The 415221-nt window shown below is 65.8% G+C and carries 407 protein-coding genes, 5 tRNA genes and 2 pseudogenes (1 of these 414 only partly in view); 231 read left to right on the forward strand and 183 right to left on the reverse strand.

Annotation, left to right across the window (positions count from 1 at the left end; all coding sequences use genetic code 11):
• On the forward strand, nt 1-688 hold the final stretch of the coding sequence (locus tag AC2EAL_RS12620; RefSeq protein ID WP_484724577.1) for a trimethylamine methyltransferase family protein. 854 nt of this gene lie to the left of the window's left edge; 688 of the gene's 1542 nt are visible here — the last part of the coding sequence; its start codon lies beyond the left edge, outside the window; the stop codon is at nt 686-688.
• 42 nt (nt 689-730) lie between these two features.
• On the opposite strand, the gene AC2EAL_RS12625 is transcribed toward AC2EAL_RS12620, so the two are convergent.
• Nucleotides 731-1015: a DUF6477 family protein gene (locus AC2EAL_RS12625; protein WP_484724578.1), complete on the reverse strand. Its 285-nt coding sequence runs from the start codon at nt 1013-1015 to the stop codon at nt 731-733.
• Between the two features lie 225 nt (nt 1016-1240).
• On the opposite strand from AC2EAL_RS12625, the gene AC2EAL_RS12630 reads away from it, so the two are divergent.
• Nucleotides 1241-2365 carry a DUF6456 domain-containing protein gene (locus AC2EAL_RS12630; protein ID WP_484724579.1) on the forward strand — a complete coding sequence of 375 codons (1125 nt, stop codon included), beginning with the start codon at nt 1241-1243 and terminating at the stop codon, nt 2363-2365.
• On the opposite strand, the gene AC2EAL_RS12635 is transcribed toward AC2EAL_RS12630, so the two are convergent.
• The gene (locus tag AC2EAL_RS12635) at nt 2362-2934 is read right to left on the reverse strand and encodes a LysE family translocator (RefSeq protein ID WP_484724580.1); all 573 of its coding nucleotides are present in this window, start codon (nt 2932-2934) and stop codon (nt 2362-2364) included. The two genes, AC2EAL_RS12630 and AC2EAL_RS12635, sit on opposite strands and share 4 nt — an antisense overlap.
• A gap of 384 nt (nt 2935-3318) precedes the next feature.
• Here AC2EAL_RS12635 and lipA point away from each other — a divergent pair, with 384 nt between their 5' ends.
• Entirely contained in the window at nt 3319-4263 is a 945-nt protein-coding gene (gene lipA, locus AC2EAL_RS12640) for a lipoyl synthase (RefSeq protein WP_484724581.1), read from the forward strand.
• Between the two features lie 53 nt (nt 4264-4316).
• Here the strand turns inward: lipA and AC2EAL_RS12645 are convergent, their stop codons facing one another.
• Genes AC2EAL_RS12645 through hpt form a run of 4 tightly spaced genes read right to left on the reverse strand, consistent with a single transcriptional unit; the run spans nt 4317 to nt 6268 of the window.
• Nucleotides 4317-4556 carry an N-(5'-phosphoribosyl)anthranilate isomerase gene (locus AC2EAL_RS12645; RefSeq protein ID WP_484724582.1) on the reverse strand — a complete coding sequence of 80 codons (240 nt, stop codon included), beginning with the start codon at nt 4554-4556 and terminating at the stop codon, nt 4317-4319.
• Between the two features lie 46 nt (nt 4557-4602).
• Nucleotides 4603-5490 (reverse strand): c-type cytochrome, encoded by an 888-nt coding sequence (locus AC2EAL_RS12650; protein ID WP_484724583.1) that lies wholly within the window; start codon nt 5488-5490, stop codon nt 4603-4605.
• 59 nt (nt 5491-5549) lie between these two features.
• Nucleotides 5550-5726 (reverse strand): hypothetical protein, encoded by a 177-nt coding sequence (locus AC2EAL_RS12655; RefSeq protein ID WP_484724584.1) that lies wholly within the window; start codon nt 5724-5726, stop codon nt 5550-5552.
• Complete coding sequence (gene hpt / locus AC2EAL_RS12660) at nt 5723-6268, reverse strand: hypoxanthine phosphoribosyltransferase (RefSeq protein ID WP_484724585.1); 546 nt, start codon at nt 6266-6268, stop codon at nt 5723-5725. The genes AC2EAL_RS12655 and hpt overlap by 4 nt, the downstream gene beginning before the upstream one ends.
• Before the next feature lie 124 nt (nt 6269-6392).
• Here hpt and AC2EAL_RS12665 point away from each other — a divergent pair, with 124 nt between their 5' ends.
• Together AC2EAL_RS12665 and AC2EAL_RS12670 are read left to right on the forward strand one after the other, a co-directional pair.
• Entirely contained in the window at nt 6393-6848 is a 456-nt protein-coding gene (locus AC2EAL_RS12665) for a type II toxin-antitoxin system RatA family toxin (protein WP_484724586.1), read from the forward strand.
• 69 nt (nt 6849-6917) lie between these two features.
• A complete protein-coding gene (locus AC2EAL_RS12670; protein WP_484724587.1) occupies nt 6918-7781 on the forward strand; it encodes a CE1 family esterase in 864 nt (287 codons plus the stop codon).
• A gap of 30 nt (nt 7782-7811) precedes the next feature.
• Here AC2EAL_RS12670 and AC2EAL_RS12675 read toward each other — a convergent pair whose 3' ends face one another.
• Genes AC2EAL_RS12675 through AC2EAL_RS12685 form a run of 3 tightly spaced genes read right to left on the reverse strand, consistent with a single transcriptional unit; the run spans nt 7812 to nt 9891 of the window.
• Nucleotides 7812-8288 carry a CinA family protein gene (locus tag AC2EAL_RS12675; RefSeq protein WP_484724588.1) on the reverse strand — a complete coding sequence of 159 codons (477 nt, stop codon included), beginning with the start codon at nt 8286-8288 and terminating at the stop codon, nt 7812-7814.
• Nucleotides 8276-8776, reverse strand: coding sequence for a phosphatidylglycerophosphatase A family protein (locus AC2EAL_RS12680; RefSeq protein WP_484724589.1), 501 nt, complete (start codon nt 8774-8776; stop codon nt 8276-8278). The genes AC2EAL_RS12675 and AC2EAL_RS12680 overlap by 13 nt, the downstream gene beginning before the upstream one ends.
• Nucleotides 8773-9891: a bifunctional 2-C-methyl-D-erythritol 4-phosphate cytidylyltransferase/2-C-methyl-D-erythritol 2,4-cyclodiphosphate synthase gene (locus AC2EAL_RS12685; protein WP_484724590.1), complete on the reverse strand. Its 1119-nt coding sequence runs from the start codon at nt 9889-9891 to the stop codon at nt 8773-8775. Before AC2EAL_RS12685 ends, AC2EAL_RS12680 begins: the two co-directional genes overlap by 4 nt.
• Nucleotides 9892-10069: 178 nt before the next feature.
• Here AC2EAL_RS12685 and dusB point away from each other — a divergent pair, with 178 nt between their 5' ends.
• The 11 genes and pseudogenes from dusB (at nt 10070) to AC2EAL_RS12740 (ending at nt 23086) form a co-directional block, all read left to right on the forward strand.
• On the forward strand, nt 10070-11047 hold the full coding sequence (gene dusB, locus AC2EAL_RS12690; RefSeq protein ID WP_484724591.1) for a tRNA dihydrouridine synthase DusB: 978 nt from the start codon (nt 10070-10072) through the stop codon (nt 11045-11047).
• Nucleotides 11044-12141 carry a two-component system sensor histidine kinase NtrB gene (locus tag AC2EAL_RS12695; protein WP_484724592.1) on the forward strand — a complete coding sequence of 366 codons (1098 nt, stop codon included), beginning with the start codon at nt 11044-11046 and terminating at the stop codon, nt 12139-12141. The genes dusB and AC2EAL_RS12695 overlap by 4 nt, the downstream gene beginning before the upstream one ends.
• Complete coding sequence (locus AC2EAL_RS12700) at nt 12141-13505, forward strand: response regulator (protein ID WP_484724593.1); 1365 nt, start codon at nt 12141-12143, stop codon at nt 13503-13505. The genes AC2EAL_RS12695 and AC2EAL_RS12700 overlap by 1 nt, the downstream gene beginning before the upstream one ends.
• 110 nt (nt 13506-13615) lie before the next feature.
• A complete protein-coding gene (locus tag AC2EAL_RS12705) occupies nt 13616-15889 on the forward strand; it encodes a sensor histidine kinase NtrY-like (protein WP_484724594.1) in 2274 nt (757 codons plus the stop codon).
• A gap of 3 nt (nt 15890-15892) precedes the next feature.
• On the forward strand, nt 15893-17284 hold the full coding sequence (gene ntrX, locus AC2EAL_RS12710) for a nitrogen assimilation response regulator NtrX (protein ID WP_484724595.1): 1392 nt from the start codon (nt 15893-15895) through the stop codon (nt 17282-17284).
• A gap of 352 nt (nt 17285-17636) precedes the next feature.
• Nucleotides 17637-17948: pseudogene (locus AC2EAL_RS12715) on the forward strand (endonuclease domain-containing protein); the annotation flags it as partial.
• 54 nt (nt 17949-18002) lie between these two features.
• Entirely contained in the window at nt 18003-19379 is a 1377-nt protein-coding gene (gene trkA / locus AC2EAL_RS12720) for a Trk system potassium transporter TrkA (protein WP_484724596.1), read from the forward strand.
• Entirely contained in the window at nt 19379-20893 is a 1515-nt protein-coding gene (locus AC2EAL_RS12725; protein ID WP_484724597.1) for a potassium transporter TrkG, read from the forward strand. The genes trkA and AC2EAL_RS12725 overlap by 1 nt, the downstream gene beginning before the upstream one ends.
• Before the next feature lie 168 nt (nt 20894-21061).
• On the forward strand, nt 21062-21295 hold the full coding sequence (gene hfq, locus AC2EAL_RS12730) for an RNA chaperone Hfq (RefSeq protein ID WP_008028786.1): 234 nt from the start codon (nt 21062-21064) through the stop codon (nt 21293-21295).
• A 56-nt stretch (nt 21296-21351) separates the two neighbouring features.
• The gene (gene hflX, locus AC2EAL_RS12735) at nt 21352-22626 is read left to right on the forward strand and encodes a GTPase HflX (RefSeq protein ID WP_484724598.1); all 1275 of its coding nucleotides are present in this window, start codon (nt 21352-21354) and stop codon (nt 22624-22626) included.
• A 40-nt stretch (nt 22627-22666) separates the two neighbouring features.
• Nucleotides 22667-23086: a hypothetical protein gene (locus AC2EAL_RS12740; RefSeq protein WP_484724599.1), complete on the forward strand. Its 420-nt coding sequence runs from the start codon at nt 22667-22669 to the stop codon at nt 23084-23086.
• Here the strand turns inward: AC2EAL_RS12740 and AC2EAL_RS12745 are convergent.
• The gene (locus tag AC2EAL_RS12745; protein WP_484724600.1) at nt 23077-23583 is read right to left on the reverse strand and encodes a GNAT family N-acetyltransferase; all 507 of its coding nucleotides are present in this window, start codon (nt 23581-23583) and stop codon (nt 23077-23079) included. The genes AC2EAL_RS12740 and AC2EAL_RS12745 overlap by 10 nt on opposite strands.
• Nucleotides 23580-26045, reverse strand: coding sequence for a penicillin acylase family protein (locus tag AC2EAL_RS12750; RefSeq protein WP_484724601.1), 2466 nt, complete (start codon nt 26043-26045; stop codon nt 23580-23582). The genes AC2EAL_RS12745 and AC2EAL_RS12750 overlap by 4 nt, the downstream gene beginning before the upstream one ends.
• A 94-nt stretch (nt 26046-26139) precedes the next feature.
• Between AC2EAL_RS12750 and AC2EAL_RS12755 the strand changes: the two genes are divergently transcribed.
• Nucleotides 26140-27003, forward strand: a complete 864-nt coding sequence (locus AC2EAL_RS12755) for an NAD(P)-dependent oxidoreductase (protein ID WP_484724602.1) — start codon at nt 26140-26142, stop codon at nt 27001-27003.
• A 305-nt stretch (nt 27004-27308) separates the two neighbouring features.
• On the opposite strand, the gene AC2EAL_RS12760 is transcribed toward AC2EAL_RS12755, so the two are convergent.
• Entirely contained in the window at nt 27309-27857 is a 549-nt protein-coding gene (locus AC2EAL_RS12760) for a lipid-binding SYLF domain-containing protein (RefSeq protein WP_484724973.1), read from the reverse strand.
• Nucleotides 27858-27975: 118 nt separating this feature from the next.
• A complete protein-coding gene (locus tag AC2EAL_RS12765) occupies nt 27976-28566 on the reverse strand; it encodes a hypothetical protein (protein ID WP_484724603.1) in 591 nt (196 codons plus the stop codon).
• Between the two features lie 204 nt (nt 28567-28770).
• Between AC2EAL_RS12765 and recA the strand changes: the two genes are divergently transcribed.
• The 5 genes from recA to AC2EAL_RS12790 all read left to right on the forward strand — a co-directional run bounded on the left by recA (nt 28771) and on the right by AC2EAL_RS12790 (nt 34336).
• The gene (recA, locus tag AC2EAL_RS12770; protein WP_484724604.1) at nt 28771-29841 is read left to right on the forward strand and encodes a recombinase RecA; all 1071 of its coding nucleotides are present in this window, start codon (nt 28771-28773) and stop codon (nt 29839-29841) included.
• Nucleotides 29842-29864: 23 nt separating this feature from the next.
• The gene (locus tag AC2EAL_RS12775; RefSeq protein ID WP_484724974.1) at nt 29865-30383 is read left to right on the forward strand and encodes an MOSC domain-containing protein; all 519 of its coding nucleotides are present in this window, start codon (nt 29865-29867) and stop codon (nt 30381-30383) included.
• Nucleotides 30384-30486: 103 nt separating this feature from the next.
• Entirely contained in the window at nt 30487-33141 is a 2655-nt protein-coding gene (alaS, locus tag AC2EAL_RS12780; RefSeq protein ID WP_484724605.1) for an alanine--tRNA ligase, read from the forward strand.
• Between the two features lies 1 nt (nt 33142).
• Nucleotides 33143-33433, forward strand: coding sequence for a DUF1330 domain-containing protein (locus AC2EAL_RS12785; protein WP_484724606.1), 291 nt, complete (start codon nt 33143-33145; stop codon nt 33431-33433).
• Between the two features lie 108 nt (nt 33434-33541).
• Nucleotides 33542-34336 carry a class II glutamine amidotransferase gene (locus tag AC2EAL_RS12790; protein WP_484724607.1) on the forward strand — a complete coding sequence of 265 codons (795 nt, stop codon included), beginning with the start codon at nt 33542-33544 and terminating at the stop codon, nt 34334-34336.
• Between the two features lie 17 nt (nt 34337-34353).
• On the opposite strand, the gene AC2EAL_RS12795 is transcribed toward AC2EAL_RS12790, so the two are convergent.
• The 4 genes from AC2EAL_RS12795 to AC2EAL_RS12810 all read right to left on the reverse strand — a co-directional run bounded on the left by AC2EAL_RS12795 (nt 34354) and on the right by AC2EAL_RS12810 (nt 35984).
• On the reverse strand, nt 34354-34773 hold the full coding sequence (locus AC2EAL_RS12795; protein WP_484724608.1) for a periplasmic heavy metal sensor: 420 nt from the start codon (nt 34771-34773) through the stop codon (nt 34354-34356).
• A gap of 1 nt (nt 34774) precedes the next feature.
• Nucleotides 34775-35056, reverse strand: coding sequence for a hypothetical protein (locus AC2EAL_RS12800; protein WP_484724609.1), 282 nt, complete (start codon nt 35054-35056; stop codon nt 34775-34777).
• Complete coding sequence (locus AC2EAL_RS12805; RefSeq protein WP_484724610.1) at nt 35053-35544, reverse strand: sigma-70 family RNA polymerase sigma factor; 492 nt, start codon at nt 35542-35544, stop codon at nt 35053-35055. The genes AC2EAL_RS12800 and AC2EAL_RS12805 overlap by 4 nt, the downstream gene beginning before the upstream one ends.
• A 146-nt stretch (nt 35545-35690) precedes the next feature.
• Nucleotides 35691-35984: a hypothetical protein gene (locus AC2EAL_RS12810; protein WP_484724611.1), complete on the reverse strand. Its 294-nt coding sequence runs from the start codon at nt 35982-35984 to the stop codon at nt 35691-35693.
• 237 nt (nt 35985-36221) lie between these two features.
• On the opposite strand from AC2EAL_RS12810, the gene AC2EAL_RS12815 reads away from it, so the two are divergent.
• Complete coding sequence (locus AC2EAL_RS12815) at nt 36222-37502, forward strand: DUF3422 family protein (protein ID WP_484724612.1); 1281 nt, start codon at nt 36222-36224, stop codon at nt 37500-37502.
• A gap of 70 nt (nt 37503-37572) precedes the next feature.
• On the opposite strand, the gene AC2EAL_RS12820 is transcribed toward AC2EAL_RS12815, so the two are convergent.
• The 5 genes from AC2EAL_RS12820 to AC2EAL_RS12840 all read right to left on the reverse strand — a co-directional run bounded on the left by AC2EAL_RS12820 (nt 37573) and on the right by AC2EAL_RS12840 (nt 43316).
• Nucleotides 37573-38481, reverse strand: a complete 909-nt coding sequence (locus AC2EAL_RS12820) for an ABC transporter permease (RefSeq protein WP_484724613.1) — start codon at nt 38479-38481, stop codon at nt 37573-37575.
• Complete coding sequence (locus AC2EAL_RS12825) at nt 38474-39481, reverse strand: ABC transporter permease (protein WP_484724614.1); 1008 nt, start codon at nt 39479-39481, stop codon at nt 38474-38476. Before AC2EAL_RS12825 ends, AC2EAL_RS12820 begins: the two co-directional genes overlap by 8 nt.
• A 70-nt stretch (nt 39482-39551) precedes the next feature.
• The gene (locus AC2EAL_RS12830; RefSeq protein WP_484724615.1) at nt 39552-41255 is read right to left on the reverse strand and encodes a peptide ABC transporter substrate-binding protein; all 1704 of its coding nucleotides are present in this window, start codon (nt 41253-41255) and stop codon (nt 39552-39554) included.
• Nucleotides 41252-42301, reverse strand: a complete 1050-nt coding sequence (locus AC2EAL_RS12835) for an ABC transporter ATP-binding protein (protein WP_484724616.1) — start codon at nt 42299-42301, stop codon at nt 41252-41254. The genes AC2EAL_RS12830 and AC2EAL_RS12835 overlap by 4 nt, the downstream gene beginning before the upstream one ends.
• Nucleotides 42294-43316, reverse strand: coding sequence for an ABC transporter ATP-binding protein (locus AC2EAL_RS12840; RefSeq protein ID WP_484724617.1), 1023 nt, complete (start codon nt 43314-43316; stop codon nt 42294-42296). The genes AC2EAL_RS12835 and AC2EAL_RS12840 overlap by 8 nt, the downstream gene beginning before the upstream one ends.
• Nucleotides 43317-43566: 250 nt before the next feature.
• On the opposite strand from AC2EAL_RS12840, the gene argE reads away from it, so the two are divergent.
• Together argE and AC2EAL_RS12850 are read left to right on the forward strand one after the other, a co-directional pair.
• Complete coding sequence (gene argE / locus AC2EAL_RS12845) at nt 43567-44724, forward strand: acetylornithine deacetylase (RefSeq protein ID WP_484724618.1); 1158 nt, start codon at nt 43567-43569, stop codon at nt 44722-44724.
• The gene (locus AC2EAL_RS12850; protein WP_484724619.1) at nt 44721-46061 is read left to right on the forward strand and encodes an NAD(P)/FAD-dependent oxidoreductase; all 1341 of its coding nucleotides are present in this window, start codon (nt 44721-44723) and stop codon (nt 46059-46061) included. The genes argE and AC2EAL_RS12850 overlap by 4 nt, the downstream gene beginning before the upstream one ends.
• On the opposite strand, the gene AC2EAL_RS12855 is transcribed toward AC2EAL_RS12850, so the two are convergent.
• Nucleotides 46058-46255 carry a heavy-metal-associated domain-containing protein gene (locus AC2EAL_RS12855; protein WP_484724620.1) on the reverse strand — a complete coding sequence of 66 codons (198 nt, stop codon included), beginning with the start codon at nt 46253-46255 and terminating at the stop codon, nt 46058-46060. The two genes, AC2EAL_RS12850 and AC2EAL_RS12855, sit on opposite strands and share 4 nt — an antisense overlap.
• Nucleotides 46256-46492: 237 nt before the next feature.
• On the opposite strand from AC2EAL_RS12855, the gene AC2EAL_RS12860 reads away from it, so the two are divergent.
• The 7 genes from AC2EAL_RS12860 (at nt 46493) to AC2EAL_RS12890 (ending at nt 59272) form a co-directional block, all read left to right on the forward strand.
• A complete protein-coding gene (locus AC2EAL_RS12860; protein ID WP_484724621.1) occupies nt 46493-48901 on the forward strand; it encodes a glycogen/starch/alpha-glucan phosphorylase in 2409 nt (802 codons plus the stop codon).
• 30 nt (nt 48902-48931) lie between these two features.
• Nucleotides 48932-51103, forward strand: coding sequence for a 1,4-alpha-glucan branching protein GlgB (glgB, locus tag AC2EAL_RS12865; protein WP_484724622.1), 2172 nt, complete (start codon nt 48932-48934; stop codon nt 51101-51103).
• 35 nt (nt 51104-51138) lie between these two features.
• On the forward strand, nt 51139-52410 hold the full coding sequence (gene glgC / locus AC2EAL_RS12870) for a glucose-1-phosphate adenylyltransferase (RefSeq protein WP_484724623.1): 1272 nt from the start codon (nt 51139-51141) through the stop codon (nt 52408-52410).
• Between the two features lie 64 nt (nt 52411-52474).
• Nucleotides 52475-53899 carry a glycogen synthase GlgA gene (gene glgA, locus AC2EAL_RS12875; RefSeq protein ID WP_484724624.1) on the forward strand — a complete coding sequence of 475 codons (1425 nt, stop codon included), beginning with the start codon at nt 52475-52477 and terminating at the stop codon, nt 53897-53899.
• On the forward strand, nt 53896-56022 hold the full coding sequence (gene glgX, locus AC2EAL_RS12880; RefSeq protein WP_484724625.1) for a glycogen debranching protein GlgX: 2127 nt from the start codon (nt 53896-53898) through the stop codon (nt 56020-56022). Before glgA ends, glgX begins: the two co-directional genes overlap by 4 nt.
• Complete coding sequence (locus AC2EAL_RS12885) at nt 56019-57650, forward strand: alpha-D-glucose phosphate-specific phosphoglucomutase (RefSeq protein WP_484724626.1); 1632 nt, start codon at nt 56019-56021, stop codon at nt 57648-57650. The genes glgX and AC2EAL_RS12885 overlap by 4 nt, the downstream gene beginning before the upstream one ends.
• Before the next feature lie 89 nt (nt 57651-57739).
• On the forward strand, nt 57740-59272 hold the full coding sequence (locus AC2EAL_RS12890) for a trimethylamine methyltransferase family protein (protein ID WP_484724627.1): 1533 nt from the start codon (nt 57740-57742) through the stop codon (nt 59270-59272).
• A 59-nt stretch (nt 59273-59331) separates the two neighbouring features.
• Here AC2EAL_RS12890 and AC2EAL_RS12895 read toward each other — a convergent pair whose 3' ends face one another.
• From AC2EAL_RS12895 to AC2EAL_RS12905, 3 genes are read right to left on the reverse strand one after another with little or no spacing between them, the layout of a single operon-like run.
• Complete coding sequence (locus AC2EAL_RS12895) at nt 59332-60132, reverse strand: metallophosphoesterase family protein (RefSeq protein WP_484724628.1); 801 nt, start codon at nt 60130-60132, stop codon at nt 59332-59334.
• Entirely contained in the window at nt 60129-61043 is a 915-nt protein-coding gene (locus AC2EAL_RS12900; protein WP_484724629.1) for a diacylglycerol/lipid kinase family protein, read from the reverse strand. The genes AC2EAL_RS12895 and AC2EAL_RS12900 overlap by 4 nt, the downstream gene beginning before the upstream one ends.
• 24 nt (nt 61044-61067) lie before the next feature.
• A complete protein-coding gene (locus tag AC2EAL_RS12905) occupies nt 61068-61535 on the reverse strand; it encodes a transglycosylase SLT domain-containing protein (protein WP_484724630.1) in 468 nt (155 codons plus the stop codon).
• 308 nt (nt 61536-61843) lie between these two features.
• Here AC2EAL_RS12905 and AC2EAL_RS12910 point away from each other — a divergent pair, with 308 nt between their 5' ends.
• The 4 genes from AC2EAL_RS12910 to pgi all read left to right on the forward strand — a co-directional run bounded on the left by AC2EAL_RS12910 (nt 61844) and on the right by pgi (nt 66251).
• Nucleotides 61844-62428: an HNH endonuclease gene (locus AC2EAL_RS12910; RefSeq protein WP_484724631.1), complete on the forward strand. Its 585-nt coding sequence runs from the start codon at nt 61844-61846 to the stop codon at nt 62426-62428.
• A gap of 103 nt (nt 62429-62531) precedes the next feature.
• Nucleotides 62532-63983: a glucose-6-phosphate dehydrogenase gene (gene zwf / locus AC2EAL_RS12915; protein ID WP_484724632.1), complete on the forward strand. Its 1452-nt coding sequence runs from the start codon at nt 62532-62534 to the stop codon at nt 63981-63983.
• Nucleotides 63980-64651 carry a 6-phosphogluconolactonase gene (gene pgl / locus AC2EAL_RS12920; RefSeq protein WP_484724633.1) on the forward strand — a complete coding sequence of 224 codons (672 nt, stop codon included), beginning with the start codon at nt 63980-63982 and terminating at the stop codon, nt 64649-64651. The genes zwf and pgl overlap by 4 nt, the downstream gene beginning before the upstream one ends.
• Nucleotide 64652: 1 nt before the next feature.
• A complete protein-coding gene (gene pgi, locus AC2EAL_RS12925; RefSeq protein WP_484724634.1) occupies nt 64653-66251 on the forward strand; it encodes a glucose-6-phosphate isomerase in 1599 nt (532 codons plus the stop codon).
• A 60-nt stretch (nt 66252-66311) separates the two neighbouring features.
• Here pgi and AC2EAL_RS12930 read toward each other — a convergent pair whose 3' ends face one another.
• The 4 genes from AC2EAL_RS12930 to AC2EAL_RS12945 form a co-directional block, all read right to left on the reverse strand.
• The gene (locus AC2EAL_RS12930; protein ID WP_484724635.1) at nt 66312-66665 is read right to left on the reverse strand and encodes a RidA family protein; all 354 of its coding nucleotides are present in this window, start codon (nt 66663-66665) and stop codon (nt 66312-66314) included.
• A gap of 58 nt (nt 66666-66723) precedes the next feature.
• Nucleotides 66724-67038, reverse strand: a complete 315-nt coding sequence (locus AC2EAL_RS12935; RefSeq protein ID WP_484724636.1) for a hypothetical protein — start codon at nt 67036-67038, stop codon at nt 66724-66726.
• A gap of 68 nt (nt 67039-67106) precedes the next feature.
• A tRNA-Gly gene (locus AC2EAL_RS12940) sits at nt 67107-67180 on the reverse strand.
• A gap of 53 nt (nt 67181-67233) precedes the next feature.
• Nucleotides 67234-67848: a TetR/AcrR family transcriptional regulator gene (locus AC2EAL_RS12945; RefSeq protein WP_484724637.1), complete on the reverse strand. Its 615-nt coding sequence runs from the start codon at nt 67846-67848 to the stop codon at nt 67234-67236.
• Nucleotides 67849-67951: 103 nt separating this feature from the next.
• On the opposite strand from AC2EAL_RS12945, the gene AC2EAL_RS12950 reads away from it, so the two are divergent.
• The 5 genes from AC2EAL_RS12950 (at nt 67952) to AC2EAL_RS12970 (ending at nt 72415) form a co-directional block, all read left to right on the forward strand.
• Entirely contained in the window at nt 67952-68992 is a 1041-nt protein-coding gene (locus AC2EAL_RS12950) for a polyamine ABC transporter substrate-binding protein (protein WP_484724638.1), read from the forward strand.
• Nucleotide 68993: 1 nt separating this feature from the next.
• Entirely contained in the window at nt 68994-69848 is an 855-nt protein-coding gene (locus AC2EAL_RS12955) for an ABC transporter permease (RefSeq protein WP_484724639.1), read from the forward strand.
• Nucleotides 69849-69930: 82 nt separating this feature from the next.
• Nucleotides 69931-70698, forward strand: a complete 768-nt coding sequence (locus AC2EAL_RS12960) for an ABC transporter permease (protein WP_484724640.1) — start codon at nt 69931-69933, stop codon at nt 70696-70698.
• Nucleotides 70695-71693 carry an ABC transporter ATP-binding protein gene (locus tag AC2EAL_RS12965; RefSeq protein ID WP_484724641.1) on the forward strand — a complete coding sequence of 333 codons (999 nt, stop codon included), beginning with the start codon at nt 70695-70697 and terminating at the stop codon, nt 71691-71693. Before AC2EAL_RS12960 ends, AC2EAL_RS12965 begins: the two co-directional genes overlap by 4 nt.
• The gene (locus AC2EAL_RS12970; RefSeq protein WP_484724642.1) at nt 71690-72415 is read left to right on the forward strand and encodes an MBL fold metallo-hydrolase; all 726 of its coding nucleotides are present in this window, start codon (nt 71690-71692) and stop codon (nt 72413-72415) included. Before AC2EAL_RS12965 ends, AC2EAL_RS12970 begins: the two co-directional genes overlap by 4 nt.
• A 4-nt stretch (nt 72416-72419) precedes the next feature.
• Here AC2EAL_RS12970 and AC2EAL_RS12975 read toward each other — a convergent pair whose 3' ends face one another.
• Nucleotides 72420-73346 carry a helix-turn-helix domain-containing protein gene (locus AC2EAL_RS12975; protein ID WP_484724643.1) on the reverse strand — a complete coding sequence of 309 codons (927 nt, stop codon included), beginning with the start codon at nt 73344-73346 and terminating at the stop codon, nt 72420-72422.
• A 175-nt stretch (nt 73347-73521) separates the two neighbouring features.
• Here AC2EAL_RS12975 and AC2EAL_RS12980 point away from each other — a divergent pair, with 175 nt between their 5' ends.
• From AC2EAL_RS12980 to AC2EAL_RS13005, 6 genes are all read left to right on the forward strand, one after another.
• A complete protein-coding gene (locus AC2EAL_RS12980; protein ID WP_484724644.1) occupies nt 73522-75594 on the forward strand; it encodes an ABC transporter substrate-binding protein in 2073 nt (690 codons plus the stop codon).
• 84 nt (nt 75595-75678) lie between these two features.
• On the forward strand, nt 75679-76707 hold the full coding sequence (locus AC2EAL_RS12985; protein ID WP_484724645.1) for an ABC transporter permease: 1029 nt from the start codon (nt 75679-75681) through the stop codon (nt 76705-76707).
• The gene (locus tag AC2EAL_RS12990; RefSeq protein WP_484724646.1) at nt 76704-77828 is read left to right on the forward strand and encodes an ABC transporter permease; all 1125 of its coding nucleotides are present in this window, start codon (nt 76704-76706) and stop codon (nt 77826-77828) included. The genes AC2EAL_RS12985 and AC2EAL_RS12990 overlap by 4 nt, the downstream gene beginning before the upstream one ends.
• Nucleotides 77829-77835: 7 nt before the next feature.
• Nucleotides 77836-79449, forward strand: a complete 1614-nt coding sequence (locus AC2EAL_RS12995) for an ABC transporter ATP-binding protein (protein ID WP_484724647.1) — start codon at nt 77836-77838, stop codon at nt 79447-79449.
• Nucleotides 79450-79459: 10 nt separating this feature from the next.
• The gene (gene melA, locus AC2EAL_RS13000; RefSeq protein ID WP_484724648.1) at nt 79460-80827 is read left to right on the forward strand and encodes an alpha-galactosidase; all 1368 of its coding nucleotides are present in this window, start codon (nt 79460-79462) and stop codon (nt 80825-80827) included.
• A 4-nt stretch (nt 80828-80831) separates the two neighbouring features.
• On the forward strand, nt 80832-82337 hold the full coding sequence (locus AC2EAL_RS13005; RefSeq protein ID WP_484724649.1) for a tryptophan halogenase family protein: 1506 nt from the start codon (nt 80832-80834) through the stop codon (nt 82335-82337).
• 70 nt (nt 82338-82407) lie between these two features.
• On the opposite strand, the gene AC2EAL_RS13010 is transcribed toward AC2EAL_RS13005, so the two are convergent.
• A complete protein-coding gene (locus tag AC2EAL_RS13010; RefSeq protein ID WP_484724650.1) occupies nt 82408-83268 on the reverse strand; it encodes a helix-turn-helix domain-containing protein in 861 nt (286 codons plus the stop codon).
• Nucleotides 83269-83351: 83 nt separating this feature from the next.
• Between AC2EAL_RS13010 and melA (AC2EAL_RS13015) the strand changes: the two genes are divergently transcribed.
• Entirely contained in the window at nt 83352-84719 is a 1368-nt protein-coding gene (gene melA / locus AC2EAL_RS13015) for an alpha-galactosidase (protein ID WP_484724651.1), read from the forward strand.
• Here the strand turns inward: melA (AC2EAL_RS13015) and AC2EAL_RS13020 are convergent.
• The 5 genes from AC2EAL_RS13020 to arsB all read right to left on the reverse strand — a co-directional run bounded on the left by AC2EAL_RS13020 (nt 84709) and on the right by arsB (nt 89478).
• Nucleotides 84709-85614: an IclR family transcriptional regulator domain-containing protein gene (locus tag AC2EAL_RS13020; protein ID WP_484724652.1), complete on the reverse strand. Its 906-nt coding sequence runs from the start codon at nt 85612-85614 to the stop codon at nt 84709-84711. The genes melA (AC2EAL_RS13015) and AC2EAL_RS13020 overlap by 11 nt on opposite strands.
• A 73-nt stretch (nt 85615-85687) precedes the next feature.
• Nucleotides 85688-86014 carry a hypothetical protein gene (locus AC2EAL_RS13025; RefSeq protein WP_484724653.1) on the reverse strand — a complete coding sequence of 109 codons (327 nt, stop codon included), beginning with the start codon at nt 86012-86014 and terminating at the stop codon, nt 85688-85690.
• Nucleotides 85962-87011: an ABC transporter substrate-binding protein gene (locus AC2EAL_RS13030; RefSeq protein ID WP_484724654.1), complete on the reverse strand. Its 1050-nt coding sequence runs from the start codon at nt 87009-87011 to the stop codon at nt 85962-85964. Before AC2EAL_RS13030 ends, AC2EAL_RS13025 begins: the two co-directional genes overlap by 53 nt.
• Before the next feature lie 36 nt (nt 87012-87047).
• Nucleotides 87048-88154, reverse strand: a complete 1107-nt coding sequence (locus AC2EAL_RS13035; RefSeq protein ID WP_484724655.1) for a class II histone deacetylase — start codon at nt 88152-88154, stop codon at nt 87048-87050.
• A 310-nt stretch (nt 88155-88464) separates the two neighbouring features.
• On the reverse strand, nt 88465-89478 hold the full coding sequence (gene arsB, locus AC2EAL_RS13040; protein WP_484724656.1) for an ACR3 family arsenite efflux transporter: 1014 nt from the start codon (nt 89476-89478) through the stop codon (nt 88465-88467).
• Between the two features lie 183 nt (nt 89479-89661).
• On the opposite strand from arsB, the gene AC2EAL_RS13045 reads away from it, so the two are divergent.
• The 6 genes from AC2EAL_RS13045 (at nt 89662) to AC2EAL_RS13070 (ending at nt 96789) form a co-directional block, all read left to right on the forward strand.
• On the forward strand, nt 89662-90456 hold the full coding sequence (locus AC2EAL_RS13045; protein WP_484724657.1) for a substrate-binding domain-containing protein: 795 nt from the start codon (nt 89662-89664) through the stop codon (nt 90454-90456).
• A 41-nt stretch (nt 90457-90497) separates the two neighbouring features.
• Nucleotides 90498-91880, forward strand: a complete 1383-nt coding sequence (locus AC2EAL_RS13050; RefSeq protein WP_484724658.1) for an ATP-binding protein — start codon at nt 90498-90500, stop codon at nt 91878-91880.
• Nucleotides 91873-93078 (forward strand): sigma-54-dependent transcriptional regulator, encoded by a 1206-nt coding sequence (locus AC2EAL_RS13055; protein WP_484724659.1) that lies wholly within the window; start codon nt 91873-91875, stop codon nt 93076-93078. Before AC2EAL_RS13050 ends, AC2EAL_RS13055 begins: the two co-directional genes overlap by 8 nt.
• Nucleotides 93079-93228: 150 nt before the next feature.
• Nucleotides 93229-93753 carry an arsenate reductase (azurin) small subunit gene (locus AC2EAL_RS13060; RefSeq protein ID WP_267633740.1) on the forward strand — a complete coding sequence of 175 codons (525 nt, stop codon included), beginning with the start codon at nt 93229-93231 and terminating at the stop codon, nt 93751-93753.
• Between the two features lie 10 nt (nt 93754-93763).
• Nucleotides 93764-96223, forward strand: coding sequence for an arsenate reductase (azurin) large subunit (locus tag AC2EAL_RS13065; protein ID WP_484724660.1), 2460 nt, complete (start codon nt 93764-93766; stop codon nt 96221-96223).
• Between the two features lie 53 nt (nt 96224-96276).
• Nucleotides 96277-96789, forward strand: coding sequence for a DUF2478 domain-containing protein (locus tag AC2EAL_RS13070; protein ID WP_484724661.1), 513 nt, complete (start codon nt 96277-96279; stop codon nt 96787-96789).
• Between the two features lie 7 nt (nt 96790-96796).
• Here the strand turns inward: AC2EAL_RS13070 and AC2EAL_RS13075 are convergent, their stop codons facing one another.
• Nucleotides 96797-96970: a hypothetical protein gene (locus AC2EAL_RS13075; protein ID WP_484724662.1), complete on the reverse strand. Its 174-nt coding sequence runs from the start codon at nt 96968-96970 to the stop codon at nt 96797-96799.
• Between the two features lie 37 nt (nt 96971-97007).
• Nucleotides 97008-97883 (reverse strand): LysR family transcriptional regulator, encoded by an 876-nt coding sequence (locus AC2EAL_RS13080; RefSeq protein WP_484724663.1) that lies wholly within the window; start codon nt 97881-97883, stop codon nt 97008-97010.
• Nucleotides 97884-98023: 140 nt separating this feature from the next.
• Between AC2EAL_RS13080 and AC2EAL_RS13085 the strand changes: the two genes are divergently transcribed.
• The 3 genes from AC2EAL_RS13085 to AC2EAL_RS13095 are packed head-to-tail and all read left to right on the forward strand — an operon-like array spanning nt 98024 to nt 100492.
• Nucleotides 98024-98770 carry a BtpA/SgcQ family protein gene (locus tag AC2EAL_RS13085; protein ID WP_484724664.1) on the forward strand — a complete coding sequence of 249 codons (747 nt, stop codon included), beginning with the start codon at nt 98024-98026 and terminating at the stop codon, nt 98768-98770.
• Nucleotides 98767-99405, forward strand: a complete 639-nt coding sequence (locus AC2EAL_RS13090; protein ID WP_484724665.1) for a phosphoribosyltransferase family protein — start codon at nt 98767-98769, stop codon at nt 99403-99405. The genes AC2EAL_RS13085 and AC2EAL_RS13090 overlap by 4 nt, the downstream gene beginning before the upstream one ends.
• 28 nt (nt 99406-99433) lie before the next feature.
• Nucleotides 99434-100492 carry a ribose-phosphate pyrophosphokinase gene (locus tag AC2EAL_RS13095; protein ID WP_484724666.1) on the forward strand — a complete coding sequence of 353 codons (1059 nt, stop codon included), beginning with the start codon at nt 99434-99436 and terminating at the stop codon, nt 100490-100492.
• Between the two features lie 658 nt (nt 100493-101150).
• On the opposite strand, the gene AC2EAL_RS13100 is transcribed toward AC2EAL_RS13095, so the two are convergent.
• Together AC2EAL_RS13100 and AC2EAL_RS13105 are read right to left on the reverse strand one after the other, a co-directional pair.
• Nucleotides 101151-101225: transfer RNA gene (locus AC2EAL_RS13100), tRNA-Asn, on the reverse strand.
• A 70-nt stretch (nt 101226-101295) separates the two neighbouring features.
• The gene (locus AC2EAL_RS13105; protein WP_484724667.1) at nt 101296-102162 is read right to left on the reverse strand and encodes an MBL fold metallo-hydrolase; all 867 of its coding nucleotides are present in this window, start codon (nt 102160-102162) and stop codon (nt 101296-101298) included.
• 57 nt (nt 102163-102219) lie between these two features.
• On the opposite strand from AC2EAL_RS13105, the gene AC2EAL_RS13110 reads away from it, so the two are divergent.
• Nucleotides 102220-103527 carry an ATP-binding protein gene (locus AC2EAL_RS13110; protein ID WP_484724668.1) on the forward strand — a complete coding sequence of 436 codons (1308 nt, stop codon included), beginning with the start codon at nt 102220-102222 and terminating at the stop codon, nt 103525-103527.
• Here the strand turns inward: AC2EAL_RS13110 and AC2EAL_RS13115 are convergent, their stop codons facing one another.
• Nucleotides 103528-104016, reverse strand: a complete 489-nt coding sequence (locus AC2EAL_RS13115; protein ID WP_484724669.1) for a CAP domain-containing protein — start codon at nt 104014-104016, stop codon at nt 103528-103530.
• A gap of 216 nt (nt 104017-104232) precedes the next feature.
• On the opposite strand from AC2EAL_RS13115, the gene AC2EAL_RS13120 reads away from it, so the two are divergent.
• Nucleotides 104233-104850, forward strand: a complete 618-nt coding sequence (locus tag AC2EAL_RS13120) for a CDP-alcohol phosphatidyltransferase family protein (protein WP_484724670.1) — start codon at nt 104233-104235, stop codon at nt 104848-104850.
• Here AC2EAL_RS13120 and AC2EAL_RS13125 read toward each other — a convergent pair.
• Nucleotides 104847-106013: an FAD-binding domain-containing protein gene (locus AC2EAL_RS13125; protein WP_484724671.1), complete on the reverse strand. Its 1167-nt coding sequence runs from the start codon at nt 106011-106013 to the stop codon at nt 104847-104849. The genes AC2EAL_RS13120 and AC2EAL_RS13125 overlap by 4 nt on opposite strands.
• Nucleotides 106014-106169: 156 nt before the next feature.
• On the opposite strand from AC2EAL_RS13125, the gene AC2EAL_RS13130 reads away from it, so the two are divergent.
• From AC2EAL_RS13130 to AC2EAL_RS13150, 5 genes are all read left to right on the forward strand, one after another.
• On the forward strand, nt 106170-106802 hold the full coding sequence (locus tag AC2EAL_RS13130) for an ATP-dependent Clp protease proteolytic subunit (RefSeq protein WP_137112483.1): 633 nt from the start codon (nt 106170-106172) through the stop codon (nt 106800-106802).
• A gap of 129 nt (nt 106803-106931) precedes the next feature.
• Nucleotides 106932-108194 carry an ATP-dependent Clp protease ATP-binding subunit ClpX gene (gene clpX, locus AC2EAL_RS13135; RefSeq protein WP_484724672.1) on the forward strand — a complete coding sequence of 421 codons (1263 nt, stop codon included), beginning with the start codon at nt 106932-106934 and terminating at the stop codon, nt 108192-108194.
• 120 nt (nt 108195-108314) lie between these two features.
• The gene (locus AC2EAL_RS13140) at nt 108315-108689 is read left to right on the forward strand and encodes an NADH:ubiquinone oxidoreductase subunit NDUFA12 (protein WP_484724673.1); all 375 of its coding nucleotides are present in this window, start codon (nt 108315-108317) and stop codon (nt 108687-108689) included.
• A 13-nt stretch (nt 108690-108702) separates the two neighbouring features.
• Nucleotides 108703-109185 (forward strand): outer membrane lipid asymmetry maintenance protein MlaD, encoded by a 483-nt coding sequence (mlaD, locus tag AC2EAL_RS13145; RefSeq protein ID WP_484724674.1) that lies wholly within the window; start codon nt 108703-108705, stop codon nt 109183-109185.
• Nucleotides 109182-109598 (forward strand): DUF2155 domain-containing protein, encoded by a 417-nt coding sequence (locus AC2EAL_RS13150; protein ID WP_484724675.1) that lies wholly within the window; start codon nt 109182-109184, stop codon nt 109596-109598. Before mlaD ends, AC2EAL_RS13150 begins: the two co-directional genes overlap by 4 nt.
• Here AC2EAL_RS13150 and aat read toward each other — a convergent pair.
• The 3 genes from aat to accB all read right to left on the reverse strand — a co-directional run bounded on the left by aat (nt 109520) and on the right by accB (nt 112134).
• On the reverse strand, nt 109520-110143 hold the full coding sequence (aat, locus tag AC2EAL_RS13155) for a leucyl/phenylalanyl-tRNA--protein transferase (RefSeq protein ID WP_484724975.1): 624 nt from the start codon (nt 110141-110143) through the stop codon (nt 109520-109522). The genes AC2EAL_RS13150 and aat overlap by 79 nt on opposite strands.
• 133 nt (nt 110144-110276) lie before the next feature.
• Complete coding sequence (accC, locus tag AC2EAL_RS13160) at nt 110277-111623, reverse strand: acetyl-CoA carboxylase biotin carboxylase subunit (protein WP_484724676.1); 1347 nt, start codon at nt 111621-111623, stop codon at nt 110277-110279.
• 13 nt (nt 111624-111636) lie between these two features.
• On the reverse strand, nt 111637-112134 hold the full coding sequence (gene accB, locus AC2EAL_RS13165) for an acetyl-CoA carboxylase biotin carboxyl carrier protein (RefSeq protein WP_484724677.1): 498 nt from the start codon (nt 112132-112134) through the stop codon (nt 111637-111639).
• Nucleotides 112135-112385: 251 nt separating this feature from the next.
• On the opposite strand from accB, the gene AC2EAL_RS13170 reads away from it, so the two are divergent.
• From AC2EAL_RS13170 to AC2EAL_RS13185, 4 genes are all read left to right on the forward strand, one after another.
• Nucleotides 112386-113705, forward strand: a complete 1320-nt coding sequence (locus AC2EAL_RS13170; protein ID WP_484724678.1) for an NAD(P)-dependent oxidoreductase — start codon at nt 112386-112388, stop codon at nt 113703-113705.
• A 66-nt stretch (nt 113706-113771) separates the two neighbouring features.
• Entirely contained in the window at nt 113772-114302 is a 531-nt protein-coding gene (locus AC2EAL_RS13175) for a DedA family protein (RefSeq protein ID WP_484724679.1), read from the forward strand.
• Between the two features lie 63 nt (nt 114303-114365).
• Nucleotides 114366-115664, forward strand: coding sequence for an NAD-dependent dihydropyrimidine dehydrogenase subunit PreA (preA, locus tag AC2EAL_RS13180; RefSeq protein WP_484724680.1), 1299 nt, complete (start codon nt 114366-114368; stop codon nt 115662-115664).
• Entirely contained in the window at nt 115661-116242 is a 582-nt protein-coding gene (locus tag AC2EAL_RS13185) for a uridine kinase family protein (protein WP_484724681.1), read from the forward strand. The genes preA and AC2EAL_RS13185 overlap by 4 nt, the downstream gene beginning before the upstream one ends.
• Here the strand turns inward: AC2EAL_RS13185 and AC2EAL_RS13190 are convergent.
• The 4 genes from AC2EAL_RS13190 to AC2EAL_RS13205 form a co-directional block, all read right to left on the reverse strand.
• On the reverse strand, nt 116239-116538 hold the full coding sequence (locus tag AC2EAL_RS13190; protein ID WP_484724682.1) for a hypothetical protein: 300 nt from the start codon (nt 116536-116538) through the stop codon (nt 116239-116241). The genes AC2EAL_RS13185 and AC2EAL_RS13190 overlap by 4 nt on opposite strands.
• A 174-nt stretch (nt 116539-116712) precedes the next feature.
• Entirely contained in the window at nt 116713-117324 is a 612-nt protein-coding gene (locus tag AC2EAL_RS13195) for a TetR family transcriptional regulator C-terminal domain-containing protein (RefSeq protein WP_484724683.1), read from the reverse strand.
• Nucleotides 117325-117597: 273 nt separating this feature from the next.
• A complete protein-coding gene (locus AC2EAL_RS13200) occupies nt 117598-118050 on the reverse strand; it encodes a heme-degrading domain-containing protein (protein ID WP_484724684.1) in 453 nt (150 codons plus the stop codon).
• Nucleotides 118051-118061: 11 nt separating this feature from the next.
• Nucleotides 118062-118709, reverse strand: a complete 648-nt coding sequence (locus tag AC2EAL_RS13205) for a TetR family transcriptional regulator C-terminal domain-containing protein (protein WP_484724685.1) — start codon at nt 118707-118709, stop codon at nt 118062-118064.
• 120 nt (nt 118710-118829) lie between these two features.
• On the opposite strand from AC2EAL_RS13205, the gene AC2EAL_RS13210 reads away from it, so the two are divergent.
• A complete protein-coding gene (locus AC2EAL_RS13210; RefSeq protein ID WP_484724686.1) occupies nt 118830-120080 on the forward strand; it encodes a Zn-dependent hydrolase in 1251 nt (416 codons plus the stop codon).
• A 215-nt stretch (nt 120081-120295) separates the two neighbouring features.
• Complete coding sequence (gene hydA / locus AC2EAL_RS13215; RefSeq protein ID WP_484724687.1) at nt 120296-121747, forward strand: dihydropyrimidinase; 1452 nt, start codon at nt 120296-120298, stop codon at nt 121745-121747.
• Here hydA and AC2EAL_RS13220 read toward each other — a convergent pair.
• Together AC2EAL_RS13220 and AC2EAL_RS13225 are read right to left on the reverse strand one after the other, a co-directional pair.
• On the reverse strand, nt 121744-122139 hold the full coding sequence (locus AC2EAL_RS13220; RefSeq protein WP_484724688.1) for a cupin domain-containing protein: 396 nt from the start codon (nt 122137-122139) through the stop codon (nt 121744-121746). The two genes, hydA and AC2EAL_RS13220, sit on opposite strands and share 4 nt — an antisense overlap.
• Before the next feature lie 33 nt (nt 122140-122172).
• Nucleotides 122173-122313 carry a hypothetical protein gene (locus tag AC2EAL_RS13225; protein ID WP_484724689.1) on the reverse strand — a complete coding sequence of 47 codons (141 nt, stop codon included), beginning with the start codon at nt 122311-122313 and terminating at the stop codon, nt 122173-122175.
• A 125-nt stretch (nt 122314-122438) separates the two neighbouring features.
• Here AC2EAL_RS13225 and AC2EAL_RS13230 point away from each other — a divergent pair, with 125 nt between their 5' ends.
• From AC2EAL_RS13230 to AC2EAL_RS13280, 11 genes are all read left to right on the forward strand, one after another.
• The gene (locus tag AC2EAL_RS13230) at nt 122439-123230 is read left to right on the forward strand and encodes an ABC transporter ATP-binding protein (protein WP_484724690.1); all 792 of its coding nucleotides are present in this window, start codon (nt 122439-122441) and stop codon (nt 123228-123230) included.
• Between the two features lie 36 nt (nt 123231-123266).
• Nucleotides 123267-123602 carry a hypothetical protein gene (locus AC2EAL_RS13235; protein ID WP_484724691.1) on the forward strand — a complete coding sequence of 112 codons (336 nt, stop codon included), beginning with the start codon at nt 123267-123269 and terminating at the stop codon, nt 123600-123602.
• Nucleotides 123599-124465 carry an ABC transporter permease gene (locus tag AC2EAL_RS13240; RefSeq protein WP_484724692.1) on the forward strand — a complete coding sequence of 289 codons (867 nt, stop codon included), beginning with the start codon at nt 123599-123601 and terminating at the stop codon, nt 124463-124465. The genes AC2EAL_RS13235 and AC2EAL_RS13240 overlap by 4 nt, the downstream gene beginning before the upstream one ends.
• Complete coding sequence (locus AC2EAL_RS13245) at nt 124462-125307, forward strand: ABC transporter permease (protein ID WP_484724693.1); 846 nt, start codon at nt 124462-124464, stop codon at nt 125305-125307. The genes AC2EAL_RS13240 and AC2EAL_RS13245 overlap by 4 nt, the downstream gene beginning before the upstream one ends.
• 38 nt (nt 125308-125345) lie before the next feature.
• Nucleotides 125346-126326 carry an ABC transporter substrate-binding protein gene (locus AC2EAL_RS13250; protein WP_484724694.1) on the forward strand — a complete coding sequence of 327 codons (981 nt, stop codon included), beginning with the start codon at nt 125346-125348 and terminating at the stop codon, nt 126324-126326.
• Between the two features lie 162 nt (nt 126327-126488).
• Nucleotides 126489-127043: an outer membrane protein gene (locus AC2EAL_RS13255; protein ID WP_484724695.1), complete on the forward strand. Its 555-nt coding sequence runs from the start codon at nt 126489-126491 to the stop codon at nt 127041-127043.
• Between the two features lie 102 nt (nt 127044-127145).
• Nucleotides 127146-128453, forward strand: coding sequence for a helix-turn-helix domain-containing protein (locus AC2EAL_RS13260; protein WP_484724696.1), 1308 nt, complete (start codon nt 127146-127148; stop codon nt 128451-128453).
• 92 nt (nt 128454-128545) lie between these two features.
• Nucleotides 128546-128923, forward strand: a complete 378-nt coding sequence (locus AC2EAL_RS13265) for a response regulator transcription factor (protein WP_484724697.1) — start codon at nt 128546-128548, stop codon at nt 128921-128923.
• Complete coding sequence (locus AC2EAL_RS13270; protein WP_484724698.1) at nt 128923-129183, forward strand: hypothetical protein; 261 nt, start codon at nt 128923-128925, stop codon at nt 129181-129183. Before AC2EAL_RS13265 ends, AC2EAL_RS13270 begins: the two co-directional genes overlap by 1 nt.
• 1 nt (nt 129184) lies before the next feature.
• A complete protein-coding gene (locus tag AC2EAL_RS13275; protein WP_484724699.1) occupies nt 129185-131869 on the forward strand; it encodes an ATP-binding protein in 2685 nt (894 codons plus the stop codon).
• 52 nt (nt 131870-131921) lie between these two features.
• Nucleotides 131922-132947 (forward strand): FliM/FliN family flagellar motor switch protein, encoded by a 1026-nt coding sequence (locus AC2EAL_RS13280; RefSeq protein WP_484724700.1) that lies wholly within the window; start codon nt 131922-131924, stop codon nt 132945-132947.
• A gap of 3 nt (nt 132948-132950) precedes the next feature.
• Here AC2EAL_RS13280 and AC2EAL_RS13285 read toward each other — a convergent pair whose 3' ends face one another.
• Nucleotides 132951-133376 carry a protein tyrosine phosphatase family protein gene (locus AC2EAL_RS13285; protein WP_484724701.1) on the reverse strand — a complete coding sequence of 142 codons (426 nt, stop codon included), beginning with the start codon at nt 133374-133376 and terminating at the stop codon, nt 132951-132953.
• Nucleotides 133377-133511: 135 nt separating this feature from the next.
• Between AC2EAL_RS13285 and AC2EAL_RS13290 the strand changes: the two genes are divergently transcribed.
• From AC2EAL_RS13290 to AC2EAL_RS13300, 3 genes are all read left to right on the forward strand, one after another.
• Nucleotides 133512-133844 (forward strand): TraR/DksA family transcriptional regulator, encoded by a 333-nt coding sequence (locus AC2EAL_RS13290; RefSeq protein ID WP_484724702.1) that lies wholly within the window; start codon nt 133512-133514, stop codon nt 133842-133844.
• Entirely contained in the window at nt 133841-134035 is a 195-nt protein-coding gene (locus AC2EAL_RS13295) for a hypothetical protein (RefSeq protein ID WP_484724703.1), read from the forward strand. The genes AC2EAL_RS13290 and AC2EAL_RS13295 overlap by 4 nt, the downstream gene beginning before the upstream one ends.
• A 78-nt stretch (nt 134036-134113) precedes the next feature.
• On the forward strand, nt 134114-135883 hold the full coding sequence (locus tag AC2EAL_RS13300) for an enoyl-CoA hydratase/isomerase family protein (protein WP_484724704.1): 1770 nt from the start codon (nt 134114-134116) through the stop codon (nt 135881-135883).
• Between the two features lie 3 nt (nt 135884-135886).
• Here the strand turns inward: AC2EAL_RS13300 and AC2EAL_RS13305 are convergent, their stop codons facing one another.
• Nucleotides 135887-136102: a hypothetical protein gene (locus AC2EAL_RS13305; protein ID WP_484724705.1), complete on the reverse strand. Its 216-nt coding sequence runs from the start codon at nt 136100-136102 to the stop codon at nt 135887-135889.
• Between the two features lie 163 nt (nt 136103-136265).
• On the opposite strand from AC2EAL_RS13305, the gene AC2EAL_RS13310 reads away from it, so the two are divergent.
• A complete protein-coding gene (locus AC2EAL_RS13310; RefSeq protein WP_484724706.1) occupies nt 136266-136520 on the forward strand; it encodes a DUF2312 domain-containing protein in 255 nt (84 codons plus the stop codon).
• On the opposite strand, the gene AC2EAL_RS13315 is transcribed toward AC2EAL_RS13310, so the two are convergent.
• A complete protein-coding gene (locus AC2EAL_RS13315) occupies nt 136521-137393 on the reverse strand; it encodes a hypothetical protein (RefSeq protein WP_484724707.1) in 873 nt (290 codons plus the stop codon).
• A 98-nt stretch (nt 137394-137491) separates the two neighbouring features.
• Between AC2EAL_RS13315 and AC2EAL_RS13320 the strand changes: the two genes are divergently transcribed.
• The 3 genes from AC2EAL_RS13320 to AC2EAL_RS13330 all read left to right on the forward strand — a co-directional run bounded on the left by AC2EAL_RS13320 (nt 137492) and on the right by AC2EAL_RS13330 (nt 140743).
• Nucleotides 137492-139150, forward strand: a complete 1659-nt coding sequence (locus AC2EAL_RS13320; protein WP_484724708.1) for an ABC transporter permease — start codon at nt 137492-137494, stop codon at nt 139148-139150.
• A gap of 42 nt (nt 139151-139192) precedes the next feature.
• A tRNA-Thr gene (locus AC2EAL_RS13325) sits at nt 139193-139268 on the forward strand.
• Nucleotides 139269-139333: 65 nt separating this feature from the next.
• Entirely contained in the window at nt 139334-140743 is a 1410-nt protein-coding gene (locus AC2EAL_RS13330; RefSeq protein WP_484724709.1) for a tyrosine-type recombinase/integrase, read from the forward strand.
• A 46-nt stretch (nt 140744-140789) separates the two neighbouring features.
• Here AC2EAL_RS13330 and AC2EAL_RS13335 read toward each other — a convergent pair whose 3' ends face one another.
• The 4 genes from AC2EAL_RS13335 to AC2EAL_RS13350 all read right to left on the reverse strand — a co-directional run bounded on the left by AC2EAL_RS13335 (nt 140790) and on the right by AC2EAL_RS13350 (nt 143431).
• Entirely contained in the window at nt 140790-141341 is a 552-nt protein-coding gene (locus tag AC2EAL_RS13335) for a ribonuclease H family protein (RefSeq protein ID WP_484724710.1), read from the reverse strand.
• A gap of 166 nt (nt 141342-141507) precedes the next feature.
• Entirely contained in the window at nt 141508-142362 is an 855-nt protein-coding gene (locus AC2EAL_RS13340; RefSeq protein ID WP_484724711.1) for a ParB/RepB/Spo0J family partition protein, read from the reverse strand.
• Nucleotides 142363-142508: 146 nt separating this feature from the next.
• Complete coding sequence (locus AC2EAL_RS13345) at nt 142509-143174, reverse strand: recombinase family protein (RefSeq protein ID WP_484724712.1); 666 nt, start codon at nt 143172-143174, stop codon at nt 142509-142511.
• 86 nt (nt 143175-143260) lie between these two features.
• The gene (locus tag AC2EAL_RS13350) at nt 143261-143431 is read right to left on the reverse strand and encodes a hypothetical protein (RefSeq protein WP_484724713.1); all 171 of its coding nucleotides are present in this window, start codon (nt 143429-143431) and stop codon (nt 143261-143263) included.
• A 287-nt stretch (nt 143432-143718) separates the two neighbouring features.
• Between AC2EAL_RS13350 and AC2EAL_RS13355 the strand changes: the two genes are divergently transcribed.
• Nucleotides 143719-144318 (forward strand): DUF6680 family protein, encoded by a 600-nt coding sequence (locus tag AC2EAL_RS13355; RefSeq protein ID WP_484724714.1) that lies wholly within the window; start codon nt 143719-143721, stop codon nt 144316-144318.
• 108 nt (nt 144319-144426) lie between these two features.
• On the opposite strand, the gene AC2EAL_RS13360 is transcribed toward AC2EAL_RS13355, so the two are convergent.
• Entirely contained in the window at nt 144427-144765 is a 339-nt protein-coding gene (locus AC2EAL_RS13360) for a TfoX/Sxy family protein (protein ID WP_484724715.1), read from the reverse strand.
• Between the two features lie 84 nt (nt 144766-144849).
• Complete coding sequence (locus tag AC2EAL_RS13365) at nt 144850-144981, reverse strand: hypothetical protein (RefSeq protein WP_484724716.1); 132 nt, start codon at nt 144979-144981, stop codon at nt 144850-144852.
• Nucleotides 144982-145213: 232 nt separating this feature from the next.
• Here AC2EAL_RS13365 and AC2EAL_RS13370 point away from each other — a divergent pair, with 232 nt between their 5' ends.
• The 6 genes from AC2EAL_RS13370 (at nt 145214) to AC2EAL_RS13395 (ending at nt 154727) form a co-directional block, all read left to right on the forward strand.
• A complete protein-coding gene (locus tag AC2EAL_RS13370) occupies nt 145214-146380 on the forward strand; it encodes a M20 aminoacylase family protein (RefSeq protein ID WP_484724717.1) in 1167 nt (388 codons plus the stop codon).
• The gene (locus AC2EAL_RS13375; protein WP_484724718.1) at nt 146377-146736 is read left to right on the forward strand and encodes a DUF1304 domain-containing protein; all 360 of its coding nucleotides are present in this window, start codon (nt 146377-146379) and stop codon (nt 146734-146736) included. The genes AC2EAL_RS13370 and AC2EAL_RS13375 overlap by 4 nt, the downstream gene beginning before the upstream one ends.
• Before the next feature lie 82 nt (nt 146737-146818).
• A complete protein-coding gene (locus tag AC2EAL_RS13380; RefSeq protein WP_484724719.1) occupies nt 146819-148486 on the forward strand; it encodes a DUF1800 domain-containing protein in 1668 nt (555 codons plus the stop codon).
• Between the two features lie 8 nt (nt 148487-148494).
• On the forward strand, nt 148495-149649 hold the full coding sequence (locus AC2EAL_RS13385) for a DUF1501 domain-containing protein (RefSeq protein ID WP_484724720.1): 1155 nt from the start codon (nt 148495-148497) through the stop codon (nt 149647-149649).
• A gap of 71 nt (nt 149650-149720) precedes the next feature.
• Nucleotides 149721-153731 (forward strand): PAS domain-containing protein, encoded by a 4011-nt coding sequence (locus tag AC2EAL_RS13390; RefSeq protein WP_484724721.1) that lies wholly within the window; start codon nt 149721-149723, stop codon nt 153729-153731.
• 105 nt (nt 153732-153836) lie between these two features.
• Nucleotides 153837-154727, forward strand: a complete 891-nt coding sequence (locus AC2EAL_RS13395) for a phosphotransferase (RefSeq protein WP_484724722.1) — start codon at nt 153837-153839, stop codon at nt 154725-154727.
• A gap of 32 nt (nt 154728-154759) precedes the next feature.
• Here AC2EAL_RS13395 and rsmA read toward each other — a convergent pair whose 3' ends face one another.
• From rsmA to AC2EAL_RS13435, 8 genes are all read right to left on the reverse strand, one after another.
• Nucleotides 154760-155596, reverse strand: coding sequence for a 16S rRNA (adenine(1518)-N(6)/adenine(1519)-N(6))-dimethyltransferase RsmA (gene rsmA / locus AC2EAL_RS13400; RefSeq protein ID WP_484724723.1), 837 nt, complete (start codon nt 155594-155596; stop codon nt 154760-154762).
• 58 nt (nt 155597-155654) lie between these two features.
• Nucleotides 155655-156341 (reverse strand): M48 family metallopeptidase, encoded by a 687-nt coding sequence (locus tag AC2EAL_RS13405; protein WP_484724724.1) that lies wholly within the window; start codon nt 156339-156341, stop codon nt 155655-155657.
• A 13-nt stretch (nt 156342-156354) separates the two neighbouring features.
• Entirely contained in the window at nt 156355-156969 is a 615-nt protein-coding gene (locus AC2EAL_RS13410; protein WP_484724725.1) for a DedA family protein, read from the reverse strand.
• Nucleotides 156966-157313: a hypothetical protein gene (locus AC2EAL_RS13415; protein WP_484724726.1), complete on the reverse strand. Its 348-nt coding sequence runs from the start codon at nt 157311-157313 to the stop codon at nt 156966-156968. Before AC2EAL_RS13415 ends, AC2EAL_RS13410 begins: the two co-directional genes overlap by 4 nt.
• Nucleotides 157310-158491 carry a vWA domain-containing protein gene (locus tag AC2EAL_RS13420; protein ID WP_484724727.1) on the reverse strand — a complete coding sequence of 394 codons (1182 nt, stop codon included), beginning with the start codon at nt 158489-158491 and terminating at the stop codon, nt 157310-157312. The genes AC2EAL_RS13415 and AC2EAL_RS13420 overlap by 4 nt, the downstream gene beginning before the upstream one ends.
• 89 nt (nt 158492-158580) lie before the next feature.
• Nucleotides 158581-158751, reverse strand: a complete 171-nt coding sequence (locus tag AC2EAL_RS13425; RefSeq protein WP_484724728.1) for a hypothetical protein — start codon at nt 158749-158751, stop codon at nt 158581-158583.
• 34 nt (nt 158752-158785) lie between these two features.
• A complete protein-coding gene (locus AC2EAL_RS13430) occupies nt 158786-160105 on the reverse strand; it encodes a DUF2927 domain-containing protein (protein WP_484724729.1) in 1320 nt (439 codons plus the stop codon).
• 247 nt (nt 160106-160352) lie between these two features.
• Nucleotides 160353-161192: an AAA family ATPase gene (locus AC2EAL_RS13435; RefSeq protein ID WP_484724730.1), complete on the reverse strand. Its 840-nt coding sequence runs from the start codon at nt 161190-161192 to the stop codon at nt 160353-160355.
• Between the two features lie 174 nt (nt 161193-161366).
• Between AC2EAL_RS13435 and dksA the strand changes: the two genes are divergently transcribed.
• Both dksA and AC2EAL_RS13445 read left to right on the forward strand, forming a co-directional pair.
• Nucleotides 161367-161789: an RNA polymerase-binding protein DksA gene (gene dksA, locus AC2EAL_RS13440; protein WP_484724976.1), complete on the forward strand. Its 423-nt coding sequence runs from the start codon at nt 161367-161369 to the stop codon at nt 161787-161789.
• 70 nt (nt 161790-161859) lie between these two features.
• Nucleotides 161860-163044 (forward strand): FAD-dependent oxidoreductase, encoded by a 1185-nt coding sequence (locus AC2EAL_RS13445; RefSeq protein ID WP_484724731.1) that lies wholly within the window; start codon nt 161860-161862, stop codon nt 163042-163044.
• Nucleotides 163045-163097: 53 nt separating this feature from the next.
• Here the strand turns inward: AC2EAL_RS13445 and AC2EAL_RS13450 are convergent, their stop codons facing one another.
• The 4 genes from AC2EAL_RS13450 to AC2EAL_RS13465 form a co-directional block, all read right to left on the reverse strand.
• A complete protein-coding gene (locus tag AC2EAL_RS13450) occupies nt 163098-163466 on the reverse strand; it encodes a 1-deoxy-D-xylulose-5-phosphate synthase (protein WP_484724732.1) in 369 nt (122 codons plus the stop codon).
• Nucleotides 163467-163476: 10 nt separating this feature from the next.
• The gene (xth, locus tag AC2EAL_RS13455) at nt 163477-164256 is read right to left on the reverse strand and encodes an exodeoxyribonuclease III (RefSeq protein WP_484724733.1); all 780 of its coding nucleotides are present in this window, start codon (nt 164254-164256) and stop codon (nt 163477-163479) included.
• A 46-nt stretch (nt 164257-164302) separates the two neighbouring features.
• A complete protein-coding gene (locus AC2EAL_RS13460; protein ID WP_484724734.1) occupies nt 164303-165022 on the reverse strand; it encodes a hotdog family protein in 720 nt (239 codons plus the stop codon).
• Nucleotides 165023-165085: 63 nt separating this feature from the next.
• Complete coding sequence (locus AC2EAL_RS13465; RefSeq protein WP_484724977.1) at nt 165086-165412, reverse strand: HesB/IscA family protein; 327 nt, start codon at nt 165410-165412, stop codon at nt 165086-165088.
• 76 nt (nt 165413-165488) lie between these two features.
• On the opposite strand from AC2EAL_RS13465, the gene AC2EAL_RS13470 reads away from it, so the two are divergent.
• A complete protein-coding gene (locus AC2EAL_RS13470) occupies nt 165489-166676 on the forward strand; it encodes a deoxyguanosinetriphosphate triphosphohydrolase (RefSeq protein WP_484724735.1) in 1188 nt (395 codons plus the stop codon).
• A 381-nt stretch (nt 166677-167057) separates the two neighbouring features.
• Here AC2EAL_RS13470 and AC2EAL_RS13475 read toward each other — a convergent pair whose 3' ends face one another.
• On the reverse strand, nt 167058-167519 hold the full coding sequence (locus AC2EAL_RS13475; RefSeq protein ID WP_484724978.1) for a disulfide bond formation protein B: 462 nt from the start codon (nt 167517-167519) through the stop codon (nt 167058-167060).
• 258 nt (nt 167520-167777) lie between these two features.
• On the opposite strand from AC2EAL_RS13475, the gene ypfJ reads away from it, so the two are divergent.
• From ypfJ to AC2EAL_RS13495, 4 genes are all read left to right on the forward strand, one after another.
• Entirely contained in the window at nt 167778-168641 is an 864-nt protein-coding gene (ypfJ, locus tag AC2EAL_RS13480; RefSeq protein ID WP_484724979.1) for a KPN_02809 family neutral zinc metallopeptidase, read from the forward strand.
• A 56-nt stretch (nt 168642-168697) separates the two neighbouring features.
• Nucleotides 168698-168781, forward strand: a tRNA-Leu gene (locus AC2EAL_RS13485).
• A 468-nt stretch (nt 168782-169249) separates the two neighbouring features.
• Nucleotides 169250-169897, forward strand: coding sequence for a Hint domain-containing protein (locus AC2EAL_RS13490; RefSeq protein ID WP_484724736.1), 648 nt, complete (start codon nt 169250-169252; stop codon nt 169895-169897).
• 154 nt (nt 169898-170051) lie between these two features.
• A complete protein-coding gene (locus tag AC2EAL_RS13495) occupies nt 170052-173660 on the forward strand; it encodes a Hint domain-containing protein (RefSeq protein ID WP_484724737.1) in 3609 nt (1202 codons plus the stop codon).
• Here the strand turns inward: AC2EAL_RS13495 and AC2EAL_RS13500 are convergent, their stop codons facing one another.
• The 8 genes from AC2EAL_RS13500 to AC2EAL_RS13535 form a co-directional block, all read right to left on the reverse strand.
• Nucleotides 173661-174272 carry a nucleotidyltransferase family protein gene (locus tag AC2EAL_RS13500; protein ID WP_484724738.1) on the reverse strand — a complete coding sequence of 204 codons (612 nt, stop codon included), beginning with the start codon at nt 174270-174272 and terminating at the stop codon, nt 173661-173663.
• Nucleotides 174273-174311: 39 nt separating this feature from the next.
• Nucleotides 174312-176732 carry a GcvT family protein gene (locus tag AC2EAL_RS13505; protein WP_484724739.1) on the reverse strand — a complete coding sequence of 807 codons (2421 nt, stop codon included), beginning with the start codon at nt 176730-176732 and terminating at the stop codon, nt 174312-174314.
• Between the two features lie 111 nt (nt 176733-176843).
• Nucleotides 176844-178148, reverse strand: coding sequence for a branched-chain amino acid ABC transporter permease (locus AC2EAL_RS13510; protein WP_484724740.1), 1305 nt, complete (start codon nt 178146-178148; stop codon nt 176844-176846).
• 1 nt (nt 178149) lies between these two features.
• On the reverse strand, nt 178150-179154 hold the full coding sequence (locus AC2EAL_RS13515) for a branched-chain amino acid ABC transporter permease (protein WP_484724741.1): 1005 nt from the start codon (nt 179152-179154) through the stop codon (nt 178150-178152).
• 33 nt (nt 179155-179187) lie between these two features.
• Nucleotides 179188-179544, reverse strand: a complete 357-nt coding sequence (locus tag AC2EAL_RS13520; protein ID WP_484724742.1) for a hypothetical protein — start codon at nt 179542-179544, stop codon at nt 179188-179190.
• 4 nt (nt 179545-179548) lie between these two features.
• The gene (locus AC2EAL_RS13525) at nt 179549-180262 is read right to left on the reverse strand and encodes an ABC transporter ATP-binding protein (RefSeq protein WP_484724743.1); all 714 of its coding nucleotides are present in this window, start codon (nt 180260-180262) and stop codon (nt 179549-179551) included.
• Between the two features lie 80 nt (nt 180263-180342).
• The gene (locus tag AC2EAL_RS13530; protein WP_484724744.1) at nt 180343-181134 is read right to left on the reverse strand and encodes an ABC transporter ATP-binding protein; all 792 of its coding nucleotides are present in this window, start codon (nt 181132-181134) and stop codon (nt 180343-180345) included.
• Nucleotides 181135-181255: 121 nt separating this feature from the next.
• Nucleotides 181256-182452: an ABC transporter substrate-binding protein gene (locus tag AC2EAL_RS13535; protein WP_484724745.1), complete on the reverse strand. Its 1197-nt coding sequence runs from the start codon at nt 182450-182452 to the stop codon at nt 181256-181258.
• A 170-nt stretch (nt 182453-182622) separates the two neighbouring features.
• Between AC2EAL_RS13535 and AC2EAL_RS13540 the strand changes: the two genes are divergently transcribed.
• On the forward strand, nt 182623-183726 hold the full coding sequence (locus tag AC2EAL_RS13540; protein ID WP_484724746.1) for a PQQ-dependent sugar dehydrogenase: 1104 nt from the start codon (nt 182623-182625) through the stop codon (nt 183724-183726).
• 89 nt (nt 183727-183815) lie between these two features.
• Here the strand turns inward: AC2EAL_RS13540 and AC2EAL_RS13545 are convergent, their stop codons facing one another.
• A complete protein-coding gene (locus tag AC2EAL_RS13545; RefSeq protein WP_484724747.1) occupies nt 183816-184835 on the reverse strand; it encodes a GlxA family transcriptional regulator in 1020 nt (339 codons plus the stop codon).
• 154 nt (nt 184836-184989) lie between these two features.
• On the opposite strand from AC2EAL_RS13545, the gene AC2EAL_RS13550 reads away from it, so the two are divergent.
• On the forward strand, nt 184990-186360 hold the full coding sequence (locus AC2EAL_RS13550) for a class II 3-deoxy-7-phosphoheptulonate synthase (RefSeq protein ID WP_484724748.1): 1371 nt from the start codon (nt 184990-184992) through the stop codon (nt 186358-186360).
• A 44-nt stretch (nt 186361-186404) separates the two neighbouring features.
• Here AC2EAL_RS13550 and AC2EAL_RS13555 read toward each other — a convergent pair whose 3' ends face one another.
• Nucleotides 186405-187046, reverse strand: a complete 642-nt coding sequence (locus AC2EAL_RS13555; RefSeq protein ID WP_484724749.1) for a PAS domain-containing protein — start codon at nt 187044-187046, stop codon at nt 186405-186407.
• A gap of 140 nt (nt 187047-187186) precedes the next feature.
• On the opposite strand from AC2EAL_RS13555, the gene AC2EAL_RS13560 reads away from it, so the two are divergent.
• The 3 genes from AC2EAL_RS13560 to AC2EAL_RS13570 are packed head-to-tail and all read left to right on the forward strand — an operon-like array spanning nt 187187 to nt 189234.
• Nucleotides 187187-188080, forward strand: a complete 894-nt coding sequence (locus tag AC2EAL_RS13560) for a YicC/YloC family endoribonuclease (RefSeq protein ID WP_484724750.1) — start codon at nt 187187-187189, stop codon at nt 188078-188080.
• 3 nt (nt 188081-188083) lie between these two features.
• Nucleotides 188084-188716: a guanylate kinase gene (gmk, locus tag AC2EAL_RS13565; RefSeq protein WP_484724751.1), complete on the forward strand. Its 633-nt coding sequence runs from the start codon at nt 188084-188086 to the stop codon at nt 188714-188716.
• Nucleotides 188713-189234, forward strand: coding sequence for a gamma carbonic anhydrase family protein (locus AC2EAL_RS13570; RefSeq protein ID WP_484724752.1), 522 nt, complete (start codon nt 188713-188715; stop codon nt 189232-189234). The genes gmk and AC2EAL_RS13570 overlap by 4 nt, the downstream gene beginning before the upstream one ends.
• On the opposite strand, the gene AC2EAL_RS13575 is transcribed toward AC2EAL_RS13570, so the two are convergent.
• Nucleotides 189231-189536 (reverse strand): hypothetical protein, encoded by a 306-nt coding sequence (locus AC2EAL_RS13575; RefSeq protein ID WP_484724753.1) that lies wholly within the window; start codon nt 189534-189536, stop codon nt 189231-189233. The two genes, AC2EAL_RS13570 and AC2EAL_RS13575, sit on opposite strands and share 4 nt — an antisense overlap.
• A gap of 203 nt (nt 189537-189739) precedes the next feature.
• On the opposite strand from AC2EAL_RS13575, the gene AC2EAL_RS13580 reads away from it, so the two are divergent.
• Together AC2EAL_RS13580 and AC2EAL_RS13585 are read left to right on the forward strand one after the other, a co-directional pair.
• Nucleotides 189740-190756, forward strand: a complete 1017-nt coding sequence (locus AC2EAL_RS13580) for a sensor histidine kinase (RefSeq protein WP_484724754.1) — start codon at nt 189740-189742, stop codon at nt 190754-190756.
• Between the two features lie 211 nt (nt 190757-190967).
• Nucleotides 190968-192815, forward strand: a complete 1848-nt coding sequence (locus tag AC2EAL_RS13585; protein WP_484724755.1) for a P-loop NTPase fold protein — start codon at nt 190968-190970, stop codon at nt 192813-192815.
• 10 nt (nt 192816-192825) lie between these two features.
• On the opposite strand, the gene AC2EAL_RS13590 is transcribed toward AC2EAL_RS13585, so the two are convergent.
• Nucleotides 192826-193758 (reverse strand): nucleoside hydrolase, encoded by a 933-nt coding sequence (locus AC2EAL_RS13590; RefSeq protein WP_484724756.1) that lies wholly within the window; start codon nt 193756-193758, stop codon nt 192826-192828.
• A 122-nt stretch (nt 193759-193880) separates the two neighbouring features.
• On the opposite strand from AC2EAL_RS13590, the gene AC2EAL_RS13595 reads away from it, so the two are divergent.
• The 3 genes from AC2EAL_RS13595 (at nt 193881) to AC2EAL_RS13605 (ending at nt 196971) form a co-directional block, all read left to right on the forward strand.
• Complete coding sequence (locus tag AC2EAL_RS13595; RefSeq protein WP_484724757.1) at nt 193881-194906, forward strand: WD40/YVTN/BNR-like repeat-containing protein; 1026 nt, start codon at nt 193881-193883, stop codon at nt 194904-194906.
• A gap of 165 nt (nt 194907-195071) precedes the next feature.
• Nucleotides 195072-195479 carry a hypothetical protein gene (locus AC2EAL_RS13600; protein ID WP_484724758.1) on the forward strand — a complete coding sequence of 136 codons (408 nt, stop codon included), beginning with the start codon at nt 195072-195074 and terminating at the stop codon, nt 195477-195479.
• Nucleotides 195480-195558: 79 nt separating this feature from the next.
• The gene (locus AC2EAL_RS13605; protein WP_484724759.1) at nt 195559-196971 is read left to right on the forward strand and encodes a S1 family peptidase; all 1413 of its coding nucleotides are present in this window, start codon (nt 195559-195561) and stop codon (nt 196969-196971) included.
• 59 nt (nt 196972-197030) lie between these two features.
• On the opposite strand, the gene AC2EAL_RS13610 is transcribed toward AC2EAL_RS13605, so the two are convergent.
• Entirely contained in the window at nt 197031-198029 is a 999-nt protein-coding gene (locus AC2EAL_RS13610) for a Fe(3+) ABC transporter substrate-binding protein (protein WP_484724760.1), read from the reverse strand.
• Between the two features lie 234 nt (nt 198030-198263).
• The gene (gene mazG / locus AC2EAL_RS13615) at nt 198264-199097 is read right to left on the reverse strand and encodes a nucleoside triphosphate pyrophosphohydrolase (RefSeq protein ID WP_484724761.1); all 834 of its coding nucleotides are present in this window, start codon (nt 199095-199097) and stop codon (nt 198264-198266) included.
• 55 nt (nt 199098-199152) lie between these two features.
• On the opposite strand from mazG, the gene AC2EAL_RS13620 reads away from it, so the two are divergent.
• A complete protein-coding gene (locus tag AC2EAL_RS13620; RefSeq protein ID WP_484724762.1) occupies nt 199153-200316 on the forward strand; it encodes a M20 aminoacylase family protein in 1164 nt (387 codons plus the stop codon).
• Here the strand turns inward: AC2EAL_RS13620 and AC2EAL_RS13625 are convergent.
• Nucleotides 200301-200687, reverse strand: coding sequence for a hypothetical protein (locus AC2EAL_RS13625; protein ID WP_484724763.1), 387 nt, complete (start codon nt 200685-200687; stop codon nt 200301-200303). The genes AC2EAL_RS13620 and AC2EAL_RS13625 overlap by 16 nt on opposite strands.
• Nucleotides 200688-200766: 79 nt before the next feature.
• On the opposite strand from AC2EAL_RS13625, the gene AC2EAL_RS13630 reads away from it, so the two are divergent.
• The 8 genes from AC2EAL_RS13630 (at nt 200767) to AC2EAL_RS13665 (ending at nt 207691) form a co-directional block, all read left to right on the forward strand.
• Entirely contained in the window at nt 200767-201174 is a 408-nt protein-coding gene (locus tag AC2EAL_RS13630) for a DUF6636 domain-containing protein (RefSeq protein WP_484724764.1), read from the forward strand.
• A gap of 192 nt (nt 201175-201366) precedes the next feature.
• Entirely contained in the window at nt 201367-202773 is a 1407-nt protein-coding gene (locus AC2EAL_RS13635; protein WP_484724765.1) for an aminotransferase, read from the forward strand.
• Nucleotides 202770-203180: a hypothetical protein gene (locus AC2EAL_RS13640; RefSeq protein ID WP_484724766.1), complete on the forward strand. Its 411-nt coding sequence runs from the start codon at nt 202770-202772 to the stop codon at nt 203178-203180. The genes AC2EAL_RS13635 and AC2EAL_RS13640 overlap by 4 nt, the downstream gene beginning before the upstream one ends.
• Before the next feature lie 85 nt (nt 203181-203265).
• Nucleotides 203266-204231 (forward strand): agmatinase, encoded by a 966-nt coding sequence (gene speB, locus AC2EAL_RS13645; RefSeq protein ID WP_484724767.1) that lies wholly within the window; start codon nt 203266-203268, stop codon nt 204229-204231.
• A gap of 19 nt (nt 204232-204250) precedes the next feature.
• Nucleotides 204251-204712 (forward strand): DUF1499 domain-containing protein, encoded by a 462-nt coding sequence (locus AC2EAL_RS13650; RefSeq protein WP_484724768.1) that lies wholly within the window; start codon nt 204251-204253, stop codon nt 204710-204712.
• 174 nt (nt 204713-204886) lie between these two features.
• Nucleotides 204887-205945: a peptide chain release factor 1 gene (gene prfA / locus AC2EAL_RS13655; protein WP_484724769.1), complete on the forward strand. Its 1059-nt coding sequence runs from the start codon at nt 204887-204889 to the stop codon at nt 205943-205945.
• Entirely contained in the window at nt 205942-206799 is an 858-nt protein-coding gene (prmC, locus tag AC2EAL_RS13660) for a peptide chain release factor N(5)-glutamine methyltransferase (protein WP_484724770.1), read from the forward strand. The genes prfA and prmC overlap by 4 nt, the downstream gene beginning before the upstream one ends.
• Nucleotides 206800-206980: 181 nt before the next feature.
• Complete coding sequence (locus AC2EAL_RS13665; RefSeq protein ID WP_484724771.1) at nt 206981-207691, forward strand: DUF4167 domain-containing protein; 711 nt, start codon at nt 206981-206983, stop codon at nt 207689-207691.
• A gap of 45 nt (nt 207692-207736) precedes the next feature.
• On the opposite strand, the gene AC2EAL_RS13670 is transcribed toward AC2EAL_RS13665, so the two are convergent.
• Nucleotides 207737-208327, reverse strand: coding sequence for a TetR/AcrR family transcriptional regulator (locus AC2EAL_RS13670; protein WP_484724772.1), 591 nt, complete (start codon nt 208325-208327; stop codon nt 207737-207739).
• 84 nt (nt 208328-208411) lie between these two features.
• On the opposite strand from AC2EAL_RS13670, the gene AC2EAL_RS13675 reads away from it, so the two are divergent.
• Genes AC2EAL_RS13675 through AC2EAL_RS13685 form a run of 3 tightly spaced genes read left to right on the forward strand, consistent with a single transcriptional unit; the run spans nt 208412 to nt 210416 of the window.
• On the forward strand, nt 208412-209437 hold the full coding sequence (locus AC2EAL_RS13675; RefSeq protein WP_484724773.1) for an LLM class flavin-dependent oxidoreductase: 1026 nt from the start codon (nt 208412-208414) through the stop codon (nt 209435-209437).
• A 10-nt stretch (nt 209438-209447) separates the two neighbouring features.
• Nucleotides 209448-209639 carry a 4-oxalocrotonate tautomerase gene (locus tag AC2EAL_RS13680; protein WP_484724774.1) on the forward strand — a complete coding sequence of 64 codons (192 nt, stop codon included), beginning with the start codon at nt 209448-209450 and terminating at the stop codon, nt 209637-209639.
• Between the two features lie 3 nt (nt 209640-209642).
• Nucleotides 209643-210416 carry an alpha/beta fold hydrolase gene (locus tag AC2EAL_RS13685; RefSeq protein WP_484724775.1) on the forward strand — a complete coding sequence of 258 codons (774 nt, stop codon included), beginning with the start codon at nt 209643-209645 and terminating at the stop codon, nt 210414-210416.
• A 3-nt stretch (nt 210417-210419) separates the two neighbouring features.
• Here AC2EAL_RS13685 and AC2EAL_RS13690 read toward each other — a convergent pair whose 3' ends face one another.
• From AC2EAL_RS13690 to AC2EAL_RS13720, 7 genes are all read right to left on the reverse strand, one after another.
• Nucleotides 210420-212084, reverse strand: coding sequence for a vWA domain-containing protein (locus AC2EAL_RS13690; protein WP_484724776.1), 1665 nt, complete (start codon nt 212082-212084; stop codon nt 210420-210422).
• Nucleotides 212085-212311: 227 nt separating this feature from the next.
• Nucleotides 212312-212857, reverse strand: a complete 546-nt coding sequence (locus AC2EAL_RS13695; RefSeq protein WP_484724777.1) for a fasciclin domain-containing protein — start codon at nt 212855-212857, stop codon at nt 212312-212314.
• A gap of 109 nt (nt 212858-212966) precedes the next feature.
• Nucleotides 212967-213632, reverse strand: coding sequence for an anti-sigma factor (locus AC2EAL_RS13700; protein ID WP_484724778.1), 666 nt, complete (start codon nt 213630-213632; stop codon nt 212967-212969).
• Nucleotides 213629-214162, reverse strand: a complete 534-nt coding sequence (locus AC2EAL_RS13705; protein WP_484724779.1) for a sigma-70 family RNA polymerase sigma factor — start codon at nt 214160-214162, stop codon at nt 213629-213631. The genes AC2EAL_RS13700 and AC2EAL_RS13705 overlap by 4 nt, the downstream gene beginning before the upstream one ends.
• Before the next feature lie 62 nt (nt 214163-214224).
• Nucleotides 214225-216261: an ASKHA domain-containing protein gene (locus tag AC2EAL_RS13710; RefSeq protein WP_484724780.1), complete on the reverse strand. Its 2037-nt coding sequence runs from the start codon at nt 216259-216261 to the stop codon at nt 214225-214227.
• A gap of 81 nt (nt 216262-216342) precedes the next feature.
• A complete protein-coding gene (locus AC2EAL_RS13715) occupies nt 216343-217065 on the reverse strand; it encodes a hypothetical protein (protein ID WP_484724781.1) in 723 nt (240 codons plus the stop codon).
• A 49-nt stretch (nt 217066-217114) separates the two neighbouring features.
• Nucleotides 217115-217882 carry a helix-turn-helix domain-containing protein gene (locus AC2EAL_RS13720; protein ID WP_484724782.1) on the reverse strand — a complete coding sequence of 256 codons (768 nt, stop codon included), beginning with the start codon at nt 217880-217882 and terminating at the stop codon, nt 217115-217117.
• Nucleotides 217883-218003: 121 nt separating this feature from the next.
• On the opposite strand from AC2EAL_RS13720, the gene AC2EAL_RS13725 reads away from it, so the two are divergent.
• A complete protein-coding gene (locus tag AC2EAL_RS13725) occupies nt 218004-218426 on the forward strand; it encodes a hypothetical protein (RefSeq protein ID WP_484724783.1) in 423 nt (140 codons plus the stop codon).
• On the opposite strand, the gene AC2EAL_RS13730 is transcribed toward AC2EAL_RS13725, so the two are convergent.
• Complete coding sequence (locus AC2EAL_RS13730) at nt 218423-219568, reverse strand: CaiB/BaiF CoA transferase family protein (protein ID WP_484724784.1); 1146 nt, start codon at nt 219566-219568, stop codon at nt 218423-218425. The genes AC2EAL_RS13725 and AC2EAL_RS13730 overlap by 4 nt on opposite strands.
• A gap of 81 nt (nt 219569-219649) precedes the next feature.
• Between AC2EAL_RS13730 and AC2EAL_RS13735 the strand changes: the two genes are divergently transcribed.
• Both AC2EAL_RS13735 and AC2EAL_RS13740 read left to right on the forward strand, forming a co-directional pair.
• Nucleotides 219650-221455, forward strand: a complete 1806-nt coding sequence (locus AC2EAL_RS13735; RefSeq protein ID WP_484724785.1) for an ABC-F family ATP-binding cassette domain-containing protein — start codon at nt 219650-219652, stop codon at nt 221453-221455.
• 184 nt (nt 221456-221639) lie between these two features.
• Entirely contained in the window at nt 221640-222251 is a 612-nt protein-coding gene (locus tag AC2EAL_RS13740) for an outer membrane protein (protein WP_484724786.1), read from the forward strand.
• A 54-nt stretch (nt 222252-222305) separates the two neighbouring features.
• Here the strand turns inward: AC2EAL_RS13740 and AC2EAL_RS13745 are convergent, their stop codons facing one another.
• From AC2EAL_RS13745 to AC2EAL_RS13755, 3 genes are read right to left on the reverse strand one after another with little or no spacing between them, the layout of a single operon-like run.
• Nucleotides 222306-222743 carry a hypothetical protein gene (locus AC2EAL_RS13745; RefSeq protein WP_484724787.1) on the reverse strand — a complete coding sequence of 146 codons (438 nt, stop codon included), beginning with the start codon at nt 222741-222743 and terminating at the stop codon, nt 222306-222308.
• Between the two features lie 29 nt (nt 222744-222772).
• Nucleotides 222773-223660: a TPM domain-containing protein gene (locus AC2EAL_RS13750; protein ID WP_484724788.1), complete on the reverse strand. Its 888-nt coding sequence runs from the start codon at nt 223658-223660 to the stop codon at nt 222773-222775.
• On the reverse strand, nt 223630-225042 hold the full coding sequence (locus tag AC2EAL_RS13755; RefSeq protein ID WP_484724789.1) for a pyridoxal phosphate-dependent decarboxylase family protein: 1413 nt from the start codon (nt 225040-225042) through the stop codon (nt 223630-223632). Before AC2EAL_RS13755 ends, AC2EAL_RS13750 begins: the two co-directional genes overlap by 31 nt.
• 156 nt (nt 225043-225198) lie before the next feature.
• Here AC2EAL_RS13755 and AC2EAL_RS13760 point away from each other — a divergent pair, with 156 nt between their 5' ends.
• The gene (locus tag AC2EAL_RS13760) at nt 225199-225813 is read left to right on the forward strand and encodes a DUF6778 family protein (protein ID WP_484724790.1); all 615 of its coding nucleotides are present in this window, start codon (nt 225199-225201) and stop codon (nt 225811-225813) included.
• A 48-nt stretch (nt 225814-225861) separates the two neighbouring features.
• Here the strand turns inward: AC2EAL_RS13760 and AC2EAL_RS13765 are convergent, their stop codons facing one another.
• Entirely contained in the window at nt 225862-226203 is a 342-nt protein-coding gene (locus AC2EAL_RS13765; RefSeq protein ID WP_484724791.1) for an MmcQ/YjbR family DNA-binding protein, read from the reverse strand.
• A gap of 172 nt (nt 226204-226375) precedes the next feature.
• Between AC2EAL_RS13765 and cysS the strand changes: the two genes are divergently transcribed.
• The 3 genes from cysS to AC2EAL_RS13780 all read left to right on the forward strand — a co-directional run bounded on the left by cysS (nt 226376) and on the right by AC2EAL_RS13780 (nt 230386).
• Nucleotides 226376-227803 carry a cysteine--tRNA ligase gene (cysS, locus tag AC2EAL_RS13770; RefSeq protein ID WP_484724792.1) on the forward strand — a complete coding sequence of 476 codons (1428 nt, stop codon included), beginning with the start codon at nt 226376-226378 and terminating at the stop codon, nt 227801-227803.
• 211 nt (nt 227804-228014) lie between these two features.
• Entirely contained in the window at nt 228015-229637 is a 1623-nt protein-coding gene (gene cimA / locus AC2EAL_RS13775) for a citramalate synthase (RefSeq protein WP_484724793.1), read from the forward strand.
• Entirely contained in the window at nt 229634-230386 is a 753-nt protein-coding gene (locus tag AC2EAL_RS13780) for a squalene/phytoene synthase family protein (protein ID WP_484724794.1), read from the forward strand. The genes cimA and AC2EAL_RS13780 overlap by 4 nt, the downstream gene beginning before the upstream one ends.
• Before the next feature lie 21 nt (nt 230387-230407).
• Here the strand turns inward: AC2EAL_RS13780 and AC2EAL_RS13785 are convergent, their stop codons facing one another.
• Nucleotides 230408-231613: an MFS transporter gene (locus AC2EAL_RS13785; RefSeq protein ID WP_484724795.1), complete on the reverse strand. Its 1206-nt coding sequence runs from the start codon at nt 231611-231613 to the stop codon at nt 230408-230410.
• A 77-nt stretch (nt 231614-231690) separates the two neighbouring features.
• Between AC2EAL_RS13785 and AC2EAL_RS13790 the strand changes: the two genes are divergently transcribed.
• Together AC2EAL_RS13790 and AC2EAL_RS13795 are read left to right on the forward strand one after the other, a co-directional pair.
• Nucleotides 231691-232317 carry a DNA-3-methyladenine glycosylase family protein gene (locus tag AC2EAL_RS13790; protein ID WP_484724796.1) on the forward strand — a complete coding sequence of 209 codons (627 nt, stop codon included), beginning with the start codon at nt 231691-231693 and terminating at the stop codon, nt 232315-232317.
• Nucleotides 232318-232977 (forward strand): alpha/beta hydrolase, encoded by a 660-nt coding sequence (locus AC2EAL_RS13795; RefSeq protein WP_484724797.1) that lies wholly within the window; start codon nt 232318-232320, stop codon nt 232975-232977. It abuts the gene before it with no gap.
• 18 nt (nt 232978-232995) lie between these two features.
• On the opposite strand, the gene AC2EAL_RS13800 is transcribed toward AC2EAL_RS13795, so the two are convergent.
• From AC2EAL_RS13800 to AC2EAL_RS13810, 3 genes are all read right to left on the reverse strand, one after another.
• Nucleotides 232996-233970: a glucokinase gene (locus tag AC2EAL_RS13800; RefSeq protein WP_484724798.1), complete on the reverse strand. Its 975-nt coding sequence runs from the start codon at nt 233968-233970 to the stop codon at nt 232996-232998.
• A gap of 85 nt (nt 233971-234055) precedes the next feature.
• Complete coding sequence (locus AC2EAL_RS13805) at nt 234056-235084, reverse strand: LacI family DNA-binding transcriptional regulator (protein ID WP_484724799.1); 1029 nt, start codon at nt 235082-235084, stop codon at nt 234056-234058.
• An 88-nt stretch (nt 235085-235172) separates the two neighbouring features.
• Nucleotides 235173-235298, reverse strand: coding sequence for a hypothetical protein (locus AC2EAL_RS13810; RefSeq protein ID WP_484724800.1), 126 nt, complete (start codon nt 235296-235298; stop codon nt 235173-235175).
• A gap of 46 nt (nt 235299-235344) precedes the next feature.
• Between AC2EAL_RS13810 and AC2EAL_RS13815 the strand changes: the two genes are divergently transcribed.
• From AC2EAL_RS13815 to AC2EAL_RS13825, 3 genes are all read left to right on the forward strand, one after another.
• Nucleotides 235345-236151 carry a GNAT family N-acetyltransferase gene (locus AC2EAL_RS13815; protein WP_484724801.1) on the forward strand — a complete coding sequence of 269 codons (807 nt, stop codon included), beginning with the start codon at nt 235345-235347 and terminating at the stop codon, nt 236149-236151.
• A gap of 43 nt (nt 236152-236194) precedes the next feature.
• Nucleotides 236195-237013, forward strand: coding sequence for a phytanoyl-CoA dioxygenase family protein (locus AC2EAL_RS13820; protein WP_484724802.1), 819 nt, complete (start codon nt 236195-236197; stop codon nt 237011-237013).
• Between the two features lie 174 nt (nt 237014-237187).
• Entirely contained in the window at nt 237188-238189 is a 1002-nt protein-coding gene (locus tag AC2EAL_RS13825; protein ID WP_484724803.1) for an SLAC1 family transporter, read from the forward strand.
• Here AC2EAL_RS13825 and AC2EAL_RS13830 read toward each other — a convergent pair.
• Nucleotides 238186-238881 (reverse strand): type 1 glutamine amidotransferase, encoded by a 696-nt coding sequence (locus AC2EAL_RS13830; RefSeq protein ID WP_484724804.1) that lies wholly within the window; start codon nt 238879-238881, stop codon nt 238186-238188. The two genes, AC2EAL_RS13825 and AC2EAL_RS13830, sit on opposite strands and share 4 nt — an antisense overlap.
• Nucleotides 238882-239026: 145 nt before the next feature.
• Here AC2EAL_RS13830 and guaB point away from each other — a divergent pair, with 145 nt between their 5' ends.
• The 3 genes from guaB (at nt 239027) to AC2EAL_RS13845 (ending at nt 243819) form a co-directional block, all read left to right on the forward strand.
• Nucleotides 239027-240475, forward strand: coding sequence for an IMP dehydrogenase (guaB, locus tag AC2EAL_RS13835; protein WP_484724805.1), 1449 nt, complete (start codon nt 239027-239029; stop codon nt 240473-240475).
• 30 nt (nt 240476-240505) lie between these two features.
• Nucleotides 240506-241651, forward strand: a complete 1146-nt coding sequence (locus AC2EAL_RS13840; RefSeq protein ID WP_484724806.1) for an RsmB/NOP family class I SAM-dependent RNA methyltransferase — start codon at nt 240506-240508, stop codon at nt 241649-241651.
• Between the two features lie 287 nt (nt 241652-241938).
• The gene (locus AC2EAL_RS13845) at nt 241939-243819 is read left to right on the forward strand and encodes an ATP-binding protein (RefSeq protein ID WP_484724980.1); all 1881 of its coding nucleotides are present in this window, start codon (nt 241939-241941) and stop codon (nt 243817-243819) included.
• Between the two features lie 101 nt (nt 243820-243920).
• Here AC2EAL_RS13845 and AC2EAL_RS13850 read toward each other — a convergent pair whose 3' ends face one another.
• Together AC2EAL_RS13850 and AC2EAL_RS13855 are read right to left on the reverse strand one after the other, a co-directional pair.
• Nucleotides 243921-244496: a retropepsin-like aspartic protease family protein gene (locus AC2EAL_RS13850; RefSeq protein WP_484724807.1), complete on the reverse strand. Its 576-nt coding sequence runs from the start codon at nt 244494-244496 to the stop codon at nt 243921-243923.
• A gap of 63 nt (nt 244497-244559) precedes the next feature.
• Complete coding sequence (locus tag AC2EAL_RS13855) at nt 244560-245018, reverse strand: DUF2267 domain-containing protein (RefSeq protein ID WP_484724808.1); 459 nt, start codon at nt 245016-245018, stop codon at nt 244560-244562.
• Between the two features lie 183 nt (nt 245019-245201).
• Between AC2EAL_RS13855 and AC2EAL_RS13860 the strand changes: the two genes are divergently transcribed.
• Nucleotides 245202-245579, forward strand: coding sequence for a hypothetical protein (locus AC2EAL_RS13860; protein ID WP_484724809.1), 378 nt, complete (start codon nt 245202-245204; stop codon nt 245577-245579).
• Here AC2EAL_RS13860 and AC2EAL_RS13865 read toward each other — a convergent pair.
• Nucleotides 245576-247423: an ABC-F family ATP-binding cassette domain-containing protein gene (locus AC2EAL_RS13865; protein WP_484724810.1), complete on the reverse strand. Its 1848-nt coding sequence runs from the start codon at nt 247421-247423 to the stop codon at nt 245576-245578. The two genes, AC2EAL_RS13860 and AC2EAL_RS13865, sit on opposite strands and share 4 nt — an antisense overlap.
• Nucleotides 247424-247548: 125 nt before the next feature.
• Here AC2EAL_RS13865 and ndk point away from each other — a divergent pair, with 125 nt between their 5' ends.
• The 3 genes from ndk to AC2EAL_RS13880 all read left to right on the forward strand — a co-directional run bounded on the left by ndk (nt 247549) and on the right by AC2EAL_RS13880 (nt 249807).
• Nucleotides 247549-247971 carry a nucleoside-diphosphate kinase gene (gene ndk / locus AC2EAL_RS13870; protein ID WP_484724811.1) on the forward strand — a complete coding sequence of 141 codons (423 nt, stop codon included), beginning with the start codon at nt 247549-247551 and terminating at the stop codon, nt 247969-247971.
• Nucleotides 247972-248140: 169 nt separating this feature from the next.
• A complete protein-coding gene (gene rpe / locus AC2EAL_RS13875) occupies nt 248141-248821 on the forward strand; it encodes a ribulose-phosphate 3-epimerase (RefSeq protein ID WP_484724812.1) in 681 nt (226 codons plus the stop codon).
• Between the two features lie 200 nt (nt 248822-249021).
• Nucleotides 249022-249807: a helix-turn-helix transcriptional regulator gene (locus AC2EAL_RS13880; RefSeq protein WP_484724813.1), complete on the forward strand. Its 786-nt coding sequence runs from the start codon at nt 249022-249024 to the stop codon at nt 249805-249807.
• A 277-nt stretch (nt 249808-250084) separates the two neighbouring features.
• Here AC2EAL_RS13880 and tsf read toward each other — a convergent pair whose 3' ends face one another.
• Complete coding sequence (gene tsf, locus AC2EAL_RS13885) at nt 250085-250993, reverse strand: translation elongation factor Ts (protein ID WP_484724814.1); 909 nt, start codon at nt 250991-250993, stop codon at nt 250085-250087.
• A 74-nt stretch (nt 250994-251067) separates the two neighbouring features.
• Nucleotides 251068-251832 carry a 30S ribosomal protein S2 gene (gene rpsB / locus AC2EAL_RS13890; RefSeq protein WP_484724815.1) on the reverse strand — a complete coding sequence of 255 codons (765 nt, stop codon included), beginning with the start codon at nt 251830-251832 and terminating at the stop codon, nt 251068-251070.
• Between the two features lie 238 nt (nt 251833-252070).
• On the opposite strand from rpsB, the gene AC2EAL_RS13895 reads away from it, so the two are divergent.
• The 4 genes from AC2EAL_RS13895 to AC2EAL_RS13910 all read left to right on the forward strand — a co-directional run bounded on the left by AC2EAL_RS13895 (nt 252071) and on the right by AC2EAL_RS13910 (nt 255842).
• Nucleotides 252071-253237 carry a mandelate racemase/muconate lactonizing enzyme family protein gene (locus AC2EAL_RS13895; protein ID WP_484724816.1) on the forward strand — a complete coding sequence of 389 codons (1167 nt, stop codon included), beginning with the start codon at nt 252071-252073 and terminating at the stop codon, nt 253235-253237.
• A gap of 39 nt (nt 253238-253276) precedes the next feature.
• Nucleotides 253277-254167 (forward strand): PfkB family carbohydrate kinase, encoded by an 891-nt coding sequence (locus AC2EAL_RS13900; protein ID WP_484724817.1) that lies wholly within the window; start codon nt 253277-253279, stop codon nt 254165-254167.
• A complete protein-coding gene (locus tag AC2EAL_RS13905) occupies nt 254164-255078 on the forward strand; it encodes a pseudouridine-5'-phosphate glycosidase (protein ID WP_484724818.1) in 915 nt (304 codons plus the stop codon). The genes AC2EAL_RS13900 and AC2EAL_RS13905 overlap by 4 nt, the downstream gene beginning before the upstream one ends.
• An 80-nt stretch (nt 255079-255158) precedes the next feature.
• Nucleotides 255159-255842: a DUF502 domain-containing protein gene (locus AC2EAL_RS13910; RefSeq protein WP_484724819.1), complete on the forward strand. Its 684-nt coding sequence runs from the start codon at nt 255159-255161 to the stop codon at nt 255840-255842.
• Here the strand turns inward: AC2EAL_RS13910 and AC2EAL_RS13915 are convergent.
• Together AC2EAL_RS13915 and AC2EAL_RS13920 are read right to left on the reverse strand one after the other, a co-directional pair.
• Entirely contained in the window at nt 255839-256864 is a 1026-nt protein-coding gene (locus tag AC2EAL_RS13915; RefSeq protein WP_484724820.1) for a patatin-like phospholipase family protein, read from the reverse strand. The two genes, AC2EAL_RS13910 and AC2EAL_RS13915, sit on opposite strands and share 4 nt — an antisense overlap.
• A complete protein-coding gene (locus AC2EAL_RS13920; RefSeq protein ID WP_484724821.1) occupies nt 256849-257619 on the reverse strand; it encodes a 3-hydroxybutyrate dehydrogenase in 771 nt (256 codons plus the stop codon). Before AC2EAL_RS13920 ends, AC2EAL_RS13915 begins: the two co-directional genes overlap by 16 nt.
• Before the next feature lie 265 nt (nt 257620-257884).
• On the opposite strand from AC2EAL_RS13920, the gene AC2EAL_RS13925 reads away from it, so the two are divergent.
• Both AC2EAL_RS13925 and AC2EAL_RS13930 read left to right on the forward strand, forming a co-directional pair.
• Entirely contained in the window at nt 257885-259705 is a 1821-nt protein-coding gene (locus AC2EAL_RS13925; RefSeq protein WP_484724822.1) for an extracellular solute-binding protein, read from the forward strand.
• Between the two features lie 12 nt (nt 259706-259717).
• Nucleotides 259718-259831, forward strand: a complete 114-nt coding sequence (locus AC2EAL_RS13930) for an entericidin EcnA/B family protein (protein ID WP_484724823.1) — start codon at nt 259718-259720, stop codon at nt 259829-259831.
• 57 nt (nt 259832-259888) lie between these two features.
• On the opposite strand, the gene AC2EAL_RS13935 is transcribed toward AC2EAL_RS13930, so the two are convergent.
• The gene (locus AC2EAL_RS13935; RefSeq protein WP_484724824.1) at nt 259889-260512 is read right to left on the reverse strand and encodes a helix-turn-helix domain-containing protein; all 624 of its coding nucleotides are present in this window, start codon (nt 260510-260512) and stop codon (nt 259889-259891) included.
• 64 nt (nt 260513-260576) lie between these two features.
• Here AC2EAL_RS13935 and AC2EAL_RS13940 point away from each other — a divergent pair, with 64 nt between their 5' ends.
• The 3 genes from AC2EAL_RS13940 to AC2EAL_RS13950 are packed head-to-tail and all read left to right on the forward strand — an operon-like array spanning nt 260577 to nt 263931.
• A complete protein-coding gene (locus AC2EAL_RS13940; RefSeq protein ID WP_484724825.1) occupies nt 260577-262085 on the forward strand; it encodes a class I adenylate-forming enzyme family protein in 1509 nt (502 codons plus the stop codon).
• The gene (locus AC2EAL_RS13945; RefSeq protein WP_484724826.1) at nt 262082-262729 is read left to right on the forward strand and encodes a DsbA family oxidoreductase; all 648 of its coding nucleotides are present in this window, start codon (nt 262082-262084) and stop codon (nt 262727-262729) included. Before AC2EAL_RS13940 ends, AC2EAL_RS13945 begins: the two co-directional genes overlap by 4 nt.
• Complete coding sequence (locus tag AC2EAL_RS13950) at nt 262726-263931, forward strand: multidrug effflux MFS transporter (protein WP_484724827.1); 1206 nt, start codon at nt 262726-262728, stop codon at nt 263929-263931. Before AC2EAL_RS13945 ends, AC2EAL_RS13950 begins: the two co-directional genes overlap by 4 nt.
• Here AC2EAL_RS13950 and mfd read toward each other — a convergent pair.
• Both mfd and AC2EAL_RS13960 read right to left on the reverse strand, forming a co-directional pair.
• On the reverse strand, nt 263928-267374 hold the full coding sequence (gene mfd, locus AC2EAL_RS13955) for a transcription-repair coupling factor (RefSeq protein WP_484724828.1): 3447 nt from the start codon (nt 267372-267374) through the stop codon (nt 263928-263930). The two genes, AC2EAL_RS13950 and mfd, sit on opposite strands and share 4 nt — an antisense overlap.
• An 18-nt stretch (nt 267375-267392) precedes the next feature.
• Nucleotides 267393-267917, reverse strand: coding sequence for a component of SufBCD complex (locus tag AC2EAL_RS13960; RefSeq protein WP_484724829.1), 525 nt, complete (start codon nt 267915-267917; stop codon nt 267393-267395).
• A 122-nt stretch (nt 267918-268039) separates the two neighbouring features.
• Here AC2EAL_RS13960 and hemB point away from each other — a divergent pair, with 122 nt between their 5' ends.
• Entirely contained in the window at nt 268040-269041 is a 1002-nt protein-coding gene (gene hemB / locus AC2EAL_RS13965) for a porphobilinogen synthase (RefSeq protein ID WP_484724830.1), read from the forward strand.
• On the opposite strand, the gene AC2EAL_RS13970 is transcribed toward hemB, so the two are convergent.
• Both AC2EAL_RS13970 and AC2EAL_RS13975 read right to left on the reverse strand, forming a co-directional pair.
• Complete coding sequence (locus tag AC2EAL_RS13970; RefSeq protein WP_484724831.1) at nt 269038-269508, reverse strand: DNA polymerase III subunit chi; 471 nt, start codon at nt 269506-269508, stop codon at nt 269038-269040. The genes hemB and AC2EAL_RS13970 overlap by 4 nt on opposite strands.
• 79 nt (nt 269509-269587) lie before the next feature.
• On the reverse strand, nt 269588-271057 hold the full coding sequence (locus AC2EAL_RS13975) for a leucyl aminopeptidase (RefSeq protein ID WP_484724832.1): 1470 nt from the start codon (nt 271055-271057) through the stop codon (nt 269588-269590).
• 164 nt (nt 271058-271221) lie between these two features.
• On the opposite strand from AC2EAL_RS13975, the gene lptF reads away from it, so the two are divergent.
• The 5 genes from lptF to pdxA all read left to right on the forward strand — a co-directional run bounded on the left by lptF (nt 271222) and on the right by pdxA (nt 277801).
• Nucleotides 271222-272334, forward strand: coding sequence for an LPS export ABC transporter permease LptF (gene lptF, locus AC2EAL_RS13980; protein ID WP_484724833.1), 1113 nt, complete (start codon nt 271222-271224; stop codon nt 272332-272334).
• Nucleotides 272331-273428, forward strand: a complete 1098-nt coding sequence (gene lptG / locus AC2EAL_RS13985; RefSeq protein ID WP_484724834.1) for an LPS export ABC transporter permease LptG — start codon at nt 272331-272333, stop codon at nt 273426-273428. Before lptF ends, lptG begins: the two co-directional genes overlap by 4 nt.
• A gap of 34 nt (nt 273429-273462) precedes the next feature.
• Nucleotides 273463-275571, forward strand: coding sequence for an LPS-assembly protein LptD (locus AC2EAL_RS13990; RefSeq protein WP_484724835.1), 2109 nt, complete (start codon nt 273463-273465; stop codon nt 275569-275571).
• A gap of 71 nt (nt 275572-275642) precedes the next feature.
• Nucleotides 275643-276845, forward strand: coding sequence for a peptidylprolyl isomerase (locus AC2EAL_RS13995; protein WP_484724836.1), 1203 nt, complete (start codon nt 275643-275645; stop codon nt 276843-276845).
• A complete protein-coding gene (gene pdxA, locus AC2EAL_RS14000) occupies nt 276842-277801 on the forward strand; it encodes a 4-hydroxythreonine-4-phosphate dehydrogenase PdxA (RefSeq protein ID WP_484724837.1) in 960 nt (319 codons plus the stop codon). Before AC2EAL_RS13995 ends, pdxA begins: the two co-directional genes overlap by 4 nt.
• Here the strand turns inward: pdxA and AC2EAL_RS14005 are convergent.
• The 3 genes from AC2EAL_RS14005 to AC2EAL_RS14015 form a co-directional block, all read right to left on the reverse strand.
• Entirely contained in the window at nt 277798-278340 is a 543-nt protein-coding gene (locus tag AC2EAL_RS14005) for an RSP_2648 family PIN domain-containing protein (RefSeq protein WP_484724838.1), read from the reverse strand. The genes pdxA and AC2EAL_RS14005 overlap by 4 nt on opposite strands.
• On the reverse strand, nt 278337-279554 hold the full coding sequence (locus AC2EAL_RS14010) for an RSP_2647 family RNA methyltransferase (protein WP_484724839.1): 1218 nt from the start codon (nt 279552-279554) through the stop codon (nt 278337-278339). The genes AC2EAL_RS14005 and AC2EAL_RS14010 overlap by 4 nt, the downstream gene beginning before the upstream one ends.
• Nucleotides 279555-279806: 252 nt before the next feature.
• The gene (locus AC2EAL_RS14015; protein WP_484724840.1) at nt 279807-279959 is read right to left on the reverse strand and encodes a hypothetical protein; all 153 of its coding nucleotides are present in this window, start codon (nt 279957-279959) and stop codon (nt 279807-279809) included.
• Between the two features lie 240 nt (nt 279960-280199).
• On the opposite strand from AC2EAL_RS14015, the gene edd reads away from it, so the two are divergent.
• The gene (gene edd / locus AC2EAL_RS14020) at nt 280200-282005 is read left to right on the forward strand and encodes a phosphogluconate dehydratase (protein ID WP_484724841.1); all 1806 of its coding nucleotides are present in this window, start codon (nt 280200-280202) and stop codon (nt 282003-282005) included.
• Between the two features lie 48 nt (nt 282006-282053).
• The gene (locus tag AC2EAL_RS14025) at nt 282054-282695 is read left to right on the forward strand and encodes a bifunctional 4-hydroxy-2-oxoglutarate aldolase/2-dehydro-3-deoxy-phosphogluconate aldolase (RefSeq protein WP_484724842.1); all 642 of its coding nucleotides are present in this window, start codon (nt 282054-282056) and stop codon (nt 282693-282695) included.
• Here AC2EAL_RS14025 and AC2EAL_RS14030 read toward each other — a convergent pair.
• A complete protein-coding gene (locus tag AC2EAL_RS14030; RefSeq protein WP_484724843.1) occupies nt 282685-282960 on the reverse strand; it encodes a hypothetical protein in 276 nt (91 codons plus the stop codon). The genes AC2EAL_RS14025 and AC2EAL_RS14030 overlap by 11 nt on opposite strands.
• Nucleotides 282947-285733 carry a [protein-PII] uridylyltransferase family protein gene (locus AC2EAL_RS14035; RefSeq protein ID WP_484724844.1) on the reverse strand — a complete coding sequence of 929 codons (2787 nt, stop codon included), beginning with the start codon at nt 285731-285733 and terminating at the stop codon, nt 282947-282949. The genes AC2EAL_RS14030 and AC2EAL_RS14035 overlap by 14 nt, the downstream gene beginning before the upstream one ends.
• A gap of 95 nt (nt 285734-285828) precedes the next feature.
• Here AC2EAL_RS14035 and AC2EAL_RS14040 point away from each other — a divergent pair, with 95 nt between their 5' ends.
• The 4 genes and pseudogenes from AC2EAL_RS14040 to AC2EAL_RS14055 form a co-directional block, all read left to right on the forward strand.
• On the forward strand, nt 285829-286296 hold the full coding sequence (locus AC2EAL_RS14040; protein WP_484724845.1) for a YbaK/EbsC family protein: 468 nt from the start codon (nt 285829-285831) through the stop codon (nt 286294-286296).
• Between the two features lie 120 nt (nt 286297-286416).
• Entirely contained in the window at nt 286417-286902 is a 486-nt protein-coding gene (locus tag AC2EAL_RS14045) for a DUF2852 domain-containing protein (RefSeq protein WP_484724846.1), read from the forward strand.
• 147 nt (nt 286903-287049) lie between these two features.
• A complete protein-coding gene (locus tag AC2EAL_RS14050; protein WP_484724847.1) occupies nt 287050-287877 on the forward strand; it encodes an arginyltransferase in 828 nt (275 codons plus the stop codon).
• Nucleotides 287878-288249, forward strand: a pseudogene (locus AC2EAL_RS14055) (VOC family protein); the annotation flags it as partial. It lies immediately after the preceding gene.
• 70 nt (nt 288250-288319) lie between these two features.
• Here AC2EAL_RS14055 and AC2EAL_RS14060 read toward each other — a convergent pair.
• Genes AC2EAL_RS14060 through AC2EAL_RS14075 form a run of 4 tightly spaced genes read right to left on the reverse strand, consistent with a single transcriptional unit; the run spans nt 288320 to nt 289961 of the window.
• The gene (locus AC2EAL_RS14060) at nt 288320-288766 is read right to left on the reverse strand and encodes a DMT family transporter (RefSeq protein WP_484724848.1); all 447 of its coding nucleotides are present in this window, start codon (nt 288764-288766) and stop codon (nt 288320-288322) included.
• Nucleotides 288759-288971 (reverse strand): tautomerase family protein, encoded by a 213-nt coding sequence (locus AC2EAL_RS14065; RefSeq protein WP_484724849.1) that lies wholly within the window; start codon nt 288969-288971, stop codon nt 288759-288761. Before AC2EAL_RS14065 ends, AC2EAL_RS14060 begins: the two co-directional genes overlap by 8 nt.
• A 1-nt stretch (nt 288972) precedes the next feature.
• Nucleotides 288973-289353 (reverse strand): nuclear transport factor 2 family protein, encoded by a 381-nt coding sequence (locus AC2EAL_RS14070; RefSeq protein ID WP_484724981.1) that lies wholly within the window; start codon nt 289351-289353, stop codon nt 288973-288975.
• Nucleotides 289353-289961 carry a glutathione binding-like protein gene (locus tag AC2EAL_RS14075; protein WP_484724850.1) on the reverse strand — a complete coding sequence of 203 codons (609 nt, stop codon included), beginning with the start codon at nt 289959-289961 and terminating at the stop codon, nt 289353-289355. Before AC2EAL_RS14075 ends, AC2EAL_RS14070 begins: the two co-directional genes overlap by 1 nt.
• 124 nt (nt 289962-290085) lie before the next feature.
• On the opposite strand from AC2EAL_RS14075, the gene AC2EAL_RS14080 reads away from it, so the two are divergent.
• The 3 genes from AC2EAL_RS14080 (at nt 290086) to AC2EAL_RS14090 (ending at nt 292908) form a co-directional block, all read left to right on the forward strand.
• Nucleotides 290086-290433, forward strand: a complete 348-nt coding sequence (locus tag AC2EAL_RS14080) for a winged helix-turn-helix transcriptional regulator (RefSeq protein WP_484724851.1) — start codon at nt 290086-290088, stop codon at nt 290431-290433.
• Between the two features lie 112 nt (nt 290434-290545).
• Nucleotides 290546-291148, forward strand: coding sequence for a TRAP transporter small permease subunit (locus AC2EAL_RS14085; RefSeq protein ID WP_484724852.1), 603 nt, complete (start codon nt 290546-290548; stop codon nt 291146-291148).
• Complete coding sequence (locus AC2EAL_RS14090; protein WP_484724853.1) at nt 291145-292908, forward strand: TRAP transporter large permease; 1764 nt, start codon at nt 291145-291147, stop codon at nt 292906-292908. Before AC2EAL_RS14085 ends, AC2EAL_RS14090 begins: the two co-directional genes overlap by 4 nt.
• Before the next feature lie 59 nt (nt 292909-292967).
• On the opposite strand, the gene AC2EAL_RS14095 is transcribed toward AC2EAL_RS14090, so the two are convergent.
• Nucleotides 292968-294077, reverse strand: coding sequence for a TRAP transporter substrate-binding protein (locus AC2EAL_RS14095; RefSeq protein ID WP_484724854.1), 1110 nt, complete (start codon nt 294075-294077; stop codon nt 292968-292970).
• A 212-nt stretch (nt 294078-294289) separates the two neighbouring features.
• Here AC2EAL_RS14095 and AC2EAL_RS14100 point away from each other — a divergent pair, with 212 nt between their 5' ends.
• The 5 genes from AC2EAL_RS14100 (at nt 294290) to ilvN (ending at nt 299448) form a co-directional block, all read left to right on the forward strand.
• A complete protein-coding gene (locus tag AC2EAL_RS14100) occupies nt 294290-294679 on the forward strand; it encodes a VOC family protein (RefSeq protein WP_484724855.1) in 390 nt (129 codons plus the stop codon).
• A gap of 118 nt (nt 294680-294797) precedes the next feature.
• Nucleotides 294798-295715 carry a sodium:calcium antiporter gene (locus AC2EAL_RS14105; protein ID WP_484724856.1) on the forward strand — a complete coding sequence of 306 codons (918 nt, stop codon included), beginning with the start codon at nt 294798-294800 and terminating at the stop codon, nt 295713-295715.
• Nucleotides 295716-296033: 318 nt separating this feature from the next.
• Nucleotides 296034-297788, forward strand: a complete 1755-nt coding sequence (locus AC2EAL_RS14110; protein ID WP_484724857.1) for an acetolactate synthase 3 large subunit — start codon at nt 296034-296036, stop codon at nt 297786-297788.
• A gap of 71 nt (nt 297789-297859) precedes the next feature.
• Nucleotides 297860-298852, forward strand: coding sequence for an acyltransferase family protein (locus tag AC2EAL_RS14115; RefSeq protein ID WP_484724858.1), 993 nt, complete (start codon nt 297860-297862; stop codon nt 298850-298852).
• Nucleotides 298853-298887: 35 nt separating this feature from the next.
• Complete coding sequence (gene ilvN, locus AC2EAL_RS14120; RefSeq protein WP_484724859.1) at nt 298888-299448, forward strand: acetolactate synthase small subunit; 561 nt, start codon at nt 298888-298890, stop codon at nt 299446-299448.
• A gap of 32 nt (nt 299449-299480) precedes the next feature.
• Here the strand turns inward: ilvN and AC2EAL_RS14125 are convergent, their stop codons facing one another.
• From AC2EAL_RS14125 to AC2EAL_RS14135, 3 genes are all read right to left on the reverse strand, one after another.
• Nucleotides 299481-300251 (reverse strand): enoyl-CoA hydratase-related protein, encoded by a 771-nt coding sequence (locus tag AC2EAL_RS14125; protein ID WP_484724860.1) that lies wholly within the window; start codon nt 300249-300251, stop codon nt 299481-299483.
• Nucleotides 300252-300317: 66 nt separating this feature from the next.
• Nucleotides 300318-300791, reverse strand: coding sequence for a cytochrome c-type biogenesis protein (locus tag AC2EAL_RS14130; protein WP_484724861.1), 474 nt, complete (start codon nt 300789-300791; stop codon nt 300318-300320).
• Complete coding sequence (locus tag AC2EAL_RS14135; protein ID WP_484724862.1) at nt 300788-302761, reverse strand: heme lyase CcmF/NrfE family subunit; 1974 nt, start codon at nt 302759-302761, stop codon at nt 300788-300790. The genes AC2EAL_RS14130 and AC2EAL_RS14135 overlap by 4 nt, the downstream gene beginning before the upstream one ends.
• A 176-nt stretch (nt 302762-302937) precedes the next feature.
• On the opposite strand from AC2EAL_RS14135, the gene rocF reads away from it, so the two are divergent.
• Complete coding sequence (gene rocF / locus AC2EAL_RS14140) at nt 302938-303861, forward strand: arginase (RefSeq protein WP_484724863.1); 924 nt, start codon at nt 302938-302940, stop codon at nt 303859-303861.
• Between the two features lie 214 nt (nt 303862-304075).
• Here rocF and AC2EAL_RS14145 read toward each other — a convergent pair whose 3' ends face one another.
• Nucleotides 304076-304345, reverse strand: a complete 270-nt coding sequence (locus AC2EAL_RS14145; protein WP_484724864.1) for an usg protein — start codon at nt 304343-304345, stop codon at nt 304076-304078.
• 192 nt (nt 304346-304537) lie between these two features.
• Here AC2EAL_RS14145 and gyrA point away from each other — a divergent pair, with 192 nt between their 5' ends.
• The 7 genes from gyrA to gluQRS all read left to right on the forward strand — a co-directional run bounded on the left by gyrA (nt 304538) and on the right by gluQRS (nt 311201).
• Complete coding sequence (gyrA, locus tag AC2EAL_RS14150) at nt 304538-307252, forward strand: DNA gyrase subunit A (protein WP_484724865.1); 2715 nt, start codon at nt 304538-304540, stop codon at nt 307250-307252.
• Nucleotides 307242-307532, forward strand: coding sequence for a hypothetical protein (locus AC2EAL_RS14155; protein ID WP_484724866.1), 291 nt, complete (start codon nt 307242-307244; stop codon nt 307530-307532). Before gyrA ends, AC2EAL_RS14155 begins: the two co-directional genes overlap by 11 nt.
• Nucleotides 307533-307646: 114 nt before the next feature.
• Nucleotides 307647-308024 (forward strand): DoxX family protein, encoded by a 378-nt coding sequence (locus AC2EAL_RS14160; RefSeq protein WP_484724867.1) that lies wholly within the window; start codon nt 307647-307649, stop codon nt 308022-308024.
• 57 nt (nt 308025-308081) lie between these two features.
• The gene (locus tag AC2EAL_RS14165; RefSeq protein WP_484724868.1) at nt 308082-308405 is read left to right on the forward strand and encodes a DUF6614 family protein; all 324 of its coding nucleotides are present in this window, start codon (nt 308082-308084) and stop codon (nt 308403-308405) included.
• Nucleotides 308406-308659: 254 nt separating this feature from the next.
• Nucleotides 308660-309010: a DUF6614 family protein gene (locus AC2EAL_RS14170; RefSeq protein WP_484724869.1), complete on the forward strand. Its 351-nt coding sequence runs from the start codon at nt 308660-308662 to the stop codon at nt 309008-309010.
• A 26-nt stretch (nt 309011-309036) separates the two neighbouring features.
• On the forward strand, nt 309037-310365 hold the full coding sequence (trmFO, locus tag AC2EAL_RS14175) for a methylenetetrahydrofolate--tRNA-(uracil(54)-C(5))-methyltransferase (FADH(2)-oxidizing) TrmFO (protein ID WP_484724870.1): 1329 nt from the start codon (nt 309037-309039) through the stop codon (nt 310363-310365).
• Nucleotides 310353-311201, forward strand: coding sequence for a tRNA glutamyl-Q(34) synthetase GluQRS (gluQRS, locus tag AC2EAL_RS14180; protein WP_484724871.1), 849 nt, complete (start codon nt 310353-310355; stop codon nt 311199-311201). Before trmFO ends, gluQRS begins: the two co-directional genes overlap by 13 nt.
• Before the next feature lie 35 nt (nt 311202-311236).
• On the opposite strand, the gene hisI is transcribed toward gluQRS, so the two are convergent.
• The gene (hisI, locus tag AC2EAL_RS14185; protein WP_484724872.1) at nt 311237-311608 is read right to left on the reverse strand and encodes a phosphoribosyl-AMP cyclohydrolase; all 372 of its coding nucleotides are present in this window, start codon (nt 311606-311608) and stop codon (nt 311237-311239) included.
• A gap of 84 nt (nt 311609-311692) precedes the next feature.
• On the opposite strand from hisI, the gene AC2EAL_RS14190 reads away from it, so the two are divergent.
• Entirely contained in the window at nt 311693-312136 is a 444-nt protein-coding gene (locus AC2EAL_RS14190; RefSeq protein ID WP_484724873.1) for an iron-sulfur cluster assembly scaffold protein, read from the forward strand.
• A 114-nt stretch (nt 312137-312250) separates the two neighbouring features.
• On the opposite strand, the gene AC2EAL_RS14195 is transcribed toward AC2EAL_RS14190, so the two are convergent.
• From AC2EAL_RS14195 to sciP, 5 genes are all read right to left on the reverse strand, one after another.
• Nucleotides 312251-312373: a hypothetical protein gene (locus AC2EAL_RS14195; RefSeq protein WP_484724874.1), complete on the reverse strand. Its 123-nt coding sequence runs from the start codon at nt 312371-312373 to the stop codon at nt 312251-312253.
• A gap of 105 nt (nt 312374-312478) precedes the next feature.
• The gene (recG, locus tag AC2EAL_RS14200; RefSeq protein WP_484724875.1) at nt 312479-314563 is read right to left on the reverse strand and encodes an ATP-dependent DNA helicase RecG; all 2085 of its coding nucleotides are present in this window, start codon (nt 314561-314563) and stop codon (nt 312479-312481) included.
• The gene (ligA, locus tag AC2EAL_RS14205; protein WP_484724876.1) at nt 314560-316710 is read right to left on the reverse strand and encodes an NAD-dependent DNA ligase LigA; all 2151 of its coding nucleotides are present in this window, start codon (nt 316708-316710) and stop codon (nt 314560-314562) included. Before ligA ends, recG begins: the two co-directional genes overlap by 4 nt.
• Before the next feature lie 57 nt (nt 316711-316767).
• Nucleotides 316768-317475, reverse strand: coding sequence for a response regulator transcription factor CtrA (gene ctrA / locus AC2EAL_RS14210; RefSeq protein WP_484724877.1), 708 nt, complete (start codon nt 317473-317475; stop codon nt 316768-316770).
• Between the two features lie 95 nt (nt 317476-317570).
• Complete coding sequence (gene sciP / locus AC2EAL_RS14215) at nt 317571-317849, reverse strand: CtrA inhibitor SciP (RefSeq protein WP_484724878.1); 279 nt, start codon at nt 317847-317849, stop codon at nt 317571-317573.
• A gap of 123 nt (nt 317850-317972) precedes the next feature.
• Here sciP and mnmA point away from each other — a divergent pair, with 123 nt between their 5' ends.
• Both mnmA and AC2EAL_RS14225 read left to right on the forward strand, forming a co-directional pair.
• Nucleotides 317973-319118 carry a tRNA 2-thiouridine(34) synthase MnmA gene (mnmA, locus tag AC2EAL_RS14220; RefSeq protein ID WP_484724879.1) on the forward strand — a complete coding sequence of 382 codons (1146 nt, stop codon included), beginning with the start codon at nt 317973-317975 and terminating at the stop codon, nt 319116-319118.
• Entirely contained in the window at nt 319115-319609 is a 495-nt protein-coding gene (locus tag AC2EAL_RS14225; RefSeq protein WP_484724880.1) for a DUF2059 domain-containing protein, read from the forward strand. The genes mnmA and AC2EAL_RS14225 overlap by 4 nt, the downstream gene beginning before the upstream one ends.
• On the opposite strand, the gene lpxB is transcribed toward AC2EAL_RS14225, so the two are convergent.
• From lpxB to pyrH, 12 genes are all read right to left on the reverse strand, one after another.
• Nucleotides 319569-320687 carry a lipid-A-disaccharide synthase gene (gene lpxB / locus AC2EAL_RS14230; protein ID WP_484724881.1) on the reverse strand — a complete coding sequence of 373 codons (1119 nt, stop codon included), beginning with the start codon at nt 320685-320687 and terminating at the stop codon, nt 319569-319571. The genes AC2EAL_RS14225 and lpxB overlap by 41 nt on opposite strands.
• Nucleotides 320684-321487, reverse strand: coding sequence for an LpxI family protein (locus AC2EAL_RS14235; RefSeq protein ID WP_484724882.1), 804 nt, complete (start codon nt 321485-321487; stop codon nt 320684-320686). Before AC2EAL_RS14235 ends, lpxB begins: the two co-directional genes overlap by 4 nt.
• Entirely contained in the window at nt 321484-322290 is an 807-nt protein-coding gene (gene lpxA / locus AC2EAL_RS14240; protein WP_484724883.1) for an acyl-ACP--UDP-N-acetylglucosamine O-acyltransferase, read from the reverse strand. Before lpxA ends, AC2EAL_RS14235 begins: the two co-directional genes overlap by 4 nt.
• An 8-nt stretch (nt 322291-322298) precedes the next feature.
• The gene (fabZ, locus tag AC2EAL_RS14245) at nt 322299-322760 is read right to left on the reverse strand and encodes a 3-hydroxyacyl-ACP dehydratase FabZ (RefSeq protein ID WP_484724884.1); all 462 of its coding nucleotides are present in this window, start codon (nt 322758-322760) and stop codon (nt 322299-322301) included.
• Between the two features lie 97 nt (nt 322761-322857).
• Nucleotides 322858-323358 carry an OmpH/Skp family outer membrane protein gene (locus tag AC2EAL_RS14250; RefSeq protein ID WP_484724885.1) on the reverse strand — a complete coding sequence of 167 codons (501 nt, stop codon included), beginning with the start codon at nt 323356-323358 and terminating at the stop codon, nt 322858-322860.
• Nucleotides 323359-323420: 62 nt separating this feature from the next.
• Nucleotides 323421-325757 carry an outer membrane protein assembly factor BamA gene (bamA, locus tag AC2EAL_RS14255; protein ID WP_484724886.1) on the reverse strand — a complete coding sequence of 779 codons (2337 nt, stop codon included), beginning with the start codon at nt 325755-325757 and terminating at the stop codon, nt 323421-323423.
• A gap of 151 nt (nt 325758-325908) precedes the next feature.
• Nucleotides 325909-327240 carry an RIP metalloprotease RseP gene (gene rseP / locus AC2EAL_RS14260; RefSeq protein WP_484724887.1) on the reverse strand — a complete coding sequence of 444 codons (1332 nt, stop codon included), beginning with the start codon at nt 327238-327240 and terminating at the stop codon, nt 325909-325911.
• Nucleotides 327240-328424, reverse strand: coding sequence for a 1-deoxy-D-xylulose-5-phosphate reductoisomerase (dxr, locus tag AC2EAL_RS14265; RefSeq protein ID WP_484724888.1), 1185 nt, complete (start codon nt 328422-328424; stop codon nt 327240-327242). Before dxr ends, rseP begins: the two co-directional genes overlap by 1 nt.
• A 4-nt stretch (nt 328425-328428) precedes the next feature.
• Nucleotides 328429-329235, reverse strand: coding sequence for a phosphatidate cytidylyltransferase (locus AC2EAL_RS14270; protein ID WP_484724982.1), 807 nt, complete (start codon nt 329233-329235; stop codon nt 328429-328431).
• Nucleotides 329235-329969 carry a polyprenyl diphosphate synthase gene (gene uppS / locus AC2EAL_RS14275; RefSeq protein WP_484724889.1) on the reverse strand — a complete coding sequence of 245 codons (735 nt, stop codon included), beginning with the start codon at nt 329967-329969 and terminating at the stop codon, nt 329235-329237. Before uppS ends, AC2EAL_RS14270 begins: the two co-directional genes overlap by 1 nt.
• A 21-nt stretch (nt 329970-329990) precedes the next feature.
• Nucleotides 329991-330557 carry a ribosome recycling factor gene (gene frr, locus AC2EAL_RS14280; protein WP_484724890.1) on the reverse strand — a complete coding sequence of 189 codons (567 nt, stop codon included), beginning with the start codon at nt 330555-330557 and terminating at the stop codon, nt 329991-329993.
• Nucleotides 330558-330693: 136 nt separating this feature from the next.
• Nucleotides 330694-331416 (reverse strand): UMP kinase, encoded by a 723-nt coding sequence (gene pyrH / locus AC2EAL_RS14285; protein ID WP_484724891.1) that lies wholly within the window; start codon nt 331414-331416, stop codon nt 330694-330696.
• A 92-nt stretch (nt 331417-331508) separates the two neighbouring features.
• On the opposite strand from pyrH, the gene miaA reads away from it, so the two are divergent.
• From miaA to AC2EAL_RS14315, 6 genes are all read left to right on the forward strand, one after another.
• A complete protein-coding gene (miaA, locus tag AC2EAL_RS14290) occupies nt 331509-332375 on the forward strand; it encodes a tRNA (adenosine(37)-N6)-dimethylallyltransferase MiaA (protein WP_484724892.1) in 867 nt (288 codons plus the stop codon).
• Nucleotides 332376-332550: 175 nt separating this feature from the next.
• The gene (locus AC2EAL_RS14295; RefSeq protein ID WP_484724983.1) at nt 332551-333351 is read left to right on the forward strand and encodes an AraC family transcriptional regulator; all 801 of its coding nucleotides are present in this window, start codon (nt 332551-332553) and stop codon (nt 333349-333351) included.
• Nucleotides 333352-333575: 224 nt separating this feature from the next.
• Nucleotides 333576-335210, forward strand: coding sequence for an ABC transporter substrate-binding protein (locus tag AC2EAL_RS14300; protein WP_484724893.1), 1635 nt, complete (start codon nt 333576-333578; stop codon nt 335208-335210).
• A gap of 87 nt (nt 335211-335297) precedes the next feature.
• Complete coding sequence (locus tag AC2EAL_RS14305) at nt 335298-336386, forward strand: ABC transporter permease (protein WP_484724894.1); 1089 nt, start codon at nt 335298-335300, stop codon at nt 336384-336386.
• Nucleotides 336387-336398: 12 nt separating this feature from the next.
• Nucleotides 336399-337808 (forward strand): ABC transporter permease, encoded by a 1410-nt coding sequence (locus AC2EAL_RS14310; RefSeq protein WP_484724895.1) that lies wholly within the window; start codon nt 336399-336401, stop codon nt 337806-337808.
• A 4-nt stretch (nt 337809-337812) separates the two neighbouring features.
• Nucleotides 337813-339906: a dipeptide ABC transporter ATP-binding protein gene (locus AC2EAL_RS14315; RefSeq protein WP_484724896.1), complete on the forward strand. Its 2094-nt coding sequence runs from the start codon at nt 337813-337815 to the stop codon at nt 339904-339906.
• Between the two features lie 44 nt (nt 339907-339950).
• On the opposite strand, the gene AC2EAL_RS14320 is transcribed toward AC2EAL_RS14315, so the two are convergent.
• Complete coding sequence (locus AC2EAL_RS14320; protein ID WP_484724897.1) at nt 339951-340556, reverse strand: lytic transglycosylase domain-containing protein; 606 nt, start codon at nt 340554-340556, stop codon at nt 339951-339953.
• A 196-nt stretch (nt 340557-340752) separates the two neighbouring features.
• Here AC2EAL_RS14320 and ssb point away from each other — a divergent pair, with 196 nt between their 5' ends.
• The 8 genes from ssb (at nt 340753) to AC2EAL_RS14360 (ending at nt 346680) form a co-directional block, all read left to right on the forward strand.
• Nucleotides 340753-341292 (forward strand): single-stranded DNA-binding protein, encoded by a 540-nt coding sequence (gene ssb / locus AC2EAL_RS14325; protein WP_484724898.1) that lies wholly within the window; start codon nt 340753-340755, stop codon nt 341290-341292.
• Nucleotides 341293-341386: 94 nt separating this feature from the next.
• On the forward strand, nt 341387-341764 hold the full coding sequence (locus AC2EAL_RS14330; protein WP_484724899.1) for an SUF system Fe-S cluster assembly protein: 378 nt from the start codon (nt 341387-341389) through the stop codon (nt 341762-341764).
• Between the two features lie 84 nt (nt 341765-341848).
• On the forward strand, nt 341849-342469 hold the full coding sequence (locus AC2EAL_RS14335) for a hypothetical protein (protein ID WP_484724900.1): 621 nt from the start codon (nt 341849-341851) through the stop codon (nt 342467-342469).
• The gene (locus tag AC2EAL_RS14340) at nt 342462-343277 is read left to right on the forward strand and encodes a DUF3307 domain-containing protein (protein WP_484724901.1); all 816 of its coding nucleotides are present in this window, start codon (nt 342462-342464) and stop codon (nt 343275-343277) included. The genes AC2EAL_RS14335 and AC2EAL_RS14340 overlap by 8 nt, the downstream gene beginning before the upstream one ends.
• Before the next feature lie 23 nt (nt 343278-343300).
• A complete protein-coding gene (locus AC2EAL_RS14345) occupies nt 343301-343660 on the forward strand; it encodes a HesB/IscA family protein (RefSeq protein ID WP_484724902.1) in 360 nt (119 codons plus the stop codon).
• Between the two features lie 126 nt (nt 343661-343786).
• The gene (gene tpiA, locus AC2EAL_RS14350; protein ID WP_484724903.1) at nt 343787-344530 is read left to right on the forward strand and encodes a triose-phosphate isomerase; all 744 of its coding nucleotides are present in this window, start codon (nt 343787-343789) and stop codon (nt 344528-344530) included.
• A gap of 60 nt (nt 344531-344590) precedes the next feature.
• A complete protein-coding gene (locus AC2EAL_RS14355) occupies nt 344591-345508 on the forward strand; it encodes a DMT family transporter (protein WP_484724904.1) in 918 nt (305 codons plus the stop codon).
• Nucleotides 345505-346680, forward strand: a complete 1176-nt coding sequence (locus tag AC2EAL_RS14360; RefSeq protein WP_484724905.1) for a cytochrome P450 — start codon at nt 345505-345507, stop codon at nt 346678-346680. The genes AC2EAL_RS14355 and AC2EAL_RS14360 overlap by 4 nt, the downstream gene beginning before the upstream one ends.
• Nucleotides 346681-346812: 132 nt before the next feature.
• On the opposite strand, the gene AC2EAL_RS14365 is transcribed toward AC2EAL_RS14360, so the two are convergent.
• Nucleotides 346813-347274, reverse strand: a complete 462-nt coding sequence (locus AC2EAL_RS14365; protein ID WP_484724906.1) for an Lrp/AsnC family transcriptional regulator — start codon at nt 347272-347274, stop codon at nt 346813-346815.
• Nucleotides 347275-347416: 142 nt separating this feature from the next.
• Between AC2EAL_RS14365 and AC2EAL_RS14370 the strand changes: the two genes are divergently transcribed.
• The 5 genes from AC2EAL_RS14370 to AC2EAL_RS14390 all read left to right on the forward strand — a co-directional run bounded on the left by AC2EAL_RS14370 (nt 347417) and on the right by AC2EAL_RS14390 (nt 351437).
• Nucleotides 347417-347722 (forward strand): DUF2849 domain-containing protein, encoded by a 306-nt coding sequence (locus tag AC2EAL_RS14370; protein ID WP_484724907.1) that lies wholly within the window; start codon nt 347417-347419, stop codon nt 347720-347722.
• A 7-nt stretch (nt 347723-347729) separates the two neighbouring features.
• A complete protein-coding gene (locus tag AC2EAL_RS14375; protein ID WP_484724908.1) occupies nt 347730-349400 on the forward strand; it encodes a nitrite/sulfite reductase in 1671 nt (556 codons plus the stop codon).
• Nucleotides 349390-350142, forward strand: a complete 753-nt coding sequence (locus tag AC2EAL_RS14380) for a phosphoadenylyl-sulfate reductase (RefSeq protein WP_484724909.1) — start codon at nt 349390-349392, stop codon at nt 350140-350142. The genes AC2EAL_RS14375 and AC2EAL_RS14380 overlap by 11 nt, the downstream gene beginning before the upstream one ends.
• Nucleotides 350139-350543 carry a DUF934 domain-containing protein gene (locus tag AC2EAL_RS14385; protein WP_484724910.1) on the forward strand — a complete coding sequence of 135 codons (405 nt, stop codon included), beginning with the start codon at nt 350139-350141 and terminating at the stop codon, nt 350541-350543. Before AC2EAL_RS14380 ends, AC2EAL_RS14385 begins: the two co-directional genes overlap by 4 nt.
• A 75-nt stretch (nt 350544-350618) precedes the next feature.
• Nucleotides 350619-351437, forward strand: a complete 819-nt coding sequence (locus tag AC2EAL_RS14390; RefSeq protein WP_484724911.1) for a ferredoxin--NADP reductase — start codon at nt 350619-350621, stop codon at nt 351435-351437.
• Nucleotides 351438-351632: 195 nt separating this feature from the next.
• Here AC2EAL_RS14390 and AC2EAL_RS14395 read toward each other — a convergent pair whose 3' ends face one another.
• The gene (locus AC2EAL_RS14395) at nt 351633-352139 is read right to left on the reverse strand and encodes a hypothetical protein (RefSeq protein ID WP_484724912.1); all 507 of its coding nucleotides are present in this window, start codon (nt 352137-352139) and stop codon (nt 351633-351635) included.
• A 132-nt stretch (nt 352140-352271) separates the two neighbouring features.
• Between AC2EAL_RS14395 and infC the strand changes: the two genes are divergently transcribed.
• Nucleotides 352272-352889: a translation initiation factor IF-3 gene (gene infC, locus AC2EAL_RS14400; protein WP_484724913.1), complete on the forward strand. Its 618-nt coding sequence runs from the start codon at nt 352272-352274 to the stop codon at nt 352887-352889.
• A gap of 104 nt (nt 352890-352993) precedes the next feature.
• Here the strand turns inward: infC and AC2EAL_RS14405 are convergent, their stop codons facing one another.
• From AC2EAL_RS14405 to AC2EAL_RS14430, 6 genes are all read right to left on the reverse strand, one after another.
• Nucleotides 352994-353992 carry a molybdopterin-binding protein gene (locus AC2EAL_RS14405; RefSeq protein ID WP_484724914.1) on the reverse strand — a complete coding sequence of 333 codons (999 nt, stop codon included), beginning with the start codon at nt 353990-353992 and terminating at the stop codon, nt 352994-352996.
• Nucleotides 353992-354975, reverse strand: coding sequence for an XdhC family protein (locus AC2EAL_RS14410; protein WP_484724915.1), 984 nt, complete (start codon nt 354973-354975; stop codon nt 353992-353994). The genes AC2EAL_RS14405 and AC2EAL_RS14410 overlap by 1 nt, the downstream gene beginning before the upstream one ends.
• Nucleotides 354976-355066: 91 nt before the next feature.
• Nucleotides 355067-357541: an OmpA family protein gene (locus tag AC2EAL_RS14415; RefSeq protein ID WP_484724916.1), complete on the reverse strand. Its 2475-nt coding sequence runs from the start codon at nt 357539-357541 to the stop codon at nt 355067-355069.
• A gap of 148 nt (nt 357542-357689) precedes the next feature.
• Entirely contained in the window at nt 357690-358940 is a 1251-nt protein-coding gene (locus tag AC2EAL_RS14420; RefSeq protein WP_484724917.1) for a vWA domain-containing protein, read from the reverse strand.
• The gene (locus AC2EAL_RS14425) at nt 358940-359845 is read right to left on the reverse strand and encodes an AAA family ATPase (RefSeq protein ID WP_484724918.1); all 906 of its coding nucleotides are present in this window, start codon (nt 359843-359845) and stop codon (nt 358940-358942) included. The genes AC2EAL_RS14420 and AC2EAL_RS14425 overlap by 1 nt, the downstream gene beginning before the upstream one ends.
• Nucleotides 359842-360777: a LysR substrate-binding domain-containing protein gene (locus AC2EAL_RS14430; RefSeq protein WP_484724919.1), complete on the reverse strand. Its 936-nt coding sequence runs from the start codon at nt 360775-360777 to the stop codon at nt 359842-359844. The genes AC2EAL_RS14425 and AC2EAL_RS14430 overlap by 4 nt, the downstream gene beginning before the upstream one ends.
• A gap of 91 nt (nt 360778-360868) precedes the next feature.
• On the opposite strand from AC2EAL_RS14430, the gene AC2EAL_RS14435 reads away from it, so the two are divergent.
• The 3 genes from AC2EAL_RS14435 to AC2EAL_RS14445 all read left to right on the forward strand — a co-directional run bounded on the left by AC2EAL_RS14435 (nt 360869) and on the right by AC2EAL_RS14445 (nt 364301).
• On the forward strand, nt 360869-362089 hold the full coding sequence (locus AC2EAL_RS14435; protein ID WP_484724984.1) for an acyl-CoA dehydrogenase: 1221 nt from the start codon (nt 360869-360871) through the stop codon (nt 362087-362089).
• 99 nt (nt 362090-362188) lie between these two features.
• The gene (locus AC2EAL_RS14440) at nt 362189-363226 is read left to right on the forward strand and encodes a glycosyltransferase family 2 protein (protein WP_484724920.1); all 1038 of its coding nucleotides are present in this window, start codon (nt 362189-362191) and stop codon (nt 363224-363226) included.
• 181 nt (nt 363227-363407) lie between these two features.
• Nucleotides 363408-364301: a phosphoadenosine phosphosulfate reductase gene (locus AC2EAL_RS14445; RefSeq protein ID WP_484724921.1), complete on the forward strand. Its 894-nt coding sequence runs from the start codon at nt 363408-363410 to the stop codon at nt 364299-364301.
• Here the strand turns inward: AC2EAL_RS14445 and AC2EAL_RS14450 are convergent.
• The gene (locus tag AC2EAL_RS14450; protein WP_484724922.1) at nt 364298-364690 is read right to left on the reverse strand and encodes a lysozyme inhibitor LprI family protein; all 393 of its coding nucleotides are present in this window, start codon (nt 364688-364690) and stop codon (nt 364298-364300) included. The genes AC2EAL_RS14445 and AC2EAL_RS14450 overlap by 4 nt on opposite strands.
• Nucleotides 364691-364777: 87 nt before the next feature.
• Between AC2EAL_RS14450 and pyrC the strand changes: the two genes are divergently transcribed.
• From pyrC to AC2EAL_RS14465, 3 genes are all read left to right on the forward strand, one after another.
• Nucleotides 364778-365818, forward strand: a complete 1041-nt coding sequence (pyrC, locus tag AC2EAL_RS14455) for a dihydroorotase (RefSeq protein WP_484724923.1) — start codon at nt 364778-364780, stop codon at nt 365816-365818.
• A gap of 88 nt (nt 365819-365906) precedes the next feature.
• Nucleotides 365907-366584, forward strand: coding sequence for an orotate phosphoribosyltransferase (locus tag AC2EAL_RS14460; RefSeq protein WP_484724924.1), 678 nt, complete (start codon nt 365907-365909; stop codon nt 366582-366584).
• Between the two features lie 209 nt (nt 366585-366793).
• Nucleotides 366794-368299: a replicative DNA helicase gene (locus AC2EAL_RS14465; protein WP_484724925.1), complete on the forward strand. Its 1506-nt coding sequence runs from the start codon at nt 366794-366796 to the stop codon at nt 368297-368299.
• Between the two features lie 9 nt (nt 368300-368308).
• Here AC2EAL_RS14465 and AC2EAL_RS14470 read toward each other — a convergent pair whose 3' ends face one another.
• A complete protein-coding gene (locus AC2EAL_RS14470) occupies nt 368309-370204 on the reverse strand; it encodes a heavy metal translocating P-type ATPase (RefSeq protein ID WP_484724926.1) in 1896 nt (631 codons plus the stop codon).
• A gap of 110 nt (nt 370205-370314) precedes the next feature.
• Here AC2EAL_RS14470 and alr point away from each other — a divergent pair, with 110 nt between their 5' ends.
• From alr to AC2EAL_RS14495, 5 genes are read left to right on the forward strand one after another with little or no spacing between them, the layout of a single operon-like run.
• Entirely contained in the window at nt 370315-371364 is a 1050-nt protein-coding gene (alr, locus tag AC2EAL_RS14475) for an alanine racemase (RefSeq protein WP_484724927.1), read from the forward strand.
• A complete protein-coding gene (locus AC2EAL_RS14480) occupies nt 371361-372140 on the forward strand; it encodes an MlaE family ABC transporter permease (protein WP_484724928.1) in 780 nt (259 codons plus the stop codon). The genes alr and AC2EAL_RS14480 overlap by 4 nt, the downstream gene beginning before the upstream one ends.
• Complete coding sequence (locus AC2EAL_RS14485) at nt 372137-372883, forward strand: ABC transporter ATP-binding protein (RefSeq protein WP_484724929.1); 747 nt, start codon at nt 372137-372139, stop codon at nt 372881-372883. The genes AC2EAL_RS14480 and AC2EAL_RS14485 overlap by 4 nt, the downstream gene beginning before the upstream one ends.
• A 44-nt stretch (nt 372884-372927) precedes the next feature.
• Complete coding sequence (locus tag AC2EAL_RS14490) at nt 372928-373293, forward strand: hypothetical protein (RefSeq protein ID WP_484724930.1); 366 nt, start codon at nt 372928-372930, stop codon at nt 373291-373293.
• A 30-nt stretch (nt 373294-373323) separates the two neighbouring features.
• Nucleotides 373324-373749: a paraquat-inducible protein A gene (locus tag AC2EAL_RS14495; RefSeq protein WP_484724931.1), complete on the forward strand. Its 426-nt coding sequence runs from the start codon at nt 373324-373326 to the stop codon at nt 373747-373749.
• Here the strand turns inward: AC2EAL_RS14495 and AC2EAL_RS14500 are convergent.
• A complete protein-coding gene (locus AC2EAL_RS14500) occupies nt 373746-374357 on the reverse strand; it encodes a hypothetical protein (RefSeq protein WP_484724932.1) in 612 nt (203 codons plus the stop codon). The genes AC2EAL_RS14495 and AC2EAL_RS14500 overlap by 4 nt on opposite strands.
• Nucleotides 374358-374519: 162 nt before the next feature.
• On the opposite strand from AC2EAL_RS14500, the gene radA reads away from it, so the two are divergent.
• The 6 genes from radA to AC2EAL_RS14530 all read left to right on the forward strand — a co-directional run bounded on the left by radA (nt 374520) and on the right by AC2EAL_RS14530 (nt 379780).
• On the forward strand, nt 374520-375875 hold the full coding sequence (radA, locus tag AC2EAL_RS14505) for a DNA repair protein RadA (protein ID WP_484724933.1): 1356 nt from the start codon (nt 374520-374522) through the stop codon (nt 375873-375875).
• A 34-nt stretch (nt 375876-375909) separates the two neighbouring features.
• Nucleotides 375910-376551, forward strand: a complete 642-nt coding sequence (locus tag AC2EAL_RS14510; RefSeq protein WP_484724934.1) for a CvpA family protein — start codon at nt 375910-375912, stop codon at nt 376549-376551.
• 82 nt (nt 376552-376633) lie between these two features.
• Nucleotides 376634-378097, forward strand: coding sequence for an amidophosphoribosyltransferase (gene purF, locus AC2EAL_RS14515; RefSeq protein ID WP_484724935.1), 1464 nt, complete (start codon nt 376634-376636; stop codon nt 378095-378097).
• Nucleotides 378098-378100: 3 nt separating this feature from the next.
• Entirely contained in the window at nt 378101-378670 is a 570-nt protein-coding gene (locus AC2EAL_RS14520) for a DUF2199 domain-containing protein (protein ID WP_484724936.1), read from the forward strand.
• Nucleotides 378671-379039 carry an iron chaperone gene (locus AC2EAL_RS14525; protein WP_484724937.1) on the forward strand — a complete coding sequence of 123 codons (369 nt, stop codon included), beginning with the start codon at nt 378671-378673 and terminating at the stop codon, nt 379037-379039.
• 72 nt (nt 379040-379111) lie between these two features.
• Entirely contained in the window at nt 379112-379780 is a 669-nt protein-coding gene (locus AC2EAL_RS14530; protein WP_484724938.1) for an SDR family oxidoreductase, read from the forward strand.
• 63 nt (nt 379781-379843) lie between these two features.
• On the opposite strand, the gene AC2EAL_RS14535 is transcribed toward AC2EAL_RS14530, so the two are convergent.
• The 5 genes from AC2EAL_RS14535 to AC2EAL_RS14555 form a co-directional block, all read right to left on the reverse strand.
• Nucleotides 379844-380950: a cystathionine gamma-lyase gene (locus AC2EAL_RS14535; RefSeq protein ID WP_484724939.1), complete on the reverse strand. Its 1107-nt coding sequence runs from the start codon at nt 380948-380950 to the stop codon at nt 379844-379846.
• A 72-nt stretch (nt 380951-381022) separates the two neighbouring features.
• On the reverse strand, nt 381023-381922 hold the full coding sequence (locus AC2EAL_RS14540) for an NAD(P)-dependent oxidoreductase (protein WP_484724940.1): 900 nt from the start codon (nt 381920-381922) through the stop codon (nt 381023-381025).
• A 23-nt stretch (nt 381923-381945) separates the two neighbouring features.
• Nucleotides 381946-383511: a trimethylamine methyltransferase family protein gene (locus AC2EAL_RS14545; RefSeq protein WP_484724941.1), complete on the reverse strand. Its 1566-nt coding sequence runs from the start codon at nt 383509-383511 to the stop codon at nt 381946-381948.
• Nucleotides 383508-385946 (reverse strand): GcvT family protein, encoded by a 2439-nt coding sequence (locus tag AC2EAL_RS14550; RefSeq protein WP_484724942.1) that lies wholly within the window; start codon nt 385944-385946, stop codon nt 383508-383510. Before AC2EAL_RS14550 ends, AC2EAL_RS14545 begins: the two co-directional genes overlap by 4 nt.
• Nucleotides 385947-386019: 73 nt before the next feature.
• Nucleotides 386020-388446 (reverse strand): GcvT family protein, encoded by a 2427-nt coding sequence (locus AC2EAL_RS14555; RefSeq protein WP_484724943.1) that lies wholly within the window; start codon nt 388444-388446, stop codon nt 386020-386022.
• A gap of 171 nt (nt 388447-388617) precedes the next feature.
• On the opposite strand from AC2EAL_RS14555, the gene AC2EAL_RS14560 reads away from it, so the two are divergent.
• Both AC2EAL_RS14560 and AC2EAL_RS14565 read left to right on the forward strand, forming a co-directional pair.
• Nucleotides 388618-389472 carry a LysR family transcriptional regulator gene (locus tag AC2EAL_RS14560; RefSeq protein WP_484724944.1) on the forward strand — a complete coding sequence of 285 codons (855 nt, stop codon included), beginning with the start codon at nt 388618-388620 and terminating at the stop codon, nt 389470-389472.
• Nucleotides 389441-390313, forward strand: coding sequence for a phosphodiesterase (locus AC2EAL_RS14565; RefSeq protein ID WP_484724945.1), 873 nt, complete (start codon nt 389441-389443; stop codon nt 390311-390313). Before AC2EAL_RS14560 ends, AC2EAL_RS14565 begins: the two co-directional genes overlap by 32 nt.
• Here the strand turns inward: AC2EAL_RS14565 and AC2EAL_RS14570 are convergent.
• Nucleotides 390261-390686, reverse strand: coding sequence for a hypothetical protein (locus tag AC2EAL_RS14570; protein WP_484724946.1), 426 nt, complete (start codon nt 390684-390686; stop codon nt 390261-390263). The genes AC2EAL_RS14565 and AC2EAL_RS14570 overlap by 53 nt on opposite strands.
• A complete protein-coding gene (locus AC2EAL_RS14575; RefSeq protein WP_484724947.1) occupies nt 390676-392334 on the reverse strand; it encodes an NAD+ synthase in 1659 nt (552 codons plus the stop codon). Before AC2EAL_RS14575 ends, AC2EAL_RS14570 begins: the two co-directional genes overlap by 11 nt.
• 148 nt (nt 392335-392482) lie before the next feature.
• Here AC2EAL_RS14575 and AC2EAL_RS14580 point away from each other — a divergent pair, with 148 nt between their 5' ends.
• Together AC2EAL_RS14580 and AC2EAL_RS14585 are read left to right on the forward strand one after the other, a co-directional pair.
• Complete coding sequence (locus AC2EAL_RS14580; protein WP_484724948.1) at nt 392483-393958, forward strand: MORN repeat-containing protein; 1476 nt, start codon at nt 392483-392485, stop codon at nt 393956-393958.
• Between the two features lie 209 nt (nt 393959-394167).
• A complete protein-coding gene (locus AC2EAL_RS14585) occupies nt 394168-395823 on the forward strand; it encodes an EF-hand domain-containing protein (RefSeq protein ID WP_484724949.1) in 1656 nt (551 codons plus the stop codon).
• 107 nt (nt 395824-395930) lie between these two features.
• Here AC2EAL_RS14585 and AC2EAL_RS14590 read toward each other — a convergent pair whose 3' ends face one another.
• A complete protein-coding gene (locus tag AC2EAL_RS14590) occupies nt 395931-396614 on the reverse strand; it encodes a GntR family transcriptional regulator (protein WP_484724950.1) in 684 nt (227 codons plus the stop codon).
• Nucleotides 396611-397957, reverse strand: coding sequence for a formimidoylglutamate deiminase (locus AC2EAL_RS14595; protein WP_484724951.1), 1347 nt, complete (start codon nt 397955-397957; stop codon nt 396611-396613). Before AC2EAL_RS14595 ends, AC2EAL_RS14590 begins: the two co-directional genes overlap by 4 nt.
• Nucleotides 397958-398024: 67 nt before the next feature.
• Between AC2EAL_RS14595 and hutI the strand changes: the two genes are divergently transcribed.
• From hutI to AC2EAL_RS14615, 4 genes are all read left to right on the forward strand, one after another.
• Complete coding sequence (gene hutI, locus AC2EAL_RS14600; RefSeq protein WP_484724952.1) at nt 398025-399215, forward strand: imidazolonepropionase; 1191 nt, start codon at nt 398025-398027, stop codon at nt 399213-399215.
• Nucleotides 399208-400746 (forward strand): histidine ammonia-lyase, encoded by a 1539-nt coding sequence (hutH, locus tag AC2EAL_RS14605; protein WP_484724953.1) that lies wholly within the window; start codon nt 399208-399210, stop codon nt 400744-400746. The genes hutI and hutH overlap by 8 nt, the downstream gene beginning before the upstream one ends.
• Before the next feature lie 66 nt (nt 400747-400812).
• Nucleotides 400813-402498, forward strand: coding sequence for a urocanate hydratase (hutU, locus tag AC2EAL_RS14610; protein WP_484724954.1), 1686 nt, complete (start codon nt 400813-400815; stop codon nt 402496-402498).
• A gap of 108 nt (nt 402499-402606) precedes the next feature.
• Complete coding sequence (locus AC2EAL_RS14615) at nt 402607-403047, forward strand: DUF4304 domain-containing protein (protein ID WP_484724955.1); 441 nt, start codon at nt 402607-402609, stop codon at nt 403045-403047.
• Nucleotides 403048-403247: 200 nt separating this feature from the next.
• Here AC2EAL_RS14615 and AC2EAL_RS14620 read toward each other — a convergent pair whose 3' ends face one another.
• Nucleotides 403248-403883: a YdeI/OmpD-associated family protein gene (locus tag AC2EAL_RS14620; protein ID WP_484724956.1), complete on the reverse strand. Its 636-nt coding sequence runs from the start codon at nt 403881-403883 to the stop codon at nt 403248-403250.
• Nucleotides 403884-404117: 234 nt separating this feature from the next.
• Between AC2EAL_RS14620 and AC2EAL_RS14625 the strand changes: the two genes are divergently transcribed.
• On the forward strand, nt 404118-404264 hold the full coding sequence (locus AC2EAL_RS14625; RefSeq protein WP_484724957.1) for a hypothetical protein: 147 nt from the start codon (nt 404118-404120) through the stop codon (nt 404262-404264).
• A gap of 72 nt (nt 404265-404336) precedes the next feature.
• Here AC2EAL_RS14625 and AC2EAL_RS14630 read toward each other — a convergent pair whose 3' ends face one another.
• Nucleotides 404337-405287, reverse strand: a complete 951-nt coding sequence (locus AC2EAL_RS14630) for a PHP domain-containing protein (RefSeq protein ID WP_484724958.1) — start codon at nt 405285-405287, stop codon at nt 404337-404339.
• A 161-nt stretch (nt 405288-405448) separates the two neighbouring features.
• On the opposite strand from AC2EAL_RS14630, the gene AC2EAL_RS14635 reads away from it, so the two are divergent.
• Complete coding sequence (locus AC2EAL_RS14635) at nt 405449-405808, forward strand: ArsR/SmtB family transcription factor (protein ID WP_484724959.1); 360 nt, start codon at nt 405449-405451, stop codon at nt 405806-405808.
• Nucleotides 405809-405820: 12 nt separating this feature from the next.
• On the opposite strand, the gene AC2EAL_RS14640 is transcribed toward AC2EAL_RS14635, so the two are convergent.
• The 9 genes from AC2EAL_RS14640 to AC2EAL_RS14680 form a co-directional block, all read right to left on the reverse strand.
• A complete protein-coding gene (locus AC2EAL_RS14640; protein WP_484724960.1) occupies nt 405821-406549 on the reverse strand; it encodes an SDR family oxidoreductase in 729 nt (242 codons plus the stop codon).
• Nucleotides 406546-408276, reverse strand: coding sequence for a glycosyltransferase family 4 protein (locus AC2EAL_RS14645; protein WP_484724961.1), 1731 nt, complete (start codon nt 408274-408276; stop codon nt 406546-406548). Before AC2EAL_RS14645 ends, AC2EAL_RS14640 begins: the two co-directional genes overlap by 4 nt.
• Complete coding sequence (locus tag AC2EAL_RS14650) at nt 408231-409034, reverse strand: class I SAM-dependent methyltransferase (RefSeq protein WP_484724962.1); 804 nt, start codon at nt 409032-409034, stop codon at nt 408231-408233. Before AC2EAL_RS14650 ends, AC2EAL_RS14645 begins: the two co-directional genes overlap by 46 nt.
• 41 nt (nt 409035-409075) lie before the next feature.
• A complete protein-coding gene (locus AC2EAL_RS14655) occupies nt 409076-409897 on the reverse strand; it encodes a metal ABC transporter permease (protein ID WP_484724963.1) in 822 nt (273 codons plus the stop codon).
• Nucleotides 409894-410724, reverse strand: coding sequence for a metal ABC transporter permease (locus AC2EAL_RS14660; protein ID WP_484724964.1), 831 nt, complete (start codon nt 410722-410724; stop codon nt 409894-409896). Before AC2EAL_RS14660 ends, AC2EAL_RS14655 begins: the two co-directional genes overlap by 4 nt.
• Nucleotides 410725-410874: 150 nt before the next feature.
• Nucleotides 410875-411738, reverse strand: a complete 864-nt coding sequence (locus AC2EAL_RS14665; RefSeq protein ID WP_484724965.1) for a manganese/iron ABC transporter ATP-binding protein — start codon at nt 411736-411738, stop codon at nt 410875-410877.
• Between the two features lie 20 nt (nt 411739-411758).
• Nucleotides 411759-412649, reverse strand: a complete 891-nt coding sequence (locus AC2EAL_RS14670; RefSeq protein WP_484724966.1) for a metal ABC transporter substrate-binding protein — start codon at nt 412647-412649, stop codon at nt 411759-411761.
• Nucleotides 412650-412736: 87 nt separating this feature from the next.
• On the reverse strand, nt 412737-413768 hold the full coding sequence (locus tag AC2EAL_RS14675) for an AbrB family transcriptional regulator (protein ID WP_484724967.1): 1032 nt from the start codon (nt 413766-413768) through the stop codon (nt 412737-412739).
• Between the two features lie 59 nt (nt 413769-413827).
• Nucleotides 413828-413904: transfer RNA gene (locus AC2EAL_RS14680), tRNA-Arg, on the reverse strand.
• 174 nt (nt 413905-414078) lie between these two features.
• On the opposite strand from AC2EAL_RS14680, the gene AC2EAL_RS14685 reads away from it, so the two are divergent.
• Nucleotides 414079-415221 (forward strand): S8 family peptidase (locus tag AC2EAL_RS14685; RefSeq protein ID WP_484724968.1); only part of this gene is annotated, 1143 nt, incomplete at its 3' end.

Below are 415221 nucleotides of genomic sequence, written 5' to 3' on the forward strand. Positions count from 1 at the left end.
CCTTGCGGGCGTCAGCTATTCGCAGCTGGTCCGTCCTGGCTCGCCCGTCATTGCCGGGGCTTTCGTCACCAGCATCGACATGAACTCGGGCGCTCCGACCTTCGGGACGCCGGAAGCCGCGCACATCACCTACGGCGCGGGCCAGCTGGTGCGGCGCCTGGGGCTGCCCTACCGGTCGGGCGGGTCGTTCTGCGGGTCCAAGCTGCCCGACGCCCAGGCGGCCTATGAAACCGCGAACTCGCTGAACATGGCGCTGCTCGCCGGTGTCAACTTCATGCTCCACGCCTGCGGCTGGCTGGAGGGGGGCCTCGTTAGCTCTTATGAAAAATTCGTGATGGACGCCGACCAGCTGGGCACGCTGCATCACCTGGCGCAGGGGATCCAGGTCGATTTGAACGGCCAGGCGATGGATGCTATCCGCGAAGTCGGCCCCGGTGGCCACTACCTTGGCTGCGCGCATACCCAGGCCAACTTCAAGTCGGCCTTCTGGCGGTCGGACCTTCTGGACTACAAGCCCTTCGAGACCTGGGCCGAGGAAGGCGCACGCGACACCCAGGCGCTGGCGAACGAAAAGGTCAAGAAACAGCTGGCTGACTACCAGGCCCCCGACCTTGACCCCGGCATCCGCGAGGCGCTGGAGGGGTTCGTAACCCGGCGCAAGTCAGAGATGCCGGATGCCTTCATCTGATTGAAAAAGGGGCGGATCTTCCGCCCCTTTCCCTTTCCTTGGTCAGGCAATGCCGCCCCGCCGCAGGAACTGCGCTTCGGCGAGGATGGCGATCAGCACTTCGATGTGCCGTGCCACCGAATAGGCCGCATCGCCGGCGACGCGCGTCTTCTCCAGCCCCGCCTCGACCGTCATCAGCGATGTTACCGTCTCTTCGGGTGAGCCGGCCCGTTCGACATAGCGACGCAGGTCGCGCTCACGCCGGTATTCGCCCAGTCCAAAGCGCGCAGCGCGCATCAGAAGCCGGGGGCGACGCAGGGTGGAAAGCAGGGTGTGACAGTCAGTCATCGTTATCCTCCGTAATCTGGACGGCGACATCCTGACCCAATACAACCTTGCGTTGCGAAAACAGCGAACCAGCGCACGGAGGTTACCGAAGAGTTTAATAATTTCATCGAATTGTTGTGACCAGCCGCAAGCTTAACGAACAGGTAACCATTTCGACCCAAGGTTGCAAAAGTCCAAGGCTGGACACATTGCAGCCGGGTTGTGGACAAAAACAGGACGACCGAATTGCCAGAATTGACTGCCGCCAGCCTGCCCGACTGGCTTCCTGCTGCTGTGCGTCATTACCTCGATCATACCGAAGACGGCACATCGCTACGGGAGCTGGCACGGCGCGAAGGTTTGCATGCCTCAACCATCCTGCGACAGGTGCGACGGTTCGAGAACCGCCGTGAGGACCCGCTGATGGACGAGGCGCTTTCCGCGATCTCCAGACGTGTTCTCCGCCAGTCCGATGCAATAGCCCGAAAGGATGATTCCATGTCCATTCACCCGCGCCAGACCGCAGCCGGTGAACAGCCCGAACTCTGCGACGAACAGGCCCTGATGCGCGAAGGCATGCGTGTCTTGCGTCGGCTGGCCGAGCCGAGCGCGGTGATGGCCATCGCCCCGGACCTGGACAAGGCCGTTGTGATCCGTGAGCTTCCCGACGGGAAAAGCCTGCGCACGGCGGTGCTGGAACGGTCGGTCGCCCATGCCTTCGCGCTGAAGGACTGGGTGACCTGCCGCAAGCCAGGCCGCGTTTCCACCTACGAGATCACCTCGGCGGGGCGGGCTGCGCTGAAACGGATGGTGGACGAGGAAGACCGTCGCCGCCAGGGGATGGCCGAGGCCGCCACGCCCTTCGGTGACCAGCACCGCGTCTGGGGCGACCGCGAGGTGATGGATGACGCAGGGCCGCGCCGTGTGCGCTACAACATGGCCGAAAGCCCGGTGGCCCTCTTGGGCCGTCGCCGGGACCGGGACGGCAAGCCCTTCCTGGAGCCCGAACTCGTGGCTGCCGCCGAACGCCTGCGCGAGGACTTCGAACTGGCGCAGATGGGGCCCCGGGTGGCCCAGAACTGGGACCGGTTCCTGACCGGCGGTGACCGGGGCACCTTCCAGCCCGACAGCGGTCTGGCCGAGGGCCCGTCCTCGGCCCGCGCCCGCGTGGCGGCAGCCCTGCGCGATCTTGGTCCGGGCCTTGGCGACGTGGCCTTGCGCTGCTGCTGCTTTCTGGAAGGCCTCGAAGTCGCCGAAAAGCGCATGGGCTGGGCCGCCCGGTCGGGCAAGATCGTCCTGCGCATCGCCCTCATGCGGCTGCGCCGGCATTACGAGGACACCTACGGCAAATCCGGCCCGCTGATCGGCTAGGCGCCGACCCCGCGCGCAAGAAGGACGACAGAGATCGCCGCCAACCAGACCGAGGCCAGCCGCCGCAACAGAAACAGCGCGCGCGGCTGGCCCGCCCCCCGCCGCAACACCGCGCCGATCCCGGCCCAAAGGGCTGCCACCGCCACGATCAGCCCGCCGAACAGCGCCAGGTTCAGGCCCAGCCGGTCTGGCGAGGGCAGAAGGACCAGCCCGAAGATCAACGCCTTGGGGTTCAGCGCCGTGGTCACGAACAGCTCGCGCGCGCCGACCGACCGGCCCTCGGCAACCAATTCCGGCACCCGCCACAGCTTGACGGCCAGGATCGCCACCCAGACCCCCGCAATCAGCGTTACAGCGCTGCGCAGACCCGCATGTGCGTCAAGCACTGCGGCCCCGATCAGCGCCAGCGGCACCACCGTCAGGAAATAGCCCGCCAGCTCCGCTGGAATCAGCCGCATCGCCCTGGCAAAGCCGCGTTCGGCACCGGCGACAAGCACCAGCGAGTTTGTCGGCCCTGGTGTTATCAGCAGGACCAGGACCGCAAGCGCAAGTTCGACGACCGACATCATGACCTCCAAGGTTCTGGGCCCTGATGACGGTTTGGCAAGGGGACGACCTTGATCCGGGTCAATCAGGCCCGGAAAAGCGGAAGGGGGGACACCGTTTCCGGCATCCCCCCTTCTTCCGGGGTTTCCCCGTCCCCGGAACGCGCGCACAGGCCAGGGTGACGGCGGCGCGCGGTATTCCGATCCGTGCGGGACTGCCTGTCCTCTGCGCCACCTGAGAAGGCGCGGGCCGATCACGTCGGCACGGAATGGACTGGTCATCAAAACGCACGTCTGCATTGCACTGGGCGCAAGGGGCTGCGGCGCGGTCTGACCGGCCGGTCGCGTTGCCTTGCGCTGCATTTGCGCTTATCTGAGGACCAGCCAGTTGGTCAGGGGGAAAAATCCGTGCGCGACCTCAAGATTCCCGAAGGACGCCATCCCGAAAAGGCGCATCGCCCGGACAATGCCCAGCCGAAGAAGCCGGCCTGGATCCGGGTGAAGGCTCCCACCTCCGAGGGTTACAAGAAAACCCGCGACATCCTGCGCGAGAAGAAGCTGGTCACCGTCTGCGAGGAAGCCGGCTGTCCGAACGTCGGCGAATGCTGGTCACAGGGCCACGCCACCATGATGATCATGGGTGAAATCTGCACCCGCGGCTGCACTTTCTGCAACGTGGCGACCGGCAAACCCCAGACCCTCGACGCCTTCGAGCCGGGCCGGGTGGCACATGCGGTGTCCGAACTTGGCCTGACCCATGTCGTCGTCACCAGCGTGGACCGGGATGACCTCGACGATGGCGGGGCCGAGCATTTCGCCCAGACGATCCGCGCGATCCGCCACCGCTCGCCGGCCACGACCATCGAGGTCCTGACGCCGGACTTCCTGAAATGCCCGCCCTCGGCCCTGGAAAAGGTGGTCGAAGCGCGGCCGGATGTGTTCAACCACAACCTCGAAACCGTGCCGGGCCTCTATCACGAGGTCCGCCCAGGGGCCCGCTACTTCCATTCGCTGCGGCTCCTCCAGCGGGTCAAGGAACTGGACCCGATGATGTTCACCAAGTCGGGCATCATGGTCGGTCTTGGCGAGACGCGGCAAGCGGTCCTGCAGGTTATGGACGACATGCGGTCGGCCGACGTCGATTTCCTGACCATCGGCCAGTACCTGCAGCCGACCCCCAAGCATCACCGGGTCGACCGTTTCGTCACTCCGGAAGAGTTTAAGGCCTATGAGACTGCGGCCTGGGGCAAGGGCTTCCTAATGGTCTCAGCGACGCCGCTGACCCGGTCCAGCTACCATGCCGGCGATGATTTCGCCCGGATGCGGGCCGCGCGCCAGGCGGGTCGGGGCTGAACGAGTTTTCGACGAAAACTCGGACTTCGAATTTTCGACGAAAATTCGATCACTCAGAAGACCAGCGTCACGGGGTCGCGGTTGCAGACAACGATGAACTGGTTTGACGTTCGCAACAGATGGAAGCCGCGCCGCCAGACTTCATCGACAAAGCGGTCCTGTCCGACCTCACGGTCGACCCACGCAATCGAGCGGCGGATAACGCCACCTTTGGCGGCCTGGGCCGCGAAGATCAGCCGAATCCAGCCCTCGGGATCATGATTGACAGGCGGAAATGTCTGGTGCTGGCTCATGCCAGCATCCTGCCCGCACCAGGGTTAATGCGCGGTAAAGTGCGGCTCACTCAACGCTCGTCACCGCCAACAGGTACTCTGCCACCGCCTGACGGTCGGTTTCCGGCAGCCGAGCCATGTTTTCCACGACATGGGCCATGTGCCCGCCCACGCTGTCATACTCGGGTGTGAAACCGGTCGTCAGGTACTGTACGATATCGCCCGCCGACCAGCCCAGCTTGCCCGGCGTGATGTTCGGGATGCGCCCGTCGCCAGACGGGTTCGGTGCCCCGCCAAGCCAGCGCGCCGTGTCCATCCCGCCCAGAAGGTTGCGTGGCGTGTGGCATTCACCGCAATGCGCCAACGCCTCAGAGATATAGCGGCCGCGCGTCGCCGTGGGGGTCAAATTGCCCGGCAAGGCCCAGTCATCCGACAGGAACAGAAGCTTCCAGCCGCCGATCGTCTGGCGGAAGTTGAAGGGAAAGCCCAGCTCATGCGGCTGGCTCGGCGTCGGATCGGCAGGCAGGGTCTTCATGAAGGCATAGAGATCGGCGACATCCTGCATGTCCATCTTGGCATAGGACGCATAGGGCAGGGCGGGGTAATAGTGCTCTCCCTCTGGGCTCACGCCCCGGGTGATCGCATTGGCAAGGTCCAGAAGCGACCAGGTGCCGATCCCGTGGTCGGGGTCCTGGCTGATGTTCGGCGCGATAAAGGTGCCGAAATCCGACGGAAACCGCTGCCCGCCCGCCAGCACCAGCTCTGCCGCGCCTTCGGCCTTTTCTGCCATGTGGCAGGACGCGCAGCCCGACGCCCAGAACACCAGCTCGCCCTTCGCGGCATCGCCGGTCAGGTTCGCGACAGCGGAGTCGGGCAGCGGCTGCGGGCGTGTCACCCAATACAGGCCGCCTGCTGCGACAAGCCCAAGCAGGACAAGCCAGCGCGTGATCCGCATCGCATCTCTCCACTTCCAAGCGTCCGGCGGAGCCTACCTGACCCCCCGCCCGCGTCCAATCACGGTTTCTGGCGCAAGTTGTCGACCGTCATCCAGTCTGGCCAGCCGAAGAAATACTCGATCCCCGCAATCACCAGGCAGATCGCCACCACGCCGAACACCAGCTTGACCCGGCCTTCCGAGGGCGGGTTCTGCACCCAGCGCTTGGCGCGCAGCAGCCAGTGCAGCTGGTTCATCCGGCCTCCGTGAACCGGACCTTGCCGATGAAGGGCAAGTTGCGGTTCCGCTGGGCAAAGTCGATGCCGTAACCCACCACGAATTCATCGGGGATCTCGAACCCGGTCCAGTCGGCCTTGACAGGCACTTCCCGGCGCGACGGCTTGTCCAGAAGCGCGCAGGTTTTCAGCCGCGCCGGTTCCCGTGCCTTCAGAAGGTGCAGGACATGGCTCAGGGTGAAGCCCGTGTCGATGATATCCTCGACCACCAGCACGTCGCGGCCTGCGATCTCACCGCGCAGGTCCTTCAGGATGCGCACCTCGCGGCTGGAGTGCATGCTGTCGCCGTAGCTTGACGCCTCCAGGAAATCCACTTCGACCGGCAGCTCGATCTCGCGCACCAGGTCGGCGATGAAGACGAAGGACCCGCGCAGAAGGCCCACCACCACAAGCTTGTCGGTGCCCTTGAAATGCGCAGTGATCTCGCGCGCCAGCGCCTCGACCCGCGCGGCAATCGCCTTGGCGCTGATCATCTGGTCGATCACATAGGGGCGGTCAGGCATTTCGGGCTCCGGCTGCGTCCGCCCCTTCCTAGCGTCCAAAGCCACAGTTGCCTAGGCCGTGACATGCCGCCCGCTTGATCTTGCGCACGCCCCGCGTCACATCTTTCGGCAAACAGAGACGCCGATGCCCACCCATTCCGAAACCAAGCGCCTGCCCTACACCGCCCGCCAGATGTACGATCTGGTGGCCGATGTGGCATCCTACCCGAAGTTCCTGCCGTGGAATTCCGCCGCCCGCATCCGGTCGCGTACCCCCATCGCCGGCGGTGGCGAGGTGATGGAGGCAGACCTTGTCATCAGCTTCAAGGTCTTCCGCGAACGCTTTGGCAGCCGCGTCACGCTCTGGCCCGAGGCCCAGAAGATCGACACAGAATACCTCGATGGCCCGTTCCGCTACATGCGCTCAAACTGGGCGTTCCGCGACATCCCTGGCGGGTGCGAGGTCGATTTCCACGTCGACTTCGAGTTCCGCAACGCCATCCTGCAGGGGATCATCGGGGTCGTCTTCAATGACGCGATGCAGCGCGTGGTCCGCGCCTTCGAACGCCGCGCGGCAGAGCTTTACGGGCCTGCCCTGTGAAATCTGCCCGGCGGCCGTAGGGCAGGGCGCCCGCCTGCGTATGTCCCTGAAACAACCCCCGGGGGACCCATGCGTCTGATCGCCTTCCTGCTGACCCTTCTCCTCACGTTCCCCGCCGCGGCCGAGACCATTCGCCTCGGCGACCGCTGGTACGAAATCTTCCTGCCGGGAAATCCGCAGGGAGCCCCCCTGATCCTGGCCCTCCACGGCGGCGGCGGCGACCCTGACCAGTTTGCCTCGGCCTCGCGCCTTGCCCAGACCGCGACCCGGAATGGTTATGCCGTGGCCTTTCCCGCCGGCAGCGGCCGTCGCGGCGAGCGGCTCTTGACCTGGAACGGTGGCTACTGCTGCGGTTACGCCGCGCGACAGGGCGTCGATGATCTTGGGTTTCTGAAAGCGGTCATCGCCGACGCCTCCAGCCGCTTTGGCGTGGATGGCGAGGGGGTCTATCTGACCGGAATGTCGAACGGCTCGATCATGGCCGAGACTTTTGCCGCCCGGTACCCGGACCTCGCCCGAGCCGTGGCCGGGGTAGCGGGCACGATGGACACGCGGTCAACCGAGGTGCAGGGCAGGGTGCCCGCGCTGATCATCCACGGCACGGCCGACACGATGGTGCCCTATGAGGGCGGGAAAGGTGACACCAGCCTAACCCGCACCGACTTCGCCTCGGTCGCTTCGGTCGTCGAGGCTTTCCTCACGCCGTGGGGTCGGACAACGTCCACCTCGCGCAAGATCGACAAGCACGACGACGGAACCTCGGTCACCATCACCGACTACAGCAGAGGTGGTGCAGTCGTTCTCCGCCTGATCACGGTCGAGGGCGGCGCACATCATTGGCCCGGCGCAAAGAAGGCGCGCCTGAAGGAGGGCAAGACGGAAGAGATCAACGCCAACGTTGAAATCCTGCGCTTTTTCGACCTTTACAGATAGCCCTCGGGGCGGGGCGCAGCCCGTCGCCGTTCAGCCCAACGCGCCGCGCAACAGCGCCAGGGCATGGTCCCGCGCGGCTGCTCGGACCTTGGCCCGGCCACGGGCACCGAATTCCACCGTCTCGACCGCCGTCGCGCGACCCTTCCGCGCCAGGCCAAAGCAGACCCGGCCCTCGGGCTTGAACTCGGACCCGCCGGGGCCTGCGATGCCGGTCACCGACACAGCAAGGTCGGCCGCCGAATGCGTCAGCGCCCCCTCGGCCATCTCGCGGGCGACGGGCTCGGACACCGCGCCGTGGGCTGCAAGCGTCGCCTCGGACACCCCCAGCATCTGAACCTTCGCCGCGTTGGAATAGGTCACGAACCCGCGCTCGAACACATCGGACGACCCGGCCACATCGGTCAGCGCCGCTGCGACCATCCCGCCGGTGCAGCTTTCTGCCGTGGCGATCTTGAGGCCCCAGTAACGCGCCTCGGCCAACAGCTCTTCGATCTTCACCCCAGCCATGGCTGCACTACCCCGTGATAGACCCCCGCAAGCCCCATCGAGCCGACCCCGGCGAACAGACCCGCCCAAAGGTCATCCAGCATCACACCCGCGGCCCCGCCCATCCGGTCGGCCCGGCCCACGAGCCAGGGCTTCCAGATGTCGAACAGCCGGAACAGCAGGAACGGCACCACCCAGCCTGGCCAGGCGGCCAAGAGGTCCACGCCGTGCCACCACAGCGGGACCACCGTGAAGGACAAGGCCAGCAGCTGCCCTGCCACCTCATCGATCACCACTTCGGAGGGGTCTTCACCCCCCGTCTGCTGCAGGTACTTCGGAACGGCCCAGAACCCGGCCAGCGTCGCCACGACAAACCCGGCCGGCACCGCCAGCGCCCAGCCCGCCTCATAGGCCGCCACCGCCAGGGCGACGGTGATCGCGCTGGCCCAGGTTCCGCTGGCCGGTTTCAGGAACCCCGCGCCAAGGAAGGTGGCGACGGCCTTGCTCATGCCTTCACCAGCACGGCCGTGGCCAGCGCCGCGATGCCTTCCTCGCGGCCCGTGAAGCCCAGCCGTTCCGAGGTCGTGGCCTTGACCGACACGCGCCCTGGGTCCACCCCCATGATCCGCGCCAATTCCGCTTGCATTGCAAGGGCATGCGGGCCGATCTTCGGACGCTCGCAGACCAGCGTCACGTCGCAGTTGCCAAGCTCATAGCCCCGCGACCGCGCCAGTCGCACTGCATGGTCGAGGAAGATCCAGGACGCCGCGCCCTTCCACTGCGGGTCGCTTGGCGGGAAGTGCCGCCCGATGTCGCCCACGGCCAGCGCGCCATAGATCGCGTCGGTCAGGGCGTGCATCCCGACATCGGCGTCGGAATGGCCCAAGAGCGCCTTGCCGTGCGGCACCTTGACCCCGCACAGCCAGACGTGGTCGCCGTCACAAAAGGCATGCACGTCATAGCCATTGCCCAGCCGCACATCCATGTCACGCCCTTTCAGGATCGCCTCTGCCCGGGCAAAATCACCCGGAAAGGTCAGCTTCAGGTTGGTTTCCTCGCCCTCGACGATCACCACGTCAAGGCCTGCGGCGCGCGCGACCTCAACATCGTCCGCCGCCCCGCCCGGATGCGCGCGATGTGCCGCAAGGATGGGCGCATAGCGAAAGGCCTGCGGCGTCTGAGCGCGAAACAGCCCCGCCCGGTCCACAGTCCCCGCAACCAGCCCCTCGGCCCCGCGCCACAGCGCATCCGATACCGTCAGGGCAGGGGCCGCGCCCGCATGTACCTCCAGCGCCGTCACAAGCCGGTCGATCAACCCGCGTGAGACCAGCGGCCGCGCCCCGTCATGGATCAGCACCGCCTCGACCCCGGTGCCTTCCAGCGCCTGCAGCCCCGCCAGGACCGAGGCATCCCGCGTCGCTCCCCCCTCGACCAGCGGCACGCCCAACGCCTCCGCGCGGGCCCGGTCGTCGGGGTGGATCACCACCAGGACCTGCATGCCTGCAAAGGCCGCGACCGCATGCGCCAACACCGGCTTTCCGGCCAGCAGCTGCCACTGCTTCGGAACCTCGCCGCCCATGCGGGTTCCGCGACCGGCGGCTACGATGATGACGGCTGTGCGCATGTGGGCTCCTTTCCCATCTGCCTAATCCAGCCCGACCTGCATGACAATCTGGCGCTTGCACGGTCGGTTTGCCTAAAATTTGTGCAACGCATGTTTTTCAGTCATAATCGACCCGCCCCGCCTTGGTCATGGCTTCTGGCAGGGCTAGCACGATACGCAACTGCACAAGGATAAGGCTTTGCCCGTCCCTCTCGGCCCACTGCAACTTGATCCCCCGGTGTTTCTCGCGCCCCTGGCCGGGATCACCGACCTGCCGTTCCGCAGGCTGGTGTCGCAATTCAACGCCGGGCTGGTCGTCAGCGAGATGGTCGCGAGCGAAGAGGTCGTCCGCAACCGCCCCGAAGCCCGCGCCCGGGCCGAACTCGGGTTCGGTGAACAGGCGACCTCCGTACAACTCGCCGGCCGCGATCCCTACTGGATGGCCGAGGGCGCGAAGTTCGTCGAAGGGCAGGGCGCAAAGGTCATCGACATCAACATGGGCTGCCCGTCCAAGCGCGTGACCACCGGCCTCTGCGGCTCGGCGCTTTTGCGCGACCTCGACCTCGCGCTGACCCTGATTGAGGCGGTGGTCAAAGCCGTCAAGGTGCCCGTCACGCTGAAGACCCGCCTTGGCTGGGACGACACGCTGCACAACGCGCCTGACCTCGCCCGCCGGGCCGAAGCGGCGGGTGTGCAGATGATCACCATCCACGGCCGCACCCGCTGCCAGTTCTACAAGGGCCAAGCCAACTGGGCCGCCATTCGCGCGGTCAAAGAGGCCGTCCGCATCCCGGTCATCGCCAACGGCGACATCACCGACACCGCCTCTGCCCGTGAGGCGCTGCGCCTGTCTGGCGCCGACGGCATCATGATCGGCCGCGGCGCGCAGGGTGCCCCATGGCGGCTCGCCCAGGTCGCGCATGACATCTACGGCACCCCCGCCCCCAAAATCCCCGAAGGCGGCCGCCTTGGTCGCATGATCCTCGACCACTACGACGACATGCTCACCTTCTACGGCCGCGACCTTGGCCTGCGCATGGCCCGCAAGCACCTGGGCTGGTACCTGGAAGAGGCCGGACTGCCCCACGCCCGCGAACCGATCCTCACCTCCACCGACCCGGCCGAAGTCATCGTCCTTCTGGAACAGGCCTTCGCCGAACTGGAGCTCGCCGCATGACGCCCTACCGGATGCCATACCCGGTGCCGGGGGTGATCTGGGCCTCGCTGCCCCTGCCCACCCTGCTGATCGACACGGCAGGCCGGATCCTTGAAGCGAACCCCGCGGCTGAGACCTTCCTGAACGCGTCTGACAGGGCCCTGAAGGACCAGCCCGTCTTCGACCGCCTCGCCATCGATGCCCCGATGGACGAAGCCTTGGTCAGGGTCCGCGCCAACCAGTCGCCGCTGAACATCAACGACGTGGACGTGACCACCGGCGAACGCCCGCCCGTGCAATGCACGATCCACCTCGCGCCCATGCACGACAACCCCGGCATCGTCATGCTGATCCTCTCCCCGCGTGAGCTTGCTGACCGGATGGGCCGCTCCATGGGCGCAAAGACCGCCGCCCGGTCCGCCATCGGCATGGCCGAAATGCTGGCGCATGAGATCAAGAACCCCCTCGCTGGCATCTCGGGTGCTGCGCAACTCCTCAGCATGAACCTCACGCCCGAAGATCAGGAGCTGACCGATCTGATCGTCGAGGAAACCCGCCGGATCGTGAAACTCTTGGAACAGGTCGAACAGTTCGGCAACCTCCGCCCCCCCGAACGCAAGCCCGTGAACATCCACGACGCGCTTGACCGCGCACGCAAATCGGCCCTTGTCGGCTTTGCCGCCCACATGACGATTGTCGAGGATTACGACCCCTCGCTGCCGCCCACCTTCGCCGACAGCGACCAGCTGATGCAGGTGTTCCTGAACCTCATCAAGAACGCGGCCGAGGCCTGCAAGGACGGCGGCACCATCCGGCTCCACACCTTTTACGACCTCAGTTTGCGCCTCCGCCGCAAGGACGGCCCCTCGGCCGCGCTGCCCCTGAACGTGGAAATCATCGACGACGGCCCCGGGATCAAGCCCGAGATCGCCGCCAACATCTTCGAGCCCTTCGTCTCGGGCCGCGAAAACGGCACCGGCCTCGGCCTCGCGCTCGTCTCCAAGATCATCACAGACCATGACGGCTGGATTTCGGTCGATTCCGTCCCCGGTCGAACAGTGTTCCGCGTCTCCCTGCCCATGGCCCCCCGCGAAAAGAAGAAGGAAGCGAAGTAATGGATGGCACCATCCTTGTCGCCGACGACGACCGCACGATCCGCACGGTCCTGACCCAGGCCCTGACCCGCGCAGGCTGCAAGGTCCACGCGACGTCCAGCCTGATGACGCTGATGCGCTGGGTCGAGGAAGGGAAGGGCGACCTGGTGATTTCCGACGTCATCATGCCCGACGGCAACGGGCTGGATGCGCTGCCCCGGATTTCCAAGATGCGCCCCGGCCTGCCGGTCATCGTCATTTCGGCACAGAACACCATCATGACCGCGATCCAGGCGGCCGAGGCGGAGGCCTTCGACTACCTGCCAAAACCCTTCGACCTGCCCGACCTGATGAAGCGCTCGGCCAAGGCGCTGGACCAGAAGCGCCGGGCGGCCAAGGTCGTGGTCCCGGTACGCGAGGCCGGGGATGACCTGCCGCTTGTCGGTCGCACTCCGGCCATGCAGGCGCTGTACCGGTTGGTCGCGCGGGTGATGAACACCGAACTCGCCGTCCTCATCACCGGCGAATCCGGCACTGGCAAGTCGCTGATCGCCCGGGCCATCCATGATTTCTCGGACCGCCGGACGCTGCCTTTCGTCGTAGCCCAGTCCGCGGACCTTGCCGGCATCGACGGGCCTGCGACGCTCCTCTCCCGTGCCCGCGGCGGCTCCATCGTCTTTGACGAGGTCGCCGACTACGATGCCGACACCCAGGCCCGCGCCGTCCGCATGCTGGACATGCTGGGCGACAAGGCCCCCCGCGTCATGGCCACCAGCCAGACCGACCTTTCCGCCCGGATGGAGGCCGGCCAGTTCCGCCAGGACCTCTTCTACCGCCTCGGCGGGGTCACGTTGCATGTCCCGTCCTTGCGCGAACGGGTCGAGGATATTCCGCTTCTGGCCGAACATTTCCTGGCCAAGGGCGAACGCGAAATCGGCACCATTCGCCGTCTGTCGCAGGGGGCTGTCGACTTGATTCGCGCCTACTCCTGGCCCGGCAACGTGCGCCAGCTGGAAAACACGATCCGCCGCCTGTTGGTCACCGCCACTGAAACCGACATCGCCCGGTCCGAGGTCGAGCAGGTCCTTGGTCAGCAACCCAGCCCCGAACCGCTGACCGGCATGGTCGAAGGCGACAAGCTGTCCGCCTCGGTCGCGCGGCACCTGAAGCGCTACTTCGACCTGCATGGCGGGCAGTTGCCGCCCCCGGGCGTCTACCAGCGCATCCTGCGCGAGGTCGAACTGCCCCTGATCGAGATCGCGCTGGACGCCACCGCCGGCAACCAGGCGAAATGCGCCGATCTTCTCGGGATCAACCGCAACACGCTGCGCAAGAAGATCACCGATCTCGACATTCGCGTAACCCGTCGCCGCAAGTTGATGTAGCGGGGCAACGCCTACCTGTGTCTTTTCGGTTTCACCCCGCTTGGCTGCTAGATATAGTGGCCAGGGGTGGGGGAACCACCGACTGACGTAAGCGAAGGCAACGGCACAGGGTGGAGCGGGCAGTTCACAGGGATGTCTGGCAGCGGTTTTCCCGTCTGCGTCGGCAGCGGCGCGTGCAGACGTCGGTTACACTTGGCCTGGTCTTCCTGGGCCCCGTCCTTGCGGTCGCAACCTTCCTTGCGCTCGGCTCGATCAACCAGAGTGCGGCCTCGCCCTTCCTGCGGCTGATCCTGCTGGCCGACTTGATCTACGTGCTGGCGATTGCGGCCCTGGTCCTGGCGCGTGTCGTCCGCCTGATTGCCGACCGCCGTTCCAAATCCGCCGGATCGCGGCTCCACATGCGCCTGTCCGGCGTCTTCATGCTGATCGCGCTGATCCCCACGGTCCTTGTCGCGGTCTTCGCCGTACTGTCGATCAACATCGGGCTTGAGGGCTGGTTCTCCGACCGCGTCCGCTCGGTCGTAGGCTCCTCCCTCTCTGCCGCCCAGGCCTATGAGGCCGTGCAGAAGGACGACCTGGCCGCCGATGTCGTCACCCTTGCGGGCTACCTGAACGACGCCAAGCGGCGGACGACCTTCCTTCGTGATGACCAGCTGCGCCCGCTGCTTTCCCAGGCGCAGCAGGTCGTCCAGCGCGGGCTGAAAGAGGCCTATCTCGTCGACGGCACCGGTACCCTCAAGACCCGGGGCGAGAAGTCCTACCTCTTCGACTTCGAGCCCCTGACCGAGGAACACCTCCGCCTCGCCCGCGAGGGCAACACCGTGCTGATCCCCGACTGGAAGAACAATGAATTCCGCGCGCTGGTTCTGCTGGAGGCCTACACCGACCGCTATCTTTACGTGACCCGCACCGTTGACGGGTCGATCCTGTCGCTCCTCGACGAAACCCAGGAAACCGTCCAGCTCTACAACCAGCTCGAATCCGAACGTGGGCGGCTTCTGTTCAACTTCGGCCTGATTTACCTCGGCTTCGCGCTGATCCTGATCCTCGCCGCGATCTGGCTTGGCCTCTGGTTCGCCGAACGCCTATCGCGGCCCGTGGGGCGGCTCGCCGGGGCGGCGGAAAGGGTAGGGGGCGGCGATCTTGACGTTCAGGTGGCCGAGGAAGAAGGCGATGACGAAATCGCCTCCCTCGGTCGTCTCTTCAACCAGATGACCCGCCAGCTGAAGGGCCAGCGCGAGGCGCTTCTGGAAAGCAATGCCCAGACCGAAACCCGGCGGCGGCTGTTCGATTCGGTGCTCTCCAACGTCACGGCCGGCGTCATCGGCCTCGACTCGGACGGTGACATCGACTTCGTCAACCGCGCCGCCGAACGGCTCCTCGACTTCGGTGACGGCCAGTCCGACATGCCGCTTGCCGCCGCCGTCCCGGAATTCGCCCCCCTTTTCGACCGCCTCCGCGATGCCGGCACCAACGCCGTCCAGGAAGAGGTCCGCCTGACCCGCAAGGGCAAGCTCGAAAGCCTCCTCGTCCGCATGTCCACCCGCCGCAGCGACGCGGGCGACCTGGAAGGCTTCGTCGTGGCCTTCGACGACGTGACTGACCTCGTCAGCGCACAACGCATGGCCGCCTGGGGCGACGTCGCCCGCCGCATCGCGCATGAGATCAAGAACCCGCTCACCCCGATCCAGCTCTCCGCCGAACGCATCAAGCGCAAGTTCGCCACCCAGGTCCGCGACCATGAGGACCTCGAACAATACACCGACGTCATCGTCCGCCAGACCAACGACCTGCGCCGGATCGTCGACGAGTTTTCCAAGTTCGCCCGCATGCCCGAACCCGACCGCCGCGACTGCGACCTCGCCGCGCTTCTGAAAGGCGCCGTCCTTCTGCAGGAAAACGGCCAGCCCGGGGTGCGCTTCGTGAAGGACATTCCCGCGGACGAACTGCACCTCGACCTTGACGCAACGATGATCGGACAGGCCTTCACAAACCTGATCAAGAACGCCGGGGAAGCGATTGAATCGCATCAGGAAAAAGGCGCGCCCGCAGGCTTCGTCCCCGAGATTCGCATCTCGCTGACTGCCGACGACAGCGAAGCCGTCATCCGCATCATGGACAATGGCACGGGCCTGCCACCAGATCGCGCACGGCTCTTTGAACCTTACGTCACCACTCGCGAAAAGGGCACCGGCCTGGGCCTGCCCATCGTCAAGAAGATCATCGAGGAACACGGCGGTACCCTCGCCCTTCTCGACGCGCCGATCTTTGACGGCAACGCCCACCCCGGCGCGATGGCCGAGATCCGACTACCCCGCACCCAACGCAAGCGTCAGCGCACGCATATTCCACTCGGCGCCGCGCCGGCCGCAAAGGAGGCTTGAGACATGAGCATTCTGATCGTCGACGATGAACAGGACATCCGCGAACTGATCGGCGACATCCTGCGGGACGAAGGCTACACCACCCGCCTCGCCGCAAATTCCGACGACTGCATGGCCGAGATCAACGCCGATCCGCCTTCGCTGATGATCCTGGACATCTGGCTGAAAGACAGCCGCATGGACGGGATCGACATCCTGAAAACCGTGAAGCGCGACAATCCCGATATTCCGGTGGTGATTATCTCTGGTCACGGAAACATTGAAATCGCCGTCGCCGCGATCAAGCAGGGCGCCTACGACTTCATCGAAAAGCCCTTCAACATCGACCAGCTGATGGTCGTCGTCGCCCGCGCCATGGAAACCGCGCGGCTCCGCCGTGAAAACCAGGAACTGCGCCGCCGCGACGTGGCCTCGGCCGACATGGTCGGCTCCTCGCTTGCCTTCAAGACGCTGAAGGGCAACCTCGACAAGGTGACCAAGTCGAACGCCCGCGTGATGCTGACGGGCGAGCCCGGCACCGGCAAGGAAATGGCCGCGCGCTACATCCACACGCACTCGAACCGTGCGGCCTCGCCCTTCGTCACTGTCTCCTCGGCCTCGATCGAACCCGAGCGGATGGAAGAGGTCCTGTTCGGCCGCGAAACCCCCGAACGCGGGGTCGAACCCGGCCTCCTGGAACAGGCGCATGGCGGGATCGTCTACTTCGACGAGGTCGCCGATATGCCACTCGGCACGCAAGGCAAGATCCTGCGCGTCCTGACCGAACAGCAGTTCACCCGGGCGGGCGGCACCGACAAGGTCCGCGTCGACCTCCGCGTCATCTCCTCCACCTGCCGCGACCTGCGGTCTGAGATCGGCCTGGGTCGCTTCCGGCAAGAGCTTTACGACAGGCTGAACGTTGTCCCCATCGCCGTCCCCTCGCTCGCCGCCCGGCGCGAGGATGTGCCGGAACTGACCCGCCACTTCATCGAATGGTTCCACAAGACGCAAGGCTTGCCGAACCGCAGCCTGTCGGAAGAGGCTGACACCGTCCTGCAGACGCTCCCCTGGCCCGGCAACATCCGCCAGCTGCGCAACGTGATCGAGCGCATCCTGATCCTGGGCGATTCCACCGGTCCCATCGAAGCCGCCGAGATTCCCGGCACCGAGCCCAAGGTCGAAACCGAAAGTGCTTTGTCCCTGTCCGGCACCATCGCGACGCTGCCCCTGCGCGAAGCGCGCGAGCTTTTCGAGCGCGAATACCTTCTGACCCAGATCAACCGCTTTGGCGGCAACATCAGCCGCACGGCCAGCTTCGTCGGCATGGAACGCTCCGCGCTGCACCGCAAGCTGAAGTCCCTTGGTGTAGTGGGGTCTACCCGCGGGGGCAGGGGTTTCGGCGAGTTCGAGGAGTAACGCCCTGCCCGTGCCGGTGTGACCCCCTCCCTGGCCCTCCCCCTGGCAGGGGGAGGGGACGCAAGGCGCACCGGCGCACCCGACTTGAAACGTGGCGGTAGTCTCCCGTAGGTTCTAGCAGCCTGTCAGAGGGTCGTAGAATGGGGCTGCCGAACGAGAGTTTCCCTACTCTCCGGGCAAGAATGACGGACCTGGACGAAAACAGTTGCCCTTAAGCCCCTGTTAACCGTGCCCACCTCAGACTGACGCTGCCATCCCGCGTCCCCTCCCCCTGCCAGGGGGAGGGCCAGGGCGGGGGTGCTGACAGGACTAAGGGATGAGCGGCTTCTAGAACAACGGCCAGAAGGCCCAAGCAAAACGCCTGCGCCGCACCATGATCCCGGCCGAGCGCGTCCTCTGGCACCATCTCCGCGCCCATCGCTTCATGGGCCTCTCGGTTCGACGCCAGGCCCCCATCGGCCCCTTCATCGTTGACTTCCTGATCCCCGACCACCGCCTGATCATCGAAGCCGACGGCACCGGCGACGGCTCCCAGAGCGATATGGACCGCGACCGATGGCTCCACCAGAAGGGCTTCCGCGTCCTTCGGCTGGGGAACCATGACATCCTCAAGAACCTCCCCGCCTGCCTCGACACCATCGCTGCCCATACCCCCGAACATTGACCCCCCGGCCCCGATCTGACATTCAGGCGCAGACGACGGAACGCGGGGTCACTGATGAAGGTCATCATCTGCGGGGCGGGGCAGGTCGGCTGGCAGATCGCCCGTCATCTGTCCGGCGAGAAGAACGACGTGACCCTTGTCGACGTGAACGCCGATCTTGTCCGCCGCGCGACCGATACGCTGGACGTGCAAGGCGTCGTGGGCTTTGCCAGCCATCCCGACGTGTTGGAAAAGGCCGGCGCGCGCGATGCCGACATGCTGATCGCAGCCACCCATTCCGACGAAGTGAACATGGTCACCTGCCAGGTGGCCCACACCGTCTTCAACATCACCCGCAAGATCGCGCGCATCCGGGCGCAGAACTACCTTGATCCCCTCTACGGCAACCTGACGAACCAGGACGGGCTGGCCATCGACGTCGTGATCTCTCCCGAACGCGAGGTGGCCGAGGCCGCGCTGCAGCGCCTTGCGGCCCCTGCAACCTTCGACACCGAAAGCTTCATGAATGGTCGGGCCCAGCTTCTGGGCATCCAGCTGGATGAGGACTGCCCGGTCCTGAACACGCCCCTGCGCCAGTTGAACGAGCTCTTCTCCACCCTCCGCGCCATTGTCGTGGGCATCCGGCGCGAGGATCGCCTGTTTGCGCCCGAGCCCGGCGACCAGCTTTACGCGGACGATCAGATCTACGTCTTCACCCATTTCGAGGACGTGAACCGCGCCCTGGAAATCTTTGGCAAGAAAACGAAAAAGCAGGAACGCGTCGTCATCGTCGGGGGCGGCAACGTGGGCCTCGCCGTCGCCCGTGCGCTGGAAACCCGCACCGACCGCGTGCGCGCCAAGATCATCGAGAAGAACCGCGCCACAGCCGAAATCGCCGCCGACTCTCTCGAGCGCACCATCGTCCTGAACGGCGACGGGATGGACTCGGACATCCTGATGGAAGCCTCGATCGACCGCGCCGACGCCATCCTCGCCGTCACCGATGACGACAAGACCAACCTCCTCGTCGCCGTCCGCGCCAAGCAGGCCGGCTGCCCGATGACCATCGCGCTGGTGAACGACCCCACGCTGGCGCCGCTGATGGCCCCCCTCGACATCGACGCCTACATCAACCCCCGCGCCACCACGGTCTCCTCCATTCTCCGCCACATCCGCCACGGCCGCGTCCGCGCGGTCTACTCCATCGGCGACGCCGAGGCCGAGATGATCGAGGCGCAGGTCCTGTCCACCTCGCCGCTCTCCGGCCGCCTGGTCCGCGACATCGAGTTTCCCGAAGGGGTCCTCGTCGGCGCCGTGATGAAGGGCGACAAGGTCCTGAAACCCACCGGCGACCTCAGGATCGAGGCCGGCGACGTCATCGCCCTCTTTGCCATGGCCAAGGACGTGCCCGAGGTCGAACGCCTCCTGCAAGTCTCCATCGACTTCTTCTGATGCTGGCGCGGCTGGCAGAACTGCCGCTGCTCGTGGTCCTTCTGGGCCTCAGCGGCCTTATCGCGCTGGTGCCCGCGCTGTTTGCCATTGGGGCGAATGACCACGAACACGCCCGAGATTTCCTCTACTCCGCGCTGATCCTCCTGGTGATCGCCGTCATGCTCGGCATCGCCACCGCCGCCTACAGCCCGCGCGATCCGGCCCGCAGCCACCTTGCGGCCCTGGTCCTGGCCTATGCCGTCCTGCCCTTTGCCCTGGCCCTGCCGATGGTCGAGGCGCTGCCCGACACCACGCTGATGAACGCCTGGTTCGAGATGGTCTCGGCCTTCACCACCACCGGGGCCAGCGTCTACCAGCCCGACCGGCTGGCCGACAGCGTCCATCTCTGGCGTGCGACGGTCGGCTGGTTCGGCGGCTTCCTGATCCTCCTGGCCGCCTATGCGATCCTTGCCCCCCTGAACCTTGGCGGCACCGAAGTCATCTCGGGCCGCGTCCCCGGGCGTGGCGCGGCCGGAACGGCCCAGGTCACCCGCATCGCCGACCCCGCCCAGCGGCTCACCCGCTTTGCACTCATGCTGTTCCCGGCTTATGCGACCTTGACCCTGCTCCTCTGGGGCATCCTCCTGATCCTCGGCGAAACCGGCATCACCGCGCTGATCCATGCCATGGGCACACTCTCCACCTCCGGCATCACCGGGCAAGAGCCGTTCCAGTCCTCGCAAGCCGGTATCGCCGGAGAGGTCGCGATCTTCCTCTGTTTCGTCTTCGCCATCACCCGCCGCGCACTGCCCGGCATCCGGCTTGCCGAAAACCGTCGCCCGCTGCTGCAGGACCCGGAACTGAGGCTGGCGGCCCTCTTGCTGGCATCGGTGACACTGCTTTTGTTCCTGCGGCACTGGTATGTCGTAGGTCAGTCCGGCCCCCTGACCGAAACCGACGCGGTGCAGTCGTTCTGGGGCATCCTGTTCACCTCGGCCTCCTTCCTGACCACCACCGGCTATGTCTCGACCGATTGGCAGACGGCGGCCGACTGGTCGGGCGTCGGCACCTCGGGCCTGGTGCTCCTGGGCCTGGCGATGATCGGCGGCGGCACTGCAACCGCGGCCGGCGGGGTCAAGCTCTTGCGGGTGCACGCCCTTCTGCGCCAGGGCGAAAGAGAACTGGAGAAGATCATCCACCCGAACTCGATCGGGCGGGGGGGCGCGGATGCCCGCCGCCTGCGCCGGGAGGGGGCGCAACTGGCCTGGGTCTTCTTCATGCTCTTTGCCACCACCATTGCCATCACCATGGCCCTGCTGCTGCTGGCGGGGCTCGAGTTTGAACAGGGCATGGTCCTGGCGATCTCCAGCCTGACCACCACGGGCCAGCTGGCCGAGATCGGCGCCCCCGAACCCATCCTGTACGCCGACCTGTCCGATCCGGTGAAACTGATCCTTGGCATCGCCATGGTCGTCGGTCGGCTGGAAACCCTGGCGCTCCTCGCCCTCATCCTGCCGGGGCGCGGGCAGCGCTGACCGGCCCGGACCGGCGCACCGGGGCAGGTAACAGCCTGATTTTTGCGCTGGAAACTCCCGCCCGCCCGCGACATACTCGGCTTACCGTGTCTGGCGGTGAAGACAGGGCTCAACGACAAACGACCACGACGTGACAGTGAAGCGATAGAAAAACAAGGCAAAACAACGATGGCCGCTGACAAGCAAAACCTGCAAGACGCCTTTCTGAACCATGTTCGCAAAGCCAAGGTTCCGGTGACGATCTTCCTGATCAATGGCGTCAAGCTGCAGGGCGTGATCACCTGGTTTGACAACTTCTGCGTGCTTCTGCGTCGTGACGGGCAATCGCAGCTCGTCTACAAGCATGCGATCTCGACCATCATGCCCGGCGCGCCGATCAGCCTCTACGAAGGGGAAGACTGATCTCCAACGGTCCGCAGGACGAAACCGGTCTCCTGTCCGATAGGGCGGGCAATCGGTTGCGCGATACCGCGACCGCCAGAACCCGCGCCTGGGTGCTGCATCCGGCATTGAAATCCGCTGGCAATCGCCGACTGCCCGAGCATGGCCTGGCCGAGGCCGTCTCGCTCGCCGCCGCCCTCCCGGAACTTGAGGTCTGCGGGTCCGAGGTCGTCCGCCTGGCGCGCGCGCATCCCGGCACGCTCCTCGGCTCGGGCAAGGTCCAGGAGCTGAAGGCCCGCTTCAAGGCCGAGGAGATCGGGTTGGTTCTGGTCGATGGCAGCGTCTCGCCCGTCCAGCAGCGCAACCTGGAAAAGGAATGGGGGGTTAAGCTTCTCGACAGGACCTCGCTGATCCTGGAGATCTTCGCCGACCGTGCCCGGACCCGCGAAGGCGTCCTGCAGGTCGAACTCGCGGCCCTCAGCTACCAGCGCACCCGGCTGGTCCGCGCCTGGACCCACCTTGAACGCCAGCGCGGCGGCTTCGGCTTTGTCGGCGGCCCGGGCGAAACCCAAATCGAAAGCGACCGCCGCGCCATCGACGATCAGGTGGTCAAGCTGCGCCGCCAACTCGACCAGGTGGTCAAGACGCGTGAGCTTCACCGCGCCGCCCGCGCCAAGGTGCCGTTCCCGATCGTGGCCCTCGTCGGCTACACCAACGCCGGCAAGTCCACGCTCTTCAACCGCATCACCGGGGCCGAGGTTCTGGCCAAGGACATGCTCTTTGCCACGCTCGACCCCACCATGCGCGGCGTGGCGCTGCCTTCGGGCGCGAAGATCATCCTGTCCGACACCGTGGGCTTCATCTCGGACCTGCCGACCCAGCTTGTCGCCGCCTTCCGCGCCACGCTGGAAGAGGTGCTGTCCGCCGACCTGATCCTCCATGTCCGCGACATTAGCCACCCGGAAACCGTCGAACAGGCCGCCGATGTGGCCGATATCCTGGCCTCACTGGGCGTGAAGGAAGACACGCCGATCATCGAGGTCTGGAACAAGCTTGACCTGGTCGATGCCTCGCAACGCGGCGCGCTGACCGCCCAGGCTGCGCAACGTCCCATGGTCCTGCCGGTATCGGCCTTGACGGGCGAGGGGGTGGAGACGCTCCTCTCCCTCATCTCGCGCACGCTCGACGAAGACCGGACCGAGGAAACCCTGATTATCCCCTTCGACCAGGGCCGCAAGCGCGCCTGGCTCCATGACCAGACCATCGTCCTGACCGAGACCGAGGCCGAAGACGGCTGGCACCTCACCGTGCGCTGGACCGCCCGGCAGCAGAACCGATGGGAACGGCTCTGACCGGATACATTTCCGCGACCCGCGCAGGGCAGGGGGTGCGATGATCCTCCGCCTCGCCGCTCTCTGGCTCACCGCAGCAGCAGCGCTCTGGCTCCATGCGCTGTTCGGCATTCCCGGAGACTACCTTGGCCAGGGCTTCCCGCTGTATCCGGGCATCCAGGTCACGCGCACCGAACTCGCCCTGACGGCCCTTGCCGCGACGCTGCCCATCCCGCTTCTCGCCGCGCTTGCCCGCCGCTTTCATCTGCGCTGGCTCGCCCTGCCGCCCATCGCCCTCCTCTGGCTCTGGGCCGCTTCGGTCATGATCCATCCCTTCGTCAGCGATTTCGGCACCACCTGGTCAGGAACCGAGCCGCTGCGCGCGCTTTTCCTCCACCCGCTCCACACGCCCCTCGCGCTCATGGCGCTACTTGCCGCAACGGCCTGGACGCTTGGCCCCGCGCGAACCGCTCAAGCCTGATGCGGCCGCGCCAGATAGACGCTGTCGCACCATTCGTCTTTCCACAGAAGCGTCCGCTCCGCCCGGTGCGTCTCAAGGAACCCCAGCTTCGCCAGCAGCTTCAGGCAGGCTGCATTGCGGGGGTCGACCTCCGCCGTCAGCGTGATCGCCGGAAACTCCGCCTCCAGCACGGGGATCACAGAGTTCATCGCCTCCTGCGCCAGTCCCTGGCCCCAGTGGTCCGGGTGCAGGATTAACCCCACCTCCGGCACTGCCCAAGCCCCGGCCTTGCCGATGACCTCTCCATCCCGCTCGACCAGCCAGTCCCGGCTGTCCTCGGCCTGATCGACCAGGAAGCCCAGCCAATGGCGTGTCTCCTCAAGCGTCTCATGCTCTGGCCGCGACCAGTAGCGCATCGCGCGCGGGTCGGACATGAAGCGGTGCACCGCCTCCAGATCGTCCCACCGCGCCTGGCGCAAGACCAGCCGCGCCGTGTGCAGCGTCGGGACCCCGGTCACTGCCCCTCCGGCGTCAGCACCATCACCCCCGCCGCCGCAGCCCGCGCAAGTTCCGGGTCCAGCGACATCGGGATGTACTCCCCCCGCCGCCACAGCTCGCCCAGGTCGTCATAATGCCGCGACAAGGGATGCCCCGACTGCCCCGTCGCCGTGACGAAGACCGACGAATCCGGGTCGGCAAAGTCATAGACCCCGCGATACCCCGCCGAATGCACGTTCTGGAACGGCTCCGGCCCCTTGCCCCGCGTCACCCCCCGCATCAGCGTGTCGTCCCCGCCGCTCGTCGACTGCCGGATGTTCACGAAATGCTTGACGAATGGCACCTCGCCCAGCACCGGATGGTCATGCGTCGCCTGGTGCGCGTCGCCCCAGCGCCAGCTTTCGATGTTGTCGCCATAGCGTTCCGACAGCTGCAACAACGCATCGTCCAGCGCCACCCGCGCAATGTCGGTGCAGCTTTCCACTGCCGCCGACTGGATCACGTCGCACCACGCCGACGCGCCGCCCACATTGCGGTAGACCCGCTCGATGAAGACCGGAGAGATATGGGTGAAGCTGTCCGCCATCGCCCCCAGCTCGTCCCGGATCAGCCGCTCCATCAGCGCCCGCATCCAGGCCTCGGCGATCAGCGGCTCGGGCAGATGCTCGTTCATCTCGCCGTTCCACTCCGCCAGCAGCATCAGCGCCCGCTGCCGCAACCGTTCGGGCGAGCCCTCGGGCGCCGCCTCGCCAGTGAACCACAGGTCCGCCCCGATCAGCGGCAACAGGTTCCGCGCCGTCGGGTTCACCGTGTCCAGCTGCGCCTCGATGAAGCTTTCCCGCGTATGCACCTCGCGCGCCTGCATCAGCGTCAGCCAACGCTGGATCCGCTGCGTGTCGCCCCAGTCGAAACTCACATGGTTTGGGAAGGGCCGGTCCACCGTCTTGTTGTTGGTGTTGCCCAGAAGACCCGAGGTCGGGTTGCGGAAGCTCGGGTTCTCCGCATAGGGCAGCACGCCCTTGAACCCCACGCGCGCATCCGACCCCAAGGCCGGCAGTCGGCCTTGTGAGGGATGGCCCGGGTCCCGCGCCGGGATCGCCCCCATCACCTGCATCGCGATCCCCGTCTCGTCCGCCAGCATCACGTTCTGCGCGGGTGCCACGACCAGCTTGCCCGCCTCCAGCGCTTCCGGGATCGACTTCGCCCGCATCAGCGCCATCGCCCCGCTGATCGAGGTGTCGGCCCCCGACAGCGCCGTCCAGCTGATCGCGGCCACATGCCCCGCAGGCGTGATCGAGTCGAGGTCATAGTGCCCCCCTGGCAGCACCGGCCCGTTCCGCGTCCAGCGCAGGGTCAGCGTCAGGGGCTCGGCATCCTTGATCCGGATGATCGACTGCCGGGTCTCGAAAGGGGCCCAGCCGTCGGGGGTCTGGTATTCTTCCTTGTTCGCCGGGTTCAGCGCCTCGATCACCACGTCCTGGTCGTCGACATAGGCCGTCGTCAGGCCCCAACCCAGCTTGTCCGACCGGCCGACCAAAACCACGGGCACCCCTGGGATCGTGCCGCCAATGACGCCGCCCGTCTGCAGCTCCAGACGCGCTAGATACCAGATCGTCGGCGCGGTCAGCCCCAGATGCGGGTCGTTCGCCAACAGGCTGCCTCCCGCCGCCGACCGTTCCGGCATCGCCGCCCAGGAATTCGACGCCCCCGCCATCCCGGGCTCGGCCACCGGGGAAAACGGCCCCATCGCAAAGTCGACCGGGGCCATCACCGGCACCACGCTAGGGACAAGGCTTGCATAGTCGGGCAGAGCGGCGACGCCCTGGCTCGGATCATCCGGCAGGATGTCGGCCAGCCGCTCGGGCGCAAGCAGCAGCGACACCCGCGCGCGCAAGACCTCGGACTGCAGCGCCCCGGTCAGCTGCAGCGCCATCAGCTTCAGGATCGCGATGGAATCCGCCGGGGCCCAGGCCGCGATCTCGGGCTCGAACAGGAAGAACTCCGGCGCACCGCGGCCCCGGGCGCCCTTGTTCACTTCGCCGATCCAGGCGTTCACGCCCGCAGCATAGGCCTCCAGCGCCCGGCGGGTCTGCGGGTCCTGCGCCTCGACCGACTGCAGCGCCAGACCATACAGGTCATAGCGCCGCATCAGCTCGTCCACCTGCACCGTGGCCGGGCCGAACAGTTCCGACAGCCGCCCCTGCGCCGTGCGCCGCAGCATCGTCATCTGCCACAGCCGATCCTGCGCATGGGCAAAGCCCAGGGCAAAGTACACATCCTCGTCCGTACGCCCGAAGATGTGCGGCACGTCATCGTTGTTGCGCACGATTTCCACCGGGGCCGAGATGCCCGCAACGGTGAAATCCTCGCTGTAATCCACCAGCGACCGCGACAGGATGTAATAGGCCAGGAAGGCCAGGATCAGGCCCAGGGCGATAAGTCCGGTGACCAGCCGGATCAGCCAGCGAAAGGCGGTCAGCATGGGGTCCTGGGCATAAGGGGCTGGTCCTTGACGGCGTGAAGCGGATCGGTTCCTAGTCCATGCACCGAGCAAGGGCAACAAGCGGGGGGCGCATATGGCGAAAGTGGCATTTCTTGGCTTGGGAGTCATGGGTTTCCCGATGGCAGGCCATCTTGTCGCCAAGGGGCATGAGGTGACGGTCTACAACCGCACCCGCTTGAAGGCCGAGGCCTGGGTGGACCGCCACGGCGGCAGGGCCGCGCCTTCGCCCGCGCTTGCGGTCCGGGGGGCCGAGTTCGTGATGGCCTGCGTTGGCAATGACGACGACCTGCGCCAGGTCTGCATCGGGCCGGACGGCGCCTTCGCCGCGATGTCGCCGGGCGCGGTCTTCGTCGACCACACCACGGTCTCCGCCAACATCACCCGCAAACTCGCGGCCCAGGCCCAGGCCTCGGGGCTGGCCTTCGTCGATGCCCCGGTCTCGGGCGGGCAGGCGGGGGCGGAGAATGGCCAGCTCTCCATCATGTGCGGCGGTGACCCTGCCGACTACGCCCGGGCCGAGCCGGTGATGGCCGCCTACGCCCGCATCTGCCGCCTGATCGGCGACAGCGGGGCAGGGCAGCTCGCCAAGATGATGAACCAGATCTGCATCGCGGGCCTGATGCAGGGCCTGTCCGAGGCGCTGGCCTTCGGCCAGAAGGCGGGCCTCGACGGCGAGAAGGTGGTGGAGGTGATCTCTCAGGGGGCCGCAGGCTCCTGGCAGATGGTCAACCGGCACAAGACCATGCTTCGGGACCAGTTCGACTTCGGCTTCGCGGTCGACTGGATGCGCAAGGACCTCGGCATCTGTCTGGACACCGCCGACGAGATCGGCGCGCGGCTGCCGGTCACCGCGTTGGTCGACCAGTTCTACAAGGACGTGCAACTGATGGGCGGGGGACGGAACGACACGTCGAGCCTTATCCGGCGGCTGAAGTAAGGGAATGACCGCATCCCGGGACCGGCGCTGATCGGATTGCCCAGACACGTCATTCACGTTGTTAAACGTCGCCACCGCGCAGGACTGGTCCGCAAGCACATCCGGTCTTGCCCATGTCCCAAATACTCCCGCCGGAGGCATCCGAACGCATGCCAAGGGTGTCACGCCTGCCTTCAGGACGCAAACGTAGGGTGGGCGAAACGCCCACCGCCCCGTCAAGATCAAGACCTTAAGAATTTCCTAACGTCCGCGACCAAGATATTGAAATCAATGGCTCATCGGCGTTTGTCCACCGTGGACACTTTTCAGGGAATGATCCGCGTATACTTGACCCCGGCCAAGGAGGCCCCCGCGATCAGACCCTGCTGCCCGAAGACCAGGGCGATCACATCGTTCAGCTCGGTCGACTCCTTGCCGATCGAAGCACCCTCCTCTGGGCTCGCATAGCGTACGTCCGCGCCCACCGCCCAGCCCGAGGACCGCCGGAACTTCTCCAGCGCGTCGGGGGTCATGAAGAACAGGGCGTGGGCGTACTGCTGCGCCCCGATCTGCAGCCCGAACGACCCCTTGGTCGCGGAGTAGTAGTCGACCGTGACCCCCTGGATCCGCAGTGCCCCGCGCCCGAAGGCCCCGCCGAACCCGGCACCAACCTCGGTCATCAGGGGCATGTACAGCACCCCCGCCGCGCGGCTCGCCAGATCCCGCGTGCCCGGATACTGCTGGAACAGGTAACTCTCCGTCGCCGCCACCCGGGCCTCGATCTGCTGCCCGCCGTTCGACCCGATCCCGTTGTTGCAGGCCGCCAGCCCGAAGGCCCCCGCGCCGACCAAAAGCCCGCGCCGCGTCATCATCATCTCGGTCATCTTGTCCGCCCTTTCATGCCTCATGGGGTCTCATGCGCCCCTTGATCGGCAAACTACCCGTTTTCCGCCGGCGTGTCATGCCCGAAACCCGGACCCGGCAACCCCGCGCTCAAGGAGTCAGGGTCTGGTACAGGGCGAAATCCTCAGCCGCATGTTCCCGCAGCAAGGCTGCCGTCTCTGCCGACAATTCCGTCGCCCCCGGGGGAGAGACGTTCAGGCGCGGCAGGATGATCTCGCAATCAAGCCGTTCCTCCAGGAAGTGCACGAAGGTCCCGATCTCCTCATAGCGGAACAGCCGGTCCACGCCCTCGCCTTGCCGCGGCCGCAGGAACTTGCCCTGGCTACCCACATCCGCGAAATCCGGCCGCGGGTCCTGGCACCAGGCCCGGACGAAGTGGTCAAAGCTGATGCCCTTCGTCGACTTCCCAGCATCCGTCTCTTCGCGCTGGCGGAAGCGGTACCACGACCCCAACCAATCCGTCGGTTCCCGCATCAGGGCCACCACGGTGAACGTGTCCTTCGACGCGACCTCGAGATAGGGCCCGATAAAGCGTCGATAGCGGTGGACGGTGGTGTGCTTCAACAAGGGCGGCCGCTGGATCGACACGGATGCCAGCGATTCGAGTGCGGCCGCAATCGCTGTCGACCCGGTCTTCGGCGTGGCCAGAAACGCAAGCCTCTGCTCCCAGAATACCAGCATCTCCGGCCCTTTCCCCCGATGTTCCCGCACATCGCCCGGTTGTCCCGGGTTTTCGTCAACACTCCCTTAACCAAACCGCGCCCAAACTGCCACTGTCAGATTTGAGTTGAATTGTTCCCTTTTTGTGCTCATAAGGGCAAGAACACTTGGGGAACACGGGCAAGGATTGCCGCTGGAATGCGGCTGTGAAATAAGGAGAACGACATGGCAGTGGCTAACCTTCTCGACCTCGGGGGCAAGCGGGATATGGACAAGGCGAAGGCTCTGGAATCGGCGCTTGCGCAGATCGAGCGGCAGTTCGGCAAGGGCTCGATCATGAAGCTCGGCGCCGACAGCCCGGCGATGGAGATCGAGTCGACCTCGACCGGCTCCTTGGGCCTCGACATCGCGCTTGGGATTGGCGGCCTGCCCAAGGGCCGGATCATCGAGATCTACGGGCCCGAGTCCTCGGGCAAGACCACGCTGACCCTGCATGTCGTTGCCGAGGAGCAGAAGAAGGGCGGCGTCTGCGCCTTCGTCGATGCCGAACACGCGCTGGATCCGCAGTATGCCAAGAAGCTGGGCGTGAACCTGGATGAACTGCTGATCTCGCAGCCCGACACCGGCGAACAGGCGTTGGAGATCGTGGATACGCTCGTCCGCTCCGGCGCGGTGAACCTTGTGGTGGTCGACTCGGTCGCAGCCCTTGTGCCCAAGGCCGAGATCGAAGGTGACATGGGTGACATGCAGATGGGCAGCCAGGCCCGCCTGATGAGCCAGGCGATGCGCAAGTTGACCGCCTCGATCGGCCGGTCGAACTGCATGGTGATCTTCATCAACCAGATCCGGATGAAGATCGGCGTGATGTTCGGCTCGCCCGAAACCACCACCGGCGGCAACGCGCTGAAATTCTATGCTTCCGTCCGTCTCGACATCCGCCGGATCGGCTCGATCAAGGACCGCGAGGAGGTTGTCGGCAACACCACCCGCGTCAAGGTTGTGAAGAACAAGGTCGCCCCGCCCTTCAAGCAGGTCGAATTCGACATCATGTATGGCGAAGGCATCTCAAAGACCGGCGAGTTGATCGACATTGGCGTCAAGGCCGGGGTCGTGGAGAAGTCGGGCGCCTGGTATTCGTTCAAGGACGAACGCATCGGGCAGGGGCGTGAGAATGCCAAGGCCTTCCTGAAACAGAACCCGTCTGTCGCGCTGGAGATCGAGGACAAGATCCGCGCTGCCAACGGGCTCGACTTCACCATGGCCGGCGAAGATTCCGCCGACGTGCTGGACGAGTGACCCAGGCCACCCACGAAGAACTGATGGCCGCGCTGCCGGAGGTGCTTTCCGCACCGAAAACCGGCAGCGCGGTCGAGTTTTTGTGCCTCCGCCCCGATTTCGGCCAGCGCCGGTTCGTTGATGAAATCAGGGTGACGAAGGCGCACGGCATCCCCGGAGAGCGCTGGGGCAGCGCCCCCTGGCTAAAGCTTCCCGACGGCACCGGCCACCCCGGCATTCAGGTCTCGATCCTGCCCCGCCGCGTGCTGGACCTGGTCTGGCGCGACCGGGACAATGTCGTTCATCCTGGCGACACATTCGTCTGCGACCTCGACATGACCGAGGCGAACCTGCCCGCTGGCACGCGGTTGGCGGTCGGCACGGCGATTCTCAGGGTCTCCGAAGTCTGGAACGACGCCTGCGCCAAGTGGAAGGTGCGCCACGGCGAGGCGGCGTTCGACTGGGTCCGCGCACACCCGACGCTTCGCCTGCGCGGCGTCCTCTGCTCCATCGAACAGGACGGTGTGATCCGCAACGGCGACGCCGTCGAAGTCCTGCGCTGACAGCCTTTTTTCCCGCGTCGAAAGCGTGACCCGTGGACAGGCCCCATGCAGGGGGCTACATGGGGGGCCGAATTTCCGTTTTCGCCCGAAGGACCGCCCCCACATGGCCTCGCTGAACGATATCCGCTCGACCTTCCTCGACTTCTTCCGCCGCAACGACCACCGGGTGGTGGACTCCTCGCCCCTGGTGCCGAGGAACGACCCGACGCTGATGTTCACGAACTCTGGCATGGTGCAGTTCAAGAACCTCTTCACCGGGGTCGAGACGCGGGACTACAAGCGCGCAACGACCGCGCAGAAATGTGTGCGGGCCGGGGGCAAGCACAACGACCTCGACAATGTGGGTTATACCGCGCGGCACCACACCTTCTTCGAAATGCTGGGGAATTTCAGCTTCGGCGACTATTTCAAGGAACAGGCGATTGCTTTCGCGTGGGAGCTTCTGACCAAGGACTTCGGTCTTGCGAAGGACAAGCTCCTCGTCACCGTCTACCACACCGATGATGAGGCGGCCGGGATCTGGAAGAAGGTTTCGGGCCTCACCGACGACCGGATCATCCGCATCGCATCGGACGACAACTTCTGGCGGATGGGTCCCACCGGCCCCTGCGGCCCCTGCACGGAAATCTTCTACGATCACGGCCCCCACATCTGGGGCGGCCCTCCGGGGTCGGCGGAAGAGGATGGGGACCGGTTCATCGAGATCTGGAACAACGTCTTTATGCAGAACGAACAGTTCGCTGACGGGCGGCTGGTTCCGCTTGAGATGCAGTCGATCGACACCGGCATGGGACTGGAGCGGATCGGGGCTCTCCTCCAGGGCAAGCACGACAACTATGACACCGACCTGATGCGCAGCCTGATCGAGGCCAGCGCGAACGTCACGTCGCAAGACCCTGATGGACCGGGAAAAATCCACCACCGCGTCATCGCCGACCACCTGCGGTCCACGTCCTTCCTGATCGCCGACGGGGTGATGCCCTCGAACGAGGGGCGCGGCTACGTCCTTCGCCGGATCATGCGCCGCGCGATGCGCCACGCCCACATGCTCGGCGCGCAGGACCCGGTGATGCACCGCCTGGTCCCTGCGCTGGTGCGCCAGATGGGCGGCGCCTATCCGGAGCTTTCCCGGGCGCAAGCGCTGATCGAAGAGACGCTGCGGACCGAGGAAACCAAGTTCAAGCAGACCCTCGACCGGGGTCTTCGGCTTCTGGACGACGAGTTGTCGGGCCTCGCGGAAGGCGCCGCTCTCCCTGGCGCGGCGGCGTTCAAACTGTATGACACCTATGGCTTCCCACTCGACCTGACCCAGGACGCGCTGCGCGAGAAGGGGCGTGAGGTGGACGTCCAGGGCTTTGACGCCGCGATGGCCGAGCAGAAGGCCAAGGCCCGTGCGGCCTGGTCCGGCACAGGAGCTGCGGGCGATGCGAAGATCTGGTTCGAGATCGCGGAAGAGCATGGCGTGACCGAGTTCCTCGGCTACGACACCGAGACGGCGGAGGGTGTCGTGACCGCGCTTCTCCGGGACGGCGCTGCTGTGGGACAGGCCGAAGCGGGCCAGACCGTGCAGATCGTCGTCAACCAGACCCCGTTCTACGCCGAATCCGGTGGTCAGGTGGGCGATGTGGGCCTGATCCGCACCCAGACTGGCACCGCCGAAGTGACTGATGTGAAGAAGGCCGCGGGGGTCTTCATCCACATTGCGAATGTCACGGAAGGTACTGTCATCAAAGGACAACCCGCGAAGCTTGAGGTCGCGCACGGCCGCCGCTCGGCAATCCGCGCGAACCATTCGGCGACGCACCTTCTGCACGAGGCACTGCGGCGCACCTTGGGCGACCACGTTGCCCAGCGGGGCAGCCTCAACGCTGCCGACCGCCTGCGCTTCGACTTCAGCCATTCGGCGGCGATCTCCGCGCCGGACCTGCAGACCATTGAGGCCGAGGTCAACACCTTCATCCGCCAGAACTCGCCCGTCGAGACCCGGATCATGACCCCCGACGACGCCCGCGCGATTGGCGCCCAGGCGCTGTTTGGCGAGAAATACGGCGAGGAAGTCCGCGTCGTCTCGATGGGCACGCTGGAGGGCTCGGGAAAGGGCACCGACGGCAAGACCTATTCGCTGGAGCTTTGCGGCGGCACCCATGTTGGCCGCACTGGCGACATCGGTGCGATGGTGCTTCTGTCGGAAAGTGCTTCCAGCGCAGGCGTCCGCCGGATTGAAGCACTGACCGGGCAGGCGGCCCTTGACCACTTGCGTCAGCAGGACGCGCGGCTGAACGACATCGCGGCGATCGTCAAGGCACCGGCTGCGGAACTCGCCGACCGCATCCGTGCGCTGTTTGATGAACGCAAGGCGCTGGCGAACGAGGTCGCGCAGCTGCGCCGCGAGGTGGCGATGGGCGGCAAGGCTGCGGGGACAGAGGCCAAGGAAATCAACGGGGTAAAGTTCGTTGCTCAAGTGCTTTCCGGCGTCTCGGGCAAAGACCTCCCGGCGCTGATCGACGAGATGAAGGCGCGTCTGGGTTCGGGCGCGGTCCTTCTCATCGCCGACACCGGCGCGAAACCCGCTGTTGCGGCTGGCGTCACGGCAGACCTGACCGCGAAGCTTTCGGCCGTCACCTTAGTCAAGGCGGCAGCCGAGGCGATGGGTGGCAAGGGTGGCGGTGGCCGTCCCGACATGGCGCAGGCCGGGGGCGCTGACATTGCTCAGGCCGAGGCAGCGATCAAGGCGGCCGAAGCCGCGATGGGGGCCTGACATGCCGACCGCGCTCTGGATCGCCCACGTCCACGTCACCGACGCCGAGGCCTATGCGAAATACGCCAAGGGCGCGACCGAGGCCATCGCGGCTCACGGCGGCGTCTTCCTGGCGCGCGGCGGCCGCTATGTGCAGCTGGAAGGCAACGACCGGCCACGGAATGTTGTCGCCCGCTTCCCGAGCCTCGAAAAAGCGGTGGAGTGCTACAACTCCCCCGCCTATCAGGCCGCGCTTGCCCATGCGAAGGGCGCCTCTGTCCGCGACCTGATGGTCGTCGAGGAGATCGAGTAGGGTTTTCCTTGATTTGATTGGATTATCTCTCCCGACCGGTTCGATTTCTGCTAGACTTCACCGAAAAGAAGGCGTGAGCAGATGATCCATCGAACGAGGCAAGGCTAGATGTGCCGCTGGGCCGCCTACACCGGCGCGCCGATCTTCCTGGAGGAGATCGTGAGCCGCCCCGGTCACTCCCTCATCCACCAGTCGCACTGTGCTACCCAGTGCCACACGGCGATCAACGCCGACGGGTTCGGCATCGCCTGGTATGGCGCGAAGCCCGAACCTGGCCTTTTCCGCGACGTCCTGCCCGCCTGGTCCGACCCGAACCTGAAAAGCCTGACAGCCCAGGTCCAGTCGCACCTGTTCCTCGCCCATGTCCGCGCCTCCACCGGCACGGCCACCAGCCGCAACAACTGCCACCCGTTCACGCATGGGCGCTGGAGCTTCATGCACAACGGCCAGGTTGGCGGGTACGATGCCTTCCGCCGCGATGCCGACATGATGATTCCGGAAGAACTCTATCCCCACCGCAAGGGTGCGACCGACAGCGAGGCGCTGTTCCTCGTGGCACTCGCCGAGGGCTTGGACACCGACCCACGTGGCGCCTTGGAACGGGCGGCAGCCCGCTTCATCCGTCTTGCCCGCCAAAAAGGCGCGGCTCCTCATCTGCGGATGACTGCCGCGCTCTCTGACGGGCAACGCCTCTATGCCGTCCGCTATGCTACCGACGACGCGGCGCCGTCGCTTTACCACCGCTGGTCGGACAGCCGTCAGGGCAGGGCGGTGGTCTCGGAACCACTGGAAGCCGAGGAGGGCGGCTGGGAGGAAGTCCCGCCCTACAGCTTCTGCACCTTCGACGGCGAAACCGCGATGGTCGAGGATTTCATGCCCTGCCGCTTGGCTGCTGCGGCCTGACAGGATCAGGTCAAGCTTCAGGGGCTTTCCGCGGCTTTCCGTTCCAGCTGGTCCAGAAAAACTCGTTGAATTTCGACCAGCAAGGCATTGGCATCACTACGAAAAGCATTCATGGCAGCCTCGGCGTCCGCACGCACGAAGGGGCGCGCCTTGGCGGCTGCCACCACCTCGGCGCGGGATTGGATCAGGTCGCGCAACAGGGGGCGAAGGCCAGGCATTTCCTCGCGCAAGGCCTGTCGAAGCTCTTGCCGAAGATCATCGGGCAAACGCGTTCCTGCGGCTTCCGGACCCAAAAGCTCGGAGCGGGCGTCACGCAGCCTGGCCCAGGCGCCAAGGGCGACAGCGTTGCCCATCAGGGACAGGATCAGCGCTGATACCAGGGCGATCCGCCCCCAGGACCGGCGCGGCTTGGTGGAAGGCAAGGCCGGTTCGGTCATCTCAGAGCCCCAGTCCAAGCAGTTCGGCAATCGCGGCGACTTCGTCGGGGGCGGCCGGACCCATCGCGTAGCCGACCGCTGCGGCAAGCCCCAGGAGGCCCAGCAAAAGGCCTGCGGCGGGCAGGGGCTGGGCCAGAACCTCGCCCGGCAGAATGCGCCGGCCAGCGGTTGGTTCCGCCAGACGGGTCATGACGGCGCGCGAGAGCGGGGCCGTGTCATCGGCCCTGCCGTTCAGCGCGCGGGCCAGCGCCGCATCGAATGCGTCGTCGTCCTGATGTGTCATGTGATCTCCCCCTTTGTGATGACCCGCAGGCTGGCCCGGGCCCGCACGAGCAGTTGTTCCACCGCACCCGCACTGATCCCCAATGTGGCGGCGATTTCCGTGTTTGTAAGCCCCGCCGCGGCCCGCAGCAGAAGCGCCTTGCGTTGCCGGTCCGGCAGGGTGGCAAGGGCCGCATGTGTCCTGGCCAGAGCCTGACGGGCGGCCAGGTCCCGATCCGCGCCGGGCTGGTCGTCCAGCGGCTCGGGTGCGGCCTCCAGTCCCAGAAAGCGACGAAAGCCCGTGCGCCGGTTGCGGTCAATCGCCAGGCGCAGCGCAATCCGGTAGACCCAGGTGGCGGGGGAGGCAATCGACGGATCATAGCGTGAGGCCGCCGACCAGACCCGCAGGAACGTCTCTTGCGCGATGTCTTCCGCCTCGTGCGGCGATGTCAGGACACCCGCAAGAAAGCGGCGGACGCCGGGCCCGTGGCGTCGGATCAGAACCGTCATGGCCTGTCGGTCCCCACGGGCTAGTGCAGCCATCGTCTGCCGATCTTCGTCCGCCGTCACCCGCTGCCCCGTCCACCTGCCAGCCCAAGCTTTGCCAAACCGCGCCGAAGGGCAAGCCCCGGCGCGGGTCTCCTGGCCGGACGGGGTCAGTCGCCGCGGGTAAAGCTGCGTTCCCGGGTGCGGGTGTTCCCTTCGGGTCCGGTCAGAGTGACACTGGTCGAGACAAAGCCACGCTCGGCGGTCCGCAGCCGGGTCTTCGCGGCGGTCTTTCCTTCGGCCCCTGTGAGCTGCGATTGGGTCGTGCAGACCGCCTGGCCTTCGCCCCGCGTGCAGTCGCGCGAGATGACGGCACTGCCGCCGCGGTCGGTGGTGACGGTGATGTCGGCCATGGCCGGGGTCACCGGCAAGGCCAGAACGGCGAGAATGAGGAAGCTGCGCATGGTGTCATCCTGGTTCGGGGGCCGGGTCGGCCGGTCTCGGTGCGGCGCAGGATCATCCTGCTACCTGGTATCTCATACGCAGGTCCGGGGCATTCCCTACGCGGTGGCACAAAGAAATTCTGGTGCGATCCGGTCGCCCTGCGGGAGGTATGCCATTGCATGCTGATAAAACCATGGAGTCCCACAAGAAATCTGGTTATGCGCGACGGTGAGACGCCCGACTGCGGACCCAAAAGCATGCCGATTTCCGACCATCCCTTGCGCTATGCCACCGTGAACGAGCTGCACGCGCGGCCGTTCCCTTCGCTGGAAGTGCCGTCGACGGCGGTCTATGTGGCGATCAAGGAACCCGTGCAGGCGCAGAACCGCGACCGTGGGCAGGACCTCGCGCATCTTCTGGCGCTGCTCGACCGCCATGGCAGCGCGCATCCGCAGCCTGGAGCGACGCATTTCCAGGGGCCGATCGGGCGGGCCGAGCTGAAGTGGGAAAGCCACACCGAGTTCGTGACCTACACGGCCTTCACCAAGGGCACCTCCGCCCGGCCCTTCGACCCGGCAGAGGCCGAGGTCCTGCCAGAGGATTGGCTGGCGGCTGCGCCGGGCAAGCGGTTGACCTCGGTCCTGATCCGGGTCGAGCCGATGCCTCCCTCGGACGATGACCTCCTGCAGAAGGTGGACGAGTGGTTCGTGCCGGAAAGCCTGGCAGTCAGCCGGGTGGTTGACGGGGCGGCGGTCGTGGCGGGCGACTTCCGGATCGATCCCGGCGGGCACATGCGCTTTGCGGTCTTCGTGGCACCGGGGACGGGCCCCCGCCGGGTCGGGCGGATCGTGCAGCGGCTGTGCGAGATCGAGACCTACCGGGCGATGTCGATGCTGGGCCTCATGCGGTCGCGCGACCTGTCGGGGCGGCTGAATGCGCTGGACCCGAAGCTGTCGGCGCTGGTCTCAGGTCTGGACAACCCCGAGCCCGCGCCAGAGGTGGCGCTGCACAATCTGCTGACCATCTCGGCGGAACTGGAAAGCCTTGCGGTTCAGTTTTCCTTCCGCTTCGGCGCGACGGCGGCCTATGAGGCCATCGTCAACCAGCGGATCGAGGTGATGCGCGAGACGCGGATCGAGGGGCGGCAGACCTTCGCCGAGTTCATGATGCGCCGCTATGATCCGGCGATGCGGACGGTGAAGTCCTCGGAAAGCCGGTTGAAGGCGATGGCGGAACGGGCGGAGCGGGCGGCTGAGTTGTTGCGGACCCGGGTGGACGTGGAGCGGTCGGCGCAGAACCAGAAGCTTCTTGAAAGCATGGACCAGCGGGCGGACCTGCAGTTGCGGTTGCAGCGCACGGTCGAAGGCCTGTCAACCGTGGCGATCAGCTATTACGCGGTGAACCTGGCCGCCTACTTCCTTGAGCCCGCAGCGCACGCCCTGCACATCAGCCATGGCGTCCTTCTTGCCGGTCTGGTGCCAGTCGTGGTGCTGGCGGTCTGGCTGATGGTCCGCCGCATCCGGAAGACGCTGCACTGAGGAACGGCTCCTCGTTCGCCTTCGGCTTCTCGTCACGAGCGAGGAGCGCCGAAGGCGAACAACGAGCGCTTCATCTGCCGCGGATTCGGGGGTCGAGCGCGTCGCGCAACCCGTCACCGATGTAGTTCACCGACAGCACGGTCAACGAGATCGCGAGACCCGGCCAGATCACCCGTTCCGGGTAGACCTGCATGTACTGCAGCCCATCGTACAGCAGGCGGCCCCAGGTCGGGAAATCCGGCGGGAAGCCCAGGCCCAGGAAGGACAGGACGGATTCGGTGATGATTGCCTCGGCCACGCCCAGGGTCGCTGCCACCATCACCGGCGAGACGACGTTCGGCAGGATATGGCGCAGGATGATCCGCCGGGGCCGTGCGCCGATGGAGCGGGCGGCAAGCACGTATTCGCGTTCCTTCAGCGTCAGCACTTCGCCCCGGACGATGCGGGCCGTGGCCATCCAGGACGTGATGCCGATGGCGAAGACAATCAGGGTGAAGGCGCCAAGCTCGGGCCCCAGGATGCCCGCCACCTTGTCGCGGAACAGCATCACCATGACCAAGAGAAGCGGGATCAGCGGCAGGGCCAGGAACATGTCGGTCAGCCGCATCAGCGGGCCGTCCAGTCGTTTGAAATAGCCGGCCAGAATGCCGATGAAGGTGCCGAAGACAATGGCGATGACCATCGCGACCATGCCCACGGCCAAGGACACCTTGCCTGCCTGGATCATCCGCAACAAGAGGTCGCGGCCCAGCTGGTCGGTACCGAACGGCGCGCTGAGGGAGGGTCCCTGGTTCTTCATCTTGATCGTGTCCGAAAGCCGCTGCGGCGGATCCCAGACCAGCTGGCCGAAGACCACGAAGACGACCAGAAGCCCCAGGACGATCAGACCGAACAGCGCGCCCTTGTGCGTGCGGAACTGCTGCCAGATGTCGCGCAACTGGCTGGCCGGTTTCGGCGGAGTGGTGCTTGCCTCAGTCATAGCGGATCCGGGGGTCAAGAAGGCCATAAAGGATATCGGCGATCAGGTTGAACAGGACGATCAGCACGGCAAAGATGAAGGCCAGCGTCTGGACCATCGGCAGGTCACTGGCCTGGATCGCGCCGATCAGCGCCGCGCCGATGCCGTTCACGCCGAAGAGGTTCTCGGTGATGATGGCGCCACCGAAGATCGACGGGATGCCAAGCGCGATGACGGTGACCACCGGAATAAGCGAGTTCCGCAGCACGTGTTTCAGGACGACGGTCCGTTCCGTCATCCCCTTGGCGCGGGCGGTGCGGACATAGTCCATCGTCATGTTGTCCAGCATGGAAGACCGCATGTAGCGGCTGATTGCGGCCGCGTTGGCAAGGCCAAGCGTCATGACGGGCAGGGCCATCTGGCGCAGCTGCTCCAGGAAGCTTGCCCAATCCGTCACCTCAAGCGTGGTGTCGTACTTGGTCGGAAACCAGCCCAGCCAGACGGCGAAGATGATGATGAAGAGCGTTCCGGAGAAGAACGTCGGAACCGAAAAGCCGATCATCGCGAACATCGTGCCGGCCTGGTCGAACAGGGAATACTGGCGGTAGGCCGAGTAGATCCCGATGGGCAGCGCGATCAGGATGCCGACCAGATAGGCCGTGCCGATCACGATCAGGGTCTGGGGCAGGCGTTCGCCGATGATGCTGAAGACGGGGCTGCGCGACTGCCAGGACAGGATGCGCTGTTCGCCTTCCACGAAGGTGGTGCCGAACCAGTAGTCGAACTGGGTCATCGGCTCGATCCAGAAGAACTGTTTCAGCCAAAGCAGATAGCGGACGAAAACTGGCTGATCGGCGCCAAGCGCCTCCATCATCTTCTGCTTCACTTCCGGCGGGACCGTCAGCGGAATCTGCGACATCGGCGACCCCGGGGCGAGGTCGACCAGCAGAAAGATCACAAGCGAGATGATAAGCAGCGTCGGGATGGCCAGCAGTAACCTGCGAAGCGTGAAGATGAGCATGCGCGGCGCGCCCTGGATCAGAGAGACGAAGGGCTGCGGGGCCGGATGTCCGGCCCCGCAGCAGGCTTCATTACTTGATGCGGAACCAGTCCGCGGTGTTCCAGGTTTCCATGTCCCAGGCGTTGATCTGGACGCCGCCCAGCGTGTTGGAATGCGCCGAGAGCGTACCGCGGTGCACCAGCGGGACAACGACCATGCTGTCCTTGGTGACCATGTCGTTCAGCTTCTTGGCGATCTCCTGCCGCTTGGCGAGGTCCGTCGTCTGGCTCAGTTCGGTATGCAGCGCATCATATTCGGGCGTGCAGAAGCGGTTGATATTCTCGCCCTGCCACTGGGTTTCCGGGCTTGGGATCTTGGCGCAGAGGTACTGGGCCAGATAGCTTTCCGGGTCAGGCTGTTCCGAGTTGTTGGCGTACATCTCGACGTCGGCGTAGAACTTCTGGAACGTGTCGGGCGAGCCCGGGTCACCCCCGAAGAAGACGCCCGGGTCGATCGACTTCAGCTCGGTTTCAACGCCGATTTCAGCCCACCAATCCTTGACCAGCGCCTGGAAGTCCTGGCGGATCGGGTTGACGGTGGTCTGGTACAGAAGCTTCAGCTTCTTGCCATCCTTGTCGCGCACGCCGTCGCCGTCGGTGTCGGTCCAGCCCGCCTCTTCCAGAAGCGCCTTGGCGCCTTCCAGGTCCTGCGTCAGGCAGTCGGTGTTGTCCGAAGCCCAGCCTTCCGGCCCGGGGATGACGTTGCAGGTCGGCTTGCCGCCGGCACCATAGCCGACTTCCACCAGGATCGAGCGGTCGATCGCCATGGACAGTGCGGTCCGCACCTTGATGTCCGACAGGATCGGATGCGCATGCTTGACGGTGGAGCGTTCGCCTTCCGGCAGGTCGGCCGAGGGATCGGTCATGTTCATCTCGATCCGTTCGACCAGCGTGCCGAAGGCGACGACGAACTGGCCCTTGCCGGCAGCGCTCATCGCGGCCTGGCTGTCCGGCGGGATCTGGGTGTTCCAGGCATAGTCGAATTCGCCGGTTTCCATCACGGCGCGGGCCGAGCTTTCGGCATCGCCGCCGCCCTTGATCATGGCGGTCGCAAAGGCCGGCTTTGCCGGGTCACGGTAGTTCGGGTTGGCTTCCATCGACACAGTGTCGTTCACCGTGAAGCCCACGACCTTGAACGGGCCGGTGCCGATCGGCATGTTGTTCGCGTCCGTGCAAGTGGGCGCAGCAGCACCGATGCAGGCCTCGAACTGCGCCTTCTGCAGGATCGGCGACAGGCCGCTGACGAAGGCGGTGTAGGGGTTCGGCTTCGGGGCGTCGAACGTTACCTTGATCGTCGAGGCATCGACCGCCTCGACCGCCTTCACGCCGTCATACTTCGTCGCTTGGCTGCAGCCGCCTTCCGGGTGGGTGCAGTACTGCCAGGTGAAGACCGCGTCGTCGGCGGTCACCGGCGAGCCGTCGGACCACAGGAGGCCCGGCTGCAGCTTCCAGGTAATCGAGGTCATGTCGGCCGACACGCCGCCATTCTCCAGCGTCGGGATCTCGGCGGCCAGACGCGGAACCAGAACACCGTTCGGGTCGACCACGGCCAGCGGCTCGACCACCATCGCGGCGGCGAGGATGTCCTTGGTGCCGCCCGAGAGATAGGGGTTCACGATCGATACGGCCTGCGGGAAGGTGAGCTTCAGCTCACCATCGGCGCCACGTTCGGCAAAGGCGGCGGGGGCAAGCCCCAGCACGGCCACTGCGCCCATCAGGGCGGCTCTGAGTTTCATCGGTTCTCTCCTTGTTGGTTGCGCTCGTCAGCCTCGGTCCCGCCGGTTGATCCGGCGGTCGTTGTATAAAGATGGCAGGCGACCATCCGGCCCGGTTCCACTTCGGCCAGGTCGGGTTTCACACTGCGGCAGATGTCCATCACCTTTGGGCAGCGCGTGCAGAAGTTGCAGCCCTTGGGCGGATTGGCGGGTGAGGGCACGTCGCCCTTCAGGATGATGCGGTTGCGGCGGGCGGCAAGCTCGGGGTCGGGCTCGTTCACCGCGGACAGAAGCGCCTCGGCATAAGGATGCAGCGGGCGGACATAGAGGTCCTTCGAAGGGGACAATTCGGCGATCCGGCCCAGGTACATCACCGCGACCCGCTGTGCGAGATGGCGCACCATCGACAGGTCATGGCTGATGAACAGATAGGTCAGTCCCAGCTTTTCCTGCAGGTCCTCCAGCAGGTTCACCACTTGCGCCTGGATCGACACGTCAAGCGCTGCGATGGGTTCGTCGCAGACGATGAATTGGGGCTTCAGCGCCAGCGCGCGGGCAATCCCGATGCGTTGCCGCTGGCCACCCGAAAACTCGTGCGGGAAACGGTTCACGAAGCGGCGGTTCAGGCCGACCTGGTCCATCAGCTCGTAGACCCGCTCCAGCTTCTGGTCGCGGGACCAGTTGGTGTGTTCGTCTAGGGGCTCGCTGACGATGTCGGCCAGCGTCATGCGCGGGTTCAGGCTGGCCTGCGGGTCCTGGAACACCATCTGCATCGTCGGGCGCTTCTTCCGCAGCGACTCGGGCGCCATGCGGGCGACATCTTCACCCGCAATCAGCACGCGACCCGCCGTCGGCTCGTAAAGCCGCAACATCGCCCGCCCGACCGTGGACTTGCCGCAACCGGATTCGCCCACCAGCCCCATCGTCTGTCCCGACATGATCTGGAAGGACACCCCATCCACTGCCTTCACGTCGCCCGTGTGCCTGCGGAACAGGCCGGTATAGATCGGGAAGTGCATCTTCAGGTCTTCGACCTGAACCAGCGGCGCGGGGGCGGCGTCAAGCATGAGCGACCTCCGCTGCGGCAGGCGCCTGCCAGTGGCAGGCGACGTCATGCCCATGGCCAAGCGCCTTGCCATCGATGGCCCGGCGGGCCGGGTTGACCGCGTCACAGGTGTCGTGGCGGTACTCGCACCGGGCCCGGAACGGGCAGGCGGTCAGGGGAGCGGTCAGGATCGGCGGCTGGCCCTCGATCACCTTCAGGCGCGACTCGCGTTCGCCGGTGATCCGCGGAATCGTCTTCAGAAGCGCCCGGGTATAAGGATGCTGCGGGTGTGCGAACAGCTCGCGCACCGGGGCCTGTTCGACGATCTGGCCGCCGTACATCACCATGACCCGGTCGGCGATTCCCGCAATGACACCAAGATCATGCGTAATCCAGATGATCGCCATGCCCAGCTTCTGACGCAGCTCTTTCACAAGCTCCAGGATCTGCGCCTGGATTGTCACGTCCAGAGCCGTCGTCGGTTCATCGGCGATCAGCACATCCGGGTCGCAGGCCAGCGCTATGGCGATCATCACGCGCTGGCGCATCCCGCCGGAAAACTGGTGCGGGTACTGGTAGAGGCGCCGCCGTGCATCGGGAATGCCCACCAGCTCCAGAAGTTCGATCGCCCGCGCCTCGGCCTGGGCTTTCGACATCTTCATGTGCTCGATCAGCGGCTCCATGATCTGGTTGCCCAGCGTGAACACCGGATTCAGGCTGGTCATCGGGTCCTGGAAGACAAAGCCGACCTTCGCGCCCCGGATCGTGCGCAACTCATCATCGCTCGTCGCGATCAGATCACGCCCGTTCAGCAGTGCCTGACCCGACCGGATTTCCGCCGGTGGCATCGGCAACAGCCGCAAAAGCGACATCATCGTCACCGACTTGCCCGAGCCGCTTTCCCCCACTACGCCCAGAAGCTCGCCACGCCGCAGGTGGAAGCTGACGTTGTTCACAGCGTGAATCTCGCCGCCACGGGTGCGGAAAACGGTCTTTAGGTCCCTGACTTCAAGGACAGAAGCGGCCGGTTCGGCCATTCAGTACTCCCCGCGACGTTCTTAAGTCTTGTTTTTATTGGCCGAATTGCCGGCCGTGCAGCTTGTGGTTGCTACGTTGATGCCAACTGTTTCCGATTCTTGGTCTTCTATCAATCCTGATTTGGCGCGCGATTCCACAGTGTTCATCGGGCAGAATGACCGAACCTTGCGTCACTTTGCCAGATATTGACTTGGCCCGGGCCCAGGGACAGGCTGGCTACCAAATGTAGTCCTGGCAAGGGAAATCGCGATGACAGTGCTGACGCCACGTCAGATTCTGGATCACCTGGTCAAATTTCCGACTGTCAGCAGCGAATCGAACCTTGCGCTGGTGGATTGGCTGGAAGCCTACCTCACCAGCCACGGCCTCCGCTGTGAGAGGTATTGGAACGAGGACCGGCAGAAGGCGGCCCTGATGGCGCACGCCGGTCCCCAGGTTGAAGGCGCTGTTGTCCTGTCGGGTCACTCCGACGTAGTGCCGGTTACCGGTCAGACCTGGACCTCCGACCCCTGGACGGTGGTGGAACGCAATGGGCGACTGTACGGGCGCGGGACCTGTGACATGAAGGGCTACGTCGCCCTTGCGGTCTGGGCGGTGGTCGAGGCGCAGCGGCGGGGTGTGTCGCGCCCGCTGCAACTGGCCTTGTCCTATGATGAAGAGGTCGGCTGCACCGGGGCGCCACCGATGATCGAAGCCCTTCGCCAAGTCTTTCCGCTTGGCTCTGCTGCCCTGATCGGCGAGCCGTCCCGCATGAAGGTGATTACCGGCCACAAGGGTGGCACAGGCTATTCCGTGCATGTGAAAGGATACGAGGTGCATTCCTCGCTTCTGCCCGAAGGCGTCTCGGCGATCATGGAGGGCGCGCGGCTGATCCAGTGGGTCAATGACCGCAATGACGAGATCCAGGCGCGGCCGCGCGGTGCGATCGGGTCGCGGTTCCATCCGCCGTTCACGACCTTGCATGTCGGGCGCATCCAGGGTGGCACGGCGGACAACATCACGGCGGCGGACTGCCGGTTCTCGGTCGAGATGCGTTGCGTTCCGGACGATGACATCAATGCCCACGCTGCCGCGTTCCGCGAGGCCGCAATGGCGCTGGACCGGGCACTGAAGGCGCGGCGACCCGAGGCGGGGGTACGGCTGTCCCGGTTCTTCGATGTATCTCCCCTTCGACCCGAGACGGACGGCGAGGCAGAAGCCCTGGCACGCGCGCTGACCGGCGAGAACGCAACAGGCGTCGTCTCCTACGGCACCGAGGCGGGGCAGTTCCAGGATGCCGGCTATTCCGCGGTGGTCTGCGGGCCCGGCGACATCGCGCAGGCGCACCAGCCGGACGAATACCTTGAGGTCAGCGAGTTCGAAGCCGGGCAAAGGTTCATGGAGCGGCTTCTGGAGCGTTGCGCATGAGCTTTCCGATCTCCGAAGCCTCGCCCGTTCGGTTTACGGGGCCGCTGCCGTCGCGCGCGGATGTGGTCGTGGTCGGCGGCGGGGTCATCGGGGTGATGACGGCCTGGTTTCTGCGAGAGCGGGGGCTGTCGGTCGTCGTCTGCGAAAAGGGTCGGATCGCCGGCGAGCAGTCAGGCCGCAACTGGGGCTGGGTGCGCCAGCAGGGCAGGGACCCTGCCGAGTTGCCGATCATGGTGGAAAGCCTGTCGATCTGGAAGCGGCTGGCCGCCGAGATGGGCGACGGGCTGGGGTTCCGGCAGACCGGGGTCCTCTATCTGGCGAAGACCGAGCGGGAAATCGCAGGGTTCGAGGCCTGGACTGAACATTCCCGCGCGCACCAGCTGGACACGCGGCTGCTGACGGCCGCCGAGACGATGGCGATGCTGAAAGGCGCGGTGGCGCCTTGGAAGGGGGCGCTCTTCACCGCCTCGGATGCGCGGGCCGAGCCTTGGGTGGCAGTCCCGGCGTTGGCGGCGGTGGCCGAGGAGAAGGGCGTGGTGATCCGCGAGGCCTGCGCGGTGCGGGGGCTGGACCTCGCGGCAGGTCGCGTTGCCGGGGTGGTGACGGAGGCGGGCCGGATCGCCTGCGACCATGTGGTCGTCGCTGCTGGGGCCTGGTCGCGGCTGTTCCTGGGCGCGCACGGGATCAGCATCCCGCAGCTCTCGGTCTTGGCCTCCGTGGCGGCGACCGAGCCGATGCCGGAGATCTTTGCCGGGAATGCTGCGGACGATGACTTCGCCTTCCGGCGTCGGGCGGACGGGGGCTATTCGATTGCCCCCGGCGCGCGGCATGACTTCTTCATCGGCAAGGACGCCTTTCGCAGCTTTGGCGTCTATCTGCCTGTCCTGAAAAAGGATTTCCGGTCGACGAACTTCCGGCTGGCGGCCCCGAAGGGCTTCCCGGACGCCTGGAGCACGCCGCGCCGCTGGTCGATGGACGCCCCCAGTCCCTTTGAACGTCAGCGCATCCTGAACCCCGCACCGAACATGCAGACTCTGGGCGAAGTGCAGGACAGCTTTGCCAAGGCCTTCCCATCGCTCGGTCGCCCGAAGCTTAAGGCTGCCTGGGCCGGGATGATCGACAGCCTGCCGGACGTGGTGCCAATCGTCGATCATGCCGGAGTCCCCGGCTTGACCATCGCCACCGGGATGAGCGGGCATGGCTTCGGCATTGGTCCCGGAATGGGCCGTGTGGTGGCGGACCTGGTGATGGGGCGGCCTGTCGGGCACGACCTCAGCCGCTTCCGCCTGTCGCGGTTCAACGACGGCAGCAAGATCGAGCCGGGGCCGAGCCTTTAGGCGACGCTCGCCGGATAGCCCGCGGCGTCAAGCGCCTTCAGAAGTTCGGCAGCGGGGGCAGGGCCCGTAACCTCAACCTTGCGAGAGCCGAGGTCGACCTTGATCTCGCCCGCCTGCGGCACTGCGCCAAGGGCGGATTCGACCGTGGCCTTGCAGTGGCCGCAGCTCATGTCAGGGACGGAAAGTGTGGTCATGGATGCATCCTCTCTGCTCCTGATTGGGTCCCAGCTTCCAGCCCGCGTCAAGGTCTTCTATCGTAACTGCGGCATCCCAGCCGAATTGCCATGTTTTTCGCCGAATCGGCTTTCCAAACCGCTTTAAATCACTTAGATGGACTTAATGTTTGCGGTAACAGAGCCTTTCTGACCCGCCGCCCCGAAAGCCCGCTTGACCGCCGCCCACGGGCGCTTAGGCTTTCCCAGGAGAAGACCTTGCTGGACAAAACCGTGACCGACCTGAGCGTGACCCCGAACCTGCTGCAAGCCGACATCCTGCGCCATCTGACCTTCACGGTCGGCAAGGACGCCCCGCATGCGTCCGTGCATGACTGGCGGATGGCCCTGTCCCATGCGATCCGCGACCGGATTGTCGAGCCCTGGTTCGCGTCCACCAAGCGGACCTGGGCCGAGGACAAGAAGCGGGTCTACTACCTGTCGATGGAATTCCTGATCGGCCGCATTCTTGAGGACGCGACGATCAACCTCGGCCTCGACGAGGCGGCGCAAGAGGCGATGGCGGCGTTTGGCGTCGACCTGCGCTCGGTGATCGACGACGAACCTGACGCCGCGCTGGGGAATGGCGGTCTGGGGCGCCTTGCGGCCTGTTTCATGGAATCAATGGCGACGCTGGGCTGCCCGGCCTACGGCTATGGCATCCGTTACGAACACGGTCTCTTCCGCCAGCACTTCGACCACGGCCGCCAGATCGAGACGCCCGAGAACTGGCTGGCTCAGGCGCACCCCTGGGAATTCGCCCGGCCCGAAAGCAACTATACGGTGGGCTTCAAGGGCCATGTCGAAAGCCGGGACGGCAAGGACATCTGGTATCCGCAGGAAACGGTGACGGCCGAGGCGTTTGATACTCCAGTCATCGGCTGGCAGGGGAAATGGGCCAACACGCTACGGCTTTGGGGCGCGAAGGGAACGACGAACTTCGACCTCGAACGGTTCAATCGGGGCGACTACACCGCGGCGGCGGAACCGGAAACGCTGGCGCGCACTCTTTCTCGCGTCCTCTATCCCGACGACACCACTTACCAGGGCAAGGAGCTGCGGCTGAAGCAGGAGTTCTTCCTGACCTCTGCCGCGCTGCAGGATATCCTGCGGCGGTATCTGTCGAACCATTCCGACCTTCGTGCGCTTCCGCGGCATGTGGCGATCCAGATGAACGACACCCACCCGGCGATTGCAGGGCCCGAGCTGATCCGGCTTCTGTCCGACGACCATGGGCTGCCCTTCGACGAGGCGCTGACCATCGCGCGGGCCTGCCTGGGGTATACAAACCACACGCTTCTGCCGGAAGCCCTTGAAAAATGGGCAACTTTCACCTTCGGCAACGTGCTGCCGCGGCATATGCAGATTGTCGAGCGGATCGACAGCTGGCACCGCCGCGCCTATCCGAACCGGCCGCATTACGTGGGGATCGTGAAGCACCAGGAAGTGCGGATGGGCGAGCTTGCCTTCATCATGAGCCACAAGGTCAATGGTGTCTCGGCGTTGCATTCGGACCTGGTGAAGCAAAACCTCTTCCCGGAACTGAACGGGCTGCATCCCGGCCGGATCATCAACCAGACCAACGGGGTCACACCCCGGCGCTGGCTGCGAATGGCCAATAGGCCGCTGTCAAAGCTGATCACCGACAGCATCGGCGCGGGTTGGGAGGCTGACCTCGACCGGCTGCGCGAGCTGGAGCCACATGTCGCTGATGCAGGCTTCCGCGACCGATTTGCGGCGGCCAAGCGCAAGAACAAGGTGGCGCTGTCGAACTGGATCGGGCGCGAGATGGGGGTGCAGGTCTCGCCCGACGCGGTCTTCGACGTGCAGATCAAGCGCATCCACGAATACAAGCGCCAGCTGCTGAACATTCTTGAGACGATCTCGCACTGGCATCAAATCCGGTCGAACCCCAAGGCGGGATGGGTGCCTCGGGTGAAGATCTTCGGCGGCAAGGCCGCACCGGGCTATGCTGTGGCGAAGGAAATAATCCGCCTTATCAACGACGTGGCGGACGTTGTTAACAACGACCCGGTCACGGGTGACCTGCTGAAGATCATCTATCCGGCGAACTACAACGTGACGATGGCCGAACGGGTAATCCCGGCCGCGGACCTGTCGGAACAGATTTCGACTGCTGGGAAAGAGGCCTCGGGCACCGGCAACATGAAATTCATGATGAACGGCGCGCCGACCATCGGGACTTTGGACGGGGCGAACGTCGAGATCCTGCAGGAAGTGGGGGCAGAGAACTTCTTCTTGTTTGGTCTCACGGCGGCCGAGGTGCAGAAGCGGCGGGAAGACCCGGAACATGCCAAGAAGGCGATCGAGGCGAGCCAGCCGCTGATGGATGTGCTGCAGATGATCGCCGAGGGCCGCTTCTCGCCGGATGAGCCGGGGCGATATCATGGCCTTGTCCACGGCATGTGGCACTCGGACTATTTCCTCGTCGCCTCGGACTTCGACGCCTACCGTGCGGCGCAGGCAGAGGTCGACAAGGCCTATGCCGACCCGGCGCGCTGGTGGAAGATGGCGGCGATGAACACGGCGCGGAGCGGGTTCTTCTCGTCCGACCGGACGATCCGCAGCTACATGAGCGACATCTGGCAGGCGACATCTGCGCTTTAAGCGCTCCGGCAGGCTTTCGGGGAGGAGAGCATGGCTGAGACGACACTCCACAGAGGCGCAGCAGAGGCGATTGCCGGGGGCTGGCACGGCGATCCGTTTGGCGTCCTGGGGCCGCACAAGGCGGCGAAGGGCTGGGAAATCCGCGCCTTCGTGCCGGGGGCGGACCGGCTGTGGGTGCTGGCCGGCAAGACCGAGGCCGAGGCAGTGCCCTATCCGGGACTGCCGGGGCTCTTCACGCACCAGATGGCGCGAAAGGCGGACTACAAGTTTCGCGCGGAAGGGCATGGAAACACTTGGGAATTCGAGGATCCCTATCGCTTTGGCCCGGTGCTGGGCGAGATGGACGAGTACCTCTTGGGTGAAGGCAGCCACCGGCGGCTCTGGCAGGCACTTGGCGCGCATGTGTTGGCCCACGAGGGCGTCGACGGCGTGCATTTCGCCGTCTGGGCCCCGAATGCCGAGCGGGTCAGCGTCGTGGGCGACTTCAACGTCTGGGACGGTCGCCGCAACCCGATGCGCAGGCGCGGCGCGACGGGGGTGTGGGAGATATTCATCCCCGGTCTGGGCGAGGGCACGACCTACAAGTACGAGATCAAGGGACCGGGCGGCGCAGTGATGCCGCTGAAGGCCGATCCTGTCGGATTTGGGTCTGAACATCCGCCCGCAAATGCCTCGGTTGTCAGGACAATTCGGGGTGACTGGCATGACAGGGCTTGGATGGAAGGCCGGGCCGCAAATCACAGCATCGACGCTCCCATCTCGGTCTATGAGGTGCATCTGGGGTCCTGGCGTCGGGCTCCAGGCGACCGGATGCTGAGTTATCTGGAACTGGCCGAGCAACTGGTGGATTACGCCGCCGACATGGGCTTCACCCATATCGAATGCCTTCCGGTCAGCGAGTATCCGTTCGACGGCTCCTGGGGCTATCAGCCAGTGGGGATGTTCGCGCCGACCATCCGGCACGGCACGCCATCCGAATTCCGCGCTTTCGTCGATGCGGCGCACCGGCGCGGCCTCGGCGTCATCCTCGACTGGGTGCCCGGCCATTTCCCGACCGACGCGCATGGCTTGGGCCGCTTCGACGGCACCGCGCTTTACGAACATCAGGACCCGCGCGAGGGGTTCCACCAGGACTGGAACACGCTGATCTACAACTATGGCCGGGTCGAGGTGAAGAACTACCTCGTCTCCAACGCTTTGTATTGGCTGGAGGAATATCACATCGACGGGCTGCGGGTGGATGCGGTGGCGTCGATGCTTTACCGCGACTATTCGCGCAAGCAAGGCGAGTGGATTCCGAACAAGGACGGCGGCCGCGAGAACTATGAGGCCATAGACGTCCTGCGCACGACGAACATCACCGCCTACGGTGAAGTGCCGGGGATAATGACGATTGCCGAGGAATCGACGGCCTTTCCAGGGGTCAGCCGTCCGGCAAACTGGGGCGGCCTTGGCTTCGGCTTCAAGTGGAACATGGGGTGGATGAACGACACCCTGAGTTACATGCAGAAGGACCCGATCTACCGGAAGTACCATCACCACCAGATGACCTTCGGCCTGGTCTACGCCTGGTCCGAGAATTACATCCTCCCAATATCCCACGACGAAGTCGTCCACGGCAAGGGCAGCATGCTGTCGAAGATGCCCGGCACCGCGTGGGAGAAGTTTGCCAACCTCCGCGCCTACTACGGCTTCATGTGGGCGCATCCGGGCAAGAAGCTTCTGTTCATGGGGCAGGAGTTTGCACAAGGGGCAGAGTGGAACCACAACCAGAGCCTCGACTGGCATCAGCTTGATATTGCGGAACATAAGGGCATGCAGCAGCTGGTCCGCGACCTGAACCGGGTCTACCGCGAGACGCGGGCGCTGCATGTCAACGACACCCGCCCAGAAGGCTTTGCCTGGATCGAGTCGAACGATGCCGAAGCCGGGGTCTATGCCTGGGTCCGGAAGGGCAACGACGGTGACAAGCAAGTCGTGGCGGTGGTCAACATGACCCCCATTGCTCGCCAGTACCGGCTCGGCCTGCCGGCAGCCGGCAAATGGCACGAAATCCTGAACACCGATGCCGAGATTTACGGCGGGGGCAACCGTGGCAACCTGGGAGGGGTGACTACGGAAAAGACGCCCTGGCACGGCCAGCATCAATCGGCGCTTGTCACGCTGCCGCCCTTGTCGGCACTCTATCTGCATCAGGATTAAGTCCGGCGGGACCAACCGCCACAGGGGAGGGAAGAATGAAACCAAGACCGAACCAGCGCCTGTCGTCACAGGCCATGGCTTTCGTCCTGGCGGGCGGACGTGGGTCGCGGCTGAAAGAGCTGACTGACCGGCGCGCCAAACCCGCGGTCTACTTCGGCGGCAAGACCCGGATCATCGACTTCGCCCTGTCGAACGCGCTGAACTCTGGCATCCGGAAGATGGCGATCGCGACGCAGTACAAGGCGCACTCGCTTATCCGTCACGTCCAGCGCGGCTGGGGCTTCTTCCGGGCGGAACGGAACGAATACCTGGACATCCTGCCCGCATCGCAGCGGATGGACGAGGTCAACTGGTACCGCGGCACAGCGGATGCCATCGCGCAGAACATCGACATCATCGACAGCTACCACGTGAAATACGTGATCGTCCTGGCGGGCGACCACATCTACAAGATGGATTATGAGGTGATGCTGCGCCAGCACGTCGAAGCCGGGGCCGACGTGACCATCGGTTGCCTGACCGTGCCGCGGAAAGAGGCCTCGGCCTTCGGTGTCATGCATGTCGACAAGACCATGCGCATCACCGACTTCCTGGAAAAACCGAAGGACCCGCCCGCCATTCCGGGTGACCCGGACCATGCGTTGGCCTCGATGGGGATCTATGTCTTCGACTGGGCCTTCCTGCGCGATCTTCTGATCCGCGACATGCAGGACGACAATTCGACCCATGACTTCGGCTTTGACCTGATCCCTGCCATCGTGAAGAACGGCAAGGCCGTGGCGCACAAGTTCGCCGACAGCTGCGTCACCAGCGGGCTTGAGACGGAACCCTACTGGCGCGACGTGGGGACGATCGACGCATTCTGGCAGGCAAACATCGACCTGACCGATTTCATCCCGAAGCTCGACATCTATGACAGCTCCTGGCCGATCTGGACCTATGCCGAGATCGTGCCACCGGCGAAGTTCATCCATGACGAGGATGGGCGGCGCGGCATGGCGGTGTCGTCGCTCGTCTCGGGCGATTGCATCGTGTCAGGGTCAGAGGTGCGGAATTCGCTTCTGTTCACCGGGGTCCGGACGCACAGTTTCTCCAGTCTCGAATATGTCGTGGCCCTGCCGCAGGTGACGGTCAACCGCAAGGCACAGCTGAAGAATTGCGTGATCGACCGGGGCGTGGTGATCCCCGAGGGCCTGGTGATCGGCGAGGACCCCGATGAGGATGCAAAGTGGTTCCGCCGGTCGGATGGCGGGATCGTGCTGATCACCCAGGACATGCTGGATGCGCGCGCCAAGGCCCTGGGCTGAACGGCTGGACCTTGCCCGGGGTTCACGTTAACTCCGGGCAGGAAGATACGGAAAGGCAAGGTGAATGGGCGGTCGGGTTCTGTCGGTGGCCTCGGAATGCGTCCCGCTGGTAAAGACCGGCGGTCTGGCCGACGTTGTGGGGGCACTGCCGGGCGCGCTGGCACCGACCGGCTGGGACATGCGGGTCCTGTTGCCCGCCTACCGCAGCCTGCGCGCCGATGCCTCTGGCTGGCCCGTGGTCTGGCAAGATGCCGATCTGTGGGGCGGGCCGGGACGGGTTCTGGCGGGCGATGTGGCGGGAGTTTCGCTGCTCCTCCTCGACGCTCCGCACCTTTTTGATCGGGCGGGTGGGCCTTATTCCGGGCCGACGGGCGAACACCCTGACAATGCTGTGCGCTTTGCCGCGCTGTCTTGGGTTGGGGCCACCATCGCGCGCGAAGGGCTGCCGGACTGGAAGCCCGATGTCCTGCACGCGCATGACTGGCAGGCGGGCCTTGCCCCGGCCTATCTGGCCTATCACGGCAATGGCGGGGTCAAATCGGTCATCACCGTCCACAACATCGCCTTCCAGGGCTGGGCCCCCGCGCACATGCTGGGTGTCCTGCGTCTGCCGGGGCACGCCTACCACCCCGAGGCGCTTGAGTATTACGGCGGGATTTCAACGCTGAAGGCCGGGCTGGTGACGGCCGACTGGATCACCACCGTCTCGCCAACCTATGCCGCCGAGCTGATGCGCCCGGAATTCGGCATGGGTTTGCAAGGCGTGATCGCCACGCGTGCCCCGGTGGTCTCGGGCATCCTGAACGGTGTTGATACGGCGCTTTGGAACCCGGCGGCCGAGGACCCGGCCTTCGGACCCAAGTCGATGGCGGGCAAGGTTGCGGCCCGCGCCAAGCTCTGCGCCGAATTCGGGCTTGAGGTGCCAGGCCCGCTGGCCATTGTCGTCAGCCGACTGACCGACCAGAAGGGGATTGACCTGCTGCCCGAAGTCATGCCCGATTTCGTGCTGGGCGGTGGCGGGTTGCTGGTCCTCGGCTCAGGTGACCCGGGGCTCGAGGGGGCCGTCCGCAATCTGGCAGATCGTTTCCCGGGCCGGATTGCGGTGAAGATCGGCTATGACGAAGGCTTAAGCCACCGCCTGTTTGCCGGCGCGGATGCTGTCCTGGTGCCAAGCCGGTTCGAGCCCTGCGGGCTGACGCAGATGTACGGGTTGCGCTACGGCACCTTGCCCGTCGTCAGCATGGTAGGGGGTCTGGCCGACACGGTGATCGGGGCGAATCCTGCGACGCTTGCAGCGGGCGCGGCGACGGGGGTGACCTTCCACCCGGTCGATGCCCTGGCCTTCGGGCGGGCGCTTGACCAGCTTCTGGAGCTTTATCGTCAGCCGAAACTCTGGGCCAAGCTGCGGGCGAATGCGATGGCGCATCCGGTGGGGTGGGAGACCTCGGCCGCGGCCTATGCGCGGCTTTACGAAAGGCTGACCGGGTGACCCCGCAGACGGTTTCGCTGCCCGCGCGGCTGTCCGGTCACGCGACCAGTGCGGGCCGACCCTGGCCGATGGGGGCGAGCCTTACCGGCGACGGGGTGAACTTCGCGGTCTTTTCGGCCCATGCCGAAAGGATCGAGCTGTGCCTTTTCACCCCCGACGGCCGGAAAGAGCTTGCCCGCCTGCCGATCATCGAACGCGATGGCGACATCTGGCACATCCATGTCGGCGGGCTGACGGTCGGCGCTGTCTACGGCTTCCGCGCCTATGGGCCTTACGCGCCGGAACAGGGGCACCGGTTCAATCCGCACAAGCTGCTTCTTGACCCGTACGCCCGCGCGCTGGAAGGGCGGCTCAAGTGGTCGGACGCGGTGATGGGCTACAAGATCGGCTCGCCCCGCGGGGACCTGAGTTTCGACACCCGCGACAGCGCCTTTGCCGTGCCGAAGGCTGTGGTGACCGACACCTCCTTCACCTGGGGCAACGACCAGGCGCCCCGCACGCCGCGGATCGAGACGGTGATCTACGAGGCACATGTGAAGTCGATGACTGCGCTGCATCCGGGCGTCGACAAGGGGTTGCGGGGGACCTACCTCGGCCTGTCCTCGGACTCGGTGATCGAGCATCTGCACAAGCTGGGTGTCACCGCGATCGAGCTTTTGCCGGTCCAGGCCTTCATCGACGACCGGTTCCTGATCGCGAAGGGTCTGAAGAACCACTGGGGCTACAACACGCTGGCCTTCTTCGCGCCCGAAGCCCGCTACATGAGCCAGGGCGCGCTGTGGGAGTTCCAGACCATGGTCCGCCGGTTCCATGCCGCCGGGATCGAGGTCATTCTGGACGTGGTCTACAACCACACCGCCGAGGGCGACGAATGGGGCCCGACCCTGTCGTTCCGGGGGCTCGACAACGCCAGCTACTACCGGCTTGCGGGCGGCGGGCGGCATTATGTGAACGACGCAGGGACGGGCAACACGCTGAACCTGACGCATCCGATGGTGTTGCGGATGGTGATGGACTCGCTTCGCTACTGGGTCGAGGTGGCCCATGTCGACGGCTTCCGCTTTGACCTCGCGACTGCCCTGGGGCGCGAGGCGCATGGCTTTGACCCGAACGGCGGTTTCTTCGACGCGATCCGGCAGGACCCGACGCTCAGCCGTGTCAAACTGATCGCCGAGCCCTGGGACATCGGGCCGGGCGGCTATCAACTGGGCGGTTACCCGCACCCGTTCCACGAATGGAACGACAAGTTCCGCGATGGCGTCCGGCGGTTCTGGAAGGGCGACGCCGGGATGACGCGCGACCTTGCGGCCCGCGTCCTTGGCAGCGCCGAACGGTTCGACCATTCGGGCCGCGCCGCCACATCGTCGGTGAACTTCGTCACCAGCCATGACGGTTTCACGCTGGAGGACCTGGTCAGCTACACGATCAAGCGCAACTTCGCCAATGGCGAGGACAACCGCGACGGCCACCACGAAAACCACTCGGACAACCTGGGGGTCGAGGGGCCGACGAAGGACGCCAAGGTCCTGGCAGCGCGGGCCTTGCGGAAGCGGAACCTCCTGGCCACGCTGATGCTGTCCCAGGGCGTGCCGATGCTGCTTGCGGGCGACGAGATCGGCCATACCCAGGGCGGCAACAACAACGCCTATGCCCAGGACAACGAGACCTCGTGGATCGACTGGACGAAGGGCGATGCCGACCTCACGCGCTTCGTGCAGCGCCTTGCGGCCTTGCGGCGTGAGCTTCCGGTCCTGCGGCAGCGGCGGTTCCTGCATGCGCGCAAGCGGTCGTCTGACGGGCTGCCGGATGTGATCTGGCGGCGCGCCGACGGCACCGTGCCGCAGTCCGAGGAATGGCACGACCCGGCCTTCCGCTGCCTCTGCGTGGAACTTCGGATGCAGGCCGAAGGCGGCGATCCGAACCCCGAGGCGGTCTTTGCCGTCTTCAACACAGGGGCAACGGCAGGTCTGCACTTGCCCGACACCGCACCGGGGTGGGAGCTTCTGCTCGACACCACGCGGCCCGGGCTTGTGCCTTCGGGCAAGGCCTCGGACTTGACCCAGACGCCTGCGCAATCCGTACTGCTGTTCCGGTCCCTGACCGGCAAGGGAGGAAGACCATGACCCAGATCACTACCGTCGCCACGCAGCCCATTGCGGGGCAGAAGCCGGGGACTTCCGGCTTGCGTAAGAAGACCCCGGTCTTCATGGGGCGGCACTATCTGGAGAACTTCGTCCAGTCGATCTTCGACGTGGTGGGGGCCGCGGGCAAGACTTTCGTCCTCGGCGGGGATGGGCGGTACTTCAACGACCGCGCGGCGCAGGTGATCCTGCGGATGGCGGCAGCCAATGGCGCGGCGCGGGTGATCGTGGGACAGGGCGCGATCCTCTCAACTCCGGCCGCGAGCCACTTGATAAGGCTGAACAAAACCGATGGCGGGATCATCATGTCGGCCAGCCACAACCCCGGCGGCCCGGACGAGGATTTCGGCGTCAAGTTCAACATGCCGAACGGTGGTCCGGCCCCCGAAGGCGTGACCGAGGCGATGTACAAGCGCACGACCGAGATCACCGAATACAAGGTGCTGGAGGCGCAGGATGTGGACCTTGGCCGCGTCGGGCGGCACCAGCTGGGCGCGATGGTGGTTGATGTGGTCGACCCCGTCACCGATTACGCCGCCCTGATGGAGACGCTGTTCGACTTCCCCGCGATCCGCGCGATGTTCGCGGGCGGGTTCCGGATGCGGATGGATTCGATGTGCGCGGTGACCGGACCCTATGCCATTGAAATCCTTGAAAACCGCCTCGGCGCGCCGAAGGGCACCTGCGTCAACGCCACCCCGCTCCCCGATTTCGGCGGCTTGCACCCCGACCCAAACCCGACCTGGGCCAAGGCCTTGATGGACGAGATGTTCTCGGACGCGGCCCCGGACTTTGGCGCGGCGAGCGACGGGGACGGGGACAGGAACATGGTCGTCGGGCGTGGGATCTATGTCTCGCCGTCCGACAGCCTTGCGGTGCTGGCAGCGAATGCGCATCTGGCACCGGGTTACGCCAAGGGTCTGAGGGGCGTGGCGCGGTCGATGCCGACCTCAGCGGCGGCGGACCGTGTGGCCGACGCGCTGGGGATCGGGAAGTATGAAACTCCAACCGGGTGGAAGTTCTTCGGCAACTTGCTGGATGCTGGCAAGGCCACGATCTGCGGCGAGGAGTCCTTCGGCACCGGCTCCGACCATGTGCGCGAAAAGGACGGGCTTTGGGCGATCCTTCTGTGGCTGAATATCCTGGCCGTGCGCAAGCAATCGGTGGCCGAAATCCTGAAGGAACACTGGGCGAAGTACGGGCGCAACTACTACAGCCGCCACGATTTCGAGGCGATTGAAACCGCCAAGGCCGACGCGATGTTCGCGGCCCTGCGCGGATCACTGGCCGGGTTGCCGGGGCGGCAGGTCGAGGGGATGACGGTCCAGGCGGCGGACGATTTCGCCTACACGGATCCGGTTGATGGCTCGGTCAGCACGAAACAGGGGGTGCGGGTCCTGTTCGCCGATGGCAGCCGGATCGTCTATCGCCTCTCCGGCACAGGGACCGAAGGCGCGACGCTGCGGGTCTATCTGGAGCGCTACGCGGCAGGCCCCAGCGGCCTCGACCTTGACGCGCAAGCGGCGCTCGCGCCGGTGATCCGCGCGGCACATGCGCTGGCGGGGATTGCGGGCCACACCGGGCGGGCAGGCCCCGATGTCGTGACCTGAATCCGCTCAGGACTTGTCGCAAACAGGCCAGACGGACAGCCTGTTTGCGACAAACCTGACACCACTGTCGAGTTAGCGGAGGTGCGGCGGTGGGTGAGGTCAGGGTCAGGTCAGGCCGCCAGGCGCGGCAGGCCGAACGGGCGCACAAAGGGCAGGGGGTCGGGCGGCCCTACATCGTCCGCAACATCCCGACCTATGACGTATTGTCCGAAGAGAACCTGGTCCGCATCGAAAAGGCCGCAGACCGCGTGCTGGCCGAAACCGGGATCGAATTCCGCGATGACCCGGCGGCCTTGGACCTCTGGAAGCAGGCTGGGGCCAAGGTCGACGGCCTCCTCGTCAAGTTCGAACCCGGTATGCTGCGCGAGATCCTGAAAACCGCGCCAGCCGAGTTCACCCAGCACGCCCGCAACCCCGCCAATTCCGTGCAGATCGGCGGCAAGAATGTCGTCTTCTCGCCCGCCTACGGCAGCCCCTTCGTGATGGACCTTGACCGCGGCCGTCGGTTCGGCACTATCGAAGACTTCAGGAATTTCATCAAGCTCGCACAATCCAGCCCCAACTTCCACCACTCGGGCGGTACGATCTGCGAGCCCACCGACGTGGCGGTCAACAAGCGTCACCTCGACATGGTGCTGGCTCATATCGAGCTGTCAGACCGGCCCTACATGGGGTCCGTAACTGCCGAGGAGCGGTCGGAGGACAGTATCGAGATGTCCCGCATCCTGTTCGGCGCGGACTTTGTCGACCGGAACTGCGTGATCCTTGGGAACGTCAACGTCAACTCGCCGCTGGTCTGGGACGGGACGATGACCAAGTCGCTGCGGGCCTATGCGCGGGCGAACCAGGCGGCGGTGATCGTGCCGTTCATCCTGGGCGGTGCGATGGGGCCGGTGACGAACGCAGGCGGGATCGTGCAGAGCCTGGCCGAGACGATGGCGGGCTGCGCGCTGACCCAGCTGGAGCGGAAGGGCGCGCCAGTCATCTTCGGGAACTTCCTGTCTTCGATGTCACTTCGTTCCGGCTCGCCCACGTTCGGGACGCCGGAGCCGGCCATCGGCAGCCAGGTCATCGGCCAACTGGCCCGCCGCCTGAACCTGCCGCTGCGCTGTTCGGGGAACTTCACCACCTCCAAGTTGCCGGACGGGCAGGCGATGATGGAGGGGACAATGTCGATGCTGGCGGCGATCCATTGCGGGGCGAACTTCATCCTGCATTCGGCGGGGTTCCTGGATGGGCTTCTGTCCATGTCCTACGAGAAGTTCATGCTGGATGCGGACCTTTGCGGGGCCCTGCATGCCTACCTCGACGGGATCAGGATCGACGACGACCAGCTGGCGGTCGAGGCCTTCGCCGAAGTGGGGCCGGGGAACCATTTCTTCGGCTGTTCCCACACGATGAAGCACTACGAGACGGCCTTCTGGGACAGCGAGTTGTCGGACAACGAGCCGTTCGAGAAGTGGGAGGCGGCGGGTTCTTCGGATGCGGCTTCCCGGGCCAACAAGCTGTGGAAGAAGCGGCTGGCGGAGTATGAGGCGCCACCGCTGGATGACGGTGTCAGGGAGGCCCTGCATGACTTCGTGGGGCGGAAGAAGGCTGGGATGGCGGACGCGTGGTACTGAAGTGTCCACGGTGGACAAAATCGGTAACTCGAATGAAAACAATACCTTGCTCGCGGACGTTAGGGATTTGGTAACCTCTGCCAGTCGGCCCCCGGACGGGCGTAGCTGAAGGTCGGACCGGGGGCAAAGCCGGTGGCTTCGGGCGGAGAAATCCAGCTTTCGACCGTGACCTGACCCGCCCCCAATGTGACCAGCGCGACGTCGTTGGTGCCGGTCTTTAGCCGCGTCGAAATCGCCGTCCCGACCTGCAGGAACAGGACCCCGGCGGCGGTTTCGGCAAAGCCTGTGTGCGGCATGTGGGTGTGGCCGGACAGGACGATATCCGCACCGGCCGCCGCCAGCGCGGCCAGGGTCGCCTCGGGGTCGGCGATGTCGGCGGGGGTGCCGTCTGCGGCAGGCACGGGGGCGTGGTGCATCACCACAACGCGCCATTGGCCCGGGGCCGCGCTGCGGAAGGTGGCGGTCAGCCGGGCGAGGGATGCGGGGCGCAAGAGACCCGACTTCCAGACCAGCGGATTGGCGGTGTTCACGCCCTGCACCAGAGCGTCGGGCAGGCGGACCAGGGGTTCAAGTTCGGCCCCGAAGGCCCGGCGATAGCCCGCAAAGGGGGCCAGAAGCCGCACGGGCAGATTGCGCAGCGGCATGTCATGATTGCCGGGCACGACAAGGGTCGGGCCGGGCAGGCGGTCGACAAAGGCGCGCGCAGCCTGGAACTGGCCCGCCCGCGCGCGCTGCGTCAGGTCGCCCGAGATCACGCACAGGTCCGGCTGCATCCGGTGGGCGAGGTCGATCATGGGCGTGACCAGCCGCTCATCAACCCTGCCGAAATGCGGGTCGGACAGATGCAGAATGCGGCTCATGCCCCCGGATCGCCCTTCGCCGGGGGCAGGATCACCCGCAGGACATGGTCATTGAGCTGGATGCGCAGGGGCAGCTTCATCCTCAGCTTCTCGCCATCCAGCGCGACGGAGATCTTGCGCCGTCCGCGCACGGCCACGGCGATCCGGCGCGGGGTGGAGACGATGACATCACGCCCGTGATCCACCCGCTTGCGGATCAGCCGCCAGGCCAGGCGCAGGAAACCAAGGCGCGTCTGCTGGTGCGCGAGAAACATCACGAACCGGTCGTCCGAGATCGCCTCGCCGCCTTCCAGGCCGAACTGGTCCAGCTGATAGGCCGACCGCGCCACGAACATCATCGGCGTCCGGATGCGGTGGCGGGTTTCGTCCTGATAGAGCTCCATCCGGTAGGGTTTCTGAAAGCGCAGGATCGTCCGCAAGGAGGCGAGGTGGGCCAGAAAACGATAGCGGCCCCAGCGGGCATAGGCGGCTTCGCGTTCTTCCAGGATCGCGGGGTAAAGCCCGATGGCGATGTTGTTCAGAAAGACGCGGCCATTCAGGGTGCCGACGTTGATGTCATGCGGCTGACCGTCAAGGATCGCCTTTGCGGCGGCTGCAGGCTCTTCGGGCATCTTCAGGCCGCGAGCGAAATAGTTGAAGGTTCCCAAGGGCAGAACGGCAAGCGCAGCCTTGGTCCCGGCCAGCGCATGGGCGACGCCTGCAACCGATCCGTCGCCGCCCGCAGCCACCACTACGCGAAACCCGTCGCGGACCGCGCGCGCGGCCTCATCCGCCGGATCGCCGGTGAAGGGGCGCAGCTCGGCCCGGGGTCCAAAGACCTGCATTGCCCGGTCCACGGCGCCGGGATTGCGCAAGGATGTCCCCGAGCGGGGGTTGGCCAGCACGCAGATATCCGGTCGGTTCTCTGCCATGCGGCCCCCCTTGTCCGGTTGGACTTAGGTGCGCAGTCCGGTTTCTTCCAGAAGGCCCAGGCGTTTGGCCTCGTAATAATAGCCGCGCGCGTACCAGCCGACGGCTTCGGCCTCGTTTCCACCGGACACCATCCAGGCCCCGCGCAGGTAGCGGCCCGCATACATCAGGTTCGTTTCGGCATCGAGAAGGCCCTCGGGCGGGCCCTGGTAACCCATGGTGCGGGCAGTCTGCGGCAGGATTTGCATAAGGCCATAGTAAGGGCCGTTCCGCGCGCCCGGGTTGTAGTCGCTTTCGCGCTGAATGACGCGGTGTAGAAGGCTTTCGGGGATGCCGTGGACGCCGGCATATTTGCGGATGAGGGCGCGCATCTCGGGCGTTTCACCCGGATGTAGGTCGGCGGAGGAAACTGCAACGGGGGCCGCGCGGCGGGAACAGGCCGCGACCAGGGCCAGGGCCGGGGCAAGGACCAGGGTGCGGCGAGAGAGGGTCATCGGCGGGCTCCGCTTGGGTTGGATTCCCCTTGGGGGTCCCGGCCAGATAGCGGTCTGGCGAGGGGGATGACAACCCTGCCGGGCTGGCAATGGGCAGCATCTGGCCGGGTTAGGGGTGCCCTTTGCCCAGAACTTCGTCATTCTGCCGTTACCCGGCTTTGGCAGAAGCCTTGTGGACAAGTCCGGATCACACTCAGGTGCTTGGGGGTTGCCATGTGCGGAACGCCAGATATAGTCCGGTTAACGGGGCGGGACTCCCCGCCCTGTGGCCGAGTGGTTGACGGGCGAAGGGCGGAGTCTTTGACGTGATGGACGGCGATTTCAGATCCCAGTTTGTGCGCGATCCGGCGGCACTGAAGCACTATCCCGCGCTGGTGCTGAATGCCGACTATCGTCCGCTGTCTTACTACCCGCTGTCGCTTTGGCCCTGGCAGGAGGCGATCAAGGCGGCATTCCTCGACCGGGTGCAGATCGTCGCGGAGTATGACGCGGTCGTCCACAGTCAGCGGCAAGAGTTCAGGATACCCAGCGTGGTCGTCCTGAAGGAATTCGTAAGACCCCAGAAGCGCGTGGCATTCACGCGCTTCAATCTTTTTCTGCGGGACGAATTCTGCTGCCAGTATTGCGGGGCGAAGGGGGATCTGACCTTTGACCATGTGTTGCCGCGGTCGAAGGGCGGGATCACCAGCTGGGAGAATGTCGTGGCGGCCTGCTCCCCCTGCAACCTGCGCAAGGGGTCGCGCACGCTGAAGCAGGCGGGGATGTACCTGAACCGGCTGCCCCGCGCGCCTTCGGCGGAGGAGATGCAGGCGCATGGCCGCCGCTTCCCGCCGAACCACCTGCACGAAAGCTGGATGGACTTCCTGTACTGGGACGCCGAACTGGAGGCGTGATGCCGCTTCCGGTTTCCCCCCGCGCAGAGCGATGCTAGACATCGGAACGCGTCGGCGTTAGAAGGCGCCGTTAGCGCTAACAGCGCCCTGCCAGGAGACGGTCATGGTATCGCGTGTCATTCCGGTCGATGTCTTCGATCTGGTGATCTTCGGGGGGACCGGCGACCTGGCCCGCCGCAAGATCCTGCCGGGTCTGTATCGGCGGTTCATGGCCGGGCAGATGGTGGCAGAGAGCCGGATCATCGGCGCGGCGCGGGCGGACCTGACGGACGCGAGCTTCCGCGTGCAAGTCCGCGAGGCGCTTGAGGAATTCGTCCCCAAGGCCAGGCAGGACAAGGCGGTGATCGAGGCATTTCTGGCACGCATCCACTACGTCTCGATCGATGCGACGGGGACCGGGGGCTGGGCGGCGCTGAAGGGGCTGATGCGCGAGAATGTGGTCAGGGCGTTCTATTTCTCGGTCGCGCCCAGCCTCTTTGGCGACATCGCGCAGCGGCTGTCGGAGAATGGGATTGCGGATGCCTGGAGCCGGATCGTGGTGGAAAAGCCCTTCGGGCGGGACCTGGCGAGTGCGAAGGCGCTGAACGCAGTGCTGGCCAAGCATTTCAACGAGACGCAGATCTATCGGATCGACCATTATCTGGGGAAGGAAACCGTCCAGAACCTGATGGCGGTGCGGTTTGCCAATATCCTGTTCGAGCCGTTGTGGAAGGCCGAGTACATCGACCACGTCCAGATCACGGTGGCCGAGACGGTGGGGGTCGACGGGCGCGGGGCCTACTACGACAAGTCGGGCGCGATGCGGGACATGGTGCAGAACCACCTGATGCAGCTGCTGTGCCTGATCGCGATGGAGCCTCCGTATCACTTCGACCCCGACGCGGTGCGGGACGAGAAGCTGAAGGTGATCCGCGCGCTTAAGCCGGTTCCGCCCGAGGATATCGTGCGGGGGCAATACGGGGCGGGCAAGGGCGAGAAGGCCTATGTCGTGCATGCCGAGAACCCGGCCTCGAAGACGGAAAGCTACATCGCGCTGAAGGTGGCGATTTCCAATTGGCGCTGGCAGGGGGTGCCGTTCTACCTGCGGACGGGCAAGCGGCTGCGGGCGCGGGAAAGCGAAATCGCCATCACCTTCAAGCAGCCGCCGCATGCGATCTTTGACGATGCGGCGGGCTGGCATGAGAACGTGCTGGTCATTCGCCTCCAGCCGAACGAAGGCATGAACCTGATGGTCATGATCAAGGAGCCGGGGCCCGGCGGCATGCGCCTGATGCAGGTGCCCTTGGACATGTCCTTTGCCGACGCGATCACCGACGGCGAGGACGTGCCCGACGCCTATGAACGCCTGATCATGGACGTGATCCGGGGCAACCAGACGCTCTTCATGCGCGGGGACGAGGTCGAGGCCGCCTGGGCCTGGACCGATCCGATCATCGAGGGCTGGGAGGCCAGGGGCGACAGGCCCCAGACCTATGACCCGGGATCATCCGGCCCCGAGGACGCGCTGATGCTGATGCACCGTGACGGGCGGCGCTGGCGGGAGATTCGTGAGTGAAGCTGGAGACCTACCCGGACCGGGAATTCCTGATGCTAGGGCTGGCGAACGTGATCGCCGGGCAGTTGGCGGATTTCCTGCGGCGGGAAGGGAAGGCGACATTGTCGGTGCCGGGCGGGACCACGCCGGGGCCGATCTTCGACACCTTGTCTGGGGTGGACCTCGACTGGGCGAACGTTGCGGTCGTGCTGAACGACGAACGCTGGGTGCCGGAATCGAGCGAACGCTCAAATACGCGGCTGGTGCGGGAGCGGCTTATGCGGGGCCGGGCGGCGCAGGCGCGGCTGGTGCCGCTGTATGCGCCTGCCGACCAGCCGGAAGAGATGCTTCAGGCGCTGGCGGATGGGCTGAGGCCGCATTTGCCAATCTCCGTCCTGCTTTTGGGCATGGGCGCGGACATGCATACGGCGAGCCTCTTTCCTGGCGCGGACCGCCTGGCAGAAGCGCTTTCGCCCCATGCCCCGATCCTTCTGCCGATGCGGGCCGAGGCGGCGGGGGAGCCGCGGATCACGCTGACCGCGCCGGTGCTGCGGGGGGCTTTCAACATCCACATCCTGATCACCGGGCCGGAAAAGCGCGCGGCCTTGGAGCGCGCGATGACCCTGACCCCGCAGGAGGCGCCGGTGCGCGCCGTCCTCGACAACGCAACCGTGCATTGGGCGGAATGACATGACGAAATGGGCAGACCTGCAGCGGCTTCACGATGTGAACAAGGGCCGCCATATCCTTGATCTGTTTGATGAAAGCCGGGCGGGCGATTTCTCGGTCACTGCGGACGGGATGCTGTTCGACTATTCCAAGACCAACGTCGATGTAGCTACACGGGCGGCGCTGGTGAAACTGGCCGAGGCCTCTGGCGTGGCTGAAAAGCGCGCGGCGATGTTCGGGGGCGAGAAGATCAACGACACCGAGGGGCGCGCGGTCCTGCATGTGGCGCTGCGGGCGGGTGACTCCGAGGTCATCAGGGTCGATAGCAAGGACGTCCTGCCCGAGGTGCGCCGCATCCGCGCGGCCTGTGCGGCCTTCGCGCGGGATGTGCGATCGGGCGCGTTCAAGGGCCAGGGCGGCAAGATCACCGATGTGGTGAACATCGGGATTGGCGGGTCGGACCTTGGACCGGCGATGGCCTATCTGGCGCTCGCGCCTTTTGCCGATGGGCCGCGCTGTCATTTCGTGTCGAACGTGGACGGCGCGCACATTCATGATGTGCTGCAAGACCTTGATCCGACGACGACTTTGGTGATCGTCGCCTCGAAGACCTTCACCACTATCGAGACGATGACCAACGCCGACACCGCCAAGCGCTGGATGGGGGCGAAGGTCGCCAATCCCGCGGCGCAGTTCGCCGCCGTTTCGACTGCGGGTGACAAGACCGCCGCCTATGGCATTGATCCGGAGCGGGTTTTCGGGTTCGAGGATTGGGTCGGCGGGCGTTATTCGATGTGGGGGCCGATCGGGCTGTCGCTGATGATCGCCATCGGGCCGGAGGCGTTCGAGCAGTTCCTGGCGGGTGGCCGGACGATGGACCAGCATTTCCTGACCGCGCCCTTTGCGCAGAACATGCCGGTGATGCTCGCGCTGGTTGGTGTCTGGCACAACCAGCTTTGCGGCCACACGACACGGGCGGTTCTGCCCTATGATCAAAGGCTTAGCCGCCTCCCGGCCTATCTGCAGCAGCTAGAAATGGAGAGTAACGGCAAGCGCGTCGGGATCGACGGCTCGGACCTCGAAACCCACTCCGGTCCCGTGGTCTGGGGCGAACCGGGGACGAACGGTCAGCACGCCTTTTACCAGTTGATCCATCAGGGGACGCGGGTGGTGCCGTGCGAGTTTCTGGTGGCGCGGCGCGGCCATGAGCCGGATCTAGCGCATCAACACCTTTTGTTGGTGTCGAACTGCCTTGCGCAGGCCGAGGCGCTGCTGAGGGGGCGGTCGCTGGATGAGGCTCGGTCGATCATGGCGAAGAAGGGTCTGACCGGGGCCGAGCTGGAACGTCAGGCGCGGCATCGGGTGTTCCCGGGAAACCGTCCGTCGACGGTCCTTGCCTACGACCAGCTGACGCCCTTCACGCTGGGCCAGATCATTGCCCTTTATGAGCACCGGGTGTTCGTCGAAGGTGTGATCCTGGGCATCAACTCTTACGACCAGTGGGGTGTGGAGCTGGGCAAGGAGCTGGCTTTGGCGCTGCAGCCGGTGCTGGAAGGGAAGGCGGGTACGGCGGGCAAGGATGGCTCAACCGCCGCGCTGGTCGACTTCCTGCGCAGCTGATTTTCTCTTCCGGAAATATCCCACGGGGGTGCGGGGGTGTGAAACCCCCGTTTCCGCATGTTACTTCAGCGCGACGGTGACGATAACCTCGACCTTGTAGTCCGGGGTGGCCAGTTTCGCCTCACCCGTGGCGCGGGCCGGGGTGTGGCCCTGCGGGACCCAAGTGTCCCAGACCGAGTTCATCTCGGCGAAGGTTCCGATGTCGGCCAGCCAGATTTGCGCCGAGAGGATCCGGGTCTTGTCGGTGCCGGCCTTGGCGAGGATCGCGTCAATGGCGGCAAGCGCCTGGCGGGTCTGGTCGGCGACCGAGCCGCCGGGCTCGCCCAGTTGCCCCGCGACCCAGAGGATGCCGTTGTAGGCCACGGCCTCGGACATGCGGGGGCCGGTGCCGTAGCGGGTGATGTCGGTGTTCATGGGGCTCTCCTGTTGCCGTTCGGGCGGCTGGTTAGCCGGTTCCGGGGCCGAACGGAAGCTACTTCACGCGGACGCAGTTGAACTGGTCGCCGGTCTGACCCGAGACCCAGGTCAGGCCGGTCGCCGTGACTGCGCCCAGGGCCAGCACATAACCGTTGCCGAAGCGCAGCGTGTAGTTGCTGCCGTTCTTTGCGACGTTCTGGATCGGATAGGTGTTAGTCCCGTCGTTGTAGGTGGTGTTGGTGAAGGTAAAGGTCTCGACCCCGCAATCCCAGGATCCGACGAAGGCGTAGGGCTCGGACGGGCCCGAGGGTTCGGAGACGCAGGCGGGGAGGGCAAGGAGAAGCGGCAGGGCGAGAAGGCGAGGGGACATGGGTAGCTCCGGCAAAGGTGACGCAAGGGTCAACCGCGGCGCGGGTGTTGTCAATCGCTGTAAGGGGATGGAGCGGGTGAAGGGAATCGAACCCTCGTCGTAAGCTTGGGAAGCTTCTGCTCTACCATTGAGCTACACCCGCATGCGGCTGATTTAGCCAGTCTGCCGGGCGATGGCAAGGGGCGAGGGCGGCGATCAGGGCCGCATCAGGGCGGCGAGGCTGCGGGTCTGCGCTTCGCTGATCCGGTGCAGGTCAGCCATCGGCATGGCGTCGTCCTTGACGAATTCGATGAAGAGCTGGTTCAGCGAGTGGAAGACGATCTGCCCGAGGGTTGCCGGGTCGAGGTCGGGCCGGGTCAGCCCGCGTGCCTTCAGGGCGGCCAGAAGGTCGCAGACCTGGCCCGCCAGCATCGCATCGAGGTCGGTGTAATGGCGCGAGAACGGCGTGCCCGGCGCCTCGATGGAAATCGCCATGGCCCTGCGCCACATCTCTTTCGACAGGTAGTGCAGCGAGTGGTCGTAATAAAGCCGGATCAACCTGACCAGCGCCTCGGCCACGTCCTTCGGGGGGGCCGCGACCAGGGGGCGTCCGGCCTCAACGACTTCTTCCACCTCCATCGAGACGATGGCGAGGAGGAGGTCGCCCTTGGTGGAAAAGTAGTTGTAGCAGGTCCCGGCCGAAACCTCCGCCGCTGCCGCGATGTCCTCGATCCGCACGGTGTCGTAGCCTTGGGCGCGGAACAGGGTCGAGGCCGCCTCAAGGATGCGGCGCGTGCGGTCGGCCTTCTGTCGTTCGCGCAAGCCGGTCATGCGGTTCCCAAACTGCCTGATTTTTGATGTTGACTTCAAAAATGAACGAACTCAATTCTTTTCGCAAGCGCCCGTCGCAGAGGCCCCCAACATGGAGATGACGATGACCCGCACGCTGTCTGCCCTTGCCCTGATCCTGACCGCCACCCCCGGCCTTGCGCAGGAATTGAACGCGCTCGTGTGGTGCGACCACACCGACCCGGCGCTGATCGAGCCGTTCGAGGAAAAGTTCGGCGTGAAGGTGAACCTGAAGGAATATGAGGGGACGGCGGCGGGTCTGGCGATCCTGGAGCAGTCGCAGCCGGGCGATTGGGACGTGCTGGTGATCGACGCGGTCGACGTGAAGCGCGCGGTCGAGGGCGGGCATCTGGCCGAGTTGCCGGCCGACAAGCTGCAGACGGCGGATTTCTTCCCGGAACTGGTGATGGCCGAGAACAACACGGTCGACGGCAAGACCTACGCGGTGACCGAGAAGTTCGGCTACAACACGATCAGCTACGACAAGTCCAAGGTCGATCCGGCTGACATGGCGGACATGGCGGCCCTGACCAGTGGCAAGTATGACGGGCGGATCGGGATCTATGACTATTACCTGCCGGTCCTGGGGCTGGTCGCGCTGGGGCAGGGGGTCGATACGGCGGATATCACGGCGGACAATCTGGCCTCGCTGAAAGACCCGCTGATGGCGCTGCGCAAGGCGTCGAAGCAGGTGTCGGACGTCGTCTCGGCCCAGACCGCGCTCGCGACGGGGGAGGTTGACATCGTCGTGGGCGGCGGGGAATGGCTGACGGCGGTGCTGGCGGTAGATAACCCGAACCTTGACTGGACGATCCCCAAGCAGGGCGGGCTGCGTTGGGCGCAATCGATCGGCGTCGTTGCAGGGTCGACGCAACCCGATCTGGCGCTGGAGTTCGTGAACTACATCACCTCGCCCGAAGGGCAGGCGCGGCTGGCGACCTCGGCCTGCTATTGGGGAATGCCGGCCAATGCCAAGGCGGGCGAGGTGCTGACGCCGGAACAGAAGGCGGTGCTGCGCTGGGACGAGCAGCCCGAATTCCTGAAGCGCGCGCAGCTCTATCCGATTCCGGATGCGGAGCTGGACACGGCGATGCAGGACCTGTGGACCGAGATGCTGGCGCAATAGGGTGAGCCTCGCCGCCCGCGACCGCCGCCAGGCCTTGGGCCTGCTGGCCCCGGCGCTGGTCTGGACGGCGGCCTTCTTCGTCCTGCCGTTCCTGGTCATGATCGCGCTGTCCTTCGCGCATATGGAGGGGCGCGAGGTCGTCCGCGGCTTCGATCCCGGCAACTACGTGCGGGTGTTCACCGACCCGACGATGCTGGGTGCCTTGTGGAACAGCCTGGAGATCACGGTCGTGGTCACGGTGATCTCGGTGGTGCTGGCCTATCCCCTGGCCGCGATCATCGCCTTCCGGGTGCCCGCGCGCTGGCAGCGGCTGGCGCTTCTTTTGGCAGTGCTGCCGTTCTGGACGTCCTACGTCGTACGGTCCTATTCCTGGCTTCTAGTGCTTGGGCAGAACGGGGTGGTTAACAAGGCGCTCATGGGCCTTGGGGTCATTGCCGAGCCCTTGGAAATCGCCTCGACCCGCGCGGCGACGGTGATCGGCTTCGTGCATTTCTTCGTCATGCTGCTGACGCTGACCATCTACGCGAACCTGATCCAGCTGTCGCCGAACTACGCTCGTGCCGCACAGGACCTTGGCGCAAGCCGTTGGCAGACCTTTGCCCATGTCATCCTGCCCCTGACCCTGCCGGGGGTGGTGACGGGGGCTTTCCTGACCTTTGTCCTCTGCATCGGCGACTATATCACGCCGCAGATCCTGGGGGGCAACACAGAACTGACGCTGCCGCAGCTGATCATGCTGCAGCTGGGGCGGAGCGGGAACTTCCCCTTGGCCTCGGCGCTGAGCGTTGTGCTGATGGCCGTGGTGACGCTGGCCTATTTCGCCTGCGGTCGCTGGCTGCGGCTGGACCGGGTATGAGGGGACGCTCGTCGATGACTTCGTCACTCCTCGCTTGTGTCCCGCCGACGAGAAGCCGAAGGCGCACGAGGAGGGCAGGCTGATGCGCGCCCTCTCCTGGCTCTACCTGGGCCTGGCCTATGCCTTCATCTTCCTGCCCGTGGCCGTGCTTGTCGCCTTCAGCTTCCAGGACGGTCGCCTGCCGGTGCCACCGTTCAAGGGCGTGACGCTGGACTGGTATGCGAAAGTGCTGGGGAATGACGACTTGACGGCGGCGCTGCTGAATTCGCTCCTTGTCGCCATCGTCTCGTCGCTGATCGCCCTTGTTCTTGGCTTCCTGGCCGCCCATGCCCTGGCCCGGGTTCGCCTTCCCGGATCGGCGCTGATGCGCGGCGTACTGATCGCGCCGATGACCGTCAGCTACCTGATCATCGCGCTTGGCCTTCTGAACCTGTTCAACCTGACTGGCATCAGACTATCGCTCTGGACCGCCGGCATCGGCCATGTCGTCATCAACCTGCCCCTGTGCTTTGCCATCACCTACGCGGCCATGGGCGACCACCAGAAGAACGCCGAACGCGCCGCCCGCGACCTTGGCGCGCCGGAGTGGAAGGTGCTGACGCTGATCTCTGCCCCCATGCTTGCCGCGCCGCTTGCCGCCGCCTTCTTCCTGTCGGTCACCTTCAGCTGGGACGAGTTCATCATCGCCTTTCTCCTCACCCGGTTCGACGTCACATTGCCGGTCGAAATCTGGTCGATGCTGAAATCGGGCCTGTCGCCCGCCACCAATGCCGTGGGGTCGCTGGTGTTCCTCGTCTCGGTCACGCTGGTGATCCTTCTCGAACTCACCGTCTTCCGGAAACGCCCATGACCGCCGCCGTATCCATTCAATCGGTTTCGCAACGCTACGGCCAGGCGACCGCGCTTGACCGCGTGAGCCTTGAGATCGAGGCGGGGGAGTTCGTGGTGCTGCTGGGCCCCTCGGGCTGCGGGAAGACGACGCTGTTGAACCTGATCGGCGGGTTTGCCGAGCCGACCGAGGGCGCCATCCTGATCGGCGGGCGCGATATGGCAGGCGTCGCCCCGAAGGACCGGCCGACGACGACGGTGTTCCAGGACTATGCGCTGTTTCCCCACATGAGCTTGCGCGACAACGTGGCCTTCGGGTTGCGGATGCGGGGGATGGACCGGGGCAAGCGCGCGGCGAAGGCCGAGGCGATGCTGGCGCTGGTCGGGCTGGACGGCCGGGGCGACCGGCGGCCACATGAGCTGTCGGGCGGGCAGCGGCAGCGGGTGGCGCTGGCGCGGGCTCTGGCGGTGGAGCCGGAGGTGCTGCTTCTGGACGAACCCCTTGGTGCCTTGGACCTGAAGTTGCGGCGGCAGATGCAGGATGAGCTGAAGGCGATCCAGCGGCGGGTAGGGACGACCTTCGTCCATGTCACGCACGACCAGGAAGAGGCAATGGCCATCGCCGACAGGATCGTGGTGATGAACGCCGGACGGATCGAGCATGTGGGGGCTCCGCGCGAGGTCTACCTTCAGCCGAAAACCCTTTTCACCGCTGGTTTCATGGGGGAGATCAACCGCATTCCGGTGGCGGAGGGCCGTGCTGCGTTCGTCCCGGTCGATGCGCCTGACGGCACGCTGTGCATCCGGCCCGAGGCGATCACCCCAACCGGGTTACTGCGCATCGGCCCGTGCCGGGTCGAGGACGCGGCCTTTTTCGGCACCCATATCCGGGCCCATGTCGCGCCGCTGTCAGCGCCAGACTTGCGGCTGGTGGTGCATCTGCCGCAATCTCAGGCGGCAGAGCCCGGCGCCGTGCTGGACCTTGGGGCCGAAACCTGGGTGGTGTTACAGGAATGAGAGCGAAGCCCGAAGACTGGTGGCGGGTCCGCAGCATGGGCGATGGCGTCACTCATATCGACGAACCCCATATCCGTGAATTCTACCGCTGCAACGTCTGGCATGTCCGGGGCAGGGACACGGACATGCTGGTCGACAGCGGGATGGGCGTCGTCTCTCTACGCGACCAGGTGCCCTTGGTCACCGAACGCCAGCTGCTGGCGGTGGCGAGCCATACGCATTTCGACCACGTGGGCCTGCACCATGAATTCTCCTGTCGCCTGTGCCATGCCGCCGAGGCGCATCTGCTGCGCGCGCCGACGCGGGAAAACACCTTTGCCGACAAGTATGTCACCGACGACATCTTCACGACGCTGCCGCCCGAGCCCTACCGGTCCGAGACCTACACCGTGCATGCGGCCCCGGTGCAGCGCCTCCTATGGGATGGCGACATTATCGATCTTGGCGACCGGCGGTTCGAGGTGATCCACACCCCCGGCCATTCCCCCGGTGGGATCGCGCTGTGGGAGGCCGCGACGGGCATCCTCTTCTCCGGCGACATCGTCTATGATGGCGAACTGATCGAGGGGACGTCGGACCTGGAGCGGTGGCAGTACATCGCATCCATGGAACGGCTTCTGCGCCTGCCGGTCCGGGTGGTGCATGGCGGGCATTTCCCCAGCTATTCGGGCGAAAGGCACCGGCAGATCATCCTGGACTGGCTGCGGCAGAAGGGCCGGTGAGGCGCTAGCGGAGGTCCATCTGGACGTAGTGCTGCCGCAGCGAGGCGGGTGAAATCCCGTAGCCCGCGCGGAAATTGGCATAGAACTGGGTGATCGAGCCGAAGCCGCATTGTTCGGCGACCTCTGACACGGCGATCGAGCTTTCGACCAGCAGCGCCCGCGCCCGCATCAGCCGCATCCGGTTGATGAACTGCTTCAGGGGCACCTGCATCGTCTTGGAAAACAGCGCGAGCGCGTAGTTTTCGTGCAGGCCGGTCACTGCGGTCACCTGGGCGTTCAACAGGGGTTTGTCGAGATTCTCCAGCACGTGGCGCACCATGGCGATCACATGCCGGACATGGGCCGAGCTTAGGGAACGGTCGCTACCGATTTCGTGCTGGGGAGCGCGCAGGTAGTCGACCCCGGTGATCGCCGCACGGCGGAAAAGCGCGTTCAGCTCCATCTTAACGATCTCGGCCCGTTCGAAATCGCCGGAACGGTAATCGAGATACCAGCGTTGGATCTGGTCGCCATCGCAGAGCGACGCGGGCAGCACGGCCATCCCGCGCCCGATCAGTGCGGCCTGCAGCGACATGATGTGGCGCATCTGGAGGAAGCTGTCCAAGGGCAGGTAGATGTTCGCCAGCCGCCCAGGCGCATTGCCCAGTGGCGTGATCCCGGTCAGCTGGTGCGGAACCCCGGCCCAGAACAGCACCAGCCGCCCCTCGGGCACCGTCAGGCTGGTGCCGTCGAAATCGTAGTCCATCCGGAAGTTCATCGCGAAGTTCAGCTCGACATGGCCGTGCCAGTGCGGCAGCGGCATCAGCTCGGGCTCGAAGATCCGGATGCCAAATCGGCCGAAGGCGCGATTGCGCGAGTAGAAATGCCGGTCATGGTTCGGCACCGGCATCGGATTGCGCCGCGTCTGGGATCGCTTCTGCGCCTCTGCCATCGGGATTCCTCTGCCGACCTTAGAAAACCGTAAAACTTTCTGACAAACCGATATTGCTGAATTCCCAGCGCTTCCGCAACCTCAGGCTGCGGCGGTCGGTGGAGGAGGGACTCACCGGCTGATCGCGCAACAGGATGATCAACCGACCACCAAAGTGTTGGCCAAGGGAGGAAACATGACGATCCAGGTCCGGCGCGCTGCAATCGCGGCGCTGCTCATGGGTGTGTCCACCGGGGCGGTGATGGCCGAGATGGCCGCGCCGACTGCCCCACCGGAAGCCCCGAAGTTCGAGGCGCAGACCGAGCCGGTCTACGTCAACCGTGCGGACATCTTCGAATACAAGGCGCTTCCGTCCTATTCGGAACCGGCTTGGGTCACCGCCTTCGTCGATGCAGGCAAGCTGCCCCCGGTGGCCGAGCGCCTGCCGAAAGAGCCCCTGGTCTACAAGACTGCGAACATGCCCGATGGTCCGGGCGTCTATGGCGATGTGATGCGCCATGTGATCGGTGGCCGACCCGAGGGTTGGAACTTCTGGGCTGGGCAAAGCTATGGCTGGGGCGGGATCGACATCGGTCTGGTCGAATGCCTGACGCGGACCGGCCCCTTGTTCACCGTGAACGCGGATGACCTGCAGCCGATGCCGAACCTGGCGAAAAGCTGGGAATGGTCGGAAGACGGCAAGGTGCTGACCGTCAAGCTGATCGAGGGCGCCAAGTGGTCGGACGGCGACCCGTTCGACACCGAGGACATCGAGTTCTACTGGAACGATGTCATCATGGACGAGAACGTCACCCCCTTGATGGGTGCAAGCCCCGCGACTTACAACGACGCGACCTATGCGACGGTCGATCCCTACACCTTCACGCTGACCTTCGCCGATCCGTTCCCGGAGCAGGTCCTTTACGCGATGGCCTATGGCAATTTCTGCCCCGGCCCGAGCCATGTGCTGAAGCCCAAGCACCCCAAGCATGGCGGCGAAAGCTATGAAGCCTTCCTGAACGCCTTCCCGTCGGACTACATGAACTTCCCGGTGATGGGCGCATGGGTTGTGGTGGAACACCGCCCCGACGACATCGTGGTGAAACGCCGCAACCCCTATTACTGGAAGGTCGACGAAACCGGCCAGCAGCTGCCCTATCTGGACGAGATGCACTTCCGTCTTTCCACCTGGGGTGACCGCGACGTGCAGGCGGTGGCGGGAACGGGCGACTTCTCGAACCTGGAACAGCCGGAAAACTATGTCGAAAGCCTGAAGAAGGCCGCCGATCCGGCAAGCCCGGCGCGTCTGGCCTTCGGGCCGCGGTCGATCGGCTATCAGCTGTTCTTCAACCAGTCGGCCAATGGCTGGGGCGAACCTGACGCCCGGGGCCAGGCGGTGCGCGAGCTGAACCGGAACCTCGATTTCCGCAAGGCCGTGACCTACGCGCTGGACCGGCAGCGGCTGGGCGACAGCCTGGTGAAGGGGCCGTTCACGGCGCCGTATGCCGGGGGGCTGCTGACCTCGACCAGCTTCTACGATGCCGGGTCCACCGTGTTCTACCCGTTTGACGTGGCCAGCGCGAAGGCGGCGCTGGAGGCGGCGGGGTTGACCGATACGGACGGCAACGGCGTGGTGAACCTGGCCGGTGGCGGGGACCTGACCGTCACGCTTCTGGTCAACTCCGACTACGCTACGGACGGCAACCTGGCCGAGGGCGTGGTGGCGATGATGGCCGATGTGGGCATCAAGGTCACGCTCAACAGCCTGACGGGCAAGGACTTCGACAACGCCCGTGACGCCGGTGCCTGGGACTGGCTGGTCCTGCGCAACAACCAGGAGTTCGTCTCGGCTGTCCAGGGCACGACCAACCTGGCCCCGGTCGGTCCGGTGACGGCGGTCTGGCATCGCGCCAATGGTGCGGGCGAGATGGATCTGCAGCCTTACGAGCAGCAGCTTGTGGATGCGATCAAGGCCTTCACCGGCACGCGTGACCCGGCCGCCAAGGTCGAGGCGATGAAGACCTGGCAGAGGGTGTTCACCGAAAACGTGACGGCTGCCGGCCTGACTGCCTATCCCGGTGCGTTGATCATCAACAAGCGCTTCGCCAACATCCCGGCGGGGGCTCCGATCTTCATGTACAACTGGGCCGAGGACAACATCATCCGGGAACGGGTGTTCGTGCCCACCGACAAGCAGATCGGCGCGGAACTGCATCCGCAGACCCTGCCTGGCGCTCCGGGTTCGCCCGGGCCGATCACGGCCAACTGACGGGTTTCCTCCCGACCTCCGGGGGCGGCAGACGACCGCCGCCCCCGGAGCCTTCCTTCCCCCCTCCTTGGCAGGTGACCTGCGATGCTGCGCTTTCTTGGCGTGCGCCTGATGCAATCGGTGCCGGTCCTGATCGTGATGAGCTTCATCACCTTCATGATCATCCAGGCCCCGCCGGGCGACTATGCCGACTTCATCCGCACCAACATGATCGTCCAGGGTGGGGCCACGCCCGAGGCCGCATCGGCTGCGGCCGAGGAATACCGCGAGCGGCACGGCCTGAACGACCCTCTCATCATGCAGTACGGCTACTGGATCTGGGGGATCATCACCGAGGGCGATTTCGGCCAGTCCTATGCCTACAACAAGCCCGTGGCCGAGATCCTGGCGCAGCGTCTGCCGCCGACGATTGCCATCGCGCTGGTCTGCCACCTGCTGGCGACCTTCATCGGCATCGGTTTCGGCATCCTGGCCGCCACGCGGCAATACACCTGGGTCGATACGGTGCTGTCCTTCGTCAGCTTCATGGGCATGACGATCCCGCGCTTCCTCTTGGCGCTCATCATCCTTTACATCCTGGTCTTCCAGCTGAACGTGCAGGAGATCGGGTCGTTCTATTCGAGCCGCTACGGGGGGCAGCCGTACTGGGAGGGATTCCTTGATTTCAACTGGGGCAAGCTCTGGAACCTGATCCAGCATGTCTGGCCGGTGATCGCCGTCGCGGCCTTCGGGGGCCTGGCCTACAACATGCGCGTCATGCGGGCGAACCTGCTGGACACGCTGAACGCCCAGTACATTGAAACCGCGCGGGCCAAGGGGCTGGGCGAGGGCGCGGTGATCATGCGCCACGCGGTGCCGAACGCGCTGCACCCCTTGGTCGCCTATCAGGGCGTCGTCCTGCCCTACATGCTGACTGGTGAGATCGAGGTCGCCATCGTCTTCGGCCTGGCCACCATCGGCCCGGCGATCGTTGGATCGATGGCGATCGGCGATGTCTACGTCACCGCGACGCTGATGCTGGTCCTGGGGGCCACGCTTATCATCGGCAACATCATCGCCGACCTTCTCTTGGCGGTCCTTGACCCGCGTATCCGGGTAGGGAGCGACAAATGACCCAGGTCCACGAAGGCGAAGCCGCGGATGGGCGGCTGTCCACCGTCTCCTCCACCTCGCAAAGCTATCGGGCACTCGTGTGGCGGCGGTTCCGCAAGTCGGTGCCCGGGATGCTGGGGCTGGTCCTGGTGTCGCTATTGTTCCTCACCTCGATCTTTGCCGAGTTCTTCGCGCCGCAGAACCCCAACGCCAACGGGGCATCCTTCGCGCCGCCGGACAAGATCAGCTTCTACACCAAGGAGGGCTTCACGCTTTGGCCGGTGGTCTACACCATCACCGAAAGCGAGGAGTTGGACCCGGTCACCTTCCAGCCGCTGATGGGGCCGGACCTGGACAACCCGCGGCCGCTGGCGTTCTTTGTCGACGGGTGGGAGTATGAATTCCTTGGCTTCATCCCGATGAACACGCATTTCATCGGCCTGCGGGACGGCACGCCCCTGCGGCTACTGGGCACCGACAAGCTGGGCCGGGATGTCTTCAGCCGCGGGATCATGGGCAGCCGGATCAGCCTGATCATCGCGCTGACCTCGATCACGCTGATCACCATCGCGGGCACGCTTCTGGGCATCACCTCGGGCTATATCGGCGGCCGGTTCGACATGTGGTTCCAGCGGTTCGTGGAAATCGTGCTCGCCTTCCCGCAGCTGCCCTTGTACCTGACGCTGACCACACTGATCCCGGTCACCGCGCCGTCGCCCGTGTTCATCGGCTTTGTCATCCTTGTCATCGCAGGCCTCGGCTGGGCGCAGCTGTCGCGCGAGGTCCGGTCAAAGACCATGGCGATGGCCAGGGTCGACTACGTCCGCGCGGCGCAAGCCGTGGGCGCCAGTGACGGGCGGATCATCACCCGGCACATCCTGCCCAATGTGATGAGCCATGTGATCGTGTCGATCACCCTGGGCATCCCGGCCATCGTGCTGCTGGAGTCCTTCCTTGGCTACCTCGGCTTTGCGGTGAAGCCGCCACTGATTTCCTGGGGGCTGATGCTGCAGGATGCATCCACCTTCTCGGTCATCGGGTCCTACCCCTGGATCCTGTCGCCGGTGGGCTTCATCCTTGTGGCTGTCTTTGCCTTCAACGCGCTGGGCGACGGCCTGCGCGATGCCATTGACCCGTATTGAGGCCGCTATGACTGCAGACATCGTCATCGAGGCCCGCAAGATCGGCGTCACCTTCCAGGTCGACGGCGGCACCATCGAGGCCGTCAAGGACGTCTCCTTCACCCTGCACAAGGGCCAGACCATCGCGCTGGTCGGAGAGTCGGGCAGCGGCAAGTCGGTCACTGCGCGGGCGGTGATGCGGCTTCTGTCGAAACGCGCGACGGTCAATCCGCAGACCGAAATCCTCTATGCCGGGCGCAACATGGCGCAGCTGTCCCCGCGCGAGATGCGGTCCCTGCGCGGCAACCGGCTGTCGATGATCTTCCAGGAGCCGATGTCGTCCCTGAACCCGGTCTACACCATCGGCAACCAGATCGCCGAGGTCCTGCGCATCCACAACCGGATGACCAAGGCCGAGGCCAAGGCCAAGGCGCTCGCGCTGTTGAAGGACGTGCAGATCCCCGAGCCCGAGGCGCGGCTGAACCAGTATCCGCATCAGCTGTCGGGCGGCCAGCGCCAGCGGGTGATGATCGCGATGGCGCTGGCGAACAACCCCGACGTCCTGATCGCGGACGAACCCACAACCGCGCTGGACGTGACGGTGCAGGCGGAGATTCTGAACCTCATCAAGGCGCTGAAGGACAAGACGGGTCTTGCAGTGATCCTGATCACCCATGACCTGACCGTCGTCCGCCAGTTCGCCGACCACGTCTATGTCATGCAGCACGGCGAAGTGCGCGAGGCAGGCCTGACCGAGGCGATCTTCAGCAGGCCGCAGCATCCCTATACCCGCCGCCTTCTGGGATCGGAACCGAAAGGCCGTGCCGACCCTGCCGAGGTGCGGGAAGAGGTCGTGCTGCAAGGCCGGAACATCCGGGTGACCTACAACCTGCGGAAGGGCGGGGTCTTCCGGGGCGAATGGACCAAGCTGCAGGCTGTCGACGGGCTGTCGCTGGCCTTGAAGCGGGGCGAGACGCTGGGTCTGGTCGGTGAAAGCGGGTCAGGCAAGACCACCTTCGGCCAGGCGCTGTTGCGGCTGAACACCCTGACCGAGGGCGAGGTGGAGTTCCTGGGCCAACGGATCGACGGGCTGGACCGCAAGGGCATGGTCCCGTTCCGCAAGCGGATGCAGATCGTCTTTCAGGACCCGTTTTCCAGCCTCAACCCGCGCATGTCGGTGCGACAGATCATCGAGGAAGGCCTGATCGTCAACGGCCTGGGTCGCACCCGGGCGGAGCGGGAAGAGCGGGTGAAACAGGCCTTGCGCGATGCGGGCCTGCCCGACACCATCCTGTCGCGCTTCCCGCACGAATTCTCAGGCGGTCAACGCCAGCGCCTTGCCATCGCCCGCGCCATCGCGCTGGAGCCGGAGTTCATCCTTCTGGACGAGCCGACCTCGGCGCTGGACCTGTCGGTCCAAGCCCAGATCATTGAGCTTCTGCGCAAGTTGCAGCGCGAGAAGGGCCTCAGCTATCTTTTCATCAGCCATGACTTGAAGGTCGTCCGCGCCCTGTGTCACTGGGTCATCGTGATGCAGCACGGCCGGATCGTGGAACAGGGCCCGGTGAGCCAAGTGCTGGAAAACCCCAAGACCGACTACACCCGTCGCCTGGTCAAGGCGGCATTCGAAATCGCAGCCTAAAGGAAGTCTCATGCCTGCCCCCGTCATCACCTTCATCGGCGCCGGATCGACCGTGTTCACCAAGAACATCGCCGGCGATATCCTGTCGCGGCCCGCGCTGGCCAATGCCGAAATCCGTCTGATGGACATCAATCCCGAACGGCTGGAGGAATCCGAGATCATCGTCGGCAAGCTGGCGCAGACCCTGGGCGGCAAGGCCACGGTCAAGACCTACACCAGCCAGAAGCGCGCGCTGACCGGGGCGGACTTCGTTGTCGTCTGCTTCCAGATCGGCGGCTACGACCCCTGCACGATCACCGACTTCGAGGTGCCGAAGGCCTTCGGCCTGCGCCAGACCATCGCCGACACGCTTGGGATCGGCGGCATCATGCGGGGTCTTCGCACCGTGCCGCACCTGTGGTCGATCTGCGAGGACATGCTGCAGGTCGCCCCCCAGGCGATCATGCTGCAATACGTGAACCCGATGGCGATCAACACCTGGGCCATCGCGGCGAAATACCCGACAATCCGGCAGGTCGGTCTTTGCCATTCCGTGCAAGGGACGGCCTGGGAACTGGCCCGCGACCTCGACATCCCCGTGGAAGAAATCCGCTACCGTGCGGGTGGGATCAACCACATGGCCTTCTACCTGACGTTTGAGCATCGGCAGGCGGACGGGTCCTACAAGAACCTCTACCCCGACCTGGTGAAGGGCTACCGCGAGGGGCGCTTCCCCAAGCCGTCGCACTGGAACCCGCGCTGCCCGAACAAGGTGCGGTACGAGATGCTGACGCGGCTGGGCTACTTCGTGACTGAAAGCTCCGAACACTTCGCCGAATACACGCCGTGGTTCATCAAGCGCGACCGGCCGGACCTGATCGAAAAGTTCGGGATCCCCTTGGACGAATACCCCAAGCGCTGCGTCGAACAGATCGCGCGCTGGAAGAAGGAAGCCGAGGCGCTGAAGTCCGCGAACACCGTCGAGGTGAAGGAAAGCCACGAATATGCCTCCGAGATCGTGAACTCGGTCGTCACCGGTGAGCCTTCGGTGATCTACGGCAACATCGGCAACCGCGGCTACATCCCGCAGCTGCCCGATGGCTGCGCGGTGGAGGTGCCGGTGCTGGTCGACCACATGGGCCTTCAGCCCACCATCGTCCACGACATTCCGCCGCAGCTGATTGCGCTGATGCGGACGAACATCAACGTGCAGGACCTGACGGTGCAGGCGCTGCTGACGGAAAACCCTGAACACATCTACCACGCCGCAATGCTCGACCCGCATACGGGGGCCGAGCTTGACCTCGACCAGATCTGGGCGATGACCCATGACCTTCTGGCCGCACACGGCGACTGGCTGCCGAAATGGGCGCGGGTGCCCGTGCGCAAGGCGGGCTAAGGCGATGTGGCCCCGGCGCATCTGTGTGGTTGGGGGCGGGACGGCCGGCTGGCTCGCCGCGATGATGCTGGGCGATTCAGCGCGTCGCGGCGGGCATCCGTGCGAGGTGACGGTCATCGAGAGCTCGAAGATCGGCACCATCGGGGTGGGAGAGGGGACGACTGCCGTCTTCCGCCAGATGCTCCAGCACTTCGGCCTCGACGAGGCTGAATTCCTGGCCGCCACCGGGGCCACGATCAAGTTCGGCATCCGCCACCGCGACTGGCGGCGGACGGGGCATTCCTACGACGGCCCCATCGACGACCCGCACCGGGTGGCCGGGTTCGACGTCAATGCGCTGGACGTCTATCAGGTGGGGCAGGGTGAGAGCGTCGGCCAGACCCATCTGTTCCAGCACCTGTTGAACGGCAACCGCAGCCCCTTCGCGATAGTAGGCGGGCGGCGGGTGGCGGTGGGCCCCTATCACCACGCTTTCCACTTCGACCAGGCCTTGGCGGGCAAGTGGCTGCGGTCGAAGGCGAAAGCCATCGCCACCATCGATGACCAGGTCCAATCCGTCGAACGCCATCCTGAGACCGGGAACATCACCGCGTTGGTGCTAGAGGGAGGTGCGCGGGTGGAGGCGGACCTCTACGTGGATTGCACCGGCTTCCGCCGTGCCCTCATCGGGCCGATGGGCGGGCAGTGGGTCAGCTACCGGGGGACGCTGCCGGTGAACCGGGCGATCCCCTTCTGGCTGGACATCCCGGACGGCGAGGAGATTGAGCCCTGCACGCTGGCCTGGGCGCAAGGGGCGGGCTGGATGTGGAAGATCCCGACTCAAGGCCGCTATGGCTGCGGCTATGTCTTCTCGGACGCTCACGTCACGCCCGATGAGGCCAAGGCCGAGATCGAAACCACCCTCGGCCACCCGATCGAGGTCCGCAACGACATCAAGATCGACGCCGGGCGGCTGGAACAGCAGTGGATCCACAACTGCATCGCCTTGGGCCTGTCCTCCAGCTTCCTCGAACCTTTGGAGGCCACTTCCATCCACGGAACCGTGGTGCAGCTGATGCTCCTCTCCTCAGTACTGCCCAACCCCGACGACCGCGCCCGCCAGGCCTTCAACGCCGCCGCCGCCCGCCAGGTGGACGACTTCCGCGACTTCATCCGGCTGCACTATGTCTCTGAACGTCGCGACACCCCGTTCTGGCAGGACGTGGCGGGGTCATTGCCGGATCGGCTCGCTGACCGTCTCGCCCTCTGGCAAACCAAGGTTCCGGGACCCGAGGATTTCCAGCCATTCCCGATGTCCCTGCCGCACACCGACCACCACCTGCACGTCCCGGTGCTGGATGGTTTAGGCCTTCTGAATCCCAAGGCCGCAAAGGACTGGCTGTCCGCGCGCCCCGAGCTGCGCGCAAAGGCCCGCCAGACCGCCAAGTCTCTGACCCGCGAATACCGCATCGCCGCAGGCAAGGCGCTGCCGCACCGTGCCTTTCTTCAAGGCCTGCACGAACCCGCCTGATCCGCTCGTCGTGCACTTCGTTTCTCCTCGCTGACCGACGAGAAGCCGAAGGCGAACGAGGAGGCGTTTCTCAAACCGCCTCATCCCGCAACGCCCGGAACTCCATCGGCGACAGCCCGCGATGCCGCCGGAACGCCTTGGCGAGGTAGTTGGCATCGGCAAATCCGGTGGCCCGTGCGATCTCGGCCACCTTCATTTCCGAGGCAGTCAGCAACCGCTCCACCCGGTCCATCCGCCGAGCGAAAACGTGGTCCGAGGGCGGCACCCCGACCTCGACCGCAAAGCGCCGGACGAAATGCGCGCGGCTGAGGCCTGCGACATGCGCCAGCGCGTCGACCCTCAGGTCGCCGCCCAGGTTTGCCTCGACGTGGGACAGCACCCGCGCCATTTCCGGTGCCAGGGTCGTCTGCGGCCTTGCCCCGGCAAAGGCCGCATCATGCAGGACGGCCAGCGCCTGATACCCCAGGACCGAGGCCTGCGCCGGGGTCAACGGGCGTGTCATGAGCGTATGGCAGGCGTCGGCAAGTCGCGCCGCCCCCTCGGTCGAGGGCTGCAACACCGGCCCCGCCACAGCCAGCACCTCGCGCGCCATCCGCAGGGCCTCACGACCCGAAAGGATGAACCAGAAGTACTCCCATTGCCCGCCCCGCTCCAGCCAGTAGCGGTGGGCGTGGGGCATCGTCACCAGCATGGTTTGACCCATATGCAGCCGATGCCGCGCGCCCGCGAAGTCGAGCCGCCCCTCGCCCAGTATGGTGTGCTGGATCACCAGGAACGGCTCGGACCCGCGTTTCATCCCGTCCCAGCTATAGTGCTCGGCCCGGCGCTGCTCATATCCCACGGCCTCGGCCAGCACGCCCAGCGATGGCACCGCACCCCGGGCGGAAAGTACCCGGATGTCGTGGCCGTGGGACAGAAGCGCGGACAGCATGAAATTACCCGGATTGGCACAAGATTTCTCTACACCCATCGGCCCTGCGGGCATAGCCTTTTCCCCAAAGGGAGGGCCCAGAAATGCCGTTCAAACTGACCATCATCGGCGCGGGTAGTGTCGGTTTCACCCGCAAGCTCTGCTCGGACATCCTGAAAGTTCCGGAATTCGAGGGGATCGAGATCGCGCTGACCGACATCAGCCAGACGAACCTGGACATGATTGCGCGGATCCTGCGCAAGATGATCGAAGTCAGCGGCCTGAAGACCAAGGTCACCGCCACCACCGACCGCCGCAAGGCTCTGGAAGGCGCGAAGTATGTGATGAACACGGTGCGGATCGGGGGCGTCGAGGCCTTTGCCACCGACATCTCCATCCCGCTGAAATACGGCGTCGACCAATGCGTCGGCGACACGATCTGCGCGGGCGGGATCCTTTACGGGCAACGGGGCATCGCTGCCATGCTCGACTTCTGCAAGGACATCCGCGAGGTCTGCCCGTCGGACCACCTCCTCCTCAACTACGCCAACCCGATGGCGATGATGACCTGGGCGGCGATCGACCATGGGGGGGTGAACACCGTGGGCCTTTGCCACGGCGTCCAGAACGGCCACCGCCAGATCGCCGCTGCGCTTGGCGTCCCGATGGATGAGGTCGACATCATCTGTTCCGGCATCAACCACCAGACCTGGTACCTCGACATCCGCCACAAGGGCCGGAAGATCGGGAAGGACGAGCTTCTGGAGGCGTTCGAGCGCCACCCGGTCTTTTCGCGGCAAGAGAAGGTGCGGATCGACGTGATGAAGCGGTTCGGCTTCTATTCCACCGAATCCAACGGCCACCTGTCCGAATACCTGCCGTGGTACCGGAAGCGGCGTGAGGACATCCCGAACTGGATCAGCACGGACGACTGGATTCACGGCGAAACCGGGGGTTACCTGCGCCACACACGCGAGACGCGGAACTGGTTCGAAACCGAATATCCGACCATGCTGAAGGACGCCGAAAAGCCCCTGTCGCAATGGAAACGCACCGACGAACACGCCAGTCACATCATCGAGGCCCTGGAGACCGGTCGCCCCTACCGCGGGCACTTCAACGTCAAGAACGGCGGCACGATCACCAACCTGCCCGCGGATTGCATCATCGAATCCCCCGGTTGGGTCGACCGCTTCGGGATCAACATGGTGGAAGGGGTGACGCTGCCCCTGGCCTGCGCCGCGACCTGCCAGGCCTCGGTCAACGTGCAGCGCATGTCGGTGCAGGCGGCGATCACGGGCGACGTGGACCTGTTGAAGCTTGCCGTGCTGCACGACCCCCTGGTCGGAGCTGTCTGCACTCCATCCGAGGTCTGGTCGATGGTCGACGAGATGCTGGAGGCGCAAGCGCAGTGGCTGCCGCAGTATCCCAAACCGGCGGGCAAGGCGCGGCGGGCTGCCGTCAGCGGGTAAGGGCCGGGTCCGGCAGAGGGGAAGAGGCATACCCGCCCAGCCCCTTGGAAATCTCGGCACAGCCGGCCTGCAGCGCGGCCAGAAAGTGCTGCAGCACCCCTTCGGTCATCCGGTTCGGCGGGACGATCACGGCCAGCGCGCCGAGGAAGCTCTGGTCGGCCCGCAGTACCGGGCGGGCGATGCCGACGATGTCCTCATCCTCGAAATGGTCGACGGTGGCATAGCCCGCTTTCCTGATGTGCTGCAGCGCTTGCCCAAGCGCGGCGCGATCCGGCGCGGAGAGGGGTTCGGCGTCCATGAGGGCGGCGGCTGTCTCGGGCGGGGCAAAGGCCAGGAAGGCCCGGCCCGCCGCTGTCGTGCAGACCGGCAGGAACTCGATCCCCTGCATGGTGATCCGGTTCACCTTGCGGCCCTCGGCGGTGGCGATGACGGTCATCGAGCTGCCGTTGAACCGGCTGAAGTGGCAGGTTTCGCCGGTTGCCTCCAGCAGCAGCACCACCGGGTCGCGCATCAGGAGGCAGGACAAAAGCAGCTTGCGCCGGTCGAAGGTGTCAAGCGACCCCGCCAGCCGGTCCCAGGGCTGGCGGCAGTTGGTCATGTGGCAGGCCCATTCCGCATCCATCCGCGTCTTGAACGGTGCATAGGCCAGTCGCGCCGCCCGGAACGTCTCGGCAATGGTCAGCGCGCCGGGCACGACCGGGCTTTGGTAGGTGCGCGCAAGACCCGCCCGCGCGCGGTCATGCACCGCCATCCGGGTGATGTCCTGGCCCTTCAGGTACACCTCTCCGCTGGACGCCGTATACCGCCCGCAGAGGATCTCAAAAAGCGAGGTCTTGCCGGCCCCGTTCGGCCCGACAAGGCCCAGCACCTCTCCCGGGGCGACCGATAGGGACACGTCCTGCAGGATCGCCCGACCGCCGAAGGATATCCCGATCCCCGGCAGCCGAAGATTGCCGCCTCTGGCTGCATCACATCCAGGGCGCGGGCCGCAGGTCGGCCTGCTTGTGCGTGTCAGGCGAGATGATCGTGTGCGCCCCGTCCTGCACCTGGAAGATCAGGTGCGCCTGGCCAGCCTCGGGGTCGTCGGTCATGTTCGGATAGCTGATGGGAGAGTTCGTCTCGGTCGCGAAAGTATAGGTGCCGCAGACGCCGCGGTGGCTGATCGCCTTGATCGCCTTGCCCACCCCGTCGAAGTCCGACGGATCGACCGAGGCCCAGACCTTGGCCAGGATGTTGATCGTGTCATAGCCCGACCCGGTGTAGACCATGCCCATCGTGCCGGGATACTTGGCCATGTACTTCTCGCGGAAGGCCATGCCCATGTCGTCGGCATAGACGCCGATGACGGTGCCCCAGATGAAACCCTCGGCCACGTCGCCGGCCAGGTCCAGGAATTCCGGCTGCGAGGGGCCGTATTGCAGATAGACCAGCGCGCCCGGGGGGCGGGTCCAGCACATAGGCCTGGGCGAAGCTGGCGAGTTCCGCGGCCACCCAGTGGCTGATCAGGATGATGCCGCTGTCGCTTTCCTTCAGCGCCTGCACGACCGGGGTCCAGTCCTGCACCGGGAACTGGATGTCGGTCACCGGCCCCTGTTCCCATTCCCCGCCCGAAGCGGCGATGGCGGCCTGCGCGGCGTTCGACACGGCCATCGTGTAGCCGATCTGTTCCTGGACGATATGGAAGCGGTTGTCTTTCGGCACCCAGCCGGCGGCCTTCTGGTTCGACAGGAACTTGATGAAGCCCGACCCGTACCAGGTTTCCGCCACGTCGATCTGGAAGATGTTGCGGTATTTCTCGGGGTTTGCGGCCACAAGGTCGAGGCTCGCCTGGCCGGTGTTGCCGTGCAGGTAGGGCACCCCGTTCGAGGCCGCGACATCCATTGCCGGCTGGGCGATGATGGCGAAGGAATGCGCCAGAGCGTGCACGCCGCCCTCAACCAGGCTCTGGAACGCCGCGACCGTGCCTTCGGGGGTCAGAAGGTCGATGTCGACCACGCGGGTCTCCAGCGGACGGCCGTTCACGCCCCCGGCCGCATTGATCTCTTCCGCCGCCATGGTGACACCGTTCAGCCAGTCCTGCTGGTCGGCCACGCCCACCGGGCCGGACTGCGCGGTGGGCACGCCGATCAGGATCGGGTCGGCGGCAAAGGCGGGGGACGTGAGTGCGGCCGCCGTGATGGAGGCGGCCGAGGTCATCAGGAACTGACGGCGGATCAGGTCATGGCGTGGTCTCTCCCTTGGCTGATGGCCCGGGTCTTCCCGGTGCCGGTTTTCTTCATGGGGCCCGGTCACGGACCGGTTGTAAATCATGCAAATGCACCATGCCGGTCAGAGAAAACCCAAGGCCCGCGCCTGCGCCTCAAGCCGCGCGCGCTGGAAGGCGATGAGGTCGCCGGGGGGCTGCTGGCCGCTGAGGATGCCCAGGAACGGGTCTTCGACCGGTGTGCGATGACCTGCAAACGTCTCGATCACCGCCAGGCCGCAGAAGGGCACATAACCGTCGGAATAACCGCCCTCATGCGCCGCGATAAGCCGCCCGCCGCACAGGTCACTGGCCAGGGCGACGACGCGGTTGGCCATGGCGCGGTAGGTTTCGGAATGCGCCAGCATCCGCGCCAGCGGGTCGAGCGCGCTGGCATCCAGGCCCGAGGCGACAATGATGAGGTCCGGCCGGAACGCGCGCAGGGCAGGGGTGACCAGAAGGTCGAAGGCATCCATGTAGGCCTGGTGCCCGCCGCCGGGCAGGAGCGGGATGTTCAGGTTGAACCCCTCGCCCTTGCCACGTCCCCGAGCCGTCGCCTGGCCGGTATCGGGCGGAAAGCAGTTTTCCTGGTGCAGGCTGATCGTCAGCGTGTCGTCACGGTCGTAGAAGCAGGCCTCGGTCCCGTTGCCGTGGTGCACGTCCCAGTCGACCACTGCCGCGCGAACCGGCCCGACCTCGGCCCGCAAGGCCTCGAGCGCCAGGGGAATGTTGGCCAGCAGGCAGAACCCCATCGCGAGGTCGGGCAGGCAATGGTGCCCCGGCGGGCGCGAGACCACATAGGCGTTGTCCACCCGGCGGTGGAAGACGTCGGACACCGCCAGCTTCACCAGCCCCGCGGAAAGCGCGGCGATCTCGAAACTGCCGTTGCGGAAGGGGGTGTAGTTGTCATCGCTGCCCCGGCCATCGGACAGGGCCTTGAAGCTGTCGAGATAGGCGGGGGTATGAATCCGCTCCATCTCGGCCCGCGTCAGCGGCGGCGCTTTCCGCCAGGCCAGCTGGTCGCCCAGGCCCGACACCTCGACCAGGTTCTTCAGGCGGCGCTTGGTTTCCGGGTTTTCGGCATGGATGCTGCCCGAGGGCGGCTGCACATAGCCGCCCACCGGGGCGATGATCACGTGCTCACCGGTGGAGTGCCAGAGGCAGCGTTCGTCGAAGTAGAAGCCGGTTGTCATCGTCGGGCCCTTCCGCAAAGCTTTGCGAAAAGCTTTCCCCGGAACGCGCCCCCGATCCATAGTTCATTTGCACTAGCCGGAGTTTGTCGGTTGGCCGTCCCCACAGCCTGAGATCACGCTGATGGAGATCCCTCTGACGACCAAACGCTGCCCCGGGGCTGCCATAGTCGCACCAGGTCTCAGACATTCTGAATGAGCAGATCGCGCGTCTGAAGTTACTATTGAGCCAAAATTGACCGAGAGGACGCGAGGGGCGGAACGCTGACCATCGTCTTTTGTTCGACGGAGTGCTTAGGAACCGGAGGTATCGTCAAGCAGGGAAGCTGTCTCGCGTGCGGTTGGCAAAAGCCACAAGCGACAGCATCACCGGCACCTCGACCAGCACACCGACGACCGTGGCCAGCGCGGCACCGGAGTTCAGTCCGAAAAGACCGATGGCCACTGCGACCGCCAGTTCGAAGAAGTTTGACGTGCCGATCAAGGCGCAGGGCGCAGCAACCTTGTGGGGAAGCTTCCACGCAAACGCCCAGGCATAGCCAAGCCCGAAGATGCCGTAGGACTGGATGATGATCGGCACGGCGATCAGGGCGATCAGCAACGGCTGGGCAATGATGACCGGCCCCTGGAAGCCGAACAGCAGCACCACGGTCAACAGCAGACCGAGGACCGATGCCGGTTTGATGCGGGCGGTAAACTCCTCGACCGACCTTCCGCGCGCGAGCAGCGCGCGCCGCGTCAACACGCCGGCGATCAGCGGTATGACGATGTAAAGGACGACCGACAGGATCAGCGTCTCCCACGGCACTTCGATGTCGGTGACGCCCAGCAGGAAGGCCACGATCGGCGCGAAGGCGACGACCATGATCAGATCGTTCACGGACACCTGGACGAGCGTGTAGTTCGCGTCGCCTTTGGTCAGCTGGGACCAGACGAAGACCATCGCCGTGCAGGGTGCCGCGCCCAGCAGGATCAGCCCCGCGATGTATTCGGGCGCCTTTGCCGGGTCGATCAGTCCGGCGAAGAGGTGGTTGAAGAACAGCACGCCAAGGGCTGCCATGGTGAAGGGCTTGATCAGCCAGTTGACCACCAGCGTGATCACCAGCCCTTTCGGCCGCTGGCCGACCTCTTTCAGCGAGCCGAAGTCGATGGCGATCATCATCGGATAGACCATCGCCCAAATCAGCACGGCCACCACGAGGTTGACCGAGGCGTATTCGAGGTCGGCCAGCGCGGCAAAGACGCCAGGCAGCAGGTTGCCCAGGACCAGCCCGGCAAGGATACCCAGGGCCACCCAGAGGGTCAGCCAGCGTTCAAAGAGGCTCATGTCGGGTCCTTGTCTATCGGCAGGGCTTCAGCGCCGTCTCGAACTCCGATTTGACGGATCATCCTGCAAGGATCAAGCTCGCTCCTGGCACACGTGAAGACAGGTGCTGCGCAAACTGCGGAGGAAGAAGTGCACACCCGGCGAAGCGCAATACTGGCGGGCGCGGCTTTCTACGCGGCGCCTATGGTTCGTGCGCAAAGTGAAGCGCCGTTCCGTTTTGCCCTGACGCCGGTCTTTCTGGACAATGACGCTGCGGTGATCTCTGCGCTTCGCACCGCTTTGGGCGAGGCAGTGGGGCGCGAGATCGAACTGGTCCAGCGCCGCACCTATCAGGAGATCACCGGCGCCTTGCTGGATGGGTCGGTCGATGCGGCCTGGACCTGCGGCTATCCCTATCTGCAGCACCGCGATCAGCTTTCCTTGCTGGGGGTGCCGGTCTGGCGGGGCGCGCCGCTTTATCAGTCCTACCTGATCGTCGCTGCCGACGATGCCGCGACCGGCCTTGCCGATCTGCAAGGTGGCGCACATGCCTTTTCGGACCCGGACAGCAATTCCGGCTACCTTGTCACCGCGTCAGACCTTGCCCGGATCGGCACGACGCCGGACGGTTACTTTTCCCGTTCGATCTTCACCTACGGGCACCGCAATGTCGTGCGCGCGGTGGCCGGAGGACTGACCCGGTCGGGCAGTGTCGACGGCTATGTCTGGGAGGTTCTGAACAGTGTCGAGCCCGGCCTGACGGCACGCACGCGCGTGATTTCGCGGTCCGAGGATCTGGGATTTCCGCCCTTCGTCGCGCGCAGCGACCGGATGGATGAGGTCGGGATCATGGCCTGCAGGACTGCCTTGCAGGGTCTGGGAAAGGCTGACAAGGGCCGGGAGGTTCTGCGCCTGCTGTTTCTTGACGCCGTTGTCCCGGCGGACCCCGCGCTGTTCGACGGCATCGCGGCACGCATGGCCGCGCTGGCTGGCGGATGATTGCAATGCGGCGCTTTCGCAACTTGCCAGTGACTGTCCGCGTGCCTCTGATCACGGCGGTGCTGATGATTGTCCTTGCCCTGGTCGCCAGCCAGGGTGTGCTGGGCGCGCTTGGCCGGGTGCAGGATGCGCGGCTGTCCGAAACCGCGCGGCTGCATGTCGAAGGCCTGGCGGTTGCGCTCGGTCCTTCCGTCCTGCGGCAGGATGTGTGGGAGGTCTATGACATTCTGGACCGAGCGCGCCAAGCCAGTGACGGGCAGCGGCTTTTGCTGACAGTGGTGGCGGATGAACGGGGGCGGGTGCTGGCGGCGACCGATCCCCACCGTGCGCCGGTGGGCGAGGATGCGGCGGAATTCGGCCTTGGCGCCGTTGCGCCGGAAGCGGTGGGGATGACGGGCGATCCCGTGCTGCGCGTCGCCTCTCCCCTGCAATATCAGGGTCGAACCATCGGCGGGATCGTCACCGAACTGGATGTGACGGACCTGCTGGCCGAGCGCCGGCAAGTGACGCTGTGGCTTCTGTTCGGCAATGCGCTGGCGACAGGGGTGCTGGCCTTTGGTGGCTGGCTTGCGGTTGCGCGCATCCTGCGGCCGGTCGGCTCGCTCGTGCAGGCGATGGACGCCTCGCGCGGGTCACCTCGCCCGATCCCGACGAGCGAGATTCCCCATGGCGACCCCGGCCTCGCGCGGCTGATCGAGACTTACAACCAGATGACCACTGCGGTCGAGGAACGGGCCGAGGCCGAACGCCGCCTCGCGGACCGGGAGCGCTTTGTCAGCCTGGGTCGGTTGTCATCCGCTCTGGCGCACGAAGTGAACAACCCGCTGGGCGGTCTCTTGAACGCGGCAGACACGATCCGCACCTATGCCGACCGGCCCGAGGTCGTGCGCCAGTCCGCCGAACTGATGCAGCGCGGCCTTGGGCACCTGCGCGACGTCACGCGGGCGATGCTGGACCAGAACCGGCTGGACCGCGCCGGGCAACCCTTGCGGCCCGAGGATTTCGAGGACCTGCGGCTGTTGTTCGAGCCCGAGGCGCACAGCCGCAATCTGGCGCTGGCGTGGGAAGTGGTGGCAGGCGCCGAGGCCCTTGCCAGCCAACCCGCCGCTCCGGTGCGACAAGTAGCGCTTAACCTTCTCTTGAACGCCGGGGCCGCTGCCGGAAAGGGTGGAGAGGTCGGTCTCAAGGTCAGCAATGGCGGAGACAGGCTGTCAATCGCGGTCAGCAACACGGGCAACGCGATGGGCGAAGCCGACCTCAGGCGTCTCCTGGCCTCTGGCCCGTTGCCTCCGGGTGGTGGTGTCGGCTTGCGGTTGGTGCATGACATCGTGTCGGGACTTGGCGGCACGCTGCATCACGACCGGGCCGACGGGCGGACGGTGATCCGCGTCGACTTGCCTGCGACGGGGTCCGGCCATGCTTGAAGGCCGCCGCATCGTACTGGTCGAGGATGACGAGATCATGGGGGCTTCGCTTGTCCAGCGCCTGACGCTGGAGGGGGCCGAGGTGCAGTGGCACCGCCAGATTGCCCGCGCTCTGCCCGCGATCCGCACGCCACGGAAAAGTCTGGACGCGGTAATCTGTGACATTCGCCTGCCCGACGGGACGGGAGAGGAGCTTTACGACACCCTGACCCGCACCTCGCATCCGCCGCCCTTCCTGTTCATCACCGGGCAGGGCGGGATCGACCAGGCTGTGCGGCTGATCCGGTCGGGGGCTGCGGACTACATCGCCAAGCCCTTCGACATCGCGGCGTTCCTGACGCGGCTGGCAACCGTCATGCGACCGCGCGCCGATCAGGAGATGCCGCCCGAAACCGGCATCACCGCTGCCGCCCGCACTGTGGACCGCCAGGTGGCCGAGGCGGCGGCCCGCGACACGCCGCTGCTGATCCGGGGCGCGCAGGGACTGGGCAAGCTTCGGCTGGCACGTCGCGTCCATGACCTGTCCGAGCGTCGCGCCGCGCCGATCCTGGTCTGCAACGCCCTGCGCGACCGCGTTGGCGCGGCGGAGCTGGAAGCGGCGGTGGCCGAGGTCGGCGAAGGCACTTTGGTTGTGGTCGGGATTGCCGATCTGGACCCCGCCGCGCAGGACTGCTTGATGGCTGCCCTCAGGGCACCAGCGTTCAGGCTGATTGCCACCCTCGGGCCACAAGGCGACGAAGCTGCCCAGGGCTTGCGGGTCGACCTTCTGTCCCTGTTGCAGTCGCACGAGATCGTCGTTCCCCCCTTGGCGGATCGGCCCGACGACGCGGTCTGGCTGGCGGCCCAGCTGTTCCCCGGTCTGAACGCCCGCAGAAAGGCCCCCCTGATCGGGATCGCGGCCACGACGGAAGAGGCGATCCGGGCCTATGGCTGGCCCGGCAATGGACGCGAGGTGCGCGCCCGGTTGATGCGGGCCGTCGAGACGGCGGAAGGCGGGATGGTGATGACCGCCGACTTCTTCCCGGAACGCGCGGCGGACGAGGGGATGCGCCCCCTTTCCGAAGTCCGCGATGCTGCCGAAAAGGCGCAGATCATGGCCGCACTTGACCGGACCCATGGGCAGGTCGGCGAAGCGGCGCGGCTGCTGCGGGTGTCGCGGACCACATTGTGGGAGAAGATGCAGAAGCTTGGCCTCTGAACGGCCGGCCATGTTCGGAAATCCGAACGCCCAAAAATAGTGCAGTTTCAGAACCACTTGCCGCGTTGCAGCAGGGCCATCATCGACGCCCGGCGCAGGCCGCGCCTGCGCTAGCCTTGGACAAAAGGGAGCCAAGGGAGGTTAGCCACCATGAAATGCAACCGGTTGGTCGATGTCGGCCGCCGCCAGTTCCTGCGCGGGGGTGTTCTCGGCGCGGCAGGAGCTGCGGCGGCAACGGTCTTGCCCGCAGGGCAGGCACAGGCGCAGTCACTTGCCATGCTGGACTATCCGTCCACCAAGCTTGGCAACATCGCGGATCTGAAGGTGAACGAGCCGATGGACATCGGCTATCCCGACGCCGACAGCCCCGGCATCCTGCTGAAACTGGGCACGGCGGTGGAAGGTGGTGCGGGGCCGGACGGCGATATCGTCGCCTACTCGGTCCTCTGCCCGCACAAGGGCTTTGTGATGTCATACCACGGGGCCGACAAGACGCTGAATTGCCCGGGGCACTTCAGCCGCTTCGATTGCGAAAAGGGCGGCCAGCAGGTCTGGGGCCATGCCACGCAGAACCTGCCGCAGTTCGCGCTGCAGGTGGACGACAAGGGCGACATCTATGCGACCGGCGCGGACGAGCTGATCTACGGCCGCCTGTCCAACGTGCTGCAAGGATAAGGGGGCGATCATGGCTTACAAACGCAACATCGACCGCCTGCCGATCATTCCCGCAGGCGCCAAGGAACACAACGTCACCTGCCACTACTGCATCGTCGGCTGTGGCTACAAAGCCTATACCTGGCCCTTGAAGACGCAAGGACGGGTCGACAGCAACTGGATCGGCGAGGATCTGTCCAAGCAGCAAGGCGCCGAGACCGAGGCCTGGTATGCGCCGTCCATGTACAACGTGGTCAAGCAGAACGGCCAGGACGTGCATCTGGTCATCAAGCCGGACGTGGCCTGCGAGGTGAACTCGGGCCTTGGGTCGGTGCGCGGGGCGCGGATGGCCGAGAACCGGCGGTCGGACATCACCGGGACGCAGGCGCAACGCCTGACCGAGCCGATGGTCTGGCGCTATGGCACCTGGCAGCCGACATCGTGGGACGACGCGCTGGATCTTGTTGCCCGGGTGACGGCCCGCGTGGTCGACAAGGACAACGAGAACGACCTTTACGTGTCCATGTTCGACCACGGCGGCAGCGCCGGCGGATATGAGAACACCTGGGGCACTGGCAAGCTTTACTTCGGGGCGATGAAGGTGAAGCACTGCCGGATTCACAACCGGCCCGCCTATAACTCGGAAGTGCACAGCACCCGCGACATGGGTGTGGACGAGCTGAACTATTCCTATTCCGACTATCAGGTTGCCGACACGATCATGCTGGTCGGCACCAACCCGATGGAATGCCAGACCAACCTGTTCCTGAACCATATGGTCAAGGGCATGCAGAACGGGGCGAAGGTGATCGTCGTCGATCCCCGCCGCACCGTGACAGTGGACAGCTGCGAACAGGTCGCGGGCGCGGAGAACGTGCTGCATCTGGCGATTGCCAGCGGCAGTGACCTTGCCCTCTTCAACACGCTTTTCACCTACATCGCCGATCAAGGCTGGGTGGATGCTGACTTCATCGCCAAGTCGACCTTCCAGGGTGACGTGGCGGTGCCCGAGGATGCGGCGCATCCGGCGGCGCTGGGGTCGTTCGAGGCGGCGAAAGCGGCCTGCAAGATGAGCCTTGCGGACGGGGCAGCGACGACCGGGCTGACCGAAGCGCAGATCATCCAGGCCGCCGAATGGATCGCCAAGCCCAAGGACGACGGCAGCCGCCGCAAGACGGTGACCGGCTATGAGAAGGGTATCATCTGGGGCAACGACAACTACCGCGTCATCGGCGCCCTGGTGAACATCGGTCTGGCGACGGGCAACATCGGCCGCGAAGGCGGCGGCGTCTGCCGTCTGGGCGGGCACCAGGAGGGCTACTTCCGCCCCTCGGACGCGCATGTCGGGCGACCGGCCCCCTACATCGACCAGCTGATCATCGCGGGCGGTGGCAAGGTGCACCACATCTGGGCCAACGACCACTACAAGACCACGCTCAACGCCGCCGAGTTCAAACGGGTCTACAACCGGCGGACCAACATGGTGAAGGAAGCGATGGATGCCCGTGCCGGGGCCACGCGCGAGGAACTGGTCGACGCCATCGTCGGAGCGATCAACGCGGGCGGCATCTTCTCGGTCAACGTGGACATCATCCACAGCCAGATCGGGCAGGCCGCGCATGTGATCCTGCCGGCGGTGGAATCGGGCGAAATGAACCTGACCTCGATGAACGGCGAGCGGCGCTTGCGGCTGGTCGAGAAATACATGGACGCGCCCGGTTCGGCCCAGCCCGACTGCATCATCGCGGCCCGGCTGGCCAACCATCTGGAACGCGTCCTGCGCGAGGATGGCCGCGCCGAATATGCCGACCAGTTCAAGGGCTTCGACTGGAAGACAGAGGAAGACGCCTTCATGGACGGCTACAACTCTGGCAACCCGGAGGTGACCTACGAACGTCTTCGGGCGGCTGGCAACAACGGCGTGCAGGAGCCGGTCAAGGGCTACGAGAACGGTGCGCTGGTCGGAACGAAGCGGCTGTATGAGGACGGCGTCTTCACCCGCCACGGTCGCGAGGACGGCAAGGCCCTGTTCTGCATGGGGTCGTGGCGCGGTCTGCAGGCCCCCGGCAAGGCCCAGCAGCAGGCGAACCACCGCTTCCTGATCAACAACGGGCGGGCGAACCTGAACTGGCAGAACTGGTTCCTTGACCAGAAGAACGACTTCGTCATGGACCGCCTGCCGGTGCCCTTCATCCAGATCCACCCTGACGACATGGCCGAGCTTGGTCTGAAGCCGGGTGACATGGTCGAGGTCTACAACGACGTAGGGGCCACGCAGGCCCTTGCCTATCCCGAACCGACCGCGCGGAAGAACGAGACCTTCATGGTCTTTGGGGCACCGAACGGGGCGCAGGGGAACGTCATCAACGCCGGCACCAACGAGCTGATCCTGCCGAACTACAAGCAGACCTGGGCGAACATCCGCAAGATCTCGGATGCGACCGCGGCTGCGGCGCGGGTCTCCTACAAGTCGTGGGAAGTAGAACTCTGAAGGGCAGGCCCGCCCGGTCACTCCGGGCGGGCCGCTCCACATTGGAGAGACAGATGCGCATAGCCTATGTCAGCCTGCAAGGCCGGGGACGGACGGACCAGTTGATCGCCGAGGTCGCGGACAGGCTGACCGCAAGGGGCCTGCGACTTGCCGGAACCGTGCAGTCGAACCACGAACGCCCCGACCGCAAGAAATGCGACATGGACCTGCGGGTGCTGCCTGATGGCCCTGTCGTCCGCATCAGCGAGGACCGGGGTGAGCTGGCGCGAGGCTGCATCCTTGACAGCGGCGCGCTGGAACAGACCGTGCATGAAGTCGAACGCAGGCTTGACGGCGCAGACATCCTGATCGTCAACAAGTTCGGCAAACGCGAAGCCGAAGGCAAGGGCCTTGCGCCGGTGATCGCCGAAGCCCTGCATCGCGGCCTTCCGGTGCTTGTCGGGGTAAACGGGCTGAACCTTGCGGCTCTTCTTTCGTTTGCCGAAGAAGACATCCAGGGTCTTCCCACCAATGCCGAAGCGGTCGCTGACTGGTGCCTTGCGGGCGTGGTCCGTCTGCCTGCCTGAGGCAGGCTCAGGTCAGAGCCGGCAATCTCGGGATACCGACCGGCGGTTCTGCGAGACAAGGCAGCAGATACAGGCGCTGCGCCAAACCATTGCGGATGCGTTCAATCTGCACCGCCTCCCCCTTGATCCGCCTTTGCAGCAATGGGTCGGGGGTCCTGGTCTGCGCCAGCGATCTGTTCATAACTCAAGCCCAAGGCTCGATCCTTGCGAGGCGCAAATCATCCTGCGGCCTGCCCGGACAACGTGACCTGTTGCATGAGCCATTGCGCCAGACCGTGCTGTGCCTTGGTCAGACGGGCGTGCTTGTAGAAAAGCCCGATGCGCAAGGGCGCAAGCGGCGGGAATCCCTCGGCTTCGGTGCCGATGCGAAGACCCGGGACCAAGGTGGCCGGGGTCAGCGCGCTGGCCCCGATCCCCGCCAGAACCGCCGCCTGCAGCCCGGCCACGTCGCCTGAGACGAGCTTGGTCTTCCAGCTTTTCTGCGCCGCGCGCAGCGCCGAGCGCATCCGGTCGGCATATTCGCAAGGGTCGGGGTGCCGCACCAGCGCCAGGGTCTCGGTCCCGTTCCAGGCAAAGCTTTCGGCCACCGCCCAGATCGGCTGGACGGTCGCGAAGTTGACCAGATAGGCCTCCTCCAGGCTGGGTGCGATGCCGACCACGATGTCCAGCTTGTCGGCCGCCAGCATCTGCCGCAATTCGCGCGACTGGCGGCTTTCAACCTCGATCCTGACTTCAGTGTGGCTGGCGGCAAACCGGGTGATGGCCCCCAGCAGGAAGGTGTTGGAAAAGTCGGTCGGCAGGCCCACACGGATCCAGCCCGACAGCGCCTCGGCTGCATAGTGCGCGACGATATCGTCATTCAGCCGCAGGATCTGCCGTGCATAGGGACCCAAGGCCACGCCGTTGTCGGTCAGCTTGAACTGACGGCCTTCGGTGTTGATCAGCTGAGTGCGCAAGAGTTCCTCCAGCCGCCGGATCTGCAGGCTGATCGCGGGCTGGGTCCGCCCCAGCGCCTCGGCCGCGCGGGTATAGCTGCCCAGGTCCACCACCGTGACAAAGGTGCGCAGAAGGTCGGTCGGCACATTGGTCAGCATTTGGGGGTCAGCATTTGGTTGTCAGCATTTGGTTGTCAGCATTGGCGGGGCTCTCATTTCGGATCCTTATGGAACCATTGTAATTATCAATTTCGGAAATCGCCAAGCGCTTCCTAATCCTGAGGGCCAAGGAGAGGATCATGGACCGCAACGCCTTCCACCGTCTGTTCAAGTGCCCCGGCCCGGTGGTGACCCCGGTGATCCACGTGCAGGACCTTGCCCAGACCCTGACCAACATCGGTCACGCCGTCCGGCTCGGGGCGCCGGGCATCTGGCTGATCAACCACGACTTTCCGGTCGAACCTTTCCTGCCGATCCTGCGCGCCGCCCGAGCGGCCTGCCCGGATGTGTGGCTGGGGGTGAACTTCCTCGCGCTACCCGGCGACGTGGCCTTCCCGATTCTGGGCCGCCTTGCCGCTGAAGGCTGCGTGCTCGATGCCTATTGGGCCGATGATGCCTGCATGGACGAGCGCCAGCCCAGCCAGACCCGCGCCGAATCCATCGCGGCTATCCGTGCCGCGTCCGGCTGGCAGGGGATGTATTTCGGCGGGGTCTGCTTCAAGAAGCAGCGGCCCGTCGATCCCGCCTTCAACGAACACTCGGCCCACATTGCCCGGCCCTTCATGGATGTCGTTACCACCTCGGGCATAGCGACGGGTGAGGCGACCGACCTCACGAAGATCACCGACTTCCGCCGTGGTCTTGGCAGCGCACCGCTGGCCATCGCCTCGGGCGTCACCCCTGACAACGCGATGGACTACGCCGCCGAAGTGGACTGCTTCCTCGTCGCCACCGGGATCAACCGGAAGGGCGACTTCTACAACATCGACCCCGCGCGCCTGCAGGCGTTGCTTGACCTTACCCGAGCCTATGGAGCCCCGAAATGACTGATGCAAAAGGCCCCCGCGACGACCGCTGGTATCTGTCGCTCATGTCGCCCAACACCAAGGGCCCCAAGTTCGCCTGGCTGGATCCGACCTCGATCTACATCAACGCGGCGGCGTTTTCCGACCTCTTGGATGACCTCATCGCCGATCTGAAGGGGGTGGAGTTCGACGTGGTCGGCGGCTGCGACGCGATGGGCTTCGTGCTGGGCGCAGGTCTGGCGGCGCGCACGGGCAAGGGCTTCCTGCCGGTCCGCAAGGCCGGAAAGCTCTGCGTCGATACCGACCGCGTCAGTTTCACCAACTACTCCGGCAAGACCCAGGACATGGAGATGCGCCAACCCGCATTTGCCCCAGGGACCCGCGTCTTGCTGGCCGACCAGTGGATCCAGACCGGCGGCACGATGGAAGCGGCGATCCAGCTGGTCGAACGGCAGGGCGGCACCGTGGCGGGCCTCGTGACCATCGCGATGGAAAACTGCGCAGCAACCGATGCCTTCGCCGACCGGTTTCCCGTTGTCACCGCCGTCGTGCCGGGCAGCCGCTGGCAGGCTGAATGCAATGCGCAGGACCTGTCCAGTTTCCGGTCCTACCGGCCTGAGCGGACCTTCCCGACCGCGGGGCGCACCGCTGCCTGAGGTTGCTGTTGCCGGAAAGGGAGACGTGATGAAACCGACCAATGACCCCAAACTGATTTCCGGGAACGCGAACCTTCCGCTCGCCAAGTCCATCGCGCGGCGGATGTCGATGCACCGGGGGATGAGCGTCAATCTGGTAGACGCCCGGGTCGAGCGGTTCAACGATCAGGAGATCTTCGTCGAGGTGTTCGAGAATGTCCGCGGCGAGGACATGTATGTCATCCAGTCGACCTCGAACCCCGCGAACGACAACCTGATGGAGCTTCTGATCATGACCGACGCGCTCCGTCGGTCATCTGCTTCCAGGATCACCGCCGTCATCCCCTATTTCGGCTACGCCCGCCAGGACCGCCGCGCCAAGGCCCGCACGCCGATTTCAGCCAAGCTGGTGGCAAACCTCATCACCCAGGCGGGCGTTGACCGGGTCCTGACCCTTGACCTCCACGCCGCCCAGATCCAGGGCTTCTTCGACATCCCCGTCGACAACCTCTATGCCTCGCCCGTCTTCGCGCTGGATATCGAGCACCAGTTCAAGGGCCAGATGCAGGACCTGATGGTCGTCTCGCCGGACGTGGGCGGCGTGGCCCGCGCGCGGGAACTGGCCAAGCGGATCAACGCCCCGCTCGCCATCGTCGACAAGCGGCGCGAGAAGGCGGGCGAGGTCGCGGGCATGACCGTGATCGGCGACGTGCGCGGCCACAAGTGCATCATCGTCGACGACATCTGCGACACGGCGGGGACGCTCTGCAAGGCGGCCGAAACGCTGATGGAGGCGGGCGCGACCGAGGTCCACAGCTACATCACCCACGGCGTGTTGTCGGGTCCGGCGGTGGAACGCGTGCAGAATTCGGTGATGAAGTCGCTGGTGATCACCGATTCCATCGCGCCGACCGAACAGGTGAAGGCCGCGAAGAACATCCGCATCGTCCCCACCGCCCCGATGTTCGCTCAGGCCATCCTGAACATCTGGGGGGGAATGTCGGTGTCCAGCCTCTTTGAGACCGACACCCTCGTCCCGATCTACGAGGGCCTGTATCCCGACCTGCACGTTCCGGTCCAAGCTCCTGCTGTCGTTGAGGTCGCATAGGGCGGAACCATTCACTGGGAATAGATCGCACAAGTGCCGTCGCGTGGCTTGGAGGGTGTTGAAGGCGCACTGGAGCTGGCAGCGGCGGCAATCTTGGGATTGCACGAACGCCTGCTACGGGCCGATAGCCGTCGTTCGGACTCATTCCGTGTCTGGCCGTCACACAGCCAGCGCTCGTGAAAGCAGCTTTCTCTCCAAATTGCCGTTCGCGAACAGTGACTTCCAAGGCGCGGTTTGGGCCAAGGTGCTCGGCATTCTGGCCCCACCCCACCTCCTCGGGGCGGCGAGAGTTGGCAGAATTGCCGGCAGGTGGTCAGACTGCACTAAAACCAATACACGGCTGCTTCGTGGTCCGGAAACGGCCCCACGCTCAACAAGCCCAAGTTTCCATCGCCTTGTGTCTGATCGACCGTTTTCGCCTTGAGATGCAACGCAGGCAACACGGTCTTGCCATGACCAGCCGCGCCTAGACCGGGCAGCTGTGAGCCAGCGGCGACGCACCCTTTGGCAAGTGCATTTCGGCACGACCGCCTGTCGTCCGCGCACCGCAGCGTCTACTTCTGCGAGCAACTGGTGGCAATTCAGGTGGCAAATCCCATCAAGCGTCAAAGCAGACGATGCGCTCCGCCTGGCAACTGATTGCAATGATTTATTGATTTGGCTCCGGCGGTAGGGATCGAACCTACGACCAATTGATTAACAGTCAACTGCTCTACCGCTGAGCTACGCCGGAACACCGCGGGGTCTATAGCAAGGCGGGCCGGGGGCGGCAAGGGGCTAGATCGGGGAAAATGCACGGGCGGTCAGGACAGCGAAAACCGGGCTTCCGGATGCAGCGAGGGATGCGCGCTGACCAGGTTTCTGGATGCCAGATCAATGAGATGCGCGAGCACATTGCGGGCGGCGGCTGCAAGTAGGTGGCGTGGCGTGTCGGCATAGATCCGCAGCGTCAGCTCACCCACACTCACGGGGCCATCGGCCAGCGCGGCAAGGATCTGCCCCTCTCGACCCCGGCGATGGGCGACCAGTTCGGCCAGCCTGCGGTCCGGATCGGCAATCGGATCGCCGTGGCCGGGCAGAAACCGGGCCCACGCGGTCCCCGCCAGCTGCTGCAGCGATGCCATGTAGGCCCCCATGTCGCCATCAGGCGGCGAGACGATGGTGGTCGACCAGCCCATCACATGATCGCCGGAAAACAAGGTTTCGCCAAGGGCCAGGCACAGATGGCCCCCTAGGTGCCCCGGCGTGTGGATGGCTTGCAGCGACCAGTCCGGTCCGTCCAGCGTCGCGGCGTCCGGCAAGGGATGATCGGGGGCAAAGCTGCGGTCCAGACCCTCGCCATGGTCGGGCAGGTCGGGGGCAAGACGTGCCATCACCGGGCTGCGTCCCGCAGTTGCGCCGCCGAAGGCATGCACAGGCGCGCCGGTCGCTGCCGCCAGACGGGGGGCAAGGGCCGAATGGTCCAGGTGGGCGTGGGTAACGATGATCCGCTCGATCCGCTGGCCCGGGCCGACCGCCGCCAGGATCGCCGCCAGATGCGACGCGTCGTCCGGTCCGGGGTCGATCACTGCCAGGCCGGTGGACCCGACCAGCCAGGTGTTGGTCCCGGCCCCGGTCAGGGGCGAAGGGTTCGGGGCCAGAAGGCAGCGGATCGGCGGGTCCTGGGTCATGCGGGGTCCGGAGGGATGGCTTTCCAATAGGGCAGGGGGCGGTTAGGCTGGTCGGCGATGTCGGTCCTGCAACGTATCCTTCCCAGGGGCCTTTACGGCCGCGCGGCGCTGATCCTGATCGTGCCGATCCTGGCCATTCAGCTGGTGTTTTCCACCGAGTTCATCCAGCGCTTCTATGAAGACGTGACCCGGCAGATGACGCAAGGGGTGGCGATCGACCTGCGCTTCCTGATCGACGAAATCGCGGCCAGCCCTTCGCTGGCGGCTGCCGAACAGCGGGTGACGCCGCTGGCGTCGGCGCTGGAGATCACCCTGACTCTTCCGGCGGGCGCGGATGCGCCGCTCGCGGACCGCAAGAACCGGATCGATCTATCGGGGGACACGATCATTGCCACCCTGCGCGACCGGCTGCCGGAACTGGTCGCCGTCGATCTGACCGGGGAAAACCGCATCGTCAACCTGCGCTTCGACACGGCCCTTGGCCCGGTGCAGGCCGAAGTCAATCGACGGCGGATGTCGGCGGCGAACCCGCACCAGCTGATTGTGCTGATGGTCTTTGCCTCCGTGCTGCTGACGGTCGTCGCCTACTATTTCCTGCGGCGGCAGTTGCGCCCGATCACCAAGCTGGCCGAAGCGGCCGAGGCCTTCGGCAAGGGCCGGACTGTGAAATACCGGCCGCGCGGCGCGCTGGAAGTGCGGGCGGCCGGTCGGGCGTTTCTGGACATGCGCGCCCGGATCGAGCGGCAGATCGAACAGCGGACACTTATGCTGTCCGGGGTCAGCCACGACTTGCGTACGCCCTTGACCCGTATGCGGCTTGCGCTGTCGCTGATGCCCGAGGATGCCGAGGTCGCCGCCCTGCAGGCCGATGTCGTGCAGATGGAGCGCATGGTCGACGAATTCCTGGCCTTCGTACGGGGCGACGCGATGGAGGTGGACGAATCCACCGATGTGGTGGCGCTGCTCGAGGGTCTGGCCACGCGGACCGGCGTGCCGCTCGTGTCCGTCGAAGGCGAGGCCGAGGCCGTGATGCTGCGGCCCCAGGCCATCCTGCGCGCGGTCGAGAACCTGGTCAGCAATGCGCAGCGCTATGGCCGGAAGGTCGAGCTGCGGCTGGTCTTCCAGGACCGCAGCCTGCGGATCATGGTCGAGGACGACGGGCCAGGCATTCCGGCGGAACGCCGGGAAGAGGCGCTGCGTCCCTTCACCCGGCTTGAAGCCTCACGCGATCCGAACCGTGGGGCGGGGGTCGGGCTTGGCCTGTCGATCGCTGCGGACATCGCACTTAGCCACGGTGGGGCCTTGCGGCTGTCCGACAGCGAAACCCTGGGCGGGCTGAAGGCGGAACTGGTGATCGCGCGCTGATTACTTCGACGCGCCGACCACGATGATCCAGTGCAGCTTGTTGTCCGGGGCCGGGCTGACTGCGATGCCGACGCCCACTTCACGCGCCTTGCGCAGAAGGATGTTGTCCTTGTGCTTCGGCGAATTCATCCACCATTCCACCGCGCGCTTGCCGCTGGCAAAGCCGCGGCCCGTGTTCTCGGCAGCGGTGCGGAAGGAATAGCCGGCCTTGCGCAGGCGGGTCTTCAGCGTGCCGCCATCCGACGAGGTGTGGCTGATCGATTTCCGCTTGGCGTTGTCGCAGGCATGGCCCTGCGCCGCCTTATCGAGCTTTGCCGACAGAACCAGCGCGGGCAGGCCGCGGGCCTTGCGCTCGGCGTTCAGGTGGCTCAGCAGTTCCTTCTGCATCGCATCGGAACCGGATGGAATCGAGCATCCGGCCTGGGCGGCAGATCCCAGGCAAAGCAAGGCCGCTGCGGCCAAAGCCGCATAGGTCGTACGTCGCAGCATGTGATGTCCCCAAAAAAAGTGGCGCAACTAACCGATCACAGAACAGTGGGGCCGGATTCGGGCGGAATGTGGCGCAAATAGTGAAATATGCGAGAACCGGAGAGTGCGCACTCATCCTAAAGGCGAGTAGGCGGCAGCTTGCCGGTCGATTCCGCGCAAACGTGACTTTTCTTGCCGATGGCAAGGCGAAAAGATGCCGAAAACCGAGGGGGACGCATGCTGGACGGGTTGATGCGCGGGGTGATCGATGCGCCGCTGAACCGGGGCGGGCGCTGGCTTGCGGCCCGGGGCGCCTCGGCCGACATGGTGACGCTGGCCGGTCTGGCGCTGGGTCTGGCGGCGGCGGGGCTCATCTGGGCGGGCGGCTCGGGCCTATGGGTGGCGCTTCTCCTGCTGTCGGGTCGTGTTGCCGACGGTCTTGACGGCGCGGTGGCCCGGGCGGGGGGCAAGACCGACTTCGGCGGCTATCTCGACATCGTCTGCGACTTCCTTTTCTACGGTGCGGTGCCGCTGGCCTTTGTCCTGCGCGACCCCGATGCAAATGCCGTCGCAGGGGCCTTCCTTCTGTTCAGCTTCTACGTCAACGCCACGACGTTCCTTGGCTATGCGATCCTGGCCGAAAAGCACGGCCTGCAGACCCGCAGCCGGGGCGAGAAATCGCTCTATTTTACCGCCGGGCTCATGGAGGGCACCGAGACGATCCTCTGCTTCCTGATCCTCGCGCTTTGGCCCGGGCTTTTCGTGCCCTTGGCCTGGACCTTCGGCGCGCTGTGCCTGGTGACCGCAGCGGCCCGTGTCGCCTTGGCCGCACGGACCTTCCGCGAGGGACGCTAGCCCATCACCGCCTCGCGAAAGCGGAAGAAGCCATGCGTCGCATGCGGCCAGGCCTGCCGGTCATGCTCGCGCAGGACGCGGACCAGCGTGATCCCGCGCGGCTCGGCCAGGCGCGCCAGGTCGGCCAGGGCAGAGGCCAACGGCCCCGTCGGAGCATAGGCGGTGACGATCTGCTTCAGGCCTTCGGCCTCGGCCAGGTCCAGGAGGGCCGTCAGGTCCCCGGCACCGAACCGCAGCGCCCCAGGTGCCCCAAGCCGCGTCAGCGCATCGTCAATCGCCGCAGCGGTAAAGCACTGCACCCTGTCCGCCACGGCCAGGGGCGAGCGGCCCGCCACGCAGGACAGAACCGCAACCGCCTTGGGGCGAAGCCCTTGATCCAGCAGGAATTCCGGGCTCAGGTCTTCTTCGGTAAGCAGCAGCAGGCTTGGCGCGGTCAGGTCCAGACTCTCGCCCTGTGGAGCGGGGCGGGGCGCGGGCGAGGGCGGCAGCGGCAGGGCAGGGGCCTCCATGGCCAACCCCTCGGGCCGGAACCGCCCCCGCGTGTTCAGCGCGATGTTCTCGGCGGTCGCCAGATAGGTCTTGCCCGGCGTATGCAGCCCCGCCACCCAGCGCCAGGACAGCGTGTTCGACGCGGGGTCCCCATCGATCAAATGGCGCAGGAAGAAATCCGCCCCTAATTCCCACGGCAGCCGCAGGGTGAAAATCCAGATCGAGGCAAACCACATCCGGGCGTGGTTGTGCAGGTATCCCGTCGTGACCAGCTCCTGTGCCCAGTCGTCGAACCCCTCGATCCCGGTTTCCCCCAGCATCGCCGCCTCGGCCCGGGCGGCCAGGCCCGGCTCTGCCGCCAGCCGGTTCAAGGCCACCTGCACCCCCTGCCCGTAGGCAGTCCAGATCCCCGGTCGCAACTCGAGCCAACCCTTCCAGTAGGTCCGCCACCAGACCTCGGCCAGGAACTTCTCGGCCCCGCGGGGATGGGCGCGCAACACTGCGTCGATCACCTCGGCCTCGGTCACCAGCCGATGCCGCAGCCAGGGCGACAGCACCGACACATGCGGGTGCCCGGGCAGATCCAGATTGCGCAGAGCGGCATAGTCGCGGCCCGCGCGGGGCAGGAAATCGGTCAGGCGGTCAAGGCCCGCAGCGCGGCTCGGTATGAACATGACCGGGGTTTAGGGCAGCACACCCCCGTTTCAAGCCCGCACCAGCGCAGACCCAAATCGCAGGGGGGTGCCCTTGCAGCCCCCGTTCCACCTCACTAAGACTCTGGCAATACATTCGACGATATTCCTCGAACGACTGAACAGAGGCAGGCACCGATGCGCGATCCCGTTGACCACTACATGAACACGCTCGTCCCCATGGTCGTCGAACAGACGAGCCGGGGTGAACGCGCCTACGACATCTTCAGCCGGATGCTCAAGGAACGGATCATCTTCCTGGGCGGCCCCGTGCACGACGGCATGTCCAGCCTGATCTGCGCCCAGCTTCTGTTCCTTGAATCGGAGAACCCGACCAAGGAAATCTCGATGTACATCAACTCGCCCGGCGGCGTGGTGACCTCGGGTCTCTCGATCTACGACACGATGCAGTACATCCGCCCCAAGGTCTCGACCCTGGTGATCGGGCAGGCGGCGTCGATGGGCTCGCTTCTTCTCACCGCCGGCGAAAAGGGCATGCGCTTCAGCCTCCCGAACTCTCGCGTCATGGTTCATCAACCTTCGGGCGGCTATCAGGGCCAGGCGACGGACATCATGATTCATGCCCGCGAGACCGAGAAACTGAAGCGGCGCCTGAACGAGATCTACGTGAAGCACACCGGCAACGATTACGAGACTGTCGAGGCCGCGCTGGAACGCGACAACTTCATGTCGGCCGAGGATGCCAAGGCCTGGGGTCTGATCGACCAGATCCTGGAAAGCCGTGGAAAGGCCGACGATACGTCGAAATGACGCCCCTTTTACCTTCGATTTTCCCGTTGGGTTTTTCGGATTGTGGTGCCTTGGGGGTTGGCCTAAACTTACCCACAAGGCACCGGCCCTGCGGCGCGGGGACTTGGTTGCAAAGTTAGAGGACTGCGGATGGCGAACAACAGCGGTGGCGATAGCAAGAACACCCTCTACTGCTCGTTCTGCGGCAAGAGCCAGCATGAAGTACGCAAGCTGATCGCGGGTCCGACCGTCTTCATCTGCGACGAATGTGTCGAACTCTGCATGGACATCATCCGCGAGGAGACGAAGACCACCGGTCTCAAATCCTCGGACGGCGTGCCCACCCCCCGCGAAATCTGCAAGGTGCTGGACGACTACGTCATTGGCCAGATCCACGCCAAGCGCGTGCTCTCGGTCGCGGTCCACAACCACTACAAGCGGCTGAACCATTCCTCGAAGAACGACATCGAGCTGTCGAAGTCGAACATCCTGCTGATCGGCCCGACGGGCTGCGGCAAGACGCTGCTCGCGCAGACGCTCGCCCGCATCCTGGACGTGCCCTTCACCATGGCCGACGCCACCACGCTGACCGAAGCGGGCTACGTTGGTGAAGACGTCGAAAACATCATCCTCAAGCTGTTACAGGCGTCCGAGTATAACGTCGAACGCGCGCAACGCGGCATCGTCTACATCGACGAGGTCGACAAGATCACCCGCAAGTCCGACAACCCCTCGATCACCCGCGACGTTTCGGGTGAGGGCGTGCAGCAGGCGCTGCTGAAGATCATGGAAGGCACCGTGGCCTCTGTCCCCCCGCAGGGCGGTCGCAAGCATCCGCAGCAGGAATTCCTGCAGGTGGACACCACGAACATCCTCTTCATCTGCGGCGGCGCCTTTGCGGGTCTGGAAAAGATCATCGCGCAGCGCAACAAGGGGTCGGGCATCGGCTTCGGCGCCGATGTGAAGGGCCCGGAAGAGCGGACCGTAGGTGAGCTTTTCAAGGAGCTGGAGCCTGAGGATCTGCTGAAATTCGGCCTGATCCCGGAATTCGTCGGCCGTCTGCCGGTGATCGCCACGCTGACCGACCTTGATGAGGCGGCGCTCGTCACCATCCTGACCGAACCGAAGAACGCGCTGGTCAAGCAGTACCAGCGCCTGTTCGAGATCGAGGGGGTCAAGCTGACCTTCACCTCGGACGCGCTTACCGCCATCGCCAAGCGCGCGATCAAGCGCAAGACCGGCGCGCGGGGCCTGCGCTCGATCATGGAGGACATACTTCTGGATACCATGTTCGAACTGCCAGGCATGGACGGGGTCGAGGAAGTGGTCGTCAAGGACGAAGCTGTGAATTCGGGCGCGAAGCCGATGCTCGTCTACACCGAGACCAAGAAGAAGGAACCGGTGAAGGCCTGAGCGCCCGAAACCTGCAAGCCAAGGGCGGGCTTCGGCCCGCCTTTTCTTTTGATTGGCCTCGCCCCTAGACCTCGCCCCGGGTTTCGGCCATATCAGGGGCAATCGAACCGGAGACCGCCCATGTACTTCCTCAAGCGCCTCTTGACCTGGTGGAACAGCCAGACGATCGGCACCCAGATCTTCACCAGCCGCAAGGGCGTGAAGGTGGGCGAGGATGAGGCGGGGAACGTCTTTTACCAGACCCGCGACGGCAAGAGGCGCTGGGTGATCTACAACGGCGAGATGGAGGCCTCCCGCGTCTCGCCCGACTGGCACGGCTGGCTGCATTACACCTGGGACGAGCCGCCGACCAAGCAGCCCTTGAAGCACAAGTCCTGGGAAAAACCGCATCAGGAGAACCTGACCGGCACCGAGGCGGCTTACGTGCCCCCGGGCTCGATCCGCCGCGCCGAGCCGGTCGCCCGGCGCGACTACGAGGCCTGGCAGCCCGAGTAATGGCGCCCCGGTGATGGCATACGAGCGCGCAGAAATCCTGGCAGGCGCAGCGGTGCTGGCGGTTGCTGCCGCCTTCACCTTCTACGCGGCGCGGGGCGCGGGTCTTGGGGCCGAGGCCGACAGCTATCCCCTGACCGCAAGCTTCCGGTCGGTCGAAGGCATCAGCGTCGGCGCCGATGTGCGTCTGGCCGGCGTCAAGGTCGGCACCGTGACCGACCTGCGGCTGAACCCCGAGACATTCTTCGCCGACGCCACCATCACCATGCGCAAGGACGTCGCCGTCCCGGTCGATTCCACGATCCTGATCTCGTCCGAGGGCCTTCTCGGCGGCAACTTCGTCGAGGTCCAGCCCGGCGGCGCGTTGGAGAACCTGGAACCCGGTGGCGAGATCGAGGATACGCAAGGAGCCGTCAGCCTGATCACGCTCCTTATGAAATTCGCCGGGGGCGGCGGTGAAGGCGATACCGCAGCAACCGACGAGACGACGACGCCATGAGGGCGCTTATCCTCGCGCTCGCCCTGGCGCTGCCGGCCCAGGCGCAGGAGCAGGAACCGGCCACGGGCCCAGAGTTCAGCGACTCCGACGGTGCCTCGCTGCGTTTCCTCGACAAGCTGACCAGCGAAACCGGCGATGTGACGCTGTCAGTCGGCCAGTCGGCCAAGTTCGGGCGGTTGGTGGTGCAACTCGACAGCTGCCGCTATCCGACCGGCAACCCGTCCTCGGATTCCGAGGCGCATCTGACGATCACCGTCGAGGCTAACGAAACCCCGCTGTTCGATGGCTGGATGCTGGCCTCCGCACCCGCGCTCTCGGCGCTGGACCATCCGCGCTATGACGTCTGGGTGCTGACCTGCGTCCTGCCGGAAGCGGCCCCCACAGACGCGACCGACCCGGCCGAAGGTGAATAACCCGCCGGGCTGAACTCGGCGGTCTCGCCCAAGGCCTCGGCCAGCTGCCGGTGATATTCAGCCCGCGCGATCTCGACGCCGCCGAGGCTCGCCAGATGCGGGGTCAGAAACTGGGTGTCAAACAGCCGGAATCCCCCGGCGCGCAGCCGATGCACGGCAAAGGCCAGCGCCACCTTCGACGCATCCGTCCGGCGGGAAAACATGCTTTCCCCAAAGAAAGCCGCCCCCAGCGTGACGCCATAGACCCCGCCAACCAGCGCCTCGCCGTCCCAGACCTCTATGCTGTGGGCAAAGCCCAAGCTGTGCAGCTGGACATAAAGCCGCTGGATGCGCTGGCTGATCCAGGTCTCGCCCCGGTCCGCACAGGCCTCGACCACCGCCTCGAAGGCCTGATCCACCGTCACGCGGAACTGCCCCGACCGGATGCGCCGCGCCAGCTTGCGCGAGATGTGGAACCCCTCCAGCGGCAACACGCCCCGGCGGCGCGGGTCGACCCAGTGGATCTCCGGGTCGTCGCGGCCATCGGACATCGGAAAGATGCCCATCGCATAAGCGCGCAGCAGGATTTCCGGAGTGATCTCGTCGGCCGTCCCGTGCACCGCAAAATCCTTCGAAGGATTTTGCAAAAGTTTTCGAAAACTTTTGCGGTGAGGCGCCCAAAGCGGGCGCCCCTTCAGATCAAGAGAACTGCTTTTCCAGCCACTTTTCCAGCCAGTGGATGTTGTATTCGCCGTTCTGGATATCCGGCTCGGCCAGAAGCATGTGGAACAGTGGGATCGAGGTGTCGATGCCGTCGATGATCAGCTCGCTCAGCGCCCGCTTCAGCCGGGCCAAAGCCTCGGGCCGGTCGCGACCGTGGACGATCAGCTTGCCGATCAGGCTGTCGTAATAGGGCGGGATGCGGTAGCCGTCGTAGATCGCAGAATCCATCCGCACGCCCAGACCGCCCGGCGCGTGGAACTGGGTGATCCGGCCGGGGCAGGGGCTGAAGGCCGGGATCTTCTCGGCATTGATCCGGACCTCGATGCAGTGGCCGTTGATTTCCAGCTCATCCTGGCTGAACGACAGGTCCATCCCCGCCGCCACGCGGATCTGTTCGCGCACCAGGTCCACGCCGAAGATGCCTTCGGTGACCGGGTGTTCCACCTGCAGACGGGTGTTCATCTCGATGAAGTAGAACTTGCCGTCCTCGTACAGGAACTCGATGGTACCCGCGCCGATATACTTCAGCTTTTTCATTGCGTTGGCGCAAATCATGCCGATCTCGGACCTGAGCTTCGGCGTGATCACTGGGCCGGGGGCTTCCTCGAACACCTTCTGGTGGCGGCGCTGCAGGGAACAGTCGCGCTCGCCCAGATGCACCGCGCCGCCCTTGCCGTCGCCGAAGACCTGGATCTCGATGTGACGCGGCCTCTGGAGGTATTTCTCCATATAGACTTCGTCGTTGCCGAAGGCGTTCTTCGCCTCGGACCGGGCGGTGCGGAAGGCGATCTCAAGCTCTTCGGCGTTCTTCGCGACCTTCATCCCGCGCCCGCCGCCGCCAGCGGTGGCCTTGATGATGACCGGATAGCCGATGTCCTCGGCGACCGTCTTCGCAGTCTCGAAATCAGGAACACCGCCGTCCGAGCCCGGGACAACCGGAATGCCAAGCTCCTTGGCGGTAACCTTGGCGGTGATCTTGTCGCCCATGATGCGGATGTGTTCCGCATTGGGGCCGATGAAGGTGATGCCGTGGTCTTCCAGCGCCTGGGCGAAGGCCGCGTTTTCCGACAGGAAGCCATAGCCCGGATGCACGGCTTGCGCCCCTGTGATCTCGCAGGCCGAGATGATCGCGGCCTTGGACAGGTAGCTGGACGAGGATGGCGCGGGCCCGATGCAGACGGATTCGTCGGCCATGCGGACATGCATCGCATCGGTATCGGCGGTGGAATGCACGGCGACCGACTTGATCCCCATTTCCTGGCAGGCCCGGATCACGCGCAGCGCGATCTCACCCCGGTTGGCGATCAGGATTTTATCGAACATGGGTTCCCGCCCCTTATTCGATGATCAGCAGAGGGGCGCCGTATTCGACCGGATGGCCGTCCTCGACCAGGATGCGCTTCACCGTGCCCGCCTTGGGCGCGGGGATGTGGTTCATCGTCTTCATGGCCTCGATGATCAGGACGGTCTGGCCTTCCGTGACCTGCGCGCCCACAGTCACGAACGGCGAAGCGCCGGGCTCGGCGGCGAGGTAGACCGTGCCGACCATCGGCGAGGTGACGGCGCCGGGGTGCTGGGCCGGGTCTTCCGGCGCGGCGGGGGCGGCAGCCGGGGCCGCAGCAGCAGCCGGGGCCGCAGCAGGAGCAGCATAGGACACCGGGGCAGGGGCCGCGGCAACCGTCACCACATTTGCCTGCTTGACGACGCGGACCTCCAGGCTGTCGTCCTCGCCATATTCCCGCTTCACCGACAGTTCGGTCAGGTCGTTCTTGTTCAGAAGCTCGGCCAAAGCCGAGATGAAGGCGACGTCGGTGTCGGTGTTCTGCTTGCTCATCGGGTCCTCTGTTCTTCTCTGCCCTGGGCGCGTGCGGGTTGGCCGCAAGGCCCCCCGCAGTCTGGTATTGGGCGCTTATACGCGACCCTGCCGGGGCTGAAAAGCCGCGAAAGCGCGGGTGACGCCGGTCCGCCTGCCTGGAAAACGGGCAGGCCTGCGAAAAACTGCGGGTCAAGAAAATTTACCGTTTGATAAAATTTCTGACCTGTGCCAGCCTTTGCCAAACGATAAGCCAGGGAGGCCCCCAGCCCATGTCGAACAGCCCGCTGACGCCCGGAATTGTCCCCGGCCGCCTGTCCCCTGACGCCTATGCCAGGAACTTCGCCGACCATGAACCGGCGCTTGACCGGCATGAGGCACAGGTCGCCGCCGACCGCTGCTACTTCTGCCATGACGCGCCCTGCATCACGGCTTGCCCCACATCCATCGACATCCCGCTCTTCATCCGCCAGATCGCGACCGGCACGCCCGAAGCGGCCGCCACCACGATCTGGAGCCAGAACATCCTCGGCGGCATCTGCGCCCGGGTCTGCCCGACCGAGACGCTTTGCGAAGAGGCCTGCGTCCGCGAGGCGGCCGAGGGCAAGCCGGTGGAAATCGGCCGGTTGCAGCGGTTTGCCACCGACACCGCGATGGCCAAGGGCCTGCACCCCTTCACCCGCGGCGCGCCCACCGGCAAGCGCGTGGCTGTCGTCGGCGCGGGGCCTGCGGGCCTCGCCTGCGCCCATCGCCTTGCCATGCACGGCCATGACGTCGTGATCTTCGAACGCCGCGCCAAGGCCGGGGGCCTGAACGAATACGGCATCGCCAGCTACAAGGCGACCGGCGGTTTCGCGCAGAAGGAGGTCGACTGGCTTCTGTCCATCGGCGGGATCGAGATCCGGAACGGCGTGGAACTTGGCCGCGACATCAGCCTGGACCAGTTGCAGGCCGATTATCACGCCGTCTTCCTCGGCATCGGCCTTGCGGGCGTCAACGCGCTCCGGGCCGAGGGCGAGGACAAGCAGGGCGTCCGCGACGCGGTCGACTTCATCGCCGAGCTGCGCCAGACCGCTGACCTGTCGAAACTGCCCATCGGGCGCGACGTCGTGGTCATCGGGGGCGGCATGACCGCCGTCGACGCGGCTGTGCAGTCCAAGCTTCTGGGTGCCGAGAACGTCACCATCGTCTACCGCCGCGGCCAGGAAAAGATGTCCGCCTCGGGCTACGAACAGGACCACGCCGTCCAGACCGGCGTCCGGATCATCCACAACGCCGCCCCGGTTCGGGTCATTGGTAACGGCCACGCCGAAGCCGTGGAATTCGCCTATACTCAGGACGGGCCGAACGGCCTGACGCTATCGTCCGAGACCTTCACCCTGAAGGCCGACCAGGTGTTCAAGGCCATCGGCCAGACCCTGACCGGTGCCCCCGACAGCCTGCCGGTTGCGGGCGGCAAGTTCAGCGGGGCCTCGGGCAAGGTCTGGGTCGGCGGCGACTGCGCGGCGGGGGGCGAGGATCTGACCGTCACCGCCGTCGCCGAAGGCCGCGATGCCGCCGAGGCGATCCACCTGGCGCTGACGGGGGCCTGATGGCCATGCAATCCCCTTGCCTTCGTCCATGGGCCGGGCCAGAAGGGGCGCCGGAAAGGGCCTCCCGTGGAAGCATTCGCCGCAGACATCATCGCCTTCATCGAACAGAACCAGGGCTGGTTTCCGGTCATCATGGTGCTGTTTGCGGCTGCCGAGACCACGGCCTTCCTGTCGATCCTCATCCCCTCGACCCCCGTGCTGGCCGCCGTCGGCGCGCTGGCCGCGACCGGGGCCCTGTCGTTCTGGACGCTCTGGATCGGCGCCACCATCGGCGCGCTGATCGGGTCGACCTTCAGCTACTGGCTGGGACGCCGCTACGGGACGCATGTCCTGACCATGCGGCCCCTGCGCGATCATCCCGACTGGGTGGCAAAGGCGCAAGCCTCGTTCGACAGGTACGGGCCGGTGACGATCCTGATCGGGCATTTCACCACCGTGTTCCGTCCCGTCGTCTTCCTCATGGCCGGGATGAGCGGGATGAGCTTCCCGCGCTTTGCCTTCTGGAATGTGATAGGCTGCGTCGCATGGGCCTTCATCGTCCCGAAGCTCGGCCAGTATGGCGGCGATCTGATCGGCTGGATCTGGTCGCTCTTCTAAGCCGCGGTGGGCGTGTCGCCCACCCTACCCAGTCCTTCCCAGCATTCGCCAAGGAGGCATCCCATGGCTAGTCTCGCGTCCAATTTCATCGGCATCAAGTCACCGAACCCGTTCTGGCTGGCCTCGGCCCCGCCGACCGACAAGAAGTACAACGTCGAGCGCGCCTTCGAGGCGGGCTGGGGTGGCGTCGTGTGGAAGACGCTCGGCGCCGAAGGCCCGCCCATCGTCAACGTCAACGGCCCGCGCTACGGCGCGATCTGGGGGGCGGACCGCCGCCTTCTGGGCCTGAACAACATCGAACTGATCACCGACCGCCCGCTGGAGGTGAACCTCCAGGAGATCAAGGAGGTCAAGCGCAAGTGGCGCGACCGCGCGCTGGTGATTTCCCTGATGGTTCCGTGCGAGGAGGACAGCTGGAAGGCGATCCTCAAGCAGATCGAGGATACCGAAGCCGACGGGGTCGAGCTCAACTTCGGCTGCCCGCACGGCATGGCCGAACGCGGCATGGGCTCGGCCGTGGGCCAGGTGCCGGAATACATCGAGATGGTGACCCGCTGGGTCAAGCAGTACTCCCGCATGCCCTGCATCGTGAAGCTGACGCCGAACGTCACCTCGATCCTGCCGCCCGCGATGGCGGCGAACCGGGGCGGCGCGGATGCGGTCAGCCTCATCAACACCGTGAAGTCGATCACCAATGTCGACCTCGACCACTTCTCGCCCTTCCCGATGATCGACGGACGCGGCAGCCACGGCGGCTATTGCGGCCCGGCGGTCAAGCCCATCGCGCTGAACATGGTGGCCGAGATCGCGCGGCACGAGGAAACCCGCGGCCTGCCGATCAGCGGCATCGGCGGCGTCACCACCTGGCGCGATGCGGCCGAGTTCATGGCGCTTGGCGCGGGCAACGTTCAGGTCTGCACCGCCGCCATGACCTACGGCTTCAAGATCGTGCAAGAGATGATCTCTGGGCTCTCGCAATACCTCGACGAAAAGCAGATGTCGCTCGACAGCCTTATCGGCCGCGCCGTGCCGAACTTCGTCGAATGGCAGCACCTGAACCTGAACTACGTCACCAAGGCGCATATCAACCAGGACGACTGCATCAAGTGCGGGCGCTGCTATGCCGCCTGCGAAGACACCAGCCACCAGGCGATCGCGATGTCGGCGGACCGCACCTTCACCGTGAAGGACGAGGAATGCGTGGCCTGCAACCTCTGCGTCAACGTCTGCCCGGTCGACAACTGCATCACCATGGTGCCGATGGCCAAGGGCTCGGTCGATCCGCGCACCGGCAAGGTGGTGGGTGACTACGCCGACTGGACGACGCACCCGAACAACCCGTCGGCCCAAGCGGCGGAGTGAGCGTCACCCAGGTCGACCGGGCCGCAGCCCTGATCAATGAAGCGACCCGGCGGCATTCCGGGCCGCTTGTCGTTGCAATCGACGGGCGCAGCGGCTCGGGCAAGTCGACCCTCGCATCGGCCCTGGCGGAACGGCTATCTGCCACTGTGATCGAGGGGGATGATTTCTACGCCGGTGGCACCGGGATCAAGGGCGACCCGGCGCCGTCCCGCGCCGAACGCTGCATCGACTGGCGGTCCCAGCGCCGTGTGCTGCAGGCCCTGCGATCCGGACGGGCGGGCCACCACCACGCCTTTGACTGGGATGCCTTCGACGGCTCTCCAAGGTCCGAGGCGACCCTGATCCAGCCCGCGCCAATCCTCATTCTGGAAGGGGTCTATTCTGCGCGGCCGGAACTCCGCGATCTTCTGGACGTGACAATCCTCGCCACTGTCCCGGACAGTGTCCGGCATGCCCGCCTGATCGCCCGCGAAGGCGAAATCGGGCCATGGGAAATCCAGTGGCACGAGGCCGAAGACTGGTACTTTGCCAAGGATGCACAGCCCGCGGCCTTCGACCTGATCCTGGACCTGAGTTAAGGCAACGGCAGCGGGTTCATCCCTGCGGCCCTGCTGGCGCTGATATAGGCCTCGCGCGCGGCGATGGCGGCGGCGCGGGCCTGGTCGGCGGGGTGGTGGTCGGCTTCCCGTTCCGCCAGCTGCACCGAGACCTGGGCCGCCATCCCCGATGGCGACTGCACCGCGTCCCGGCGCAGGGTTTCGGCTACGGGGCGGGCGCTTGCCGCAGCAGGCGCAGTGACGGTTCGGTCCGCAGCCGGTGGCTGGGACGGTTGCTGGATCGGCTGTTGCGATCGAACGGCAGTAATCAGGTCCATGGCATGACCCCCAAAGTTGACCCCCTGAAACCTGAAGATACCGCAAGAACCGTTAAGCGGCACGCAGGAAGTGCCTAAAATCCGATCCAGTCGGAAAGAACCTTTCCGGAAGGTTAACGAAATTCAGCAAGATATTGTAATGGATATAGAATCCGGAAATGTCCACGGTGGACATCAGGGCTGAAGCAGCCGGGTGAACAGCGTCTCCAGGAAGCCCCCCGCCTCGGCAAAGGGGTCGTGCCCCGGCCCCAGCACCGCGCGGACCTGGACATCGAAGTCGGCGTAATGCTGGGTCAGCGCCCAGATCGAGAAGACCAGATGCACCGGATCGACCCGCGCGATGCGGCCCTCATCCATCCAACGGGTCAGGACGGTGGCCTTCTCCTCGACCAGCCGCCGCAGGTCCCCCTCGATCGCCTCGCGCATCCGGGGCGCGCCTTGCAGGATTTCTCCCGCAAACAACCGGCTTTCCCGGGGGTAGTCGCGCGCGAGGTCCAGCTTGCGGCGGACATAGGCCAGGATTTCCTGCAGGGGCTCGCCCTTCGGGTCCATCGCCCGCAGAGGGTCAAGCCAGGTGTCCAGAAGCCCGGTCAGCAGGGCCGTGTGTACCTCTTCCTTCGAGGGGAAATAATACAACAGGTTCGGCTTCGACAGCCCCGCGCCCTCGGCGATCTGGTCCAGCGTCGCGCCCCGGAACCCGTGCAGCGAGAACACCTCCAGCGCCGCGTCCAGGATCAGCTCGCGGTTCTTTTGCTGGATGCGGGAACGGGGACGGGGCGCGCTCATGGTCCGGTCTTGCAATTGACGGACCCATTGGATAGCGCGCCCCGAACGCCGAGGTCAAATCATTCGCCGCTCCGCCAGCCCCGGCGCCGCGTGACGGCTCACCGCTTACTGGACGGCCTGCATGATGCCCCAGGGCACCAGCGTGAACATCGCGACAATGATCAGAAGTGACCGCTTGAGGCCTGCGAACATCGGTGTCTCCCTGGTTGTTGTCCGGAAGACGTAGGACTGGCCCGCCACCCCGCAAGAGCCTGCGGTGAACCGACGCAGGCGCTAGCCCGCCATCAGCGCCCGCAAGCCCCGCACGACCAGCTTGTGATCCTCGACCTGCGGCAGGCCCGAGACTGTGGCAACCGCCACCACCCCCAGGCCCGTGACCCGGATCGGCACCGCGCCCCCGGCCTCGGCATAGTCCTCGGACGGCAACCCATGCCGCGCCAGGCCCTCATCCTTGGCTGCCAGCCTGCGCCCGACCAAGAGAGAGGGCAGCTGGAACATCAGCGCCGTGTTCGACTTCCTCCGGGCCCAGCGGTCGTTCAGGGGTGCCGAGCCGGGCAGCCCCGCGTGAAACAGCGTGCGGTCGGCGGTGCGGATGTCGATGACCACCGGCAGGTCCTGGGCCAGGGCCAGGTCGACCAGGATCTGCCCCAGCCGCAGCGCTGCCAGTTCGTCGAACACGGGCAGGGTCAGCCCCGCGAACTCCGCTTCCAGCTCTGCCAGTTCCATTCCCATCCCCCTCAGATCGCCCCGATTCCGCGCAGGACCATGGTCTTGACGCTGGCCTTGGCCTCGGCCCATTCCCGGTCCGACAAGGGCTTGCCGTCGTTCAGGGTCTGGATCTGGTGGCCGAAGTCCGCATAGTGCTGCGTCGTGGCCCACAACATGTACATCAGGTGCCTCGGGTTTACCGGGGCCATCTTTCCCTCGTCGATCCAGCGCTGGATCACTGCAATCCGGCCATCCGTCCAATCGCGCAGCGTCGTCTCCAGATAGTCCTGGATCACCGGCGCGCCGTGCATCACCTCGGACGCCCAGACCTTGGAGCCATAGGGATGCGTCCGACTGATGTCCATCTTGGCGTCGATATAGGCGCCGATGCCTTCCACCGGCCCCGGGGCGTCGTCAAAGCTCGACGCCGCGTCCAGCCAGATCTCGAAAATCTGCTGCACCACGCGGCGGTAGAGGTCCTCTTTCGTGGCAAAGTAGTAATGCAGGTTCGCCTTCGGCAGCCCCGCCATGTCGGCGATCAGCTGCATCGTGGCCCCGCCGAATCCGGCTTCGGCAAAGACCTTCTCGGCCGCCTCCAGGATGGCCCGCTCATTCTCGCGCCGGATATCCGTGCGACGGCCGGGCTTCAGGCGGGAAATCTGGGCGTCGCCGCTCATGGTGCCTTTGATTTTCGTTGACCGAATGGTCAGGTTGTGGTCGCCTTCACCTTGACCATACGGTCAGGAAATGAGTCGCGGCAAGGGGCAGCATGGTCCCGCCGTTTCGGGGAGCAAGCGATGCCAGCCACCGGGGACAACCTGAGGATCGATCCTGCGCGCCTGTGGGACTCGCTGGAAGAGATGGCCAAGATCGGCCCCGGCATCGCGGGCGGCTGCAACCGGCAGACCCTGACCGACGCGGACAGCGAAGGCCGGCACCTTTTCAAGCGCTGGTGCGAGGCGGCGGGCATGTCGATGGGCGTCGACACGATGGGCAACATGTTCGCCACCCGTCCAGGGACGGACCCTTCGGCGCTGCCGGTCTACATGGGCTCGCATCTCGACACCCAGCCGACGGGGGGCAAGTATGACGGCGTCCTCGGCGTCCTTGGTGCGCTGGAGGTCGTGCGCACGCTGAACGACATGGGTGTGAAGACCAAGCACCCGATCGTTGTGACGAACTGGACCAACGAAGAGGGCGCGCGCTTTGCCCCGGCGATGCTCGCTAGCGGTGTGTTCGCGGGCATTCATACCGAGGAATACGCCAAGTCCCGCAAGGACCTCGACGGCAAGCTTTTCGGCGAGGAAATGGCCCGCATCGGCTGGGTTGGCGACGAGAAGGTCGGCGCGCGAAAGATGCACGCGATGCTAGAGCTGCATATCGAGCAGGGCCCGATCCTGGAGGCCGAGGGCAAGGACATCGGCGTCGTGACCCACGGCCAGGGCCTCTGGTGGCTGGAGATCACACTAACCGGCAAGGACGCCCACACCGGCTCGACGCCCATGAACATGCGGGTGAATGCGGGCCTCGGGATGGCGCGGATCACCGAACGCGTCCACCAGATCGCGATGAGCCACCAGCCGAACGCAGTGGGCGCGGTGGGGCAGGTAAAGGTCTTCCCGAACTCGCGCAACGTGATCCCCGGCAAGGTGGTGTTCACGGTCGACATCCGCTCGCCCGAACAGGCGAAGCTCGACGCGATGAAGGCCGAAGTCATCCGCGCCGCCCATGCGGTGGCGAAGGAACTGGGCCTTGGGTGTGAGATCGAGGACGTGGGCCACTTCGACCCCGTCACCTTCGATCCGGGCCTTGTGAAGATCGTCCGCCAGTCCGCTGAAAAGCTGGGCTATTCCCACATGGACATCGTCTCGGGCGCCGGCCACGACGCCTGCTGGATCAACCGCGTCGCCCCCACGGTGATGGTGATGTGCCCCTGCGTGGACGGGCTGTCGCACAACGAGGCGGAAAAGATTTCTCCGGAATGGGCCGCGGCCGGGACGGATGTGCTCCTCCACGCCTGCCTTGAGGTGGCGGAGGTGGTGGGGTGAGTTTCTCTGGAGGACTGAATGAAGACGTGGTCAACCTCGGACGCGGGTGGCGCAACCTGCGGAAACTGTGGCTCAAAATATCAGAAGACTTACTGGCGTGCGCCGACAAGAGACAGTGATAGCTTCAACTGTTCGGTTTGTGGGGAAGAAATGGACAGCTGGAATTCTACTCGAGTGCCGCAGTACGAGCTGATTGAGAAGGGAAGGGTGCAGGAATGACCACCATCATCAAGAACGGCACCGTCGTCACAGCCGACCTCACCTACAAGGCCGATGTGCGGGTGGAGAACGGGGTGATCACCGAGATCGGGCAGGGCCTCAAGGGCGGGACCGAACTCGATGCGACCGGCTGCTATGTCATGCCCGGCGGGATCGACCCGCATACGCATCTCGAGATGCCCTTCATGGGCACATACTCGGCGGATGACTTTGAAAGCGGCACGCGGGCGGCGCTGAGTGGCGGGACCACGATGGTCGTCGACTTCATCCTGCCGGGCCAGGGCCAGGACCTGATGGATGCGGCCAAGGTCTGGTCGAACAAGTCCACCCGCGCGACCTGCGATTATTCCTACCACATGGCCGTCACCTGGTGGGGCGAGAAGGTCTGGCAGGGCATCGAGGACTCGGCCAAGGCAGGGATCACCAGCTTCAAGCATTTCATGGCCTACAAGGGCGCGCTGATGGTGAACGACGACGAGCTCTTCAACTCCTTCCGCCGGGTGGGGGATGTGGGCGGCCTTGCCATGGTTCATGCCGAGAACGGCGATGTGGTGGCGGAACTGACGGCGAAGCTGCTGAAGGAAGGCAACACCGGCCCCGAGGGCCACGCCTACTCCCGCCCGCCGCAGGTGGAGGGCGAGGCCACAAACCGCGCGATCATGATTGCCGACATGGCCGGGGTGCCGCTGTATGTCGTCCACGTCTCTTGCGAGGACGCGCATGAGGCGATCCGCCGGGCGCGCCAGCAGGGCAAGCGGGTCTGGGGCGAGCCCTTGATCCAGCACCTGACGCTGGACGAGTCCGAATACTTCCACGCCGACTGGGACCACGCCGCCCGCCGGGTGATGTCTCCGCCCTTCCGCAACAAGCAGCATCAGGACAGCCTCTGGGCCGGTCTGATGTCGGGCAGCCTCTCGGTGGTGGCGACCGACCATTGCAGCTTCACGACCGAGCAGAAGCGCTATGGCCTCAAGGACTTCTCCAAGATCCCGAACGGGACGGGGGGCCTGGAGGACCGGATGCCGATGCTCTGGACTCACGGGGTGGGCACCGGCCGCCTGACGCCGAATGAATTTGTGGCCGTAACCTCCACCAATATCGCGAAAATCCTGAACTGCTACCCGAAGAAAGGGGCGGTGCTGGTGGGCGCGGATGCGGACCTGGTGGTCTGGGATCCGGAGAAGACCAAGACCATCACCTCGGGCAAGCAGCAGTCGAAGATCGACTACAACGTCTTCGAAGGCCACACCGTGAAGGGCCTGCCACGTTTCACCCTGACCCGCGGCCACGTGGCGATCCACGACGGCGAGGTGCGCACCAAGGAAGGCCACGGCAAGTTCGTCGCCCGCGAGGCCCGCCCCGCGGTCAACCGCGCCCTGACCCAGTGGAAGGACCTGACCGCCCCGCGCCCGGTGGAGCGGACGGGTATCCCGGCGACCGGCGTTTAAGGCACCAGATGCTCCAGCTCCGGCAACAGCACCACGCTTTCCTGCTCGTTCGGGTCGGTCCGGGCGATGACGGCCGTGCAGGGCTCGGGGCCGGGGTTGAAGGGAAGGTGGGGGGTGTCGGCGGGGATGTAGATCAGGTCGCCGGCCTCGGTCTCCATCCGGTTCTCCAGCCTGTCGCCCCAGTACATCACCGCCCGGCCCGTCAGCTGGTAGATCGCCGTTTCATGCGTCGCATGCTTGTGGGCCTTGGCCCGTCCACCCGGCGGGATCGTCAGAAGGTGCATGCAGATCGCCGTGGAACCCACTGTTTCCGCAGCGATTCCGGCATCGTAAGTGAAGCCCTGCTTCCCGGCATAGCGGTCGGCAGGGCGGATCTTGCGGCAGTCGGGCATGGTGAGTCTCCTTCCAAGGAAGGATACCACGCCTCACGGCTCCCCTTGCTCACTTTCCTCCTCGTCCCGCACGGGCGGGGCGAAAGCCACGACGGGGGCGTCGAAGTAGATCTCCTCCAGGTCCTCGGGCGCGGGGGCGAAGGCGAGGGTCGTCTGCGGGGTGGTGAAAAGCATGGCGGTCCTCCTCTCATCGGCCAAATGGGAAGGGCCGGACGGTCATCCAAGGGTCTCACGCCTGGGCAACGGGATTGTGAAGGCCGCACGGCGGAAGCGCGCCGCATGACAGAAGGGACGCAAGCGTGAAGGATAGTGTCAGCCAACCGGTGATCGAGGCCAAGGGGCTGAACCTGGTCTTCCAGACGGCGGACGGGCCGGTGCAGGCGTTGAAGGACGTGAACCTGACGATCAACCAGGGCGATTTCGTCAGCTTCATCGGGCCGTCGGGCTGCGGCAAGACCACGTTCCTGCGGGCCATCGCGGCGCTGGAGCATCCGACCTCGGGCACCCTGACGGTCAACGGGATGACCCCGGACGAGTCCCGCAGAAAGCGCGCCTATGGCTATGTCTTCCAGGCGGCGGGTCTGTATCCGTGGCGGACGATTGCCGGGAACATCAAGCTGCCGCTTGAGATCATGGGCTTTGACCGGGCCGAGCAGGACCGGCGGGTGGAGCGGGTGCTGGAGCTGGTGGAGCTCAAGGGCTTCGGCAAGAAGTTCCCCTGGCAACTGTCGGGCGGGATGCAGCAGCGCGCCAGCATCGCCCGGGCGCTGGCCTTCGACGCCGACATCCTGCTGATGGACGAACCCTTCGGTGCCCTTGATGAAATCGTCCGCGACCGGCTGAACGAGGAGACGCTGAAGCTTTGGGCGCGGACCGGCAAGACCGTGGGCTTTGTTACCCATTCGATCCCCGAGGCGGTGTATCTTTCCACCAAGATCGTCGTGATGTCCCCCCGTCCGGGTCGCATCACCGATGTCATCGACTCACCGCTGCCGAAAGAGCGGCCCCTGGACATCCGCGACAGCCGCGAGTTCATCGAAATTGCCCACCGGGTACGCGAAGGTCTGCGGGCAGGGCATCATGACGAATAGGGTCATCACACCCGGCGTGGGGCAGGGGGGCGGGCGATGACCCTGGCCACCTTCCTTTGGCTTTCGGCAGCCACGGTGGTGTTCGTCGCGGCCAACGGGGTGCTCAAGGTCTATGCGACCAAGGGCCAGCTGCCGATCCTGATCGGAGCGCTCGCGATGTTCTGCGTCGGCAACTGGATCATGGTGCAGGTGATGAAGGCCAACGGGCTGGGCCTCGCCATTGCCCTCTCGGCGATCTTCCAGCTGGTGGCGATCAGCGTCATGGCGATCTTCGTCTTTGGCGAGCGCCCCACGAGCCTGCAAATGGCTGGCATGGCGCTGGGTGTGGTTGCGGTCGCGATGATCGCCTGGCCGACGGGGGCGAAAGGATGAGCCGCGCGCTTCCCGTTCTCACCGTCCTCGCCGGGATCATCGTGATCTGGTACGCCGCCGCGGTCTGGATGAACTCCACCTGGGTCTATGACCAGGCCGACCGCGCCGGGACCACCGTTGCCTTCTCGGACATGGTCGCCCAGACGATGAACCAGGACCGACCGCTCCTCCCCCCGCCGCACCAGGTGGGGGCAGAGCTGTGGAAGGGCCTTTTCGGTCAGGCGATCACCTCGAAGCGGAGCCTCGTCTACCACGGCTTCGTCACCCTGCAGGGCACGATGATGGGCTTTGGCCTGGGGATTGTCACCGGGGTCCTGCTGGCCATGGCCATTGTCCGGTTCCGGGTGATGGACATGAGCGTGATGCCCTGGGCAATCATCAGCCAGACCGTGCCCATCGTGGCCCTGGCGCCGATGATCATCACGCTCTCCAGCCAGTTGGGCCTGGAGGGTCGCGATCTGCCGAAGGCGATCATTGCGGCCTATCTCTCGTTCTTCCCGGTCCTCGTCAGCATGGTGAAGGGCCTGCGCAGCCCCGACCAGATGCAGCTGGACCTCTTGAAGACCTATGGGGCCAGCGAAGGGGCGACCTTCCTGAAACTGCGCCTCCCGGCCTCGATGCCCTATTTCTTCGCCTCGCTGAAGGTGGCGGTGGCGGCAAGCCTGGTCGGGACGATCGTGGGTGAGCTGCCCACCGGTGCCATCGAGGGCCTCGGCGCGCGGATGCTGATCGGGTCGCAGTTCGGCGAGCCCCTGATCATGTGGGCAAGCCTCTTTGCCGCGGCAATCCTGGCGGGGCTTCTGATCGTGGCGGTGGGTATCGTCGAGCGGCTGGCAAAGGCCCGTATGGGGGCTCCGGCATGAGCGAGCTGTGGATCGCCCTGGTCGTTTGGCTCGTGCTTTGGGCACTGAATGTCTGGCTGGCGGGCAGCAGCGTCTCGCGCACCCGGGCCGGCAAAGCGCTGGTGCCGCTGATCTTCGGCGCGACGGTGCTGATCCTGTGGGAAGGCCTGGTGCGGGGCCTTGGCGTCGCCCCCGTAATCCTGCCCGCCCCCAGCGCAATCGCGGCCAAGATCGCCAGCGAACTGCCGACGCTGTGGATCGACTTCTCGCAGACCATCCTTAAGGGCGCGCTGCCGGGCTTTCTGATCGGGGCGGGCGCGGCCTTCCTGACCGCCATCGCCATCGACCGCAGCCCCTTCCTGCAGCGCGGCCTTCTGCCCATCGGCAACTTCGTCGCGGCGCTCCCCATCGTCGGCCTCGCCCCCATCCTGGTGATGTGGTTCGGCTTCGACTGGCAGTCCAAGGCCGCCGTCGTCGTGGTCATGGTCTTCTTCCCGATGCTGGTGAACATCGTGGCGGGGCTTCAGGCCAGCGAACGGATGCAGCGCGACCTGATGGCAACCTGGGGGGCGTCCTACCTGCAGACGCTGGTCAAGCTGCGCCTGCCCGCAGCGATGCCCTTCGTCTTCAACGGGCTGAAAATTGCATCGACTCTGGCACTGATCGGGGCCATCGTTGCCGAGTTTTTCGGCAGTCCGGTCTATGGCATGGGGTTCCGCATCTCGACCGAGGTGGGCCGGCTTGGCCTTGACATGGTCTGGGCCGAGATTGCGGTGGCGGCATTGGCGGGATCGGTCCTCTACGGGCTGGTTTCGCTGATCGAACGGTGGGTGACCTTCTGGCACCCTTCGCAACGGCATTAACCAAAGGCCCGCGATCGGGCCCAACATGGGAGACGGCAATGAAAAAACTGATCACGGCAGCGTTCCTTGCGGCAATGGCGACTAGCGCCAGCGCCGAGGACGTGAAGCTGCAGCTGAAGTGGGTGACCCAGGCGCAGTTCGCGGGCTACTATGTCGCGCAGGCCAAGGGGTTCTATGAGGAAGAGGGCCTGAACGTCACCATCCTGCCCGGCGGCCCGGACATCGCTCCGACGCAAGTTATCGCGGGCGGCGGCGCAGACGTCGTCATCGACTGGATGCCCTCGGCCCTCGCCGCGCGCGAAAAGGGCCTGCCGCTGGTGAACATCGCCCAGCCCTTCGCGTCCTCGGGCATGATGCTGACCTGCCTGGCCGAGACCGGGATCAAGGAGCCGAAGGATTTCGCCGACAAGACCCTGGGCGTCTGGTTCTTCGGCAACGAATACCCGTTCCTGTCCTGGATGTCGCAACTGGGGCTGGCGACCGATGGCTCGGCTGGTGGCGTGACGGTGCTGAAGCAGGGCTTCAACGTCGATCCTCTGCTGCAGAAGCAGGCGGCCTGCATCTCGACCATGACCTACAACGAATACTGGCAGGTGATCGACGCCGGGATCAAGCCCGAGGAGCTGGTGACCTTCAAGTACCAGGACATGGGCGTGGCGACGCTGGAAGACGGCCTCTATGTGCTTGAGGACCGCCTGGCCGACCCGGCCTTCCAGGAGACGATGGTCAAGTTCGTCCGCGCCTCGATGAAGGGCTGGAAGTACGCCGAGGCGAACCCGGATGAAGCCGCGATGATCGTGCTGGAGAATGACCAGACCGGCGCGCAGACCGAAGTTCACCAGAAGCGCATGATGGGCGAAGTGGCCAAGCTGACCGCGGGCTCGAACGGCGCGCTGGACGTGGCGGCGGCCGAAAAGACCGTGGCGACCCTGCTGGCGGGCGGCTCCGACCCGGTGATCACCAAGGCACCGGAAGGGGCCTGGACCAGCATGATCACCGACAAGGCGCTGGCGAACTAAGCCACCCACAGACCGCATTCGGGGTGCCGCCTGACCTGGGCGGCACCCTTTTGCATTTTTGCAACATTCCAGGGTTGTGCGATTCGGCCCGCACGGATGCTTTTTTAATTGGAATCCCAACATGGTAGTCGTTGAGAGAGGCAGTTTCATAAGGAGTGAAAAGTGAAAAAAGCTCTCTTGACGGTTGCGCTGGTCATGGCCGCTTCGGCTTCGTCGGCGCAGGACTGGACCGGGCCCTACGGCGGTCTCACCTTTGGGCGCGGCGCCGGTGACTTCGCGGTGACGGGCAGCACGGCCAGTGGCACCTATGACAGCGGCAGCATCGGTGGTCTGTTTGTCGGCTTCAATCTAGAGCGCAACGGCATGGTCTATGGTGCGGAACTGGCCTACCAGAATGCGGACCTTCCGAACCAGGGCTTCCCGGGGCAGGGCGTGGATCGCCTGATCGATGTGAAATCGCGGGTCGGTTTTGCGGCCGGGCCGTCCCTAGTCTATGGCGTCCTCGGCTACAGCAGCAACCGCGTCTTCGTTCCCGGCGCGACCTCGGAAGGCAGCGGGATTTCCTTCGGTATCGGCTACGACTACCAGATCAATGACATGTTCATCCTGGGCGGCGAATTCATGAGCCGGCAGATGGAGAACGACGCGACCTCATCGATCATCGGTGTGGAGCCGGACATCGGCAGCTTCGCCCTGCGTGCCGGCATCAAGTTCTGATCCCGAAGCCTGCAAGTCGTGAACAGTCGGGCCGCGCCAGAGGTGCGGCCCGTCGCTTTTGTAAAGCTTCACAGCCCTTGTAAATCTGTGGCATCAAGGGCCATGCCGCTGTCTGCCCTTACCGGAACCAAACTGCGTGACCTGCGATTGGCCCAGGGCCTCCGGCAGGCCGACGCCGCTGCCCGAGCGGGGATCTCGGCCAGCTACCTGAACCTGATCGAGCACAACCGGCGCAACGTCACGCCTGAGGTGCTGGAACGCCTCGCCGATGCCCTGTCGATCGACCGGGCGGCCCTGGCCGACGGAGGCAATGCCGCGCTGATCGAGGACCTGCGCGCCGTGGCGGCCCGTGGGGCAGCGCAGGCGGAACTGGCCCGCCATGACCCCGCCCGGGTGGAGGTGGAGCGGGTCGAGGATTTCGTCGACCGCTTTCCCGGCTGGGCGGGGCTTCTGGTGGCGATGGAGACACGCACCCAGGCGCTGGAGCGGGCAGTCGAGGCGCTGAACGACCGGATGACGCACGACCCGCACCTGTCGGCCTCGCTGCACGAACTGCTATCCTCCCTTTCGGCGGTCCGCGCCACCGCGGCGATCCTGGCCGAAACCCCGGACCTTGAGCCGGAATGGGCCACGCGCTTCCACCACAACCTGCACCAGGACAGCGAACGGCTTGCCGCCGGGGCCGAGGCGCTGGTCGGCTTCCTTGATGCGGGGCAGGGGATCGAGGAACAGGGCATCGCCGCGCCGCAGGAAGAGGTCGAGGACTGGCTGCGCGCCCGGGGCTGGGCGATCCCGGATGCCGACCTTGCGACCGGCCTCGCGCCCGAAATCGCGCAGCTTGCTTCGGCCGTGGCCCGCAGCCTTGCGGCGGACTACGTCGCCCGGGCGTGGTCGGACGCGCAAGTGATGCCCGAGGCGCGCTTTGCCGAGGCATTGGCCGCGCGGGGGCCGGACCCGATGGCGCTCGCCGAAGACTTCGGCACCTCGCCCTTGGCCGTGATGCGGCGGCTCGCCACCATCCCTGACCTGCAGGCGGGCCTCGTCAGCTGCGACGCCTCGGGCACGCTGACCTTCCGCAAGCCCGCGACCGGCTTTCAGCTGCCGCGCTTTGGGGCCGCCTGTCCGCTCTGGCCGCTCTACACCGCGCTTGGGCGTCCGATGCAGCCGTTCGAGATGCGCGTGCAGGTGGCCGGGCAAAGCGACCGGCGCCACCGGGTGATCGCCTGGGCCGAGACGCGCCACCCCCAGGGCCTGCGCGGACCGGAACTGCGCGAAGCCGCGATGCTGATCCTGCCCGACGAGGGCACGGGTCCGGTCCTGCGCATCGGCTCCAGCTGCCGGGTCTGCGCGCGTGGCGACTGCCCGGCCCGGCGCGAGCCGTCGATCCTGGCGGCCGAAGGGCTGGTCTGACGGCCCGCTTTGGGCCCCGCAACCTTTGACATGCGGCGTGGTTTCTGCCGATAGTAAGGGCAGGGCGGCGCCAGACCGCACGGGGGGAACCATTGGCCGCACATGTCCTTCTGATCGAGGACGAGCCGAACATCGCCGAGGCGATCCGTTTCCTTCTGTCGCGCGACGGGTTGCGTGTCAGCCACGCGGCAGAAGGGGCGGGCGCGCTGGTCATGATGCGGCAGGACCCGCCGGATCTGGTGATCCTTGACCACATGCTGCCGGGCATGTCGGGGCTTGAGGTGCTGACCGCGCTCCGCGCCGATCCCGGCTGCCGCGACCTGCCGGTGATGATGCTGACCGCCCGCGGCCGCGACCGAGAAATGGCGGAACGCGCCGGGGCCGACCGCTTCATGACCAAGCCCTTCTCGAACGCCGACATCCTGGCCGAGGTCCGCGCCATGCTGGCCCAGCACGGACGGGCACGGTGATGCGACGCCCCCGGCGCCCGCTGTTCCTGGCCCGGGCCCCCTACCGCCGCCGCCGCCTGCGCGATGCGGCGCGGTTGCTGCCGATCCTCGGGCTCTTCCTCCTGCTCTTGCCGCTTCTCTGGGCGCCCGAGGCCGGCGTCTCCCTCACGGCCAACGACGTGATCTACTTCTTCCTGATCTGGCTGGGCCTGATCCTGCTGGCCGCAGCCTTTGCCCCGGGCCTCAGCAGGGGCGATAGCGGGACCGAGGACGACGACTGACATGCCGTTCAACCTGCTTGTCCTGGCCTGCCTCCTCTACGTGGTCTTCCTCTTTGCCGTGGCCTTCATCGTCGAACACCCCGCCGCGCGGGGTCGGCTTGGGTTCCTGCGTTCGCCGCTGGTCTACACGCTGTCCTTGTCGATCTACTGCACGGCCTGGACCTTCTACGGAGCCGTGGGTTACGCCGCGCGCTCGGGGCTTGAATTCCTGACGATCTACTTCGGGCCGACGCTGGTGTTCATCGGCTGGTGGTGGCTTCTGCGCAAGCTGGTCAGGATCGGGCGCAAGCACCATGTGACCTCGATCGCCGACCTGATCTCGTCGCGCTACGGCAAGTCGAACTCGCTTGGCGTGATCGTTACGCTCATCATGGTCATCGCAGCCACGCCCTACATCGCGCTGCAGCTCCAATCTGTCGTCCTGGCCTTCGGGGTCTTTGCCTCCGCCGCGCCCGACGGCTCGCGCCCGCTCGACCCCGCGCAGATCGCGGTCTGGGTCGCCGTGGGCCTTGCGGCCTTCACCATCCTCTTCGGCACTCGCAACCTTGACGCCCGCGAACAGCACCACGGCATCGTCACCGCCATCGCGGTCGAGGCGGTGGTCAAGCTGGTGGCGCTCTTGGCCGTGGGCAGCTTCGTCGTCTGGGGCATCGCCGGCGGCGTGGGCGAGGTGATTGCCCGGATCGACGCCGCCGACCTGTCCGCCTGGCAGGTGCAGCCCGGGCGCTGGACCGGCCTCATCTTCCTCTCCGCCGCTGCCGTCATCTGCCTGCCGCGCATGTTCCAGGTCATGGTGGTGGAAAACGAGGACGAGGGCCACCTCTCCCGCGCCAGCTGGGCCTTTCCCCTCTACCTCCTGGCGATGAGCCTCTTCATCGTCCCCATCGCCGTCGTGGGCCTTCAGCATCTGCCCGCAGGCTCGAACCCCGACATGTTCGTGCTGACGCTCCCCCTGGCCGAGGGGCAGGGCGCGCTGGCGATGCTGGTCTTCCTTGGCGGGTTCTCTTCGGCGACCTCGATGGTGATCGTTGAATCGATTGCGCTGGCCACGATGATCTCGAACCACGTGATGATCCCGCTCTGGCTGCGCCTGCGCTCGTCCGCCGCGGCGGATGCCGACCTGCGCCAGGTCGTCCTGATGGCGCGCAGGCTGGCCATCGCCGCCGTCCTGGCGCTGGGATACGGCTACTACCACGTCTCTGGCGGCTCGGCGGCATTGGCGGCGATCGGGCTGATCGCTTTCGTGGGCGTGGCCCAGGTCCTGCCCGCGATGATCGGCGGCATCTTCTGGCGCGGCGCAACCCGGGTGGGCGCCCTGATGGGGCTGCTGACCGGCCTGGTGGTCTGGGCTTACACCTCGTTCCTGCCCTCTTTCGGCCCCGGCGCGGCGCTGTCGGTCGAGGTCTTCAGCCAGGGTGCCTTCGGTCTGTCCTGGCTGCGTCCGCACGCGCTCTTCGGCACCCAGGCGATGGACCCCCTGACCCATGCGCTGTTCTGGTCGCTGGCCTTGAACTGCCTTGCCTTCTGCCTCGGCTCGCTCCTGACCTTCCCCGGGCCGGTCGAACGCCTGCAGGGGGCTGCCTTCGTCAACGTCTTCGAAGGTGCGGTCGGTCCGCAGCGCTGGTCGCGCGGCCAGGCCGACCCGGAAGAGCTGCTGGCCATGGCGCAGCGCATCCTGGGCGAAGAGGCAGCGCAGGCCCTGTTCCAGGCCTCGGCCCGCGCGCAGGGGAAAGAGGGCTTCCTGCCCGACCCGACCCCTGACTTCCTCGACAGTCTCGAGGCCCGGCTGTCCGGAACCGTGGGCGCGGCGACCGCCAACGCGATGATCAGCCAGCTGGTCGGCCGCGCGACCGTGACGGTCGAAGACCTGATGGCCGTCGCTTCGGAATCGGCGCAGCTTCTGGAATATTCCGCCCGGCTTGAAGCGCGCGAGGCCGAGCTGACCCGCACCGCCGGTGCCCTGCGCGAGGCGAACGAAAAGCTGACCCAGCTCTCGCTGCAGAAGGATGCCTTCCTCAGCCAGATCAGCCACGAATTGCGCACGCCGATGACGTCGATCCGCGCGTTCTCGGAAATCCTCACCGAAGGCGGTCTGCCGGAAGAAACCGTGGTGCGCTACGGCAAGATCATCCATGACGAGGCCAAGCGCCTGACACGGCTACTTGACGACCTTCTGGACCTGTCCGTCCTGGAAAACGGTGCGGTGCAGCTGACGGTGGGCCTCGCAAGCCTGCAGGGGATGATCGACACCGCGCTGACGGCAGCGCGCGCCACGCGGCCCGACCGCGAATTCCTGGTGATCCGCGACCTGCCGACCGAGGCGATCTACCTGCGCACCGACGCCGACCGGCTGACCCAGGTCTTCATCAACCTGATCTCGAACGCGCGGAAGTATTGCGATGCGGCCCGGCCGGAACTGCGGATCGCCGTCCGCCAGCGCGCCGGGCGGGTGACCATCGACTTCATCGACAACGGCAAGGGCATCCCCAAGGATGCCCAGACCCTGATCTTCGAGAAATTCGCCCGCCTCAGCGATGCCAACCGGGCCGGGGGCGCGGGGCTGGGCCTCGCGATCTGCCGCGAGATCATGGCCAACCTCGGCGGCTCGGTCGCCTATCTGCCGGGGCAGGGCGGGGCGGCCTTCCGCGTGACGGTGCCCTTACGGCTGGAAACGCTCGCCGCTTAACCATTTCTCAAGGTTAAGCAGTCTAGTTTTCCCAGACGAGGGACCGGCCACCATGACCGACGTGATCCGCCGCAAGATCGACCGTGCCCGCCCAGCCCAGGCGGAAGGTGCCCCCGGTGCCGACCGGGGCTGGCGGCTGGCGCTTGCCCGCGCGACACGCGATGCCATGGGGCTGGACCTCGACTTCCGCCGATTGTCGATTTCGCGGCTCAGCCTGGCCGAAATCCTGGAAATCGCCCCCGAACGCGCGCTGATCGGTCTCCTCGACGGCCCGGCTGAAGGGCTGGGCGTCATCATGCTGGCACCCCAGGTCACCTCGGCCTTGATCGAGATGCAGACGGTCGGCCGCCTGTCGGCCCAGCCCCCCGCCCCCCGCCGCCCCAGCCGGATCGACGCCGCCATGGTGGCCGGCGTGATCGACCGCGCGCTGATGGGCCTGGATGAAGCGCTGGCGGAAGAGGCCGACTTCGCCTGGGCCGGCGGCTTCCGCTATGCCTCCTACCTGGAAGAGGTGCGGCCCCTTGCCCTGCTGCTTGAGGAAGAGGTGTATCGCGTCTTGACCGCCGAAGTCGCGCTTGGCGGCGGCGGGGAAGGCACCCCCGACGGGCGTGAGGGCACGGTGATCCTGATCCTGCCCGCCGAAGGCCGTGGCGTCTGTCCCGTCCCGACTGCGAAGACCGAAGATACCGTCGCCCCGCATTTCACTTCGGCCCTGCAAGCGCAGGTGATGCAGGCCGACTGCAAGCTCGACGCCGTTGTCGGGCGGCTAAGGCTGCCTCTCCGGCAGATCATGGCGCTCGAGGTGGGGCAGAGCCTGACCCTGCCCACCGCCGCTCTGGATGCAATCTCGCTGGAAACGCTGGACGGTCGGCAGGTCGCCCAGGCCCGGCTTGGCCAGCATCGCGGCATGCGCGCGCTGAAGCTGTCCGCCGCACAGGCCGAAGCGCGGCCGCCAATGGACATGTCGCCACCGATGGGGCTGGTGCAGCCGATGGCGATGTCAATTCCGATGTCTGACGACCCGCTGCCGATGGACCTGTCCGAAGACCCGCCCCCCGAACTGCGTGAGGCGGGCTAGGCCTCAGCGCCCGGCCAGCGCCTCGATCTGCGGGCGCAGATGGTCCAGCTGGTAGCCGAACCGCGCGGGCAGGCCCACCAGCTCGTCCACCGGGCGCTTCCCGGCATTGGCCAGCGCCCAGACGATCGACGACCGGTTGCCGCTGGCGCAATAGGCGAAGACCGGCCCGGATGAGGCCGCAATCGCCGCCCCCTGCGCCGTCACGTTGTCCATCGTCAGCGCCCCGCCGATCACCGGGTTCGCCACGAAAACAAGTCCCAAAGCCTCGGCCGCCCGCCGCATCTCGGCGGTGTGCAGGTGCGGCGGAATCTCTCCGTCCGGCCGGTTGTCGATGACCGTGACATAGCCTGCAGCCTTGATCGCGGGCAGATCGCCCGGTTCGATCTGGGGCGAAACCGCATAGTCGGGGGTGATCGCGCGGATATCCATCTTGGGCTTCCTTCAGCTGGCGGACTGCCGGGTGACCATAGCTAGCCCCGCCGAAAAGGAAAAGCGCCGTTGACCTGCGTCAAGGCAGGTCCCGCCCATCCCGTCTAGACTTTGCCCATCAGCACGGAGGATGCGATGCAAGCCCAAGCCAAGACACCGATTCCGGTCCGGAAGGCCGCCCTTGAACGTCGGTTGACCGAACTCGGCGCGCGGCTGGACGCGATCGAGGAAGAACTCGACTCGCACCAGAACCCGGATTGGGAGGAACTGGCGACCGAACGCGAAGGCGACGAAGTGTTGGAAGCCACTGGCCAGGCCGGTCTGGCCGAGATCCGCAGCATCCGTGCCGCGCTCCGCCGCATCGCCGAAGGCACCTACGGCGACTGCGCCCGCTGCGGCGAGCCCATCGGCGAGGCCCGCCTCGACGTGCTGCCCGCAACCCCCCTGTGCAGGAGATGCGCCCAATGACCGCCCGCAAACCCGCCGATCTGATCCGCGACGAGGCCGACCTTCTGGTCGCCGGGATCGAGTTGCAGCACCAGGGCCTTGACCTCCTCCTCGCGGAAATGCGCGCCCTTGCCGCCCTGATGCCGGGCGAGGATTCGGGCCTGCCGACCGATGCCGAGGTCGAGGCGGGCTTCGACAACATGCCGGTCTAGGGCGCAGTCGCGTCCATGGTCTTGTGTTTTCGCGCCCTTTGTTTCTAACCTTGCGGTTGTATGGCGCGGGGAAGCGGAATGTCGGCGCATGGGCTGAAGACAGAGCTGCATGACGGCATCCGGGTGCTGACCCTGGCCAATCCGCCTGCCAATGCGCTGACCCCTGCGGTGCGCCGGGCGCTCATGTCTGAAATCTCCGCTGCCCCCGGCACCTGCCAGGCCATCGTTCTGCAGGCCGAGGGCCCGGCCTTTTCCAGCGACCTGCCGCTTGACCCCGACCCGGCGCCGCCGACCTTGGCCGCCCTTTGCCAGGCCGTTGCCGATTGCCCGGTCCCGATGGTGGCGGTCCTGCAGGGCCTGGTCACCGGGCCGGGGGCCGAACTTGCCCTGGCCGCCCGGGCGCGGCTCGCCGATCCCTCCTGCCGTATCGCCTTTGCTGGCATCTCACTTGGCCTCTGCCCCGCGGGCGGTGCCAGCTTTCGCCTTCCCTGGCTCGTCGGCGCCAAGCAGGCGCTGCGCCTGTTCCTGACCGGACAACCGGTCCCGGCGACCGAGGCGCTCTCCCTTGGGTTGATCGACGGGATTGCCGAAACCGGCCCATTTGCCTCGGCCTTGCGCCTCGCGGCCGCGCTGGCGGTGGGGGACATCGTCCAGCGGACGCCCCCGGATGCCGCCGCCTGGACCGCAGCTGTCGCCGCCGCTCGCCGCGACCAGGGCAAGCGCCTGCCCGCCGCCCAGCGGATCATCGACTGCGTCGAGGCGGCCCTGCTTCTGCCCACCGAAAACGCCCAGGGCTACGAATCCACCGCGCTGGCCGACCTGGAGGCCACGCCGGAAGCCGCAGGCCTGCGCGCCGCCGCCCGGGCCGAGCGCAAGGCGCTCTCCGCGCCTCCGGTCCTTTCCAAGCTGCAGCCCCTGTCGGTCGATCGGATCGGCCTGTCCGGTTCGGCACCCGACCTTGCGCGGTTGGCCGTGACTGCGCTGTCGCGCGACCTGCCGGTGACCTGGGTCTTCGGCAGCGAGGCCGAAAGGCGGGTCGGACTTGCCGCGCTCGATGCCGGGATCGATGAGGGTCAGCGCGCAGGCAGGCTCTCTGCCGCCCGGGCGCGCGACATGACGGCCCGCCTGTTGGCCACCGGTGGGCCGGGCGACCTGGCCAGCCTGCCCATGGTGGTGCGGGACCAGATGCACAAGGCTGCTGCACCGCCCGACACCAGCCCCGGTGCCGCCCGCCTGGTCCTGGGCGGGGCCGTGGGCGAGATCGGGCTGTCGCTCGCCCCCGCGGGCCGGGCCTGCGAACTGACGCTGCCCGGCGATGCCCATCCGCTCGCACGCGCCACCGCCCTGTCCGGCCTGCGCCGGATCGGTCTTGCGCCGGTGATCGTCGGTGCGCGGCCTGTGGTCGGCGCCCGCATGGCCGATGCCGGGCGCACGGCGCTGGCCTGGATGATCTCGCGCGGGGTGCCCCGGCGGTTGATCACCACCGCGCTGGACGGCTTCGGCGTGCAGTTCACCGACACGATATCCGCCGAATCCCCGGCCATCCTGCGCGCGATGCCGGTGGCCGAGGTGCTGAACCGCTGGCTCGCTGCGCTTGCCAACGAAGGCGCGCGGCTGCTGGGCGAAGGTCTGGTCCGGCGCCCGTCAGACATCGATTACCTGATGGTGGCCGCCCAGGCCTTTCCCCGCTGGCGCGGCGGGCCGATGCACCAGGCCGACCTGCGCGGGCTGATGGCACTGCGCGCCGACCTGCGTGTCTGGGGTGCCGAGGCCGCGTTGTGGAGCCCGGCTCCCCTGATCGACCGGCTGATCCGCGACGGGCAGGGGTTCGCGGCGCTCGACCGTTAGGGCTCAGCCCAGGATGACGCCCGCGACGACGGCCGCAAGCCCGATCGCCGACAGGCCCACGGCGCCCAGGTTGATCGCCACGACCTTCTGCAGCTCGGCACGCATCGCCGTATCGTCCAGCCCCTGCCGCTTGGCCCGGTTGGCGCGCAGGATGCAGTAGCCAAGGCCCACAAGCCCCGCCACCGTCAGCGCCGCCCCCGCCCAGATCAGTCCCTGCATGTCCCACCTCATCGCCGTGCGGCCCGCTGCTAGACGGTTCCGCCCGGTCGCGCAAGCAAAGCTTGGCCCGCCCGAACACCCGCCATTCCGTCGATCCTGCCTTGAACCCCCGGCCCCGGTCAGGCTAGGAACGCCCGATCCATCCCGACCGAAGAGGACTGCCATGGCCGATGCGACCGATCCCTATGCCGTCACCGCCGACGAGCTGCGCCAGTTCATCGAACGCTATGAGCAGCTGGAATCCGAGAAAAAGGATGTCACCGAACAGCAAAAAGAGCTGATGGCCGAAGCCAAGGGTCGCGGATACGACACCAAGGTGATGCGCAAGGTGATCGCGCTGCGCAAGCGCAAGCCCGACGAGATCGCCGAGGAAGAGGCGGTGCTGGAGCTGTACAAGACCGCCCTCGGGATGAGCTGATCAGGGCTCGATCACCCTGACCCCGGGCATGTTGGCGATCCGGTCGATGTCGTCCAGATAGCCCCGGGTCAGCTCGTCGACGACTTCCTCGGTCCAGCCGGGCAGGGCGATCTCTTCGTCCAGCCGCTCGGGACGGCCGAACTTTTCCAGGAACGCCGTCACGATGCGCCGCCGGTGCGCCACCGACTGCGGCGGATGCTCGCGGCAATAGACGTGATAGCGCGCCAACCCTGCCTCGGTCAGCAGCATCCCCAGAAGCTCGTCCGTGTCGGTCAGGACCGTGTCCGAGGCGTGGCCTGAGACGACAGCCAGCACTTCCGGCAAGATCAAGGGCGTATCCTCGTCACACCAGACCGTCAGCGGCACGCCGGGGTTGATCTCCAGGATATGCTCCACTGCATCGGACCAGTGCAGGCCAAAGGGATCGATCCCCTCAAGCGGGTCCTCAAGGCCCTTCTGCAGCGTGCGTTTGCGCAGGTCCGGCAGAAAGGTCGCGGGGTTGCGGATGGCCAGGCAGAACTCGGCCTCGATGTCGGGGAAGATCTGGGTATAGGCCCGCAGCCGTTCGCCGGCCTTGGCGTACAGCCCGTTGCGGACGGCATAGGCCGGATAGCCCAGGAAACCGGTCCAGGACAGGATCAGCCGGTCGGCCGAGGCCTCGTCCATGATTTGGTCCAGGATCAGTGCCTCGGTCTCTTCCGACGCCGCCGCCCCGCGCAGCTGGCTGACGGTGTCCTTCAGAAGGTTGCGATAGCGGGTGGGTGCGGGCACCACGATGCCCTGTTCGGCCAGGACGGACCGGTTCTTGAGTAGGCAGCGGACCAGCCGGTCGTCGTCGGTGCAATGGGCACCCAGGTGATAGACAATGCGCATCGGGCCTGACTTTGCGGCGCGGGCACCCCTCGCCCGACGGCGCGACTATACGGGCTTTTCTGGACAGTTAAACCGCTTTCCTGTAACCGCATCACAGGATGTCCGACCGTTTCTCTCGACTAGGCTACCGCCGGGTCCGGCTGGTGCCCGATCTCTGGACCATCGGCGCGGCGGTGATCGCTGCCGTGGTCCTGGCGCCGATCCTGTCGATCGCCTGGCTGGCCCTGACGCCGACCGAAAACATCTGGCCGCACCTCATGTCGACGGTTCTGCCGCGCTATCTGGGAACGACGCTGGCGCTGATGGCCGGGGTTGCGATCCTTACCGCAGCGATGGGCACCGGCTCGGCCTGGCTGATCAGCCAGTACCGCTTTCCCGGCCGCGACTGGCTCGCGCATGCCCTGCTGTTTCCCCTGGCGATCCCGGCGTTCGTCGGGGCCTATGCTCTGGTCGACGTGCTGGACTACGCGGGTCCCGTGCAGTCCGGCCTTCGCGCCACCTTCGGCTGGACCTCGGCCCGCGACTACTGGTTCCCGGAAATCCGCTCCTTGCCGGCCGCGATCCTGGTCCTGTCCTTCGCGCTGTATCCTTACGTCTACCTCCTCGCCCGCGCCGCCTACCGCGAACAGTCCGGTCGCGCCTACGAGGTCGCCCGCGCGCTTGGCTGCGGCCCCTGGGGCCTCTTCCTGCGCATCGGTTGGCCCTTGGCCCGTCCCGCCATTGCCGCCGGGGTCGCGCTCGCACTGATGGAAACCGTCGCCGATTACGGCACCGTCCTGCATTTCGGCGTGCAGACGCTGACGACGGGCGTTTTCTCCACCTGGCTCAACGGCGGCAATGCCGGGGGGGCCGCGCAGATCGCCGGGGTGATCCTGGTCCTGATCCTCATGCTCGTCGGGCTGGAACGTGCCGGGAGGGGAGGGGCCCGCTTCCACCGCCTGGGCCGCGCCGCGCAGCCGGTCGAGCCGCAGCACATCGCGGGCCGCAAGCGCTGGTACGCCACGCTTCTGTGCCTCGTGCCGGTGACCGGCGGCTTCATCCTGCCCCTGACAGTGATGCTGGTCCACGCCGCTGCCGCACCCCAGGGCTGGCTCGCCCCGGGTCTTCTGGAGGCCTTCACAAACACCCTGGTCGTCGGCGGCCTTGCGGCCCTGGTGACCGTCGCCGCTGCGATCTTCCTGGTCTATGCGCTGCGCATGAAGGGCTCGAAAGCCGCGCGGACCCTGCTGCCGCTGACCCTGATCGGCTATGCCGCACCGGGGGCCGTCCTGGCCCTCGGCCTTCTCCTGCCCCTTGCCGCGCTTGACCATTACCTCGCTGACGGGGTCCTGGCGCTGACCGGTTGGGACCCCGGGCTGATGATCACCGGCACTGCGGTTGCCCTGGGCCTCGCCTACATGGTCCGCTTCTTCGGCATCGCGCAAGGCGCCGTCGATGCCGCCTTCGGCCGCGTCTCGCCGAACCTGCCGATGGCCGCCCGCTCGCTTGGCCGCTCTGCCTCGGGGACGCTCACCTCGGTCTACCTGCCCCTGATCCGCGGCTCGGTCCTGACCGCGCTGATCGTCGTCTTCGTCGATTGCGTCAAGGAACTGCCCGCAACGCTCCTCCTCAGGCCCTTCGACTACAACACACTCTCGACCCGCGTCTTCGAGCTTGCCAGCCTGGAACGTCTGTCCGAAGCCGCCCCCGCCGCGCTTCTGGTCATGGCCGTGGGCCTTGTCGCCGTCGCGATCCTGGCGCGCGACCAACAGGACTGAACCCTTGCAAGGCGGGGTCCGCGCCTGTATCTGATGCCCGTGGCCTCTATAGCTCAGCTGGTAGAGCACCTGATTTGTAATCAGGGGGTCGGGGGTTCGAGCCCCTCTGGGGGCACCACAGCAACTTGCGAAACGCCAGGAAATCAAGGAAAACAGGACGTTATCCGCCTTCGGGGTCCACAAATGGGTCCACAGAAGGTACACAATATGGGCGTGTCGTTGACGTTGAAGCACATCAAGGAACTGGGTCCGGGGCGGTTCGAGTATCGGCGGCGTGTACCTGAGGCTGCCAAGGGCACCATGGGTAAGGGCGAGTTTAAGCGCGTCTTCTCCGCCACAGCTCCCGCAGCCTTGGCCCGTGAACATGCCCGTATCGAGGCGGAGTTTGACAGGGCCTTGGCGCTGGCAAAGAGGGGCCGGGATGCCACCTCCACGGCCACCCCCCGGGAGATCTGGGAGGCAGCCCTCAGGGAAGCCCAGAGGCTCACTGCGGGGGTCATCGGGCTGGATGAGGATGAGGCAAGGGAGGTCATCGCAGAGACCCTTGAGGCCAGCGGGAAGGCCCCTCCGAAGGTCATCGCGGCTCTGACTGACCCGGACAACCTTCACCCCGACAATCCCCTTCCCGGTCACACCCTCGAGGATGCCCGGAAGCTGTACATCAAGGAGAAGCTTGGAGGGGGCCAGGGCGATGAACACCGGGAGGCCTTGGCGCGTGTCGAGAGGGTCATGCAAAGGGTGACCGAGGCGCTTGGGGATGATGCCCGGACACGGCCCTTGGACAAGCTGAAACGAGAGGACGCCCGGAAGGTTCGGGACCACATGCTGCGGTCGCCGAGGAAGGGTGGCGGGGTCTTGTCCCCGGCCTCGGTCAAGCGGGAACTCAAGACCCTCTCCGCCGTGATCAACTTCGGCCTGAAAGAGTTTGACCTCGGTGGTGTGGTGAACCCTTTCGACAACCTCCCGGTGCAGGGTTCCGGTGGGTCGGCTTCCATGCCTGATGCTGACAAGCGGGACCCCCTCCCGGCCCCAGTGGTCGCAGGGGTAACGTCACGACTGACAGGCGACCTAGGTCTGATTTGGCGCATTCTGGCCGGGACCGGATGTCGGGTTGGTGAAGTGACGGGACTTCGGCGGGAGGATGTCTTTCTGTCCGGCCCCATCCCCTACATTAGGGTCACTTGGCATGAGGGTCGTCGCCTCAAGACGAAGGCATCGATCCGTTCCGTCCCCTTGATTGGAGACGCGCTGACAGCGGCCACAGAGGCCCTTTCAGTTACCCCTGAAGCCTCCGCCCTGTTTCCCCGGTATCTTCGCCCAAGGGGCCCTGACGCGGCCTCTGCGGCTCTCATGAAGCATGTCCGCAAGGTCACCTCCAATCCCAAGCATGTTGTCCACTCCCTTCGTCACGGCATAAAGGATGCTCTCCGATTGGCCGGGGTGGGGAAGACAGTCGAAGACCTCGTCCTCGGCCACGCCTCGCCCTCCATAGGGGAAACCTACGGGGGCGAGGGGGTGCGCCTTCAGGTGGCTCATAGGGCCTTGGTCAAGGCTCTGGGCGGCGGGGCGGTGGAAGTCGGGTCTTCCGTCTGACAGGTGCCCGGGCAGGTCTCCCCACCGGGTGCCCTTGGCGATAGGCTTAGCGGCCCATGACGATCTTCTCCGCCTTGCGCGAGGCAGCATAGGCCAGCCGGTCGGCCCGCTCGTTGTGTTCGGCCCCGTTGTGGCCTCTGACCCAAGCCCACGTCACGGTGCGCCCTTCGGCTGCCCGTTCAAGGCGTTCCCAGAGGTCGCGGTTCAGCACCGGCTTGCCGTCGCCCTTCTTCCAGTCCTTTGCCTTCCATCCCGCAAGCCAGGTATTCATGGCGTTCGGGATGAGGTTGGCATCGCAGCGCAAGGTGATCGGTTCGGTAGTAGCACGGCCAAGGCTTTCGAGGGCCACACAAACGCCGGTCATCTCCATGCGGATGTTGGTCGTGTCCGATGCATGGCCGGACTTCTCCAAGCGCTTGATGATGTTGCCGCTGGCGTCATTGCGAAGGATGACAGCGCCCCAGCCGCCGGGGCCGGGGTTCCCGATGCAAGAGCCATCGGTGTAAATCTCGATGCGGGTCTGGCCCTCGAAGGGCTGGGCACTGCAGGCGGTCGGGGTGGTCGGTTCGGCAATCGCCGAGGTCGTCGGATTTGTCATGATGGTTCTTTCTGGTGAGGATGGACGATGCCCTTCAGGCCCCGTCAGCGGGCGCTGGAGGTGGTGCATCGGTTGGGTGGGGATGAGGAGGTGCGCCTCCGGTCACGGCCACCGGAAGCGCGTAGGGTGTCCAAAATGGACATGTCAGGGTGAACAGGTGAGGGCGTCAGAAGTCCTCGCCGGGGTTGCCAGGATGCGGTGCTAGGGGCCTAGCCTCGGCACTGTCGGAGAACTCGTCCTCGTCAACGAGGTAACCGCCAGACGCCATCGCCTTGAAGCGAGGCTGTCCGAGATGCCAGCGCATGGCGGTCCCGAGTTCCTCCATCGTCGGCCCCCGCCCGAACTCGAGCCTGAACCGGGTTTCGGTGCCGTTCATGCCCTCGCGAAGGCGATCAAGGCGGGCCTTCCGGGCACCGTCGGGGTCATCCTCAGGGGGCCGCTCCGAGGTCTTGCCCGTGCGGTCCGCCCACCAATTTCCCGTAGGCACCTTCCCGGCTGCGGTCATCTCCGCCAGCCGCTTCCTCATGTTGGCAACGGTGCTGGTGCGGACGTTCGCATAGTCTGCGATTTTGCGCTTGGACCCGGCTGCCTCGATCACAAGCCCCCAGGCATACTGGGTGCACTCCGAGGTCGTCCAAGGAAACCGAGCCTTGGAGTTGTCCCTCGCGGCCTCCAGACGGGCAGCCTTCCGGTCACCCTGAAAGAGCCACACGGGAATGTCCTCGCGGCCTTCGAGGCGATAGGCGGTTGCCCGGTGGCGGCCATCAAGGATGACCCACCGTCCGGTGCTTGTGTCCTGCCATACGCTGATTGGCTCAAGGTCGCCCCCGTTCCGCAGGGAGCGGGCGAGGTCCTGAACGTGGGGTTTGGAGGTCTCCTTGCGGGGCGAGAAGGCTGGGTCGAAAGTTAGGCTGGCGAGAGGAAGTCGGGCGCGGGGTTCGGGCTGAGCGCGGGTCTGGCCCGGATGGGGCTGGGCACCGCTGGTAGTCGAGGTGGTGGTGGTGGTCTTCGGTAGTGGCATCGGGTTCCTTTCGGCTGAAATGAAGAGGCCCCCGCCGGGGCTGGCGAGGGCTGCTTTCTGCTATAGTCGGGGTTAATTGGCCGATGGCCGTGCGGCCAGCCTAAACCGATCACCCCGCTAGCCTCACGCGCCCGAAAGTTCTCGGGTCAGGCGGCGCTGTCGAGCCGGTCAAGTGTCCGCATCACCTGAGCCGCAGACCACTTCCCGCCCCGCGAGGTCTGGACCCCGGAAGCGTTCAGCGTGTCCGCAATCTCCCTCAGGGTCTTCCCGGCTTGCCGCATCGGTTGCACCATCCCGGCCACCTTCTGGGCATACCCTTCGGCCTTCTCCTTCACGGCCTCGTTCCGCGCCTCGGTCTTCGGACGGATGCCCCCCAGCTTCTTCCCCTTGGCCTTCAGCGCAGCGAGTGCCGCCTTGGTCCGTGCAGAGATGAAGTCCCGCTCCTGTTCCGCGAGCATCGCGTAGAGGTGCAGTTCCATCTTCGAGGCGCGGGGGATGGATGCGACCCTGAAGGAAACCTTGGGGTCTTCCATGAGGGTGGCGATGAAGGACAGGCGGCGGGACAGGCGGTCCAGCTTGGAGACCAAGAGGGTTGCCCCGGTCTTCCGGCAGAGGTCGAGGGCCTCCACCAGTTCGGGGCGTTCATTGTCTGCACCAGACTGAATGTCCGTGAAGGTGGCGATGACCTCGAAGGGCGTTTCTGCGAACTGGCTCAAGAAGACCTGCAGGTCCGTCTCCTGTGCCTCCAGCCCAAGGCCAGACTTGCCCTGTTCCTTGGTGCTGACGCGATAGTAGAGGATGAACTTCTGCATGGTGATGCCCCGCCTTCGGTGTTGCGTTTCACCATCTAGGCAGGGCTGTTGCAAATGTCAACGGAAGTTGTGATTGCAACGCGGCATCATGAAGCCCAAGAGACGGACAGGCCGGGAAGGTCCAAGATGCCCCCGCTGATCGGGTCACGGGTGAAGCCGTACCGGGTGGCCGGTGCAGTCTCCCGCTGGGCGAAGACCTCAAACCGACCGAGGCGGATGGACAGGAAAGTACACGAGGCGGCGAAGCTGATGGTCATGGCTGAACTCCAAGAGGTGAACCGGGGGTGCCCCCTCGGCTGGATCTTCATGAGTCCCAGAAGGAAACCTGTCAAGTCATTGAAAAGATGCACAAAAGGGACCTTTCTGCAGGTGGATGGAAATCCCCCACCCCGACGGGGGGAAGCGCGTGAGCCGCTGTATCTATCTCAGGGTTGCAGAAATGTGCGCTGGATGTTCCTGAGGTTGCTACGGCGAGGGGGCCGGGGTTGTCATTTTCAGAAAGCCCCTCACAATCGCGGTGTACTTCCTAACAGGGGAACGGTGAATGGACTTTTCGCAGATTGACTGGGCTGTCGTGGGCGCGACCTTTCTCGGGCCGATATTCGCCGTCCTTCTGACCTTGTGGCTACAGGGCCGCACGTCGGTTCGACAGACCCGGATGGGCGTCTACGAAGTGATGATGCGCCTCCGCCGCTTCCCGACGAACAACGACTTCGTGGGCGCATACAATCTTGTGCCGGTCCACTTTCACGGCATCAACAAGGTTATGACTGCCTACCGGGAAGTGCAGCGGATAGTGAATGACCATGGCTGGAAGATACCGGATGCAGTCCAGCAACTGAACCGGGACCATGAGATTGCGCTGGCCACTCTGCTTGTCGAGATGTCCCGCACACTCGGTATCAAGGTCGAGTCCGCAGACATTCAGAACGGCGGGTATGCACCTGACGGTTGGCGAACTGAACAGGAAACGACGGAGGCAATGCGGCAAGCCCTCTTCGGCATCTTGATCGGAGCCAGGGCGGTGAAGGTTGACATAGGTGGGGCCGGTCCTGAACAGCCACTTGCGCTGATCGAGAAGCAAGAGCAAGGTACACAAATTGGGCCACAGGAGGTCCACACCGCGAAGAAGGGTAAGCCCTAGTCCATTGATTTTGTAGTGTTTCGAGAGGGCTGATTTCCCCTGCCTTCGCTCTCTGGGGGCACCACATCCCGCCAAACCACTGCAAACACTGGCGGAACGATCTGCCTGTTACCCGAGCGCGACCACGCCCAGGAAGCTGAGCGTCTGCTCAAGATCGGCGCGCAACTTGGCGTCCGATGTGTTGAAGCCTGCACACAGCGCGTCGAAGCGCTTGCGGAGCGCCTTCTTCTCCTCGCCCTTGCAGTCGTTCCACGGGCGGCCCTGCAGGCCCATCACCAGCACGTAGTAGCCGATGAAGTGTGGGCGCGAGCCACTGTCCAGAAGCCGCCGATAGGCCTCGTCCGCGCCCATCTCGCGGATTTCTTCGGCGGTGGTGATCCCGGCCCGCGCGAAGGCAATCTCCGACGCGGGGCCAAGGTTCGGGATGGCGGATACGGGTTCAGGCATGGGGCAGGGGGCTGACAAGAACAAAACAGGGCCAGCCTCGCGGCTGACCCCGGTGATGTCAAGTCAAAGGAAGGGCGGATCAGATCAGATCGACGCCCAGTCCCGGAAGATCGGCTGCCCCGCCTGCTGGGTGGATCCGCCCGCCTGCTGGCCCTGCTGCTGCGGGCTTTGCTGCGTGGCGCCGCCTTGCTGCGGCTGACTGGGTTGCGTGGCCATCTGACTGCTCCGTTCGTTGGCTCTTTTTCCCATATTGCGCGCGCCTTTGGCCGCAACAAGCCGGGTTCATGACGATTTTGCGACGATATGGTCAAAACGTGCGACATCGGCAACAGGTCCTTGATCACATTCCGGTTTTCCTGACCCCCGCTTGCCGCTGCGTCACCCGGATCGGGCCGGGGCTTGCCGTTTTGCCCTGACAGGTTCACCCTGTCACGCAAAGGAGACCAAAATGCCGCCCAAGAACCGTTTCGCCGAGCTTCTGCCCGAGATCACCGCCTGGCGTCGCGATTTCCACCAGCACCCCGAGCTTCTGTTCGACGTCCACCGCACCGCCACAAAGGTAGCCGAGCTGTGCCGCTCCTTCGGTTGTGACGAGGTCGTCGAAGGCATCGGCCGCACCGGGGTCGTCGCGGTCATCAAGGGCCGCAGCGACACGAAGGGCCGGGTCATCGGGCTCCGCGCAGACATGGACGCGCTGCCGATCAAGGAACAGACCGGGCTGCCCTATGCCTCGACCGTGCCCGGCAAGATGCACGCCTGCGGCCATGACGGGCATACCGCCATGCTTCTCGGCGCGGCCAAGTACCTGGCCGAGACGCGGAATTTCGACGGCACCGTCGTCTGCATCTTCCAGCCCGCCGAAGAAGGTGGCGGCGGTGGGCGCGAGATGGTGAAGGACGGGATGCTGTCGCGCTGGAACGTGGCTGAGGTCTACGGCATGCACAACATGCCCGGCATCCCCGTCGGCCATTTCGCGATCCGCCCCGGCGCGATGATGGCCGCCGCCGACCAGTTCGAGATCGTGGTGACCGGCAAGGGCGGCCATGCTGCAAAACCGCATGACTGCGTCGATACCACCGTCGTCTCCGCCCATATCATCGTCGCGCTGCAGACCATCGCCAGCCGCAACGTCGACCCGCTGAAGCAGGTGGTCGTCAGTGTCTGCACCGTCGAAACCGACTCCACCGCGCACAACGTGATCCCGCAGGTCGTCAAGATGAAGGGCACCGTGCGCACCATGGACCCCAAGGTGCAGGATTTCGTCGAAACCCGGGTCGGCCAGATCGCCGAAGGCACCGCCCTTGCACTCGGCGCCCGGGCCGAGGTCCACTACCAGCGCGGCTACCCGGTCACCATCAACACGCCCGAAAACACCGATTTCGCTGCCGAGGTCGCCCGAAAGGTCTCGGGCCATGTCGACACCGACACCGCGCCCCTGATGGGGGCCGAGGATTTCAGCTTCATGCTGAACGAACGCCCCGGCGCCTATATCTTCCTGGGGAACGGGGATACCGCAATGGTCCACCATCCCGCCTACAACTTCGATGACAGCGCCATTCCCTTCGGCTCCAGCTGGTATGCCGAAATGGCCGAAACCAGGATGCCCGCAGCATGATCGGCACCGTTCTCATCTCTCTCGTCGCGCTTATTCACCTCTGGATCCTGGTGATGGAGATGTTCCTCTGGGAAACGCCCTATGTCCGGCGCGCCTTCGGCATCTCGGCGGAATTCGCGATGAACACCCGCGTCTTGGCGGCGAACCAAGGGCTCTACAACGGCTTTCTCGCCGCAGGCCTGATCCTGGCGCTGATCCGCGGCGTTCCGGGGCCAGGGACGGAACTCGCCTACTTCATCCTCGCCTGTGTCGTGGTGGCGGGCCTCTACGGCGCGGCGACCTCGTCCAAGCGGATTCTCTATGTCCAGGCGGCTCCGGCCATGCTCGCGCTGATCGCGGTCCTGCTCGGCGTCTGAAGGGCGGGAACTTGCTGGCCCGCGCGGTCCCCGTTGGAGCCGCTCCACACCTGTGGCACCCTTCACGGACGGAGGGCGTTCCATGCTGACGCGGCGCATGTTCCACACCCGGCTGATGGCGGCCCTTGCGGCAACCGCGCTGCCCTTGCCCCGGGTTGCGGCAGCCGCGGCGGGGGCCGGGGATGACCTCTGGCTCAACCGCCTGACCTTCGGCGCGACCGCTGCCTCGCGCGAGGAGATCGCCCGCCTCGGCCGTGAGGCCTGGCTTGACCGCCAGCTGTCCCTGACGCCCGGCGACCCCGCGCTACAGGACCGGCTTGACCGAGCGCGCCTGAAGATCAGCTACCCGGCCGACCAGGACGAACACGGCACCAGCTGGCCCGCCGTCGATGAAGCGCGCCCGCTTGCCGCCCTTCAGGCCGACCCCGCCGATCTGGTCCACCTGGTCGACTGGTCGCCCGGCAACGGCATGGATTTCGGCGAACGCATCCGTCCCGCGACCGAGGTCATCGCCGCCGCACTGATCCGCGCCGTCCATGCCGAGGCGCAGCTCCGCGAAGTGATGACCCAGTTCTGGCACGACCACTTCAACGTCAACGCGCTGAAGGACGAGTATACCGCCGCCTTCTTTCCCAGCCATGACGCCATGTTGCGCGACCACGCGCTTGGCAACTTCCGCACGCTCCTTGGCGCGACAGCCCAGTCGCCCGCCATGCTCTACTACCTCAACAACGCCGACAGCATCGCCTCGCCCGCCAACGAAAACTACGCGCGGGAACTCTTGGAGCTTCACACCCTCGGCGCCGCGAACTACCTGAACGACCGCTACGACGACTGGCAGTCCGTCCCCGGCGCGAACGAAGGACTGGCCTTGGGCTATCTCGACCTCGACGTCTACGAAGTCGCCCGCGCTTTCACCGGCTGGTCCGTAGGCGATGGCCGCTGGTTGGCCGACGGCGAAAACGCCCCCCGCACGGGCCGGATGCATTACGTTGCCCGCTGGCACGACCCCTACCAGAAACGCATCCTTGGCCGCGAGTTCCCGCCCCATCGCGGCCCGATGGAGGATGGGAACGAGGTCCTCGACATCCTCGCCCGCCACCCCGGCACCGCCGCCTTCGTCTGCGAGAAACTCGCCCGGCGCTTCCTGTCCGATGACCCGCCGCCAGATCTGGTCGCCCGCATGGCGGCTGAGTTCCTCGTCCAGGCCGAGGCCCCCGACCAGATCGCCCGTGTCCTACGCCTTCTGGTCTTGTCGCCGGAATTCGCCGCCCCGCCCGCGAAGCTGCGCCGCCCGTTCGAATTCCTCGCCGCCCTCTACCGCGCGACGGGGGCCGAGGTCACATCCGTTGAAAACGGTTTTCACTGGCACCTTGGACGCGCCGGCTGGCGGCAGCACGAATACGGGCCTCCGACCGGGCACCCTGACCGGATCGCTGCCTGGACTGGGGCCAGCACGCTCAACCGCTATGTCGATCTGGCCCTTTCCGGCCTGGAAGACTGGTTCGACGGGGCCAAGGCTGACATGTCCACTCCCGCCGACCCTGCCGCCACCGCCATCGCTTTCGCTGCGCAGCATGCCGAGGCGCTGGCACCGGGGCAGGGGGCCGGGATCGCATTGGCGCTGGCCGAACCCTTCGGGATCGACGCCACCAGCATGGCCGCCGAGTTCTCGGTCGAGGACCGGCAGGCGCTCGCGCGCGCGGCGGTGGCCTTTGCCGCCCTCACCCCCGAATTCCTGATGCGATAGGGCACGCCATGGCACGCGATCCGATCCTGGTTGTGGTCTTCCTGCGCGGCGGTGCCGACGGGCTGGCGCTCGTCTCGCCCACCTCCGACCCTGACTTCATCGCCGCCCGCCCTGAACTGCTGCGCGTGCTGCGTCAAGGGGACGAGGCTGGCCGCAGCATTGCCCAGGACATTGCCGACGTCGACTTCCGGTTTCACCCCGCCGCTGCAGCCTTCGCCGACCTCTACGACGCCGGGGACCTGTCGCTGATCCACGCCTCCGGCCTGCCCGAGGCGACACGCAGCCATTTCGACGCCGAAGCCCGGATCGAGCGCGGCGTTTTCGGCGCCAACCTGGTGCCGGGCGATCCCTCGGGCTGGATCGGCCGCTGGCTGCAGGCTGCCGCGCCCGGCGGGTCGATGCCGGCCCTCGCCGTGGGGGCGATGCGCCCGGCCAGCCTGATCGGTGCCGACAGTGCCGTGGCCGAAAGTCTTGCCGACCTCGTCATCGGCCAGGGCCACTGGCTTTCCGACCTTCTGCAGGCCCGTCTCGCCTCGGGCTTTGGCGACCACGGCCCGCTGCAGCGTCCGGTCTCTGACCTGATCGGCCTGTCCGACCTGGTGCGCGGCCGCTTCTGGTCGGCGGAAGACCAAACCCTGCGCCCCTACGCCCCCAGCACCGACTATCCGCAGGACAACCCCTTGTCCGGCCCCCTGATGACCGTTGCCCAGACCATCAAGGAAGACCTCGGCCTCCGCGTCGCCACTGTCGACTTCCCCGGCTGGGACACCCATGTGAACCAGGCCCCCGCCTTTGCCAGCCAGACCGCGACGCTCTCGCAAGCGCTGATGGCCTTCTGGCGCGACCTTGGTCCCTTGCAGCAGGATGTCTCGGTCGTGGTGATGAGCGAGTTTGGCCGCCGCCTGCGCTCGAACACCGGCGGCGGCACCGACCATGGGCGTGGCAACGTGATGATGGTCCTAGGCCCGCAGGCGCGGGGCGGCCGCATGATCGGGCGCTGGCCGGGCCTTGCGAATGACGCGCTTGATGAAGGTGCCGACCTGGCCGTCGTCACCGACTACCGCGATGTCCTGTCGGAACTTCTGACCGGCCACATGCGCCTTGCCGATCCCGGGCTGGTGTTTCCCGGCCATGCCGCCACACCGCTTGGTCTTTGGGGATAGCCCTTTACCGGACAGCAAGCTTGCGGGCGCACAACTTCTGGCAGATACTCGCCTTACAGGGGTAAGGACGCATGCGACACGTTGGTCACCCGGACATCGTGACAGCCGAACCTGCACGCGTCGAGTTCCGCGTCGTCGAACTGATGAACCGTCTCCTGGACGTGACCCCCGAAACGCTGGATGCCGAAATCGATGCCGTCCTCGCCGTGATCGGCCAGGCCTATGGCTTCGACCGCACCTTTGTCTTCCGCTACAATGAAGACGCAGGCTACCAGAACACGCATGAATGGGTCGGCAGCGGTGCTGAGCCGCTCAAGCCGGCGATGTCTGCCCCGGCCCCCGTCGCCCGCCCGACCTGGCACGCGATGTTCCTGTCCGGCCAGGTCGTCGCCGTCACCAACCGCGACGACCTGCCTGCCGGGTCACCGGAGCGCGCCTTCCTGACCGGAATTGGCGTGCATTCCACGATAATGGTCCCGCTTCTGGACGGTGACCGGCTGTTCGGGGTGATCGGCTTCGACTACGCCCGCCCCGACCGGACCTGGCCGCCGGATGTGGTGTTCCTGCTCACCTCCATCGGTCGCGCGGTGTCCTCTGTCATCCTGCGGATCGAGGCTGCCCAGGCCGAGGCCGACACCCGCCGCAATCTGACCGCCACGCTGAACGCCCTGCCGGACCTGGTTATCGAGCTTGCCCCCACCGGCGAAATCGTCGCCTGCCACAGCGACAAGCTGCCCTGGCTCTCGGGCGTCGTGCGGGCCGGGATCGGCCGCCCCCTTGCCGAGGTTCTGCCCGAACCGCTGCCCGATCTCTTGCAGTCCTTCCTGGCCAACCCGCCGCCCGACAACACCTCGTTCACCCGCCGCGTCGGCCAGTCCACGCTGGTCTCGCCGCACCGGTACGAGGTTTCGGTCGCCCGGCTGCAGCCCAGCCCCTGCGGCAAGGCACCGAACCTCCTTGCGGTGATCCGCGACATTTCCGCCGACGACCAGTCGACCGAGATGCTGTCCTTCCGGGAAAGCCAGTTCACCGCCTTCTTCGAGATGTGCCCCCATGCCATCCTGCTGAACGACTTCGACACCGGGCTGATCCTCGACGGCAACCGCGCCTTCCGTGAAACCTTCGCGCTTGACCCGCATGCCGGGCGTGAGCTCAGCGTCCGCCAGATCCTGCCGGAAACCAGCCAATGGCTGATCGAAGGGGCCCTTGCCGGATTGCAGGCCTCAAACAGCTATGGCCCGGTCGAGGCGACGTTCCGCAACTCCAGCGGCACGCCGTTTCCTGCCGTCGTCCGCTGCTTCCTCAGCGTCGATCCGAACGGCCGGCGTCTCGTCTGGTCGCTGATCGAGAACATGACCGAGATCCGCGCGAAAGAGGCCGCACTCCAGGCCGAAAGCCAGGCGCTGGCCGCGACCAAGGTCCGCCTCCTCGCAGCGATCGAGGCGCTGGACGACGGGTTCGCCATCTTTGATGCGGATGACCGGCTGGTCCTGTGGAATACGCCCTATCTGCGCATCTTCAACCAGATTGCCGACCTGATCCAGGAAGGCGCGCTTTACGATGACCTGTTGCGCGCGGCCATCGACCGGGGTGTCTTCGGCGCCGGAGGCGAACGGGATGACGCGAACCTTCAACGACGCCTGGACCGCCCCCTGACCGAGGTCTGGGACAACGAAGACGCGCTGGCCGACGGCCGGCTGATCTGGACCCGCGAACGCGCCACGCCCGCACGGGAAACGGTGGGCCTTTATGAAGACGTCACCGCCCGACGCATTGCCGACCGGCGCCTGCAGCAGGTGATCGACGGCGGCATGGTCGCGGTCTGGGACTGGGACGCCGAACACGGCTTCAGCGCGATCAACGACCACTGGGGGGCGATGCTTGGCCTCGACAGCAGCGCCAACCTTTATGCGCTCGTCGACCTGATCCACCCCGAAGACCGCACCGCCGTCGCCTCGGTCCAGCGCGAGGTCTTCCTGCAGGGCGAAACCGATTTCACCCTGCGCTGCCGGATGCGGCATGTCGATGGCGGCTGGGTCTGGCTTTTGACCCGCGGCCATGTCACCCGGCGCTGGACCGATGGCAGCCCGCGCCGGATCTCGGGCTTCTCGCTGGACGTCTCGACCCAGGCCGAGGCCGAACAGCGGCTCAGCCAGGTGATCGACGGCACCAAGGTCGGCACCTGGGAACACGACATGCGCACCGGCGTCACCATCGTCTCGGAACGCTGGGCCGAAATCCTCGGCTACCGCGCGGTCGAGCTGAACCCGATGCCGATGGACGACTGGCTTGGCATGCTGCACCCCGACGATGTTCAGCCCCTGATCACCCATGAACAAGAGGCTTTCGACGCCGGCCAGTGGCAGGTCGAACAAGAGGTCCGCCTGCGCCACCGTCTCGGCTACTGGGTTTGGGTCCTGACCCGCGCGCAGGTCGCCGAATGGGACGAAGACGGCCGCCCGGTCCGCACCAGCGGCATCAACCTCGACATCACGCCCGCGAAGGCGCTGGAATCCGCGCTTGCCCGCGAACGCGATACCCTGGCCCGGGTGATGGAGGCCTCGGTCTCCGGCATCGTCGTCGTCGATGAACGGGGCGGCGTCGTCTTCACCAATGCCGCCGCCGAACGCGTGCTGGGCCGCGAGGTCCACAAGGGCGACGACCTGATCGCGATCCTGCAAGGCGCCGACATCCTCGGCCTTGGGGGCGCGCCGATCCCGGCATCGGACCTGCCCGTCGTCCGCGCGTTGGCGGGCGAACCCGGGATGCACGAGCTTCGGCATTTCCTGTTCTGGCCCTGGGGCGAACGCCGCACCCTCGCCGTCACTTCGGCCCGCCTCTCGGCCCCCGGCACCGACCTCGCCGTGGTTTGCACCTTCACCGACATCACGGACGAGATGCAGAACGAGGCCCGGCTCCGCGCCGCGATGACCGCGGCTGAGACCGCCAGCCGGGCGAAGTCCGACTTCCTCGCCGCGATGAGCCATGAGATCCGCACCCCCCTGAACGGCGTCCTTGGCATGGCCACCGTGCTCGCCGGGCGGCTGACCGACCCGTCGGAACAGGCGATGCTGCGCGTCATCAGCGACTCGGGCGAACATCTTCTGGGCGTCATCAACGACATCCTCGACCTCGCCCGGATCGAGGCCGGTCGCATGACCCTTGACCTGCGCCCGATCCGTCTGCCGGAAATCCTGTTCCGCGTCGCGGCCCTGCACCAGATCGCCGCGAACCGGAAGGGCATCGGGCTCAAGGCCCGCTGCATCGGCGCATTGGCCGACGTGCCGCGCGAAGGCGACGAGATGCGCCTGATCCAGATCCTGCACAACCTGGTCGGCAACGCGCTCAAGTTCACCGACGAAGGCGAAGTCAGCGTCGAGATCGACTGTTCCAGCGCCGAAACCATCACCATCCGGGTCCGCGACACTGGCATCGGCATGTCGCCCGCTGAGATCAGCCGCGCCTTCGACGAATTCTCGCAAGGCATCGGCGGGTCGCAGCGCAGCCATCTCGGCACCGGCCTCGGCCTGCCCATCGTCCGGCGCCTGGCCAGGCTGATGGACGGCGACGTGGCGCTGACCTCGGTCGAAGGGCAGGGGGTCACTGCCCGGGTCTGGCTGCGGATTCCGGTGCTGGACAGCAGCGCGGCCCTTTATGCCGAACCCGCCCTGCCGACCCTGCCGCACATGCGCGTCCTTGCCGCCGAAGACAACGCCACGAACCGCATCATCCTGCAAAGCATGCTGCAGGCGCTTGGCGTCGAGGCGGTGATCGTCTCGGACGGGGCCGAGGCGCTGAATCGTTTCCGCGCCGAAAGCTTTGATGCCGTGCTCTTCGACATTGCCATGCCCAACATGGACGGTATCGAAACACTGCGAGCCCTGAAGGACCAGGCGCGACGCGCGGGCCAGACCCCGCCGCCCGCGATTGCGGTTACCGCAAACGTGATGACCCATCAGGTCGAGGATTACCTCGGCTACGGCTTCGTGGCCGTCGTGGCCAAGCCGATCCGGCTGGAAATGCTGGGGCAGGCGCTCGCGAAATGCCTGGCCCTGGCTGCCGAAGGTGCCGCGGCACCCTGACCCTGAAAACCCTTTGACAGCCCGCCCGGCCCTTACCATCCTGCCGGAAAGGGGCCGGAATGGCCTGATCCTGCCACGGCGGGGCGCACGGGGGGCAAAGGCCGCATGACGACAGGAACCGATCCCTTGTCCCGCTCCATCGCGCGGGCACTGGCCCTGCCGATCTGGGAAGGCGCGGCCAGCGCCACGCCGCTTGGCGGCGGCATCACCAACCTGAACGTGCTTGTCACCGACGCCCGCCGCAAGGCCGTCGTCCGCATTGGCGACGACATTCCCGTCCACCAGATCATGCGGTTCAACGAATTGGCCGCCAGCCACGCTGCCGAAGCCGCCGGGATCTCGCCCGCCGTCCTCTACCACGAACCGGGCGCGCTGGTGATCGACTTCGTCCAGGGCCGCACGATGACGGCCGCCGACCTCTGCCAAGCCGACCTTCTGGACCAGGCGCTGCAACTGGTCATCCGCACCCACCGCGAGTTGCCACGGTCCTTGCGCGGCCCTGCGCTGACCTTCTGGGTCTTCCAAGTGCTGCGCGACTATGCCGCCACCCTGACCGAAGGCCGCTCACGCCATATCCCCGCCCTGTCCGGCCTTCTGGACGAGGCCGAGGCGCTGGAACGTGCCGTGGGCCGGATCGAGATGGTCTTCGGCCACAACGACCTGCTGCCCGGCAACTTCCTGCACGACGGCAGCCGGATGTGGCTCATCGACTGGGACTACGCCGGCTGGGGCTCGCCCCTGTTCGACCTTGGCGGGCTGGCTGCCAACAACGGGCTTGATGCCGCCCAAGAGGCATGGCTGCTGGAGACCTACTTCGGCACGCCGCCGGACGCCGACCTCTGGCGCCGCTACCGTGCAATGAAGGCCGCTGCGGCCCTGCGTGAGGCGATGTGGTCGATGGTCCAGGAGATTCACTCCGACCTCGACTTCGACTATGCCACTTACACTGCCGAGTATCTGGACACCTACCGCAAGGCGCTTGCCGCCACGCGGTAACCCCCCCGGATTTTCGTCGAAGATTCGCGCCCTTACCCGACCGCCCGCGCCAGCGCGCAGAACTGCTCCAGCCCGATCTCCTCGGCCCGGGCCGTGGGCGGGATACCGACGCCCTCCAGCACCGCCTCGACGTCCGGCCGCAGCCCCTTCAGGCTTGCCCGCAGCATCTTGCGGCGCTGGTTGAACGCCATCGCGGTGATCCGCTGCAAGACCTTGAAGTCGCAGGGAAAGCGCGGGCCGGGCAGGGCGGTCAGCTGCACCACTGCCGAATGCACCTTGGGCGCCGGAGTAAACGCCTCGGGCGGCAGCGTCATCACGATCCGCGCCTCGCAGCGATACTGCGCCAGAAGCGCCAGCCGCCCGTAGTGCTCTGTCCTCGGTTTCGCAACAATCCGTTCCGCCACTTCCTTCTGGAACATCAGCGTCAACGATGACCAGAGCGGTGGCCAACTTTCGGGGGTCAACCAGCGGATCAGAAGCTCGGTCCCGACGTTGTAAGGCAGGTTGGCGACGATCTTCACAGGCGGGGTCAGATGCGCGCCCAGGTCCAGCTCCAGCGCATCGCCGTGCAGCACTTCCAGCCGACCCGGATAGTGCGCCGCGATCTCGGCCAGGGCGGGGAGCGCACGGGCATCCTTCTCCACCGCCACAACCCTCCGCGCGCCCTCGGCCAGCAGGCCCCGCGTCAGGCCCCCCGGCCCGGGGCCCACCTCCAACACGTCGCAGCCCGACAAGTCCCCCGCAGCGCGCGCAATCTTGGCAGTCAGGTTCAGATCCAGCAGGAAATTCTGCCCCAGCTGCTTCTTCGCCACCAGCTCATGCGCCCGGATCACCTCGCGCAGCGGCGGCAGCCCGTCGATCGTTCCCAAACCCGCCCCCTGTCGCAGACCAATCCCGTCCTAGCGCCTCGGGCGGGGTTTGCCAACGTCACCCCAGCCAACGCGCCTCATTGGCTTCGATGGCCGCGATGCGTTCGTCGACCTTTGGATGGCTCAGCAGCCAGGCCGGGATCCCTTCCGCCCGGTTCTGCGTCAGCGCCTCCAGCTTCCGGAACAGGCTCTTCTGCGGCCCGGTCCCGATCCCCGCCTTGATCAGCAGCGCCGTCGCATAGGCATCCGCCTCGAACTCGTCCCGCCGCGACAGCCGCGCCATCAGCGCAGTCGAGATCAGGTTCGCGATCCAGATGCCGACGAAAGGCAGGAACCGGTTCAGCAGCGCCGACAGCATCACGAAGACCGCGTTCTGCCCGGTGAAGTCGATCATGCGCCGCCGCATGTGCCCCTGCGCCACATGCCCCATCTCATGCGCGATGACGCTCGCCAGCTCCTCTGCCGTCACCTCGCCGCGCACTTTCCGGTTCAGGAACCCGCGCGTCAGGAAGATTCGCCCGTCCGGCGCCGCAAGCCCGTTCACCGCGTCCACTTCGAAGACGCGCACCTTGATCTCTGGAATGTCCATCGCCTGCGCCATCTGGTCTGCCAGCCGGGTGATCGACGGGTCGGTCAACGGCACCGACCGTTCGTCCAGCATCCGTTTGGTGCGCCAGACCGAAAAGCGCATCATCAACAGGGCGTAGCCCACGGCCAGCAGTATGGGGAGAAGAAGCTTGGTCATGGCGCGTATATAGTCAGCTCTTGTCCCCTCGCAACGCCGCCTGGCCTGCGGCAGAGTTGAACAGCCAGTAGCCCAGCGCCACGACCGCCCCCGCGCCCCCGATCATGCCCAGAAGCGACCCGATCGCATTGCTCGCCGCCGCGATGTTGCCGCCGAAGACAAAGCCCGCCCCCACGTACAGCCCCGCCCAGACCGCCTCACCGGCCACCCCCGCTGCGGTGAACCGGCCCCAGCCATAGCGCGTGCTCCCCGCGATCAGGTTGACGTAAGGCCCCAGCGGGCTGAGGAGCCAGCGCGTCAGGAACACCGCCATCACCCCCCGCCGCGCCATCAGCCCGTCCGCCTTCGCCAAAAGCCTGTCGCGCCCCGCGTCCTTCCTCAGCCGCGACAGCACCGTCGCCCCGAACCCGCGCCCGGCCCAATAGCCCAGCTGATCCCCCGCGATCCCGCCCGCCGCCGCCGCCGCGAACGCCTGCCACAGCACCAGGTCACCGGCGGCCGCAAAGCCCCCCGCCGTCAGCATCAGGACCGAGGCGGGCAGGGGAAGCGCCAGGCAGGACAGGAACGTCGTCGCCGCCAGCAGCCACAGCCCATACTGCGGCACCAGGCCCAGAAGCCAGTCGGTCATTCGCCCGAGGCCTTCATCCGCGCCACCGCCGCCTCGACCTCGGCGATCACCTCGGCCACCGGCACCCCGCGGTCGCGGGCGATCTCCTCCAGCGTCTGAGGATGTCCCTTGACCTCCGGTACCGGCATTCCCGCCTCGGCATCCAGCGCCCGTGGCTCCAGCCCCCAGGACCGCGCGACATAGCCCACGGTCATCCAGGGCTCGACCGGCACCTCCTGATGCGTCGCCCAATAGACGGTGTAGACCGTGAACCGCCCGGCAAAGAACAGCGTCACCGCGCAGGCCAGAAGGAAGGCACTCGTCAGCCAGGGCCGCGCCCGCCAAAGGGTCAGGAACCGGCTCATCGCAACTCCTTCACGCCCCGCGCAAGGCCATCCAGCGTCATTGGCACCATGCGACCCTCGAAGATCTCGCGTATAAGCTGGGTCGACCGCGCATAGCCCCAGGCCCGCTCCTCGACCGGGTTGATCCAGACATGATACGGCCACTGCGCCCGGATCCGTCGCAGCCAGACCTCGCCCGCCTCGGGGTTCCAGTGCTCGTTCGCGCCGCCCGGATGGGTGATCTCATAGGGCGACATCGCCGCGTCCCCCACCACGATCAGCCGCCAGTCCGCGCCATAGGTGCGGATCACCTCCCAGGTCGGAGTCTGATGGTCCCAGCGACGGCGGTTGTCGCGCCAAAGGCCCTCGTAGACGCAGTTGTGGAAGTAGAAGACCTCCAGATGCCGGAACTCGGCCTTCGCGGCGGTGAACAGCTCCTCCATCACCCGGACATGAGGGTCCATCGACCCCCCGATGTCCAGAAGCAGAAGCACCTTCACCGCATTCCGCCGCTCGGGACGGGTCTGCACATCCAGCCAGCCCTGCGCCGCCGTGGCCTTGATCGTGCCGTCCAGGTCCAGCTCCTCGACCGCGCCGTCCCGCGCCCAACGGCGCAACCGGCGGAGCGCCAGTTTCATCGTCCGCGTGCCGATCTCGGCATCGCCATCCAGGTTGCGGAACTCGCGCCGGTCCCAGACCTTCACCGCCCGCTGGTGGCGGCTTTCGTCCTGCCCAATCCGGACGCCTTCCGGGTTGTAGCCGTAGGCCCCGAACGGAGAGGTCCCCGCCGTGCCGATCCACTTCGACCCGCCCTGGTGGCGACCCTTCTGCTCCTCCAGCCGCTGGCGCAGGGTCTCCATCAGCTTGTCGAACCCGCCAAGCGCCTTGATCGCCGCCCGCTCCTCGGCCGTCAGATGGCGTTCGGCCAGCTTCGCAAGCCAGTCACGCGGCAGGTCCAAGGCCTCCAGCACCTGCTCCGCCGTCACGGCCTCCAGCCCGGAAAACGCCCGTGCAAAGGCCCGGTCAAAGCGGTCGATGTGGCGTTCGTCCTTGACCAGCGTCAGGCGGGCCAGGTGATAGAACCCCTCGGGATCATAGATCACCAACCCCGCCGCCATCGCCTCGAGGAAACTCAGGAATTCGCGCAGGGAAACCGGCACCCCTTCCTCCCGCAAGGTCTGGAAGAAGGGCAGGAACATCGCTTAGCCCCCGATTTCTTCAAAGAAATCGGACCGGAGCCTTTGAAGGCTCCGTTGCGGAGTTTTCGAAAACTCCGCGCCCCCGCCTGTCATCCGCGCAACATGCGGTCAAGGTACAGCGTGATGAAGAGGCCGATCAGCCCGAAGACGATGCCATAGACCGTGGCGTACTGCGCGATATCGGCAGCCTTGCCACCGCGCGCCTTTGCCCGCAAGCCCCCGCCGATCGCCCCCAGAAGTAACCCGCCGATCACGAACATGCCGCCCCATTTCTGGGGCAAACCTGCGCCCCCGTCAGCCCTTTGCTGCCCGGTCCGCCACAGCCGCGATGTCGCGCATCCGGCTACGGACCATGCTTTCCGGCCCGAAGCCATAGCGCGCGTAAGGCGCGCTGTCCATGCGCAGCGCCGCCGCAGCCTGCGGGTTGCCCAAGGCCTCCATCGCCTCGGCCTTGATAAGCATCAGCGTCGCCAGCAGGGCCGCGTTGTCGTGGCTCCGCACCACCGGAATCGCCCGATCCGCCAGCCGCGCGGCCTCTTCCGGCAGGCCACCCGCCAGCGCCATCACCGCCACCTGCATGTCGACATGCGCCAGCTGCAGCTCGCCGCCCGGCAGGGCCGCATAGATCGCCGCCGCGCTGGAGAACGCCTGTTGCGCCCGTGCCGGATCGCTCGCCGTCGCCAGCCTTCCGACCGCGAACAGGCTGAAGGCCAGCCGGTTGTCCCGCCATCCCGCCGCCTGCGCCAATGCCAGCGCCCGGTCTGCCGCCGCCTGCCGGCTGGCGAGCGAGCCGCTCCGCCCCAGCGCCGTCTCGATCGCCCGCGTCCAGTCCGCCGAGGTCCCCGCACTCGCCACCGGGGCCGCCCCGACCCTGGCCGCGACCTCCTCCAGGCTCATCCCGCTTTGCAGGCTGGGCGAATAGGTCATTCGCAGGATGTCCATGTCAAAGCCGGTCAGCACCGAATGGAAATTGTCGTCGTTGAAGACGCTGTCGGGCAGCCGGTAGAGGTCGTTCAACGGCCCCAGCGCCTGCGCCAGTTCCTCATGCAGGCAATCGCGGATTTCCTGCGGGCTGGTGTCGGTCGGAATGAACACCGCCGCCCGCTCGCGCCGCGTGACCTGCGCCCAGTCGACCTTGTCCGACCCGCGCAGCCGGCGGTACTCCGCCAGCGATCCGACGTTGGGCACCACGAAACAGGCCGCCGTCGGCGCCAGCCGGCGGAGTTCGGAGCGGCTCGCGAATTCCACCGTGATCGTCCCCGTCGCGCCCTGGGCCGGGGAAATGTCGATCCCCGCCTCGGCCCGCAGCCGCCCGATCAGCGCCCCCAGGTCGCGCGCAGCCGTGGAAGGCACATCCCCGGTCATGGCCACCGTGACCGGCCCCTCGAACCGGCTGAAGGTCTGCAGGCCCCGCCCGCTTTCCATGGCAAAGGTCAGGTCCATGAAGTCGCGGCTCAGCGAGGACCCCGACACCGCCGCGCTGGAAATCCGATAGCCCCCCGGCGCGCCAAAGCCGACGCCCACCTCGTCGGTCGACCCACTTTTGGTCACCTGGGCGGGCTGGCCGCAGGCCGTGACCACGCACAGCGCGGCAAGTATCAGGGGCAGGCGCATCGGCAGGACCAGTCAGGCAGCGCCCCGGCAGCTCGGAGCCATATGACTGTCCGGCCCCGGGGCTGCAGAAGTCAATTGCCGGAAAAGTGGCATTTTTCAGACCACTATCCCTCGCGGCTCATCTGCCGGGCAGGGCCAGATTTATCCACAGCCGCTCACGAAATGTTACAGATTTGGCCGCAACCCGGAGGCAACCGGCCCGCAGTCCCCGCAACCGCGTGGAATGCCGCGCCGATTCGGCAAAAACCTACCGCTGCCCCCGCGCCATGAAGGCCAGCCGTTCGAACAGCTGCACATCCTGCTCGTTCTTCAACAACGCCCCATGCAGCCGGGGCAGGGCACTTTTCGCATCGCGCCGAAGATCCTCCGGCGCCAGGTCCTCGGCGAGAAGCAACCGCAGCCAGTCCAGCACCTCGCTGGTCGAGGGCTTCTTCTTCAGCCCGGGCACCTCGCGGATCTCGTAGAACTGCGTCAGCGCTGCGGCCAGCAGCCGATCCTTGATGTCGGGGAAATGCACCCGCACGATTGCCGCCAGGGTCTCCTCATCAGGAAACCGGATATAGTGGAAGAAGCATCGCCGCAGAAAAGCGTCCGGCAGCTCCTTCTCGTTGTTCGAGGTGATGATGACCACCGGCCGGTGCTTCGCCCGCACCATTTCCCCCGTCTCGTAGACGTGGAACTCCATCCGGTCCAGTTCCTGCAACAGGTCGTTCGGAAACTCGATGTCCGCCTTGTCGATCTCGTCGATCAGCAACACCACCCGGCCTTCCGCCTCGAACGCCTGCCAGAGCTTCCCCTTGCGGATGTAGTTGCGCACCTCATGCACCCGCGCCTCACCCAGCTGGCTGTCGCGCAACCGGCTGACCGCGTCGTACTCGTACAACCCCTGCTGTGCCTTGGTTGTGGACTTCACGTGCCACTCAATCAGGGGCAGGTCCAGCGCCGCCGCCACCTGCCGCGCCAGTTCCGTCTTCCCCGTCCCCGGCTCGCCCTTCACCAGCAGGGGCCGCTGCAGCGTCACCGCCGCATTCACCGCCAGCGCCAGATCGTCCGACGCAACGTAAGTCCCGGTCGAGCCGAATTTCATTGCGCTTTCAACATCCTGTTTGTCCCGCTTTCACAAACCCTACCCATGCCTAGAAAATGTCGCAACCGCTAGTGACAATGCGTTGGCCTTGGGATAAATGCCCCAGCCAACAGGAGCGCGTCCATGACAGAAGCCCACCTGTCGGAGCGATCCGGCGCGAAGGAGAGTGTTTCGATGAAGGCCGAGGTTTTCCTCCCCGACGACTACCGTCCCGCCGAGGACGAGCCGTTCATGAATGACCGCCAGCTTGAGTATTTCCGCCGCAAGCTTCTGGTGTGGAAGCAGGAACTTCTGGACCAGTCGGCCGAAACCATCGACAGCCTGCAGGAAAGCGCCCGCAACGTCCCCGACATCGCTGACCGCGCCTCCGAGGAAACCGACCGCGCGCTTGAACTGCGCACCCGCGACCGCCAGCGCAAGCTCGTCGCCAAGATCGACGCGGCACTGCGCCGGATCGAGAACGGCGAATTCGGCTATTGCGAGGTGTCGGGCGAACCGATCAGCCTCAAGCGCCTGGATGCGCGTCCCATCGCCACGATGACGCTGGAAGCCCAGGAAAAGCACGAACGCCGCGAGAAAGTGCACCGCGACGACTGACGTCCACAGTGACATCATGCGCCATTGACGCCGGGCCCTTGGTCCGGCGTTGTCGTCTGGGGGGCATGGAATGAGTCTCATAGGCCAAAGCGTGACGATCATCGGGGCAGGTGTTGCGGGCCTCGCCGCAGCGCGTGCCCTGGCCCTGCGCGGCGCACAGGTCACCGTCCTGGAACAGGCCGACGCAATCCGCGAGGTCGGCGCGGGCCTGCAGATCTCGCCCAACGGGGCCTGCGTCCTCCGCGCCCTTGGCTTGCAGGCCGAGCTTGACGCAGCCTCAACCCGGGCCGAGGCCGTCCAGCTGATCGACGGCCCTACCGGCGACCCCGTCACGCGGCTCGACCTCGCCCGACTGCGCCCGGGGCAGGGTTACCACTTCCTGCACCGCGCCGACCTGATCGCGCTCCTCCTGAACGGCGCGACCGAGGCCGGTGTCACCCTACGCCTCCTCTCCCGCATCGAAAGCGTCGACCTTTCCGGTCTGCATCCGGTCATCGTCCTTGAAGGCGGCGAGCAGATCGAGACCCCGCTCCTGATCGGCGCGGATGGCCTGCATTCGAAGACCCGCCGCGCGCTGAACGGCCCCGAGACCCCCTTCTTCACCCACCAGGTCGCCTGGCGCGCCGTGATCCCCTGCGAGCCCGGCGCCGCGCCGGTGGCGGAGGTCCACATGGGCCCCGGTCGCCACCTCGTCAGCTACCCCCTGCGCGGCGGCACCCTGCGCAACATCGTCGCGGTCGAGGAACGCCAACGCTGGGCCGAGGAAAGCTGGACGCTCCGAGACGACAGCATGGACCTGCGCCTCGCTTTCGAAGGCTTCTCCCCCCGCGTCCGCGGCTGGCTGGACAGGGTCGAGGACCCCTGGCTCTGGGGCCTCTTCCGCCACAGCGTCGCCGGAACCTGGGTGAAACCGATGGGGCAGGGCGGTGCCGCCATCCTCGGCGACGCCGCCCACCCGACGCTTCCCTTCCTCGCGCAAGGCGCCAGCATGGGGCTTGAGGACGCCTGGGTCCTTGCCCAGGCGCTCACGACCCACGACACGACCTCCGCGGCGCTAGCCGCGTACCAGGCGACCCGCAAACCCCGCACCACCCGCATCGTCGCCGCCGCCAACGCCAACGCCCGCGCCTATCACCTTTCGGGCCTCCCCCGGATGGTCGGCCACGCGGGCCTCCGCGCGCTTGGCCGCCTCTCCCCCGGCGCGATGCTCAGCCGCTTCGACTGGCTCTACGACCACGACGTCACTGTGGGGTGACAAATTCCTTCGAAGGAATTTGCAAATCTTTTCGAAAAGATTTGCTGTTCACACTACCAGCGCCGCACCAGATCGCGAAACGCATCTGCCACGTCCGCATCGACTTCAACGCCGGCATGTCCTCCGTATAGGCGGACATGACCATCCTTGCGCGGTCCCGATATCCAGTATTGCTCGCCCGTTGCTACATCAAAGTAGTTTGCTTTGAAGCCATTGCCCTTCAGGCTGCGAAACGTCCGACCACCATAGTAGAGCGTCAGGCCAGTCTTGGAAAAGAAGACGCGCCCGATCCTGCCGGCACAATCCAGACCGCCTGACTTGTTCTCGATGTACATGATCCGTGAGCGCGCGTTCCGAAATTCAGCGGGGGGTGTATCCTGCTGTTCGTGCTCTCTGACTTGACCGATGTAGCCTCTGCGCATTTCTTCCGCCTTACGCCGCTATCCGCACCCAGACTGGGACATGATCCGAAGGCTTGTCCCGCCCCCTGACCGCCTTGTCGATCCCCGCCTCCTCCAACCGGTCCGCCACTTGGGGAGAGCACATCACATGGTCGATCCGGATCCCGTTGTTCCGCTCCCAGGCCCCCGCCTGGTAATCCCAGAACGTATAGACCCCGGGGCTGCCATCCCGCACCCGGACCGCATCCGTCAGCCCCAGATTGGCCAGCCTCCGGAACGCCGCCCGGCTCTCCGGCAGGAACAGGGCATCCGTCACCCAGGCCTCCGGCTTCGCCGCATCCACGCCTTGCGGGATCACGTTGTAGTCCCCGAGGCAGACAAACGCCTCCTCCGCCGCCAGCATCTCCCGCACGCGGACCTCCATCCGCGCCATCCAGGCCAGTTTGTAATCATACTTCGGCCCCGGCGCCGGGTTCCCGTTCGGCAGGTAGAGCCCGCAGACCCTGACCGGCCGTCCCGCATCCAACACCGCCTCGATCCACCGCGCCTGCTCGTCGCCCGGGTCCCCCGGCAACCCCCGCCGCACGTCCGACAGCGGCAGCTTCGAGAGGATCGCGACCCCGTTGAACCCCTTCTGCCCGTGCGTCTCGACCCGGTAGCCCATCGCCTCGAAGACCTCTCGCGGGAAGGCCTCGTCGACCGACTTGATCTCCTGCAGGACCACCACGTCCGGCGCAGCCTCCGTCAGCCACAAAGGCAAAGCCTCGATCCGCGCCTTGATCCCGTTGATGTTGAACGTCGCCAGCTTCATGCCCGGGCCCTCCCCCAGCCAACCCTAGGCTGCCCGGCGCCAAGCCTCAAGCCGTCTGCCGCAACGGCTCCGTCGCCGCCCGCAGCCACAGCGCGTCCAGCCGGTCCAGCTGAACCGGATCGAACCGCTCCGCCTCCTCCCAGTACCGGCCCGAGGGCACCAGGTAGCCAAGCTCCGCCTCCAAAGCCAGCGCCTCTGCCGCCAGGTCCGGACACCAGGCTGCCGGTCGCGCCCCGCCCACCGCCGCCCGACCGACCCGCGGAAAAATCAGCCGCGACGGCCCGGTCGACAGGTTCACCACCGCGCAGCCCTGCATCGCCGCCAGCACCATCAGCCGCGCCGACTTCGCCTCCAGGCTCCGCAGGGTGATGTCCTTCCGCAACGGGTCCGGCGTCCCCGTCCCGTAGAAATGCGTCAGCCCCACTTTCGGGTAATGCATGTCGCAGCCGAACACCGCCAGCACCCGCGGCCGTAAGCTATTCAGCGCCCAATACCCCGCCGTGAACGCCATTGTTGCGCCCGCGTAGACAAACCCGCCGTACCCATTCTGCGCCGGCACGAACTCTGCCTCGGTCACCACCCGCTGCCCCGGCCCCGCAACCGGCTGCCGGTCCGCCGGAAAATCCCACGGGTAGACCGAGTAATCCCAGTCCCCCCGGACCCGCCAGGCATTGTTGATCGCCACCACCCGGTCGAACGGCGCCCGCGGCCACACTGCCGCTTCGGTCACCATGGGGGCAGAGCCCAGCAACAGCACGTTGGTCATCCGCAATCTCCTTCGCTGCCCCGGCACAAGCTAGGGCAGGCGAACCGGAAGGCGAGAGATGCGTCAGATCGAAAAACTGGTGCCGCAGCCGCAGCTGGTCTTGGCATTGGGGTTCTGCACCACGAAACGCGCGCCGATCAGCTCGTCGGTGAAGTCGATCACTGCATTCGCCAGGAACGGCAGGCTGATCTGGTCGACCACGACCTTCTGCCCGTCCTTCTCCAGCACCAGATCATCCGCCGCAGGCTCGTCAAGCGTGATCGAATACTGGAACCCCGAACAGCCCCCGCCATCCACGGCGACGCGCAGCGGCTTGGCCTCGCCCACCGCCTCGGCAATCTCGGCCAGCCGGGCAAAGGCGCGGTCGGTCACTCTGGGCGGAAGCGTCAGTTCCATGGCTGTTCCCCTATCCTTCGGCGCTTGCTCTGAATATATGGGACCGGACCGCGCCTCACAAGGACCGCCCATGCTTCAGCCCTATGCCTGCCAACCCGAGGCCAGCCGCGGGCGTCTCTGGCCCGAAAGGCTGTCGTCCTTCCGTTCGCCCTATCAGCGCGACCGCGACCGGATCATCCATTCCTCGGCCTTCCGCAGGCTCAAGCACAAGACGCAAGTCTTCGTCGAACACGAAGGCGACTACTACCGCACCCGCCTGACCCACACGATCGAGGTTGCGCAAGTCGCCCGCACCATCGCCGGGGTCCTGGGGCTGAACACCGACCTGGCCGAAGCCGTGGCCCTGGCGCATGACCTTGGCCACACCCCCTTCGGCCATACCGGCGAAGACGCGATGGAACGCCTGATGGCCCCCTTTGGCGGGTTTGACCACAACGCCCAGGCCCTACGGATCGTGACGCGCCTCGAACGGCACTACGCCGACTTCGACGGGTTGAACTTGTCGTGGGAAACCCTTGAAGGCATTGCGAAACACAACGGCCCTGTCATCGGCCCGAACGCCGACAAGAAGCACGACGGACCCTTGCCCTACGCCCTGGCCGAGGTGAACGCGCAATGGGACCTCGAACTCGACACCCATGCCTCAGCCGAGGCCCAGGTCGCCGCCATCGCCGACGACGTGGCCTACAGCCACCACGACCTGCACGACGGCCTGCGGTCTGGCCTCTTCACCGAGGCCGACCTGATGGAGCTGCCCGTCACCGGCCCGGCCTTCGAGGAGGTGGATCGCACCTATCCCGGCCTCGACAAGATGCGCCGCCGCCACGAAGCCCTGCGCCGTGTCTTTGGTCGGATGGTGGAAGATGTGATCGCCGTCGCCCAGAACCGCCTGACCAGCGCCCAGCCGAAATCGGTGGACGACATTCGTCACATGGGCACGACGATCATCCGGTTCTCGAAACCGCTCTACCAGGACCTGAAGGCCGTGCGCAGTTTCCTCTTCCACCGCATGTACCGCGCGCCGAGTGTCATGGCGGTTCGGGCCGAGGTCACGCGGATGGTCGACGACCTCTTCCCCCTCTTCCTGCGCCAGCCCGACCTGTTGCCGCCGGAATGGCAAAGCGATGTCGCGGCGGCCAAGGACGAGACGCATCTCGCCCGCGTCGTGGCCGACTATGTCGCCGGCATGACCGACCGCTTCGCGATCCAGGAACATGCGCGTCTGTTCGGCACGCCCGCGCCTCTCACCTCTACCTGAACAAAAGATCGCAACCAATGGCCCTGCTTGCTCTTTTGGCAAATACTCGCCGGGGGTCCGGGGGGGGAAACCCCCGGTTCTGACCGCTGCCGCAAGCGCGGCGTTCGCTCCAAGGGCGGAACGCCTGTACCAGGCGTCCCCTCTCCCCCGGGGGGAGAGGGTCAGGGTGAGGGGTCGCTCCGCCAGCCAGAAGCGCCGCGTTCCGGCCCTACGGCTCCGTGACCCGGATCGGACAAGGATCATCGGCCAGACTCACCTGATGCACGCCGCGTCGCCGCAGTCCGACGCCGCCTGTGGGGCACTGCCCTCTCAACCCGCGTCCCCTCTCCCCGGAACGGGGGGAGGGTCAGGGAGGGGGGCCGCCCGCCTCAGGCGCCCCGCTCAGGCCGTCCGCGCCGCCTTGACCCAGATGCCTACCAGTACCAGCGACAGGATCATGTTCCAGCCCGCCATGGAAATCCCCAGCATCGACCAGGCGATCTCGTCACAACGCACCACGGCGGCCACATCCTTGGTCGGATCCAGCAGATCCGCAGCCGAGATGCCCTCGATCGACCCCGCAGTACAGGTGGCCAGGCCCTCCCACCACAGCTGCTCGACGCCGACATGGAAGAGCCCGATGCCCGCGGTGGCCAGCGCCGCCAGGGCGCCCAGCCATGCCAGTCCACGCCAGCCGGTGAAATAGGCCACCACGCCGATCAGGATCGCCGCCGCATGCGGCCAGCGCTGGTACAGGCACAGCTGGCACGGTGCAAGGCCGCCGATGTACTGGAACGCGAAGGCCCCGCCCAGAAGCGCGACCGAACCAAGGGTTGCAAGCAGGATCAAGTTGGGGCGGCTCAGGGTCATCGGGCGTCTCGGCTGAGAAAAATCCGCCGTGACCATAGGTCCGGCGCGAGCGAAGGGAAAGAGGATGTGCGCGCGCCTCGCTCTGTTGTGCTTTCATGCTTCCGATGACGGGGGGCAGCGGATAGCATCGCTGCGATGCAGGCTCGCCCATGGGTTAAGGATTCGTAACTGCCCACGGCCAAGGCCTTGATTTTGCAAGTGGCGTCCGGTGTGTCCTGCGTGGACATCGGACCTTCGGAAAAGGGTGACGACATGCAGTGGCGCGGTCGCAGGGAAAGTTCGAACGTCGAGGATCGCCGCCGGATGGGCGGTGGCGGGGCCGCGCGGGTCGGCGGGGTTGGCGGGGCAGGGGCGATCATCGTCGTCCTGATCGCGCTCTTCCTCGGGGTCGATCCCAGCCAGCTCCTCGGCCCCGATGGCGGCGGCATGACCCAGTCCGGCGGCTCGCAGGTCGAACTGACCGCCGAGGACGAGGCCGAGGGCCAGTTCGTCTCGGTCGTCCTCGCCGATACCGAGGAAATCTGGGGCCGCGTCTTCCAGGAACAGCTTGGCCGCGCCTACCGCCCCGCGACCCTCGTCCTGTTCAAAGAGGCCACCCGGTCCGCCTGCGGCGGCGCCTCCGAGGCGACCGGCCCGTTCTACTGCCCCGCCGACCGCAAGGTCTACCTCGACACCGGGTTCTTCACGACGATGCACCAGCGGCTGGGGGCAGGGGGTGACTTCGCCGCCGCCTATGTCGTCGCCCATGAAATCGGCCATCACATCCAGAACGAGCTCGGCATCCTCGGCAAGGCCAACCAGATCCGCCAGCAGGTCAGCCAGGAAGAATCGAACGCGATCTCGGTCCGGGTGGAACTGCAGGCCGACTGCCTGTCCGGCATCTGGGCGCGCGAGGCGGCTCAGACCTTGGGCACGGTGGAACGCGGCGATCTGGAAGAGGCGGTGAACGCCGCCCGCCAGATCGGCGACGACACGCTGCAAAGGAACGCCGGCCAGCGCCCGATGCCGCACACCTTCACCCACGGCACCTCGGAACAACGGTCGCGCTGGTTCATGATCGGGCTGCAGTCGGGCCAAATGGCCGACTGCGACACCTTCCAGACCGACGACCTCTGACCCCGCGCAGCCCGCATTGACGCGAGCCGCGGCAGGTTCTAGACGTGGCGCCGGTGGCCCGAGTGGTGGAATGGTAGACGCAGGGGATTCAAAATCCTCCGCCGCAAGGCTTGCGAGTTCGAGTCTCGCCTCGGGCACCACTTGTCCAGATGCCTGATGGGTCAGCAGCCCGAATCGTCGCGGTGATCCGGATTTCGATCAGTCCGGGACTTCGCGGCGTTTTGTCGACGACTAGGGAAACACTGGCTTTCGACCCATGTCCGGCGCACGAAGATTTGCGCGTGGACGGCCTAGTCAACACAGGGTTGCGCCAAAAATCTTCACGGCCCGGGCGAATGGATGCCCAGAAAACAGCCGTGGGTTGAAAGAGGCAATCGCTCATGGACTTACATCGACCCGCTTTCGGAAGGGCTACGCGGATTGCGCACCAAACCGCTGAAACCTGACCGGGCGATTGCACAGAAACACACGCATCGGCTGAATCGTGCCGGTGTTGTCGTTGTTTACAAACAATTTTCAGCTTTTCTACCGCCCGCCGTGAACGCTATGCAAATGAGACCCGTTGGGCGTCCGCGGGAGAGGTTGGTTAACCAAAGTATAGGGTCAGCATGGCGAAGACGTTTGAAGTGCCTGCAGTCGAGTTACAGTCGGCGGATCGCGCGCAGCGCGCGTCACCGTGCTTTACCCCGGGCACGCTGATTACCACGCAGCGCGGTGAAATCCCCGTCGAGATGATCTCGGCCGGTGACCGGGTCGTAACCCGCGACAACGGCATCCAGACCGTGCGCTGGGTCGGCAAGACGCAGATGTTCCTGCACGACTTCCAGGCCGACCCGCATCTGTTGCCGGTGTTCATCCAGCAGGGCTCGTTGGGCAAGGGCCTGCCGGAACGCGACATGATGGTGTCCCCAAACCATCGTGTCCTGGTGACCAACACCCGGGTTTCCGTGCGCTATGCCGAACGCGAAGTGCTGGTCGCGGCCAAGCATCTGGCAGCCCAGGGGGTCCACACCGTGCAGTCCAGCGGGACGACCTACATCCACTTCATGTGTGATCGCCACGAGGTCGTGCTGACCAATGGCGTCTGGACCGAGACCTTCCATCCCGACGACACCTCGCTGAAAGGCATCGGCAACGCCCAGCGTCTGGAGATTCTCGAACTGTTTCCCGAGCTCAAAACCGCGGCAGGACGGGCAACATATGGCCAATCCCGCCGGGTCATTAACGAACATGAGGCATCGGGACTCGCATTTTGAATGTGCACATAGTAACGTTTCGTTAAGAATCTCGGGGAAATCGAACGACCATAGCCAACTTGACGGGAAGGCGCGCCACTAATGGATGCGCGTGCAAGCCTGAAGGGGAGAAAAATCAGGGCTGGGTCGCTGCTGAGGCAGAGGGACAAAGAGCATGGCTACACTCGAAGGCGGCGGCGGTGGCGGTGGCGACTCCCTTATTGGGGCTGACGCCGAGAACGATTCGATCTGGGGCGCTGCCGGTCCCGACACTCTGCGTGGCGGACCAGCAGCGGGCACCGGCGGCGGGAATGACTTTCTTGACGGCGGCGATGGCGACGACCTGATCTATGGCGGTGACGGCAACGATACCCTGATCGGTGGTCCGACCGGCGACGAGGATACGCTTTACGGTGGCGCCGGGATTGATACTGCCGATTACAGCCGCAACCTGACGGACCTCATCGGGGCGGGCGGAGCCTTCACTCCGATCTTTACCGCCAACACGACCTCGGTAAACGTGAACCTGGCCACCGGTATTGCGACCGGGTTGGGCACGGATTCCCTGATCGGGATCGAGAACGTCATTACCGGCACTGGTGCCGATGTGGTGACGGGTGACGGCGCGGCGAACCGCATCGAACTGGGCGCCGGGTCCGACACGGCGGATGGCGGTGGCGGAAACGACACCATTCTGGGCGGTACCGGGACGGACTCGCTGGTTGGCGGTGCTGGCGTCGACCAGCTTTTCGGCGGCAATGACGCGGACATCCTGCGCGGCGGTGCCGATGGCGATGCGCTGTTCGGGGACGCGGGGACGGACTCGCTGTTCGGGGATGACGGCACCGACACGCTGTTCGGTGGCACCGACGCAGACACGCTGGACGGTGGTGCCGGGTCCGATGCCCTGTACGGCGATGCCGGGATCGACTCGCTGATCGGCGCGGCTGGCAACGACAGCCTGTACGGCGGTGCCGACGCTGACCGGCTCTATGGCGGGATCGACAATGACTTCCTGGACGGCGGTGTCGGGTCAGACTCGCTGTTCGGCGGATCGGGCCGCGACACGCTGATTGGCGGGCTCGACAACGATTCGCTGGTTGGCGGGCAAGGTGTCGATTTTGTCGACTACAGCCTGTCGAATGCCGCAGTTCAGATAAACATCAACGACCTGGTCGCCGAGACCGGGGGGCACGCAGCGGGCGACACGCTGGTCGGCATCGAAGGGATCATCGGGTCCGACTTCAACGACTCGATCACCGGCAATGCGGACGCCAACATCATCGACGGCGGCGCCGATGCCGACACCATCAATGCCGGTTTCGGAAACGACTCGATCGTTGGTGGTGCAGGCAATGACGTTATCACTGCCGGTCCGGAAACGCCGCCCGGCGTCACGCCCGCCCCGGCGGAGAACCTGCGTCTGGACTGGGATGCCCAGGGAGGCACGGGCGCGTCCCTTGAAAGTGGCTTCAGCCAGACAGTAACCGGCGCCGGTGGTGCGGCCCGGGTGAACGTTTCGGTGACCTATACCGAGGACGCCGCCAGTTCGCAGTTCAATATCGACGACGGCCCCGCGACGGGGGCAGGAGACGCTGTACCGATCTATGCCGGGCCGACCGATTTTCCGGACGGCCGTGGCTTCGACACCGGCTCGGCGGGCGTGCTGTATCGCGATGGCGGTCCGGGCGTCTCGGAAGTCACCATCGACTTCTCGGCCGCCGCCGGATCAGGGGTGACTGATCAGGTCAGCAACGTCTACTTCCGCATCTCGGACATCGACACGTCGGATACCACAACCGGCTTCCGCGATACGGTGACCGTCAATGCCTATGATGCCCTTGGCAACCTGCTGCCAGTCACCATAACGGTGGGCTCGTCGCAACTGGTGCAGACCGGCAATACCGTCACGGCTGTCCCTCAGTCGGGTGACCCGAACGGCTTCAACACCTCTCCCGGTGCGCTTGACGGGTCGGTCCTGTACTTCATCCAGGGGCCCGTTGCGTCGATCGTCATCCAGTATGGCGATGCGGGCAGCGTTGGCTCGACCCAGGCGATCCTGGTTTCCGACGTTCATTTCACCACCATCCCTGAAACAGCGGCCAATGCGGACGATGACACGGTTGTGGCCGGTACTGGCGACGACCTTATCACTACCGGTCTCGGCGAGGATTTCATCTACGGTGGCACCGGCAATGACACGGTCTACGGTGGCGCCGGGGACGACAGGGTAGAGGGCTCTGACGGCAACGACAGCATCTATGGTGGTGTCGGCAACGACACGCTTATCGGGGATGAAGGCAACGACCGCCTCTATGGCGGTGACGGGAACGATATCCTCAACGGCGTCGGTGGCGACGATACGCTGGCCGGTGGTCTTGGGGCGGACACGCTGTTCGGCTCCTTCGCCCTCGACGTAGCCGACTACAGCGAATCCAACGCCGCGGTCAGCGTGAACCTGGGGACCAACACCTTCTCGGGTGGTCACGCCACGGGCGACTCGGCCATTGGCGTGGACGGGATCATCGGGTCAAACTTCGACGACACCCTGATTGGCTCCAGTGACTCCAGCACCTTTGCCGGTGATGTCTACACCACCCTGATCTACGGCGGCTTGGGCAACGACACTATCGCCGGGGTCGGCGGGGATGACTCGCTGTTCGGCGGTAACGACCGCGATACGGTAGACGGCGGCACTGGCAACGACCTGATGTATGGCGACCAGGGCATCGACCTGCTTTACGGTGGCAGCGAAAGCGACACGGTCTATGGTGGGACCGAAGCCGACACCCTGTATGGCGATGCGGGGGCCGACCGGCTGTTTGGCGACACGGGGAATGACAGTCTATTCGGCGGGACCGGGAACGACATTCTGTATGGTGGCGCCGGGACAGATTCGATCTTCGCGGGCGATGACCGTGACCAGATCTTCATGTCCTACACCAAGCCCACCGCCGAGACGGTTGCGGGCAACGCCGTTGTCAACGACGTGCTGGGCAGTGAATCGGTCGACGGCGGCGGCGACGACGGCCCCACTGACAACGACACTCTGACCGTAAACATCACCGGCATGGGCTGGGCGCGGATCGATCTGGTCTATGATCCGCTGGACGCCGAAAACGGCACGATCACCTTCTTCGACGCGACCGGCGCCCAGATCGGCGTGCTGACCTTCACCGAGATCGAGAATCTGGTGATCGTCTGCTTTACCTCCGGCACGCAGATCATGACCGAGCGTGGTCCCGTCGCGGTTGAGGATCTTTGCGCTGGCGACATGGTTCTGACCCGGGACAACGGGGCGCAGCCATTGCGCTGGATCGGTCAGCGGCAGATGTCCTACCAGGACCTGCTGGCGAACCCGAAGCTGCAGCCGGTCCGAATTGCAACGGGGGCCTTTGGTGGCGCGGGACCTGACCGCACGATGCTGGTCTCGCCGCAGCACCGCGTGCTGATCGAAGGCGCCCGGGCCGAGATGTACTTTGGCGAGACCGAGGTTCTGGTCCCCGCCAAGCATCTGGTCGGGATGGCCGAGGTGACCCGCGCCATGCCGGCGGATGGGGTGACCTACGTGCACATCCTGTTCGACCGGCACGAGATCGTGCTCTCTGACGGCATCTGGACCGAAAGCTTCCAGCCTGCGGAACGGACCCTCTCGGCGCTGGATCAGGCCGCGCGGGACGAAGTGCTGCAGCTTTTCCCGGAACTGGCCGCCAATGCCGATGCCTTCCCTTCGGCGCGTCTGTCGCTGAAGGCGCATGAAGCGAGAGTGCTGATCGCAAGCTGATTACAGCGGGCGGCCCAGATAGGCCGCCCAGTCCTCCGGCGTATCAAGGTCCAGCACCGCCATCTGCCCCGGCAGTGGCAGGACACTGACGCTGTCCTTGTGGGCGCGCAGCACCGATCGGCCGCCCTCGTCGCCGGTCACTTCGGCAAGCTCGGGCCACAGGGCGCGCGGGAAGATTGTCGGATGGCCGACCTGCCCATCCTCGGTCCCGCCGCGCCAGATCAGCTGCGGCTTGGCCTGGAACTGGGCGATAAGCCCGCTCAACGCCTCGCCAGTGAAGCCCGGCATGTCGGCTGGCAGTACCATCAGCCCGTCCGACCGTCCTTCCGCCCGGGCCGCAATCGCTGCGGAGCCGCGGACCAGCGACCGCGACATGCCCTGCGCCGCGTCTGGGATTTCGGCAAGGTCGACCGTCAGCCCCGACAGAGCTTCCTGCCGCATGGTCTTGCCCGGCGGAACTGCCACCAGCACCGGCATTCCGGTCTGCAAGGCGGCCTCGGCCACTCGGCGGAGGATCGGAATCCCCTCGACCGGCTGCAAGAGCTTGTCGAGCCCCCGCATACGGGACGAGGCCCCGGCGGCGAGGATCAGGATGTGCACGACCGGCTGCATGGCACGATGCTTGGGGCGCAGCGGGGCGCCCTGTCAAGCTTAGGCCCGCATCCGGCCGCCGTCGTCCCACAGGGGCGCAAGGTGCACCCGCGCCTTGCGGCGTTCGCCGAGGATCTCGACCTCCAGCTCCAGCCCGTCCTGCACGCGGTCCGCCGGGATGAAGCCTTGCGCCACCGACTTGCCGGTCCAGTGGCTATAGCCACCCGAGGTACACCAGCCCACCACTGCGCCGTCCAGCCAGATCGGCTCCCACGCGACGACGTCGGCATCCTTGGCGTCGACGACAATCGGCACCAGCTTGCGCTTCGGTCCTTCGGCCTTTTCCTTCATCGCGGCAGCCTTGCCGATCCAGTCCGCGGGCTTGTTCCAGCTGATGAAGCGGTCAAGGCCGGTCTCGGCGGGCGTGTAGTCGGGGCTGAACTCACGGCCCCATGAGCCGAACCACTTGTCGAGCCGCAGCGACATCATCGCCCGCATCCCGAAGGGGCGGAGGCCCAGGTCCTTGCCCGCCGCGGACAGAACCTCCCACAGGTGGCGGACCGACATGTGGTCGGTGAATATCTCATAGCCAAGGTCGGCGGTGTAGCTGACGCGCTGGACGATGCAGTTGGCCATGCCCACGGTCATGCGGCGGACGTCCATGAACTTGAACGCTTCCGCGCTGACGTCGGACCGGGTGACACGTGACAACAGCTCGCGCGCCTTTGGTCCGGCGATCTGGAAGCCCGAGCGGGAATCCGAGATATTCTCTACGGTTACACCGGGTTCTGCATGTTGCTCGAACCAACGGGTATGCCAGCCTTGGGCGCCATAGCTGGCGGTCAACTGGAATTCCGTCTCGGACAGGCAGGACACGGTGAAGTCGCCGATGATCTTGCCGCTTGTCGCAAGCATCGGCGTCAGCGACAGCCGCCCCGGCTGCGGGATGCGCCCCGCCATGATCCGGTCCAGCCAGGCCCGCGCGCCGGCGCCCTTGACCAGGTACTTGCCGAAGTTCTGCACCTCGTTGATGCCGACGCCCTCACGCACGGCCATCACTTCCTGCCGCGTCGCCTCCCAGGCGTTGGAGCGCTTGAACGTCGGCTCCTCATAGCGCGGCTCACCCGGTAGCGCGTGGTAGTTGACCACTTCCAACCCGTACTGCGCGCCCCAGACGGCGTTCATGCCATCGAAGACCTCGTACATCGGCGTGGTGCGGAAGGGTCGGGCGGCGGGGCGTTCCTCGTTCGGGTAGGACACGCTGAACCGCATCTGGTAGTTCTCGATGACCTTCGGCACGGTATAGCCGGGCGAGGTCCAGTTCCCGAACCGCGCCACGTCGAACCCGCGCGGGTCGCGTTCCACCTCGCCGTGGATCATCCACTGCGCCAAGGCGAGGCCCATGCCGCCGCCCTGGCTGAAGCCCGCCATCACCGCGCAGGCCGACCAGTAGTTGCGCAAGGAAGGGACCGGCCCGATCAGCGGGTTGCCGTCGGGCGCAAAGGTGAAGGGCCCGTGGATCACGCGCTTGACGCCTGACCGTTCCAGCACCGGGATGCGGCGGTAGGCGAAGTTGACGCTGTCCTCGATCTTGTCGAACTGTTCGTTCAGCAGTTCATGCCCGAAGTTCCACGGCGTTCCGTCCACAGCCCAGGGCTCGCAGGGCTTTTCGTAGAAGCCGATGCACATGCCGCGGCCTTCCTGGCGCAGGTAGAACTCGCCACCCGGGTCCATCACATGCGGGAATTCCCGGCCTTGGCCGAGGATGTCCATGATTTCCGGGATGTCGTCGGTGACGATATATTGGTGCGCCATCGGCAACAAAGGCAGGTAAACGCCCGCCATTGCCCCGATTTCCCGCGCCCACAGGCCGCCGGCATTGACCAGATGCTCACATTGGACGGTGCCCTTTTCGGTCACGACCTCCCAGCCGTCCTTGGTGGGCCGCGTCTCCAGTACGCGGTTGTGCAGGACGATCTCCGCCCCCCCCATCCGCGCGGCCTTGGCATAGGCATGCGTCGTGCCCGAGGGGTCGAGGTGGCCATCGAGCGGATCGTAAAGCCCGCCGAGGACGCCCTTCACATCGACCAGACCGTCGGTCAGCTTGGTGATCTCGGCCGGGGTCAGGATCTCGGTGTCCAGCCCCATGTAGCGATGCTTGGCGCGTTCGGCCTTCAGCATCTCGAACCGCGCCTCGTTGTCAGCCAGCGTCACCCCGCCCACATGATGCAGCCCGCAGGACATGCCGGTGATCGACTCAAGTTCCTTGTAGAGGCGGATCGTATAGCCCTGCAGCGCCGCCATGTTGGTGTCGCCGTTGATGGTGTGGAACCCGCCCGCCGCGTGCCAGGTGGAGCCCGAGGTCAGCTCCGACCGCTCGATCAGCATGACATCCGACCAGCCAAGCTTGGTCAGGTGATACAGGACCGAGCAACCGACAACGCCGCCGCCGATCACCACCACGCGCGCATGGGTTTTCATCGCAAGACTCTCCTAGACCCGTTTGCCGCACCATGGCGGGGCTGGGGAACCGGTTCATGAGGATTTGCGACAGGAAATGTCGCAGCCGGGCGATGATCCCGGCTGCGTTTGTTACTTCTCTGGGATCAGGCCCTTGGGCGCAAAGCGCATGACAACCAGTAGCACCACCCCCAGCGTCAACAGACGCATATGCGCGGCTGTGTCCTGCAAATGGTCCTTCAGGTCACCTGCTGGCAGGCCGGCGGTGATGATCTCCATCATCTGCGGCCCCAGGAATTCGACCGCCAGGTACAGCCAGCCGATCAAGAGGCCACCCAGGATCGAACCCCAGTTGTTGCCGGACCCGCCCACGATCACCATCACCCAGATCAGGAAGGTAAAGCGCAGGGGCAGGTAAGACGGCGGGGTCAGCTGGCCCTCCATCGAGGTCAGCATGGCCCCCGCAAGACCCACGACGGCTGAGCCGATGATGAAGATCTGCAGGTGGCGGAACTTCACGTCCTTGCCCATCGCCGCCGAGGAAATCTCGTTGTCACGAATGGCGCGGACGGTGCGGCCCCAGGGGCTGTTCAGCGCGCGTTCGCAGCCCCAGACCAGAAGGACCAGAACGATGCCGAACATGGTCGCATACAGAAGCTTGACGAAGATGGTTGAGGCGGTGACCGGGTCGGCGCCGATGCTGGCCACCTGGTCGAGGAAGGCCGGGTTGACCTGAAGGTCCACTTCATAGGGCACCGGCCAGGGGCGGGGCAGGTCGATCAGGTTCTTCACGCCCCGCGCCAGCCAGTCCTCGTTGCGCAGGACGGTGACGATGATCTCGGCGATGCCCAGGGTCGCGATGGCCAGGTAATCCTCGCGCAGGCCCAGGGCGATCTTGCCGATGATCCAGGCGGCTGCGGCAGCCATCAGCGCCCCAACCGGCCAGGCGACCAGCGAATTCAGCCCAAGACCGCCGATGTTGCCCGCCTGCGCCGGATTGTTCGCCTCAACAGCGACGACGCCGGGATCAAGGATCATCCGGTAGATGAAGAAGGCCACCACCAGATACAGCGCCAGCGCCAGCGCTCGGCTGGTGCCGGGTTTCAGCTTTCGGTAAAGCCAGGTTGCAAGGCCGATGGCGAGCGCTGCGAAGAGCAGCGCCTCGACGATCTGCGGGCCACCCGCCGCCCAGCCCTCGGGCACCGGGTTGGCCGAGACCAGCACCACCGCCAGCCCGCCAAGCGCCACCGAGCCGACGATGCCGGTCGAGAACAGCCCCGCATAGCCCCACTGGATGTTCACCCCGATCGCCATGATCGCCGACAGAAGCGCCAGGTTCAGGATGTTCAGCGACAGGTTCCAGCTTTGGAACACGCCCGTCAGGATGAACAGGAGTGCGACGCCCGCGAAAAGCCAGAGGTTGCGATACTGGGCCATGTCACTTGCCTCCGAAGATGCCCTGCGGGCGGAACAGCAGCACAAGGATCAGGATGGTGAAGCTGACCGCGACCTTGTAATCGGTCGACAGCGCCTGATAGAGCCCATCGCCCAGCCACTCGGGCGGGACGAGATAGCCAAAGATCTTGCGCCAGGCGTTGGTGACGATCAGCTCGGAAAACGCCACGATGAAGCTGCCGACCACCGCACCCAAGGGCGAGCCAAGGCCGCCCACCACGGCAGCGGCAAACATCGGCATCAGCAGGCTGAAGTAGACGATCCCGCGATAGGATTTGTCCAGCCCGTACAGCGTCCCCGCGATGCAGGCCAGGGCGCCCCCGATGATCCAGGTGATCATCACCACGCGCTCGGGGTTGATGCCGGACAGAAGCGCCAGGTCCTCGTTGTCGGAATAGGCCCGCATCGACTTGCCGGTGCGGGTCTTCTGCAGGAACCAGAACAGCGCAATGCAGCAGAGCACGGCTGCCACGACCGAAAGCGCCGCCGTCGTCTTGATCGCCAGGGGCTCTGCCAGCCCGGTCCAGGCCTTGAAGTCCTGCGGATTGAGCCACATCCGGGCGCCGTCAGTGAAGTTCTGCTCGGACGTGCCGATGATCAGGCGCACCAGGCCGTTCATCACGAACATCACCCCGGTCGAGACAATGACCACGATGATCGGCTTCGCCCGCACCTTGCGGTAGTAGCGGTAGACCACCCGGTCGGTCGCCAGGACCATGGCGATGGTCACCAGGATCCCCAGCGGCAAGGCAAGCAGCGCCGTGGGCAGCGGACCACCCGAGATGCCCATCGACTGGAACCACCAGGTGAACAGGATCACGAAGGCCGTCCCGAAGGCCATCGTGTCGCCATGCGCGAAGTTTGAGAACCTGAGGACGCTGAAGATCAGCGTGATCCCCAGCGCACCCAGTGCCAGCTGGCTGCCATAGGCCAGGCCCGGCACCACGATGAAGTTCAGGAAGGCGACGAGGGCGTTGAGGATGTCCATCGGGTCTCGCTGGTGCAGAGGAGGGGGGCGGGCTCAGCCGCCGGTGGCCGTGCAGTTGCCTTCGCCGGTGATCGCGACCGGACCCGCGGCATGGGCGGTGAACAGGAACTTGCCGTCGGGGAAGATGCTGATCATGCCCGACATTCCGGCCTGCGGCGGCATGATCAGGACCAACTCGCCCGTGTCCTCGATGTACCCCGCATCGAAGGCCTGCCAGGACTGGCCGTCGGTTGCCACCGACCAGATGTCGCCGGACTGTTCGATGGCGAAGGGTCCGCCGCCATAGGGCTCGCAGGTGCCGCCGCCGCACTGGCGGTCGACGGTGCATTCGAACCCGGCCAGGACCTGGGTGGGCAAAAGGGCCAACAGGGCGAAAGCGGCAGGTTTCATCGGGTCAGCCTCCCAGGAAGGATTTGCGGACGTCCGGGTCGGCCAGCAGCGCTTGCCCGGTGTCGGTATAGCGGTTGCGGCCCTGGACCAGGACATATCCCTTGTCGGCGATCTCCAGCGCCTGGCGGGCGTTCTGTTCGACCATCAGGATCGAAATTCCGGTGCGCGCGATCTCGATGATACGGTCGAAAAGCTCGTCCATAACGATGGGGCTGACGCCTGCCGTCGGTTCGTCCAGCATCAGGACCTTGGGCTGGGTCATCAGCGCCCGGCCCACCGCCACCTGCTGGCGCTGGCCGCCCGACAATTCACCCGCCTTCTGGAACCGCTTCTGCCGCAGGATCGGGAACAGGTCATAGATCTGCTCCATCGTCTCGCGGATGCGTTCGTCGGTGCGGATGAAGGCACCCATTTCCAGGTTCTCCTCGACCGTCATTCCGGTGAAGATGTTCGAGGTCTGCGGCACGAAACCCATGCCCTTGCGCACCCGCGCCTGGGGGGAAAGGCTGGTGATGTCCTCACCCATGAGCCGCACGCTGCCCTGGCGCAGCTTCAGCATGCCGAAGACCGCCTTCATCGCGGTGGACTTGCCCGCGCCGTTCGGGCCGACGATCACCGCAATCTCGCCGGGCTCCACCGCCAGGGTGCAGTCATGCAGGATATCGACCGCGCCATAGCCGCCGGTCATGTTCTCGCCAATCAGGAAGGGTTCAGCCATGGAACACCGCTGCGCAAAGCACTGATTTTCGGCGAAAATCAGCAATGCGAGTTTTCGCGGAAAACTCGTGTCCCCGGGGGTCAGCCATGTGCGGCTTCCTCTTTCAACTTGTTCTTCAGGCCCCGGCCCAGGTAGGCCTCGATCACGCGCTCGTCGTTCTTGACCTGATCCACCGTGCCCTCGGCCAGAACCTTGCCCTCGGCCATGCAGATCACCGGGTCGCAAAGCCTGCCGATAAAGTCCATGTCATGCTCGATCACGCAGAAGGTATAGCCGCGTTCCTTGTTCAGCCGCACGATGGCATCGCCGATGGTGTTCAGCAGTGTCCGGTTCACGCCCGCGCCGACCTCGTCCAGGAAGACGATCTTGGCGTCCACCATCATCGTGCGACCCAGCTCCACCAGCTTCTTCTGCCCGCCCGAGATCATGCCCGCCTTCTGGTCGGCGATGTGGCTGATCGTCAGGAATTCGAGCACTTCGTCAGCTTTCTGCCGGATGCGCTCTTCCTCCTCGGCGACTTGGCCGCGCGAGAAGAGGGCGTTCCAAAGCTTCTCGCCCGACTGGCGCGGCGGCACCATCATCAGGTTCTCGCGCACGGTCATCGACCCGAATTCATGCGCGATCTGGAAGGTGCGCAGCAGGCCCTTGTCGAACAGTTTGTGCGGCGGCAGGCCGGTGATGTCCTCGCCGTCCATGAACACCTGGCCGCTGGTCGGCGCATAGCGTCCCGCGATCACGTTGAAGAGCGTGGTCTTGCCCGCGCCGTTCGGGCCGATCAGGCCGGTGATCGTGCCGGTCTTGATTTCCAGCGATGCGCCGTCAACGGCATGAAAGCCGCCGAAATGCTTGTGCAGCTTTTCGACCCTGATCATTGTCTTCCCCTGTCGCGGCCCGCCCTTGTTCCGGTTCACCCGGACGGGGGCCTTATCCTTGTGCCACGGCCCGGGTCATCGCCCGGGCCGTGATCCTTGCAAATTCGCGTCTCGCCTGGGATCAGCGGAACTGGACGGTTTCGTACTTGCCGCCCTTGACCTCGAACTGGCGGTAGCGGCCAGCCGATTCACCCGGCCCGATCAGGGTCACGCCCGAAGCGCCGTCATAGTCGATGGCGGTGCCGGCAGCGATCAGCTCCAGCGCCTTGCCCAGCTCGCCCGGAAGGATCTTGGTGCCCGAACCGTCAGCCGGTCCGTTGGCGATCTCCAGGATCTTTTCCTTGTAAACGTTCGGGTCGGTCGAGCCCGAAGCCTCGATGGCCAGCATGATCAGCGCGGCGGCGTCATAGCTTTCCATCGTGTAGGGCGAGGTGGCGTCGTAGGCCGGGTCGTTGGCCTTGCCCATTTCGGTCAGGATCGCCGCACCGGCGCTGTCGGACTGCGCGACCTGGCCGTAGGACCCGTCAAGGGCCGGGCCGATGGCTTCGGGAAGCGAGTCACCGACCATGCCGCCCGGCAGGCCGAAGGTCGAGAAGGCACCGGTGTCGAGCGAGGCCTGGATGATGCCCTTGCCGCCCTGGTCCAGATAGCCGGCCACGACCAGCAGGTCGCCGCCCGCCGCTGCCAGCGCCGCGACTTCGGCCGAATAGTCGGCCTTGCCGTCGTCATGGGCTGCGTTGATCGTCACGGTGCCACCCTTGGCGGTGAAGCCCGCTGCAATCGCTTCGGCCAGGCCCTTGCCGTAGTCCGAGTTCGAATAGGTCAGCGCAATCGACTTCACGCCTTTCTCGGCCAGGATTTCACCCATGACTTCGCCTTCGCGCGCGTCCGACGGGGCGGTGCGGAAGAACAGGCCATTGTCCGGGTCAGCGGTCAGCGCCGGCGAGGTGGCCGAGGGCGAAACCATCACGATGCCGTTCGGCATGGCGACGTTGGTCAGCACAGCGCGGGTGATGCCCGAGCAGTCGCCGCCGATGATGCCCTTCACGCCTTCCGCCGTGACCATCCGTTCCGCTGCAGCGGTGGCAGCCGCCGCATCGGTGCAGGTCGAGTCGCCACGGACCGAGCTGTAGGTGTTCTTGGCCTTGCCCGAAGCGTTCACTTCGGCAATCGCATGTTCAGCGGCATTCGCCATGTGGCTGGTCAAGGATTCGATGGGGCCGGTGAAGCCGATCAGGATGCCCAGCTTCACGTCCTCGGCTGCAGCAGCGCCAGCCATAAGTGCGCAGGCCGAAGCGGCCAGCAGAAGTTTCTTCATTTGTTGTCTCCCTAGTTGGATCGCGATCCTGTGGCGACCGTAGTGTGCAGATTGCGAAATGGGAAGCCCCATGCTGGCTGCCCTGGGGGAAGCGCTGTCGACTTTGGCGTTGCGCACCCTATTTCAGGGGGCAGAAGGGGCGCAGCCCCGAACAGCTTGAAGAGGATACGATGATCCCGGTTCTGCGACTGTCCGCCTGTCTCGTTTCGCTGTCGACTGTTGCACTGGCCGATCAGGTCACCACCTCGGCCGGGCCGATGGCAATCACGCCGGTCGCGGACGGCCTGGAAGAGCCCTGGGGTGTGGCCTTCCTGCCCGACGGCAGTTTCCTCGTCACCGAACGGGATGGCCGCCTGATCCGGTTCGCGGGCGAGGCTCGCGTCGCGGTCGACGGCCTGCCCGAGGTGCTGGCGGACGGGCAGGGCGGGCTCTTGGATGTCCTGATCCCCGCCGATTTCGCCACCAGCCGTGAGGTCTGGCTCAGCTTCTCCGCCAGCACCGACGAGGGCGGGGCGACAGCCGCTGGGCGCGGTCGGCTGTCGGAAGACGGCACCCGTCTGGAAGGGTTCGAGACGCTGTTCGTCGGCAACGGCTTCCCCGGTGGCCGCCACTTCGGGTCGCGGTTGGTGGAGCTGCCGGATGGAATGATCGCGCTGACGACGGGCGACCGGGGGACGGGGCCAGAGGGGATGGAGGCGCAGGATCCGCAAAACTCGGCCGGCAAGGTCATCCTTCTGGCCCGCGACGGCAGCCCGGGGATCGCACAGGATGGCTGGCTGCCCGGGGCATTCTCGCTCGGTCACCGCAACATCCAGGGCGCGGCGCTGGACCTGTCGGGGCGGCTTCTGACCGTCGAACATGGCGCGCAGGGCGGGGACGAGCTGAATGCCCCAGAAGCCGGGAAGAACTACGGCTGGCCGGTCATCAGCTATGGCGAGAATTACGGAGGCGGTGCAATTGGCGAGGGGACCGAGAAGCAAGGAATGGAGCAGCCCCTGCACGTCTGGGATCCCTCCATCGCGCCGTCGGGGATGGTCATCTATTCCGGCAAGCTGATCCCCGACTGGACGGGGGACATCTTCTTCGGATCCCTGAACAGCGACTTCCTGGGACGGCTTGACCCCGACACGCCCGGCCCGACCGGGTTTGCCGAGGAACGGATCAGCGCCGCCGAGACTGGCCGGGTCCGCGACGTGGTCGAGGCGCCGGACGGGTCGATCTGGTTCCTGTCGGTCTATGACGGGGCGGTCTACCGGATGGCCCCGGCGGAGTAGTGTCCACGGTGGACAAGTGTCCCTTTGTGGTGAAATATCAAATACATGCCGATTTTCGGTAAGGTGGTCTTAACCCAGTTTTGCAGGCCCTAGATCGACAGCCGCACTGGCACTGCGCCCGGCATGCCTTGCGTCCCGCGCTCGCGGTAAGGCGTGGTCGAGTAATGGCTGCGGTAGCATTTCGAGAAATGCGAGGGCGAGGCAAAGCCGCAGGCGAGCGCGACGTTGATCACGCTCATATCGGTCTGCATCAAGAGGTTCCGCGCCTTCTGCAGGCGCAGCTCCATGTAGTACCGCTTGGGTGAGCGGTTGAGGTAGCGGCGGAACAGACGCTCCAGCTGGCGGGTCGACATGCCGACCTCTTCGGCCAGGTCGGCGGGCGACATCGGGTCTTCGATGTTGCCCTCCATCATCTGGATCACCTGGCTAAGCTTCGGATGCCGCACGCCGATTCGCGTCGGGATCGACAGGCGCTGGGTGTCCTGGTCGGTGCGGATCGTCGTGTAGATCATCTGGTCGGCGACCGTGTTCGCCAGGTCCTCACCATGGTCAGCGGCGATGATCTTCAGCATCAGGTCGATGGACGAAATGCCCCCCGCCGTCGTCCAGCGGTTGCCATCCATCACGTAGACGGACTTGGTCAGCTTCACATTCTCGAATTCCTCGGCAAAGCCGTCCTGGTTTTCCCAGTGGATCGTCGCCTTCTTGCCATCCAGAAGCCCGGCCTTGGCCAGCGCATGGCCGCCGGTGCAGATGCCGCCGATGGTGACGCCGCGCCGGGCCTCGCGCCGCAGCCAGTTGACCACGCCCTTGGTCGTGGTGCGCTGGATATCCAGGCCCCCGCAGACCAGGATCGTGTCCTCGCGGTCCATCTCGTCCAGCCCAAGCTCCAGCCGGAAGGTCGCGCCGTTGGAACAGGATTTCTCGGTCCCCTCGCCGCAAAGGGCCCAGGTGTACAGCGTCTCGCCCGAGACCCGGTTGGCGATGCGCAGGGGTTCGATGGCCCCGGCGAAAGAGATCATCGTGAACTTGTCCAACAGCACAAAGACAAAGCGGCGCGAGGCCGAGGTCTTCTGCGTCTGGGTGGCCTTTCGCGGCGCGAGCGTCATGTCTGCGACCTGATCATGTCGTTTGTGGCCAAGGAAACGCAAAAACCGACCAGCCGCAAGGGCCGAAAGCGTCGGTTTTCGCCCAATCGCCCTTTGCAAAGGCGGAAACGCGGGCGTATATCGCTGACCGATTGCAAGGCTTTGGAGCGGAACGATGACCAAGGGATGGACGAAGACGGCATGGCGCGCGAAGCCGCGGATCCAGATGCCGGATTATCCCGATCAGGGCGCGCTGAATGGCGTTGAGGCGCAGCTGTCGAAGTATCCTCCGCTGGTCTTTGCCGGTGAGGCGCGGCGGCTGAAGAAGCAACTGGCGCTGGCGGGCGAGGGGAAGGCCTTCCTTTTGCAGGGCGGTGACTGCGCTGAAAGCTTTGCCGAGTTTTCAGCCGACAACATCCGCGACACCTTCCGGGTGATGCTGCAGATGGCGGTCGTCCTGACCTATGCCGCCAAGGTGCCGGTGATCAAGGTGGGCCGCATGGCCGGCCAGTTCGCCAAGCCGCGTTCTGCCCCGACCGAGGTCATCAACGGCGTTGAACTGCCCAGCTACAAGGGCGACATCATCAACGGCTTCGACCCCACGCCCGAGGCGCGCATCCCGGACCCGAACCGGATGCTGCAGGCCTATACCCAGGCCGCGGCAAGCCTGAACCTGCTGCGCGCATTTTCCACCGGCGGTTTTGCCGACATCCATCGGGTGCACAGCTGGACCCTGGGCTTTGCCGAACATGACAAGGCCGAACGCTACCGCGAGATGGCGAACCGGATTTCCGACGCGCTCGACTTCATGAATGCGGCCGGGGTGAACAGCGACACGGCGAACGAACTTTCCCGCGTCGACTTCTACACCAGCCACGAGGCGCTGCTGCTGGAATACGAAGAGGCGCTCTGCCGCGTGGACAGCATCACCGGGCAGAACGTGGCCGGCTCGGGTCACATGATCTGGATCGGCGACCGCACCCGTCAGCCCGACGGCGCGCATGTCGAATTCTGCCGCGGCGTGCTGAACCCCATCGGCCTGAAATGCGGTCCATCCACCACCGCCGAGGACCTGAAGGTCCTGATGGCCAAGCTGAACCCGGAGAACGAGCCCGGTCGCCTGACCCTGATCGCCCGCTTTGGCGCAGGGAAGGTCGGCGACAACCTGCCGCGGCTGATCAAGACCGTGCAGTCCGAAGGCGCCAATGTCGTCTGGTCCTGCGACCCGATGCACGGCAACACGATCAAGGCGGCGTCCGGCTACAAGACCCGGCCCTTTGACAGCGTCCTGCGCGAGGTGCGCGAGTTCTTTGCGATCCACAAGGCCGAGGGCACCCAGCCCGGCGGTGTTCACTTCGAGATGACAGGCCAGGACGTGACCGAATGCACTGGGGGTCTGCGGGCTGTCAGCGACGAAAATCTCGCCGACCGCTATCACACCGCCTGCGACCCGCGGCTCAACGCCTCGCAGTCGCTGGAACTGGCGTTCCTGGTGGCGGAAGAGCTGTCCTCGCAGCGCGAAGCCGCGCGGCGGGTGGCGCTGTAAGGCGCGTCAGGATGAAGGCGGCAGGGATACACCCTGCCGATCCTTCAATCTGCAAGATGTACCAGAGAAAGATGGCCCTTGCGCCGGATCGGCACGAGGGTTTGCACCGGCGCGGGTTCCGGAATGGGCTCGGGCACATGGGCAGGGGCTGGCGGCAAGGCCAGAGCCTCTTCCCGCCGCGTCAGGATCTGCAACTTGCACCGCTTGGGGGACTTGTCGGCAAAGCCCATCACCCCAAGCACCAGCCGCCCACCCGTATCGTCATCGAGCGGTAACAGTAACAGCCGCGCCACGATGCCGCCCCCCGGTGCCCGGTCCGAGCCAAGGTCGATCTCCGCAATGCCGGGCCCGGCAAAGACCTGTTCCAGCGTGTCAGCCAAGAGGCCCCGCGACTCGGCCCCGAATAAGCAGCTTAACGGCAGGCCACGCACATCCAGCCCGGCGAACTCGGCTAACCCCGATCCGGCAATCCGGATCTGCCCTATGCCGCGGCCGATGCGGTCGGCCAGGAACACCCGGTCCAACACGCCGACCAGCCCGCGCGGATCGACCGCCCGCCGTAACGGCAACGCCTCGCCGCGACGCAGGCTTTCCCAGTAGGCACGCGTCTGGGACAGGCCTTCGATGACGACCGGACCGGCGGGGCGCGGGTGCGGGCGCAGCCTGTCAAGAAATCCTAAGGTCATCTTTGTCTCCGTTCCATGCATCACGCCCCTTGCGAGGCATCGGTCCGCCGCGTCTAAGAAAGATACTCCGGATCCATCGGATTCGGCCGAAAATCTAATCAAATGGTAAATACCGCACGCGGCGGTTGAGTGGGGGCTTCATGATTTCGATGACAGGTTTCGCGGCCCGGCGCGGGGCGGGGGCCGGCTATGCCTGGACCTGGGACCTGCGGTCGGTGAATGGCAAGGGGCTGGACCTGCGGCTGCGCCTGCCGGACTGGGTCGACGGACTGGAGGCCGCGGTGCGGGCCGAGCTGCAGAAGGCGGTCCAGCGCGGCAATGTCAGCCTGACGCTGAAGGTCACGCAGGACGAGGGCGGTGATCTGGCGGCCTTCCGGCTGAATGAACCGGCGCTGTCTGCGGCACTGGCAGCGCTGGCCCGGGTCGAGACGGCGGCGATGGATGCGGGCGTGACCCTGCGCCAGCCGACGGCTGCCGATGTCCTGACCCTGCGCGGGGTGATCGATCAGACCGGGCAGGATGTCGACACGACCGAGCTTCGGGCTGCACTGGTCGCCGATCTGCCCGCGCTTCTGGACGATTTCGCTGCGATGCGCCGGGCCGAAGGGCAGGCCCTGGCCCAGGTGCTGGCGGGGCAGCTGGACCGGATCGACAACCTGACCGCCGATGCCCAGACCGAAACCGCCACCCGCACCGCGACCCAGGCCGAGACGCTGCGCGAGGCCCTGGCCCGCGTCCTGGCTGCAACCGATGCCGTTGACGAGACGCGCCTCGCCCAGGAACTTGCGCTGATCGCAGTGAAAACCGACGTGACCGAGGAGTTGGACCGCTTGGCCGCCCATGTCGCCGCCGCCCGCGCCTTGGTCGCCGACGCGGCACCCGTGGGCCGCAAGTTTGACTTCCTGATGCAGGAATTCATGCGCGAAGCGAACACCCTGTGCTCCAAGGCGCAGTCGCTGGCGCTGACCCGCATCGGCCTTGACCTGAAAACCGTGATCGATCAGATGCGCGAACAGGTCCAGAATGTGGAATGATCGATGACACGGCGCGGGCTTCTTCTGATCCTTTCCTCACCCTCGGGCGCCGGAAAGTCGACGCTCTCCCGGATGCTGATGGCCTGGGACCCGACGATGCGCTTTTCCATCTCGGCCACCACCCGCGAACCTCGGCCTGGCGAACAGGACGGCCGCGAATACTATTTTCGCAGCCGGGACGAGTTTCAGACGATGGTCGAACAGGGCCAGATGCTGGAACACGCCGAGGTCTTCGGCAATTTCTACGGCTCCCCCCGCGCCCCGGTCGAGGCCGCGATGCAGGCGGGCACCGACACGGTCTTCGACATCGACTGGCAGGGGGGCCAGCAGATCAAGCAGGCGATGCGCGGCGACGTGGTGTCGATCTTCATCCTGCCCCCGTCGATTGCCGAGCTGGACCGCCGCCTGCGCACCCGCGCCCAGGACAGCGATGAGGTGATTGCCGGTCGAATGGCGAAAAGTCGTGACGAAATCAGCCATTGGGCCGAATATGACTATGTCCTGGTGAACGAGGACCTGCAGGCAACGTTCGACAGCCTGAAGACCATCCTGACCGCCGAGCGCTTGAGGCGCGAACGCCAGCCGCAGCTCTCTGCCTTTGTCCGTACCCTCAACGAGGAGTTCGAAGCCCGATGATCTACACCCTGGAAGGGATCGCCCCCGAAATCGCCGCCTCGGCCTGGCTCGCCGACACCGCTGTCCTGATCGGCAAGGTTGTGGTCGAGGCCGACGCCTCGGTCTGGTACGGCGCGGTGATCCGCGGCGATAACGAGCTGATCCGTGTTGGTGCCGGGACCAACGTGCAGGAAAACGCGGTCTTGCACACCGACCTTGGCTATCCCCTGACCATCGGCGCCAATTGCACCATCGGCCACAAGGCGATGCTGCATGGCTGCACCATTGGGGAAGGCACGCTGATCGGGATGGGGGCGACGATCCTGAACGGGGCGAAGATCGGCAAGGGCTGCCTGATCGGGGCCTGCGCACTGATCACCGAGGACAAGGAGATCCCCGACGGCAGCCTGGTGATGGGCGCGCCCGGCAAGGTGGTCCGGCACCTGGACGAAATCGCGCAGGCGCGGCTTCTGGCCTCGGCGGTCAGCTACCAGGCCAACGCGCGCCGCTTCCGCGCCGGGCTGACCAAGGTATCTTAGCCTTCTTCGACCAGTTCGATGGTGATACCTTGCCGCGCCGCGTGGCTGCGCAGCTCACGCAGGACGACCTGCCGGTTCGGCAGCTTGGGCGCCACGACCCGCAAGGTCTTGCGGAAATCCTGCGCCCCCAGGCGCTCGATGATCTCAAGCGCGTCGAAGGCCATGCAGAACAGCGGCGTCACCACCAGCTCCAGCGTCGGCGGCAGCGGCAGGTACTGGTCGAACGCGGCCAGGTCGATCGAGGCGAACTCTTCCGGTCGCAGACTTCCCTCGGCGGCCTTCGCCTCCGGAATCCCGATCACCAGGCATCTCAATTTCTGCGACATCTCTCCGGCTCATTCCAGGCAGGGCGCCGCCAAATCATGGGTCAGGGATCCATGCGGGCGCCAAAGGTGTTCCGGAGAAGGGCCGGTTCCGCACCGCATTACGTGTACTGCGGCGAATTTACTGCTATTCCCGCGCAAGACAAGCCACGCGGGTCAACCTGAGGCGGAGTGATGCCAGAATGACAGAGTTGCAGCTTTCCAGGCTGCTGACCGGCCTGCCGATGCCCGCGATGCTGGTCAGGAACGGCGACCGGGTGCTGGACTGCAACGCCCCTGCCGTCGCGCTGCTGGGTGAGGGGATGGTGGGCCGCCATCCCGCCATCGCGGTCCGGGCGCCTGCGGTACTGGCGGCGCTGGCCGCGGCCCGGCCTGACGCCCCGCCGCAAGAGGCGCGGATGGTGCTGCGCCGTGAGGGGCAGGAGCAGGTGTTCCAGGTCACCGTCTCGGCCCTGGGCGAAGGGCTGGTGCTGATCGTCTTCCGCGACGTGACCGAGGAGGAGAAGGCCGGCGAAATGCGGCGGGACTTCGTCGCGAACGTCTCCCATGAACTGCGCACGCCCCTGACGGCGCTGATGGGGTTCATCGAGACCTTGAAGAACGCCGCGAAGGACGACCCCAAGGCGCGGGAGATGTTCCTGGGGATCATGGAGGCCGAGGCCGGGCGGATGAACCGGCTGGTGCGGGACCTTCTCCAGCTTTCCCGGGTGGAGGCAGAGGAACGGGTGCGGCCGAAGGAGCCGGTGGAGCTGCGGGGGCTGTTGGAAAGCGTGATCTCTTCGCTGCGGGGGGTGGCGGAGAAGGAGGGGGATACGGTCGTGCTGGCCGGCGATCCAGTGACGGTGCCGGGGGATGCGGATCAGCTGGTGCAGGTCTTCACGAACCTGGTCGAGAACGCGCTGAAATACGGGAAGTCGGGGCAGGTGGTGCGGGTCTCGCTGTCGCCCGAGGAGACGGTGCGGGGGCCGGCGGTGCGGGTGGAGGTCGCGGACGAGGGGGAGGGGATCGACCCGGTCCACCTGCCGCGGCTGACGGAGCGGTTCTACCGGGTCGATTCCCACCGCTCGCGCGAGATGGGGGGGACGGGGCTGGGGCTGGCCATCGTGAAGCACATCGTGAGCCGGCACCGGGGGTGGCTGCGGGTGGAGAGCGTGGTGGGCGAGGGGAGCCGGTTCACGGTCGTCCTGCCGCTGGGGTGAGGTGGGGGCCGCACAGGACTCCGGTTGTCCACGGTGGACATTTTCGGATTATGCTTTGGAAGCAATGGGTTGCGCGTGGGCGTTAGGGGTTTGTTAAGGGGTTTGGGCAACCTGCTTTTTCTTTGCCCCTAAGTATGGGATTTTAGGTCAAGCCGTCGGTTAATCATTCGCCATCCGATCGATACAACGTTAAAAAGAGTGAGCTAAGCAAATGGATCGCCACGCAGCAGCAGTTATTGCGCTTCGCGAATACACAAAGATACCGAATCCTCGATATGCGTTCATGATAGAAGCACCCTGGGGATCTGGCAAAACGCACCTTGTGAAACACGAATTGAGCGATTCAATAAAATCGGGAGAAGCAAGATACACAACGCTTAATGGAGTGGTAGATCGAAAGGGCTTTCGGCGCGCACTGCTAGCAGAAACCTCAGAAGCAAAGATATCTGAGTCAATCGGAAAGCTCGGAAATACGTTGGGACTATTTGCAAAGTTTGGAAACGTTGGAACTATCATTCAAGACGCCGTTGAGGATCGAATGATCAATAACCTTCCAAGAATATTGATCTTTGATGACGTAGAGCGTTGCGGGATGTCTCCTTCTGAGATTCTCGGCCTTGTGAATGAGTTTGTGGAGCATAGAAACAAAAATGTTGTTATCTATGGATATATAGAACAGAGCGGGCAGACAGGCGATCAAAAGCGAAGGTGGGAACTATTTCAAACGCTTAAAGAGAAGGTTGTTGGTAGAACTGTTCGGATTGTCGCTCAAGTTGGAGCGGCTTTGCCTGAGTTTATTGCCGCAATGCCGGAGGGGCGAGGAAAGGATTGGTTTCAAGAACATAAGGATACTGTTCTGGACTTCTTTTCCTCTGCGAAGCTAAGCAATCTAAGAGTTCTGAGACAGTGCGTTCACGACTGCGGCCGGGTCATAGATGTACTGGATGATGATCTAGTGAACTCTGTGGATGCGATGAGGCGGTTTGTTCGAACTTATCTGGCTTTGGCGATAGCGGTTGCGTCTCGCCAACTAAGTCCAGAAGACCTGCAGAAGAGAGACAACTACTCACTCTTCGTGCGACCCAAGGGTGGAGACGAGGCCCATCCGCTGTTTCGTCTCTCCGAGAACCACCCTCATGAGGAGATATTCTCTGGAAGCGCTTCGAACATCTTACCGATAGACCTCGGCGTGTCATTAATTGGCATCGGATATGAGGACCCTGAAGTCGTTAAATCTGCACTTCGCTCAACTTTGCAGTTTTCAGGCGACAGGGAGATACCCTTCTGGCGTCGATTCGTGGAGTGGAGGAAGGCTGAAGGGGCAGACCTTCGGGCGATGTTCACGGAAGCCTGCTCGTATCTCTTTGACAGAGAGGACATTGACCCGGGCCCATACCTTCACGTTGCCAACGACGCTATTTGGATTGTCCGTGACGGCGGGATGGATTTAGACGACTTTGTCAGAAGAATTAAGGCCAGAATCTCGTTTCTATCAGGAGAGAATAAAATTACTAAGGCAGCATACGGGCGTGATTATGGTTGGGGTGGTGAGCGGGGATTTTCCTATGGTGGCTACGCTTTCGATGCTGAAGAGCCTATGTCTGATATCGTTGAATCAATGAGGAACGCGCAGTACGTCGCATTCGAGCGAGTTATGACCACTGAAGCGATTAGGTTAGTTGACTTGTTTGGTAGAGACCTAAATGGCTTTACAAGTGAGTTTTTTGGAGGGAATGGCTACGGAGGCTATAGCCAGACGGAAATCCTCCATCTGGCTGGACATAAGGATTTTGCAAAGGCAGTATTTCGACACGTCGACGGAGGTTTCTTTGATGATGTTGGTGCGGCATTGAAGGCATTGGCCGGCAGGCATCGGACGAGGGAAGGCTTCAGAAGGGAAGCTGAATGGTTTGACGCGGTAAAGACGGCATTAATCGAAGAAGCCGAGTCCTCTGGGCCTACTGCGAAAGCTCAGATTGGCTGGTTTCTTCGCTTCAACTGGAAGTTTTCTGAGTTTAAGGTGACGCCTGAGAGAGTAGCACCTTCAACGGCCCACTGACGCTTCCCCCTCACAACCTCCCCAACCGCTCCGTCAAGAGCCGGTAGAACCCCTCCCGGTCCACGGAGCCCATGAACATCGCGTTGGGCTCTCGCCCCGTCACGCGCCACCAGTCGGCGACGGTCATGCCGAGGGTGAGCTCCGATCCCGTCTCGATCTCCACGTTGATGTGGCGGCCGTGGAAGAGGGCGGGCTGGAGGAGGTACGCGATCACGCAGGGGTCGTGCAGGGGGGCGCCTTCGGAGCCGTATTTGGCGGTGTCGAAACGTTCGAAGAAATCGGTCCAGGAGGCGACGGCCTGTCCGACGGGGGTGCCGAGGGCCCGCATCTCCTCCACCCAGGCGCGCGAGGTCAGGGCCTTGTGGGTGACGTCCAAGGGCATGACCACCAGCGGCACGCCTGATTTAAACACGATTTCCGCGGCTTCGGGGTCGACGTAGATGTTGAACTCGGCCGCGGGGGTGACGTTGCCGACCTCGAAATATGCGCCGCCCATCAGGACGATCTCGGCCACGCGGGGGATGATGTCGGGGGCGCGGAGGAAGGCGGTGGCGATGTTGGTGAGGGGGCCGAGGGGGCAGAGGGTGACGGTGCCGGGGGCCTCGCGCCGCAGCGTGTCGATGATGTGGTCGACGGCGTGTTCGGGTTGCAGGGGATGCGTGGGGTCGGGGAGCGGGATGCCGTCAAGGCCGGTCTTGCCGTGGACGTATTCGGCGGTGACGAGTTTGCGCTTCAGGGGCGCGTCGCAGCCGGCGTAGACGGGGGTTTGTTTGCCGGAAAGCTCGACAATCTGGCGGGCGTTGCGGGTGGTGAGGGGGAGGGGGACGTTCCCGGCGACGGTGGTGAGGGCGAGGACGTCGAGCTCGGGCGAGGCGAGGGCGAGGAGGATGGCGACGGCGTCGTCCTGGCCGGGGTCGGTGTCGATGATGATCTTGCGGGGCATGGGCGACTCCTTTTGGGCGAGTAAGCGGGGTCGGGCGAAGTTTGTCCAGATGGTCAGGAAATTTGGCGGTGCAGTGTGGCGGCGCGGGTGTAGGCTGGGGGCGTCACGCGAAGGAGGCGGCGATGGAGATACTGGTCGGGACGACGAAAGGGTTGTTCGTGCTGAGTGGGGGCCGGGTGGAGGGGCCGTTCTGCGAGGGCTGGCCGATCAACCATGCGATCGGGCGCGGGGGGGAGATCCTGGCGGCCGGGGGCGGCAAGTGGGAAGGCGCGGGGGTCTGGCGCCGTCGCGGGGGCGAGTGGTCGGTGTCGAAAGGGCCGTTCGAGGGGGCGGAGCAGCTGTGGTCGGTGGCTTACGACCGGGGGCGGGTGCTGGCGGGGTCGAAGCCGGCCTATCTGTTCGAGAGTGTGGATGGCGGGGAGAGTTGGTCGCGGCTTGAGGCTCTGACCGACCAGCCCGGCGCGGACCAGTGGATGCCGGGGGCGGCGGGGCTGACGCTGCACACGATCCTTGCCGACCAGAAGGGGGGCATCTGGGTCGGGATCTCGGCGGCGGGGGTGTTTGAGTCTCGGGATGGAGGTTCGAGCTGGCAGCAGCGGAACCGGCGGGGGAACCGGCCGGGGCCGGCGGGGGCCTTGCCGCGCGACTGGGGGGAGGGAGAGTTCCGGCGGGAGGACGAGATTTTCAGTTGCGTGCACAACCTGGCCTTCGGGGCGGCGGAGGGGCTGATCTACATGCAGAACCACCAGGGGGTGTATCGGTCGCGCGATGGCGGGCAGGTGTGGGAGGAAGTGACCGAGGGGTTGCCCTCGACCTTCGGCTTCCCGGTCGCGGCGCATCCTTCGAAGCCGGGGGTGTTCTGGGTGTTCCCGCTGAACGGGGATTCGCTGGGGCGCTATCCGGTGGGAGCAAAGGCGCTGGTCTGGAAGACCGAGGACGGGGGCGAGACCTGGGCGGGGAAGGGCACGGGGCTGCCGGAGAGGGACTGCTTCTTCACGGTGCTGCGGCAGGGGATGGCCTCGTGCGAGGGAGGGGTGGCCTTCGGGACGAACTCGGGCTCGGTGTACCTTTCCCGGGATGAGGGGGAGAGCTGGGAAGAGGTTGCCAAGCACCTGCCGACGGTCTTGTCGGTGGAGTTCATGGGATAGCTGTCCACGGTGGACAGGTTTGCGGCGGGAAGGATTTCAAGGGGTTGCGCGCGGACGTTCACCGTTCGGAAAGGTCTGCGGGCGGCCCTGCAGGGCTGGAATTGCCGACCTGCCGTCTGGTCCCAGCTGCACTAGGGTCGCGCAACGCACCAAAGGGGACCCGTAATGTCGACCGTCATTTCGCTGACCGTGATCCTGGCGACAGCCGTCGGGACCGAGTGGCTGGTGGACAGCTGGCTTGGCGAAGGCCGCAGACATTGGGTGGCCTATGCGGCGATCCCGTTGCTGCTCATGTCGGGCGCGCTGATGCAGGCGAGCGGGATAAACGAAGTGACGCGCATCTTGCGCAACGCCCTCCTGGGCGCCGGGATCGGCGCTGCGCTGCGGCGGTTCGGGCTACGACTGCCGCTGTTCCGAAGCCTGCTGCGGCTGTTCGGGGTCGAGACCGAACCAGAGACCCGCCCCGCCCCGGAGCTACGCTGGTCACGGCTGTCGGAGTGGCTGCTGATGGCCGGATGGGGACTTGGCCTCGTGGGCCTAGGGATGATCTGGACGGGGGCGTTCGGGGGGTAGGTCGCATAGGCTGCAACAGATGGCCTTGACCGACGCGAGGCGCAGGCGTCCATTGGGGCAGATTTCCGGAAGAGTCCCGATGCGAGCATTGTTGGTCCTGATTTGCTTTCTGATCCCGTGGTCGGCGTCGGCCTTTACGGCGGAGCAGCTTGGGCAGGAATTCGACGCGCGGTTTCTGACCGATCAGGAGAAGCGGCTTCTGCAGACCGGCCTCGCCTTTGCCGGGGTCTACAACGGGATGATCGACGGCGCCTGGGGCGCGGGCAGCCAGCGGGCGCTGGAGCGCTTCACGCTATCGCAGGGCGGCGGACGGATCGTGACGAATGCCGATGCGGTGCTGGCCGCGCTGAAGGCCTACGGGGCGCTGGAGGAGGAAGGATGGGAGCGGCAGTATGACTCGGACCTCGACATGTCCTTCCTGGTGCCGACCAGGGCCTTGGTCGAGGGCGGTCGGTCGGATGTCTTCTTCAACATGGAAGTGCGGGGGCGCTCTATCGGCTATTCCCTGACGGTACAGGATGCCGGAGGGACCGTGCGTCTGCACCGGTTCACCGAAGACAGTTCGGTGGTCGAGGCCTATACGGTGCGGCGGCCGCAGGTCTGGATCACCTCGGGCCGGACGTTGGATGGCAGGAGCCTTTACACAAGGTCGGACTACCGGCGCGGGGCCTGGTCCACGATCATGCTGTCAGGCGAGGACCGGGACGCCGGGGCCTTCGCGGCGATCACCGGCAGCATCGAGCCGGGCTATGCCCCAGCCATCGGGATTTCGCCGGGGGTGCTGTCGGACGGGATTGAGACTGTCGCCGCCTTGATGGAGGAGGAAGAGCCCTCAGCGCGACCGGCTGCAGAGGACCCCGCGCCGGCAGCGGTCGCCAGCCCCGCGGTGGGGTATGGTACTGGCTTCATCGTGACCGGCGCTGGCGTGGTCTTGACCAACCGCCATGTCATCGCCGACTGCCGCAGCCTGTCGATCGACGGGAAACCGGCCGTCGTCCTGGCCGAGGACGAGACTTTTGACCTTGCGCTGTTGAAGGCAGAGGGTCTGGCGGGGGTGGCCCCAGCAACATTCGCGCGTGAACCGGCGCGGCTCAACTCGGATGTGACGGTGGCGGGCTATCCGCTGCCGGACTTGCTGGGCGGGCTGAACATCACGCGGGGTGCGGTGACCAGCTTGAAGGGGATCGGCGGTGACGGGATCAACATGCAGATTTCCGCCCCGGTGCAGCCGGGGAACTCTGGAGGGCCGGTGGTGAATGCGGCGGGGCAAGTCGTGGGGGTCGTTGTGGCCAAGCTGGATGCGGCAAAGGTCGCGGACCTGTATGACGACATCCCGCAAAACGTGAATTTCGCCATCCGGGGCGAGATCGCCAAGCTGTTCCTCGCGCAGAATGGCGTCGATCCGGTGGTGGCGGAAGCTGCGGAGCCGGTCGCGCCCGAGGATTTGGCAGAGTTGGCGCAGGGGTTCACCCGGCTGATCACCTGCAACTGAAAGGGGCGCGCTCTTGGCGCGCCCTGTCAGAGTCGGTCTGAAGCCCGACCGACGCTCGATCAGCCGTCGAAATCCACCGTTTCCATGATCTTCACCGCCGCCGGGCGCTGTGCGGCGATTTCGGCGAGGGTCTTCGAATCCGCGGTGAACTCACCCCAGGAAGTGACGAGGGCGGAGCGTTCGACGCCCGGCTTCACCGGGTATTCGTGGTTCGTCTCGGCGTAGATCTTCTGCGCCACGTCGCCCGAGAGCCATTCCATGAATTTCAGCGCGTTCTCACGGTTCGGGGCGGATTTGGTCATCGCCACGCCCGAGATGTTCAGGTGGGTGCCGCCGGCCTCGAAGGTCGGGAAGACGATGTTCACCGACTCGGCCGCGGGGACCTGTTCGGGGTCGGCCAGCATCTGACCCATGTAATAGGTGTTGCCGATGGCGATGTCGCATTCGCCGGCTGCAATGGCCTTGACCTGGTCGCGGTCGCCGCCGTCGGGCTTGCGGGCGAGGTTGGCCTTCAGGCCCTCGGCCCAGGTGGTGGCATAGGCCTCGTCATGATGGGCGATGATCGCGCCCAGAAGGGCGACGTTGTAGTCGTGGAGCCCTGAGCGCGAGCAGATGCGGCCCTTCCACTTGTCCGAGGCGAGGTCCTCGTAGGTGGTCACCTCGCCTGGGGCGACGCGGTCCTTCGAGGCATAGACGATGCGGGCGCGGGCGGTCAGGCCGAACCACTTGTCTTCCGGGTCGCGCAGTTCGGCGGGGATGTTGGCCTCGAGCACGTCGGACTGCACGGGCTGGACCACGTCCGCCTCCACGATCTGCAAAAGGCGCGCGATGTCGACGGTGAGGACCAAGTCGGCGGGCGAACGGTCGCCCTCGGCCACCAGGCGTTCGGCCATGCCCTTGTCGACGAAGGCCACGTTGACGGCGATCCCCGTCTCGGCGGTGAAGGCGTCGACCAGCGGCTGGATCAGTTCCGGCTGGCGGTGGGAGTAGACGTTGATTTCCTGAGCGAGGACCGGAGTCGTGGCGAGAAGGAGGGCGAGGGGGGAAAGGCGGAGCATGGTTGAGTCCTTTAGTCAGGTTTTGTGCGACGGGTGTAACCGGGTTTCGGCGGGCCGGTCAAGATGGTTGAGTGAAATGGTCGGAATTTTTATCGCGGGCGGAAAGACCCCCTCCCTGGCCCTCCCCTTTGCAGGGAGAGGGGACGCCTGTGGCTGGCGTCGTGAGACGAGCCGGACGGTCCGCCTGTGGCGCGTGGCGGAGCCTCCGGCGGGGATATTTGGTGAAGGGAAAGCCTAGGGGCGCGCCTTGTCCTCGGCCTTGGCGCGGTTCCATAGGGCGTCCATTTCCGCCAGGTCGCTGTCGGCGGGGGTCTTGCCCGCCGCCGCCAGCCAGTCCTCGATCCGGGCGAAGCGGCGGGTGAACTTCTGGTTGGCGGCGCGCAGGGCGGCTTCGGGGTCGACCTTCAGGTGGCGGGCGAGGTTGGCCATGACGAAGAGGAGATCGCCGATTTCCTCGGTGAGCGCCGCGTGGGTCAGGGTATCGCGGGCCTCGACGACCTCGCGGGCTTCCTCGACCAGCTTGTCGAGGACTTCGGTTGTCGAGGGCCAGTCGAAGCCGACGCGGGCGGCGCGGTTCTGGAGCTTCAGCGCACGGGTCAGGGCGGGAAGCGACATGGCGATGCCGTCGAGGGTGCGGGCGGAGCCGCGTTCGCGCGCCTTCTGCGCCTCCCAGTCCTTGGTCTGCTGCTCGGCAGTCTTGTCGCGCGACGCGGTGCCGAAGACATGCGGGTGGCGGGCGATCATCTTGTCCGAGATGGCGGCGACGACGTCGGGGAAGGCGAAATGGCCGGCCTCGGCGGCCATCTGGGAATGGTAGACCACCTGGAAGAGAAGATCGCCGAGTTCGCCCTTGAGCTCGTTCCAGTCCTGGCGGTCGATGGCGTCGGCGACCTCATGCGCCTCTTCCAGGGTGTAGGGGGCGATGGTGGCGAAGGTCTGCTCGATGTCCCAGGGGCAGCCGGTGGCCGGGTCGCGCAGGGCTGACATGATGGCCAGAAGGCGGTCGATGCTGCCGGGCTTGTGATCGAGTCGCTGGTCTGCGGGGCGGTCAAGGGGGGATTGAGTCATTGCGGCCACCGGGGTTTTGCGATTTGCTTGGAGGCTGCGTCCGAAGGAGTCCGCAATGCCTGTCTTGAACCGTATCGCCTCTTATGCCGAGGAAATGAAGGGGTGGCGGCGGTATCTGCATCAGCATCCGGAACTGGCCTTCGAGTGTCACAGGACGGCGGCCTGGATCGTTGAGCGGCTGCGCGAGATCGGGGTGGACGAGATCCACGAGGGGATCGCCAAGACCGGGATCGTGGCGCTGATCAAGGGGCAGGGCGAAGGGCCGGTCATCGGGCTGCGCGCCGATATGGATGCGCTGCCGATCGAGGAGCTGACGGGGGCGCCCTATGCCTCGGTCGAGAAAGGGAAGATGCACGCCTGCGGCCATGACGGGCACGTGACGATGCTGCTGGGCGCGGCAAAGTATCTGGCGGAAACGCGGAATTTCGCGGGCAGCGTGGCGCTTATCTTCCAGCCGGCGGAAGAAGACGGCGGCGGCGGGCAGGTCATGGTGCAGGAAGGCATCATGGACCGCTTTGACATCGGGCAGGTCTACGGCATCCACAATGCGCCGAACGTGCCCTTCGGGCATTTCCACACCACGCCGGGGCCCTTGATGGCGTCCGTGGACACGGCGACGGTGAAGGTCATGGGAAAGGGCGGGCATGGGGCGACGCCGCATGAATGCGTCGATCCGGTGGTGGCCATTGTCGGCATGGTACAGGCCATCCAGACCATCATCCCGCGCAACCTGCATGCATTGGACGAGGCGGTGGTTTCGGTCACCATGATCCACACCGGGACCGCGTCGAACATCATCCCCGAGGAGGGCTTTTTCGTCGCCACCATCCGCTGCTTCAAGCCGGATGTGCGGGCGCTGTTGAAGAAGCGGTTCCATGAGATCGTCGAAGGCCATGCGGCGGCCTATGGGGTCAGGGCCGAGGTCCATTACGACTGGGGCTATCCCGCGACGATCAACCATGAGGACGAGGCGGATTTCGCCGCCGACGTCGCGCGCGAGGTCTCGGGTCCCGAAGCGGTCGACGCCCGGGCGGGCCGCGAGATGGGGTCCGAGGATTTCAGCTACATGCTGGAGGTGCGGCCGGGGGCTTATCTGTTCCTGGGGACCGGGCCGGGGGCGGGGCTGCATCATCCGGCCTTCGACTTCAACGACGAGGCCGCGCCGGTTGGCGCCAGCTTCTTCGCCCGGCTGGTGGAACGGGCTCAGCCCCTGGCCTGACGGACCAGCGGGATCAGCGCAAAGCCGATCTGCCCGGCAAGGCCAAGGGCGCCCGGTGCGGTGGCCATGGCAGCAAGGAACTGCGCGGGCGTTTGGCCGAAGGCAAGCGCGGTGAGAAGTTCGAAAAGCATCAGGAGTGCGAAGGCGAGGGCACCCATCAGCAGGCGCGAGGGCAGGGGCAGCGGCCAGAGGCGTAGCACGCGGCCTGCGACAGCCCAGGCGAGGGCGAGGACCAGCGGAACCTCAAGCGCAACTGCCACCAGCGGGCCGGTCACCGGGGCGACGATGGTCACGCGCAGGGCCCCAAAGACAAAGGCCACGGCGAAGACCGGGACCACGTAGGCAATGGCAGCCTTGACGACGGGGGACATCTGCGCGCCTCATGCCGGGATTGGGGCCGGCGGCGTCCGCGGGCCTGTCCGGTTCATTTTGCCATCGAAGGAGGCCGTGTTGAAAGCCCTTGCTGTCCCTGTCCTGTTGCTCCTGGCCGGTCCCGCTGCGGCGGATGATTACTTCGGCTTCCAGTCGCCCACCGGCAACATCCATTGCGCGATGTATACCTTTGATGGCGATGCCGAAGCGCGCTGTGACCTGCGGGAGTATACCCCGAGCTATACCAAGCGCCCGGCAGGGTGTGAGCTGGACTGGGGCATGGCCTTTGCCGTCGGCTCCAGCGGCAAGGGCGTCTTGGCCTGCGTCGGTGACACGGTGCAGGACCCGGGCAATCCGGTGCTGCCCTATGGCGAGGCGGTGTCGCTGGGCGGCATCTCTTGCGTCTCGGCCAAGACCGGCATGACCTGCACCAATGCCGAAGGACATGGCTTCAGCGTGGCCAAGGCGAAGCAGAAGCTGTTCTGACCACGCGCCGGCGAATCGGGGGGGCGGCCAGTCCTGGGTCCCCGATGGTCCTAATGGGGGCCGGATCAACCTTTGGACACCATATCTGGATGACCCCCAACCTTTGGACAGGCAAGGGGGCTGGCCGGGTTTTGATCAAACTGCTAGTCTGGCGTTGTTATCCAACTGTGTCATTCAGCAAGGAGATCCCTCATGACCGCCCCCCTGGCCCTGGCACGGCCCACCCCGAACAGCCTTTGGGAAATGGACCGCAGCCACGCTTTGCACCCGTGGACGAACTTCGGACCCTTCGAACGCGAGGGGTCGCTGGTGATGGCGCGGGGCGAGGGCTGTTACCTGTGGGACGAGGCGGGGCGGCAGTACCTGGATGCCGTGGGGGGCATGTGGTGCACCAATGTGGGCCTCGGTCGCAAGGAAATGGCGCAGGCGATTGCCGACCAGGTGGAGCGGCTGGCCTTTGCCAACAGCTTTGTCGATGTGACCAATGAACCCTCGGCGCGTTTGTCGGCCAAGTTGGCGGCGCTCGCCCCAGGCGACCTAAACCGGGTGCACCTGACCACGGGCGGCTCGACGGCAGTGGATACCGCGGTGCGGATGGTCTGGTACTGGCAGACCTGCATGGGGCGGCCGGAGAAGACGGATATCGTCGCGCGGGATCATTCCTACCATGGCTCGACCTACCTGACCCAGTCGGTGGGCAAGCGTCCGGGCGACCGGGTGGACGAGTTCCGTTACAAGCACGACGGCATCCACCACCTGTCCCCGCCGAACCCCTATCGCCGCCCCGAGGGGATGAGCGAGGCGGCCTTCTGCGACTGGCTGGTCAAGGAGTTCGAGGAGCTGATCGCTCGCGTGGGCGCCGACCGGATCGGCGGGTTCATTGCAGAGCCGATCCAGGCCTCGGGCGGGGTGATCGTGCCTCCGCCCGGCTACTTGCGCCGGATGTGGGAGGTCTGCCAGCGCCACGACATCCTGTTCATCGCCGACGAGGTGGTGACGGCTTTCGGGCGGTTGGGGCATTGGTTCGCGTCCGAGGCGGAGTTCGGCGTGGTGCCGGACATGATCACCTGCGCGAAGGGTTTGACCTCGGGTTACCTGCCTTTGGGCGCGCTGATCTTCAGCGACCGGATCTGGGAGGGGATGGCCGCGCAGGGGGAGCGGTGGTTCACCAGCGGGTTCACCTATTCCGGCCATCCGGTCAGCTGTGCCGCGGCCTTGAAGTCGATCGAGATCATCGAGCGCGAGGGTCTTCTGGAGAATGCGGCCCGGGTGGGGGATTATTTCCTGGACCGGCTGAAGGGTCTGGAGGCGCTGCCGCTGGTCGGCCAGGTCCGCGGGCGGCGGCTGATGGTCTGCGTGGAGAATGTGGCCAGTAAGCTGACCAAGGAGCCGTTGCCGGACGGGGTGAACGAGAGCAAGCGGATCAGCGATGCGGCCGAGGCGATGGGGCTGATGGTGCGGCCGATCGGGCATCTGAACGTGATGTCTCCGCCCCTGACGATCACCGAGGGACAGGTGGACTTCGTGGTCGAGGTGCTGGAGAAGGCGATCCGGCAGGTCACGGACGAGCTGGTGCGGGAAGGGCATAGGATCGGGTGACACGAACCGCCGTCCTTCTGCTCTACTTCGGGGCAGCAAATGCCTGGTTGTCGCGCTACGCTGGGACCTGCACCCAGAACTCTGCCGATCAGCTGGGCGGTCTGGGTCTGGTCCTGATTTGCTATGCCTTGGCGCTTGGCCTTCTATGGCGTGCAAGCTTGGGGTTGGTCACCGGGGTCCTTATCGGGGCCCTGCTTCCGGTTCTTCTGTGGCATGCCTGGGAGGGTGCGCGCTTTGCCGTCGGTGTCGTGATCCAGGGGCAGTCGGCCTGCACGATGCTCATGGGTTACGAATACGGCATTGACGGACGCGAGAAGACCTTCACCGTTCTCTGGCTGCTTGCCGCCTGGGTAGTTCCTGGCCTTACCCTCTGGCGGCTTCTGCGCAGTACGCGTCGCGTCGCTTGACTTCCGGTCCGGGCAGGGGTTTCCTGCGCGCACCGGATCCGCGCGTCTCCGCTGAACGACTGCGCATTGTGACCCGAGACCAATCATGGCACTTGAAGACGCGAAGACGCAGGTCGACACTGCGTTCACCCGGCCCACGCAGCGGGGCTATTCCTATGAAAACGCCTTTGCGGGGGCGACGAGCTTCCTGCGGCGGACCTACACCAAGGACCTGACCGGGGTGGACCTGGCGATCACCGGGGTTCCCTTCGACCAGGCGGTGAGCCACCGGTCGGGCACCCGCTTTGGTCCCCGCGCGATCCGTGAGGCCTCGGCGCTGATGCCCTACGATCCGCCGCCGGGCTGGGGGACGGACCCGCTGGAGGACCTCAACGTCATCGACTATGGCGACGTGGCCTTCGACTATGCCAATGTGCCGGAGTTTCCCGAGACGCTGACGAACCACATCCGCACCATCCTGCAGGCAGGCGCGGGGTCGGTGGTGCTGGGGGGCGACCATTTCATCACCTTCCCGATCCTGAAGGCCTATGCGGAGAAGTTCGGTCCGGTCAGCCTGATCCATTTCGACGCGCATTCCGACCTTTGGCCCGACGACAACCCGGCCCGGATCGACCATGGGACGATGTTCTACAAGGCGGTGAAGGCGGGCTGCGTGGACCCCAAGCACTCGGTCCAGATCGGTATCCGGACGACGACCGAGGATTACATGGGCGTCAACGTCATCACCGCGCGCGAGGCGCATGAATGGGGCGTCCAGCGGGTGGTGGAGACGGTGAAGGGGATCGTCGGCGACCGGCCCACTTACCTGACCTTCGACATCGACGCGCTGGACCCGGCTTTTGCGCCGGGCACTGGCACGCCGGTCTGGGGCGGTTTGGCCAGCTGGCAGGCGGCGGCGATGCTGCGGGACCTTGCCGGGATCAACCTGGTCGGCGGGGATGTCGTCGAGGTCTCGCCGCCCTATGATACCACCGGGGCGACGGCGATTGCCGGGGCGGCGGTGGCCTATGAGCTGATCTGCCTCTATCACTGGGCACGGACGCAGAGGTAGAACGATGGGGGGCAGGCGCATGGTCTGGATCATTGGCAGCGTTCTGGTCCTTGCGGCCGGGCTGATGGCCTATATCCGCCTGGCCCCTTCAGACCCCGCCGCGTGGCATGTGGACCTTGCGGCGGGCGGGTTGCCTGCGAACGCGCATGTCTTCTGCATCCGGCCCGACAATCGCTATGGCCCGATTCAGGGCGACCCGAAGGCGCTTCTGGAGAAGCTTGATGCCATTGCGATGGCGACGCCGCGGACGGTGCGGCTGGCGGGCTCGGCAGCGGAGGGTCGGATCACCTGGGTCACGCGGTCGGCCTTGATGGGTTATCCCGACTATACGACGGCGCAGGTGATGGCGGGTCCGGGGCTTTGCATCGCGGGACGGCAGCGGTTCGGGACGGAAGACCTGGGCGTGAATGCCGCCCGGATCGGCGGCTGGGTGCAGGAACTGCTGGGGTTGCAGGAGCCGCCAGCAATGACCGGCCTCTAGGCGGGTCGGGACGACTGTCAAATTGAGCGGCATCCGCCGCAAGTCTTTTGTCTCGCGTCTTTGCGTGAAGGACGCAAAGACACTCGGTTGGGCCTCCGGCGGGGATATTTGGCGAAGGGAAAGCGGGACGGGTTGCCCCTTGACCCTTGGCAGGTTCCGGGCGAAACCCCGCGCATGGTACCCTTGGACAAGCTGGCGCAGATCACTGAACGCTTCGAGTTTCTTGAAGCGCAGCTGAATGCCGGGGCGGCGGCGCCTTCGGAGATCGCGAAGATTTCGAAGGAATACACCGACCTGAAGCCTGTGGTCGATGAAATCCGCGCCTATCGCCAGTCGCTGGACGATCTCTCTGAGGCCGAGGCGATGCTGGCCGACCCCGAGATGAAGGCGCTGGCCGAGGAAGAGTTACCCCGGCTGAAGGCGCGGATACCCGAGATGGAGCAGGCGCTGCGCCTGGCGCTGTTGCCGAAGGATGCCGCCGATGCGCGGCCGGCGATCATCGAGATCAGGCCCGGCACCGGGGGCGACGAGGCGGCGCTGTTCGCCGGCGACCTTGCGCGGATGTACCAGCGCTATGCCGAGCGGATGGGTTGGCGGTTCGAGATCATCAGCGAACAGGCGGGGGAGCTGGGGGGCCTCAAGGAATTTTCCGCCCTGATCGAGGGTGAGGGCGTCTATGCCCGGATGAAGTATGAAAGCGGGGTCCACCGGGTGCAAAGGGTGCCCGAGACCGAGGCGCAGGGGCGCATCCATACCTCGGCGGCGACGGTGGCGGTGCTGCCCGAGGCTGAGGAGGTGGATATCGACATCCCCGCCAGCGACATCCGGATCGACACGATGCGGTCGTCAGGGGCAGGTGGCCAGCATGTGAACACGACCGACTCGGCGGTCAGGATCACTCATTTGCCCACCGGAATCGTGGTGACATCGTCGGAAAAGTCGCAGCACCGGAACCGCGAGATCGCGATGCAGGTGCTACGCGCGCGGCTGTATGAGGCCGAGCGGGAGCGGCTCCATTCCGAACGCGCGGCAGAACGGAAGTCGCAGGTCGGGTCGGGGGATCGGTCGGAGCGGATCAGGACCTACAACTTCCCGCAAGGCCGGATGACGGATCATCGGATCAACCTGACGCTTTATGCGCTGCCGCAGATCATGTCGGGTGACCTCTCTGAAGTGATCGATGCGCTGGTGGCGCATGACCAGGCCGAGCGGCTGGCGGAGATGGACGGATGAAGGCGCAGGAGGCGCTGCGCCGGGCGATCCCGCGTCTGCAGGACGCGGGGATCGAGGACGGCGCGCGCGATGCCCGGGTGCTGCTGGCCCATGCGCTGGGGATCGGCCATGACCGGCTGACGCTGAAGCTGCAGGACGAGATGAGCGCGCCGCAGGAAGCGGTCTATGACCAGGCGCTTCAGGCGCGGATGGCGCGGCAGCCGGTCAGCCAGATCACCGGGCGGCGGCTGTTCTGGGGGCAGTCCTTCCGGGTGACGCGCGACACGCTGGACCCGCGGCCCGAGACCGAGACGCTGGTGGCCGAGGCATTGCGGATGCCGTTCCTGAAGATGCTCGACCTTGGGACGGGGACGGGTTGCATCCTTCTGTCCTGCCTGAAGGGGATGCCGATGGCGCGCGGCCTTGGGACCGACATCTCGGATGCGGCCCTGCAGGTGGCGATGGGCAACACCCGCGATCTGGGGCTGGAAGCTCGGGCGCGGTTCCGCAAGTCGGACTGGTTTGCCGGCGTGACCGGGGCCTATGACCTGATCGTGTCGAACCCGCCCTACATTGCCGCCGAGGAGATGCCCGCCCTTGCGCCGGAAGTACGCGACTGGGAGCCGCATCTCGCGCTGACGCCCGGCGGCGATGGCTTGGACGCCTACCGGATCATCGCGCGCGGCGCACCGGCGCGGCTGATGCCGGGGGGGCGGCTTCTGGTCGAGATCGGGCCCGCACAGGGCGCGGCGGTCAGCGCCCTCTTCACGGCGGAGGGGCTGGAGGCTGTGCGCGTCCTTCCCGACATGGATGGCCGCGACCGCGTGGTCTTGGCCGTCAAGCCGGGCGACACGGACAGTTGCGGTTGCGCCTGACCCCGCCCAAAAACAGTCTGTCTGCACGATTTGCGCTTGTCAGGTCCGCCTGCCTGTGATTACTGGCCTTAGCACGGGGCGGGATTGCACCTGCCCTTGCGTCATGCCAGACCACGCGTGTTGATGAACAGCTGCCCGTAGGGGGCGGCGGCCGCGGGTCAAAAGCCATCATAAGGACAAGATGCGCTCCTCCAAGAAACGCTCGCGTTCCAACCAGAACCGCCCGCGCAGCCTCGGCAATATCGTCAACCGTGTGTTCGATTCCTCGGGCCCCGAAGGCAAGGTGCGTGGCACCCCGCAGCAGATCATCGAGAAGTACCAGATGCTGGCGCGTGATGCCCAGCTGTCGAACGACCGCGTGGCGGCCGAGAACTTCCTGCAGCATGCCGAGCACTACACCCGGATGCTGGCCGAGGCGATGAAGGAAATGGCCGCCGAGCAGGAGGCGCGCCAGCAGCAGTACCAGCAGAATGGCGGCCAGCAGGGCGGTCAGGGCGGTCAGCAGAACGGCAATGGCGGCCAGCAGGGTGGTCAGCAGCACCAGCCACGCGGCGAACGGCAGGACCGTGGTGAGCGGCAGGACCGGGGTGAGCGTGGCGATCGCGGCGACCGGGGCGAACGGCGCGACTACAACCGCGATTTCCGGGCCGAGCGTGATCTTGGGTCGGAAGAGCAGCCGGTGATCGTCGATGTGATCGAACTGGACGCAGGCGACGATACCGGGCTGATCGAGACGCCGGAATCCAGCCTGCGGCCCCGGGCCGAGGTCGAGCCGGAATCGACCGAGGCGGCTCCGCGTGAGGACCGTCCGGCGCGGCGTCCGCGTGGCCCGCGCAAGCCCAAGGGCGAGGGCAAGTCCGACGGTGAACCGCCGCAGGAAGCCGCTGAATGAGATGAACCGAAGGCCGCCACCCAAGGCGGCCTTTTCGTTTTGCTGTCAGGCGGTTGCGCCGGTTTCCTGAGACCGGACCAGCTCTTCGATCAGCCGCAGCCCGTTGTCGACCGCGCCGGTATCGCGGCGGCGCATCCAGTCAAGCCAGAGCCCGTCAAGCGTCGCCATGATCAGGTCGGCCAGCGCCGGAATGCGCGGCGCGGAGACCAGGGGGGCAAGGTGCGCCTCGAGCCGGGCGCGGTAGTGGGCGTAAAGCGCGCGCTCCGTCTCGGCCACGGCGGGGTGGGTCAGCGCAGCGGACCACAGGTCGATGCGGATGCGCAGATGTGCGGGCGTCAGGAAGTCGCTTGTGAAGCCCGCGCGCAGGAAGGCCGAGAGGCGGGCCTGTGGCGAGGCCTGAGGGTCGCTGTCGGAGGCTGCCCGCAGGCGGGCGGAGAGGAGGCGATAGGCCTCGGCCAGGACATCGTCCATGTCGGTGAAGTTGTAGGTGATGTGGCCAAGCGCGAGCCCGGCCTCGGCCGCGACCTTACGGGCGGTCAGGCCGGCGTGCCCCTCGCGGCTCAATACCCGCAGAGCCGCCTCGGCTATAGCGGAGCGGCGGTCGGTCTGGGTCTGGCTGCGGGGCGTCTGGGTCATGTGTCAGAGATAGCTGGTTCACGGGATGCTTGACAGGGTAGGGTGGTTTGTACAATCGTACAAGATACCTGAGGGGAGGCTGGCATGGACGTCTCGCATTTCCTGAACTCGCATCTTCTGGACCCGGCGGTGGGGGGCAAGCGGCTTTGGGCCGACATGCTGGACCAGGCGGTCCATGCCGAGGCCTGCGGCTTTCGTGGCGTTTCGGTGCCGGAGCATCACCTGTTGAACATCCTTCTCATCCCGTCACCCCTGCAATTCGCAGTGGCGATTGCAGCGCGGACGCAAAGGGTGGAGATCGCGACGGCGGTCTGCCAGCTGCCGATCCGCGACATGCGGGTTTTCGCGGGTGAGGTGGTGCAGGCGCAGGCGCTTTGTGGCGGACGGCTGGTCCTGGGCGTGGGCAAGGGGGCTTTCGGGTTCGAGACGGGCCGGATCGGCGTGCCGATGGAGGAGACGAAGGCGCGGTTCGAGGAAAGCCTTGCCGTCCTGGAGGCGCTGCTGACCCGCGAGGAGGTGTCCTGGGACGGCGCCTGGTACAAGTTCGACGCGCTGACGGTGATGCCGCGGCCCGAGGACCCGATCCCGCTGGCGCTGGCGATCATGGCCCCGCTGGGGATCGAGGCGGCGGCGGCGAAGGGCTATCACATCCAGACGACTCCCTTGTCGGCCAGCCATGGCGTGTTGGAGGGTCAGGTTTCGGCCTTCCACCGGGGCGCGGCGCGGTCGGGGAAGACGGGGCAAAGGCTGTCGCTGCAGCGAGGGATCTTCGTCACGGACCGCGCGGCGGAACGTGAGGAAATGGTCGCAAAGGCCTATCACTATTACAAAAGTTTCGACAACGTCTTTGGCGGCCCGGGGATCGTCGAGCATGGCATCATCCGGCCCTTGCCGCGGACGCAGACGGTTGAGGAGTTCCGCCAGAACATCCTGATCTGCGGCCGGGACGAGATGGTGGACCGGCTCTCGGCCTATGCGGAACTGGGGATCGACGAGGTCATCGTCAGTTCCAATTTCGGGCAGGCGCAGGGTGCGGTGTTGGACATGATGAGCCGGCTGGCCGAAGAGGTCATGCCGAAGGTGGCAAAGACGGCCCGGCAGGCCGCGTAAGGGAGGAACCATGCCAATCATCCGGATCGAGATGTTCGAAGGCCGCACGGTCGAGCAGAAGCGCGCCTGCGCCGAGGCGGTGACCAAGGCCTGGTGCGACACTTGCGGGGGGACGCCGCAGATGGTGACGGTGGTCTTCACCGATCTCGCCAAGCACGACTGGGCGACGGCCGGGCGGCTGGCGAGCGATCCGAAGGTCTGAGCGATGGACTGCGCCTATACGGTCGAAGGGCAGGGCGAGCCCCTGTTCCTGATCCACGGCATCGGCGCGCGGCGGGCGACCTTTGCCAAGCTCGTGCCGATGCTGAAGGACCGGTTCACCTGCATCAGCTATGACCTGAGGGGTCACGGCGAAAGCCCTGTGCCCAAGGGGCGGTTCGGGCTGGACGATCTGGTCGATGACCTTGAGGCCTTGCGGGCCAAGTTGGGGATCGAACGGGCGCATTTCGCCGGGCATTCGCTGGGGGGCATGATCGGCCCGCGCTATGCGCTGCGCTATCCCGAGCGGGTCCTGTCCCTGGGCCTGTGGTCGACGGCGGCCTTCCGGACCGAGGATGACAGTGCCAAGGTGCGGGGCGTGGTGGCCGCGATGCGCGAGAAGGGGATCGGGCAGGTCCTGGACACGCTGACCGCGCGCTGGTTCACCGATGCTTTCGCGGCGGCGCATCCGGAGGTGATCGACTGGCGCAAACGCCAAGTGGTGGATACGCCTGCGGATGTCTTCCTGAACGTCTTCGACATCTATGCCGAGACGGAAATGGCCCCCTGGCTGCATCAGGTGACGGCGCCTGCCCAGATCATCACCGGCGAGAATGACGGCGGCTGCAATCCTCGGCTCAACCGGCTGATCCAGGCGGCGCTGCCGGGGTCGGAGCTGGTGATCCTGCCGGTCCTGAAGCACGCGATCTTCATCGAGGCGACGGATCAGGTCGCCCCGCACATCCGCCGGTTCCTGCAGGCGCAGTCGGGCCGGGCCTGAGCGTCAGGGCAGGGTCAGCGCGACCTCGCTGCGTTCCCCTGCCTTCACGGTCAGCGGGGTTTCCGAGGACTTGTCCTCTTTCGACAGCTTGACGACATAGTCCCCGGCCGGAAGCGTGGTCTGCCAGGCTGGCCCGTAGCCATAGCCGAACGAGGCGCGGTTGCCGTTGATGTCGGGCTTCGCCGCCAGAACCTCGATGTATTCGTCCGTGGGCGAGGTGAAGGCTGCGACTCCGGCGTTCAAGGGGGCGGTGATGTCGGTCCTATCACCCACCTTGATGCTGAAGGGCACCTCGGCCCTGGCGGCACCCAGCGTGACGACGGCCACGTAATCGCCCGCCGGCAGGTCAAAGCTCGCCCCCGCGCCGTAGGTGTAGCCCACCGATTTGCGGTTGCCGTCGATGTCCGTCTTCGCCTCGAAGATTTCCACGTAGTGGTCGCCGCCTTCGACCTTGACGGTATCGGAATAGGTCGCCTCGACCGCCGCGACGCCGACGCCAAGGATCAGGTCAAGGTCGGTCACCTTGCCCGCCTCGATCACCACGCTTTGCGTCGTGCTGGCGGCGCCGAGGCTGGCGTTCAGCGCATGTTCGCCCGAGGGGTAGACCCGGTAGGCCTGGGTGTAGCCGCTTTCATAAAGGTCATTCGCGCCCCGGATCTCGAAGAAGGCATTCGGGTCGGGATCGGCGCCTGGCGCGGGTCGGATGGTCAGGTTCAGGATACCGGCATCGAGCACGGCGGTGGGGGTGGAAAGTTCGCTGGCCGGGCCGATCTCGACCAGTTGCTCGGCGCGGGCTTTGCCGAGTTCGGTGACCATCTGGTACTGGCCCGGCGCAAGGCTGCCTTTGGAGCCGCCGTAGATCGTATAGCGGTCACCCGCCGGATTGCCAGCCGCATCGACCGGGGTGAAGCTGAAGATTGTGTCCTGCAGGATGCGCGATTCCGGTTCCATGCCGCCTTCGACCAAGAGCACCACCGGATCGACATTTTCGACCAGCGCCTCGGGTTCCGGCGGCGGGGCGGGTTCGGGGGCGGGTTCCGGTTCGGCCACGACGACAGTTGTCTTCAGCGCGTCCATCAGCTGGCCCGCGTCCGAGGCCTGGATGTACTTACCGCCGGTGTTTTCGGCCAGACAGGCGACGGCCTTGCCTTCTTCGTCGGTCAGGCCGAAGCCCACGACATGGGCGGTGAAATCGACGCCCGAGGCCTCAAGTTCCGCGCCAAGCGCGCAGGGGTCGGCCTCGCAAGTCTCGATCCCGTCGGTGATGAGGATGACGGTCGCTTTCTGTTCGGTCGATTTCAGTTCACTGGCCGCCTGGCGCACGGCTTCGGTCAGCGGCGTTTTCCCCAGGAATTTCATCGCATTCGCCGCATCGGTTATCGCTTGCGCCGTGCCGGGGCCCGGGGGGACGACCAGTTCGATGTCGCTGCACGAGCCCTTTTCGCGGTGGCCATAGGCCATCAGGCCCAGTTCCGCCTCAGGTGGCATGTCGGCCAGGACCGTCCCCAGCGCCTCGCGCGCGATCTCCAGCTTGGCGCGGCCGTCGATCTGGCCCCACATCGAGCCGGAGGCATCAAGGACGATGATCGAGCGATCCTGGGCGAGAAGAGGTGCGGCCAGAAGGGCCTGGGCCAAGAGAAAACTGCGGGCGAAAGTGGCAAGGCGCATGGCGCGGCTCCGTCTGAAATGACTTTGGGCAGAAGCCTAGGCGAGCGGGTGACCTTCGGTCAACCAGGGCGTGAAAATGGAAAACGGGCCTTCAGGGGAAGCCTGAAGACCCGAACCGGTGGCGCCAAAGGCGAGGGGACTTTCAACACTCGGCACCGCCGGGGACGATCCTGCCGTCCGGGGTTGAGTGACCAGCCCGGACGGCAGGCGTTCCGTCGATGAAAGCCTTACATCGCCGGAAGGAGGACCGTGTCGATCACGTGGATCACGCCGTTCGACTGCTTGACGTCGGCGATGGTGACGTTGGCCACGTTGCCCATGCCGTCCTTGATCATCACCACGCCGTCCTTGTACATCGCGGTGAACTCACAGCCGCCCACGGTCTTGACCGGGTGCGCGCCCTTGTCGTCATCGACCATCTTCATGATCGCATCCGACATCGCATCCGCCGCGACAACGTGGCAGGTCAGGATCTTGACCAGCTGATCCTTGTTTTCCGGCTTGAGCAGCGTCTCGACCGTGCCGGCGGGCAGCTTGGCGAAGGCGTCGTTGGTGGGCGCGAAGACGGTGAAGGGGCCTTCGCCCTGCAGCGTCTCGACAAGACCCGCGGCCTGCACGGCGGCGACGAGCGTGGTGTGGTCCTTCGAGTTCACTGCGTTCTCGACGATGTTCTTGTCCTCGAACATCGGCGCGCCGCCGACCATCGGATTTTCGGCCAGCGCCATGCCGGTCGACAGGGCCAGGATCGCGGTTGCAAGTTTCAGGGCTTTCATCGGGTGCTTCCTTTTGGTTCGAGGGCCGGGGTCATTCCCGCCTCACACCCGAAGCAACGAGACCTTTTTCCGGAAGTTTCGCGGGGCGCGCGCCCTCGCGTTTTCGTGATCAGGCGTCACCGACCTTGGCGGTCAGGATCACCGGGCCGGTTGGCTGGCCGGTCGGAGAACCGCCCTCGGGTTCGACCGAGACTGCAAAGACAAAGCCTGCGGGTGGGACCGGATAGTCGATCACCAGCGGCTGGTCCTGCAGAAGGCCCAACGAGACGGGGCTTGCGCCCGGGGCGATCAGCCACAACTCGTGCACCTGGCCCGTGACGGCGGGGACGCCTGCCACGCGCGTGATCTTCAGCGTGTCGCCGAAATGGCTAACCTCATAGGACAGGCGGTTGTCGGCGGTGGCGAGCGTCACCAGCCGTTCGGACTGCGGCGGGGCCAGAAGTGCGACGGTCAGGACAGTCAGGACAGCGGCCACCACGGCGCCCGAGAGCCAGCCGAAGCCCAGGACCCGACGGCGGGCCGGGGCGGGGCGGGCGGCTTCGGGGAAGAGCCGCGCCTCAAGCTTTGGCAGAAGGTCGGGCGCCGGGGCCTCGTCAAACCCGTCGTTCAGCCCCTCCATCCGGGTTTCCCAGGCGGTCACCCGGGCGGCAAAGCCTGCGTCGCGTTTGATCCGGGCCTCGGCCTCGGCGCGTTCGGACAGGGACAGGACGCCCAGCACATATTCGGCGGCAAGCGCGTCGTCGGCTTCTTCCGGGGTCAGGGGTGCGTCGGTCATTGGTCGAGACACTCCTTCAGTTTCAGGAGGCTCCGGCGCAGCCAGGTGCGCATGGTGTTGAGAGGGACGCCATGGCGTTCGGCCAGGTCGATGTAGGAGAGACCGTTCAGATAGGCCCCGCGCACGGCATCGGCGCGGTCGGGTTCCAGCGTGGCAAAGCAGTCGGCCATCCGCCGCGCCTCGCCCTGTGCAATGAGGCGGGTTTCGGCGCGGGGGGTCGCGTCTTGCACGGTGTCAAGGCCGTCGTCCGAGGTTGCCTCGGGCCGGGCGCGCAGGCGGTCGATGGCGAGGTTGCGGGCGATGGCAATGAGCCAGGTCATGCCCCGGCCTTTCGCCGGATCATAGCGACCCGCGCGCACCCAAACCCGTGTGTAGACCTCTTGCAAGGCATCCTCCGCCTCAGCGCGTTCCCTTAGCATACGCAGAAGCACGCCCATGAGTTTCGCAGACGTGTCGCGGTAAAGCTGACGGAACGCCGCCCGATCGGCAGCGGCGCATTGCGCGATGAGTTTGGCGACCGGATCGTCCATGCGCGCGACGTTTACGGATTTATCGCGCCGTAGCAAGCGTTTGGTCTAAGGGGCGTGCCGGTTCAGCCCCGCCGCCTGCGCCGCCCGCCTTCGTCGCCTGCGGTCTTGGTGTTGAAGTTCACGTCCGGCAGGGAAACGATACTCTCCAGATTTGGAAACAGTTCCACGGCGTTCGGGATGGCGGAGGCGTTGACGAAGTGCTCCTGGAAGCGCGGTTCGATAGCGGTCTCGATCTTGTGGATGTCGCGGACCGTGGCCTCGATTTCCGCCCGCGCGGCGCGGTTCAGGAGGGCGATCCGTGCCCCGGTCCCGGCGGCGTTTCCGGCGCTGGTGACCTTGTTCAAGGGGACGTCGGGGATCATCCCCAGGACCATCGCGTGCTTGGGGCTGATGTGGGCGCCGAAGGCTCCGGCCAGGATGATGCGGTCGACGGTGTCGACCTCGAACTTGTCCATCAGGAGCCGCGCGCCGGAATAAAGCGCGGCCTTGGCCATCTGAATCTCGCGGATGTCGCGGTTGGTGACGGTGATCTTCGGGCCACCATCCGCGCTGCCGTCGTGGATGAGGTAGCTGTAGGTGCGGCCATCGAGGAACAGCCGCTCCGACCCCACCTGTTCGGGCGACCCGATCAGGCCCTGCGCATCGACGATGCCGGCCAGGCGCATCTCGGCCACCATCTCGATGATGCCGGACCCGCAGATGCCGGTGACGCCCGTGGTGGCGGTGGCAGCCGCAAAGCCGGGATCGTCGGACCAGAGGTCGGAGCCGATGACCTTGAAGCGCGGTTCCTTGGTGGCGGGGTCGATTTCCACCCGTTCGATCGCGCCGGGGGCCGCGCGCTGGCCGCTGGAAATCTGCGCGCCCTCAAAGGCCGGGCCAGTGGGCGAGGAGCAGGCGAGGACCTTGGTCGTGTTGCCCAGCAGGATTTCGGCATTGGTGCCGACGTCGACGACCAGCATCAGGTCTTCCGACTTGTCGGGGTTTTCCGACAGGGCGACGGCGGCGGCATCTGCCCCCACATGGCCCGCGATGCAGGGGAGGAGATAGACCCTAGCTGCGGGGTGCATCTGCAGGTCCAGATCGCGGGCGGTCAGGCGAAGCGCGTTCGAGGTGGCAAGGGCGAAAGGGGCCTGGCCCAGCTCGTAAGGGTCGATCCCCAGGAACAGGTGGTGCATCACCGGGTTGCAGACGAAGACCGAATCCATGATCAGCGCGCGGTCCACCTTCGCCTCGTCGCAAAGCTGGCCGAACAGCGTGTTCATCGCCTGACGAACGGCGGTGGTCATCTCCTGCGCGCCGTCGGGGTTCATCATCGAATAGCTGACCCGGCTCATCAGGTCCTCGCCGAAGCGGATCTGCGGGTTCATCAGGCCCGACGACGCCACGACCTCTCCGGTCCGAAGGTCGCACAGGTGCCCGGCGATGGTCGTCGATCCAAGGTCCACCGCGACGCCGTAGATCGAGCCTTCGTAGAGCCCCGGCCAGACCTGCATGATCCGCGGCGTGTCACTGGCCGCGACCTGGTGCAGCGCCACGGTGACCTTCCATTCCCCCTTGCGCAGGGTGGGTTGCAGCGTGGTCAGGACGGGCAGGTCAATGGTGACGTTTTCGAACCCCCACTGATCGCGCAGCGCATCCGACAGGCGTTCAAGGTCGCCCGAAGGGTCGTGCATGTCGGGCTCGGCCACTTCGACGAACCGCAGCTGAACGCTGGGGTCCATGCGGATTTCGCGTGCCTCGACGCGCTTGCGGACCACCTGCTTGTGGACCTGGCTTTCCGGCGGCACGTCGATCACGACATCGCCCATCACCTTGGCCTGACAGCCGAGCCGCCGCCCGTCGATCAGCCCGCGGATGCGCTTGTAGCGGTCTTCGACCGCGTTCCACTCGCTCAGGGCATCGGCTTCGACCGTCACGCCGTGCTTGGGAAACTCGCCATAGCCCGGGGTGATCTGGCACTTGGAACAGATGCCGCGCCCGCCGCAGACCGAATCCAGGTCCACCCCCAGCTGCCGTGCCGCCGTCAGGACCGGGGTGCCAAGGGCAAAGCGCCCCCGCTTGCCCGAGGGGGTGAAGATCACAAGTGCATCGTCGGTCATCTTGGGCCCAATTCTTCTGCGCATCGCGGTTGTAAACCGCGCGTGGCCGGGGGCAATGCCCGATTGCGGCAGGTCCCGCGCCTATTCCGGCACGCGCTGTCGCTTTGCCTTCGGTTTGGGCTCGATCAGGCTGATCTTCTGCCAGATTTTCCGCGACAGGCTGGCCCCCAGAAGCTCGATGTCATTGACCGCCTGTGCCACGCCTTCGTCGGGAACCGCCTGGGAATAAAGCGCCGCCAGCTTGCCGGTCAGCGCCAGAAGTTCCGAGCAGTAGTCGAGATAGCGCGCCATCTCGGCCGGGGACAAGGCGCGCTTCGGCGAATGGTCGGTTGCCCGGTAATCGGGGTCGAACACCGCGGGGTCCTTGGTCAGCTGGTGCATGTCGATGACATGGATGACTGACCGCAGTTCATGCAGCCGCGCCGCGACCCGGCTCCGCTTGATCCGTGACTCCAGCCGGACCAGAGTGATCAGGCCCAGGGCGGCCAGAAGTACAGTGTTCAGCGCTGCCTCGAAGTTCGCGACCGAGCGGAGGCTTTCCTCGCCGATCTCGTTCAGCGGGATGACACTGCCGACCTGAACGAACAGGGCCGCCCCGCCCAGCACCATGACAGCAATCAGCCCGCGCAGCCACCAGATGGGCGGGGTCAGTGCAGCGACCGCTTCCCGCGCCTCTCTGGTCAGGGCTGTGACCTCGGCTGCCACCCGGGCAATATCGTGATCGGGAAACCGGTCGCGGATGCGCGCCTCAAGCCGCTCGGCGGTGGTCAGCATCTTGGCGGGGTCGAGACTGCGGAACGACATGGGGCAGGCATATCATCACGGCGCGATCCGGCAAACCCTGCCTGGCCGGTCAGGTGGCGCCAAGGCCCGCAAACACCGCCTCGGCTTGCGGATCGGCGGGGAACATCAGTTCGATCTTCATGTCCGAGAGCGCGACCTCTTCCGCCGCGCCGAACTGGGCGTATGTGGAAAACATCGCGAGCCGCTGATCGCCCATCCGGTAGACCGTGGGCAGGATCGCCCGGCCCATGGCGCGGGGCTGGTGGGCGGCGATCTGCGGGTCGGCCATCAGGGCCGCGACCGCCCGGTCCAGTGCGTCGATCCCCCCGGCGCGGGCGCTTTCGGCCTTCAGGCGCAGGGCGGTGTGGTGGCCGACCTCGACCCAGTTCTCGATCAGGCGCTGGAAGACCGACATGTCCGACAGCGCGTCAAGAAGGCTGACCCCGGTGGCAAAACCCGCGGGGCCGAACAAGGCCTTGGCCGGGCCGTTCAGGTCGACGATCCGCCAGAGGCGGTCAAGGATCAGCGCGGGGTAGGGGGCGTGGCGGTCGATCATCCAGCCCATCGCGGCGCGGACCTGGGCCATTTCCTCGGCGGCGAGCGGCAGGACAGGGAACTGCGGCGCGAAACCTGCCGATGCCAGCAGGCCGTTCTGGTCGCCCCTCGGCAGCCCCATCACCTCGGCCAGCCGCAGGACCATGCCGCGCGAGGGGCGCGAGCGGCCGGTCTCCAGGAAGGCGAGGTGCCGGGGTGAGACCTCGGCCTCTGACGCGAGGTCCAGCTGGCTCAGGCGGCGGGTGCGGCGCCAGTGGCGGAGCGCGGTGGGGAAATCGTGCATCGGGGTCTCCTCGCGGGCAGTCTAGCGCATGGTGGGACGCAAGACACTTACCTGGCAGGGAATTGGGTTGCTTCCCCGTCTGCGCCTAGGTTCGGCCATCGTCGGAAGAAGGAGGCACGCGATGACATCCGAACAGAAAGGCCTGCGCTTTGCGGCGGGCGTGACCGTGGTGACCGGGGTGGCACTGGCGCTGGCCAGTATTCCGGCGCTGGCTTTGCCAGTGCGGCTGCTGGCCGACCTGCTGGTCTGGCCGTTCGACGGGGCCGAGACGCTGGCCGCGTCCGATACCCGGTTGGCCTTTGCCATCGGTGGCGGGGTGTTGCTCGGCTGGGGGCTGATGATCTGGCAGCTGGCGGGTGAGCCGCTTGCCCGCGCGCCCGAGGTGGTGCGGGGGATCATCCGCACCTCGGTGGTGGGCTGGTTCCTGGTGGACAGCGCGGGGTCCATCGCGGCGGGGGCGGCGCTGAATGTGCTGCCGAACCTCGTCTTCCTGGCGCTGTTCCTTTGGCCCATGCGCAAGACCCGCCCGGCGGTGGTGGCCTAGGCCCCGTCGAGCCAGGCGAGGATCGCCGCCCTGTCCCCGTCCAGCCGTGGCGCCGGGGGCAGGGCGGTTTCTTCCGGCAGGGTGGAGATCTTGATCGGGTTCCCAGGCGCGGTGAAGGCGGGGCCGCCGGGGTGGGGGGTGACGGGCAGCACCATGTTCCGTGCGCGCAGTTGGGGGTCCTGTAGAACCTCGACCATGTCCTGGACGCGGGCGGTGGGCAGGCCTGCTTTGTCCAGAATGTCCAGCCAGTGCGCGACCGGTTGGGTCAGGGTCACCGCCTCGATCAAGCGCTTAAGCAGGGCGTGGTTGTCGCAGCGGGCGGCGTTGGTGGCAAAGCGGGGGTCGGTGGCGATGGAAAGGCCCAGCGTGGCGCAGAGCTTGCCGAACATCGCGTCGTTCCCGGCGGCGATGACGACAAAGCCATCCTCGGCACGGAAGGTGGCGAAGGGGGTGATCGTCGGGTGGCGGGCGCCGGTCGGGCCGGGGGCCACGCCGGTGGTCGAGGCGATGGCCAGCGCGTGTTCCTGGATCGCCAACTGCGCATCCAGCATGGCCACGTCGACAAAGGCGCCCTCGCCGGTCCTTTCGCGCTGGAAAAGGGCCGCAAGGATGCCTTGCGCCAGATACATCCCCGCGACGATGTCGCCGATACTGGCGCCCACCCGCACCGGAGGGCCGCCGGTTTCGCCGGTGATCGACATGACACCACCTCGGGCCTGCACCACCATGTCATAGGCGGGCTTCATCGCATCGGGCCCGGTCTGGCCAAAGCCCGAGACAGCTGCGTAGATCAGCCGGGGGTGGCGGGCGTGCAAGGTATCCCACCCATACCCAAGTCGCGCCATCACGCCGGGGCGGTAGTTTTCCACCAGCACATCGGCGCGGGCCAAGAGGCGGTCAAAGATCGCGCGGTCGCCCGTCGCCTTCAGGTCCAGCGCGATGGACTGTTTGCCCGCGTTCAGCGTGGCGAAGTAGGCGCTTTCTCCGGCCACGAACGGCGGGAAGGCGCGGGTGTCGTCGCCGGTCCCCGGCCGTTCCACCTTGATGACCTTCGCGCCCAGGTCTTGCAGGCTTTGCGTGCAGAACGGGCCCGCCAGCACATGGGTCAGGTCCAGGATCGCGATACCATCGAGAGGTTTCATGCCGTTCTCCTTTGCCCGACCCTGCCATGCGCAGCATGACAGGACGTTGACGCCGGTCAAATCCGCCTCTACCTCGCGTCCATGGCACGCGCACCGCTTTTGCAACTCTCCGACATCTCGCTGACCTTTGGCGGGAATCCTGTGTTCGACGAATTGTCGCTGACCGTCCAGCCCGGCGACCGGATTGCGCTGGTGGGGCGGAACGGGTCGGGCAAGTCGACGCTGATGAAGGTGATGGCGGGGCTCGTGGAGGCCGACCGGGGCACCCGTGTGGTCCCGCCTGGGGTGACGGTCGGCTATATGGAGCAGGAACCGGACCTTTCCCGCTTTACCACCCTTGGCGATTTCGCGGCCTCAGCGCTGCCGGAAGGGCAGGAGTACCGCCTTGCCGTGGTGGCCGAGGGGCTGAAGTTCGATCCCGCAACGCCGGTGGCAACTGCAAGCGGCGGGGAACGGCGGCGGGCAGCGCTCGCCAAGCTCTTGGCCGAGGCGCCAGAGCTGATGCTGCTGGACGAACCGACCAACCACCTCGACATCCAGGCCATCGAATGGCTGGAACGCGAGCTGCTGGAGACCCGCACGGCCTTTGTCCTGATCAGCCACGACCGGGCCTTCCTGCGGGCCTTGTCGAAGGCGACGCTCTGGATCGACCGGGGCGAGGTGCGCCGGCGCGAGGCGGGGTTTGAAGGCTTCGAAGACTGGCGCGAGACCGTCTGGGCCGAGGAGGACGAGGCGCGCCACAAGCTGGACCGCAAGATCAAGCATGAGGCGAAATGGGCCGTCGAGGGGATTTCGGCGCGCCGGAAACGCAACATGGGCCGGGTCCGGGCGCTGCAGGCCCTGCGGGCGGAACGCAAGGCGCAGATCCGGCGGCAGGGGACGGCAGCCTTTGCGCTGGAGTCCGGTCCGACCTCGGGCAAGAAGGTGATCGAGGCCAAGGGCCTGACCAAGGCCTATGGCGACAAGCTGATCGTAAAGGACTTTGACTTGCGCGTGTTGCGCGGGGATCGGGTGGCCTTCGTGGGACCGAATGGGGTCGGAAAGACCACGGTTCTCAAGATGTTGACGGGGGAAGTTCAACCCGATTCCGGGACGGTCACCCTGGGCACCAACCTGGAGATCGCGGTCTTCGACCAGACCCGCACGCGCCTGGACCTGGAGGCGAGCCTTTGGGACAACTTGACCGTCGATCCCCTGATGCGCGTCTCGGGCGCGTCGGATCAGGTGATGGTGCGGGGGACGCCCAAGCATGTGGTGGCTTACCTGAAGGACTTCCTTTTTCAGGAGGCACAGGCCCGCGCCCCGGTGCGAAGCCTGTCGGGCGGGGAACGGGCGCGGCTGCTGCTGGCCAAGCTGATGGCGCAGCCGTCGAACCTGTTGATCCTGGACGAACCGACCAACGACCTGGATATGGAAACCCTGGACCTCTTGCAGGACATCCTGGGCGATTATGACGGAACGGTTCTGCTGGTCAGCCACGACCGCGATTTCATCGACCGGGTGGCGACGACCACAGTGGCGATGGAAGGCGAGGGCAGGGTGCAAGCCTATCCCGGCGGCTGGTCGGACTATGTGGCGCAGCGGCCCGAACGGACGGAAGAGGTCACAAGACCGGTTGCAAAGCCGCAGGCGGCCGCGCCGGTGGTCGCACCCGCGCCCAAGGGGGGCGGCCTGTCCTTCACCGAGAAGAAGCGGCTGGACGACCTGCCGGACCTGATCGCCCGGCTGGAATCGGAAATCGGCAAGCTGTCGCAGCTCTTGGCGGACCCCGAGCTTTTCACCCGTGAGCCGGTGAAGTTCCGCAAGGCCACCGAAGCGTTGTCCGAACGGCAGGCCGCGCTGCAGGCGGCCGAATCCGAGTGGCTGGAACTTGCCGACCGGGCCTGAGGGTCGGGAACCGGCAATCTGTGGCCGATACCTGCCGCGCGGCTCGGCCAGTCCTTGCCGGAGGCGATGACACTGCATCAAGCGCGCGTGAGCTGGCATTGTCCTTGGGACCATATCTCCCCATTCCCTGTTTGCATGTCGCGGTGGACCGCAAAGTCGCCGTGACCAGAACAAGGAGACAGAAATGAAAACTATCGCAGCATTGGTGGCCCCCGCCGTATTGACCGCCGCCCTGACCCTGCCCGCCTTTGCCGGTGGGCCGACTGTCGTGGCCGACGAGCCGGTCATTGCTCCCGTGGAAACGGCCTATGTGGCCCCGGGACTTGACTGGTCGGGCGCCTATGTCGGCGCGCAGCTGGGCTATGGCGACGTGGATTCGAACGGGGCGGGGCTGGACGGCAACGACTGGTTCGGCGGCGTCCATGCCGGTTATCGCTGGGACCTAGGCAACTGGGTTGCCGGGACCGAACTGTCCTATGACGCGACGAACATCGGGCTTGGCGCCACAGCTGGCGACGAGTTGAGCGATGTCCTGGCACTGAAACTGACCGCCGGCCGCGAGATCGGCAACAGCCTGGTCTACGGGACGCTCGGCGCGGCGCAGGCCAATGCCACGGTCGGCGCTGCGGAACTGAAGGACACCGGCGTCGTCTATGGCATCGGCTTCGACTACGCGGTCAATGATCGCTGGACGGTCGGCGGCGAAGTCACCGAGCACAACTTCGACGACTTCGACGGCAGCGGCACCGATTTCGATGCCACCACGGTCAAGGCCAAGGTCGGCCTGCGCTTCTGACGCAAGCCAACCCGGCCCCCTTGCGGCGCGGAAGCCCCCCGCGCCGCAAGTTTTTCAGGGGCAGGGTGCCGGATACAGGATAAAGCTGCGGTCATCCCCGGTGCTTGCCTGGATCGTGGCAATGACGTCCTTGTTCTCCATGCTCATGCCCCGGCCCGAGACCTCGATCAGGATGGCACCGTCCTTGTCGGGCGTAATCTGGTAGGCCCCGGCGTCGCCTTCCAGCGTGCAGAACAGCGTGTCGGCACCTTCGTTTTCGCAGGCGGCATAGGCCTCGAACGGTCCGCCCGGCACGTTGCGCAATTCAAGCGTCAGAAAGAGGCCAAGGAGCGGGTCGGCAAAGTCCGGAACCGGGCTGACCGCGATGGTGGTCACTTGCTGTTTGGGGTGGTCTGCCAGGTGTTCGGCGGTGTAGGCGCGGGCATAGCATGTGCTGCTACCGGGAAACATCAGGTCCTGCGGGCTTTCGGCCGCAAGCGGTGAGGCCAGCATGAGGAAAACGCCGCAACAGACGGACCTTGCTACCATTTTCCCGTGGCCCCTCCGCCCGAGGAGCGCCCCCCGCCAAAGCCGCCGCCCCCGCCGCTGCCCCCATCCCGCTTGCGCGTGGTATCGCGGTCGCGCCGGGCTTCGCTGGAATTCCAGGTGATCGGAAAGGACTTGCGGTCGGTAAAGCCGCAGGCGGAACAGGTCAGGTGCTGCAGGACCGTCCCCGCCTCGCTGCGGGTGGGCTGTTCGATGATCTCGCGGCTGCGCTCCAGCGTGGCCGCACCGCAGTTCGGGCAGGTGATCTTGGCGCGGCGGCGATGCCAGATGGCATAACCACCGATGGCCGCGACGGCGCCAAAGCCCAGCAGGCCCGTCAGCGGGGAAGAGCTGTCTTCCACCGGAAAGCCGTCGGTCAGCGACACGGGTTGCCCTGCAAGGAAAGGCGCGATCAGCCGGTCGCGGGCCGACGTGATCCCGGCCTCGATCCCGGCGGCGACCTGGCCCTCGAGCAGGGCGGGCAGCACCGCCGTCGACAGGACCCGCGCGGCGCGACCGTCATAGACCGGGTCATAGCCGGCCCCGAGTGCGATGCGCGCCTCGCGGGCTTCGGTGTCGATCAGCAGGAGGATGCCGTCATTCCTCTCGGCCCCACCCACGCCCCAGGCGTTGAAGAGCGCCTTGCCATAGCTTTCGATGGATTGCCCCGCGCCCCCAGCCGCAAGCCCCGGCAGGGTGACCACGACCATCTGCACCCCCGTTGACGCCCGGGTGTCGGCCAGAAGCCGCGATATCCGCCCCTCGGCCGTCGCGTCCAGCACATCGGCAAAGTCCGACAGCGTGTCGCTTAAGGGTGCGGGCAGGTCCTGGGCTTCGGCAGCAGTGGCAAGCGTCAACGCGACGGCGAGGGAACGGAGGAACATGGTGCAAGCATTTCTTCAACTGTCTTTGCAATGAACATGGCATCTTCTTCCCGACAGTCAAATGATCCGATCTGCACCCGGATCGCAAAGCGCCCGTCAACGCGGGTCTGGGTCAGGTAGATCCGGCCATCATCGTTGATCCGGGTCAGCAGCGCCTCGGTCGCGGCATCGTCCTGCAGCGCGAAGGTGAACAGCGACAGGCGCGGCTCGGTCACGATCTCGACCCCCGGCAGGGCGGCCAGCTTGTCGCGCACCGCCCCGGCCCAGGCGACATGGTTGCGGATGCGGCTCCGCAGGTCGTCAAGGCCATGCGCCCGCAGGACGAACCACAGCTTCAGTGCGCGGAAGCGACGGCCAAGCGGCACGGTCCATTCGTTGAAGTTGATGATCTCTTCCCGCCCGGCGGTTTCCAGGTAGGTCGGGCGCAGGCCCAGCGTGCGGACTTGGGCGCCGGGGTCCTTCAGGAACTGCACCGAACAGTCGAACTGCGCGCCGAGCCATTTGTGCGGGTTGAAGACAATGGAATCGGCGCCCTCCACCCCGGCCCAGAGGTCGCGGAATTCCTGGCAGATCATCGCCGACCCGGCCCAGGCCGCATCAACATGGGTCGGCAGGCCCTCGGCGCGGGCGACCGCGATGCACTCGGCAATCCGGTCGAAAGCCCCGACGCTGGTGCCCCCGGCGCAGAGGATCACCCCCGCGGGCTGCAACCCCGCCGCGCGGTCCGCCGCAATCGCCTGGGCCAGCGCCGCCCCGGTCATCGCGCGGGTTTCATCGGTTGCCACCTTCACCAGGTTCCGCTGCCCGATCCCCGCCACCCGGATCGCCTTGTCGACCGAGGAATGCGTCTCGGCGCTGGCATAGAAGCGCAAGGTCGGTCCGCCTGGAAGACCGGCCTCAAGTCCCTGATACCCCAACGCCTTTTCCCGCATGGTCAGGACCGCTGACAGCGTCGCGTTGGTCGCCGAATCGTGGATCGTGCCGACAAAGCCCTCCGGCAGGCCAAGGGCCTGGCGCAGCCAGTCGACCATCACCTGCTCGACTTCCGTCGCGGCGGGCGAGGTCTGCCAGATCAGCGCGTTGCAGGCCATCGCGTTGACGAGTTGCTCGGCCAGCATCGAGGCAGGCGCCGCATTGGCCGGGAAATAGGCAAAGAAGCGGGGATGCTGCCAATGGGTCATGCCGTCGGGGATGATCCGTTCGAAATCGTCCCAGATCGCCTGCATCGGCTCGGGTGCCTCGGGCGGGGCAGGAGGCAGCTGGCGGGCGATGGCGCCGGGCACCAGCGGCGCGCGCACGGGGCGGTCGCGCAGGCCCGCATGGTAATCCGCCGCCCAGTCCGCCGCCCGTTTCGACCAGAGCCTAAGGTCTTCGTGGTCCATCCCCGCCCCTCCGTTGTGCCGGTTCTAATGGGCATCTTGTTGCCGAAACGGCAAGGGGCGACCGAGTTCCCGACACAGAGGCTCCTTTTTCCGGCCATTACCTGCCATTAAGAAAATTGTCGCAAGACTGTTGCCCAGTAGTCCATGAGGCCCCCGATGTCCCTGTCCCGCCGTGCTGCCCTGTTGGGCGTCTCCGCCCTGGTCCTGACCGCCTGCGTCGGCGGTTCGTTCAAGACCGAGTATGACCGCCTGTCGCCCGAAGTTTCGAAGGGCTGGCGCCTGGCCGAAGTGCGGGTCGACGTGCCACGCAGCCTGGTCGTGTCCGAGGCTGAGACGCTGCTGCCGGACGCCGACATCGTCTGGCGTGAGGATCCGATGGGCGACCGGTACACCCAGGTTGGCAAGATCATGCAGGCCGCGGTGCTCCGCGGGGCGCAAGGCCTGCGCGGATCGCGGCCCATCGTCATCAGCATTACCGTCACCCGCTTCCATGCCCTGACCTTCAAGGCAGAGCAGTCGAATTCCGACTGGGGCGTGCACAATGTGGATTTCATCGCCCAGGTCAGCGATGCCCGGACGGGTGAGGTGCTGGTCGCGCCCACCACGATCCGCGCCGAAACCCCGGCCTGGTCGGGGGAGCGGATGCGCGCGGCGCGGCGCAAGGGGATCACCCAGAAATCGATGATCTCGAACCATGTGGCCGCCACCGTGGCGGGCTGGCTGGCACTGGGTCCGGACAACCGGGGTGAGTTCAGCCGCCAGGGCAACTGAGGCAGTCCCCGGGCGCACGAATTTTCTGCGAAAATTCCGCGCCCGGCCCTAGCTCAGCGTCGCCTGCACCTTTTTCGGCAGCGTGGCGCGGATCAACGCGTAAGAAGCGGCGATGCGTTCGCGCAGTTCGTCATCCGGGACCCGGCCAAAGGGAATGCGCGCCCATGAGACGTGCAGGTAAGGCGCCCGGATCGCGCGCCCCGTCTCGATCAGCAGCCGGGCGGTGTCGGCATGGTCGGTCTTGATGCTGACGCCGTCGCCCATCTGCCCGATGATCGCGAAGATCTTGCCACCGACCTTCCAGCAGTCGTGGTCGGGGCCGAAGGGCTGGCTGACCTCGGCCCCTGGGAAGCTGGCGCAGACGGCATTGACGAAGGCGCGGTCCTGCATGATTTTCCTTGGCGGCTGCGGGGGGTTGATGTAAGTCTGCGCCCCATGACGACATTGCGCAACATCTGCATCTGCTGCATTACCCGCTGACCTACGGGCGCGGGCGGTTCGTCATTCCCTGAACGGATTGAAACCCACCCCGCGCGGGATGCCGCGTGCGACAGGGACTGACATGGTGACCATCCGCCTGACCAATTCGAAGACCCGCCGGAAGGAGGAGTTCGTCCCGATCCGGGCGGATGACGTGCGGATGTATGTCTGCGGCCCCACGGTCTATGACCGCGCGCATCTGGGGAACGCCCGGCCGGTGGTGGTGTTCGACACGCTCTACCGCCTGCTGCGCCACGTCTATGGCGAGGCGCATGTGACCTATGTCCGCAACTTCACCGACGTCGACGACAAGATCAACGCCGAGGCCTTGCGGCGGCAGAAGGCTGGGTCTCCGGGGACCCTGGAAGAGCTGATCCACCAGCGGACCGAGGAGACCATCGCCTGGTACCACGCCGACATGGACGCTTTGGGGGCCCTGCGGCCCAGCCATGAGCCGCGTGCGACCGAGTTCATCGGCCAGATGATCGCGATGACCGAGGGGCTGATCGCCTCGGGCCACGCCTATGCCGTCGAGGGGCACGTCCTATTCCGCGTCCGCAGCTACAAGGACTACGGCAAGCTGTCGGGCCGGTCAGTGGACGACATGATTGCGGGCGCGCGGGTTGAGGTCGCTCCGTTCAAGGAAGACCCGATGGATTTCGTCCTCTGGAAGCCGTCGTCGGGGCAGGAGCCGGGCTGGGCCAGCCCTTGGGGCAAGGGGCGGCCGGGCTGGCACATCGAATGCTCGGCCATGGCGCATGAACTGCTGGGGGAGTCGTTCGACATCCACGGCGGCGGGCTGGACCTGCAGTTCCCGCACCACGAGAACGAGATTGCGCAGAGCGCCTGCGCCCATCCGCATGGGCAGTTCGCGCGTTATTGGCTCCACAACGAGATGCTGCAGGTCGAGGGGAAGAAGATGTCCAAGAGCTTGGGCAACTTCTTCACCGTGCGGGATTTGTTGGATCAGGGAATCCCGGGTGAAGTGATCCGGTTTGTCCTTCTGATGACGCATTACCGCAGTCCGATGGACTGGACAGCGGAGAAGGCGCGGCAGGCAGAGGCGACGCTGCGAGATTGGTGGGAAGTTGCTGAAGATGTAGAAGCTGAGGCCAATCCTCATACGTCGGTGATTGACGCTCTTTCCGATGATCTAAACACTTCTCAAGCTATCTCGTTCCTCCATGAACAGTATAAAGCTGTTCGACGGGGCTCATTGAGCGCAGCGCGGTTTCGTTGGTCAGCAAATTTGCTTGGACTTCTAACCGACGAAGTTGGCGAATGGATAACTGACAGTGACGACACGCCGAGCGTTGAGTTCATTGCTCGGATCGAAGAAAAGATAGCTGAACGGGCAGCCGCGAAGTCTTCCAAGGACTTTCAAACAGCGGACGCAATTCGCCAGAAGCTCGCAGCTATTGGCATCATGCTATCCGACGGTCCCGAGGGTACAAAATGGATGCTTGATCATGGCAATCCTAACCTTGGAAATTGGGACGCCTGGAAATGATAGCATCCACACAGGATTGGGGGGCGGCTTGCCTTGCCTACAACTGCCTCTATGCTGGAGTTTTCGAAAACTCCGAACAAATTTCTTCGAAGAGATTTGCAAAATCCTTCGAAGGAATTTGGCCCGACCCAACCGTTAGCACCAGGTTAACGCCTGCGCGCAAGTCCTTGAAATCGCTCGCCCCGAAATCCTGTCCACCGTGGACACTCCCATGACCCGCGACCGCCTCTACCTCTTCGACACCACGCTCCGCGACGGCCAGCAGACGCAAGGGGTCCAGTTTTCCACCGCCGAGAAAGCGCAGATTGCCCTGGCGCTCGACCGGCTGGGGGTCGACCATATCGAGGGCGGCTGGCCCGGTGCGAACCCGACCGACTCTGATTTCTTCGCCGCCCCCCCGGCCACAAAAGCCACCCTCACCGCCTTTGGCATGACCCGCCGGGTGGGCAGGTCGGCTGAGAACGACGACGTCCTCGCTGCCGTCCTGAACGCGGGCACCCCGGCGGTTTGCCTCGTCGGCAAGACCCATGATTTCCACGTCACCACCGCCCTCGGCGTGACGCTGGAGGAGAACCGCGAGGCCATCGCCTCCTCGATCCGCCACCTTGTCGCGAAAGGTCGCGAGGCCCTGTTCGACGCCGAGCACTTCTTCGACGGCTACCGCGCCAACCCGGACTACGCCCTGTCCTGCCTGCACGCCGCCCTCGACGCCGGAGCGCGCTGGATCGTCCTCTGCGACACCAACGGCGGCACTTTGCCCGCCGAAGTCGGTCGCGTGACGGCGGAGGTGATCGCAGCGGGGATCCCGGGCGACCGGCTGGGGATTCACTGCCACGACGATACCGGGAACGCGGTGGCGAACTCGCTTGCGGCGGTCGAGGCCGGGGCGCGGCAGATCCAGGGGACGCTGAACGGGCTGGGAGAACGCTGCGGGAATGCGAACCTGGCTACGCTGATCCCGACGCTTCTTCTCAAGGAGCCCTATGCCAGCCGCTTCGAGACCGGGGTGACGAAGGAAGCGCTAGCGGGGCTTCTCAAGACCAGCCGAATGCTGGACGACATCCTGAACAGGGTCCCGTTGCGGAGCGCGCCTTATGTCGGGGCCAGCGCCTTTGCCCACAAGGCGGGGCTGCATGCCAGCGCGATCCTGAAGGACCCCACGACCTACGAGCACATCGACCCGGCACTGGTGGGCAACGAACGCGTCATCCCTATGTCGAACCAGGCGGGGCTGTCGAACCTGCGGGCGCGGCTGGCGGCGGCGGGGATCGAAGTCGACCCGAAGGACCCACGCCTCGGCCGGATCATCGAGGTCATCAAAGAGCGCGAGGACCAGGGCTATGCCTATGACGGCGCGCAAGCGTCCTTCGAACTGGTGGCGCGGCGCGAGCTGGGCCTGTGCCCGGAGTTCTTCGAGGTCAAGCGCTACCGGGTGACGGTGGAGCGGCGGAAGAACAAGTACGACCGGATGATCTCGCTTTCCGAGGCAGTGGTGGTGGTCAAGATTGGCGAGCGGAAGAACATGTCTGTCAGTGACAGCATGGACGAAAGCGGATCGGATCGAGGTCCGGTGAACGCGCTGGCCAAGGCCTTGGGCAAGGACCTTGGGCCCTATCAGGACTGCATCGACGACATGAAGCTGGTCGACTTCAAGGTGCGGATCACCAATGGGGGCACGGAGGCCGTGACTCGGGTCATCATCGATTCTGAGGACGGGCAGGGGCACCGCTGGTCGACCGTCGGGGTCAGCGCGAACATCATCGATGCGTCCTTCGAAGCGCTGCTGGATGCGATCCAGTGGAAGCTGATCCGCGACTTCGGGGCGCCGAAGTGAGCGTGGCCGCCTGTGCGGAGCTGGTTGAACGGGGCGACCCCGACCGGTTCCGCGCGGTGATGGCAGCGCCGGTCGAGGCGCGGGCACAGCTCTTTCCGCTCTATGCCTTCAACTTGGAGGTGGCGCGCGCGCCTTGGGTGACGCAGGAGCCGCTGATCGCGGAGATGCGGCTGCAATGGTGGCGGGACGTGGTGGAGAACGCGGCCTCGGGTGCGGCGCGGGCGCATGAGGTGGCGGGGCCGCTGCATGCCCTGATCGGTGATTTCGGCCTGCCGGTGGACGTGCTTGACCGGTTGATCGCCGCCCGGCGCTGGGACATCCACCGCGAACCGCATGACGGGATCGAGGGGCTGACGGCCTATCTTGATGACACCGGGGCGGGGCTCATGTGGCTCGCGGGCCGAGCGCTGGGGGCGCCGGACGGGGCAGAGCATGCGCTGCGGGCCTATGGCTGGGCGACGGCAGCGGCGGGCTATCTGCAGGCGGTGCCGGAACTGGAGGCACGGGGGAGGCAACCCTTGCCCGAAGGGGTGACCGGGCAGGATCTGGCCCGGTTGGGGCTTGCCAAGCTTGCCATCGCGCGGCAGGCCCGCCGGCTGGTCCCGAAAGAGGTTGCGCCCGCCCTGCTGGCCGGCTGGCAGACCGAGCCCCTGTTGCGGCAGGCGGCGGCGGGGCAGGCGGACTTGCATCTTTCGGAATTCCAGCGGCGCTGGCGGCTGTTGCGACAAGCGTTCACCGGGCGCTGGTAGCCTCGGGGCGCCGTCAGACAGTCAGGCGCGGGATTCCTGCGGCCGCAGCCAGAGCCAGATGAGCGCCCCCCCGGCCAGGACCAGGAAGGGCAGCATGGCGAGGTTCACCATCTGCCAACCGGCCTCTACCGTCCCACCCGAACAGTTCATCAACCCGCCCGAGGAAAACGACGCCATCGTGACGCCGCCGAAGACCACGAGGTCGTTCAGGCCCTGCAGGCGGCCACGCTCTTCGGGACGTTGGGCGGCGGTCAGCATGGTCGTGGCACCGATGAAGCCGAAGTTCCAGCCGAGGCCCAGAAGGATCAGCGCGATGAAGAAGTTCTCCAGCTGCACCCCCGCCATGGCAACGGCTCCGGCGGCGGCGAGGATCGTCAGGCCAAGCGCGATGATCCGTTCGGTGCCGAAGCGGGCGATCAGGTGGCCGGTGAAGAACGAGGGCGCGTACATTGCAAGCACATGCGCCGTGACCACGTCCGCCGCATCGCCCTTGTCAAAGCCACAGCCGACGACGGCGAGGGGCGAGGAGGTCATCACCAGGTTCATCAGCGCGTAGCTGACCGTGGCGCAGATCATCGCGACAAGGATGGTGGGATTGCGAATGAGTTCGGCCCGGGAGCGGCCAAGAGGGCTGCCTTCGGACGGGGCTTTCGGCTTTGGGATGTCAAGCGCGAGGAACAGGAGCGAGCCTGCGAGGTTCAGCACGATCACGGTCAGGTAGGAGCCGAGGAAGGGCACGGCCATTTCGTCCGCGGTGACCTTGACCAGCTGCGGCCCGAAGACGGCAGACAGCAGGCCCCCCGCCATGACCCAGCTGATCGCCTTGGGGCGGAAGGCCTCGGACGCTGTATCTACAGCGGCAAAGCGGTAGAAGCCGTTCGCAGACATGTAGATACCGGAAAACAGCGCGCCGATGCAGAAGATCACGAAGCTGCCGGTCGACAGGCCCCAGGCCCCGATTGCTGCGCCGACGGCACCGCCGGTGGCGCCGAAGAAGAACCCGGCGCGGCGGCCATAGCGCTGCATCAGCAGCGACAGGGGCGTCGCGGTCAGCATCGAACCGATGACCATCATCGTGATCGGCAGGGTCGCCCAGCAGACATTGGGGGCGAGGCTGGACCCGGCCAGCCCGGCGATGGTGAAGATCATCGGCAGCTGCGCGCCAAGGACAGCCTGGGCGGCGACAAGGACTAGGACGTTGCGGCGGGCTGTTGAGTCGTTGCTCATGTTTCAGGCGTAGACCCGTCGCCGGGCGGCGGCAAGGGGAGTTGCAGCGCTCTGCGCCGGGTGCAAGGGTGCGGCCCATGGTAGGTCGGATCATCCAGACACTGGACTGCGTGGCCGAGGGGGCAGAGTGGCTGGCCCGGCGCGAGCCACGCTTTGCCCAGGCCTTGCCGCTGGTCGGGCCCTTGCCCTTGCGGCGCGAGCCGGACGGGTTTGCGGCGCTGCTGCGGGCGATTGTCGGCCAACAGGTGTCCGTCGCCAGCGCCCGGGCGATCTGGGCGCGGCTGGAGGCGGCGGGGCTGACCGAAGCGGCGGCGATGGCTGCGGCTTCGGACGAGGACCTGCGCGCGGCTGGCCTGAGCCGCCAGAAGGCGCGCTATGGCCGGGCCCTGGCGCAGGCGGGTATCGATTTCAATGCCTTGCGCGGCGTTCCTGATGCGGATGTCGTCAAGGCTCTGGTCGCGGTTCCGGGCATCGGGGTCTGGACGGCTGAGATCTATGCGATGTTCGCGCTGGGGCGGGCGGATGTGTTCGCGCCCGGGGATCTGGCCTTGCAAGAGGCGGCGCGGATGCTGTTCGGTCTGGAGGCGCGGCCCAGCGACAAGGCGCTGCGCGCGATGGCCGAGGCCTGGTCGCCCTGGCGGTCGGTTGCGGCGCGCATCCTTTGGGCCTACTACCGGGTGGCAAAGGATCGGGAAGGGGTTTGAGTGATGCGGGAACTGCGGTTTGGCCGGAAGGGCGGGGCCAAGGGTGAGGCGACCTCGCTGGTCGTCTTCCTGCATGGCTATGGTGCCGATGGGGCCGATCTGCTGGGACTCGCCGATGTGCTGGCCCCACACCTGCCCGGCGCCGTCTTCGTGGCGCCCGACGCGCCAGAGCGCTGCGTCGGAGGCGGCTTTGGCTATCAGTGGTTTCCGATCCCCTGGCTCGACGGCTCGGCCCAGTCGGCAGCGGATGCGGGATTGTCAGCCTCAGCCAAGGACTTGAACGGGTTTCTTGATGTGCGACTGGCCGAAGAAGGCCTTACACCCGACCGGCTGGTGCTGATCGGTTTCAGCCAAGGCGCGATGATGAGCCTGGAGATTGCGCCGCGTCGGGACCTGGCCGTCGCAGGGGTGATCGCGATCTCGGGGCGGCTGTTGCGGCCCGAAGCGCTGGAGGCCGAAGCGCGGGTGAAACCGCCGGTCCTGTTGATCCATGGCGACCAGGACGCAGTGGTGCCTTTCACCGACATGGCCAAGGCCGGCAATGCGCTGGTGGCAGCGGGGTTTCCGACCTATGGTCATGTGATGGAAGGCACCGGCCATGGCATCGCGCCGGACGGTGTCGGCGTGGCGCTGCAGTTTCTGAAGGAACGGCTGGCGTAACCCCGCCCAAGCAATGCCTTACGGCTGGCTGTTCAAGTAGACCGCGCAGCCGGTCAGGGCAGCATAGTCGTCCTCGACCACGGTGACCGAGAAGTCCTTCAGCAGCAGGTCCACCCGCCGCGCCTCGCGGAACGAGGTCTGCAGACCGAAGGTGGGGAAATAGGGCGTCATCGCGCGCGACATGCCGCCGATCAGGAAGATGCCGCCATATGGCAGGTGGATCAGCGCCAGGTCGCCCAGCATCTGGCCAAGGACGTGTATATACAGGCGTGCCGCATGAGTGGCGACCGGATCGCCTGCCTCCAGCGCCGCAAGGACTTGGGCGGAAGTCAACACGGCCGGACGACCGGCCTGTTCAGCCGCAAAGGCGTGCAGGTTTGCAAGTCCGCGCCCGGCCAGAACCTCCTCCACCCCGGCATGGGGGACCTCGCCTTCGGCCTTGAGCCGCGCCTCGATGAAGCGGACGAGGCGAAAGTCTTCCTCGCTGCGGACCGGCATGTTCACGTGGCCGCACTCCGACGGCGGCACGACGCGCGCCTGCGGCCCGGGATGGACGGGGGCGGCATTGACGCCGGTGCCAAGGCCCACCACCAGCATCGAGCCGCCGGCCTTGACCGGCCCGTCGATCACGCGGCGCAGGTTCGCCGCCGGGATATGCCCCAAGGCCTGGCCCTGCGCCTGCAGGTCGTTCAGGATCGCCACCTTGCGCGCCCCCGTGGCGCCCGACAGCTTGGCCGCGTCCATCACCCAGTCGAGGTTGGTCATCGTGGCCACGCCGTCCTGCACCGGCCCGGCAGCCGCGACGCAGACGCCGTCGACCTTCGCGCCGGTCGCCGCCAGATAATCGCCCAGCACATGCGCGATGTCCTGCCCACGCGCCTGGTATTCGGCGTTCGGATAGCGGCGGATCGAGTCAAGCCGCACGCTGGCGCCATCGGCCAGCGCCACCCGGGTGTTCGTGCCACCGATATCGGCAAGGATCGCTAGGGTCATCGGGCTGGTCCGTGGTTCGAAAGCGTGCTGCGTGATAGGGTGAAAGCGCCGGATGCGCCAGTGGTTTCAAAGCGGTTCGGATGGATCAGCGCTGCGGGGCAGGGCCGGTGGACTGGCCCTCGACCAGTTCGGCCTCCAGAAGCTGTTGAACCTCACCTGCCGCGGGATTGGCGATCCGCGCCAGCAACATTTCGGCGACCTGCCGCCCGGCCTCGCGCACCGAAGACCGCATCGCGGTGAAGATCGGTCGGTCCTCGCCGTTCTTCATGTAGCTGAGATCGTCGTCGAAGATGATGACCGACACATCGTGGCCAAGCTTCAGACCCGCTTCCTCGATCGCGCGGCGCACGCCCATGCCCGACAGCATCGAGGCCGCGACAAAGGCGGTGGGTGGGTCGGGCAGGGCGAGCATGGCGCGTGCGGCCCGGTGGCCTGCGGCTTCGGTCATCTCGCCCGAGGCCATCAGCACGGGGTCGGCGGTGATCTGCCGGGCGGCGAGCGCGTCCAGATAGCCCCGGCGGCGGCGGATGGCGAAATCCATGAACTCCAGCCCATTGACCAGCGCAATGCGGCGGTGGCCAAGGTCAAGGAGCCGTTCGGTCGCCTGCTGGATCGCACGGCGGTTGTTCACGTCCAGCCAAGAATAGCCGCCATCGGCTCCGGTCGCCCGGCCATGCACGACGAAGGGCAGGCCGATTTCGCGCAAAAGGGCGATGCGGCGGTCATTCTCGCGGGGGCCGTGGACGATCACGCCGTCGACATTCCCTTTCACCTTCATCGCGCGGTAGGTCTGCTCTTCCTCTTCGTCGGGGACGACGGACAGAAGCATGTCATAGTCGTTTCGGCTGTAGGTTTCACCCGCGCCTGCGATGAAATCGGCGAAGACCGGGTTCACGATCTCATGCCGGTTGGCGATGGCGATGACGTGGCCCACGGCCATCGCGCGGCCGGTGGCCAGGCGGATGGCGCGGGCATTGGGGTGGTAGTTGTGTTCCTTGGCCGCCGCCATCACCCGTTCGCGGGTGGCCTCGTTCACCTCGGGGTAGCCGTTCAGCGCGCGCGAGACCGTGGTCGGCGACAGGCCAAGCCGCTGGGCTAGATCCTTTAGGTTCATGTGGCCGTGCACTCACAACGGTTTGGACGCGCGCGACCATAGCCACCGCCCGCCCATGCGTCAAAGCCAAAGGCGGCGCGGCGGGGTGCTAAAGCCGGGTCAGCGCGACGATGCCCAGCCAGAAGAGGCTGAGGCAGGCGCTGAGCACCACGGGCACCCAGAGGGTCAGCCGCGGTGTGGGGGCGGGTGAGCGTTTGAGCGAGACCTGTTTCATGCCGACCATTAACGGCACAGTAAGCTTTCGGTTCCGTTAATGGCGCATGCCCAATTGCACCGGATTCGAAGATTTCGTGCCCTTTCAGCAAAGCGAGCCCTATGCGGTGGCGGCGGCAGTCAATGGGGCGCGGGTGCGCTGGTCCGATCTGGACGGCGGCCGCGCCCTGGTGGTGGAACGCGGGCGGCTCCGGTTGGTGTCGCGCGGGCCGGTCTGGTCTGCGCCCTGTGGCCCCGATGCACAGCGCCGTGCTCTGCGGCAACTGGCGCGCTGGCCGGGCATTACCATCGCGACGCCCGAGGCTCCGCTGCAGGGTTTCGGCCTGGTGCCTATGGTCACGCCGATGCACCACGCGGTCTGGCACCTGGGCCCCGACCTGCGTGCGGGGCTGGCGGGGAAGTGGCGCAACCGCCTGGTCGCCGCCGAACGGGCCGGAGTCCGGCCCAAGCGGGGCACTCAGGCCACCCTGGATCGGCTGATCCTGCAGGAGGCCGTGCAGCGCAAGTCCCGCGGCTATCGCAGCCTGCCGCCCGGCTTCACCCGCGCTCTGCCTGCTGACGCGCTACGGATCTGGGAATGGCGTCAGGCCGGGGACATGGCGGCAGCGATGGCCTTTGTCCGGCATGGTGCGTCTGCGACCTACCACCTGGGCTGGGCCTCGGACGCAAGCCGAGACGCCGGGGCGCATGCGGTGATGTTGATGGCGGCGGCGACGGCGTTGCAGGCGGAAGGGGTCCGCTGGCTGGACCTTGGCTCTGTAGATACAGACCGCGCGCCGGGCCTGGCGCGGTTCAAGCTGGGGACCGGGGCCGCCCTGCGGCAACTGGGCGCGACCTGCCTGGTCTTGCCCTGACCGGCCCGCCGGGGCAGGGTGGCCCCGAACGGGGAGGCGGCGCATGGTCACGGTGACGGAGGAGATGGTCGAAGCCTACCAGCGCGACGGGGTGGTGCTGGTCAAGGGGCTTTGGGCCGACTGGGTCGAGATGCTGCGCGCCGGGATCGCGCGGAACATGGCCAACCCGACGAACCAGATGGCGACGCTAAAGCCTGGCGAACCGGGATATTTCTTCGACGACTACTGCAACTGGACCAAGGTGCCGGAATTCGCGGCGGTGATCCGTCAGTCGCAGGCGGCCGAAGTGGCGGCGCGGCTGATGCGCTCGGACCGGGTGCAGCTGTTCCACGACCATGTGCTGGTGAAGGAGCCGGGAACGACGAAGCCCACGCCCTGGCATACCGATGGCCCCTATTACTTTGTCGAAGGCCGCCAGACCGTCAGCTTCTGGTCGCCGCTTGACCCGGTGAAAGAGGCGTCCCTGCGCTGTGTGGCGGGGTCGCACCTTTGGCCGAAGGACGTGCTGCCGACGCGCTGGATGTCCGAGACGAACTTCTATCCCGGAGAGGATGACTACATGCCGGTCCCGGACCCCGAGGCGGAGGGGATGCGGATCCTGGAATGGGCGATGGAGCCGGGCGACGCCGTGGCCTTCAACTTCCGCACCCTGCATGGCACGCGGGGGAACACGACCCAGAACCGGCGACGGGCGTTTTCGCTGCGGCTGGTGGGCGACGACGCGCGCTATGTCGAACGCCCCGGGCCGACCTCACCGCCCTATCCGGGGCATGGGATGGTGGCGGGGCAGCGGCTGCGCGAGGACTGGTTTCCGCAGATATGGCCGCAATCAAGTCGTGAGGAATGGGCTGGAACCATATGATTTGTGAACAATATCTTTGGTAGTATATACGAGCGTATATACATACTGTTTCCAGGCTGGCACTAGTTTAGAGCGTGTGTGAGTTTAAGGGCATACAATCTGGGGTTAACGGAGCTTTCCAGAGAAGACGTGCAGTCCAGGACCGGCGCACGGCTGCAGAAGAGGAGGAGCAAAATGGTTGAGACCCCCGCCCGGCACCGGCCCAAGATGTACCCGCCGCCGCAGTTTCCGCCGCGACGAGCACCGCTGTTTGCCACCACGCCGCCGGCGATCTTCCCGCCGATTCTGGGCCTGCTGGGTCTGGCCGCGGCGCTGCGGGTGGGGACACGGGCCTGGGGGCTTGGCCCGGAACTGGCCGATCTGGCTGCGGGACTGGTGCTGCCGCTCTGGGCCTTTGCGGCCTGTACATACATCGTCAAAATGCTGCGCAGAACCAGTGTGATACAGGATGATCTTAAGGTCCTGCCCTCGCGCGCTGGTCTTGCGGCGGCAACGCTGGGCGGCATGGTCGCGGCGGGGCATCTGGCGGTGCTTTCGCCCCGTGCGGGGCTGGTCCTGTTGCTGCTAATGCTGGTCGCACACGCCGCCTTGGTCATTCTGACGGTGCGGGTCCTGGTCGGGTTGCCGGTCGAGGCACGGATGGTCAATCCGGGCTGGCATATGACCTTTGTCGGCTTCATCGTCGCGGGCCCGGTGGCAGCAGGGCTGGGGCAGGAAGTCCTGGCGCGCGGGATCCTGTATGCGACGCTGCCCGTGGCCTTGGCGATCTGGGGGATCAGCCTGGCGCAACTGGTCCGCCGCATCCCGCCCGCGCCGTTGCGACCGATGCTGGCGATCCACCTCGCCCCGGCGGCGCTGATGGCGACCACGGCCAGCCTGGCGGGGCTGCCGACGCTGGCTTTGGTCTTCGGCGGGCTGACCGTGCTGATCCTCCTTGCCCTGCTGGCCTCGGCGCGTTGGATCACGGCTTCCGGTTTCTCGCCGCTGTGGGGGGCTTTCACCTTTCCGCTGGCCGCAGCCGCGACAGCGCTGATGCTGCAGGGTGGGGTCCTGGGGCAGCTGGGGCAGGGGTTGTTGATCCTGGGCCTGGGGCTGGTGCCCTGGATCGCCTACCGGGTGCTCAAGCTCTGGCCCGGCGGCAGGCTGGCGGCGGTGACGAACGCCGCCGAGGCCTAGATCAGCGCCACCCAGGCGCGGGCCAGCGCCAGGCCATGCGCATCGGCCGGGATGCCGTGGGTTTCCGAAAGCTCAGGGTGACGTTCAGCCCAGTCGGGCAGCATCCGTTCGATCGTTTCGGGGAAGGTCTTTGACCAGTCGCGCACGACGGATCGGCTCGCCTCGAAGTGGAACTGCGTGCCATAGGTCGCGCGGCCGATGCGGAAGGCCTGGTGCGCGGCGGTGGGGCTATGGGCAAGGTGGACCGCGCCTTCGGGCAGGGTAAAGGTGTCGGAGTGCCACTGGAAGATCGGGAAGGTCGCAGGCAGCTGGCCCAGAACCGGGTCGGCGCGGCCCGCCTCGGTCAGGCTGACATCGACCCAGCCGAATTCCGGCGCGGTGCCGAGGTGGTTCTCTGCCCCATAGGCCCGGGCCAGGACCTGCGACCCCAGGCAGATGCCCAGGACCGGGCGGTCCATCGCGGTATAGTCGGCCATCAGCCGCGCGAGGTCGGGCAGGTAGGGATGGGTGTGGTCGTCCCTCGCCGACTGCTCGCCGCCGAAGACGACCAGGGCATCGGCGTCCACCGTCTGCGGCAGGGGCTGGCCGGACCAAGGCTTGTAGAGGTCGATCAGGGCTGCGGCTTCGTGCAGGGCCACGCCGACCTGGCCGTGGTGGGTGATGCGGGTGTTTTCGACAATGGCGACGCGCATGGGGTGTCCCTTTGGTTCAGGGCTAATCTGCATGCGGCTTCGGCGGCGGCAAGGGGCCTTCTGGGGGCGGATTGGGTCTTGCGCCCGAGCGCAGGCCGTGAAATGGGGAACCGCCAAACGATGCTTGCTCCCGGAGGGTTCGCCTATGGAGATTCGTGAGGCTCTCACCTTTGATGACGTGCTTCTGGTGCCTGCGGCATCGAGCGTTCTGCCGGCGGATGCCGACACGTCGACCTATGTGACCAAGGCGATCCGGATGAACATTCCGCTGCTGTCCTCGGCGATGGACACGGTGACGGAAGGCCGGATGGCGATTGCCATGGCGCAGGCGGGGGGGATCGGGGTGATCCACCGCAACCTCGACCCCGAGGCGCAGGCGCGGGAAGTGCGGCGGGTAAAGCGGTTCGAGTCCGGGGTGGTCTACCAGCCGATCACGCTGACGCCGGACCAGACGCTGGCCGATGCCAAGGCGCTTATGGAGCGCTATTCGATCACCGGCTTTCCGGTGGTGGACGGGCAGGGCCGGGTGCTGGGGATCGTGACCAACCGCGACATGCGTTTTGCGAGCGATGACAAGACGCCGGTTAGGGTGATGATGACGTCCGAGAACCTCGCCGTCCTGAAGGAGCCGGTGGACCGGGGCGAGGCGATCAGCCTGATGAAGGCGCGGCGGATCGAGAAGCTGCTGGTGACGGACGGGCAGGGGAAGCTGACGGGATTGCTCACGCTGAAGGACACCGAGAAATCGGTCCTGAACCCGAACGCCTGCAAGGACGAGATGGGGCGGCTGCGGGTGGCGGCGGCCTCGACCGTGGGCGATGCGGGCTTTGACCGCAGCCAGGCCTTGATCGAAGCGGGCGTGGATCTGGTGGTGATCGACACGGCGCATGGGCATTCCGAAGGGGTGGCCAAGGCAGTCGAGCGGATCAAGAAGCTGTCGAACCGGGTGCAGGTGGTGGCAGGGAACGTCGCCACGGCCGAGGCGACCCGGGCGCTGATCGGCGCGGGCGCGGATGCGGTGAAGGTCGGGATCGGACCGGGGTCGATCTGCACGACGCGGATCGTCGCGGGCGTGGGCGTGCCGCAGCTGACGGCGATCCTAGATTCCGCGCGCGCGGCGGGGGACATCCCGGTGATCGCGGACGGCGGCATCAAGTACTCGGGCGACTTCGCCAAGGCGATCGCGGCGGGGGCGTCTTGCGCGATGGTGGGCAGCGCAATTGCCGGGACGGACGAATCCCCCGGCGAGGTGATCCTGTGGAACGGGCGGTCGTTCAAGGCCTATCGCGGCATGGGGTCCCTGGGCGCGATGGCGCGAGGCTCGGCCGACCGCTATTTCCAGAAGGACGCGGCCAGCGACAAGCTGGTGCCGGAAGGGATCGAAGGCCAGGTGCCCTACAAGGGCAGTGCCGCGGCAGTCATCCACCAGATGGTTGGGGGCCTCCGTGCCGCAATGGGCTACACCGGCTGCGCGACGGTGGCCGAGATGCGGACCAAGTGCCAGTTCGTCCGGATCACCGGCGCGGGGCTGAAGGAATCCCATGTCCATGACGTGCAGATCACCCGCGAAAGCCCGAACTATCGGGTGATGTGAGGTGACGCGCCTGTCCGTGGGGTCGCGGCAATGACGCCCGGCGCGCGGGCGGCGGCGGCGATCGAGGTTCTGGACCGGGTGCTGGCGGGGGAGCCTGCCGAGCGCGCCTTGACCAATTGGGGCCGCGCTTCGCGCTTTGCAGGCTCGGGCGACCGGGCGGCGGTGCGGGACATCGTCTATGACGCCTTGCGGCAGCGCCGGTCGGCATCGGCGCTTGGGGGCGGGCTGACCGGGCGCGGGCTGGTCCTGGGTCTCGCGCGCGCCTCGGGGCAGGAGGCCTGGTTTTCCGGCGAGGGACATGCGCCCAAACCTCCGACAGCAGATGAGGCAGGACGGGAGCCGTCGGAGGAAGATCGGCTGGACCTGCCCGGCTGGCTGGTTCCCGAACTGCGCGAAAGCCTCGGGCCGGACTTCGGCGCGGTGGCCGAGGCGCTGCGGTCCCGGGCGCCGGTCTTCCTGCGGGCAAACGCGGTCAAGACGGATGTCGCGGGCGCCGTGGCGGCGCTGGCCGAGGAGGCGATCACCGCGCGGCCCCACCCGCTTGCGAAGAGCGCGCTGGAAGTCACCGAGAATGCGCGGAAAATCCAGAATGCGCAGGCCTACCGCACCGGCTGGGTCGAGTTGCAGGATGCCTCGTCCCAGGCGGTGGTCGAGGCGCTGCCCCTGCAGGACGGCATGAAGGTCCTTGACCACTGCGCAGGCGGCGGTGGCAAGACGCTTGCCATGGCCTCACGGGCGCGCCTGAAGCTTCTCGCGCATGACGCCAATCCCCGGCGCATGGCCGACCTGCCCGACCGCGCCCGGCGGGCAGGGGTCGACATCACCCTGACCGAGCGGCCCGAAGCGGCGGCGCCCTTCGATCTTGTCCTTGTCGATGCACCCTGCTCGGGCTCGGGCAGCTGGCGGCGCGATCCGGAGGGCAAGTGGCGGCTGACCCCGCAACGTCTGGAAGAGATACGCAAAATCCAGGCGCAGATCCTGGATCGTGTTGCGCCCCTGGTGCGCAAGGGCGGCGTGCTGGCCTATGCCACCTGTTCACTGCTGCGGTCGGAAAACCACGACCAAGTGCGGGAATTCCTGGCCCGATCCCCTGGCTGGAGGCTGGAACGCGAACAGGTTTTCACACCGTTGCAAGGGGGTGACGGTTTTTATCTTGCAATCTTGCATGGAAAGTGAATTTCCAGTCGCAACCTAGACGATCCCCCAAAGACGGTTAATGTTGTCTTAACACCTTCCGGCGATCTTGCGGGTAAACCGCGGTCCCGTCAGGCAGATTTGGAGCATTTAAAGCGTTGTCGAGCTTGGACCTTTCACCACAGAAGCCCTTGCTGCTCGTACTCCTCATCGCAGGATTGGGGTTGGTGCTGGGCGGGTTTGTCGTCTGGCAGACCGGCGGGCTCTATCTGGTGTTTGCCGGGCTTGTGCTGTTGACCATGGTTCTGGTGCTGGTCGTATCGGCCCGGATGGGCACGGCCAACAGCAGCCCGGACAGCCACCTTGCCTTTCGCCTGATGGCCGATGATCCGGTGCCGTGTTTTCTGACGGATTCCGCCGGACAGATGATCCTGCGCAATGTCGCCGCGGAAACCCGGTTCGGCGCGGACGTGCACTCGCTGCATGCGGTCCTGCGGCAGAAGACGCTCAATCCGGGGGAACTGCTGCAGCGGTTGCAGCGGGCGGCGGAAACCCTGGGGTCGGCGCAGGAGTATCTGCCGGGGCAGGGCAAGTCGCTGCGGCTGTCAGTGCACCGGGCCGACGTTGACCGCTATTTCTGGCGGGCAGAGGACCTGGCCCTGCCGACGGACCATCCGTCCCTGCCGGGCGCGGACCGGCCGCCCGTGGTGGCGGTCGGCGCTGACCTAGAGGAAGTACCGGTCGCCATCATGTCCTTCGGCCCCGATGGGGTGATGCGGTCGGCCAACCTTGCCGCGCGCGAGCTGATGTGGAACGGCGATTCCCGCGCCGCGATGTTCCACGACATGTTCGAAGGGCTTGGCCGGCCAGTGTCGGAGTGGCTGGCCGATGTGACGGCCGGGCGGCATCCGGGCGGCTCGGAGGTGCTGCGCCTGCGCGGCGAGGCGGAACGTTTCCTGCAGATCACGCTGCGGCGCTATGTCGAGAACGGCCGTCTCGGGGCGCTGGCGATCCTGAACGACGCGACGCGGCTGAAGACGCTGGAGGCGCAGTTTGTCCAAAGCCAGAAGATGCAGGCCATCGGTCAGCTGGCAGGCGGGATCGCGCATGACTTCAACAACCTTCTGACAGCGATTTCAGGGCATTGCGACCTGTTGTTGATGCGTCATGGCCGCGAGGACAGCGATTTCGCCGATCTGGAGCAGATCCGGCAGAACGCGAACCGGGCGGCCTCGCTGGTGGGGCAACTGCTCGCCTTCTCGCGCAAGCAGACGCTGAACCCGGAAGTCCTGGACCTTGAGGATGTGCTGGCCGACCTGATCCATCTGCTGAACCGGCTGATGGTGGAAAAGGTCGACCTGTCGTTGGTGCACCTGGGGCGCGAGGGCGACAAGCCGCTAGGCCGGATCCGCGCCGACAAGCGGCAGATCGAACAGGTGCTGATCAACCTTGTGGTCAACGCCCGCGATGCGATGCCCGATGGCGGCGATGTCCGGATCGAGACGGAACCCGTGACCCTGACCGAGGATCTCAAGCGCGACCGGGCCACGGTGCCGGCGGGGGACTACACCGTGATCCGCGTGATCGACTGCGGCATCGGCATCCCTGAACACCAGCTGCGCCAGATCTTCGAGCCGTTCTTCACCACCAAGCGGATCGGCGAGGGCACGGGTCTTGGCCTGTCGATGGCTTACGGCATCATGAAGCAGTCGGGCGGCTTCATCTTCGTCGATTCGACGCTGGGGCAGGGGACGACCTTCTCGCTGTACTTCCCGGCTTTCGAGGGCGATGCGACAGGCAGCCTGCCCGCCGAGCCGCGCCGGGTGGCCGCGCGCCAGGGCGAGGGCGTGGTCCTTCTGGTCGAGGACGAGGCCTCGGTCCGCGCCTTTGCCAGCCGCGCGCTGTCCTTGCGCGGCTATACCGTGCTGGAAGCCGCAAGTGCCGAAGAGGCGCTGGCCAAGCTGGAGGACAAGACCCTGCACGTCGATCTTTTCGTGACCGATGTGGTGATGCCGGGCATGGACGGTCCGGCCTGGGTCCGTCGGGCGCATCTGGATCGGCCGGGGGTGAAGGTGGTGTTCATGTCGGGCTATGCCGATGACGGGCTGGCCGAGGATCAGGCTCGGGTGCCGAACTCGGTTTTCCTGCCAAAGCCATTTTCGCTCAGCGACCTGACGAACACGGTGCAAGGGCTGCTGAGCCGGCCCTAGGGCGGGGGCAGGGCAAAGCTTGCCAGATCGTTAACGTCCGCGGACAAGCTGTTGAAATCCTTGGGTCGGTCTGGTGTGTCCACCGTGGACAGACCCCGCCTTCATTGCCGCAGGATCAGCTTTCCTCCGGCGAATTCCATCCGGAACTGCCGCAAGTAATCCATCCCCAGCAGCGACTGATCCAGCACACCCTCGGTCACATAGGCGCGGAAGCTTTCGTTCCGGAAGGGGCCAAGCACGACCCGGTCCAGCGTGACCTGGGCGGTGCGGACCACCCCGTTCGCGGTGCTGGCCTGACCGAGGAAATTCAGGCTTTCGACGTCGATCCCCAGTCGTTCGGCATCGCCCGCCGCCAGCACCATGCCCGAGGCCCCGGTATCGACCATGAAGGGGACCGCCGTTCCGTCGATGGTCAGCGTCAGATAATAGTGCCCGTCCGGGGACTGCGGCACCTCGATCGTCCCGTCATCGACGATCTCCTGGAATGGCATCACGTCGCGGCGGATGTCGCTCCACAGCCCGTAGCCGGCCATCACGCCGACGAAGATCAGCCCCCAGGCCAGCGCCATCCGCAACGCCTGTCCCATCCGTTCGCGGAACTCGACCATCACCCAGCCGCCGACCGCGACCAGGATCAGCGCCAGATAGCCCACACGCGCCAGTGTCTCGCCGTCCATCCCCACCTCCGGTTCCGGGAGAATATGGGGGCAGGGGGCGGAATTGGAAAGGTCAACCGAACGTCAGACGATCCTGGGCCCCAGCGTGGCCGGATCGATGCCCGGGGTCGACCAGAACTCGGCCGCGAAGGGGGGAAGGGTGGCGAGCACGCGGTCCAAGTCGTCGCGCAGGACGGATTTCCGCAGGGCGAGGGCGGTGGCTTCGACGCAGTTGGGTGGGGTGAGGTTGTGGTTGGGCCTGAGGGCCATCGCCTCGGCCGTCCAGTCGGCCCGGCTGCCTGGGGGGAGGGGGCCTTCATCCAGCTGCCAGTCGGCCACGAACAGCGCCCGGAGGACGGAAGGAAGCACTTGGGCAAAGTCGATCGCCTGTTGCGGGGTCAAGCGACGCCGGAAGGCCTGCAGGACGCCCTGAACGGCGGTGTAGGTGACATTGTCGGTCTCAAGGTCCATCGCTTCCCGCGCGTCCGCAAGGAAGACCTGCCATTCACGGGTCGCTTGGCGGTAGGTCCAGGGCATGGGCATAGGTTGCTCCTTCGTCTCCGGCCACCTTCTGAATGACATCTGCTTGAACCAACAGCGCGGAAAGTTGAAGGTATCGGGAAAAGAGTGGGGTAAAATCAAGCGGCACTTCGAACAGGTGGTGCCCTTGCTACGACGGGGAGGGCGCGCTTGAGAGTCACGGCTGAAGCGGCGCCGCGTGTCGCGATGGTTTGGGCGATCGCATATGCTATGATCGTCTGGCCGCTCTACTTCTGGGATGTCCGGACTGGCGGCGTGATCCTGTGGCTGGTTGCGATGTTCGTCTTGCCCGCCGTGATCGCTGTGCAGATGGAGCGCGCGTTGCACCGCCTGTTTCCGCATAGCTGGTTCATGAGCTATGTCTGGGCGCTCACGCAGATCATACTTTTGCTGATGGTATACCGCTATCTTCTGTTTGGTCAGCAGCCTTGGGAGCGCCCACAGATTGTGCCGTGGGAGGGAAAGGGGAGCGATCTTTTTCGGCAGGTGGCCTGGCTATCGTCGCTGTTCGGTCCACCTGTTGCGCTGTTGTGGATCAGGTCAGCGCTGAAGCGCTTGCCTTAGGCCGCTGCCTCCAAGCGTTCCTGAGCGGAAAGCCACAGCGCCTCGGCCTTGTCGAGGGCTTGCATCACCTCGGCGTATTTGGCGTTCCAGGTCGCCAGTTCGCCCTTGCGGCTGTCTTCGTAAAGCGCGGGATCGGCGAGCTTGGTCGCCAGCTTGTCGCGCATGTCGTTCAGCTTTTCCAGCCGCTCCTCGCATTTGCGGACTTCGGCTTTGAGCAAAAGGACTTCCTCACGGCTGGCTTGCCGTTTCTTTTCAACGGGTTTCGCGGCGACCCTCACCTCGTCTTCGCCGGCAAGCAGCTGGCGGCGATAGGCCTCGAGGTCTTCGGTGTAGGGGGTCACCGCGCCGCCCTTCACGAGCCACAGGCGGTCGGCCACCAAGCCCAAAAGGTGCATGTCGTGGGAAACCAGGATCACCGCGCCGGGGTATTCGGTCAGCGCTTCGACCAGCGCCTCGCGGGATTCGATGTCGAGGTGGTTGGTCGGTTCGTCGAGGATGAGGAGGTGCGGCGCGTCGATGGTGGCGAGGAGGAGCGAGAGCCGCGCCTTCTGGCCGCCCGACAGGCGCGCGACGACGGTGTCGGCCTGGTCGGCCATGAGGCCAAAGCCCGCGAGACGGGCGCGGAGCTTCGGTTGGCCTTCGGCAGGGCGCAGGCGCATGATGTGCTGGAGGGGCGTCTCGTCGAGGTGAAGTTCGTCCACCTGATGCTGGGCGAAGTAGCCGATGCGAAGTTTCGAAGATCGGGCGATCTTGCCTTCGGATGCTTGAAGTTTCCCTGCCAAAAGCTTGGAAAGCGTGGACTTTCCCTCACCGTTCCTGCCCAGAAGCGCGATCCGGTCATCCTGATCGATCCGCAGGTTCAGCCGTTTCAGAACCGGCGGGCCGCCATAGCCCACTGCCGCGCCGTCGAGGTTGATGATCGGGGGCGCCAGTTCCTCGGGCTTGGGGAAGGTGAAGACCACCTTCTTCGCCTCTTCCGGGGCGGTGATGGGCGTCAGCTTTTCCAGCATCTTCACGCGGGACTGGGCCTGCACGGCCTTGGACGCCTTGGCCTTGAAACGGTCGACGAAGCTTTGCAGGTGCGCCCGGCGGGCTTCGACCTTTTTCGCCTCGGCCTGCAGCACCGCGCGGCGTTCCGCCATCTGGCGGGCGAACTGGTCGTAGCCGCCTTGCCAGTAGGTGAGCTTGCGGTTGTCGAGATGCAGGATGCCCTGGACGGCTCGGTTCAGAAGCCCGCGGTCGTGGGAGATGATGAGGACGGTGTGGGGATACTTCTGGAGGTAGGATTCCAGCCAGAGCGCGCCTTCGAGATCGAGGTAGTTGGTCGGTTCGTCGAGGAGCAGATAGTCGGGCTGGGCGAAGAGGACGCCCGCCAGCGCGACCCGCATCCGCCAGCCGCCCGAGAAGGCAGAGCAGGGCATCAGCTGTTCTTCAGCATCGAACCCCAAACCCTTGAGAATGCTGGCTGCCCGGCCTTCGGCCGACCAGGCGTCAATGTCGGCCAGACGTGCCTGGATCTCGGCGATGCGGTGCGGGTCGTGGGCCGTCTCCGCCTCGGCCAGAAGGCTCGCGCGTTCGGTGTCGGCGGCAAGGACGGTGTCGAGGAGCGAGGTTTCCGACGACGGGACTTCCTGAGCGACTCCGCCGATCCGGGCGCGCTGGGGCAGGGTGATCGTGCCGCCCTCAAGCGCAAGTTCGCCGCGTATCAACCTGAAAAGCGTGGTCTTTCCCGCACCATTGCGCCCGACGAGGCCGACCTTGTGGCCCGTCGGGATGGTCGCCGACGCGCCCTCGAACAAGGGGCGGCCTTCGACGTTGTAGGTGATGTCCTCGATCTTCAGCATGGCCGCGAAGTGCCTTAACCAGCGGGAAACGTCAATGCCGGTGCACCTTTTCAAAGGCCGCCGCGCGTGATAGCAGCCCGCCATCCGCAAAGGGCCACGCTGGCCCATGAAGAATGGAGAGCCAGATGGCCGTTGAACGTACCCTGTCGATCATCAAACCCGATGCGACGAAGCGCAACCTGACCGGCAAGATCGTTGCCAAGTTCGAAGAGGCGGGCCTGCGCGTCGTGGCGTCCAAGCGCATCCACCTGACGCCGGCCCAGGCTGGCGCGTTCTATGCCGAGCACAAGGAGCGTGGCTTCTACGGCGAGCTGTGCGCGTTCATGGCGTCGGAGCCGGTCGTGGTGCAGGTGCTGGAAGGCGAAGGTGCGATCGCGAAGAACCGCGAAGTGATGGGCGCGACCGATCCGGCCGCTGCTGCCGCTGGCACGATCCGCAAGGAGTTTGCGCTGTCCAAGGGCGAGAATTCGGTTCACGGCTCTGACAGCGAAGCCTCGGCTGCGCGCGAGATTGCGTTCTTCTTCTCGGGTCTCGAACTCGTCGGCTGATTGGTCGACAGAAGGACAGGGCGGCCCGGTCTCAGCGCCGGGCCGTTTTCATTTGCAGTGGACAACCCTACGTCTGAAAGACGCATAACCCATATTATGTAAAGTAAAGCTGGCTGGAAAGGCCGGGAACCACAGGATAAGACGCGATCAAGCCGTTGGGAGCCTGCAGATGTTCGACCGTTCCATCAAGATCGCCCCCTCTATCCTTGCTGCGGATTTCGCGAATTTCGGCGCCGAATGCCGCGCGGTCGAGGCGCAAGGCGCGGATTGGGTGCATGTCGACGTGATGGACGGCCATTTCGTGCCGAACCTGACATTTGGTCCGGCGATGTGTGCCGCGCTACGGCCGCATATCAAGGGCGTGATGGATGTCCACCTGATGATCGCGCCGGTCGACCCGTATCTGGAGGCCTTTGCCAAGGCGGGCGCCGACAATCTGACGGTACATGTCGAAGCCGGGCCGCACATTCACCGTAGCTTGCAAGCCATTAAGGCGCTTGGCAAAACCCCGGGCATCGCGATCAACCCGGGCACGCCGGTCGAGGCGGTGGCAGAGCTTTTGGACATGGTGGGCCTGGTCTGCGTGATGACGGTGAACCCGGGCTTTGGCGGGCAAAGCTTCATCCACAGCCAGTTGGACAAGATCGCTCGGCTGCGTCAGATGATCGGTGACCGGCCAATCCATATCGAGATCGACGGCGGCGTTTCGGTGAAGACCGCGCCCCTCGTGGCCAAGGCCGGAGCCGATGTGCTGGTGGCCGGTGCGGCGATCTTTGGCGCAGGCTCGGCCGATGCGCCGGCGGGGTATGGTGAGAATATTCGACTCATCCGGGCGGCGGCGGGCGGCTGAACCGGCGCCCTGCCCCGGTTGCCCTCCCCGGTTTCCGGCGCCTTGGATGACAAGTTCAGTCATCCGGGCGTTTTGACGGCCTGCTGACGGTTCAAAGTCTCGACAAGCCAAGGAAAGCTGCCGTAACTGACGTCCAAGTCACAAGGTCCGAAGATCCAGCACGGATCGTCTGCGGAACCAGGGACAAAAGGATGACCGAAATGCGTGAAAGCTCGATTCTGCCGCTTTTGAACCGGATCGCCGCGTCACAGCGGATCGACGACGCCTGGGAGCTTGCGACCGGCTATTTCGCCTCGTTGGGGTTTGCCCGGGCAAACTATGGCTACACGCGGTTCAAGCACGTGAAGACCATCGGCGACCCGGATGACGCGTTGTTTCTGACGACCTGTGATGCGGATTACGTGAAACGCTACTTCCAGGGCGGGTTCTATGCCAAGACCCCGGTCTTCCGCTGGGCCGAGCACAATTCGGGCGCCTGCACCTGGGCTTGGGTGAAGGAAGCCTATGACGCCGGGCGGCTGTCAGCGGAGGAAGCCGAGGCGGTAAGGCAGAATGCGGCGCTTGGAATCGTGGCCGGGATATCGGTCAGCTTCCCCGAGGTCTCGTCACGGTCCAAGGGCGCCTTGGGGATGATCGCCGATCCGGGGCTGAGCGCGGCGCAGGTCGATGCGATCTTTTCCGAGCGCAAGGAAGAGATCATGGCGGTGGCCAACATGATGCACCTGACCATCGTGCACTTGCCGCAGCTGTCACGGCACCGCGCGCTGAGCCCGCGCCAGCGTGAGGCGCTGGAATGGGTGGCCGACGGCAAGACGACGCAGGACGTGGCGCTGTTGATGGGCGTAAGCCCGGCGATGGTCGAAAAGCACCTGCGCCTGGCGCGTGAGGCCTTGGCGGTGGAAACCACGGCGCAGGCGGTGGCCAAGGGCGCGCTTCTGAACATGATCTTCCAGCGCCTGCCCGAGGTGGCCCAGGCGGCGCGCTAGGTAAGGTTTTCCTGACTCGCCTTCCCTAGCGTCAGGCGGATAGCTGGGGGGCATAGGTGTTGTAGCCAAGTTGTTCCAAGGGCCAGAAATGGCCTTCCCCAGAAGCCGCAATTTCGGCGGCACCCTTTGGTCTTGCTGCCCGTCCTCATCCCCAGGGTCGCGGCAGGACCTTGCGGCGCGGTCCTTCCCCGGGACCGCGCCGTTTCATTTTGCCCAGGCCACGAAAGCAAAAGGGCCGGCGCGATGCACCGGCCCCCTGCCCTGTCTGGTGACAGACTTAACCCTGCAGCGCCTTCGCCACTTCGGCGGCAAAGTCTTCCTGCTTCTTCTCGATGCCTTCGCCGACGGCGACGCGGGCATAGCCGGTGATTTCCACCCCGGCTTCCTTGGCCGCGGCTTCCACGGTCAGGTCGGGGTTGATGACGAAGGCCTGGCCGAGGAGGGTGTTCTCTGCCAGGAACTTCTTCATCCGGCCCGGGATGATGTTGTTATGGATCACTGCCTCGGGCTTGGGCTTGGCCGAAGCGGCGTTCTCTTCCAGCGCCTTGGCGGTCTGGACGGCAAGTTCACGCTCGACCACCGACGGGTCAAGGGTGGCTTCCGACAGCGACAAGGGCGAGGTTGCGGCGATGTGCATCGCGAACTGGCGGCCGATTTCCTCGGCCTTGGCCTTGTCGCCCTTCAGCGCGACGAGCACGCCGATCTTGCCCATGCCCGCGGTCGCCGCGTTGTGGACATACGACACCACGGTGTCGCCCTCCAGCACGTGCAGGCGGCGGAAGGTCATGTTCTCGCCGATGCGGGCGATGGCTTCCTGGATCACGGTCTCGACGGTCTTGCCGTTCAGATGCGCGGCCTTCACGACCTCGACCGAGTCGCCGGCGGTCAGCGCGACGTTTGCTACGTCACGGACCAGCGCTTGGAAGTCCTCGTTCTTGGCGACGAAGTCGGTTTCCGAGTTGATCTCGACCGCGACGCCCTTGCCGGTGGTCACAGCCACGCCAATCAAGCCTTCGGCTGCAACGCGGTCAGCCTTCTTGGCGGCCTTGGCCAGGCCCTTGGTGCGCAGCCAGTCGACGGCCGCTTCCATGTCGCCGTTAACTTCGGTGAGTGCCTTCTTCGCATCCATCATGCCTGCGCCAGTCGATTCGCGCAGTTCCTTCACCATCTGGGCGGTGACAGTCATGTCTCTCTCCTTGGAATGGGTGTCCCGGCGGGAATGGACCCGCCGGGTGAAAGTCTGGTGACAGTCGAAAGGGCTCAGGCCTCGGCTTCGGCGACCGCTTCTTCCTCGGGGGCAGCCTCAAGCGCGCCGAGGTCAACGCCCGCCGCGCCCATCTGGGCCGACATGCCTTCGAGCGCCGCACGGGCGACCAGATCGCAATAGAGCGCGATGGCGCGGGCCGCATCGTCGTTGCCCGGGATGATGTGGGTCACGCCCTTGGGCGAGCAGTTGGTGTCGACGACGCCGACAACCGGGATGCCCAGCTTCTGCGCTTCGAGGATGGCGAGGTCTTCCTTGCCAACGTCGATGATGAACAGAAGGTCCGGGGTGCCGCCCATTTCGCGGATGCCGCCAAGGCTGGCCTGCAGCTTGGCCTGGTCACGTTCCATGCCCAGCCGTTCCTTCTTGGTCAGGCCTTCGCCGCCCGCACCCAGGATCTCGTCCAGCTGCTTCAGGCGCTGGATCGACTGGGAGACGGTCTTCCAGTTGGTCAGCGTGCCGCCGAGCCAGCGGTGGTTCATGTAGTACTGCGCGCACTTTTCCGCGGCTTCGGCGATCGGCTTCTGGGCCTGACGCTTGGTGCCGACGAAGAGGATGCGGCCACCCTTGGCGACGGTGTCGCGCACGACCTTGAGCGCCTGGTCCAGGAGCGGAACAGTCTGGGTCAGGTCGATGATGTGGATGCCGTTGCGGTCACCGTAGATGTACTCGCCCATGCGGGGATTCCAGCGGGCAGTCTGGTGGCCGTAGTGAACGCCAGCTTCCAAGAGCTGACGCATGGAGAACTCGGGAAGAGCCATGCCTTATCCTTTTCCGGTTTGAACCTCGGCGCCGCCGTCTTTACCCTTGCGGGCAACCGGTGGACCGCACGGGATTTCTCCCCGCATCAGCCCCGACGACACCTGTGAAGTGCGGGGGCCTTACCCCGGCTTTCTAACACGCGCAAGCGAAAAGCGCCCGATTCCGTCGCGGATCGCCGGTCTTTGCACCCCTGCCCCGCCTTAGGCTTGCGTCAACCCGTCCCGCAAGGTTGCACCGATGAAGATCCGCCAGATCACCGCCCTGCCCGTCAACATCCCGTTCCGGGCGCCGTACCGGTTTTCCTACGGATCCATCGCTTCGTTGACCAAGACGGTGATTGAGCTGGTGACGGAGGATGGTGTCACGGGCCTTGGCGAATGCGCCGATGGCAACCGGGCGGTGGATGTGATGGCGGCGGGCGAGAAGCTCATCGGCCTCGACGTTCGCGACATCCATGCGGTCGAGGCGAAGATCGTCCCCGCCATGCGCTACACGCCCTGGGGCAACGTCACTGCCGCCCGCCGGGTCTTCGGGGGCATTGAGATGGCAATGTGGGACGCGCGGGGAAAGACCGAAGGAGTGCCGGTCTCGCTCCTCCTCGGCGGGGCGTTGCGGAGCGAGATCGCGCTGACTGAGTACTTCTCCTACCGCTTTCCAGGCACAGACCCTGGCGAAGCGACGCCCTCGGATGTGGCCCGCTACTGCGCGACGATGATCGAACGCCACGGCTCGACCGTCTTCGAGGGCAAGGTCGGCACCGTGGCCCTCTCCGAAGAGGTGCAGATGGTCCCCGAGGTCCGTGCGGCCATCGGCGACCGGCCCTTGCAGCTGGACGCAAACGGCGGCTGGACGGTGCCGACCGCGCGCGACGCGCTGGCGCGGCTGGCGCACTTCGACATCTCCTGGTTCGAGGAGCCTTGCGAGACCTATGAGGAGATGGCCGACCTCCGCCGCCATTCGCCGATCAGCTTTTCCGCCCACGCCATTGACCTGCCGAAAGCGCACGCGCTGCGCTGCCCCGATGCCATCGTGACGAACGTCAACGAACACGGCGGCATCGCGCGGACCCGCGATTTCATCCGCGCTTGCGAGGCGATGGGCGTGGGCTTCCGCTTTCATTCCGGCGAGACCGGGATCGCCTCGGCGGCCTATCTGCACCTGTCCGCCGCGCTAGAACATGTGCGGGGGGCGAGCCAGACGCTGTTCCACTGGTACGCCGACGACGTGATCGAAGGCGGCCCCTTCGCGCTGGAAGACGGGGTGACACAGGTGCCGAACGGCCCCGGTCTTGGCGTGACGCTGGACCGCAAGGCCCTGCAGCGCTGCCACCAGAGGTTCCTGGCCGAGGGACCCTTCCCCAGCGGGCGCGAGGGGGGCTATGGCAGCGGTTTCCGCAAGCGCTGACGGCTTGCAAGGTGGGCTTGCTTCGTCCAGAAGGCGCGCATGACGCCTGACATCCTTTGCATCGGTTCGGTCCTGTGGGACATCATCGGTCGCTCGCCCACATCGATGCGGCTGGGCTCGGACGTGCCGGGGCGGATCACCCGGCTGCCGGGCGGGGTGGCGATGAACATTGCGATGACGCTGCGGCGGTTCGGGATGACCCCTGCCCTGCTGACCGCCATCGGGCGAGACACGGAAGGCGACGAGCTGATCGCCGCCTGTGACCGGCTGGGGCTGGTGACCGCGACCGTCTACCGATCCGACGACCTGCCGACCGACCGCTACATGGCCATCGAAGGTGCCAACGGGTTGATCGCCGCCGTGGCTGATGCCCATTCGCTAGAGGCTGCGGGGGACAAGATCCTGCGCCCGCTTGCCGATGGGCGGCTGGCCACGGATGCGGCTCCGTGGTCCGGCCCCGTCGCGCTGGACGGCAACCTGACCGAGGCGCTGCTGGCCGAGATCGCCGCCTCGCCCCTGTTCGCAGCCGCCGACCTGCGGGTGGCGCCGGCCTCGCCCGGCAAGGCGGGGCGGCTGTTGCCCTTGCTGACCCATCCCTCGGCGACGCTGTACGTCAACCTCGAAGAGGCGAACATCCTGGCCCGGTCCGAGGCCAGAACGGCCCCCGACGCCGCCGAGGCGCTGCTTTCCCGGGGCGCGGGGCGCGTGCTTGTGACGAACGGTGGCGCTCTGGCCGCCGAGGGCCGCAAGGGCGAAGGCGTCATCACCGGTGAGCCGCCGAAAGTTCTGGTGACCCGCGTGACCGGGGCCGGCGACACTTTCATGGCAGCCCATTGGGTTGCCGAACGGCGCGGGGCGGGGCGGCAAGAGGCGCTGGATGAGGCGCTGCGCGCGGCCGCCACCTATGTATCAGGAGATATCGGATCGTGACCCTGCCCCTGACCCTGTCGCCCGAGGTTGCCGAAGCGCGGGCCAAAGGCCTTGCGATTGTCGCGCTGGAAAGCACAATCATTACTCATGGTATGCCATTTCCGCAAAACGTGGAAACGGCGCGTCGGGTGGAAGCCGAGATCCGCGCCCATGGTGCTGTGCCCGCCACCATCGCGATCATGGACCGGCGGATCCATGTCGGACTGACCGAGGCTGAACTCGATAGTCTGGGCCAGGCCAAAGGCGTGGCCAAGCTGTCCCGCGCCGACCTGGCGGCCTGCCTGGCAACCGGAGGCACCGGGGCCACCACCGTCGCCGCCACGATGATCTGCGCGCGTCTGGCCGGGATTAGGGTCTTCGCCACCGGAGGCATCGGCGGGGTTCATCGCGGGGCGGAATCCAGTTTCGACATCTCGGCTGACTTGCGCGAATTGGCCGAAACCCCGGTCACCGTTGTCGCCGCCGGGGCCAAGGCGATCCTCGACCTGCCGAAGACGCTGGAATACCTGGAGACCCTCGGCGTCCCGGTCATCGCCTATGGGCAGGACGACTTTCCGGCCTTCTGGTCCCGCTCATCCGGTCTGAAGGCCCCGCTGCGGATGGATAAGGCCGCCGACATCGCCGCAGCCCACCTGATGCGCGTCCGCCTTGGCCTGCCCGGTGGCCAGCTTGTCGCCAATCCGATCCCGGTCGAGGCTGAAATCCCCAGGGCCGAAATCATGCCGCACATCGAGGCCGCGCTGCGCGAGGCCGAGGCGAAAGGCATCGCCGCCAAGGCCGTGACGCCCTTCCTGCTGCAGCGCATCTTCGAGCTGACCAAGGGCCGGTCCTTGACTGCCAACATCGAGCTGGTGCTGAACAATGCCCGCCTTGGGGCAGCGATTGCCCGCGAACTGGCAGCGCAGGGATGAATTTCCCGGGATTTGCGACCGGCGGCATTGCAGATCGGTCGGGCGCACCCCTAGATAGGCGGTGAAGGGGACAATCTCACGTGACCGATCCGCACCATCCGCACCGTCGCGGCTTTCTGGCCAGCCTGCGCGCCAGTTTCTTGACTGGCCTCGTCGTCGTCCTGCCCGTTGGCTTGACGATCTACATCGTCTGGGCCTTCATCGGCTGGCTGGACGGCTGGATCCTGCCGCTGATCCCGGCCTATTGGCAGCCCGACGCGGTCATCGGCCGCTGGTTCGGCCCGGAATACGAGTTCCCGGTACGCGGCGTCGGCGTCCTGGTTTTCCTGATCGTCACCATCATCATCGGCTGGCTGGCCAAGGGGCTCATCGGCCGGTCGGTCATCCGGTCCGGCGAGAACCTTGTCGAACGGATGCCGGTGGTGAGATCCGTCTACGGCGCGATCAAGCAGATTGCCGAGACCTTCTTCAACAAGAAGGAACAAAGCTTCGACAAGGTCGTGCTGGTCGAGTTTCCCCGGCCCGGTACCTGGGCCCTGGGGTTCCTGTCGACCCGGCCCAAGGGCGAGTTGGCGGAGCGTCTGGCAGCCCTTGGCCCCGACATGTCGGCGGTGTTCGTGGGGCTGACGCCCTTTACCTCGGGCATGCTGCTGTTTGTGCCCACGAAGGATCTGATCGTTATGGACATGGGCGTCGATGACGCGGCCAAGCTGATCGTCTCGGGTGGCCTCGTCTATCCGATGCCGAAAGAGCCGTTGGTCTAGCCCAACAGGCGCTTCAGATCCGTGCTGGGCCCCTCGCCGATCTTCTGGCCGCCGTCGGTCAGGAAAGCCTCAGCCGCCGCCCGGCCTGCAGTCTTCAGCCGGTCGAAGAGCAGCGGCGTCGGCGACAGTTTCGAATCCGCCGAAAGGTCGTTCATCAGCCCGTCATCGGCGATCATGTGCAGGTTCACCTCCTTCATCCGGCCCTTCTCCATCCGCCCCTCGGCGATCAGGCGGCGGACGAAGTTGACGGCACGCAGCTCTCCCAACAGGCTTGCGTTGAAGCTGATCTCGTTGATCCGGTTCTGGATTTCCAGGGGCGTGTCGGGGATGTCCTCGCGCCGCATCGGGTTGATCGACACGACCAGGATGTCGTCGGGCAGGTCCGGTTCGTAGAGCGGAAACAGCGCCGGGTTCCCGGAGTAACCGCCGTCCCAATAGGCCTCGCCATCGATTTCCACCGTCTGGAACACCGTGGGCAGGCAGGCCGAAGCCAGGATCGCCTCGGGGGTGATCTTCTGGCCCTGGAACACCTTGATCTTGCCGGTGCGCACGTTGGTTGCGCTGACGAACAGCCGGGGGCTCGTGTCGGCGCAGACCTGCGCGAAGTCGAGATCGCGGACCACCGGCTCCAGCGGGTTCTGCCAGCTGCTGCCGAAGAGATAAGGCGAGTAAAGCTGTGCCGCGACGCCCTGCGGTGAGAAAGGCAGGAAAGCCGCACTCGCCGTCTGCCAGAAGCGGAGCGCAGGAAGGAAGGCCGCCATCCAGGGCAGCATCCGGAAATCGCCGATCTCGGCCACCTGGTCCCAAAGCCGGTCCAGCCGCTTTTTCGCTGCCCCCCGACCGCCTGCGATCAGCCCCGCCTTCAGCGCCGCACCGTTCAGCGCGCCAGCCGAAGTGCCGGAGATCCCGGCGATCTCGATGTCGTCTTCCTCCAGCAGGCGGTCGAGGACACCCCAGGTGAAGGCCCCATGCGCGCCACCGCCCTGCAGTGCCAGGCTGACCCGCCTCACAGCGCGGTCCATCCGCCGTCGATGCTGATGGTCGTGCCGGTGATCTGGTCTGCCGCCGGGCTGCACAGAAAGACCGTCGTCCCCCCGATCTGGTCGGTCGTGGCGAACTGGCGGCTGGGCTGGCGCTGCAGCATCACCTCACGGATCACCGTCTCGCGGTCCATGTTATGAACCTTCATCTGCTCGGGGATCTGCGCCTCGACCAGCGGGGTGAGGACGTACCCCGGGCAGATCGCATTGCAGGTGATCCCCTGCCCCGCCGTTTCCAGCGCAATGGTCTTGGTCAGGCCCACCACCGCGTGTTTCGAGGCGACATAGGCGCTTTTGAACGGGCTTGCGGTCAGACCGTGGGCGCTGGCGATATCGACGATCCGGCCCCAGCCCTTGGCGCGCATTCCGGGTAGCGCCGCGGCAATGGTGTGGAAGGCCGAGCTGAGATTGATCGCGATGATCGCATCCCATTTCTCGACCGGGAATTCCTCGACGGGGCTGACGTACTGGATACCGGCGTTGTTCACCAGGATGTCGCAGCCGCCGGCCTTTTCGACCAGTCCGCGGCACTCGGCCCCCTTGGACATGTCAGCCGCAATGTAGCGTGCGGTGACACCGTGCCGGGCCCCCAGGTCGCGGGCCAGCTCATGATCCTCGGGCCGGTCGGTAAAGCTGTTCAGAATCACCTCGGCCCCGGCAGCGGCCAGCGATTCGGCCACGCCCAGGCCGATTCCCGAATTCGACCCCGTGATGATCGCGCGTTTGCCCTTCAGCACTGTTCCCACCCCTGCCTATGCTGCATCTGCAGAAAGAATGCCACGCGAGGGCGAGAAGGGAAAGCACGAAGGCCAAAAGAAAAAAACGCCGGCACAAGGCCGGCGTTAAGTCTTTGAGGCAGGTTTCATACAGGCAAGAAACCTATCGAGCAGTAAGGTCTTTATAGTCCCCTCTCTGCCGATGGCCAAGCTAAAAGTTTGAATTGCCACGCACTCCGACTTACTGTCGGCCAACACAACCGGTAGGGACGGGGAGCGACAGGGAATGATCACGAACAAGAGAGGAACCTTCCGCAGGGTCACGCTGGCCGTCGTGATGTCTTTCCTGGCCGGCGCCGCCGCAGCCGAACCAATGCACGGCATAGCTATGTATGGGGACCCTGCCCTCCCCCCGGATTTTGTGTCCCTGCCGCAAGTGAACCCCGATGCGCCCAAAGGTGGCACCTACCGCTGGGGTGAGGCGGGCAGCTTCGACAGTTTCAACCCCTTCGTCACCAAGGGCCGGGCCGCCATCGGCATCTCGACCCTCACCGTCGAGACCCTGATGGGCCGGAATTACGACGAGGCCTTCTCGCTTTACGGGCTGCTGGCCGAATCGATAGACACGGACGAGGGGCGCACCTACGTCGAATTCACCCTGCGCCCCGAGGCCCGATTCTCGGACGGCTCGCCTGTCACGGTCGAGGACGTGATGTGGTCGATGGAGGCTTTGGGCACCCAGGGCAACCCGCGCTATGCTGCAGCCTGGAAGAAGATCGCCAGCATGGAGAAGACCGGCGAGCGGTCGGTCAAGTTCACCTTCAACGTCGAGGACCGCGAACTGCCGCTGATCCTGGGCCTGCGTCCGATCCTGAAGAAGGCGCAGTGGGAGGGGAAGGACTTTGCCGAGGCGACGGCCGAGGTGCCGGTCGGGTCAGGTCCCTATGTGCTGGCGGACTCGGAACTGGGCGTGCAGGTGACCTACAAGCGCAACCCCGACTGGTGGGGGAAGGATCTGCCCTTCAACCGGGGCCAGTGGAACTTTGACGAGATCCGCTACGACTACTTCGCCAACCCGCAAGCGATCTTCGAGGCGTTCAAGGCGGGCCAGGTCGATGCCTACCGCGAGGCCAATGTCTCGAAGTGGCTGTCGTCCTACGACTTCCCGGCGGTGCAGTCGGGCGATGTGATCAAGGCGGAAATCCCGCATGGCCGGCCCTCGGGGATCGAGGGTTTCGTGATGAACACCCGGAAGCCGATCTTCGCCGACTGGCGCGTGCGTGAGGCGCTGATCCTGGCCTTCAACTTCGAATTCATCAACCAGACCCTGAATGGCGGCCTGCCGCCGCGCATCCCGTCGTACTTCGGCAACTCGTTCCTGGGGATGGAACCCGGCAAGCCTGCCGAGGGACGCGAGCTTGAGCTTCTGGAGCCGTTCAAGGCCGAACTGCCGCCCGGTGCGATCGAGGGCTATGCGCTGCCCGTGTCGGACGGCGACCAGACCAACCGCAAGAACATCCGCGCGGCGGCGGCGCTGCTGGAAGAGGCGGGCTGGACCGTAGGCGACGATGGCGTGCTGAAGAACGCGGAAGGCCAGCCCTTTGCCTTCGAAATCCTGCTGGTCACCGGCCAGGACGAGATGGCCTCGGCCGCCGAGGTCTATATCGAGGCGCTTAAGACCCTGGGCATCCAGGCCACGCTGAACAAGATCGACGATGCGCAGTACAAGGAGCGCACCACGGCCTACGACTTCGACATGACCCACTACATCCGGTCGCTGTCGCTATCGCCGGGGAACGAGCAGTTGCTGTATTGGGGTGCAGCGGGCGTCACCGAACCCGGCACGCGCAACTGGATGGGCGTGAACTCGCCAGCGGTCGAAGCGATGATCGCGGCGATGCTGAAGGCGCCGAACACGGATGAGTTCACCGCCGCCACCAAGGCGCTGGACCGGGTGCTGACTTCGGGTCGCTATGTGATCCCGATCTGGTATTCCGACGTATCCCGCTTGGCATATTCGGCCAACCTGAAGTATCCCGAGAAGATACCGCTGTACGGTGACTGGAGTGGGTTCCTGCCCGACACCTGGTGGTACGAGGCGAAGTAAGAGGCATCGAGCATGAAGAAACTGGCACTTCTGGCGGTTCTGGCCGCACTGGCAGGCTGCAACACCATCGCGGGCGTGGGCGAGGACATCTCGGGCACTGCGCGCACGGTACAGAACACGTTCTGACGCCAGAGCAGTTCAAGCGTTGGAAAGCCGGGCGCGTCCCGGCTTTCTGCTGTGGCCTCAGACCAGCGACGTGACCCAGAGGATCGTCGCGTCCTCCTCGGACAGGCTGATGACGTTGTGCCCCATCGCCGCGTCGTAATAGGCGCTGTCGCCGCGGCGCAGTTCCACCGGCTCGTAGAACTCGGTGTAGAGCCGGATCACCCCGGTCAGCACATACAGGAACTCCTCGCCGTCGTGCCGGACCCAGCCGTCGAACTCATCGAGGTCGCGCGCCCGGATCACCGCGCGGTAGGGGAGCATCTGCTTCTTTGTCAGCCCGCTGGCCAGAAGCTCATGCTCATAGGTGACGGTGGCCTGTGACTGGCCTTCGCCCGCCTTCGTCACCGCCATCCGCCCCATCACCTGCTGCTTCGAAGGCGGCGTGAAGAGCTGCGGGACGGAAATCGCCAGCCCCCCGGCGAGCTTCTTCAAGGCGTCATAGGTCGGGCTCATCTGCCCGTTCTCGATCTTCGACAGGGTGGACCGCGCGAGGCCTGCCCGGTTCGCCGCCTCTTCCAGCGTCCAGCCGAGCGAGCGGCGCAGCTCCCGCACCCGCTCACCCAGGTTCAGCGGCTCGACATGGGCCTCGCCCCCGGCCTCGCGCGCCACGCGGATCATGCTTTTCGGATCGGTCAATGCCATGGGACCCCGATAGTCCAGCCGCCCAAAGCTTGCAACTGCGGCGCGGGACCCCTACCCCTTCCCCATGCTGTCCGTGATCGACACCCGGCCCTTTCCGACCGCGCCCCCGGCCTTCAACCTCGCCGGCCACGTCCTTGCCCGCGCCGGAACGCTGGACAAACCCGCCCTGACGATCCTCCACCCCGACCGCGACGAAACCCTCGGCTACGCCGACCTCCGCAACTTCACGCGGTCCACCGCCACCGCCCTCCTTTCCTACGGACTCACGCCCGGAGACCGCGTCCTCCTTCGCCTCGGCAACACCCTCGCCTTCCCGATCCTCTACCTCGGCGCGATCTGGGCCGGTCTCGTCCCGATTCCCACGTCCGCCGCACTGACAGGGCCAGAGATCACCAAGCTCGCCGCTCTCGTCGCCCCCAAACTCATCGCCGCCGAACCGGGCATCCCCCTCCCAGACCACCCGGCCCCCATCGTCACCCCCGACCTTGCCGCCTGGTCCAACCTCCCGCCCGCCGCCCTCCACCAAGGCGAACCAAGGCGCGAGGCCTACATCATCTTCACCTCCGGCACCTCGGGCACACCGATGGCCGTCAGCCACGCCCACCGGGCGATCCTAGCGCGCGGCCAGATGCACCAGCACTGGGAGGGCCTGACTTCATCAGACCGCCTCCTCCACGCAGGCGCCTTGAACTGGACCTACACTCTCGGCACCGGCCTCCTCGACCCCTGGACCGTCGGCGCCACCGCACTTATCCCCGCCGCCGGGACGCCTGCCACCGGCCTCCCCGACCTCATGGCGCGCGCGCAGGCCACGATCCTCGCCGCCGCTCCCGGCGTCTACCGCCAGCTCCTTCGCGCCGAGATCCCGCCGCTCCCCCACCTCCGCCACGGCCTCTCCGCCGGGGAAGGTCTCCCCCACTACCTCCGCCAGCAGTGGCGCGACCGAACCGGAACCGACCTCCACGAAGCGCTCGGCATGTCCGAGGTCTCCACCTACCTCTCCGGGTCACCAGCGCGCCCTGCCCCCGAGGGCACCACCGGCTACGCCCAACCCGGCCGCCACATCGCGATCCTGGACGACCACGATCAGCCCGTCCCACACGGGACCCCAGGAGAACTCGCCGTCTCCACCGCCGACCCCGGCCTGATGCGCCACTACCTCGGCCACCCGCCGCCCCAAGGCCAATGGTTCCGCACCGGCGACGCTGCCGTCATGGCTGCGGACGGCGCCGTCACCCATCTCGGCCGCAAGGACGACCTCCTGAACGCCGGCGGCTTCCGCGTCTCTCCGGCCGAGATCGAGGCCGCCTTCCACGACCTCCCGAATCTCACCGCCTGCGCCGCGACCGAGGTCGAACCGACCCCCGGCACCACAATCATCGCCCTATTCTATGAAGCCCCCTGCGAAATCGAACCCTCGACCCTGCAGGAATGCGCCGAAAAGACCCTTGCCCGCTGGAAGCAGCCAAGGCACTACCAGCGCCTCGACGCCCTGCCCCGCACTGCCAGCACGACGGGCACCGGCAAGATCATCCGCAAGGCGCTCAAAGCCCGGTACAGGAGACCCGAATGACCACCGCCCCCATTCGCCTCGATATCTTCTCGGATCCGGTCTGCCCCTGGTGCTATGTCGGCAAGGCCAACCTCGACCGCGCGCTGGCGGACCACCCCGACCACCCCTTCGTGATCCAATGGCATCCGTTCCAGCTGAATCCCGATATGCCCAGCGAAGGCGTCAGCAAACGCGCCTACCTGGAGCAGAAGTTCGACGGCAAAGCCCGCGTCGATGCCGTTCACGAGCGCCTGCGTGAAGTCGCGCGCAATGCCGGTGTCGACATGGACCCCGACAAGCCGCAGCGGATGCCCAACACTTTGAACGCCCACCGCCTGATCCACTGGGCCGGGATCGAGGGCGTCCAGCAAGCCGTGGTCAACGCCCTGATGCGCGCCTACTGGACCGAGGGCCGCGACATCGGCGACCTTCCCACCCTTGCCGACATCGCCGGGGAAAACGGGATGGACCGCGAGGCGACCCTGCGTCTTCTGAAGTCCGACGCCGATGCCGACGACATCGCCGCGCGGGATCAGGACGCCCGCCTCAAGGGCGTCAACGCAGTCCCGACCTTCCTGATCGCCCAGCAATACGTCGTCTCCGGCGCCCAGCCGCCCGAGACCTGGGGCAAGGTCATCGAGGAACTGATGGGCCGCGCCCAGTGACCCAAACCCGCCCCTCCCAGACCGAATTCGTGGCGCTTATCGCCATGCTTTTCGCTATCATCGCGATCTCCATCGACGCGATGCTCCCCGCGCTGCCTGAAATCGCCGCCACCCTGTCGCCAGAAGCCCCGAACGCCGCGCAGCTTGTCGTCACCAGCTTCGTCCTCGGCATGGGGATCGGCACCCTCTTCACCGGCCCCCTCTCTGACACCTTCGGCCGCAAGCGCGTGATCCTTGTCGGCTCCGGCCTCTACGCCCTCGCGGCGCTGGCCTGCTACTTCGCGCCGTCCCTCGAAGTCCTGTTGGCCGCCCGCCTCCTCCAGGGCCTCGCCGCCGCCGCCCCACGCACGGTCGCCATCGCGATGGTCCGCGACCTCTTCTCGGGCCGCGAGATGGCCAAGATCATGTCCTTCGTGATGATGATCTTCACCATCGTCCCCGCCCTTGCACCCCTGATGGGTCAGGGCATCATCGCGCTGGGAGGCTGGCACGCCATCTTCCTCACCTACATCCTCTTTGCCGGCCTCGCGATGCTCTGGCTCGGCCTCCGCCAGCCGGAGACCCTGCCCCCGGAAAACCGCCGCCCCCTTCACCTCGCCACGCTCTGGACCGGCACCAAAGAGCTTTTCACCCACCGCATCGTCGTGGTCTCCACTCTTCTCCAGACGCTGACGCTGGGCTGTCTCTTCGCCACACTCTCCAGCCTGCAAGGCATCTTCGAGCTCCAGTTCGACCGCGCCGAAACCTTCCCCCTCTGGTTTGCCGTCATTGCGGTCGCTTCGATGGGCGGGAGCCTCCTCAACTCGCGCATCGTGATGACCCTTGGCATGCGGCGCGTGGTCCAGCGGACCTATGCGGGCGTCCTGATCCTCTCGCTGGTTGCCCTTGTCACCCTCGGCACCGGGTTCCTGCACGGCAACCTCAGCTTCGCCATGCAAATGCTTTGGTGTATTGGACTTTTCTCGATGATGGGTCTGACGATGGGCAACCTGAACGCGCTGGCGATGGAGCCAGTCGGCCACATCGCCGGCCTCGCCGCCAGCGTGATCTCATCGCTCGCCACCGTCGGCTCGGTGATCCTGGCGATCCCCATCGGCCTCGCGTTCAACGGCACCTCGACGCCGCTCATCCTCGGCGTCACTGTCCTGACCGGCCTCAACCTGATCCTGTCGTTGAAAACCCTGGGCGAGCCGCGCGGCTAGCCCTTCTTTCCGGCCTTCACCACCTCGGCCAGATCGCGGGCGATGTTGAACGCGCCCTTGATCCGGTCGGCTTCGGTCTTCATCTCGCCCGTCAGCACGATCTTGTTGCCATTCACCCGGGCCGCGGGGCCTTGTGCCTTCAGGAAGTCCACCAGCCCCGCCGGATTGGCGAACTTGTCGTTGCGGAACTGGATCGTCGCCCCTTTCGGCCCCGCATCCAGCTTGGAAATCCCCGCCCGTTTGCACATCGCCTTGATCCGGACGATCAGCATGAGCGTGTTCACTTCTTTGGGCAACGGCCCGAAACGGTCGATCAGCTCCGCCGCGAAGCCCTCCAGCTCCACCTTCGTGGTCAGCGAGGACAACCGCCGGTACAGTCCCAGTCGGATGTCGAGGTCCGGGATGTAAGTCTCGGGAATCATGACTGGAACGCCCAGGTTCAGCTGCGGTGACCAGTCGTCGTCGATGTTCGCGAGCCCCTGCAGCTCACCCGATTTGATCTTGGCGATCGTCTCCTCAAGCATGTGCTGGTAGAGTTCATAGCCCACTTCGCGGATGTGCCCCGACTGCTCCTCGCCCAGCAGGTTCCCGGCCCCGCGCAGGTCAAGGTCGTGGCTCGCCAGGTTGAACCCCGCCCCCAGTGAATCGAGGCTGCCGAGCAACCGGAGCCGCTTCGTCGCCTGCGGCGTCAGCGGCGCACGGGGCTTGGTGGTCAGGTAACAGTAGGCCCGCGTCTTCGACCGCCCGACCCGACCCCGGATCTGATACAACTGCGACAGGCCGAACATATCCGCTCGGTGGACAATCATCGTATTCGCGGTGGGAATATCCAGCCCGCTTTCAACAATCGAGGTGGCGAGCAGAACGTCAAACTTGCCGTCGTAGAACTGGTTCATCCGGTCGTCGAGGTCGCCCGCCGCCAGTTGCCCATGCGCAATGACGCAACTCGCCTCGGGGACATGGGTCTTCAGAAAGTCCTCGATCTCCGGCAGGTCGGCGATCCGGGGCACGACATAGAAGGTCTGCCCGCCGCGATAGCGTTCGCGCAGGATCGCCTCACGGATCGTGATTGTGTCGAATTCGGAAACATAAGTCCGGATCGCCAGTCGGTCCACCGGGGGCGTCGCGATGATCGACAGGTCGCGCACTCCGGTCAAAGACAGTTGTAGGGTTCGGGGAATGGGCGTTGCGGTCAGGGTCAGCACATGCACCTCGGACCGCATTTCTTTCAACCGTTCCTTGTGAGCGACCCCGAAATGCTGTTCCTCGTCGATAACCAGAAGCCCGAGCTTCTTGAAGTTGACCCCCTTGGCCAACAGCGCATGGGTCCCGACGACGATGTCCACCGACCCGTCCGCCATCGCCGCCCGAGTCGCATTGGCGTCCTTCACGCTTACGAAACGCGACAAAGGTCTGACTGAAATGGGAAATCCGCGAAAGCGTTCGGCGAAACTCCGGTAGTGCTGGCGCGCCAGCAGCGTCGTCGGGCAGATCACGGCGACCTGCATCCCCGACAGCGCAGCCACAAAGGCCGCCCGCATTGCGACCTCGGTCTTCCCGAAGCCCACGTCACCGACGATCAGCCGGTCCATGGGCGAGCCTTTCTCAAGGTCCGCCACAACATCGGCAATCGCGGTCAGTTGGTCGTCGGTCTCCTGATAGGTGAAGCGAGCCGCGAAGGCCTCCCAGATCGAATGCGGCGCCTCCAGGATCGGCGCGTGGCGCAAGGCCCGCTCCGCCGCGACCCGCATCAGGCGGTCGGCGATCTCCTTGATCCGCTCCTTGAGCTTGGCCTTCTTCGCCTGCCAGGCCCCGCCGCCAAGGCGGTCAAGCAACCCCTCCTCATGCCCGTAACGGGACAGGAGTTCGATGTTCTCGACCGGCAGGTAAAGCTTTGCATTCTCGGCATATTCCAGCATGACGCAGGCATGCGGTGCCCCGAGCGCGGTGATCGTCTCGATCCCGAGATAGCGCCCCACGCCATGCTCGACATGCACCACCAGGTCGCCCGGGGACAGCGTATCGACCTCGCGCAGGAAGTTATCGGCCTTCCGCTTCCGGCGCGGCTTGCCCACGAGCCTTTCGCCGAGCACGTCCTGTTCGGAGATCACTGCCAGGCCGGGCGCGACGAACCCCGCTTCCAGCGGCCAGACGACGAGGAAAAGGCCACCCTTGCCCTCCGGCACCTCGCGAAAATCGGCGATCTCCTTGGCCCCGGTCACGCCGTTGTCGGCGAGAAGCCCCTTCAACCGTTCCCGGGCACCTTCGGACCAAGATGCGATAACCACCTGACCGGTCTTGGCCAGCGTCTGAACATGATCGGCCAAGGCACCGAAAAGATTGATCTTCTCCTGCTGCCGCTCTGGCGCGAAGTTGCGCCCCGCCCGGGCGCCTGCGTCCAGAACCCCTGGGCCCGGAGACTGTGGCAAGGGCGAGAGCTGCACCACGCGCGAAGCCGCCAACGCCGCCTCCCAGGCCGCATCGTTCAGGTACAGATCCTCCGCTGGCACCGGCTTGTAGACCGTATCGATCCGGCCCTTGGCCCCCATCGCCTCATGCCGTGAGTCGTAGCTGTCCTCGATGCCTTCCCACCGCGCCAGACGCGCCGGGGTCACCTGGTCGTCGAGCAGCACCGAAGCACCGGGCAGATAGTCGAAGATCGTCTCCAGCCGTTCATGGAAGAACGGGAGCCAGTGCTCCATTCCCTGATGCTTCCGGCCTGCACTGACGGCCTCATAGAGCGGATCGTCCGCCCCCGCCGCGCCGAAGGAAATCCGGTAGTTCTGCCGGAAGCGCGCGATGGCGGCCTCGTCGAGGATCACCTCGGAAACCGCTGAGAATTCGACTCTTTTCAGCTTTTCCGTTGTCCGCTGCGTCTCGGGGTCGAAGCGCCGCGCCCCGTCCAGCACGTCGCCGAAGAAATCGAGCCGGATCGGCCCGCCGCGACCGGGCGGGAAGATGTCGACGATCCCGCCGCGCAGCGCATAATCGCCGGGCTCCGCCACCGTGGAAACAGGGGTAAATCCCATCCGCGCCAGGAACCCCTTCAGCCGCGCTTCGTCGACCCGGTCCCCCACCGTCGTCCGGAAGGACGCCGCCCGGACCACCTCTCGCTTCGGCACCTTCTGTGTCGCCGCGTTCAGCGTCGTCAGCAGCACGAACGGCCCCGGCAACCCGTCCACCAAGGCCGCCAAAGTCGCCATTCGCCGCGCCGAAATTTCCGGATTCGGGCTGACCCGGTCATAAGGAAGGCAGTCCCAGGCCGGGAAGTCCAGCACCACCACCTCGGGCGCCATCACGGCAAGCGCGGCCCGCATCGCCTCGGCCCGCTTGTCATCGCGGGCGACATGCACCACGGGCACACCCCGGCCCAGCTCGCGCTGGACGAGCCGGGCGTCAAACCCTTCGGGCGCGCCGCCCATGATGATCCGGTCAGCAGTCATTTCCAAACGATGCAGCGATCAGTTCAGGATCGAGACACTGACATTCTGCCAGGTGCCGTAAAAGGCGGTGATGGCGATGGCGACCATGCCGATCACCTGCAGGACTCGGCGGTGGATGGTCAGCCGCCGCAGAAGCGCATCGCCGGTGCTCGCCCCCGCCGCGATCGTGCGGCATTCGCGGACACTGGCCCACAGCACCAGCGACAGCGGCCCCAGCAATAGAAACACAGCCTGGGCGAATTCGACATCATAGTAGAAAGCCAGCACCGCCAGCGCCGAAAGCCAGAAACAGGCAAGGCCGACCAGGATCATCGCGCCCTTGTCGACGATGTTCAACAGCCGGTTCACGTTGATCCGGACCAGGTCCTCGACATCGGCCAGCGCCTGACCACCCTCGCGCCGGGCGCGCTGGATCATGTCGTGCGGAACACCCAGCGACCAATGGCTGACCGATGACCACAGCACGGCAAGCGCGATCCAGTACCAGAGGTTCGAAAACGACCTCAGGTCGATCACTTCCAGCGCCGTATCAAAGACATCCACTCTGCCACGTCTCCTGTCTCAGCGCCGTTCCGTCAAGTGTCGACTTGAGGCGCATCTCTTTCCATGGCAGGCAGAAGGCCAAGCCGCAAGTCCCTGCTTGAGCAGGGAAGAAGGAGCCGACCATGCAGCCAGTCCAGGCACCCTATCCGCTGACCCGCTTTCGCAGGCTTCGGCGCACCGCGCCCTTGCGCGCGCTGACCCAGGAGACGACGCTGGGGGCGGGCGATCTGATCTGGCCGGTGTTCCTGTGCGACGGGTCCGGGGTGCGCCAGCCGGTGGCGTCGATGCCGGGGGTGGAACGGTTGTCACTAGACCTTGTCGTCGAAGCGGCGGCTTCCGCGCGCGATCTGGGGATCCCGGTGATCTGCCTGTTCCCCTACACCGACCCGCGGCTCAAGACGGCGGGGTGTGAAGAGGCCTGGAATCCGGAGAACCTGACGAACCGGGCGATCCGGGCAATCAAGGCGCAGGTGCCGGACATCGCGGTGATGACGGATGTGGCGCTGGATCCGTACAACGCGCATGGCCATGACGGGCTGGTGGTCGACGGGATCATCCTGAACGACGAAACGGTCGAGGCGCTGGTGAAGATGGCGCTGGCGCAGGCCGCGGCGGGGGCGGATATCCTGGGCCCGTCCGACATGATGGACGGCCGGATCGGCGCGATGCGCGCGGCGCTGGAGGCGGCTGGGCACAAGGACACGGCGATCCTGTCCTATGCGGCCAAGTATGCCAGTGCCTTCTACGGGCCGTTCCGCGATGCGGTGGGCGCAAGCGGGGCACTGAAGGGCGACAAGAAGACCTACCAGATGAACCCCGCCAACAAGGATGAGGCGATCCGGCTGGTCGCGCGCGATCTGGCGGAAGGCGCGGACATGGTGATGGTAAAGCCGGGGATGCCGTACTTGGATATCTGCGCCCGGGTCAAGGAGGCCTTCGGTGCGCCGACCTTCGCCTATCAGGTGTCTGGCGAATACGCGATGATCAAGGCGGCGGCGCAGAACGGCTGGCTGGATGGGGAAAAGGCAATGCTCGAAAGCCTGATGGCCTTCAAGCGCGCGGGCTGTGACGGAATCCTGACCTATTTCGCGCCGGAAGTGGCCCGGCTTTTGCGCAAGGGCTAGGCCGAGGGCAGCTTTTCGGCCTTCTTCTCCCAGCGGCCCGATTCCTCGGACCAGTACTGGGCGGGGTGGCCCTTGTCGGTGATTGCCTTCCACTGCGCGCGGGCGGCCTGCAGGCGGTCCGGATCGTTGCCGTCGAACAAGACCCAGACCCGCTCCATCGCTGTGATTTCGGCGTCGGTCGCTTGTGCGCCATCTACCAGCGCCAGGACCTTCGCGCCGTTCGCCGGGCCGCTTAGGCCCAAGAGCACCGGCTGGTCCGCGTCATGCGGGCCGCCTTCCAAGCCATGTGGCAGAAAGCTTTCGTCGCCGCCCTTCAGCCATAGCGCCTGATCCAGCCGGTCCAGCGCCTCCGGGTCGGTGCCGCGCACCATCACCCGCCAGCCCTGCCCCAGCGCGCGTGGCGCGTTGATCGCCAGCGTGTCAGCCGGGGCCGACTGGATCAGGTGTAAGAACATCACCGTGCCCATGGGACGCTCATCGCTTGTCTTCGACCGCTCTTCGCTCGTGCCCCGCAAGCGATGACCGCCGCGAAGCAAGGGAAGAGCGTCACTTCTCGAACCGGTCGCGGATCAGCCGGTCCAGCGCCATCACACCCCAGCCCGTCGCACCCTTCGGAGCCAGGGTGGAGTCCGACTTCAGCAGCGCGGTCCCGGCGATGTCCAGGTGGATCCACGGCGTCTCCGGCTTGACGAAACGCTGCAGGAACTGCGCCGCGGTGATCGAGCCGCCATCCCGGCCGCCTACGTTCATCATGTCGGCGATCCGCGATTTCAGCTTGGCGTCATAGGCGTCACCCATCGGCATCCGCCAGGCGCCCTCGCCTTCCGCCTTCGCCGCAGCCAGGAAGGCGTTGCAGAGGGCATCGTTGTTCGAGAAAACACCGGTGTTTTCATGGCCCAAGGCAATGATGATTGCCCCGGTCAGCGTGGCCAGGTCGATCATCCCCGTGGGCTTGAAGCGCTCCTGCGCGTACCACATCACGTCGGCGAGGACCAAACGCCCCTCGGCGTCGGTGTTGATCACCTCGATGGTGTCGCCCTTCATCGACTTCACCACGTCGCCCGGACGCTGCGCGCGGCCATCGGGCATGTTTTCCACCAGCCCTACCAGACCCACGACATTGGCCTTGGCCTTGCGGAGCGCGAGCGTGCGCATCACGCCCGCGACGACGCCCGCGCCGCCCATGTCCATCGTCATCTCTTCCATGCCCGCCGCAGGCTTGATCGAGATGCCGCCGGTGTCGAAGACAACGCCCTTGCCGATCAGAGCAAAGGGCGCCTCGCCCTTCTTGCCGCCATGCCATTGCATGACCACGACCTTCGAAGGGCTTTCCGACCCCTGCCCCACGCCGAGAAGCGCACCCATGCCAAGTTTCGTGAGCTCGTCTTCCTCAAGGATCTCGACGTCGAGGCCCAGTTCCTGCATCGCGGCCAGGCGCGCGGCGAAATCATGCGTGGTCAGCACGTTCGCGGGTTCGTTCACCAGATCGCGGGTAAAGAACACGCCTTCGGCGACGGCTGCCATCGGGGCGGCGGCCTTGGCGACGGTTTCCGGCGTTGTCGCCATCAGCGTCACCGGGCCCGGGGCGGTCTTTTCGCCGGTCTTGTGGCTGTCGAAGTCATAGGCGCGCATCGCCAGGCCAAAGGCGATGTCGGCGGCGCGGGAATGTCCTTCGGCCAGCACCAGCGAGCCCGAGGGTCCATGCGACCGCCCGACTGCGGCACCGGCCTTGCGGGCCTGGGCCTGGTCGGCCTTCCTGCCCAGCCGGATCAGCTGGACCGCATCGGCCGCCAGCCCCGGGGGATAGGCCAGTTCCATCGCCTCACCCGGTTTCAGCTTGTGAAACGCCTCGGACCCGAAGGCGCGCGACAGGGCACCCTTGGACAAGCGGTCCAGCCGGCGGAAGCCGGGGCTGGTCGGCTGGCCTGCATCCGCCAGAACCGCAATGCGGCCCTTCTGGCTGGCAAGCGCTTCAAGATCGGTGGCCTGGAACTGGATCGGCAGGGGTTTTGGCATCGGGTGCTCTCATCAGGTCGGGAATTCCGCGCCTTGCCAAAAGACCGGCGGCGGAGGATTGGCGGGAGGCTACAGCCCAGGCCGCCGATTGGCCAGATAGCAGTTTTCGCCGCCGGGGAATTCCGTTAGGGTCCCCGCAAGATGTAGTAGAGGCCAAGCCGGGCGTGTCTAGATTCGACAGATATCTCTTGTCGCAACTCCTCGCGCTGTTTGGCTTTTTCGCCCTGGTGCTGGTCGCGGTCTACTGGGTCAACCGGGCGGTCGGACTGTTCGACCAGCTGATCGGCGATGGGCAATCGGCGCTGGTGTTCCTGGAGTTCTCGATCCTGACGCTGCCGAACGCGATCCGGCTGGTCCTGCCGGTGGCGGCCTTTGCGGCGACAGTCTACGTCACGAACCGCCTGATGCAGGAATCCGAGCTGGTGGTCATGCAGGCGACCGGCTTTTCCGCCTTCCGCCTGGCACGTCCGGTCCTCTACTTCGGGCTGATCGTGATGGTCATGCACGGCGTCCTGACCAACGTGCTGGTCCCGGCCAGCCAGAAGGTCCTCAGCGAGCGCAGCGCCGAGATTTCGCAGAACGTCACCGCGCGGTTCCTGACCGCCGGGCAGTTCATGCATCCCGCGCAGGGCGTGACGCTCTACATCCGCGAGATCACACCGACGGGCGAGCTTCTTGATCTGTTCCTCTCCGACGAACGCTCTCCCACCGAACGCGCGATCCATTCCGCGCGGAAGGCCTTCCTGGTCCGGGGTGAGGTTGCGCCGAAGCTGGTGATGGTTGACGGCTCGACCCAGATCCTGACGCGGGACGAGGCGCGGATGTCGGTGACGCGGTTTTCCGACTTCACGCTGGATCTGGCGGGCCTTGTCTCGGTCGGTGGGGGCGGGCAGATCGCACTGAACGCCCTGTCGACACCGATCCTGCTGGCCGCCTCGCCCGAGGCCCAGGCCACGACAGGGGCTAGTCCCGAACAGCTACTTGAGGAAGGGCATTCCCGGATAGCCTCGCCGCTATTGTCGGTGGTCGCGCCGCTTATCGGCTTTGCGGCGCTGATGCTGGGCACGTTCTCGCGCTTCGGACTGTGGCGGCAGATGGCGCTGGCCGTCGGCCTCTTGATCGGCGTGCAGCTGGTCTGGACCTGGTCCGGGGCCGTGGCGCTGACGTCGGCCGGAGCCTGGGTGGCGCTTTATCTTGCCCCGTTGGTCGGTATCGCGACGGCTGCCGGCCTTCTGTGGTTTGCACAGCGGCCAAGGCGGCGGAGGGCGTTGGCGTGACGCTGAACCTTTACATCGCGCGGCGGTTTCTGGCGACAGTGGGCAAGGTCTTCCTGATCTTCTTCGCGATCCTTCTGCTGGTCGACATGATCGAGCAGCTGCGGCGGTTTTCCGGCGCGGGGATCGGGTTGGCCGGCGCAGCCGAGCTGTCGCTTCTCAGCGTGCCGGAAACACTGTACCGCATCCTGCCCTTGATCATGGTAATGGGGGCGATTGCCAACTTCCTTGGCCTCGCCCGATCTTCGGAACTGGTCGTGGTCCGCGCCGCCGGACGATCCGGCCTGCGCTTTCTGATGACGCCGCTTCTGGTTTCGGTGGCCCTGGGCCTGCTGGCGGTGGCGCTGTTCAACCCGCTTGTTGCGGCCACGTCCAAGGCCTATGACGACCGCCGGTCCGAGCTGAGCCAGGGCGGTCGTTCGGTGCTGTCGGTTGCCGACACCGGCCTGTGGCTGCGCCAGGGGTCCGAGGATGGGCAGACCGTCATCCAGGCAGCGCGGTCGAACCTGGACGGGACCGAGCTTTTCGGCGTGACCTTTGTCGGCTTCAGCCAGGATGGCACACCGGGGACCCGGGTCGAGGCTGAACGGGCCCGGCTGATCGAAGGTGCCTGGGAATTGACCGGCACCAAGACCTGGGATCTGACCAACCCCAACCCCGAACTGACCGCCGTCGTCGATCCCGGCCCGATCGCCTTGCCCTCCGACCTGACACCGGAACGGATCCGCGACAGTTTCGGCACCCCGTCAGCCATCGGCTTCTGGGACCTTCCCACCTATATCGGCGATCTCGAACGCGCCGGGTTCTCGGCGCAGGCCTACAAGCTCTGGTATCAGATGGAACTGGCGCTGCCGCTTCTGATGGCGGCGATGGTATTGGTGGCTGCCGGTTTCACCATGCGCCATGTCCGGTTCGGCGGCACCGGGCGGATGGTGCTTTATGCACTTCTGGCCGGGTTCGGCTTTTTCTTCCTGCGCAACTTCGCGCAGGCGCTTGGTGACAGCGGCCAGATTCCGGTGTCTCTGGCCGCGTGGAGCCCGCCCATCGCTGCGGTGATGCTGTCTCTGGGCCTCCTGCTGCATCTGGAGGATGGCTGACATGCGCCGCCTTCTTTTGCTACTTTGTCTGTGCTTGACCTTCGCCCTTCCCGGCCGGGCCCAGGACCAGGCGACGCTGGTTTCGGACAGTCTGCAGATTACCGGCGACACCCAACTGATCGCTGATGGCAATGTCGAAGTCTTCTTCAAGGGCCTCCGCCTTAGGGCCAGCCGCATCGTCTTTGACCAGTCGACCAACCGGCTGGAGATCACCGGCCCCATCGTCCTGACCGAACCCACCGGACAGACACTGATCCTTGCCAGCCAGGCCGACCTTGCTGCGGACCTGTCCGAAGGCATCCTGACCAGCGCGCGGCTGGTCCTGAACCAGCAGTTGCAGATGGCCGCGAACCGGATGGTGCGGGTCTCCGGCCGCTACACGGCGCTGCAGTCCGTCGTCGCCTCGTCCTGCAAGGTCTGCGAAGGCGATCCCACGCCGTTGTGGGAAATCCGTGCCCGCCGCGTGGTGCATGACGAGGTGGAACGGCAGATCTACTTTGACCGCGCCCAGTTCCGGCTGGCCGGGGTGCCGGTCATGTACATCCCGCGTCTCCGGATGCCGGACCCAACGTTGAAGCGGGCAACCGGATTCCTGATGCCCTCGATCCGCACGACCTCGGACCTGGGCACCGGGATCAAGGTTCCGTACTTCTTCGTCCTTGGCAAATCCGCCGACCTGACGCTGACCCCCTACCTGACCGCGCGGCAGTCGCAGACCCTGGGCCTGCGCTACCGGCAGGCTTTTGCCACCGGCCAGATCGAGGCGATCGGCTCGGTCACCCGCGACCAGCTGTTCCCCGGCGAAACGCGGGGCTATCTGCGCATGACGGGCAGTTTCACCCTGCCCGAGCGGTTTCTGCTGACCTTTGACGGCCAGACCGTGACCGACCCGGCCTATATGCTGGACTACGGGCTTGGGAATACCGACCTGCTGGACAGCCGGGTGGAGATCAGGCGCACGCGTCGCAACGAACATATCTCGGCCCGGATCATCAGCTTCCAGACGCTCCGCGATGACGAGGTCGACAGCGCGATCCCGTCGCTCGTGGCCGACCTGACCTTTCACCGGCGCTTCTCGCTTGGTCCGCTGGGCGGCGAAGGCGGCCTTCGCCTGCAGACCCACAACCAGTATCGCACATCGGTCAGCCCCCTCGACGGCACGGATAGCGATACGATCCCGGACGGGCGCGACATCGGGCGCATCTCGGCCCGCGTCGACTGGCGGCGCAGTTTCATGCTTCCAGCCGGGATCGAGGCTTCGATCATCGGCGAAGCGACGGCAGATGCCTACCAGATCAGCGGCGACGCCACCTTTGGCGGTGGCACGACGCGAACCCATGGCTCGGCCGGGGTCGAGCTGCGCTGGCCCTGGGTCAAAACGGGAGCGAACGGCGCAAGCCATGTGATCGAACCCGTGGCGCAGTTCATCTATGCCTCGAACACGCTTGAGACCCTGCCGAACGAGGATTCGACCCTTGTCGAATTCGACGAAGGCAGTCTCGTCGCGCTGGACCGCTTTCCCGGCTCGGATGCCGTCGAACGCGGCAGCCGCGTCAATCTGGGCGTGACCTGGACCCGCTACGATCCCGATGGCTGGTCGATGGGGGCAACACTGGGCCGGGTCTACCGCGAGGCCGACCTTGGCCAGTTCGGCCCCGGGTCGGGCTTTGCCGGGGCCAGTTCCGACTGGTTGGCGGCGGTCAACTTCACCTTGGCCGATGGTCTGGCAATAACCGGGCGGCTGGTCCTGGATGACGACCTTGACGTGACCAAGGGCGAGGCGCGGATTTCCCTGAACGGTCCGAAGACGGCGGTCTCAAGTTCGATGATCTGGGCTGTCGCCGATCCGCTGGAAAACCGTCCCGATCCGACGCAGGAATTCACCATCGATGCCCGCCAGCGCGTATCGCCGAACTGGACCGCCAAGTTTTCCGGTCGCTACGATTTTGTCGCCGACCAGGGCACGGTCGCGGGCCTGGGGCTGGAGTTCCTGAACGAATGCATCCGGTTTGATGTTTCCCTCTCGCGTCGGTTCACGTCATCCACTAGTGTAAGCCCGACAACGGATTTCGGCCTGTCCCTGGATCTCGTCGGCTTCGGCAGCGGTGTGACAGGTGGTCCGGCCCGAACCTGCAGGCAGTAGGTGCGGGTGGAACGGGACAGCAGAAACGGCGGGCCAAAGACCCGCGGGATTGAGGAAGAGCGGCGGAAACGATGATTGTCTCGGTTCTGAAACGACAGGCGGCAGCAGTTGCCCTGGGGCTGGTTCTGACGATGCCGGTCATGGCGCAAGACCTGTTCGGCCCCCGGCTTTACGTCAACGACCGGGTCATCACCAACTATGAGGTCGAACAGCGCGCCCTGTTCCTGCGCGTGCTGCGCGCGCCCGGCAATCCCGAGGAAGAAGCGCTGAAGGCGCTGACCGAAGACCGCCTGCGCCAGACCGAAGCCGAACGCTTGGGACTGAAGCTGTCCGAAGAGGAATTGAACACAGGCCTGACCGAATTTGCCTCTCGGGCGAATCTGTCGGTGGACCAGTTCGTGACGGAACTGGGCAAGGCCGGGATCGCCCCGGAAACCTTCCGCGATTTCGTTGCGGCCGGGCTTTTGTGGCGGCAGGTGGTACGGGCGCGCTTCCTGGGCCAGGTGCCGATAACTGAAAACGATGTCGACCGGGCGCTTGAAGCCTCGGCCCGTCCGCGTGCCCTGCAGGTGCTGGCTAGCGAGTTGGTGATCCCCGCACCCGAGGGCCAAGAAGAGGCCGCGATGGCGCAAGCGCAGGAGCTGTCGGACAGCCTGAGCGGCGAAGGCGCCTTTGCCGCCGCCGCGCGCCGCTATTCGGCTGCCCCGACGGCTGGCTCGGGTGGGCGGCTTGACTGGCTGCCGCTCGCCAACCTGCCTGCCGCCATTGGCCAGAAAATCCTTGCGCTTGACGCGGGCGAAGTCTCTGACCCGATTGCCGTGCCGGGGGCTGTCGTCCTGTTCCTTCTGCGTGATGTCGCGATGGACACCACGGCCGAGCCGATCTCGGTCAGCGTCGAATGGGCCGAATTCCTGGTGCCTGACGACGCCGGGGCTGTCGCCGAAATCCTGGCCGCAAGCGATGAGTGCAACGATCTTTACGGTCAGGCCAAGGGACTGCCCGAGGATCGCCTGACCATCACCAAATCCGCGCTGAACGAAGTTCCGGGCGATGTCGCGCTTGAGCTTGCCCGGCTTGATCCCGGCGAAGCCTCTACCGACCTGACCCGGGGCGGCTTCCGGCGGCTTCTGATGCTCTGCGGGCGGGAACAGGTGCTGGACCCGGTCCCGACCCGTGACCAGATCCGCGAACAGGTCATCAACCAGAAGCTTGAAGGGATGGCCGAAGGCTATCTGGAAGAGTTGCGCTCTGCCGCCATCATCCGCGAGCCGTGACCCTACCGATCCTGCTGACTTGTGGCGACCCGGCTGGCATCGGTCCGGAGATTGCGGCCAAGGCTTGGGCGGCGGGCGAGCGGTTTGTCTGGGTCGGCGATCCCCGGCATCTGCCCGCAGGGACCAGCTGGCGTGAAGTTTCCGAAGGCGAAGCCCCGGGCGATGGTGCGCTGGCGGTGCTGCGCCATGACTTCCCCGCACTGGCCACGCCCGGGACCCCGACACCTGCCAATGCAGCCGGGGTTATCGCGGTGATTGAACGCGCGGTTCGGCTGGTCCAGACCGGAAAGGCCGCGGCGATCTGCACGGCACCGATCAACAAGAAGGCCCTGAAGGACGGCGCGGGCTTTGCATTCCCGGGCCATACCGAGTTTCTGGCGCATCTGGCGGGCGTCGACCGGGTGGTCATGATGCTCGCCTGCCCCGGCCTGCGGGTAGTGCCCGCGACGATCCACATTCCCCTGGCCGAGGTACCGATAGCCCTGACCGAGGAGTTGCTGGAACACACGATCCGCATCACCCACGCGGCGCTGATCCGCGATTTCGGCATTCCGGCCCCTCGTATTGCTGTGGCCGGGCTGAACCCGCATGCCGGGGAAGGCGGCGCGATGGGCTGGGAGGAAGAGCGGATGATCCGCCCTCTGCTTGCCCGCCTTGCGGGTGAAGGGCTTTCGGTGACAGGCCCCTGGTCAGCCGACACCATGTTCCACGCCGCAGCACGGGCCGGATATGACGCGGCGGTCTGCGCCTATCACGACCAGGCGCTGATCCCGATCAAGACCATCGACTTTGCCGGGGGTGTCAACGTGACGCTCGGCCTGCCCTTCGTGCGCACCTCGCCCGACCATGGCACCGCCTATGACATCGCCGGAAAGGGCCTTGCAGACCCCGCCAGCCTGATCGCCGCCCTGCTCCTGGCGCAAGAGATGGCGGCCACCCGTGCTGCCGGGCCTTAGGCCCCCAGCGCCTTCGCCAACCGATAGAGCCGCGCGCGCTTGAGCAAAGCCTTCAATGCAACCGGTTGGCCCGAGATCGCCTCGGCCTTGGCCCGCACCGCCTCGACGATTCCCGCCATGACGTCGGGGGCGCCTGACTGCAGCTCCCACAGGAACCCATCGGGATCGCGGCGGGCGATGCCTTCGGCGGCCAGCACGTGGCCCGGAAAATCCTGCGCGTTGAAGGTGACTATGAAATCCGCCCCACTGGCAATCGCGCTGGCCAGGACATGGCGGTCGTTCGGATCGGGCAGGATCAGCCGGGCCTCGATCTCGGGATGTTCGCGCTCCAACCCACGCGGGAAAGCCGCGCGCAAGGTCGCCGCCTCGCCTTCGGCAATCGCTGGGGCTTCGGGACCAAGCTTTGACGTCGCCAGCACCCACTCCCGCAGGATGCGGTCGGAAAAGACCGGCTGATAGAGCCCCGCCTCACCCGCCCCCTGCAGGATTTCGCGCAGGACGGTCGGATACAACACGCAGGCGTCGAGAACCGCCTTCATCCGTCCAGCCGGAAGGTTAGCGCCTTGAGGTACGAGCTTTCGGCGAGTTGCGGCAGCACCGGATGGTCCGGCCCGGCGAACCCCGTATGGATGATCTGTCCCCGCCGCCCACCGCGACCGATGCCCCGCGCGCTGGCATTGCGGAAGGCCTGCAGGTCCGCTGCATGAGAGCAGGAGCAAAGGACCAGGTAGCCCCCCGGCGCCACCAGCGGCGCGGCAAGCCGAGCGATCCGCTCATAGGCCCTGAGGCCCGCTTCCAGCGCCGGTTTTGCAGGCGCAAAGGCGGGCGGGTCGCAGATCACCAGAGCGAACCGCGCGCTTTCGGTCCCCAGGGCCTCCAGGACCTCGAAGGCATCGCCCTGCCGCGTAGCGAACCTGTCACCGAATCCCGAGGCCTGCGCCCCCTGCCCCGCCAGGTCCAGCGCCGCGGCTGAAGCATCGACGGCCAGCGCCGAAACGGCGCCATGGGCCAGGGCCGCCAGAGCAAAGCCGCCGACATGCGAAAAGACATCCAGTACGCGCGCGCCATGGGCCAACCGGGCGGCAAAGCCATGGTTTTCCCGCTGATCGAAGAAAAGGCCGGTCTTCTGCCCCCCCAACAGGTCAGCCATATAGATCGCCCCGTTCATCGGCACCGGCACCGGCCCGACCGGCGCGGGCCCATGGATCACCGCCATCTCCTCGGCCAGTCCCTCCAGCCCCCGCGCGCGGCCTGATCCGTTCTTGATGACCGTCTTGACGCCCGTCACCGCGACCAGGGCCGCCACCAGCGGTTGCAGCAGCTCCTCGGCCCAGGCGGCATTTGGCTGGATGACCGCGACATCGCCGAACCGGTCGATGACCACGCCCGGCAGGCCGTCGGATTCGGCATGGACCAGCCGGTAGAACGGCTGCGGATAAAGCCGCGCGCGATGCGCCAGTGCCCGGCCGATCCGGGCCGCAAACCAGGCCTCATCCACCTGCGCCCCCGGGTCGCGGTCCAGCATCCGCGCGATGATCTTCGACCGGGTGTTGACCGTGACCAGCCCCAGAGGCCGCCGCTCGCCATCTTCCAGCACCGCCAGCGCCCCGGGGGCCAGCGCCTGGGTGCGTCGGTCGGTCACCAGTTCGTCGGCATAGACCCAGGGAAAGCCGTGCCGGATCGCGCGCGCCTCGGCCTTCGGCTTCAGCCGCACCACCGGCAGACCCCGGTCGGTCACCTCGTTCGCAGTCATATTCCCCCCGTGGCCAGTGCTTCCGGCCCGCATAGCCGCTTTCGGGCTGGCCCGGAAGGGCAAGCTCAACTACGCGAAGTGTAAGTCATGTGCCGGACATCCGGGCACTACGTCAGCCGCGAAACGCAACAGGGCCTGACAGGATGTGTCAGGCCCGTGCAACATCAAATGGAACGGAACGCAACAAACGGCCTCGCGCCCGATCAGTCACTCGTAAACTCAGGACACCACGCCGAGGCGCGGCCTTGACCGTTACTCGGCGGTCGCAATCGCATAGGCCGCTGCACGGTCCAGCGCGCCCGCGGGGCTCGGCTTCGTGGACAGCGAAGCGGGTGCAGCAAACACGGTCGCGGCAACCAGAACACCGGCGAAGGCAGCCGGAACGAGGATCGAGAGGTTCTTCATGGCTTGGAATCTCCAGCAGGCAGCGACAATGTGGTTAAGATTGCACAGGCTGTTTGGCAGCAGTTGGGCGTGGAGCAGCAGAGATTCGGCCGAGATTTGGGTTTTCCTGTGCCATTCGGTCCGTCCCGGCATCATTGCCGGCATAGGGCAGGCATTGATGCCGGTCAGGCCTTGAATAGACTGTTGTTAGCGCTAACACATGATGCTATAGCCGCCGCATCATAGATCCAAGGGGACGCCATGACGCTACATCGTGCTGTCGCACAGGTGACCGACCGCATTCGGGCCCGCTCAACCGATGCCCGCGGCGCCTATCTGGAGCGTCTGGGGAAGGCAGTGTCCAACGGCCCGGTGCGCGCGCATCTCAGCTGCGGCAACCAGGCGCATGCCTATGCCGCGATGGGGGTGGACAAGGATGCGCTGGTCGCGGCCAAGGTGCCGAACCTGGGGATCATCACTGCCTACAACGACATGTTGTCAGCGCACCAGCCGTTCGAACGCTATCCCGACCTGATCCGCGCCGCGGCGGCGAAGGCCGGGGTCACCGTCCAGGTCGCGGGCGGCGTGCCGGCGATGTGCGACGGCGTCACCCAGGGCCAGCCGGGGATGGAGCTGTCGCTCTTCTCCCGCGATGTGATTGCGCTCGCCGCTGGGGTGGCGATGTCGCACAACTGCTTTGATGCAGCCCTGTATCTCGGGGTCTGCGACAAGATCGTCCCGGGTCTCATCATGGCCGCCGCCACCTTCGGCCATGTCCCCGCCGTCTTTGTCCCCGCAGGCCCGATGACCAGCGGCATCCCGAACGACCAGAAGTCCAAGGTCCGCAACGCCTATGCCGAGGGCCGCGCCACGCGGGAAGAGCTGATGGCCGCCGAGATGGCCAGCTACCACGGCCCCGGCACCTGCACCTTTTACGGCACCGCGAACACCAACCAGATGTTGATGGAGTTCATGGGCCTCCACCTGCCGGGCGCAAGCTTCGTGAACCCCGGCACGCCCCTGCGTGAGGCGCTGACCACCGCTGCCGTCGAACGCGCCGCCGCAATCACCGCGCTTGGCAACGATTTCCGCCCGGCGGGCGAGATCCTGGACGAACGCGCCTATGTGAACGGCATCGTCGGGCTGATGGCGACGGGCGGGTCGACGAACCTGGTCCTGCACCTGCCCGCCATGGCGCGCGCGTCCGGGGTGCTGCTTGATCTGCAGGATTTTGCCGACCTCAGCGAAGCGGTGCCGCTGCTGGCCAAGGTCTATCCGAACGGCCTGGCCGACGTGAACCACTTCCACGCCGCCGGGGGCCTGCAGTTCCTGATCGGTCAGCTTTTGGACGCAGGCCTCCTGCACCCCGACGCCAAGACGGTGGCGGGCGATGGCCTCTCCACCTACCGCCAGGAACCCGTGCTGCAGGATGGCCGCCTCGCCTGGCGCGACGGGCCGAAGGCGAGCCTGAACGACAAGATCGTCCGGCCCGCAGCCGACCCCTTCGCGCCGCAGGGTGGGTTGAAGCTTCTTGAAGGCAACCTCGGAAAGGGCGTCATCAAGGTCTCTGCCGTCGCGCCTGAACGCCATGTCATCGAAGCCCCGGCCCGCATCTTCCATTCGCAGGACGCGGTGAAAGCCGCCTTCAAGGCGGGCGAGTTCACATCGGACACCGTCGTCGTCGTCCGCTTCCAGGGGCCGCAGGCGAACGGGATGCCGGAACTGCATTCGCTGACCCCTACCCTCTCGGTCCTGCAGGATCGCGGCCTCAAGGTCGCACTGGTAACCGACGGCCGGATGTCGGGTGCCAGCGGAAAGGTCCCCGCCGCGATCCATGTCGCACCCGAAGCCGCCGCGGGCGGGCCACTGGCCAGATTGCGTGATGGCGACATCGTGCGGCTGGACGCTGTGGCTGGGACGCTGACCGTCCTTGCCGCCGACTTCGACAGCCGCACGCCGGTTTTGGCGGACCTGTCGGCCAATGAATACGGCATCGGGCGCGAGCTTTTCGCTGCGTTCCGCCGCAACGTCGGGTCTGCCGACACCGGCGCCGCCCTCGTTCTGTGACATTTGTAGTGTGGGCAGATTGCCCACCGCCGCCTGAAGGACACTCTCATGACTCCCGCCCAGCAATCCGTCAAAGCTGCTGAAATCTGCCGTCTCGCCCCCGTGGTCCCGGTCCTGGTCATCGAAGACCTCGCCCATGCCAAACCGCTGGCCGAGGCGCTGGTCGCCGGGGGCCTGCCCGCCCTGGAAGTGACCCTGCGCACGCCCGTGGCGCTGGACGCGATCCGGGCAATGGCCGAGGTGCCGGGCGGCGTCGTGGGCGCGGGGACGCTGCTGACCCCCGCGGATGTCAAGGCCGCCAAGGCCGCCGGCGCGACCTTTGGCGTCTCTCCCGGTGCCACCAACCGCATCATCGCGGCTTGCGAGGATGAGGGTCTGCCCCTCCTCCCCGGTGCCGCCACGGCGACCGAGATCATGCTGCTTCTGGAAAAGGGCTATACGGTGCAGAAGTTCTTCCCGGCCGAACAGGCGGGGGGTGCTGCGTACCTGAAGTCCATCGGCTCACCCATTCCGCAGGTCAAGTTCTGCCCCACCGGTGGCATCAGCCTGAAGATCGCGCCGGACTACCTAGCGCTGAAGAACATCCTCTGCGTCGGCGGCAGCTGGGTTGCCCCGAAAGAGGCGATGGCGAAGGGCGACTGGGCCGAGGTCACGCGTCTGGCACGCGAAGCTGCTTCCCTCAGCCGCTAAGGCTCTGCCGTCCGATCCGCCCGCCCCGACGACGCGGCACGGCGGGTGCGGCCAGCGCCTCGCGCAACACGCTCGACATCGGATGGTCCGGCGCGGGCGTCGCATAGGTGGCAATCAGCACCTGGACCGAGTCGGCCACCGACTGCCCGACCGGGATCGACAGTGCCCAGTCCATGAAGATCGACCGGCATTCGCCAAGGCTGATGCCGTCGATCCGGTAGCTTTCCCGCACCAGCCCCTTCGGGTCCGCTTCAGCCAGATCCATCCCCCGCCCCTTCCTTCGCGCGCCCAACCAGCCGGTCGACTGCCGCCTCTGCCGTTGCGATCGCCTGCGCCAGCATCCCCGCCAGCGCCGCCGCATCCGCCGCACCCACCTCGCGCAGGATGAAGCTGCGGCCGCCCTCGCCGATGCTGTCGAACTCCAGCGCCCGGTCGCCCAGCAGTCGCGCCGCCGCATGCAGACGCCAGAACAGCCTGTAGGCAGAGGTCAGCCGCTGCACGTCCGAATCCGGCATCACAGCGCCCGCCGCCGCCAGTTGCCGCTCGACACTCCGCGCCGGAGAGCCCGCCAGCAGAGCACAGGTCTGGGCCGCAAGCTCCACATCCATCATCCGCCCCGGACCGTTCTTCGCGTCCCAGTCCCCTTGCGCGGGCTTGGCCGCCTGCAGCCGTGCCCGCATCTCGGCCACATCGCCGCGCACGGTCGCACCGCTGCCCTTCGCCGCCAGCAGGCTGCGACGGAAGGCCTCGACCTCACCGCCCAGGGTAGGCTCCCCCACCAGCACCCGGGCGCGGGTCAGGGCCAGATGCTCCCAAGTCCAGGCCTCGGTCTCCTGATAAGTGGTAAAGCTTTGCAGGCTGGTCGCCACCGGCCCCGCCCGCCCGGAAGGCCGCAGCCGCATGTCGACCTCATAAAGCCGCCCCTCCGGCATCTGTGCCGTCAGGGCCGTGACCAGCGACTGGGTGAGCCGCGAATAATAGGGCCGCGTCGCCAAGGGGCGCGGACCGTCCGAGGTCTCGACCCCCTCCGCGTCATAGATCACGATCAGGTCCAGGTCCGACCCCGCGTTCAACCGCGCCACGCCCATTGAGCCCATGCCCAGCACGACGGCCCCCCGGCCCGGCATCGGCCCATGCTTGCGGGCGAAATCGGCAGACACCTCGCCCCAGATCACGCCCACCACCGCCTCGGCCAGGTCGGCGTACTGCTTGCCCGCCTCGAATCCATCGACCAGCCCGCGCAGGTGGTGGACGCCGACGCGGAAGTGCCATTCCTTCATCCAGCGCCGCGCCATGTCGAGCCGCGCCTCGTAGTCAGTGGCCAACCCCAGCCGCGCCGCCAGGTCCGCCCGCAGCCCCGCCATCCCCGGCCAGTCGCCCCAGAAACTGCCGCCGATCACCCCGTCCAGGACGCTCGCGTTCCGCGAAAGATAACGGGCAAGGCCCGGGGCCGATCCGGCGATGTCGACGATCAGCTCGATCAGCGTCGGGTTCGCCTCGAACAGCGAGAAGATCTGCACCCCCGCCGGCAGGCCCGCCAGGAACCCGTCCAACGCCACGAGCGCCTCGTCGGGGTTCGCTGCGCGGGACAATTCGCGCAAGAGACGCGGCCGCAGCCTGCGGAAGATCGCCTGCGCCCGGTCGGACCGCAACGCCGGATAGCTTTCCCAAGCCTTGGTGATCTCGCGCGCGGTCTCGGACAGGTCCGGCACCGCCTCGGTCGCGGCAGGCGAGAAGAAGCCTTCCGTCAGCCGGTCGGTGCGTGCCAGCCGATCCAGAAGGTCACGCCGGAACGTGGCCTCATCCTGTCCGCAGAACGCCGCGATCCGCGCAACGCCCTCGGCCGTCGTCGGCATCGAGTGGGTCTGCGCGTCGTTGACCATCTGCAGCCGATGTTCCACCTCGCGGTGCGCGCGGTACAGGTCGGTCAGCTCCCCCGACACCTCGGACGGAACCCAACTCCGTTCGGCAAGGGCCGCCAGCCCGCCCACCGTGGTCCGATCCCGCAAACCGGGATCACGTCCCCCGGCGATCAGCTGCCGGGTCTGGGTGAAGAATTCGATCTCGCGGATGCCTCCGGCCCCGAGTTTCATGTTGTGGCCCTCGACCGTGATCGGCCCGTGCAACCCTCGGTGGTCGCGGATGCGCAGGCGCATGTCGTGGGCGTCCTGGATCGCCACGAAGTCCAGATGCTTGCGCCAGACGAAGGGGGTCAGGGTCTTCAGGAACCGCTCGCCCGCCGCAAGGTCACCGCCACAGGGCCGGGCCTTAATGTAGGCCGCGCGTTCCCAGGTCCGCCCCTCAGCCTCGTAATAGGCCTCGGCAGCGGCCATCGACAGGCAAACCGGGGTGACGCTGGCATCGGGGCGCAGCCGCAGGTCGGAGCGGAAGACATAGCCGTCGGTCGCGTCCGACAAGATCGCCGTCATCCGCCGGGTGACTTTGATGAAGGACGCCCGCGCCTCCTGCTCCTCGCCCGGATAGCGGGTTTCGTCGAACAGGCAAATGAGGTCGATGTCGGAAGAATAGTTCAGCTCCCCCGCCCCCATCTTCCCCATCGCCAGCGCCACCATCCCCCCCGCCGTCGCCGCGTCGTCGGGCGTGGCCCCGGGCAGCTTGCCGCGCCGGATTTCCTCCGCCACCAGCGAGGTCAGCGACAGATGTACCGCCTTGTCCGCCAGCCGGGTCAGCGCGGCGGTCACCTGTTCCAGCGTCCAGACCCCGCCCAGGTCGCACAAAGCCGCCAGAAGCGCCACACGCCGCTTTGCCTCGCGCAGGGCCAGCGGCAGAGTCTCTGTACCCAGACCATCCGCCGCGACCAGCGTTGCCTCCAGTGCGGCCTCAGGCGCTTCCACGGCCTCGCGCAGCCAATCCGCCTCGCGCAGCATCAAGCCGCGCAGGTAGGGGCTGCAGGCGGCGGTCGCGGAGAGAAGCTCCATCACCGGCGGCTGGAAGCCGTCCAGGTCGGCGCGCAGTCCGGCAGCGGCATCACGGTCGAAGGGAATGGGCAGGCGGGTGAGGCGGGCGGCAAGGGTCATGGCGCGACCTTGCGGCGGCAGGGTCGAAGGGTCAACACCTGCCGGATTGACCGGGGGGCAGTCACTCGCTTAGCTGCCGGAAACCGGAGGTGAAGATGTCGAAATCCCTGGCCCGCGTGACCGCCGCTTTGCAGGCCGCCGGTATCGCCTCGGTCCCGGTCGAGGCGAAGGGCGAAATCCGCACCGCCGAGGCGGCTGCAGCCGATGCGGGCGTTCAGGTCGACCAGATCGTCAAGTCGATCCTGTTCCAGGGGACCAGCGGTCGGTTGTTCCTGTTCCTCACCGCAGGCGGCAACCGGGTAGATGCCAGCAAGGCCGCCGCACTGGCGGGTGAGCCCCTGTCGCGGGCCGAGGTAGAGGTGGTGCGCGCCGTCACCGGCTTTGCCATCGGGGGCGTGGCACCGCTTGGCCAACTGACCCCGCTTCCCACCTTCCTTGACCCCCGGCTCCTCGACTTTGCCGTGGTCTGGGCCGCCGCCGGGACCCCGCGCCACATGTTCTCGGTCGCACCGCAGGCCTTGGCCACAGCAACGGGCGCGACGGTCGCCAGCTTCACCGGATAGGCGGAAAGAAGCCTATCCCTGGCCAATGTGAATTTTCTTTACATACCCCCTTGCAGACGTGCCAGACTGGGTCCATCTTCCCCCATGTGAAAAGCATTCACATCAAATGGAGACCCGCCGATGACCACCTCTACCGACACCGCCCGGATTGGCGGGTTCCGCAGCGCCCTCTATCGCAGCGAAGACTGGCTCGATGCCCGGGGCAAATGGGCCTGGATCGCCGCAATGGTCCTGGGCTTCGTCATCTTCTGGCCCGTGGGGCTTGCCCTTCTGGCCTACATGATCTGGGGAAAGAAAATGTTCTCACCTTCCTGCGCCTCGCGCCGCTCGCACGCCCACGGGCATGACCACCACTGGGGCCGCCATGCCATGCGCGCCGCCCAGGCGACCGGCAACCGCGCTTTCGACGACTACAAGGCCCAGGCCCTGCGCCGCCTGGAAGAGGAACAGGAAGCCTTCGAGGCCTTCCTGCAGCGCCTGCGCACTTCGAAGGACAAGACCGAGTTCGACGCCTTCATGGAAGACCGCGCCCGTGCCAACGCCGCCCAGGATGCGACCGAGACCCCGGCGAAACCCGAAGGCGAGGCCCGGCCCGGCGAATACTGATCCGGTCCGGCCTAACCACGGCCTGATGCAATTCCGCCCCATTCCGCAAGCCGCGGGATGGGGCGTTTGCCATCTCTGCACTGCCCCCTTGGCGGAACGGTCCGGGCTTGTTAGCATCCCTCCCATTCCGATCCTTCATGTCTGCAGATGCGCCACTCGTTACCTCTGACGCCCCAGTTCTACGTGACGGCGCCCCAGCCCTGCCCCTACTTACCGGGCCGGATGGAGCGGAAGCTGTTTACCGCGCTGCAGGGCGAACATGCGCAGAAGCTGAACGACACCTTATCCAAGCAGGGCTTTCGCCGCAGCCAGAACGTGCTGTACCGCCCCTCCTGCGCAGAATGTTCGGCCTGCCTTTCCGCCCGGATCCGGGTTGCCGACTTCGAACCCTCGCGCACGCAGAAACGCGTCCAGAAGCGGCTGTCGCACTTACGTCGCAACGCGACCAGCCCCTGGGCCACCGAGGACCAGTTCGCGCTGTTCCGCCGCTATCTGGACCATCGCCACGCCGATGGCGGCATGGCCGACATGGACATCTTCGAATTCGCCGCGATGATCGAGGAAACCCCGATCAAGTCCCGCGTCATCGAATACACCCGCCCCCCGCATGAGGGAGAGCGTGGCCGCCCCCTCGTCGCGGTCTGCCTGACCGATGTCTTCGATGACGGGCTGTCGATGGTCTACAGCTTCTACGACCCCGCGTTCACCGGGCTCAGCCTTGGGACCCACGTCATCCTGGACCATGTCGCCATCGCGCGTGAGGCCGGGTTGCCTTACGTCTACCTGGGCTACTGGGTCCCCGGCAGCCGCAAGATGGGCTACAAGGCCGGTTTCTCGGCGCTGGAAATCTACAAGGGCGGCGAATGGGTGCCGATGGGGGACGCCGCCAGCCACTGCGCCGACCTGCACCCGCTTTCGGTTGACCCGATCGCCGAACAGGTCGCGCGGATCAGCCTGCCCGACACCCGCCTGTAAGTGCCCGCCCGCATTTCCGCCATCGCGCTCGTCGTGCCGGATTACGATGCGGCCATCGCCTTCTATGTGGGCAAGCTTGGCTTTCGCCTGACCGAAGACATCGACCAGGGCCGTAAGCGCTGGGTCACGGTGGAACCCCCGGGCGGCGGCACGCGCCTGGTCCTCGCCCGGGCCGAGGGACCGGCTCAGCAGGCCGCCATCGGTAACCAGGCCGGAGGGCGCGTCTTCCTGTTCCTGCAGACCGACGACTTCGCCCGCGACCATGCCGCGATGCTGGCCGCAGGGGTCACTTTCGAGGAAGAACCGCGGCATGAGCCATACGGCAGCGTCGCCGTCTGGCGCGACCCGTTCGGCAACCGCTGGGACCTGATCGGCCCGCCCGCGGCTGATCTCGGGGCCGGACTTTTCGAAAAGTCCGGTCTGATTTCTTCGAAGAAATCGCCTACCCGCGTTGGGTCAGCGCGATACCCGCCGCCATCAGCGCCAGCCCCGCCAGCCGCACCCCGCTGACCGGCCGTGCGCCCAGCCCCATCATGCCCGTCGCATCGATCACCGCCGCGCTGACCAGCTGTCCCAAAAGCACGAACAGGATCGCATTGGCCAGACCAAAGCGCGGGGCGACAAATGTGATCGTCAGGATGTAGAAGGCCACCAGGCACCCGCCCAGGAACAGGACCGGCGGCTGCCCCGGCACCCGGGCCAGCGCCGCCCCCTGCCCCGTGACCAGCAGCACGGCCAAAGCCGTCCCGAAGGCCACCGCGAACAGCACGACCCCCGCCGCGACGGGCGAGCCGATCCGCTGCCCCAGGTTGGCGTTGAGCGCGGCGAGAAGCGGGATCCCCACCCCCGCCGCGACCATCAGGGCGGCATGGCGCAGCCCCTCACCCATGCGCCTTCACCTGCGCCCGGTACTCTTGAACCGGCAGACCGCCGATCCCCCAGTCCTCCAGCGCGACCTCATCGATCACGACAAAGGTGGTGGCGGGCGACTTGTTTAGGACCCTGACCAACAGGTCGGTGACCCCGGCGATCAATTCGGCCTTCTGCGCCGAGGTCGCCCCTTCGCGGGTGATCTTGATGTTCACATAGGGCATCTCAACCCTCCTCTTCATATTGGAACACTTTCGAGATGATCAGCCACCGCCCATCCAGCTTGATGAGCGTCAGGAAATCGGTGAAGAACCGGTCCCCGATCGCGCAATGCAGCATGGCCCGGGCGGTCACCGGCCCGGCGAACTCGATCGAGACGATCTCGTCACGCCGCACCTCGCCCTTGGATGCGGGCGAGATGCGGGCATCGACCACCGGTAAATAGGTGGCCATGTCGCGGTAGAGGAACGTGCCATCCGTCACGCAGACATACTGCGCCTGCGGATGGAAGACCTGTGCCAGCCGCTTGCTGTCGGCGAAATGCAGGCCGTCGAAGTAGACGGCCAGCACCGCGGCGACATCCTGGAAATCGCCAGAGACCGCCATCACGCCGCCAGCCCCTCGGCCCGCAGCACCCGCTGCACCGCAGGACGCGCCCCGACACGGGCCATGAACCCCGACAACTGCGGCCAGCGCGACAGGGCGATCCCGGTGAAATTGGCCCAGTTCGCCACCACGAAGGCATAGGCGTCCGCAATGGTGAACGCCTCGCCTGTCAGATGCGACCGCCCGTCGGCCAACCGCGCCTCCAGCCAGTCGAGCTTGCCCGCCACCGCCTGCCGCGCCGCTTCCTTCTGCGCGTCGGTCGAGGCCGGATTGAACAAAGGCCCAAAGGCGATGTGCAGCTCGGTCCCGGTGAAGTTCAGGACCTCGTTCACCCGCGCCCGCGCCATCGTGCCCGCAATGGGCGCCAGCCCCAGGTTCGCCGCCCGGTCCCCCAAGTACTGCAGGATCGCCGGACCCTCGGTCAGCACTTCGCCCTCTACCTCCAGCGCCGGAACCTTGCCCTTCGGGTTGATCTCGCGGTAGTTCGCGCCGCTGGCCGTCTCGCCGTTCGCGGTATCCACCATCTCGACCGCATAGTCCCCGCCGATCTCGGCCAGGATGATGTGCGAGGCCATCGAGCAGGCGCCGGGCTTGATGTAGAGTTTCATCGTCGTCTCCATTGGTTTCCGATGCGGCCATGGCTAGCGCATCAAGTCACCTTTGGTAACGGGGTAACTTGCGGTAACGCATAGAATGGAGTATCTCCCGGGTAACCACGCTAAAGGCCCGCCGATGACGCTGAAACGCCGCAAGAACCGTACCCCGCACCCGATGTGCCCGCTGTCCGACTGCATGGCCTTCATCGGCGGCGCCTGGACGCCGAACATCATCTGGTACCTCTCCTCCGGCCCCCGCCGCTTTTCCGAACTGCGCGCCGACATCCCGCTCGTCTCCGCCAAGGTCCTGACCCAGCGCCTGCGCGAGCTGGAAGAGCGCGGCATCCTGCTTCGCACGGTCATGGAGACCTCGCCCCCGTCGGTCGAATACGCCCTGACTGACCTCGGGTTGGAATTCATGCCCGTCATCCAGGCCATCGCCGAAGTGGGCCAGCGCCTGAAGGACAAGGCCGCGGCGGCCTGACCCGGCGGAATTCGCCCATCTGGCGGTTGAGTTCTTGGGGCATCCGTCTAGATTGACGACCTAGACATCGGCACGCCGGGCAAACCGACGGCAGGTACAGGGGGGTTTCAGGATGCAGGCTTTGCTTGCCTTCTCGCGCGGTATCGACCGCGTGAACGCTTTCATCGGAAAGGCCGTGATCTGGCTGATCCTCCTTGCCGTGCTGGTCAGCGCCGGAAACGCGGTCAGCCGCAAGCTGTTCGACCTGTCATCGAACGCCTGGCTTGAACTGCAATGGTACTTGTTCGGCGCGGCCTTCATGGGGGCTGCAGCCTATACCTTGCAGCAGAACGAACACATCCGGATCGACGTCTTCTACGCCTCGCGCAGCCGCAGGACGCAGCACTGGATCGACCTTCTGGGCCATATCTTCTTCCTGTTGCCTTTCACGGCACTCATGGCCTGGCTCTTGTACCCCTACACCATCCAGGCCTTTGTCGGCGGACAGGTGTCTTCCAATGCCGGCGGCCTGATCATCTGGCCCGCCCGCGCGATCCTCTTGATCGGCTTCATCATGCTGACCTTCCAGGCCATCGCCGAGATCGTCAAGAAGATCGCCGTCATGCGCGGGTTGATGGAGGACCCCCATCCCTTCATCTCGGCGCAGGAACAGGCTCTGCAAGAGGTCGAGGAACTGGCTGCCGAAGTTCAGGCCACCACCGAGGTGAAGAAATGATCGAGCTCATCGCCCACAACATGGCCCCGATCATCTTTCTCAGCCTGGTCGGGTTCCTGCTGCTTGGCTATCCGGTTTCCTTCTCGCTGGCCGCGAACGGGCTGATCTTCTTCGTGATCGGCGTCTGGCTTGCCCCCTATTCCAACGGCGAGATCACGCTGGACTGGCCACTTCTGGGCACCATGCCGCAACGGCTGTGGGGGATCATCTCGAACGAGACCTTGTTGGCCATCCCCTTCTTCACCTTCATGGGGATCATCCTGGAACGAAGCGGGATGGCCGAGGATCTTCTGGACACCATCGGCCAGCTGTTCGGGCCCATCCGCGGCGGTCTCGCCTTTGCGGTGATCCTCGTCGGCGCGCTGCTGGCTGCAACCACCGGCGTCGTCGCCGCCTCAGTCATTGCGATGGGGCTGATCTCGCTGCCGATCATGCTGCGCTATGGGTATGACCGGCGCACGGCCACCGGGGTCATCGCGGCGTCCGGTACGCTTGCGCAGATCATTCCGCCATCGCTGGTGCTGATCATCCTGGCCGACCAGCTGGGCCGGTCGGTGGGCGACATGTATCAGGGCGCAATCGTCCCCGGTCTGATCCTGACGGGCATGTACCTGGGGTACATCTGCATGATCGCGATCTTCCAGCCGCACAAGGTGCCCGCCCTGCCGCCCGAGGCGCGGACGCTGGGCGGGGGCGTGACCTCGCTTCTGGTCGCCCTCGCAGCAGGCTGCGCCATCGGCTACGTCGCCCATTACATCTGGTATGAGGACTGGGGTGCGAATGCCGACGTGCTGGGCGCCACCATCGCCACGCTGGTGATCTACTTCTACGCGCTGACCGACCGCTATATGGGCATCAACCTGCTCTCGCGGCTGGCGCAACAGGTCATCATGGTGCTGATCCCGCCGCTTGCACTGATCTTCCTGGTGCTGGGCACGATCTTCATCGGCCTTGCCACGCCCACCGAAGGCGGCGCGATGGGCGCGGTGGGCGCGATCATCCTGGCCTGGGCCAAGGGGCGGTTCAAGTTCCCGACTCTGCAGTCGGCCCTCATCGCCACCACACGGCTGTCCGCCTTCGTGATCTTCGTTCTGATCGGCGCGCGGATGTTCAGCCTGACTTTCTACGGCGTGAACGGCCATGTCTGGGTCGAGGAACTTCTGACCGCCGTGCCGGGGGGGCAGTACGGCTTCCTCTTTGTGGTCAACCTGATCATCTTCATCCTGGGCTTCTTCCTCGACTTCTTCGAGATCGCCTTCATCCTGATCCCGCTTCTCATCGCACCGGCCCAGACGCTGGGGATCGACTTGATCTGGCTGGGCGTCATCATCGGGGTGAACCTGCAGACCTCGTTCTTGACGCCGCCCTTCGGCTTTGCGCTGTTCTATCTGCGCTCGGTCGCGGCCAAGGTGCCCTATCTGGACAAGGTCACCGGCAAGAAGATGGACGGGATCAAGACCGGAGAGATCTACAAGGGTGCCATCCCCTTCATCCTCATCCAGGTTACGATGATCTTCGTCGTGGTCTTCTTCCCGCAGACCGTGATGCACTACAGGGGACCGGTGATTGACCCCTCCACGGTCGAGATCAAGGTGCCGACCTTGCAGCCGCTGGCACCGGGGGCGCCGGGCGGTCTGCCGCAGCTTGGGGCACCGAACCTTGGTGGCACTGCACCCGCCGAAGGGGCTGCCCCCGCGCCGGGCGGCTTGCCCACCCTTCCCGGAGCCCCGCAACTTGGCGCGCCAGTGGTGAACCCCTGAGGCAAACGAAAAAGCCCCGGAGCGATCCGGGGCCTTTCCTTTTGGCGATGGCAGTGCGCTTAGAGCTTGCCAGCCTGTTGCTGCGTCATCATGAAGACGTCGTAGTTGTATTCGGCGATCTGCGCCCAGAGATAGGCATCCTTCTTGAACGCCTGCTGGCTGTCGTAGATCTTCTTGAAGGCGGCATTCGTCGCGCTGATCTCGGCATAGGTCGAAACCGCAGCGTCATAGGCGGCCGACAGAACATCGGCCGGCATCGGACGCAGCTGGGTACCATTGGCCACCAGCGACTTCAGCGCCGTCGGGTTCTTCCAGTCATAGTTGGCCATCATGTTCGAGTTGGCCGCCTCTGACGCCGAGCGCAGGATCGCCTGGTAGGTCGGGGGCAGCTCGTTCCACTTGGCCAGGTTGATCATGTTCGACAGGGTCGGGCCACCTTCCCACCAGCCAGGATAGTAGTAGAACGGCGCGACTTTGTAGAAGCCCAGCTTTTCATCGTCATAGGGGCCGACGAACTCGGCTGCGTCGATGGTGCCCTTCTCCAAGCTGGGATAGATGTCGCCGCCCGCGATCTGTTGCGGCACGACGCCCAGCTTGGCGATGATCGACCCGCCGAAGCCGCCGATCCGCATCTTCAGGCCCTGCAGGTCCGCGACCGAGTTGATCTCCTTGCGGTACCAGCCCGCCATCTGCACCCCGGTATTGCCGCAGGGCAGATAGTGCAGGTTGCGGTTCGCGTTGAAGAATTCATTCAGCATGTCGATGCCGCCGCCGTGGTACAGCCAGCCGTTCATCTGACGGTAGTTCAGGCCGAAGGGCACTGTGGTCCCAAGGGCGTTGGTCGGGTCCTTGCCCCAGTCGTAGTAGGCCGCGGTATGCGCCATTTCGACCGACCCGGCCGAGGCGGCCTCGGCCGCTTCCAGCGCGGGTACCAGTTCGCCGCCCGGGAAGACCTGGATCACGAACTTTCCATCCGTGGCCTCGGAGACGTATTTCGCCATCGTTTCGGCAGCGCCATAGATGGTGTCGAGCGACTTCGGGAAGCCCGAGGCGCAACGCCAGGTGATGCTCGGCGACTCTTGGGCGATGGCCGGTGCGGCCAGCGTTGCCGCCCCGGCGGCAGCGACGCCACCGATCGAGGCCTTGGTCAGGAACGAACGTCTATCCATGCAGTACTCCTCCCATATGGTTTGCCCGTTCACGCCCTGCAAAAGCGGACGGGAGTTGTGGTGAGATAGACCCTATTTCCCGTCGTGCAAGATAGGAAGCCATTTCCTCGCGTCAAAGGCGAAGACTTCGCGCAAGGCGCTCCTTAAGGGTATTGTCTGCTTGGCAAATGTGGCAAGGCGGCAGAAACTGCGGCATTGCGTCAGGAGGCCCCATGTTCAGCTATGTCTCGCTTGGCACCCGCGACCTTGGCCGCGCCCTGCCCTTCTATGATGCGGTGCTTGCGCCCCTTGGTCACACCCGGATCGAGGATTACGACCCCGAGGACCGGTCGGCCGCCTGGGGGCTGGACGATCCCGGGCCGCATTTGTGGGTGACCCAGCCCTTCGACGGGGCCCCCGCCACTCCGGGTAACGGCACGATGGTGTCCTTTCTGGCCCCCGACCGCGCCGCAGTGGACGCCTTCCACGCCGCCGCGCTGGCGCATGGGGGGACAGACGAGGGCGCGCCGGGACTGCGCCCGCAATACGGCGCTCATTTCTATGCGGCCTACGTCCGTGACCCCGACGGCAACAAACTGAACGCCGTCTGCTACAAGCCCTAACCAAAGGACCAGTCCGTCTCGGCAAATCGGCGCCATATCGTCTGAATTCGCCGTCATCACCCTTGCATTCTGGCGCCGCAACCCAACCTTCCCGGAAACGATCAATCGGGGACAATCCGTGACCTATCTGATGTTCTTCGTGGGCCTGGCAATTCTTGTGGCAGGCGGTGAGTTCCTTGTGCGCGGCGCATCCGCCATCGCCCGCGCTTTCCACCTGTCGCCTTTGCTGATCGGCCTGACCATCGTCGGCTTCGGCACTTCGGCGCCCGAACTGATCGTTTCAGTCCAGGCCGCGCTGGCCGACCAACCCGGGATCGCCATCGGCAACGTCATCGGGTCGAACATCGGCAACATCCTTCTCATCCTCGGCGTCTCGGCCCTGATCGCGCCCCTGATCATTCCCGGCCGCAGGCTTTGGCGCGACCTTGCCTTCATGCTGGCGGCCACCGCGATCATCTGGGTGATGCTGCTGGACGGACAGGTCACGCGGGTGGATGGCCTGATCCTGCTTGCGGGCCTGGCCGCCTTCCTTGTCGTCGCCTTCATCGCCGGACAGGGTCACCCGCCGGAAGGCGGCGACACCGAAACCTTCGGCCCGAACTGGAAGCCCTGGGTAATGACCGGCGCGGGCCTTGTCCTGCTGGTGATCGGCGCGCGGTTCCTGGTGGACAGCGCCACCACCATCGCGCGCGACTTCGGTATCTCCGAAGCGGTGATCGGCCTGACCATTGTCGCCGTCGGCACCTCGCTGCCGGAATTCGCCACCAGCGTGATCGCAGCGCTGCGCAAGCAGACCGAGATTTCGGTCGGCAATATCGTGGGCTCGAACATCTTCAACATCTTCGGGATCCTCGGACTGACCGCGCTGATCGCCCCGATCCCGGCCGAGGCGCGCTTTGCTGCCATCGACATGTGGTGGGCAGCAGGTTCCGCAATCGGCCTGACGCTGGTGGCCTTCCTGCTGGGCGGCCTGCCCCGGATTGCGGGGGCAGGACTTCTTGCTGCCTACGGCGCCTATCTGGTCTTCATCGCCTGACCCGTTCGGCCCGGGTTTGCCGCGCAGATCCGGGTCATTCCACAAGATGTTCTGAAAATTGCGCAGCGCGACACCCTGCCGCAAGAAAAGTTCAAAATCCGCGGCTTGATGCGACATTTTCGTATTGCAAATCCGGTTGACGCCCGGCATATCCGCCCCTACTGTTCCGACCGAACGTGAAGGGGATGGGCCAATGGCCAGACTTCTTGTCATCGTAGGAAGGAAGCGCATGGGCCGGTGACGGTTTGACCATAGTGGTTCCCATGCGCCCCCGAAGGAAACTCCGGGGGCTTTTTGTTGCGCGAAGGAGAGACGGAAATGTCGAAGCAGATGACCGGTGCGAAGATGGTGATCCAGGCCCTGAAGGATCAGGGTGTCGAGGTCGTCTTTGGCTATCCCGGCGGCGCCGTGCTTCCCATTTATGACGAGCTTTTCCTGCAGAACGACATCCGCCACATCCTCGTGCGCCACGAACAGGGCGCGGTCCACATGGCCGAGGGCTATGCGCGGTCGACCGGCAAGCCAGGAGTCGCACTGGTGACCTCGGGCCCCGGGGCAACGAACGCCGTCACCGGCCTGACCGACGCGCTGATGGATTCGATCCCGATCATCGTGCTGACCGGCCAGGTCCCGACCTTCATGATCGGAACCGACGGGTTTCAAGAGGCCGACACCGTCGGCATCACCCGGCCCTGCACCAAGATGAACTGGCTGGTGAAGGATACCGCCAAGCTGTCGGAAACCATCCACCAGGCCTTCCACGTCGCCACCCATGGCCGCCCCGGCCCGGTGCTGATCGACATTCCGAAGGACGTGCAATTCGCCACCGCCGACTATGTCCCGGCCGAAAAGGCCAAGATCACCCATTACCAACCCCGGACCGAGGGCGACCCCGACCAGATCGCCCGCCTGGTCGAGATGATCGAGACTGCCGAACGCCCGATCCTCTACACCGGCGGCGGTGTCATCAACTCCGGCCCCCGCGCCTCGGCCCTGCTGCGTGAGCTGGCCGCGGAAACCGGTTTCCCCGTTACCTCCACCCTGATGGGCCTCGGTGCCTATCCCGCCTCCGGCAAGAACTGGGTCGGGATGCTGGGGATGCACGGCCTCTATGAAGCCAACCTCGCCATGCACGGTTGCGACGTGATGATCAACATCGGCGCGCGGTTTGACGACCGGATCACCGGGCGGGTCAAGGACTTCTCGCCCCGGTCGAAGAAGGCGCATATCGACATCGACCCGTCGTCGATCAACAAGGTGATCCGCGTGGACGTGCCGATCGTCGGCGACGTGACGAAGGTGCTGGAGGAAGTCCTCCGCCAATGGCGTGCCCGCGGGTCCAAGACCGACAAGCGCGGATTGTCGCAGTGGTGGAAACAGATCGACGAATGGCGCGCGGTCAAATGCCTGTCCTACAAACAATCGACCACCACCATCAAACCGCAGTACGCGCTGGAGCGGCTTGAAGCCCTGACCACGGGCATGGACCGCTACATCTGCACCGAAGTCGGCCAGCACCAGATGTGGGCCGCCCAGTTCCTGGGGTTCGAGGACCCTAACCGCTGGATGACCTCCGGTGGTCTCGGCACCATGGGCTATGGCCTCCCCGCCTCCATCGGCGTGCAGATCGCCCATCCCGAGGCGCTGGTCATCAACGTCGCCGGTGAAGCATCCTGGCTGATGAACATGCAGGAAATGGGCACCGCAATGCAGTTCCGCGCGCCCGTGAAGCAGTTCATCCTGAACAACGAACGCCTCGGCATGGTCCGCCAGTGGCAGGAACTCCTCCACGGCGAACGCTACTCCTCGTCCTGGTCCGACTCTCTGCCCGATTTCGTGAAACTGGCCGAGGCTTTCGGCTGCAAGGGCATCCAGTGCAAGGACCCCAAGGACCTCGACGACGCGATCATGGAGATGCTGCGCTACGACGGCCCGGTGATCTTCGACTGCCTGGTCGAAAAGCACGAAAACTGCTTCCCAATGATCCCGTCGGGCAAGCCCCACAACGAGATGCTTTTGGGCGACGCCGACACGCAAGGAGCGATCGGCGCCAAGGGGGCGGTTCTGGTGTGACAGGCGCGGTCCCCGGTTCGCCCCGGGGACCGTCCGGTCTTGCAGCAACCAGGCAGAACCCGATGATGCAAATGTCCGAGGCCAGCCCCAAGACCCGCGACCTGTCGCTCGATGTCGCCAAGGGCCTCGGCATCGTCCTGGTGGTGATCGGCCATGCCTGGCGCGGCCTCGACAGCGCGGGGATGATTGGCAGCCCGGACCTCTTCCGGGTCATCGACACGCTCATCTACAACTTCCACATGCCGCTCTTCTTCCTCCTCTCCGGCATGACGTTCGAAGCTTGGGCCCTGAAACGCCCCTATTCTGAAGCCGCGATCAGCCGGGTCACCCGCCTGCTCTGGCCGCTTGCCCTCTGGTCCTACATCTTCGTCGGCGCCCGGATCGCTGCCGGGGACGCGGCCAACACGCAAGTGGCGGGCTGGCAGAACCTGATGTTCTTCCCCCTGCCCCCGCGCGACCATTTCTGGTTCCTCTGGGCGCTGTTCCTGCAGCACCTCGCCGTCCTGGCCCTGATCCGCGCCGTGGGCCGGCCGCTTGGGGCCAAGGTCTGGGCCGCGCTTGCCGCCATCCTCATCCTCGGCTCCAGCTTCACCCCCGTGGGCCTGAACGCCTGGACCTTCGGCGCACTGACCTATGCTGGGGCCTTCCTGACCGGACTAGCACTCGGACCGTCCGGCCTTCCCGCCCGTGGCCTGGCAACCCTTGCCATCGCGGCGGCGGCCTTCATCGGACTGCAGGCCGCCAGCTTCCAGGTCCCCTCCACGCTTCTGACCTCGCAGCTTCTGGGCATCGCCCTGTCGCTCGCCTTCCTCGCCATCGTCCGTGTCGCCTGCGCCCAAGGCACCGGCCCGGCCCTGCGGCTTTTGGCCTTCCTCGGCGTCTCGTCGATGGGCATCTACTTGGCCCACACCATCTTCTCCGCCGGCACCCGCGTTGTGCTCTCCCGCCTAACCCAGGACGTAAGCCTGCACATGGTCGTCGGCACCCTCGCCGGGATCATCGGCCCTCTCGTCCTCTACATCATCATCCGCCGGATCGGCCGCCCCTCCTGGATCGGCTTCTGACCCGCATGCACCCATTCAACAGAAGGTAGGACCCCATGTCCGCACTCAACATCAAGAAGGGCTCTTCCAGCCATTCCGCCTATGACCTCCGCTCGGCCAATTCCGAGATCGAGGAGAGCCACACCCTCGCCGTGATCGTGGAAAACGAACCCGGTGTCCTCGCGCGGGTCATCGGCCTGTTCTCGGGCCGCGGCTACAACATCGACAGCCTGACCGTCGCCGAAGTGGACCACACCGGCCACCGGAGCCGCATCACCATTGTCACCCGCGGCACCCCCGCCGTCATCGACCAGATCGAGGCGCAGCTGAAACGCATGGTCCCGGTCCATGCCGTCCACGACCTGACGATGGAAGGCCCCTCGGTCCAGCGCGAGCTTGCGCTCGTCAAGGTCAAGGGCAAGGGCGATCACCGGATCGAGGCGCTGCGCCTGGCCGAAATCTTCCGCGCCAACGTGGTCGATAGCACGCTTGAAAGCTTCGTCTTCGAGATGACCGGCACGCCCGAGAAGATCGACGCCTTCGCCGACCTGATGCGCCCCCTGGGCCTGGTGGAAATCGCCCGCACCGGCGTCGCGGCGCTCAAGCGCGGCGCGTAACCCCCGAATTTTCGTCGAAAATTCGCGCTTGGCTACCGGCCCGCAAAACGTGGTGCGCGTTTCTCCAGGAACGCCGCCACCCCCTCCCGGAAATCTTTCGACGCCCCACAGGCCCCCTGCAGCTGCGCCTCGATGGCCAGCTGCGCCTCAAGCGGCTGGTCGAAGGCCCCGCGCAAGGCCTGCTTCAGAGCCGCATAGGCCCCGGTTGGCCCCTGGGCAAGCTTTGCCGTCCGCGCCGCCACCACCTCGGCGAACCGCTCATCCGGCACCGCTTCCCAGATCATCCCCCAGGCTTCGGCCTGCCGGGCGCTGACCGGCTCGGCCAGAAGCGCCGCCCCCATCGCTCGCTGCAAGCCCACACGACGCGGCAGGAAACTGGTCCCGCCCGCATCAGGGATCAGCCCGATCCGGCTGAACGCCTGAATGAATACCGCGCTTTCGGCCGCGATCACCAGATCACAGGCGAGCGCCAGGTTCGCCCCCGCCCCCGCCGCGACCCCGTTCACCGCCGCAATGACCGGAACCGGCGCCTCGGTGATCGCGCGGATCATCGGCACGTACTCGTCGTTCAGGACCCCTTCGAACCCTGCCGCATCCAGACCTGAAGCATCGCTCAGGTCCTGACCCGAGCAGAACCCCCGTCCCGCGCCGGTCAGCACGATCACCCGTGCCGCATGCCCGGCCACCAAGGCCGCGGTCAGCTCGCGCCGCAGATCGCGGTTCAGGGCATTCATCACCTCGGGCCGGTTCAGCGTGACCCGGTGCACGCCGACATCCACTTCAACCCTGACCAGATCACCCATAGCCCGCCTCCCCGCTTTTCCGGCACACTAGCGAGAGGCTGCAACAGCCCAAAGGCAAACGCCGCGTCACTCCTTCAGGATTTCCCGCACCCGCGCCTCTTCATCCGCAGACAGGCTCGCTTCCGGTTGCACCCGCCGCCGAGCCGCCGCCACGGCCACCCCGATCCCCGCCAACAGCAAGGCCGGACCCGCCAGCCACAGGATCAGGTTCGCCCCTTCGGCCGGCGGGTTGAACAGCACGCCTTCGCCAAAGCGCTCGACGATGTAGTCGACCACCTCTTCATCCGTGTCGCCCGCCACGAGACGCTCGCGGATGATCAGCCGCAGATCCCTGCTGATCGGAGCGTTGGAGTCATCGATCGTCTCGCCCTGACAGACCGGGCAGCGGATGTCGCGGCTGATCTCTCGCGCGCGGGATTCCAGCACCGGGTCGTCCAGCATTTCGTCCGGCTGCACCGCCCAGGCCGGAGACAGCATCAGGAACAGGGCCAGGATGTAGGGTGGGCAGATTGCCCACCACCGTTTGAAGGAACCGATCATTCCGCGGGAACCCCGGCTGGAACCGACCGCCGCGCACCGGCAGCCACCCGGTAGCGCCGGTCTGACAGGCTAAGAAGACCGCCAAGCGCCATCAGGATGCAGCCCGCCCACAGCCAGTTGGCGAAGGGCTCGATATAGCTGCGCACCGCCCAGCCGCCGCTTTTCTGCTTGTCACCCAGCACCAGGTAGACATCGCGCAGGAAACCATAGTCGATGGCGGCCTCGGTCGTCGGCATCTCGGCCACTGGGTAGAACCGCTTTTCGGGATGCAGAACAACGACTTCCTGCCCGTTCTTCAACACCGTCATCCAGCCCATGGTCGAGGTATAGTTCGGCCCTTGTACCTCTTCGACGCGGTCGAGCCGCACTTCGTAGGCCCCCAGGGGGAAGGTCTCGCCTTCCTGCACGACACGGATGTCCTCGATCTTCCAGGACATCATCGCCGAGACGGCAAAGATGGTAACGCCCAGCCCGAAATGCGCGGTGGCCTTACCCCAGTCCGCACGCGGCAGGCGGCCCAGCCGCGCAAAGCGGCTGCCCAAGCCCTCGCGCCCCGTCCGCGCCCAGAGATCCACCAGTGCGCCGAACCCGACCCAGGCGCCCAGCACCAGCCCGATAGGCCCCAGCGCCGTGCGCCCGGTCTGCATCGCAATGGCCAGCGCGCCCAAGGCCAGCGCCAGCACAGCGACCGGGATCAGCCCGCGCAAGCTCCGCCCCAGCGATCCGCGTTTCCAGGCCAGCATCGCACCGGGTGGCAGGATCAGCGCCAGCGCCACCATGAAGGGCGAGAAGGCTGCGTTGAAGAAAGGCTCGCCGACCGATAGGTCACGCCCCAGCAACATTGACCCGACAAGCGGCCAGATTGTCCCGATAAACACGACAAACGCCGCCACCGTCAGCAGGATGTTGTTCGCCACCAGCGCGCTTTCGCGGCTGACCAGGCTGAAGACGCCGCGCGCCTCCATCGATCCGGCCCGCGCCGCAAACAGCATGAGCGCGCCCCCGGTGAAGACGCCCAGGATCATCAGGATGAACACGCCACGCTCGGGGTCGTTGGCGAAGGCGTGGACGGATGTGATGACCCCAGACCGCACGATGAAGGTTCCGATAAGAGAGAACCCGAAGGCCATGATCGCCAGCAGGATCGTCCAGGCCTTCAGGCTTTCGCGCTTTTCCACCACGATGGACGAATGCAGCAGCGCCGCCGCCAGCAGCCAGGGCATGAAGCTTGCGTTTTCCACCGGGTCCCAGAACCAGAACCCGCCCCAGCCGAGCTCATAATAGGCCCACCATGACCCCAGCGCGATGCCGATGGTCAGGAACACCCAGGCCGCGAGCGTCCAGGGCCTGACCCAGCGCCCCCAGGAGGCATCGACCCGGCCCTCGATCAGCGCGGCCACCGCGAAGGAGAAGGCCATCGAAAGCCCGACATAGCCCAGGTACAGGAACGGCGGATGGATGGCCAGACCCGGATCCTGCAGCAGGGGGTTGAGGTCCTGCCCGTCCAGGGGCGGCAAGGCGAGCCGCCAGAACGGGTTTGACGTCAGCAGCAGGAACAGCAGGAACGCAACCCCGATCATCCCCTGCACCGCCAGGACCCGCGCCTTCAGCCGCGCAGGGAGGCCCCCGCCAAACGCCGCCACCGCCGCGCCGTACACCGCCAGGATCAGGACCCAGAGCAGCAGCGACCCCTCATGGTTCCCCCAGACCCCTGAAATCTTGTAGATCATCGGCTTCAGCGTGTGCGAGTTCGACACCACCACTGCCAGACTGAAGTCCGACACCACAAAGGCCCAGGTCAGCGCTGCAAAGCTTGCCGCAACCAGCACCAGCTGCACCAGCGCCGCCGGTCCCGCCAGGGCCATCAGTCGCGCGTCACCCCGGTGCGCGCCCCAGAGCGGCAGCGTTGACTGCACCAGCGCCACCATCAGCGCCAGGATCAGCGCGAAATGCCCAAGCTCGACGATCATGACCTGCTCCCCTGACCTTTCCACATGATAGGCGTCCCAGGCGTCCGGGGAAAGGCCTGCGCCCTTCCGCCGCGCCCGGTCGGCAGATTGTCGGGTCCCCCGCTGCCCTCCCGCCGTTTTGCCGGTTGCCACCCGGCGACCCGCACCGCTACACCCGTCGCAAACGGGAGGACCCCATGCCCAAATGCATCCTGATCGGCGCCCCCATCGACAGCGGGCAAAAACGCCCCGGCTGCCTGATGGGCCCCGCCGCCTACCGCGTCGCCGGTATCGCCCACGAAGTCAGCGCCGAGGGCCACGGGGTCGAAGACTGGGGCGACCTCTCGCTGCCAGCCCTGAAGCCTGTCACCTGCCCCAATCCCGCCGTCCACGACTTGGCCGAGACGGTGGCCTGGGCCGAGATCCTGATGGATCGGGTGGATGACGCGCTGTCCCAGGGCGGCTTCCCCATCATCATGGGCGGCGACCATTCCCTTGCCCTCGGTTCCGCCGCCGGGGCCGCCGCCTTTGCCGCGCGGCAGGACCGGCCGCTCTTCCTCCTTTGGCTCGACGCGCATTCCGACTTCCACACGCCGCTCACCACCACAAGCGGAAACCTGCACGGCACGCCCTTGGCCTATATCGCCGGCCGCGACGGGTTCGACGCCTTCCCGCCCTTCCCCGCCCCGGTCCCCGCCCATCGCATCTGCATGTTCGGCATCCGCTCGGTCGATCCGGCCGAACAGGTTGCCATGCAGGAACGCGACATCTTCATCAACGACATGCGAGTCATCGACGAACGCGGCCTCGTCGCCCCCTTGCGTGAGTTCCTCGACCTCGTCCGGCGCGAGGGTGGGATGCTTCACGTGTCGCTCGACGTCGACTTCCTCGACCCATCGATTGCCCCCGCCGTCGGCACCACCGTCCCCGGCGGCACCACCTTCCGCGAGGCGCATCTGGTGATGGAGCTTCTGCACGAGTCCGGCCTGGTCACTTCCCTCGACCTGGTGGAACTCAACCCCTTTCTGGACGACCGCGGCATGACCGCGCGGCTGATGGTCGACCTGGTGGGGTCATTGATGGGGAAAAAGGTCTTTGACCGCCCAACCCGAGCCAAGTGACGCAGACCCGCTACATCTTGTGGTCCGTTGCAGAGCTACTCCAAGCCAGTAGAGATGTATATACGTGTCGTATCGACACTGTATCTATACACGGAACAGACCGGATTGGCTGGCGGTAATTGTTTCCAAACCCCACCAAACGATTGCCGACGCCCGGTACACAGTGCCGCAATCTGCGGCCAGACTGTTTCGCCACAGGCGCGCAATGCAAGCGCTAATGGATCCGGAACTCGCCCACGACGTTGCGCCATTCCCCGGGCGCGATCAGCTTGCGGTGGGTGAAGCGCACCGAATGAAGCGGGCCTTCGATCTTCTCCTGCCAGAACTCGATGAACTTGAAGAGCTCCGGATAATCCGGTGCGAGGTCGTACTCCTGCCAGATGAAACTGTTCAGGACACTGCGGTAATCCGGCATCCGGTAGTACAGTTCCGCCGTCGTCAGCCCATAGCCCTTCAGCATCAGTTCCGTCTCGCGTCTGACCATTGCACCCCTCCTTTCAGGTGGTCCTATAGGGAATCATGCCAAAGAAGTCCTAAAAATCAATAAAAACAGTATGTTGTCACTCATTCCCTCTGGCTGCCAATCGATGCGCATCGCGCCATTGCACCCCACAGCTTGGATGGTGTATCTTCCCGCCTGCTAAATCTTGATCCCGCAAGGAAGGCGCGCGCCCTCATGGCCGACACCCCGGACGACACTGAAAACAAAGAAGAAAAACCGGATCGTCCCAGCTGGCACGGCCCCCAGGTCGACATCGCCGCCGAGATGAAGACCGCCTATCTCGACTACGCGATGAGCGTGATCGTTTCCCGCGCAATTCCCGACCTGCGTGACGGGCTGAAGCCCGTCCACCGCCGCATCCTGTTTGCGATGCACGAAAGCGGCAACACGCATGACAAGGCCTATCGCAAGTCGGCCCGCCCGGTGGGCGACACGATGGGGAAATACCACCCCCATGGCGACTCGGCGATCTATGACGCGCTGGTGCGGATGGCGCAGCCCTTCTCGATGTCGCTGCCGCTTCTCGACGGCCAGGGCAACTTCGGCTCGATGGACGGCGATAACCCGGCGGCCATGCGCTACACCGAAGTACGGATGGACAAGCCCGCCGCTTTCCTCTTGTCGGACATCGACAAGGAAACCGTCGACTTCCAGGACAACTACGACGGCAAGGACAAGGAGCCCACCGTCCTTCCGGCCCGCTTCCCCAACATGCTGGTCAACGGTGCGGGCGGGATCGCTGTCGGCATGGCGACGAACATCCCGCCGCACAACCTGGGCGAGGTGATCGACGGCACCCTCGCCCTGATCGAGAACCCCGACATCTCCATGGAGCAACTCATGGAGATCATCCCGGCCCCCGATTTCCCGACCGGCGCGCAGATCCTCGGCCGCTCCGGGGCGCGGAAAGCCTATCTGGAGGGTCGGGGCAGCGTCATCATTCGCGCCAAGACCCATGTCGAGGAAATCCGCAAGGACCGCTGGGCCATCGTCATCGACGAGATCCCCTATCAGGTCAACAAGGCCACGATGATCGAGAAGATCGCGGAACTCGTCCGCGAAAAGCGCATCGACGGCATTGCCGGGATCGCGGACGAATCCGACCGGATCGGCGTCCGCGTGGTGATCGAGCTCAAGCGCGACGCAACGCCCGACGTGGTGCTGAACCAGCTCTTCCGCTTCTCGACCATGCAGGTCTCGTTCGGCTGCAACATGCTGGCCCTGAACGGGGGTAAGCCAGAACAGCTGACCCTTCGCGATTTCCTCAGCTATTTCATTACTTTCCGCGAGGAAGTTGTTGCGCGCCGCACTGCCTTTGAACTCCGCAAGGCGCGTGAGCGCAGCCATGTGCTCTGCGGCCTCGCCGTCGCAGTCTCGAACGTGGATGAGGTTGTCGCGACCATCCGCGCCTCTGCCGACCCGGCCGAGGCCCGTGACAAGCTGATGACCCGCCGCTGGCCTGCCCACGACATCGCCGCGTATATACGCCTGATCGACGATCCGTCGCACACGATCAATGAGGACGGGACCTACAACCTCTCCGAAGTCCAGGCCCGCGCCATCCTCGACCTCCGCCTGCAGCGCCTGACCGCAATGGGGGTCAAGGAAGTCACCGACGAGCTGGAAGAATTGGCCGGGAAGATCAAGGACTTCCTAGACATTCTTGGCAGCCGCGATCGGATCATGGCGATCATCTCGGATGAACTCCGTGAGGTCAAAGCCCTCTTCGCCGTCCCCCGCCGGACCGAAATCACCGACTGGTCCGGCGACATGGAGGACGAGGACCTGATCGAGCGTGAGGATATGGTCGTGACCATCACCTCGGGCGGCTACATCAAGCGCACGCCCTTGGCCGAATTCCGCGCCCAGAACCGCGGCGGCAAGGGTCTGGCCTCGATGCAGACCAAGGACGACGACGTGGTCACCACGCTTTTCGTCGCGAATACGCATACTTGGCTCTTGTTCTTCACAACCGACGGCATGGTCTACAAGCTGAAGACCTGGCGCCTGCCGCTGGCCGGCCGCACCGCCAAGGGCAAGGCGCTTGTCAACATCCTGCCGATTCAAAATGGCATCTCCATCGCCGCCCTGATGCCGGTCGACGTGCCCGAGGAAGACTGGGGCAACCTGCAGATCGTTTTCGCGACCTCTGACGGCGATGTCCGGCAGAACGACCTTAGCGACTTCACCAACGTCAAGCGCAACGGCAAGATCGCGATGAACCTGCCCGAGGGCATCACCCTCGTGAACGCCGCCATCGCCGACGACCAGGACGACGTGATGCTGGTGACGGAAGCCGGCCGCGCCATCCGCTTCTCCACCACGGAAATCCGCGTCTTCAAGTCCCGCGGCTCGACCGGCGTGCGCGGCATACGGCTGGCGGACGGCGACCATGTCGTCTCGATGTCGATCATCCGCCACTTCGAGGCCACGCCAGAAGAACGCGAAGCCTACCTGAAACAGCGCCGCCTGATGGCCGGGATCACCGAGGACGACACCGACGACGAGGAAGAACACGTCCCCGCCGGCCAGTTGACCCCGGAACGCTATGCCGAGATGTCGGCGGCCGAGGACCTGATCCTCACCGTCACCAAGGGCGGATCCGGCAAGCTCTCCTCCTCGCACGACTACCCGGTCCGCGGCCGTGGCGGCATGGGCGTCAAGGCCATCAGCCCGGGGCCAAGGGGCGGCCGCATCATCGCCTCCTTCCCGGTCGAAACCACCGACCAGATCATGCTCGCCACCTCCTCCGGCCAGTCGATCCGCACGCCGGTGGACCAGGTCAGCTTCCGCTCGCGGTCGGCAGGCGGCGTCAAGATCTTCGCCATCGCGGCCGATGAGGAAGTCGTCTCGGTGGCCCGCGTCGCCGATCAGGGCGATGACGCTTGAGGAAAAGCTCGCAGCCCTAGCGGCTGCGGGCGAGACCATCACCTACGGCGACCTCGCACGGGACCTTGGCCTCCGCATGGGTGACCTCACCGCCCAACTCGAAGCCCTGATGGAGGCAGACGCAACCCAAGGCGCCCCCTTTCGCGCGGCACTCCTCCGCCAGCGGCTCTCGCCCGACCACCTCCCCGCCCCCGGCTTCTTCCAGAAGGCCACGGCCCTCGGTGCCAACATCCCTGACCCGGCAGCCTTTACCACCGACCAACGCCGCCGCCTGCGCTGATCTCTGCGCCAGCGCACAACACCCCTGCCCTTGCGGGGAATTTGCACAAAAGCCCATCTGTGCAAAATGCCTCGACCCGGCAAAAGACCGGGACAACGCGCTCAAGGGAACATCATGGAACAGCTCAAGACCTACTCGCCGCTTATCGCCCGCATCATCATCGGCGGCTTCTTCCTGCTGGCCGGGGTCGGCAAGGTCGCCGACATCGCCGGGACCGCCGGCTATATCCAGTCCGTGGGCCTGCCTGGCTTCCTCGCCTGGCCCGCAGCGATCTTCGAGATCGCCCTCGGCCTCGCGCTCATCGTCGGCTACCAGACCCGCATTGCCGCCCTTGCCGGCGCGGCCTTCTGCGTCTTCACCGCCGTCGTCTTCCACAACAACTTCGCCGACCAGATGCAGATGATCATGTTCCTCAAGAACTTCTCGATCGCCGGCGCCTTCCTGATGTTCTTCGCCCACGGCCCGGGCAAACTGGCGCTCGACAAGGTCTGAGGCAATTAATCGCCGCGTAACCCTTCGGTGCGATCCTTGCGCCGAAGGGAGACACCCATGAATCTTTACCATTGCGTATTTGAACTTCGGCCGGAAGCGCGCTCATTGCTATTCTCCGAGGCCTGCACCCAATGGACGGGCTATTTGCAGTCTCGGGGCCTGATAACTGGCTGGCGCCTCTTGCGCCGCAAGTTCGGCACTGCTGCAACGCACACGGACTTCCTGCTTGAGATGGAGGTTCCCGATCTCCCCGCGCTCGACGCAGCCCTCGCGGCCCTCGGCAACAAGGCGGATGAGGCGACACAGCGCTACGATTACATGCTCAGCATGGTCGCCCGGACCGAGATTGGTCTGTACCGCCCCTACCCGGACCCGGCCTAAGCCTTCCGCATCTGCATGATCTGGGCAATCCCTGCGGCAACATCGCCCGCGGGGAACCCTGCCCATCATCCTCGGCTTCCAGACCCGTATCGTGGCCCTCGCGGCGCTGCCTTCTGCGTTTTCACCGCCGATCGCCGGCGCCTTCCTGATGTTCTTCGCCCATGGCCCGGGCAAACTGGCGCTCGACAAGGGCTAAGGCCGATTAATCGCCGCGTAACCCTTCGGTGCGAATCTGGCACCGAAGGGAGACGCCGATGAACCTCTACCACTGCATGATCGAGCTTCGGCCTGAGGCGCGCGCCTTGGGCTTCTCGCAGGCCTGCACCCACTGGATGGGCCACCTGCAAGCGCAGGGCCTGATCACCGGCTGGCGGCTGATGCGCCGCAAGTTCGGGCTCGCCTCGGGCCAGCACACCGACTTCCTGCTGGAAATCGAAATTCCAGGCCTCGCCACGCTGGATGCGGCCTTCTCGGCGCTGGCCACGGCGGATGATGAGGCGACCCGGCGCTACGACCAGATGCACGGCATGATCGCCCGGGTTGAGGTTGGGCTTTACCGCCCCTATCCCGACCCAACACAGCGTGAACGCATCTCCTTGATCTAGGGCGACCCGGCGGCTACATCGCCGCCATGGACACCCTTCACATCATCGGCGGCGGCATGGCGGGGGCTGAGGCCGCCTGGGCCGCCGCAAACCTTGGCGTCCCCGTGGTCATCCACGAGATGCGGCCCAAGGTCGCCACCTTCGCGCACCGGACCGGCGACTTCGCCGAAATGGTCTGTTCCAATTCCTTCCGCTCCGACGACCACGAACGCAATGCCGTTGGCCTGATCCACTGGGAGATGCGTCAGGCGGGCAGCCTGGTGATGGAGATGGCGCACCAGCACCGCCTTCCCGCCGGGGGCGCGCTGGCCGTCGACCGCGACCCTTTCGCCCGCGCCGTCACGGAAAAACTGAAATCCCACCCGCTGATTTCCACTTCTTATGAGGAAGTTACGGACCTTCCCTCATCCGGCCACTGGATCATTGCGACCGGCCCGCTGACCAGCCCCGCACTCGCCAACGCGATTCGCGTAGCTACAGGGGCTGAGGCTCTGGCCTTCTTCGACGCCATCGCCCCCATTGTATATACAGACACCATCGACATGTCCGTCGCCTGGCTGCAAAGCCGCTACGACAAGGGCGAGACCGAGGATGAACAGAAGGCCTACATCAACTGCCCGATGACGAAGGACCAGTATGAGGCCTTTATCGACGCCCTTCTTGCCGCCGAAAAGACCGAGTTCCACGAAGGCGAGACCGCGGGTTATTTCGATGGCTGCCTACCCATCGAGGTGATGGCGGAGCGAGGCCGCGAGACCCTGCGCCACGGCCCGATGAAGCCCGTGGGCCTGACCAATGCGCACAAGCCAAACGAAAAGGCTTATGCCGTCGTCCAGCTGCGGCGGGACAACAAGCTTGGCACACTGCACAACATCGTGGGCTTCCAGACCAAAATGAAATACGGCGCGCAAACCTCTGTTTTCAAAATGATTCCTGGGCTGGAGAACGCGAGCTTCGCCCGCCTTGGCGGCATCCACCGCAACACCTTCATCAACTCTCCGACCTTGCTCGACAGCCAGATGCGGCTGAAGTCGCGGCCGTATATACGCTTTGCAGGGCAGATCACCGGCGTCGAAGGCTATGTCGAATCCGCCGCAATGGGGCTTCTCGCCGGACGGATGGCCGCGCATGAGATTCTCGGGCGCGAGCTTTCCTCGCCTCCCCCCGAAACTGCGATGGGCGCGCTCGTGACCCACATCACCGGCGGGGCGGAGGCGAAGACCTTCCAGCCGATGAACGTCAACTTCGGCCTTTTCCCTCCCATTGACGCGCGCGGAGGCCGCAAGGGGCGGCACGACCGCTACAAGGCCTATACGGACCGGGCGAAGGAAGCCTTCACCGAATGGCTTTCGTAACCCGCTTCGCCCCCAGCCCCACCGGCCCGCTTCATCTGGGCCACGCCTATTCCGCGATCCTGGCACATGACATGGCCCGGGCCGCGGGCGGGCAGTTCCTGATCCGGATGGAGGATATCGACCCTCAGCGGTCGCGTCCCGAATGGGCGGCGGCAGCGCTGGATGACCTCACCTGGCTGGGCCTTACCTGGGACGGTCCAGTCGTCTCGCAGCAGACCCGCCTGCCTGCCTACCGTGCCGCGCTCAACCGTCTGGAGCAGATGGGCCTCCTCTTCGGCTGCAACTGCACCCGCAGCGACATCCGCGCCGCCCTTGCCGCCCCGCAAGAGGGCGCGGCCCCTGTCGAGGGGCCGGATGGCCTCGTCTATCCCGGCACCTGTCGCGGCAAACCAGTGGCGGATGCACCTGCCATCCGGCTGGACCTGACCAAGGCGGTGAACCGCGCCCCACACCTCTCCTTCACCGAAACCGGCCCCAGCCACGCCGGACTGCACCACCTGGACATGCTGGAGATGCTGTCGGGCATCGGCGACGTCGTGCTGGCGCGGAGGGATATGGGGACGTCCTACCACCTCTCGGTCGTCGTTGATGACGCCTGGCAGGGCATCACCCACGTGGTGCGCGGTGAAGACCTGTTCGAGGCAACTGCGATCCACGTACAGCTGCAGGCACTTCTCGGCCTGCCCACGCCGGTCCACCACCACCACCGCCTGATCCGTGACGAGACCGGCAAGCGCCTGGCCAAGCGTGACGACGCGCGGGCGCTTTCCAAGTACCGGGCCGAGGGCGCAACCCCTGCCGACATCCGTCGGCTGGTCGGGTTACCAAATCCTTAACGTCCGCGGCCAAGCCTTTGATTAAAAAGGCCGGATCAGGAGTGTCCACCGTGGACAGGGTCCATGAAGACCACCTCTTCCCCGTCCCTCACCGCTGTATAAAAGCAGGACCGCCGGTTCGTGTGACAGGCCGGCCCCTCTTGGCTGACCAGCGCCAGCAGGCAATCCCGGTCGCAGTCCACCCGCAGCTCGACCAGCCGCTGGTGGTGCCCCGAGGTCTCTCCCTTGACCCAGAATTGCCCCCTCGACCGCGACCAATAGGTCACCTTCCCCGTCTCCAGAGTCCGGCTGACCGAGGCCGCGTTCATCCAGGCCACCATCAAGACCTCGCCCGACACGGCATCCTGCGCCACACAGGGCACCAGCCCCGCGGCATCATACTTTAGTGTGGCCGGATCAAAGGACATGGGTCTCTCCTTGGCAGTCAGGCAGCGCGGGTCTACATAGGGGATCAGCCGAGGGATTACCATGAGCGAAGGCAATCATTCCAAGTGAGCGACAGCGACCTCATCAAGCTCTACTCCGCCCGGATCCTGGGTCTCGCCGCCGACATCCCGCACCTCGGCCGCCTGCCCGCGCCGCAGGGTACCGCTCGCCGCCGCTCCCCCCTCTGCGGTTCGACAGTCACGGCAGACGTGGTGGTCAAGGACGGCCGGGTGGCCGAGTTCGCCCAGGACGTGAAGGCCTGCGCCCTGGGCCAGGCCTCGGCCGCCGTGCTGGGAGAGGTCGTGATCGGCCGTACCCTGCCCGAGCTGCAGGCCGCCCGCGACGCCCTCCGCGCGTTGCTGAAAGACGGCGGCCCCGTTCCTTCGGCCCCGTTCCAGGGCTACGAAGTCCTCCTCCCGGCCCGCGACTACAAGAACCGCCACGCCTCGATTCTTCTGGCGCTGGAGGCGGTCTGCGAGGCGATGGAGGCCGCACAGGCCGCTGCCTGAAGAAAAAACCGCCGCGCATCCGGGTGGATGGCGGCGGCAGTGGCGCGTCTGGATGGACGGTGGGCCAGGCGAGGCGGACCGTCACCTTGGGGGACAGAGCGCGGGGCAGAAACCTCAGGCGACGCCGGGCAGCGACAGCACGGCAAACAGGATCACGAACAACGCGGCCAGTCCTACCAGATCCTCGACAGCACCACTCGGCGTGCGGGCGTACAGGGATTTCATGGCGTCTTTCATCGCAATCTCCATGTTTGTTGCCCTATTGTTCTCACGTTAGCGCCGAAGTGTAAAGAACTTTTTAAGAACATTCGTGAACGAAGTGCGATTCGAAGGCAGATCAGCCTAGCCCACGCTCATGAGGCGCATGGCACGGTCCTGATCCATCAGCCACAGCAGCGTTCGCGCCGCCAGTCCGCGTGGGCCGGAAAGCTGTGGGTCATCATGCAAAAGCCTGCGCGCATCGCTTTGGGCCAGCGCCATCAGGCTCGCCTGCCGTTCCAGATCGGCAATCCGGAACCGCGGCAGGCCGGACTGCGCCGTGCCGATCAGGTCGCCCGCCCCGCGCATGGCCAAGTCCTCCTCGGCGATGCGGAAACCGTCTTCGGTGTCGCGGATCGTCGTCAGCCGCCGCATCCCGGTCTCGTTCAACGGCGCCTGATACAGCAGCAAGCAGGTCGAGGCCGCCTCACCGCGCCCCACCCGGCCCCGCAGCTGGTGCAACTGTGCCAGGCCAAAGCTCTCTGCCTGTTCGATCACCATGATTGTCGCATTGGGCACGTTCACCCCGACCTCGATCACCGTGGTCGCCACCAGGACCGAGATCTCCCCCGCCACGAACCGCGCCATCGCCGCGTCCTTCTCGGCCGGTGGCATCTGGCCATGGACCAATCCCACCCGGTCCCCCAGCGCGGCGCGCAACGCCTTGAATCGCTCCTCGGCGCTGGCATAGTCGACGACCTCGGATTCCTCGACCAGCGGGCAGACCCAATAGGCCTGGCGCCCCTCTGCCACGGCCTTGCGCAGGTGCTCTACCACCTCATCCAGCCGTTCCGCCGACACCATTGCGGTGCGGATCGGCTTTCGCCCCGCGGGCTTTTCGTCCAGCACCGAGACATCCATGTCGCCATGCGTGGCCAGCGCAAGCGAGCGCGGGATCGGCGTCGCGGTCATCACCAGAACATCGACCGCCTCGCCCTTAGCGCCCAACTCCATCCGCTGGGCGACCCCGAACCGGTGCTGTTCGTCCACCACCGCGATCCGCAAGTCCTTGAATTCCACATCCTTCTGGAAGACCGCATGCGTGCCGACCAGGATCGGGATGCGCCCCATCGCCAGATCTTCCAGCTTCATTGCCCGCTCTGCCCCCCGGTCGCGGCCGGTCAGCAGTTCCAGCCGCACCCCCGCCGCCCGAGCCAGCGGTGCCAGGCTCTCGAAATGCTGGCGGGCCAGGATCTCGGTCGGGGCCATCATCACGCCCTGCCCGCCCGCCTCGACCGCGATCAGGAGCGCCTGAAATGCGACCAAGGTCTTGCCCGCGCCGACATCGCCCTGCAACAGCCGGTTCATCCGCGAGGGTTGCGCCATGTCACTGGCGATCTCGGCCACCGCCCGAGTCTGCGCGGCTGTTGGAGAATAGGGCAGGCTTTCCAGCACCTTGGCCCGCAGGTCCCCCGACCCCACCGTCGCGATCCCCTTGCCCTTCCGGATCCTTGACCGGGCGATTGCAAGGGTCAGCTGATGGGCGAAGAGCTCGTCATAGGCCAGCCTGACGCGGGCAGGATGTGTCACAGCCAAGCTCGCAGCGCCTTCTGGCCGGTGCGCCAGCGCCAACGCCGCGGGCCAGTCCGGCCAGGCTTCGCGCTGTTTCAGCCCCGGGTCGATCCATTCCGGCAGGTCCGGCACCCGCGTCAGGACCCCGGCAACCGCCTTTGCCACGACCCGTTGCGTCAGCCCTGCCCCCAGCGGGTAGACCGGTTCATAGGCCGGAAGCTCTCCCCGCTCTTCCAGGCGCAGCACATGGTCCGGATGCACCATCTGCGCGATGCCGTCGAACAGCTCCACCTTGCCCGAGACCAGCCGCCGCTGCCCGGTCGGCAACAGGCGCTGCAACGACTCGGCCCGGGCGTGGAAGTAAACGAGCAGAAACTCAACTTTCCGGTCCCGCACGTGCACGCGGTACGGCCCGCCCTTGCGGCGTGGCGGCACATGTTGGCCAATTTCGACCTCGACCGTCAGCATGGCGGGCGGCGTCACATCCCGCACCGAGCCGCGCAAGGCGCGATCAACCCCGGAATGCGGCAGTAGGTACAGAAGGTCCTTTGGTCGCGTCACGCCAAGGGTCTCGAAGGCCTTTGCGGCCTTCGGCCCGACGCCCGGCAGCGTTTCCAGCCCGGCAAAGAGGGGGAAGAGGATTTCCGGTCGGCTCATCCGCCGATCAGCCGCAACCAGGCGTCCTCGTCGATGATCTCAATCCCCAAACGCTCGGCATCCTTGGCCTTCGACCCCGCCCCGGGGCCAGCCACCACAAGGTCGGTCTTTGCGCTGACGCTGCCCGCGACCCTGGCACCGAGCGCTTCGGCCCGCGCCTTCGCTTCGGCCCGGGTCATCTTCTCCAGCGTGCCGGTGAAGACGACGGTCTTGCCGGCGACAGGCGATTCAGTGGCGGCGGCGGCCACCGGCAAGACGGTCAGGTCGCTGACCAGACGGTCGATCTCGGCCCGTTCGGCATTCGCCGGATGCAGCGCATCAACCAGTGCGCGCGCACTGACCACACCGATGCCGTCGATGGCAGTCAACTCCTCCCAGTCCGCGCCGGTCTGGTCCAGCGACCGGTCGATGGCCTGAACGAAGGCCTCCCAGGTGCCATAGTGGCGTGCCAGCAGGCTGGAGGACGTCTCACCGATATGCCGGATGCCCAGCGAGAAGATCAGACGGTCCAATGGGATTGTCCGCCGCGCCTCGATGGCCCCAAACAGTTTGGCGGCGGAAACCTCGCCGAAACCATCACGATTCTTCAGCTTTTGCAGCGGGTTGTCGGCGTCTCTTTGTGCAAGGGTAAAGATGTCCGCCGGAGTCTTGACCGGCAGGCCCGGGTCCTTGAAGAACATCTCGACCTGCTTGGCGCCCAAGCCTTCAATGTCAAAGGCCCCACGGCTGACGAAATGCTTCAACCGCTCCACCGCCTGGGCCGGGCAGATCAGCCCCCCGGTACAGCGGCGGACCGAGTCGCCCTCCTCGCGGTGAGCGGGACTGCCGCACTCGGGGCATTCCGTCGGGAAAACATAGGGTTGCGAGCCGTCCCTGCGGCGCGTCAGGTCGACGTCCGCAACCTTCGGGATGACGTCCCCCGCGCGGTAGACCTGAACCCAGTCGCCGACGCGGATGTCCTTGCCGCCGCGGATTTCTTGACCGCGCGAGTCGCGACCGGCGATGTAGTCCTCGTTGTGCAGCGTGGCGTTCGACACCACGACCCCACCCACCGTGACCGGCTTCAGCCGCGCCACCGGCGACAGCGCCCCGGTGCGGCCGACCTGGATGTCGATGCCCAGAAGCTCGGTCCAGGCAAGCTCGGCCGGGAATTTGTGCGCGATAGCCCAGCGGGGGGTGGAGGAGCGGAAACCGAGCCGCGCCTGCAGCGCCAGGTCGTTGACCTTGTAGACCACACCGTCGATGTCATAGCCCAAGCTCGCCCGCTGCGCCTCGATCCGGCGGTAGTGGGCGAGCAAGGCATCGGGCCCTTCGCACAAGGTGGTCAGCGGATTGGTCTGAAACCCCAGGTCTCTCAGACGGTTGATCGCTTCGAACTGCGTGCGGGCCAGGGGTTCAGACAGGGCCCCCCAGGCATAGGCGAAAAAGCGCAAGGGCCGGTTCGCCGTGATCCGGGCATCCAGTTGCCGCAGCGACCCTGCGGCCGCATTGCGGGGATTGGCGAAAGTCTTGTCGCCAGAGGCCGCCTGACGTTCGTTCAGCGCGGCGAAATCGGCGTGGGACATATAGACTTCGCCCCTGACTTCCAGAACATCGGGTGCCCCGGTCAGGTGCTGCGGAATGTCGGCAATCGTGCGCGCGTTCGCGGTCACATCCTCACCCACCTCGCCATCACCGCGGGTGGCCGCCTGAACCAGAACCCCGGCCTCATAGCGCAATGACAGCGAAAGGCCGTCGATCTTCGGTTCGGCCGTGAACTGCAGATCGCCGGCCCCAGGCTGAGCCACAGCGGAGGCGGACCCTTCAATTCCCAGGAATCGGCATACGCGGTCGACGAACTCAGCCACCTCTTCGGGGGCGAAGGCGTTTTCCAGCGACAACATCCGCACCCGGTGCGCGACCTTGCCGAAGCCATCGGCGACTGCGGCCCCCACTTGATCCGAGGGCGAATCCGCCCGCTTCAGGCTTGGAAACCTCGCTTCGATCGCCAGATTGCGCCGTTTCAGCGCATCATATTCGGCATCCGATATCTCGGGTGCGTCAAGCATGTGATACGCAGTGTTCGCCGCAGCCAAGGCACTGGCCAGCCGCGCAAGCTCTGCCAGCGCTTCTGCCTCTGTCAGTGCCTCGACCGCCTTCTCTTTCATCCCCGCCCCCCGTCCGATGCGACGAAAGGTTAGGCGGCGGGGCCGTGAAGGTAAAGATCAGGCGCTGGCCGCAAGCTTGGCCTGTGCGCCCGAGGGATCGCGCAGCACATAGCCGCGGCCCCAGACGGTTTCAATGTAGTTGTCGCCACCCGTCGCCTCGGCCAGCTTCTTGCGGAGCTTGCAGATGAAGACGTCGATGATCTTCAGCTCGGGCTCGTCCATGCCGCCATAGAGATGGTTCAGGAACATCTCCTTGGTCAGCGTGGTGCCCTTGCGCAGCGACAGAAGCTCCAGCATCTGGTATTCCTTGCCGGTCAGATGCACCGCCTTGCCTTCGACATCGACGGTCTTGGCGTCAAGGTTGACCGACACCCGCCCGGTCTTGATGACCGATTGGCTGTGACCCTTGGAGCGGCGGATGATCGCATGGATCCGGGCGACCAGTTCTTCGCGGTGGAAGGGCTTGGTCAGGTAGTCATCTGCCCCGAAACCAAAGCCTTTCAGCTTGCTTTCGGTGTCATCGGCGCCCGAAAGGATCAGGATCGGGGTTTCCACCCGCGCCTGGCGGACCTGGCGCAGCACTTCATGCCCGCTCATGTCCGGCAGGTTGAGATCCAGAAGGATCAGGTCGTAGTCATACAGCTTTGCCAGATCGATCCCGTCTTCGCCCATGTCGGTGCAGTAGACGTTCAGATTGGCATGAGTCAGCATCATCTCGATGCTGCGCGAGGTCGTTGGGTCGTCCTCTACAAGCAGAATACGCATTATTCAAAAGCTCCGCTCCGGTGGTCATCGTTAACGATTTTGCCGGGCAATGGTTAACCGACCGTTACTATGCCAGAGGGAGATTGCGAATCCATCTAAAGTTGTCTGTATTTCCGGATCGCCGTGACTTTCAGGCCATCCTCGCCATGCTTCAGCGCGGCCGAGCGCCAAAGGCCGAACTCTTCCTCGGACAGGGCATAGCGTTCCAGCGCCTCTTTTTCGGTGATCAGGCCATAGACCACGGCCTTGACAACCACGACCTTGCGGCTGGCGACCCAGCGCCGGGTATCGGCGGGCGGCAGATCGGCCCGCGTCAGGATGCTGCCATCGGGCAGGGTCACCTGCCTTGGTCCGTCGACACGTTTGAGAAACATCACGGTTCCCTCGCTCATTTGGGGCAGAATGACGGAACAGGCTTAATCAATCCTGAAACAGGGGATTGAGAGTGCACAGCATTTTCATATATTCCCCATCATTCCCTGAACCCGGACAATCCCATGCCACGCGATCTGGCGCTCAACTCTCTTGGCCTGCCCAAACCCCCGTCGGAAACGCGGGTCGTCGTTGCCATGTCGGGCGGCGTCGACAGTTCCGTCGTGGCCGCGATGCTGGCCGAAGAAGGTTACGATGTGGTTGGCGTCACGCTGCAGCTTTACGACCACGGCGCGGCGCTGGCGAAGAAAGGGGCCTGCTGTGCGGGCCGCGACATCCATGATGCCCGTCGCGTTGCGGAAACCATGGGGTTCCCCCACTACGTGCTGGACTATGAGAACACCTTCCGCGAGGCGGTGATCGAGGAATTCGCCGATGCCTATCTGGCGGGGGCAACGCCGGTTCCCTGCATCCGCTGCAACGAACGGGTGAAGTTCAAGGACCTGCTGGCCACTGCCAAGGACCTTGAGGCCGATTGCATGGCCACCGGGCATTACATTCAGCGGAAGGTTGGCGACCACGGGCCAGAGCTGCACCAAGCGGCCGATCCTGCGCGCGACCAAAGCTATTTCCTGTTCTCGACCACGCCGGACCAGCTGTCCTACCTGCGTTTCCCCTTGGGGCACCTCGCCTCAAAGGCCGAAACCCGTGCGCTTGCGGCCAAGTACGGGCTGCCGGTGGCCGACAAGCCCGACAGCCAGGACATCTGCTTTGTCCCGAACGGCAACTATGCGGCCGTCATCGAGAAGCTGCGTCCCGGCGCGGCGGACCCGGGTGAGATCGTGGACCTCGACGGAAACATCCTGGGCGACCACCGGGGGGTGATCCATTACACCATCGGCCAACGCAAGGGCCTGGGCATCGGCGGACTGGGCGAGCCGCTCTATGTCGTAAAGCTCGACCCCGAGTCGCGCCGCGTCATCGTGGGCCCCAAGGCCGCGCTGTCGACCCGGATCATCCCGGTGCGCGAGATCAACTGGCTGGGTGACGCCCCCTTCGACTCGCGGCCGGAATGGCACCTGAAGGTCAAGGTCCGTTCGACCCGTCCCCCGCGCGAGGCGATCATCCGCCCGACGGGCCCCACCACCGCCGAGGTGGAGCTCCTGTCCCCCGAGGATGGGGTCAGCGCCGGGCAAGCCTGCGTGTTCTACGCCCCCGAAGGCAGCCGCATCCATGGCGGCGGCTGGATCTGGAAAGGACCCTCGTCTTGAAACTCCTGCTGCTGGCGGCGCTGCTGGTGCTGCCCCTGCCCGCCCTTGCCGAAACGCGCGAGGAGAGGGTGGCCGTCGCCACCGAATATGTCGACCTCGCCCTGCAGGGGTTCGACATGGCGGCGGTGATCGAAAACATGTACCAGCCGATCCTGCAGCAGGTGGCGGCGGGCGGGGCGACCCTGACGGACGATCAGGTCGCGCAGATCCGGCAGTTGTACCTTGACACCTTTACCGAGCCGATGACCACCTTAATGCGCGACCAGGCGCAGATCATGGCCGACATGATGACGCTGGCCGAGATCACCGCGCTGCGCGACTTCTACGCGACGCCTGAGGGGCGGTCGGTTCTGGCCAAGCTGCCGCAACTGACCGCCGCCCAGCAGCCGGGAGTGATGGCGCTGATCAACGACAAGATGACCGGGCTGATGCCGCAGGTCCTGGCCATCGTCAACGGTGAAGTGCCCCCAGCACCGACCGCGCAGCCCTGAGGCCCGGAGGCTCTCCGCCCCGCCCAAGCCGCTCCATCGTCACCGTCATTGCGGCCATCTGCGCCGACGGGTCGGCCAGGACCGCCTCCAGTGCCGGGGCGATCTTGTCCGCCCGGCAGTCCGGGCCGATGAATTCCGGCACCACGCGGGTTTCGCTGACCAGGTTCACCAGCGTCACCGTGTCGATCAACGCCGCGCGGCGCATCAGCCACAGGGTCAGCGGATGCATGTCATAAGCGATGACCATAGGGCAGGCATTTTTTGCCAGTTCCAGCGACACGGTCCCCGAGGCTGCAAGCGCGACATCCGCCACCGCGAAAGCCCCGCGCTTCGGCCCCGGGTCCTCGATGAGCTGCGGGGTGACCGCCCAATTGGCCGTCAACTCGCGCACCAAACCCGCCACGCCCCGCACCGTGGGCAGCGCCACGCGCAGGTCCGGGTGCCGGGCCTTCAGCTGGCTCACGACCTCACCGAAGACCGGGGCCAGGCGGGTGACTTCGCCCTTTCGTGAGCCGGGCAGCGCCAGGAGGAGCGGGCCCGGCCCCGTAAAGGCGGCCTTCTCGGCCTCGCTCGCCAGCGGTTCCGCCACCACCGGATGCCCGACGAAATCGCAGGTCATGCCCGCAGCGGTCATGTAGGGCGGCTCGAATGGCAGGAGTGCCAGCACATGGTCGATGACGCAAGCCATTTTGGCGGCCCGCCCCGGTCGCCAGGCCCAGACCGACGGAGCGACATAGTGGATCGTGCGCATCTGCGGTCTTGCCGCCTTTACGATCTTCGCCGCGCGCAGGCAGAAATCGGGCGAGTCGATGGTGACCAGCGCCTCCGCCCCGCTGTCGACCGCCGCCGCTGCCGCCTCACGGATCCGGCGTTTCAGGTGCAGGTATTTGGGCAGAACCTCGGCGATACCCATCACCGACAGCTCCTCCATCGGGAACAGGCTTTCCATCCCTTCGGCCTGCATCAGCGGTCCGCCGACGCCGGCAAACTCGACCGGCGCAAGGGACTTCAGCCCCGCCATCAGCGCCGCGCCCAGCCGGTCGCCCGAAGGCTCCCCGGCGATCAGGAACAGCTTCACGCCCGTGCCCACAGGAACAGGCCAAGCTCCCCGGCCAGCCGCTGCATCTCGTCCAGGTCCAGACAAATCACCGAACCAGCCTCGAAGGCGACGCCGCCCAAACCCGCCGCCGCCGCCGCGCGCAGGGTATCCGGGCCGATGGTCGGCAAGTCGATCCGGCGGTCCTGACCGGGCTTCGCCGCCTTGTAGAACACGCCCCGACCTCGCGCCGGATCGGGTTTCAGCGCTCCGATCCCCGCGACCTGAGACAACAGCGCATCCGTCCCCGGCAGTGACTCGACCCCCAGGCAAAGTCCCTGCGCCACAACGGCCCCCTGCCCGACGTCGACCTCGCCAAGCGCCGTCACGATCACAACCGCTCGCGCCGCATCGGCCTCATCCCGGGGCGTCACCGTGCCGGCCAACACCCCGGCCCCCGGCAACAGCGCAGGCGCAATCGCCTCGACGCCGACGACGGCGAAACCGAATTCCTCGAAAACCGCAATGACCTCGCGCAGGGACGCGTCATCCCCCGCCGCCATCGCCTGCATCAGGCGCGGCAAGAGGCCCGCCGTCGCCTCATCCAGAAGCGCCGGGTCGAGCCTTGGCCGCGTCACCGCCCCGGCAAAGACCACCTGCCCGATCCCGTCGCGCTCCAGCGCACGCAGGAAAGGGACCAGCCGTTCCACCCGGAACGTCAGGTCAACCGTCAGGCCTTCGGGCGCAAACCCGTCCATCGCCGCGACCAGCGGAGCTTCGGCCATAGCCGCCGCCAAAGCCGCAGGCAACCGGCCCTGCCCTGCAATGATCGCGGTCTTCACCGCCCACCCTTCGGTGTGAGGAAGCTGCGGTCGGACTTCGACAGGATGAAATCGGCGATCTCACGCACCAGTGGGCTGTCGCTCTCCTCGGACAGCTTGCGGGCGCGGTCGAGGAAGCTGCCTTCCTCTTGCGCCAGCGTCTGGTAGGCCGCGCGCAAGGCCGTGATCCCGGCCCGGTCCACACCGCGGCGTTTCAGGCCCACAAGGTTCAACCCGTCCAGCTCCCCCCGCGGAGCTTGCACCAGCCCATAGGGAATCACATCGTTCGTCACCATGGTGACCGCCCCGATGATCGCGCCCTGCCCGATCCGCACCCATTGGTGCACCCCGGACAGGCCGCCCACGATCACGTCGTCACCCAGCACGCAATGCCCGGCAATGGCCACGTTGTTCACCAGGATCACCCGGTCGCCGATCTGGGCATCATGACCGACATGGGCGCCTGTCATGATCAGCACATCGTCACCGACCCGCGTGACGCCTCCGCCGCCTTCCGTCCCGGTGTTCAGCGTCGCCGCCTCGCGGATGCGGCAGCGCTTGCCCACGACCAGCCGGGTATGCTCGCCCTGATACTTCAGATCCTGGGGCACCTCGCCCACAGTTGCGAAAGGGAAGATCACCGTCTCGTCGCCGACCTCGGTCCAGCCGGTCACCACCGCGTGTGACTTGATCTCGACCCGCGCACCTAGCACGACCTCGGGCCCGATCAGAGAGAACGGGCCGATCACGCAGCCCTCGCCGATGACCGCGCCGGATTCAACCACGGCAGAGGCATGGATGCGGGCGCTGGGATGAATTGACATGCCCCGGCTCACGCCTTCGCAACGTCGAACATCGCCATGAACGTGGCCTCGCAGGCCAGTTCCCCATCCACGATGGCACGGCCCTCGAACTTCCAGACCCGGCCCCCACCGCGCAGCGCCTTGACATGCAGTTCCAGCACGTCGCCTGGCACGACCTTGCGGCGGAACTTCACACCGTCGACGCCCATGAAGAAGACCTTGGCATTCTTGTCGACCAGATCCATCGACAGACCGACAAGGACGCCCGAGGTCTGCGCCATCGCCTCGATGATCATCACGCCGGGGAAGATCGGCATGCCAGGGAAATGGCCCTGGAACTGCGGTTCGTTCAAGGTGATGCACTTGATGCCGACGCAGCTTTCGTTCAGCACGATATCCCGCACCTTGTCGATCAGCAGGAACGGATAGCGGTGCGGAATGATCCGCTGGATCAGATCCAGATCGGCATGTGTCGCTGCAGCTGCATCCATCGTGTCACCTCTTCCCCGGCCTTTGGCCCAACGGTTTTCGGTCTAGCTAGCAAGTCGCGCCGGACGGCACAAGTTGTCAGCGGCCAGGCCCGCCGCATCAGGGCGGTGCGGGCGTCTTGCCGGCCAAGGCCGCGTTGACCCGGGCAATCGCCTCGTCCGTGATGTCAACCGCTGAGAGCGACAAGATGACAAGGCTCTTGTCCAAGACAGCCGAGGCGCCCTTGTCCTGCAGGATTTCGCCCAGCACCGGCACTGCGACCTCAAGGAAGGCCTGCCGATCCTGATCGCGCGTTTCGGTCAGCTTTCGCGCCTTGGCATCCTGCTCGCTGCGGATCTGCTCCACCTTGGCATCGAAGGCTTCGGCCTTGGCGGAAAACTCCTCGGCCGAAAGCGTTGCCCGCAGTTCGGTCAACGCCTGTTCTTCCGCGACAAGTTCTGCCTCGATCCGGCGGTTCTCCTGCTCCAGCGCCGCCGTTGCGGTGCGTTCCTTTTCGATCACGGCCTTGCCGTAGTCGGATTCCAGGAACAGCCGATCCTGATCCAGGGTCAAAAGCGGCGTCGGCCCGTCTTGCGCCGCGGCGGGAAGCCCAAGTGCCATGAAGCCAGCGACAATCCAGCCCCGCAGCCATTGGGGCCTGTATCCGCGTGACCCGTCCATCGTCAGAACTTGGTCGAGATCGTCAGATCGAAGGTCTGTTCCTTGTCGTAGTCTTCCTTCTTGACCGCATGGCTGAAGTTGAACCGCAAGGGGCCGATCGGCGTGGTCCAGAACACCGAGAGGCCGACCGTGGCGCGCGGGTTGAAGCCGTCATCCACCGTGCCACCCGCTCCCGCCGTGCTGTCCAGGCTCCAGACCGAGCCGACATCAAAGAACGCCCCGCCGGTGATGCCGTATTCTTCCGGCAAGCCCAGCGGGAAATCCGCCTCAAACCGGGCCACGGCGAACATGTTCCCGCCAAGCGCATCCTGATCCGCAGCCCCGAGATCACGCGGCCCGATCCCGTTCGGCTCGAACCCGCGGATCTTGCCGTTGCCGAAGAAGCGGTCCGTCACCCGGGTCACGTTGCCGCCCAGAGATGTGATCGCCCCGCCTTCAAAGATCGCGCGCAGCGTGACTTCCTCGTTCAGGACCTTGGTTTCGGTCAGCGCCAGCGCCGTGGTCTTGATGTATTCGTTGTCACCACCAAGACCGGCGAAATCCTGGCCAAAGCGCAAGAGCACCCCGCCCTTCGGGTTCAAACCGGTGATACGGTTGTCGAACTCGTAGGTATAGCCCACCGACACCGTGCTTTCCGCGCCCCGGGCCGCTTCCGCAATGAGGATTGGCGACGACCCGGTATAGTTGAACAGCTTGTCCTCGGCGACACCGATCCGCAGATCCAGGCTCGACTGCTCGCCGACCGGGAAACCGATCCCGGTGTTGAAGCCGATATTGCGCGTGTCATAGGACGAAAAGTCGGATTCCGACGTCTTGTAGAACGCGCCGATCGAAAAGCTCAGATCGCGGCCAAGGAAGGCCGGCTCGGTGAAGCTGAAGCTGGAATTCTGGTTGTCGGCTGCGGTCGAGATCGATGCCGACAGCCGCTGGCCGCGGCCAAGGAAGTTCGTTTCCGAGAACCCGATGTTGACCCCGGTGCCGTTCGAAACCGAGTAGCTCAGGCCAAAGCTCAGCGAGCCCGTCGGCTGCTCCTCGACATCGACGTTGACCACGACCTGGTCCTGGGCCGAACCCTGGTCGGCGTTGACCTGCGCGTCGGCAAAGTAGCCAAGGGCCCGGATGCGTTCCGCAGCCTGGCGGATTTCGCGCGGGTTGAAGGGGTCGCCCTCGCTGGTCCGGAACTGCCGCCGGATCACCTGGTCCAGCGTCGTCGTGTTGCCTTCGATGTCGATACGCTCGACGAATACCCGCTCGCCCCGGACAATGGCGAACTCGATATCCACCGCCTGGCCGCGGTCGTTGCGGGTGATGCGGGGTTCCACACGGATGAAGTTCAGGCCCTTCTTCAGCGCCAGCGTTTCCATCCGGGTGATGTTGTTGTCGATCAGAAGCGGGCTGTAGGTCTGGCCGGTGCGGATCTTCTGCACCGCCTCGAACTCGGCCGCGTCCAGCCCCTCGACCTCGGACACGGTCGAGACGTTGCCGATCGTGTAGGGCAGACCTTCGCGGACCGTGAAGGTGACAAAGGTCGCGTCCCGCTCACGGCTGACTTCGGCGCTGGCATCGAGGATCTGGAAGTCGATGTAGCCGCGCGACAGGTAGAAGTCGGTCAGCATCTTGCGGTCAAGTTCCAGCCGCTCGGCCACAAAGGTGTCGCGCTGGATCAGGTTGCGCAGGAAACCGGCCTGCTTGGTCTCCAGCACCTGGCGCAGGCGACGGTCGGAAAACGCCTTGTTGCCGACGAAGGACAGCCGCTCGATCTCGACAACGCGGCCTTCGGTGATCTCGAACACCAGATCGACCCGGTTGTCGCTGCGCCGGATGATCTTGGGCGTGACCTGCGCCGCAAGCCGGCCTGCCACGCGGTAGGCCTCGGCTATCGCCGCCGCATCGGATTCCGCCAGCGAGGGCGAATAGACCCGGCGCGGCTGCGACTGGATCAATTCGGCCAGCCTCTCGTCCTTAAGCCGCTTGTTGCCCTCGATCGAGATGACGTTGACGATCGGGTATTCCTGCACCCGGATCAGCAGGGTCGATCCCTGGGGTGCCAGTTCCACCGTCTCGAACAGGTTCGAGTTCAGAATCCGCTGATAGGCGTCATTCAGGGCGGCAGCCGAGACCTCTTCGCCCCGCTTGATTCCGGCATAGTTTAGGATGGTCGCGGCATCGACGCGCTCATTGCCTTCGATGGTCACGTTCGAAAAGGAAAAGGACTGCGCGAAGGCCGGCTGAAGGAACGGCTGAGAAGCCGTTGCAGCGCCGAAGAAAACCACCGTGGCCAGCAGACGAGCCCTTGACCTTGCCTGGGCAGACCGCCCCTTGGCTGCGTTCTGGGTCATCCGCATAGTACATCCTCACCGCAATTCTTCTTTCCGGATTGACTAGCGGGAAAGCGAAGCTTTGTCAAAAGCCTGCGGTCACTGTGGATAACTTTGCAAGATGTTGTGGTTGCAGGCGATCGGCGCAGAAATCGTCCGACCGCCCTGTCTGTCAGGCACAGATCAAGTCGCGGCTCAGCGCGAAGACCATCAGCGAAAGGACCAACGTCAGTCCGATCGGCATCAGGATGCCCAGCACCCGCTGCGACGGGGCCCTGCGCGTCACCGCCTCATAGGCGTGAAAGACGAGGTGCCCGCCGTCCAGGACAGGGATCGGGAACAGGTTCACGATGCCGATACCCAGCGACAGCCCGGCGATCACCACCACGAACATCTCAAGCCCAATCTTGGCCGCATCGCCCACAGTCTTTGCGATGCCGATGGCACCCGATAGCCCGCAGGTGCTGATCAGGCCCTGGATCATCTTGCCAAGGCCGGTGAACATGCCTTCGGTCGTCAGCCACATGGTCCGGGCCGCGCCCTCGACGACCTCCCAAGGTCCCGCTGCCCGCAGGCCCGGCTCGAAGACCAGCCCCGCGCCGATGCCGATCATGTAGCGCTCGGTCAATTCCCCTGTCTCGTTGTCGGGTGCGACGCGCAGGCGCGGCGTCAGGGTCAGGTCCAGCGTCTTGCCGTCCCGCCAGATCTCCAGCGACACCGGCTGGCCCTGGCTGGCCGTCACCACCGCGACCAGTTCCTCGAACTGCTGGATCGGCTTGCCGCCAGCCGACACGATGACGTCGCCGGGCTCGATCCCTGCATCCAGGGCGGCCGAGCGGATTTGCACGTCGCCAACGATCAGGGATTTCGGATGCGGCCCGGGAATGGTGATCTCTGCACCATCGCGCTGGACCGTGTATTCCACCGTCGCCTGGCCGGTCAGTGCATCGGTCGCATCGGCAAAAGCGGTCCAGTCCGGGGTCGGGCGGCCATCGACCGCCAGGATGACATCATTCTCCAAAAGGCTTTCGCCGGTCGACGGCAAGGCCCGCATTTCGCCGACCGTGGGAACCTCGTTGATGACACCGGACGAGGCGACGATCCCTGCATACAGCACGAATGCCAGGATAAAGTTGGCAATCGGTCCGGCTGCAACCGTTGCGGCACGCGCCCAAAGCGGTGCCCCCGCCATCGTGTGCCGCCGCTCCTCGGCCGACAGGCCAGACACATCGCCCTGTCGCACCGACGAGGCATCAGCATCGCCCAGGAACTTGACGTAGCCGCCGAACGGAATGGCCGCGACCTGCCACTTGGTGCCGCGCCGGTCGGTGCGGGCAATCAGCACCGGGCCAAACCCGATCGAGAAGACCTCGGCATGGATGCCCGACCAGCGCCCGACGATGTAATGGCCGTACTCATGGACAAAGACGATCACCGACAGCGCGATGACGAAGAACACCACGGTCCAGGCCGTGCCGCCAAGCGCCGCCACAATCGCATCCATTACCGTACTCCTGCCTGCCTGCGCGCGATGTCGCCCGCCCGTTGTCTGGCGAGATGGTCCACCGCCTGCACATCCTCAAGGGTCATGGCGTCATTTTCATGGCCAAGTTCGGCATCCATCGCGGCAAGCGTGGTTTCGACGACCGCCGCCATGTCCATGAAGCCAACCCCTCCGGCCAGGAAATGATCCAGCGCCACTTCCTTGGCCGCGTTGAAGGCCGCCCCCGCCAAGCCCCGCCGCGCCATCACCTCGCGCGCCAGCCGCAGGGCCGGATAGCGCTGCAAGTCGGGCGCGCGGAAGGTCATCTGGCCAATCTGCGCCAGGTCCAGCCGCGCGACGGGCAGATGCGACCGGTCGGGCCAGTTCAGCGCATAGCCGATGGAATGGCGCATGTCGGGCGCACCCATATGCGCCATGATCGCACCGTCGCGATAGCCGACCATCGAATGGATCAGGCTTTCGGGATGGATGATGACCTCGATCTGGTCGGGTGAGACGCCAAAATACTCTCTCGTTTCAATGACTTCCAGCGCCTTGTTGAACATGCTGGCCGAATCGATGGTGATCCGTTGCCCCATCGCCCAGTTCGGATGCGCCAAGGCTTCCTTGACAGTGGCCCGCGCCAGCTGTTCCAGCGGCCAATCCCGCAGGGCACCCCCCGACGCGGTCAGGATGATCCGCTCAACCGCCGCGATATCCTCGCCGACCAGCGCCTGGAAGATGGCCGAATGCTCGCTGTCCACCGGCAGGATGCGCGCTCCGTGCCGTGCGGCCTCGGCCATCAACAGCGGACCCGCTGTCACCAGGCTTTCCTTGTTCGCCAAGGCCAGCGTCGCGCCATGCCGCAACGCGCGGAACCCCGGCTCCAGCCCCGCTGCGCCGACGATGGAGCTCATCACCCAGTCCGCCGGCCGGTCCGCCGCCTCGACGATCGCCGCCGTCCCCGCTGCCGCCTCGACACCCGAACCGGCCAACCTGTCCCGCAACTCCGCCAGCCCCGACGGCTCGGCACAGACCGCAACTTCCGCCCGCAGCTCCCGCGCCATTTCGGCCAGCCGGGCAATGTTGCGCCCCCCGGTCAGGGCGACCACACGATAGGCCTCAGACCCGCCCGCCCGCATCAGCAGGTCAACTGTCTGCTCGCCGATGGACCCGGTGGCGCCGAAGATCGACAGGCTGCGCACCGCCTCAGCCCCCGAACAGCCCAAGGACCGGCACCACGAGCCCCAGCGCCAGCACCGCCACCACCGCGCCGATCAGCGCGTCAAAGCGGTCCAGCACCCCGCCATGGCCCGGGATCAGGTTCGAGGCATCCTTGACCCCCGCGCGCCGCTTCACCCAGCTTTCCGCGATGTCGCCCATCTGCCCGGCAAAGGCCACCAGCGCCGACAGGGGCACCAGAAGCCAGCTCGCCCCCGCCGCCAAAATCATCACCAGCCCGACGACTGCCGCCCCGATCCAGCCCGCCACCGTGCCCGACCAGGTTTTCTTCGGACTGATCGCCGGCCAGAACTTCGGCCCGCCCAGCATGCGCCCGGCGAAATACCCCAACACGTCCGAGGCGACCACGACCGCCACCAGCCAGAGGATCACCGTCGTCCCCCCGGTCTGCCGCAGGTCGATCAACCCGTACCCCGCCAGCATGATCGCCAGCGCATAGGCCCCTGCCAGCCTCCGGTCCCGCCGGGGCGTCAGGATCAGCGCAACCGACGGAACCACAAGGAACAGCGCTGCCAGCTCTGTCTTCAGGACCAACGCCGCCATCAGAGCCACCGACGCCCCGACGGCCAGCGTCACGGGTGAGCGCCTACGCGCGGGCGCTGTCATCGTGGCAAGCTCCCAGATCATCACCCCGGTCAGTGCCACGACGAGTGCCGCGAAGGCCGTGCCACCCAGCCAGATTTCGACCGCGCCGACCATTATCATCACGATCGCCGAAAGGATGCGCGTGCGCAGGTCAGCCCATTTCCCCGACCCCGCCGGGGCAGGCTCCATCATCGCAGGACCCCGCCAAACCGCCGCTCACGGTTGGAAAAGCGCTGGACGATGGCGGCCAACTCTTCCGGCCCGAAATCGGGCCAAAGCGTGCCAGTGAATTCATATTCCGCATAAGCCGCCTGCCAGGGCAGGAAGTTCGAGGTACGCGTCTCGCCGCTGGTGCGGATCACCAGGTCGGGGTCCGGCAGCCCGCCGGTATCCAGCCGCTCGGCAAAGGCCGCCTCGGTGATGTGCTTAGGGTCCAGGATGCCCGCCGCAGCCGCCTCGGCCATCTTGCGCACCGCGCGGACAAGTTCATCCCGCCCACCGTAGTTGATTGCCACCGTCAGGTTCAGCCGGTCGAGCCCCGCCGTCCGCGCCTCGATCCCGGCCATCATCCGCTGCAGCTTGGGGTCCAGACGGCTCCGGTCGCCGATGAACCGCATCCTGACGCCCGCCTTGGCCAGCCGGTCCGCCTCGCGTTCGATGTAGCGGGCGAAGATCGCCATCAGGCCCAGGACTTCCTCGGTCGACCGCTTCCAGTTCTCGGTGGAAAAGGCGTAAAGGGTCAGCCACTTGATCCCCAGGTCGGGGGCGGCCTTGACGATCTCGCGCACGCGTTCGGCGCCCTTGCGGTGGCCGACCAGCCGCGCCCAGCCCCGGTTCGTGGCCCAGCGGCCGTTGCCATCCATGATGATCGCCAGATGGTTCACGGGCCGCAGCGCGGCCTCCACCTGCAAGTCCTTCGACACCTGCCGTCCTCCGCCTGCAGGTCAGACCTGCATGATCTCTGCCTGCTTCGCCTCAAGCGCCTTGTCGACCGCGGCAATCGCCTTGTCGGTCAGGTCCTGCACCTCGTCGGACCAGAACTTCTGATCGTCCTCGCTCATGCCTTGCGTCTTCGCCTTCTTGATCTGGTCCATCCCGTCGCGCCGCACGTTGCGAATCGCAACCTTGGCGCTTTCGGCATACTGCGCGGCAACTTTGGTCAATTCGCGGCGGCGCTCCTCGTTCAGCTCGGGGATCGGCAGCCGGATCAGAGGGCCGTCGGTCACCGGGTTGATGCCGATGCCGGATTCGCGGATCGCCTTTTCCACCTTGCCGACCATAGCCTTGTCCCAGACGTTGATGACGACCATCCGCGGCTCGGGGACGTTCACCGTGCCCAGCTGGTTGATCGGCGTCATCTGGCCATAGGCCTCGACCTGGATCGGCTCGACGATCGAGGCCGAAGCCCGGCCGGTCCGCAGGCTCGCGAATTCCTGCTTCAGCGCCGCCATTGCCCCATCCATCCGGCGCTGGATGGCATCGGTGTCGATCTCGATCTCTTCATGAGCCATTGGACTGGTCCTTCTCTTCCCCTGCGGGGCTGCCCACCCCACGATTTCGCGCTCTATAGCAGAGCCGCGCGGGCCCGGTATAGGCCAAAGCTCCTAACCCCGATGGCATTGCCGCCCCAGGACGCAGGGCACCAGTTCAGTCCTGAACCCGCGTATAGGTGCCCTTACCCGCAAGGATTCCCCGGAACCCGCCCGGCTCATCCAGGGAGAAGACGATGATCGGCAGGTTGTTGTCCCGGGCCAAGGCAATCGCTGTCGCGTCCATCACTCCCAGATGCTTTTCCAGCACCTCGTCGTAGGTGACATGGTCATAGCGTTTGGCGTCGGCATGCTTCTTCGGGTCCTTGTCGTAAACCCCGTCGACCTTGGTGCCCTTGAAGATCGCCTGGCAGGCCATTTCGGACGCCCGCAGGGTTGCTGCCGTGTCAGTGGTGAAATACGGGTTCCCCGTCCCGGCGGCGAAGATGCAGACCCGCTTCTTCTCCAGGTGCCGGACCGCGCGGCGGCGGATGTAGGGCTCGCAGACCTGGTCCATCGGGATCGCGCTGATCACCCGGGTGAAGACGCCAATCGCCTCCAGCGCCGATTGCATCGCCAGCGCGTTCATCACTGTGGCCAGCATCCCCATGTAGTCGGCCGTCGTCCGCTCCATCCCCTGCGCTGACCCTTGCAGGCCGCGGAAGATATTGCCGCCCCCGATCACCATGCAGATCTCGACCCCAAGGTCGCGGACCGACTTCACCTCTTCGGCGATCCGGTTCACGGTCGGCGGATGCAGGCCGTAGCCCTGGTCGCCCATCAGCGCCTCGCCCGAGATTTTCAGCATCACGCGGCTGTATTTCGTGGCTGTCTCTGGCATGGCGACCCCTGCATATCGTTTTGTGTTTGGACTGGGCCGCAAAATGTCGCAAAACCGCGACAGGTTCAACTGCCGATCGGGCGGGGTTTCGGGTGCGGATCGACAGCATATCGCGTGAGGCGCCGGTCCTGATCGCCGGCCCCACCGCCAGCGGGAAATCGGCGCTGGCGATGGAAATCGCGGCGCGCGACGGGCGAACGGTCGTCAATGCCGATGCCCTGCAGGTCTATGGCAACTGGCGCATCCTGACGGCCCGCCCCAGCTTGGCCGACGAGGCCGCCCTGCCCCATGCGCTTTACGGTCACGTCGCTCGCGACGTCGCCTACTCCGTCGGCCAGTGGCTGCGCGATCTGGTCCCACTCTTGGACCGTCCGGTGGTCATCGTCGGCGGCACCGGACTGAACTTCAACGCCCTGACCCGCGGCCTGGCCGAGGTTCCCGACATTCCGCCCGAGGTCCGGGCCGAAGCCGATGCCCGCCGTGCTGCCGAGGGCCATGCCGCGCTTCTGGCCGAGCTTGACCCCGCCACCGCCGCCCGCATCGACCGGCAGAACCCCGTCCGCATCCAGCGCGCCTGGGAAGTCTTGCGCGCCACCGGTCGCGGATTGGCCAGTTGGCAGGACGACACGCCGGCCCCGCTTTTGCCCCTTACCCGGGCCGAAGCTCTCGTCCTGGTGCCTCAGGTGGACTGGCTGAACGCCCGCATCGAGCGCCGGTTTCACCAGATGCTGGCCGAAGGCGCACTGGATGAGGCGCGGGACAATATTGCCGGATGGGATCCCAAGCGACCATCGTCCCGGGCCATCGGCGCGCCGGAACTCATCGCGCATCTGCTGGGCGAAATGACTCTTCCCGATGCCGTCACCTCAGCGGTGACCGCCAGTCGCCAATATGCCAAGCGCCAGCGCACCTGGTTCAGATCGAACATGCAGGCCTGGCGCCACCTTTCCCTTCCGTAACCGTGGGTTGCGCGGCAAAGCTTAAGCGGGTTTCCGCCTGCCCACAGGGTTATGCACAGGAATATCAAACATCGGTGGATAACTTCCGCCCAGTCACGCTGATTTCGCTTGGGTTGGTTGCGACGCACTGCTTTACTGCCTTGGTCAGCGCCTCTGCCACAGGATCTGCCGCGTGATGATTGCTTCTGCCCCCACCTCCGGTTTGCGCCTGGTTGCCATTCCCCGCCTCGCCTCTGGCGGGCGCTGGCGGGTCGAGGCCATGCGTTCGCTGTCCGAACCCTGCCTCTTGTGGTTCACCAAGGGTCAGGGCCGCATCACGATCTCGGGGGTGACGCGCGGCTATACGGCACATAATGCGGTCTTCATCCCGGCGGGCGTCATGCACGGCTTTGAAGCCGGGGCGCAGGTCTTCGGTACGGCAGTCTTCTTCGGGCGCGATCCGAAGGTCGTGCTGCCGAAGACCCCGCAGCATCTGCGCATCCGCGAAGTCCATGCCCAGCAGGAGGTCAACGTCCTGCTTGATTCGATCCTGCGTGAGCTGGAAAGCGATACACCCGCCAACGAACGCGCAACCGAGGCCTATGTCGGCCTTCTGGGCGTTTGGCTGGAACGGCAGATCCGCAAGGCCGATCCGTTTGAAGGGCCGCGCCAGGATGCAACCCGAAGGCTAGTTGCGCGTTACACCGCGCTGTTAGAGCGGAACTTCCGCACCGGGATGAACGTGGCGGATTTTGCGGCCGCTCTCGGCGTCACACCCACGCATCTGACCCGCTGCTGCAACGCCGCCTGCGGTCGACCCGCCAGCGCGCTCCTGCAGGACCGCCGCATCTTCGAGGCGCGCAAGCTTTTGTCGGAAACCCGCATCCCCGTGGGCCGCATCGCCGAGCAGCTGGGCTTCAATTCCGCCGCCTACTTCACGCGGGCCTTCCAACATGTCACCGGCAAGTCCCCGACCGCTTTCCGCCGCGCGGGATAAGCCGCCGCCGCACGACGCCGCAGCCAGAATCGACGCATCAATGTCGCTATTGTCGTATCGATTGTCGAAAGCAGCCGTTGACGGACTGCGGAAAAAGATGCGCAATGGAGACTGGGGTGTTGGTATCTCGGTGACGCTTGGACAGGTCCGGCAACGAACGGATCGCCGCATAGGCGGGACAGGAAGCACTGCCACAGTCAAATAAAGCCCACAGGGAGACGAAGATGAAAGACCTGAATTACGAAGCCGAGCTGCATCCTGCGGCACACATGCATGCCGCCGAATACGCGGAAGGCAAGCTGAGCCGCCGCGAGTTCCTGACCCGTACCACGGCGCTGGGCGTCTCGGCTGCTGCCGCTTATGGCATGATCGGCCTGCCCGTCCCGGCCCAGGCGCAAGAAGCCAAGGTCGGCGGCAAGATCCGTGTCGCGATGGAAGTCAAGGGCACCAAGGACCCGCGCCTGGCCGACTGGCCGCAGATCGCCAACATCTACCGCGGCTGGCTGGAATACCTGATCCAGTACAACCCGGACGGCTCGTTCGAAGGCCGCCTCCTGGAAAGCTGGGAAGCAAACGCCGACGCCACCCAGTATACGCTGAAGGTCCGTCAAGGCGTGACCTGGAACAATGGCGAGCCCTTCACCGCTGACGACGTGGTGCGGAACTTCGCCCGTTGGACTGACGGCAACGTCGAGGGCAACGCGATGGCCTCGCGCTTCCCGGGCCTGGTGGACGAAGCCACCAAGACCCTGCGCGAAGGCGCCGTGGTCAAGGTTGACGACACCACGGTCCAGCTGAACCTGTCGGCTTCCGACATCGCCGTCGTGCCGAACCTGGCGGACTATCCGGCCGCCGTGGTGCACTCCTCGTTCCAGGATGGTCAGGACCCGGCCACCAACGCCATCGGCACCGGCCCCTACATCCCGCAGGAAGTCGCGGTCGGTCAGCGCGCGATCCTGGTCCGCGCCCCGAACCACACCTGGTGGGGTGGCACCGCGCCGCTGGACGAGATCCACTACATCGACTTCGGCACCGACCCGGCTGCCATGGTGGCGCTCTTCTCTTCGGACGAGGTGGACGCGAACTATGAATCCGTCGGCGAATTCATCGACATCCTCGACGGCATGGGCCTGACCAAGGAAGAGCTGGTCACCGCTTCGACCATCGTGGTGCGGATGAACTCGTCCTCGGATCTCTACAAGGACAAGGCCGTCCGCTCGGCGATCCAGCTGGCCGTCGATCCGAAAGTCGTGCTGGAACTTGGCTACAACAACCTTGGCGCCACCGGTGAAAACCACCACGCCTTCCCGATCCATCCGGAATATCCGACCCTGCCGCCGCAGACGATCAATGCGGCGGGTCTGATGCCGGCGCTGGAAGCAGCGGGCCTGAAGGACACCGAGTTCGAGGTGATCTCGCTGGACGATGGCTGGGAAGCGGCCACCACGGCTGCGGTTCAGGCCCAGCTGAAAGACGCGGGCATGAACATCAAGCACACGGTCATGCCCGGTTCGACCTTCTGGAACGACTGGCAGAAGTACCCGTTCTCGTCCACGACCTGGAACCACCGCCCGCTTGCGGTCCAGAATATGAGCCTGGCCTACACCTCCACCGGCTCGTGGAACGAAACCGCGATGGCGAACCCCGAGTTCGACGCCCTGATGGCCCAGGCCCTTGCTCTGGCGGATGCCGACAAGCGGCGTGAGCTGATGGTGCAGATGTGCACGATCCTCCAGCAGGAAGGCTACATCATCAACCCGTTCTCGCGGTCGCTGTTCAGCCACCACAAGGAAGGCTTTGCCGGACTGGGCCACCACCCGGCCTTCGAACACCACCACTACAAGTGGTCGGTGGCCTGACAGGCCCCGCACCGTTGAACGACTGACAGGGGGCGCGCCTGCCGCGCCCCCTTCCCGGGGGGCTTTTCCAAAATCAAGGGGACCGGCATGGGACTTTTCGTGCTGCGGCGGCTGGGAGTCATGCTCCTTACGGCCCTCGCCCTGACCTTTGTGGTCTTCTTCCTGACCAACCTGCAGCCGAACCTGGAAAAGCTGGCCCGGACCGAAGGGTCCGTCCGCATGACCGATGAGGCCGTCCAGGCCTGGATCGAGCAGAACGGCCATTCCGGATCGGTCTTCCTGCGCTATGGCCAATGGCTGGGTGTCGTGCCCGGCTGGACCTACACCGACGAGAAGGGCCAGACCCGCGGCCGCTGCTTCGAGATCGGCGAGGATCCCGCCACCGCCCCGCGCTACTGTGGCCTTCTGCAGGGTGATTGGGGTTTCTCGACCTTCTTCAAGACCCCCGTCCTCGACTCGCTTGGCGAAAAGCTCGCCGCGACCGGCTGGCTGATGCTCGCCGTCATGCTGGTGATGGTGCCGTCGTCGCTGATCCTGGGCGTCCTGTCGGGGATGCGCGAAGGCTCGGCCACCGACCGGACGCTGTCGACATTCTCCATCGCCTCAACCGCCACGCCGGAATATGTGTCAGGCGTCGTCCTTGTGGCGCTGTTCGCCACCGCCGCCACCGGCATTTCGCCGATCCTCGCCGAATACGGGTTGATCGAGCCGAAGAAGACCCTGTTCCTCGCCTCGGCCACCTCGGCGATGGACGACATCACGTTCTGGAACTTCACCCTGCCGGTGATGACCATTGCGCTGTATGGCATCGGTTACATCGCCCGGATGACCCGCGCCTCGATGACCGAGGTGATGACCCAGCAATACATCCGCACCGCCCGGCTGAAGGGCGTGCCCTTCCGCACCGTGGTCATGCGCCACGCGCTTCGGAACGCGCTGATCGCGCCTTTTACGGTGATCATGCTGCAGTTCCCCTGGCTTCTGAATGGCGTGGTGATCGTGGAGAGCCTCTTCAACTACAAGGGCTTCGGCTGGACGCTGGTCCAGGCTGCGTCCAACAATGACATCCCGCTCCTCCTGGCCTGTTCGGTCGTGGCGGTGGTGGTCGTGCTTCTGACGCAGCTGATCTCGGACATCGGCTACGTTTTCCTGAACCCCCGCATCCGGCTGGCTTAAGGAGAGATGGACATGGACGTTCTCACCTGGACCGGATCGGCTGGAACCGTGCTGTTGCCGGTGTTCCAGATCGCGCTTCTGGCGCTTGCCATTGCGCTGCTTGCCAAGCTTCTGTTCGTGATGGCTGGCCTTGATGCGCCGCAATTGCCGGGCCCCGATGGCACGACAACAGCGCGATCGCCCGGGTTCCTTGCCAGCCTGGCCATCCGCTACAGCTTCTTTGCCGCCCTGGCTGCGGTGCTTTGCATCCTTGCGGCCGGCGCCGTCCGCCCGTCGCCGGTCGAGGCCGGGATCCTCGGCGCGATGACGATGCGGTTCTGGCCCGTCTGGCTGGCCCTATCCGTCACCTTCGTCCTGTCGATCCGCTACCGCCGCAAGCTTGGGCTTTACGGCAAGCTGTTCGATTCCACCGTGGGAATGATCGGCTTTGCCATCGTCATGTTCTGGGTCTTCACCGCAATCTTCGCCGATGTGATCGTCACGCAGGACCCCTTCGCCCAGCTGTCCGGGCTGAAGAACAAGCCGCCAGGCATCGCCGCGCCTGAGAGTGTCTATGGCTGGTATCTTCTCGGCGGGGACCATCTGGCCCGCGACGTCTTCAGCCGGATGGTCATGGGCGCGCGCGAGGTGCTGAAGATCGCCCCCGCTGCCACGCTCTTCGCCTTCATGGTCGGCATCACCCTGGGCCTGCCCGCGGGGTATTTCGGCGGCAAGCTCGACACCTTCCTCTCGTTCCTCGCGAACCTCGTCCTCGCCTTCCCGGTCATCCTGCTGTTCTACCTGCTGGTCACCCCGGAAATCCGCGACACCGGCATCCCCATCGTGCTGGCGGCCCTTCTGTTCCTGTTCCCGATCATCTTCCTCTGCACGCTCTGGAACAGCCGCTACTACACCAACCCGCCGCAGCGGAACCTCTACGTCGGCCTGACGCTTGTTCTCGGCCTCTGGGCCTACTCTGGCCTTGCCTTCAACGCTGACCCCCTCGGCATCTGGTCGATGGAGCCGAACATGCTGAACGTCTTCGTCTCGGTGGTCTTCGTGAACTCACCCGGCGTGTTCCGGATCGTCCGGGGTCTGGTGATGGACATCAAGGCGCGCGACTACGTGGCCGCTGGCCAGACCCGTGGTGAAGGCCCCTGGTACATCATGCTGTGGGAGATCCTGCCCAACGCCCGTGGACCCCTGATCGTCGATTTCTGCCTGCGGATCGGCTACACCACGATCCTGCTCGGGACCCTGGGTTTCTTCGGCCTTGGCGTCAGCCCCGACAGCCCGGACTGGGGCTCGACCATCGACGATGGGCGCAAGCTTCTGAACCTCTTCCCCCACCCCGCCCTGGCCCCTGCCCTCGCCCTCATGAGCCTCGTCCTCGGCCTGAACCTTCTGGCCGACGGGTTGCGCGAAGAAAGCCTGAAGGATTGATGCCATGACAGCCACCGACACCCCCTGGGACCCGTCGCAGCCGATCCTGGAAATCGAACACCTCTCGATCTCGTTCTTCACCCGCCTGCGGGAAATCCCCGCCGTGATGGACTTCTCCTGCACCGTCATGGCAGGCGAGGCGATGGGACTGGTGGGCGAATCCGGCTGCGGCAAGTCGACCGTCGCGCTGGCGGTCATGCGCGAACTGGGCAAGACTGGCCGCATCGTCGCGGGTTCCATGAAGTTCAAGGGCCGTGACCTGGCCAAGATGAGCGACGAGGAACTCCGCCACATCCGGGGCTCCGAGATCGCGATGATCTACCAGGAGCCGATGGCGTCCCTGAACCCGGCGATGAAGGTCGGGGCGCAGCTGGCCGAAGTGCCGATGCTCCACTCCGGGATGTCGAAGACCGAAGCCTGGAAGCTCGCCCGCCAGATCGTCGCCGACGTGCGCCTGCCCGACCCCGACCGCATCATCAACTCCTACCCCCACCAGCTGTCCGGCGGCCAGCAGCAGCGCATCGTCATCGCGATGGCGCTGATGGCCAAGCCCGCCCTTCTGATCCTCGACGAACCCACCACCGCGCTGGACGTGACGGTCGAGGCCGGGATTGTCGACCTGGTCAAGGAGCTTGGGGAAAAGTACGGCACCTCGATGCTCTTCATCAGCCACAACCTTGGCCTGGTGATGGATGTCTGCGACCGCATCTGCGTGATGTACTCTGGCGAGGCCGTGGAAACCGGCAACGTCACCGAAGTCTTCGACAAGATGCGCCACCCCTATACCCAGGCGCTGTTCCGGTCGATTCCGCTGCCCGGCGCCGACAAGAACGCCCGTCCCCTCATCTCGATTCCCGGCAACTTCCCCCTGCCCCACGAACGCCCCAAGGGCTGCAACTTCGGCCCGCGCTGCGACTATTTCCAGCACGGCCGCTGCGACGAAACCGACGTGCCCATGAGCCACGTCCCCGGCGACGACCGCCACGACAGCCGTTGCCTGCGCTGGCAGGAAATCGACTGGGCGGCCCCGCCGACCAAGCGCGAGGTCAAAGAAAAGGCCGCGATTGGCAAGGTCGTCCTGAAGATGGACGATCTGCGGAAATACTACTCCGTCTCTGGCGGCGCCTTTGGCGGCGGGACAAAGAAGGTCGTCAAGGCCAACGAAACGCTCAGCTTCGAGGCGCGAGAGGGCGAGACCCTGGCCATCGTCGGCGAGTCCGGTTGCGGCAAGTCAACCTTCGCCAAGGTGCTGATGGGCTTGGAAACGGCCACCTCCGGCTCGATCATGCTGTTTGACGAGAACGTCCAGTCAACGCCGATCCAGAAGCGCAACACCGACACCGTCTCCCAGGTGCAGATGGTGTTCCAGAACCCCTTCGACACGCTGAACCCCTCGATGTCCGTGGGCCGCCAGATCATCCGCGCGCTGGAGATCTTCAACTACGGCAAGTCCGACGCCGAACGGCACGACCGGATGCTGGAACTGCTCGACCTGGTGAAGCTCCCCCGCGCCTTCGCCGAACGGATGCCGCGCCAGCTGTCAGGCGGGCAGAAGCAACGCGTCGGCATCGCCCGCGCCTTCGCAGGCGGGGCCAAGGTTGTGGTTGCCGACGAACCCGTCTCCGCCCTCGACGTCTCGGTCCAGGCTGCCGTCACCGACCTCTTGATGGACATCCAGCGCGAGAACAAGACGACGCTGCTGTTCATCTCCCATGACCTCAGCATCGTCCGCTACCTGTCGGACCGCGTGATGGTGATGTACCTGGGACATGTAGTGGAAATGGGCACGACCGATCAGGTCTTCCAGCCGCCCTACCACCCCTATACCGAGGCGCTGCTCTCCGCCGTGCCGATTGCCGACACCAAGGTCGAACGCAAACGCATCGTGCTGGAAGGCGACATCCCCTCGGCGGTCAATCCGCCCCCCGGCTGCCCGTTCCAGACCCGTTGCCGCTGGAAATCCCAGGTCACGGGCGGCCTGTGCGACCGCGAAGTGCCCCCCGTCCAGGTGCTGGAGGGCGGCCACCAGATCAAGTGCCACCTCTCCCGCGAAGTGCTGGCGCAGATGGAGCCGGTGATCAAGATCGCTGCCGAGTAAAGGCGCGGACGTCGGGGGGGCAATCGGCCCGCCTTTCGTGGCCCTCAGCCCAGAATCGCCGCCACGTAGTTTTCGGTCTCGGCATAAGGCGGAATGCCGTTGTGCTCCTCGACCGCGCCCGGCCCCGCGTTATAGGCCGCCAGCGCCAGTTCCCAGGTGCCGAACTTGTCGAACATCATCCGCAGGTAACGCGCGCCGCCTTCCAGGTTTTCCTCGGCATCATGGATATCGACGCCCAGATCCTCGGCCGTCTCGGGCATCAGCTGCGCCAACCCCGTCGCACCCTTGATCGACACCGCCACCGGGTTCCAGCCGCTTTCCTGCTGCACCAGGCGCAGGAACAGGTCTTCCGGCACCCCATGCTTGCGCGCAGCCGCTTTGGCGACCTCCAGGTATTCACCCTTATAGTTCCCGCGATAGGCCGGGATCGCCGCGACGTCGTCGGTTACCTCGCCCTTCTTGTACTTGGGCGTGTGCTTGACCGATCCCGAGTATTGCTTGGACAGCTTCTTGTCGATCAGCTCGGACTGCGACTTGAAGATGGCGCTGCGGGACTTGGTCGAGCCGGACAGGTTCAGCCCTTCGGCAAGCGCCGGCAACGGAGCGCAGGCAATCAGCACCGCAACCGCAAGCTGGGAAACCCGCCCCATTCCGACCCCGACCTGTCCCACGCCCTTTTGGCAACGGATGGGACTATAGCCGCTTCGCCCGGATTTTCCAGACCGCAGTTCTGCGGCATTCCGTACCCCGCCGACGGTCTGGTTGCAGCCGCCCGGAAGGACGGTATAGGTTTGTTAACCATCTTCAGGCCAACCTCCGGCCTGCAGACCAGCAAGGGAGATTCGCATGGCGGGGTCGGTCAACAAGGTCATTCTCATCGGCAACCTCGGCCGCGACCCCGAGGTGCGCAGTTTCCAGAACGGCGGCAAGGTGGTGAACCTGCGCATCGCCACATCGGAAACCTGGCGCGATCGCAACACCGGCGAACGCAAGGAGCGTACCGAATGGCATTCGGTCGCCATCTTCTCGGAACCGCTGGCAAAGATTGCCGAGCAGTACCTGAAGAAGGGCTCGACGGTGTATATCGAGGGTTCGCTGGAAACCCGCAAATGGCAGGATCAGTCCGGCCAGGACAAGTACACGACCGAGGTGGTGCTTCGCCCCTATTCCGGCAACCTGACGCTTCTCGGCGGACGCGGTGAAGGCGGCGGCGGCGGTGGCGGCTATGACGACCGGGGCGGCTATGATGACGGCGGCCAGGCGGGCGGCTATGGTGGCGGCTCCTCGGGCGGCGGCAGCCGTGGCGGCTTTGGCGGCGGTTCGGGCGGCGGTGCAGCCGGTGGCGGCGGCGGTCGCTCGGACCTCGACGACGAAATCCCGTTCTGATCGCAGATCACCCGGACCTGTCCGGCGCCACTGGACCTTGACTGGACTATTCCCTATATAATCGGTCAACTTCCCAAGGCGTCGAGACGAGCACATGCAGGACCAGACCTCAGTTCAGACGGCGGGCCAGACCGAGGGCCAGCCGCTGATCAAGCCCTCCTCGACCGACCATCCGCTGTATCCGCAGATCGTCGAGGCCTGCCGCACGGTCTTTGACCCGGAGATTCCGGTGAACATCTTCGACCTCGGCCTCGTCTACACCATCGAGATCGGCGCCGAGAACGAGGTCGAAATCACCATGACCCTCACCGCTCCCGGCTGCCCCGTGGCCGGTGAAATGCCGGGCTGGGTCGCCAACGCGGTGGAACCCCTGCCGGGCGTGAAGCACGTCGACGTCAACATGACCTTTGACCCGCCCTGGGGCATGGACATGATGTCCGATGAGGCCCGGCTGGAACTGGGGTTTATGTAAAGCCTCCAAGCTGAATACGCAGTACATTAAGCCTTAAGGCTGAATATGATTGAAGTTCAGCCTGGACGGTGATAGTCTGCCAGCATGACCGACGCAGCAGTCCTGACTGGCGATCTCATCGGCTCGCGAAAGGCGGGGCAACACGCGACCGACGCCGCGATTGCTGCGATTGCCGACACCGCGGCCAGTCTGGACGCACCCTTCACCCGCTATCGCGGCGACGGCTGGCAAGTCCTCTTGCTGCGCCCCGAGCTGGTCCTGCGCTTTGCCCTGGTCACCACCGCCCGCCTGCGCGCCGAAGGTACCCCGCTCACCCGCTTTGCCATCGGCATCGACGAGATTTCGCCCGTCCGCGCCGCCTCGCTTGCGGCTGAGTCCGGCCGCGCCTTCGTCCTGTCGGGCGAGACGCTGGACCACATGCCACGGCGAACCGAGTTCGCGATTGCTAGCGTGACCCGCAAGCGCAACGAGATGACCTGGGCCGCCGCGCGGCTGGCCGATCAGGTCGCGCGCAAATGGACCCCGCAGCAGGCCGAGGCCATGGTAATGGCACTTGCGCCCGAGGCCCCCTCGGGCCAGACCATCGCGACAGCGCTGGGCATAAGTCCGGCCGCGGCCAGCTACCGATTGCAGGGGGCAAGCTGGTGGGACATAAAGGCAGTCGTTTCCGCTTTCGAAGCCGAACTGAAAGCCGCCGATGACTGAAACCTTCATCGCCCTCCTCTTCGCACACACGCTTGCGGACTTCGTGTTCCAGACCAACTGGATGGCCGCCAACAAGCGCAATCCCCTGGCGCTGGGCCTGCATCTGGCGATCGTCTACGCCACCGCTGTCGCCGCCACAGGGTCGGTGCATCCGGCGCTTCTCGTGCTGGCGCTTGCCCACATCGCCATCGACGTGGGCAAGCTGGTCCTGGCCGCGACCTGGAAATCCGACGGGGGGCTTTCCCTGTTCCTGACCGACCAGACGCTGCACCTGGCCAGCCTGATCGCCCTTGCCCTCTGGCTGCCCGACCTCTGGGCCAACGGGTTCTGGGCACCCGGCGCCATCGTGACCGGCGACGACGGCGGCATTCTCGGCACAGGCCTCTGGTCGGATGACGTCCCCCTGCCCGTCAGCCAGCTTCCCTCGCTCATGGTCCTGGTGACCGGCCTGATCCTGGCCACCCGCGCCGGAGGCTTTGCGGTCGGGCTTCTGATGCAACCCTTCGCCGCGAACCTGCCCGGAGAGACCGCCGCCGAAGGCCTGCCCGGCGCAGGTCGTCTGATCGGCCTGCTTGAACGCGGGCTGATCTTTGTCCTGGTGCTGATCGGCCAACCACAGGGCGTGGGCCTCTTGATGGCCGCCAAGTCGATCCTGCGTTATGGCGCGCTGAAGGAAGACCGCGCCCTGTCGGAATACGTCATCATCGGCACGCTGGCTTCATTCGGCTGGGCCCTGGTTGTGTCCTTTGCCACGGTCGCAGCCCTTGCCCAACTGCCCCCGCTTGGAATTCCGGCGCAGACACCTTAAGTTACTCTCGAAGGAGTACACCCATGTTCGGCATTCCCGGCAAAGCCGCCGTCACTCTGACCCCCGCTGCCACACGGCAGATCTCTCGCCTCATGGCGCGCGACGGCCACCAGGGCCTGCGCATCGGCGTGAAGAAAGGTGGCTGCGCTGGGATGGAATACACGATGGAGTACGCCAACACCGTCAATCCGCTGGACGAGGTGGTGGAACAGGACGGCGCGCGGGTGATGATCGCCCCTATGGCGCAGATGTTCCTGATCGGGACCGAGATCGATTACGAGACTGGCCTCGTCGAAAGCGGCTTCAAGTTCCGCAACCCCAATGTGGTCGAGGCCTGCGGCTGCGGGGAATCGATAAAGTTCCGCGACGCGCCCCAAGCCTGACACCCGACGCCTGACGTAGGGTCAATTGCTCTTGAGGCCGCAACAAACGGATTGTTGCCGATCTGCAGCCTTTTCCTTTCCGGCCATACACGTTAGGCGTGTCCAGACCGAAAAAGGAACTCTGCCATGAAGAAGCTCGCCGCCGGAAACTGGAAGATGAATGGCACCCAGGCCTCACTGGCCGAAGTGACCGACCTGCTCCAGGCCCATCCCGCCCCGGCCTGCGAGATGCTGCTTTGCCCGCCCGCAACGCTGATCTCGGCGATGGCCGCCACCGCGCGTGGCACAGCACTCATGGTCGGCGCACAGGATTGCCACCCGAAGCCGATGGGTGCCCATACCGGCGACATCTCGGTCGCGATGCTGCGCGATGCAGGCGCAACGCATGTCATCGTCGGCCATTCCGAACGCCGTACGGATCATGGTGAGACCGACGCCCTGGTCCGCGCCAAGGCCGAGGCTGCCGTCGACGCAGGTCTGACCGCCATCGTCTGCATCGGCGAGACCGAGGCCGAACGCGACGCCGGGCGCACGCTGGACGTGATCGGCACGCAGCTCGACGGCTCGATCCCCGGGGGTGCCACCGCTGCCAACCTGGTGATTGCCTATGAACCCGTCTGGGCCATCGGCACCGGCCGCACGCCCACGCTTGCCGAAATCGGCGAAGTGCACAGCTTTCTGCGCGGTCGCCTGCGCGGCCTGATCGGGGCCGAGGCCGAGAAGGTCCGCATCCTCTATGGCGGTTCGGTCAAGCCGTCGAACGCCAGCGACATCTTCGCCGTACCGCATGTCGACGGCGCCCTGGTCGGTGGGGCCAGCCTGAAGGCCGCCGATTTCGGTGCCATCGTCGCCGCCCTCTCCGCCGCGTGACGACCTCGCCCTGTCGCGGACAGGCCAGCCCCTGTGGCGGCTGACACTTAGGCTGCCGAAATGACCACTTATGACCCGACGGCGCGACGTTCTCTCGTCACCGCGAACCTCATCTGTCTTGCCTCGATGGTGACCTGGGCTGCCGGCCTGCCGGCCGCCGACCTGATCATCCCGCACATGCCGCCCGTGGCCCTGACCGCCTGCCGCGCGCTCCTTGCGGCTGCGGTGCTCTTGCCAGTCTGGTGGCTGGTCGACGGCGGTAGGGTCGTCCTCGGCGCGAACTGGCTCAAGGGCGCCTGGGTCGGCTTCGTGACCCTTGGCCTTGCCTCGTTCTTCGTCATCATTGCGTTGCAATACAACGACCCGGTCACTGTCGCCATCGTCAGCGCCGTCATGCCCATCATCGGCATCGTCCTGGAATGTGTGGCCGACCGCCGCCCCTTCACCCGCGCGCTGGCCATCGGCCTGGTGCTGTCGGTCGCCGGCGGGCTGATCGCCGTCAACGGAGCAGAAGGTGAGGTCAGCTTCGGCATCGGCGTCCTCGCGGCCCTCGCCTCGGTGACCTTCTACACCTGGGGCTCGCGTGAGACGGTAAAGGCCTTCCCCGATCTCACGCCGCTCGGCCGCAGCACGATCACCATCGCCGGCGGGGCCATTGTCGCCACCATTGCCGCCGTCGCCGATGGCTTCTTCCGCGGCCAATGGCCGGACTGGGCCGCCATCGGCTGGGTCGAATTCGGCGGGCTTGCCGCCTTCTCCATCGGCTCGATGGCCATCGCGCAGCTGCTCTGGATCGTGTCGGTGGGACGGATCGGCATCGGCGCCGCCTCGATGCACATGAACGCGGTGCCGTTCTACGTGATGCTGATGGTCTTCGTGATGGGCGGCCCGTGGAACTGGTGGCAGACCTTGGGCGCGGCCATCGTGGTGACTGGGGCCGCCATCGCCCAGGGGATGATCGGCAGGGACCGGACATGAAAAGCCTCTCGCAATCGCCTAAGGACCCGGGCTTCGTCCAGAACCCCTACCCGTTCTACGAACAGGCCCGCGCTGCAGGCCCCTTCTTCCACTGGTCCGACTACAACCTGACCTGCACCGGCAACGCCGCCGCCGTGAACGCCATCTTCCGCGACCGTCGCTTTGGCCGCGAACCCATCGATCCCTTGCCGATCCCGCCGCATCTCGCGCCCTTCTACGCGGTCGAGGCGCATTCGATGCTGGAACTGGAACCGCCCCGCCACACGCGCCTGCGGAACCTCGTCCTGCGCGCCTTCACCTCGCGCCGGATTGCGGGCCTGGCGCCCGACATCACCGCGCTGGCGACCGAGCTGGCCGCGGCCTGTCCCCCAGGCGAATTCGACCTCCTGAAGACCTTCGCCCAACCCCTCCCCGTCCGCATAATCGCCCGGCTCCTCGGCGTGCCTGAGGGGATGGCCCCCGACCTCCTGAAATGGTCGAACGCCATGGTCGGCATGTACATGGCCGGCCGCACCAGGCAGATGGAGGACCGCGCCGTCGCCGCGACCGAGGCCTTCGTGGCCTTCCTCCGCTCCTACGTCGAAGACCGCCGCGCCAAGCCTGCCGACGACCTGATCACCCAGCTCATCGCCGCCGAAAGCGAAGGCGAAAAGCTATCCACCGACGAGCTGATCACCACCTGCATTCTCCTCCTGAACGCAGGACATGAGGCGACCGTCCACACCATCGGCAACGGGGTGAAGACGCTCCTCGAAACCAACACCCCGCCAACGGCCCTGACCCCCGACCACATTGAAGGCACCGTCGAAGAGATACTCCGCTTCGACCCGGCGCTCCATATGTTCACCCGCTGGGCCTACGAGGATGTCGAAGTGATGGGCCACAAGTTCCGCCGCGGCGACCAAGTGGGCCTCCTCCTCGCCGCCGCCAACCGTGACCCGGGCGTCTGGGACGACCCCGACCACTTCCTCCCGACCCGCCCGGTCAAGCCCCACGCCAGCTTCGGCGCGGGCCTCCACTTCTGCGTCGGCGCTCCCCTGGCCCGGCTGGAACTGCAGATCGCCCTGCCGATCCTGTTCCAGCACCACCCGAACCTCTCCCTCGCCGCCCCACCAGCCTACGCCGACGTCTACCACTTCCACGGTCTCAGCGAATTGCGCGTCATCTCCTGATCAGGGATTTCCCTTCTTGAAATATCCTCTGGGGGTTTGGGGGGCGAAGCGCCCCCAACGACCGAGGAGGAGGCGCAGCCCGACGACGAGACAAAAGCCTCGCGCGTCAGCGCTCTTTCTGAAAACCGCCCGTTACAGGGGCAGGACGGTCGTCGACTTGATCTCTTCCATGCTCAGAAGTGCCGTCACGTTGTAGATCCGCACTTCGGAAATCAGCGCCTGGTAGAACGTGTCATAGGCCCGAGCGTTCTTCACCCGCACCTTCAGGATATAGTCGATGTCCCCCGCCAACCGGTGCGCCTCCAGCACCTCCGGCCGTTCGCGCAGGGCCTTCAGGAACCGACGCTGCCATTCCGCCTCATGCTCCGACGTCCGGATCAGGACGAAGAAACAGGCCTCCAGCCCCAGGGCTTCCGGGTCCAGGATCGCCGTCGTCCGGGTGATCACCCCCTGCTCGCGCATCCGCCGGATCCGGTTCCACACGGGCGTCTTCGACGACCCCACTTTCCGGGCGATTTCGTCCAGCGACTGCTCGGCATCCCCTTGCAGTTCCGACAGGATTTTCCGGTCCAGATCGTCCAGCGCGGCACTCATTCCTGAATCCTCCCCTTTCCCGGAACATCGGTTCCCCTCACCCCCAGTATCGGAACACATGTCCTTATCTGCAAGCCTCTCTGGTCCCGGATGGGGAAAATATTCTATATTCCATACAGATTTCCTGACCGCCGAGGGCATGATGAGCCGCCGCTTCACCCCGAAGATCGTGACCGCCAACCGCCTGCGGGAAGGCGACGTCGTCTATCTCAAGGCCGATGACAGCTGGTCGCTCCTCCACCACGAGGCCGAGCTGATCGAGGATGAGGCCCACGCCCAGATGCGGCTCCTCCACGCGGCCGCGCAAAAGCTGACCATCGTCGGTGCCTATCTGGCCGATGCGAGGCCCGGTCCGAACGGTCCCGAACCCACCCATTTCCGCGAGGAATTCCGCACCCGCGGCCCCTCGAACTACAACCACGGCAAGCAAGCCGATCTGGCGAACTGAGGCAGGCATGTATTCCTACTCCGACTTCGACGAAGCCTTTGTCCGCTCGCGCGTCGCGCAATTCAGCCAGCAGGTCGACCGCCGCCTGGATGGCAGCCTGACCGAGGATGAATTCCGCCCCCTGCGCCTGATGAACGGCCTCTACCTGCAGCTGCACGCCTACATGCTACGGGTCGCGATCCCCTACGGCTCGCTGAACCCAGGCCAGATGCGCCAGCTCGCCTACATCGCCGACACCTGGGACAAGGGCTACGGCCACTTCACCACCCGGCAGAATATCCAGTTCAACTGGCCGAAGCTTCCGGACGTGCCCGCGATCCTCTCGGCGCTCGCCGACGTGGAGATGCACGCGATCCAGACCTCGGGCAACTGCGTCCGCAACGTCACCGCCGACCATTTCGCTGGTGCCGCCGCCGATGAAATCGCCGACCCCCGGCCTTACGCGGAACTCCTCCGCCAGTGGTCCACCGACCACCCGGAATTCCAGTTCCTGCCGCGCAAGTTCAAGATTGCCATCACCGGCAGCCCCAATGACCGCGCCGTGACCAAGGCCCACGATATTGGCCTGCGCATGGTCCGCAATGCGAAGGGCGAGCCGGGCTTTGAAGTGATTGTCGGTGGTGGCCTCGGCCGGACCCCGATGATCGGCGTCACCGTGCGGGAGTTCCTGCCGGAGGCCGACCTGCTGCCTTACGTCGAGGCGGTCCTTTCCGTCTACAACACGCTCGGCCGCCGCGACAACAAGTACAAGGCGCGGATCAAGATCACCGTGCACGAGACCGGCAAGGAAGCGATCACCGAGATGATCGAAGCCCGCTTTGCCGAGTTGCGCCCGCTTTTCGGCGGCAACGACCAGAAACTTCTGGCCGAAATCCGTGAGGCTTTCGCGCCCCCCGCCTTCCGCAACGCTCCCACCGACGCCTACGACGCCTTCTACAAGGCCGACCCGACCTTCCGCTCCTGGGTCGACACCAACCTGACCGCGCACCGCAACGCGCAATACGCCATCGTCACGATCAGCCTCAAGGCGCACGGGGAAACCCCCGGCGACGCGACCTCCGACCAGATGAGGTTGATCGCCGATCTCGCTGAAAAATATGGCCATTCCGACCTGCGGATCAGCCACGAACAGAACGTGATCCTGCCGCATATCCACAAGTCGGACCTGCCGACCCTTCACGCGGCCCTCACCCAGGCGGGCCTCGGCACCGCCAATGTCGGGCTTCTGTCGGACATCATCGCCTGCCCCGGCATGGACTACTGCGCCCTTGCCACCGCCCGCTCGATCCCCGTGGCGCAGGAACTGGCGATGCATTTCGAGGCGCTGAAGCTGGAACACGAAATCGGCCCGCTGAAGATCAAGATTTCTGGCTGCATCAACGCCTGCGGCCACCATCACGTGGGGCACATCGGCATCCTCGGCCTCGACCGCGCTGGCGTCGAAAACTACCAGATCACCCTCGGCGGCGACGGCACCGAGGACGCGGTGATCGGCGAAAAGACCGGCCCGGGCTTCGCCTACACGGAAATCGTCCCCGCGATCGAGCGCATCTTGCGCGCTTACCTTGACCTGCGGCAGGAGCCGTCGGAGACCTTCCTCCAGGCCTTCAACCGGGTCGGGATGGAGCCGTTCAAGGCCGCGCTCTACGATACGGAAGACGCGCAAGATGCCGCGTGACGGGCGCCACGACGGCCCGGTGGCGGAGCGTGTCGCGGCGCTGAACGCCCGTTACAAGCACCATTCGGCGACTGCCGTGCTGGAGCATGCGCTGAAGGATGATGACCTGGGCCGCGTGGCCCTCGTCTCTTCCTTCGGGGCGGAATCCGTTGTCCTTCTGCATCTCGTCTCGGTCATCGCCCCGGAAACCCCAGTGCTGTTTGTCGACACCCGGATGCTGTTCCAGGAAACCTTGGATTATCAACGGGAACTGGCCGAGAAGCTGAACCTCTGCGACGTCCGCACGATCCGCGCCAATCCGGCCCGGGTAAGCTTCGAGGACCCGGACGGCACCCTGCACCAGTTCAACACCGACAGCTGCTGCAACGTCCGCAAGGTCGAGCCGCTTGAACGCGCGCTGGCGCCCTTTGACGGCTGGATCACCGGCCGCAAGCGGTTCCAGAACACCGACCGCGAGGCGCTGCAGTTCTTCGAAAACGAAGGCGACCACCGGATCAAGGTCAACCCGCTGGCCCATTGGGGGCGTGAGGACCTTGAGGAATACATGGTCGAAAACCGGCTGCCCCGGCATCCGCTGGTGGCCAAGGGCTACCCCTCCATCGGCTGCGCGCCCTGCACCAGCCCCGTTAAGCCCGGCGAAGACCCGCGGGCCGGTCGCTGGCGCGGGCTGTCCAAGACCGAATGCGGCATCCATTTCATCGACGGCAAGGCCGTTCGGACCCCGAAGGAGAACGCGGCATGACCGTGATCGTCACCGATGCGGGCTTTGGCCCGGGAACCCAGGCCGAGGTCGTGGCACTGGCCGACCTGACCGACCAGACCGCGGTGGACCTGTCGAACACCGACGACCCCGCCGCCCTGCAGGGCCACCTCGACCGCCTGACCATTATCCGCGTGGCCTTCCCCGCCTTCAACGACGGTCGCGCCTTCACCATCGCGCGTCGGCTGCGGATTATGGGCTACACCGGCCAGCTTCTGGCCAAGGGTCCGGTCATCGCCGACCAGTACGCCATGCTCCGCCGCGTGGGCTTTGACGGGGCCGAGATCCCGGATGACCTCGCCGCTCGCCAGCCCGCCGAGCAGTGGCAGTTCCGCGCTGCCGACTGGCGCGAGCACCACTATCAGGCCCGGCTCCGCGCCTGATCCGACCTGCAGAGAATTCGCCGCAGGGGAGAGGCTTCCCTTGACGCGCCCGCTCGCCTATGGAGGGCGAAGACCATGACCGAGGCACTGACCATGGACGCCCGCACCAAGCCCCACCTGCCCGACGCGCAGACCGTCACTTCGGTCCAGCATTGGACGGATCGACTCTTCTCGTTCCGCGTGACCCGCCCGCAGTCGTTGCGGTTCCGATCGGGGGAGTTCGTGATGATCGGCCTTCTGGGCGACAACGGGAAGCCGCTGCTGCGGGCCTATTCCATCGCCTCGCCCGCCTGGGATGAGGAACTGGAGTTCTACTCGATCAAGGTGCCGGACGGCCCACTGACATCGAAGCTGCAACATATCCAGCCGGGGGACGAGATCATTCTGCGGCCGAAGCCGGTGGGGACCTTGGTCCACGACGCGCTGATGCCGGGCAAGCGGCTGTGGTTCCTGGCGACGGGGACCGGGATCGCACCCTTCGCCTCGCTGATGCGGGAGCCCGAGACCTACGAGAAGTACGACCAGATCATCATGATGCATACCTGCCGCGAGGTGGCGGAGCTGGAGTATGGGCGGCAGCTGGTGGAGAGCCTGAAGGACGACCCGCTGATCGGAGAGCTGGTCGGCGACAAGCTGGTCTACTATCCGACCACGACCCGGGAAGAGTTCCATCATATGGGGCGGGTCACGGACAACCTGGCCTCGGGCAAGGTCTTTGCCGACCTCAGCCTGCCAAAGATGAACCCCGAGGAAGACCGGGCGATGGTCTGCGGGTCGCTGGCCTTCAACATCGATGTGAAGGCGATCCTGGAAGGGTTCGGGCTGCGGGAAGGGGCGAACTCGGACCCGAAGGAATTCGTGGTCGAGAAGGCCTTTGTGGGCGACGGGATCTGACCTGTCCACGGTGGACAAGACCTGATGCCTCCAAGAAATCAACCACTTGCGATTTTCTGTTAGGGTGGTGTTAACTCTTGCAAATCCGGGCCGCAGGGGCGATCCTGCGGCCCTTTTTCGTGCCCGAAACCGCACAAAGAAAAAGGCCGCGAGCATCATCGCTCGCGGCCTTCGCTTTCGGCGGGTGCCGAAGGATTACATGCCAAGCGCGGTCTTGACCTGCGCGATGGTGTCGGCGACCAGGGCCGGGTTGGCCTTGGCGGCCTCGACGGCGGTCTTCAGCGTGGTCTTGGTGGCGTCGTCCAGCGACGAGCCATCGATCAGCGCGACAACGGCGTCAGCATTGAAGTTCGCCGGGTCCAGCGCGGCAGCAGCGTCGGTCACGGCCGTCGCAGCATCGGTGGCCGCTTCGGTGGTGGCGGCAGCAGCGTCGGTTGCAGCCTCGGTCGCGGCTTCGGTTGTGGCGGCAGCCGCAGCGGCAGCCTCGTCAGCGGCCTTCTGGGCAGCAGCGGCAGCCTCTTCAGCGGCCTTCGCAGCCTCTTCCTCGGCAGCCTTGGCAGCGGCAGCGGCTTCTTCCTCGGCCTTCTTGGCAGCTTCAGCGGCAGCGGCGGCAGCTTCCTGAGCCGGCTTGTAGCTGAACTGATAGTAGCCGCCACCGGCCAGAAGAACGACGATGGCGCCGATGATGAAGGTTCTGTTCATGTCATATTCTCCCATGACCAGGGCCTGCGGCCCGGATGGCGCCCATATGGCAGCTTGCTTGGTAAATGAAAAGGGTGCTGCGGTGCAGCACGGCGAAAATCGCCGGAACACTGCGGAAAAACTGGAACCGGCGTGGTCTGCCCGGGTTGCAGATGCGCCCGCAACCGCCTAGATTGCCGCCGCACATTCAACCATCAAAGGACGACTACCATAGCCCGCAGACCGCACAATGCCCCGCCGCAACGCGAAACCGGTCCCCGCATCAATGACCGCATCCGCGCTCCGGAGATCCGCCTGATCGGGGCGGATGGCGAGAATGTCGGGGTGGTGACCCCCGCCCGCGCGATGCAGATGGCCGAGGAAGCCGGACTGGACCTGGTGGAGATCTCGCCGACGGCCGTACCGCCGGTCTGCAAGATCATGGACTTCGGCAAGTTCAAGTACGAGACCCAGAAGCGCGAGGCCGAAGCCCGCAAGAAGCAGAAGGTCATCGAGATCAAGGAAATCAAGTTCCGTCCCGGAACCGACATCCATGACTATCAGGTCAAGATGCGGTCGGTGATGAAGTTCCTGGAAGAAGGCGACAAGGTGAAGGTCACCCTGCGCTTCCGCGGCCGCGAAATGGCGCACCAGGAGCTGGGGCTGGAGCTTTTGAAGCGAGTCGAGGCCGATGTGGCCGAGGCGGGCAAGATCGAATCCATGCCCAAGCTGGAAGGCCGCCAGATGGTGATGATGATCGGTCCGAAGTAGCCTGCCGCAGGACGATTTTTCTGCGAAAAATCGGGGCCCTTTGGGCCCCTTTTTGTCAGGCGTCCCCACCGGCAGTTTTTCGCAGAAAAACTGTGCCTGGGCCGTCAGGGCGCGGCTTCGCGCAACCGGCCCCGCGTCGGGATTTCCTTCAACAAGCCCCCTACCCCCATCCCTGCGATGTCGGCCCCGGAGACGGGGACCCCGCAGATCAGCCGCTCCATCACCCAGTCCGCGCCGTTCAAGGCGGGGCTGCGGGCACAGCCGGGCAGGCCAATGACCGGGATGCCGTGCAGCTCACCCAGGAACAGGAGGTTCCCGGGGTCGACCGGCATCCCAAAGCGGTCGATCCGTCCCCCGGCGCGTCTGACCGCCCCCGGGGCCACGTCATGCGGGTCTGATGTCGCCGAGGCGGTGAGGATCAGGATCAGGTCGGCACCAGTCACGCCAGACAGGGTCGCCGCCAGCTCTGCCTCGCGGTGCGGGGCGTGCAGATGGGCCTGAAGCCCCGCGCCAAGCGCCGTGAGGCGGTTGATGATCGCGTCGGGTCGCAGAGGCCGGGCGTCTGGATCGGTGTGGGTCTCAACCAGCACAACCCGCGACCTTTGCGGCGGACACAGGCGCAAGGCGCGCGCCCCGGCTGCACAGGCCGCTGCGACGGAGGCCTGGGCCACGCCATAGGCGATGACCTTGACGGTCGCGGCCATCTCTCCCGCCGCCAGCCGCTGCCAGCGCGGCACGGTGGCGAGCGTCAGCATCGGATCGACCGCGTTCAGCGCATCGACCCGGTCGGCCAGGACTTCGATGATCCCGGGGCAGCGGGCGTGCAGGTTGACCCGTCCTGTGCCGACGGGACGCAGGTCAAGGCCAGCGGCCTCTGGGTCGGGCACCAGGGCCTGGGCAATGGCCAGGGCGGCGGCGTCTTCGTGCAGGTCGGTTGAGTCGAGGCGGGCCGCAATGACCTCGGCGCGCCCGGCGGCGCTGAGCTGGGCGATCTCCATGGGCCCAAGCGTGCAGCCCTTCCTCAGTCGGCCATCAGGGAGGGCCACGGAATGCGCCAGGATCGCGCCTTCGGCCTGCTCAAGAGGAACCGGACCGAAGCGCATTACTTGCGCAAGGCTTCGGTGATCTGGGCCATGATGCTGACCGCGATCTCTGCGGGGGTCTTGGCGCCGATGTCGAGGCCGACGGGGGCGTGGATCTTGGCGATCTGGTCGGGGGTGAAGCCCCCTTCGGTCAGCCGGTCGACGCGTTTGGCATGGGTGCGGGTCGAGCCGAGGCAGCCGAGGTAGAAGGCGGGGGAGCTCAGCGCGAAGCGGATCGCGGGGTCGTCGAGTTTCGGGTCATGGGTCAGGGTGACAATGGCGGTGCGGGCGTCAGGGTTCAGGCTGGCAAGGGCCTCGTCCGGCCAGTCGTCGAGGATGGTTTCGCCGGGGAAGCGGTCGTGGGAGCCGAAGGCGGCGCGGGGGTCGATCAGGGCGGGCGCATAGCCGCAGGTGCGGGCGATCTGGAGGAGCGGCTGGGCGATGTGCACCGCACCGATGACGATCAGGCGCAAGGGTGGGTTGTGGATGGCGATGAAACGGCCGTCCTCCTCCATCCCCGAGCGGTCGGACTTGAAGCGGGCGTCGGTGGCGGGGTCCTCGCCGGGGGTGACCAGAGCGCGGGTCCAGCTGTCGGGTCGGGTGACGACGGCAAGCGCGGTGGGGGTGGCGCGGGCGGCGGCGAGGCGGGCCAGCATGGCTTCGGGAAGGGCTTCGGGGCCGTCGCCCACCGGTTCGACGAGGACGCGGATCGTGCCGCCACAGGCGAGGCCTGCGGCGAAGGCTGTCTCGTCGCTGACCCCGAAGGTCAGGACGCGGGACTTGCGGTCCTGTAGCGCGTCCAGCGCCTCGGTGATGACGGCGCCTTCGACGCAGCCGCCGGAGACGGAGCCCAGCATCTCGCCCTCGCCCGAGATGGCAAGCTGGCTGCCGGCCTGGCGGGGGGCGGAACCCCAGGTCTCGATTACGGTGGCAAGGGCCACGCCTTTGCCCTGGCGATGCCAGGCGAGGGCGGCTTCTGGGATCTGGTCGTGGCTGGCGGTCATGGGGCGGAGTATGCGTCCGGGCGCGCAGGGATGCCACCAAAATGACGCGCCGCGGGGGATGCCCGCGGCGCGACTTTGGTATGGGGCCGGATCAGCCGCGGTCGGCGGTGCGCAGCAAGGGCGTGATGACCTTGACCTCGACCCGGCGGTTGCGCGGTTCGTTTTCCAGCGTATCGATCAGCAGCTCGGTCTCGCCATAGCCCTGGACAACCATGTTCTCTGGCGGAATGTCGAAGTATTCGGTCAGGGCAAGGGCCACCGATTCCGCGCGGCGGTCGGAAAGGGCGAGGTTCATCGCCGCCTTGCCGGTCGCGTCGGTGTGGCCTTCGATCAGGAAGATCTCGCGCGGGTTTTCGTCGAGAAGCTCCTGCATGACCCGGCCAAGGTCGGCGAGGTTGCGGGCCTCGCTGGCGGCGACGGCAGCGGATCCCGAGGCAAACTTGACCGGCTCGACGTCGATCGTCGCAGCGAGGGCGCGGACCTCGGGGATCTCGCGGATCTGGCGGAGCGAGAACTTGCGCCCGGCCTTTTCCGCCTCCAGCGCCGCAAGCTCGCGCTTCAGGGCGGCGTCTTCGTCCTTGGACGAGATGACGATGCGCCGTTTGGGCTTCGGCAGGTCGCGAATGACGACGACTTCCTCGCGTTCCAGGTCGTCGATCAGGATCACCTCGCGGCCAAGGTCGTCATAGGTCGCCCGGCGCAGGACGCGGCCGGTCGCGTCGCGGATCGTCACCACCTGTGTCCCGTCACCGCGCTGGACGATGGTCCGGGTCGAGCCGTCCTTGAACGTCTCGGTCCGCACGGTCGAGCCGGGGCGGCGGATCACGGTGTCGTCGTCCTTCAGCACCCGGTAGGTCCCGTCGGGCTGCAGGACGATCACCCGGTCACCGGTGTTCGACACGACGCGGGATTCACCCGGCCCCATGGTCGAGACGGTGGTATCCGTCGCCGCAGCCCGGTTGTTGTTCCGGATGATCGCGCCGACCGCGAGGGCGCCCAGCACCAGAAGACCGGCCTTTTCCAGATCGGAGAGCCCGCTTTTCTTGCCATCGCCCAGCGTCTTCGGGGCCGCCCCAAACTCCTGGCTGGAGCTGCGCACTGCATCGGCGCTGATCGCGGTCTCGGTCACCGCCGCAACCAGGTCTTCCGGCGCGGGCATCAGCATCACCTTGCCGTCCGCCGCGGGTTCCGGGGCCGCCGTGACGACCTCTGCCGCAGCCAGCGCCGAGGGGTCGATAGCCGTGGGGTCGGCGGTCAGAAGCTGGGTCAGCGTCTCGACCTCGCCTTCTGTGACCACGGGCGCCTCGACCGGGACAACCTCGACCGCCGGGTCGGGTTCGGCGACCTTCAGGCCCGCAGCCGGGTCCACCAGTTCGCCTTCAGGGCTGATCGCCAGTTCCTGCTCGGCAGCCTCGATGGCCTGGGTTGCGGTTTCCAGATCGACGACTTCGCCGGTCGAGAGATCAATCACCCCGCCATCGGGCACTTCAGTCTCGACGACGAGGCCGGGAGGCGGGCTTTCTTCCAGTGCAGCGCCATCCAGCGGTTCGGACGCGGTTTCTGCCTCGGCTGCAGGCTCTTCTGTCGCGGGTTCCTCAGCCACCGGCTCTTCGGCGACGGGTTCTTCCGCAACAGGTTCCTCAGCGACCGGCTCTTCGGCAGCGGGCTCTTCCGCGATGGGTTCCTCAGCGACAGGTTCTTCGGCAACCGGCTCTTCGGCAGCGGGTGCTTCAACCGCCGGTTCCTCGGCCGGAGCGGCCTCTTCCGCCGGGGCCTCCTCGACGGCTTCAGCCTCGGCAGCCGCAGCTTCTTCCGCGGCGGCAGCTTCTTCCTCAGCCTTCAGGGCCTCTTCCAGCGCGGCGGCCTCTGCAGCTGCGGCCTCTTCAGCGGCGGCAGCTTCGGCGGCAGCGGCTTCCTCCGCGGCGGCAGCCTCAGCGGCAGCAGCTTCTTCGGCAGCGGCAGCTTCCGCTTCGGCCTGGGCCGCAGCCTCGGCTTCAGCAGCAGCCGCGGCTTCCGCCTCGGCCTGAGCCTGGGCTTCCGCTTCGGCCTGGGCAGCGGCAGCGGCCTCGGCAGCAGCAGCTTCCGCCTCTGCCTGGGCTTGGGCTGCGGCCTCGGCAGCGGCGGCGGCTTCTGCCTCTGCAGCGGCGGCCTCGGCCTCTGCCTGGGCCTGCGCTTCAGCCTCGGCGGCTGCAGCGGCTTCGGCCTGGGCCTGGGCTTCCGCTTCCGCAGCAGCTGCGGCGGCGGCGGCCTCGGCTTCGGCCTGCGCGGCGGCTTCAGCGGCGGCAGCCGCTTCGGCCTCGGCGGCGGCGGCTGCTTCAGCCTCGGCCGCGAGCTGCGCATCAACCTGCGCCTGCAGCGCGTCGGCCGCAGCCGGATCGGTTGCCCGCAAAGCCTCGACGATGGCGGCGATATCGCAGCTTGGATCGGAAAGCGCTGCGCACAGCACAGACCCATCGGCGCCGCTGACCGAACCATCCGCGTTCAAGGTCTGCGCAAAGCCCGGCATCGTGCCCAGCGGGCTGATGGCGACCGACAGGGCCGTGGTGGAAATCAGAAGCTTTCTCATTACCATTCCTCATGCTGAAGGACAGAAGCCAACTCGGACGATTCGTATCCGGTTCTCGGTTCTGCCCCGATGCGCATAACAAAATGCGGATTCCCCTGATATGCGATATCACGGGTTTGCAAGGTGATAGCTGTGCGCGGAGTGCCGCCTACGCCCGGATCAGGGATATGAGGCGGTCGCGTTCGCCCCGGTCATTCGGTTCCGAGATCGCCTGACCCAGTGCCTCAAGCGAGGCGATGGAGTGTCCGGCGCGGAAGCTGTCGACATGGGGCAGGATCGCGCGGATGCCTTGCGCCTTGGGCGCAAAGCCCGTCCAGCGGAGAAGGGGATTGAGCCAGATGAGGCGGCGGCAGGACAGGTGCAGCCGTTCGGTCTCCCTCTGGAGGAGTGCCGTGTCGTCGCGGTCGAGGCCATCGGTGATGAGTAGGACAACCGCCCCCTGCCCCAGCACGCGCCGCGACCAGTCGCGGTTGAAGGCGTGCAGCGATTGCCCGATGCGGGTGCCGCCAGACCAGTCCTGCGCCTCGCTTCCGGCGGCCTTGAGGGCGGCGTCGACGTCGCGGGCACGGAGGTGTCTGGTGATGTTGGTGAGGCGGGTGCCGAAGGTGAAGGCATGGACCTTGGCCCAGCCCTGACCTTTGCGGTTGGCGACGGCGTGGACGAAGTGGAGGACCATGCGGGAGTAGTCGGCCATGCTGCCGGAGATGTCGCAGAGAACGACAAGGTTCGGCCAGCGGGTGACCGGGGCCTTGTATTTGAGCGTGGTGAGTTCCCCACCGTGGCGCATGGCATCCCGCAGGGTGCGGCGCGCGTCGATCCTTGCGGTCAGGGTCGAAGCCTGGCTTCGGCGGGTCTTCAGGGGCTGGACGGGGAGAGAGAGTTTCGCCAGCATCCGTTTGGCCTGTGCGACCTCCTCTGCTGACATCTGTTCGAAGTCGAGTGTCTTGAGCCGTTCTTCCGCCGACATGGTGGCGGTGGCGTCGATCTCGATCTGCTCGGCCTGCGGCGCGTCCTTTGGTGCCGGGGGCAGTTGGCCGTCCAGAAGTGCCTGCGCCGCGCGGCGTTCGGCGGCTTCGGCGATCCGGTCCTCCTGCACGCCGCGGACCTGGGGCAGCATGAGGGACATCATGTGTTCGAGGTAGCGCGGGTCGCGCCAGAAGAGGCGAAAGACCTGGGCGAAGGTTGACCGCTCCTCGGGGCGGGAGACGAATATGGACTGGAGCGTGAAGTAGAAATCCTCGCGCCGGTCAAAGCCCGCGGCGGCAACGGCGTTCACCGCGTCAAGCGTGCGTCCGGGGCCGACGGGCAGGCCCGCCTTGCGCAGCGCGCGGGCGAAATGGGCGATGTTCGCGGGCAGCTTGCCGTCTTCGGGGATGTCGAGGGGCGCGTAGGTGGCCATCAGGCGGGCACGAGTTCGCGTTTCACCTCGTCCAGCAGGCGCTTGGCCTCGGACCCCTGCAGTTTCTGGATGTCGTCCTGGTATTTCAGGATCGCGCCGAGGGTGTCGGAGATGACTTCAGGCGACAGCGCGATGACGTCCAGGGCGAGGAGGCATTTGGCCCAGTCGATGGTCTCGGCCACGCCGGGGCGTTTGAACAGGTCCTCACGCCGCAGCTTCTGGACGAAGGCGACGATCTCTCGGGAGAGCTGGGCCTGGGCCTCGGGCGCGCGGGAGTGGAGGATGTCGAGTTCCAGGTCGAAGGGCGGGTAGTCGACCCAGTGGTAGAGACAGCGGCGTTTGAGCGCGTCGTGGACCTCGCGCGTGCGGTTCGAGGTGAGGATGACGATGGGGGGTTCGGGGGCTTTGATGGTGCCAAGCTCGGGGATGGTGACCTGGAAGTCGGAGAGGGCTTCGAGGAGGAAGGCCTCGAAGGGTTCGTCGGTGCGATCAAGCTCGTCGATGAGAAGGACGGGCGCCCCGCCGGGCTGCGGGCGCATCGCTTCGAGAAGCGGGCGGGCGATGAGGTAGTCTTCGGTGAAAAGCTCGGCCTTGAGTTGGTCGCGGTCCGAAGCGCCCTCGGCGGTGCGGATGGCGATCATCTGGGCGGCGAAGTTCCATTCGGCGACGGCAGAGGCGGCATCGAGGCCTTCGTAGCATTGCAGGCGGATCAGGCGGCGGCCAAGCGCGGTGGCGAGGGTCTTGGCGATTTCCGTCTTGCCGGTCCCGGCCTCGCCTTCCAGGAACAGCGGGCGGCCGAGTTTGAGGGAGAGGAAGACGACGGTCGCGAGCGCACGGGAGGCGACGTAGCCTTGGGTCGCAAGGAGGGTCTCGACGGCGTCGATGCTGGCGGGGAGTGCGGTCACGGGGCCTCCGGCTTTGCGGCGAGAGTGGCGGGCGGGGATGCAGGGGTCAAGGCGGGATCGGTAACCTCGGACTGCAACCATAGTCGTAGGGACCGCAGCGGCGCGCGTTCGGGGAGGGTGTTGGGCCAGACGAGGTAGTAGGAGCCCAAGGCGCGGATGGGGGGGCCGAAGATGGGGACGAGGCGGCCCTCGGAGAGTTCGCGCTGGATCAGGAAGGTCGGGATCAGGGCTGCACCCATGCCGTGGATGGCACCCTGGGTAAGGGTGGCGAACTGGTCGAAGAGCATCCCGGGGGGCCTGAGCCCCGGGTGGCCTTGGTGGGCGAGCCAGCGGCCCCAGTCGCCGGTGCGGCTTTCGAGTTGCAGGAGGGGGTGGTTGAGGAGGTCGGTGGCCTTGGTCAGCGTCGGGAATCCGGGGGCGGCGACGGCGAGAACTTCCTCGTCCATGAGTTTCAGGGTATCGACGCCCGGCCAGTCCTGGCGGCCGTAATGGATTGCGGCGTCGAAGGTGGAGCCCTGGAAGTCGAAGGGTCGTAGGCGGGTCGAGAGGTTGATCGTGACCTCGGGGTGGGTCTGGGCGAAGCGGGCCAGGCGCGGGGCCAGCCAGTGCATGCCGAAGGCGGGAAGGATAGCGAGGTTGAGGGAGCCTCCCGTCGGGTTGGCGCGCAGCGTGATCGAGGCGGAGGCGAGGAGGTGGAGGGCCTTGCGCACCTCGGCCACGTAATCGCGGCCGGCAGGGGTCAGGCGCAGGCGCTGGCGTTCGCGGATCAGAAGGGGGACGCCGAGCTGGCTCTCCAGACCCTGCAGAGCGCGGCTGATCGCGCCTTGCGTCAGGCTCAACTCCTTCGCGGCCTCCGAAGCGGTGCCGAGGCGGTCGACGGCCTCCAGCGCCATCAGGGCCGGGATCGGCGGCAGGTAGCGGCGCGGCAGCATTATGAGTTTCCCTCATGAACCCGTGCAGGGCTTTCGATAGCCTGCCCTGCCCTTTTCTGCAATGATATGGGTCAAGCGATGGAGGCCCATGATGCTCGACACCCCGAAACTGAAAGCCAAGGACGCACCTGACCTCGGGCGCTTCGACTGGGAAGACCCGTTCCGGCTGAACGACCAGCTGACCGAGGAAGAGCGCATGCTGCGCGATGCGGCGCGGGCCTATGCGCAAGAAAAACTGCAGCCCCGGGTCATCGCGGCCTACCGCGAGGAAAAGACCGACCCGGCGATCTTCCGCGAGATGGGGGAGATGGGCCTTCTGGGTGTGACGATCCCGGAGGAGTACGGCGGGCTTGGCGCGTCCTATGTGGCCTACGGCCTGGTTGCGCGCGAGGTAGAGCGGGTCGATTCGGGCTACCGGTCGATGATGTCGGTCCAGTCCTCGCTGGTGATGTACCCGATCTACGCCTACGGCACCGAGGCGCAGCGGATGAAGTACCTGCCGAAACTGGCGTCCGGTGAGTGGATCGGCTGCTTCGGCCTGACCGAACCGGATGCGGGCTCGGACCCGGCGGGGATGAAGACGACGGCGAAGAAGACGGCGAACGGCTATGTGCTGAACGGCGCGAAGATGTGGATTTCGAACGCGCCCATCGCGGATGTCTTCGTGGTCTGGGCCAAGTCCGAGGCGCATGGCGGCAAGATCAAGGGCTTTGTCCTTGAGAAGGGAATGAAGGGGCTGTCGGCCCCGAAAGTCGGCGGCAAGCTGTCCCTGCGTGCCAGCATCACCGGCGAGATCGTGATGAAGGACGTGGAAGTCGGCGAGGATGCGCTGCTCCCGTTCGTCGAGGGGCTGAAGGGGCCGTTCGGCTGCCTGAACCGGGCGCGCTATGGCATCAGCTGGGGGGTCATGGGCTCGGCCGAGTTCTGCATGCATGCCGCCCGCCAGTATGGCCTTGACCGCAAGCAGTTCGGCAAGCCCATCGCGGGGACGCAGCTGTTCCAACTGAAGCTCGCGAACATGATGACTGAAATCAGCTTGGGGCTGCAGGCCTCGTTGCGCGTTGGACGGCTGCTGGACGAGGCAAATGCCGCGCCGGAGATGATCTCCATCATCAAGCGCAACAACTGCGGCAAGGCCCTCGAAGCCGCCCGCTGGGCGCGCGACATGCATGGCGGCAACGGCATCCAGGAAGACTTCCAGATCATGCGCCACATGGTGAACCTGGAGACGGTGAACACCTACGAGGGCACGCATGACATCCATGCGCTGATCCTGGGTCGGGCGATCACCGGCGTGCAGGCTTTCTTCTGATCCCTGCCCCGTGCTACGCCTTTCCGGGCGTGGCGCGGGGTGGAGAGGGCGGATGCCTGCCGAGCGGTGGATACTTTTGGACAGATGAAAGGGCGGGCGTTGAAGATCACGGCCGTCCTCTGCGTCAAGAACGAGGGCGCGTTCCTGCTGGAGTGGCTCGCGCATCATCGGGCCTGTGGCGTTACCGATTTCCTTGTCTTCTCCAACGATTGCACCGACGGCACCGATGCCATGCTGGACCGGTTGCAGGAGCTGGGTTGGCTGACCCATGTCCGTAACCCCGGGCCGCACCCCGAGGGGCCGCAATGGGCGGCGCTGAAGCAGGCGGACAAGCATCCGCTGGTGACGGGGGCGGACTGGCTCTTGCCGCTGGACATCGACGAGTTCGTCAATATCCACGTCGGGGATCGGACGCTCTCTACCCTCTTGGCGGCGTTGCCCGAGGCCACCGCGATCACCCTGACCTGGCGGGTCTTCGGTAACGCGGGCGTGGTGGGCTATCGCGATGACCCAGTGACCGAAACCTTCACCCGAGCCGCACCACCGGTTTTGCACTGGCCGTGGCGGGCGCTTCTGTTCAAGACGCTGGTCAGGAACGACGGCAGCTATGGCAAGCTGGGCGTCCACCGGCCCCGTGCGCCCGCAAAGGACCGGATGGCCGGGCAGCGCTGGTTCGATGGGTCGGGCCGAGCGCTGCCGGCGGCGTTCCGCACGGGACGGATCTTTTCCGACGTCGGGCGCGACCCCTACCGGCTGGTCCAGTTGAACCACTACCCGTTGGGCGCGGTGGAAAGCTTTGTCCTCAAGCGGGATCGCGGACGCGGCGTGCATGCGGACGGCGGCCTTGACGCGGGATATTGGGTGGAGCGGAATTTCAACGCGGTAGAGGACCGGTCGATCCTTGGCCTTGACAGCGCTGGCATGCGGACGGAGTTACACGCCGATGCCGTACTCGGACCGTTGCACCGGGCGGCAGTCGATTGGCGCCACGCGCAGTTCCGCAGGCTGATGCAGGACGACGCCTGGCGCAGCCTGTATGGGCAGCTCTTGATGGCGGGCCCGACGCGGGTGCTCGACAAGGCCGAAGCCGAGTCGATCTGGCGGCCGCATATCGGGAACCGCAAGGCCAAGAATTGAGCGGGGCAAAAACCGCTCAGCCCAGGGTTGTTGATTGTTCACACCTCCGCGAATAATGGCGGCCCGGCCTTAGTGAGACAATGTGATACCACCACAAGGCCTTGTCCCGGCCCGAATCTCTCGCCAAGGTCGAGAGGTGTTTACCCTGTTCGCCCGAAAAGACCCCAGCTGACCGCACCGCATGTCCAACCCGTCCAACAGCCCTGACTGGCAGCAGCCGATGCTGGATATTGCCGAAGGTGACGGCGATTTCCTGCCTTTGGGGCCGAAGCACTATGCCTTTTTCGCCGAAGAGCGGCCCGAGCTCCTGGTCACTTTCGAGGATGCGGCAACCCTGCGCGAACGTGAGGACAAGCTACCGGAACACTATGCGCTGGCGCAAGCGCGGGGCTGGTCGCTGCTGACGATCCTGTGCGAGGGCGAGACCTGGTGGCGCGACCCGGCGGTGTTTCGCTATTTCGACCGGCTGTCGGATGACGGGTTCCTGGAGGATTTCGACCGCGTGGTCTTTTATGGCGCGGGACCGGCGGGCTATGCGGCGGCGGCCTATTCGATCACTGCGCCGCAGGCGGAACTGGTGCTGATCGCGCCTCGGGCAACTTTGGACCCTTCGCTTGCCGGCTGGGACGAACGCCACCGGATCGCACGGCGGATCAACTTTCGCGGCCGCTACGGCTATGCCCCCGACATGACGGAAAGCGCGAGCCGGGTCTGGCTGATCCATGACCCGCTGCACCAGCCCGACGCGATGCATGCCGCGCTGTTCCAGCGGCCCTGGGTCACGCCGCTCCACGCCCGCTATACCGGCGAGGGGACCGAGGACACGCTGCGCGAGATGAAGGTGCTGGACCGGATCATCGAGGCGGCGATGGAAGGCAAGATGTCCGCCGATCGCTTCTCGTGGCTCTGGCGCGCGCGACGGTCGAACGGCAGCTACCTGCGCGCGGTGCTTGCTGCGGCGCGGCTGTCGGGCCACCCCAAGCGCGAGATCAAGATCTGCCGGTCGGTCACCTCGCGCCTCAATGCCCCGCGCTTTGCCCGCAGGCTGGCGGAACTGACGGGCGAGACCGTCTAGCCGTCGAACTCGACAATCCCGGTCAGATGGGCAGTGCGCTCTTCGGTCAGAAGGCGCATGCAGCCGTAGACCAGAAGCGGCTCGGCACTGCCGCCCTTGAAGGCATAGCCCTCGGCCTCGCAGGCCTTGTCGCGGAAGGTGATCCAGGCGCGCTGCGCCTCTTTCAGGGCGGCGGCGGCACCCTGCTCTTCGGCCGGCAGGTTTGCATCCCAGCCTTCGAGCACCGCCATGGCCTGCTGGTAGGTCGCGTTCAACTCGGCATCAGCCGCCTCCCAGTCCTGGTAGGCGCAGGCGTTCAGGTCGGCCTGGACCATGGCATTGGCGCAGTCGACCTCCTGCGCGGCGGCCGGAAAGGCAAGGCAGGCAAGGGCGAGGAACGGGCGATACATCGGGGTCTCCTGATTTGCGGCGATCCTGTCGCAGTCTGCCATGCGATGCCACTGGAAACGCAGTCGGGTTTGCGCTACCCCGCCCCCATGCACCGGATCACCCTGCCCCGCCCCGACGACTGGCACCTGCACCTGCGCGATGGCGCTATGCTTCAGGCCGTGCTGCCGGAAACCGCCCGCCATTTCGCCCGCGCCATCATCATGCCGAACCTGGTGCCGCCGGTGGTGACGCTGGACGACGCCCGCGCCTATCACGCGCGGATCATGGCCGCCCTGCCGAAGGGCATGACGTTCGAGCCGCTGATGACGCTCTACCTCACCGAGGGCACCGATCCGGCAGATGTGGAACGCGCCGCAGCTTCGGGCCTGGTCAAGGCGGTGAAGCTTTACCCGGCAGGGGCCACGACGAACTCGCACTCCGGGGTGCGCGACCTGACGAAGGTCATGGCCGTCCTGGAGGCGATGGCGCGGATCGGCCTGCCCTTGTGCACCCACGGCGAGGTCACGGATGACCATGTCGACATCTTCGACCGCGAGGCGGTGTTCATCGACACGGTGCTTGATCCCCTGCGCCGCCGCCTGCCCGAACTGCGCGTGGTGATGGAGCATATCACCACCGAGGAAGGTGTCGCCTATGCGGCCCAAGGCGGGGACAACCTGGCCGCGACGATCACCACGCATCACCTCATCATCAACCGCAACCACATCCTGGCCGGGGGCATCAAGCCGCACTACTACTGTCTGCCGGTCGCCAAGCGCGAAAAGCACCGGCTGGCGCTGCGCAAGGCCGCGACCTCCGGCTCGCCGCGCTATTTCCTGGGTACGGACTCTGCGCCGCATGTGGACGCGCTGAAAGAGCATTCCTGCGGCTGCGCGGGCTGCTTCACCGCGACGAACACGATGTCCCTCCTCGCCCATGTCTTCGAGGAGGAAGGCGCCCTGGACAAGCTTGAGGGCTTCGTCTCGCGCCATGGGCCCGCCTTTTATGGCCTGCCGGTCAACATGGGCACGATCACCCTGGAAAAGCGGGCCGAGCCCTGCAGCTGGCCCGAGAAGATCCATGCCGAGCCCGGCCCCGTCACCGTCTTCCAACCCGGCTTTCCCGTGCACTGGCACGTCCTCCCCTGACCCGCTCCTCGTCGACTTCGTCGCTCGTCGCTGACCTGCGAGGAGAAGCCGAAGGCGCACGACGAGCCCCGCCCGAAAGGACCCCGAGATGATCCCCTCCGCCTTCCCGCCCAAGGATGAAATCGCCCGGCTGACCGCGCGCGCGCTTCTGGAAATCAAGGCCGTCCACTTCAACGCGGATACCCCCTTCACGCTCGCTTCCGGTCTGCCCAGCCCCACCTACATCGATTGCCGCAAGCTCATCAGCTATCCGCGCATCCGCTCGACCCTGATGGATTTCCTGGCCGTCACCGTGATGCGTGAGGCCGGGTTCGAGGCGTTCGACAACATCGCGGGCGGCGAGACCGCGGGCATCCCCTTTGCGGCCCTCGTGGCAGAACGTCTCGCGCTGCCAATGACTTACGTGCGGAAGAAGCCCAAGGGATACGGCCGCAACGCCCGGATCGAGGGCGCGATGACCGAAGGCCAGCGGGTGCTTCTGGTCGAGGACCTGACAACCGATGGCGGCTCAAAGCTCTCCTTCGTCGATGCGATTCGCGAAACCGGGGCGACCTGCGGCCATACGGCGGTGATCTTCTATTACGGCATCTTCCCGGACACCGAGGCGAAGCTGGGCGCCCATGGCGTGAAACTCCACCACCTCTGCACCTGGTGGGACGTCCTGGCCGAGGCGCGCGCGCAAGGGGCCTTCGATGCGGCGACGCTGGCCGAGGTGGAAAGCTTCCTGAAAGCCCCCCGCGCCTGGCAGGACGCCCGCAAGGGGTGATTCTCGCGATCCCGCCTCGCGCTGGTCAGAAAGCCGCCCACTAAGGCCTGCCCTGCCCGCAAGGACTAGCTTGGCGCTTCTTGTCCGAGCCAAGATATGGTAGTCTGATTTCTGTGGAAAAGCGGCTTATGCACAGCTTTCCCCCAATCCATTCCACCGCCAGACATGCTAGGCGAAGGGCACAAAGAACAAGACGGCAGGGGGCATGAATGACCGAGATTACCGCACTGCGGCCGATGGTTCCGACTGCGAGCCAGCCTGCGGCGGACGAAGTCCTTCCGCATAATATCGAGGCAGAACAACAGCTTCTGGGCGCGATCCTCACCAACAACGACATCTTCGACCGCGTCTCTTCCGTGGTGAAGGCCGAGCATTTCTTCGACCCCGTCCATCAGCGCATCTTCGAGATTGCAGCGGCCCGCATCCAGAAGAACGCGCTTGCCTCGCCGGTGACGCTGAAGGCGTTTCTGGACGACGACGCGGGGCTGAAGGAACTGGGCGGTCCGGCCTACCTGGTGCGGCTGGCCGGGGCGGCGATTTCGGCCTATGCGGCGCGCGACTATGCGCAGATGGTCTACGACCATGCCGTGCGGCGCGAGCTGATCCAGCTTGGCCGGGACATCGCGGCGCAGGCGGCGAAGGTAGAGGTCGCGTCCGAACCCAAGGACCAGATCATCGAGGCGGAACAGCGGCTTTACAAGCTGGGCGAACAGGGCGTCGCCGAGCGTGGATTTCAAAGCTTTCTCAAGGCGGTAACCGATGCGGTTAACGTGGCCAACGCGGCCTACCAGCGCGATGGGGGCCTTGCGGGCATCTCGACCGGCCTCATCGACATGGACAAGAAGCTGGGGGGCTTGCACCCTTCTGACCTTCTGATCCTCGCGGGCCGTCCGTCGATGGGGAAGACCTCGCTTGCCACCAACATCGCCTTCAACATCGCTAAGGCGCATCGCCGCGGGCGGTTGCCGGACGGCAGCGAGGGGGCGGTCGAAGGCGGCGTGGTCGGGTTCTTCTCGCTTGAAATGAGCGCCGAGCAGCTGGCGGCCCGGATCCTGTCCGAGGCGGCAGAAGTGCCCTCGGAACAGATCCGCCGCGGCGACATGACCGAGGCCGAGTTCCGCCGCTTCGTCGAGGCCGCCAAGGCACTGGAGGCCTGCCCCCTGTATATCGACGACACGCCGGCCCTGCCGATCTCACAGGTTGCCGCCCGTGCGCGGCGGTTGAAACGGACGCATGGGCTGGATGTCCTGATCATCGACTACCTGCAGCTTCTGAAAGGGTCCTCCAAGGACAACCGGGTGCAGGAAGTCTCCGAAATCACCCAAGGCCTCAAGGCGATAGCGAAGGAACTTAACATCCCGGTCATCGCCCTGTCACAGCTGAGCCGGGCGGTGGAAAGCCGCGACGACAAGCGGCCGCAGCTTTCCGACCTCAGGGAATCGGGCTCGATCGAACAGGACGCCGACGTCGTGATGTTCGTCTTCCGCGAGGAATACTACCGCGAGCGGGAGAAGCCCGGCGATCATGAGCTGGAAAAGATGGCGCAGTGGCAGGCGCTGATGGAATCGGTGCATGGCAAGGCGGAAGTCATCATCGGCAAGCAGCGCCACGGGCCGATCGGCACGGTGGAACTGTCGTTCGAAGGCCGCTTCACCCGCTTTGGCAACCTGGCAAAGCCGTGGCAGGGGTCCGGCGGGCCGGATGTGGGCTTCTAGGGCCGGGTTCTAGCCCCGCGCCCGGATCGGGTCGGCCAGCAGCCGCAACCCGTTCAGCACGACCAGCAGCGTGCCGCCTTCGTGACCAAGGACGGCCAGGGGCAGCGGCAGGTCGAAGAAGAGGCTCCCTACCACCAGCACCGCCATGGCCCCAAGCGCCAGCGTCAGGTTCTGCCGGATGATGCGCGCCGTGCGTCGGGCCAGGCGGCGGGCGGCGGCAAGCTTCTTCAGATCATCGGCCATCAGCGCCACATCGGCGGCCTGCAGCGCCACCTCGCTGCCCGCGACCCCCATCGCCACGCCCACGTCGGCCCGCGCGAGCGCCGCAGCATCGTTCACCCCGTCACCGATGAAGGCAACCTTCCCGCGCTTGGCCGCCGCATCGACCAGCGTGACCTTGTCCCCCGGCAAGAGGCCCGCGTGGATCTCTCCCGACTGCAACCCCAGCCTTCCGCCGATCCGGGCCGCGACAGGCGCGCGGTCGCCGGTCATCATCAGGATGTCGGTGCGCCCCCCGGATTTCAGTGCCGCCAGCGCCTCGGCCGCCGTCGCGCGCGGCTCGTCCGCCACGGTCACGGCGCCCAGAACCCGCGCGCCACGACCCAGGAGGACAAGCGTTTCGGCCCCGTCGGCGAGGCCGGTCAGGGCCGCCGGAAACTCCGCGCCCATGACCGCCAGCATCCGCGCATTGCCCGCCCAAAGCGGCCCGAGGTCATCCTCTCCCGCGATCCCTTCGGATGGATGCGACCGGACATTGCGCACGGCCACGGGGTCGATCCCGCGTTCGGCGACCTCACGCCGGATGGCGGCGGCAATCGGGTGTTCCGACTGCGCCTCAAGCCCGGCGAGGCGGACAAGGAAGCCGTTCTCGTCCCCCTCCAGCGCGACGATACCGGTCACCGAGGCAATGCCCGTCGTCAGCGTCCCGGTCTTGTCGAAGGCGAAGGTCCGCACCTCGGCGAGGCCCTCTAACGCAGCCCCCCCTTTGAACAGGACCCCGCCCCGCGCCGCGGCCGACAGGGCCGACAGGATCGCCGCCGGGACCGAGATCACCACGGCGCAAGGCGACGCCGCGACCAGAAGCGTCGCCGAACGGTAAAGGGCCTCGCCCGGCGGATGGCCCAGATAACGGAATGCGAACCAGGACAGGACCGACCCCGCCAGCACCGCAATGGTGTAGCGCTGGCCGAACCAGTCGGAGAACCGCTCGGACGGCGACTTCATCGCCTGCGCCTCGGTCACCAGGCGGATCATCTGCGCGACTGTGCTGGTCTCGAGCCCCCGCGTAACCTCGATGGTCAGGACGCCGTCCAGGTTCACCGTCGCCTCATGCACCGGATCGCCTGCAGCCTTGCGGACCGGGGCTGATTCCCCGGTGACCGTGCTTTCGTCCAGATGCCCCGCGCCCTCGGCGACCCGCCCGTCGACCGGCACCCGCGCGCCCGGGCGCAGGATCACCCGGTCACCCGGGACCAGGTCGGCCACCGGCACCTCGACCACACCGTCGGGTCCGACCCGCAGCGCCGTCTCAGGCCTAAGCTGCATCAGCGCCTCGACCGCGCGGCGCGCCTTGCCCATCGCGCGATGTTCCAGTGTCTGGGACAGCGAGAACAGCGCCAACAGCACCGCCCCCTCCAGCGCCGCGCCGACTGCTGCCGCCGCCAAGGCCGCCACAACCATCAGAAGGTCGATATCCAGCCGGTGGTCCTGCCACAGCTCGGCCAGCGCAGTGCGCAGGGGCGGCAGCCCGCCGGTCAGGAACGACACACCAAGCGCGGCCCGGACCAGCCCGGGCGGCAGCGGTTGCAGAAAGGCGTCTAGCGTCGCCAGCCCAAGGCCGATCCAGCACAGGATCGTCAGATAAAGGTCGGCATCCTCGTCAGTCTGGGGATGGTCAAGTGCCACGGCAAGCCTCCATCTGGACCCACCGTCGCGCAGCGCGCGGGAAAGGGCAAGCAACTGCCCGGTCCAAGGTTTTCCCTTGACCCCGCCCCCGCCCCGGTCAAAACAGCCGCATGGCAGGCGGAACCCTTACCATTGATCTCGGTGCGATTGCCGCAAACTGGCGCGCGCTGGACCGGCTGTCCGGTCCGGGCGTGCAGACTGCGGCGGTCGTGAAGGCCGACGCCTACGGCCTGGGTGCCACGCGGGTCGCGCGCGCGCTGGCGGGTGCGGGCGCGCGGCGGTTCTTCGTGGCCCTGGCCGAGGAAGGCGCGGCGGTCCGCCAGGCCCTGGGGCCGGGGCCGCAGATCGCGGTCCTGTCGGGCCACATGGCGGGCGATACCGAGATGATCGGCGATCTTGACCTGACACCGATGCTGAACAGCCTGGAGCAGATCACCCGCCATCTTGAGGCGCTGCCGGGCCATCCCTTTGGCGTGCAGCTGGATACGGGCATGAACCGTCTGGGCGTCGAGCTGCTGGAATGGCAGGCCGTGGCGCCGATCCTGGTCGATGCCGGGCCGGAACTCCTCATGAGCCACCTCGCCTGCGCCGATGAGCCGGATCATCCCCTGAACGAGGCGCAACTGCGCACCTTCCACGAAATGACCGACGGCACCGGCCTGCCGCGCAGCCTGGCCGCGACCGGGGGCATCCTTCTGGGCCCGCGCTATCACTTCGACCTGACGCGCCCGGGCGTCGGCCTTTACGGCGGCCTGCCCTATACGGCAGCGATTCCCGCTGTCTCCCTGTCCCTGCCGGTCATCCAGACCCGTGAGGTGGCGCCCGGCGAACCGGTCGGCTACGGCTGTACCTGGGTGGCGGATCGCCCCTCGTTGATCGCCACGGTGGCCGCTGGCTATGCCGACGGGCTGCCGCGCACCCTGTCGAACAAGGCGCGTCTTTGGGATGGCGACACCCCTTGCCCGCTGGTCGGCCGCGTCTCGATGGACCTCATCACCGTCGACATCACCGACTTGCCCGAAGTGCCGAAGGCGCTGGACATCCTGGGCCCCAACCAGCCCATCGACGCGCTGGCCGATGTGGCCGGCACTATCGGCTATGAGCTTCTGACCGCGCTCGGGTCCCGCTACACCCGCCGCTATCAGGAGCGTGGCGCATGATCGAGGCGACGCTCGGGTCGCTGGGCCGTCCGGTCCTGCAGGCCATCGCGGCGGTCGGTCGGGTGACGCTGTTTGCGCTGCAGGTGGTGGGCCACATCCTGCGCCCGCCGTTCTATCTGCGCGAGCTGTGCCATTCGATCCTGCAGATCGGCTGGTATTCGCTGCCCGTCGTGGGCCTGACCGCGATCTTCACCGGCGGCGCCTTGGCCCTGCAGATTTACGCAGGCGGGTCGCGGTTCAACGCCGAATCCGTCGTGCCTTCGATCGTCGCCATCGGCATGACGCGAGAGCTTGGCCCGGTCCTCGGCGGCCTGATGGTCGCGGCGCGGGTGGCATCCTCCATCGCGGCGGAAATCGGCACAATGAAGGTGACCGAACAGATCGACGCGCTGGTGACCCTGTCCACCAACCCGTTGAAATACCTGGCCGTCCCCCGCGTCATCGCCGCGACCCTGTCGATGCCGGTCCTGGTCGCGGTGGGCGATGCGATCGGGATCATGGGCGGCTGGCTGGTGGGGATCACGCGGCTCGACTTCAACTCAGCCGCTTACCTGAAGAACACCGTGGATTTCCTGGAGGCCTGGGACATCGGCTCGGGTCTGGTGAAAGGCGCGGTCTTCGGCTTCATCGTCGCGCTGATGGGCTGCTATCACGGGATGAACTCGGCCCGCGGCGCGCAAGGCGTGGGGGCGGCGACGAAAGCGGCGGTGGTCTCGGCGAGCGTGCTGATCCTCGCCGCGAACTACGTCCTGACCGAAGTGTTCTTCTCGTCATGATCGCGCTTTCCGAGGTCCACAAACGGTTCGGCCAGAACCGGGTGCTGCAGGGGGTCAACCTGAGCATTCCTTCGGGCACCTCGATGGTCATCATCGGCGGGTCGGGGACGGGGAAATCGGTCCTTCTGAAGTGCATCCTGGGGCTGGTGCGGCCGGACCAGGGGACAATCACGCTGGACGGGCAGGACGTCACCAAGGCCGACCGCGATGCCTTCCTCGCCCGTTTCGGGATGCTGTTCCAGGGCGGGGCACTCTTTGACTCGCTGAAGGTCTGGGAAAACGTCGCCTTCCGCCTTTTGCGCGGCCCGAAGGCGCTGCCGAAGACCCAGGCCCGCGAGGTCGCGGTGGAAAAGCTGCGCCGCGTGGGGCTGAAACCCGAGGTCGCCGACCTATACCCCGCCGAACTGTCCGGCGGCATGCAGAAACGCGTCGGGTTGGCCCGCGCCATCGCGGCAGAGCCGGAGATCATCTTCTTCGATGAGCCGACCACCGGCCTTGACCCGATCATGGCCGGCGTCATCAACGACCTGATCCGCGAGATCGTCACCGAGATGGGCGCGACGGCCATGACCATCACCCACGACATGTCCTCGGTCCGCGCGATTGCCGACAACGTGGCGATGCTGCATGGTGGGGTGATTAGGTGGACGGGGCCGGTCGGGGAAATGGACGCGACGCCCGACCCTTACGTGCAACAGTTCATCCACGGGCGGGCGGATGGGCCGATTGAGAGTGTGAGGTAGGTTTGGGAGAGCTTCTCGAACTCCTTATCAGGTTCATACTTTCGATGTTTCAAACGGTGCTGGAAGCGGTATTTGAATGGCTCGTGTACTTGGCGCGGCGAGCGGCCTATGGGGACAAGGGAACGCGACCGAACCCGAGAAGGCTTTTCTGGTTCAGAATGGTCGACCTTGTCTTGACGGTGTACCTCGCATGCTTTGCCTTGGCCGCATGGACGGGCTATGTCGCGCCATTACATGCTTGGTTGTTTCCCGGGATTGCGATTGTTATCGCAGGCTTTGCATTCCTCTTCTGCTTCCTTGTGTCGCTTGAAGGAGAGGATTATCTCGGCAATAAGCCTTACGTCTACGCGAGTGCTCTTGCTGCGGTGTTCGTTCTTGCTGGTCTACTTGCACTGGCTTCAACGCGTTAAGCCGTATGCATAAAGATAAAGGGTGAGTCAGTGCGCTACCTCAACCTAGCCCTCCTCATCCTCTTTCCCATCGCCTGGTTCGCGCCGCTCCTCCGCGCCGCCCTTCTGCCGATCTTCGGGATGGATGAGGTCAGCGTCATCACCGGCCTCCAATCGCTCTGGGAGTCCGACGCGGTCCTCGCTCTGGCCGTGACCTTCCTCGCGATCTTCGCGCCTTACGCCAAGACCATCGGCCTCGCGCTTCTGCACTGGAACCTCCTGTCGCCCAAGACACTCCCAGCACTCGAAATCCTTGGCAAACTCGCCATGGCCGATGTCTTCCTGATCGCGCTCTACATCGTCATCGTGAAGGGCGCGGGCTATGTCACCATCGAGACCGCCTGGGGCCTTTACCTCTTCACCGGCTGCATCCTGGCGTCGATCTTCGTCTCCTGGAAGTCGAAGCCCGCAGCCTAATCGAACAGCACCTCGAACTCGGGCGGGATGGCACTGGCGGGGATGCGGGTCAGGTCGTAGGTGACCGTCCCCATCGGCGGCGGCAGGTCGACAAAGATCTGCAGGCTGTCCCCCGCACAATCATAGCGCATCGCGGGGACGAAGCCCGTCCCTGTGGACCGCACCGGGGCCGCCGCGCCGCCGCCGTCACCTTCGATCGACATGACGCCCCAGCCGCCCGAGCGGGTGCAGAAGCTGAGCGCTTCGCCACCCGAGGCGAAAAAGAGGCCGGTGCCACCCGCTGCGGCCAGCCTGGCCTCGAACTCGCCGATGAAGGCCGTATCCGAATAGATTGCGACATCTGCCGCCGCCGTCAGAGGCGAGGTGACGAAACTGCCGTCCGCGCCGATCCGGATGAAGAGGTATCGACCCGACTCTGCATCCGGAATCACCGTGGCATCGGCGCCCAGGCGCCCCATCATCTGGTCCAGACGCTCGGCCATGTCGTTCTCGCCGGTCCAGTAACCGACCATGCAGGGCGGGACATCGCCCACCGCCTCGGCGGCACACATCTGTTGTGCCAGGGCCGGGCTGGGCAGAAGCAAAGGCAGAAGGAACCAGGCGCGCATGTGGGTCTCCAATCGGCTTCCGAACAATGCTTGGGATGGTGCCACAACACAGGCCGTGGCGGCAAATCCCAAGATTCGGCCGCGGATACCGGTCTGTTCCACCCCACTACTGTCCACGACTTGCCTTGATCCTGCCCAATTGCCGGGCCACTGTCCCCCCCGATGAAACAGATTGCGTCCTTCACCTGCACTCAATGCGGCGCCGCCTATCGCAAATGGGCCGGCAAGTGCGACGCATGCGGCGGGTGGAACACCATCGTCGAGGAGGCGCCGCTGTCCTCTGGCCCGAAGGCGCTGGGGGCCAAGGGCCGCGCGATCCCGCTGAGCGATCTTGCGACCGAGGAAGCCCCGCCGCCCCGCGCGTCGTCCGGCATCGATGAATTGGACCGGGTCCTTGGCGGCGGGCTGGTCCCGGCCTCGGCGATCCTGGTGGGCGGTGATCCGGGCATCGGCAAGTCGACGCTTCTACTGCAAGCTGCTGCAAGTTTCGCCCGCAAGGGTCTGAAATGCCTCTATATCTCGGGCGAGGAAGCCTCGGCCCAGGTTCGCATGCGGGCGCAACGGCTGGGGCTGACCGACGCCAACGTCCAGCTTGGCGCGGAAACCAACCTGCGCGACATCCTGACCACGCTCGACGCCGAACGTCCCGCACTTGCCATCATCGATTCCATCCAGACCATGTGGCTGGACCAGGTCGAGGCCGCGCCCGGCTCTGTCTCCCAGGTCCGCGCCGCGGCGCATGAGCTGGTGACCTTCGCCAAGCGCCGCGGCGTGGCGGTGATCCTTGTGGGCCACGTCACGAAAGAGGGCCAGATCGCCGGCCCCCGCGTCGTGGAACACATGGTCGACACTGTCCTCTACTTCGAAGGCGAGCGCGGCCACCAGTTCCGCATCCTGCGCGCGGTCAAGAACCGCTTTGGCCCCGCAGACGAAATCGGCGTGTTCGAGATGACGGGCGGAGGCCTGGCCGAAGTGCCGAACCCCTCGGCCCTGTTCCTGGCCAACCGTGACCAGCCTTCCCCCGGGTCTGCAGTCTTTGCTGGCATCGAGGGCACGCGTCCCGTCCTGACCGAAATCCAGGCCCTTGTCGCTCCCTCCACGCTCGCCAGCCCGCGTCGCACGGTTGTCGGCCTCGACTCAGGCCGCGTCTCGACCATCCTTGCTGTGCTGGAGGCGCGCTGCGGCATCCCCTTCGCGGGCCTTGACGTCTTCCTGAACGTCGCCGGAGGCCTGCGCGTCAACGAACCCGCTGCCGATCTTGCCGTCGCCGGTGCGCTTCTCTCTGCGCGCGAGGATGTGGCAATTCCGCCCGACATGGTGCTTTTCGGCGAGATCAGCCTTTCGGGAGCCTTGCGCCCGGTCGGCCAGACGGAAAACAGATTGAAAGAGGCCTCGAAACTTGGTTTCTCACAGGCGACTGTGCCGACCCATTCGAAAACCGAAGGGGTGGCGGGGGTGAAGGTCCGGCAGATGGCCGACCTTACCGCGTTTGTGGGCGAGATGTTCGGGGCAGGATAAAGCCTTGATAGTGAACGGAATGAGGACGTAACCGATGGAAAACCTGACCGCTGTCGATGGGGGCGCTGCGCTTATCATCGTGATATCGGCGATCCTCGCCTTCTCGCGCGGGCTGGTGCGAGAGCTGATGGCCATCATCGGCTGGATCGGTGCCGCAATAGCCGCCTACTACTTCGCGCCGGGCGTGCAACCCCTGGTGAAAGAGCTTCCCGTGGTGGGTGAGTTCCTGTCCGACAGCTGCGAGTTGTCGGTCGTCGCGGCCTTCGCCGGGGTCTTCGTCGTCGGCCTGATCGTCGCCGCGCTCTTCACCCCGCTCTTTTCCGGCGCGGTGCAGCGGTCGGCCCTTGGCGGGATCGACCAGGCGCTGGGTTTCCTCTTCGGCGCGGCGCGCGGGGTCCTCTTGATCGCCATCGCCTTCATCGTCTACGACCGGGTCCTTGCCGACCAGCAGATCGCCATGATCGATGACAGCCGCACCGCACTGGTCTTCGCGAACTTCCAGGCGCAGATCGACCAGAACATCCCTTCGGACGCCCCGGGCTGGATCGTCGACCGCTATAACGACCTGACCAATGTCTGCGCCCCGGGCACTGCGCCGGTCGATCCGGCCGCCCCTGCGCCCGAAGCACCTGCACCTGACGCACCTGCACCTGCAGCACCTGCCACCAATCCGTGACCCAAACCGGCGTTTCGGGGCGTGACAGCCCCGAGACGCTGCCGTACATAGCGGGCCAAGGTTCTGGACAGGATTCGGACGCATGGCCCCCTTCCGCGCACACCCCTTCGATGACGACAAACTGAAGGAGGAGTGCGGGATTTTCGGCGTCGTGGGCGTGGCCGATGCCTCGAACTTCGTGGCGCTTGGCCTCCACGCCCTGCAGCACCGCGGGCAAGAGGCGGGCGGGATCGTCAGCTACCACCCCGACCACGGCTTCAACTCGGCCCGCCGCTTCGGCTATGTGCGCGACAACTTCACCAAACCCGAGGTGATGGACACCCTGCCCGGGTCGCTCTCGATCGGCCATGTCCGGTATTCCACCGCAGGCTCCAAGGGCGCGACCGCGATCCGCGACGTGCAGCCCTTCTTCGGCGAATTTTCGATGGGCGGCTGCGCGATTGCCCACAACGGGAACCTGACGAACGCCAGCGCCCTGCGGCGTGAGCTGATCGAGCGCGGGTCGATCTTCCAGTCCTCCAGCGACAGCGAATGCATCATCCATTTGATGGCGCGGTCGATCCAGAAGAACCTGTCCGAACGCATCAAGGATGCTTTGCGCCGGGTGGAGGGCGCGTTCTCGGTCGTTGCGATGACCCGGACCAAGCTGATCGGCGTCCGCGATCCCCTGGGCGTGCGCCCGCTGGTTCTGGGCCGACTGAGCGATTCCGGTTGGGCGCTGTCGTCGGAGACCTGCGGCCTCGACATCATCGGCGCCGAGTTCGTGCGCGAGATCGAGCCGGGTGAGATGGTGGTGATCGAAGGCAACAAGATCGACTCGACCCGCCCCTTCGCCCCCGCGAAGTCGCGGTTCTGCATCTTCGAGAACGTCTATTTCTCCCGCCCTGACTCGATCATCGGCGGGCGGTCGGTCTATGAGACCCGGCGTCAGATCGGCGTCGAACTCGCGCGCGAGGCACCGGTGGATGCCGACCTCGTCTGCCCTGTGCCCGACAGCGGGACGCCCGCAGCCATCGGCTTCAGCCAGGAAAGCGGCATTCCTTACGCGATGGGCATCATCCGCAACCAGTACATGGGCCGCACCTTCATCGAGCCCACCGACCACATCCGCAACATGGGCGTCCGGCTGAAGCTGAACGTCAACCGCGCGCTGATCAAGGGCAAGCGGGTGATCCTGGTAGATGACTCGGTCGTGCGCGGCACCACCAGCCGCAAGATCAAGGACATGATCCTTGAAGCAGGCGCCGCCGAGGTCCACTTCCGCATCGCCTCGCCCCCCACCGCCTGGCCCTGTTTCTACGGCGTCGACACGCCCGAACGCTCGAAGCTCCTTGCCGCCACGATGTCCGAAGACGAGATGCGCGACTGGATCGGCGTGGACTCGTTGAAGTTCATCTCCCTCGACGGCCTCTACCGCGCCGCCGGTGAGTCCGCAGGCCGCGACGCCGCAAACCCGAAGTTCTGCGACGCCTGCTTCTCCGGCGACTACCCGGTCGCGCCCACCGACAAGATCGAGGAAGGCTTCGAGATGAAGGCGGCGGAGTGAGGGATGACGCTGGCCCCGGACCGGCGCTGGCAACGGTTCACTGACAGCGACTACCGCTGCCCCTGCTGCGGCAAGGCCGTAAAGGGCGTCTTGGACGTGGGTTATGACCACCCGGACGCCTGGCCGCATGTCTCTTTCCGTCGCAACGGTGGTACGGTTACAATGGGCCGCGACAAGCTGACGGCCGACTTCTGCTCTGAAGGCACCCGCTTCTACCTGCGCGGCCTTCTCACGATGCCGATCCTCGGGACCGATGCCAGCTTTGCCTATGGACCCTGGGCAGAGGTGACCGAAGGTGTGTTCCGTGCCTATCACACAGCATTCGGGACGGCGGACGAAGCCACCCTCGGCACCTGCCCGGGACATCTCGCCAATGCTCTACCCGGCTTCCCGGACAGCTTGGGGCTGGTACTGGATGTCCGGTTCCTTGGCGGCTCCGGCAGGCCGGAATTCACTGTCGTGAAGCAATCCGGCCTGTACGCAGCGCAGACGCAAGGTATCAGCTTCGACCAGCTTCTCGACATTTACGCAACCTTCGGCCACGACTTGCGCCCGCACTTGGGGGAGGCCTGAGTGTCCGCCGAAGTTGACGCCTACATCGCCACCCTGCCCCCCGACCAGCGCGAGGCCCTGACCACCCTCCGCATCCGCCTCAAGGCCCTCCTCCCCGACCATCTGGAGGTCATGTCCTACGCCATGCCCGGCTTCCGTCAGCCCGGGCCCAAGGGCAAGATGGTCATCGGCTACGCGGCCTTTGCCAAACACCTCGGCCTCTACCCCCATTCCGGCACGGTGATCCCGCTGATCGACTGCGCGCCCTTCAAGACATCGAAATCCGGCGTCCTCTTCACCCCCGACCGCCCGCTCCCGGACGCGCTCCTCCACCAGATCATCGCCACCCGCCAGGCCGAGATTGCTGCGGGCTATGGTCGCAAGGCCTGAGCGCCCCTTGCCATTTGCCCATTTCAAAAATACTCCCGCCGGAGGCTCCGACAGCCCCACAAGGACCGACGCATGACCCAGAAGATAGCCCCCAAAGTCGCACTGGTCACCGGCGCCTCGCGCGGCCTTGGGTCCGCCTTGGCCGAGCAACTTGCGCTGCGCGGTTGGCATGTCGTGGCGGTCGCCCGCACTGTTGGCGGTCTGGAGGAGCTGGACGACCGCGTCCAGCGCGCGGGCCTGCCGGGTGCGGGGGCACTGACACTGGCGCCGATGGACGTGACCAACGACGACGCGATGCGGCATCTGTGTCGAAGCGTCCACGACCGCTGGGGTGGCCTGAACCTCTGGGTCCACGCAGCCATCCATGCGGCCCCGCTAGCCCCCACCGGGCATATCGACCAGAAGGACTGGGAAAAGTCGCTGGCCACCAACGCCCGCGCCACCGGCATGCTTATCCCGATGGTCGAGCCCCTCTTGCGCGCCCATGACGGCACTGCCCTTTTCCTCGACGACCCCCGCGCCGGGCAGCCCTTCTTCGGCTCATACGGCGCGACGAAGGCCGCCCAGATGGCATTGGCCCGCAGCTGGCAGGTTGAGGGCGCCAAGCATGGCCCGCGCGTCGTGATTGCCGAGCCGAAGGGCCTGCCCACCGCCACCCGCGCCCGCTTCTTCCCAGGCGAAGACCGGACGAAACTGGCCGACCTGCAGGCGGAAGCCGCGCGCATTCTGGACACGCTGTAAGCTTGGGACCCAAATTCCTTTAGTAAGGAATTTGACAAATTTCTTACTCAAGAAATTTGGCCCCTACCCCGCCAGTGCGCCCTCGATGGCAGCCCAAAGCACCTCGACCGGCTCCACCCCCACAGACAGCCGGATGAACCCGTCCGAGACCGCATCGCCCCAGCGCGACCGCCGTTCGGCCGCCGTATGGACCCCGCCAAAGCTTGTCGCCTGCTCGATCAGCGGGCAGCGAGACAGGAAGCCTTCCGCTTCCGCCTCTCCCGCGAGTTCGAACCCGATCAGGAAGCCGCCATTCACCATCTGGCCCCCGACCGCCCAGTGGGACGCATCCCCCGCCAGCCCCGGATAGCGCAGCCCCCGCACCTTTGGATGCGCGGCCAGCCGCTCTGCAATCACCGCCGCCGAGGCGCACATGCGGGCAAGCCGCACCTCCAGCGTCTCGAGCCCCCGGTGCACCAGATAGGCCTCGAACGGCCCGGGCACCGAGCCCGACTGCCGCCGCCACTCCCGCACCCGAGCCATCAGGTTGGCATCCCGCCCCGCTACATGGCCAAACAGCGCATCCGAATGCCCCGCCGGGGCCTTGGTATCGGCGGCGACCACCAGGTCGGCCCCGAGGTCCAGCGGGCGCTGCAGCAGCGGCGTCATCGTCGTGTTGTCGGCGATCAGCAGCGCTCCGGCGGCGTGGGCTTTCCGGGCCAGCGCCGCGATGTCCACCACGTCGAGACCCGGATTCGAAGGAGTTTCGATGTAGATGACCTGAAAGCCAGAGAAATCGTGCTCCGACATCTCCAGCGTCGGGACCTGCACCACCTCCACCCCGTAGACCTGCAACAGGTCTCGGCCCAGGAGCCGCGTCACATAGTAGCCGTCCGCGGGGATCATCACCTTCGCCCCGGCCTTCAGGCAGCACACCAGCGCCGCCGTGATCGCTGCCATGCCCGAGGGGAAGCTCACCACCTCCGCCGCCTCCAGGATCGCCAACTGCGCCTCGACCGCGTCCCAGGTCGGCTGGCCGGACCGCCCATAGTAATGCGCCGCCCCCTGCGCCTGCGGCAGGTGAAAGGTCGTTGCGACCGAGATCGGCGGGACGACCGGCTCGCCCAGGGCAAGACCCGCCTTCCGGTGATGCAGCAGGCGGGCGATGCGGGCGTCGGTTTCGTCGGTCATGGTGTTCCTGCGAAATCAGCGGGTTGCGGGATCTACCTGACGCTATCGGGTCGGAACACCCGCCTCAACCCCTCATTCCAGCCGCGCGGGGAAGCCCGGGGCGCGCAGGTCGGTGCCCAGAAGGTCTTCCAGAAGCTTCGCGATCATCGGCGACTGGGCTTCGCCGCCATAGGCTGCCTTGGCCGCGATGTAGGTCTGGTTGGTCATGCTGGCGAGGTCCAGGGGCACCCCGAATTCCTTCCCGAACCCCAGCGCGAACCCGAGGTCCTTCAGCGCAAGGTCGATGTTGAAGGCGATGTCATAGGACCCGTTCAGGATCAGCGCGCCCTCGGTCTCATGCACGAAACTGTTTCCGGAAGAAGCCTTAATCGCATGCCAGGCCTGAGCCAGATCAAGGCCTCCCCGCTTGGCCAGCATCAGAGCCTCCGACGTGGCCTTCAGGTGGATGAACGCCAGCATGTTGGTGATGACCTTGATGATCGAGGACGACCCCAGCGGCCCCATGTGGAAGATCCGGTCACCCATCGCCTGCATCGCCTTGTAGTGCAGGTCGTAAAGATCCTTGTCCCCGCCCGCGAGCATGGTGATCTTGCCCTGATAGGCCAGATGCACCCCGCCGGTGACCGGCAGCTCCATCATCCGAACGCCCGCGTCCGCCGCTATGGCGGCCAGCTTAAGAACTTCGTCGCGGCCCAGAGTGGACATCTCCACCCAGCTCGCCCCCGTCTTCATCTTGGGCAGGATGTTCCGCAGCACGCGTTCCGACACTGCCGGCGAGGGCAGGCAGGTGATGACATGATCGACCGAGGCCGCGAGTTCCTCGGCACTGTTCGCCAGCACGGCGCCTTGCGCGACAAGGGGCTCGGCGAGCGTTGAATTGAGGTCGTAGACCGTGACCTTGAAGCCGTCCTTCACCAGGCAGCCCGCACAGGCTGCGCCCAGGTTTCCAAGGCCGATGTATCCGTAATGCATGTGTTTCCCGTGCCTTGCTTGGATTACTTGAAGTAGATGTTGAACCGCTTGCGGATCGCTGCGTCGATCTCCGGTTCCACCCGGCAGCCCGCCTTGGCCAGGATCGCGTTCTTCCGGGCGATGGCGGTGTCGAGAAGAAGCGGCTTGCCAGCCTCATTCCATTCCTTGGGCGACATGCGGTTGCCGACGTTGGGGTAAATGTATTCGGTCTGCATCAGCTTTAGCGTCTGGTCCGAGCCAAGGTAGTGGCCGGGTCCACCCAGGCAGACCTCCTTCATCGCGTCGAGGCTGGTCGAGTCTGGCGTCACGTCGATCCCCCGCACCAGCCGCATCGTCTGGCCAAGGAGATCGTCGCCAAGCACCAGCGATTCCAGGCAGAAGCCCAGCAGCGAGGCGTGCATCCCGACCGCCTCGTAGCACATGTTCAGACCCGCCAACCCGGCCAGCGCGTTGGTGATCCCCTGCTCCCAACCTGCCTGCATGTCGGGAAGCTTGCTGTCGGAAATCCCGGAAGCCGCCCCGCCTGGTAAGTCGTAGAACCGGTGCATCTGTGCGCAACCGGCGGTCAGCAGGGCCTGCTCCGCGCTGCCACCCGACATCGCGCCTGTTCTCAGATCGGAAACAAAAGGCCAGGTCCCGAAGATGGCAGGCGCGCCGGGCTTGATCGCGTTCACATAGACCACGCCCGCAAGGCATTCAGCCACCGCCTGCACGATCGTCAGGGCAATCGGCGCCGGCGCCGTCGCCCCGGCCTGTCCCGCCGACAGAAGCAGCATCGGCATGCCGCGCCGGATGCAATCCTCCATCGTGATGCAGGATTCCTCGGCGAACTTCATCGGAGGGACGACGAAGCAGTTGGAGTTCGAGACGAAGGGCCGTTCCAGCCACTTCTCCTCGCCCCCCGCCACCATGTAGAGCATTTCGAAACAATCGGCGACATGCGACGGGTCGGAGAAGCTTGTCCCGACATGCTTCACGGTCCCGGCCAGCGAGCCATAAAGCGTGTTCAGGTCCATCTCCTTGTTGTCGGCCACATCGCGGCAGACCATCGTGCGCTGATAGAAGTGGATGTTGTCTAGGTTGTCGACCAGGCGCGCCGCATCATACAGGTCCTGCGCGGTCGAATCGCGATAGTCGAGCGTCACCGGATCGACGATATGCACTGCCGCGCCCGCCGTGCCGTAATGCACGTTGGTCCCGGTCAGGTGCAGGTCGTGCTTCGGGTCGCGGGCGTAAAGCGTGATGTTGCGGGCGGCGATGGCCAGCATGTCCTCGACCAGCGCACGGGGAAAGCGGATGCGGCCGTCATCGCCCAGGATCGCCCCTGCTTCGGTCAGAAGTTTGCGCCCGGATTCCGGGGCTTGGCTTAGGCCGATCTGTTCCAGCGCGTCGAGTGCTGCCGCGTGGATCTGCTGGACACCGGCCTCGGTCAGCGGCTTGTACTGACCTCCTGGCAGGCCCGCGCGGACCGGCTTCACATCATCGGCCAGGGGCGCGGCGCGCAGGGCAACCCGCGCCTGTCGACCGCCAGAGCGGCGGGCGCGGGCGGGTTCGCAGGTCTCACCCGGCAGGTCGGAGAGGTCGGTCATGCCTTTACCCTTTCGGAGTTCGGATCGTGCATCGGAACAAGACTTGCGATGGCGGCGTGGCGCTGCCCCGCAACCTCGATTTCGTAAGCAGAGCCCAGGATGTCGTCATCGGTCTGGCCCTTGGCGGGGACATAGCCCATGCCGATGGCACCGCCGAGGAAGTGGCCGTAGTTGCCGCTGGTGACGGGCCCGACTATTTCCCCATCGCGGACAATCGCCTCGTTGTGGAACAGGAGCGGCTCTGGGTCCTGCAGCCGGAACTGGACCATGCGGCGGTCGAGGCCCTGCTGTTCGCGGCGCAGCACGGCCTCGCGGCCCAGGAAGGCCGGCTTCTTCCGGCTGACCGTGAAGCCGAGGCCTGCCTCCAGCACGTGATCCTCGTCGGTGATGTCGTGGCCCCAGTGGCGGTAGGCCTTTTCGATCCGGCAAGAGTCCAACGTGTGGAGGCCGCAAAGTTTCAGGTCCGGTTGCGCCTCAAGGATCGCCTCGAAGACATGGGCGGTCTGGTCGGCGCTGATGTACAACTCCCACCCCAGCTCGCCGACATAGGTCACCCGATGCGCGCGGGCGAGGCCCATGCCGATCTCGATTTCGCGCGCTGTGCCAAAGGGATGCGCTGTGTTGCTGAAGTCGCTGGGCGAGACCTTGGCCAGCACGTCGCGCGACTGCGGACCCATCAAACAGAGGACAGACTCGGCGGCGGTGACATCGGTTATGACCGCGAAGTCGTCACCGACATTCTGCCGCATCCAGGCGAGGTTGCGCTGCAGCGTCGCGCCCGGGACGACTGCCAGATAGGCGGTCTCGGAGAGGCGCGTTATGGTAAGATCGGCCTCTATACCCCCGCGATCATTGAGGAACATCGTGTAGACGATGCGCCCCACGGGTACGTCGACTTGCGCCGAGGAGATGCGGTTGAGGAAGGCGCAGGCGTCGCGGCCTTCGATGCGGATCTTGCCGAAGCTGGTCATGTCGAAGAGACCCGCGCGTTCCCGCACCGCCATATGCTCGGCGCGCTGGTTGTCGAACCAGTTCTGCCGTTTCCAGCTGTACCGGTACTCCCGCTCCTGCCCTTGATTCGCGAACCAGTTGGCGCGTTCCCAGCCCGCGACCTCACCGAAAACCGCGCCACGGGCCTTCAGGTGCTCGTGAATCGGCGACCGGCGGACACCACGGGACGTGACCACCTGGCGGTAGGGGAAGTGGTCGGCGTAGAGGAGGCCGAGGGTTTCAGAGACGCGCTCCTTCAGGTAGCGGCGGTTCTTCTGGAAGGGCTGGGCGCGGCGGATGTCGACTTCCCAGAGATCGAAGGGCGGCTCACCTTCGGTGATCCAGTGTGCCAGCGCCTGGCCCGCGCCGCCGGAGGAGACGATGCCGATGGAATTGTATCCAGCGGCGATCCAATAGCCTTTCACCTCGGGCGCCTCGCCCAGGTAGTAGCGGTCGTCGGGGGTAAAGCTTTCGGGGCCGTTGAAGAAGGTGTGGATGCCCGCGGTCTGGAACAGCGGCATCCGGTTCATCGCGTGTTCGAGGATGGGCATGAAGTGGTCCCAATCCTCCGGCAAGGTGTCGAATTCGAAGTCCTTGCGGATGCCCTCCATCCCCCAGGGCTTGGCCTTGGGCTCGAAGGCACCGAGCATCATCTTGCCGGCGTCCTGCTTGTAATAGGCGCATTCGTCGGGAACACGGAGGACCGGCAAATCCTTAAGTCCATCAACGGGTTCGGTGACGAGGTAGAAGTGCTCGCAAGCGTGAAGCGGTAGGGTGACACCGTTCTGCGCCGCAAGGTCGCGGCCCCACATCCCGCCGCAGTTGACGATGACATCGGCGTCGATATGGCCGGGTCCTTCGGCGGTTTCATAGTCCACGCCCGTCACTCGTCCACCAGCCGTCGTCACCTTGGTGACCAGCGTGTTCTCGAAGATCTTCGCGCCCCGCATCCGCGCGCCCTTGGCCAGCGCCATCGCGATATTCGCCGGGTCGCATTGTCCATCCAATGGCAACGCCACTGCTCCCACGACGCCATCAATGTTCAGGTGCGGATACTTGGCCTTTGCCTCGTTCGGGCTGATTTCATGCACCTCGACATTGAAAATCCGCGCCACCGTGGCCTGGCGGAGCAGCTCCTCGTGCCGCTCTTTCGTCAGCGCGACCGAGATTGAGCCGACCTGCTTCATCCCGGTGGCAACGCCCGTCTCGGCCTCAAGCCCCCGATACAAATCCGCCGAATACTTCGCGAGCCGCGTCATGTTCGCCGACCCGCGCAGCTGGCCGATCAGCCCTGCCGCGTGCCAGGTGGTGCCCGAGGTCAGCTTCCGACGCTCCAAGAGCACAACGTCGGTCCAGCCCGCCTTGGCCAGGTGATAGGCCACAGAACAGCCGGAGACCCCGCCCCCGATCACCACCGCCCGCGCTTTCGTCGGAATCTCAGCCATCACTTAGGTCTTTCATCTGTCCAGAAACATCCCACGGGGGTCCGGGGGTGTGAAACCCCCGGTCCACCCGAAGTCACGCCTTGATCCGTTCGTTCTTCGCGTCCCATGCCGGGCCGTCCGGCAGGACCGTGGCCTTCACCCGGTCGCCGAAGATCTCCACCTCGACTTCCGTCCCCGGCACGGCGAGGTCCGCCCGCAGTATCCCGAGCGCCATCGAATGCCCGACCCGGTAGCCCCACGCGCCCGAGGTCGTCTCGCCCACCACTTGGCCGCCGTGCCAGAGGGTCGACATGTAGGGCGCGTCGCACTCGCCCGCCTCGACCTTCAGCGACACGAAGCGCTTTTTCACGCCGCGTTGCTTCTCGGCCTGCAGCGCCGATTTGCCGGGGAAATCATGCCCCCAGTCGATGAAGCGATCGAGACCGCCCTCCAGGAGTGAGTAATCGGTCGACAGGTCGCCCTTCCAGGCGCGGTAGCCCTTCTCGATCCGCAGGGAATTCAACGCCTTCATCCCGAATGGCTTCGCACCGCCCGCCAGCAGCGCATCGTAGATAGCAGGCGCATCCGCCCGGTCGCAGTGGATTTCCCAGCCAAGCTCTCCGGCAAAGGACACCCGCACCAGCGCCACGTCCTTGCCCGCAACCTTCGCGTCATACTGGACCGACAGCCAGGGCAGCGTCAGATCGGCCTGACACGTCCCGGCCAACAACTCCCGCGATTTTGGTCCGGTGACGATGAAGCAGTTGACGGCCTCTGAGTGGTCCTCGATCACGCAGCCCTCGGGCAAGCCCTGCCGCAGCACGTCGGCATCGTGCCATTGCGCCACAGCAGCGGTGATCAGTCCCACCTGATCCTCGCCATGCACCATGCAGGACATCTCGGTCACGATGCGGCCCCGGTCGTCGGCGAAGTACACCAGGCCGATCCGCCCCTCGGTCGGCAGACGCGATGCCGTCAGGCTGGCCACATGTGCCTTAGCCCCCGGTCCCTTGACCAGCAGCCGTGAGAATCCCGGCAGGTCCAGCACGCCGACACCATCCCGCACCGCCTCGGCTTCGGCGCGGATGCGCGCCTCCCACGGGCCCGCACGGCCCCAGGTCTGCGTCGCCTCCCAGCTGGTATCGTCACCGGGTGCCGCGAACCACTCTGCCCGCTCCCAGCCGTTGTAGGGCGCGAACTGGGCGCCGAGGGCCTTGAGCTTGTCATGGACAGGCGAGAGCTTGCGGTCGGGCGCGGCGGGCCAGCGGGCCATCGGGAAATGCATCCCGTATTCGTGGCCGTAGACCTCCATGCCCTTTGCGACGAGGTAGTCGTGATCCTCCCACCCGGTAAAGCGGCGCGGGTCGCAGGACCACATGTCCCATTCGGTGCCGCCTTCCGTCACCCATTCCGCCAGCACCTTGCCCGCCCCGCCCGCCTGGCAGATGCCGAAGGTGAAGACGCAGGCCTCGAAGGCGTTCGGGACGCCCGGCATCGGACCGATGAGCGGGTTGCCGTCCGGCGTATAGGGGATCGGGCCGTTGATGACCTTGGTGAGATTGGCCTTCTGCAGCAAAGGCACCCGGGCCATCGCGTCGTTGATGTGCCACTCCAACCGCTCCAGATCGTCGGGGAAGAGCTGGAAGGAAAAGTCATCCGGCATCGTGTCGTCGGGCGTCGCCCAATGCGCGCGGCAGGGGTTCTCGTAAGGCCCCAGGTTGAAGCCCATCTTTTCCTGCCGGAGATAGTAGGAGCTGTCGACGTCGCGCAGCAAGGGCAGCTTGTGGCCGACCTCCTTCGTCCATGCCTCCAGTTCCGGGATCGTGTCGAACAGCATGTACTGGTGGCTCATCACCATCATCGGCACCCGGCGGCCGAACATCGCGCCTACATGGGCCGCATAGTAGCCGCCCGCGTTGACCACATATTCAGCGCGGACCTCGCCCTTGGGGGTGGAGAGGACCCACTCCGCCCCGGTCCACTTCGCTGCCGTTACCGGGCAGAACCGCTCGATCCGCGCGCCCATCTGGCGGGCCCCGGTGGCCAGAGCCTGGGTCAGCTGTGCGGGGTCGATGTCGCCGTCATAGGGATCGTACAGCGCGCCGGTCAGGTCATGCGTTTCGACAAAGGGGTAGCGGCTGCGGATTTCGTCCGGCCCCAGAATGTCCAGGTTCATCCCCTGATAGCGCCCCATGCCAACGACGCGCTTGAATTCCTGCAGGCGCTCTTTGGAATGTCCCAGCCGGACTGACCCGGTGACGTGGTAGTTCATCGGGTAGTTCACCGCCTCGCCCAGGCCCCGGTAAAGGCTGGCCGAATAGCGCTGCATGTTCATGATCGACCAGGACGACGAAAACGTCGGCACGTTTCCGGCCGCATGCCAGGTCGACCCGGCGGTCAGCTCGTTCTTTTCCAAGAGGATCGCATCGGTCCAACCCGCCTTGGCCAGGTGATAGAGCGCCGAGGCCCCGACCGCCCCGCCGCCGATGATCGCCACCCGAGCCGATGCAAATTCCGCCATCGCCGCCTCCCCATTCCGCGCGTCACTATCAACCGCCGCGCGCCCGCTTTCAATTCGGCGAGGGACGGGGTATTGATCGACAAACCCGATCAAGCCCCTTGCTCTTTTCCAAATACTCTCGGGGGGTCCGGGGGGCGAAGCGCCCCCGGCGGGTGGCAAAGGGCGCACCTCATGCAGATCGACCTTCTCGACACCTTCCTCGACCTTGCGGAGACCCGCAGCTTCCACAGGACGGCGGAACGGCTGCGGATCACCCAATCCACTGTCTCGGCCCGCGTTACGGCGCTGGAACAGGCGGTCGGGTCCCGCTTGTTTGACCGGTCCCGCGCGGGCACCGACCTGACGCCCGAGGGGAAACGTTTTGAACCCCACGCCCGCGCCCTGCGGCATGAATGGAACGAGGCGAAGCGGCGTATCCAGATCCCTCAAGGCGCCCAGCAGCTCCTCCGCCTTGGCATCCAGAACGACCTGGCCGCCGTCTATCTCGGCGACTGGGTGGCCGAATTCCGCGCGGCGCTGCCCGAGACGGCGTTCTACATCGAGCCGGACTATTCCAACCAGATGTGCGCGGATCTTCTGACCGGCATCCTCGACTTCGCGGTGATGTTCAGCCCGAAGCCCCACCCGGACCTGCATTTCGAAAGCGTGGGCGAGGTGACCTACCGGATGATCTCGACCGACACCCCGCGGCTGGCCGAGGTCACCCCTCAACGTTTTGTCTTCGCGCATTTCTCGCCCGCGTTCGAAGAGATGCACCGCCAGACCACGCCCGAACTTGCGACCGCTGCAGTTTCGGTCGGGCAATCGGGGTCGGTGGTCTCGCTGCTCACGGCGATGGGCGGGTCGGGTTACGTGCTGGAAAAGACCGCCGGAGACCTGATCGCCGGGGGACGGTTCATGGCGGTGGAGGACGCTCCCGACCTGCACCAGCCGGTCTTTGCCGCGATCCACATCCGGCACCGGACCCTGCCCTTGCACCGCCGCCTGACCCAGCTTGTCGCGCGGCATTTCCTGGCGTCGGACTGAGGGATGCGCCAAAGTCAGCGTCACCCGCCGTTACCGGAAGGTCGCGCACCATGCTGACGCCCACCTGTCCGACCCGCATCTGTGCCCGCAGGGGCAGCTCTACCAGTCCGTCCTCGACACCGCCCCCCGCTTTGCCGAGGGGCTGGAGCATGCCGCAAGCTTTGCGCCGGACCTTCTGATCCTGTCGGGCGACATTACCGAACATGGCGATGCGGACAGCTATGCCCTGGCGCGCGAATTGCTGGCCCGGCTGCCCTGCCCCGTCCTGGCGATCCCCGGCAACCACGACGACCGCGAGGGCTTTCGCGCGGGGCTGGCAGGCCCGACCAACCTTGCGCCCTTGACCCCCAGCGGCCCGCTGCATGCAGTGGCCGAGGGCTCCGTCCGCGTCATCGGCCTGGATGTGACCGTCCCGGGCGATCACCATGGCCTTGTGACCCGGGACCATGCCGACTGGCTGGATCGCACCCTGTCTGCCGCGCCAGAGCAGCCGACGCTGATCGTGCTGCACCAGCTGCCCTATGCGACCGGCATGGCATTCATCGATACCTACCGCTGCTTTGGCGAGGACCTCCTGGCCCAGGTCCTGGCCCGCCACCCGCAGGTCATCCGCCTGCTGGCCGGTCATGTCCATCGCCACATCCTGACCAGCTTCGCCGGCCGCCCGGCACTGACCGCTCCGGCGACGTCAACCAGTCTCGCCCTGCGCCTGCAGCCGGGGGACGAGCCCGCCTCGGTCACCGAACCTGCCGCGATGCTCTTGCACCATTGGCAGGGCGGGAGGCTTCTCAGCCACCTGCAAGTCGTCGGAAGATACCCAGGCCCTCACCCATTCTTGTGATCGGCGCGGGCGGGACCGGGGCGCGGCCCCCCAGCAGCCGCAGCCGCCGCCCGAGGCCAAGGTCCTCGACCCAGTCGCGCATCGAGGGCGAAAGGGGCCCGTAGACATCCACCCGCGCCAGCCGTGCCGCCGCGCGCAAGTTTGCGCTTTCGGCCCAGGGCGTGATCCGGTCGTGCAGGTCGACCCAGGCCTGCGGCCGTTCATAGACCGCGACCAGACGGCGTCCGCGCGGGCCGCTCGGCAGAAAGCGATAGCTGCGGATGCCCTCCATCCCGGTCAGCTTCATCCGGGCCAGCAGAAGCCGCGCCGCTCGGTCGAAGGCTTCGGCGTCGCGCAGGTCGTAGAAGTGGGAGACGACCAGTTCAGACGTCATCGCGGAAGCGGTTCACGATCGGATAGCGCCGGTCGAGCCAGAAGGCCTTTTGCGTCAGCCGTACCCCCGGGGCCGCCTGAAAGCGCTTGTACTCGGCCAGGTAGAGCAGATGCTCCACCTTCTTCACCACCGCCCGGTCAAAGCCCATGGCGACGATGTCGGCCACCGCCATTTCCTTCTCGACCAGGCATTCCAGGATCGCGTCAAGCACCTCATAGGGCGGCAGGCTGTCGTCGTCGCGCTGGTTGGCGCGCAGTTCCGCCGACGGTGGCCGCGCGATGATCGCCTCGGGGATGACCTCACCCGGGGGACCTTTCATCCAGGACCGGTGGTTTTCGTTCCGCCAGCGCGCGGTCAGGAACATGCGGGTCTTGTACATGTCCTTGACCGGGTTGTAGCCCCCGTTCATGTCGCCGTAGATCGTGCAGTAGCCCACGGCCATTTCCGACTTGTTGCCGGTGGTCAAAAGCATCTCGCCGAACTTGTTCGACAGCGCCATCAGCATGACGCCCCGCAGGCGGCTTTGGATGTTCTCCTCGGTGATCCCCGGTTCCGTCCCCGCGAACAGGGGCGCCAGCGCCTCACCCACCGCGCCTTGCGCGCCGGTGATCGGCACCGTGTCATAGCGGCACCCCAGCGCCTTCGCCGCCGCCGTCGCCAGGTCCAACGACTGCTGGCTGGTGAACTCGCTGGGCAGCATCACGCAGCGCACATTCTCCGGCCCCAGCGCATCGACCGCCATCGCTGCGACAATCGCCGAGTCAATCCCACCCGACAGGCCCAGAAGCGCCTTCTTGAACCCGGTCTTCCGCATGTAGTCGCCAAGCGCCAGCACGCAGGCCCGGTAGTCCGCCTCGCCAATCGGCGGGATTTCGGCAATCGCGCCCGGCTCGGCCTCCCACCCCTCGGCCCTGCGCCGGAAGGTGACCATCACCTCACATTCATCGAACTGCGGCAGCTGCGCCATCAGCCGCCCGCCGGGGTTCAAGACCATGCTGGACCCGTCGAACACCTGGTCATCCTGCCCGCCCACCATGTTCAGGTAGACCAAGGGCAGGCCCGTCTCGACCACGCGGGACACCATCAGGTTCAGCCGGAGGTTCGGCTTGCCCCGATGGTATGGAGACCCATTGGGGATCAGCAAAATCTCCGCCCCCGTCTCGGCCAGGGTCTCGGCCACGTCCGGATGCCAGGCGTCCTCGCAAATGGGGGTGCCAACCCGCACGCCCTTGACCACATAAGGCCCGTGCACATCGGCGGACGCAAAGACGCGCTTTTCGTCAAACACCGCATCGTTCGGCAGGTGATGCTTCAAGACGCGGGCATGGACCCGCCCGCCTTCCAGCACATAGTAGCCGTTGTAAAGCTTCCCCGCCTGCCGCACCGGCCCGCCAATCCCGATGGCCGGGCCTTCGGCACACTCTGCGGCCAACCCCTCAACCGCCGCAATCGCCGCGGTCACGAAGGCGGGCTTCAGGATCAGGTCCTGGGTCTGGTAGCCGGTCACGAACATCTCGGTCAGCGCGACCATGTCGGCCCCCGCCGCGCGCGCGTTCTCCCACGCCGCCTTGGCGCGCGCGATGTTCGCGGCAATCGCCCCCACGGTCGGGTTCAGCTGCGCCAGCATCAGTTTGAACGTGTCGGTCATGCCTGCCCCCACAACATAAGCCTGTTCTAGCAGACCTGGCCCCAAGGGAAAGTGGTCACGGGGCCGCTCACCCAGGTTTGTTGCCAAATCCTTGTCACACCAGACCCCGCCCCTTACCCTCACCCGGAAATGCCCCGGGGATTCGTCCATGCGCCTGATATCCGCCGCTCTTCTTGCTGCTCTCGCTTTGCCCGCCGCCGCCCAGGATGGCGAGATCATCACCAAGCAGTATGACGACGGGTCCGTCTACGAAGGCACCTTCAAGGACGGCCGCCAGCACGGCACCGGGACCTACAAGCTGCCCTCGGGGTTCGAGTACACCGGCGCCTGGGTCGATGGCGCGATCACCGGCGAAGGCACGGCGCGCTATCCCAACGGCTCGGTCTATGTCGGCACCTTCGAGAACGGCCAGCCGGACGGCAACGGCAAGATCACCTCGCCCGACGGGCGCACCTATGAGGGCGACTGGTTCGAAGGCCAGATGACCGGCGAGGGGGTGGCGACCTATGCCAACGGGTCGGTCTATGAGGGCAGCTTCGTCAAGGGCTTCCACAACGGCAAGGGCAAGCTGACCAATCCCTCGGGCTATACCTATGAGGGCGACTGGGTCATGGGTGTCAAGGAAGGCCAGGGCCGCATCACCTATCCCGATGGCACGGTCTATGACGGCACGCTGGTCAAGGGCCAGCGGTCGGGCAATGGCAAGCTGACCATGCCGGATGGGTTGGTCTACCAGGGCAACTGGGCCGAGGGGCAGATCAACGGCAAGGGCATCCTGACCCAGCCCAACGGCGACGTCTATGAGGGTGAGTTCAAGGACGGCTTGCGCGAGGGCGAGGGGAAACTCACCCACAAGAACGGCGACATCTACTTTGGCGCCTGGGTCAAGGACCAGCGCCAGGGCCAGGGCGCCTTCACCACGACCGATGGCTTCAAGTACGAAGGCGCCTGGGTGGCGGGCAAGATGGAGGGGACGGGGTCGATCACCTATCCCGACGGCTCGGTCTACATCGGCGCGATGAAGGCCGACCAGCCGAACGGCCAGGGCGCGATCACCTATCCCGACGGATCGACCTACCAGGGCAACTGGCAGGCCGGGGTGATCCAGGGCCAGGGCCGCGCGACCTACAAGGACGGGCGCGTGTATGAGGGTGCCTTCAAGGCCGCCCGCCCGCACGGCACCGGGGTGATGACCTATCCCGACGGCTACCGGTATGAGGGCGACTGGGTCGACGGCCAGCGCCAGGGTGTGGGCTCGGCGGTCTATCCGGACGGCAGCCTCTACAAGGGCACGTTCAAGGCGGGGCTACGGGATGGCGAGGGCGAGTTCACCACGACCGACGGGTTCAAGTATGTCGGCCAATGGGTCGCGGGCCAGATCGAAGGCCGGGGCGTGGCGACCTATGCCGGGGGCGATGTCTACGAGGGCCTGTTCAAGGCCGGACGGCGTGAGGGTCAGGGCAAGCTGACCTATGCGTCCGGCGAGGTAGCCGAGGGGGTCTGGCAGAACGGGGTCCTGACCGCGCCGCCAGAGGTTCCGGCAGAGGCTGCTCCGGCAGAGGGCGAGACGCCCGCCGCACCGGTGGAAGGCGAAACCCCGGCCGAACCCGCGACGAACCCGTAGGTCGGGCTTCACCCCGCCTCTGCCCATACCGATAGGCACGCACAGTTCACGCCGATCCGCTTTCGAATCTTGTCTTCCCCCACTCCCTCGTTACAATCAGAGGGCGATCTTTCAGTGAGGTGAATTTGTATCGGATAGCATGTGGAAGTCTTTGTTTGTTCCTGTTGGGTGCGTTTCCAGCGACGAGTGAGGTTGAAAAGACGAGGACCTTGGTCGACACGCGGATCTCCGAGCAACCTGACCTCGCGGACTCCTTCGATTGGCTCAAGGAAGCCTATCGCCTATCCGTAAGTGGCTATGCCGGACAGAATTTCGTACGCATCGCCGATGACTATTTCCGTCCGTTTACCGACGATGGAGTGATCACGGCCTACGAATTCGGTCTCGCCCAGCAGCAAGCTGCGGAAGCGTCGTATAATGAGAGCATCAAATCAATTCTGAACCACCTGACGCGCGGATCCGCTGACCAGATCGAGTTGCCGTTCTCGTTGCGCAAGGCCGCCGGTCAGCAGGCGGGACGGATCAAGAGCAAGCGACTGGCGCAGATCCTTGAACTGGACCTTGACGGAAACTGGGAAGTCAGCCGGTCGGAAATCGACGCGGAATCGGTCGCCAATCAGGATTTCAAGGCGGACAGAATTTTTCCTTATGATCTGGACGGAGACGGAACTCTTACCATTCCAGAGATAACCGCCTCGATTGATGCCGATCCAAAGCTTGGGAACCCGAGAGAAGCGGCAAGGATGAAGGCTCTGACCCTTCTCGACCTTGACCGCGACGAGCTTGTCGAACGCGGTGAGGTGCGGGACTTTCTCGAACTTCTGGAATCGGCCGTGCTTGAAGGCGCTCCGGGGCCGTCCGAAGACGAGATGCGACAGGCAATCGCAGATGGATGGGACCGGCGAGGTCCGTGGCGGAACGTAAACCCACCCGCTGATGGTCCGAATTGCGGGACAGTCGCCCCGGGACCTGACGAGGATTTGATCATCGTCTCCACCTACGCAGGGACTGCGGCGACCAATCTCGCCCTGGACGGACTGGCCCGCCAGACGACGGTCGCGACCGTGCACGTCGAACCGGGCGACAGGAAACTCTTCCTGCTCCTGGCAAGCTTCGATTCCGTCGTCTGGAATCTGGAGGGAGACGTGGATCGAGTTGGCCAGGTTGTAGTTCAAAGCGCTGGGGCCGATGGTGCGCGAAACGGTGGTGTGGTCGGCGTCGGGTCAGAAAAAGTCGCCTTCGTTCCATACTCCGCCTGCATCAAGCCGATTACGGAGATCAAGGATGAGCCGCTTGCCGCGTCGATGATCGGACCGTGGCTTGCCTGGAACAGGACGCCGTCGATTGTCATTGCGAATTACGCGATGCGGACCAGTTTCGTGCCTTCCGGTGCGGTCAAAAGCGAACGGAGCTTTCCGACGGGCAGCTTCGACCTGATCGTTCATTCTGACCTGTTCGAGAAGCTGGGCGACAGTTATCTCAAGGTGGATATCGACAACAACACCGTGTCAACCCTCAGATCATACTGGGCTGGTGCAAGGGATGCAAAAGACGGGGTGTTCTTCTTCCAGCCCGGAGAAGTTGTCATCTCTGGCAGTGAAGAGTTTTACCCGATCCTTCCGGGAACCGCGGGTCTTGTTCAATTGATCAAGGACGGAACCTTGCAGGTCCTGAAAAGCAATTCGGGCAGGAAGCACCTGTTGCTGACAAAGCCTATTCCCCACCTTCCCTCCGATTTGGAGTTCTGGGACAATACGCGGATCGACCTGGCAAAGGGCGTTCCACGTCCTGTCGGAGAAGCCCGCGGCCTTACGATCTATTCGATGGATGAAGGCAGGTGCCTGACTGATGTCAGTTGTGACTGATCTACCCAGGCGCAGGTTAACACCACTCTAACGCCCGCACCCAACCCCTTGATATCCCTCAATCCTCTTCCCGTGTCCAGCGTGGACAGCCTTGCGGGCCCCGGGGGTCAGAACGTCATCCCCACCCGGTGCCCCGGGGCATGGGCCAGCCGGACCCAGGTCACCGGCCCCCCCGTCCCCTGCGTCGTCCGTTCCGCCACCAGAAGCGCCGTCCCCGGCGGGACCCCCATCACCTCCGCCTCACGGGCGGAGGCCGGTTCGGCGGTGAAGGCGATGTCCCCGGAGACGAGGCTCACATGGGTCACCAGCCATTCATTCACGCTGACCGTGGCGAAGTCCGGGGCGGGTGAGGGCAGGATGGCGGGGTTCAGCCAGCGCGTCTCCAGCACGAAGGGCCGCCCCCCGGCCAAGTGCAGCGTCTCCAGATACCGCATCGGGGTCCCCTCCGGCAGGCCGAGCCGGGCGGTCACCGGGACCGGCGCGGGCGCGAGGCGGTCGGCCAGCAACTTGAAATCGTACGCAAGCCCCCGCCCCAGCACGTCCAGCCGGATCACCGGGATCTCCAGCCGAGCCCGGCGGACCGGGAGTTCGGCGACCCGGGTGCCTGCCCGCTTCTTCCGCTCGATCACCCCCGCCTCGGCCAGAGCGGTCAGGGCGCGGTTCACCGTGGCGCGGGCCACGCCGAATTCCTCGGCCAGGGCCTCCTCGCCCGGGATCAGCGCGCCGGGTGGCCAGTCGCGCGCGCGGATGCGGCGCAGGACCTCGGCGCGGATGTCCTCCCAGCCGTTCACATCGCCTCCCGCAGGCGGCGCATGGTAGCGCGGAAGCGGGTCGCGATGGCGTCGCGGGCGATGTGGCGCCCCCCCTGCACGATGTGCCGCCCGGCGGACCAGAGGTCGGTCACCAGGCCATCACGGCCCGCGAAGAGGAAGGCATCCAGCAGCTGGTCACCCGCAAGCCCTTCCAGCCTGACGTCGGTCGTATCAAGCGCCACCAGGTCGGCCCACTCCCCGACCTCGATCCGTCCCGAGCCGCGCCCCGCCGCCTGCGCCCCGCCTTTCGCGGCCTCCTCCCACAAGAGCCGCCCGGTCGAGCGCTGATCCGCCATGACCGCCCGCGCCTTCAGCGCCAGCCGCTGGGAATACTCCAACACCCGCAGCTCCTCGGCCAGCGAGATACGGACGTTCGAATCCGTCCCGACTCCGAACACCCCGCCTGCGGCCAGCCAACCCGGCCCGTCAAAGATCCCGTCGCCCAGGTTCGCTTCGGTGATCGGGCACAGTCCCGCGACGGCCCCGGTCCGGGCCAACGCGGCAGTCTCAAGGGGCGTCATCTGCGTCGCGTGGATCATGCACCAGCGCGCATCGAGCGTCAGGTTCGCGCAGGCCCAGTCAACAGGGCGAGCGCCCCAGGCGGCCTCCACTTCGGTGACCTCGGCGACCTGCTCGGCGATGTGGATGTGGATCGGGCCCTCCGTCATCCCAGCGACCTTGCCCAGCGTCGAACGGCTTACCGCCCGCAGGCTGTGCGGCGCGACCCCCAGCACGGCATCCGGCATCCCGGCGAGGCACCGCCCTGCCCCGTCCAGCACTTGCGCATAGACCTCTGGCGAGGAGCCAAAGCGCAATTGCCCCCCGGCCAGCGGGCGACCATCGACACCGCCCTGCTCGTAGATCACCGGCAGGTGCGTCAGGCCGAGGCCAGTCTCTCGCGCCGCTTCGGCAATCCGTACCGACATCTCTGCCGGATCAGCAAAGGTCCCGCCGCCGACCGGGTGGTGCAGGTAGTGAAACTCACAGACTGCCGGGAAACCGCTTTCCGCCATTTCGACCATCGCCTGTGCGGCAATCGCCTGCACGTCTTCCGGGGAAAGCCGTTCCAGAAACCGGTACATCAGCGCGCGCCAGGTCCAGAAACTGTCCTGCCCCGCCGTCCGCGCCTCGGTCAGCCCCGCCATCGCGCGCTGGAAGGTATGGGAGTGCAGGTTCACCGGCGCGGGCAGGAGGCAGCCCAAGGCGACCCCCTCGGGCGCGACCCCCGCGCTGATCGCTGCGATTCGGCCGCCTTCGACCGTGATGCGGACATCCTTCGCCCAACCTTCGGGGAGAAGTGCAGCGGCGGCGTGGAGGAGCATTGGCGACTCGCTTGACTTGCATTATGTCTAGACATATTAGCCAATACATCAGCCATAAGGCAAGCCGATGCTCCTGACCCACGCCACTCTTGCGACGATGACGGATGGTTACGGCCTGATCCCCGACGCCGCTGTGGCGTTGGAGGGCGACCGGATCGCCTGGGTGGGACCGATGGTTGACCTGCCGGCCGCATACCGCGGTCTTCCTGAACACGACTGTGCCAGTCGACTGGTGACGCCGGGCCTGATCGACTGCCACACGCACGCAGTCTTCGCGGGGCATCGGGCGGTGGAGTTCGAGCTGCGACTCAAGGGCGCGAGTTACGAGGAAATCGCTCGGGCCGGGGGTGGGATCCCGTCCACGGTGACCGCCACGCGCGCGGCGTCCGAGGACGAACTGCTGGCGCGCGCCCTCCCCCGCATCGACCAGCTGATCGCTTCGGGCGCCACGACCATCGAGGTGAAATCCGGCTACGGGCTGACGGTCTCGGATGAATTGAAGATGCTCCGCGTGGCCCGCCGTATCGGGCAGTCGCGGCCCGTGACAGTGAAGACGACGCATCTTGCCGCCCATGCCATTCCGCCGGAATACAAAGGCCGCGCAACGGCTTACATCGCGGAGGTCGCGCTTCCCTCCCTGCGGCAGGCCCATGCTGAAGGTCTCATCGATGCCGTTGATGCCTTCTGCGAAGGGATCGCATTTTCGGTCGAGGAACTGCGCCCGCTGTTCGCCAAGGCGCAGGCCTTGGGCCTGCCAGTCAAGCTGCACGCTGAACAGCTCTCCGACCTCGGCGGTGCCACCTTTGCGGCCGGACTTGGAGCGCTGTCGGCGGATCATTTGGAGTATCTCTCCGCCGATGGCGTGGCGGCGATGACGCGCGCGGGCACCGTGGCGGTGATCCTTCCAGGGGCTTTCTACACGTTGCGCGAGACGCAATTGCCTCCCATTGCCGCGCTGCGTCAGGCCAGCGTGCCGATGGCGGTGGCGACGGACCTGAACCCCGGCTCCTCGCCGATGGCCTCACTGACCTTGGCGATGAACATGGCTTGCACGCTCTTCCGCCTGACGCCGGAAGAGGCGCTGCTCGGGACCACGGTGCACGCCGCCCGCGCGCTTGGCCTGGCCGACAGGGGCCGCATCGCGCCGGGCCTGCGAGCCGATCTCTGCATCTGGGACGCCGACCACCCGGCGGAGCTGAGCTACCGCATCGGGGCCACGGCGCTCCACAAACGTATATACGGAGGCCGTCTTGGCTGAGATCCTCGTCCCTGGTCAGGTGACCCTTGCGCAGTTGGAGCGTATATACAGGGACAGCCTGCCCGCCCGTCTGCACGACAGCGCCCGTCCGGGCATCGAACGTGCGGCAGGCCACATTGCGGCGGCGGCCAATGGCAGCACGGCGGTCTATGGGGTGAATACGGGATTCGGCAAGCTCGCCAGCATCAAGATCGCCGCGCAGGATACTGCCACGCTTCAGAAAAACCTGATCCTGTCGCATTGCTGCGGCGTCGGCGTGCCGATGCCCGAGGACGTGGCGCGGCTGATGATGGTGCTGAAACTGCTATCCCTGGGGCGCGGCGCGTCGGGTGTCCGCCCTGAAGTGGTGGCGCTGATCGAGGGAATGCTGGCCGAAGGCGTAACGCCAGTGATACCGGACCAGGGGTCGGTCGGGGCCTCGGGTGATCTCGCGCCTCTGGCCCATATGACCGCGGTGATGATCGGCCACGGCGAGGCCAACGTTGAGGGTCAGGTGAGGCCCGGCGCCGAAGCGCTTGCGATAAAAGGGCTTTCGCCGATCACGCTGGGCGCGAAGGAAGGCCTTGCGTTGATCAACGGCACGCAGTTCTCCACCGCCTATGCGCTGGCGGGTCTGTTCCAGGGGTGGCAAGCGGCGCGGGAGGCACTGGTGATTTCGGCGCTTTCGACCGATGCGATCATGGGCTCCACCGCTCCGCTGGAGCCGGAAATCCACACGCTGCGTGGCCAGCCCGGCCAGATCGACGCGGCGGCCACGATGCGGTTGCTGCTCGCGGGCAGCGAAATCCGCGAAAGCCACCGCGAGGGGGATACCCGGGTGCAAGACCCCTACTGCATTCGCTGCCAGCCTCAGGTGACGGGGGCGGCGATGGATGTGCTGCGGATGGCCGCGCGGACGCTGGAGATCGAGGCCAATGCGGCGACCGACAACCCGCTGGTCCTGACGGACGGCCAGATCGTCAGCGGTGGCAACTTCCACGCCGAACCCGTTGGTTTTGCTGCCGATATGATCGCGATGGCGGTGGCGGAGATCGGGGCCATCTCGCAACGACGGGTGGCGCTGATGGTCGACCCGACGCTGTCCTTCGACCTGCCCGCGTTCCTCACGCCAAAGCCCGGACTGAACTCCGGCCTGATGATCGCCGAGGTGACGACGGCCGCGCTGATGAGCGAGAACAAGCACCTGGCGCATCCCACGGTGATCGATTCGACGCCCACCTCGGCCAACCAGGAGGACCATGTCAGCATGGCCGCCCACGGCGCGCGGCGGCTGCGGCGGATGGTGAAGAACCTGAACGTGATCCTCGGCGTCGAGGCGATGTGCGCCGCGCAAGGGGTAGAATTCCGCGCCCCCTTGCGCACCTCGCCCCCCCTGCAGGCCGCCGTCCGCGCGCTGCGGACCCAGATCCACGCGCTGGAGGAAGACCGCTACCTCGCCCCCGACCTCGCCCGCGCTGCCGCGCTGGTGGCGGATGGCGCGCTGTCGAAAGCAACGGGCGTTGCGATGCCCGATCTCCTTTCATCTGTCTAAAATATCCTCTGGGGGTCCGGGGGGCGACGCGCACCCGGGGTCCCTCACCCCGCGATGGAGCCAAAGATGACGAACCCCCGCCACAACCTCCGCGACGTCTACCCGCCGACCGGTCCCGAGAAGACCGCCAAGACCTGGGCCGGCGAGGCCGCGATGCGGATGCTGATGAACAACCTGCACCCGGATGTGGCCGAAAACCCGCACGAACTGGTGGTCTATGGCGGGATCGGCCGGGCGGCGCGGACCTGGGAGGACTTCGACCGCATCGTCGCAGGGCTGAAGGACCTGGAGGCGGACGAGACGCTGGTGGTGCAGTCGGGCAAGCCCATCGCCATCGTGCGGACCCACTCGGACGCGCCGCGGGTCTTGATCGCGAACAGCAATCTCGTTCCCCACTGGGCGACCTGGGCGCATTTCAATGAGCTCGATCGCAAGGGCCTGATGATGTACGGCCAGATGACCGCGGGGTCCTGGATCTACATCGGCACGCAAGGGATCGTGCAGGGGACCTACGAGACCTTCGCGGAAGCCGGGCGGCAGCACTACGGCGGGGACCTCAAGGGCAAGTGGATCCTGACCGGGGGTCTGGGCGGCATGGGCGGGGCGCAGCCGTTGGCGGCGGTGATGGCCGGGGCCTGTTGTCTGGCGGTCGAGGTCGATGAGACCCGGATCGATTTCCGCATCCGGACCCGGTACCTGGACGCAAAGGCCAAGACGCTGGACGAGGCACTGGCGCTGATCGACCAGTGGACCAAGGCGGGCGAGGCAAGGTCGGTGGGCCTCCTTGGCAACGCGGCGGAGGTGTTTCCGGAGCTGCTGGCCCGGATGAAGGCGGGGGGTGTGCGGCCGGATATCGTGACGGATCAGACCTCGGCCCACGACCCGCTGCATGGCTACTGCCCGGCTGGCTGGACGGTGGCGGAGTGGCGGGCGAAGCAGGAGACGCATCCAGCCGAGGTGGAGGCCGCCGCGCGGCATTCGATGCGGGCCCATGTCGAGGCGATGGTGGGGTTCTGGAATGCCGGGGTCCCGACCTTGGACTACGGCAACAACATCCGGCAGGTCGCGAAGGAGGAGGGGTTCGAGAACGCCTTCGCCTTCCCGGGGTTTGTCCCGGCCTATATCCGGCCGCTGTTCTGCAAGGGGATCGGGCCATTCCGCTGGTGCGCGCTGTCGGGCGATCCGGAGGATATCCGGAAGACCGACGCGGCGATGAAGCGGTTGTTCCCGGAGAACGCGCACCTGCACCGCTGGCTGGACATGGCGGGGGAGCGGATCGCGTTCCAGGGGCTGCCGGCGCGGATCTGCTGGATTGGCCTCGGAGACCGGCACCGGGCGGGGCTGATGTTCAACGAGATGGTAGCCTCAGGGGAACTGAAGGCGCCGATTGTCATCGGGCGGGATCATCTGGACAGCGGTTCCGTAGCCTCACCCAATCGGGAGACGGAGGCGATGCGGGACGGGTCGGACGCGGTGTCGGACTGGCCGCTGCTGAATGCGCTGGTCAACACCGCCTCGGGGGCGACCTGGGTTTCGCTTCACCACGGGGGCGGCGTGGGGATGGGGTTCTCCCAGCACGCGGGCGTCGTCATCCTGGCGGATGGGACGCCGGAGGCCGCGAAACGGCTGGAGCGGGTTCTGTGGAACGACCCGGCTTCGGGCGTCTGGCGGCATGCGGATGCGGGGTACGAGACCGCCATCGCCTGCGCGAAGGAGCATGGGCTGCGGCTGCCGGGGATCCTGGGGAACTGATCGGTCCACGCAGGACAGGGTTGCATGATGTAGGGAAATCAAGGGCTTGCCTGTGGGTGTTCAGATGGTGTTAACCTCGCCGCCGTCACCACGCTGAGGGCAGGACCGATGGACACCGACCGCAAGACGATGGAAGCGATCCTGAAGCGCGACTGCGTGCCGGTGCTGCGCGAGATGGGGTTCAAGGGGGCTTTCCCGCATTTCTACCGCGAGACGGGCGGGTTCGTGGCACTGGTGACGGTGCAGTTCGCCTCGGCAGGGGGCAGCTTGTGCGTCGAGATTGGCTATGCCGATCCCGCGCGGAAGAACGTCTACCACAAGCCGGAAACCGAGCCCGCGAAGCTGCGGATCAGCCAGACCACGAACCGGCTGCGGCTGGGGGCGGCCTCTGGGGGCGACCACTGGTTTGTCTTCGGCAGCGCCAGCGCCACACCCTATCGCGGCGGCGTCCGACCACCGGAGCAGATCGTGGCGGAGTGCGCCGCCCTGCTGCGGTCCGAGGCGGAGGCCTGGTGGGAAGGCAAGCGGACCCCGGTCGAGGGAGCTTGAACGGGTGGTGGGCGCGTCGCCCACCCTACCCCGGTCCCGGACCTGACGCGGGCCACCCGGTGACGGACCCCGGAGGGCTTCGCGCCCTCCAGACCTCCCGCGGGATATTTGGAGAAGAGAAAGACCGGGGTCGGTCTGTCCGCGGCTGCGGTGCGATGGGGCGGCGGAGGCGGAGGGCAAGCGTGGACGATGGCCCGGGGTCAGCGTTCGGTCGCGCCCTTTCCGGCGAGCATCTTCGCCCTGCCCTTTTCGATCCGCGCGATACGCGTGGCGCTGGTCTTGGCATCGGTCAGAAACAGCGCCCAGGACTTCTGGCGGCCGGGGGTGAGGGCGGCGAAGGCCTCGGCAAGGTCAGGGTCGGCGTCAAGCGCCTCGACCAGTTCGGGCGGAAGGTCGACCTCGGTCACCTCTTTCGGCGGCAGGAGGCCCAGTTCGGCGTAAGCCATCGCTTCGGCCAGGTAGGCGCGGATCACGGATTCCAGGCGAGCTGCCGTGTCGTTGTCGGTGAAGCGCAGGCAGTCGGGGTGGCGGGTGTTCGGGCCCTGTTTCTGCAGAATGCCTTGTGGGTCCTGCATGAGCGCCGCGTTGAAGAAGGACAGACGGTAGTCGCCCCGGAAGGCGCCGAGGATCGCGACGTTGCGTCCGGCATGCATGTAGACCGGATGGCCCCATTTCGCCGTCTCGGTAAGGCCTGCCTCGGTCAGGATGCGGCGGAGGGTCAGGAGGCCCCCAAGCCAGGCTCGGGTAGAGCATTCGGGCGTCGCAAAACGGTCGCAGCGACCGCAGCCCAAGGCGAAGTAGTCCTTAACATCAGTGATCATCGCGCGGTCGGACATCGGCGCCTCCGTACCTGCGAATCTCTGCCGGCAGCCGAGTCGGCACAAGGTGCAACGCACGCGCACGGCGGCTTTTGTCGCAACAACCCGACCGATTTCGGGGGATCGTTCGCGTAAAGGTTGCATTCCACATTGCCGCCACGAGGTTTCTTGGAATGACCACGAATTGGCCCTTCCGCGCACAACCTGGACGGTAGTCATGTGAACAGTCAGAAGACATAAGGGAGAAGCCAGATGATCCGCTCAAGACTTGTCCTGGCCTGGTGCACACGCCTGTTGCGGCGCGAGAAGGAAGACCCTGCCCTGCAGCGCTTTGGCAGCCTGCGGATCGACCAGCCGCGCGCCGGCGTTCCGGTGTTCTACGCGCGCAAGGCAGCCTGAGGGAGCTGGCGGGGTCACGACCCCCAGCCCTGCCCGTTCCGCGAGACGGGCACCCTTGTGCCAGAGCCGACCTTAACGGGTGCGAGGGTTCGGCCCGCTATCGCGCCAGATCGGGTTCGACCAGGCGCGCTTGCCGGCGGCGTCGATCACCGAGACGCGGACCCAGGGGCTGTTGTTCAGCCGCGACAGCGGCACGGCGGCGCGGGTCATCGAATGGCCGTGCACCGCCTTGGCGCCGGTACCGTGGCCCATGGCCACGACCGAAACGGCAGCCGAGCATTCGACGACGACCTGGTCATCCTCGATCCTGACGTCGCGCAGTTCGGGGCCTTGCGAGGAATAGAAATCGCCGCGCTTCAGGGCCGCCAGCAACGCCTCGGGCTGATTCTCTTCGGCCTTCACCATCACCCAGCCGCCGAAATGGTCGGGCTCGTAGAAATGCGCATCATCCGTGGCGATCAGGGTCAGTTTGCGGCCTTCGGTCAAGAGGAGGTCGGCGATGGCAGAGCCGTCGGGACGGTCGCAGCCGTTGGCGCAGCCGTGGTTGTAGATCTCGACCGCGTGGGCGGCGGTGATCTGGCGCGCGTCAGCCAGGGTCAGGCCGGACCATTGCGGATGGGCGATCGCGACAAAGGCCCCGGCGGCCACGGCGCGTTCGGCCAGCTGGGCTGCGGTCTCCTGGCCGGGTTTCGGCAGGAAGTCCGGGCTGTCCGAGGGGGCAAAATCGGCCGGCAGACCCACGGCGAGGATATGCCACAGCTCGCCATTCGCCATAGCGCCGGAATGCAGTTCTGCCCCGAGGATGGTGGTGAAGCTGTTGGTGCGGAACGGCTTGGTGTCGACGATGGGATAGCCGTAGGACCCGATGAAATGATCGGTCAGCGCCAGGAAGTCATAGCCTTCGTCCCGGTACCGGCGGCAGACCTCTTCGGGCGCAAGGACGCCGTCCGAGCGGGTCGAATGGGTGTGCAGGTTGCCGCGCCAGAAGCGGCCGGGGGCGGTGAAGGCAGAAAGGCGGTGCATGGGGTCTGGTCCTTGGCTGGGGCGAGGTGTCGGGGGATCGGCGGAACTCCCCGGTCTTCGGCGGAACCTTGCCCGGCGCGCAGGACCCTCGCAAGGGGTAGTCGTGGCGGTGGGGCAAACATGCTATCGTCTTGCAATGTCTGGTTGTGTGAGGGTGCGCGATGTCGCTGGATCGGATCAATGCCTTCCCGTCGGATCGGGGCCCCAATACTGGGGAGCAGGAGGGCAAGACGCTGGTCAGAGCGTTGGCCAGGCATGCCGAACCGGCGGCGGCGCTGATGAAGGCGCTAAGCCATGAGGGGCGGCTTCTGATCCTCTGCCATCTTGCGGATGGCGAGAAGTCGGTGGGCGAGCTGGAAGGGCTGATCGGCCAACGCCAGGCAGCGGTCAGCCAGCAACTGGCCCGGCTGCGGCTGGAGGGGCTGGTCACGACCCGGCGCGAGGGCAAGGCGATCTTCTACACGCTGCGCGACCGGCGGACGGTCGAACTGCTGGCCTGCCTGCCGAAGCTGTTCCAGTAGGCTCCTCGCGGACTAACCCCGCCCGATATAGGGCATATCGCGCGCCATGATGGTGACGAAGGGGGTGTTCACCTCCAGAGGCAGTTCGGCCATGTGCAGGACCATCTTTGCCACGTGATCCACGTCCATCACCGGCTCCACCTTGATGCTGCCGTCGGCCTGGGGGACTCCGGTCTGGAACTTGGCGGCCATGTCGGTGAGCGCATTGCCGATGTCAACCTGCGCGCAGGCGATGTTGAAGGCGCGGCCATCGAGGCCAAGGGTGCGGGTGAGGCCGGTAACCGCGTGTTTCGACATGGTATAGGGCGTGGATCCGGGGCGCGGCACATGGGCCGAGATCGAGCCGTTGTTGATGATCCGCCCCCCCTGCGGCGTCTGGCGGCGCATCAGGCCGAAGGCGGCGCGGGCGCAGAGGAACATGCCGGTGATGTTCGTCCGGCTGACCTCCAGCCATTTGTCGACCGGGATCTCGTCGATGGGCGCGCCGGGGGCGGAGATGCCGGCGTTGTTGAAAAGGACGTCCAGGTGGGGCAGTTGGGCGAAGGCGGTCTCGACCTCGGCCGGGTCGCCCACATCGGCGGTCAGGATGCGGGCCTGGTGGTCGCCTGCGGTTTCCTCCAGCGCGGCGCGGCGGCGGCCGAGGAGGCTGACCTCCCACCCTGCCGCAAGGAAAGCGCGGGCGGTGGCGCGGCCGATGCCGGCACCGGCGCCGGTGATGAGGATGGAACGGTTGGCGGTCATAGGACCTCCTCCAGGAAATGATACTTCAGAAGCCAGAGCGCGGTGCGGGCAACGGTCGCTGTCGGCAGGCGAAGGGCAGCGGCGATGTCGGCCTCGGTCCCGCCTGTGGGGCCAGCGGCGGCATAGGCCGCCAGGATCGCCTCGATCCGGGCGGGATCGTCCAGAAGCCTGCGGCGGAGGTCGTAGTTGCGCATGGCAAAGGTTTCGCGCGGGCCGGGACGATCCGTCATGGCAACAGCGCGGAGGCGGCGGGTTTCCGGGGCGCGTCGCGTCGGGTAGGCCGCGAACATCTCTTCCACGGCGGGGCCGACGGGGACCAGGCCCGGATCGCGCGGGGCAAGCGCGGGCCCCCCGATCTTGCGGGCATGGGCCAGCATCGCGGCCTGTTCGCCCCAGAGCGCCTGCATCTGCGGGATGACCGCGCTCCAGTCATAAAGCGACCGCGCGCGCGCCTTGCCCGCCGCCCCCATCCGCGCCCGCAGGTCGGCGTCCAGCGCCAGCGTGACCAGCGCCCGGGCGAAGGCGGGCACGTCAAAGCTGGTCATGGCCGACATCTGGCTGAGGTACTGGACATAGCTGTCGGTCCCGCCGAGGAAGCGTTGGCTGACATAACTGGCAAGCCCCGCGCGCGGCATTTCGGTGGGCACGCGGAAGCCCACGTCGGGGGTGACGGTATCCTTCATCCCGTCCCAGTCGGTGACGATCACCGGCAGGCCCGCCGCCATCGCCTCGATGGGCGCAAGGCCGAAGGTTTCCTGCAGGTTGTCGATCGGAAAGACGAAGATGTCGCCCCCCGACAGCGTGGCCTTGCGGTCCTCGGCACTGCCGCCGTCCAAGAGGTGATAGCCGCAGGACGGCATCAGCTGGGCTGCCGCCTTGGCCCAGGTCTGGGTCCAGAGCTCCTCGCGGAACTGGCCGCAGAGGACCAGATGCAGCTTGCCGCCGCCCTGGGCGCGGACCTCGGCGGCCGCAAGCTCCATCGCCAGGAACAGGGGATAGGGGTCGAACTTTTCGTCCGGGGTCAGCCGCGCGATGGTGACCGCGACCACGTCGCCGGGGGCAGCCTGGATGCGGTCGCGCAGGGATTGGCCCAGGGCTGCATCGGGCTGGTGATCGTCGCAGGACACCCCCAGCGGGATCACCGGCAGCAGGGGACGTGGGGGAAGCGTCGCGCCGGGGAAGCGTTCGGCCAGATGCGCCTCGGCCAGCTCCATCAGCCGCCGGATCGAGGCCTGCACCGCGTTCGAAGTGCAGATCACCGCGTCCCAGGGCATCTGCGGGGCGGAGCGCAGGTCGTAGATCGCGGTCATCACCGTCTTGGTGGCGGTGGTATGGGTGATGCCGCAGATCGCCCAGGCGGCGGCCCCGAAGGTCGAACGACGCCAGCATTCCTGGGTCGGGATCGGTGCGGGGTAGGACATGACCTCGACCGGGGCCATGGCGGTGGGCGCATCCAGCCGCACGGCGCGCAGGGGCTTGGTCACCCCGGCGTCGCGGGCCATCGCGGCAAAGGCCTGGTTGTCGGACTGGGCATGGGCAATCGAGACGAATTCCGCCACGTCGGCATGGGCGAAGAAGCCGCGCAGAAAGCTTTCCCCGGCCACCCGGCGCCCGTTGATGCCCTTGCGGACCGGGTCATAGCCGTCCGAGGAAAACCAGATCGCGGCGTTTGTGGCAGGCATCAGCGGCGTTCCATCCAGAGCCAGGGCGTGGGCGAGGCGCGCCATTCCCAGAGGAGAAGCAGGCGGTCAAGGTCGGAGAGGCCCTCGGCCCAGTCCGGCAGAAGGTCCGGGCGCAAGGCGCGGTCGATCCGGGTGACGCGGTGGCTGGGGGCAAAGCGCTGGGTCAGGGAGGCGAGGAGGCCCGGACGCATGCCCTCGTGCACCTCGACCAGAATGTCGGCCTGGGCCAGGTCCGGGGCGCAGGCGGGGTCGAGCAGATCGCCCTCGGCCCCTTCGATGTCGCAGAGGATGAAGGTTTCGGCCCGGGCGCAAAGGGCGAGGTCGGCATGGGTAACCTCGGGCCCCACCAGGACCCTGCCCTCAACCCCGTTGACCTTGGCCAGATCGGCACAGAGCGCCCGCGCGCGGGGGTCGGTGTCGCGGGCATGGACGGTCGACCCTGGCATCCGCCGGGCGAGGCCCACGGCATAGTACCCCTCGGCCGCGCCGATATCGATGACCTGGGGATAGGCCCGGGCGATCACGGTTTCCAGGATCGGGTGCAGCGAGGCCTCGTAAGCGCCGAGAAGCCGGGGCGCGCGGCCGCCTTCCGAGGCCTGGACCGGATAGCGCATCCCCGCGAAAGGTCCGGCGGGGACCACATCCCCCATCCGCGCCGCGATGGTGTTGGCCAGGACCTGCGAGCGCCATTTCGCCAGCTGGCGCAGCTGCGCCTCAAGCCGGGCGGGACCCGGGGCGCCTTGCGCAAGGGCGGCAAGGCGGGCGTCTACGGCATTGGTCAGGGCGGTCGGGCCTTGCGTCATGCCCCATGGGTAAGGTCTGGCCCGGCCAAGGTAAAGCGGGATCAGGTGCGGGGCAGAAGGATGGCGCGGCGCAGGAAGGCGAGAAGGAACAGGCCAGTCAGGATCAGGATGATCGTGGGCGCGGGCGCGCTGTCCAGGTGGAAGCTGGCCCAGACCCCGGCGAGCATCGCGAAGGCGCAGATGACGGTCGCGGTGACCAGCATCGCGCCGAAGCTGCGGGTAATGAGGAAGGCGATGGCCCCCGGCGCGATCAGCAGGCCGATGGCGAGGATCAGGCCGACAGAGGACAGCGTGGCAACGATGGTCAGGGACAGGATCGCCAGCAGGCCGTAGTGCAGAAGGTTGACCGGCAGGCCCGAGACTTGGGCCTGGGCCGGATCGAAGGCGTGCAGCATCAGGTCGCGCCATTTCAGCGCCAGCACCAGGGTGACCGGGGCGGCGATGAGGGCAGCGGTCTGCAGGTCGCCCTGCCCCACGCCCAACATGTTGCCGAAGAGGATGTGGTCGAGGTGGACGTCCGAGGGAAACGCGGTGATCAGCACGATCCCGAGCGCAAACATGGCCGAAAACACCACGCCCATCACCGTGTCGCGCTTGATGCGGCTGTTCTCGGCCAGCCAGCCGGTGAGGAGCGCCGAGCCGAGGCCTGCAATGAAGGCCCCGAGAAGGAGCGGCCAGCCCGCGATGTAGGCGACGACGATGCCGGGCAGGACGGCGTGGGACACCGCGTCGCCCATCAGCGCCCAGCCCTTGAGGACGAGAAAGCAGGACAGAAGCGCGCAAGGCGGGGCCACGATCAGCGCGATCAGGAAAGCGTTCTGCATGAACGGGAACTGGAAGGGCTGGATCAGCGACTCGATCATGCGCGCGCCCTGCGTTTCGCGGCGAGAAGGCCTTGTTTCGGGGCGAAGAGGAAGGCCAGCGCGAAAAGCGCGGTTTGCAGAAGGACGATGACGCCCCCGGTGGCTCCGTCCAGGAAGTAGCTCAGGTACGCGCCGGTGAAGCCGGTGAAGGCTCCGATCCCGGCAGAAAGGGCCAGAAGGCGCGGGAAGCGGTCGGTCAGGAGATAGGCGGTCGCGCCGGGGGTGACGACCATGGCGACGACAAGGAAGGCGCCGACGGTCTGCATGGCGGCGACGGTCGAGGCGGAGAGGAGTGTGAAGAAGATCACCTTCAGAAGGTCGGGGCGGAGGCCGATGGTGCGGGCGTGGGCTTCGTCGAAGAAGGTGACCATGAGGTCCTTCCAGAGGACCAGAAGGACGGCGGCCGAGATGCCTCCGATCAGGACCAGCTGCAGCGTGTCCTCAGGCGAGATGGCCAGGATGTTGCCCATGGTGATGGTCTGGATCGAGACCGAGGTCGGGTAGATCGAGATCAGGAACAGGCCAAGGCCGAAGAAGGAGGTGAAGATCAGGCCGATCACGGTGTCGGTCTTGAGGCCGGTGCGGTTGGTCAGGAACAGCATGGCGGCGGCGGCGAGGCCCCCGGAGAGGAAGGCGCCCAAGGCGAAGGGGAGGCCGAGGATATAGGCCCCGGCGACGCCAGGGACGACGGAATGCGAAAGCGCGTCGCCGATGAGCGACCAGCCTTTCAGCATGAGGTAGGCCGAGAGGAACCCACAGACCCCGCCGACGAGGGCCGCGACCCACATGGCGTTGGTCATGTAGGTGTAGGCGAAGGGCTCAAGCATGGCAGCCCCTCCGCGGGTGGGGGCGGTTTTCGAATTGAGCGCCTTGCGGCGCAAGCCTTTTGTCTCCCCGTTTCGCGTGAAGGACGCAAAACGGCTCGGAGGTGCCTCCGGCGGGGATATTTCGGGACAGATGAATGGAAGGGGCGAGGGTCACTTGTCGCCCTTCCTTCCGTACTGGACGAAGGGGCGTTCGTCGTCGGTGAAGATGGTGACCTCGCGGGCATCGTCGTCTTCGTGGAGGTCGGTGCCGCCCAGGGTGAAATGGCGCAGGACGCCGCCGAAGGCGCGTTCGAGGTTGGCCCGCGTGAAGGTGGTTTCGGTGGGGCCGTGGGCGAGCACGGTGCCCTTTACGAGGATCGTCCGATCGCAGAAATCGGGGACGGAGCCCAGGTTGTGGGTGGAGACGAGCATCACATGGCCTTCATCCCGCAGGGTACGGAGAAGGGCGATGATCTGTTCCTCGGTCTTCACGTCGACGCCGGTGAAGGGTTCGTCGAGGAGGATGATCCGGCCTTCCTGCGCCAAGGCCCGGGCGAGGAAGACGCGTTTCTTCTGGCCGCCCGAAAGCTCGCCGATCTGGCGGTGCCGGAGGTCGGAGAGGCCCACGCGGGACAGCGCTTCGTCCACCTTGGCGCGGTCGGTGGCCGTGGGGCGGCGGAGCATCCCCATGTGGCCGTAGCGGCCCATCATCACCACGTCCTCGACCAGCACCGGGAAGGACCAGTCCACCTCCTCGGCCTGGGGAACGTAGGCCACGAGGTTCTGCCGCAGCGCGTCGCGGACGGGCATGCCGAGGAGGCGGATCGTGCCGCGCGCGACGGGCACAAAGCCCATGATCGCCTTGAACAACGTGGACTTGCCGGCGCCGTTGACGCCGACAAGCGCGGTGATCGTGCCCTTCGGGATCGCGAAGCTGGCGTCGGAAAGCGCGGTCAGGCCATTCCGGTAGGTCACGGTGACCCCTTCGGCGAAGATGCCCTCGCTGTCCGCCTTGCTTCGCACCTCGTCGCGCATTCGTCCCTCGGGTCGCCAGTTCAATTGCTGGGGGCAAGCCCCTTGGCGATGGTTTCGGTGGTGACCTTCAGAAGGTCCAGATAGGTCGGAACCGGCCCGTCGCCAGCCGAAAGGCTGTCGACGTAAAGGACGCCGCCAAAGGCCGCGCCGGTTTCGCGGGCGACCTGTTCGGCGGGGTCGGACGGCACGGTGCTTTCGCAGAAGACCGCCGGAATGGCGTTTTCGCGCACCCCGTCGATCACCGCCTGGACCTGGCGGGGCGTGCCCTGCTGGTCGGCATTGATCGGCCAGAGATAAAGCTCTTGCAGGCCCAGATCGCGGGCAAGGTAGCTGAACGCCCCTTCGCAGGAGACGAGCCAGCGGCGATCCTCAGGCAGGGCTTCGATCTGCGCCTTCAGGGGGTCAAGGGCGGCGCGCAGCTGGGCCTTGTAGGCTTCGGCATTGGCGGCATAGGTCGCGGCATTGGCAGGGTCGGCCCCGGCCAGTGCCTTCTGGATATTGTCGACATAGATCAGCGCGTTGTCGATCGACATCCAGGCATGGGGGTTGGGCTTGCCCTCATAGTCGCCGCTGGAAATCGGGATCGGCTGAATCCCCTCGGTCAGCGTGGCCGAGGGCACGTCGCCGAGATTGGTCAGGAACTGTTCGAACCAGCGTTCCAGGTTCATCCCATTCCACAGGATCAGGTCGGCATCGGATGCACCCACGATGTCCTGCGGGGTCGGTTCATAGCCGTGGATCTCGGCCCCCGGCTTGGTGATCGAGACGACCTCGACCCCCTCGCCCGCGACGTTGCGGGCCATGTCGGCGATGACGGTGAAGGTGGTGACGACCTTCAGTTGATCCTGCGCCAGGGCCGGGAACGGCAGCGCGGTCAGAGAGGCAAGCAAAAGGAGACGACGAGTGGGCATGAGGGCTCCATCAGCTGTGACAACAGTAGAATGTAAATGAGAAGCATTTGCAAGAAGACAAGAGCCCTTGCCCTGCGTCATTGCGACTTAGCGGTCCTCGGGCAGAAAACGCGCGGCAATCGGGGCCAGAACCAGCACCATCAGGATCCGCGCGACATGGTGCAGCGCGACAAAGGCCACGTCGGCGTGGATCGCCAGCGCGATGAGGCCCATTTCGGTGAGGCCCCCCGGCGCCAGCGCCAAGAGCGCCTGGTCCAGCGCGACCCCCGCCACCCGGCCCATCACCAGCCCCGCCGCAACGGCCAGCGCCAGGGTCAGCAGTGTCGAGACGAGGCTCAGCACGCCCGCGCGGGCCAGCATTGCCGGGGCGATCCCCAGGAAGCGGCAACCAAGGATCGTGCCCAGCACCACTTGCGCAGCATTGACCAGAAGGGTCGGCGGCGCGCTTTCGGTGATCCCGGCCAGATGCACCGCCGCCGACAGGATCAAGGGGCCAAGAAAGGTCGGCGCGGGCAGTTTCAGGCGGGTGCCAAGGACCGCGCCCAGGACGGCGGAGGCGATCAGGATCACGGCATCGGCCAGCCCAATGGCCGGCCCCTTCGCCATCGCGGCTGCGCCCACGTCATGGCCAAGGACGACGCGGAACAGAAGCGCCATCAGCGCGATGGTAACCACGATGCGCAGCGAATGCGCCAGCACGATGGCCGGAACATTGGCCCCGCGCGCCTCGCCGAACTCGATCATCTCGGTCAGCCCGCCGGGCATCCCGGCGAAATAGGCGGTGGTCCAGTCCTGCCGACCGGCAAAGCGGTAGAACGGCACCACCACGGCGGCGACGGCCATGAGGTAGACCAGAAGGATCGCCAGCGTCAGCACCATGTCGCCCAGCTGGCCCATCACCTCGGGCGTGAAGCGCGACCCGAGAAGGACGCCGATGATCGCGACGATGGCGGACCGCAGCCGAACCGGCGCGGCAACGGGCGCGCCACCAACCGAAGCGGCCATGGTGACAAACAGCGCGCCCAGCATCCAGGGCAAGGGCAGCGCAAGCAGGTAGAACACCGTCCCGCCCAGGGTTCCCAGGGCAAGACCGGCGGCTATTCGGGCCAGTGGCGGCAAGGTCGGGTCCAGGGTCAGGCGGACCCGGAAAGGATGCGCGCCGGAACGGTAAAGTGGCTTGGCGCACCCGACAGGATTCGAACCTGTGACCTCTGCCTTCGGAGGGCAGCACTCTATCCAGCTGAGCTACGGGTGCCTGGCGCTGTCCTTAGCGGAAGGTCGCCGGGGTTTCAATGGCTATTGGTCGGGGCGCGCGCGGGGCACAGCGCGGTCGCGGAACGAAATGGCGTTGTGGCCAAAGTGCCCTATTGACCGAATCGATGGGATTACCTGCAGTTGTACCAAGTGACGTGATCGAGAGGAGTAAACCGTGCGCCATTTTCTGCCTAGTTCATTGCGCTGCAAGTCGTTGTTGCTGTTGTCGTTGTCCACTTTGGCGCTGGCGGGCTGTGGCGGAGGTGATGAGGATGGCGGCGACTGGTTCACCATCTCGGGCAGTCCGGGCGGAAGCGGCATCTTCGGGTCGTACTTCATGCCCTCGATCACCGACGAATGGCGCAACGCGGCGGCAAGCTTTCGCGAGAACAACCCGCGCTACATCCGGCAGGATGGGACTTTCACGATCAATGGCGCGCCGGTCTTCGCCAACCCGCTGCATTCGTCGCGGGTCGACTATGCCCACGCGCTTGGCCTGACCGGCGCGGGCCAGGTGATCGCGATTGTGGATGATGGCTTCCGGGCGTCGCACGAGACGATTGCGGGCCGCGTGATCGCCACCACCGGCAACCCGATCCTCGAGGATCACGGCGCGATGGTCGCCTCGGTCGCAGCGGGGAATTCCGGCAGCATGGTGGGCGTCGCGCCGGGGGCCAATTTAGTGTTGAGCGATTGGGGCAACCTGACCTTCGACAACCTGCGCCTTGCTGCCATCGAGGCCCGCAATCAGCGCGCAGTGGCGCAGAACAACTCTTGGGGCTTCAACCAGCTATTTGCCAATCCAAACGACTACTCCATTGTGTTCGGCGATGCGGCCGGCCAGGCCTTGCTCACGGAGTATACTTACTATGCCGCTGGTGGCACCATCGGCTGGCCTGGGGGCGTGGTCGTCTTTGCTGTCGACAATGACGACAATGGTCGGGCCGGGCTAATGGATGCGTTGCCCACCAGGATACCGCAACTCGAGGCGGGGTGGCTGGCAGTTGGAAACGCCATCCCGATCTTCGACGACAATGGCGTATCCGCCGTGGCGCGCCTTGAGTCCTCGCCCTGCTACGAATCCGGACCCTGGTGCATCATGGCGGACGGGGCCTGGATCGGGGCCTCGGCGGCCTCGGACACCTCGTATCAGTCGAACACCGGGTCGTCCTTTGCAGCCCCGCAGGTCTCGGGCGCGCTGGCGCTGTTGGCGCAGGCCTTCCCGAACTTGACGCCGCACCAGCTGCGGTTGCGGATTCTTGCGTCGGCGGATAATACCTTCGCGGGGTTCACAGCGACTAACTCGGTGGACCTGGAC

This window comes from Tabrizicola sp. T74 (assembly GCF_057219935.1).

Coding starts and splice junctions, on each gene's coding strand:
- AC2EAL_RS12625 (WP_484724578.1), bottom strand. CDS start 1,015: ATGACTGACTGTCACACCCTGCTTTCCACCCTGCGTCGCCCCCGGCTT.
- AC2EAL_RS12635 (WP_484724580.1), bottom strand. CDS start 2,934: ATGATGTCGGTCGTCGAACTTGCGCTTGCGGTCCTGGTCCTGCTGATA.
- AC2EAL_RS12645 (WP_484724582.1), bottom strand. CDS start 4,556: ATGAGCCAGCACCAGACATTTCCGCCTGTCAATCATGATCCCGAGGGC.
- AC2EAL_RS12650 (WP_484724583.1), bottom strand. CDS start 5,490: ATGCGGATCACGCGCTGGCTTGTCCTGCTTGGGCTTGTCGCAGCAGGC.
- AC2EAL_RS12655 (WP_484724584.1), bottom strand. CDS start 5,726: ATGAACCAGCTGCACTGGCTGCTGCGCGCCAAGCGCTGGGTGCAGAAC.
- hpt (WP_484724585.1), bottom strand. CDS start 6,268: ATGCCTGACCGCCCCTATGTGATCGACCAGATGATCAGCGCCAAGGCG.
- AC2EAL_RS12665 (WP_484724586.1), top strand. CDS start 6,393: ATGCCCACCCATTCCGAAACCAAGCGCCTGCCCTACACCGCCCGCCAG.
- AC2EAL_RS12670 (WP_484724587.1), top strand. CDS start 6,918: ATGCGTCTGATCGCCTTCCTGCTGACCCTTCTCCTCACGTTCCCCGCC.
- AC2EAL_RS12675 (WP_484724588.1), bottom strand. CDS start 8,288: ATGGCTGGGGTGAAGATCGAAGAGCTGTTGGCCGAGGCGCGTTACTGG.
- AC2EAL_RS12680 (WP_484724589.1), bottom strand. CDS start 8,776: ATGAGCAAGGCCGTCGCCACCTTCCTTGGCGCGGGGTTCCTGAAACCG.
- AC2EAL_RS12685 (WP_484724590.1), bottom strand. CDS start 9,891: ATGCGCACAGCCGTCATCATCGTAGCCGCCGGTCGCGGAACCCGCATG.
- AC2EAL_RS12695 (WP_484724592.1), top strand. CDS start 11,044: ATGACGCCCTACCGGATGCCATACCCGGTGCCGGGGGTGATCTGGGCC.
- AC2EAL_RS12700 (WP_484724593.1), top strand. CDS start 12,141: ATGGATGGCACCATCCTTGTCGCCGACGACGACCGCACGATCCGCACG.
- ntrX (WP_484724595.1), top strand. CDS start 15,893: ATGAGCATTCTGATCGTCGACGATGAACAGGACATCCGCGAACTGATC.
- trkA (WP_484724596.1), top strand. CDS start 18,003: ATGAAGGTCATCATCTGCGGGGCGGGGCAGGTCGGCTGGCAGATCGCC.
- AC2EAL_RS12725 (WP_484724597.1), top strand. CDS start 19,379: ATGCTGGCGCGGCTGGCAGAACTGCCGCTGCTCGTGGTCCTTCTGGGC.
- hfq (WP_008028786.1), top strand. CDS start 21,062: ATGGCCGCTGACAAGCAAAACCTGCAAGACGCCTTTCTGAACCATGTT.
- AC2EAL_RS12740 (WP_484724599.1), top strand. CDS start 22,667: ATGATCCTCCGCCTCGCCGCTCTCTGGCTCACCGCAGCAGCAGCGCTC.
- AC2EAL_RS12750 (WP_484724601.1), bottom strand. CDS start 26,045: ATGCTGACCGCCTTTCGCTGGCTGATCCGGCTGGTCACCGGACTTATC.
- AC2EAL_RS12755 (WP_484724602.1), top strand. CDS start 26,140: ATGGCGAAAGTGGCATTTCTTGGCTTGGGAGTCATGGGTTTCCCGATG.
- AC2EAL_RS12760 (WP_484724973.1), bottom strand. CDS start 27,857: ATGATGATGACGCGGCGCGGGCTTTTGGTCGGCGCGGGGGCCTTCGGG.
- AC2EAL_RS12765 (WP_484724603.1), bottom strand. CDS start 28,566: ATGCTGGTATTCTGGGAGCAGAGGCTTGCGTTTCTGGCCACGCCGAAG.
- recA (WP_484724604.1), top strand. CDS start 28,771: ATGGCAGTGGCTAACCTTCTCGACCTCGGGGGCAAGCGGGATATGGAC.
- AC2EAL_RS12775 (WP_484724974.1), top strand. CDS start 29,865: ATGGCCGCGCTGCCGGAGGTGCTTTCCGCACCGAAAACCGGCAGCGCG.
- alaS (WP_484724605.1), top strand. CDS start 30,487: ATGGCCTCGCTGAACGATATCCGCTCGACCTTCCTCGACTTCTTCCGC.
- AC2EAL_RS12785 (WP_484724606.1), top strand. CDS start 33,143: ATGCCGACCGCGCTCTGGATCGCCCACGTCCACGTCACCGACGCCGAG.
- AC2EAL_RS12790 (WP_484724607.1), top strand. CDS start 33,542: ATGTGCCGCTGGGCCGCCTACACCGGCGCGCCGATCTTCCTGGAGGAG.
- AC2EAL_RS12795 (WP_484724608.1), bottom strand. CDS start 34,773: ATGACCGAACCGGCCTTGCCTTCCACCAAGCCGCGCCGGTCCTGGGGG.
- AC2EAL_RS12800 (WP_484724609.1), bottom strand. CDS start 35,056: ATGACACATCAGGACGACGACGCATTCGATGCGGCGCTGGCCCGCGCG.
- AC2EAL_RS12805 (WP_484724610.1), bottom strand. CDS start 35,544: ATGACGGTTCTGATCCGACGCCACGGGCCCGGCGTCCGCCGCTTTCTT.
- AC2EAL_RS12810 (WP_484724611.1), bottom strand. CDS start 35,984: ATGCGCAGCTTCCTCATTCTCGCCGTTCTGGCCTTGCCGGTGACCCCG.
- AC2EAL_RS12815 (WP_484724612.1), top strand. CDS start 36,222: ATGCCGATTTCCGACCATCCCTTGCGCTATGCCACCGTGAACGAGCTG.
- AC2EAL_RS12820 (WP_484724613.1), bottom strand. CDS start 38,481: ATGACTGAGGCAAGCACCACTCCGCCGAAACCGGCCAGCCAGTTGCGC.
- AC2EAL_RS12825 (WP_484724614.1), bottom strand. CDS start 39,481: ATGCTCATCTTCACGCTTCGCAGGTTACTGCTGGCCATCCCGACGCTG.
- AC2EAL_RS12830 (WP_484724615.1), bottom strand. CDS start 41,255: ATGAAACTCAGAGCCGCCCTGATGGGCGCAGTGGCCGTGCTGGGGCTT.
- AC2EAL_RS12835 (WP_484724616.1), bottom strand. CDS start 42,301: ATGCTTGACGCCGCCCCCGCGCCGCTGGTTCAGGTCGAAGACCTGAAG.
- AC2EAL_RS12840 (WP_484724617.1), bottom strand. CDS start 43,316: ATGGCCGAACCGGCCGCTTCTGTCCTTGAAGTCAGGGACCTAAAGACC.
- argE (WP_484724618.1), top strand. CDS start 43,567: ATGACAGTGCTGACGCCACGTCAGATTCTGGATCACCTGGTCAAATTT.
- AC2EAL_RS12850 (WP_484724619.1), top strand. CDS start 44,721: ATGAGCTTTCCGATCTCCGAAGCCTCGCCCGTTCGGTTTACGGGGCCG.
- AC2EAL_RS12855 (WP_484724620.1), bottom strand. CDS start 46,255: ATGACCACACTTTCCGTCCCTGACATGAGCTGCGGCCACTGCAAGGCC.
- glgB (WP_484724622.1), top strand. CDS start 48,932: ATGGCTGAGACGACACTCCACAGAGGCGCAGCAGAGGCGATTGCCGGG.
- glgC (WP_484724623.1), top strand. CDS start 51,139: ATGAAACCAAGACCGAACCAGCGCCTGTCGTCACAGGCCATGGCTTTC.
- glgA (WP_484724624.1), top strand. CDS start 52,475: ATGGGCGGTCGGGTTCTGTCGGTGGCCTCGGAATGCGTCCCGCTGGTA.
- AC2EAL_RS12885 (WP_484724626.1), top strand. CDS start 56,019: ATGACCCAGATCACTACCGTCGCCACGCAGCCCATTGCGGGGCAGAAG.
- AC2EAL_RS12895 (WP_484724628.1), bottom strand. CDS start 60,132: ATGAGCCGCATTCTGCATCTGTCCGACCCGCATTTCGGCAGGGTTGAT.
- AC2EAL_RS12900 (WP_484724629.1), bottom strand. CDS start 61,043: ATGGCAGAGAACCGACCGGATATCTGCGTGCTGGCCAACCCCCGCTCG.
- AC2EAL_RS12905 (WP_484724630.1), bottom strand. CDS start 61,535: ATGACCCTCTCTCGCCGCACCCTGGTCCTTGCCCCGGCCCTGGCCCTG.
- AC2EAL_RS12910 (WP_484724631.1), top strand. CDS start 61,844: ATGGACGGCGATTTCAGATCCCAGTTTGTGCGCGATCCGGCGGCACTG.
- zwf (WP_484724632.1), top strand. CDS start 62,532: ATGGTATCGCGTGTCATTCCGGTCGATGTCTTCGATCTGGTGATCTTC.
- pgi (WP_484724634.1), top strand. CDS start 64,653: ATGACGAAATGGGCAGACCTGCAGCGGCTTCACGATGTGAACAAGGGC.
- AC2EAL_RS12930 (WP_484724635.1), bottom strand. CDS start 66,665: ATGAACACCGACATCACCCGCTACGGCACCGGCCCCCGCATGTCCGAG.
- AC2EAL_RS12935 (WP_484724636.1), bottom strand. CDS start 67,038: ATGTCCCCTCGCCTTCTCGCCCTGCCGCTTCTCCTTGCCCTCCCCGCC.
- AC2EAL_RS12945 (WP_484724637.1), bottom strand. CDS start 67,848: ATGACCGGCTTGCGCGAACGACAGAAGGCCGACCGCACGCGCCGCATC.
- AC2EAL_RS12950 (WP_484724638.1), top strand. CDS start 67,952: ATGACCCGCACGCTGTCTGCCCTTGCCCTGATCCTGACCGCCACCCCC.
- AC2EAL_RS12960 (WP_484724640.1), top strand. CDS start 69,931: ATGCGCGCCCTCTCCTGGCTCTACCTGGGCCTGGCCTATGCCTTCATC.
- AC2EAL_RS12965 (WP_484724641.1), top strand. CDS start 70,695: ATGACCGCCGCCGTATCCATTCAATCGGTTTCGCAACGCTACGGCCAG.
- AC2EAL_RS12970 (WP_484724642.1), top strand. CDS start 71,690: ATGAGAGCGAAGCCCGAAGACTGGTGGCGGGTCCGCAGCATGGGCGAT.
- AC2EAL_RS12975 (WP_484724643.1), bottom strand. CDS start 73,346: ATGGCAGAGGCGCAGAAGCGATCCCAGACGCGGCGCAATCCGATGCCG.
- AC2EAL_RS12980 (WP_484724644.1), top strand. CDS start 73,522: ATGACGATCCAGGTCCGGCGCGCTGCAATCGCGGCGCTGCTCATGGGT.
- AC2EAL_RS12985 (WP_484724645.1), top strand. CDS start 75,679: ATGCTGCGCTTTCTTGGCGTGCGCCTGATGCAATCGGTGCCGGTCCTG.
- AC2EAL_RS12990 (WP_484724646.1), top strand. CDS start 76,704: ATGACCCAGGTCCACGAAGGCGAAGCCGCGGATGGGCGGCTGTCCACC.
- AC2EAL_RS12995 (WP_484724647.1), top strand. CDS start 77,836: ATGACTGCAGACATCGTCATCGAGGCCCGCAAGATCGGCGTCACCTTC.
- melA (WP_484724648.1), top strand. CDS start 79,460: ATGCCTGCCCCCGTCATCACCTTCATCGGCGCCGGATCGACCGTGTTC.
- AC2EAL_RS13005 (WP_484724649.1), top strand. CDS start 80,832: ATGTGGCCCCGGCGCATCTGTGTGGTTGGGGGCGGGACGGCCGGCTGG.
- AC2EAL_RS13010 (WP_484724650.1), bottom strand. CDS start 83,268: ATGCTGTCCGCGCTTCTGTCCCACGGCCACGACATCCGGGTACTTTCC.
- melA (WP_484724651.1), top strand. CDS start 83,352: ATGCCGTTCAAACTGACCATCATCGGCGCGGGTAGTGTCGGTTTCACC.
- AC2EAL_RS13025 (WP_484724653.1), bottom strand. CDS start 86,014: ATGGCCAAGTATCCCGGCACGATGGGCATGGTCTACACCGGGTCGGGC.
- AC2EAL_RS13035 (WP_484724655.1), bottom strand. CDS start 88,154: ATGACAACCGGCTTCTACTTCGACGAACGCTGCCTCTGGCACTCCACC.
- arsB (WP_484724656.1), bottom strand. CDS start 89,478: ATGAGCCTCTTTGAACGCTGGCTGACCCTCTGGGTGGCCCTGGGTATC.
- AC2EAL_RS13045 (WP_484724657.1), top strand. CDS start 89,662: ATGGTTCGTGCGCAAAGTGAAGCGCCGTTCCGTTTTGCCCTGACGCCG.
- AC2EAL_RS13055 (WP_484724659.1), top strand. CDS start 91,873: ATGCTTGAAGGCCGCCGCATCGTACTGGTCGAGGATGACGAGATCATG.
- AC2EAL_RS13060 (WP_267633740.1), top strand. CDS start 93,229: ATGAAATGCAACCGGTTGGTCGATGTCGGCCGCCGCCAGTTCCTGCGC.
- AC2EAL_RS13065 (WP_484724660.1), top strand. CDS start 93,764: ATGGCTTACAAACGCAACATCGACCGCCTGCCGATCATTCCCGCAGGC.
- AC2EAL_RS13070 (WP_484724661.1), top strand. CDS start 96,277: ATGCGCATAGCCTATGTCAGCCTGCAAGGCCGGGGACGGACGGACCAG.
- AC2EAL_RS13075 (WP_484724662.1), bottom strand. CDS start 96,970: ATGAACAGATCGCTGGCGCAGACCAGGACCCCCGACCCATTGCTGCAA.
- AC2EAL_RS13080 (WP_484724663.1), bottom strand. CDS start 97,883: ATGCTGACCAATGTGCCGACCGACCTTCTGCGCACCTTTGTCACGGTG.
- AC2EAL_RS13085 (WP_484724664.1), top strand. CDS start 98,024: ATGGACCGCAACGCCTTCCACCGTCTGTTCAAGTGCCCCGGCCCGGTG.
- AC2EAL_RS13090 (WP_484724665.1), top strand. CDS start 98,767: ATGACTGATGCAAAAGGCCCCCGCGACGACCGCTGGTATCTGTCGCTC.
- AC2EAL_RS13095 (WP_484724666.1), top strand. CDS start 99,434: ATGAAACCGACCAATGACCCCAAACTGATTTCCGGGAACGCGAACCTT.
- AC2EAL_RS13105 (WP_484724667.1), bottom strand. CDS start 102,162: ATGACCCAGGACCCGCCGATCCGCTGCCTTCTGGCCCCGAACCCTTCG.
- AC2EAL_RS13110 (WP_484724668.1), top strand. CDS start 102,220: ATGTCGGTCCTGCAACGTATCCTTCCCAGGGGCCTTTACGGCCGCGCG.
- AC2EAL_RS13115 (WP_484724669.1), bottom strand. CDS start 104,016: ATGCTGCGACGTACGACCTATGCGGCTTTGGCCGCAGCGGCCTTGCTT.
- AC2EAL_RS13120 (WP_484724670.1), top strand. CDS start 104,233: ATGCTGGACGGGTTGATGCGCGGGGTGATCGATGCGCCGCTGAACCGG.
- AC2EAL_RS13125 (WP_484724671.1), bottom strand. CDS start 106,013: ATGTTCATACCGAGCCGCGCTGCGGGCCTTGACCGCCTGACCGATTTC.
- AC2EAL_RS13130 (WP_137112483.1), top strand. CDS start 106,170: ATGCGCGATCCCGTTGACCACTACATGAACACGCTCGTCCCCATGGTC.
- clpX (WP_484724672.1), top strand. CDS start 106,932: ATGGCGAACAACAGCGGTGGCGATAGCAAGAACACCCTCTACTGCTCG.
- AC2EAL_RS13140 (WP_484724673.1), top strand. CDS start 108,315: ATGTACTTCCTCAAGCGCCTCTTGACCTGGTGGAACAGCCAGACGATC.
- mlaD (WP_484724674.1), top strand. CDS start 108,703: ATGGCATACGAGCGCGCAGAAATCCTGGCAGGCGCAGCGGTGCTGGCG.
- AC2EAL_RS13150 (WP_484724675.1), top strand. CDS start 109,182: ATGAGGGCGCTTATCCTCGCGCTCGCCCTGGCGCTGCCGGCCCAGGCG.
- aat (WP_484724975.1), bottom strand. CDS start 110,143: ATGGGCATCTTTCCGATGTCCGATGGCCGCGACGACCCGGAGATCCAC.
- accC (WP_484724676.1), bottom strand. CDS start 111,623: ATGTTCGATAAAATCCTGATCGCCAACCGGGGTGAGATCGCGCTGCGC.
- accB (WP_484724677.1), bottom strand. CDS start 112,134: ATGAGCAAGCAGAACACCGACACCGACGTCGCCTTCATCTCGGCTTTG.
- AC2EAL_RS13170 (WP_484724678.1), top strand. CDS start 112,386: ATGTCGAACAGCCCGCTGACGCCCGGAATTGTCCCCGGCCGCCTGTCC.
- preA (WP_484724680.1), top strand. CDS start 114,366: ATGGCTAGTCTCGCGTCCAATTTCATCGGCATCAAGTCACCGAACCCG.
- AC2EAL_RS13190 (WP_484724682.1), bottom strand. CDS start 116,538: ATGGACCTGATTACTGCCGTTCGATCGCAACAGCCGATCCAGCAACCG.
- AC2EAL_RS13195 (WP_484724683.1), bottom strand. CDS start 117,324: ATGAGCGCGCCCCGTCCCCGTTCCCGCATCCAGCAAAAGAACCGCGAG.
- AC2EAL_RS13200 (WP_484724684.1), bottom strand. CDS start 118,050: ATGGAACTGGCAGAGCTGGAAGCGGAGTTCGCGGGGCTGACCCTGCCC.
- AC2EAL_RS13205 (WP_484724685.1), bottom strand. CDS start 118,709: ATGAGCGGCGACGCCCAGATTTCCCGCCTGAAGCCCGGCCGTCGCACG.
- AC2EAL_RS13210 (WP_484724686.1), top strand. CDS start 118,830: ATGCCAGCCACCGGGGACAACCTGAGGATCGATCCTGCGCGCCTGTGG.
- hydA (WP_484724687.1), top strand. CDS start 120,296: ATGACCACCATCATCAAGAACGGCACCGTCGTCACAGCCGACCTCACC.
- AC2EAL_RS13220 (WP_484724688.1), bottom strand. CDS start 122,139: ATGCCCGACTGCCGCAAGATCCGCCCTGCCGACCGCTATGCCGGGAAG.
- AC2EAL_RS13225 (WP_484724689.1), bottom strand. CDS start 122,313: ATGCTTTTCACCACCCCGCAGACGACCCTCGCCTTCGCCCCCGCGCCC.
- AC2EAL_RS13235 (WP_484724691.1), top strand. CDS start 123,267: ATGACCCTGGCCACCTTCCTTTGGCTTTCGGCAGCCACGGTGGTGTTC.
- AC2EAL_RS13240 (WP_484724692.1), top strand. CDS start 123,599: ATGAGCCGCGCGCTTCCCGTTCTCACCGTCCTCGCCGGGATCATCGTG.
- AC2EAL_RS13245 (WP_484724693.1), top strand. CDS start 124,462: ATGAGCGAGCTGTGGATCGCCCTGGTCGTTTGGCTCGTGCTTTGGGCA.
- AC2EAL_RS13250 (WP_484724694.1), top strand. CDS start 125,346: ATGAAAAAACTGATCACGGCAGCGTTCCTTGCGGCAATGGCGACTAGC.
- AC2EAL_RS13260 (WP_484724696.1), top strand. CDS start 127,146: ATGCCGCTGTCTGCCCTTACCGGAACCAAACTGCGTGACCTGCGATTG.
- AC2EAL_RS13270 (WP_484724698.1), top strand. CDS start 128,923: ATGCGACGCCCCCGGCGCCCGCTGTTCCTGGCCCGGGCCCCCTACCGC.
- AC2EAL_RS13275 (WP_484724699.1), top strand. CDS start 129,185: ATGCCGTTCAACCTGCTTGTCCTGGCCTGCCTCCTCTACGTGGTCTTC.
- AC2EAL_RS13280 (WP_484724700.1), top strand. CDS start 131,922: ATGACCGACGTGATCCGCCGCAAGATCGACCGTGCCCGCCCAGCCCAG.
- AC2EAL_RS13285 (WP_484724701.1), bottom strand. CDS start 133,376: ATGGATATCCGCGCGATCACCCCCGACTATGCGGTTTCGCCCCAGATC.
- AC2EAL_RS13290 (WP_484724702.1), top strand. CDS start 133,512: ATGCAAGCCCAAGCCAAGACACCGATTCCGGTCCGGAAGGCCGCCCTT.
- AC2EAL_RS13295 (WP_484724703.1), top strand. CDS start 133,841: ATGACCGCCCGCAAACCCGCCGATCTGATCCGCGACGAGGCCGACCTT.
- AC2EAL_RS13300 (WP_484724704.1), top strand. CDS start 134,114: ATGTCGGCGCATGGGCTGAAGACAGAGCTGCATGACGGCATCCGGGTG.
- AC2EAL_RS13305 (WP_484724705.1), bottom strand. CDS start 136,102: ATGCAGGGACTGATCTGGGCGGGGGCGGCGCTGACGGTGGCGGGGCTT.
- AC2EAL_RS13310 (WP_484724706.1), top strand. CDS start 136,266: ATGGCCGATGCGACCGATCCCTATGCCGTCACCGCCGACGAGCTGCGC.
- AC2EAL_RS13315 (WP_484724707.1), bottom strand. CDS start 137,393: ATGCGCATTGTCTATCACCTGGGTGCCCATTGCACCGACGACGACCGG.
- AC2EAL_RS13320 (WP_484724708.1), top strand. CDS start 137,492: ATGTCCGACCGTTTCTCTCGACTAGGCTACCGCCGGGTCCGGCTGGTG.
- AC2EAL_RS13330 (WP_484724709.1), top strand. CDS start 139,334: ATGGGTCCACAGAAGGTACACAATATGGGCGTGTCGTTGACGTTGAAG.
- AC2EAL_RS13335 (WP_484724710.1), bottom strand. CDS start 141,341: ATGACAAATCCGACGACCTCGGCGATTGCCGAACCGACCACCCCGACC.
- AC2EAL_RS13340 (WP_484724711.1), bottom strand. CDS start 142,362: ATGCCACTACCGAAGACCACCACCACCACCTCGACTACCAGCGGTGCC.
- AC2EAL_RS13345 (WP_484724712.1), bottom strand. CDS start 143,174: ATGCAGAAGTTCATCCTCTACTATCGCGTCAGCACCAAGGAACAGGGC.
- AC2EAL_RS13350 (WP_484724713.1), bottom strand. CDS start 143,431: ATGACCATCAGCTTCGCCGCCTCGTGTACTTTCCTGTCCATCCGCCTC.
- AC2EAL_RS13355 (WP_484724714.1), top strand. CDS start 143,719: ATGGACTTTTCGCAGATTGACTGGGCTGTCGTGGGCGCGACCTTTCTC.
- AC2EAL_RS13360 (WP_484724715.1), bottom strand. CDS start 144,765: ATGCCTGAACCCGTATCCGCCATCCCGAACCTTGGCCCCGCGTCGGAG.
- AC2EAL_RS13365 (WP_484724716.1), bottom strand. CDS start 144,981: ATGGCCACGCAACCCAGTCAGCCGCAGCAAGGCGGCGCCACGCAGCAA.
- AC2EAL_RS13370 (WP_484724717.1), top strand. CDS start 145,214: ATGCCGCCCAAGAACCGTTTCGCCGAGCTTCTGCCCGAGATCACCGCC.
- AC2EAL_RS13375 (WP_484724718.1), top strand. CDS start 146,377: ATGATCGGCACCGTTCTCATCTCTCTCGTCGCGCTTATTCACCTCTGG.
- AC2EAL_RS13380 (WP_484724719.1), top strand. CDS start 146,819: ATGCTGACGCGGCGCATGTTCCACACCCGGCTGATGGCGGCCCTTGCG.
- AC2EAL_RS13385 (WP_484724720.1), top strand. CDS start 148,495: ATGGCACGCGATCCGATCCTGGTTGTGGTCTTCCTGCGCGGCGGTGCC.
- AC2EAL_RS13390 (WP_484724721.1), top strand. CDS start 149,721: ATGCGACACGTTGGTCACCCGGACATCGTGACAGCCGAACCTGCACGC.
- AC2EAL_RS13395 (WP_484724722.1), top strand. CDS start 153,837: ATGACGACAGGAACCGATCCCTTGTCCCGCTCCATCGCGCGGGCACTG.
- AC2EAL_RS13405 (WP_484724724.1), bottom strand. CDS start 156,341: ATGACCAAGCTTCTTCTCCCCATACTGCTGGCCGTGGGCTACGCCCTG.
- AC2EAL_RS13410 (WP_484724725.1), bottom strand. CDS start 156,969: ATGACCGACTGGCTTCTGGGCCTGGTGCCGCAGTATGGGCTGTGGCTG.
- AC2EAL_RS13415 (WP_484724726.1), bottom strand. CDS start 157,313: ATGAGCCGGTTCCTGACCCTTTGGCGGGCGCGGCCCTGGCTGACGAGT.
- AC2EAL_RS13420 (WP_484724727.1), bottom strand. CDS start 158,491: ATGTTCCTGCCCTTCTTCCAGACCTTGCGGGAGGAAGGGGTGCCGGTT.
- AC2EAL_RS13425 (WP_484724728.1), bottom strand. CDS start 158,751: ATGTTCGTGATCGGCGGGTTACTTCTGGGGGCGATCGGCGGGGGCTTG.
- AC2EAL_RS13430 (WP_484724729.1), bottom strand. CDS start 160,105: ATGCGCCTGCCCCTGATACTTGCCGCGCTGTGCGTGGTCACGGCCTGC.
- AC2EAL_RS13435 (WP_484724730.1), bottom strand. CDS start 161,192: ATGAAATTCGGCTCGACCGGGACTTACGTTGCGTCGGACGATCTGGCG.
- dksA (WP_484724976.1), top strand. CDS start 161,367: ATGAAGGCCGAGGTTTTCCTCCCCGACGACTACCGTCCCGCCGAGGAC.
- AC2EAL_RS13445 (WP_484724731.1), top strand. CDS start 161,860: ATGAGTCTCATAGGCCAAAGCGTGACGATCATCGGGGCAGGTGTTGCG.
- AC2EAL_RS13450 (WP_484724732.1), bottom strand. CDS start 163,466: ATGCGCAGAGGCTACATCGGTCAAGTCAGAGAGCACGAACAGCAGGAT.
- xth (WP_484724733.1), bottom strand. CDS start 164,256: ATGAAGCTGGCGACGTTCAACATCAACGGGATCAAGGCGCGGATCGAG.
- AC2EAL_RS13460 (WP_484724734.1), bottom strand. CDS start 165,022: ATGACCAACGTGCTGTTGCTGGGCTCTGCCCCCATGGTGACCGAAGCG.
- AC2EAL_RS13470 (WP_484724735.1), top strand. CDS start 165,489: ATGCTTCAGCCCTATGCCTGCCAACCCGAGGCCAGCCGCGGGCGTCTC.
- ypfJ (WP_484724979.1), top strand. CDS start 167,778: ATGCAGTGGCGCGGTCGCAGGGAAAGTTCGAACGTCGAGGATCGCCGC.
- AC2EAL_RS13490 (WP_484724736.1), top strand. CDS start 169,250: ATGGCGAAGACGTTTGAAGTGCCTGCAGTCGAGTTACAGTCGGCGGAT.
- AC2EAL_RS13495 (WP_484724737.1), top strand. CDS start 170,052: ATGGCTACACTCGAAGGCGGCGGCGGTGGCGGTGGCGACTCCCTTATT.
- AC2EAL_RS13500 (WP_484724738.1), bottom strand. CDS start 174,272: ATGCAGCCGGTCGTGCACATCCTGATCCTCGCCGCCGGGGCCTCGTCC.
- AC2EAL_RS13505 (WP_484724739.1), bottom strand. CDS start 176,732: ATGAAAACCCATGCGCGCGTGGTGGTGATCGGCGGCGGCGTTGTCGGT.
- AC2EAL_RS13510 (WP_484724740.1), bottom strand. CDS start 178,148: ATGGCCCAGTATCGCAACCTCTGGCTTTTCGCGGGCGTCGCACTCCTG.
- AC2EAL_RS13515 (WP_484724741.1), bottom strand. CDS start 179,154: ATGGACATCCTCAACGCCCTCGTCGCCTTCCTGAACTTCATCGTGGTG.
- AC2EAL_RS13520 (WP_484724742.1), bottom strand. CDS start 179,544: ATGAAACCTGCCGCTTTCGCCCTGTTGGCCCTTTTGCCCACCCAGGTC.
- AC2EAL_RS13525 (WP_484724743.1), bottom strand. CDS start 180,262: ATGGCTGAACCCTTCCTGATTGGCGAGAACATGACCGGCGGCTATGGC.
- AC2EAL_RS13530 (WP_484724744.1), bottom strand. CDS start 181,134: ATGATCAGGGTCGAAAAGCTGCACAAGCATTTCGGCGGCTTTCATGCC.
- AC2EAL_RS13535 (WP_484724745.1), bottom strand. CDS start 182,452: ATGAAGAAACTTCTGCTGGCCGCTTCGGCCTGCGCACTTATGGCTGGC.
- AC2EAL_RS13540 (WP_484724746.1), top strand. CDS start 182,623: ATGATCCCGGTTCTGCGACTGTCCGCCTGTCTCGTTTCGCTGTCGACT.
- AC2EAL_RS13545 (WP_484724747.1), bottom strand. CDS start 184,835: ATGACGCTCGCGCCGCGAAAGGCCACCCAGACGCAGAAGACCTCGGCC.
- AC2EAL_RS13550 (WP_484724748.1), top strand. CDS start 184,990: ATGACCAAGGGATGGACGAAGACGGCATGGCGCGCGAAGCCGCGGATC.
- AC2EAL_RS13555 (WP_484724749.1), bottom strand. CDS start 187,046: ATGACCTTAGGATTTCTTGACAGGCTGCGCCCGCACCCGCGCCCCGCC.
- AC2EAL_RS13560 (WP_484724750.1), top strand. CDS start 187,187: ATGATTTCGATGACAGGTTTCGCGGCCCGGCGCGGGGCGGGGGCCGGC.
- gmk (WP_484724751.1), top strand. CDS start 188,084: ATGACACGGCGCGGGCTTCTTCTGATCCTTTCCTCACCCTCGGGCGCC.
- AC2EAL_RS13570 (WP_484724752.1), top strand. CDS start 188,713: ATGATCTACACCCTGGAAGGGATCGCCCCCGAAATCGCCGCCTCGGCC.
- AC2EAL_RS13580 (WP_484724754.1), top strand. CDS start 189,740: ATGACAGAGTTGCAGCTTTCCAGGCTGCTGACCGGCCTGCCGATGCCC.
- AC2EAL_RS13585 (WP_484724755.1), top strand. CDS start 190,968: ATGGATCGCCACGCAGCAGCAGTTATTGCGCTTCGCGAATACACAAAG.
- AC2EAL_RS13590 (WP_484724756.1), bottom strand. CDS start 193,758: ATGCCCCGCAAGATCATCATCGACACCGACCCCGGCCAGGACGACGCC.
- AC2EAL_RS13595 (WP_484724757.1), top strand. CDS start 193,881: ATGGAGATACTGGTCGGGACGACGAAAGGGTTGTTCGTGCTGAGTGGG.
- AC2EAL_RS13600 (WP_484724758.1), top strand. CDS start 195,072: ATGTCGACCGTCATTTCGCTGACCGTGATCCTGGCGACAGCCGTCGGG.
- AC2EAL_RS13605 (WP_484724759.1), top strand. CDS start 195,559: ATGCGAGCATTGTTGGTCCTGATTTGCTTTCTGATCCCGTGGTCGGCG.
- AC2EAL_RS13610 (WP_484724760.1), bottom strand. CDS start 198,029: ATGCTCCGCCTTTCCCCCCTCGCCCTCCTTCTCGCCACGACTCCGGTC.
- mazG (WP_484724761.1), bottom strand. CDS start 199,097: ATGACTCAATCCCCCCTTGACCGCCCCGCAGACCAGCGACTCGATCAC.
- AC2EAL_RS13620 (WP_484724762.1), top strand. CDS start 199,153: ATGCCTGTCTTGAACCGTATCGCCTCTTATGCCGAGGAAATGAAGGGG.
- AC2EAL_RS13625 (WP_484724763.1), bottom strand. CDS start 200,687: ATGTCCCCCGTCGTCAAGGCTGCCATTGCCTACGTGGTCCCGGTCTTC.
- AC2EAL_RS13635 (WP_484724765.1), top strand. CDS start 201,367: ATGACCGCCCCCCTGGCCCTGGCACGGCCCACCCCGAACAGCCTTTGG.
- speB (WP_484724767.1), top strand. CDS start 203,266: ATGGCACTTGAAGACGCGAAGACGCAGGTCGACACTGCGTTCACCCGG.
- AC2EAL_RS13650 (WP_484724768.1), top strand. CDS start 204,251: ATGGTCTGGATCATTGGCAGCGTTCTGGTCCTTGCGGCCGGGCTGATG.
- prfA (WP_484724769.1), top strand. CDS start 204,887: ATGGTACCCTTGGACAAGCTGGCGCAGATCACTGAACGCTTCGAGTTT.
- prmC (WP_484724770.1), top strand. CDS start 205,942: ATGAAGGCGCAGGAGGCGCTGCGCCGGGCGATCCCGCGTCTGCAGGAC.
- AC2EAL_RS13665 (WP_484724771.1), top strand. CDS start 206,981: ATGCGCTCCTCCAAGAAACGCTCGCGTTCCAACCAGAACCGCCCGCGC.
- AC2EAL_RS13670 (WP_484724772.1), bottom strand. CDS start 208,327: ATGACCCAGACGCCCCGCAGCCAGACCCAGACCGACCGCCGCTCCGCT.
- AC2EAL_RS13675 (WP_484724773.1), top strand. CDS start 208,412: ATGGACGTCTCGCATTTCCTGAACTCGCATCTTCTGGACCCGGCGGTG.
- AC2EAL_RS13680 (WP_484724774.1), top strand. CDS start 209,448: ATGCCAATCATCCGGATCGAGATGTTCGAAGGCCGCACGGTCGAGCAG.
- AC2EAL_RS13685 (WP_484724775.1), top strand. CDS start 209,643: ATGGACTGCGCCTATACGGTCGAAGGGCAGGGCGAGCCCCTGTTCCTG.
- AC2EAL_RS13690 (WP_484724776.1), bottom strand. CDS start 212,084: ATGCGCCTTGCCACTTTCGCCCGCAGTTTTCTCTTGGCCCAGGCCCTT.
- AC2EAL_RS13695 (WP_484724777.1), bottom strand. CDS start 212,857: ATGAAAGCCCTGAAACTTGCAACCGCGATCCTGGCCCTGTCGACCGGC.
- AC2EAL_RS13700 (WP_484724778.1), bottom strand. CDS start 213,632: ATGACCGACGCACCCCTGACCCCGGAAGAAGCCGACGACGCGCTTGCC.
- AC2EAL_RS13705 (WP_484724779.1), bottom strand. CDS start 214,162: ATGGACGATCCGGTCGCCAAACTCATCGCGCAATGCGCCGCTGCCGAT.
- AC2EAL_RS13710 (WP_484724780.1), bottom strand. CDS start 216,261: ATGACCGACGATGCACTTGTGATCTTCACCCCCTCGGGCAAGCGGGGG.
- AC2EAL_RS13715 (WP_484724781.1), bottom strand. CDS start 217,065: ATGTCGTTCCGCAGTCTCGACCCCGCCAAGATGCTGACCACCGCCGAG.
- AC2EAL_RS13720 (WP_484724782.1), bottom strand. CDS start 217,882: ATGCACGATTTCCCCACCGCGCTCCGCCACTGGCGCCGCACCCGCCGC.
- AC2EAL_RS13725 (WP_484724783.1), top strand. CDS start 218,004: ATGACATCCGAACAGAAAGGCCTGCGCTTTGCGGCGGGCGTGACCGTG.
- AC2EAL_RS13730 (WP_484724784.1), bottom strand. CDS start 219,568: ATGAAACCTCTCGATGGTATCGCGATCCTGGACCTGACCCATGTGCTG.
- AC2EAL_RS13735 (WP_484724785.1), top strand. CDS start 219,650: ATGGCACGCGCACCGCTTTTGCAACTCTCCGACATCTCGCTGACCTTT.
- AC2EAL_RS13740 (WP_484724786.1), top strand. CDS start 221,640: ATGAAAACTATCGCAGCATTGGTGGCCCCCGCCGTATTGACCGCCGCC.
- AC2EAL_RS13745 (WP_484724787.1), bottom strand. CDS start 222,743: ATGCTGGCCTCACCGCTTGCGGCCGAAAGCCCGCAGGACCTGATGTTT.
- AC2EAL_RS13750 (WP_484724788.1), bottom strand. CDS start 223,660: ATGTTCCTCCGTTCCCTCGCCGTCGCGTTGACGCTTGCCACTGCTGCC.
- AC2EAL_RS13755 (WP_484724789.1), bottom strand. CDS start 225,042: ATGGACCACGAAGACCTTAGGCTCTGGTCGAAACGGGCGGCGGACTGG.
- AC2EAL_RS13760 (WP_484724790.1), top strand. CDS start 225,199: ATGTCCCTGTCCCGCCGTGCTGCCCTGTTGGGCGTCTCCGCCCTGGTC.
- AC2EAL_RS13765 (WP_484724791.1), bottom strand. CDS start 226,203: ATGCAGGACCGCGCCTTCGTCAATGCCGTCTGCGCCAGCTTCCCAGGG.
- cysS (WP_484724792.1), top strand. CDS start 226,376: ATGGTGACCATCCGCCTGACCAATTCGAAGACCCGCCGGAAGGAGGAG.
- cimA (WP_484724793.1), top strand. CDS start 228,015: ATGACCCGCGACCGCCTCTACCTCTTCGACACCACGCTCCGCGACGGC.
- AC2EAL_RS13785 (WP_484724795.1), bottom strand. CDS start 231,613: ATGAGCAACGACTCAACAGCCCGCCGCAACGTCCTAGTCCTTGTCGCC.
- AC2EAL_RS13790 (WP_484724796.1), top strand. CDS start 231,691: ATGGTAGGTCGGATCATCCAGACACTGGACTGCGTGGCCGAGGGGGCA.
- AC2EAL_RS13800 (WP_484724798.1), bottom strand. CDS start 233,970: ATGACCCTAGCGATCCTTGCCGATATCGGTGGCACGAACACCCGGGTG.
- AC2EAL_RS13805 (WP_484724799.1), bottom strand. CDS start 235,084: ATGAACCTAAAGGATCTAGCCCAGCGGCTTGGCCTGTCGCCGACCACG.
- AC2EAL_RS13810 (WP_484724800.1), bottom strand. CDS start 235,298: ATGAAACAGGTCTCGCTCAAACGCTCACCCGCCCCCACACCGCGGCTG.
- AC2EAL_RS13815 (WP_484724801.1), top strand. CDS start 235,345: ATGCCCAATTGCACCGGATTCGAAGATTTCGTGCCCTTTCAGCAAAGC.
- AC2EAL_RS13820 (WP_484724802.1), top strand. CDS start 236,195: ATGGTCACGGTGACGGAGGAGATGGTCGAAGCCTACCAGCGCGACGGG.
- AC2EAL_RS13825 (WP_484724803.1), top strand. CDS start 237,188: ATGGTTGAGACCCCCGCCCGGCACCGGCCCAAGATGTACCCGCCGCCG.
- AC2EAL_RS13830 (WP_484724804.1), bottom strand. CDS start 238,881: ATGCGCGTCGCCATTGTCGAAAACACCCGCATCACCCACCACGGCCAG.
- guaB (WP_484724805.1), top strand. CDS start 239,027: ATGGAGATTCGTGAGGCTCTCACCTTTGATGACGTGCTTCTGGTGCCT.
- AC2EAL_RS13840 (WP_484724806.1), top strand. CDS start 240,506: ATGACGCCCGGCGCGCGGGCGGCGGCGGCGATCGAGGTTCTGGACCGG.
- AC2EAL_RS13845 (WP_484724980.1), top strand. CDS start 241,939: ATGGGCACGGCCAACAGCAGCCCGGACAGCCACCTTGCCTTTCGCCTG.
- AC2EAL_RS13850 (WP_484724807.1), bottom strand. CDS start 244,496: ATGGACGGCGAGACACTGGCGCGTGTGGGCTATCTGGCGCTGATCCTG.
- AC2EAL_RS13855 (WP_484724808.1), bottom strand. CDS start 245,018: ATGCCCATGCCCTGGACCTACCGCCAAGCGACCCGTGAATGGCAGGTC.
- AC2EAL_RS13860 (WP_484724809.1), top strand. CDS start 245,202: ATGGTTTGGGCGATCGCATATGCTATGATCGTCTGGCCGCTCTACTTC.
- AC2EAL_RS13865 (WP_484724810.1), bottom strand. CDS start 247,423: ATGCTGAAGATCGAGGACATCACCTACAACGTCGAAGGCCGCCCCTTG.
- ndk (WP_484724811.1), top strand. CDS start 247,549: ATGGCCGTTGAACGTACCCTGTCGATCATCAAACCCGATGCGACGAAG.
- rpe (WP_484724812.1), top strand. CDS start 248,141: ATGTTCGACCGTTCCATCAAGATCGCCCCCTCTATCCTTGCTGCGGAT.
- AC2EAL_RS13880 (WP_484724813.1), top strand. CDS start 249,022: ATGCGTGAAAGCTCGATTCTGCCGCTTTTGAACCGGATCGCCGCGTCA.
- tsf (WP_484724814.1), bottom strand. CDS start 250,993: ATGACTGTCACCGCCCAGATGGTGAAGGAACTGCGCGAATCGACTGGC.
- rpsB (WP_484724815.1), bottom strand. CDS start 251,832: ATGGCTCTTCCCGAGTTCTCCATGCGTCAGCTCTTGGAAGCTGGCGTT.
- AC2EAL_RS13895 (WP_484724816.1), top strand. CDS start 252,071: ATGAAGATCCGCCAGATCACCGCCCTGCCCGTCAACATCCCGTTCCGG.
- AC2EAL_RS13900 (WP_484724817.1), top strand. CDS start 253,277: ATGACGCCTGACATCCTTTGCATCGGTTCGGTCCTGTGGGACATCATC.
- AC2EAL_RS13915 (WP_484724820.1), bottom strand. CDS start 256,864: ATGGACCGCGCTGTGAGGCGGGTCAGCCTGGCACTGCAGGGCGGTGGC.
- AC2EAL_RS13925 (WP_484724822.1), top strand. CDS start 257,885: ATGATCACGAACAAGAGAGGAACCTTCCGCAGGGTCACGCTGGCCGTC.
- AC2EAL_RS13930 (WP_484724823.1), top strand. CDS start 259,718: ATGAAGAAACTGGCACTTCTGGCGGTTCTGGCCGCACTGGCAGGCTGC.
- AC2EAL_RS13935 (WP_484724824.1), bottom strand. CDS start 260,512: ATGGCATTGACCGATCCGAAAAGCATGATCCGCGTGGCGCGCGAGGCC.
- AC2EAL_RS13940 (WP_484724825.1), top strand. CDS start 260,577: ATGCTGTCCGTGATCGACACCCGGCCCTTTCCGACCGCGCCCCCGGCC.
- AC2EAL_RS13945 (WP_484724826.1), top strand. CDS start 262,082: ATGACCACCGCCCCCATTCGCCTCGATATCTTCTCGGATCCGGTCTGC.
- mfd (WP_484724828.1), bottom strand. CDS start 267,374: ATGACTGCTGACCGGATCATCATGGGCGGCGCGCCCGAAGGGTTTGAC.
- hemB (WP_484724830.1), top strand. CDS start 268,040: ATGCAGCCAGTCCAGGCACCCTATCCGCTGACCCGCTTTCGCAGGCTT.
- AC2EAL_RS13970 (WP_484724831.1), bottom strand. CDS start 269,508: ATGGGCACGGTGATGTTCTTACACCTGATCCAGTCGGCCCCGGCTGAC.
- AC2EAL_RS13975 (WP_484724832.1), bottom strand. CDS start 271,057: ATGCCAAAACCCCTGCCGATCCAGTTCCAGGCCACCGATCTTGAAGCG.
- AC2EAL_RS13995 (WP_484724836.1), top strand. CDS start 275,643: ATGATTGTCTCGGTTCTGAAACGACAGGCGGCAGCAGTTGCCCTGGGG.
- AC2EAL_RS14005 (WP_484724838.1), bottom strand. CDS start 278,340: ATGAAGGCGGTTCTCGACGCCTGCGTGTTGTATCCGACCGTCCTGCGC.
- AC2EAL_RS14010 (WP_484724839.1), bottom strand. CDS start 279,554: ATGACTGCGAACGAGGTGACCGACCGGGGTCTGCCGGTGGTGCGGCTG.
- AC2EAL_RS14015 (WP_484724840.1), bottom strand. CDS start 279,959: ATGAAGAACCTCTCGATCCTCGTTCCGGCTGCCTTCGCCGGTGTTCTG.
- edd (WP_484724841.1), top strand. CDS start 280,200: ATGACGCTACATCGTGCTGTCGCACAGGTGACCGACCGCATTCGGGCC.
- AC2EAL_RS14025 (WP_484724842.1), top strand. CDS start 282,054: ATGACTCCCGCCCAGCAATCCGTCAAAGCTGCTGAAATCTGCCGTCTC.
- AC2EAL_RS14030 (WP_484724843.1), bottom strand. CDS start 282,960: ATGGATCTGGCTGAAGCGGACCCGAAGGGGCTGGTGCGGGAAAGCTAC.
- AC2EAL_RS14035 (WP_484724844.1), bottom strand. CDS start 285,733: ATGACCCTTGCCGCCCGCCTCACCCGCCTGCCCATTCCCTTCGACCGT.
- AC2EAL_RS14040 (WP_484724845.1), top strand. CDS start 285,829: ATGTCGAAATCCCTGGCCCGCGTGACCGCCGCTTTGCAGGCCGCCGGT.
- AC2EAL_RS14045 (WP_484724846.1), top strand. CDS start 286,417: ATGACCACCTCTACCGACACCGCCCGGATTGGCGGGTTCCGCAGCGCC.
- AC2EAL_RS14050 (WP_484724847.1), top strand. CDS start 287,050: ATGCGCCACTCGTTACCTCTGACGCCCCAGTTCTACGTGACGGCGCCC.
- AC2EAL_RS14060 (WP_484724848.1), bottom strand. CDS start 288,766: ATGGGTGAGGGGCTGCGCCATGCCGCCCTGATGGTCGCGGCGGGGGTG.
- AC2EAL_RS14065 (WP_484724849.1), bottom strand. CDS start 288,971: ATGCCCTATGTGAACATCAAGATCACCCGCGAAGGGGCGACCTCGGCG.
- AC2EAL_RS14070 (WP_484724981.1), bottom strand. CDS start 289,353: ATGGCGGTCTCTGGCGATTTCCAGGATGTCGCCGCGGTGCTGGCCGTC.
- AC2EAL_RS14075 (WP_484724850.1), bottom strand. CDS start 289,961: ATGAAACTCTACATCAAGCCCGGCGCCTGCTCGATGGCCTCGCACATC.
- AC2EAL_RS14080 (WP_484724851.1), top strand. CDS start 290,086: ATGACGCTGAAACGCCGCAAGAACCGTACCCCGCACCCGATGTGCCCG.
- AC2EAL_RS14085 (WP_484724852.1), top strand. CDS start 290,546: ATGCAGGCTTTGCTTGCCTTCTCGCGCGGTATCGACCGCGTGAACGCT.
- AC2EAL_RS14090 (WP_484724853.1), top strand. CDS start 291,145: ATGATCGAGCTCATCGCCCACAACATGGCCCCGATCATCTTTCTCAGC.
- AC2EAL_RS14095 (WP_484724854.1), bottom strand. CDS start 294,077: ATGGATAGACGTTCGTTCCTGACCAAGGCCTCGATCGGTGGCGTCGCT.
- AC2EAL_RS14100 (WP_484724855.1), top strand. CDS start 294,290: ATGTTCAGCTATGTCTCGCTTGGCACCCGCGACCTTGGCCGCGCCCTG.
- AC2EAL_RS14110 (WP_484724857.1), top strand. CDS start 296,034: ATGTCGAAGCAGATGACCGGTGCGAAGATGGTGATCCAGGCCCTGAAG.
- AC2EAL_RS14115 (WP_484724858.1), top strand. CDS start 297,860: ATGTCCGAGGCCAGCCCCAAGACCCGCGACCTGTCGCTCGATGTCGCC.
- ilvN (WP_484724859.1), top strand. CDS start 298,888: ATGTCCGCACTCAACATCAAGAAGGGCTCTTCCAGCCATTCCGCCTAT.
- AC2EAL_RS14125 (WP_484724860.1), bottom strand. CDS start 300,251: ATGGGTGATCTGGTCAGGGTTGAAGTGGATGTCGGCGTGCACCGGGTC.
- AC2EAL_RS14130 (WP_484724861.1), bottom strand. CDS start 300,791: ATGATCGGTTCCTTCAAACGGTGGTGGGCAATCTGCCCACCCTACATC.
- AC2EAL_RS14135 (WP_484724862.1), bottom strand. CDS start 302,761: ATGATCGTCGAGCTTGGGCATTTCGCGCTGATCCTGGCGCTGATGGTG.
- rocF (WP_484724863.1), top strand. CDS start 302,938: ATGCCCAAATGCATCCTGATCGGCGCCCCCATCGACAGCGGGCAAAAA.
- AC2EAL_RS14145 (WP_484724864.1), bottom strand. CDS start 304,345: ATGGTCAGACGCGAGACGGAACTGATGCTGAAGGGCTATGGGCTGACG.
- gyrA (WP_484724865.1), top strand. CDS start 304,538: ATGGCCGACACCCCGGACGACACTGAAAACAAAGAAGAAAAACCGGAT.
- AC2EAL_RS14155 (WP_484724866.1), top strand. CDS start 307,242: ATGACGCTTGAGGAAAAGCTCGCAGCCCTAGCGGCTGCGGGCGAGACC.
- AC2EAL_RS14160 (WP_484724867.1), top strand. CDS start 307,647: ATGGAACAGCTCAAGACCTACTCGCCGCTTATCGCCCGCATCATCATC.
- AC2EAL_RS14165 (WP_484724868.1), top strand. CDS start 308,082: ATGAATCTTTACCATTGCGTATTTGAACTTCGGCCGGAAGCGCGCTCA.
- AC2EAL_RS14170 (WP_484724869.1), top strand. CDS start 308,660: ATGAACCTCTACCACTGCATGATCGAGCTTCGGCCTGAGGCGCGCGCC.
- trmFO (WP_484724870.1), top strand. CDS start 309,037: ATGGACACCCTTCACATCATCGGCGGCGGCATGGCGGGGGCTGAGGCC.
- gluQRS (WP_484724871.1), top strand. CDS start 310,353: ATGGCTTTCGTAACCCGCTTCGCCCCCAGCCCCACCGGCCCGCTTCAT.
- hisI (WP_484724872.1), bottom strand. CDS start 311,608: ATGTCCTTTGATCCGGCCACACTAAAGTATGATGCCGCGGGGCTGGTG.
- AC2EAL_RS14195 (WP_484724874.1), bottom strand. CDS start 312,373: ATGAAAGACGCCATGAAATCCCTGTACGCCCGCACGCCGAGTGGTGCT.
- recG (WP_484724875.1), bottom strand. CDS start 314,563: ATGAGCCGACCGGAAATCCTCTTCCCCCTCTTTGCCGGGCTGGAAACG.
- ligA (WP_484724876.1), bottom strand. CDS start 316,710: ATGAAAGAGAAGGCGGTCGAGGCACTGACAGAGGCAGAAGCGCTGGCA.
- ctrA (WP_484724877.1), bottom strand. CDS start 317,475: ATGCGTATTCTGCTTGTAGAGGACGACCCAACGACCTCGCGCAGCATC.
- sciP (WP_484724878.1), bottom strand. CDS start 317,849: ATGTTTCTCAAACGTGTCGACGGACCAAGGCAGGTGACCCTGCCCGAT.
- mnmA (WP_484724879.1), top strand. CDS start 317,973: ATGCCACGCGATCTGGCGCTCAACTCTCTTGGCCTGCCCAAACCCCCG.
- lpxA (WP_484724883.1), bottom strand. CDS start 322,290: ATGTCAATTCATCCCAGCGCCCGCATCCATGCCTCTGCCGTGGTTGAA.
- fabZ (WP_484724884.1), bottom strand. CDS start 322,760: ATGGATGCAGCTGCAGCGACACATGCCGATCTGGATCTGATCCAGCGG.
- AC2EAL_RS14250 (WP_484724885.1), bottom strand. CDS start 323,358: ATGGCACTTGGGCTTCCCGCCGCGGCGCAAGACGGGCCGACGCCGCTT.
- bamA (WP_484724886.1), bottom strand. CDS start 325,757: ATGACCCAGAACGCAGCCAAGGGGCGGTCTGCCCAGGCAAGGTCAAGG.
- rseP (WP_484724887.1), bottom strand. CDS start 327,240: ATGGATGCGATTGTGGCGGCGCTTGGCGGCACGGCCTGGACCGTGGTG.
- AC2EAL_RS14270 (WP_484724982.1), bottom strand. CDS start 329,235: ATGGAGCCTGCCCCGGCGGGGTCGGGGAAATGGGCTGACCTGCGCACG.
- frr (WP_484724890.1), bottom strand. CDS start 330,557: ATGGCTCATGAAGAGATCGAGATCGACACCGATGCCATCCAGCGCCGG.
- pyrH (WP_484724891.1), bottom strand. CDS start 331,416: ATGCCAGAGACAGCCACGAAATACAGCCGCGTGATGCTGAAAATCTCG.
- AC2EAL_RS14295 (WP_484724983.1), top strand. CDS start 332,551: ATGATTGCTTCTGCCCCCACCTCCGGTTTGCGCCTGGTTGCCATTCCC.
- AC2EAL_RS14300 (WP_484724893.1), top strand. CDS start 333,576: ATGAAAGACCTGAATTACGAAGCCGAGCTGCATCCTGCGGCACACATG.
- AC2EAL_RS14305 (WP_484724894.1), top strand. CDS start 335,298: ATGGGACTTTTCGTGCTGCGGCGGCTGGGAGTCATGCTCCTTACGGCC.
- AC2EAL_RS14310 (WP_484724895.1), top strand. CDS start 336,399: ATGGACGTTCTCACCTGGACCGGATCGGCTGGAACCGTGCTGTTGCCG.
- AC2EAL_RS14315 (WP_484724896.1), top strand. CDS start 337,813: ATGACAGCCACCGACACCCCCTGGGACCCGTCGCAGCCGATCCTGGAA.
- AC2EAL_RS14320 (WP_484724897.1), bottom strand. CDS start 340,556: ATGGGGCGGGTTTCCCAGCTTGCGGTTGCGGTGCTGATTGCCTGCGCT.
- ssb (WP_484724898.1), top strand. CDS start 340,753: ATGGCGGGGTCGGTCAACAAGGTCATTCTCATCGGCAACCTCGGCCGC.
- AC2EAL_RS14330 (WP_484724899.1), top strand. CDS start 341,387: ATGCAGGACCAGACCTCAGTTCAGACGGCGGGCCAGACCGAGGGCCAG.
- AC2EAL_RS14335 (WP_484724900.1), top strand. CDS start 341,849: ATGACCGACGCAGCAGTCCTGACTGGCGATCTCATCGGCTCGCGAAAG.
- AC2EAL_RS14340 (WP_484724901.1), top strand. CDS start 342,462: ATGACTGAAACCTTCATCGCCCTCCTCTTCGCACACACGCTTGCGGAC.
- AC2EAL_RS14345 (WP_484724902.1), top strand. CDS start 343,301: ATGTTCGGCATTCCCGGCAAAGCCGCCGTCACTCTGACCCCCGCTGCC.
- tpiA (WP_484724903.1), top strand. CDS start 343,787: ATGAAGAAGCTCGCCGCCGGAAACTGGAAGATGAATGGCACCCAGGCC.
- AC2EAL_RS14355 (WP_484724904.1), top strand. CDS start 344,591: ATGACCACTTATGACCCGACGGCGCGACGTTCTCTCGTCACCGCGAAC.
- AC2EAL_RS14360 (WP_484724905.1), top strand. CDS start 345,505: ATGAAAAGCCTCTCGCAATCGCCTAAGGACCCGGGCTTCGTCCAGAAC.
- AC2EAL_RS14365 (WP_484724906.1), bottom strand. CDS start 347,274: ATGAGTGCCGCGCTGGACGATCTGGACCGGAAAATCCTGTCGGAACTG.
- AC2EAL_RS14370 (WP_484724907.1), top strand. CDS start 347,417: ATGAGCCGCCGCTTCACCCCGAAGATCGTGACCGCCAACCGCCTGCGG.
- AC2EAL_RS14375 (WP_484724908.1), top strand. CDS start 347,730: ATGTATTCCTACTCCGACTTCGACGAAGCCTTTGTCCGCTCGCGCGTC.
- AC2EAL_RS14380 (WP_484724909.1), top strand. CDS start 349,390: ATGCCGCGTGACGGGCGCCACGACGGCCCGGTGGCGGAGCGTGTCGCG.
- AC2EAL_RS14385 (WP_484724910.1), top strand. CDS start 350,139: ATGACCGTGATCGTCACCGATGCGGGCTTTGGCCCGGGAACCCAGGCC.
- AC2EAL_RS14390 (WP_484724911.1), top strand. CDS start 350,619: ATGACCGAGGCACTGACCATGGACGCCCGCACCAAGCCCCACCTGCCC.
- AC2EAL_RS14395 (WP_484724912.1), bottom strand. CDS start 352,139: ATGAACAGAACCTTCATCATCGGCGCCATCGTCGTTCTTCTGGCCGGT.
- AC2EAL_RS14405 (WP_484724914.1), bottom strand. CDS start 353,992: ATGCGCTTCGGTCCGGTTCCTCTTGAGCAGGCCGAAGGCGCGATCCTG.
- AC2EAL_RS14410 (WP_484724915.1), bottom strand. CDS start 354,975: ATGACCGCCAGCCACGACCAGATCCCAGAAGCCGCCCTCGCCTGGCAT.
- AC2EAL_RS14415 (WP_484724916.1), bottom strand. CDS start 357,541: ATGAGAAAGCTTCTGATTTCCACCACGGCCCTGTCGGTCGCCATCAGC.
- AC2EAL_RS14420 (WP_484724917.1), bottom strand. CDS start 358,940: ATGGCCACCTACGCGCCCCTCGACATCCCCGAAGACGGCAAGCTGCCC.
- AC2EAL_RS14430 (WP_484724919.1), bottom strand. CDS start 360,777: ATGCTGCCGCGCCGCTACCTGCCGCCGATCCCGGCCCTGATGGCGCTG.
- AC2EAL_RS14435 (WP_484724984.1), top strand. CDS start 360,869: ATGCTCGACACCCCGAAACTGAAAGCCAAGGACGCACCTGACCTCGGG.
- AC2EAL_RS14445 (WP_484724921.1), top strand. CDS start 363,408: ATGTCCAACCCGTCCAACAGCCCTGACTGGCAGCAGCCGATGCTGGAT.
- AC2EAL_RS14450 (WP_484724922.1), bottom strand. CDS start 364,690: ATGTATCGCCCGTTCCTCGCCCTTGCCTGCCTTGCCTTTCCGGCCGCC.
- pyrC (WP_484724923.1), top strand. CDS start 364,778: ATGCACCGGATCACCCTGCCCCGCCCCGACGACTGGCACCTGCACCTG.
- AC2EAL_RS14460 (WP_484724924.1), top strand. CDS start 365,907: ATGATCCCCTCCGCCTTCCCGCCCAAGGATGAAATCGCCCGGCTGACC.
- AC2EAL_RS14465 (WP_484724925.1), top strand. CDS start 366,794: ATGACCGAGATTACCGCACTGCGGCCGATGGTTCCGACTGCGAGCCAG.
- alr (WP_484724927.1), top strand. CDS start 370,315: ATGGCAGGCGGAACCCTTACCATTGATCTCGGTGCGATTGCCGCAAAC.
- AC2EAL_RS14480 (WP_484724928.1), top strand. CDS start 371,361: ATGATCGAGGCGACGCTCGGGTCGCTGGGCCGTCCGGTCCTGCAGGCC.
- AC2EAL_RS14485 (WP_484724929.1), top strand. CDS start 372,137: ATGATCGCGCTTTCCGAGGTCCACAAACGGTTCGGCCAGAACCGGGTG.
- AC2EAL_RS14490 (WP_484724930.1), top strand. CDS start 372,928: ATGTTTCAAACGGTGCTGGAAGCGGTATTTGAATGGCTCGTGTACTTG.
- AC2EAL_RS14500 (WP_484724932.1), bottom strand. CDS start 374,357: ATGCGCGCCTGGTTCCTTCTGCCTTTGCTTCTGCCCAGCCCGGCCCTG.
- radA (WP_484724933.1), top strand. CDS start 374,520: ATGAAACAGATTGCGTCCTTCACCTGCACTCAATGCGGCGCCGCCTAT.
- AC2EAL_RS14510 (WP_484724934.1), top strand. CDS start 375,910: ATGGAAAACCTGACCGCTGTCGATGGGGGCGCTGCGCTTATCATCGTG.
- purF (WP_484724935.1), top strand. CDS start 376,634: ATGGCCCCCTTCCGCGCACACCCCTTCGATGACGACAAACTGAAGGAG.
- AC2EAL_RS14520 (WP_484724936.1), top strand. CDS start 378,101: ATGACGCTGGCCCCGGACCGGCGCTGGCAACGGTTCACTGACAGCGAC.
- AC2EAL_RS14530 (WP_484724938.1), top strand. CDS start 379,112: ATGACCCAGAAGATAGCCCCCAAAGTCGCACTGGTCACCGGCGCCTCG.
- AC2EAL_RS14535 (WP_484724939.1), bottom strand. CDS start 380,950: ATGACCGACGAAACCGACGCCCGCATCGCCCGCCTGCTGCATCACCGG.
- AC2EAL_RS14540 (WP_484724940.1), bottom strand. CDS start 381,922: ATGCATTACGGATACATCGGCCTTGGAAACCTGGGCGCAGCCTGTGCG.
- AC2EAL_RS14545 (WP_484724941.1), bottom strand. CDS start 383,511: ATGACCGACCTCTCCGACCTGCCGGGTGAGACCTGCGAACCCGCCCGC.
- AC2EAL_RS14550 (WP_484724942.1), bottom strand. CDS start 385,946: ATGGCTGAGATTCCGACGAAAGCGCGGGCGGTGGTGATCGGGGGCGGG.
- AC2EAL_RS14555 (WP_484724943.1), bottom strand. CDS start 388,446: ATGGCGGAATTTGCATCGGCTCGGGTGGCGATCATCGGCGGCGGGGCG.
- AC2EAL_RS14560 (WP_484724944.1), top strand. CDS start 388,618: ATGCAGATCGACCTTCTCGACACCTTCCTCGACCTTGCGGAGACCCGC.
- AC2EAL_RS14570 (WP_484724946.1), bottom strand. CDS start 390,686: ATGACGTCTGAACTGGTCGTCTCCCACTTCTACGACCTGCGCGACGCC.
- AC2EAL_RS14575 (WP_484724947.1), bottom strand. CDS start 392,334: ATGACCGACACGTTCAAACTGATGCTGGCGCAGCTGAACCCGACCGTG.
- AC2EAL_RS14580 (WP_484724948.1), top strand. CDS start 392,483: ATGCGCCTGATATCCGCCGCTCTTCTTGCTGCTCTCGCTTTGCCCGCC.
- AC2EAL_RS14595 (WP_484724951.1), bottom strand. CDS start 397,957: ATGCTCCTCCACGCCGCCGCTGCACTTCTCCCCGAAGGTTGGGCGAAG.
- hutI (WP_484724952.1), top strand. CDS start 398,025: ATGCTCCTGACCCACGCCACTCTTGCGACGATGACGGATGGTTACGGC.
- hutU (WP_484724954.1), top strand. CDS start 400,813: ATGACGAACCCCCGCCACAACCTCCGCGACGTCTACCCGCCGACCGGT.
- AC2EAL_RS14615 (WP_484724955.1), top strand. CDS start 402,607: ATGGACACCGACCGCAAGACGATGGAAGCGATCCTGAAGCGCGACTGC.
- AC2EAL_RS14620 (WP_484724956.1), bottom strand. CDS start 403,883: ATGTCCGACCGCGCGATGATCACTGATGTTAAGGACTACTTCGCCTTG.
- AC2EAL_RS14625 (WP_484724957.1), top strand. CDS start 404,118: ATGATCCGCTCAAGACTTGTCCTGGCCTGGTGCACACGCCTGTTGCGG.
- AC2EAL_RS14630 (WP_484724958.1), bottom strand. CDS start 405,287: ATGCACCGCCTTTCTGCCTTCACCGCCCCCGGCCGCTTCTGGCGCGGC.
- AC2EAL_RS14635 (WP_484724959.1), top strand. CDS start 405,449: ATGTCGCTGGATCGGATCAATGCCTTCCCGTCGGATCGGGGCCCCAAT.
- AC2EAL_RS14640 (WP_484724960.1), bottom strand. CDS start 406,549: ATGACCGCCAACCGTTCCATCCTCATCACCGGCGCCGGTGCCGGCATC.
- AC2EAL_RS14645 (WP_484724961.1), bottom strand. CDS start 408,276: ATGGCGCGCCTCGCCCACGCCCTGGCTCTGGATGGAACGCCGCTGATG.
- AC2EAL_RS14650 (WP_484724962.1), bottom strand. CDS start 409,034: ATGACGCAAGGCCCGACCGCCCTGACCAATGCCGTAGACGCCCGCCTT.
- AC2EAL_RS14655 (WP_484724963.1), bottom strand. CDS start 409,897: ATGATCGAGTCGCTGATCCAGCCCTTCCAGTTCCCGTTCATGCAGAAC.
- AC2EAL_RS14660 (WP_484724964.1), bottom strand. CDS start 410,724: ATGCTTGAGCCCTTCGCCTACACCTACATGACCAACGCCATGTGGGTC.
- AC2EAL_RS14665 (WP_484724965.1), bottom strand. CDS start 411,738: ATGCGCGACGAGGTGCGAAGCAAGGCGGACAGCGAGGGCATCTTCGCC.
- AC2EAL_RS14670 (WP_484724966.1), bottom strand. CDS start 412,649: ATGCCCACTCGTCGTCTCCTTTTGCTTGCCTCTCTGACCGCGCTGCCG.